Source organism: Streptomyces sp. Qhu_M48 (assembly GCF_051305195.1).
Taxonomy (GTDB): domain Bacteria; phylum Actinomycetota; class Actinomycetes; order Streptomycetales; family Streptomycetaceae; genus Streptomyces.
In genome coordinates this window covers 1,407,412-1,858,889 of the sequence record NZ_CP195432.1, presented here as the reverse complement: position 1 = coordinate 1,858,889, position 451,478 = coordinate 1,407,412, and the positions used below count along the sequence as shown (strand labels likewise).

Sequence of the window (451,478 nt, the reverse complement as noted above, 5' to 3'; positions counted from 1 at the left end):
CCGCCGGCGTGCTTCAGCGAGGTGAGCGGCGAGGCGCCCGTTCCGCCGTCGTGGCCGGAGATGAGGACGACGTCCGCGTGGGCCTTGGAGACACCGGCGGCGACCGTGCCGACGCCGACCTCGGAGACCAGCTTCACGTGGATGCGGGCGACCGGGTTGGCGTTCTTGAGGTCGTGGATCAGCTGGGCGAGGTCTTCGATGGAGTAGATGTCGTGGTGCGGCGGCGGCGAGATGAGGCCGACGCCGGGCGTCGAGTGACGCGTCTTGGCGACCCACGGGTAGACCTTGTGGCCGGGCAGCTGGCCGCCCTCGCCGGGCTTGGCGCCCTGCGCCATCTTGATCTGGATGTCGTCCGCGTTGACCAGGTACTCGCTGGTGACGCCGAAGCGGCCGGAGGCGACCTGCTTGATGGCGGAGCGGCGGGCCGGGTCGTAGAGGCGGTCGGGGTCCTCGCCGCCCTCACCCGTGTTGGACTTGGCGCCCAGCTGGTTCATGGCGACGGCGAGGGTCTCGTGCGCCTCGCTGGAGATGGAGCCGTACGACATGGCGCCGGTGGAGAAGCGCTTGACGATCTCGGCGACCGGCTCGACCTCGTCGATCGGGATCGCGGGGCGGTCGGAGGTGAAGCCGAAGAGGCCGCGGAGCGTCATGAGGCGCTCGGACTGCTCGTTCACCCGGTCCGTGTACTGCTTGAAGATGTCGTACCGCTTGTTGCGCGTGGCGTGCTGCAGCCGGAAGACGGTCTCCGGGTCGAACAGGTGCGGCTCGCCCTCGCGGCGCCACTGGTACTCGCCGCCGATGTCCAGGAGGCGGTGCGCCGAGGGGACGCCGGAGACGGGGTACGCCTTGGCGTGGCGGGCGGCGACCTCCTTGGCGACGACGTCGAGTCCCGCGCCGCCGATCTTGGTGGCCGTGCCGTTGAAGTACGTGGCGACGAAGGTCTCGTCGAGGCCGACGGCCTCGAAGACCTGGGCGCCGCGGTAGGAGGCGACGGTGGAGATGCCCATCTTGGACATGACCTTGAGGACGCCCTTGCCGAGGGCGTAGATCAGGTTCCGGATGGCCTGCTCGGGCTCCAGGCCCTCTATGAAGGTGCCGGCCCGGACCAGGTCCTCGACGGACTCCATGGCGAGGTACGGGTTGACCGCCGCGGCGCCGTAGCCGATGAGCAGGGCGACGTGGTGGACCTCGCGGACGTCACCGGCCTCGACGAGCAGACCCACCTTGGTGCGCTGCTTGGTGCGGATGAGGTGGTGGTGGACGGCCGCGGTGAGCAGCAGCGAGGGGATCGGCGCGTGCTCGGCGTCGGAGTGCCGGTCGGAGAGCACGATGAGGCGGGCGCCGCCCTCGATGGCGGTGTCGGCCTCGGCGCAGATCGCGTCGATGCGGGCGGCGAGGGCCTCGCCGCCGCCGGAGACGCGGTAGAGGCCGGAGAGGGTGGCGGCCTTCATGCCGGGCATGTCGCCGTCGGCGTTGATGTGGATGAGCTTGGCCAGCTCGTCGTTGTCGATCACCGGGAAGGGCAGCGTGACGCTGCGACATGCCCCGGGGGTCGGTTCGAGCAGGTTGCCCTGGGGGCCCAGCGAGGAGCGCAGCGAGGTCACGAGCTCTTCGCGGATGGCGTCGAGCGGCGGGTTGGTGACCTGCGCGAAGAGCTGGGTGAAGTAGTCGAAGAGCAGCCGCGGGCGGGCGGACAGGGCGGCGATCGGCGAGTCCGTGCCCATGGAGCCGAGGGGCTCGCCGGCGGTGCGGGCCATCGGGGCGAGGATGACGCGGAGCTCTTCCTCGGTGTAGCCGAAGGTCTGCTGGCGGCGGGTGACCGAGGCGTGGGTGTGCACGATGTGCTCGCGCTCGGGGAGGTCGGAGAGCTCGATCTCGCCGGTCTCCAGCCACTCCGCGTAGGGGTTCTCGGCGGCGAGGGCGGCCTTGATCTCGTCGTCCTCGACGATGCGGTGCTCGGCGGTGTCGACGAGGAACATCTTGCCGGGCTGGAGGCGGCCCTTGCGGACGACCTTGGCGGGGTCGATGTCGAGGACGCCGACCTCGGAGGAGAGGACGACGAGGCCGTCGTCGGTGACCCAGTAGCGGCCGGGGCGCAGACCGTTGCGGTCGAGGACCGCGCCGACCTGGACGCCGTCGGTGAAGGTGACGCAGGCCGGGCCGTCCCAGGGCTCCATCATCGTGGAGTGGTACTGGTAGAAGGCGCGGCGGGCGGGGTCCATGGTCTCGTGGTTCTCCCACGCCTCCGGGACCATCATGAGGACCGCGTGCGGCAGCGAGCGGCCGCCGAGGTGGAGCAGCTCCAGGACCTCGTCGAAGGAGGCCGAGTCGGAGGCGTCCGGGGTGCAGATCGGGAAGATCCGGTCCAGCGAGCCCTCGCCGAAGACCTGGGAGTCGAGCTGGGCCTCGCGGGCGGTCATCCAGTTCCGGTTGCCCTTGACGGTGTTGATCTCACCGTTGTGGGCGACGAAGCGGTACGGGTGGGCCAGCGGCCAGCTCGGGAAGGTGTTGGTGGAGAACCGGGAGTGGACCAGGGCCACGGCGGTGGCGCAGCGGCGGTCCGACAGGTCCGGGAAGAAGGGCTCCAGCTGGCCGGTGGTCAGCATGCCCTTGTAGACGATGGTGCGGGCGGAGAGCGACGGGAAGTAGGTCCCGGCCTCGCGCTCGGCGCGCTTGCGCAGGACGAAGGCCTTGCGGTCGAGCGCGATGCCCACGATCTCGCCTCCCCCGGACTCCGTCCGGGAGGTGCCCCCAGCCACGAAGAGCTGGCGGAAGACCGGCATGGTGGCGCGGGCGGAGGCGCCGAGCAGCTCGGGGGCGACGGGGACCTCGCGCCAGCCGAGGACGTTCAGGCCCTCTTCGGCGGCGATCGTCTCGATCTTCGCGACGGTCTCGTCGGTGCCGTCCTCGGGGAGGAAGGCGATGCCGACGGCGTACGCGCCCGCCTCGGGGAGCTCGAATCCGACGACCTCGCGGAGGAAGGCGTCGGGGACCTGGAAAAGGATGCCGGCGCCGTCACCGGAGTCGGGCTCGGAGCCGGTGGCGCCGCGGTGCTCGAGGTTGCGCAGTACGGTCAGCGCCTGCTCGACCAGCGCGTGGCTGGCTACACCGGTGAGGGTGGCCACGAACCCGACACCGCAGGCGTCGTGTTCGTTACGGGGGTCGTACATCCCCTGCTGAGCAGGGCGACCGTCCATGGGCGACCAGGCGTCGGAACGCATCGGCTCTCCCGTCGTCGTCGTGGCTGGGGGCATCTCCCAGACCACGTCTGGGGGAGCGTCTGCCGAGGGACGACGTTGGCCCTCCGCGAAATTTCGTGCAGGTTACATGATGGCTGGCTTCTCGCGAAGTGGATAGCGCATTCCAACATGCGGACATCACCGATACGGAGCGGTGGTGTGGGTTCACCTGTGGGGTGCGGGGTCAGAGGTCTGTCCCGCGGGGACGGATCGGGGTGGTCCGGAGGAGCTCCGGGTCGCCGGCGCTCCGTCGACCGAGTGGGCTTCGTTGCCCAGTGACGCTCCTGCCTCATTCCCGTTGGTCACAGGTTCGAAACCGCCGAGTAACCGGCTATGTATGTGGCGTCCCGCATAGTGTCTCATCGCCGCGGCGGATCGGGCCAGGGAGATACGTCACAGCGGTTCCGCGGCTTTGGTCCCGAAATGGACGCCGCTCGCCGTACGCGAGACCGACGGGCCCCCGGATCGGGGGCCCGTCGGCGCGGGTAGGGGGTGCCGGGCGGTCGGTTCCGGCGGCAGGGGTACGGGGTTACAGCGCGGCCCCGAGGAGCATGCCGAGCCCGTACGTGACGGCGGCGGCGGCTCCACCGAGCACCAGCTGACGCAGCCCGCTGAAGAGCCAGCCCCGGGCGGTCACCCGGGCCACGAGCGCACCGCAGGCGAAGAGGCCGAGGAGCGCGAGCAGCACCGCCGGCCAGAGCGCGGTCGCCCCGAGCAGGAACGGCAGCACGGGCAGGAGCGCGCCGAGCGCGAACGAGCCGAAGGACGAGACCGCGGCCACCGTCGGCGACGGCAGGTCGTCCGGGTCGATGCCGAGCTCCTCGCGGGCGTGGATCTCCAGCGCCTGCTCGGGGTCCTTCGACAGCTGCATCGCGACCTCGCGGGCGAGCACGGGCTCGACGCCACGGGAGACGTAGAGCGCGGCGAGCTCCTCCATCTCGTCGATCGGGTGCTTGCGCAACTGGCGTCGCTCGACGTCCAGTTCCGCCTGGACGAGCTCGCGCTGCGAGGCGACGGAGGTGTATTCGCCGGCGGCCATCGAGAAGGCACCGGCCGCGAGGCCGGCGAGGCCGGTGATGACGACGGTCTGCGTGGAGACCGCGCCACCGGCGACACCGGTCATCAGGGCGAGGTTGGAGACGAGTCCGTCCATGGCGCCGAAGACGGCCGGACGGAGCCAACCACCGTTCACGTCACGGTGCGTGTGGTTGTCGCGGTGGGCCTCGTGCAGTGGCGCCTGAGCTTCGATGATGGACATGGCTCTCCCCTTCGTTCCGGCGGGCCGGGTCGCACCCGCCGCCCCCAACACCTCGAAAATACGCGCAATGTAAGGGGCGTGCCAGCAAGGCAGGCCGTACTTACTAAGGGGTGCCTTGCCGTGTGCACCCGTTCTGGCGTGCTGTCAGGCGGGTGACAGAGACGTTTCTTCGGCGAGTTCGCGGCCCGTGGTGGCACAGATCCAGGCATCGGGGCGCCATGAGTGCGCCTCCACCCAGGAAGGGGCCGCGCAATGGTGATGACCACGGCATGCGACACGCGTGAACGGGCGAGGGGGGCGCTTCTCGGCCTCGCCGTCGGCGACGCGCTCGGCGCGCCCGCCGAGAACATGCGGCCCTCCGAGATCCGCCGCCGCTGGGGCCGCATCGAGGGATTCGTGACGGACAGCCCGGCGGGCACCGACGACACCGAGTACGCCATCTTCTCGGCGCTGCTCCTCGCCCGGCACGGCTCGGCCCTCACCGTCCACCACGTGGAACGGGCCTGGCACCACTGGATCGCCGACCTCGACGAAGGCCCGTTCCGCGGGGCGGGCTTCTCCGAGCGCGGCACCCTGGAGAACCTCCGCCGGGGGCTCGCCGCCCCGATCTCCGCCCAGCACCGGCACGCCTGGAGCGACGGTCTCGCCATGCGCGCCGCGCCCTTCGGGGTCTTCGCGGCCGGCCGCCCGGCGGAGGCGGCCCGCCTCGTCGCCATCGACGGCAGCGTCAGCCACGACGGCGAGGGCATCTACGGCGGCCAGGCGGTCGCGGCGGGCGTGGCGGCGGCGATGACCGGGGCGAGCGTGACCTCGGTGATCGCGGCGGCCCTCTCGGTCGTCCCGATGGACTCCTGGACGGCCCGTTCGCTGCGCCGCGCGGTCGTCGCCGCCCAGCGCGTCCAGCCGGACCCGCTCACCCGCGAACGCCAGGTCCGCTCGGCGGTCGTCATCGGCGGCTACCCGTGGACGGACCTGGCGCCGGAGGCGGTGGGCCTGGCGTTCGGCGCGTTCGCCGCCGCGCGCGGGGACTTCCGCACGGCGGTCCTGACGGCCGTCAACATGGGCCGCGACGCCGACACCACGGCGGCGGTGGCGGGCGCCCTGGCCGGCGCGGCCGGCGGCCTGAGGGCGATCCCGGAGGACTGGGCCACGGCCATCACCTCGGTCACGGGCAGCTGCCTCCCCTCCATGCGCGGCTACCACGTCCTGGACGTGGCGGACCTCCTGACCCCGGAGGAGGACGCGGCGTGAACACGGACACGACGACCACGCAGGCCCCCACCAACGCGCCGGACACCGCGACGGCTGTGGGCACCCCGGAGCAGGCGGACACCGCTACGGCGGTGCCCACCCGAGCCGCGGGGCGGGACGGGTGGGCACCGCCCCCCGAGCCGGGACCCGGCCCCCTGCACGGCGCCCACCAGGACCTGGCGCCACCTGCGCCGGATGCCGAACCGACGCTCGGCACCCACACGAACCTGGCCGCGCCACCGACGCCGGCCCTCGGCCAGACGCTCGGCGCCCACCCCGACCTGCTCACACCACCGACACCGACCCCCGACCTCACGCTCGGCACCCACACGAACCTGGCCGCGCCACCGACACCGGCCCTCGGCCACGCGCTCGGCGCCCACCCCGACCTGCTCACACCACCGACACCGACCCCCGACCTCACGCTCGACGCCCACACGAACCTGGCGCCACCTGCGCCGGATGCCGAACCGGCACTCGACGCCCACACGAACCTGGCCGCACCACCCGCACCACCCGCACCGGCCCCCGACCCGCCGGCCCTCGCCCCTCTGCCCCCCGCCCCCACCCGCGGCACCGGTTCGTGGGGCGGTGGCGCCCACCCGGTCCCCGAGCCCGGGGCGGCCACCCGCAGGGCCGGCCGCGACGCCGTCGAAGGCCTCCTCCTGGGTCTGGCCGCGGGCGACGCCGCCGGATGGCCCGCCGCCCGCCACCGCGCCGCCCGCATGCCCGAGTGGACCCGCCGTCTCACCCGCGAGCTCGACACCTTCGCCGAGCAGAACGCGACGACCACCCTCCCCGTCCCCATCGCCCTCAACCAGCCCCCCGAGCCCCTCCGCCTCGGCCCGTCCGACGACGCCGAGTGGGCGGTCTTCACCGCCGAGGCGATCCTGACCGCCTCCGGCCCGGTCTTCACCGGTCTCCCCCCGGAGCGCCGGCTCCGGGCCGCCGTCGACCTCGCCTGGAACGCCCTCGCCGGTCAGGTCGCCGCGGCCGCCGACCGCGCGCCGGAGGTCGAGTCCGCCGTTCTCCCGCTCCGCGCGCGGATCTCCGTCCGCGCGGGGCTCGGCAACCTCGCCACCGGCCTGCGCCCGCCCGCCACCGGCCACGACAACCCGCACTTCTTCGACGACGCGGCCTGCGTCCGGGCCGCCGTCCTGGCCCTCGTCCACCCCGGCGACCCCCGCGCCGCCGCCGAACTCGCCGAGTTCGACGCCCGGTACACCCAGGACGGCGACGGCGTCCACGGCGCCCGGGCGATGGCGGCGGCCGTCGCCACGGCCCTCGGCGGGGCGACGGTCGGCGAGGCCGTGGAGGCGGCGCTCGCCGAACTCCCGCCCGTCACGGAGATCGGCCGCAACGCCCGGCACGCGGTGAAGCTGGCCCAGACGGCCGGTTCGGCCTTCGAGCTGGTCCCGCTCCTGGAGCACCAGATCGTGGACCACGTCTACAGCTACGGCATCGCCGCCGCCGAGACCGTCCCGGTGGCGCTCGCGCTCGCCACCGCCGCCCGGGGCGAGATGACGGCCGCCGTACCGGCCGCCGTCTGTCTCTCCCGGGTCGCCGACTCCGCCCCCGCGCTCGCGGGCGCGCTCACCGGGGCGCTGGGCGGGGGCCGTTCGGTGCCGGGGACGTGGCGCGAGGCGTGCCGGACCTTGGCGGGGTGCGCGCTGCCCCGGCTCGCGGGGACGGATCTGGTCGAACTCGCCGGGTTGCTCGCAGCCACGGAACCGGCCACTCCGGGTGGACAATTCCGACATGACACCCACTCTGGATGACCGGATCACCGGCAGTCTCCTCGGGGCCGCCGTCGGCGACGCGCTCGGCGGCCCCGTCGAGGGCTACACCCCCGAGCAGATCGTGGAGCGCCACGGCGGCCGGGTCACCGGGATCGTCGGCCCCTGGAACCGTGGCGAGTGGCGCACCGCGCGCCCCATCGCCCCGTACCACAAGGGCGACGGGCACGTCACCGACGACACCTTGATGACCCACGCCCTGATCCGGGTGTACGAGCAGGTCCGCGACCACCTCGACGCGTACGCGGTCGCGGACCGCCTCGTCCCCGAGCTCATGGGCTCCCCGGTCTGGATCCCGGAGCTGGAGGCGGAGGCGCTGCCCCTCCAGCGGATCTTCCTCGCCGAGAAGTGGATCGTGACCCGGCTCCACTACGGCCATGTGGACCCGCGCGAGGCCGGCAGCGGCAACATCGTCAACTGCGGGGCCGCGATGTACATGGCGCCGGTCGGGCTGGTCAACGCGGCCCACCCTGAGGCCGCGTACGCCGAGGCCCTCGACGTGACGGGCGCGCACCAGTCCTCGTACGGCCGTGAGGCGGCGGGCGTGTTCGCGGCGGCGGTGGCGGCGGCGTGCGTGCCGGGCGCGACGCCGTCCTCGGTGATCGACGCGGCCCTGGCCCTGGCGAAGGACGGCACGCGGTCGGCGATCGAGGCGGTGGTGGAAGTGGCGGCCCGGCACCGGGACTTCGAGTCGGCGCTCACCCCGCTGCGCAAGGCGGTGGCCCCCTTCGACTCGGTCGGCCCCGACTACCGTGCGCCCTCCCTCGGTGCCCGGCGCCCCTCCCGGCTGCACGCGATCGAGGAGCTGCCGATCGCGCTCGGCATGCTCCTCGTCGGCGAGGGCGACTTCCGCCGTACGGTCCTGGGCGCGGTCAACTACGGCCGCGACTGCGACTCGATCGCCACGATGGCGGGCGCGATCGTGGGCGCGCTGCACGGGGAGTCGGCGGTGCCCGCCGACTGGGCGAAGCGGGTGGCGGAGGCGAGCCGGCTGGATCTGCACGCCCCGGCGAGGGCGCTGTCCGAGGTGGCCCGCGAGGTCTTCGCCCGGGACGCGGAACGCCGTCGGGCGCACGAGTCGGCGTTCACGGCCCTGACGGGCGCGGCCCGATGAACCTCCGCCTGACCTGGGTCCAGCCGGAGGACCTGGTGGGCCACGAACTCCGTCAGGCGGAGGAGGACGGCCGTGACGCGACCGGGATCGCGGCCCGCTGGCAGCGGGCCGGCGGCCCGCCGGCCCCGCCCACGGCCGGCGCGTCCCCCGTCGCCCGCCCGGAGCTCCGCCCCCTGGCGGAGGAACTCCTGGCGGCCCTGGCCGCACTGGCCCCCGCGCGGGCCGTGGACGAGGCCGCCGCGGGGTGGTGGGAGCGTCCCGGGACGGAGCCCGGGGACAGGGCACGGCCGCCGGGTCCCGGCCCCCTGCCCGACTCCCGGCGGGCCCCGGACCAGGCCCCGCACCCCCCGGGCCCTGGGAGGGACACCGCCCTCCGGGACCGTCTGCACGCCGCCTGGCTGGGCCGCGCCGTCGGCTGTCTCCTCGGCAAACCGGTCGAGAAGCTCCCCCTCCCCGCCATCCGCGCCCTCGCCCGCGCCACCGGCAACTGGCCCCTCTCCACCTGGTTCACCGCCAGGGGCGTCCCGCCCGAGCTGCTCGCCGCCCACCCCTGGAACCGCCGCTCGGCCCCGACCTCCCTCGCCGAGAACATCGACGGGATGCCCGAGGACGACGACCTCAACTACCCCCTCCTCAACCTGCTGCTCCTCCAGCGGTACGGCCGCGACTTCACCACCGCCGACGTCGCCCGCCTCTGGCTCGACGAGCTGCCCGCCGGCCGCACCTTCACGGCCGAGCGGATCGCCTACCGCAACCTCCTCGACGGCGTCGAGCCACCGCTGACCGCCGTCCACCGCAACCCGTTCCGCGAGTGGATCGGCGCCCAGATCCGGGCGGACGTCCACGGCTGGACCCACCCGGGCGACCCTGCCGCCGCCGCCGCGCAGGCGTACCGGGACGCCACCCTCACCCACACCGCGAACGGCGTGTACGGCGCCATGTTCGTCGCCGCCACCCTCGCCACCGCCGCGACCGGCACCGCCGACGTCCACCAGGCGCTCGCCGCCGGTCTCGCCGTGATCCCGCCGCGCTCCCGCCTCGCGGTGGCCGTCCGCCGGGGCATCGGACTCGCCCGCGACACGGCGGACTTCGACCCGGTCGTCGACCGTCTGCACGCCGAACTCGGCGGGTACCACTGGGTGCATGCCGTCCCCAACGCCGCCCTGCTCGCCGCCGCCCTCACCCACGCCGACGGCGACTTCACCCGCTCCATCTGCGCCGCGGTCTCCGGCGGCTGGGACACCGACTCCAACGGCGCCACCGCCGGCTCGGTCGCCGGGCTGCTCGCGGGGCACCCGGACCGGCTCCCGGAGCGCTGGACCTCCCCCCTCAAGAACCGTCTCGCGACCTCCGTCCCGTCCTTCGACGGCATCGGTTTCGACACCCTGGCCGAACTGACCCACCTGGAGGCGGTACGCCCATGACCAGCATCGTCGTGCTCGGCAGCACGAACATGGATCTCGTCGCCTACGTGCCCAGGGCCCCGGCCCTCGGCGAGACCGTCACCGGCCGCTCCTTCCGCACGGTCCCCGGCGGCAAGGGCGCCAACCAGGCCGTCGCCGCCGCCCGCGCGGGCGGCGAGGTGGCGATCATCGGCGCGGTCGGCGCGGACGACTTCGGCGAGCGGCTCCGGGCCAACCTGGAGCACTGCTCGGTGGACACCGACCTCCTCCGTACCGCCGAGGGCCCCTCCGGCACCGCCCACATCGTCGTCGACGACGAGGGCGGCAACGCGATCGTCGTCGTCCCCGGCGCGAACGGCACCGTCACCTCCCTCACGCACGGCGACGAGGCGCTCATCGGCACCGCCGACGCCCTGCTCCTCCAGCTCGAACTCCCCCTCTCCGTCGTCGTGGAGGGCGCCGCGACCGCCCGCCGCCTCGGCGTGCGGACCGTCCTCACCCCCTCCCCGGCCCAGCCGCTGCCCCCCGAACTGCTCGCCGTCACCGACCTGTTGGTGCCCAACGAGCACGAGGCCACCGCACTCACCGGCCTGACCGACCCCCGCGAGGCGGCCCTGGCACTGCTGCGGGACGTCCCCGAGGTGGTCGTCACCCTGGGTGCGGCCGGCAGCCTGTACGCGGTGCGGGGGGCCGATCCGCTCACGGTGCCCGCGCCCCGGGTCCGGGCCGTGGACACCACCGGGGCCGGCGACACCTTCGCCGGCGCCCTGGTGGTCGCGCTCGCCGAGGGCCGCCCTGCCCCCGAGGCGCTCGCCTGGGCGCAGACCGCCGCCGCGCTCTCCGTCCAGCGCGAGGGCGCGTCGACGTCGATGCCGTTCCGCACCGAGATCGAGGCGGCCTTCGGCTCCCTCGGCGAGAGGGAGACCGACGCCGTATGACGACCACGCCGCACACCGCCACCGTGCCCTCCGCACCCGCTCCCGGTTCTCCCCCCGCCCGCTCCCCCCTTCACGGTCTGCGCGTGCTGGATCTGGCGACCCTGTTCGCCGGCCCGCTGGCGGCCATGATGCTCGGCGACTTCGGCGCCGACGTCGTCAAGGTCGAGCACCCCCGCAGGCCCGACCCGTCCCGCGGGCACGGGCCCGCCAAGGACGGCATCGGTCTCTGGTGGAAGGTCCTCGGCCGCAACAAGCGGACGATCACCCTCGATCTGTCGTCCCCTGGCGGCCGGGACACCCTCCTCGCGCTCGCCGCCGACGCGGACGTGGTCGTGGAGAACTTCCGGCCCGGCACCCTGGAACGCTGGGGTCTGGGCTGGGAGGAGCTCTCCACGGTCAACCCGCGTCTGGTGCTCACCCGGGTCACCGGCTTCGGCCAGTTCGGCCCGTACGCCCACCGCCCCGGTTTCGGCACCCTCGCCGAGGCGATGAGCGGCTTCGCCGCCATCACCGGCGAGCCCGAGGGCCCGCCCACCCTGCCCCCCTTCGGCCTGGCCGACTCGATCGCCGCCCTCGCCACGGCGTACGCGGTGATGACCGCGCTCACCGCGAGGACGACGACCGGCCGCGGCCAGGTCGTCGACATGGCGATCATCGAACCGATGCTCTCCGTCATCGGCCCCCACCCCCTCTGGTACGACCAGCTCGGCTACGTACAGCCCCGGACCGGCAACCGCTCCCGCAACAACGCCCCGCGCAACACCTACCGGACCGCCGACGGCTCCTGGGTCGCCGTCTCCACCTCCGCCCAGTCGATCGCGGAGCGGGTCCTGCGGCTCGTCGGCCGCCCGGAGCTGATCGACGAGCCGTGGTTCGCCGACGGCACGGGCCGGGCCGCGCACGCGGACGAGCTGGACGAGGCGGTCGGCACCTGGATCGGCCGCCGGACCCGCGACGAGGTCATGGACGCCTTCGAGAAGGCGGAGGCGGCGATCGCCCCCGTCTACGACATCCGGGACGTCGTCGACGATCCCCAGTACCGGGCGCTCGGCACCGTCACCGAGGTGCAGGACCCCGAACTCGGCCCGATCAAGATGCAGAACGTCCTCTTCCGCCTCTCCGAGACGCCGGGAGCCATCCGCTGGCCCGGCCGCCCGCACGGCGCCGACACCGCCGCCGTCCTCGGCGAACTCGGTCTCACCCCCGGCGAGATCGACGCCCTGCGCGACCAGGGGGCCGTATGAGCGACCCGGCCGGGGCCCACGGTCCCGGCAGGCCCCGCACACCCCTCACCTGGCTGTACGCCCCGGGCGACCGGCCCGCGGTCGTGGCCAAGGCCCTCACCTCCGGCGCCGACGTCGTCATCGTCGACCTGGAGGACGCGGTCGCCCCGCACCGCAAGGCGTACGCCCTCGACGCCACGGCCGATCTGCTCGCCGACACCCACCCCGTCCCGGTGCACGTCCGCGTCCACACCCCGCACGACATCCCCACCCTGGCTCCCCTCCCCGGCCTCGGCGGTCTCCGTGTACCCAAGGTGACACACGCCACCGACATCCACCGGATCGCCGGACTCGCCCCCGGCCTCCCCCTCTACCCGCTCCTGGAGAACGCCCTCGCCGTGGAGCACGCGTACGCCATCGCCGCCGCCCATCCCGCCGTGCGCGGCATCGCGCTCGGCGAGGCCGACCTCCGCGCCGACCTGGGGGTACGGGAGGACAGCGCGCTCGACTGGTCGCGCGGCCGGGTGGTGGTCGCGGCCCGCGCGGCCGCCCTCCCGCCGCCGGCCCAGTCGGTCCACCCCGACATCGGCGACCTGGACGCCCTGGCCGCCGGCTGCGCCCGGGGCCGGGCGATGGGCTTCCTCGGCCGGGCGGCGATCCACCCCCGCCAGCTCCCGGTCATCGAGCGGGCCTACCTCCCCACCCCGGAGGAGATCGACGCGGCGCGGGAGGTCGTCGAGGCGGCCGGGACCGAGCGGGGCGCCCTGGCCCTCCCGGACGGCCGCTTCGTCGACGCGGCGGTGGTGGAGGGTGCCCACCGGGTCCTCGCCCTCGCCGCCCGGACGGCCTGACCCGTACCCCGGCACGCGAAAGGGCCGCCGGGACCTCGCGGTCCCGGCGGCCCTCCGACTGCTACGGGGGATCAGCCCTTGGCGGCGGACCCGGCGCCGTTGTCGGCCCCGTGTTCCTCATCGGCGTCGACGGGGTCCTCGTCCGCGTCCGTGCCGGCGTCCTTCGGCTCATCGTCCGCCGGCTCGTCCAGCGCGGCGGCGTCCTTCGCCGGCGCGGCCTGCGCGGCCTTCGGCTCGACGATCTCCTCGCGGCCCGGGCGGATCCGCGCCGAGACGACCAGGTAGACCACCGCGAGCAGGAAGACGACGATCGCCGTCCACACGTTGAGCCGCAGGCCGAGCACGTGGTGCGCCTCGTCGACGCGCATGTACTCGATCCAGGCCCGGCCCGCGCAGTACGCGGCGACGTACAGCGCGAAGGCGCGTCCGTGGCCGAGCTTGAAGCGGCGGTCGGCCCAGATGACGAGGACGGCGACGCCGACGCACCAGAGCGACTCGTACAGGAAGGTCGGGTGGTAGGTCCCGGCCTCGCGGTTCGCGCTCTCGGTGATCTTCAGGGCCCAGGGCAGATCGGTCGGCCGGCCGTACAGCTCCTGGTTGAACCAGTTGCCCCAGCGGCCGATGGCCTGGGCGAAGGCGATACCGGGGGCGAGGGCGTCGGCCCACGCCGGGAGCGGGATGCCCCGGCGGCGGCAGCCGATCCAGGCACCCACCGCGCCGAGCGCGATGGCGCCCCAGATACCGAGGCCGCCCTCCCAGATCTTGAAGGCGTCGACCCAGTTCTCACCCTCGCTGAAGTACAGCTGGTAGTCGGTGATCACGTGGTAGAGGCGTCCGCCGACGAGGCCGAAGGGCACCGCCCAGACGGCGATGTCGGCCACGGTGCCGGCGGTGCCGCCCCGGGCGATCCAGCGCTTGTTGCCGTACCAGACGGCGACGAAGACACCGATGATTATGCAGAAGGCATAGCCGCGCAGCGGGATCGGTCCGAGGTTGATCACGCCGGTCGACGGGCTGGGAATGTAGGCAAGGTCCATGGCAGGACCGACGCTACCCTGCCGGGCGGGCGCGGCGGCAGCCCACCCGGCAACGTATGGGTAACTAACCCGCCGAAGGGGAGGCCGTGCCGGGTTTCTTGCCCTGGTTGGCCTCGGCGACCCACTTCTTCAGGTTCTCCGGGGAGATCTGCTCGCTCCCCTTGGCCGGGAAGATCGATTCGCCGTTGAGGAGGACGGAGGGCGTGCCGCCGAAGCCGCCGTTCTGGAAGGCCTCGTTCGACTTGGCGATCCAGGTGTCGTGCGTGCCGTCGTTGACACAGCTGCGGAAGGCGGGCGTGTCGAGCCCCGGTACCTTCGCCGCCAGCTCGATGAGCTTGGCGTTGTCGCCGAAGGCGTCGTCCGTCTCCTGCGGCTGGTTGATGTAGAGCGTGTCGTGGTACGCGGTGAACTTCCCCGCGTCCTGGGCACACGCGGCCGCGTTCGCCGCGCGCAGGGAGCCGCTGCCGCCCATGTTCCCGTCGATGAGGGTGGCGAGGTGGTACTCGGCCTTGAGGGCGCCGGTGGCCTCGAGCTCGTGGATCGTGTCCCGGAAGACGTTCTCGAACTGGGCGCACGCCGGGCAGCGGAAGTCCTCCCAGATCGCCAGGGTCGACGGGGCGTCCGTCCTCCCGGTGGGGATCGCGGGCTTGCCGTCCTCGTCGGTCGCCCCGGTCGGCGCGACGACCGGGCCCGCCTTGTCGGATCCGCTGTCCTTGTCGCCGCCGGCGGCGATCACGCCGACGATCGCGGCCAGGCCGAGGACACCGACCACCGCCGCCGACACGATCAGGACGCGCCGCTGCTTCTCACGGGCCTTCTCTCGCTCACGCTGCTGCTGGAGGCGCTCCCGCGCGTTCCGGTTACCGTCACCACGGTTCTTCTCGCTCACGCCTCAGGAACGAACCGGGGAGGCACGTGCGCGCCTCCCCGGTCACAGTTCCACCCGAACGGGTTACGAGACGCGACGGACGCCCTCGGCGAGTTCGGCCGCCAGTTCCCTTACGGCGTCGAGTCCCGCCTTCTCGTCGCCGTCGGCGTCGAGGATCCGCTTCACGAAGGCGGAGCCGACGATGACGCCGTCGGCGAAGGCCGCGACCTCCTTGGCCTGGGTGGCGTTGGAGACGCCGAGACCGACGCAGACGGGGAGGTCCCGGCCGGCCGCGGCGGTGGCGCGGGTGCGGCGCACCAGGTCGGCGGCCTGCTCGCCGACCGACTCGCGGGTGCCGGTGACCCCCATGAGGGAGGCGGCGTAGACGAAGCCGGAACCGGCCGCCGTGATGGTGGCGAGCCGCTCGTCCCTGCTGCTGGGCGCGACGACGAAGACGGTCGCGAGACCGCGCTTGTCGGCGTGCTCGCGCCAGACCGCCGACTCCTGGACCGGCAGGTCGGGCAGGATGCAGCCCGCGCCGCCGGCCGCGGCGAGCTCCTCGGTGAAGCGCTCGATGCCGTACCGGTCGATGGGGTTCCAGTAGGTCATCACGAGGACCGGCTTCCCGCTGGCCTCGTGCGCCTCGCGGACCGTGCGCATCACGTCGGCGATCTTGACGCCGCCGCGCAGGGCGATGTCGTCGGCGGTCTGGATGACCGGCCCGTCGAGGACCGGGTCGCTGTGCGGGAGGCCGACCTCGACCACGTCCGCGCCGCCGTCGAAGACGGCCTTGATCGCCGCGATCCCTCCGTCGACGGTCGGGAAGCCGGCCGGGAGGTACGCGATGAGCGCGGCCCGGTCCTCCGACCTCGCCTTGGCGAGGGTGTCGCTGAGCAGCTGGATGTTGCCGGTCGTCACCGGGAGCCCTCCCCGTCGTACAGGCCGAAGTAGCGGGCGGCCGTGTCCATGTCCTTGTCGCCGCGGCCGGAGAGGTTGACCAGGAGCAGGGCGTCCTTGCCGAGCTCCTTGCCGACCTCCAGGGCCCCGGCGAGGGCGTGCGCCGACTCGATGGCCGGGATGATGCCCTCGGTACGGGAGAGCAGCCGCAGCGCCTGCATGGCGGCGTCGTCGGTGACGGCGCGGTACTCGCCGCGCCCGCTGTCCTTCAGGTACGCGTGCTCGGGGCCGATGCCCGGGTAGTCGAGGCCCGCCGAGATCGAGTACGGCTCGGTGATCTGGCCCTCCTCGTCCTGGAGGACGTACGACCGCGAACCGTGCAGGATGCCGGGCTCGCCGGCGGTGAGGGTGGCCGCGTGCTCGCCGGTCTCGACGCCGTGGCCGGCCGGCTCGCAGCCGATCAGGCGCACGTCCGCGTCCGGGACGAAGGCGTGGAAGAGGCCGATGGCGTTGGAGCCGCCGCCGACACAGGCGATCGCCGCGTCGGGGAGGCGGCCGGCGCGCTCCAGGAGCTGGCGGCGGGCCTCGACGCCGATGACCCGGTGGAAGTCGCGGACCATGGCGGGGAAGGGGTGTGGGCCCGCGACGGTGCCGAACAGGTAGTGCGTCCGGTCCACGTTGGCGACCCAGTCGCGGAACGCCTCGTTGATGGCGTCCTTGAGGGTCCGGCTGCCGGACTTCACGGCGACGACCTCGGCGCCGAGCATCCGCATCCGGGCCACGTTGAGGGCCTGGCGCTGGGTGTCGACCTCGCCCATGTAGATGGTGCAGTCGAGGCCGAAGAGGGCGCAGGCGGTGGCGGTGGCCACGCCGTGCTGGCCGGCGCCGGTCTCCGCGATGACCCGGGTCTTGCCCATGCGCTTGGTCAGGAGGGCCTGGCCGAGCACGTTGTTGATCTTGTGGGAGCCGGTGTGGTTGAGGTCCTCGCGCTTGAGGAAGATCCGGGCGCCGCCGGCGTGCTCGGCGAACCGGGGCACCTCGGTGAGGGCGCTCGGCCGGCCCGTGTAGTTGACCATCAGGTCGTTGAGCTCGCGGGCGAACTCGGGGTCGGACTTGGCCTTGTCGTACTCGACGGCGACCTCGTCGACGGCGGCGACGAGCGCCTCCGGGATGAACTTGCCGCCGTAGGCGCCGAAGTAGCCCTCGGGGCTGGGGACCTGACCCTCCGGGTCGGGAATGAAGAACTCGCTGGACATGCGGATGCTCCTCGCGGGGCGGGTGCCCCGTGTGACGTGCGGTCGATGGTCACGATGTGCGCGCGAGCGTCTCACGAACGGCGGGACGATCACCGGATCCTGGCCCCGGACCGTTGTGGGCATTCGTTCCGCCGGGGCGGAACGGGTGGGCACAACGGACCTCGCCCCTGCCGGGCCCAGGCTTCCGGGCCTGGACCCGCACCCCGTGCACGGCGCACAGCGGGTGCGGGTCCAGGCACAAGGAGCGGAGGCGCCGCCGGGCGCGCCGTCCCGTGCGCCCACCCGTCCCGCCCTGCGGGACGATTGCCCACCACACGGGGGCGACGGCGGGGACACGGGCCCGGAGGCCTCGGTGGTCGAGCGGCTGCGTCAGTTCGTGGAGGTGCGCGCGAGGCGCGGGCGCCATCGCATGCCGTTGACCTGGCCGGGCTCGGAGCCGATGACGTACCGCACCCGGCGGCCGTGGACACGGCGGGCGGGCGCGCGGCAGCCACGCGGTCGGCAGCCCCGGGCCAGGGGGGCGTGCTTGGAGACGGGCGCGGCAGCGGTACGGAGCCGGCCGCGGCGCCCCACCGCGACGTCCGCGGGCACGACCGGGGCGCCCGGGGCGAGGCCCAGGGCGGTCGGCGTGGCGCGGCGCGCGGTCGTCAAGGTGTCAGCTCCGGCCGTGCCGGAGGGCCGGGTGGGCCCCGGCGGCGACCAGGTCGGCGACGGCGGCCTTCGGGTCGCGGCCGGTGACGAGGGACTCGCCGACGAGGACGGCGTCCGCGCCGGCGTTGGCGTAGGCGATGAGGTCGTGCGGACCGCGGACACCGGACTCGGCGATCTTGACGATGTGCGCGGGGATCTCGGGGGCGACGCGCTCGAAGGTGGAGCGGTCGACCTTGAGGGTCCTGAGGTCCCGCGCGTTGACGCCGATGATCCGGGCGCCCGCGTCGACGGCACGCTCGACCTCGTCCTCGTCGTGGACCTCGACGATCGGGGTGAGCCCGATGGACTCGGCGCGCTCGATGAGGGAGACGAGTGCCTCCTGCTCCAGGGCGGCGACGATGAGGAGCGCGAGATCCGCTCCGTACGCCCGTGCCTCCCAGAGCTGGTACGCGGTGACGATGAAGTCCTTGCGCAGGACCGGGATGTCGACCCGGGCCCGGACGGCCTCCAGGTCCGCGAGCGAGCCGCCGAAGCGGCGCTGCTCGGTGAGGACCGAGATGACGGCGGCGCCGCCCGCCTCGTAGTCCGCGGCGAGTGCGGCGGGGTCGGCGATCGCGGCGAGCGCGCCCTTGGACGGGCTGGAGCGCTTGACCTCGCAGATCACCTTGACGCCGTCGCCGCGGAGTGCGGCGACGCCGTCCTTGGCCTGCGGCGCCTTGGCGGCGCGCTCCTTGAGCTCGTCGAGGGTGACCCGCGCCTGCCGCTCTGCGAGGTCGGCGCGTACGCCTTCGATGATCTCGTCGAGCACACTCACGCGAGGGGCCCCCTTCCGGGACGGTGATGGTGATGATGAACCAGGTTCAGCCACATCGATCCTATCCGCAGGACGGCCCCGGACTCGCATCGACCGGAGTGGCGTCCCATCTGCTGGGACTCCTGAGCGGGTCCCCGGGGCGCCGTACGGGCCCCTCAGGGGGCCAGTGCGGAGCCGAAGGGAAGGTTCCGGACCAGGGTGAAGAGGGCGAGGACGGTCCCGATCCCCCACCACCAGGCCGGGGAGACCGCGAGGCGCAGGGGCACCCCGCGGAAGGCGCGAATCAGCCAGAGGACGACGAGGACGCCGAAGAGTCCGTAGCCGACGACGGCGAGGGCGTTGGCGCCGAGGGCGGCCGGGAGGTCGCCGTGGACGAAGGCGTGGGCGCTGCGGAGCCCGCCGCAGCCGGGGCAGAGGACGCCGGTGAAGCGGAGCAGCGGGCAGACGGGGTAGTGCCCGGGTTCGTTGGGGTCGACGGTCCCGACGTACGCGAAGGCGGCGGCGACCCCGGCGAGGGTGGCGACCGGCGCGACCAGCCGGCGCGCGAGCGGCCGGGCTGGGGGCGGCAGGGGCCCGCCACCCCGGGGTACGGGCCCGCCGGCGTGCGGTACGGGCCCGGCGGGCCGGGCCGACGGGTGCGGCGGTACGGGGCCGTCACCCGGCCACGCGGGCGCGTGCGGAGGCGGTACGGGCCCGTGGTCCTCCGCGTGGCCGGGCGGCCACGCGGGCGCGTGCCGCGGGTCCGGGGATACGGGGTGGGCGGCGGCGTCCTGCCGCGCCGGTTCACCCGGTGGGACAGGTTCACCCGGTCGGGTGCTGGATGCGTCGGTCACGGCTCCGGCCGTCGGCTGCGGGTCCACCCGGTGATTCTCGCCCCGGACGCGCGGGAGCGCAGCCCGGCACCGCCGGACTGCGCTCCCGGATGCGTCGTGTGGCGTCAGGCGCGGGCCCGCGCGGTCGCGGTCGCGGCCTCACGGGCGGCCGCGACGGCCGCCGACTCCTTCGGCATGCCGAGGCCGGCGACCTTCATCGCGCCGCCGACGATGCCGCCGAGCACGATGACGCCCACACCCGCCCAGAAACCGGGCTGGTTGGCGGCCACCATGAAGACTCCGGCGATGCAGAAGCCGATGAAGGAGATGATGACACCGGTCCAGGCGGCCGGGGTGTGTCCGTGGGCGCTGCCCGCCATGAGTTGCTCCTCGTTGCAGTTGCTCGATGGTGAGGTCTCGCGTGCGCGGACTCTCGGCGCTCATTGTCCCGCACGTGGGCGCGCGAGGGTGAATCGGGGGTACCGGGACGATCACGCGTCGCGGCGGGTTCCCCCGTCACGCGCCGTGGGTGGGGTCCTCACCGCGGTCCAGGGCCTTCCACAGGTCCTCGGGCCGGTCGGGGTCGGTCGTGGGTGCCGCGCGTCCGGCGCGCGGGGCGCCGGAGCGCTCGTAGCGGCCGCCCATCGCGGGCCAGCTCTTGCCGAAGCGCAGTGCGAAGAGGCCGGCGAGCAGGATGAGGAAGGCTCCCGCGGCGGTCACGTAGGGCCAGACGGTGTGGCTCAGGCCGGCGACGGCGGCGGCCGTGTCGCCGCTGATGCGGGCGGCCTCGGCGTTGAGCGCGTCGCTGTCGGAGGCGCCGAGGACCGCGGCGAACGCGGCTCCGGCGCCGCTGAGCGCGAGGAGCGCGGCGACGAGGGTGCGGCCGGTGCGGCGGACGGCGAAGACGGCGAAGAGCGCGGCGAGGCCGACGATCGCGAGGGCGGTCGGCACGCCGGTGACGGTGCCGCCGTCGGCCTCGACGGGGACGCTGCCGCCGCCGACGGACGCGGTGCCCTCCGCCCAGATCTGTCCGGCGGAGAGCAGGACGACGGTGGCGCCGAGGGCGCCGAGGAGGAGGGCCGCGGCCAGGCTGCGGCGGCCGCCGGTGGGGACGGCCGCGCGGGCGGCCCGGGGCTGGGGTACGGGTACGGCACTCACGTACCCCACTATCCCCTACGGGCTCAGTTGTCGTTCATCCGGTTGGCGGTGTGGACGGCGCGGAGGACGGCCGCGGCCTTGTTGCGGCACTCGTTGTCCTCGGCGACGGGGTCGGAGTCGGCGACGACACCGGCTCCGGCCTGCACATACGCGGTTCCGTCGCGGAGCAGGGCGGTGCGGATGGCGATGGCCGTGTCCGCGTCGCCGGCGAAATCGAGATAACCGACACATCCGCCGTAGAGGCCGCGCCGGGAGGGTTCGAGCTCCTCGATGATCTGCATGGCACGGGGCTTGGGCGCGCCGGAGAGGGTGCCGGCCGGGAAGCAGGCGGTGAGGACGTCGAAGGCGGTCCTGCCCTCGGCGACCTCGCCGGTCACGGTGGAGACGATGTGCATGACGTGCGAGTAGCGCTCGACGGACATGAAGTCGACGACCTCGACGGAGCCGGGCGTGCAGACGCGGCCGAGGTCGTTGCGGCCGAGGTCGACGAGCATGAGGTGCTCGGCGCGCTCCTTGGGGTCGGCGAGCAGCTCCTCGGCGAGGTCGTGGTCCTCCTGCGGGGTGGCGCCGCGGTGCCGGGTGCCGGCGATGGGGTGGAGCAGCGCGTGGCCGTCCTCGACCTTGACGAGGGCCTCGGGGCTGGATCCGACGACGTCGAAGCCGTTCTCGAAGCGGAAGAGGTACATGTACGGGGACGGGTTGGTGGCCCGCAGGACCCGGTAGACGTCGAGCGCGGAGGCGGTGCACGGGGTCTCGAACCGCTGCGAGGGCACGACCTGGAAGGCCTCGCCGGCCCGGATGCGCTCCTTGATGTCCTCGACGGCGTCCTGGTAGGCGGGGCCGCCCCAGAGCGCGGAGAACCCGGGGAGCGCGGAGGTGGGAAGGGCGGTGGGGGCGGTGGCGACCGGGCGGGCCAGGTCGGCCTCCATGGCGTCGAGGCGGGCGACGGCGTGGGCGTACGCCTCCTCGACCCCGGTCTCCAGGTCGTTGTGGTTGATCGCGTTGGCGATCAGCAGGACCGAGCCGTCCCAGTGGTCGAGGACGGCGAGGTCGCTGGTGAGGAGCATGGTCAGCTCGGGGAGCTTCAGGTCGTCCCGGGTGGAGTCGCCGATCTTCTCCAGGCGGCGGACGATGTCGTAGCCGAGGTAGCCGACCATGCCGCCGGTGAACGGGGGCATGCCGGAGGCCAGGTCACGAGGGGTGTGCAGGGTCTCGACGGTGGCGCGCAGGGCCTGGAGCGGATCGCCGCCGGCGGGGACGCCCACGGGCGGGGTGCCCAGCCAGTGGGCCTCGCCGTCCTTGACGGTGAGGGTGGCGTCGCTGCGGACTCCGATGAAGGAGTAGCGCGACCAGCTGCGGCCGTTCTCCGCGGATTCGAGGAGGAAGGTGCCGGGCCGTTCGGCGGCGAGCTTGCGGTAGAGCCCGACCGGGGTGTCGCCGTCCGCGAGCAGCCGGCGGCTGACGGGGATGACGCGGCGGTCGGCCGCCAGCTTGCGGAAGGTGTCGAGATCCATGGCGCCAGACCCTACTCGGATACGGGGAGCACGTCGGCGTCGAAGCAGGTCCGGGCGCCGGTGTGGCAGGCGGCTCCGACCTGGTCGACCTTGACGAGGACGGTGTCGGCGTCGCAGTCGAGGGCGACGGACCTGACGTGCTGGACGTGCCCGGAGGTGTCGCCCTTGACCCAGTACTCCTGGCGGCTGCGGGACCAGTAGGTGCAGCGGCCGGTGGTGAGGGTGCGGTGGAGGGCCTCGTCGTCCATCCAGCCGAGCATCAGCACCTCTCCGGTGTCGTACTGCTGGGCGATGGCGGGGACGAGCCCGTCCGGGCCGCGCTTGAGCCGGGCGGAGATGGCCGGGTCGAGATTGCTGCTCATGGTGCCATTGTGCCGCCCTCCGGGGTGGCGTTCGGTGGGCGTCCACTGGGCGGACCGGTGGCGGTCGCCGTACGCTGGCGGACATGTCGACCCATGCCAAACGTGAACGGCTTCTGCTCGCCGACCTGTTGGAGGCGGCCGGTCCCGAGGCGCCGACGCTCTGCGAGGGCTGGCGGACCCGGGACCTGGCGGCCCATGTGGTGGTGCGGGAGCGGCGGCCGGACGCGGCCGCCGGTTCGCTCGTACCGGCGCTGAAGGACCGGCAGGACCGGGTGCAGGCGGAGTTCGCCGACAAGCCGTACGAGGAGCTGATCCGGCTCATCCGGACGGGTCCGCCGCGGTTCTCGCCGTTCACCATCAAGCAGGTGGACGAGGGGGCGAACGTCGTCGAGTTCTACGTCCACGCCGAGGACGTGCGCCGTGCCCAGCCGGACTGGTCGGCGCGCGAGCTCGACCCCGTCTTCGCGGACGCCCTCTGGTCGCGGCTGGAGCGCTCGGCCCGTCTGCTCGGCCGGAAGGTGCCGGTGGGCCTGGTGCTGCGCCGTCCGAACGGCCAGACGGTCGTGGCGCACCGCGGCACCCCGGTGGTGACGGCCTCCGGGGAGCCGGGCGAGCTCACGATGTACCTGTACGGGCGCCAGGCCTCGGCGAAGGTGGCCCTGGAGGGCGAGCCGGACGCGATCGAGCGGTTGCGGGAGACGAAGCAGCTGGGGCTCTGAGCGGGCGGCTCCGGGGCCGCCCGGCGGTCGTTCCGGAGCGCTCAGCCCCGGGGTAGTTCCGCGCGGCGCAGGGCCTTCACCGAGAGGCCGTAGACCCCGCCGAGGGCGCAGACGGCGGCGCAGGCGGTGAAGACGGGCGCGGGGCCCCAGGCGCCGACGGCCGCGCCGACGAGCGGGAAGCTCAGCGGGGCGACGCCCAGGCTGAAGAAGGTGGTGACCGAGGTGACCCGGCCCAGGTAGGCGGGGTCGCACTCGGTCTGGGTGAGCGCTCCGCACAGGGCGCCGCTGAGTCCGGCGAGCAGGCCGACGGTGACCGACACGGTCACGGCGACGGGGAGCCGCGGCACGTACGCGAGGGCGCCGATCGAGACCGCGCCGAGGGCGATGGTCCAGGAGAGCACGCGCCCGGCGCCCGGGACGTGGCCCCGTACGGTCAGGAGCAGGGACGCGGCCCCCGCTCCCGTACCGAATCCGGCCAGGATCCAGCCGATGCCGGCGGCGCCCCAGCCGCGCGCGTCGGAGAGGAGCGCGAGGCCGACGTTGAGGGGGCCGACGAAGCCGAGGTCGCTGAGGGCGATGACGACGACCAGCGGGCCGAGGACGCGGTGGCGGCGGAGGTAGCGCAGGCCGTCGGTGAGGTCGCGCAGGGCGGTGGTCCTCTCCCGCGCCGTGCCGTCGGTGGGCAGCGGGGAGAGCCGGAGCGCCAGCAGCAGGGGCAGGGAGAGGGCGAAGAGCAGTCCGGCGGCGCCGAACGCGGCGGCCGGTCCGCCGAGGGCGACCGCGAGCCCGCCGAGCGGGGCGCCGAGCAGCACCGAGATCCGGTAGGCGAGGCCCCGCATGCCCTGGACCCCGGCGAGCTGCCGGGGGGCGGCGATCCGCGGCGGCAGGGCGCCGACGGCCGGCATGAACAGGGCGTCCACGGCTCCGAAGACGAGGGCGACGGCGGCGAGGACCCACAGTCCGGGAGAGGCGAGCGCCAGGACGGCGGCGATGCCGAGGACGACGACGCAGCGGACGGCGTCGGAGGCTATGACGATCCGCCGGGGCCCGAAGCGGTCGGCGACCACTCCCCCGCCGAGCATGAGGAGGGCGCGCATGACGGCGCTGAGGGAGAGGACGAGGCCGGCCTGCGCGGGGGTGCCGTTCTGTACGGCGGCCCAGGAGAGGGCCAGGTGGTAGACCATGTCGCCGGTGGTGGAGGCGGTGTAGGCGCCGAGCCAGCGCAGGATGTCGCGGTCGCGGTGGGCGGGGCGCTCGACGGTGGTGGTCGGGGTGGCCGTCATGAGCGGTACGGGAACGCGTGGAGGTGGACGGCGACGTTCTCGCGGCCCTCGGTGTCGCCGGCCGCCTCGGCGGCGCGGGCCGCCCGGTCGTACTTCTGGAGGACGGCTTCGAGCTCCGCGCCGAGGGCGGTGAGTTCGGCGGCGGTGAGGCGGGGCAGCCACTCGCCGCTGACGGAGGCGGAGCGCCAGGTGTCGGACCAGGTGAGCCGTTCGTCGAGGAAGCGCCGGTGGAGTTCGACGCGCTGTTCGTTGACGGTGCGGCCGAAGGCGTCGCTCGCGGCGACCAGTTCGGGGGCGCCCCGGACGTCCTCCTCCTGGACGCTGATGCCGTAGGAGGCGGGCTGCCACCAGCGTTCGCGGCCGTCCGTGGACTGGGTCCCGGCCTCTTCGATGAGGCCGTGGTCGGCGAGTTTGCGCAGGTGGTAGCTGACGAGGGAGACGGCCTCGTCGACCTGGTCGGCGAGCTGGGAGGCGGTGGCGGTGCGGGCCACGAAGAGGGCGCGGTAGAGGCGCATCCGCAGCGGGTGCGAGATGGCCTTGAGGGTGCCGAGATCGGTGATCCGGCGGTTCTCCGGCGAGGTCATGCCACCGACCCTAGATACGAAGGAAAACTTGCGCAATGATAATTGCACAAATAATCCTGTGCATCTGCGGAAAGGGTGAGGGCCCCCGAGGGAGCCCTCACCCACGCGCGCTCAGCGGACCGGGTGGCCCGCCTCCCGCAGCGCGTCCTTGACCTGCGGAATCCGCAGATCGCCGAAGTGGAAGACGGAGGCGGCGAGCACCGCGTCCGCGCCCGCGGCCACCGCGGGCGCGAAGTCGGCGAGCTTGCCCGCTCCGCCGGAGGCGATCACCGGCACCGTGACGTGCTTGCGCACGGCCGCGATCATCTCGGTGTCGTAGCCGTCCTTCGTCCCGTCGGCGTCCATCGAGTTGAGCAGGATCTCCCCCGCGCCCAGCTCGGCGGCCCGGTGCGCCCACTCGACGGCGTCGATGCCGGTGCCCTGGCGGCCACCGTGCGTCGTCACCTCGAAGGAGCCCGAGGCCGTCCGCCGGGCGTCGACCGACAGGACGAGGACCTGGCGGCCGAATCGCTCCGCGATCTCCTGGATCAGCTCGGGGCGCGCGATGGCGGCGGTGTTGACGCCCACCTTGTCGGCCCCGGCCCGCAGCAGCTTGTCGACGTCCTCGGCCGCGCGGACGCCGCCGCCGACCGTGAGCGGGATGAAGACCTGCTCGGCGGTGCGGCGCACCACGTCGTAGGTGGTCTCCCGGTTGCCGGAGGAGGCGGTGATGTCGAGGAAGGTCAGCTCGTCGGCGCCCTCGGCGTCGTACAGCTTCGCCATCTCGACAGGGTCGCCGGCGTCCCGCAGGTTCTGGAAGTTGACGCCCTTGACGACCCGGCCGTTGTCCACGTCCAGGCAGGGGATCACGCGTACGGCGAGGCTCACGCGCCCTCACCCCGGTAGGCCTCGACCTCGACCTCGACGACCAGGCTCGGTTCGACGAAGCCGGAGACGATGATCATCGAAGCGGCGGGGCGGACGGTGTCGAACAGCTCCTTGTGCGCGCGGCCGACCTCGTCCACGTCCCGGGCGTGCGTGATGTACATCCGGGTGCGGACGACGTGCTCCGCGCCCAGGCCCAGCTTCCCCAGCGCGTCGAAGGCCACGTTGAAGGAGTTGATCGCCTGCTCGTAGGGGCCCCCGCCGGCGATCTGGCCGCCGACCACCGACGTACAGCCGGAGACCAGGACCAGACCGTTCGGCAGCTCCACCGCGCGGGAGTAGCCGAACTGCTCCTCCCAGGGAGCGCCGGTGACGACCCTCTTCACGCCGTCGGTCATACGGAAGCCACCGCCTCCAGCGCCTCTTCCAGGGTGAACGCCTCGGCGTAGAGCGCCTTGCCGACGATCGCGCCCTCGACGCCCAGCGGGACCAGGCCGGACAGGGCGCGCAGGTCGTCCAGGGAGGAGACGCCGCCGGAGGCGACGACGGGCTTGTCGGTGGCCGCGCAGACGTTCTTCAGGAGCTCCAGGTTGGGGCCCTGGAGGGTGCCGTCCTTGGCGATGTCGGTGACGACGTAGCGGGAGCAGCCCTCGGAGTCGAGGCGGGCGAGCGTCTCGTAGAGGTCGCCGCCGTCGCGGGTCCAGCCGCGGCCGCGCAGGGTCGTGCCGCGGACGTCGAGGCCGACGGCGATCTTGTCGCCGAACTCGGCGATGACCTTGGCGACCCACTCGGGGGTCTCCAGGGCGGCGGTGCCCAGGTTGACCCGGGTGCAGCCGGTGGCGAGGGCGGCCGCGAGGGAGGCGTCGTCGCGGATGCCGCCGGAGAGCTCGACCTTGATGTCCATGGCCCGGGCGACCTCGGCGATCAGCAGGCGGTTGTCGCCGGTGCCGAAGGCGGCGTCGAGGTCGACGAGGTGGAGCCACTCGGCGCCGGAGCGCTGCCAGGAGAGGGCCGCCTCCAGGGGGGAGCCGTAGGAGGTCTCGGTGCCGGACTCACCGTGCACGAGACGGACGGCCTGGCCGTCGCGGACGTCGACGGCGGGGAGGAGTTCGAGCGTGCTGCTCGGCGACACGGTCACAGGGTTCCGATCCAGTTGGTGAGGAGCTGGGCGCCGGCGTCGCCGGACTTCTCGGGGTGGAACTGGGTCGCCCACAGGGCGCCGTTCTCGACCGCCGCGACGAAGGGCTCACCGTGGGTGGCCCAGCTGACCTTGGGGGCGCGCATGTTGACGTTGCCGACCTCCAGGGTCCACTCGCGCACCGCGTAGGAGTGCACGAAGTAGTACCGGGCGTCGGCGTCGAGCCCGGCGAACAGCTGGCTGTCCGCGGGCGCGTCGACCGTGTTCCAGCCCATGTGGGGGACGACCGGGGCGTTCAACGGCTCGACCGTACCGGGCCACTCGTCGAGGCCCTCGGTCTCCACGCCGTGTTCGATGCCCTGGGCGAAGAGGATCTGCATGCCGACGCAGATGCCCATCACCGGGCGGCCGCCGGCGAGCCGGCGGCCGATGATCCACTCGCCGCGGGCCTCCTTGAGCCCGCGCATGCAGGCGGAGAAGGCCCCGACGCCGGGGACGAGCAGTCCGTCGGCGTTCATCGCGGTGTCGTAGTCACGGGTGATCTCGACGTCGGCGCCGACCCGGGCGAGGGCGCGCTCGGCCGAGCGGACGTTGCCGAAGCCGTAGTCGAAGACGACGACCTTCTTGGGGGTGCTCGTGGTCATGACCACACGTCCAGCCGGAGCACTCCGGCGCCGAGGCACATCGCCGCGCCGATGGCGACGAGCACGACGACGCCCTTGGGCATGTCCTGCTTGACGAACGAGTAGATGCCGCCGAGCAGGAAGAGCCCGACGACGATGAGGATGGTGGAGAGGCCGTTCACGGTCAGAGCGCGCCCTTCGTGGAGGGGAGGATGCCGGCGGCGCGCGGGTCGCGCTCGGAGGCGTAGCGGAGGGCGCGGGCGAAGGCCTTGAACTGGCACTCCACGATGTGGTGGGCGTTGCGCCCGTACGGGACGTGGATGTGCAGGGCGATCTGGGCCTGGGCGACGAAGGACTCGAAGATGTGCCGGGTCATCGTCGTGTCGTAGGAGCCGATCATCGGCGCCATGTTCTCGGGCTCGGTGTGCACGAGGTACGGGCGGCCGGAGAGGTCGACGGTCACCTGGGCGAGCGACTCGTCCAGCGGGACGGTGCAGTTGCCGAAGCGGTAGATGCCGACCTTGTCGCCGAGGGCCTGCTTGAAGGCGGCACCGAGGGCGAGGGCGGTGTCCTCGATGGTGTGGTGCGTGTCGATGTGCAGGTCGCCGTCGGTCTTGACGGTGAGGTCGAACAGACCGTGCCGGCCGAGCTGGTCGAGCATGTGGTCGTAGAAGCCGACCCCGGTCGACACGTCGACCTTTCCGGTGCCGTCGAGGTCGATCTCGACGACGACGGAGGTCTCCTTGGTGGTGCGCTCAACGCGGCCTACGCGGCTCATCGCTCCTGCTCCTTCATCAATTCACGAACCGCGTCGAGGAACGCGTCGTTCTCTTCGGGGGTGCCGGCGGTGACCCGCAGCCACCCCGGTACGCCGTTGTCCCGGACCAGGACGCCCCGGTCGAGGATCCGCTGCCAGGCCGCGTGCGCGTCGGGGAACTTCCCGAACTGCACGAAGTTGGCGTCCGAATCGGTGACCTCGAAGCCGATCCCGCGCAGCTCGGTGACGAGCCGGTCGCGCTCGGCCTTGAGCTGCTCGACGTACCCGAGGAGGGTGTCGGTGTGCTCCAGGGCGGCGAGCGCGGTCGCCTGGGTGACGGCGGAGAGGTGGTAGGGCAGCCGCACCAGCTGGACGGCGTCGACCACGGCCGGGTGGGCGGCGAGGTAGCCGAGGCGCAGTCCGGCGGCGCCGAAGGCCTTGGACATGGTGCGGGAGACCACCAGGTTCGGGCGGCCCTCGATGAGGGGCAGCAGCGAGTCCCGGTGGCTGAACTCCACGTACGCCTCGTCGACGACCACCATCGAGGGCTTGGCGGCCTGGGCCGCCTCGTACAGGGCGAGGACGGTGTCGGCGGCGACCGCGGTGCCGGTGGGGTTGTTGGGCGAGGTCACGAAGACGACGTCCGGGCGGTGCTCGGCGATGGCCCGCTCGGCCGCCGCGAGGTCGATCGTGAAGTCCTCGCCGCGCGGGCCGGAGATCCAGCCGGTGCCGGTGCCGCGGGCGATCAGGGCGTGCATCGAGTAGGAGGGCTCGAAGCCGATGGCGGTGCGGCCGGGGCCGCCGAAGGTCTGCAGCAGCTGCTGGAGGACCTCGTTGGAGCCGTTGGCCGCCCACACGTTCTCGACGGCGACCGGGTGCCCGCCGGTGCGGGTGAGGTAGCGGGCGAGCTCGGTGCGCAGCTCGATCGCGTCCCGGTCGGGGTAGCGGTTGAGGGTACGGGCCGCCTCGGCGACCCGCTCCGCGATCCGGGCCACGAGCGGCTCGGGCAGCGGGTAGGGGTTCTCGTTGGTGTTCAGCTGGACGGGGACGTCGAGCTGGGGCGCGCCGTAGGGGGACTTGCCCTTCAGCTCGTCACGGACGGGGAGCTCGTCCCAGGGGGAGCGATCGCTGATTCCGGTCACTTGGTCTCCGGCACCTTCCATCCGAACCTTGCCTTGATCGCGGCGCCGTGGGCCGGGAGGTCCTCGGCCTCGGCGAGGGTCACCACGTGGTGGGCGACGTCGGCGAGCGCGTCGCGGGTGTAGTCCACGAGGTGCACGCCGCGCAGGAAGGACTGCACGGAGAGGCCCGAGGAGTGGCAGGCGCAGCCGCCGGTGGGCAGGACGTGGTTGGAGCCGGCGCAGTAGTCGCCGAGGGAGACCGGGGACCAGGGGCCGACGAAGATCGCGCCCGCGTTGCGGACGCGGTCGGCGACGGCGGCGGCGTCGCGGGTCTGGATCTCCAGGTGCTCGGCGCCGTACGCGTCGACGACCGTGAGGCCGTCGGCCAGGTCGCGGACGAGGACGATGGCGGACTGGCGGCCGGCGAGGGCCGGGACGATCCGGTCGTCGACGTGCTTGGAGGCGGCGACCTGCGTCTTCAGCTCGGCCTCGGTGGCGGTGGCCAGCTCCTCCGAGTCGGTGACGAGGACGGAGGCGGCCATGGGGTCGTGCTCGGCCTGGCTGATCAGGTCGGCGGCGACGTGCACGGGGTCGGCGGTGGAGTCCGCGAGGATCGCGATCTCGGTGGGGCCGGCCTCGGCGTCGATGCCGATGCGGCCCTTGAGGAGCCGCTTGGCGGCGGCCACGTAGATGTTGCCGGGGCCGGTGACCAGGTTGACGGGGGCGCAGCCGGGCTCGCCGCCGGCGTCCGCGCTGTCGGCGGTGCCGTACGCGAACATGGCGATGGCCTGGGCGCCGCCGGCGGCGTACACCTCGTCCACGCCGAGCAGGGCGCAGGCGGCGAGGATCGTCGGGTGCGGGAGTCCGCCGAACTCCTTCTGCGGGGGCGAGGCGACGGCCAGGCCCTCGACGCCGGCCTCCTGGGCCGGGACGACGTTCATCACGACGGAGGACGGGTAGACCGAGCGGCCGCCCGGCACGTACAGACCGACGCGCTCGACCGGGATCCACTTCTCGGTGACCGTGCCGCCGGGGACGACGTGGGTGGTGTGGGTGGTGCGGCGCTGCTCGCGGTGGACGAGACGGGCGCGCCGGATGGACTCCTCGAGGGCGGCGCGGACGGCCGGGTCGAGGGTGGCGAGGGCGTCGGTGATCGCCTCGGCGGGGACGCGCAGGCTCGGGACGCGGACGCCGTCGAATTTCTCCCCGTAGTCGATCACCGCGGCCGCGCCATGATGCCTGACGTCCTCGCAGATCGGCCGCACCTTGTCCAGGGCGGCTTCCACGTCGAACTCGGCACGGGGCAGCAGGTCACGCAGGGCGGAACCCTCGGGGAGGGACTCGCCGCGCAGATCGATTCGAGAGATCACGGGTCAATTCTCTCAGACGGCCCACAGCGTCGGACGCCCGTATCACTGGCTGATACACGCCACACTGGCGTCTTGTCGCCACTCCTGACCGTTAGCGTTCAGCCCGTCACTCAGCGGGAAGAACGGCTGTACGAATCCACGAAACCCCGGAGAGGGAATCGGGGAATCGTGGGAACGGAACGTGGAAAGCGAGGGGGGCGGCGGTGACCGAGCCGCACGAGGACGGGATGCCGGAGGGTCTCACGGGCCCGGAGCGGGCCGTGTGGCGGGCGTTCCGCATCGGCAGGACGTGTGATCTGACGGAGGGGATCGCGGAGCGGGACGACCCCTTCGGGGGGCGGGAATGGGGGGAGGAGCGGAGCGTCCGCGCCGACGTGGTGGCGCTGCTGCTGCTCGCCGGGCCGCCGGCGCGGTCCGGGCGGGTGGCCGCGCTGAAGCTGCGCGGCGTCAGGATCACCGGCGTGCTCGACCTGGCGGGCGGGACGATAGGTCCGTACGTCGAGCTGCACTGCTGCCGCTTCGACGGCGAGGTGGTGCTGCCCGAGGCCCGCTTCGGCACCCTGAGGCTGGTGGAGTGCGCGCTGCCGCGCCTGGAGGCCGCCCGGCTGCACACCGAGGGGGACCTGCACCTGCCCCGCTGCCGGGTGAAGCGGGGCATCCGGCTCACGGACGCGCAGATCGGCACGGACCTGCTGGTCAACCAGATCCAGGTGTGGCCGGACCGGCGGGGACGCGCGATCACGGCGGACGGCCTCGTGGTCGCCCAGGACCTCCAGGCCGAGCTCATCGAGACCCACGGGGAGCTGAGCCTGCGCGGGGCGAAGGTCGGCGTCTCGCTCAGCCTGCGCGGCAGCGTCCTTCGCGGCGCCCAGGGCCGCCGCGCGCTGAACGCGCCGCAGCTGACCGTGGAGCGCTCGCTCTACCTGAACGCGGCCTGGGTGTACGAGGAGTCGGGGAGCGCGGGACCGGCGGGGAACTCCACGACCACCCCGCCGTACGGGGTGACGCCCGCCCAGGGCGCCCGCCGCAAACCGGTGGAGTGCCACGGCGGGGTGCGGCTCGACGACGGCCGCTTCGGCGACGCGGTGGACCTGCACTACGCCCGGTTCGTGCTGAGCGGGGCCCGCCGGGAGGAGGTCTCGCTGCGCCGGATCGTCACCCCGGAGCTCCGGTTCAACGGCGAGCGGCCGGAGGAGGGCCGCGTCGTGCTCAACGGCGCCAAGGTCGTCACCCTGATCGACCTGTCGACCAGCTGGCCGGGTCCCGGCGGCCTCGCGATGGGCGGCTTCGCCTACGAGAACCTCGTGCCCTACGGGCACTTCCCGCTGACCCGGCGCCTGGAGTGGGTGGCCGCCGCGACCCCGGAGTACGCCCCCGAGCCGTACGAACGCCTCGCGACGGTCCTGCGCGCCAGCGGGGAGGACGCCGACGCCCGCCAGGTGCTGCTCGCCAAGCAGCGGCGCAGACGGGAGACCCTGCCGGCGGCGGGGAAGCTGTGGGGATACCTCCAGGACTGGACCGTGGCCTACGGCTACCGGCCGGGCCGGGCGGCGCTGTGGATGGCGGTCCTGTGGGGGGCGGGCACGGTGGCCTTCTCCCGCTACCGCCCGATACCGCTGAAGGCGGAGGAGTCCCCCGCGTGGAACGGTCCGCTGTACGCGCTGGACCTGCTGCTCCCGGTGATCAACCTCGGGCAGGACGGCTACTGGCGGCTCGAAGGCGTCTGGCAGTGGGTGGCCGCGGTCCTGATCCTGCTCGGCTGGATCCTGGCCACGACGGTGGCGGCCGGCGCGACCCGACTGCTGAGCAGGGGGTGAGGCGGCGGAGGTTTGGTGTACGGAGCGTGAGACAGGCTGCCGTCACAGGAGGGGCCGGGAGAGAATATGTCGCACCATGTCCTTCCTCCGAGCGCTGATCGGCGCCGCCCGCGCGGTCCGGCACGCCCCACGGCTCGCCGCGGGGTTCGTGCCGGACGACGACGTGCTGCTCGACGCCCCGGACGAGCGGCTCGCCCCCGCGCTGGTCGCCGCCGCCCTCGCCGATCCGGAGCCCGCCGCGAAACTCCTCGCCACCACCCGGGACACGGGCGAGTGGGAGGACCGCGACCGGTACGTCACCCGGCTCGCCACCTTCGCGTACAGCAGGGACGGCTGGCTGACCCACTGGCTCTCGGTCGCGCCCGGCGACCCCGACGCCCTGCTCGTCACGGCGCAGCTCGCCGTCCGCAGGGCCTGGGAGTCGCCGGCCCGGGCCGAGCGGCTGCGCGAGCTCGGCCCGCTGATCCACGCGGTCGCCGGGGAGGCCCCGCACGACCCGGTGCCGTGGCGGCTCGCCCTGGACCACGCCCGCGGGGCGCACGCCGGGCACACCGTCTTCGAATCGCTCTGGGAGCAGGCCGTGCGCCGCTCCCCGCACCACTACGGGAGCCATGTCGCGGCCCTGAAGTACCTCTCCGCCCAGTGGTACGGCTCGCACCGCGCCGCCTTCGACTTCGCCGAGCAGGCGGCGGACGACGCCGCCCCTGACTCGCTCGTCCGGGCGCTGCCGGTCCGCGCCGCCCACGACCGGCTGCGGGTGCCGCCGGACCGGGACCCGTCCGTGCCGGCGGCGCGGGTCGACCGGGCGGCGGACCGCGCGCTCGCCCTCTCGGAGGTCTTCCCGGCGGGCGACCCGTGGCCGGCCGAGGTCCGCAACCTGCTCGCGTACGTGCTGGTCGAGCGGGCGCGGTGGGAGGAGGCGCGGGAGGAGTTCGGCCGGATCGGGGTCCACGCGACCTCGTTCCCGTGGGGCGCGGCACGGGGTGTCGGGAGGGGCGCCGTCCGGGAGGATCCGCTGCGTGGGTTCCTCGCCGCGCGGGACCGCGTCAGGGGCGAGCTGGCCCGCCGCACGCCGCTCTGGGAGACCGGACGTGGACGGGCCGGACGGGGCGGGCCCGGCGGCCATTAGGCTGACCGCTGTGACCACCGCTCGCCTGCCTCTCTTCCCGCTCAACGCGGTGCTGTTCCCGGGCCTCGTTCTGCCGCTGAACGTCTTCGAGGAGCGTTATCGCGCCATGATGCGCGAGCTGCTCACGATCGACGACTCGGAGCCGCGCCGCTTCGCCGTCGTCGCCATCCGGGACGGCCGCGAGGTCGCTCCGACCGCTCCGGGGATGCCGGACCAGACGGCGCTGCCGGAGAAGGGCCCGGCCGCGGGCTTCGGCTCCGACCCGATCCAGTCCTTCCACCGCGTCGGCTGTATCGCCGACGCGGCGTCGATCCGGGAGCGCGCGGACGGCAGCTTCGAGGTGATGGCCACCGGCACGATCCGGGTGAAGCTGCTGTCGGTCGACGCGAGCGGGCCGTTCCTGGTCGCCGAGATCGAGGAGATCCCGGAGGAGCAGGGCGAGGAGGCCGGCACCCTCTCCGAGGGGGTGCTGCGGGCCTTCCGCAGCTACCAGAAGCGGCTGGCGGGGGCTCGGGAGCGCTCGCTGACGACGAGCGAGCTGCCGGACGACCCGTCCGTGGTGTCGTACCTGGTCGCGGCGGCCGCGGTGCTCGACACGCCCTCGAAGCAGCGGCTCCTCCAGGCCCCGGACACGGCGACGCGGCTGCGTGAGGAGCTGACGCTGCTGCGCGCGGAGACGGCGGTGCTGCGGCATCTGCCGTCGCTGCCGGTGGTGGACCTGACGCAGGCCCCGACATACCCGAACTGAGCCGAGCCGAGTCGAGCCGGTCCGATCCGAGGAAGAGCGCGTGGCGAAGAAGCAGAGGAAGAACACCGGCGGCACCCCGGCCACGGTCGCCCTGACGGCGGCCGGCACCCCGTTCACCCTGCACGCGTACGAGCACGATCCGGCCTCCCCCTCGTACGGCGAGGAAGCGGCGGAGGCCCTCGGCGTCTCCCCCGGCCGGGTCTTCAAGACGCTGGTGGCGGACGTCGACGGCGAGCTGACGGTCGCGGTGGTACCGGTGGCGGGCCAGCTCGACCTGAAGGCGCTGGCCTCAGCGGTCGGCGGCAAGCGCGCGGCGATGGCGGACCCGGCGGCGGCGGAGCGCACCACGGGCTACGTCCGGGGCGGCATCTCCCCGCTCGGCCAGCGCAAGCGGCTCCGTACGGTCCTCGACTCCTCGGCCGCGGACCACTCGTCCATCTGCGTCTCGGCGGGCCGGCGGGGCCTTGAGGTGGAGCTCTCCCCCGCCGACCTGGCGGCCCTCACGTCGGCGGTGGTCGCCCCCATCGGGCGCGCCTGACGGACGGCGGCGGCGCGCTCCGGGGACGCGTGCGCCTCAGTACGCCTTCGCCCGGTCCCAGGGCTCGGGTTCCGGGTCGCGCGGGCCGAAGAGGGCCGTGAGCGCCAGGTGCGCGATCATCGCCGCGAGCGGCCAGGCCAGCATCGCGGCGGCCGCCAGGTTCAGTTCGAGCGGCGCCTCGAAGACGACGTTCGGGCCGACGGCCTTGGCGTGGGCGACCACGTCCCGCGCCGGGCCGAAGTACGTCCCGAGGCCCCAGGCGAGGAGCGAGCCCGCCACGCCGCCGAGGGCCAGGCCGAGCACCAGGGGGACGCCGCCCTGGCGGCGCAGCAGGAAGACGACGAGCGCGGCGACCGCGCCGAAGGCCAGCGCGAGAAGGACGAACGTTCCGTCCGAGCCGATCGCCGCCTCCCCCTCGGAGTTGCGGAGGTAGACCCCCTTGCCGTCCGAGATGAGCAGGACGCGCGGGGCCAGGTTGAGCCACAGCACTCCGAGCAGCGCCCCCGCGATCGCCGAGACGACGGTCACCAGAACGCCTTGCAGCACCTCGGCCGCCGTGATCGGGTCCCCGGCCGGGCCGAGCGCGGGCGGGGGCGGCGGCGGCCAGTCGGGATCGTGCGGCGGCTGGTGAGGCGGAGTCAGGGGTGCGGTCACCCCGCCATCGTGCCAGGTGTGTCCGTGCCCCGCCTCAGCGGACGGCGGCCCGCCGGTACGCCCAGGTGGCGACGGCCAGGGAGACCACGCCGACCACCCCGCACACGGCGAGGTCGAGGGCGACGGCCGCCCAGTCGGGACGCGGCTCGAAGGTACGGGCCATGGCCTCCACGCCGTACGTCGACGGCAGCAGGTCCCGGGCCCAGCCGATGGGCTCGGGCAGCCGCTCCGCCGGGAGCACGCCGAGGAGGAGCGCCGCCGACATGCCGAGCTGGCCGAGGAGGGTGGCCAGCTCCTGCCGGGGCGCGAGGAGGCCGAGGGCCGCGCCGAGTCCGGCGAGCGCCGCTCCGGCGAGGGGGACGACGGCGGCGAGGATCCACAGCTGGCCGAGCGGCAGCCCGAAGAGCACGGAGCCGGCGACGGCGGTGACCACGGTCCCGGGCACGGTGAAGGAGGCGTACGCCCCGGCCGCGCCGAGGACCACGGCGGCGGGCGGCACGGGCAGGGTGGCGTAGTGGTCGAGGCCGCCGGTGGCCCGCAGCTGCCCGAAGTACTGGGCGAGCAGGTTGAGCGCGACGAAGGCGACGACGAGGACGGTGGAACCGGCCACGACGGCGCGCGCCTCGGCGCCGCCGTCGACGACCCCACGCATCAGGACCATGATCCCGATGGACTGGAAGGTGGCCACGAAGAGCAGCGGGATGCGGGCGACCCGGGCGCGGGAGAGCTGCGCGCGGTAGACGGCGGCCATGGACGGCAGCAGCCGGGCGCGGGGGGCGAGGGGCGCGGCGGCGACCCCGTCGTCGTCGCGGCTCCGGGCGGCGGGCGCGCCGGTCGGCAGGGCCTCGGCGGGCACGGTGCTCACTGCGTACAGCTCCTGACGGTCACGGACGGAACGCGGGTCATGCCTTCACCAGTCCTTCCGTGGCGCCGCCCAGCGCCAGGTACACGTCCTCCAGGCTGGGCGTGGCCAGGGTGAAGTCGTCGAGCGCGGCGAACGCCGCCCCGCCGGTGACGGTGGCGACGGCGACGCGGGCCGCGTCGGGGGCGAGCCGGAGGATCCAGCGCCGCCCGGTCTCCTGCGCGAGTTCGCGCAGGGCGGCGACCTCGGGCAGGTGGAGGGGGGCCGCTTCGCGCCAGACCAGCTCGACGCGGACCTCGCCGGCGACGCGTTCCTTGAGTCCGGCGGGGGTGTCGCAGGCGATGACCCGGCCGCGTTCGAGGACGGCGACCCGGTCGAGGACGGTCTCGGCCTCGATGACGTTGTGGGTGACGAGCAGCACGGTGGCACCGTGTTCGGCGCGCCGCCGGTCGACGGCGGCCCAGACGGCGCGGCGGGCGATCGGGTCCATGCCGGTGGTGGGCTCGTCGAGGACGAGGACGGGGCGCTCGCCGACGAGCGCGGTGGCGAAGCAGGCGAGCCTGCGCTGTCCGCCGGAGAGCTTCTTCAGGGGCCGGGAGGCGAGCGCGGTGAGGCCGAGCTCCTCCAGGACGGCGTCGCGCTCGGCGCGCGCGTCGCGGGCGGTGAGGCCGCGCAGCCGTCCGGTGGTCTCGGCGGCGAGGGCGACGGTCAGCTCGTCGAGGGCGGTGGACTCCTGGCCGAGGTACGCGAGGAGCCTGGCGGCCCGCTCGGGGTGGCGTACGAGGTCGTGGCCGAGGAGGCGGACGCTGCCGGAGTCGGGGCGCATGAGTCCGGTGAGCTGACGGACGAGGGTGGACTTGCCGGCTCCGTTGGGGCCGAGCAGCCCGAAGATCTCGCCGCCGCGCACGTCGAGGCTGATCCCGTCGGTGGCTCGCACCTCGGGTGTCGCCGGCGCACCGCGCCCGCCGCGCGTGGCGGGGTACGTCTTGACCAGATCCCGCGCCACGCACACCGTACTCACGGGGGAAGAGCCTACGGGGTCGCCGGGCCGGCTCCGGGCGCGGGGGCGGGTTCGGCGGCGGCCCGGACGTCGATCTCGCGCCAGAACCCCGCCCGGATGGCGTACCGGTCGTGCTCGTCGATCTGGTCGTCCTTGTGGGCGAGCAGGCCGAATCGGGCGGCGTAACGGAGGAGTTCGCCGTCGATCCGGTGCGGGATGCGGGGGTAGAGGGTGGACAGCTTCTGGACGTGGCTCTGCTCGGGAAGCCGTTCCATCCACCGGCGCGCGAACACCTGCCCGACCTCGAACGGGTCACCGCCGACGGTCGTGATGTCCTCCTCGCGGTCCGCCCAGCGCTGCTCCGCGCTGGTGAGGGTGGCGAGGGTGGGCAGGGAGGCGGTCTCGGCCGGTTCGCCGAGGGCGGGGGCGGGCCGCTCGACCCAGCCCCGGTCGGAGGACCAGCGGAGCGCGCTCGTGCCCTGGGGCACGGGGACGCCCGGGGCCGCGGGGCTCGCGCCGGGGCCGCGCAGTCCCGCCAGGTCCTTGGGCGTGGGGACGCCCTTGCCGGGAGCGGGGGCGGGCACGTCGGCGCCGTGGCCGCGCTCGTCGTCGCGGACGTGGCCGTTGGACCCCGGGTGGCCGTTGCCCCGGTGGCCGTTGCCGTGGCCGTTGCCGTGGCCGTTGCCGTTGCCGTGGGCGGTGGGGGCCTCGCCGGAGGCCGCGGCCGCGGCGGCCTCGTCGGCGGCCCGCTCGGCGGAGGCGAGGGCCGCCTCGGGCAGCGGCGCGGAGAGGATGGCCGCGATCTCGGGGCGCGGGGCGGGCGGGGGCGCGCAGATCCCGGAGAGGTCCTTGGCGCGGACGGCCCGGGTGATCCAGGCCCGGTCGAGGACCCGCCGTTCGTCGGCCTCGGCGACCAGGTCCTCGGACTGGTTGTAGTCGCCGTCGGCGGCCTGGACGGCCCAGAGGTGGACGGCGACACCGTGTTCCTTCGCCGACATCAGACCGGGCAGCAGATCGCCGTCGCCGGTGACGAGCACGATGTCGGAGCAGGCCCGGTTCCTGGCGAGCTCGGTCAGCTCGGTGTGCATGGCCGCGTCGACGCCCTTCTGCGCCCAGCGTCCGTCGCTCCTCGTCAGGGCGCCGAGCCGGACCGTGACCCGGGGCATCACCCGCAGTCTGCGGTGCTCGGGCTGGGGCACCCGGTCGGGCGCGCCGTCGAACCAGTAGATCCGCAGGAGGGGCAGCGCGGTCTCGGCCTCGGCACGCTGGCGCAGCTGCTGGATGAGCCCGGCGTGGTCGACGGTGATCCGGGAACGGGCCGGTTCCCCGGCGAGGAGACTGGCGGCGGCACCCAGCAGGTAGCCGGCGTCCACCAGGACGACGCAGCGGTCCACGTGTTCCACCCTCTTTCGGGAACCTCGGGATCGGAAGTTGCTTCGGATTTCCTTCGAGTCTGCCCGAAGGCCGGGGGCTCGACGGTCGGAACTGGATCATCGGCGTGGCGGATGTCACGCCCCTCGGGGCCTTACGCTCCGTAATGATCCAAAATGCGGCGTTTCACGCCATATGTGAGTCTGACAGCGGCCCTGGCCCCTAGGTCCCCTTGAGGAGGCATCACCATGGCCAAGAACCGCAACCAGAACCGCAGTCAGAAGCAGCAGCAGTCGCCGGCCGAGCGCGGCGCCCAGCAGGCGCAGCAGTCGGCGATGGAGTCCGAGGCGTCGCAGCGCGCCTCGCAGGTCCTGCCGAGCGACGTCGCCCGCAAGGGCCGCCAGAAGCGCTTCGGCCACAACTGACGGCCTTCGCGTACGGCAAAGGGGCGCGCCCGTGACGACGGGCGCGCCCCTTGCGCGTGCGCGGACCCTCGCGCGTACGCGAAGGCCGTGCGGAAAGGCCGTGCGGGAGGACCCCGGGTGCTGCTAACCGGCCAGGCAGGACGGGCCGAGCAGCACCTTCAGGTCGCCGAAGAGCGCCGGGTCGGCCGTCACCCGGTGCCGGTCGAGCCGCAGCACGGTGGTGGTGCGGGGGCCCTGGAGCTTGATCCGCACCTCGGTGTTGCCCTTGTGGTGCTTGAGGATCTCGCCGAGCCTGCTGACCATCGGCGGGGTCACCTTCACGGTGGGGATGGTGAGGATCACCGGCGCGTTGGTCCCGGCGTTCGACAGGTCGGGGACCATCAGTTCCATGGCGACCAGCCGGGGCACGTCCTCGCGCTTGTCGAGCCGTCCCTTGACGAAGACGACGGTGTCCTCGACGAGCTGGGTGGAGACCAGCTGGTAGGTGGCGGGGAAGAACATGCACTCGATGGAGCCGGCCAGGTCCTCGACGGTGGCGATGGCCCAGGCGTTGCCCTGCTTGGTCATCTTCCGCTGGAGGCCGGAGATGATGCCGCCGATGGTGACGACCGCGCCGTCGGAGTGCTCGCCGCCGGTGAGCTGGGAGATCGCCGCGTCGGTCTTGTCGGACAGGACGTGCTCGATGCCGAAGAGCGGGTGGTCGGAGACGTACAGGCCGAGCATCTCGCGCTCCTGGGCGAGCAGGTAGGACTTCTCCCACTCGACGTCGGAGAACTCCACGTCGAGGCCGAAGCCGGGCTCGTCGGTCGCCTCGTCGCTCATGCCGCCGAAGAGGTCGAACTGTCCCTCGGCCTCCTTGCGCTTGACCGCCACCACGTTGTCGATCATCGGTTCGTGGTGGGCGACCAGGCCCTTGCGGGTGTGGCCCATCTCGTCGAAAGCGCCGGCCTTGATCAGCGACTCGACGGTGCGCTTGTTGCAGACGACGGCCTCGACCTTGTCGAGGAAGTCCGGGAAGGAGGAGTACTTCCCCTTCGCCTTGCGCGACTTGATGATCGACTCGACGACGTTGGTGCCGACGTTGCGGACGGCGGAGAGGCCGAAGAGGATCACGTCGTCGCCCTGGGCGGCGAAGTTCGACTCGGACTCGTTCACGTTGGGCGGCAGGACCTTGATGCCCATGCGCCGGCACTCGTTCAGGTAGACGGCGGACTTGTCCTTGTCGTCCTTGACCGAGGTGAGCAGTCCCGCCATGTACTCGGCGGGGTGGTTGGCCTTGAGGTAGGCGGTCCAGTAGGAGACCAGGCCGTACGCGGCCGAGTGGGCCTTGTTGAAGGCGTAGCCGGCGAAGGGGACCAGGACGTCCCAGAGGGCCTTGATGGCCTCGTCGCTGAAGCCCTTGCTCTTGGCTCCGGCCTCGAAGATGACGAAGTTCTTCGCCAGCTCGTCGGGCTTCTTCTTGCCCATCACGCGGCGCAGGATGTCGGCCTCGCCGAGCGAGTAGCCGGCGATGATCTGGGCGGCCTTCTGCACCTGCTCCTGGTACACGATCAGGCCGTAGGTGACCGCGAGCACCTCTTCGAGCGGCTTCTCCAGCTCGGGGTGGATCGGGGTGATCTCCTGCTGCTTGTTCTTGCGCAGGGCGTAGTTGGTGTGCGAGTTCATGCCCATCGGGCCCGGCCGGTACAGGGCGGACACGGCGGAGATGTCTTCGAAGTTGTCGGGCTTCATCAGCCGCAGCAGCGAGCGCATGGGCCCGCCGTCGAACTGGAAGACGCCGAGGGTGTCACCGCGCTGGAGCAGTTCGAAGGTCTTCGGGTCGTCGAGCGGCAGGGCGAGCAGGTCGAGGTCGATGCCCTTGTTCGCCTTCACCATCTTGACGGCGTCGTCCATGATGGTGAGGTTGCGCAGGCCCAGGAAGTCCATCTTGAGCAGGCCGAGCGACTCGCACTGCGGGTAGTCCCACTGGGTGATGGTCACGCCGTCGGTGTGCCGGACCCAGATCGGCGCGTGGTCGACGATCGGCTCGCTGGACATGATGACGCCGGCGGCGTGGACGCCCATCTGGCGGACCAGTCCCTCGACGCCCCGGGCGGTGTCGATGACCTTCTTGACGTCCGGCTCGTTCTCGTACATCGCGCGGATCTCGCCGGCCTCGCTGTAGCGCGGGTGCGAGGGGTCGGTGATGCCGTTGAGGTCGATGCCCTTGCCGAGGACGTCGGCGGGCATGGCCTTGGTGAGCCGGTCGCCCATGGCGTACGGGTAGCCGAGGACGCGCGCGGAGTCCTTGATCGCGTTCTTGGCCTTGATCTTGCCGTAGGTGCCGATCATGGCGACCTTGTCGGAGCCGTACTTCTCCGTCACGTACCGGATCACCTCGACGCGCCGACGCTCGTCGAAGTCGATGTCGACATCGGGCATCGAGATGCGCTCGGGGTTGAGGAAGCGCTCGAAGATCAGTCCGTGCGGGATCGGGTCGAGGTCGGTGATGCCCATGGCGTACGCGACGATCGAGCCGGCCGCGGAGCCTCGGCCGGGGCCCACGGCGATGCCCTGCTTCTTCGCCCACATGATGAAGTCGGCGACGACGAGGAAGTAGCCGGGGAAGCCCATCGAGATGATCGTGTCCATCTCGTACTCGACCTGCTTCATGCGGTCCTCGGGGATGCCCCCGGGGAAGCGGCGGGCCATGCCGCGCATGGTCTCCTCGCGGAACCAGGTGACCTCGGTGTACCCCTCCGGGATGTCGAACTTCGGCATGAGGTTCTTCTCGACGAACATGCCGTCGGTGGAGACCTGCTCGGCGACCAGGAGGGTGTTGCGGCAGCCCTCCTGCCAGGCGTCCGAGGAGTCCACGGCGTACATCTCGTCCGTGGACTTCAGGTAGTAGCCGGTGCCGTCGAACCGGAAGCGGTCCGGGTCGGAGAGGTTCTTGCCGGTCTGGATGCAGAGCAGGGCGTCGTGCGCGGCCGACTCGTGCGCGTACGTGTAGTGCGAGTCGTTCGTGACCAGGGGCGGGATGCCGAGCTTCTTGCCGATCTCCAGGAGCCCGTCGCGGACCCGGCGCTCGATCTCGATGCCGTGGTCCATCAGCTCCAGGAAGTACCGCTCCTTGCCGAAGATGTCCTGGTACTCGGAGGCCGACTTGAGGGCCTCGTCGAACTGGCCGAGCCGGAGCCGGGTCTGCAGCTCGCCGGAGGGGCAGCCGGTGGAGGCGATGAGCCCCTCCGACCACTTGGAGATGGTCTCCTTGTCCATCCGGGGCCACTTCTGGAGCCAGCCCTCGGCGTACGCGTCGGAGGAGAGCCGGAAGAGGTTGTGCAGTCCGGTGGCGTTGGCCGCCCAGATCGTCTTGTGGGTGTAACCGCCGGAACCGGAGACGTCGTCCCGCTTCTGGTGCGGCTGGCCCCACTGGATCTTCCGCTTGTTGCGCCGGGACTCGGGGGCGACGTACGCCTCGATGCCGATGATCGGCGTGACCCCGGCCTTCTTCGCCGTGTGGAAGAAGTCGTACGCCCCGTGCAGGTTGCCGTGGTCGGACATCGCGATGTGCGTCATGCCCATCTCGTTGCACGCGTCGAACATGTCCTTCAGCCGCGCGGCACCGTCCAGCAGCGAGTACTGGGTGTGGACGTGGAGGTGCGTGAAGGGCGGCTTGGTCACGGCGGGAGGCCTCCGGGCTGCGATCTTCTGAGGGGGCGACCCCCAGACCCCCGCTCTGGGGGACAGCGTGGAAGTCTACGTCTCCGGACCGACAGGCGTCGGGCACTCACGGCCGGGGTCGCGCGTTGAGTGGCAGGGAACACCTGTCCCAATTGTCATGAACGGTCTTTCAGCACGTCCGGTACCAGGAGGCACCTCGAATGTCGGTCCCCCAGCCCACCGTCGCCGAGCGCGGTGAGCACATCCTCGCCGTCTTCGACACCGCCTTCGGCGAGCTCCTCGCCGCCGACCCCGCGGCCTTCCGCGTCAAGTTCCGGAAGATGGCCGGCTCCGCCTTCGCCTTCTACCGGGGAACGGCCTGCCTCTTCTACGCGGACCTGGAGCAGGAGGCCCACGGCGGCCCCTACCTGGACGAGCGCACCGGCCGGGTCTGGATCCACGGCGATCTGCACGCCGAGAACTTCGGCACGTACATGGACGCCAACGGACGGCTGATCTTCAACGTCAACGACTTCGACGAGGCCTACGTCGGCCCCTTCACCTGGGACCTCAAGCGGCTCGCCGGCTCGCTCGCCCTCGTCGGCTACGCGAAGGCGCTCTCCGACGAGCAGATCACCGGGCTCGTCCGGATCTGCGCCGCCGCCTACCGGGAGCGGATCCACGCCCTCGCGACCGGCGCCAAGGGGGACGAGGTGCCCGCCTTCACCCTGGAGACCGCCGACGGGGCGCTGCTCGGCGCCCTGCGCGAGGCCCGCTCCCTGACCCGCTTCGGGCTGCTCGACTCGATGACGGAGATCCGGGACTTCGAGCGCCGGTTCTCCGCGGGCGGCGGTGCGATCGAGCTGGACGCGGCCACCCGGTACAAGGTCCTGGCGGCCTTCGACGGCTACCTGGAGACCCTGCCGGAGTCCAGCCTGGCCCGCCCCGACTCGTACCGGGTCAAGGACGTCGTCGGACGGCGCGGGATCGGCATCGGCTCGGCCGGCCTCCCCTCGTACAACATCCTCCTGGAGGGCAACAGCGACGCCCTGGAGAACGACGTCGTGATCTACCTCAAGCAGGCGCAGACCCCGGCGGTCTCCCGGCACGTGACGGACCCGGCGGTACGGGAGTACTTCCAGCACGAGGGCCACCGCACCGTGATCTCGCAGCGGGCGCTCCAGGCGCACGCCGACCCGTGGCTGGGCTGGACGGAGCTGGACGGCTCCGGCCAGCTGGTCGCCGAGGTCTCGCCGTACGCCGTGGACCTGGACTGGTCGGACATCGACGACCTGGACGAGATCGCGGCGACCGTCGCGGACCTGGGCCGGGCCACGGCGACCATGCACGCGGCGGCGGACGACTCCAGCGGTCACTCGCTCGTGCCGTTCTCCACGGAGCGGGCCATCGACGCGGCGATCGCCGCCGACGAGGAGGGCTTCGGAGACCTCCTGGTGGACTTCGCGCACAGCTACGGGGCACGCGCGCGGGCCGACCACCAGATCTTCGTGGACCTCTTCCGCAACGGCCGGATCCCGGGACTGTAGGGGCCGCCGGGACCGTCCACAGACTTCCTTTAGGGACGTCTTACGGACCGGCATGGCACACTCCACGACGATGGACATGGCAGGGACGCAGCTGAGAGCGCTGCGGGCGGCGTTCTTCACGACACTGGTCGTGACGCTGTCCGTGGCGTCCCACGTGCTGCTCTCGCGCGTGCCGCTGCCGCTCGGGACGGTCGTCCCGGTCGCGGTCGGCGTCTTCGCCGTGGCGTACGCCCTGGCCGGCCGCGAGCGGGGCCTCGGCCCCATCGCCGGGCTCCTCGTCCCGCTGGAACTGGCGGCCGACACGCTCTTCACCAGCGGCCAGGCGATCTGTTACGGCCCCGCCGGCGGCCCGGTCGCCGGTTCGCTGCGCGCGGTGGGCGTCGAGGTGTTCTGCGGCGGCGCCGTGGGCACCCCGCTGCCGGGCGTGGTGGCCCCCGAGAGCGGGACCGCCGCCGCGCTGCTCAGCTCCCCCGACCCGGCGCTGCCGTGGCTGCTGCTCCTCGCCCATGTCGGCGTCGGGCTCTCGGCCGCGGCCTGGCTGCGGGGCGGGGAGCGGGCGCTCGCCCGGCTGCTCGGCGCCGTGGCGGCCTTCGCGTTCCGGCCGCTGCTCCTGGTGGCGGCCCTCATCCGTACCGGTGGCCCGGCGCCTCGGCGCGCCGGACGGCCCGCGGGACGGCCGCGGCCCTCCCGCACCCGGCTCCTCACGCACTCCGTGGGACGGCGGGGACCCCCGTGCCCCGGCCTCGCTCTCGTCTGAGCAGCGCGGCCCCGCAGACACGCGGTCCCCCCTCTTCTCTTCCCACCCTCACGGAGAACACGATCATGAGCTCACGCAACTCCCAGTCCAACAAGGCCGCCGCCCGCGAGCGGCTGCGCGTCGAACGCGAGCGCCAGGCCAGGAAGGACCGGACGCGCCGACAGGTCGTCGTCGGCGTCTCGGCCCTGGCCGTGCTGGCCGCCGCCGGTGGCATCGGCTACGCCGTGGTGCAGTCCGACAAGCCTTCCGCGTGGGAGGCCGCGGCGAAGGCGAGCGTGACCGCCCCGAAGAACACCACGGGCGCGAACGGCACGACCGTCGTCGTCGGCAAGGCGTCCGCGAAGAAGACGCTGGAGCTGTACGAGGACTCGCGCTGCCCGGTCTGCGCGACCTTCGAGCAGTCCGTGGGCTCCACGGTCGAGAAGGACGTCGAGGCGGGCAAGTACAAGATCAAGTACATCGGTGCCACCTTCATCGACGACGCCGCCACGGGCGAGGGCTCGAAGAACGCGCTCTCGGCGCTCGGCGCGGCCCTGGACGTCAGCCCCGAGGCCTTCCTGAAGTACAAGGCGGCGCTCTACTCGACGGAGTTCCACCCCGAGGAGAACGACGACAAGTTCGCCAAGGACTCCTACCTCCTGGAGGTGGCGGACTCGGTCCCGGCCCTCAAGGGCAACGCCGGGTTCAGGAAGAACGTCGAGGACGGCACCTTCGACGCGTGGGCGATGAAGATGTCGAAGGCCTTCGACGACAGCGGGGTGACGGGCACCCCGAGCCTGAAGATGGACGGCAAGCCGGTGACGGTGGCGGGTACGGACAACCCGCCGATGACGGTGGCCGAGTTCGACACGGCGGTCGCCACGGCCCTGAAGGGCTGACCGAGCCGCCTCCTCCGCCGGAAGCGGGTCCGCCGCGGGGTGCGACCGGTGGGCGACGGGTCGGCGAACTTCCGGAAATCCCCTGCCCATCGGCCATACCCGTCAGTAATCTGACTGCCCGTGACCAGTCGTATGTTCTCCTCAGCCCCCACCCGGCGCACGGTCGTCAAGGCCGCCGCCGTCACCGCCGTCGCCGCGCCCGCCCTCCTGGGCGCGGCCTCGACGGCCCACGCGGCGCCCGGGGCGGCCGCCTTCCTCCACGGTGTCGCCTCCGGCGACCCCCTGCCCGACGGCGTCCTGCTCTGGACGCGCGTCACCCCCGCTCCCGAGGCGATACCCGGCTCGGGCCTCGGCCCGGACGTCCAGGTCGGCTGGGAGCTCGCCGAGGACCGTGCCTTCGCACGGGTCGTGGCCTCCGGCGCGATCACGGCGAGCGCCGCCTCCGACCACACCGTGAAGGCGGACGTCCGGGGTCTGCGCCCGGCCACCTCCTACTGGTTCCGCTTCACCGCGGACTCCGCCGTCTCCCCCGCCGCCCGCACCCGGACCGCGCCGGCCGCCGACGCCGCCACGCCCGGCGTCCGATTCGGCGTGGTCTCCTGCGCGAACTGGGAGGCCGGCCACTTCTCCGCGTACCGCCATCTCGCCTCCCGCGCCGACCTGGACGCGATCCTGCATCTCGGCGACTACCTCTACGAGTACGGCAGCGGCACCTACCCGGAGGCGAAGGACACCGTCCGGCCGCACGAGCCACGCCACGAGATCCTCTCGCTCGCCGACTACCGCGTCCGGCACGCCCACTACAAGACGGACCCCGACCTCCAGGCGCTGCACGCGGCCCATCCGTTCGTCGCCATCTGGGACGACCACGAGTTCGCCAACGACGCCTGGTCGGGCGGGGCCGAGAACCACACCCCCGGCGCCGAGGGCGACTGGGCGGCCCGGGTGGCCGCCGCCAAGCAGGCGTACTTCGAGTGGATGCCGGTCCGCGCCTCCACGGAGGGCACGGTCTTCCGGCGCCTGCGCTTCGGCAAGCTGGCCGATCTGCACCTGCTCGACCTGCGCTCGTTCCGTTCCGGCCCGGCGAAGGCGGGCAGCGGTTCGGTCGACGACCCGGCGCGGAGCATCACGGGCCGCGCCCAGCTCGACTGGCTCAAGTCCGGGCTCGCGGGCTCGGACGCGACCTGGCAGCTGGTGGGCACCTCGGTGATGATCTCGCCGGTCGCCTTCGGCGCCCTGCCCGCCCACCTCCTGGAGCCGCTGGCCGAGTTGATGGGCCTGCCGAAGGAGGGGCTGGCGGTCAACGTGGACCAGTGGGACGGGTACACGGACGACCGGAAGGAGCTGCTCGCCCATCTGACCTCGCGGGCGATCCGCAACACGGTCTTCCTGACCGGCGACATCCACATGGCCTGGGCCAACGACGTACCGGTGAAGGCGGCGACGTATCCGCTCTCGGCCTCCGCCGCGACCGAGTTCGTGGTGACCTCGGTGACCTCGGACAACCTGGACGACCTGCTGAACGTGGCCCCGGGGACGCTCTCGGTGGTGGCCGCGGGCGCGGTCAGGGCCGCCAACCGGCACGTGAAGTGGGTGGACATGGACCACCACGGGTACGGCGTGCTCGACGTGACGTCCGAGCGTTCGCAGATGGACTACTACACGGTCTCCGACAAGAAGGACCCGGCCGCGACGACGGCCTGGGCGCGCTCGTACCGGACGCTGAGTGGAACGCAGCGTGTCGAGCGGGTGTACCAACCGGTTCGCTGACGGTTCCCGAGGGCTCTCCGACGAGTCCTCGGACGGCGATTTTCAGCCATGATCCCTTCTGTTAACGGGAGATCACATCGCTACGGCGGGTGGCTGGATCCGGCGATCGAATCCGGACACACCACCCGCCTCCGTCCGCTCCACCGTCACGTCGGGATCTCAAACTCCGGGAAGGGCACAAGATTTTCTTCCCGATGCCCCGAAATGCCGCACGAATGATTGGGCTTGATCACTCCTCAATTCGGCCTGACATGGACGCGTAATCTCCTCGGCGTGGCGGAGGAAGTTCCTCCCCACCACCCCCCACGAGGAGTCACCGTGCGTGCTCTTGTCCGCATATCCCCGCGTACGTCCCGCCGGATATTCGGTACGGCCGTCATGGCCGGAACCCTGGCCCTGGCCCCCCTCTCCGCCCCCTCGGTCGCGGGCGGCGCCACCACCGCCACCCTGGCCGGCGCCTCCGCCGAGGAGTGCGTGGACGGCACCGCCGCCGTCTCCGGCGCCCGCAAGGCGCGCGGCGCGGACGACCACGCCGCCGAGCCCAACGAGGTCACGGCCGCCAAGGCCAAGTCCATGGACGACGACCTCAGGAAGAAGCTGGCCTCGGCCCGTTCGCAGGGACGTCTCAGCGCCTCCGCCGGCGCCGCCGCCGTGGTGAACATCCCCGTCTACTTCCACGTCATCCACTCCGGGACGACGGGCAAGCTCTCCGCCACCGCCCTCAACAACCAGCTGGCGGTCCTCAACGCCGCCTACGGCGGCCAGGGCACCGGCAACGTGAACACCAACTACCAGTTCACCCTGGCCGGCACCGACTACACGAACAACTCCACCTGGTACAACCTGGCCTCCGGCTCCAACGCCGAGAAGCAGATGAAGCAGACCCTCCGCAAGGGCGGCGCGGGCGCGCTGAACTTCTACACCGCCAAGCTGAGCGGCGGCCTCCTCGGCTGGGCGACCTTCCCGTCCTCCTACGCCTCGCAGCCGAAGATGGACGGCGTCGTCGTCCTCGACTCCTCGCTGCCGGGCGGCTCCGCGGCCAACTACAACGAGGGCGACACCGCCACGCACGAGGTCGGCCACTGGATGGGCCTCTACCACACGTTCCAGGGCGGTTGCAACGGCAACGGCGACTCCGTCGCCGACACCCCCGCCGAGTCGAGCCCGGCGTACGAGTGCCCGACCGGCCGTGACTCCTGCACCACCAAGGCCGGCGTGGACCCGATCCACAACTTCATGGACTACACGTACGACTCCTGCATGTACCAGTTCACCTCGGGCCAGGTGACCCGGATGAACGAGCACTGGGCCGCGTACCGCTCCTGACGGAGCGTCCGGAACAGAGGTGTGGCCCCCGGGGGAGTCCCCCGGGGGCCACACCCCCGCGCCACGACCGGCCCTACAGGTCCTCCAGGAACGACAGCGCCACCGACCAGGTCCGCTCGGCCGCCTCCGCGTCCCAGTCCGGCAGCTCCGGGTCCGTGTACAGGTGCCCCGCGCCCCGGTAGCGGTAGACCTCCACCTCCGCCCCGGCCCTGCGCATCTGCAGGTACCAGGCGGACAGCCAGTCGTCCGTCTCGAAGGGGTCGGGCTCGGCCACGTGCAGCTGTACGGGCAGCTCGTCCACCGACACGTTCGGCGCGAGGTCCGAGGTGCCGTGGAGCAGCAGCAGCCCGCGCGCCTTCTCGTCGCCGAGGGCCAGGGTCTGCGCGACGGAGGCGCCGAAGGAGAAGCCCGCGTAGACCAGACCGCGCTCCGAGTACGGGGCGGCGGCCAGGATCGCCCGCTTCAGCAGCTCGTCCTTGCCGATCTCGTCCCGCTTCGCCATGCCCTCCTCCACCGACTCGGTGGTCCAGCCGTCGAAGAGGTCCGGCACCCACACCTGGTGCCCGGCGGCCCGCAGCCGGTCGGCCGCGTCCCGGACGGTCGGGCGCAGCCCGTACACCGAGTGGAAAAGCATGATGTCCATACCCGCCATCCTGCCACCCGCCACCGACCGTCACCGAACCCGTCGGCACGACCGTCACCGCATGCTGCGCACATCCAGCTGCCGCAGCACCCGGTCCACCACCTCCGGGTCGGCGCCCGGCTCACTGCGCGCCGCGAGCACCTCGTGCCGGGCGGCCGACATCAGCTCCCGCTGGATCCGCTGCACTGCCTTGAAGCGCTTCGTCCGCTCGACGAAGGCCGCCCTCCGCTCCTCGTCGACCATGTCCGGGCTGATCCGGGCCCCGATGTCGTACGCCCCGCGCAGCAGCCGCTCCTGGACCTCCTCGGGCAGCTCCTCGACCTCCTCGATCTCCTTGAGCCTGCGCCGGGCGGCCTTCGCGGCCCGGACGGCCAGGTCCCGCTCCAGGGCCCGCTCGGCGTCGGCGTCGGCCCGCACCCCGAGCTTGCGGACCAGCCAGGGCAGGGTGAGCCCCTGGAAGACGAGAGTGGCGATGATCACGCAGAAGGCGATGAAGACGATCTCGTCGCGGCCGGGGAAGGGTTCGCCGTCGTCGGTGCGGAGCGGGATGGCGAGCGCGAGCGCCACCGAGGCCACCCCGCGCATCCCCGCCCACCACATGACGACGGTCTCCCGCCAGCTCATCGGGATCTCCTCGTCGACGTCCCGGCGCGTGTGGAGCCGCTTCGCGAGCCAGGTGGCGGGCAGCAGCCACAGCAGCCGGACCCCGACGACCACCGCGACCACGGTGGCGCCCCAGCCGAGCATCTCCGGGCCGCGCCCCTCGGCCACCCCGAAGACGTGGACGAGCTCCAGCCCGATGAGCCCGAAGGCGATGCCGGTGACGAGGGTGTCGACGATCTGCCAGAAGGTCTGCCCGGCGAGCCGGCCCATGACGTCGTCGGCGTCGGCCGCGTGCTCGGCGAGGAAGAGGGCGGTGATCAGGACCGCCAGGACGCCGGAGCCGTGCAGCTCCTCGGCGAGGACGTAGCTCACGAAGGGGACGAGGAGGGTGAGCCCGGTCTGGAGCGTGGCGTCCCCCAGGAGTCCGATGAGCTTGTTGGTGAGCCAGCCGAGCACCAGGCCGAGGAGCATGGCGACCACCGCGGACAGCACGAACTCACCGATCGCCTCGGGCCAGGAGAAGGAGCCGCTGACGACGGCGGCGATCGCCACGTGGTAGAGCACGATCGCGGTGACGTCGTTGAAGAGGCCCTCGCCCTCCAGGATCGACACGAGCCGCCTCGGCAGCCCGAGCGAGCCGGCGACGGCGGTGGCCGCGACCGGGTCCGGCGGTGCGACGAGGGCGCCGAGCGCGATCGCGGCGGCCAGCGAGATGCCGGGCACGAGGGCGTGCGCGACCGCGCCGACGGCGGCCGTGGTCACGAAGACGAGGGCGACCGCGAGCAGGAAGATGGGGCGTCTGTTCGCCGCGAACTGGCGCCAGGAGGTGCGCTGCACGGAGGCGTAGAGCAGGGGCGGCAGCACCAGCGGGAGGATGAACTCCGGCGGGATCTCGACGTTCGGCACGAAGGGCAGCAGGGCCAGCGCGATCCCGACGAGGGTCATCAGGACGGGCGCGGGCAGTCCGAGCCGCTCGCCGAGGGGCACGGTGAGCAGGGCGCCGAGCAGCAGCAAGAACAACAGGGCCAATTGATCCACGGCCCCCACCCTGTCACGTATGTCCGTTTCAACGGCCACTGCCCCCGGTGCACGCCGGAACGCGGCGGACGGCACAGGGGGCAGGGAGCGCCACAGGAGGAGCGGGGGTGCTACAGGGCGCGCCTCATCGCCCGGTGGGGCATGTCCGCGTCCGGGAACTCGGGGCCGTACGCCTGGTAGCCGAGCCGCTCGTAGAAGCCGAGCGCGTGGGTCTGGGCGTGCAGGTCGACGGCGGTCAGACCGCGCTCGCGCGCCACGCCCTCGACGGCCCGGACGAGCGCCGCGCCGACCCCGAGGCCGCGGGCGGCCTGGGAGACCGCGAGACGGCCGAGCGAACCGACGGAGGCGTCGGCGCCGGTCTTCCCGGTCGCGTCCGGCCCGAACAGGAGACGGCCGGTGCCCAGCGGCAGCCCGTCCTCGCGCACGGCGAGCACGTGCACCGCCGTCGCGTCGTACGTGTCGTACTCCAGCTCCGGCGGAACGCCCTGCTCCTCGACGAAGACCTCGCGGCGGACCGCGAAGCAGGCCTCCCGGTCCTCGGCGCCGAGCGCCTCACGGACGCTGTACGCGCCGCTCACTGGCTCTCCGCCGCGATCCGGTCCAGGGCCTTCCGGAGGTCCTCGGGGTACGTGCTGGCGAACTCGACCCACGAGCCGTCGCCGGGGTGCTCGAAGCCGAGGCGGACGGCGTGCAGCCACTGCCGGGTCAGACCGAGGCGCTTGGCGATCGTCGGGTCGGCGCCGTAGGTGAGGTCGCCGACGCAGGGGTGGCGGTGGGCGGACATGTGCACCCGGATCTGGTGGGTGCGGCCCGTCTCCAGCTTGATGTCGAGCAGCGAGGCCGAGCGGTACGCCTCGATGAGGTCGTAGTGCGTGACGGAGGCCTTGCCGTCGGCGGTGACCGCCCACTTGTAGTCGTGGTTCGGGTGCCGGCCGATGGGGGCGTCGATGGTGCCGCTCATCGGGTCGGGGTGGCCCTGGACCAGCGCGTGGTAGCGCTTGTCGACCACGCGCTCCTTGAACTGGCGCTTGAGCGAGGTGTACGCGTACTCCGACTTGGCGACCACCATCAGACCGGAGGTGCCGACGTCGAGGCGGTGCACGATGCCCTGGCGCTCCGCGGCGCCGGAGGTGGAGATGCGGTACCCGGCGGCGGCGAGGCCGCCGATGACCGTGGTGCCGGTCCAGCCGGGGCTCGGGTGCGCGGCGACGCCGACCGGCTTCATGATCACGACGATGTCGTCGTCGTCGTGGACGATCTCCATGCCCTCGACGGGCTCGGCGACGATCTGCACCGGAGCGGCGGCGCCCGGCATCTCGACCTCGAGCCACGCGCCGCCGCTGACCCGCTCGGACTTGCCGACGACGGAGCCGTCGACCTGGACCTTCCCTGAGGCGGCCAGCTCGGCCGCCTTCGTACGGGAGAACCCGAACATACGGGCGATGGCGGCGTCGACGCGCTCGCCCTCCAGGCCATCGGGAACGGGCAGCGTGCGGATCTCGGGACTCGTACTCACCCGTCGAGTATGCCTTGCCGCGAGGACCTCGGGCCTCGCGGCAAGATCCACTCAGTCCTTGTGGACGGTGCCGTCGGGGTCCAGGCCCCGGAACGACAGGATCACGATGAGGATGCCACCGCACACGATCGCCGAGTCGGCGAGGTTGAAGACGGCGAAATGCGCGGGGGCGATGAAGTCGACGACCGCGCCCTCGAAGACGCCCGGGGAGCGGAAGATCCGGTCCGTGAGGTTGCCGAGCGCGCCGCCGAGCAGCAGACCGAGCGCGATCGCCCAGGGCAGGCTGTAGAGCTTCCGCGCGAGCCGGATGATCACGACGATCACGGCGGCGGCGATGCAGGTGAAGATGATCGTGAAGGCCTCGCCCATGCCGAACGCGGCACCGGGGTTCCGGATGGCGTCGAAGCGCAGCCAGTCGCCGACGACCCGGATCGGCTCGCGGCCCTCCAGCTTGGCGACCACCAGCATCTTGCTGCCCAGGTCGAGCAGGTAGGCGAGGACGGCCACCACGAAGAGGGCGAGGATCCTGCGCCTGCCCCGGGGCCGCTCCTCGGGAGCGGCCGACCCGTCGTCGGGCGTGGCCGTTCCGTCGGCGGCCACCGTCTCGTCGGAGGCGGCCGTCTCGTCGGCCCCTGCTGAATCCGGCGTACCGATGATGCGCTCCGCCTCTGCCACGTGAGTGAGTCCCTCGACCTCGATGCCTGACCGTGCACCGAGGGTACGGCACAGGCGTACGAGACCGTCAGCCGAGATCGTCAGCCGCGTCTCTCCTGCCGCTGCTTGTCCTCGACGCAGAGCGTGGCCCGCGGGAAGGCCTGCATCCGCGCCTTGCCGATCGGCTTCCCGCACACCTCGCAGAGGCCGTACGTGCCGGAGTCGAGGCGCTCCAGGGCGTGCTCGGTCTGCTCCAGCATCTCCCGGGCGTTGGCCGCGAGGGCCAGCTCGTGTTCCCGGGTGATGTTCTTGGTTCCGGTGTCGGCCTGGTCGTCCCCCGCGCCGTCGCCCGAGTCGCGCATGAGGCCGGTCAGCTCCTCCTGCGAGTGGACGAGCTCGCTGCGGAGCCGCAGCACCTCGGCCTGGAGCCCGCTGCGGGCCTCGGCGACCTCTTCCGGGGTCCAGGGATCCTCGCCGGGACGCACGGCGAGCTCGCCGGTACGGGCCGGAGGCACGGCTGCCTCGTCACCGGCGGTCGTGACGCCACCCGCGGTCTTCTTCACTGCCACCGTCCTGGCTCCTGTCTGCTTCTTGGCGGCGGGCGCCTTCTTGGCGACCGCCTTCCTCGCCGCCTTCGTGGCGGACGTCTTCCCGGCGGCGGCCCCAGGAGCGACCGTCTCCCCGCCGTCCGGCGACACGGCGCCCGACTCCTCGGCGCCCGCCTCTCCGGGGACGGCCTTCTTCGCCGCGGCCTTCTTGGCGACGGTCTTCTTCGCGACGGTCTTCCGCGTGGCGGGCGTCTTCGTGTTCTTCGCGTTGTTCGCGACCGTCGGCGGCTCCGCGACCGTCGTCTTCTTCCCGGCCACGTCCTTGGCGCCCTCGGCCGAACCGGTGGAACCGGCGGCCGAGGTCTTCTTCGCGGCGGTCTTCTTCGCCACCATGTCGCGGCCCCTTCACATTTTGTGATCTTGCTCGCGAATCGTGCTGGGACGATAAATCGGCCCAGGGCCCGCGGCAACGGGGCTCGCCGCCGATCCCACCCCGCCCCCGCCCCCCTCGGGGCGGACCTGCCTCCGTTGTGCCCAGCTCCCCGCCGGGTAATCCGTCCCGCCCCTCCCCCACATGGCCGCACCCCAAGTCCGGCCCGCCCCGTATGGCCATTCGGGTCACGGGAAAACCGGTCTGCCACCCCGCTTCGGGCCCCGTACACTGGGCGGAGCGAAAGGCTTGGATGGGGACGAGTAGCGTCGTACGCAGCCATGAGCGACCCGGGGACGGTGAGAGCCCGGGGGCGAGCCCGATGTGAAGCATCACCCCGGAGCCGTCGGAAGAAAGCCGCAGGAGTCTGCGGCGACTAGACCCGGCGTCGCGACCCCAATGAGGGGGCTCAGGGCGTCCACGCCCCGGGCCAAGGAGGGTGGTACCGCGGGAGCAGCTCTCTCGTCCCTCCGACGGAATGACGACAGTCCGCCGGAGGAACTCGATGACACCGCCGCAGTACCGCCAGGTGCCCGCCCAGGTCGACCTGCCCGCGATGGAGCACGCCGTGCTCGATTTCTGGCAGGAGAGCAAGGTCTTCGCCAAGACCCTGGAGCAGTCCGAAGGACGCCCCGAGTGGGTGTTCTACGAGGGCCCGCCCACCGCCAACGGCATGCCCGGCGCGCACCACATCGAGGCCCGCGTCTTCAAGGACGTCTTCCCCCGCTTCCGGACCATGCGCGGCTACCACGTGGCCCGCAAGGCCGGCTGGGACTGCCACGGCCTGCCGGTCGAGCTCGCCGTCGAGAAGGAGCTCGGCTTCTCCGGCAAGAAGGACATCGAGGCGTACGGCATCGCCGAGTTCAACGACAAGTGCCGTGAGTCGGTGACCCGGCACACGGACGCGTTCGCCGAGCTGACGACCCGCATGGGCTACTGGGTCGACCTCGACGACGCGTACCGGACCATGGACCCCTCGTACATCGAGTCGGTCTGGTGGTCCCTGAAGCAGATCTTCGACAAGGACCTCCTCGTCCAGGACCACCGGGTCGCCCCCTGGTGCCCGCGCTGCGGCACCGGCCTCTCCGACCACGAGCTGGCCCAGGGGTACGAGACGGTCGTCGACCCCTCCGTCTACGTCCGCTTCCCGCTGACCTCCGGCCCGCTGGCCGGCAAGGCGGCGCTCCTCGTGTGGACGACGACCCCGTGGACCCTGGTGTCCAACACGGCGGTCGCCGCCCACCCCGAGGTCACCTACGTGGTCGCCACCGACGGCGACGAGCGGGTCGTCGTCGCGCAGCCGCTGCTGGAGAAGGCCCTCGGCGAGGGCTGGGTCACCACCGGCGAGTCCTTCACGGGCGCGGAGATGGAGCGCTGGACCTACCAGCGCCCGTTCGAGCTGGTCGAGTTCCCGGAGCCGGCGCACTACGTCGTCAACGCCGAGTACGTGACGACCGAGGACGGTACGGGTCTGGTCCACCAGTCCCCCGCCTTCGGTGAGGACGACCTCAAGGTCTGCAAGGCGTACGGCCTGCCGGTCGTGAACCCGGTCCGCCCCGACGGCACCTTCGAGGAGGACGTGCCGCTGGTCGGCGGCGTCTTCTTCAAGAAGGCCGACGAGGCGCTCACCGCCGACCTGGACGCGCGCGGGCTGCTCTTCCGGCACATCCCCTACGAGCACAGCTACCCGCACTGCTGGCGCTGCCACACGGCGCTGCTGTACTACGCGCAGCCGTCCTGGTACATCCGCACGACCGCGGTCAAGGACCGCATGCTCGAAGAGAACGAGAAGACGAACTGGTTCCCCGACTCGGTCAAGCACGGCCGCTTCGGCGACTGGCTCACCAACAACGTCGACTGGGCGCTCTCCCGCAACCGCTACTGGGGCACCCCGCTGCCGATCTGGCGCTGCGAGGACGGCCACCTGACGTGCGTGGGCTCGCGCGCCGAGCTGACCGAGCTGACCGGCACCGACCAGTCGGAGCTCGACCCGCACCGCCCCTACATCGACGCGGTGACCTTCACCTGCCCCGCCGAGGGCTGCTCCCTGGAGTCCACCCGGGTCCCGGAGGTCATCGACGCCTGGTACGACTCGGGCTCCATGCCGTTCGCGCAGTACGGCTACCCGTACGAGAACAAGGAACTCTTCGAGTCCCGCTACCCGGCCCAGTTCATCTCCGAGGCCATCGACCAGACCCGCGGCTGGTTCTACACCCTCATGGCCGTCGGCACGCTGGTCTTCGACAAGTCGTCCTACGAGAACGTGGTCTGCCTGGGCCACATCCTCGCCGAGGACGGCCGCAAGATGTCCAAGCACCTGGGCAACATCCTCCAGCCGATCCCGCTCATGGACCAGCACGGCGCCGACGCCGTCCGCTGGTTCATGGCGGCCGGCGGCTCCCCGTGGGCGGCCCGCCGGGTGGGCCACGGCACGATCCAGGAGGTCGTCCGCAAGACCCTCCTGACGTACTGGAACACGGTGGCCTTCCAGGCGCTGTACGCCCGCACCTCGGGCTGGGCGCCGAGCGCCGCGGACCCGGCGCCGGCCGACCGCACGGTTCTCGACCGGTGGCTGCTGTCCGAGCTGAACACGCTGGTCGCCGAGACGACCGAGGCGATGGAGTCGTACGACACCCAGCGCACCGGCAAGCTCGTCTCGGCCTTCGTCGACGACCTCTCCAACTGGTACGTCCGCCGCTCGCGCCGCCGCTTCTGGCAGGGCGACAAGGCGGCCCTGCGCACCCTCCACGACGTGATCGAGACGGTCACGCGCCTGATGGCCCCGCTGACCCCGTTCATCACGGAGCGGGTCTGGCAGGACCTGGTGGTGCCGGTGACCGCGGACGCCCCGGAATCCGTCCACCTGGCCACGTGGCCGGAGGCGGACACGGCGCAGATCGACAAGACGCTCTCCGAGCAGATGCTGCTCGTCCGGCGCCTGGTGGAGCTGGGCCGGGCGACGCGCGCGGAGTCGGGCGTGAAGACCCGCCAGCCCCTCTCCCGGGCGCTGGTGGCGGCGACGGGCTTCGCGGCCCTCTCGCCGGAACTCCAGGCCCAGATCACGGAGGAGCTGAACGTCAGCTCCCTGGCGTCCCTCTCCGAGGTGGGCGGCTCCCTCGTCGACACGACGGCCAAGGCGAACTTCCGCGCCCTGGGCAAGCGCTTCGGCAAGGGCGTCCAGGACGTGGCGAAGGCGGTGGCGGCGGCGGACGCGGCGGCGCTGTCCCTGGCCCTGCGCTCGGGCGAGGCGTCCCTCACGGTCAACGGCGAGGACATCACGCTGACCCCCGAGGAGATCATCATCACGGAGACCCCCCGCGAGGGCTGGTCGGTCGCCTCGGACGCGGGCGCGACGGTCGCCCTGGACCTGGAGATCACCCCGGAGCTCCGCAAGGCGGGCCTCGCCCGTGACGCGATCCGCCTCATCCAGGAGGCCCGCAAGAACAGCGGCCTGGACGTCGCCGACCGCATCGCTCTGCGCTGGCAGGCGGACTCCCCGGAGACGGTGGAGGCCCTCACGGCCCACGCGGACCTGATCGCGGACGAGGTCCTGGCGACGGACTGGACGCGGGGCGAGGGGGACGACACGTTCGGCACCCCGTTCACGGACGAGCCCCTGACCCTGACGTTCCGCCTCCGCAAGGCCTGACCCCACCCCGGAAGGCCCGGCACCCCACGACGGGCCCGCCGGGCCTTCCGCACACCCACCCCGAGCCCCGTGGTGGGCCATCGCCCCCCGTTGTGGGCATGCGGTCCGCTGGGGCGTGGGGGCCCCGGACGGAGTCTGGGGAGGGTGGGCACAACGCAACGGCGCCCCTTGCCGGGCCCCGGCGTCCGCGCCCCGACCCGCACCCCGTGCACGGCGCACAGGGGGTGCGGGTCCAGGCACAAGAGGCGGAGGCGCCGCCAAGCGCGCCGTCCCGTGTGCACCGTCGCCCGCCCACGGCAAAGGGCCGGGCCCCCGGTTTCCCGGGGGCCCGGCCCTTCAGCCTGCCGACGGCTACGCGCTCATCGCGCGACCACGCGCCGTCAGTTGTCGTCCTCGTCGATCAGGAACCCGCGCATCGGCGCCGGTGCCTGCTGCATCGGCTGCGGAGCCTGCGGGCGGACCGGAGCCATCGGCTGGGTCATCGCCGGGGACATCTGCTGCTGACCGCCGTAGGAGGGGGCGCCACCCATGGACGGCGCACCACCCATCGCGCCGTTGCCGCCGTAGGACGGCGCGCTCGCGCCCGCCGAGGCCATCGACGGGGCCGGCGGCAGGGAGGCCGCGGCCGGCGTGCGGGGCGGGGCCAGCGAGTCGTCGGCCTGGGTCTCCAGCTGGCGCAGCTGCGACTCCAGGTACGACTTCAGACGCGTGCGGTACTCGCGCTCGAAGCCGCGCAGGTCCTCGACCTTGCGCTCCAGCGTCGCGCGGGCGGACTCCAGGGAGCCCATGGCGACGCGGTGCTTCTCCTGCGCGTCCCGCTCGAGAGCGTCCGCCTTGGCGCGGGCGTCCCGCTCCAGGCCCTCGGCGCGCGAACGCGCCTCGCCGACGATCTTGTTGGCCTCGGAGCGGGCCTCGGCGATCGCCTGGTCGGCGGTCTGCTGGGCCAGCGAGAGGACACGCGCGGCGCTGTCGCCACCGGGACCCTGGGCAGGCTGCTGCTGCATCTGCGGCGGCATCTGCTGCTGCATCTGCTGCTGCTGCATCTGCTGCTGCTGCGGGTGACCCATGGGGCCGCCCTGCATCGGGCCGGGACCCATCGGGCCGCCCTGCATGGGGCCACCCTGCATGGGGCCACCCTGCATCGGGCCGCCCTGCATCGGGCCGGCGGGCAGCTGCGGGGCACCGGACGGAAGCTGCGGCGGGCCCATCTGCTGCGGCTGCTGCTGGACCGGCGGTCCGGATATGGCGGCGGGCACGGGCGCGCCGGGACCGACGGGACGATCCTGCTGCTCCGGGGGCTTGCGCATCCCCTGCTGCTGCTGGTTCTGCGCGGCGGCACGCGTCGCGGCGGCCAGCTTGGCGCGCAGGTCCTCGTTCTCGCGGAGCAGGCGGGTCAGCTCGGCCTCGACCTCGTCGAGGAAGGCATCGACCTCGTCCTCGTCATAGCCTTCTCGGAGGCGGACCGTCGTGAACTGCTTGTTCCGCACGTCCTCGGGGGTCAGCGGCATCTCTTCTTCACCTCTACGTAGTCGTCGGCAGTCGGCAAGACCGTATCGTCCACATTCACCTCGCGAAGCTGCTCACGATGGAGATCAAGATGTAGACGATGATCATCAGAACGAAGAAGGACAGGTCGAGTGCCACGCCCCCGAGACGCAGCGGCGGGATGAGTCGCCGCAGAAGCTTGAGCGGTGGATCGGTGACAGTGTAGGTGGCCTCGAGAACGACCACCATCGCCTTACCGGGTTGCCATGAACGGGCGAACTGGAAGACGTAGTCCATGACAAGTCGGACGATCAGGAGGACGAGGAAGCACATCAGCACGATGTAGACCACCTGTAGTGCGACGCCCATCCCGCGTTTCCCTCTCCCCTGACTTACGTGCTCTCACTTGTTCCGGCCGCTTCGCGACCGGTCCGTCCGGTTCTCGTGTTCTCAGCTCTGGTTGAAGAATCCGCCCTCTGCGATCCGGGCCTTGTCCTCCGCCGTGACATCGACGTTAGCAGGCGACAACAGGAACACCTTCTGCGTCACGCGCTCAATGCTGCCATGGAGCCCGAAGACGAGTCCGGCGGCAAAGTCGACAAGTCGCTTCGCGTCCGTGTCGTCCATCTCCGTGAGGTTCATGATCACCGGGGTGCCCTCACGGAAGTGTTCCCCGATGGTACGGGCCTCGTTGTAGGTCCGGGGGTGCAGCGTGGTGATGCGGTAGGGCTCCCGCTCGGACACGACCTTGGGCATGATCACCGGTGCGTTCTTCTCCATGCTCGGACGTTCGGGTGTGATGGATGCCACGGGGGCGATTCGGGCCGGACGTCCACTTTCGGCGAGTACCGGGACAGAATGGGCGATCGGTTCCCGGGGAGCGGGGGGCTGCACCACTCGTACCGGTTCCTCACGCTCCATCTGGCGCGGAGGCGTGTGGCGCCGCTCCCGCTCGGGCTCCGGCTCCAGCTCGGGTTCGAAGTCGTCGTCGGGGTCGAAGCCCCGGCCGTCGTACCCATCGTCCTCCACGAGGCCGAGGTAGACCGCCATCTTGCGCATCGCGCCGGCCATTCTCTGAGTCCTCCGCTCTGTGGTGGATCGCCATACCGGCCGATGTCGCAGCGTCACCAAGTGCCCGCGATCCACGGGTCGTCCCGCCGTTCTGCGGAATGACCATATTTTCTGCTGTGGTCCGACTTGCTTCGCGACGTTACCCGAGCTTCGGGCGGACTCCGAGTACCGCCGTACCGACGCGTACGTGTGTCGCCCCGGCAGCGACGGCCTCCTCGAGGTCCGCACTCATCCCTGCTGACACCATGTTCGCAGCCGGACGGGTCGCGCGCAGGGCAGTCGACAAATCCATCAGCCGGTCGAAGGCGGCGCGTTGCCGTCCCGCGTACGGACCGGCGAGCGGGGCGACGGTCATCAGTCCGTCGAGCCGCACTCCGGGGGCGGCGTCCACACCGGCCGCCAACTCCTCGATCCCGTCGGGCGCGACACCGCCGCGCTCGCCCCGCTCGCCGGACTCGGCGTCGAGGGCGACCTGCAGGAGGCAGCCGATCTCGCGCCCCTCCCTCTCCGCGGCCGCGGAGAGGGAGGAAACGAGCTTCAAGCGGTCGACAGACTGCACCAGATCGGCATAACCCACCACGGATCTGACCTTGTTGGTCTGCAACTGACCCACGAAGTGCCAGGTCAGATCAAGGTCGGCGCAGGCCGCCGCCTTCGGTGCGGCGTCCTGGTCCCGGTTCTCGGCGACGTGCCGCACCCCGAGTCCGTGCAGGATTCTCACGTCGCTCGCGGGGTAGGTCTTGGTGACCACGATGAGCGTCACCTCTTCCCGCGCGCGCCCGGCCGCGGCACAGGCGGCGGCGATGCGCTCCTCCACCCGGGCCAGATTCTCGGCGAGTTCCGACGTGCGGTCCGTCATGTCTCTTCTCAGTCCAACCAGACATATCCCGCGAGTCGCCCCGTGGTGCGATCGCGGCGGTACGAGTAGTGGTCACCGGATTCCCGGGTGCAGACCGGGTCGGCCCACCGGTCGGTGACGCCGAGCCGTTCGAGCTGGGCGTGCACTCCGGCGGTGACGTCGACGGCCGGGGTGCCCCAGCTCGTCTCGGCCCAGGCGGCGGGTTCGGTCTCGGCGACCTCGGCCCGCATGGCCTCCGGCACCTCGTAGCAGCGCCCGCAGACGGCGGGGCCGGTGCGGGCGACGATACGGGCGGGGTCGGCGCCGAGTTCGATCATGGCCGCGACCGCGGCGGGAACGACTCCCGCCACCATCCCGGGACGCCCGGCGTGGGCGGCGGCCGCGACTCTCGCGACGGGGTCGGCGAGGAGGACCGGGACGCAGTCCGCGGTGAGGACCGCGAGGCCGAGTCCCGGACGGGAGGTGACGAGCGCGTCCACCGAGGGGATCTCGTCGGCGGGCCAGGGCCCGTCGACCTCCGCGACGTCCGCGCCGTGCACCTGGTTCATCCAGACCACCCGCGCCGGGTCGAGCCCGAGGGCTCCGGCGGCGCGGGCCCGGTTGGTCCGTACGGCTTCGGGGTCGTCCCCCACCGCGCCGCCGAGGTTGAGCTCCTCGTACGGAACGGCGCTCACCCCGCCCCACCGGTCGGTGAAGGCGAAGTGCGCGCCGTTCGCGTCGAAGCGCTGTCCTATCACTTCAGGAAGTCCGGGACGTCCAGCTCTTCGGCCTGGCTGTCCGCGTACGGACGGGCCGGCGGGACCACCGGAGGGGCGGGCGACAGCGGCGTCTCGTTGACCGCCGGGGCGGGCTCGGCCGGGGCCTGGACCGGCTCCTCGCGCGGGGCGACCGTGCCGAGGCCGCCCAGCGGGCGGGAGTTCTCGACGTGGCGGGGTGCCGGGGCCGGCTCCTCACGCTTGGCCGAGACCGAGCCGATGATGTTGTCCCGGCGGGCCGGCGGCTGGCCGCCGTCGAAGCCGGCCGCGATGACGGTGACCCGGACCTCGTCGCCCAGGGCGTCGTCGATGACGGCGCCGAAGATGATGTTGGCCTCGGGGTGGGCCGCCTCGCTGACCAGCTGCGCGGCCTCGTTGATCTCGAAGAGACCGAGGTCGCTGCCGCCGGAGATGGAGAGCAGCACGCCGCGGGCGCCGTCGATGGAGGCCTCCAGGAGCGGCGAGGAGATCGCCATCTCCGCCGCCGCCACCGCGCGGTCGTCGCCGCGGGCGGAGCCGATGCCCATGAGCGCCGAACCGGCCTCGGACATGACCGACTTGACGTCGGCGAAGTCGAGGTTGATCAGGCCCGGGGTGGTGATGAGGTCGGTGATGCCCTGGACACCGCTCAGCAGCACCTGGTCGGCCGACTTGAAGGCGTCGAGCACGGAGACCTGGCGGTCCGAGATCGACAGGAGTCGGTCGTTGGGGATGACGATGAGGGTGTCGACCTCTTCGCGGAGTTCGGCGATGCCGTCCTCCGCCTGGTTGGCGCGACGGCGTCCTTCGAAGGTGAACGGCCGGGTGACCACACCGATCGTGAGGGCGCCGAGCGAGCGTGCGATGTTGGCGACGACGGGTGCGCCGCCGGTGCCGGTGCCGCCGCCTTCGCCGGCGGTGACGAAGACCATGTCGGCCCCCTTGAGGACCTCCTCGATCTCCTCACGGTGGTCCTCTGCCGCCTTGCGACCGACGGCCGGGTTGGCCCCGGCCCCGAGGCCGCGGGTGAGTTCACGGCCGACGTCGAGTTTGACGTCGGCGTCGCTCATCAACAGCGCTTGCGCGTCGGTGTTGATCGCGATGAACTCGACGCCCTTGAGACCGACCTCGATCATTCGGTTGATGGCATTGACACCACCGCCGCCGACACCGATGACCTTGATGACTGCGAGGTAGTTCTGCGGTGCTGCCACGTCGAAGGCCTCTCGCCTCGAGTTACGTGTCGTCGCTGCGCGGTTGGTCGCGCCGCTCCGACGGATGCCGATTGGGACGGTCCGAAACGCCGACCCAAACCCTAACGTTGAAGTTTAGGGTTACCAGTGTCTCTGTTCGCTGGACTCTTCCGAACAGGACACTAAGTCGACAAGTGGCGCACGTTCAACGAACACGCCGAACCTCCCGTTTTTCTTTTCACCCTATGTGATCACCCGTAGCGCTGGCCAACCAGGGTGCTGGCCAGGGGTGATACCCGTCAACTCCCGGACGAGGCGGGCGCGGTGGGTGCACTTACATCGAAGTGCCCCGCTTTGGGAGTGGCCTTCAGGAGCGCGGTGAGGACACGGGCCTTGACCGGACCGTGTTCGCCGCTGCCCCAGAAGACGGTGCGCCCCCTGATCAGCTCCAGAGTGACGGAGTCGTACGAGGTGACGCGTACGACACGAGTGTCCCGGACGATTTCCGCCGGGAGTTCACTCCGGACGCGGACAGCCTCCCGGAGCAGCCGGTCCGCGTCGAAGCGGCGCAGGCTCGGGGAGGAGGCGCTGTCGAGGACGAGCCGGGGAATGCCGCGGGGGGCGGTGTCGACGGTGGCGAACCGCACACCGGTCGCGTCCACTTCGATGAACTTTCCGCCCTTTTCCAGGAGGAGAACGGGCTTCCGTTCCGTCACTTTCAGCCCGATTCCGTGCGGCCAGGATCGCACGACGTCCACCGACTCGATGCGCGGCAGCCTCTGCCGGAGCCGGGCCTCGATGCCGTCGGTGTCGACGGTGACGAGCGGGGCCCCGACGGGGACGGCGGCGACGGCCTCGACCTCACGCGGGGTCAGGACCGCGGTGCCGGAAGTCTTCACACGTTCCACACGGAACCAGGCGGAGCCGTAGAGCGCCCAGAACCCGCCGGCCACGAGCAGGAGGACGCCGAGGGCGAGGAGGAGCACCCGGGTGCGGGGCGCCCGGAACGTCCGGTTCCGGGCGCCCTCGCGGGACGGACCCCCCGACGACCCCTTCGACGTGTTCGCGCCGTTCTTCTCGGCGGTCGTCGGTCCCGCTGCCACCTGGCGCCTCCTGCCCTCAGCCGCCGCGCTACGCCTGTCGGCGGGCGGCGATCGCCTCGTACACCATGCCGACGAGCAGGTCGTCGGCGTCCCGGCGGCCGAACTCGGCGGCCGCCCGGGACATCTCGTACAACCGGTGCGGATCGGCCAGTACGGGCAGGACGTTGCCCTGCACCCACTGCGGCGTCAGCTCCGCGTCGTCGACGAGGAGTCCGCCGCCGGCCTTGACCACCGGCTGGGCGTTGAGCCGCTGTTCGCCGTTGCCGATGGGCAGCGGGACGTAGGCGGCGGGCAGCCCGACGGCGGAGAGCTCGGCGACGGTCATCGCGCCCGCGCGGCAGAGCATCATGTCGGCCGCGGCGTACGCGAGATCCATCCGGTCCACGTACGGTACCGGCACGTAGGGCGGCATTCCGGGCATGTTGTCGACGCGCGGCATTTCGTTCTTCGGGCCGACCGCGTGCAGGATCTGGATGCCGGAGCGCTGGAGCACCGGGGCGATCTGCTGGACCACCTCGTTGAGCCGCCGGGCGCCCTGCGAGCCGCCGGAGACCAGGAGGGTCGGCAGGTTCGGGTCGAGACCGAACGCGGCGCGCGCCTCGGGGCGGACCCGGGCCCGGTCGAGGGTCGCGATGGTGTGCCGCAGCGGGATGCCGATGTAGCGGGCGTTGCGGAGCTTGCTGTCGGGGGTGGCGACGGCGACCCCGGCGGCGTACCGCGAACCGATCTTGTTGGCCAGACCGGGCCGGGCGTTGGCCTCGTGGACAACGATCGGCACCCCGAGGCGCTTGGCCGCGAGATAGCCGGGCAGCGCCACATAGCCGCCGAAGCCCACCACGCAGTCCGCCTTGGTGCGCTCCAGGATCTGCTCGGCGGCCTTGATGGTGCCGCGCAGCCGTCCGGGGACGGTGATCAGCTCGGGGGTGGGCTTGCGGGGCAGCGGTACGGCGGGGATGAGGGCCAACTCGTAGCCCCGCTCGGGCACGAGCCGGGTCTCCAGACCCTTCTCCGTGCCGAGCGCCGTGATCCCCACGCTGGGGTCCTGCCTGCGCAGGGCGTCCGCGAGGGCCAGCGCGGGCTCGATGTGGCCGGCGGTCCCCCCGCCGGCGAGTACGACATGCACCGAAATTCACCGCTCTCCGGACGGGCGCTTCTTGACGCGCCGTCGCATCGACTTCCATCTCACCCCGGCCCGCTTGCCCCAGCCGGGGCGGCGCATGGCCAGGGCCGCTTTCGCGGCGGGTTCCTGTCGCGCGAAGGCGATGAGGAGCCCGACGGCGAACATGGTCGGCAGCAGGGCCGACCCACCGTAGGAGAACAACGGGAGGGGGACACCGGCGATCGGCAGCAGACCGAGCACCGCACCGATGTTGACCACGGCCTGAGCCGTGATCCAGGTGGTCACACCTCCCGCGGCGAACCTCACGAAGGGGTCCTCCGTGCCTCCGGCCACGCGGATACCCGCATAGCCTAGAGCCGCGAACAGGGCGAGTACCGACAGCGTCCCCGCGAGACCCAGTTCCTCACCGGTCACCGCGAAGATGAAGTCGGTGTGGGCTTCGGGGAGTTGGCCCCATTTCTCCACGCTCGCACCGAGCCCGGATCCGAACCATCCGCCCGAGGCCAGAGCATAGATTCCGTGCGCGGCCTGGAGGCAGGGGGCTCCCTCGCCGCCCGGGTCGGAGGCGCCGATGCACTGGAAGCGGTCCATCCGGTGCGGGCTCGTCTTGATGAGCAGCGCCCCGAGGGCGCCGGCCACCGCGAGCACCCCGACGAAGAGCCGGGTGGGCGCTCCGGCGGTCCACAGCAGGCCGAAGAGGATGGCGGTGAGGATGATCGCGGTGCCCATGTCGCCGCCGAGCATGATGAGCCCGAGCAGCATGAAGGTGCCCGGGACCAGCGGCACCAGCATGTGCTTCCACTGGGTGAGCAGTTTCATGTCCTGCTTGCGGGCGAGCAGGTCGGCCCCCCACAGGATCAGCGCGAGCTTGCCGAACTCGCTGGGCTGGAGCATGAACGGGCCGCCCAGCGAGATCCAGTTCTGGTTGCCGCCGACGGAATGCCCTATCCCGGGGATCTGCACGAGCACCATCAGGAAGACCGCGCCGACCAGGATCGGGTAGGCGAGGGCCCGGTGGAGCTTCACCGGCATCCGCGAGGCGACGAGCAGCAGTCCGGTGCCGAGCAGCGCGGCGAAGAACTGCTTGCGGAAGAAGTAGGAGGGCACCAGCTCGTAGCGGAGCGCCGTGATCATCGAGGCGGAGTAGACCATCACGAGCCCCAGGGCGGTGATGAGCATCCCCGCGCCGATGATCACGTAATAGGCCGTGAGAGGCCGGTCCCAGGCCTTCCGTGCCCGCTCGTACAGCCGTCGTACGCCTCCGCCGCGCGGCCGCCGTGGAGTCGCGGGGGCCCGCCCTCCGCCGCGTGCGGCGGAGGGCCCGCGTGTCCCTGCGATCTTGCTCGGCATGGTCGCTGCCCCTCCGGTCGTGCCCGGTCCTGCCGGACCCTCCCACTGGTCGGGTCAGGCGTCCCCGGTGGCGGCGAGGCCGCGGACCGCGTCCGCGAAGGCCTCGCCCCGCTTGTTGTAGTTGGTGAACATGTCCATCGAGGCGCAGGCCGGGGCGAGGAGGACCGTGTCCCCCGGGCGGGCGAGCAGGGCCGCCTCGCGGACCGCCTCGGACATCGCCCCAGTGTCGGTCCGGTCGAGGTCCACCACCGGTACCTCCGGGGCGTGTCGCGCCAGGGCTTCGCGGATCAGGGCACGGTCGGCGCCGATCAGGACGGCGCCGCGCAGGCGGTTCGCCGACTTCTGGACGAGCTCGTCGAAGGTCGCGCCCTTGGCGAGGCCGCCGGCGATCCAGACGATCGGGTCGTAGGCCGCCAACGAGGCTTCCGCGGCGTGGGTGTTGGTGGCCTTGGAGTCGTCGACGTACGTGACTCCCCCGACCTCCTCGACCAGTTCGATGCGGTGCGGGTCGGGCCGGAAGGCCTTCAGGCCGTCCCGTACGGCCTTCGCGTCGACGCCGAAGGCGCGGGCGAGGGCGGCCGCCGCGAGGGCGTTGGCGATGTTGTGCGGGGCCGGGGGCCGCACGTCGGCGACCTCGGCGAGCTCCTGGGCGTTCTTCTGCCGGTTCGGGGCGAAGGCCCGGTCGACGAGGATGCCCTCGACGACGCCCAGTTCGGACGGGCCGGGGGTGCCGAGGGTGAAGCCGATGGCCCGGCAGCCCTCCTCGACGTCGGCCTCGCGGACCAGGTCCTCGGTCGCCTTGTCGGCGACGTTGTAGACGCAGGCGACCTGGTTGCCCTCGTAGATCCGGCCCTTGTCGGCGGCGTACGCCTCCATGGAGCCGTGCCAGTCGAGGTGGTCGGGCGCCAGGTTGAGCACGGCGGCCGAGTGGACGCGGACGGAGGGCGCCCAGTGGAGCTGGTAGCTGGAGAGCTCGACGGCGAGCACGTCGTACCGCTCCTCGCCGAGGACGGCGTCGAGGAGCGAGACCCCGATGTTGCCGACGGCGGCGGTCCGCAGTCCGGCCGCCTCCAGGATCGAGGCGAGCATCCGGACGGTCGTGGTCTTGCCGTTGGTGCCGGTGACCGCGAGCCAGGGGGCCGCTCCGGGCCCCCTGAGCCGCCAGGCCAGTTCGACGTCGCCCCAGATCTCCACGCCCGCCTCGGCGGCGGCCGTGAAGAGCGGCTTGTCGGGCCGCCAGCCGGGGGTCGTGACGATCAGCTCGGTGCCGGACGGCAGGGTGGCCCCGTCGCCGAGGCGGACGGTGATCCCCTCGGCCTCAAGCTCGGCGGCCTGCGCCCGGGAGCGCTCGTCGTCGCCGTCGTTGACGACGGTCACGAGGGCGCCGAGGCCGTGCAGGACGCGGGCGGCCGGGATGCCGGAGACGCCGAGTCCCGCGACGGTGACCTTCTTGCCGTTCCAGTCGAGCTGTTCCGTCACTTGTCCGCTGCCCATCCCGCGTAGAAGAGGCCCAGGCCCACGATCACGCACATGCCCTGGATGATCCAGAACCGGACGACGACAAGGACCTCGGACCACCCCTTGAGTTCGAAGTGGTGCTGGAGGGGCGCCATCCGGAAGACCCGCTTGCCGGTCATCTTGAACGAGCCGACCTGGATGACCACGGACATCGTGATCAGCACGAACAGGCCGCCGAGCAGGGCCAGCAGGAGCTCCGTACGGGAGCAGATGGCGAGACCGGCGAGGGCGCCGCCGAGGGCGAGCGAGCCGGTGTCGCCCATGAAGATCTTGGCGGGCGAGGTGTTCCACCACAGGAAGCCGAAGCAGGCTCCCATGAGGGCGGAGGCCACGACCGCGAGGTCGAGCGGGTCGCGGACCTCGAAGCAGGCGTTGGGGTTGGTCAGGGTCATGGCGTTCGCACAGGACTCCTGGAACTGCCAGAGCCCGATGAAGGTGTACGCGCCGAAGACCATCACCGAGGCACCGGTGGCCAGGCCGTCCAGACCGTCCGTCAGGTTCACGCCGTTGGACATGGCCAGGATCATGAAGAGCGCCCAGACCACGAAGAGCACCGGCCCGATGGTCCAGCCGAAGTCCGTGATGAAGGAGAGCCTCTCGGAGGCCGGGGTGAGCCCGCGCGAGTCGGAGAACTGGAGCGCGAGCACCGCGAAGGCGATGCCCACGATCAGCTGTCCGGCCATCTTCGCCTTGGCCCGCAGACCGAGCGACCGCTGCTTGACGATCTTGATGTAGTCGTCGAGGAAGCCGACCAGTCCCATGCCCGCCATCAGGAAGAGGACGAGCAGGCCGGAGTACGAGACGGGTTCGCCGGTGATGACCTTGGCCAGGGCGTACGCGATGAGCGTGGCCAGGATGAAGGAGATGCCGCCCATGGTGGGCGTGCCCTTCTTCCCGGCGTGGCCGCGCGGGCCGTCGTCACGGATGAACTGTCCGTATCCCTTGCGGGCGAGGAGCTTGATCAGCAGCGGCGTGCCGATCAGGGTCAGGAAGAGCCCGATGGCCCCCGCGAAGAGGATCTGCCTCATCGGACGGCACCCTCGCCCTCGGTGTCGAGGAGAGCCAGGGCGACCCTTTCGAGACCGACCGACCTGGAAGCCTTCACAAGGACGACGTCCCCCGGGCGCAGCTCACTGCGCAACAGGTCGACAGCCGCCTGCGCGTCGGACACGTGCACCGACTCCTCACCCCACGAACCCTCGTTATATGCGCCCAGTTGCAGCCAGGACGCTTCCCTGTCCCCGACCGCGACGAGCTTGCTGACGTTGAGCCGGACGGCGAGCCGCCCGACCGCGTCGTGCTCGACGAGCGATGCGTCACCGAGCTCGGCCATCTTGCCGAGCACCGCCCACGTACGAGCCCCTCGGGCCTGTGCGGCCCTGCCCATGGCCGCGAGCGCGCGCAGGGCGGCTCGCATGGACTCGGGGTTCGCGTTGTAGGCGTCGTTGACGATCGTCACGCCGTCCGGACGCTCGGTGACCTCCATGCGCCAGCGCGACAGGGTGCCGGCCTCGGAGAGCGCGGTGGCGATCTCTTCGACAGGCATGCCCAGCTCGTGCGCGACGGCGGCCGCTGCGAGCGCGTTCGACACGTGGTGCTCACCGTACAGGCGCAAGGTCACGTCGCTGCACCCGGTGGGTGTGTGAAGACGGAAAGAGGGCCGTCCGCCCTCGGTGAGGTGGACGTTCTCGGCCCGTACGGCCGCTTCGTCCGCTTCGCCGAAGAGGATCACGCGGGCCTTGGTGCGGCTCGCCATCGCGCGGACGAGCGGGTCGTCGGCGTTGAGGACCGCCACTCCGCCCTCCTCGGCCGACGGCAGTGCCTCGACGAGCTCGCCCTTGGCCTGGGCGATCTGCTCCCGGCCGCCGAACTCGCCGATGTGGGCGGATCCCACGTTGAGGACGAGTCCGATACGGGGCGGGGTGAGGCCCGCCAGGTAGCGGATGTGGCCGATGCCGCGGGCGCCCATCTCCAGGACCAGGTGCCGGGTCTCGTCGCTCGCGCGGAGCGCCGTGAGCGGCAGGCCGATCTCGTTGTTGAGGGAGCCCGGGGTCCACACCGTGGGGGCGTGCCGGTCGAGGACCTGGGCGATCAGGTCCTTCGTGGACGTCTTGCCGGCGGAGCCGGTGAGGGCGACGACATCGGTGCCGAGCCGTTCGACGACCGCGCGGGCGAGGGCACCGAGCGCGGTCTGGACGTCGTCGACGACGAGGGCGGGAACGCCGACGGGGCGGGTGGCGAGGACCGCCACCGCACCCGCGGCGACGGCGCGCTCCGCGTAGTCGTGGCCGTCGACGTGCTCACCGGCGAAGGCCGCGAAGAGGCTGCCGGCCCGCACCTCGCGGGAGTCGATGACGACGGGACCGGTGATCCGGGCGGCCGGATCCGGTATGTCGTGCGCCTGCCCGCCGACGATTTCGGCGATCTCGGCGAGGGAGAGGGCGATCACTGCTTCATCCCTGACTGTTCGGGTGGCTGTCGGTTCCGCTCGGCGCGGAGGCCTGGGTGTGCAAGCGGTCGGCGATGGCCTCGCGCAGGACCTGGCGGTCGTCGAAGGGGCGTACCACTCCGGCGATCTCCTGGCCCTGCTCGTGGCCCTTGCCCGCGACGAGGACGGTGTCGCCCGGCCTGGCGCGGGCCACGGCGGCGGCGACGGCCGCGGCGCGGTCGGCGAGGACGAGTACCTCGCCGCGTTCTTCAGCGGGCACCTCGGCGGCGCCCGTGAGCATGGCGGTGAGGATCGCGAGCGGGTCCTCGGAGCGGGGGTTGTCGGAGGTCAGGACGGCGGTGTCGGCGAGCCGGGCCGCGGCGGCGCCCATCGGGCCGCGCTTGGTGGTGTCCCGGTCGCCGCCGCAGCCGATGACCACGTGGAGCCTGCCCTCGGTGACCTCGCGCAGGGAGCGCAGGACCGATTCGACGGCGTCCGTCTTGTGCGCGTAGTCGACGACGGCGAGGTACGGCTGGCCGGCCTCGACCCGCTCCAGGCGGCCCGGTACGCCGGGGACGGCGGCGATGCCCTCGGCGGCGCTCTTCGGGTCGATGCCCGCGGTGGCGAGGGTGGCGATCGCGGCGAGGGTGTTGGCGACGTTGAACGGGCCGGGCAGCGGGGCGGTGGCGGCGATCCGCTCGCCCGCGGGGCCGACGGCGGTGAACGTCGAGTCGTGGGAGCCGAGGACGAGGTCCTCGGCGCGCCAGTCGGCGTCGGCGCGGCCCTCGGCGGAGAAGGTGACGACCGGGACGGTGGCGTCCCCGACGAGCCTGCGGCCGTACGCGTCGTCGAGGTTGACCACGCCCAGGCGGCTGCGCTCGGGCGTGAAGAGCCCGGCCTTCGCCCGGTAGTAGTCGTCCATGTCGGAGTGGAACTCCATGTGCTCCGGGCTGAGGTTGTTGAAGACGGCGACGTCGAAGACGCAGCCGTCGACCCGGCCGAGCACGAGGGCGTGGCTGGAGACCTCCATGGCGACCGCGTCGACGCCGCGCTCGCGCATGACGGCGAAGAGCGCCTGGAGGTCGGTGGCCTCGGGGGTGGTCCGCTCCGACTTGATGCGTTCGTCGCCGATCCGCATCTCGACGGTGCCGACGAGTCCGGTGTGGTGCCCGGAGCCGCGCAGTCCGCCTTCGACGAGGTAGGCGGTGGTGGTCTTGCCGGAGGTACCGGTGATGCCGATCTGGAGGAGGTCGGCGCCGGGACGGCCGTAGATCTCGGCGGCGAGTTCGCCCATCCGGCCGCGCGGGTTCTCGACGACCAGGACCGGCAGGCCGGTCGCGGCGGCGCGCTCGGCGCCCGCCGGGTCGGTGAGGATCGCGGCGGCGCCGAGTCCGGCGGCCTGGGCGACGAAGTCGGCTCCGTGGGCGCGCGCGCCGGGCAGGGCCGCGTAGACGTCGCCTGGGCGCACGGCCCGCGAGTCGTGGGTGATGCCCGAGATCTCGGCGGCCTGCGGGGTGTCGGCCCCCAGCTGTGCGGCCAGGTCGCCCAGGGGTGTCGGGCGGGCCTGCTCCGGCCGGGGCGGGGCGGTTCGGTACTGATCAGCGTGTGGCACGGCGGTGAGCGTACCGGGCGCACCCTGTGGGGGGCCAAAAGAGCCCGGGGCCTCGCCGGAGTTCGATTTCCGGTTCCCGGAGTGGGGGGTGATCGTTGTCACTGGTGCTCCCGGAGGGTCACGGGGTGGGGTCGAAGATGACCGGCAGTCGGGCCGGCTCGCCGCCCGTGGGGGCGACGTGGAGGGTCTTGAGGGCGAACTCCATGACCTTCTTGTAGATGGGTCCGCAGATCTGGCCGCCGAAGTAGCTGCCCTTGGTGGGGTTCTGGATGGCGCAGTAGACGGTGACCTGCGGGTCGTCCGCCGGGGCGAACCCGGCGAAGGAGGCGGTGTAGCCCTTGTAGCGGCCGAGTTCGGGGTCGACGCGGTTGGCGGTGCCGGTCTTGCCGGCGACGCGGTAGCCGGGGATGGCGGCCTTGTTGCCGGTGCCCTCCCTGTCGTCGACGACGGACTCCAGCATCCGGGCGAGGGTCTTGGCGGTCGTCTCGCTGACGACCCGGGACTCCTTGGGCTCGGCGGCCGGGGTGAAGCGGCCGTCGGGTCCCTTGGTGCCGCGGACCAGGGTCGGCTGCACGCGTACGCCGCCGTTGGCGATGGTCGAGTAGACGGAGGCGGCCTGCATGGCGTTGACGGAGAGGCCCTGGCCGAAGGGGATCGTGTACTGCTGCGAGGTCGACCAGTCCTGGGGCCCGGCGAGGATGCCGGCGGTCTCGCCCGGGTAGTCCAGGCCGGTGGGGCCGCCGATGCCGAACTTGCGCAGGTAGGTGTGGAGGACCCGGTTGGACTCGGCCTGGGTGGCGCCGAGCTGGCCGGTGGCGAGGATGGTGCCGATGTTGCTGGACTTGGCGAGGACGCCGTTGAGGGTCAGGTACCAGGTCGGGTGGTCGATGTCGTCCTTGAAGAGCCGGTCGCCGCGGTGGAGCCGGTTGGGGACGGTGACGTGGGTGTCGGGGGCCGCCTTGCCCTCCTCCAGGACGGCGGCCATGGACATGACCTTGCTGGTGGAGCCGGGCTCGTAGGCGTCCTGGAGGGCCGCGTTGCCCATGGAGGCGGCGTTGGCGGCGGAGAGGTCGTTGGGGTCGAAGCCGGGGGCGTTGGCCATGGCGAGGACCTCGCCGGTCTTCGTGTTCTGCACGATCACGTAGCCCCGGTCGGCCTTGGACTTCCTCACCTGCTCGGTGATGGCCTGCTGGGCGGCCCACTGGATGTCCCGGTCGATGGTCAGCTCGATGTCGGAGCCGGGGACGGCGGGGGTGCCCTGGGAGCCCGCGGTGGGCACCTGGCGGCCGCCGGACTGGGTGAAGCGGATCTTGCCGTCCTTGCCGGCGAGCTCCGGGTCGAGCATGGACTCCACGCCGCCGGCGCCCTTGCCCTCGGCGTTGACGTACCCCAGTATCCCGGCGGCGAGTTCGCCGTTCGGGTACACGCGCTTGGTGCTGGGCTCGCTGAGGATGCCGCCGAGCAGGTTGACGCCGTTGCCGCCCTCGGAGGTCTGGGCCTTCTGTCCGTAGACCTTCCTGAGGTCCTTGATCTGGTTCCAGACCTGCGGGGTCTGCTTTCGGGCCAGGAGGGTGTAGCGGGACTTGGGGGTACGGAGCTTCTTCGCGAGCTCCGCGGGCTCCTTGCCGAGGAGGGGGGCGAGGAGGGCGGCCGCCTGCTCGGGCGCGTCGGGGACCTTGGACTCCTCGGGGGTGAAGAGCTTGGGGTCGGCGGTGATGTCGTACGCGTCGACGCTGGCGGCGAGCGCGATGCCGTTGCGGTCGGTGATCTCACCCCGCTCGGCGGAGAGCGTGTACTCCTGGAAGCGGTACTTGTCGGCCTTGGCCGCGTACGCGCTGGCGTCGACGGCCTGGACCTGGAGCAGCCGCACCACGAAGGCCAGCATGACCAGGGTCAGCCCCAGGGAGACCAGGCGCAGCCGGGGCCGGGGGCTGCCGAGCCGGATGGTGCGCGGTCGGCGGGCCGGCGGCCGGGGCGCGGGGCGCCTCGCCGCCGGGCGCGGGGCGGGCCGGGACGGGCGGGCTCCGGCGGAGGCGGGCCGGGGACGCGCGGGGCCGGGGACGCGGCGGCGCGGGGGCTCCTGGGGGGGCACTGCTCGGTCACCTGCCGGGGAGGGGGGTGGTGGTGGAGGCGGCTGCGGGCGCGGTCCGCGCGTAGCCGGGGCCGGTGGCGCCCGGCGTGGCCGGAGTCGCGCCGGATGGGCCTGTTTCTGTCGCGGTCGGGTCGGTGTCCGCCCTGGGTGTTCCCGCGTCCGCCGGGTCGGTCACGGCGCCCGGCAGGTCCGGGCCGGTGTTCACGGGGCTGTCGAACGTGGCGGTGCTCGCGTCGGCGGCGGAGGCACCGGGGTCCGTGGTCGCGCTGGTGCGCGCGGCGCCCGCTCCGCCGGAGGCGTCGGCGTTCCGCGGGGGCTTCGGCGTCGGCTTCGCCGGCTTGGGGGTCGGGCTCGGCTTCGGCGGCGCGACCGCCTCCGAGGGCTCGCCGAGCACCTTGCCGTCCTGGCCGAGGAACGCCGGGCTGCCGCCCGGGACCATGCCGAGCTCACGGGCCCGCCGCTCCAGGGCGTCGGGGGCCGCGTAGTCGTCCACGTCCCGCTGGAGCGCCTGCTCCTCGTCGGTGAGCTCGGTGGTCCTGTCCTTGAGCTCGTTGAGCTTGAAGGACCCCTGGTTGAGGGCCGAGTTCAGCAGGAGCAGGCTGATCAGGCCGCCGCCGAGCAGGACGACGACCAGCAGGACGAAGGGGGTGCGGGCGGCCGAGCTCGGCCCCGACGGCATGAGCCGTCCGAGCCGCGCGGCCCGCCCTTTGAGCGGCCCCTTCGCCGTGCTCACAGGACGTCTTCCCGAATCCGCTCGGCGCCCCGGAGCCGGGCCGGAGCGGCGCGCCGGTTCTCGGCGACCTCCTCCTCGGTGGGCAGCTCGGCGCCCCGGGTGAGGAGCTTCAGGCGGGGCTGGTACTTCTCGGGGACGACCGGCAGGCCGGGCGGGGCGGTGGTCGCCGCACCGGCCGCGAAGACCTGCTTGACCAGCCGGTCCTCCAGGGAGTGGTACGAGAGGACCGCGATCCGGGCGCCGACGCCGAGGGCCTTCACGGCCGCCGGGATCGCCCGTTCCAGGACGGTCAGCTCGCCGTTGACCTCGATGCGCAGGGCCTGGAAGGTGCGCTTGGCCGGGTTGCCGCCGGTCCGCTTGGCGGCCTGCGGCAGGGAGTCTCGGATGAGTTCGACGAGCCGGGCGCTGTTGCTGAACGGCTCCTTCTCGCGCTCGCGCACGACCGCGGAGACGATCCGCTTGGCCTGCTTCTCCTCGCCGTACGCGCGGAGGATGCGGACCAGCTCGCCGGCCGGGTAGGTGTTGAGGACCTCGGCCGCGCTGATGCCGGTCGTCTGGTCCATGCGCATGTCGAGCGGGGCGTCCTGGGCGTAGGCGAAGCCGCGGTCGGCCTCGTCCAGCTGCATGGAGGAGACGCCGAGGTCGAAGAGGATGCCGTCCACGGTGGGCAGGCCGAGCCGGTCGAGGACCTCGGGAAGCTCGTCGTACACGGCGTGGACGAGGGTGGCGCGCTCCCCGTACGGGGCGAGCCGCTCACCGGAGAGCCGCAGGGCCTCCTTGTCGCGGTCGAGGGCGACGAGCCGCGCCTCGGGGAACCGCTTCAGGAGTGCCTCGCTGTGGCCGCCGAGGCCCAGGGTGCAGTCGACGACGACCGCGCCGGGGCGCTCCAGGGCGGGGGCCAACATGTCCAGGCACCGCTGGAGCATGACCGGGACGTGTCGGTCGTTGCTCAATGCGCCCTCTCAGATCCGGCGCGGAGGTACCGGCGAGCGGAAGGAGGCCGAGCCGTAGGTACCGCCGCACACACACGGGGGAGAAACCGCGGAAATCGCTCGTTGTCTCCGTGAACTTCGCGTCACTTTAGTCCACGGGACCCGCCGGTCAATCAACCGGCTGGCGCGTCGCACGGCACGGGCGACGCGGCCGGACATCCCGGACGGCTCACCCGTTCGGAGCGGCGCGGCCGGGGCCTGTGGGTTAGCTCACAACAAGGCTCAATGGCGTTCTTTGTCCCCTCTCACAGCGGGCCCGGAGGGGCTGTGACCACTAACGTCGGAACCATGTCGACCTCCGCGCACTCCCCTGCCGACGCCCTACGCACCGGCGGCACGGTCACCGACCGTCTCGTCGAGGCGAACGAGCGCTACGCCTCCCGCTTCACCGACCCGGGCATGGACGCGCGCCCCGTGCTCCGCGTCGCCGTCGTCGCCTGCATGGACGCCCGCCTGGACCTCCACGCGGCCCTCGGCCTCGAACTCGGCGACTGCCACACCATCCGCAACGCGGGCGGCGTGGTCACCGACGACGTCATCCGTTCGCTGACCATCAGCCAGCGCGCCCTCGGCACCCGCAGCGTGATGCTGGTGCACCACACGACCTGCGGGCTCGAGTCGCTGACCGAGGACTTCCGGCACGAGCTGGAGGACGAGGTCGGCCAGCGTCCGGCCTGGGCGGTCGAGGCCTTCCGCGACGTGGACCAGGACGTCCGGCAGTCGATGCAGCGGGTGCGGACCTCCCCCTTCCTGCTGCACTCCGACGACGTCCGGGGCTTCGTCTTCGACGTGAAGACGGGTCTGCTGCGCGAGATCGACCCCGCGGCCGAATAGCCCGGCCCACCGTGGACGCCCGGCGATCAGCCCCGCGATCCGCCGGGCGTACCGCCCGAAGTCCGGCATTTCCCTCGCGCATGTCCGCAGGCAAGTGACACGACCCGGCCATGCGAACAAGAATGCTCGTGACACCCCCCGACGTTTCCACCGGGGGCAGGTGTCCGTGTGTTCCTGAAGGCCGAGGAGGGCCGGGTGACGACCTATGACGATCGAGCGAGCCTCACTGATCTGACCACCACTGTGGAGCGGGTCCGCAGATCGGTGGAGAGCGTGATCGAGGGCAAGCCCGAGGTCGTACGGCTTTCGCTGACCGTGCTGCTCGCCGAGGGACATCTCCTCATCGAGGATGTCCCCGGCGTCGGCAAGACGATGCTGGCCAAGACCCTGGCCCGGTCCATCGACTGCTCGGTGCGCCGCATCCAGTTCACGCCCGACCTGCTGCCCTCGGACGTCACGGGCGTGTCGATCTTCGACCAGCAGCGGCGGGACTTCGAGTTCAAGCCGGGCGCGATCTTCGCGCAGATCGTGATCGGCGACGAGATCAACCGCGCCTCGCCGAAGACCCAGTCCGCGCTCCTGGAGTCCATGGAGGAGCACCAGGTCACCGTCGACGGCCAGACCTACGAGCTGCCCAGCCCGTTCATGGTGGTCGCCACGCAGAACCCGGTCGAGATGGAGGGCACCTACCCGCTGCCCGAGGCCCAGCGCGACCGCTTCATGGCCCGCGTCTCCATCGGCTACCCGAGCGCCGAGGCCGAGCTGCAGATGCTCGACGTGCACGGCTCGGTCTCCCCGCTGGACGACCTCCAGCCGGTCGCCCACGCCCACGACGTCCTGAAGCTGATCGAGGCGGTCCGCGCGGTCCACGTCGCCGAGGCCGTGCGCCGGTACGCGGTCGACATCGTCGCCGCCACCCGCACCCACGCCGACCTGCGGCTCGGCGCCTCCCCGCGGGCCACGCTCCACCTGCTGCGGGCCGCCAAGGCCTCCGCCGCGCTCAGCGGCCGCGAGTACGTGCTGCCCGACGACCTCCAGGCCCTCGCCGCGCCCGTCCTCGCCCACCGGCTGCTGCCGACGGCGCAGGCCCAGCTGAACCGCCGCACCGCCGAGCAGGTCGTCCAGGACATCCTGCAGCGCACCCCCGTCCCGGCCGCGGCCCCGCCCGCCGGACCGCTCTACGGCCAGCAGCCCGGCGCCCGGCGGCTGTGATGGGAGGCGCTGCCGTGCCCGACGGACAGCGGGGTGACGACGAGGACGACCGGGGCGGTCTGCGGGCCGCCCTCGGCGGTCTCACCACCCGTGGCCGCTCCTTCCTCGCCGCCGGGGTGGCAGCCGCCGCGTGCGCGTACGTCCTCGGCCAGGCCGACCTGCTGCGGGTCGGCCTGCTGCTCGCCACCCTGCCGCTGATCTGCGTCCTCGTACTGCACCGCACCCGCTACCGGGTCGCGACCTCCCGCCTGCTCACCCCCCAGCGGGTGGAGGCGGGCTCCGAGGCCCGGGTCCAGCTGCGGATGGAGAACGTCTCCAAGCTCCCCACCGGGCTGCTCATGCTCCAGGACCACGTGCCGTACATGCTGGGCCCCCGCCCCCGCTTCGTCCTCGACCGGGTCGAGGCGGGCGGGCGGCGCGAGGTGTCCTACCGGGTCCGCTCCGACCTGCGCGGCCGCTTCCCGCTCGGCCCGCTCCAGCTGCGGCTCAACGACCCCTTCGGGATGTGCGAGCTGACCCGCTCCTTCAGCGCCTACGACACCCTCACCGTCGTGCCCAGGACCGAGGCCCTGCCGCCGGTGAAGCTCTCCGGCGAGGCCTCGGGGCACGGCGACGGGCGGCAGCGCTCGCTCGCCCTCGCCGGCGACGACGACATCATTCCGCGCGCCTACCGCCACGGCGACGACCTGCGCCGGGTGCACTGGCGCTCCACCGCGCGCTACGGCGAACTGATGGTCCGCCGCGAGGAGCAGCCGCAACGCGCCCGCTGCACCGTCCTCCTGGACACCCGTGGCATCGCCTACCAGGGCGTCGGCCCGGACGCCGCCTTCGAGTGGGCGGTCTCGGGGGCCGCCTCCTCCCTGGTCCACATGCTGGAGCGCGGCTACGCCGTCCGGCTCGTCACCGACACCGGCAGCTCGGTGCCCGGCGAGGGCTCGGAGGGCTTCGCCGCCTCGGCCCAGGACTCGGCCGAATCGGCCGGGCTGATGATGGACACCCTCGCGGTCGTCGACCACTCCGAGGGCGGCAGCCTCTCCCGCGCCTCCGACATGCTGCGCAGCGGCGACGAAGGGCTCCTCATCGCCTTCCTCGGGGACCTCGACGAGGAGCAGGCGGCCCTCGCCGCCCGGATGCGCGGCCGCGCCGGAGCGGCCGTCGCCTTCGTCCTGGACTCCGGGAGCTGGCTGACCGGCGGCACCGCCTCCGGAGCCGTCGAGGACCGGATACAGCAGCTGCGCGACGCGGGCTGGACGGCGCTGGCCGTACCGCCCGGGGCGCGGCTCGCCGACCTGTGGCAGCAGGCGGCCGGGGTGCGCGCGGAGTCCGCGGCCGAAACCTACGGAGGATGGTCATGAGCGGGCGCGCACGGCTGACGCTGGCCGCCTGGGGCGCCACCCTGATGGCGGCCGGAGCGCTGCTCCCCCTGGTGAAGCCGGCGACGTGGATCCTCACGGCGGCCTTCGTCCTCGCCCTGGTGAGCGGGGTGGGCACGCTGGCCCGCCGGGCACCGCTGGCCAGGCCGCTGACCCTGCTCGCGCAGGTCGTCGTCGTCCTGGTCGCGCTGACCGCGATCTTCGCCAGGGAACAGGCGATCCTCTGGTTCCTGCCGGGACCGCAGGCCCTGACGCACGCCGCCGACCTGTTCCGGGCCGGCGCCGAGGACGTCGGACGGTACGCGGTCCCCGCCCCCGACACCGAGGGCATCCGGCTCATGCTGGTCGGCGGCGTGGTCGCGATCGGCCTCCTGGTGGACACCCTCGCGGTCACCTTCCGCAAGGCGGCCCCGGCGGGTCTTCCGCTGCTCGCCCTGTACTCGGTGGCGGCCGGTCTCTCCGGCGGCGGCGCGGGCTGGCTCTGGTTCCTCCTCGCCGCCACCGGCTTTCTGCTGCTGCTCCTCGCCGAGAGCCGCGACCGGCTCTCGGCCTGGGGCCGGGTCTTCGGCGGGGCCCCGCGCCCCGGCCGGCCCAGCTCGGCCGCCGGCGGCGGGGGCAACGCCTTCGCCCCGGCCCGCACCGGCCGCCGGATCGGCGCCGTGGCCATGGGCGTCGCCATGGTGGTGCCGCTGGCGCTGCCCGGTTTCACCGGCGGGCTCTTCGGCGCCGGAGGCGACGGCGAGGGAACGGGGGGCGCGGGCAGGGGCGGCACCATCTCGGCCGTGAACCCGCTGGTCTCCCTCCAGGACAACCTGCGCCAGCCGGAGGACCGGGAGGTCCTGCGCTACCGGACCAACGCCCGCGACACCTCCGGCCTGTACCTGCGGCTCGTCGCGCTCGACCAGTTCGACGGCACCTCGTGGAAGTCCTCGGTCCGCCCGATCGAGGACGTGCCCAAGCAGCTGCCCTGGCCCGAGGGGCTCTCCCAGGACGTCAAGGTCACCGAGGTGACCAGCAACTTCGTCGCCTCCGACGCCTACGAGCAGAAGTGGCTCCCGATGCCGTACCCGGCCGGCCGGGTCGACATCGGCGGACGCTGGCGGTACGAGCCGGCCGGCCGGATGCTCGTCGGCGACGACAAGCAGACCACCGGTGGCGCCCGCTACCAGGTCTCCAGCCTGGACGTACAGCCGACGGCCGACCAGCTCGCCGCGGCCGGACCTCCGCCGGCCAAGCTGCGCCGCGAGTACACCCGGTACCCGGTGTCGCTGCCCGCCGAGGTGAAGGAGACCGCGCGCGAGATCACCAAGGACGCGCGCGGCTCCTACGAGCAGGCGGTGAAGCTCCAGGACTGGTTCGCCCGGGACGGCGGCTTCAGCTACGACGTCAAGGTGGAGTCCGGCACCGGGGTGCAGGCGATCTCCCGTTTCCTGAAGGACAGGAGGGGCTTCTGCGTCCACTTCTCCTTCACGATGGCGGCGATGGCCCGCTCACTCGGCATCCCGGCCCGGGTGGCCGTGGGCTTCATGCCGGGCACGACGCAGACCGACGGCTCCGTCTCGGTCGGCATCCGGGACGCGCACGCCTGGCCCGAGCTGTACTTCGAGGGCGCGGGGTGGACCCGGTTCGAGCCGACGCCCTCGCGGGGTTCCACCCCCGCGTACACCCGGGACACCACGCCCTCGGGTACGGCCAGCGACCCCGCCCGGCCCCAGCAGAGCGCGTCGGCGCAGCCGTCCGCCGCGCCGAGCGCCTCGGAGAGCTGCACGCCCCAGATGCGGAGGCTCGGTGACTGCGGTCCGGACGAGGCGGTCGCCGGCGCGGAGTCGGACGGTTCGGGCCCCGACCCCCTGACGGCGGTCCTGCTGACGCTCGGGGCGCTGGTCGTCCTCGCCCTCCCCTTCCTCCCCCTGCTCTGGCGGACCCGGGTCCGGGCAGGGCGGCTGGGCCCGGGTGGGACGCGCGGCCCCGAGGAGACGGCGGCGCGGACGCTCGCCGTCTGGCAGGAGATCAACGACACGGCCTGGGACTACGGGGTCGAACCGGACGAGTCGCGTACGCCGCGGAAGACGGCGGCTCGGATCGTGCGCCTGGGTGAGCTGGGCGGCGAGGCGGCGGACGCGGTGCACCGGGTGGCGCGGGCGGTGGAGGAGGTGCTGTACGCGCCTTCGCCTCGCCCCGTCGCGGGCCTCGCGGAGGAGGCCGCCCGGGTGCGGGCCGGCTTCCACGCGGCGGCCGACCGCCGGACCCGTCTCCGGGCGACCCTGGCGCCCCGCTCGGCGGCCCGCCTGCGCTGGACGGCGGCGGCGCGTCTCGCGGAGACGGCGACGGACTGGTCGACCCGCCGCGAGGCACTGATCACCCGAGCCACAGCCCCGTTCCGCCGCACACCGCGCGGGACGACCTGACAGCGGCGGGTGGCCCCGCACCCCGTGGGGTGCGGGGCCACCCGCCGTCGTGCCCACGGCAGGGCGAGGGGTGCGCCGGTCCAGCGGGACGGCGTCCGCGACCCGTGGGGCTTCGTCCGCGACCGGGGGGCGCCGCGCGCACGACCGAGCCCCGTGGGGCATCGCGCGGACGCGCGGCCACGGGGCTCGGTCGGGTAAGTAGGGTGCGGGGCCTCCGCTCAGGGGGCCGTCAGTGGCCGCCGCCCTGCTGTTCGTCGCGGCGGCGCTGCCACCGCTCTTCGATGCGGTTCATCATGGAGCGTCGCTGCCGGGTCTGACGGCCACCGGCCGCCGTTCCACCACTGGCCTGCTGCTCACCCGGCTTCGGCGCCTTGCGCCATCCGGTGACCGCCAGGACCGCGCAGCCCAGCATGACGAGGAATCCCACCACGCTGATCCAGATCTGCTGTGCGACCATTCCGGCCATGAGGAGCGCGATACCCACCAGGAAGCCGGCGACTGCCTGGTAGACCCGTCGCCGGGTGTACGTACGCAGTCCGCTTCCCTCGAGCGCTGTCGCGAACTTGGGATCTTCGGCGTACAGCGCTCGCTCCATCTGCTCGAGCATTCGCTGCTCGTGCTCCGAGAGCGGCACGGAGTCCTCCTAGTCGTCGGTCGCGGGGGCGACCGGTTTGCGGCCCTTTCAGGATAGGCAGGGAATCGCCCCCGTGAAACCCGCCCTCAATGCCGAACAGCCAAGCCGGGCCGCCATGCGGATCGGTTGCTGAGGCGTTGATTCCCCAGCCCCTCCTCCGTCATGCCGGATGCTGTCCCCCGATCATACGGGGCGGAGCCCGTTACCGGGCGGGCTGTGACGTACTCGGTGGAGCGCGCCGCCCGCACCGCCGAACGGGTGGTGGTCCTGATCAGGCCCGCTTCTCGCCCAGAACGTGCAGCTGGGTGGCGATGGCGTGGAAGGAGGGCAGCTCGGCGGCGGCCGCCTCCAGCTTGAGAAGGGCCTCCGCCGCACCGGGCTCGGTGTCGACGAGGACGCCGGGGACGAGGTCGGCGAAGACCCGGACTCCGTGCACGGCGCCGACGTCGAGTCCGGCCCCGTCGGCCAGCTCGGTGAGCTGTTCGGCGGTGAAGCGCCGGGGCACGGGGTCGCCCGCGCCCCAGCGGCCGGCCGGGTCGGAGAGCGCGTTCCGTGCCTCGGTGAAGTGTCCGGCGAGGGCGCGGGCGAGGACGGCGCCGCCGACTCCGGCGGCGAGCAGGCTGAGGCTGCCGGCGGGCCGGAGCGCGGCGACCGCGTTCCGCACGCCCTCGGCCGGGTCGTCGACGTACTCCAGGACCCCGTGGCAGAGCACGGCGTCGTACCCCTCGCGCCCGACGACGTCGAAGAGACCGCTGATGTCGCCCTGGACACCGGTGACGAGGTCGGCGACGCCGGCCTCGGCGGCCCGGCGCTCCAGCGCGAAGAGCGCGTTGGGGCTGGGGTCGACGACGGTGACCCGGTGGCCGAGGCGGGCGACGGGGACCGCGAAGTTCCCGGAGCCGCCGCCCGTGTCGAGGACGTCGAGGCTGTCCTTCCCGGTGGCCTCGACCCGGCGGTCGAGGGCGTCCTTGAGGACGTCCCAGACGACGGCGGTACGCAGGGAGGCGCGCGACGGGCGCGAGGTCGCCTCTCGACCGAAGACAGGGGAAGGGTCCGGCACGGCTGTTGACTCCTCGGTGACGGGTACGGACGCCCCCACCCTATGGCCTGGGACCCGCCTTTCGGATCATCCTCCGGCCTCGTCCGCCCCGGGCCGGCGGGGCAGGACCGGCTGGAGGACCAGCAGCCGCTCGACCAGGCGGAGGAAGTAGGCGGAGTCCCTGAGCAGGTCGTCGGCCTCGCGCCGGGTCGCCGCGGCGGCGATACCGGCCTCGGCGCGGGCCCTGCGCTCGGCGCCGGAGGCGAAGAGGGCGCTCCACTCGGTCAGCTCGGGTGCCAGCTCGGCGAGGAGCTCCCAGGCGCTCCGTATCCGCTGCCGGCGCCGGGGGCCGGTCTCGGGCCTGGCCCGGGCGGCGAGCACGGCGGCGGCGGCTCGCAGGGCGGCGAGGTGGGCGGCGGCGTACCGCTCGTGGGGGAGGTCGAGCGCGGCGGCCTCGACGAGACCGGCTCGGGCCTTGGCGAGGAGGTCGAGGGCGGCGGGCGGGGCGGTGGCGCGGCGCGGGACGGGGTGGATGTCGGACGCGGGTCCGGTCTGCGTGGGTGCGGGACGGCGGCGGGGCGCGGCTGCTGCGGAAGGGCTTGCCATGACGAGTCCTCCTGTCGTCGCGTGACGGCGTAGTGGCCGTATGTGTCCATCGTGACGGCTCCCACTGACAATCCGGCTGACCTGGGGTTTTGCCTGGGAACCCCCCTCAGGGGTAACTTTTGAACTGACCAGTCAGTTCAAAAGGGGAATGGGGGGTGGGATCCGTGGGAGCGGAAGCCGAGGATGGGCCGCGCGGCGCCGCCGTCGTCGCGGACGGCTTTGGACTGAAGGGGCCGCGCGGCTGGGCCTTCCGGGAGGTGTCCTTCCGGGCCGGGCCGGGCTCGCTGGTGGCGATCGAGGGGCCGTCGGGCTCGGGCCGCACCTGTCTGCTGCTCGCGCTCACCGGCCGGATGAAGGCCAAGGAGGGCACCGCCGAGGTCGGTGGCCTGCCCCTGCCCCGGAAGATGGCCGGGGTACGCCGGATCAGCGCCCTCGGGCAGGTCCCCGGCGTCAGCGAACTGGACCCCGCCTTCACGGTCGCCGAGCACCTGAACGAGCGGGCTCTGCTCCAGCGCCGTTACGACGGTGCCGTACGGGCCCTCCTGCGGCGCCCGTCCGAGCGCGCCGCGGCGAAGAGGGCCCGGATCGACGAGGCCCTGGCGGCCGCGGGGCTGGACCTCGACACGCTGCCGAAGGCCGGGCGGACCTCCGTACGGGATCTGGAACGCCTTGAGGCGCTGCGACTCTCGATCGCCCTGGCCCTGATCGGCCGTCCCCGGCTGCTGGCCGTGGACGACACGGACCTCAAGCTCTCGGACGCCGACCGGGCCGAGGCCTGGGCGCTGCTGCGCTCGGTGGCGGATTCCGGGACGACCGTCCTCGCCGTCTGCGCCGAGGCCCCGGGTGACGCCCTGCGGATCACCACGGTCGACGGCGCGGCGGAACCGAAGCCGGAAGCCGACGCGAAACTCGAGCCGGAGCCCGAGCCCGCGCCGAACACCGAGCCGGAGCCGGAGCCCGAGCCGGAGCCCAAGCCCGAACCGGAGCCCAAGCCCGAACCGGAGTCCGAGGCCGGCCCGAAGCCCGCGCCCGCGCCGAAGCCCGCGCCGCAGTCAACCGAAGACACGACCGAGGAGGGGGCGGCCGATGCGCTCGCCGAAACTGGCCGCGCTTGAGCTGAAGCGCTTCGGCAGGGGAAAGCTGCCGCGCGCCGCGCTCGTCGCGATCCTGCTGCTGCCCCTGCTGTACGGCGCCCTCTACCTGTACTCGTTCTGGGACCCGTACAGCAGGCTCGACAAGATCCCCGTCGCCCTCGTCAACGAGGACCGGGGTGCCACCGCCGACGGCAAGAAGATCCACGCCGGTGACGACATCACGAAGGGGCTCCTGGAGAGCAACACCTTCGCCTGGCACCGGGTGAGCGACGCCGAGGCGCGCGAGGGCGTCGAGGACGGTACGTACTACCTGTCCCTGACCATGCCCGGCGACTTCAGCTCGCGCATCGCCTCCAGCTCCGGCGACTCCCCCGAGACCGGCGCCCTGCGGGTGCGGACGAACGACGCCAACAACTACATCGTCGGCCAGATATCCCGGACGGTCTTCTCCGAGGTCCGCACCGCGGCCTCCACCAAGTCCTCGCGGAGCTTCCTCGACAAGATCTTCATCTCCTTCTCCGACATCCACGACGCCACCGCCAAGGCGGCCAAGGGCGCGGACGACCTCAAGCAGGGCGTGGACAAGGCGAAGAAGGGCTCCAAGGACCTGGCGGACGGCCTCAAGGACGCCAAGTCCGGCAGTGGCGACCTGGCCACCGGCCTGAAGAAGCTCGACAAGGGCGCCAAGGATTTGGAGAGCGGCTCCCGCAAGGTCGCGAACGGCACGCAGACCCTCGCCGACAAGGTGAACGGCACCGCCGACAAGGTCCGGCCCTATCTGGCGAACAACGGCAAGTCGATCCGCGACACCGCCCGGCTCGTCTCGGACTCCGCCACCGCCGTCCGCCACGACCTCGACGACCTGGTGCGGCGCGCCCCGCTGGTGCGCAGCGCCGCGCACAAGGCCGACGACGGTCTGGCGGCGATCCACCGCGAGGAGTGCGAGCTGAAGCCGGAGGCCGACGCCGCGATCTGCGCGAAGCTCAAGGAGGCCTCGGTCACGGCCGACGACGTGGCCACCATCGCGGACGACGTGCACGAGCTGACCAGCGGCAGCACCGCCGACCTCAAGACCCTGGACGCGCGGCTCGTCAAGCTCACCAAGCAGGCCGACGAGCTGGCCACCCGGGCCCCGCACCTCGACGAGGACGTCGAGGACGCCATCCGGAAGATCAACGAGCTCAACGCGGGCGCGAAGAAGGTCGCGGCGGGCGCGGACCGTCTGCACACGGGCATCACCGACGCCAAGACCGGTTCGGTGAACCTGGACACGGGCGTCGGCAAGCTCAAGAAGGGCGCGGGCGACCTCGACGGCGGCCTGTTCAAGCTGGCCGACGGCTCCGGGCAGCTGGCCGGCGGTCTGCACGACGGGGTCGAGCAGATCCCCGACTACGACCGGCAGGACCGCGACCGGCGTACGGAGGTCATGGCCGACCCGGTGCAGCTGGCCTCCCAGTCGCTGCACAAGGCGCCGAACTACGGCACCGGTTTCGCCCCGTACTTCATCCCGCTCTCCCTCTGGGTCGGCGCGATGGTCGCCTACATGATCATCCAGCCGCTCAACCGGCGCGCCCTCGCCGCCGGCGGCTCCGCCTGGCGGATCGCCCTCGCGGGCTGGCTCCCGGTGGCGGCGATCGGCGTCCTCCAGGTCGCGGCCCTCATGTCGGTCCTGCACTGGGGGCTCGGCCTCCAGATGGACCGGGCCGCCGGCACGGTCGGCTTCCTCGCCCTGGTCACCTGCTGCTTCTCCGCGATCATCCAGTGGCTCAACGCCCGCTTCGGGGCGGCCGGCCGGATCCTGGTCCTCGCGGTCCTGATGCTCCAGCTGACCTCGGCGGGCGGCACGTACCCCGTACAGACCAGTCCGGGCTTCTTCAACGCCGTGCACCCCTTCCTGCCGATGAGCTACGTGGTCGAGGCGCTGCGCCGGCTGATCACGGGCGGCGGGATCGGGCCCGTCTGGCAGGCCTGCGCGGTGCTGACCGCGTTCACCCTGGGCGCCCTGGCCCTGACCGCCGTCTCCGCCCGCAGGCGGCAGGTCTGGACGCTCGACCGGCTCCACCCCGAACTGACCCTGTGAGACGGGGCCGGTGACACCCGCGACACCTGTGAGAATCGATCCCATGGACAGCAGCAGCACCCGACGCCAGGCCACCCGCGCGAAGCTCTACGAGGCGGCCGTCACCCTCATCGCGGAGCAGGGCTTCTCCGCGACGACGGTGGACGAGATCGCCGAGCGGGCCGGCGTGGCCAAGGGCACGGTCTACTACAACTTCAAGAGCAAGACCGAGCTGTTCGAGGAGCTGCTGCGCCACGGGGTGGCGCTGCTGACGGCCTCGCTGCGGGCGGCGGAGGAGGAGACCGCCGAGCGCGGCGGCAGCCGGATCGACGCGCTCGACGCGATGATCCGGGCGGGTCTCGTCTTCATCGACCGCTACCCGGCCTTCACCCAGCTGTACGTGGCCGAGCTCTGGCGCACCAACCGGGCCTGGAACTCGACGCTCCTGGTGGTCCGCCAGGAGGCCGTCGCGGTGGTCGAGGGGGTGCTGCGCGAAGGGGTCGCGGGCGGTGAGCTGAGCGAGGAGATCGACGTGCAGCTGACGGCGGCGGCGCTGGTCGGGATGGTGCTCGTGGCGGCCCTCGACTGGCAGGCCTTCCAGAGCGAGCGGTCCCTCGACGACGTGCACGCGGCGCTCTCGCGGCTGCTGCACGGCCGGGTGGGCGGCTGCTAGAGCGACCGCAGGGCGTGCCCGGAACCAGACGGACACAGACGGAACCGACCTGACCGATCAGGACCAGGACGGCGGAACGGCGAGAAGGCCGGTCCGGCGAGGCTCGTTCCCCCGAGCCCCGTCGTACCGGCCTTCCTCGTACTCCCCCGTGACACCCCCGTGCCCCGTCGCGTCAGACGCGCGGCCCCGGTTCCGCAGCCCCGTGCCGGCGGTACCCGGGGCCGCGCCCCTTCCGTGGACCCCACTCTTCCGTCCCGGCGGTCCCGCGCCCATCCGCGTCCCTACTCATCTCGCCCCCTAGGTACGGATACTCAGACGTGGTTACGATCGCGGGCGTGTCCGTACTCCCCCTGGTGTTCACCAGTGGCTGGGCGAGCGGGATCAACGCCTACGCGGTGATCCTGCTGTTCGGCGTCTTCGGCGCGACCGGGCTCACCGACGAGGTGCCCGAGTCCTTGCAGCGCACCGATGTCCTCGTCGTCGCGGGCGTGCTCTTCCTGTGCGAGGCGGTGGCGGACAAGATCCCGTACGTCGACTCGGTATGGGACTCCGTCCACACCGTGATCCGGCCGATCGCGGGGGCCGTGGTCGGCGCCCTGCTGGCAGGGCAGAACGGTTCGATCCCCGAGCTCGCGGCGGGCGCGGTCGGCGGCTCGACGGCCCTGCTGAGCCACTTCGTCAAGGCGGGGACGAGGATGGCGGTCAACACCTCGCCGGAGCCGTTCTCCAACGTCGCCCTGAGCCTGGCCGAGGACCTCGGGGTGGCGGCGATCGTCACCTTCGCGCTCTTCCACCCGGTGGCGGCGGCGGTCATCGCGGCCGTCCTGCTCGCCCTCGGCCTGGCGATACTGGTCTTCCTCGCCAAGAGGATCCGGCGCTTCCTGCGCCGCAGGGCCCAGTACCGCGAGGAGAGACGACTCGCCGACGTGGAGGCCCGCGCCCGGGCGCGACCGCCGTCCGACGACGGGTCGGAGCACTTCTGAACCCGCCCGCCGCCCGCCCCGCCGGGAGACCCCACCGGGCCTCCGGCGGTGTCCGGGGCGCCGGATAAAGTCGCCGTCATGGCACGGATTGTGGTGATCGGCGCGGGACTCGGCGCCATGGCGGCGGCGGCCCGACTGGCCGTGGCGGGCCACCGGGTGACGGTGTACGAGCGGGGGCCGACGTACGGCGGCGCGGTCGGCCGCTTCGAGCGGGACGGCTTCGCCTTCGACACGGGCCCGGGGCTGCTGCACCTGCCCGCCGTCTACCGGGACCTGTTCGTCAAGACCGGCAGGGAACCCCTGGAGGAGTGCGTCGCGCTGACGCAGGTCGACCCGGCGAGTCGTCATGTCTTCGCCGACGGCACCCGCGTGGACCTGCCCAACGCCTCCCGGGCCGGCACGGTCGCCGCCCTGGACGCGGCGCTCGGCGCGGGCGCGGGGGCGCGCTGGGGCGACTTCCTGGTGCGGGCCCGCGAGGCCTGGGACCGCACGCGCCGCCCGCTCCTGGAGGAGCCGCTGCCGGCCGACCCGGCACCGCCGGCCCGCGAGCCGTACCCGGCCCTGAGGCCGGGTCTGCTGCGGCGGCCCACGACGACACTCGCGCAGGTCGGGGCCCGGGAACTGCGCGACCCCCGGCTCGCCGCGCTGCTCGACGCGTACGCGTGGTCCTACGGCTTCGACCCGGCCACCGCCCCGGCCTCGGCCGCCGTCCTGCCGTACATGGAGCAGACCTTCGGCAGCTGGTACGTGGGCGGGGGCCTTCGGGCGCTCGCCGACGCGGTGTACGAGCGGTGCCTGAAGCGGCGTGTCGCGTTCGTCTTCGACACGCCCGTGGAGGACGTCCTGGAGAAGGACGGCAGGGCGGTGGGGGTGCGGCTGGCCGGCGGCGAGACGGTCGAGGCCGACCACGTCGTCTCCGGGGCCCCGGTGCCCGCGCTCTACCGCGACCATGTCGTCGCGTGGGAGCGCGGTGACGACCGGCCGCGCTTCCAGCCTCTCGGCACCAGCCGGGTGACGGTCTGTCTGGCCCTGCGCGGGGCCCGGGAGGCGGACGCGGTCCACCGTGCGGTCGTGCACGCGCAGGGCGAGCGGCCGACGGTGACCGTGCTGCGCCCGGACGACCCGGCGCTGCGCCCGGACCCGGACCACGAGGCGGTGACGGTGACGTCGACCGTCCGTACGGCTCAGGAGCGGGACTGGCGGTCGTTCGCCGGGCGGATGGTCGAGGCGGCCGGGCGGGTGGTCCCGGAGCTGCGGGAGCGGCTGCTGTGGCAGCACGTCCGCACGCCGGAGGACGTCCGGCGGGACACCGGCGTCGCCGAGGTGCCGGGGCCCGCGCTGGCCGGGGCGGCCGGTCGGCTGCTCCCGGCCGACAACCGCTCCCCGCTGCCGGGCCTCTGGTTCGCGGGCGGCTGGTCCCACCCGGGCGGCGGCCTCGCCCACGCGGGAATGTCGGGCGCGCTGGTGGCGGGATTCATCGTGGAGGGCGCGGAGTTCCGCGGCTCCCAGTAGGCGGGGCACCGCGCCGGGGTGGGGGGCCGCCGGACTCGCCGGGGCCCCCGCCGGTCACTCAGTACCGGTACTGCTGCTGGTCGTCCGGGTGCGGCTCGTAGCCGTACGGGCCGGGGGCCTGCGGCTGCTGCTGGGGCTGCGGGGGCTCGTCGGTGTCGCGCTGCTGCGGGACCCAGACCCCGCCGGGCGGCGTGTCGTAGGTGTAGGAGGGTGCGGAGGAATCGCCGTAGTACGAGCCGTACTGCTGACCGTCCGTGCCCGGGCCGATGTACGGGTCGGAGTAGGCGGCGTACTGCTGCTGCCCGGCGGCCTGGCCGTAGTCGTAGGCCGGCTGCTGCTGGTCGTACGCGGGCGCGTAGGGGTCGTACTGCGGGTCGTATCCCGTTCCGTAGCCCGTCTCGTAGCCGGTGCCGGGGGTCTGGGCCGCGCCGTGGCCGGTGTCCTGGCCGGCGTTCTGGCCCAGGTCGTAGACGCCGTACCGGCCGGTTTCGTCGGGCATCGGCAGCGGCTCGTAGACATCGGTGGTCTCCGCGGCGGACGGCTCACCTGCGCCCTCCGCGGCGGCGTACGAGGTGTCCCCGCCGTCGTAGGAGAGTTCGGTGACCTCCAGCGTGGGTCCGGCCTGCGCCGCGCCACCGGACCGGCGGCGACGGCTCGCGCCCGGACTGCCGCCGATCGCCCAGCCGGTGGAGAAGCCGCGGCGGAACGAGAGCGTCACATAGGTCTGGCCGACGGCGAAGGCGACCGCCCCGGCGATGATCACCGCCACCGAGGGCAGCAGGACGCCGACGACCACGCCGAGGAAGCCGCAGAAGGCGAGCACCCGCCAGCGCAGTCGCGCCTTGTACTGGAGGAGCACCTCCCCCAGCAGCCACAGTGCGACCACGCCGAACGCGATGTAGAGGACCGTCCACCCCATGCCCCGCCGCCCCTCTCCACGGTCACCGCCGCGGGTCGGGGCGGGTACGACCGGTCACGACTGCTGGTGCAGTCCGAGATTCTCGTAGATCTCGAGCGTCGCGGTGGAGCTGTTCAGCGTGATGAAGTGCAGTCCGGGGACACCCTCGGAGAGCAGCCGCGCGCAGAACTCCGTCGCGAACTCGATACCGATGGAGCGTACAGCGGCGGGATCGTCCTTGACGGCGAGGATGCGCTCTTTCACGTCCGCGGGGAAGGCGGCGTTGCTCAGCTGGGGCAGCCGGTCGAGGGTCCGCACGTTCACGACGGGCATGACCTCGGGGATGATCGGGGTCTCGCAGCCGGTCTTCGCGACGCTGTCGCGCAGCCGCAGATAGTTCTCCGGGTCGAAGAACATCTGGGTGATCGCGTAGTCGGCACCCGCGCGGCACTTGTCCACGAAGTGCCGGATGTCCGTGTCCCAGTCGGTGGAGCGGGGGTGCATCTCCGGGAAGGCGGCGACGCCGACGCAGAAGTCGCCGGACTCCTTGATCAGGCGGACGAGGTCGGCGGCGTACTTCACGCCCTCCGGATGCTCGACCCACTCCCCCAGCGGGTCGCCCGGCGGGTCGCCTCGGACGGCGAGCATGTTGCGGATGCCGGCGTCGGCGTACTGGCCGAGGATGTTGCGCAGTTCGGCGACGGAGTGGTCGACGGCCGTGAGGTGGGCGACCGGGGTGAGCGTGCTGTCGGCCGCGATCTTCTGGGTGGCCTTGACGGTCCCGCCGCGGGTGGTCCCGCCGGCGCCGTAGGTCACGGAGACGAAGCTGGGGCCGACCGCCTCGACCCGGCGCATGGCGTTCCAGAGGACCTGCTCGCCCTTCTCGGTCCGGGGCGCGTAGAACTCGAAGGAGTACGACGTGCCGCCGGAGGCGAGGATCTCGCGGACCGTGCGGGCGCGGTCCGAGCGGACGGAAGCGGTACCAAGGGCCATACGGGCAGGTTAGACGGGGTACGGCGGGCGGCGTACACGATGTCCGAGTGATGGACACCTTTTCGGACAGGCGGCCGGGCGGTTCGTCGGAGGATCCTCCGGACGTCTCCCGGGCCCGCCGGGCCGGGCCTACGCCCCCGCGCGCTCCCTGACCCGCTGGGCGAGGGCGGCCGTCGCGGCGGCCGGGTCGTCGGCCTCGGTGATGGCCCGGACGACGACGATCCGGCGTGCTCCGGCGGCCAGGACCTCGTCCAGATTCGTCTCGTCGATGCCGCCGATGGCGAACCAGGGCCGGTCCTGGGCCAGGCCGGCCGTGTACCGCACGAGGTCGAGTCCGGGCGCGTACCGGCCGGGCTTGGTGGGGGTGGGCCAGCAGGGCCCGGTGCAGAAGTAGTCGACGCCCGGTTCGACGGCGGCGGCGGCCACCTCGGTCTCGGCGTGGCAGGACCGGCCGATCAGTACGTCGTCGCGGCCACCGAGGATCGCGCGGGCGGCGGGCACGGGCAGGTCGCCCTGCCCCAGGTGCAGTACGTCGGAGCCGATGGCGTGGGCGACGTCGGCGCGGTCGTTCACCGCGAGGAGCCTGCCGTGCCGGCGGGCGGCCTCGGCGAAGACCGCGAGGTGCTCCAGCTCCTCGCCGGCCTCCATGCCCTTGTCGCGGAGCTGCACGATGTCGACGCCGGAGGAGAGCACGGCGTCGAGGAAGTCGGGCAGGTCGCCCTGGCGCTTCCGGGCGTCGGTGCACAGGTAGAGCCGGGCGTCGGCGAGCAGCTCACGAGGCGTGGGCATGGGTGGGTCCCCCCGGTCGGTGGCGCGGGGGGAGCCCCCCGTCGGTGGCGCGGGGCCGCGGCGGCCGGGCCCTCGGGGGCCGGTCGCCGCGTCACCCGCCGGTGGTGTCTTCGGTGGCGCGCCGGATGGGGGCGCGTCGGTCAGGGCCCGCCGGGCGGGCCGCCTCGGACGGGCCGCTCCGGGGCGGGCAGCGCCTGAGGGTGCCGCGTCAGAGGGCGAGCGCCTGGGCGCGGCGCTTCACCTCCGTGCCGCGATTCTCGTTGAGCGCCTGCGCGGGCGTGCCCGGCAGGCTCTCGTCCGGAGTGAAGAGCCACTCCAGGATCTCCTCGTCGTTGAAGCCGTCGTCCCGCAGCACGGTCAGGAGCCCGACGAGGCCCTTGACGATCTTGTCGCCCTGGATGAAGGCGGCGGGGATCTGCAGGGCGTTGTTCTCTCCACGGCGCACGGCGATGAGCTGACCATCCCTGATCAGCTGTCGCACGCGCGTCACCTCGATGTCGAGCATCTCCGCGATGTCGGGCACGTAGAGCCAGGCGGGGACGAGCGCATCGATCTTTACGTCAATCTCGGTCACGGGACAAGCCTGCCATCCCGGACCGACAGTCGGTAGTCGGGCCCCCGGGGACACCCGCTAGACGGCTGCCGCCTTCAGGGGGACGGAGGGGGCCGCCGCGCGCACGGGGTCGACGGCGGTGGCGGTCTCGATGAGCTTGCGGCCCTGGGCCAGGTCGCGGGGGCGGCCGACGGCGAGGAGGGCGACCGGCACCCCGGCGCGCAGCCAGAGCACGGACCAGGTCGGTTCCGCCGGGTCGCCGCGCCACAGCAGCCGGTCGGCGTCCGCGTGGTGACCGGCGTACTGGACGAAGCGGCCGAACTGCTCGGACCAGAAGTACGGCACGGGGTCGTACGGGCCCGACTCGGCCCCGGTGATCGTCGCGGCGACGGTGCGGGGGCCCTGGAGGGCGTTGTCCCAGTGGTGGACGAGGAGGCGGTGCCCGTAGCGGGCGGAGGGGAAGGAGGCGCAGTCGCCGACCGCGTACACATCGGGCAGGGAGGTGCGCAGCCGCTCGTCGGCGGTGACGGCGCCGCTGGGGTCGAGGGCGATGCCGGAGCCGGCGAGCCAGCCGGTGGCGGGGTGGGCGCCGATGCCGACGACGACGGCGTCGGCGGGCAGCTCGCGGCCGTCGGTGAGGACGACCCGGCCGGGCGCGCCGGGCTCGACGGTGTCCACGCGCGCGTGGGTGAGGAGCTCGGCGCCGTTCTCCCCGTACCACTCGGCCATGGGGGTGGTGACCTCGGCGGGCAGCGCTCCGGCGAGGGGGCGGTCGGCGGCCTCGACGACGGTGACGGCGCAGCCGGCCGAACGGGCGGCGGTGGCGAACTCGGCGCCGATCCAGCCGGCGCCGACGACCACGATGTCGTGCCGGTTCTCCAGGACGGGGCCGAGGCGGACGGCGTCGTCGAGGGTCCGCAGCAGGTGGACCCCGGGGACCCCTTCGGTGCCGGGCAGCAGGGCCGGGTGGGCGCCGGTGGCGACGACCAGGACGTCGTAGCGGACGGGTCCGCTCTCGGTGTCGATCTCGTGGTCGGCGGCGCGCAGGCCGGTGACGTCGAGGCCGAGGCGGAGCTCGATGTCGAGGCCCTCGAAGTCGATGTCGAAGGCGGAGCCCTCGGCCTTGCCGAGGAGGACGGCCTTGGAGAGCGGGGGCCGGTCGTAGGGCTGGTGGGGCTCGGCCCCGATGAGGGTCACGGGGCCGGTGAAGCCCTGTTCGCGCAGGGCGACGGCGGTCTGTACGCCCGCCATCCCGGCGCCGACGATCACGACGTGCTGCTGTGCCTGCTTCTGCTCGCTCACCCGACCACCTTACGCATCTGACGAACCGTCAGGAAGGGAGGGGTCTGTGACCCCCCGGAGGCGGAAGCTAGTCTGACGGACGTAAAGCACTCGCGGGAGCCCGGACGCACCGGGCTGAGAGGGAGGCTGGGACGGCCTCCGACCGTACGAACCTGATCCGGGTCATGCCGGCGAAGGGAGGGGCTGGACGCCCATGCGTTCTTCCGATGTCCTCGTGGTCGGGGGCGGCATCATCGGCCTGGTCACGGCCTGGCGGGCCGCGCGACGCGGCCTGCGCACCGCCGTCGTCGACCCGGACCCGGGCGGCGGCGCCGCACGGGTCGCGGCCGGCATGCTCGCCGCCGTCACCGAACTCCACTACGGCGAGGAGACCCTGCTCGGGCTCAACCTCGCCTCCGCCGCGCGCTATCCCGCCTTCGTCGCCGAACTGGAGGAGTCCGCCGGCCACGACGTCGGCTACCGCGCCTGCGGCACCCTCGCCGTGGCCCTCGACGCCGACGACCGGGCCCACCTGCGCGAACTGCACGCCTTGCAGACCCGCAGCGGGCTCACCTCGGAGTGGCTCAGCGGCCGTGAGTGCCGCCGCCTCGAACCGATGCTCGCTCCGGGCGTCCGCGGGGGACTGCGGGTCGACGGCGACCACCAGGTCGACCCGCGCCGGCTCGCCGCCGCGCTCCTCGTCGCCTGCGAACGGGCCGGGGTGGTCTTCCACCGCACCCTCGCGCAGAGCCTGACGGTGGTACGGGACCGGGCGCGCGGTGCCGTGCTCGCCGGGGGCGAGGAGCTGACGGCCGACCAGGTCGTCCTGGCCGCGGGCAGCCTCAGCGGCCGCCTCGCGGGGGTGCCGGACGAGGTGCTTCCGCCGGTGCGCCCGGTGAAGGGCCAGGTGCTGCGACTGCGCGTACCGGCCCCGTACGCCCCCTTCCTCTCCCGGACGGTCCGGGCCGTCGTCCGCGGCAGCCACGTCTACCTGGTGCCCCGCGCGAACGGCGAACTCGTCGTCGGCGCCACCAGCGAGGAGCTGGGCTGGGACACCACGGTCACGGCGGGCGGGGTGTACGAGCTGCTCCGCGACGCCCACGAACTCGTCCCCGGCATCACCGAGCTGCCGCTCACCGAGACCCTGGCCGGCCTGCGCCCCGCCTCCCCCGACAACGCGCCGCTGCTCGGCCCCACCGCCCTGCCCGGCCTGCACCTGGCCACTGGCCACTACCGCAACGGGGTCCTGCTCACCCCCGTCACCGGCGACGTCATGGCCGAGGTGCTCACCACCGGCGTCCTCCCCGACGAGGCTCGCCCCTTCACCCCCCGCCGTTTCTCCTCCGCGCGTCAGGAGCAGCCCGCATGAACGTGTCCGTGAACGGAGAGGCCCGCGTGCTCTCCGGCCCCGTCTCCCTCGACGCCCTGGTGGCGACCCTGACCACGGCCCGCTCCGGGGTCGCCGCCGCCCTCAACGAGACCGTCGTCCCGCGTGGCGAGTGGACGTCCACGCTGCTCGGCGAGGGCGACCGGGTGGAGGTCCTCACCGCGGTGCAGGGAGGTTGAGCGCGATGTCCGACGACGTGTTCACCCTCGGCGGTGCGGAGTTCTCCTCGCGCCTCGTCATGGGCACCGGCGGGGCGCCCAGCCTCGACGTCCTGGAACGCTCCCTGATCGCCAGCGGTACGGAGCTGACGACGGTCGCCATGCGGCGCCTGGACCCGACCGTCCAGGGCTCGGTGCTCTCCGTCCTCGAACGGCTCGGCATCCGGGTCCTGCCCAACACGGCGGGCTGCTTCACGGCCGGCGAGGCGGTCCTCACCGCCCGGCTCGCCCGCGAGGCGCTCGGCACCGACTGGATCAAGCTGGAGGTCGTCGCCGACGAGCGGACCCTCCTCCCCGACGGGGAGGAACTCCTCGCCGCGGCCGAGACCCTGGTCGACGACGGCTTCACCGTCCTCCCCTACACCAACGACGACCCGGTCCTCGCCCGGAAGCTGGAGGACGTGGGCTGCGCGGCGGTCATGCCGCTCGGCTCCCCCATCGGTTCCGGCCTCGGCATCCGCAACCCGCACAACTTCCAGCTCATCACCGAACGGGCGGGGGTCCCGGTGATCCTCGACGCGGGCGCGGGCACGGCGTCGGACGCGGCACTCGCGATGGAGCTGGGGTGCGCGGCGGTCATGCTGGCGTCGGCGGTGACGCGGGCCCAGGAGCCGGTGCTGATGGCATCGGCGATGCGGCACGCGGTGGAGGCGGGGCGCCTCGCCTTCCGGGCGGGCCGCATCCCCCGCCGTCACTTCGCGGAAGCGTCGTCCCCTCACGAAGGCCGCCCCCACCTGGACCCGGAACGCCCGGCCTTCTGACCCCCCAGGGGACGGACGGCTCCTCGCCGCCCCCGTCGTGAGCATGCGTTCCGCCGGGCGGTGGGGTCCCCTGGAGTGCGGGGCCGCAGGCCCCGGCGCCGTCGTGCGGTGCTCGTCACAGCTGTGCCGCAGACTCCGCCGCCCGCACGGCACCCGCCCCCACGGCTCGTAGACTCGTCGCCGTGGACACGACCCTTCAGGACCCCCTCGTCGGGCGGCTGCTCGACGGCCGCTACCGCGTCGACGCGCGCATCGCCGTCGGCGGGATGGCCACGGTCTACCGGGCCGTCGACACCCGCCTCGACCGGATCCTCGCGCTCAAGGTGATGCACCCGGCCCTCGCGACGGACGCCGTGTTCGTCGAGCGGTTCATCCGCGAGGCGAAGTCCGTCGCCCGCCTCTCGCACCCCAACGTCGTCGGCGTCTTCGACCAGGGCGCCGAGGGCGCGTACGTCTACCTGGCGATGGAGTACGTCGCCGGCTGCACCCTCCGTGACGTCCTGCGCGAGCGCGGCGCCCTCGCGCCCCGGGCCGCGCTGGACATCCTGGAGCCCGTGCTCGCCGCGCTCGGCGCCGCGCACCGGGCCGGGTTCGTGCACCGGGACATGAAGCCGGAGAACGTCCTGATAGGGGACGACGGCCGGGTGAAGGTGGCCGATTTCGGTCTCGTGCGGGCCGTGGGTTCGGCGACCGCGACGACCGGCTCGGTCCTGGGGACCGTCTCGTACCTGGCGCCGGAGCAGATCGAGCTCGGCACCGCCGACACCCGCGCCGACGTGTACGCCTGCGGTGTCGTCCTGTACGAGATGCTGACCGGCGGCAAGCCGCACTCCGGCGACACCCCCGCCCAGGTCCTCTACCAGCACCTGAACACGGACGTGCCCGCCCCGTCGGCCGCCGTACCCGGGCTCGCCCTGGAGCTGGACGAGCTGGTCGCGGCCGCCACCGCCCGTAACCCCGAGGTCCGCCCGTACGACGCAGTCGCCCTGCTCGCCGTCCTGCGGGAGGCCCGCGCCGCGCTCGGTGACGAGCAGCTGGACGCGATGCCCCCGCGGGCGAGCGGCGCCGGGGCGCGGGACACCGCCGACGACCGGACCAGCGTGATCGCCCGCGCCGTACCGGCGGCGGCCCATGACGACCAGCCTGTGCTGCACACGAACCGGCTGCCGGCCCCGGAGCCTCCTCCGGCCGGCCGCCGCCTGCCCCCGCGCGGCCCCCTCCTCCTCGTCCTCGGCGTCCTGCTCGCCCTCGGTCTCGGCGCCGGTGTCTGGTACATCAATTCCGGCCAGTTCACCCGGGTCCCCGCCGTGCTCGGCCAGTCCGAGGCGGCGGCCACGCAGCGGATCAGGGACGCCGGGCTCGACGTCGGCACGACGGAGCGCGCGTTCAGCGACGTGTACGAGCGCGGCACCGTCATGGCCGTCGACCCGGCCCCCGGCGAGCGCCTCCGGGGCAACGGCACGGTGACCCTGACCCTCTCCCGGGGTCCGGAGATCGTGAAGGTCCCGAACCTCAAGAACAAGCCGCTCGCCGAGGCCAGGCGCACCCTGGAGCAGCAGGGACTGGCGGCCGGGGTGATCACCACCGCGTTCAGCGAGGCGATCCCGCAGGGCTCGGTGATCAGCTCCGACCCCGAGCCCGGCACGGAACGCGCCCCCGACTCGGCCGTCGCGCTGGTGGTGAGCAAGGGCTCGCCCGTCGACGTGCCCGACGTGACCGGCGAGACCGTGGCCGGAGCCACGGCGACCCTCCAGGACGCCGGGCTCAAGGTGGCGGTCGCCCCGGAGCGGATCAACTCCCCCGAGGACGCCGGATCCGTCGCCGCCCAGTCCCTCGCCGAGGGCAGCCGGGCCGCCGAGGGCGACACGATCACCCTCACCGTCTCCAAGGGCCCCCGGCTCGTCGAGGTCCCGGACGTCACGGGCGAGACGACCGACGACGCCCGTACGGCCCTGGAGGACGCGGGTTTCGAGGTCGAGGTGAAGAAGTCCTTCCCCTACCTCGGCGACACGGTCACGGGCCAGTCCGCGGAGGGCGGCTCCACCGCCCCCGAGGGCTCCACCGTCACGATCACGATCAAGGGACTGTAGAGACTGATGCGCAACCCCGTCGGCGGCCATGTCCCCGTGGCCGGTGGCCTCGCCACGACCGGCCTCGGCTACGCCCGTGAGCTCGGCGCCGAGACCGTGCAGGTCTTCGTCGCCAACCCGCGCGGCTGGGCCACCCCGGTCGGCAACCCCGCCCAGGACGAACGCTTCCGCGCCGCGTGCGCGGAGGAGTCGATCTCGGCCTGGGTCCACGCCCCGTACCTGATCAACTTCGGCTCGCACACCGAGGCCACCGTGGAGCGGTCGGTGGAGTCGATGCGGCACTCGCTGCGGCGGGGCCGGGAGATCGGCGCGAAGGGCGTGGTGGTGCACACCGGCTCGGCGACCGGCGGCCGTCCGCGCGAGGTGGCCCTGGCCCAGGTGCGGGAGCGGGTGCTGCCGCTCCTCGACGAGCTGACGCACGAGGACGATCCGTACCTGCTCCTGGAGTCGACGGCCGGCCAGGGCTTCTCGCTCTGTTCGCGCGCGGAGGACTTCGGGCCGTACTTCGACGCGCTGGACCACCATCCGAAGCTCGGGATCTGCCTCGACACCTGCCACGTCTTCGCGGCGGGCCATGACCTCGCGGAGCCGGGCGGGGCGGTGCGGACCCTCGACGAGCTGGTCGCGACGGTCGGGGAGGGCCGGCTGAAGCTGATCCACGCCAACGACTCGAAGGACGTCGTGGGCGCTCACAAGGACCGGCACGCGAACATCGGCGCCGGTCACATCGGCGAGGACGCCTTCCGGGCGCTGCTGCGCCACCCCGAGACGGACGGGGTGCCGCTGGTCATCGAGACCCCGGGCGGCAAGGAGGGGCATGTGGCGGACGTGGAGCTGCTGAAGAAGCTGCGCCCCTGACACAGCCGACACGGCCCTCGCGATTCCCGTTGAGGAATACCCCAGGGGGGTATACGGTTCCTGTATCGGCAGGAACCGCTACCCGACGTTGGGGGCACCCCATGCAGCACGACGCGCACTCCCACCACGACCACACGGACCACACGGACCACGCCGCTCACGTCGACCACGCCGCTCAGGCGGGCCATGAGGGCCACACCACCCCCGCCGGCCACGGCGACGGGTACCACACCCCCGGCAAGGCCTCCTGGTCCATGGCCGCCAGGGCCACGCTGCACTGCCTCACCGGCTGCGCCATCGGCGAGGTCCTCGGCATGGTCATCGGCACCGCCCTCGGCTGGGGCAACACGGAGACGATGATCCTCGCGATCGTCCTGGCGTTCTTCTTCGGTTATGCGCTCACGCTGCGCGGCATCCTGTCCTCCGGCGTCGATTTCAGGACAGCTCTCAAGGTCGCGCTCGCCGCCGACACCCTCTCCATCGCGGTCATGGAGATCATCGACAACGGCATCATCGCCCTCTGGCCGGGCGCCATGGACGCACACCTCGACGAGCCGTTCTTCTGGATCGTGCTCGCCATCGCGCTGGCCGCCGCCTTCGTGATCACCACACCGGTCAACAAGTGGATGATCGGCCGCGGCAAGGGCCACGCGGTGGTCCACCAGTACCACCACTGACCGGCGGAGACACCGGTCCGGGGCGCCGCTACAGCTCGGGGCCGTCCCCCGGCTCCTCCTGGTACGAGTAGCGCTGCTCCCGCCAGGGGTCGCCGAGGTTGTGGTAGCCGCGCTCCTCCCAGAAGCCCCGGCGGTCGGCGGCCATGTACTCCACGCCCCGGACCCACTTGGGCCCCTTCCAGGCGTACAGGTGCGGGACGACCAGGCGCAGCGGGAAGCCGTGCTCGGCGGTGAGCAGCTCCCCGTCCTTGTGGGTGGCGAAGATCGTGCGGTCGTCGGCGAAGTCGGCGAGCCGCATGTTGGCGCTGTAGCCGTACTCGGCCCAGACCATCACATGGGTCACCTGCGGCGCGGGCGGGGCGAGATCGAGGACCGTACGGGCGGGAACGCCACCCCATTCGGCCCCGAGCATGCTGAACTTCGTGACGCAGTGCAGATCGGCCACGACCGTCGAGAACGGGAGGGCGGAGAAGTCCTCGTGGTTCCAGCAGCGCTTGTCACCGTCGGCCGTCGCCCCGAAGACGCGGAACTCCCAGCGGTCCGGCTTGAACTTGGGGACGGGCCCGTAATGGGTGACCGGCCAGCCGCGCTGGAGCCGCTGGCCCGGCGGAAGGTCCGGCGAACGATCCGGCTGCCCCGCTTCCCGGTGTACTCCGCTCTCCGGCTGACCCATGCCATCCATGGTGACAGACGGCAAGGGGTGGTCATGACCAGAAGACCTCCCCCCAAGAGGGGATTCGGGCAACTCCCACTAAGCCTGCACTTACTGGACGACCCCCATTCGGGGTGCGAGGATGCGGCCATCCTGCCCAGTGACGGCGTAGACACGTAACGTGGAAGGAGCCTCTGCGATGCAGGGCGACCCCGAGGTCCTCGAGTTCCTCAACGAGCAGCTGACCGGCGAGCTGACGGCCATCAACCAGTACTGGCTGCACTACCGCATCCAGGACAACAAGGGGTGGACGAAGCTCGCCAAATACACCCGCGAAGAGTCCATCGATGAGATGAAGCACGCGGACAAGCTGACCGAGCGCATCCTGATGCTCGACGGCCTGCCCAACTACCAGCGCCTCTTCCACGTGCGGGTCGGCCAGACCCTCACCGAGATGTTCCAGGCGGACCGCCAGGTCGAGGTGGAGGCCATCGACCGCCTGAAGCGCGGGATCGAGGTCATGCGGGCCAAGGGGGACGTCACGTCCGCCAACCTCTTCGAGGAGATCCTGGCCGACGAGGAGCACCACATCGACTACCTGGACACGCAGCTGGAGCTGATCGAGTCCCTGGGTGAGGCGCTCTACATCTCGACGCTCATCGAGCAGCCGAGCTGAACGACTTCCCCCGGCTGGGCGGACCCGGCTAGGCGGCTTCCCCGAGCTCCGCGACGGGCTCGGAGGTCAGGGCGGGCATGCCCTGGTCGAGGAGGTCGCGGCGCGGGCAGTTGCCCCGGCCGAGGATGGCCTGGATGCGACGGACGCAGGAACCGCAGTCCGTGCCGGCCTTGCAGGCCGAGGCGATCTGGCGGGGCGTGCACGCGCCCGCGTCGGCGTGCTGCTTGACCTGCTTCTCCGTGACACCGAAGCATGAGCAGACGTACAACGCGGTTCACCTCCCGCCGTGATCGATAAGGCTAACCTAACCTTACCCGGCGACGCGGGACCGTAAAAGCCCCGGATACGACGATGGGGCGCGGATCACATGGATCCGCGCCCCATCGTCGTAGGTACCCGCTTACTGATCGCGGTACATCTCCGCGACCAGGAACGCCAGGTCCAGGGACTGGCTGCGGTTGAGACGCGGGTCGCAGGCCGTCTCGTAGCGCTGGTGCAGGTCGTCGACGAAGATCTCGTCGCCGCCGCCCACGCACTCGGTGACGTCGTCACCGGTGAGCTCGACATGGATGCCGCCCGGGTGGGTGCCCAGCGCCTTGTGGACCTCGAAGAAGCCCTTGACCTCGTCGAGCACGTCGTCGAAACGGCGCGTCTTGTGGCCGGAGGCGGCCTCGTAGGTGTTGCCGTGCATCGGGTCGGTGACCCAGGCGACGACCGCACCGGAGGCGGTGACCTTCTCGACCAGCTCGGGGAGCTTGTCGCGGACCTTGTCGGCGCCCATGCGGACGATGAAGGTCAGCCGGCCCGGGTCGCGGTCCGGGTCGAGCCGGTCGACGTACGTGAGCGCCTCGTCCACCGAGGTGGTCGGGCCCAGCTTGATGCCGATCGGGTTCGCGATGCGGGCCGCGAACTCGATGTGCGCGTGGTCGAGCTGGCGGGTGCGCTCGCCGACCCAGACCATGTGGCCGGAGGTGTCGTACAGCTTGCCGGTGCGCGAGTCCGTACGGGTGAGGGCGCCCTCGTAGTCGAGCAGCAGCGCCTCGTGGGAGGCGTAGAACTCGACGGCCTTGAACTCGGCGGGGTCGGTGCCGCAGGCCTTCATGAAGTTCAGCGCGTTGTCGATCTCCCGCGCCAGCTGCTCGTAGCGCTGGCCCGAGGGGGACGACTTCACGAAGTCCTGGTTCCAGGCGTGCACCTGGCGCAGGTCGGCGTAGCCGCCGGTGGTGAAGGCGCGCACCAGGTTGAGCGTGGAGGCGGAGGCGTTGTACATCCGCTTCAGGCGCTCGGGGTCCGGGATGCGGGACTTCTCGTCGAAGCCGAAGCCGTTGACCGAGTCGCCCCGGTAGGTCGGCAGGGTCACTCCGTCCCGGGTCTCGGTCCCCTTGGAGCGGGGCTTCGAGTACTGGCCGGCGATGCGGCCGACCTTCACCACGGGCACGGAGGCCGCGTAGGTGAGGACGGCGCTCATCTGGAGCAGCGTCTTGAGCTTGGCCCTGATGTGTTCGGCGGACACGGCGTCGAAGGCCTCGGCGCAGTCGCCGCCCTGCAGGAGGAACGCCTCGCCACGGGCGACGGCTCCCATCCGGGCACGCAGCTGGTCGCACTCGCCGGCGAAGACGAGCGGAGGATACGACTCGAGGTCCGCGATCACATCGCGCAGAGCCTCGGCATCGGGGTACTCGGGCTGCTGCGCCGCGGGCAGGTCTCGCCAGGTCGCCTTGGCGACGGCGTGGGTATCAGCGTTCACGGTCACACCGACAACATTACGGGGTTCTTCGTCCGCTCCTGTCCCCCTGCCCAGTGGCTGAGACGCGCGCCCGAAATGTCTGGCGGTGATCTTCACGCCATCGAGTGGTGTTAACCTCTGGCCCGTTTCAACAAGTACACAGTCGAACAACAGGGGTGGGCGTGACCCAGAGGCACCGCAGGGACCGCAAGAAGAAACGAATCTTGTACGGAGCGGCGGCGGCCGTCGTCGCCACCGCCACGATCGGCACCATCGCGGTCGCCTCACCGGGCCTCCTCGGCGCGACGGGCGACGCCAAGGCTGCTGGGGACCCTTCCCTCCAGTCACAGTTCGCAAACGCGGCGCGCGAGTTCGATGTGCCGCAGAGTGTGCTGATGGCGGTGTCGTACCGCCAGACGCGGTGGGAGTCGCACGACGGGCTGCCGAGCACGACCGGCGCGTACAACGTGATGGGGCTGACGAAGGTCGACCCCGAGGACATCGAGGAGGACGCGGCCGAGGACCTCGCCCACCTCCTCAACGGCACGGGCGACCCGTCGATCGACAAGAAGATCGACAAGAAGAAGGCGCTGGCGTCCCTCCCGAAGAAGACCGTCGACACCGACGACCCGAAGCTGCACACCCTGGACAAGGCCGCCGATCTGATCGACGGTTCGACCGACACTGTCCAGAAGGACAGCGCCGCGTCGATCCGCGCGGGTGCCGCGCTCCTCGCGGAGTACCAGAAGCAGGCGGGCGCGGAGCTGTCCGACGACCCGGGAGCCTGGTACCCGGCGGTGGCCCGCTACAGCCAGTCCGATCGCAAGGGCTCCGACCTCTTCGCCCAGCGCGTCTTCGAGTCCATCAGGACGGGCGAGCAGGAGATCACGACGGACGGCGAGCAGGTCGTCCTGCCGGCGGACCCGTCGGTGAGTCCGGTCAAGCCCTCGAACGTGCCGCTGGCCGCGAGCTTCGCGAGCACGGCCGCCACCCCGGCGGTGGAATGCCCGACCACCGTCGCCTGCACCTTCAATTCCGCGCTGTACTCGGAGGAGCAGGGCAACTACAACATCGCCAGCCGCACCAAGAACGGCGGCGGCGGCTTCGACGTCCGCCAGATCGTCATCCATGACATCGAAGGCAGCCACGACGGCGCGGTGGGGGTCTTCCAGACCCCGAATGCGTGGGCGAGTGCCCACTACATCGTGCGCGCCGACGGTCGTGTGACGCAGATGGTCGAGACGAAGAACGAGGCGTTCCACGCCAACAACAAGACCGTCAACATGCACTCGGTCGGCATCGAGCACGAGGGCTATGCGATCAAGGGCGACGGCGGCTGGTACACCGAGCCGCAGTACGAGGCTTCCAAGGACCTCGTGAAGTTCGTGGCGGCGAAGTACGAGATCCCCCTGGACCGCGAGCACATCATCGGTCACGACGAGGCCCCGAGCGTCCACGACGCCCTGACCCAGGACCACTGGGACGCCGGTCCCTTCTGGGACTGGAACCACTACATGCAGTTGCTCGGCGCCCCCACCGGTGCCGGTAACGCGGGCGGCCTCCTCCAGGCCGGCCAGCTGGTGCGGATCGTTCCGCCGTTCTCGTCGGCGAACCAGCAGGCGATGAAGTACAGGGAGAAGGTGGACGGGGTTGTCGTCACCAAGACGACCGTCCCGCTGCCGGTCAATTTCGGGTACCTGTACTCGGAGCCCGTGGCCGACCAGACCAAGGCGCTGACCGACCCGTACTTCACCGAGGGCTGGCAGTACGGCTCCAACTGGGCGAACAAGGTCACGGCCGGCAGCACCCACGTCGTCGCCGACTCCAAGGGCGACTGGACCGCCATCTGGTACGGCGGCAAAAAGGCCTGGTTCTACAACCCCGGCGGCCAGTACACGGCCGTCGTCGGCGTGAAGAACGCGATCACGGCCAAGGACGGCGCCACCTCGATCCCGGTCTACGGGCGCGCCTACCCGGAGGACGCCGCCTACGCCGGAACCGGCGTCGCCGTCCAGGCGAGGAACAGCGAGTCGCTCACGAAGTACAGCCTCCCCGCCGGGCAGCTGTACACCAAGGCAGGCGACCCGGTGTCGGGCGACTACTACTCCAGCGCGTTCAACGTCGACGGCACCCGGGTCGTCGGCAAGACCAACGTCTTCATCCCGATCCGGTTCAACCACCGCATGGGCTACGTGAAGGCGAGCGACGTCAAGGAGGTCGCGACCAAGCCCGCCGTCGCCACGAACAACCGCTACAACCTCCTCGCCCGAGACACCTCCGGTGTCCTCTGGCAGTACCAGGGCAACGGCGCCGGCGCGTTCCTCAGCCGGTACCGGGTCGGGGGTGGCTGGGGGATCTACAACGCCGTCACGCCGATGACCGCGCTCCGTGCCGACGCCGTCGGCGACGCCGTGGCCCGGGACGCCTCCGGTGTGCTCTGGTACTACCAGGGCAGCGGCAACCCCTCCGCACCGTTCAAGGGCCGCCTGCGGGTCGGCGGCGGCTGGGCGGTCTACGACCAGATCATCGGCGTCCGCGACCTGACCGGGGACGGCAAGCCGGACCTGATCGCCCGCGAGAAGTCGGGGAACATCTGGCTGTACAAGGGCACGGGCACCCCGGCCACGCCGTTCGCCGCCCGGGTGAAGGTCGGCAACGGCTGGCAGATCTACAACAACATCGTCAGCACCGGCGACCTGACCTCCGACGGCAAGGCCGACCTGATCGGCCGTGACGCCACCGGCGCGCTCTGGCTGTACAAGGGCACCGGCAACGCCGCCTCCCCGTACGCCGCGCGCGTCAAGGTGGGCACCGGCTGGCAGATCTACAACAGCGTCGTCGGCCCCAGCGACCTCACCGGCGACGGCAAGGTCGACTTCGTGGCCCGTGACGGCGCCGGCGTGATGTGGCTGTACAAGGGCACGGGCTCCGCGACCTCCCCGTACGCCGGACGCGTACAGGTGGGTCCGGGGTGGCAGAGCTACAACCTGATCTTCTGATCGGGTGACCCAAGGGCCCCGGGGCCCGGTCCGCGCCGTCCATGGTGCGGACCGGGCCCCGTTCCCGTCGCCGCTGGGCTACAGTGCTCGCATGTTCGCGCCCCTGATCCAGAACTGGTGGTGGACCGCTCATCCGGCGGCCCACCGATAGCGCGTACACCGACACACGCACCGGCCGCCCCGAGGGGCGGCCTTTCTCGTACCCGGGCCGTTCCTCTCCTCTCGTCAACGGAAGGAACGACGGATCCCATGAACCTGGACCTCGCCCGTCTCCTCGACCCCGCCGCCCCGCCCTTCGCCCTGCTCCGCCGCCGCACCCCGGGCCGCGACCACGACACCGTCGAGGTGCTGATCGGCCCGGTGCACGAGGCCGAGCGCCTCGCGGAGCTGCCCGTGGGCCCGCTGCCGACGCTCGCCCTCGTGCCCTTCCGGCAGATCCGGGAGCGCGGCTTCGACGTGCGCGACGACGGCACCCCGCTCGCCGTGCTGGCCGCCGAGGAGGTGTACGAGCTGCCGCTGGGCGAGGTCCTGGAGCAGCTCCCGGCGCACGACGTGAGCGTCGAGTACGGCGGGTTCGACGTCTCCGACGAGGAGTACGCGGGGATCGTGCGGCGGGTCATCGACGAGGAGATCGGCTCGGGCGAGGGCGCGAACTTCGTCATCCGGCGCACGTTCACCGGGGAGATCCCGGGCTTCGGGCGCGCCGACGCGCTCGCCCTGTTCCGGCGGCTGCTGGCAGGTGAGCGGGGGGCGTACTGGACCTTCGTCGTCCACACGGGTGACCGGACGCTCGTCGGGGCGAGCCCGGAGGTGCACGTGCGGATGTCGGGAGGCACCGTCGTCATGAACCCGATCAGCGGCACGTACCGCTACCCGGCCGGGGCCGCCCCGACCGCCGAGGGTCTGCTCGCCTTCCTCGCCGACCGCAAGGAGACCGAGGAGCTGTCGATGGTGGTCGACGAGGAGCTCAAGATGATGTGCACGGTCGGCGACATGGGCGGTGTGGTGGTCGGGCCGCGCCTGAAGGAGATGGCCCATCTCGCGCACACCGAGTACGAGTTGCGGGGCCGTTCGACCCTGGACGTGCGGGAGGTCCTGAAGGAGACGATGTTCGCGGCGACCGTGACCGGCTCGCCCGTGCAGAACGCCTGCCGGGTGATCGAGCGTCACGAGGTGGGCGGGCGCGGCTACTACGCGGGCGCCCTCGCCCTCCTCGGCACCGACGAGAACGGCGCCCAGACCCTGGACTCCCCCATCCTGATCCGTACCGCCGACATCGCCTCCGACGGGCGCCTGCGGGTGCCGGTCGGCGCCACTCTCGTACGGCACTCGGACCCGGCGGGCGAGGTCGCCGAGACCCACGCCAAGGCGGCCGGGGTGCTCACCGCGCTCGGGGTACGGGACGGCCGGCCCGCCGGAGGGTCGGCTTCGACCCCCGCGCGCCTCGCCGACGACCCCCGGGTACGGGCCGCCCTGGACGCGCGGCGGGCGGACCTCGCGCCGTTCTGGCTGAGGATGCAGGTCCGTTCGGCCGAGCTGTCGGGCCACGCGCTGGTGATCGACGCCGAGGACACCTTCACGGCGATGCTGGCGCACGTCCTGCGCTCCTCGGGCCTCGGCGTGTCGGTGCTCCGCTACGACGAGCCGGGGCTGCGCGAGCTGGCGCTCTCCCACGAGGGACCGGTGGTCCTCGGCCCCGGCCCCGGGAACCCCTCGGACGCCGCCGACCCGAAGATGCGCTTCCTGCGCGGTCTGACGGCCGAGCTGGTGCGGGACCACCGGCACGGCCTGCTCGGCGTCTGCCTGGGGCACGAGCTGATCGCCGCCGAGCTGGGTCTGGAGATCGTCCGCAAGCGGACGCCGTTCCAGGGGGCCCAGCTGCGGATCGACCTCTTCGGGCAGGAGCAGACGGTCGGCTTCTACAACAGCTTCACCGCCCGCTGCGACGACCGGACGGCGACGGAGCTGGCGCTGCACCGGATCGAGGTGAGCCGGGACGCGGAGACCGGTGAGGTGCACGCGCTGCGCGGGCCCGGCTTCGCGGGGGTGCAGTTCCACCCCGAGTCGGTGCTGACGACGGACGGCGCCGCCCTGACGGCCTCGCTCCTCGCCGGCGTGCTGGTCTGAAGGTCCGGGCCTTCCGGCCGGTTGATCCCTCCGCCGGGCCCCGTCCCGGCGGAGGGATCAACCGGTCCTGGGCACCAGGACGTTCTCGCTGCGCCGTCCCGCGGTGTAGTCGAGGACGTTCCGGACGGTGGTGTCGATGATCTGGCCGACCGCGTCCACGGTGTAGTACGCCTGATGGGAGGTGACCACCACGTTCGGGAAGGTGACCAGGCGGGCCAGCGTGTCGTCCTCGACGACCTCCAGGGACTTGTCGAGGAAGAAGAGCCCCGCCTCCGCCTCGTACACGTCGAGGCCGACGCCGGTGAAACGCCCGGAGCGGAGTTCGACGACCAGCGCGTCGGTGTCGATGAGCCCGCCGCGGCTGGAGTTCACCAGGATGACGTCGTTCCTCATGCTCTTGAGGGCGGCGGCGTCGATGATGTGGTGGGTGGCCGGGAGCAGCGGCACGTGCAGGCTGATGAGGTCGGCCTCGGCGAAGAGCCGTTCCTTCTCGACGTACTCCATGCCGAGTTCGACGCAGGCGGGGTTCTCGGCGACGTCCCAGCCGAGCAGGCGCATGCCGAAGCCGTGGGCGATCCGGGTGAAGGCCTCGCCGATCTTGCCGGTGCCGAGCACGCCGACGGTACGGCCCCGCAGGTCACGGCCCATCAGTCCGTCGAGGCGGAAGTCGAAGTCGCGGGTCCGGTTGGAGGCGCGGACGATCCTGCGGTTGACGGCGGTCGCGAGGGTCCAGGCGAACTCGGCGACGGAGTACGGCGAGTAGTACGAGACCCGGGCGACGGTGAGGCCGACCCGTTCGGCGACCTCCAGGTCGATGTTGTTGAAGCCCGTGGAGCGCTGGGCGATCATCTGGGTCCCGCCGGCGGCGAGGGTCTGCAGGACCCGGTGGTTGAGGTTGGCGTTGACGCTGGTGGAGACGATCTCGTAGCCGGCGGCGATGGGGGCGGTGTCCTCGTCGAGGAAGACGCTCAGACAGCGGACGTCGTGGTGCCCCTCGAAGGCCTTCTCGATCATGGGCCTCTCGTCCGCCTGTACGCCGAATGCCAGGATTTCCACGAGATGCCCCTCATGACAGCGATGGTCCGGATAGGAACGGCGATGGGCCGTATACGCGCGATCATCGCGAATATACGGCCCATCACGTCACCGTGCCCGGCACACCGGCCGCACCGGCACGCCTCGGGGCCACGGCTCAGGCGTCGTCGAGGCCGCGCTCGATGGCGTACCGGACGAGCTCGACCCGGTTGTGCAGCTGGAGTTTGCCGAGGGTGTTCTGGACGTGGTTCTGCACCGTGCGGTGCGAGATCACCAGGCGTTCGGCGATCTGCTTGTAGCTGAGCCCCTTGGCGACGAGCCGCAGGACCTCGGTCTCGCGCTCGGTGAGCCGCGGGGCGTTCGGCTCGTCGGCGCCGGGCGCGGGGGCCGGCTCGGAGGCGAGGCGGCGGTACTCGCCGAGGACCAGGCCGGCGAGACCGGGGGTGAAGACGGGGTCGCCGACCGCCGTCCGCCGCACGGCGTCGATCAGCTCCTCCGTACTGGCCGACTTGAGGAGGTAGCCGGTGGCGCCGGACTTGACCGCCTCCAGGACGTCGGCGTGCTCACCGCTCGCCGAGAGGACGAGGACCCGCAGCTCGGGGCGGCCTCCGACGAGTTCCTTGCACACCTGGACACCCGGTTTCACCGGCAGGTTGAGGTCGAGGACGAGGACGTCGGGCGTGACCGCGAGGGCGCGGCGCACCGCCTGCTCGCCGTCGCCTGCGGTGGCGACCACGTCGAGCCCCGCCTCGGCCAGGTCGCGGGCGACCGCGTCCCGCCACATCGGATGGTCGTCGACGACCATCACCCTGATCCGGTCCGCCCCGGTCTGCTGCTCGCTCATCTTTCCTGTCCTGCCTTCCCCCGTGGAACCTTCAACTCGACTTCCGTGCCCTGGCCCGGGACCGAGATCAGCTCGGCGGAGCCGCCCAGATCCCGCAGTCTCCCCCGGATGGAGAGGGCGACGCCCATCCGGCCCTCGCCCTCCGCCTGCGCGAGGCGGCCCTCGGGGATGCCGGGCCCGTCGTCCCGGACGGTGACGATCACCTCGTCCGTCCAGTCCTCGACGAGGATCCAGGCCCGGGCGTCCTCGCCCGCGTGCACCCGCACGTTGTCCAGTGCGGCGCCCACGGCGGCGGCCAGCTCACGGGCGGCGGGCGGGGCCAGCAGGACGGGCGCGCCCGGCTCGGAGAGGGTGACCGTCGCCCCGGCGCGCGGGGCGAGCAGCAGGCGCAGGTCGACGGGCGTGTCGTCGTCGCGCTCGTCGTCCTCGTCGACGACCCGGACGACGGCGCCCTCGGACTCGTCCTCGGAGACCAGGCTGGGGCGGCTGAGGCCGCCGGCCACGAGCGTGCGGAGGGCGACCTCCTGCTCCCCCGCCATCCGGCCGAGTTCGGCGGCCTCGCCGCCGAGCGCGGTGCCGCGCCGCTGCACCATCGCGAGGACCTGGAGGACGCTGTCGTGGATGTCGCGGGCGAGCCGCTCCCGCTCCCGGGTGGCGGCCTCGATCTCCAGGGCGCGGGCGAGGGTGCGCTCGGAGGCGCGGGCCACCTCGACGACGTATCCGATGGCGATGGAGGCGACCCAGACGAGCAGGACGTTGTGAAGGGTGTCGCGGCTGGGGTGGCCGCGTTCGACGAGGTTGGCGACGGCGACGAGGGAGGAGGCGACTCCGGCCCAGCGCCAGCCGCCCTTGATCGCGTACGCGAGGACCGACCCGGCGGTCCATATCGACGGCAGGGTGGGGCCGTCGACCGTCTGGGCGTGGGCGTCGGCGAGCGGGGTGAGGAGGATGCCGACGAGGGCGACGGTGAGGTCGGCGCCGAGGAAGCGCCTGGTGCAGCTGGCGGCGTTCGCGACCTTGGGGAGGGTCGCGAGGGTCCAGACGCACATCACCGCCAGGTAGGCGACGGCGATCCAGGGCCGCTCGTAGCGTTCCCGGCCGAAGGCGAACAGCAGGACCGCGTAGATCATCGTCAGGACGCGGTAGCCGGTCAGCGCACGCCACAACGGCTGCTCGACCGACATGCGCACGACACGCTCGCGCTTGGCCATCTTCCCCCCACCCCCCGGCGTCCCTCGCGGGACGCCTACGCGCCGGACTCTTCCCGAGCCGCGATCTCGGCCTTGACGGCCTCCTTGGCCGCCTTCTCCGCGTCGGCGATCTGCCGCTTGGCGGCCGTCGCGTAGATGTCGACGTACTCCTGGCCGGACAGCTTCATGATCTCGTACATGACCTCGTCGGTCACCGAACGGAGGATGAAGCGGTCCCCCTCCATGCCCTGGTAGCGGGTGAAGTCCAGCGGCTTGCCGATCCGGATCCCCGGGCGCATCAGCTTGGGGACGACCTTGCCGGGCGGCTGGATCTTCTCGGTGTCGATCATGGCGACCGGGATCACCGGCGCACCGGTGGCCAGCGCCACCCGGGCCAGACCGCCGGGCTTGCCCCGGTAGAGACGGCCGTCGGGGGAACGGGTGCCCTCGGGGTAGATCCCGAAGAGCCCGCCCTTCTCGATCACGTCGATGCCGGCCTTGATCGCCGCCTCGCCCGCGCCGCGGGCACCCGAACGGTCCACCGGCAGCTGACCGACGCCCTTGAAGAAGGCGGCGGTGAGCTTGCCCTTCACGCCCGGCGAGGTGAAGTACTCCGCCTTGGCGATGAAGGTGACCTTGCGGTCGAGGACGGCGGGGAGGAAGAAGGAGTCGGAGAACGACAGGTGGTTGCTCGCCAGGATCGCGGGCCCGTCGGCGGGGATGTTCTCCAGACCCTCCACCCAGGGCCGGAAGGCAATCTTCAGGGACCCTCCGAGGGAGAACTTCATTGCGCCGTAGATCAACTCGCCATGCCTTCCGTGTGCCGTCGCGCTCGACTTTATCCCGTACCGACGCACGGCCCCCGCTACGGCCCTGGTCGGTGTCGGTCCGGTCGCGTACCGTGAAGGTCCTTCCCCATTCTCCGTCGCTCTCGGCGCACCCGAAGACGCCGAGGACACAAACCGAACAGGAGACCCCGGTGCCGGTCCTTCCCGGAGCCGAGCCGTACCGCCACGAGGGCGGAGAGGTCGGCGTCCTCCTCTGTCACGGATTCACCGGTTCCCCCCAGTCGATGCGCCCGTGGGCCGAGTACCTCGCCGCGCGGGGGCTCACGGTGTCGCTGCCGCTGCTGCCCGGTCACGGCACCCGCTGGGAGGACATGCGGCTCACCACCTGGCACGACTGGTACGCGGAGGTGGACCGGGCCCTGCGCGAGCTCCTGGAGCGGTGCGGGACCGTCTTCGTCTTCGGTCTCTCCATGGGCGGGGCGCTGACGCTGCGGCTCGCCGCCCAGCACGGCGACGCCGTGAGGGGCATCGTCCTGGTCAACCCGGGCAACAAGGTGCACGGCCTCGCCGCGCACGCGCTGCCGGTCGTCCGTCACCTGGTCCCCTCGACCAGGGGCATCGCCAGTGACATCGCCAAGGAGGGCGTGACCGAGGTCGGCTACGACCGGGTGCCGCTGCACGCCGCGCACTCCCTGCGCCGGTTCTTCCGGACCGTGGACGCGGAGCTGCCCCAGGTGACGCAGCCGGTCGTCCTGCTCCACAGCCCCCAGGACCATGTCGTGCCGCCCGTCGACTCGGCCCGGATCCTCGCGCGCATCTCCTCGACCGACGTCAAGGAGATCCTGCTGGAACAGAGCTACCACGTCGCGACGTTGGACCATGACGCGGAGCGGATCTTCGACGAGAGCCTGGCTTTCGTCGAGCGTCTCGCCCCGGTTCCGGTCGACGAACAGGGGAGCAGGAGCGGTGGCTGAGCAGCAGGACGGCGGCGAACGGGAGCCGCAGCCCATCGACGAGGAGGCGGCCTGGGCCGCGATCGTCGCCGGGTACGGCGAGGAGCCCGTGGACCCGCCGGGGGCGAAGCCGTACCGGACCGTGCAGAACCTGTCCCTGCCGGAGCCCGAGGCCGACGGCGACGAGGACGGGGACGCCGGCGAGATCCGGCCGGTGAGACCGAGGCCGGTCGACGGCAAGGGCGCGCTCTGGAAGCCGAGGCCGACGACCGGGGAGACCCCGGCGGAGGCCTCCGAGGAGCCCGGGGCCGAGCGAGAGGCCCCGGGAGAGGCCGAGGACGGGCCCGAGCGACCCGCGCTCGGCAGCTCCGTCGTCTTCGCGCCCGGCGTCCGCCCCGCGGGCCCCCGGGACTACTCGCCGGCCGAACCGGAGGACACCCCCGGTGGCTCCGAGGAGGGCCACTTCGTCCCGCCGGAGCCGCCGCCGCTGCCCGAGGCGGACGTGACGACCAAGTTCGCCTGGCTCGCCGTGATCGGCGGCCCGGTGCTGATGCTCCTCGCCGTCCTGCTCCGCTGGGACATGACCTGGTGGCTGACGACGCTCTGCGTCGGCGGCTTCCTGGGCGGCTTCGCGACCCTGGTGGGGCGCATGAAGCACGACGACGACGATGACGGCTTCGACGACCCGGGCCGCGGCGCGGTCGTCTGACCCGTTCCTACGACGCGGGCCGTCCGACCTGCTTCCTACGACGCGGGGACGCGGACCGCCGCGAGCACCGGAAGGTGGTCGGTGGCGGCCCGCAGATCCGCGGGGTCGAGGTCCGTCGGCACCCCGCAGCCGAGGAACTCGACGCCCGGGGTGGCGAGGATCGCGTCGATCCGCTGGTGCGGGTCGGCGGGGGTCGAGGTGTGCGCGCCTCCCCAGGGGCTGACCTCCCAGCCGTCCCGGAGCTCCTTCGCGAGGCGGCGGAAGGCGGGGCCGTCGGGCCGTTCGTTGAGGTCCCCCGCGACCAGGGTGTACGGGGTGCCCAGGGCGGCGACCCGGTCGAGGACCATGCCGGCCTGGGCGTACCGCTCGTCCTTCCGCAGGCTCAGATGGCAGCTGATCAGACCGACCCGGGCGGCGCCGAAGCGGACGACGGCGGTCGCGAGACCGCGCCGGTGCAGGCCCGGGGTGAGCGGCAGCAGGACGTCCTCGGTGCGTTCCACGGTGGCCCGCAGGGAGCAGAGGAGCATCGGTCCCGCCGCGGTGGCCCCGCCGCTCAGGACGACGAGCTCGCTCTTGGCCGCGAGCCGGGCGGCGTGTTTGCGCCAGCGGAAGAAGCGCGGGGCCTCCTGGACGAAGACGAGGTCCGGGGCGCAGGCCCGGATGACCCGGGCGAGGGCGTCCTCGTCGTCGCGCATCGAGCGCACGTTGTAGCTGAGGACCCGGAGGACGGCCGAACCGTCCGCCTCGGTGCGGGAGTTGGGCAGCTCGCTGATCGCCATGACACGTAACGTACGGCAACCGCCCGCCGCGTCCGCGGGGGACGCGACGGGCGGTCGCCGGATGACCCGGGCCTTCGTGGGAACGCTCAGCCCTGGCGGGCGAGGTCCGCGGCGCCGACCAGGCCGGCCTTGTTCCCGAGCTGGGCCGCGAGGACCTGCGCGTGCGGCCGCCACTGGCCGCCGATCAGCCAGCGCCGGAAGGACTTGCGGATCGGGTCGAGGACGAGGTCGCCCTCGTCCGAGACGCCGCCGCCGACGATGAACGCCGAGGGGTCGAAGAGCGAGGCCAGGTCGGCGAGACCGGCACCGGCCCAACGGGCCAGCTCCCGGAAGGAGTCGACGGCCACCGGGTCGCCGGCGCGGGCGGCCTGGCTGACGTGCTTGCCCTCGATGCCCTCGGGGGTGCCGTCGCCGAGGCCCAGCAGGACCTCCGCGCGCTCCGGGGTGGCGTTGGCGCGCTGCTTGGCGTAGCGGACGAGGGCGCGCCCGGAGGCGTACTGCTCCCAGCAGCCCTGGCTTCCGCAGCCGCACAGCAGACCGTCGGGCACGACCCGGATGTGGCCGAACTCGGCGGCCACGCCGAAGCGTCCGCGGCGCAGCTTGTTGCCGATGATGATGCCGCCGCCGAGGCCTGTGCCGAGGGTGATGCAGATGACGTCCTCGTGGCCCTGGCCGGCGCCGAACCGGTACTCGCCCCAGGCCGCCGCGTTGGCGTCGTTCTCGACGACGACGGGCAGGCCGACCCGCTGCTCGACCTTGTCCTTGAGCGGCTCGTGCCGCCAGTCGATGTTCGGCGCGAAGAGGACGGTGGCACGCTTGTCGTCGACGTAGCCCGCGGCTCCGATGCCGACGGCCTCGATCGTGTGGCCCTTGCCGGCCTCGGACACGGCGGCGCTGATCGCGTCGACGATGCCCTCGGGGGTCGGCGGGGTGGGCACCTTGTGCGTGTCGAGGATGTTGCCCTCCTCGTCGACCACGCCGGCCGCGATCTTCGTGCCGCCGATGTCGACGCCGATGGTGAGTCCCATGTGTCCCTCAGTTTTCGGTCGAGCCCCGCTAGCGCCCACCGTACCCGAGGGGGACGCGCGTCCCGATCAGTCGAGGTCGATGTGCTGGCCGGTTCCCGGCCCTTCGTCGTCCCCGCGGTCGTCCCCGGGGTCGTCCCCGCGGCCGTGCTCGCCGTCGGTCCCGGCGCCGGACGCGCCGTCGTCACCGCTCGGGCCGTCCGTCTCGCGGCGCGGGTCGCTCGGGTCGTCCGACGGCACCTTCTCGCCGCGGGTCCAGCGGCTCTCGTGGGCCTCGACGGCGGAGCGGTAGGCGGCGAGGAGTTCGTTCCCGGCGGCGGCGAGGTGGTCGAAGACCTGCGGGTTGCGCTCGACGACGGGCTCGACGACGGCCTTCGCCTGGTTGACGAGCTGCTGCACGGTCTGTGCGGCCTGGCCGGCGAGCAGAGGGTTCCCGAGACCGCCGGAGACCTTGTCGGCGACGGCTTCGAAGAGCTTGCGGAACTCCTCGGCGGCGGAGCCGGGCTCCGCCCCGCGCCGCGCCCGGCGACGGGCCTTCTCCGCCTCCAGGTCCTCGGCGCACGCCTTGGCCCAGGCATCCGAATCGCTCATGGCGTACTCCTCAGTGGCTGGTACTTCGACGGTACACGCCCCCTCACGGGGTGCGGGGCCAGAGTCCGGGGTCGGGGGTGAAGCGCACCCGGAGGTCGCCGTCGACGAGGGCGGCGCCGGTGACGGTGCAGCGGCGCAGGGCGCCCGGCAGGGGCACGTTGCGGCGGAAGCCGCCGACGGTGAGGAGCAGTTCGTCACCCCTGCGGACGAGGGACAGTTCCTCCTTGACGGCCCCGGGGAGGCCGATGTGCCAGACCAGGACGCCGTCCTCCTCGCGCCGGTCCTCGACGGTCCACGCGGGTACGGGGGCGGGGACGGCAGCGGGGCGCCCGGGGGCGAGGAGCGCGAGGTCCTCGGGCCCTCGGGGGTCGCGGCCGAGGTGCGGGAGCTCGTCGACGGCGCCGACGGCGGTACGGAGCTCCGCCAGGTGCCGGTGCTGCTGGGCGGTGAGCCCGGCGAGCCAGGGGTCGTCGGAGTCGGCGGGCAGGAGCCGGTTGGCGACGACGGCGTCGAGGGCGAGGCCCTGGAGGGCGAGGCCGAGGCGGGCGGTGCGCAGGGTCCGGACGGCAGCGGGACCGGGTTCCAGGACGAGGAGGACGCCGGTGGTGGGGGCGTCGACGACGGCCTGGACGGCGGCGAGCTCGGCCTCCCAGCGCGCGGTGGTCTCGTAGAGCCACTGCGCGGGCATGGGGACCCCGGCGAGCTGGGCGAGCATCGGGCGCAGGGCGCGGGCGGCCTGCCGTTCGGCGGGCAGGAGGCGGCGCAGGTAGCGGCGGAGCTGCTCGGGCAGGGCGAGCACGGCGAGGGCCTCGGCGAGCGGCGGCAGGTCGACGACGGCGAGGTCGTGGTCGCCGGCGGCGGCGTCGCGCAGGGAGCGGAGCAGGGCGAACTGGCGGCTGCCGGGGAGCTCGGTGAGTTCGGCGTCCTCGAAGGGCGCGGCGCCGAGCAGGTCGAGGGCGGTGCCGGAGCGGGCCTGCAGGGCGAGGAACTCGCGGCGGAAGTCGGCGGCCGGCCGGGGGCGCAGGACGCGGAGGCCGTCGCCGTCGAGGAGCGGATCAGCGTCCTCGGAGACGAGCAGGACCCGGCGCCCCGCCCGCGCCTCGGCGAGGGCGGTCGCGGCGGCGACGGTGGTGCGCCCGGCGCCGCCCGCGCCGGTGACAAGGATGATCCGCATGCGGAGGACGTTACCCGCGCCCTTCCGGGGCTCGTGCGGGAGGACGTCGCCCGTGCCCTCCGGAACGCCTACGGGAGGACGTCACCGGCGTCCGCCGGGGCTCACTCGCCGGATTCGACGCGCTTCTTCAGTCCGGCGAGGGCGCGGTCGATGATGACCTTCTCGGCCTTGCGCTTGATCATGCCGAGCATGGGGATCTTGACGTCGACGGTCAGCTGGTAGGTGACCTCGGTGCGGTCCCCGCCGAGCGCGGCGAGCCGGTAGGAGCCGTCCAGGGAGCGGAGCATCTGCGACTTGACCAGGGTCCAGCTGACCTCGTCGGCGCCGGTCCAGGTGTAGGCGAGGGTGTGGTCGTCCTTGATCGCGCCGGCGTCGAGGAGCAGCCGGACCTTCTCCGCGCGGCCGGAGCCGTCGGTCTCCAGGACCTCGGCCTCCTTCACCTCGCCCGTCCACTCGGGGTAGCGGGCGAAGTCGGCGATCACGCCCATGACGTCGGCCGGTGCCGCCTCGATCGTGATGCTCGAGCTGGTGTGTTCGGCCATCGTGGTGGCTCCTCCACTGTGCGGTCCGGCGGAAGTCAAGAGGGCACAGACGTGCCGACGGGAAGGCTATCGCGCCGCGGCGCCCGGCCGGTCACCACTCCAGGGCGAAGGGCCTGCCCGTCGAGGCGAAGTGGCCGACGTTGACGCACTCGGTCGAGGCGATCCGCATCCGCCGGGCCAGCGGCTGGTGGACGTGGCCGAAGAGCGCGTAGCGGGGCCGGGTGCGCCGGAGGGCGTCGAGCAGCGCCCGGCTGCCGCGCTCGAAGCGGCGGGCGACGGTGTCGTAGGTCAGCTCCGGCACCTCCGGCGGTATGTGGGAGCAGAGGACGTCGACCTCGCCGAGGGCCTCGACCTTCGCCGCGTACTCCTCGTCGGAGATCTCGTACGGCGTGCGCATGGGGGTGCGCAGGCCGCCGCCGACGAAGCCGAACACGAGACCGCCGAGCTCGATCCGTTCGCCGTCGAGGACGGTCGTCCCGGGTCGGGCGAAGTCGGGCCAGAAGCGGGGGATGTCGACGTTGCCGTAGGTGGCGTACGTGGGGGTGGGGAAGGCGGCGAAGAGTTCGGCGTACTGGCGGCGGACCGCGGCCTCGATCGCCGTCTCCCGGTCCACGTCCAGCTCGGCCCAGAGGCGACGGCCCAGGTCACGGGCCTCGTCGAAGCGGCGGGCGGTACGGAGCTCCACGAGCCGGTCGGCGTTCTCGACGCCGAAGAGGTCGGGGAAGATGCCACGGCTGTGGTCGGCGTAGTCGAGGAAGAGGACCAGGTCCCCCAGGCATATGAGGGCGTCGGCCCCGTCCCCCGCCCTGGCGAGGTCTCCGGCGTTGCCGTGCACGTCACTGACCACATGGACTCGCATGGGCCCCACCTTAGGGGGTGTCACCTGCGGTTACTTCCGAGTCGGGAAACCTGTGGATTACTGTGCGCAGTGCACCGCCATACACGTGTGACGCATGGAACATCTGACCGGGACCCCCTATCGGGAACCATGTACTGATGGGTAACGTCCGGGCAGTCCAGTCGTGCTCACCCCCACGGAGCACCTGCCAGTTCTTGGACTACACCGGTGCATCACACAGAGCCGTGGCGCCGGCGCCCGATGAGGAGCAGCAGTCTTGCGCGAGTTCAGCCTTCCGGCCCTGTACGAGGTCCCCGCGGACGGCAATCTGACGGATCTCATCCGCCGCAACGCCTCCCAGCACCCAGACGTCGCCGTGATGGGCCGCAAGGTCGACGGCGTGTGGACCGACGTGACCGCCACGGAGTTCCTCGCGGAGGTCCGCGGGGCCGCCAAAGGCCTGATCGCCGCGGGCGTCGAGCCGGGTGACCGGGTCGCGCTGCTGTCCCGTACGCGGTACGAGTGGGTGCTCCTCGACTTCGCGATCTGGAGCGCGGGCGGCGTGACCGTCCCGGTGTACGAGACGAGTTCGCCGGAGCAGATCCAGTGGATCCTCGGCGACTCGGGCGCGGCCCTGGTGCTCGTCGAGAGCGCGGCGCACCAGGAGTCGGTGGAGTCCGTGCGGGAGCGGCTTCCGCAGCTCAGGGGCGTCTGGCAGATCGAGGACGACGCGGTCGCGCGGCTCACCGCGACGGGTGCGGACGTCTCCGACGAGCTGCTGGACGCGCGCATGTCGGCGGCGAACGCGGACGACCCGGCGACGATCGTCTACACCTCGGGCACGACGGGTCGCCCCAAGGGCTGTGTCCTGACCCACCGGGCGTTCTTCGCCGAGTGCGGCAACGCGGTGGAGCGGCTGAAGCCGCTGTTCCGCACCGGTGAGTGTTCGGTGCTGCTGTTCCTGCCCGCCGCGCACGTCTTCGGGCGGCTCGTCGAGGTCGCGGCCGTGATGGCGCCGATCCGGCTGGGCTGCGTCCCGGACATCAAGAACCTCACGGACGAGCTGGCCTCGTTCCGGCCGACGCTGATCCTGGGCGTGCCCCGGGTCTTCGAGAAGGTCTACAACTCGGCGCGCGCCAAGGCGCAGGCCGACGGCAAGGGCAAGATCTTCGACAAGGCCGCGCACACGGCGATCGCGTACAGCCGGGCGATCGGCACCCCGCAGGGCCCGTCCTTCGGCCTCAGGCTGAAGCACCGGATCTTCGACAAGCTGGTCTACGGCAAGCTGCGGGCGGTGCTCGGCGGTCGCGGCGAGTACGCGATCTCGGGCGGCGCGCCGCTGGGCGAGCGGCTCGGCCACTTCTTCCGGGGCATCGGCTTCACCGTCCTGGAGGGGTACGGCCTGACGGAGTCCTGCGCCGCGACGACGTTCAACCCCTGGGACCGGCAGAAGATCGGCACGGTCGGTCAGCCGCTGCCGGGTTCGGTGGTGCGGATCGCCGACGACGGCGAGGTGCTGCTGCACGGCGAGCACATCTTCTCCGGGTACTGGAACAACGAGGCGGCGACGGCCGAGGCGCTGGCGGACGGCTGGTTCCACACGGGCGACATCGGCACCCTCGACGAGGACGGCTACCTCGCGATCACCGGCCGGAAGAAGGAGATCCTGGTGACGGCGGGCGGCAAGAACGTCGCCCCGGCGGTCATCGAGGACCGGATCCGGGCGCACGCGCTGGTCGCGGAGTGCATGGTGGTCGGCGACGGGCGTCCGTTCGTGGGCGCGCTCGTCACCATCGACGAGGAGTTCCTCGGCCGCTGGGCCTCCGAGCACGGCAAGCCGGCCGGCTCGACGGCGGTCACCCTGCGCGACGACGCGGACCTGGTGGCGGAGGTGCAGCGCGCGATCGACGACGGCAACGCGGCGGTCTCCAAGGCGGAGTCGGTCCGCAAGTTCCGCATCCTCCCGGCCCAGTTCACGGAGGAGGCGGGCCACATCACCCCGTCCCTGAAGCTGAAGCGGAACGTGGTGGCGAAGGACTTCGCGGACGAGATCGAGGCGATCTACAGCGCCTGACCGGCAGGACGCGCACAGAGGCCGGAGGCCCGGGGTGACAGCCCCCGGGCCTCCGGCCTCTCCTCGTACGCCGCTCCGCGCTACAGCAGCTCCCTGAGCCGCTCCGCGAGCAGGTCCCAGCGCCATCTCTCCTCCACCCAGGCACGGCCGCGCTCGCCCATGCGGGCGCGGAGCTCGGGGTCGAGGAGGAGGGTGGTGACGCGGTCGGCCGCGTCCTCGGGGGACTCGCCGCGGACCACCCAGCCGGTCTCGCCGTCCAGGACGGCGTCGGGGGCGCCGCCGGAGTCGCCGGCGACGACGGGCAGGCCGGTGGCGGAGGCCTCCAGGTAGACGATGCCGAGGCCCTCGACGTCGAGGCCGCCGCGCCGGGTGCGGCAGGGCATGGCGAAGACGTCGCCGGCCCCGTAGTGGGCGGGCAGCTCGGACCACGGGACGGCGCCGGTGAAGCGTACGGATCCGGCCACGCCGGTCTCGGCGGCGAGCCGGCGCAGGTCCTTCTCGTACGGTCCGCCGCCGACGATCAGGAGGACCGCGTCCGGGACCCGGCCAAGGATCCTCGGCATCGCCCGGATCAGGGTGTCCTGGCCCTTGCGGGGGACGAGCCGGGAGACGCAGACCACGACGGGGCGGTCGCTGAGCCCGAGGCGGGCGCGGACCTCGGCGCCGCCCGAGCCGGGGTGGAAGGTCTTCTCGTCGACGCCGGGCGGGAGCTGGACCATCCGGCCCGCGGCGGCGGGCGTGAGGGCCGCCGCGATCCGGGAGCGGGTGTACTCGCCGAGGTAGGTGATCGTGTCCGTGCCCTCGCCGATCCGCCGCAGGAGCTGCCGGGAGGCGGGCAGCTGGGCCCAGCCCGCCTCGTGCCCGTGCGTGGTGGCGACGAGCCGCCGGGCTCCGGCCTTCCGCAGGGCGGGGGCCATCAGGCCGAGCGGCGCGGCCGCTCCGAACCAGACGGACTCGCATCCGTGCTCGCGCAGGAGCGCGGTGGCGCGGGAAGTGACCCGAGGTGTGGGCAGCAGCATGGTGGTGCGATCCCGGACGACCGTGAAAGGCTGTTCGGCGTCGAACGCGGCCGTCGCCTCGATCCCTTCGCGGCTGCGCTTCCAGGTGGAGGCGTAGACCACGATCCGTTCGGGATCCAGGCGGAGCGCCATGTTGTGCAGGAAGGCCTGGATTCCGCCGGGACGCGGCGGGAAGTCGTTGGTTACGATCAGGGTCTTGTGCATCGTGGCCGAATCTACCGCGAGCGCACCCACCGCCCAGCACCACCACCCTCCCGCGCGAGCGGGCCGACAGGACAAGGACGAGCCAGTGATGACGGGCGCAGTGGGGAAGTGGTTCCGCACGGGTCAGAGACTTCCGGTCGCCCTCTGGGCCCTGACCCGGGTCCTCCTGCTGCTGTGCGTCTTCAAGGTCGTGGTGATCCCCGGCCCGGACATCACGTTCGACATCGAGGAGATCTACCAGGGCTGGTACGAGGTCCTGCGGACGGGCACGTATCCGCTGGACGACGTGACCTGGCAGTACCCGCCGGCCGCCGCGTTCGCGATCCTCGCCCCCGGGCTGCTGCCCTTCCTCGGCTACTCGGCCGCCTTCTTCGTCCTCGCCTTCCTCTGTGACGCGCTGGTCTTGGGGCTGCTCCTGCACACGGGCCGCCGGGCCGGCCGTTCGATGCGTGGTGCCTGGATCTGGATCGCGGGCGTCCCGCTGCTGGGTCCGACGGCGTACGCCCGGTACGACGTGATGGTGACCGCCGTCGCGATGGCGGCGCTGCTCGCGGCGGGCCGGAGTCCGCGCGTCCTGGGCGCCCTGGCCGGGTTCGGCGCGGTCCTGAAGGTGTGGCCGGTGCTGCTGCTCGCGGGCACCCCGAAGGGCCGGGCGACCTTCCGCTCCTGGCCGACGGCGGTGGGCGCGGCGGGCGCGGTGCTGCTGTTCTGTGTGCTGTGGATGCCGGGCGCGCTCGCCTTCCTCTCCTTCCAGCGCGACCGCGGCACGGAGGTCGAGTCGCTGGGATCGATGGTCTTCCACGTGGCCCGGCACTTCGGCTGGGACGGCGAGGCGCGGATGAACTACGGCTCGATCGAGTTCCTCGGCCCGTACGTCTCCACGGTGTCGACGGCCGCGATGGCGCTCACGTTCGTCGCCTTCGGCTGGCTGCTGCTCTGGCGGTTCAAGGCGCGCCGCTTCACCTCCTCGACGGTGGCGGACGCGGCCTTCGTGGCGGTGCTGCTGTTCACGGCGACGAGCCGGGTGCTCTCCCCGCAGTACATGCTGTGGCTGGTCGGTCTGGGGGCGGTGTGTCTCGCGTTCCGGTCGAGCCGGATGCAGCGCCCCGTGCATCTGATCGTGTGGGCGACGGCGGTGACGCAGTTCGAGTTCCCGGTCTGGTTCTCGCACGTGACGCGGAGCGATCCGCTGGGCATGGCGGTGCTGTTCACGCGGAACGGTCTCCTGATCGCCGCGACGCTCATCGCCTGCCGCGTCCTGTGGCGCCAGACGGTGACGGAGCCCCGCTTCGCCGGCGCGGCGGTCGTGCCCGCGCAGGCGACCCAGCCGGAGCGCGAGAAGGCCCTGTCCGGCTCGCACTGAGCGGAGCCCTGGGTCGTACGGCGGTGCGGCAGGCCCAGGACCGCGCACTGGGCGGCCCTGGCGAGGGCCGGCGCCGGACAGATGGCGGGCGGTCCGAGACCTGAGAGGCCACAGCCGAGCGGCAGCCGGACGAGGACGCCCACGACGGTGATCCGAGCGAGCGCGCCCACGACGGTGGTCCGGGCGAGGCGCCTGCTCGCCCCGGTCCCCTAGCCGAGCCGCTCCCGCAGCGAGGTCCGCCAGTCGGCGGTGAACTCCTCCGGCGTGGTGCCGAGCACCTCCTGGAGCGCCTTCTCCACCGCGCCCTCCCGGGACGGGTGCGCACCCACCGCCCGGTAGAACTCCGTCAGCCTCGCCTCGCCCCAGCGGTCCGCGATCAGCTCACAGGCCAGCCAGCCGCCCTCGTACGCCCGGGCCAGGGCCTCCGCGTCGCCCCCGAAGGCGAAGTCGGAGTCCTCCGGGAGCCGGGCGGGCAGCTCGCCCGCCAGGACCGCCCGGCGCAGCTCGGGCGCGGCCTGGGCGGGGGTGCGGCCGGAGTCCCGGTAGGCGACCCGGTCGGCGAAGCCCTCGGAGAGCCAGACCGGGGTCGACGGGGTGGTGGCGGCGCGGGTGGCGACGTGCACGGTCTCGTGGGTGAGGACGAGCTGCCGGCCGAACGAGCCGAGGACCCCGTACGCCGCGGGGTTGACGATCACCCGGTCCGCGGGGGCGTCGGCGCCGCCCCGGGTCTCCCCGGTGGTGACGGCGGCGATCCCCCGGTACGAGCTCCCCGGCGCCCCGAGCAGCTCCCCCATGCCCCGCAGCGACCCGGGGACGAGGACGACCACCTCACGGGCCCAGGCGGCGGGCCAGGCGGCCGAGACGGCGGGGACCGCCCGGTCGGCGGCGGCGGCGATCTCCCGGAGCCGCTCGGGGGTCTGGCCGACGCCCAGGACGAGCGAGCGGGCGCCGGCGACGGTCGCGACGTCGCCCTGCTCCCACAGGTGGCGGGGCGCGCCCTCCGCCGGACGGTCACCGGTCACGTACCAGCGTCCGTCCCGTTCGGTCAGGTCGAGGACGCGGGCGCCGGTGGCGGGCCGTCTGTCGTGCCCCCGGAGCCGGTAGCCGAGGTCGGCGCGGGCGGTGACCCGGTCGGTGCCGGTGCGGTCGACGCCGGTGAGCCGGTAGGTCCAGCCGTCGAGCGGCACCTTCGCGAGCCGCCGGAAGACGGTGAGGGCCGTCGGCGCGTACGCGGGGTCGACGGCGGCCAGGTAGGCGGCCTGGTCACGGTCGAGGAGCGCCCGGGCGTGCCGGTCGAGGAGCGCCCGTATCTCCCGGGACGCGGTGTCGGCGGGCCCGGTCCGCGCACCGCAGCCCACGAGCCCCACGAGCGCGAGCAGGGCGAGCAGACAGGCCGTCGCCGACCGCCGCGCTCCACTCCCCTGACCTGCCACGCCTCCGATCGTACGGTCGCGGCGGCGCGACCGGCTCCCGGCGGCGGCTCAGACCCTGGTCACCGTCACGTGCGACATCATGTTCACCGGGTCGTAGCGGACCCGGGCGCCCGGGTAGGGGGCGTGGATGACCTGCCCGCCGCCCGCGTAGATCCCGACGTGGCTGGCGTCCCCGCGGTACGTGACGAGGTCCCCGGGCTGCGCCTGCGCCAGCGGCACCTGACGGCCCGCGTACCGCTGCGCCGAGGAGGTGCGCGGCAGACTGATCCCGGCCTGCCGGTAGGACCAGACCATCAGTCCCGAACAGTCGAAGGCGGAGGGGCCGGTCGCCCCCCACACGTACGGCTTCCCGATCGCGCCGCGTGCGGCGATCACCGCGGCGGCGGCCCGCGAGGAGGTCGGCCCGAGGCCGGCCACGGGCGGCGGCGGCAGCTCTTCCGCGCGCCCGCCGGAACGGGAGGCCCGGTCGAAGTCGGCGCGCTCCTCGACGGTGAGGCGCGCGAGCACCCGGCGGGCCTCGGCGAGCTTGCGCTCGACGGTGCGCTTGTGGCGGGCGACCTCGGCCCGGCTGCGCTCCAGCTCGACCAGGGTCGTACGGGCCTCGGACCGCTTCTGGTTCAGCCGGCGCTGCTCGCGGAGGAGTTCGCCGAGCGCGGCGCCCTGACGGGCGGTGGCCCGGTCGAGGGCGGTGGCCCGGTCGAGGTAGCTGTCCGGGTCGGAGGAGAGCAGCAGGGCGAGGGCGGGGTCGATGCCGCCGGAGCGGTACTGGGCGCCGGCGACCGTGCCGAGCGCGCCCCGCATGCGGTTGATGCGCTCCTGGCCGCGGGCGAGGCCGTCCTGGGCCCGGGAGACCGTACGGCGCAGCGCGTCCGCCTTCTCGTCCGCCCGGTTGAAGCCCTCCGTGGCCTTCTCGGCCTCCTCGAAGAGGCGGTCGACCGTGGCGCGGGTGGCCGCGGGTCCGGCGCCGGGGTCGGCGCTCGCGGGGACGGCCCCGAGGGACGCCGCCGCGGTGGCCGCGGCGGCGGTGAGGACGGTGACCCTGGCGGGTCGGCGGTGGGACGCCACTAATCGCGCTCCGTTCAGCTCGACGCAGTCTGGCGCGGCAGACAGTAGCCGCTGATCACTCCACGTCCAACGAAGCCGATGGGCACACAAAGTGACGCCCCGCCGGAGATCACAGGTCACCGGCGGGGCGTCGGGTCAGTACGCGTCGCGGGGAACCACCCGTTCGGGCGGTGTGCCGCAGCGGTTGTGGGTCAGCCGCCGATCCGGACGCCGAACTGGAACGTGCCCATGTAGTCCATGGACTCGTAGCGGACGCTGGCGCCCGGCTTGGGGGCGTGCAGGATCGTGTTGTTGCCCGCGTACAGACCCACGTGCGACAGGCCGTTGAAGAAGACCAGGTCGCCCGGCTTGAGCTGGCTGCGGCCGATCTTCACGCCGTCGTTCTGCTGCGTGTAGGTGGTGCGGGTGAGCTGGACGTTGGCCTGGCCGTACGCCCACTGGGTCAGCCCGGAGCAGTCGTACGCGTTGGGGCCCTCGGCACCGGAGACGTACGGGTCGCCGATCTGGGTGGCGGCGGCCGCGAGCGCCGCGGCGCCGTACCCGTTGGCGGGGGCCTCGTTGCCGAGGTTCATCCGCTCGCCGGCGTCGCGGCTGGCGCGCTGCTCCTTCGCCCGCTCCTGCGCCGCCATCTTGGCCTTCTCGGCCGCGGTGAGCGTGTTGAGGAGCTTCTGGGCCTCGGCGAGCTTGCCCTGGTAGAGCTTCTTCTTCGCGCCGAGCGTCTTGCGGACGTCCTCGAGGTCGGCCAGCTTCGTGGTGGCCTCGGTGCGCTGCTGCGCGAGCGTGCGCTGCTTGGCCTGGATCGAGGTGAGGACGTCGGCCTGCTGGGCGCTCAGCTGGTCGATCGCGGACGCCTTGTCGAGGTAGGTGTCCGGGTCGGCGGAGAGGAAGAGCTGGAGCGCGGGGTCGATGCCGCCGGAGCGGTACTGGGCGCTGGCCACCGAACCGATCTGGTCACGCAGGGCGTTGAGCTCCTGCTGGCCGCGGGCCACCTTGTCCTGGAGCTGGCCGACCTCCTTCTGCAGCTTGCCCCTGCGCTCGTCGGCGAGGTTCGCCTGCTCCGTGGCCTCCTCGGCCTCGTGGTGGAGCTCGTCGACCTTCGACTTGACCTCGTCGATCTTGGGCTTGGCGGGGGCCGCCTGGGCACCGCTCTGGGCGGAGAGGGCGACGGCGGCGGCCGCGGCCGCGGTGAACACGGTCACGCGGGTACGGCTCGGCTGCTTGGGTCGACGGTGGGACGCCACGAAGGCGAGCTCCTTCTTCCTCAGAGCCGCCCAACCGGTCAGGGCAGGCGGTTCCTCCGCCGCCACCCCGGATGGGTGATCAACCGCGCGAAGGTTCGAAGCCCGACCCTAGTGACCAAGTTGTGATCAGTTCAAATCCCACCGGCAAAAATATCGCTCACACGCCACTTTATTTACACACATCGCACGGGCAGTGATGAGCACTTGACGGTCCGCCGTCCAGAATTCGGGCATAGCGCCTAAGAGTTGCGATGCGTCACGAGAGCCGCGAAAGCCGCTTCAGCAACAAAGCGGACGCCACGGGACGCGCACCCGCCTTCGCCACCCCGTCGGCCACCTCGCGGTCCGTGGAGACCACCACCACCGGCCGGCCCGGCGGCTCCGCCCGCACCAGCTGACGGATCAACTCGTCCGCCGTCACGCCGGGCTTGGAGAACAGCACCCGCACCCCGCGCGGCGGCGCGAGCAGCACCGGGGCCGCCAGCTCCGCCCCGTCGAAGACACAGGTGACCTCGGCGCCCGAGCGGGCCGCGAGGGACGACAGGCTGCCCAGCAGGCGCAGCCGCTGCTTCTCCAACGGCATCGTCGGATAGCCGGTCTTGGTGACGTTGTAGCCGTCGACGACCAGATGCGCCTGCGGCAGGGCCAGCAACTGGTCGAGCAGCGCCGGGTCGGTCTCGGAGAGCGCCCGCGCCGCGATGTCCTTCGGCGACATCCGCCCCGGCTCCACCGCGTCCACGGTGTCCGCCGGGTGCACCGAGACGGGTGGCAGCGCCAGTTCGCGGCGCAGCCCCTGGGCGGCGTCGAGGACGGTGTCGAGGAGCAGCCGCAGCCGCATGTCCTCCACCGAGCGCCCCTCGCGGGCGGACCTGCGGCTCGCCTCCAGGGCCGACTCCACCTCGCCGAGCCGGGCCTTGAGCCGCCTGCTCTCGCTCTCCGCGGCCGACACCTGGGCCGCCGACTCCGCCCGCGCGGTCTCGATCTCGCCCTGGACGCGGCGGAGCGCGGCCTCGCCGCGCTTCACGTCGCTCTGGGCGCTGCGCAGCTTGCGGTGAAGCGATTCCGCTTCCTTCCGGGCCGCTTCGAGGTCGTGGCGCAACTGCTCGTTCTCGCTCCGGGAACGGTCCCGGGCGGCGGCGAGCTCCTCGCGCAGCCGCTCCAGTTCGCGCCGGCCCGCCTCGTCGGCCCGCTCGGCGTCGACGCGCTGGGCCTCCTCGCCCGCGGCGGCCACCAGCTTGACCCAGCCGGGCGGGCGCAGCACATAGGCGGCCGCGGCCACGTCCACGGGGTCGGCGGCGGCGGGCGGGGTGCCGGTCTCGACGGCTCCGGCCAGTTCGGGCTGGTTCAGCTTGAACCGTTCGCCGATCCGCTGCCGGAAGAGCGGATCGCTCTCCAGGGCCGCCGCCATCGCGTTGCCGGCGAACTTGGCCCGCCGGCTCGCGGTGAACCGGGCGTACTGCCTCAGGGGTCCGGGCAGCTCGGCGACGGTCAGCCCGCCGAAGGCGTCGGCGACCAGCGCGACGACCCTCCGCCGGACGCCTTCCGGCAGTGGGTGGTCGAGCGCCTCGGCAGCGTCACCTGCCGCGCCGGTCGGCTCTCCACCGTGCGCGGGCTGCTCCACGATCCGTCACCCCAATGTCTTCCGCACCGTCCCTCAGGAGGCGGCGCCCGGCCTGTCCACCAGTTCGATCTGATCCACCGCGTTGCACCAGCGGCAGCGGACCGACTCGATGGTCTCACTGACCACCTGCCGCTCCTCGACCGTCGGGTCTCCCGCGAGGTCCAGATGGACGTACTCGACGACCTTGGAGGATCGCGTCACGTCGAAACGGGTCAGGTTGCCGCAGAGAGTGCAGCGCCAGCGGGTCTCGTCGGTCGGCAGGGGAACCGTCGTCATCGTGCCGTCCTTCTTCCTGTTGCGTGGTACCAGGTGCGGGAGCCGCGGTGCGCCGTCGAACTGCGGTTGTACTGACCGTTACCCTACGGCCTCGCCGGTACCCGGGAGCACGGCGAGGCACTCTGTCCACTTCGGCCCCGGTACGCCATGATCTGTCCATGATCGACTGGCGAGGTGCGGCCCTCGGAGCCGTGCGGGGCACCCGTAGCGGACCCACGGTGACGTACGGACTGATCGCCGCCTGCTGCCTGCTCTTCGCGATCAGTCCGGTCTCCGGCCTCAACCCGGCACACGGCACCGGGGACGAGCTCCTCGCGGCGCAGGGCGTGTACTTCCGCCGCTGGGGCGTGGTCCCCGCCGAGCTGATGAGCGGCGAGCCCCGCGCCCTGCTCACCCCGCTCAGCGCGCTCTTCGTCCACGGCAGCTGGCTCCACCTGCTGGGAAACATGCTGTTCCTGTACGTCTTCGGGGCGATGGCCGAGGAGCGCATGGGTCCGGTCGCGTTCGCCCTCTTCTACCTGGGCACCGGATACCTCGCGCTGCTCGGGTACGCGGCGGCGCACGCCAACAGCGAGCAGACCCTGGTCGGGGCGTCGGGGGCGATCTCCGGGGTGCTCGGGGCCTTTCTCTTCCTCTTCCCGCGCTCCCGCGTCACCAGTCTCTTCCCCTTCCTCTTCTTCCTGCCGCTGCGCTTCCCCGCCTGGATCGTGCTGGTCTTCTGGTTCGTCCTCCAGTGGCTGGCCGCCCGGGCGGCCGGGGCCGGTCCCGGCGTGGCCTATCTGGCCCACGTGGTGGGCTTCTCCGTCGGCTTCCTCTACGCCTGGGGGCGCTACCGGGGTGGGGATAGAGTGAAAGCCCAAGCCGCGGCGACCGAGGGAGAAAGCCAGCCGTGATCACCGCGATCGTGCTCATCAAGACCAGCGTGGACCGCATCCCCGAGATCGCCGAGTCGATCGCCTCGCTCGACAGCGTCAGCGAGGTCTTCTCGGTGACCGGCACCTACGACCTCATCGCCATGGTCCGCGTGCCCCGTCACGACGACCTGGCGGACGTGATCCCCGGCAGCATCAGCAAGATCCCGGGCGTCGAGGCCACGGACACGCACGTCGCCTTCCGCACGTACTCCCAGCACGATCTGGAGGCGGCCTTCGCCATCGGTCTGGAGTCCTGAGACCGCCCGCGCGGACACGGTGAAGGGGGCCTCCCGATCGGGAGGCCCCCTTCACCCGTACGAGTGAGTGCTCAGCCGCGGTCGGGGACGCAGCGGCCGTCCTCCGTGCGGTACTTCCACTGCGCGCCGTCCCGGACGAGCTCCTTCACGGCAACGACGAACCGCTCCACGTGCTCGTCGGGCGTACCGGCGCCGAAGCTCACCCGGATGGCGTTGAGCGATCTCCCCCAGCCTTCGGCCGGGGGAACCCCCACCTCGCTTCGCTCCCCCGGGGCCGCCTCGGGGGCGCCGCACTCACCCGGGTCCTGCGGGTCGCTGCCCAGCAGCGTGCGGACCAGCGGGTGGGCGCAGAAGAGACCGTCGCGGACGCCGATGCCGTACTCGGCGGAGAGCGCGGCGGCGAAGTGGGAGCTGTTCCAGCCCTCCACGACGAAGGAGATGACGCCGACCCGGGGGGCGTCGTCGCCGAACAGCGACAGCACCTTGACCTCGGGCACCTCGGCGAGGCCGGCGCGCACGGTGGCGATCAGGTGCCGCTCGCGGGCGACCAGCTGGTCGAAGCCGGCCTCGGTGAGCGCCTTGCAGGCGGAGGCGATGGAGTACACGCCGATGACGTTCGGGGAGCCGGCCTCGTGCCGGGCCGCGGTGGTGTGCCACTCCACGTCCACACCACCGTCGGCCCGACGCGCCACCTTGCGGGAGGCGCCGCCGCCCGCGAGGTAGGGCTCGGCGTCCTGGAGCCAGTCGGAGCGGCCCGCGAGGACGCCGGAGCCGAAGGGGGCGTACAGCTTGTGGCCGGAGAAGGCGATCCAGTCCACGTCGAGCTCCTGGACGGAGACCGGGTGGTGGGGCGCGAGTTGGGCGGCGTCGAGCACGATCCGGGCGCCGTGGGCGTGCGCGGCGGCGGCGAGCTCCTTCACCGGCCACAGCTCACCGGTGACGTTGGAGGCGCCGGTGACGCAGACGAGGGCGGGGCCGTAGGGGTCCCGGTCGGCGAGGGCGCGCTCCAGGGTCGCGACGGCCTGCTCCGGGGTGCGGGGCGCGTTGAGGTAGGTGACGCGGGCGTCGCGCCAGGGCAGCAGCGAGGCGTGGTGCTCGGTCTCGAAGACGAAGACCTCGCAGCCGTCCGGGACGGCCCGGGCGAGCAGGTTCAGCGAGTCGGTGGTGGAGCGGGTGAAGACGACCTGGTCGTCGGGGCGGCAGTCGAGGAACTCGGCGACGGTGACGCGGCTGTTCTCGAAGAGGTCGGTGGAGAGCTGGGAGAGGTATCCGGCGCCGCGGTGGACGCTGCCGTAGTAGGGGGCGTACGCGGCGACGTCGTCCCACACCCGCTGCAGGGCAGGTGCGCTGGCCGCGTAGTCGAGCGCCGCGTAGGTCACCTCGCCGCCGGTGACGAGCGGCACGGTGACGTCCCGGCCGAGGACGGGCAGCGGGGCGGCGCAGCAGGGGTCGGCGGACTCGGCGGTCGCGCACTCGGCGGTCACGGTCTCGACGACGGTGGCGGTGTCGACGGTGGCGACGACGGTGGCGGCGTTCGGGCATGCGGACATGGCGGTATCTCCCGGCGGGCGGTGCGGAATGGCTTCGGTGACCCCGTACGCGGCCGGACTCGGCGGGGTACGGGTGATACCTCGGAAGGCACGGGGGCGCGCGAAGGTACGCGGAAGTGACCCTGATCCGAGGGTGAAGGTGGGGCGGATTCGCCCTATCGCATTCGCTTGCTCACGGAAAAACTCCTCGAGAGACCAGGACCCCTGGTGTTCGAGGGGTCCGCGCTTGCCGTAGACCTCTCTGCCTACGGCCTGGTCATCACCCGGGGCACCCCGCCACGGACGGAGGGTTGCCGGACAGCAAGCCGGGGCCAAAACGCTGTCACTCGTGACCTGTAGAGAATCCTGCCACATGATCGCCGAAGCGCAAGACCCCGGTCCGCATACTGGACCGGGGTCGCACGGGCGTCTCGTGCCGGAGGGTTACGCGTTGCTGACGCTGATCCAGCGGTCCAGGGCCCGGCGGGCCTCGCCGGAGTCGATCGCCTCCGCGGCCTTCTCGATGCCGGCGCGGATCTGCTCCACCAGGGTGCCCTCCCCCGGCGCGAGCGCGGTCAGCGCCGCCGCCGAGTTGAGCAGCACCGCGTCCCGTACCGGACCGGTCTCCCCCGCGAGCAGCCGCCGGGCCACGTCGGCGTTGTACGAGGCGTCCGCGCCGCGCAGGGCCTCCACCGGCACGAGGTCGATGCCGACGTCCCGGGGGTCGAAGGCCTCCTCACGCACCGAGCCGTCGCGGACCACCCAGACCCGCGAGGTGGCGGTGGTGGTCAGCTCGTCGAGGCCGTCGTCGCCGCGGAAGACGAGCGCGGAGGAGCCGCGCTCGGCGAGCACCCCGGCCATGATCGGGGCCATCCGGGCGTCGGCGACGCCGGTGGCCTGGGCCCGGACCCGGGCCGGGTTGGTGAGCGGGCCGAGGAAGTTGAAGGTGGTCCGGATGCCGAGCTCCTTGCGGGCCGCGGCGACGTGCCGCAGCGCCGGGTGGAACTTCACCGCGAAGCAGAAGGTGATCCCGGCCTCCTCGGCGACCTCGGCGACCCGCCGGGGAGTCAGCTCCAGGTTGACGCCGAGCTTCTCCAGGACGTCGGAGGCGCCGGAGGCGGAGGACGCGGCCCGGTTGCCGTGCTTGACGACCTTGGCGCCCGTGCCGGCGACGACGATCGCGGACATCGTGGAGATGTTGACGGTCCTGGCGCCGTCGCCGCCGGTGCCGACGATGTCGACGGTGGCGCCGGGCACCTCGATCGTGTTGGCGTGCTCGTACATGGTGCGGACGAGTCCGGTGATCTCGTCGACGGTCTCGCCCTTGGCGCGCAGGGCGACCGCGAAGCCGGCGATCTGGGCGTCGGTGGCCTCGCCGCGCAGGATGCGGTCCATCGCCCAGGCGGTGTCCTCGGCGCTCTGGTCGCGGCCGGTCAGCAGACCTTCCAGGACGACGGGCCAGGAGCGGCCCGCCGACGTAGGTCCTCCAGCGGGGGTCACAGCGCTCATGGCAGCTCCATAGTCAATTGCGCACGCAATAGGTTATGAGCCAGCCTATCGACCCCCGGGGACGGCAAAGAGCCCCGTCCATCGAATGGACGGGGCTCTCGCCGTGGCGACTCGTTCAGGTCAGGAGTTCAGGTGATCAGTGGTGGCCGTGGCCGCTCTGGATCTCCTTGTACTCCTCGACCGTGGGCTTGGCGACCTGGTTGTCGTCGCCGTAGTAGCCCTTGTTGAGCTTGACCCGGAGCTTCTCCATGCGCCCGATCTTCCGCTCCACGCCGTTCTCGTCGACGGCCGGCGGGAGGGCCGCCGCCTCGTACTGCTCGTGCGCGGTGAGGCGGTGCAGCTCGCCCTGGCTCAGCGGCTCGTGGATCTCGACGAACTCACCGTGCGGCAGGCGCTTGATGATGCCGGACTCGCGTCCGTGCAGCACCTTGTCCTTGTCGCGGCGCTGGAGGCCGAGGCAGATCCGCTTGGTGACGATGAACGCGATGACCGGTCCGGCGAAGAAGAAGATCCGGACGAACCAGGTGATCGAGTTGAGCGACAGGTGGAAGTGGGTCGCCCAGAGGTCGTTTCCACCACCCACGAGCATGATCATGTACGCGGTGATCCAGGCGACACCGAAGCCGGTGCGCGTCGGAGCGTTGCGCGGGCGCTGCGCGATGTGGTGCTCGCGCTTGTCGCCCGTGATCCACGACTCGATGAACGGGTAGACCGCGATCGCCGCGAGGACCGCCGGGAAGATCGCCAGCGGGATCATCACACCGAGGACCAGCGTGTGGCCCCAGAGGTTGATCTCCCAGCCCGGCATCACTCGGATCAGACCCTCGGCGAAGCCCATGTACCAGTCGGGCTGGGCGCCGGTGGACACCTGGTCCGGGCGGTACGGGCCGAGGGCCCAGATCGGGTTGATCGAGGCGATCGCCGAGATGACCGCGATGACGCCGAAGACCAGGAAGAAGAAGCCTCCGGCCTTGGCCATGTAGACCGGCAGCAGCGGCATGCCCACGACGTTCTTGTTCGTGCGGCCGGGGCCGGCGAACTGCGTGTGCTTGTGGAAGAACACCAGGATGAGGTGGGCCACCACGAGGCCGAGCATGATGCCGGGCAGCAGCAGGACGTGGGCCGAGTAGAACCGGGCCACGAAGTCGCCGCCGGGGAACTCCCCGCCGAACAGGAACATCGACAGGTACGTGCCGATGACCGGCACGGACAGGATCGCGCCCTGCATGAAGCGGACACCGGTGCCGGAGAGCAGGTCGTCCGGGAGCGAGTAGCCGGTGAAACCGGTGAACATGCCCAGGAAGAACAGCAGGAAGCCGAACAGCCAGTTGATCTCACGCGGCTTGCGGAACGCGCCCGTGAAGAACACGCGCATCATGTGCACGAACATGCCGGCGAGGAAGATCAGCGCCGCCCAGTGGTGGATCTGCCGGATGAGCAGACCACCGCGGACCTCGAACGAGATGTGCATCGTCGAGTTGAACGCCTCGGACATCAGCTGTCCCTGGAGCGGGACGTACGGTCCGACGTACTCCACCTCGTTCATCGACGGGTGGAAGAACATCGTCAGATAGACGCCCGTCAGGATGATGATGAGGAAGCTGTAGAGGCAGATCTCGCCCAGCATGAAGGACCAGTGGTCCGGGAAGATCTTCCGCATGTTGGCCTTGGCCAGCGTGTAGATCCCCAGGCGACCGTCGGCCCAGTCTGCGACCCGCTCACCGGCGGGTGCTTTCTTCGTATCGGTCACGGTGCTCATCCGCGCTCCCAGAAGGAAGGACCGACGGGCTCGTCGAAGTCGCCGAGCGCCTCCAGGAAGCCCTTGTCGTTCACGCCGATCCGCAGCTGCGGGAGGGCGTGACCGGCCGGGCCGAAGATGACGCGGGCGCCGTCGGAGAGGTCGAAGGTGGACTGGTGGCACGGGCAGAGGACGTGGTGCGTCTGCTGCTCGTACAGGGAGATCGGGCAGCCCACGTGGGTGCAGATCTTCGAGAAGGCGACGATTCCCTCGTGCGACCACTCGAGCTCGCGCTTGTCCTTGATGTCCTCCGGCTGGATCCGGACGATCATCAGGGCGGCCTTGGCGATCTCGGTCTGGAAGTGGTGGTCGTGCTCCGAGAGGCCCTCGGGCATCGCGAAGGTCAGCGAACCGACCGCGACGTCCTCGGGACGCAGCGGCTCGTGCGTGTTCATGTTGATGAGCTGAAGACCCTTGGCCCACATGGTGGTCCGGAGCTTCTTCTCGGGCAGCGGGCCCATGTCACGCAGCAGGACGATGCCGGAGAGCGGTACGAGCGACAGCGCGCCGAACATCGTGTTGCGGATGAGCTTGCGGCGGCCCATGCCCGACTCGGCGGCACCGGCCGCGAAGTCCGACATGACCTTCGCCTTGGTCTCCGCGTCGGCCTGGATCGGGTGGCGCTCGTCCGCGATCTCGACGTCGGACATCAGGGTGCGGGCCCAGTGGACCGCGCCCGCGCCGATGAAGAAGAGGGCGAGGCCGAGGGTCCAGCCGAGCGCGAAGTTGAGCGCGGACACCCGGCCGAAGGGCCAGATGTACACGATCTTGTCGACCGGGAAGATCACGTACGAGGCGATGAAGCCGACGGTGGCCAGCATCGACAGCGTGAACATGAAGGCGACCGCGCGCTCGGACCGACGGGCAGCACGCTCGTCGATGTCCTGGATGCGGGGCTTGTGGGGCGGGAGGCCCGGGTCGGCGAACGGGTCGTCGGCGACCTTCACCGCGCCGTGCGCGGTGTCCTGCCCTGCCGGCAGGGTCTCTTCTGGAATCTCTTGGCTACTCATGACTTCTTGGCCTTAGCGGTGTGGGCCGCGACCCAGATGGCAACTGCGATCAGCCCGCCCAGACCGAAGATCCAGGCGAACAGGCCCTCGCTGACGGGGCCGAGGCCACCGAGCGAGAGACCGCCCGGGTTGTCGGCCTTCTCGCCGTTGACGGCCTGGACGTACGCGATGATGTCCTTCTTCTCCTTCTCCGGCATGGTCGTGTCCGGGAAGGAGGGCATGTTCTGCGGGCCGGTCTGCATGGCCTCGTAGAGGTGCTTCGGGCTCACGCCTTCGAGGCTCGGGGCGTACTTGCCGTAGGTCAGCGCGCCACCCTCACCGGTGAAGTTGTGGCACTGGGCACAGTTGGTGCGGAAGAGCTCGCCACCCTTGGCCTGGTCGGCACCTGCAGGGTTGTACTGGCTCTCGGTCGGCGTGATCGGGCCGGCACCGAGAGAGGCGACGTACGCCGCGAGCTGATCGATCTCAGCCTGCGAGTAGATGACCTTCTTCTTCGGGACCTGGGCGCCCGGCTGCTGGGCCGGCATCCGGCCCGTGCCGACCTGGAAGTCGACGGAGGCCGAACCTACGCCGACGAGGGAGGGGCCGTCAGTGGTGCCCTGACCGCCGGTTCCGTGGCAGCTGGCGCAGCCGACGGAGTAGAGCTTCTTGCCCTCCTCGATGGCGAGGGACTGGGCGGTTTCATCTGCCTTCGCGGTGCCCGCCGGCGCGAACGCGGCGTACAGCCCCCCGGTGGCCGCCAGCGCGAGAAGTAGGACGACGACCGCCGCCAGCGGATGGCGTCGTCGTGCGGAGAGCTTTTTCACGGATTACCCCGGTGTCAGGATCTTCTGCGTCGATGCTTGCTGGATGTCTCGGTCCGCCGCGTGGGCGGGACCGATTACTTGATCATGTAGATCGTGGCGAAGAGGCCGATCCAGACGACATCGACGAAGTGCCAGTAGTAGGACACGACGATGGCGGCGGTTGCCTGCTCATGAGTGAACCTCTTGGCGGCGTACGTCCGGCCCAGGACCAGCAGGAAGGCGATGAGTCCGCCCGTCACGTGCAGGCCGTGGAAGCCGGTGGTCAGGTAGAACACAGAGCCGTAGGGCCCGGACGAGAGCGACATGCCCGCGTCCTTGACCAGTTCGGTGTACTCGAAGACCTGGCCGCCGATGAAGATCGAACCCATCACGAACGTGATGATGAACCACGTCCTGAGCTTCTTCACGTCGCCCCGCTCTGCGGCGAATACGCCGAGCTGGCAGGTGAGGGAGGAGAGCACCAGGATCGTGGTGTTGGTCGCCGAGAACGGGAAGGCCAGATGTTCTGCCTGAGCCTTCCAATAGTCGGGACCTGTCACCGATCGCAGGGTGAAGTACATCGCGAAGAGGGCCGCGAAGAACATCAGCTCGGAGCTCAACCAGATGATGGTTCCGACGCTGGTGAGGTTCGGTCGATTGACCGACGGGTGCGCGTGCCCTGTTTCTACTGTCGTTACTGTCGCCACGACCGACATTATGTCGGTCGCTTATCCCGCCCTCACTCCGGGGGGTGCCGTTCGGAGTGTCAGAGGGGTGTGTCCAGCCCGAACGGCCCAGTGCGAGGGCCCCTGAGCACCCTTCGAACAGATGTTGAACGGGTGTTGACGGAGTGTGGACCGGAGTAGCATCCGCGCATCGGTCGACGACGACCCACCCGCCTTCCCAGCCGGAGGAACGATGCAGTCGAGTGCCACGGTCCTGGTCTACAGCGACGACGCGAACACCCGCGAGCAGGTACGGCTGGCGGCCGGGCGCAGGCCCGCGTCCGACGTCCCCCCGGTGGAGTTCGTGGAGTGCGCGACGCTTCCCGCCGTGCTGAAGCGCCTGGACGAGGGCGGCGTGGACGTGTGCGTCCTGGACGGCGAGGCGGTGCCCGCCGGCGGCATGGGGGTCTGCCGGCAGCTCAAGGACGAGGTCTTCCACTGCCCGCCCGTCCTCCTGCTCATCGGGCGCCCGCAGGACGCCTGGCTGGCCACCTGGAGCCGCGCGGACGCCGCGGTCACCCTTCCGGTGGAACCGGTCGAGTTCGCGGCGTCCCTGGCCGCCCTGCTGCGCTCGCGCCTGTCGATCGACGCGTAGCCGCCGGGCGCGGCGAGTGCGCCGAAGGGGCGCGCCGGGCCCTGTGCGCCCGGCGCGGTGCCTCCGAGGCGGACCGGACACGGCCTAGAGGGCGAGCGGCCTGAGGCGGGCCTTCTCGGTGGCGGCCACCGGGCTGTCGGCGGGCTCCACCAGGGCGCTGCCCTGGCGCCACTTGTCCCACGTCAGGTTCCAGTCGCCGAAGCCGTTGCCGAAGGGGTCCATCGTGTCGCCGTAGCTGTTGACGGTCCTGACGATGTCGCCGGCGCGGACGGTCTCGTAGAACCAGGCCGCGTTCCCCGTCGACATGCCGACACATCCGTGGCTGACGTTCGCCACGCCCTGCGAGCCGACCGACCAGGGCGCGGCGTGCACGTACTCGCCGCTCCAGGTGACCCGGGTGGCGTAGTAGACCGGCAGGTCGTACGACTCGGAGCTGCCCTCCGAGATGCCGATGCTGGTGCCCCGCATCCGGACGTAGTACTCCTTGCCGAGCACCACCTTGATGCCGTTTCGGGTGGAGAAGCCCGGTTTTCCGGTGGTCACCGGAATGGTGTTGATCACTTCTCCGTTGCGCCGCACGGTCATGTAGTGCGAGCCGGCGTCCGCGACCGCCTCGATCCGGTCGCCGATCGTGAGCTTCAGCGGCCGGGACGGGCCGCCGTAGAGCTTGTCCCCGACCTTGAGGCCGTCCAGGTTGCCGGTGACCGTGACGCTGGCGCCGGCGGGCCAGTACTCCTTCGGGCGGTAGTGCAGCTTCTTGTCGTCCACCCAGTACCAGGACCCCTCGACGGAGGGTGTGGAGCGGACCTTGAGGGCCCGTTCGACGGCTGCCCGGGCCTTGCGGTCCTTGACCGGGAGGCTGAGGTCGGCCGTGATGGGCTGTCCGACGCCGTAGGTGCCCGCCTCCGGGCCGAAGGCCGCGGTCAGGGCCTTCTTCGCCGGAGCCGTCTCGAACGTGTACGTACGGGCGCCCGGGGCGCCGTCCTCGTCCTCCGTGGAGACGCGGACGGTGTAGCGGGTGCCGGCGGCCAGGGCGGCCGTGGAGCGCCAGCGCTGTCCGTCCGCGGTGAGTTCGCCCGCCAGGTGGCGCCCCGCCGCGTCGATGGCGGTGACGTCGGTGATCCGGCCGTCGTCGCCCTTGGCGGTGATCTCCAGGGGCTTCTCGGGGTCCGCCTTGGCCCCGTCCGAGGGAGCGCTGACCGCGAGCTGGTCCGCCGCGTCGTACGCCCTCGCCGACAGGGGATGGCCGTCGGGGCCCGCGCAGGCACTGAGACCGGCGGTGACCGTGAGGGCCAGAAGAGTGCAGCTCAGAACAGTCCGAATGCGCGGCGTGTCGTTCATGACCTCACGCTAAGGACAATCCTCGGTGTCAGCGCGCCGAGTGCTGCAAAAGAGGGGCCCGGACACTTCGTTGACGAAGTGTCCGGGCCCCTCGGTGTGCTCCGGCGCGGAGCGGGGTACCGCTACTGGTTCTGGTTCTCGCCCCGGTAGAACTCGAAGACCCAGCCGAAGAGGCCGACCAGGATCAGCGGGAAGGAGAAGTACAGGATCCACCAGCCCATCGCGACGGCGAGGAAGGCGAGCGCGCCACCGACGGCCAGCGAGAGCGGCTGCCAGCTGTGCGGGGCGAAGAAGCCCACCTCACCGGCCTCGTCCGCGACGTCGGCCTCCTTGTCGTCCTGCGCCATGGCGTCGACACGCTTGGCCGTGAAGGCCAGGTAGTAGCCGATCATGATCGACAGGCCGAAGGCGAGGAACAGCGCCGTCGTACCGACCGGCTCCTTGGACCAGACGCCGTACAGGACCGCCATGGCAAGGATGAAGACGCTCAGCCAGATGAACATCTTGCCTTGGATCTTCACTTGCCGGCCTCCTTGCTGCCCGTGAGGGCCTCGGCCTCGTGCGGCTTGTTCTCGAGCTGGTCGAGAGCGGCGATCTCAGGGTGGTGCAGGTCGAACGCCGGGGATTCCGAACGGATCCGCGGCAGGGTGAGGAAGTTGTGCCGCGGCGGCGGGCAGGACGTCGCCCATTCGAGCGAACGGCCGTAGCCCCACGGGTCGTCGACCTCGATCTTCTTGCCGTACTTGGCGGTCTTCCAGACGTTGTAGAGGAACGGCAGGATCGACAGACCGAGCAGGAAGGAGGAGATCGTCGAGATCGTGTTCAGCGCGGTGAAGCCGTCGGCGTCGAGGTAGTCCGCGTAACGACGCGGCATGCCCTCGGCACCGAGCCAGTGCTGCACCAGGAAGGTGCCGTGGAAGCCGATGAACAGCGTCCAGAACGTCATCTTGCCGAGCCGCTCGTCCAGCATCTTGCCCGTGAACTTCGGCCACCAGAAGTGGAAGCCGGCGAACATCGCGAAGACCACGGTGCCGAAGACGACGTAGTGGAAGTGCGCGACGACGAAGTACGAGTCGGAGACGTGGAAGTCCATCGGCGGCGAGGCCAGGATGACGCCCGTCAGACCACCGAAGGTGAAGGTGATCAGGAAGCCGATCGTCCAGAGCATCGGTGTCTCGAAGGACAACGAGCCCTTCCACATCGTTCCGATCCAGTTGAAGAACTTCACGCCCGTCGGTACGGCGATGAGGAACGTCATGAAGGAGAAGAACGGTAGGAGCACGCCGCCCGTGACGTACATGTGGTGGGCCCACACGGTCACGGAGAGACCGGCGATCGCGATGGTCGCGGCCACCAGACCGATGTAGCCGAACATCGGCTTGCGGCTGAAGACCGGGATGACCTCGGAGACGATGCCGAAGAACGGCAGCGCGATGATGTACACCTCTGGATGGCCGAAGAACCAGAAGAGGTGCTGCCACAGCAGCGCTCCACCGTTGGCCGCGTCGAAGATGTGCGCACCGAACTTGCGGTCCGCCTCCAGGGCGAACAGCGCGGCCGCGAGGACCGGGAAGGCGAGCAGGACCAGGACACCGGTCAGCAGCACGTTCCAGGTGAAGATCGGCATGCGGAACATCGTCATGCCCGGAGCGCGCATGCAGATGATCGTGGTGATGAAGTTGACCGAACCGAGGATCGTGCCGAAGCCGGAGAAGGCCAGACCCATGATCCACATGTCGGCGCCGACACCCGGCGAGCGGACGGCGTCCGACAGCGGGGAGTAGGCGAACCAGCCGAAGTCGGCCGCACCCTGCGGGGTGAGGAAGCCGGCCACCGCGATGATCGAGCCGAAGAGGTACAGCCAGTACGCGAACATGTTCAGCCGCGGGAACGCCACGTCGGGCGCGCCGATCTGCAGCGGCATGATCCAGTTCGCGAATCCGGCGAACAGCGGCGTCGCGAACATCAGCAGCATGATCGTGCCGTGCATCGTGAACGCCTGGTTGAACTGCTCGTTCGACATGATCTGCGTACCCGGACGGGCCAGCTCGGCGCGCATGAAGAGCGCCATGAGTCCGCCGATGCAGAAGAAGACGAACGACGTGACCAGGTACATCGTCCCGATCGTCTTGTGATCGGTGGTGGTCAGCCACTTGATCACGACGTTGCCGGGCTGCTTGCGCCGTACGGGCAGCTCGTTCTCGTACGAGTCCTCAGCTGCGGCGGCACCCTGGGTTTCGTTGTGGATGCTCACAGTTGGTTCTTCTCCGCATTCCTGGCCGGGTCCGTCTGCTCGATGCCAGACGGGATGTAGCCGGTCTGCCCCTTCTCGGCCAGCTCCTTCAGGTGCTGCTGGTAGCGCTCCGGGGAGACCACCTTGACGTTGAAGAGCATCCGGGAGTGGTCGACGCCGCACAGCTCGGCACACTTGCCCATGAAGGTGCCCTCCCGCGTCGGAGTCACCTCGAAGGAGTTGGTGTGACCCGGGATGACGTCCTGCTTCATCAGGAAGGGGACCACCCAGAAGGAGTGGATGACGTCACGGGAGGTCAGGACGAACCGGACCTTCTCACCCTTCGGCAGCCACAGGGTCGGACCCGGGTTGCCGTTCTGCGGGTTCCGGTCGCCGGGGATACCGGCGTCGTACACGCCGCCGGCGTTCTCCGGGAAGTCCGCGAGGAACTTGTCCGGGATGGAGGCGAGGTTCTTGTCCGTCTTGGCGTCGCCGGTCACACCGGGCACGTTCTCGACGTAGTTGAAGCCCCAGCTCCACTGGTAGCCGACCACGTTGACCGTGTGCGCCGGCTTGGGGGTGAGCTCGAGGAGCTTCGACTCGTCACGCGCGGTGAAGTAGAAGAGCACCGAGACGATGATGAGCGGAGTGACCGTGTACAGCGCCTCGATGGGCATGTTGTACCGGGTCTGCGGAGGTACCTCGATCTTGGTCCTGCTCCGCCGGTGGAAGATGACGGACCAGATGATCAGGCCCCACACCAGGATTCCGGTGATGAGCGCGGCCGCCCACGAACCCTGCCACAGGGAGAGGATCCGAGGCGCCTCTTCCGTGACGGGCGTGGGCATTCCAAGGCGGGGGAAGTCTTCCCAGTTGTACGAGCAGCCCGTGGCTGTCGCCAGGATCAGGCCCGCAGTCAGCACCTGCGGCAGCTTCCGCCGCATCGGGCGCCGCGACGAGCGGTCGGAGCCGTTGGGACTCACGTAGCGCCTTCCCGAGAGTCTCGGCCCGCGTTGGTCGGCCACGGCCGTCCGTCTCGCTGGTCGGTCGCCGCCCCGTGCCGCGGGCAGGGGTTTGGATGTTTATGCGGACCAAACCCTACTGGACGCTATTTGGGGTCGCGCGGGGAGGGTGCCCAACGCGCCGTCCGGGCCCCCGAAGGGGTGGACTCCGGGGTTCCGCAGGGGGGTCGGCCGCGTCCGTTCGGCGGTCCGGCGGTGCGCCGCGGCCCCCTTCTGACGAGGACTCACCACGGACGAACGAAGATCACCCACCCCCAGCGCCTACCGTGGGCGGATGCCGTACTTCGACGCCGCGTCCGCCGCCCCCCTGCACCCCGTCGCCCGTCAGGCGCTGCTCGCCTCCCTGGACGAGGGCTGGGCCGACCCGGCCCGGCTATACCGGGAGGGGCGGCGCGCCCGGCTGCTCCTCGACGCGGCGCGGGAGACTGCGGCGGAGGCCGTGGGGTGCCGCCCGGACGAGCTCGCGTTCACTCCTTCGGGGACGCGCGCGGTTCACGCGGGAATCTCGGGATCTCTCGCGGGCCGTCGGCGTGTCGGGAACCGGCTCGTGGTCTCCGCGGTCGAACACTCCTCCGTCCTGCACGCGGCCGAGACCCACGCGGCGGCCGGCGGCGCCGTCTCCGAGGTGCCGGTGGGCCGGTCAGGAGCGGTGGACGCGGACGTCTTCGCGGCGGCGCTCGGCGCCGGGACGGCCCTGGCGTGCCTCCAGTCCGCCAACCACGAGGTGGGGACCGAACAGCCGGTGGCGGAGGTGGCCGAGGCCTGCCGGGCCGCGGGTGTGCCGCTGCTCGTGGACGCGGCGCAGTCGCTCGGCTGGGGGACGGTGGAGGGCGCCTGGTCGCTGCTGGCCGCGAGCGCGCACAAGTGGGGCGGCCCGGCGGGCGTGGGTCTCCTCGCCGTACGGAAGGGGGTGCGCTTCGCACCCCAAGGCCCGACGGACGAAAGGGAGTCGGGCCGGGCACCCGGCTTCGAGAACCTCCCGGCGATCGTGGCGGCGGCGGCCTCCCTGCGGGCGGTCCGCGCGGAGGCGGTGGCCGAGGGGGCGCGGCTGCGGGCCCTGGTGGACCGGATCCGGGCGCGCGTGCCGGAGCTCGTCCCGGACGTGGAGGTGGTGGGCGACCCGGTGCGCCGGCTCCCCCATCTCGTCACCTTCTCCTGTCTCTATGTCGACGGAGAGACGTTGCTGCACGAGCTGGACCGGGAGGGTTTCTCCGTTTCGTCCGGTTCGTCGTGTACGAGTTCCACGCTGACGCCCAGCCATGTGCTGCGCGCGATGGGAGTACTGAGCGAGGGGAACGTCCGCGTCTCCCTGCCGGCCGGCACGACGGAGTCCGACGTCGACCGCTTCCTCGACGCGCTGCCGGGGGTGGTGGCGGGGGTACGGGAGAGGCTCGGCGCCCCGGCGGGGGCGGGCGCCGGTGCGGGAGCCGGGGTGGGGGCGCCGAGCCGCTCCGACGCGCTCGTGGTGGACGCGCTCGGCCGCCGCTGCCCGATCCCGGTGATCGAACTGGCGAAGGTGATCGGCGACGTCCCGGTCGGCGGCACGGTGACGGTCCTCGCGGACGACGCGGCGGCGCGACTGGACATCCCGGCGTGGTGCGAGATGCGGGGCCAGGAGTACGTGGGCGAGTCGGCGTCGGTGGCGGCGGGGGGCGGGGTGGGATACGTGGTGCGGCGGGTGGTGTGAGCGGGTCGCGTGGACGCGGGTCGGCCCTTCCCGCCGTGGGCCCCGCCCTCCGTTGCGGGCGCGGGCGCTCCCCCCGACACGGGTGGTAGGGCGCAGCCCACACCGGGGGGCGGGGCGGCGGCCCCGGTGGAGTGCGGGGCCGGGGCCAGGCCCCGCAACGGGGGTCGGGCCCGGCAGCCAGGCCCGGAGGCCCCGGGACCAGGCCCGGGGGCCTGGCTGGAGCCCGGGGTGGGTCAGGCCAGGTGGGACTGGACTTCGGTGGCGGCGTCCTCGCCGTACGCCTTCGTGAAGCGCTCCATGAAGTTGGCCCGTCGCAGCGTGTACTCCTGCGTGCCCAGCGTCTCGATGACCAGCGTGGCCAGCATGCAGCCGACCTGCGCCGCCCGCTCCAGGCCGACGCCCCAGGACAGACCGGTGAGGAAGCCCGCGCGGAAGGCGTCGCCGACGCCGGTCGGGTCGACCTTGGCGGTCTCCTCGGCGCAGCCGACCTCGATCGGGTCCTCGCCGACGCGCTCGATGCGCACACCGCGCGAGCCGAGCGTGGTGACCCGGTGGCCGACGCGGGAGAGGATCTCCGCGTCGGTCCAGCCCGTCTTGGACTCGATGAGCCCCTTCTCGTACTCGTTGGAGAAGAGGTAGGTGGCGCCTTCGAGGAGGGTGCGGATCTCGTCGCCGCCCATGCGGGCGATCTGCTGCGAGAAGTCGGCGGCGAAGGGGATGCCCCGCGTCTTGCACTCCTCGGTGTGGCGGAGCATCGCCTCGGGGTCGTCGGCCCCGATCAGGACCAGGTCGAGCCCGCCCACCCGGTCGGCGACGGTCTTGAGCTCGATCAGCCGGGCCTCGCTCATCGCCCCGGTGTAGAAGGAGCCGATCTGGTTGTGGTCCTTGTCGGTGGTGCAGACGAAGCGGGCCGTGTGCAGGACCTCGGAGATGCGCACCGAGCCGGTGTCGACGCCGTGCCGGTCGAGCCAGCCGCGGTACTCGTCGAAGTCGTAGCCGGCCGCGCCCACCAGGATCGGGCTGCCGCCGAGCTGCCCCATGCCGAAGCAGATGTTGGGGCCGACGCCACCGCGCCGGACGTCGAGGTTGTCGACGAGGAACGAGAGGGACACCGTGTGGAGCTGGTCGGCCACGAGCTGGTCGGCGAACCGGCCGGGGAAGGTCATGAGGTGGTCGGTGGCGATGGAGCCGGTGACTGCGATACGCACGGCGGGGTGCTCCTGCGGGAAGGCGGTAATGACAGTTCACGCTACCCGGTGGGGGCGTTCCTGCCGAACAGTGGAAACTACCCCAGAGTAGGTCTTTTCCCCGGGGGCGTGCGGTGCATACGGTGCGCCCATGACCATCTACTCCGCTTCACGTGAGCGACACGAGTCCGAGTTGAGCCTCGCCGACCTGCGGGGCGACAGCGCTCGGATGGTTCCGCACTGGGTGACCCCGGTCTCCCCCGCACCCGCTCCCGTCTCCCCCGCGTTGATCCACGGGGTCGTCGTACCGGCGGCCTCGGCACGGCTGATCGACGCCACCGCGGAGTACGGGGGCTGACGGACGGGAACCGTCGGCCCGCCCGCTCCGTCCCATCGGCGTCCGGTCGAGACGAGGGAGCGTTGCGGTGAGTGGTACGGAGAACGTGCGGAGGCGACGGAACGTTCTGGCCGCCTCGGTGGCGGCGGGCGTGCTGCTCGCCGGGGGCGGTGGCGTCTATCTGGCCACCACGGCGTCCGGTGGCGGCACCGGCGCGGCCACCGAAGCGGCCGACGCGGCGGGTGCGCCCCCGCCCCCGCGCCTGGAGCGCGGCGGCGGTACGGACGCCGGCGGTGGCGACACGCGGGGCGGCCCCGGGATCGCACCCGGTGAGCCGGACCCCGGCGGCGGCCCGAACGGGACCGTCTACACAGCCAAGGGCCCACTCCCCCAAGGGCCCTCCTCGGCCGCGGTCCACCGGCCCGAGGGCCTGGTCACCTCCGCGGAGGTGACCAGGCTGGCCGAAGCGCTGGGCCTCTCCGGGAGCCCCGCCCTGGTGGGTGAGGTGTGGACGATCCGGCCCGAGAAGGACGGCTCGGGGCCCCGTCTCGACGTGGCGCGGAAGGCGCCGGGGACCTGGACGTACTCCTGGTACGACGGCGGTCCGGCCGGGGACGCCTGCCTCAAGGGCAAGGCGTGTCCGCCCCCGGGGGAGACGAAGCCCGCTCCGGGCGGTACGCCGCTGAGCGAGGAAGCGGCGAAGGCGGCGGCCGCGCCGGTCCTGAAGGCGATCGGCCAGGACGACGCGAAGGTCACCGCGACGCAAGTGATGAACGGTTCGGTGCGGGTGGTGAACGCCGATCCGGTGGTGGGCGGGCTGCCCACCTACGGCTGGTCGACGGGGCTACACATCGCGCGGGACGGCCGGGCGGTCGCCGGGAGCGGCACGCTCAAGGAGCCGGTCGAGGCCGCCACGTATCCGGTGATCGGGGCGGCGAAGGCGCTCGCCGGGCTGAACGAGGACTCGAAGGGCACCGGCCCGATCGGCGTCGGGAGCTGCCCCACCGCTCCGCCGGCCGCGGGCGTGCCCGACGCGGGCCGGCCGGACACCGGGACCGGGCGCGAGCCGGCCCCCGGGACGGCCGAGCCGGCCGCGCCCTGCCAGACGATCGTGGACACGGCGGCGCCGGACCGGGTGCCGGTGACGGCCGCGGTGCTGGGCCTGGCCGCGCAGGACGTGGACGGCGAGCGGGTGCTCGTACCGTCGTGGCTGTTCACGGCGGATCCGGCCGACGCGGCGCCGTACACGGTGGTGCGGACGGCGGTGGCCCCTGAGCACCTGGCGCCGCCGACCGAGCCCGCGCCGGCCCCCACGCCCCCTCCCGGGGACGGTACGGCGGCGCGGCAGGTCGAGTCGTTCCGCACGGAGGACGGTGGCCGGAAGCTGACGGTCACCTTCTGGGGCGGGGTGTGCAGCACGTACACGGTCACGGCCCAGGAGAGCGCGGACCGGGTGACGGTCCGGGTGAAGGAGGCCCCGACCGACCCCGACAAGGTGTGCATCGCCCTGGCGGTGGAGGTCGTGAAGACGGTGACGCTGGAGAACCCGCTCGGCTCCCGGCCGGTGGTCGACGCGGCGAGCGGGGAGTCGGTGCCGCGCCGCTGAGACCGGTGGGGGTACGCGTGAGGGCGGCGGCCCGGGAGAGATCCCGGGCCGCCGCCCTCACGCGTACGACGGGTGGTGCGGCTTAGCTGAACGAGTCGCCGCAGGCGCAGGAACCCGTGGCGTTCGGGTTGTCGATGGTGAAGCCCTGCTTCTCGATGGTGTCGACGAAGTCGATCGAGGCACCGCCGAGGTACGGGGCGCTCATGCGGTCGGTGACGACCTTGACGCCGTCGAAGTCCTTCACGACATCGCCGTCGAGCGAACGCTCGTCGAAGAACAGCTGGTAACGCAGGCCGGAGCAGCCGCCGGGCTGAACGGCGACGCGCAGCGCCAGGTCTTCGCGGCCTTCCTGGTCGAGGAGGGCCTTGACCTTGGCCGCGGCGGCGTCGGACAGGAGGATGCCGTCGCTGACAGTGGTCTTCTCGTCCGATACGGACATCTGCTTCTCTCCCGGTGTGTACGGAGACTGCTTGCCGACGGTTGCAACCGACGGTGCCCCGGATTCATTCCGGGCCGAGTGGGTCTTTCCTCTTTCATGCTCGCACACCCTGTCCAGGTGCGGGGACGGCGAGGACCAGCCGCGGTGACGGGCGTGGCGACGGCGGCGGAGGCGACGGCGGGTCCCGCGAATTCGTCACATCGACACTATGGACATCGTCAACGTGACGTGAAGCGGTTATGATAGATAGCGTCATTTAGACGAAAAGGTTTCTCCGAAGATTCTCCGAAGAAAGGGTGCGTGACGTGACCACGGCCCAAACCCGTCATGAGCTCGACGTTCAGCCGACGCCGCTCGCCCTGCTCCTGCTCGGTCGCGAGGCCGACCCGAAGAGCGAGCGCGGCGTGGAGTGTCCCGGCGACCTGCCGTCCCCCTCCGACCCGGACCTCGTGGAGCGCGCCCGCGCGGCCAAGGAGAAGCTCGGGGACAAGGTCTTCGTGCTCGGCCACCACTACCAGCGCGACGAGGTCATCCAGTTCGCCGATGTCACCGGCGACTCCTTCAAGCTCGCGCGCGACGCGGCGGCCAAGCCATCGGCCGAGTACATCGTGTTCTGCGGCGTGCACTTCATGGCGGAGTCGGCCGACATCCTCACCGGCGACGAGCAGAAGGTCGTCCTGCCCGACCTGGCGGCCGGCTGCTCGATGGCCGACATGGCCACCGCCGAGCAGGTCGCCGAGTGCTGGGACGTGCTGACCGAGGCCGGCGTCGCCGACCAGGTGGTGCCCGTCTCGTACATGAACTCCTCGGCCGACATCAAGGCCTTCACCGGCAAGCACGGGGGCACGATCTGCACCTCGTCCAACGCCGAGCGCGCCCTGGACTGGGCCTTCGAGCAGGGCGAGAAGGTCCTGTTCCTGCCCGACCAGCACCTGGGCCGGAACACCGCCGTCCGCGACATGGGCATGTCCCTGGACGACTGCGTCCTGTACAACCCGCACAAGCCGAACGGCGGGCTGACCGTCGAGCAGCTGCGCGCCGCCAAGATGATCCTGTGGCGGGGGCACTGCTCGGTGCACGGCCGCTTCTCGCTGGAGTCCGTCGAGGACGTCCGCGCGCGCATCCCGGGCGTGAACGTGCTCGTCCACCCCGAGTGCCGTCACGAGGTCGTCGCCGCCGCGGACTACGTGGGCTCGACCGAGTACATCATCAACACCCTGGAGGCGGCCCCGGCCGGTTCCAAGTGGGCGATCGGCACGGAGCTGAACCTGGTCCGGCGGCTGGCGAACCGATTCGCCGACCAGGACAAGGAGATCGTCTTCCTCGACAAGACGGTCTGCTTCTGCTCGACCATGAACCGCATCGACCTGCCGCACCTGGTGTGGACCCTGGAGTCGCTGGCCGAGGGCAATCTCGTCAACCAGATCCAGGTCGACAAGGAGACGGAGAGCTTCGCGAAGCTCGCGCTGGAGCGGATGCTCGCTCTGCCGTAACGGTTCTCCCCCACGTACGTACGGCGAAGGGCGCCCCGCATGCTCGCGGGGCGCCCTTCGCCGTGGCTCAGCGGCTCACTGGCTCAGCTCACCGACTCACCGACTCACTGACGTGCCGACTCAGTCCAGGACGTCGAGCAGGCCGGCGTCCAGCGGGGAGACGTCCGGCTGTTCCGCGTTGTGCGTGTCGCCCTCCGCCTTCCTCTTCTCCGCCTTCTTGTCAGCCTTCCTCTTCGCGCGGCGCTCCTTGCGGAGTTCCACCATCGCGTAGAGCGTCGGGACGAGGAGCAGGGTCAGCAGCGTCGAGGTGATCAGACCGCCGATCACGACCACGGCCAGCGGCTGGGCGATGAAGCCGCCCTCACCGGTGATGCCGAGGGCCATCGGCAGCAGGGCGAAGATCGTCGCGAGCGCGGTCATCAGGATCGGGCGGAGCCGGTGCCGGCCGCCCTCGATCACCGCTTCGACGACGCCCAGGCCCTGGGCCCGGTACTGGTTGATCAGGTCGATCAGGACGATCGCGTTGGTGACCACGATGCCGATCAGCATCAGCATGCCGATCATCGCCGGGACGCCCATCGCCGTGTCGGTGATCACCAGCAGACCGATCGCGCCGGTCGCCGCGAACGGGATCGAGACCAGCAGGATCAGCGGCTGGATCAGCGACCTGAAGGTGGCGACCAGGAGCATGAAGACGATCGCGACGGCCGCGAGCATCGCCAGGAACAGGTTGAGGAAGGCCTCGGTCTGGTCCTCGGAGACACCGCCGATGGTGGCGGTCGCGCCCTCGGGCAGGTCGAGCGCGTCGATCTCCGACTGGAGGGTGGCACTCACCGCGCCGGTGTTGTCGCCGACCGGCTTCGCCGTGATGGTCGCGGCGCGGGCGCCGTCGATCCGGGTCATGGAGACCGGGCCGGGGACCAGCTCGACGGTGGCGATGTCGCCCAGCTTCACCGGGCCGAGCGGCAGGGCCCTGAGTCCGGCCAGGGTGGTGACCGGGCGCGCCGAGGTGATGAGGACGTCCCGCTCGCTGTCGTCGAGGATCGCCTTCGCCGCCGGGGTGCCCCGTACGGCCTGGGCGACGATCATGCCGAGCGAGGCGGAGTCGAAGCCGGCGTCGGCCGCCTTCTCGTTCGCCGTGACGGAGACGCGCGGCACGGACTGCGAGAGGTCGCTCTGTACGTCGGTGACGTCCTTGATCCCGGCGAGGGCGGCACGGACCTGCTCGGAGGCCTTCTTGAGGACCTCCGCGTCACCGGCCTTGACGACCACGCTGAGGTTCTGGCTGCCGAAGCCGTCGCCGGCCGCGAGGGTGGTGTCGCCGACCCCGCCCAGGGCGTCGAGACCCTTGGCGATGGCGTCCCGCGTCTTCTCGTACGGGGCGGACTCCTCCAGGCTGACCTGGTAGGTGGCCTGGTTGGAGCCGGTGCCGCCGCCGAAGGCCGCCATGAAGCCGGAGGAGCCGACGTTGACCTGGTAGTCCTTGACGCCGTCGGTGTCCGCGAGGAGCTTCTCGATCTTCTTCGCGGCCTCGTCGGAGGCGCTCAGGCTCGTGCCGGGCGCCAGCTCCTGCTTGATGCTGAGCACCTCCTGCTCGCCCTGGTCGAAGAAGTTCGTCTTCAGGAGCGGGGTCATGCCGAAGGTGATGACCAGGACGACGAGCGCGATGCCCAGGCTCGCGAGGCGGCGCCGGGTCGCGAACTTCAGGACCGGCACGTACAGGCGCTGGAGACGGCTCTTCTCCTCCTTCTCCTCGGCCAGCCTGCGGGCCTCCGCCAGGTCCTCCGAGGTGCCCTTGGGGGCGCGCAGGAACCAGAACGAGAGGACCGGGACGACCGTGAGGGAGACGACGAGCGAGGCCAGCAGGGCCGCCGTGATCGTCAGCGAGAACGAGCCGAACAGCTCGCCGATCATGCCGCCGGTCAGACCGATCGGCAGGAAGACGGCGACGGTGGTGAGCGTCGACGAGGTGACGGCGCCCGCCACCTCGCGGACCGCGGTGAGGATCGCGGCCTGGCGCTCCTCGCCGTAGCCCAGGTGACGCTTGATGTTCTCCAGGACCACGATCGAGTCGTCGACGACCCGGCCGATGGCGATGGTGAGCGCGCCGAGGGTCAGCATGTTGAGCGAGAGGTCGCGGGTCCAGAGCACGATGAGGGCGAGGACGACCGAGAGCGGGATGGAGACCGCGGTGACCAGCGTCGAGCGGATCGACGTGAGGAAGACCAGGATCACCAGGACGGCCATGACGAGGCCGAGCGCGCCCTCGGTGGTCAGACCGGAGACGGCCTTGGCGACGGCCGGGCCCTGGTCGGAGACCACGGTCAGCTCCGCCCCGGCGCCCAGGTCGCGGCGCAGGTCGGGGAGCTTCTCCGCGACGGCGTCGGAGATCGCGACGGCGCTGCCGTCCTTGTCCATGGTGGCCATGACGGCGAGGCTGGGCTTGCCGTTGGTGCGGGTGAGGGAGGCGCGCGGCGACTCCTCCTGGCGGACGGTGGCGACGTCACCGAGGCGGACGGCCTTGCCCTTGCCGGGGACGGCCGCGGGGATGCGCAGGTCCTCGATCTGCTTCAGCGAGGTGTAGCCCCCGCCGACCTGGATCGTGCGGCTCTTGCCGTCCTCCGCGAAGGAACCGGCCGGGACGGTGCCGCCGCCGGAGCGCAGGGCCTCGGCGAGCTTCATGCCGCTGAGTCCGGCCGCGGCGAGCTTCCGCTCGTCCGGGGTGACGGAGACCTGGAGGTCCTGGACGCCGCTGACGGAGACCTGGCCGACGCCCTCGATGCCTTCGAGGGCGGGCACGACGGTCCGGTCGAGGAGATCGGCGAGGGCCTGCGGGTCCTTGTCGGAGGCGGCGGCGAGGACGACGGTCGGGATGTCGTCGGTCGAACCGGCCACGACCTGCGGGTCGACCGTGTCGGGCAGCTGCGCGCGGGCGCGGTTCACGGCCTGCTGCACGTCGGCGACGAGCTGCTTGGTGGACTCGTCGCCGTAGTCGAAGGAGGCCATGATCAGGGCCATGCCCTCGGAGGCGGTGGAGGTCACCGACTTCAGGCCGTCGACGGACTTGAGGTTGCTCTCCAGGGGCTCGACGACCTGCTTCTCGACCACATCGGGAGAGGCGCCCTGGTAGGGGGCGAGGACCGAGACCATGGGCAGCTCGATCGAGGGGAACAGCTGCTGCTTCAGCTGCGGTATCGCGATCGCCCCGAACACGAGGGCGACGATGGACACGAGCCCGATCAGGGCCCGTTGCGCGAGGCTGAATCTCGACAGCCAGGACATGGGGTCTCTCTTCTGTGGCGTACTCGTCGGCGGGCGGGAGCAGCCGAGAATCCGGCCCTGATCCACTGGACCCGCCGGAGGTGCCCCCGCCTATACGATCTGCCATCCGCGGCCGGAAGTCCTCGGCCCCCGGGTCCACATCCTTATCCCGCGCATACCGCGTCTGGAGTACGCCGGAGCCTCCGGTCCCTCCACCCTCGGACGTATCACCCGGCCCACGGGTCACTCCACCCGCGGGCGCACCAGTCCCGACTCGTAGGCCGTGACCACCAGCTGGGCGCGGTCGCGGGCCCCGAGCTTCGCCATGGCCCGGTTGACGTGGGTCTTCACGGTGAGCGGGCTGACGTCGAGCCGCTCGGCGATCTCGTCGTTGGAGAGTCCGCCCGCGACGAGGACGAGGACCTCGCGCTCCCGGGCGGTGAGCGCGGCGAGCCGCTCGGTGCGGCCTCGGCCGCCCTCCCCCACGGCCTCCGTACCGGGGCCCTGCGCGAGGAACGTGGCGATCAGGCCCTTGGTGGCGGCCGGCGAGAGCAGCGCGTCGCCCGCGTGGGCGATGCGGATCGCGCCGAGCAGCTCCTCGGGCTCGGCCCCCTTTCCGAGGAAGCCCGAGGCCCCGGCGCGCAGCGACTGCACGACGTACTCGTCGACCTCGAAGGTGGTCAGCATGACGATCCGTACGCCGGAGAGCTCCGGGTCGGCGGTGATCATGCGGGTGGCGGCGAGGCCGTCCGTGCCCGGCATCCGGATGTCCATCAGGACGACGTCGGCCCGTTCGGAGCGGGCCAGGGCCACCGCCTGGGCGCCGTCGGCGGCCTCGCCGACGACCTCCATGTCCGGTTCGGAGTTCACCAGGACCTTGAAGGCGCTGCGGAGCAGGGCCTGGTCGTCGGCGAGCAGTACCCGGATCGTCATGTGTCCTCCCCCGTGCGGGACGTCACGGGCAGTATCGCCTGGACCCGGAAGCCGCCGCCGTACCGGGGGGCGGCCGTGAGGGTGCCGCCGAGCGCGCCGACCCGCTCGCGCATGCCGAGCAGGCCGTGGCCGCCGGTGGGGGACGGGTCGGGGGCGGCGGGGGGCGTGCCGTTGTCGAGGACGGTGATCTCGACCGTACGGCCCACCCGGACGACGCTCACCTCGGCCGCGGCGTCCGGCCCCGCGTGCTTGCGCACGTTGGTCAGGGCCTCCTGCACGATCCGGTACGCGGCGAGGTCGACGGTCGCGGGCAGCGGCTTGTCCCCGTCGGTGCGGGCCACGGCCACCGGGAGCCCGGCCTTGCGGAAGCTGTCGAGCAGCCCGTCGAGGACGGCGAGGCCGGGGGCCGGTTCGGTGGGGGCCTCCGGATCGCCGGACTGGCGCAGCAGGCCGACGGTGGCGCGCAGCTCGTCGAGCGCGGACCGGCTGGCCTCCCGCACGTGGGCGAGGGCCTCCTTGGCCTGGTCGGGGCGCTTGTCCATGACGTGCGCGGCGACCCCGGCCTGGACGTTGACCAGGGCGATGTGGTGGGCGACGACGTCGTGCAGGTCACGGGCGATCCGCAGCCGTTCCTCCGCGACCCGGCGGCCCGCCTCCTCCTCGCGGGTCCGTTCGGCCCGCTCGGCGCGTTCCCTGATCGCGTCCACGAAGGCCCGGCGGCTGCGGACGGCGTCCCCCGCGGCCGCCGCCATCCCGGTCCAGGCGAACACGCCGAGGTTCTCCTGCGCGTACCACTGCGTCGGGCCGAAGGCCATGGCGGCGGCGGTCAGCACCGCCATGGTGGCGAGCCCGACCCGCCACGTGGTGGGCCGGTCGGTGCGGGAGGCGACGGTGTAGAGCGCGACGACGGCGCTCATCGCGATGGGGGCGGGCCGGTTGTCGTTGACCAGCTCGACGAGGCTGATCGCCACGATGAAGGCGAGCACCCGGAAGGGGTGACGCCGGCGCAGGACCAGCGCGGAGGCACCGGCGACCATGATCAGCACGCTCGGCACACCGGGGGCGCGGTCGCCGAAGGTGGGCCCGGTCGGGCTGCCGTGCGGGTCGGTGAACGACCCGGCGATCATGCAGACGAGCGCACCGAACGCCAGCGTCGCGTCGAAGGCGAGCGGATGGGCGAGGAACCAGTCGCGGAGCCGCGTGTAGGGGGTGCCGGTGGCAGGTCCGGGGGGCGTCACGGGGGACAACGGTACGGGGCGGGCCCGGGGCGCGGGGACGGCGCGGTCCGGCGGCGGGCCGGGGAAGCGCGAGGTCCCGCCACCCCGGGGGGGGTGGCGGGACCGTCGGCCGGTGTCGTCAGCCCGGGATCAGGCCGTCGTCGGAGAGCATCTCCCTGACCTCGTCCAGGCTCGCGTCCGGAGCCGGGAGGATCAGCTCCGACGGCTCCAGGGCGTCGTCCCGGAGCGGCTCACCGAGCCGCCGGACGGCGTCGAGCAGGGCGCCCAGCGTGCCCCTGAAGCCGTCCGTGTCCCCCGACTCCATCTCTTCGAGCAGCTCGTCGTCGAGCCTGTTGAGCTCCACGAAGTGCCTGTCGGCCAGCTTCCACTGGCCCTCCCCCATGATCCGTACGATCATGACGCGTCCTGTCTGTTCGCGAGCCGTGCCTGGTTCCCGCGCCTACTTCTCGAAGCGCGGGTGGGACTGCTGCTGCGTGTTGTCCTGCGGAGCGGCCGTGCCACCGCCCTCGATCGCCTGCTTCTGCGCCGACGGGCCGCCGGCCAGCTCGGCCTTCATCCGGGCGAGCTCCAGCTCGACGTCCGTACCGCCGGACAGCCGGTCCAGCTCCGCCTGGATGTCGTCCTTCGCGAGCCCGGACTGGTCGTCCAGGGCGCCCGAGGCGAGCAGCTCGTCGATCGCGCCCGCGCGCGCCTGGAGCTGGGCGGTCTTGTCCTCGGCCCGCTGGATCGCGACACCGACGTCGCTCATCTCCTCCGAGATGCCGGAGAAGGACTCGGCGATCCGGGTCTGCGCCTGGGCCGCCGTGTAGGTCGCCTTGATGGTCTCCTTCTTGGTGCGGAAGGCGTCCACCTTGGCCTGGAGGCGCTGGGCGGCGAGAGTGAGCTTCTCCTCCTCGCCCTGCAGCGTCTGGTGCTGCACCTCCAGGTCACTGACCTGCTGCTGCAGCGCGGCGCGGCGGGACAGCGCCTCGCGCGCCAGGTCCTCGCGGCCGAGGGCCAGCGCCTTGCGGCCCTGGTCCTCCAGCTTGGCGGACTGGCCCTGCAGCTGGTTCAGCTGGAGTTCGAGCCGCTTGCGGGAGGTGGCGACGTCGGCGACGCCCCGTCGCACCTTCTGCAGCAGCTCCAGCTGCTTCTGGTAGGAGTAGTCGAGCGTCTCGCGCGGGTCCTCGGCCCGGTCAAGGGCCTTGTTCGCCTTCGCGCGGAAGATCATCCCCATACGCTTCATGACACCGCTCATGGGCTTCGCGCGCCCCCTTCTCAAGGACTTCGGCACCAGCTCTTCGACAGGGTCCACAGTACGGGCCCTGTCTCCATTACCGCACTGTTCGGGGCGGGATGCGCTCCTCCCCAAGGACGACTGCGCCCGGTCTTCCCTCCCGCGCAGGGAGTAGATGGATCTAGGGGAGACCCGGGTGCGTCCTCCGTACGTACCGCCGAAGACGCAGTCCGTTAGCGGATCGTTCCCGCCCGGCATGGGGTTCATGCCCACCACCCCGTACCCTTGGGTTTTGTGTTCCGTAGCCGTTCGAAGGACGAGAAGGCCCCCACCGACAAGGTGACGGCGGACCTCTCCACCAAGCAGCCCCGCGACCCCGAGGCCCCCAAGGGCCGCCCGACCCCGAAGCGGAGTGAGGCGCAGACCCAGCGCCGTCGCGCCGCGACGGTGCCGACCGACCGCAAGGAGGCTTCCAAGCGCCAGCGCGAGGCACGCCGCTCGGACCTGGCCCGTCAGCGCGAAGCGCTGGCCAGTGGCGACGAGCGTTACCTGCCGGCCCGCGACAAGGGTCCGGTCCGCCGCTTCGTGCGTGACTTCGTCGACTCGCGCTTCGCGATCGCCGAGTTCTTCCTCCCGATGGCCGTGGTGATCCTCGTGCTGTCGCTGTTCGGCAACACCAACCGGTCGCTGCAGAACATCTCCCTGCTGCTCTGGCTCGGTGTGATCATCCTGATCGTCATCGACTCGGTGGGCATCTGGATCCGCCTGCGGAAGCAGCTCGACAAGCGCTTCCCGAACGAGCCGAGGCGCGGCGCGGTGGCCTACGGCCTGATGCGTACGCTCCAGATGCGCCGACTGCGGCTCCCGAAGCCGCAGGTCAAGCGCGGAGAGCGGCCCTGAGCGCCGACAGCTCGGAGCTCGGCGAGCGCGCTTTCGGCGCGGCGACGTCGGAGTCGGGTGGCCCGGTGCTGCCCGCCGTCGTGCACTGGCCCGCCGGTACCGGCGTGCTGCGCGACACCATCCGGCAGGAGATCGTCGCCCGCCAGCTCGACGAGCAGATAGCCGGCCGCTATCCCGTGGGACAGCGGCTGCGGATCCTCGACGCGGGCATGGGCCAGGGCACCCAGGCCCTGCGCCTCGCGCGCGCGGGGCACACGGTCACCGGCCTGGAGGCCGACCCGGATCTCCTGAAGACGGCCCGTGAGTCGCTGGCGACCGAACCCGCCGGCATCCGCGAGCGGGTCCGGCTGATCGAGGGCGACGGACGCGAGACCGGGGTGCACTTCCTCCCCGGCAGCTTCGACGTCGTCCTCTGCCACGGCGTCCTCATGTACGCGGACGAGCCCGACGCGCTGCTCGCGGGCCTGGCCCGGATGCTGGCCCCGGGCGGGCTCCTCTCCCTGGTCGTACGGAACGGGGAGGCCCTCTCCATGCGGCCGGGGCTCGCCGGAGACTGGTCGGGAGCCCTCGCCGGCTTCGACTCCGACGTCTACACCGACGACAACGGCGTGAAGGTGCGGGCCGACCGCCTCGACGCGCTGACCGCGACGCTCGCGGGGATCGCGGCGCCGCTGCACGCCTGGTACGGGGTACGGGTCTTCACCGACGCCGTCCCCGCCGAGGAGGGCCTGCCGGCCGCCGAGGAACTGGAGCGGCTGCTCGCCGCCGAGGACCGGGCCGGACGCACCGAGCCGTACCGGCGGGTGGCGGCCCTGCTGCACCTGTGCGGGGTACGGGGCTGAGGAAGCCGGCGGTTCGGGGACCGCACCCCTGATCGGGTGCGCTCGCCGGGCCCGGGGCGCGGGCCGATCGGATACTCCGGACATGGACGTATCCCGTGCCCATGCCCGTACCTCCCGCCTTCTCCTTCCCCTGACGGCCGCCGCCTGCGCCGTGGCGCTCGTCGGCGGCTGTACCTCCGCGGGCGGCACACCCGCGCCGGAACGCTCCACCCAGGCGGCGGCGCCGCTCGCCGCCAACGACCTGGAGGACGACTACCGGGCCGTCATCAGGAACGTCCTGCCGTCCGTCGTGCAGATCGACGCGGCCGAAAGCCTGGGCTCCGGGGTCGTCTACGACGACAAGGGCCACATCGTCACCAACGCGCACGTGGTCGGCCAGGAGAAGTCCTTCAAGGTCACCGCCGCCACGGGCGGGCAGCCGGTGACCGCCCGGCTCGTCAGCTCCTATCCCGAGCAGGACCTCGCGGTGATCAAGCTGGAGTCGCCGCCTCAGGGGCTGAAACCGGCAAGGTTCGGCGACTCTGCGGCCGTCGACATGGGACGGATCGTGCTGGCGATGGGCTCCCCGCTCGGCCTCTCCGGCAGCGTCACGCAGGGCATCGTGTCCGCGACCGGCCGCACCGTCAGCGAGGGGCGGACCGGTGGGGGCACGGGCGCGACCATCGCGGACATGGTCCAGACGTCGGCCGCGATCAACCCCGGCAACAGCGGGGGCGCGCTCGTGAACCTCGACAGCGAGGTCATCGGCATCCCGACGCTCGCGGCGAGCGACCCCGAGATGGGCGGAGGCTCGGCCCCCGGCATCGGGTTCGCGATCCCCTCGTCGATGGTGCGGACGGTCGCCGACCAGATCATCAAGGACGGCAAGGTGACGGACTCGGGCCGGGCGGCCCTGAACATCACCGGCCGCACGGTCCTGGACGACGACTACGAGCCGGCGGGCGTGGCCGTCGTCGAGGCCCCGGCGAGCGGGGCGGCGGGCAAGGCGGGGCTGAAGCCCGGCGATGTGATCACCCGGCTCGGCGACACGGAGATCACGACGATCACCTCGCTGTCGGAGGCCCTGGCCTCGCACCGGCCGGGCGACAAGGTGACGACGGTCTACGTCCGGGGGACGGCCACCGAGAAGGTGGAGGTCACGCTGGGCGAGATGTGACGGTCGCCCGCGACGGGCAGGGGCGGAAGGGATGCGGTGGCGGCGGCCCCCGCACCCCCGTCCTGGCCCCCCGGGGGCTCTAGCCCTCCGCGTTCAGGGGCATCGGGCCGTAGATCTTCGTGTCGTCCTCCGAGAGGGTCACCTGGTCCGCGCCGCCGCCCAGGAGGTCACGCCAGTGTTCGCCGATCCAGCTCTCCGCGTCTCCCTGGGTGGTGAACTCCTCCGGGGTCACCACCGGCTCGACCTCCGTGCCGTCGGACTTCTCGAACCGCCACGTCCATGCCATGTCCGCCTCCTGGCGCTCACCGGATGATCGGTTTCCTGCCCGCAGAGTAGCCGGGCGCGCACGGCTCGCGGTGGCGCGGGAGGATCTGAGGGTGGAACTGACTCTGCTCGGCACCGGCGCCCCGCTCGGACTGCCCCGCCCCGACTGCCCCTGCGCCGTGTGCGCGCTCTCCCGCGGTCCCCGGGTCCGCGCGGCGACGTCGCTGCTCCTGGACGGGGCCCTGCTGCTCGATCTGACCCCGGGGGCCGCGCTGGCGGCCGCCCGGTCGGGCCATTCACTCGTGGGCGTACGGCAGGTGCTGCTGACGCATCCGCACGACGGGCCCGCGGTCGAGATGCCCGCCGGGCTTCCCACCGCCGGGCGGGTGCCGGACGGCCGGGAGTTGACGCTGATCTCCGGGCACCGGGTGCGGGCGGTTCCGATGGACTCGCCCGGCACCGGGTACGAGGTGACCTCGGCGGAGGGCGAGCGGCTGCTGTACCTGCCGCCGGGCGGGGCCGTGGCCGGGCTTCCGGAGAACCACCAGGTGCCGTACGACATGGTGGTCGCCGATGTGACGGGCCGTCCGGACGGGCTGGCCCGGCTGCGGGCGACCGGGGCCGCGGGCCCGGCGACCGAGGTGATCGCCGTCCACCTGGACCACGACGTGCCGACGGGCGCGGAGCTTGACCGGCGGCTCGCGGCGGCGGGCGCCCGGGCGGTTCCGGACGGGACGACGCTGTACGTGGGCGAGTACCACGAGGTGCCGGACGTGCCGCGGCGCACCCTGGTGACGGGTGGGGCCCGGTCGGGGAAGTCCGTCGAGGCCGAGCGGCGCCTGGAGGCCTTCCCCGAGGTGCTGTACGTGGCGACGGGCGGGGGCCGGGAGGGCGACCCGGAGTGGGCGGAGCGGGTGGGAGTGCACCGGGAGCGGCGGCCGGGCTCCTGGCGTACCGCCGAGACCTGTGACCTCGTACCGCTGCTCGAGGAGGACGGGCCCGCGCTGCTCGTGGACTGTCTGTCGCTGTGGCTGACGGACGCCATGGACCAGGTGGGCGCCTGGGACGACGAGCGGTGGGCGGCGGGCGGGCAGACGGCGCTGCGGGAGCGGACGGCGGAGCTGGTGGCGGCGGTGCGGGCCACCCGCCGCACGGTCGTGGCGGTGACGAACGAGGTCGGCTCGGGGGTGGTGCCCGCGACGGCGGCGGGGCGGCGGTTCCGGGACGAGCTGGGCCGGTTGAACGCGGCGTTCGCCGACGAGTGCGAGGAGGTCCTCCTCGTGGTCGCCGGACAGCCTCTGGTGCTGCGCGGGTAGGGTGCCGATCACCGATGACCCTCGCTGACGGCACAAGGCGGACCGCGTGAACCTGGACGACTTCTCCGATCTGATCGAGCGCCCCGACGGGGGGATCCGGCGTGACGCCGAGGAGCGCCGTGAGCGGCTGACCGTGCCGCCGGGGGCGCTCGGTCGGCTCGACGAGCTCGGTGAGTGGCTGTCGGCCGCGCAGGCCTCGGTCGAGGTGCGGGCGATCGAGCAGCCGAAGGTGGTGCTCTTCGCGGGCGACCACGGGGTGGCCTCGCTCGACGTGTCGGGCCGTCCGGCGGGTACCGCTCACGAGCTGGTGCGCGCGGTCCTGGACGGGGCGAGCCCGATCGCCGTGCTGGCCCGGTCGACGGACGTGCCGGTGCGGGTGGTCGACGCGGGTCTGGACTGCGATCCGGAGCTGCTGCCGGCCGAGGTGGTGCGCCACCGGGTGCGGCGCGGCAGCGGCCGGATCGACGTGGAGAACGCGCTGACGGTCGAGGAGACCGAGGCGGCGGTGCGGCTCGGTGTCGCGATCGCCGACGAGGAGGCGGACTCGGGCACCGATCTGGTGGTGCTCGGGGATCTGAGCGTGGGCGGGACGACGCCCGCGGCCACGCTGATCGCGGCCCTGTGCGGGACGGACGCGTCGGTGGTGACGGGCCGGGGCGGCGCCGGGATCGACGACCTGGCGTGGATGCGCAAGTGCGCGGCGATCCGGGACTCCCTGCGGCGGGCCCGGCCGGTGCTCGGCGATCAGCTGGAGCTGCTCGCGGCGGTCGGCGGGGCGGACCTGGCGGCGATGACGGGTTTCCTGCTGCAGGCCTCGGTGCGGCGGATGCCGGTGATCCTGGACGGTGTGGTGGGGGCGGCCTGCGCGCTGGTGGCGCAGCGGGCGGCGTTCCGGGCGCCGGACTGGTGGCTGGCGGGTCAGGTGAGCGGGGAGCCGGCGCAGGCGAAGGCGCTGGACCGGATGGCGCTCAACCCTCTGCTCGACCACGGCGTCCATGTGGGTGAGGGAACCGGGGCGTTGCTCGCGCTGCCCCTCGTCAGGGCCGCGGCGGCGTTCGCCGCGGAGCTGCCCGTACGTCCGGATCCGACCGCTCCGGACACCGGGGACGGCTCGGGAGCCTGACGGGCGGGACGCGGGACGGACTGAGCGGCTCCGGAGGCGGCCGTACGCGCGGCGCACGGCAGGTGCGCGACGCGCGCGCGGCCGCCTCCGGCGTCGCCGCACGACAAACGACGCCCCATATGATCGCTTTTCATGGGAGAGGTCCGTTTGTCCGCCGAAGCAGCGCCCCGGGGCACCACCGCCCGATCACGGCGCGGCGCCGCGTTCGCCGTCTGGTACCTGCGCGTCGTCACGTTCATCAATTTCCTGAGTGCCGTCTGGGTCTCCTTCGGGCAGGACCTGCGCCGGCACAACGAGGACGACTACTTCACTCCGTACATGCTCACGGCGGGCTTCGCCTCGGGGGTCTTCACCCTCTTCCTGGCGATCACCATGCGGCGCCGCAAGCGGGCCGCGTGGATCCTCAACCTGGTGCTCGGCGGACTGTTCCTGCTGCTCTTCGCGCTGGTGATGCTCTTCCCGGAGATCCGGGAGCACGCGCAGAACTGGATCTCGCTGGTCCTGACCGCCGCCTTCGTGCTCGCACTGCTGCTGGGACGCAAGGAGTTCTACGCGAAGGGCGACCGCTCCAACCCGTGGCTGGCGGCGGTCGTGGCGGTCGGCGGACTGCTCGTCACCTCGCTGCTCGCGGCCGTCCTGGTCACCGTCACCAACACCTCCACCGCGCACTCCACCTTCCTGGAGCGCTGGCGGTACGGCGTGATGCGGCTGATCACGCTGGCCTCCGACGACGCGCGGTTCGCCGGGATCACCACCCCCGGCTGGGTCGACGTCACCATCAACGTCCTGTCCACGCTGCTGCTCTTCGCGGTGCTCTTCGCCGCCTTCCGCTCCCGCCGGGCCACCGACCCGCTGACCGAGCGGGACGAGGAGCGGCTGCGGGCCCTCCTCGACAAGCAGGGGGACCGGGACTCGCTCGGCTACTTCGCGCTGCGCCGCGAGAAGAGCGTCGTGTGGTCGCCGAGCGAGAAGGCCGCCGTCACCTACCGGGTGGTCGGCGGGGTCTCGCTCGCTTCCGGCGACCCGATCGGCGACCCCGAGGCCTGGCCCGGCGCGATCGAGCCCTGGCTGGCCGAGGCGCGGGAGCACGGCTGGATCCCCGCGGTGATGGGGGCGAGCGAGGAGGCCGGCGTGATCTACGCGCGGCACGGACTGGACGCCCTGGAGCTGGGCGACGAGGCGATCGTGGAGACCGACGAGTTCACCCTCGACGGCCGGGCGATGCGGACGGTCCGGCAGGCCTTCAACCGGGTCAAGCGGGCCGGGTACGAGGTCCGGATCCGGCGCCACGAGGACATCCCGGCCGAGGAGATGGCCGAGCTGCTGCGCAAGGCCGACGACTGGCGGGACGGGGCCACGGAGCGGGGCTTCTCGATGGCGCTCGGGCGGCTCGGCGACCCGCGTGACGGCCGCTGCGTGATGCTGGAGTGCACCGACGGCGAGGGGGCCCTGCGGGCCGTGCTGTCCTTCGTCCCGTGGGGGCCGAAGGGTCTCTCGCTGGACCTGATGCGCCGTGACCGGGAGTCCGAGAACGGGCTGATGGAGTTCATGGTCATCGAACTCCTCCAGCGCGCCGAGGAGATCGGGATCACTCAGGTCTCCCTGAACTTCGCCATGTTCCGTTCCGTCTTCGAGCGTGGCTCGAAGCTCGGGGCGGGACCCGTGCTGCGCATGTGGCGTTCCCTGCTCAGCTTCTTCTCCCGCTGGTGGCAGATCGAGTCGCTGTACCGCGCCAACGCCAAGTACCGACCGATCTGGGAGCCCCGGTTCATGCTCTTCGAGAGGAGTGCGGACCTGCTGCGCATCGGCCTCGCCGCCGGTCGCGCCGAAGGGTTCCTGGAGGCCCCGGGGCTGCCGAAGTGGATGCACCGCAGACATCTGGAGAGCGGCCGTTGAGCGGCTCCGTCGCGGGTTTCGCGCGCCGCGAGTGGGGTCCGCTCCTCGGCACCGTGCGGGCGGCGCTCGTCACCCGGAGGTGGAAGGCGGTCCCGATGACGCTGGCCGCCGTCTGCCTCACCGCCCTCTTCCAGCTCGCGCAGAACCAGGACTGGGGCTATCAGCCGGTCCAGGACATCGGCTCCGTGCGCGCCGAGGACCCGCTCTGGCTCGCGCTGCTCCGCACCCCGCTCTCCCTCTTCGTGCCCGCGCTGGACCTGCCCGTCTGGGGCGCTCTCGCGCAGGTCCTGCTGGTGTTCGGGATCGCCGAGATCTGTCTCGGGCGGTGGCGGACGCTCGCCGTCGCCTATCTGGCCACGCTCTGCGGGACGCTGTACGCGCGGGTGGGCATCGCGCTCGGCCCGGACACCCCGTTCGGGCTGCCCGCCGCCGACGCGCGGGTCGTCGACACCGGGCCCTCGGCGGCCGTGGTCGGCCTCGCCGTCTACGTCTGCTGGCGTTACGGGGCCCGGTGGACGGGCGGGCTGGTGGTCGTGGCGATGGTGGTCGAGGTGATCGTCAAGCCGAACCTGGCGGGCAAGGAGCATCTGGCGGCGATCGCCGGCGTCCTCGTCCTGATCGGGGTGCGGGCCTGGCGCGAGCGCCGTCAGGAGGGGGTGGAGCCCCGCCCCGGGACCCGCTCCTGGAAGCCGCCGATCAAGTCCTGAGAACGGCGCCTGACCTTGACCCAGCGCTTGTCGTGGCGGTACGTCCGGATGCGGGAACGGGCCCGGGCCCGGTGGCGGCGCCCGTAGAACCTCCGCGCCCACCAGGAACCCGGGCGGGCCAGCCGTACGGCGCCGACGATCGCCACGAACGGGACGAGGGTCCCGAGGACGGCCATCCGGAACTTCCCCTTCACCAGGGTGATCAGGATGAAGAGGAAGTTCACCACCAGGGTCAGGACGAACGTGGCCCGGTCCTGGCGCTCGTCGGCGGTCACGTCGTCGACGCCGAGCGGCGAGAAGCCGCTCAGGGCCAGCAGGACCAGGGCGGCGGTGAGGACGACCACCTCGACGCTCTTGCGGCCCTGGTCGGTCCAGTACACGTCGTCCAGATGGAGGATCAGCGCGAACTCGTCGAGGACGAGCCCCGCTCCGATCCCGAAGACCACGGCGAAGACGGCCGCGCCGATCCCGTGCCGGCCGCTGCCCACCGCGCCGAAACCGCCGAGGACGGTGAGCACCACGCCGGGTACGACGTGATGGATGTGGAGCCCTCCGGAGGAGACGTTCCGGAAGGGCCCCTTCCCCGCCCTGATGAGCCGGGTGACCGTGCGGGTGACCAGGAATGTCACGACGAATGAGGTCAGAGCGAGAAGCGTCGGGAGCTTGCCCGGCTCGACGATGTTGCGGGCGAACCAGTGACCCATGCCACCCCCTTCCGATTTGGGCGGTATGCGCAATCTACCGTCCGGGAGCGACGATTACCCTGCCCGGATGGACGGCCTGCGTTTCGCCTTCGGCACCCTCACCGTGTTCCCCGCCCGCATCACCCGCTGGGACCGGGACGCGGCACGCGCCGGCATGCTCTGCGCACCCCTCGCCGGGCTGGCCGTCGGTCTCTGCTCCGCCGCGCTCGGCTCCGCGTTCCTGGCGCTCGGCTCCGGCCCGCTGCTCGCCGCCGTCGCCACCACCGCCGTCCCCGCCGCCCTCACCCGTGGCCTCCACCTCGACGGCCTCGCCGACACCGCCGACGGCCTCGGCAGCGCCAAGCCCGCCGAGGACGCGCTGCGCATCATGAAGCAGTCCGACGTCGGCCCGTTCGGCGTCATCGTGCTGCTCCTCGTCCTGTTCGCCCAGGTCGCCGCGGTCTCCGAGCTGTACGGGGAGAGCTGGGCGCACGGGGCGGTCGGCGCAGTCCTCGCCGCGACCGTCGCCCGTCTCGCCCTCACCCACGCCTCACGCCACGGCGTCCCCGCGGCCCGCCCCGAGGGCCTCGGGGCCATCGTCGCCGCGACGGTCCCGGTCCGGTCCTCGACCCTCACGACCGCCCTCGTCCTGGTCGGCTGCGCCGCCACGGGCCTGCTGCTCTCGCCGTCCGACGCGGTCCACAACGTCCTGGCGGCGGGTGCGGCGCTCGGCGCGGCCTCCCTGCTGCTCCGCCGGTGCGTACGGCGGTTCGGCGGGGTGACGGGGGACGTGTTCGGCGCGGTGGAGGAGACGGCGGCGACGGCCGCCCTGGTGGCGCTGGCCCTGGGGTGATCCCTCCACGCCCGGCGGCCGGGCGGGTCAGCAGGCCCGGCGCCAGACGCCCAGCTCGTACCGCTTCTGCAGGGAGCTGAAGCCCAGCTCGCGCACCTGGGGGCAGAACTCCTCGGCCTCCAGCTCGTACTCGACGTGGAAGACCGCCTTGCCCGCCGTCACGAACGGGACCAGCCGGCCGCACTCGTCGTACTCCGCGCACTGCTCGTTGACCGCGAAGTCGAAGTCGGGGAGCAGCTGCGGGATCTGGTCCAGGTCGTTCTTGAGTCCCACCGCGAGGCCCCGGTCGTGCGCCAGGCGGGCGATCAGCCGGTTGTAGCGGAGCTGGTCGGCGGCGGTCAGGGGGAAGCCGGTGCGATTCTTGTAGCCGTCCATGTTGTCGGGTTCGACGGCGTCGAAGCCCTTGTCCCGGCACATGTCGAGGCGCGCGGCCATCAGGGGTTCGAGGACGTCGGTGCGGCGGATGTCGAGCCAGCGTTCGCCCTCCCAGCCGTTGCCCTGGCCGAGCACGGACTTCGGGAACGCGGACGCGTCCGGCCGGAAGTCCTCCCAGGCACCGGTGGAGAGGTAGCAGATGACCTTGCGGCCCCGCCGGTGGAGGTCGGCGACCGTCGACGCCGGGTGGTCGAAGCCGTCGATGTCGTACACCGGGACGTCGACGGTCGGGTCGAGCCGGCCGCTGAGCTGCCACTGCCAGCCGGCCCCCGGCTTCGGCCGCCACCGCTCTTCCCGCGGCTTCGGGTCCGGGTCGGGGGCCGTCGTACAGGCGGTGGCGAGGAGCAGCAGCCCCGCGAGCAGGGGCAGCAGTCGTCTCATCGGGCTGGCTCGTCTCATCGGGCGGGCTCCAGGAGGTGCGGAAGGGTGCCCCAGGGGTGTGCGCCCGTGCCGGGGACGGCGCAGTGCACCCGGGTGACCGGGCGGACCCCGGGCGGGGCCCCGTAGACGAGGTGGCAGTACCGGTCGGCGACCGGCAGGTCGAGCGTCCGGTACGTGTCCCAGGGGCCCTCGAACGTGACGAGGAGGTCGGCGAACTCCTCGTAACCGGGGTCGGGGTGGGCACCGTGGTTGAGCACCAGGGTCACGGCCCCGGCGGACCGGGCCGCGACCGCGATCCGGCGGTAGTGGGCGAGGGCCGCCGGCGCGGTCGCGACCTGGTCGAGGAAGGCGCCGTCGGTGCCGTACCAGTCGCGGTGGCGGACGAGGTCGGTGACGACCTGGGCGTGCGGGCGGCGACCGTAGTCGGTGTCCACGTAGCCGAGGAGCCGCACTCCGGCCCGCCGCAGCCGCCCGGCCGCCTCCGCGAACGCGGGGTCGGGGGCCTCGCCCGCGCCGCTCGCCGGGTTGACGACGACGCCGTACAGGGACGGCGCCGCGGCGACCAGGGCGGACCAGGCGTCGGGGCGGTCGGCCGGGTGCTCGTAGAACGGCACCAGGAGGAGACGGTTCACGGGCCGGGTTCCCTAGACGCGGTGGGCGGTCGGTCGTACCAGCAGAACACAGGTGAGGACGGCCAGCACGGCCGCCGCTCCCCCGGCCACCAGCGGGCCCGCCGCCGGTTCCGCCGTCTGCGCCGCCGCCGCGAGCAGACAGACGGCGGCCGCGCCGCGCACCGCGCCGAAGGCCTGGAGCAGCAGCCCCAGCCAGAGCACCGTCCCGATCACGAGCAGGCCGACGAGCCGCGGCGGCGTGGGCCAGGGAGCCCCGGGCCAGGCGAGGGCCACGGTGAGGGTGAGCGCGACGAGGACGGTCAGGTAGCCGCCGAGGCAGAGCACGAGGGTGCCGGTGACGGCCCGGCGGAACTCGCGGGCCGTGGTGAGGGTCCGCAGCCGGGTCAGGCTCTCGCCGCGGAAGCGGTGCAGCAGCCACTCGGCCGGTCCCATCGAGAGCGTGAGCGCTATGACCGCCCCCGCCCCGCTCACCGGGGTGACGCCGACACCCGCCTGGAGGACGAGCAGACCGCTGCCGAGCCCGAACAGGCCGTACGGGAGGGAGGCGGCGCGCGGTGGGCCGCCGCGTCCCGCCGCGGCGCGCCGGGCACCCGGCCGCAGGGCGAGCCCCGCGAGGACGACGCTCGCGGTGAGCGCGGTGAGGAGCAACGTCGCGCGCAGCGGGTCGGGCAGGTCCCAGCGGAAGGCGGGGACGGCGCCGGCGAGCGGCAGCAGGGCGCGGAACAGGGCCCGTTCACGGCCGAGGACCAGGAGCACGGTCGCGGCGGCGAGGTAGACCGACTGCCCGGCGGCGAACAGGGCCGCCGGGGTCTCGCCGGGCGCGGCCGCCGCGAGGGCGACGGCCGTACCGGCGAGGGCGCCGGCCGGGGCGCCGACGAGCAGGGCGCGGGCGGCGGCGGGCCGGTCGCCGAGCCCGAGCCAGGTGTACGCGCGGTGGGAGAGGGCCTGGTTCCACACCCAGCCGGTGACGGCGCCCGCGAGCAGCGGAACCGTTCCGCCGGGAAGCCCGAACCGGCCCTGCTCCCCGGCGAGCAGGGGGGCGGCGAGGACGTAGGCGAGGCCGGGCAGCGCGAAGACGAGGCCGCGCAGGAGGCAGCCCGCGAGCCCGGTGTGCCAGGCGTCGGCGGGCGGTGCCTGGGGGGCGGGGTGGCGCCGCTCCACGCGTGCGTAGAGGTCCTCGGCGAGCGCGAAGGAGTCGGCGCGGCCGTAGGTGAGCCGGATGTGGTCGTCGGTCATGCCGTCGGACTCGAGGATCGCGGCGATCTCGTCGGGGTGCACGGCGACGGCGGCGAGCGCCCCGATCCGCTCGGCGAGCTCGTCGAGGGGGTCACCGGCGAGACCGTCAGCGGGACCGGGACCGGGACCGGGACCGGGGCCGGGGCGCGGGTCCGCGCCGGGGCGGGGATCGGGGCCGCCGTCGTGGCCGGGGCGGGGGCCGGGGCCGGGGCCGTCCGGGGTCGTCGGTGCCCCGGTCCCGGTCATGCCCTCCCGTCGCGGTCTCGGGATCGTCGGCAGCGGGGTGTCCGCGGTGGGGCGTTTCAGCCAGAGGGAGCCGCTCATGCCGGGGCGCCTCCCGCCACCAGGGTCGGCGTGAGGCGGCGCGGGGCGGGGAGGCGGACCGGCCAGGGCTTCGGGTGGACGACGGGCCGCACGGGCCGGGCCCGGTCGCCCGCCAGCTCGCGGTAGATCTGGCGGAAGCCGTCCACGGAGCGGTGCAGGGTGAAGCGGTCGATCACCCGCTGCCGGGCCAGCCGGCCGAGTTCGGCGCGGCGGGCCCCGTCACGGAGGAGCGCGGTGACGGCGGCGGCCATGACGGCCGGTTCGCGGGGCGGGACGACGATCCCGGTGTCACCGACGGCCTCCCGTACCCCGCCGACGTCGGTGGAGACGGTGGCGCGGCCGCAGGACATGGCCTCGATGAGGGAGAAGGGGAAGCCCTCGCTGATGGAGGAGAGCATCACCACGCTGCCGGCCGCGTAGGCGGAGGGCACGTCCGAGACGCGGCCCTCGAAGGTGATCCCGTCGGTGACGCCCAGCTCGGCGGCGAGCTTCTCCAGGCGGGTCAGGTAGTCCTCGTTCCCGGCGGGGACCGGGCCGAACAACCGCAGCCGCAGCGCGGGGAGTTCGGCGCGGCAGATCGCGTACGCCCTGATCAGGGTTTCGAGGTCCTTGATGGGGTCGACGCGTCCGCACCAGCTGAGGGTGGGGGTCCCGGGTTCCGGGCCGGCCTCGGGGAAGAGGGCCGGGTCGACGCCGTTGTAGACGGTGCGGATGCGGTCGGCGGGGGCGCCGCCGCGCTCCTCCCAGCGCCGGTTGTACTGGTTGCAGGGGGTGATGAGGTCGGCCTTGCGGTAGCCGAGGGTGTTGAGCTCGCGGTAGAAGCCGAGCATCAGGGCTTTCACCGGCCAGCGTTGCGCGTCGGTGCGGTAGCCGAGGTAGCGCTCGCGGAGGTAGATGCCGTGTTCGGTGAGCAGGAAGGGCACTCCTTCGACGTGCTGTGCGACGAGCGCCGGCAGGGTGGCGAGGCCGCTGGAGACGGCGTGGGCGACGCCGCCGCCGGATATCCGGGCGGCCAGCGGCCGCAGGGCGTGTTCGAGCAGGTCGGTGGCGGTGAGCGCGTCGTGGACGGTGGGCCGGGCCGCGAGCGTCGGCAGGTGCGGCATGGTCCAGATCCACATCAGGGAGCGCAGGGCGGCCTCGGAGCGCAGGGCGCCTGTCAGCCTTCCCTGCCGGGCGAGTTCGGCCAGCTCGAACAGGCTGGTGCCGAAGTCGTACCCCGCCTCCGGGTCGAGCAGGGCGAGCAGCAGGCGCTCGTAACTGTCGAGGAAGCGGCGGCGCTCGCGCCCCCGCGGGGGCCGGCTCGCGCGGAGCCGCGCGGCCGGTCCCCGCGGGAGTCCCCAGAGGGGGTACGCGGTGTGCCGGGTGACGTTGGACGGCAGCTCCCAGGTGACGGGTTCGCGACCACTGCCGGTGAGGGCGAGGATCTCGAAGTCGACCTCGGGCATGCCACGGACGAGCTGGTCGCACCAGGTGCTGACGCCTCCGTGGACATGCGGGTAGGTGCCTTCGGTGAGCATGGTGACGTGACGGCCACTGCTCGGCATGTGCGGTTCCCCCCAGAACGTGCTGGTCAGACGGTCGGGAGCGTGAGCGTGACGCTGCTCTGCAGAAGTTCGGGTGTGGTCCAGGCGGAGCGGGTCCCGGCGTAGGCGCCGCCGAAGGCGGTGGTGCCGAGGAGGAGGCGCTTGCGGGTGCCCTCGGGAGCGGTGACGGGCGCGGCGACGCCGGCGGGCGCCTTGACGGTGACCACGGTGCCGATGCGGTAGGCGGTGACCTTTCCGGCGGCGACGGCCTGGTCCCAGGCGGCGCGGCGGGTCAGCTCGGTGCCGACGTCGCGCTGGGCCGGGTTCACCAGGGGCGCGCTCGGCGCGAACAGGCCCCGGTAGTCGGCGAGGACCCGGTCGAGGACGGGGTAGAGGAGACGTTCCTCGGCGAGGTTGGACTGGTGCACGTAGTGCGGCCGCGGGTCGTTGCCGAGTACGTGGGAGAGGGCGGTGCGGGCTTCCTGCGGGACGATGTGGTCGGCGTACCCGGTGGTGGTGGGGAGCGGCTCGGCCAGGCAGGTGGAGAGCGGGTTGGACTCGCAGACGCCGCTGCCGCCGTCGGCGCGGGAGGTGTAGATCCAGTTGTACTCGTCGGTCATCTCGGCTGCGGTGCCGACGTTGTAGTAGACGTTCATGGGGTGCCGGGGCACGGTCTTCGCGGCGCCGGAGGAGGTCCCGACCGAACGCTGCTGCGGCTCGCGGGAGTTGTCGCTGCCGGTCCACTTGACGCCGTTGTCGGCGAGGGCGCCCGCGAGGTTCGGGTTGTCGACGGGCTGCTGCGGCAGGGTCCTCAGGCCGGAGTGCTCGCCGGTGACGAGTTCGGAGCGGTCGACGGAGATGCCCTTGCGGACGGCCCAGTTGTGGTTGTCGCGGATCTGGGCGGAGAGCTCGGCGCGGCTGACCCAGAGGGTGTTGCCCTGGGCGTCCTTGGCGCACTGCCAGGGGACGGCCGCGTTGTCCTGGACGCAGCCGAGGAAGGGGTGGGTGTAGGTGTGGTTGATCCACCGGTACTGGGCGCGGTCGGCGACGAGCCGGTCGGTGAGCGGGTCGGCGCCGCCGTGCTCGGTCTTCCACTGCTCGCCCTGGCCGCCGTTGTAGACCATGTCGAGGGTGAAGCCGGAGGACTTCTGCCAGGCGGCGGCGTACTGGGCGTCGGCGACCGACATCCGGATGGGGTTCGCCCCCTCCCCGTCGTCGCCGACACAGTCGAAGTCGCCGGGGGTGCAGTCGAGGGCGGGGTCCCAGCGGGCGTCGGGGGCGAAGACGTCGTCGACGTGGACCGAGAGGTAGTTGCGGCTCTGGCCGAGGTGGACGCCCTGGGTGAGCCATTCGACGATGCCACGGGCGAGGGCCCGGAACTGCCGCTGGTACTGGTTGTAGGCGAAGGTGACGACCAGCTCGCGGCGCCCGTCGGCGGTGTACTCGCCGACGAGGCTGGCCCGGCCGCCGCCGTCGACGGGGACGTCGAGGTAGCTGGTGTAGCCGGCGCGGGGACGGCCCGCGTAGCCGTAACTCTCCGCGATGGTCGGGTCGTTGTCCTCGAAGGTGAGCTCTCCGGCCAGGTACTGGAAGGGGCCGGTCCGCCCGGCGGCGGTGACGCCGGCCGTCGTCCCGTCGAGGACGCCGGACCGGCCTCCCTCGTTCGTGTAGTCCAGGCCGACCCCGGGGTGCGACCAGGTGTAGGCGTCGACCTGCGGGATCCCGAAGGTCCGTTCGTACGTCCGCAGCGCGGTGTCCTCGGCCGACCCGGGGGTGAGCGCGCTCTCGTGGGGCAGGACGACGCCCTGGTACTTGGCGCGCGGACGCCCGTCGAGCGTGTCGCTCAGGAAGGCCGTGTCCAGGACCGGCCGGTTCGGGTCGTTCAGGTCGATCCTGCGGTACCGGACGCCCGCGCCCTTCAGCTCGGCGGTGATCGCGCCGACCGCGCTGCCGCCGTCGTCGACGACGAGGACGGTGAGGTCGATCCGGGGCACGACGGCCGCGGGGGCCGCGACGGCCTGCGCGGACGGGACGACGGTGGCGAGCAGCGCGGCGGCGGCGAGGGCCGCGATCCGGGCGGTGCGGGGGGCGGTGCGGGCGGTGCGGGCGGCGCGGGGCGCGATCCGGGCGGTGCGGGGCGCGGTTCTGGGCATACGGATTCGGCCGGATTCCATCAGGTGGTGTCCCCCCTCGGCAGGCCCCTCCGCGTCCGGGCCGGAGCGGGGGATCTGTGGAGATGTTGCAGATGATGCGAAGACGAGAGCGTCGTCCTTGCGTGGCTGAGGCGAGTGTGAAGGAACGGTCCGAGCCTGAACGGTAAACATGAAAGAGACACCACGGATGAGTGAATCAACGCCGCCGTGAGCGAACCGGGTGAGCGAGCGTAGGCTCGTTCTCGGCGCTCTCCGGGCCGAAATACGATGCGGCGGGCACGGTCGGCCCATCCCTCGACCGCCACAGAACTCAATGGAAGCGAGATTTCACCACCGTGACTGCTCTCACTCTCAGCACTGCCGGCGCGGCGACGCTGCGCGCCGACGCCCTCGTCGTCGGCGTCGCGAAGTCAGGGAAGACGCTCGTCGTCGCCCCGGGCGCCGAGGCCGTCGACAAGGCCTTCGAAGGCCGGCTCGCCGCCGTCCTGGAGACCCTGGGCGCCTCGGGTGCCGAGGGTGAGGCGACCAAGCTGCCCGCCCCCGCCGGCCTCAAGGCCCCGCTCGTCCTGGCCGTGGGCCTGGGCTCCGCCCCCGAGGACGGCGAGTCCTACGGCACGGAGACCCTGCGCCGCGCCGCCGGCACCGCCGCCCGCACCCTGACGGGCGCGAAGAAGGCCGCGTTCGCGCTGCCGATCGCCGACACCGAGGACGCCGCCGCCATCGCGGAGGGCGCTCTGCTCGGCGCTTACGCCTACACCGCGTACCAGGAGACCGGCAAGGACGCGAAGAAGCCGCTCGGCGAGGTCGCCCTGCTCGGCGCCAAGCCGCGCGACAAGGCGTTCAAGGCCGCCGCCGAGCGCGCGCAGGCCGTCGCCGAGGAGATCAACCGCGCCCGCGACCTGATCAACATGCCGCCGAACGACCTGACCCCGGCCGCCTTCGCCGCCGCCGTCCAGGCCGCCGGCAAGGAGCACGGCCTCAAGGTCCAGGTCCTCGACGAGAAGGCGCTCGCCAAGGGCGGCTACGGCGGCATCCTGGGCGTCGGCAAGGGCTCGGAGAACCCGCCGCGCCTGGTCCGCGTCGCCTACACCCACTCGAAGGCGGAGAAGACCCTCGCCCTGGTCGGCAAGGGCATCACCTACGACTCGGGCGGCATCTCCCTGAAGCCGGCCGGCCACAACGAGACGATGAAGTGCGACATGAGCGGCGCCGCCGCCGTGTTCTCCGCCGTCGTCGCCGCGGCCCGCCTCGGCCTCGAGGTCAACGTCACCGGCTGGCTCGCCCTCGCCGAGAACATGCCGTCCGGCTCCGCCACCCGCCCGGGTGACGTGCTGCGCATGTACAGCGGCAAGACCGTCGAGGTCCTGAACACCGACGCCGAGGGCCGGCTCGTCCTCGCCGACGCGCTGACCAAGGCCTCCGAGGAGCACCCGGACGCGATCGTCGACGTGGCGACCCTGACCGGCGCCATGGTCCTGGCCCTGGGCAACCGCACCTTCGGCATCATGGCCAACGACGACGACTACCGCTCCACGATCCACGAGATCGCGGACGAGGTCGGCGAGGCGTCCTGGCCGATGCCGCTCCCCGCGGACCTGCGCAAGGGCATGGACTCCCCCACCGCCGACATCGCCAACATGGGAGAGCGGATGGGCGGCGGCCTGGTCGCCGGTCTCTTCCTCCAGGAGTTCGTGGGCGAGGGCATCACCTGGGCCCACCTGGACATCGCGGGCCCGGCCTTCCACGAGGGCGCCCCGTACGGCTACACCCCCAAGGGCGGCACCGGTTCCTCGGTCCGCACCCTGGTGAGGCTGGCGGAGCGCACGGCGGCCGGCGAGCTCTGATCGCCGTGTGACCCGTGTGCGACGGGGACGGCCCCGGGCTCCGTGCCCGGGGCCGTCCCCGTCGCCCGCGACGAAATCCGTAGGTTCGTACGCTCTGCCCGGCCCGCCGTACGGACGATCGGCCGTCTCAGAGCACGGCCCCGCGTCCCGCCATCCGTCAACAAGTGCGAAGATGGGTTCTCGGCAGGACAGGGCCCCCACCACAGGGCCGAAAATAAGCGGCCGAACACCAGCCGCCGCCCGGTCATCGAGGACCGGCGACGAGCGCACATGCATGGAGGACGTGACGTGGCGAACGACGCCAGCACCGTTTTCGACCTAGTGATCCTCGGCGGCGGTAGCGGCGGTTACGCCGCGGCCCTGCGCGGAGCGCAGCTGGGCCTGGACGTCGCACTGATCGAGAAGAACAAGCTCGGCGGCACCTGCCTGCACAACGGCTGCATCCCGACGAAGGCCCTGCTCCACGCCGGTGAGGTCGCCGACCAGACCCGCGAGGCGGAGCAGTTCGGTGTCAAGGCCTCCTTCGAGGGCATCGACATCAAGGCCGTGCACAAGTACAAGGACGACGTGATCTCGGGCCTGTACAAGGGTCTGCAGGGTCTCGTCGCCTCCCGCAAGGTGACGTACATCGAGGGCACCGGCCACCTGTCCTCCCCGACCTCCGTCGACGTCGACGGGCGTCGCGTCGAGGGCCGTCACGTCCTGCTGGCCACCGGCTCCGTGCCGAAGTCCCTGCCGGGCCTGGAGATCGACGGCAACCGGATCATCACCTCGGACCACGCGCTGACCCTCGACCGGGTCCCGGAGTCCGCGATCATCCTCGGCGGCGGTGTCATCGGCGTCGAGTTCGCCTCGGCGTGGAAGTCCTTCGGCACCGACGTCACGGTGATCGAGGGCATGAAGCACCTCGTCCCCGTCGAGGACGAGAACAGCTCGAAGCTTCTTGAGCGCGCGTTCCGCAAGCGCGGCATCAAGTTCAACCTCGGCACCTTCTTCCAGTCCGCCGAGTACACCGACAACGGCGTCAAGGTCACCCTGGCCGACGGCAAGACCTTCGAGGCCGAGGTGCTGCTCGTCGCGATCGGCCGCGGCCCGGTCTCCGCCGGTCTCGGCTACGAGGAGCAGGGCGTCGCGATGGACCGCGGCTACGTCCTGGTCGACGAGTACATGCGCACCAACGTGCCGACGATCTCGGCCGTGGGCGACCTCGTCCCGACGCTCCAGCTCGCGCACGTCGGCTTCGCCGAGGGCATCCTCGTCGCGGAGCGGCTGGCCGGCCTCAAGGCCGTCCCGATCGACTACGACGGCGTGCCCCGGGTGACGTACTGCCACCCCGAGGTCGCCTCCGTCGGCATCACCGAGGCCAAGGCCAAGGAGATCTACGGCGCGGACAAGGTCGTCGCCCTCAAGTACAACCTCGCGGGCAACGGCAAGAGCAAGATCCTCAAGACCGCGGGCGAGATCAAGCTCGTCCAGGTCAAGGACGGTGCCGTGGTCGGCGTCCACATGGTCGGTGACCGCATGGGCGAGCAGGTCGGCGAAGCGCAGCTGATCTACAACTGGGAGGCGCTGCCGGCCGAGGTCGCGCAGCTCATCCACGCCCACCCGACGCAGAACGAGGCGCTCGGCGAGGCCCACCTGGCCCTGGCCGGCAAGCCTCTGCACTCCCACGACTGACGCTCATCGTCATCACAGGGCGCGACGACCACATTCCGCAATTCGTTAGGAGCACCTGAAACCATGTCGGTTTCCGTAACCCTGCCGGCGCTCGGCGAGAGCGTCACCGAGGGCACCGTCACCCGCTGGCTCAAGGCCGAGGGCGAGCGTGTCGAGGCCGACGAGCCGCTGCTCGAGGTCTCGACCGACAAGGTCGACACCGAGATCCCCGCCCCCGCCTCGGGCATCCTGGCCTCCATCAAGGTCGCCGAGGACGAGACGGTCGAGGTCGGCGCCGAGCTGGCCATCATCGACGACGGCACCGGCGCCCCGGCCGAGGCTCCGGCCGCCGAGGCGGCTCCGGCTGCCGAGGCCGCTCCGGCTCCGGCCGCCGAGGCCGCCCCGGCCCCCGCGGCCGAGGCCCCGGCCCCGCAGGCCGCCCCGTCCACCGAGGCGGAGGCACCGGCTCCGGCGCCGACGGCCGAGGCGGCCGCCGGTGGCGGTTCCGCCGAAGGCACCGACGTCGTGCTGCCGGCGCTCGGCGAGTCCGTCACCGAGGGCACCGTGACCCGCTGGCTGAAGTCGGTCGGCGAGACCGTCGAGGCCGACGAGCCGCTGCTCGAGGTCTCCACGGACAAGGTCGACACCGAGATCCCGGCACCGGCCTCCGGTGTCCTCCTGGAGATCGTCGTCGCCGAGGACGAGACCGCCGAGGTCGGCGCCAAGCTGGCCGTCATCGGTGCCGCGGGTGCCGCTCCGGCCGCCGCCCCGGCTCCGGCTCCGGCCGCCCCGGCCGCCGCCCCCTCCCCGGCTCCGGCCGCCCCGGCCGCTGCCCCGGCCCCGGCCGCCCCGGCTCCGGCCCCTGCAGCTCCGGCTGCCCCTGCCGCTCCGGCGCCGGCGGCTCCGGCCGCTCCGGCCGCCGCTCCGGCTCCGGCTCCGGCTCCGGCCGCGCAGACCCCGTCCCTCGCGCCCGCGCTCGTCACCCCGGCTCCGGCCGAGGACGGCGCGTACGTGACCCCGCTCGTCCGCAAGCTCGCCACCGAGAACGGTGTCGACCTCGCGGCCGTCAAGGGCTCGGGCGTCGGCGGCCGTATCCGCAAGCAGGACGTCCTCGCGGCCGCCGAGGCCAAGAAGGCCGCCCCGGCCCCCGCCGCCGCTCCGGCCGCCGCGAAGGCCCCGGCCCTGGAGGCCTCCCCGCTGCGCGGTCAGACCGTCAAGATGACCCGCATGCGCAAGGTCATCGGCGACAACATGATGAAGGCGCTGCACGGCCAGGCCCAGCTGACCTCGGTCGTCGAGGTCGACATCACCAAGCTGATGAGGCTGCGCGGCCGCGCGAAGGACGCCTTCGCCGCCCGTGAGGGCGTCAAGCTCTCCCCGATGCCGTTCTTCGTGAAGGCGGCGGCCCAGGCGCTGAAGGCCCACCCGGTCATCAACGCCCGGATCAACGAGGACGAGGGCACGATCACCTACTTCGACACCGAGAACATCGGTATCGCGGTGGACTCCGAGAAGGGTCTGATGACCCCGGTCATCAAGGGTGCGGGCGACCTCAACATCGCCGGCATCTCGAAGAAGACCGCGGAGCTGGCCGGCGCCGTGCGCGCCAGCAAGATCACCCCGGACGACCTGGCCGGCGCGACCTTCACCATCTCCAACACCGGTTCGCGCGGCGCGCTCTTCGACACGATCATCGTGCCCCCGAACCAGGTCGCCATCCTGGGCATCGGCGCCACCGTGCGCCGTCCGGTCGTCATCAACCACCCGGACCTGGGTGAGACGATCGCGATCCGCGACATGACCTACGTCGCTCTGTCCTACGACCACCGTCTGGTGGACGGCGCCGACGCCGCCCGCTACCTGACGTCGGTCAAGGCGATCCTGGAGGCCGGCGAGTTCGAGGTCGACCTCGGTCTGTAGGACGTACGCCGAAAGGCAACGTAACGAGCCTCACCTGCGGCGCCCCCGTCCGGAAGTGTTTCCGGACGGGGGCGCCGCCGTATTGTCTTCAGAGTCAACACTCCCCGAGGAGCCGCTTCATGACCGTCCCCGTCGTCCACTCGCTGCGCGAGCAGATCCGCGAGCACATCGTGGAGGGGATCGTCAGCGGCCGCTGGAAGCCGGGCGAGCGGATCGTGGAGCGCCGGATCGCGACCGAGCTGGAGGTCTCCCAGACCCCCGTCCGCGAGGCGCTGCGCGAGCTGGAGTCACTGCGGCTGATCGAGTCGGCGCCGAACAAGGGCGTCCGGGTCCGCAATCTGACCGCCGCCGACCTGGAGGAGAGCTACCCCGTCCGCGCCGGTCTGGAGCAGATCGCGGCCGAGCTCGCGGCCGGGCGGCTCGCCACGGACTGCTCGGCCCTGGAACCGCACGTGGCGGCGCTCTACGAGGCGGACGCGGCCTCGGACGGGACGGCGCAGGTGCGGCACACGGTGGCCTTCCACCGGGAGCTGGTGAAGGCCGCGGGGAACAAGGTGCTGCTGCACACCTGGGAGACCCTCGGCATCGAGGTCTTCACGGCCCTGTCGATCCGCTGGCTCGGCACGGTCCAGAAGTCGTACGCCGAGGAACACCAGGAGCTGGTGGAGGCCTTCCGGCGGGGCGACCCGAACATCGGGGCCCTGGTGAAGGCGCACGTACTGGGCTGCGCGCCGCGCGCTTGAGACCTCGCTTCCCCTTCCTCGCCGAGCGGTCGAAGCCTCGCTTCCCCTGCCCCGCCGCGCGCTTGAGGCCTCGTTTCCCCTTCCCCTCCACACGTCCGAAACCTCACATTTCCCTCTCCGTCGCGCGCCTGCGGCCTCACCTCTCCCTCCTCCTCCCTCACTCCCTCCTCACCCCTCCCCCATCACTCCGTAACGGAGCGTGGCGGAACGTAGCGGGTCCACCCTCCCGGGCGGGCCCGCTCATTCGTGCGGGCACCCCCTCAGAAAGCCGCTCCCACCTGCGAAAACAGGGCGGAAACAAGGCACCGGGTGCCCCGTTTCGCGGCACCCTGTGCCGACTTTCTCGATCTGAAGAGGTTTTCCCCTTCAACCCTTTGATCGATCATCGATCGCCGGTTTACAGTCTTCGGCGGGCCACACCCGGCCTTTCGCCCTGTCCTGCCAGACATGGCCACCATCTCCACCCCACCTGTCCGGAAGGCGGCGATCATGACCGATCCCGTAGGCAAGATTCCGAGCGAGCTCGACCAGCTCCCGGACCGTGACACCGAGGAGACCGCCGAGTGGGCGGCCTCCCTGGACGCCGTCACCAAGGCCGCCGGCCCCCACCGGGCCGCCTACCTGATGCGCCGCACGCTCCAGCACGCCGAAGGCGCGGGCCTGGCCCTGCCCAAGCTGCTGGAGACGGACTACGTCAACACCATCCCGACCTCCGCCGAGCCGACGGGCGCCGCGTTCGACGGCGACGAGGACATGGAGCGCCGGATCACCGCCTGGAACCGCTGGAACGCGGCCGCGATGGTCTCCCGCGGCTCGAAGTACGGCGTCGGCGGTCACATCGCCACGTTCGCGTCGGCCGCCTGGCTGTACGAGACCGGCTTCAACCACTTCTTCAAGGGCAAGGAAGCCGACGGTTCCGGCGACCAGCTCTACATCCAGGGTCACGCCGCCCCCGGCATCTACGCCCGCGCGTTCCTGGACGGCCGCCTCAACGAGGCGCACCTCGACAACTTCCGGCAGGAGTCCGGCGGCAACGGCCTGCCCTCCTACCCGCACCCCCGCCGCCTCCCCTGGCTGTGGGAGTTCCCCACCGTCTCCATGGGCCTCGGTCCGCTCTCCGCGATCTACCAGGCGCGCTTCAACCGCTACCTGACCAACCGCTCCATCAAGGACGTCTCCGCCTCCCACGTGTGGGCGTTCCTCGGTGACGGCGAGATGGACGAGCCCGAGTCGACCGCGGCCCTCGCCCTGGCCGCCCGCGAGGGTCTGGACAACCTGACCTTCGTCATCAACTGCAACCTGCAGCGCCTCGACGGCCCGGTCCGCGCGAACTTCAAGATCGTGCAGGAGCTGGAGGCGCAGTTCCGCGGCGCCGGCTGGAACGTCGTGAAGTCGCTGTGGGGCAACGCCTGGGACGAGCTGTTCGCGCTCGACACCACCGGCGCCCTCGTCCGCCGCCTCCGCGAGGTACCGGACGCTCAGGTCCAGACGTACCAGACCCGTGACGCCGCCTACATCCGCCAGGACTTCTTCGGCAAGGACCCGGCGCTCGTCGCGATGGCGCGGCTGCTGAGCGACGACAAGATCCTGGAGTGCTTCCACCTCTCGCGCGGTGGCCACGAGCCGCGCAAGGTGTACGCCGCGTACAAGGCCGCCGTCGAGTTCAAGGGCGCGCCGACGGTCATCCTCGCGCAGACGGTCAAGGGCTTCACCCTCGGTGAGGGCTTCGCGTCGAAGAACGCGAACCACCAGATGAAGAAGCTCTCCACGGACGAGTTCAAGAACATGCGGGACCTCCTCGGCCTGCCGATCTCGGACGCGCAGTTCGTCGACGGCCAGGTGCCCTACGGCCACCCCGGCGCCGACTCCCCCGAGGTCCGTTACCTCCAGGAGCGCCGTGCGGCCCTCGGCGGCCCGGCCCCGGCCCGCCGCACCCAGCCGCTGGCCCCGCTGCCGGCCCCGGCCGAGAAGGCCTTCACCGCCTTCGACAAGGGCTCCGGCGCGCAGTCGATGGCCACGACGATGGCCTTCGTCCGCCTGGTCAAGGACCTGATCCGCGACAAGGAGACCGGCAAGCGCTGGGTCCCCATCGTCCCGGACGAGGCCCGCACCTTCGGCATGGAGTCGCTGTTCCCGTCGCTCGGCATCTACTCGCCGAAGGGCCAGACGTACGAGCCGGTCGACCGCGACCAGCTGATGTACTACAAGGAGGCCGTCAACGGCCAGATCCTCAACGAGGGGATCACCGAGGCCGGTTCGATGGCCGACTTCATCGCCGCGTCCACCGCGTACTCCACGCACGGTGAGGCGATGATCCCGTTCTACATCTTCTACTCGATGTTCGGCTGGCAGCGGACCGCCGACCAGATGTGGCAGCTCGGCGACCAGCTCGGCCGCGGCTTCCTCGTCGGCGCCACCGCGGGCCGTACGACCCTGACCGGTGAGGGCCTCCAGCACGCCGACGGCCACTCGCCGGTGATCGCGGCGACGAACCCGGCGGCCCTGACGTACGACCCGGCGTTCGCCTACGAGGTCGCGGCCATCGTCAAGGAGGGTCTGCGCCGGATGTACGGCGAGGCCGCCGAGGGCGAGGACCAGAACGTCTTCTACTACCTCACCGTCTACAACGAGCCGATGCCGCAGCCGGCCAAGCCGGCCGGGATCGACGAGGGCATCGTCAAGGGCCTGTACCGGTTCAACACCGCCGAGTCGGCCGGTCTCGACCTGCCGGCGAACGCCTCGCGCATCCAGCTCCTCTCCTCCGGTACGGCCATCCACTGGGCCCTGGAGGCGCAGAAGCTGCTCGCCGCCGAGTGGGGCGTGGGCGCCGACGTGTGGTCGGCGACCTCCTGGACGGAGCTGCGGCGCGACGCCCTGGAGGCCGACGCGGCGCTGCTGCGCGGCGAGGAGCAGGTGCCGTACATCCGCGAGGCCCTGGAGGGCGTCGAGTCCCCGGTCCTCGCGGTCTCCGACTACATGCGCCAGGTCCCGGACCAGATCGCGCAGTGGGTCGAGCAGGACTGGTCCTCGCTCGGTGCGGACGGCTTCGGCCTGTCGGACACCCGTGACGCGGCCCGCCGCCACTTCGGCGTCGACGCCCAGTCGATCGTCGTCGCGGCCCTCGCCCAGCTCGCCCGCCGCGGCGAGGTCCCGGCCTCGGCCGTGAAGGAGGCGCGCGAGCGCTACGGCCTGTAGGTGCGGTGGGCCCGGGAGGCCTGCCTGTAGGTCCGGTGGGCCCGGGAGGCCCGCCTGTCGGTGCGGGCACGCATGATGGAGTCATGCGTGCCGCCCGGCTGATCAAGATGGTCCTGCTGCTCCAGTCCCGTCCGTCGATGACGGCGGCCGAACTGGCCACGGAGCTGGAGGTGTCCGAACGGACCATCACCCGTGATGCCCTCGCCCTCTCCGAGGCGGGGGTTCCGGTCTACGCGGACCGGGGCAGGAGCGGTGGGTACCGGCTCGTCGGCGGCTACCGCACCCGGCTGACGGGTCTGGCGCGCGGCGAGGCCGAGGCGCTGTTCCTCTCCGGACTGCCCGGCGCGCTGCGGGACATGGGTCTGGAGGACGCGGCCTCGGCGGCCCGGCTGAAGGTGTCCGCCGCGCTGCTTCCCTCGCTGCGCGACGCCCCCGACTCGGCGGCCCAGCGCTTCCACCTCGACGCGCCCGGGTGGTACCAGGAGCCGGAGACGCCGGAGTTGCTGCCGTCGATCGCGGAGGCGGTCTGGGACGACCGGATGCTCTCCGCCCGCTACCGGCGCGGCGACCGCGAGGTGGAGCGGGAACTCGCTCCGTACGGCCTCGTCCTGAAGGCGGGCGTCTGGTACCTGTGCGCGCGCTCCGGCACGGCGTTCCGTACGTACCGGGTGGACCGCTTCGCCGCCGTCGCCCTCGCCGGGGAACGGTTCGTCCGGGACGAGGCCTTCGACCTGCCCGCCTACTGGGCCGACCGCTCGGCGGAGTTCGCCCGGTCGATCCTGCGCGGTCGGATCGTCGTACGGCTCACGGAGGCGGGGGCGCGACGGCTGCCGTACGTGACGGACCGCGCGGCGGCCGAGGAGGCCCTGGCGGCGGGCGCGCGGGACGCGGAGGGCCGCGTGACGGCGACGCTCCCGGTGGAGAGCGAGGAGATCGCCTTCGCCCAGCTCCTCACCCTCGGCGCGGAGGCGGAGGTGCTGGCCCCGGACACGCTCCGCGCACGGTTCGCGGAGGCGGCCCGGGGCCTGGTGGAGCTGTACGGGTGAGGCGTCACGGGTGAGGCGTCGCGGGCGGGCGGTGGCGGGTGAGCGGTGGCGTGCGGTGGTCGTCCGCTCCTCGACGGCCGGGACCTACCGGTAGTCGTCCACGGACACGTCCTGGTCCGTCTCCTTCGCGATGATGAAGCCCCACGCGTCCGGCCGTGATCCGTCCGCGTCGGTGAAGCCGTACTCCTTCGCCAGCTGTCCGCTGGAGAGGGAGCCGCCGTTCCAGCGGGCCCGGTCGGGGTCGGCGGCGAGGGCGGCGACCGCACGGCCGACGTAGACCGGCGACTCGGCGACGGCGAAGTCGGGGAGCTTCTCGACTGCGTCGCGCCAGTTCTCCTCGGTCACGCCGAAGTGGTCCAGCATCTGCTCGGAGCGGAGCCAGCCGGGGGTGAGGGCGACCGCCGTGCCGCCGGACTCCGCCAGCTCCTTGCCGAGGCCGAACGCCATCCGGATCGGGGCGTTCTTGGCGAGGTCGTAGAAGACGTTCTCGCGGTAGCGGGTGCCGTTGTACTTCCGGGTGCCGTCGGTGACCTCGATCAGGAGACCGCCGGGGTTGCGGACGAGCAGCGGGACAGCCGCCGCGCTGGTGATCAGATGGCTCTTCACGCCCAGCTCCAGCATCCGCAGCCCGTCGGCGAGCTCGACCTCCCAGATCTTCTTGCCGAAGCCGGCGATGACCAGGTGCTCGCCGCCCCAGACGTCGTTGACGAGGACGTCGAGCCTCCCGCGCTCCCGGTCGATCCGGTCGACCAGGGCCCGCACCTGCTCGACCTCCAGGTGGTCGGTGGGGACGGCGATGCCCTCTCCGCCCGCGGCCGTCACCAGTTCGGCGGTCTCCTCGATGGTCTCGGTGGTCCGGCCGACCTCGCTGACCTTCTCGCGGGTGGTCCGCCCGGTGACGTACACCGTGGCTCCCGCCGCGCCGAGCTGGACGGCGATGGCCCGTCCGGCGCCCCGGGTGGCCCCGGCGACCAGGCAGATCCGTCCCCGCAGGCTGTTCGTGTCCGTCGTTTCCGTCGTCTCCGTCGTCATGAACACCAGACTGACAGGAAAGTAAGACATCCTCTGTCCGGATTCATTTCGGGCTTTCCGGGTGCGTCGCACCCCCCGAGCCAGGATGCTTGGTCCCGTGATGGACGAGACCGAGTTCTGGGAGATCATCGACGCCAGCCGAGAGGACGCCGAGGGCGACCCCGAGGAACAGGCCGATCTGCTCGTGGAACGGCTGACCCGGCTGGACCCCGACTCCGTGCTCGACTACGCGCGCCATTTCGAGGCCCGCTACAACCGCGCGTACCTCTGGGATCTGTGGGGCGCGGCGGCCGTGCTGTTCGACGGGGCGGGGGACGAGACCTTCGACTCGTTCCGCTGCTGGCTCATCGGCCAGGGCCGGGAGGTCTACGAGGGCGCTGTGCACGATCCGGACGCGCTGGCGGAGCTGCTCGACGACTTCGACGTGGAGATCGACGGGGACGGCGAGGAGATCGGTTTCGCGGCGGACGAGGCGTACGAGCGGCTGACCGGCGCCGAGACCCCGGACCTGGGCATCCCGATGCCGGGCGGGGAGCCGCTGGGCGCCCCCTTCGACCTGGAGGACGACTCCGTGCTCGCGGCCCGCTTCCCGCGCCTGTGGGAGCGTTTCGGGGCGGCGTGAGGGGCGGCGTGCGGGGCCGGGGGCGGGTGAGGGGCGGGGTTCGGCGCGGCGTGCGGAACGTGGTGAGGAACGGCCCCCGGGACGTCCCGGGGGCCTGACGCCCACAGCTGCGTCACACCGTCAGAAGTGCGTTCCGCCGTCGATGCGGACCTCGGTGCCGGTGATGAACCTGCCGTCCTCGCTCGCCAGCATCGCGACGACTCCGGCGACGGTCTCGGGGCCCGCGAAGCCCTGGCCGAGGGCGGGGGCCAGCTTGGCGAAGAGGGAGAAGTCGGCGTCCGCGGGGAGGCCGGGGCCGACGCTCTGACGGCTGGCGCCGGTGCCGTCGGTCATGCCGGAGGAGATGGAGCCGGGCTGGACGGCGGTGAAGCGGATGCCCCGCCCGGCGTACTCGGCGGCGAGGGCGTGGGTCATGGACTGGATGCCGCCCTTGCTGGCCGCGTAGGCCGCCATGTAGGGGTGCGCGAACATCGCGGAGGTGGAGGAGAAGTTCACGACGGCGGGGCCGTCGCCCTCCAGGAGCGCGGGTATCGCCTCGCGGATCACGAGGAACGTGCCGGTGAGGTTGATCCGTACGACCTGCTCGAACGCGGCGAGGCTCGTCTCGTGGGTGTGCGAGGAACGCAGGACGCCGGCCGCGTTGACCAGGACGTCCAGGCCGCCGAGCGCCTCGACGGCGGCGGCGACACCGGCGCGTACGGAGGCCTCGTCGGCGACGTCCAGGACGACGGCGGTGAGGCGGTCGGCGGCGTCGCCGGCCTTGGCGGCGGTGTCCTTGAGACCGTCCTCGCTGATGTCGGCGGCGACGACCCGGCCTCCCTCGGCGAGCACGCGCAGCACGGTGGCCTGGCCGATGCCGGAGCCACCCCCGGTGATGAGGGCGCGGCGTCCTTCGTAACGGGTCAGCTGGTTCATGGCGGCAACCTCTCGATGTCGAGTTTCCGAAGATCCGGGGAGCCGTTCGGGCGACTCTCCGGGGGAACGTCGCCACCGTACGCCCACATGGCACGTTTTGCCATGAGTGCACGTCGTGCAGGACAGACAGTCACGGGCGTACGCTTCGTCCGTGAGCACCAAGCCCGAGGGGGCCGCGCCCCCCACCCGGACGCTGACGGAGCGCCGCAAGGCCGCCACCCAGCTGGACATCGCGCGCGCCGCCGCCGAGCTCTTCACCGAGCACGGGCCCGACGGCACCACGGCCGAGGACATCGCCCTGCGGGCCGGGGTCGCGCTGCGCACCTTCTACCGGTACTTCCGCTCCAAGCAGGACGCCGTGGCCCCGCTCCTCGCGGGCGGCGCCGACCGCTGGCGCGAGCTCCTCTCCGCGACGGAACCCGGCGCGGGCGTGCCCGAGGCCCTGGAGCGGTCGATCGCCGCGTCGCTGACCCCCGGGGACGCGGCGGCGGAGGAGGGGCTGCGCTGGACGCGCGGACTGCTGCGCGCGGCGGCCGAGGACCCCGCGCTCCGCGCCGTCTGGTACCGGGTCAACCAGGAGTCCGAGGAGCGGCTGCGCGAGGTCGTCGCCGGGCTCGCGGGACCGCACGCCGACCCGCTGGAGGTACGGCTCGCGGCGGCCGCGGCCACGGACGCCATCCGGATCGCCCTGGAGAGCTGGGCGGAGACGGACGCCCCGGTCCGCGGCGAGGGCGCGCCGGCGGGGCTCGCGGTCCGGTGCCTGCGCGAGCTGATGGGCGGGATGAGGCTGCTGAACCCCGGGGCCTGAGGCCGGCGGGCGGCCGGCGGCGGGCGGCGGGCCGCCCGGTCGTCGTCAGCCCGGTGGTCAGGTGGTCGTCAGCCGGTGGTCAGCGACCGGCCCATGAGGATGTCGTCGACGTACGCCCCGGCCAGGAACATCTCCCCCGGCAGCACGCCCTCGACCGCGAACCCCTCGGAGGCGTAGAGCGCGCGGGCCGGGGCGTTGTGGCCCAGCACGCGGAGGGTCATCCGGACGGCGCCGTCCGCGCGCGCCTTCTCCATCGCGGCCCGCAGCAGCGCCCGCGCCACCCCGTACCCCCGGGCGGACTCGGCGACCACCAGGCCCTGGACCTGGCGGACGTGGGCGGTGGCGGCCAGCGTGGTCGGCGGCACGATCCGGATGTAGCCGACGACCACGCCCCCGCGCACCGCGACGAGGTAGTCCTCGGGCAGGTGGCGCTCGTCGAAGAAGGGTTCGTACGGCGGGGTCGGCGCGGGCAGCACCGCGTGCAGGGGCGACCAGGTGACCCGGTCGAGCTCGGCGAGGACGTCGTCGTCCTCCCGTTCGGCGGTACGTATCAGCGTCTCCGGCACGATCATGACCGCCACTGTGCCATGCGGCGGGCAGAGGAGGGCAGGATGGCCCCATGCAGCGTTCCGCCACCCGCAAACGTGTCGCCGTCACCGGCGCCTCCGGGCTCATCGGCTCCGCCCTCGTCCGCTCCCTGCGCGCCGACGGCCACGAAGTCCTCCGGCTCGTCCGCCGGCCCGCCCGGGCCGCCGACGAGGTCGAATGGGACCCGAAACGGCTGTACGTCGACGCCGCCGGGCTCGTCGGCGTCGACTCCGTCGTCCACCTGGCGGGCGCCGGCGTCGGCGAGCGCCGCTGGAACGAGGCGTACAAGCAGGAGATCCGGGACAGCCGGGTGCTCGGCACGACCGCGATCTCCCAGGCCCTCGCCTCGCTCGCGGAGCCGCCGGAGAGCCTCGTGTGCGGCACGGCGCTCGGCTGGTACGGGGACACCGGCAGCCGCGCGGTCGACGAGAGCGCCCCCGCGGGCACGGGCTTCCTGCCCTCGGTCTGCGTCGAGTGGGAGGCGGCGGCGGCCCCCGCCGAGGAGGCCGGCATCCGGGTCACGTACGCCCGCACCGGCCTGGTGGTGGCACGCGAGGGCGGGGCCTGGGGACGGCTCTTCCCGATCTTCCGGGCCGGGCTCGGCGGGCGGATGGGCGACGGCCGCCAGTACTGGTCGTTCATCGCGCTCCACGACGAGGTGGCCGCACTGCGCCATCTCGTCGACACCCCGGCGCTCTCGGGCCCGGTGAACCTGACCGCCCCCGAGCCGGTCACCAACCGCGAGGTGACGGCGGCGATGGGCCGGGTGCTGCGCCGCCCGACCCTCTTCCCGGTGCCCGCGTCCGCCCTGAGGGCGGTGCTCGGGGACTTCGCGCAGGACGTGCTGGGGAGTCAGCGGGTGCTGCCGGGGCGGCTGTTGGAGACCGGTTTCGACTTCGCGTTCCCGACGATCGACGACTCGATCCGCGCGGCGACGCGCTGAGGCCCGGGGCGGGCCACGCGTCGAAGCCCGGCGGTGACGTCCAGCCGGTCCCCGCTGCGGCTCCTCGAAGCCCGGCGGTGACGTCCGGCCGGTGCCCGGTGCGCCTCAGCTCCCCCCTGCTCCCCGCCCGCCCCACCCTCCCCGGTGTCCGCACCCCCTGCGCTCCCCCGTGCCGCACGCACCCCCGGTGCGCGCGGCTGGCACCCGTGAGGGCGCTGCCTAGGCTCGACACGAACGGCGAACTCGGGCATTCCGGAGGCCCGTTGGGGGCATAGGCCTCCCACCGGCCGCGCCGACCTGGGGAGGGGCACGTGCTCAACAGCGCAGACAGCGCAAGGAACGCACAGCGTACGGACGTCGTGGAGGCCGTCGACGTCGTCATCGTGGGAGCCGGGGTCGCGGGTCTCGCGGCCGCCCATCGACTGACCGGCGCCGGACTCTCCGTCGCCGTCCTGGAGGCGGAACCCCGCGTCGGGGGCCGGATGGCGACCGAGGCCGTCGACGGCTTCCTCCTCGACCGGGTCGGGCCGCTGCTCACCCTGTCGTACGAGGAACTGCGCGCCGCCCCGGGGCTCGACGGCCTCGTGCTGCGCCCCTTCACCCCCGGGGTGCTGGTGCACAGCGACGGCCGGTACGCGCGGTGGGGCGCCCCGCATCCGCGCCGGGCGCCCGGCGGGCCCCGGGGTACGGGCCACCGGAGCGTGGGGGGAGCGTTCAGCGTGGCGCGCGCCCTCGCGAGCGCCCCCCGGCATCCGGCCGCCTCCCTCGACCAGGCGCGGCTCGGGGCCTCGCTCGTCCGGCTCGCCGCGACCCCGACGCAACGGATCCTCGCCCGTCCCGAGCGGACCGCGCGCGAGGCGCTCACCGCCCGGCTGCCCGCCCGGACCGTGCAGGGGGTGCTGCGGCCGCTGCTCGCCGCGCTCCTCGGCGACCCGGACCTCGGCATGTCGAGCCGTCGCGCGGACCTCGCGCTGCGCGCCTTCGCCCGGGGCAGGCTGGCCGTCCCCGAGGGCGGTTCGACGGCGCTGCCCGAGCGGCTGGCCGCCGCGCTGCCGCCGGGCACGGTCCGTACCGGCGTACGGGTCACGGAGGCGTCCATCTCGCGGGTCACGACGGAGGCGCACGGGGTGCTCCGGTGCCGTTCGGTGGTGCTCGCGACGGGGGCGCGGACGGCGGCGGAGCTGCTGCCGGGACTGCGGACGCCGGCGTTCCACGCCGTCACGGTGCTCCATCACGCCGCGCCCTCGGCGCCCACCGGGGACCCGACGCTGCTCCTGGAGTCCGATCAGGGCGGGCCGGTGGCCCACACGGCGGTGATGAGCGCGGTCGACCCGGTCCGTGCGCCCGAGGGCCGGACGCTGATCACGTCGACGGTGCTCGGGACGCCGCCGGACGACACCGAGCGGCGGGTCCGCAAGCACCTGGCCACGCTGTACGGCACGTCGACCGACGAGTGGGAGCTGCTCGCCCTGCACCACACGCCGGACGCGGTGCCGGCGATGACGCCGCCGCACGACGCCGACCGCTCGGTGCGGCTGCTCTCGGGCCTCTACGTCTGCGGCGACCACCGGGCCGTGAGCACGCCCCAGGGCGCCCTCACGTCGGGCCACCGCGCGGCCGCCGCGCTCCTCGCGGACCTGGGCCTCCGCCTCCCGACCGAACCCTCGCCGGGGGAGGCGGCGGCCTAGCGGCCCGGCGGCCCTCCGGACGGAGGGTGGGCGCAACCCACTACGGGCCCGCACACGGGGTGCGGGCCCAGGGGCGAGGCCTGGGGTGGCAAGCCCGGACGGGACGCCGCCCCGCGGTCAGCCGATGGCGGCGACCCGGTCCCGGTAGGTGCGGGCCGCCGCCGCGTCGCGGTACGGCTCCAGGCGACGCTCGAAGTCGCGTACGTACTCCACCGCCCGCGCCGACCGCATCTCCGAAGCCTGCTGGGCCGCCTCGGCCCCCAGCGCGCACGCCTGGTCGAGTTCGCCCAGGGCGAGGCGGGAGGTGGCGAGCACGACCCGGCAGAAGAGGCGGCTGCGGGCGAAGCCGGGGGCGCGGAGCTGCAGGGCGCGTTCGGCGTACTGCGCGGCGAGCCGGTACTGCTGGAGGTCGCGGTGGCAGTGCCCGAGTTCGTCGGCGAGCTGGGCCTCGTCGAACATCCGGGCCCAGTACGGCACCTCGTCGCCCGGCCGGGCCGCTTCGAGTGCCCGCTCGGCGCGGACGACGGAGGCGCTGCACGCGCGCGTCTCGCCGAGGACCGCGTGCCCGCGCGCCTCGACCGCGTGCAGCATCGCCTGGACGACGGGCGGGGCGGCGGTCCCGACGCCCTGCTGGGCGACCCGGGCGAGCTGCACGGCCTCGCGCCCGTGGCCGAGGTAGACGGCCTGGCAGCTCATGGTGACGAGCACATAGGAGCCGTAGGCCCGGTCGCCGGCGGCCTGGGCGAGGCGCAGCGCCTGGACGAAGTAGCGCTGGGCGAGCCCGTGGGCGGCGATGTCGTACGACGTCCAGCCCGCGAGCCGGGTGAGGTCGGCGGCGGCGGCGAAGAGACGGCGGCCGGTGGACTCCCCGTACGTGCCGCGCAGCATCGGCTCGGCCTCGTGCTCCAGGTAGCGGACGAGGGCCTGGCGGGCGTGGCCGCCGCCGTAGGCGTGGTCGAGGGTGCGGAAGAGCTCGCCGACGGAGCGGAGCGCCGCGACGTCGCCGCTGGAGACCCGCTGCCCGGGCCCCCGGTCCGTGCCGCGCTGCCGGGGCACGGAGAAGCGGCCCTGCGGCGGGACCCGGGGGTCGTGCGGGACGCGCGTGTCGTGCGGGTGCCGGGCGGCCTCGGCGGCGGTGGGGGCCGTGGTGGAGACGCGCGGCCCGGACGGCTGGTCCCCCCGGGCCACCCGCTCGTCGGCGCGGCCGATCAGCCAGTCGCGGCTGGGGACGACCAGGCCCGCCGGGGTGAAGGCGATCTTGCGGAGTTCGGCGTGGCTGCCGGAGTCCTTGCGCCAGAGGCCGCTGACGATGTCGACCGCCTCCTCGGGGGTCGCGGCGAACTCCAGGCCCGCGTAGACGGGCGCGCAGGCGTCGAGGCCGAGGTCCTGGGCGGAGAGCCGGCGGCCGAGGCGACGGGTGAAGACCTCGGCGATGAGGGCCGGCGTGGTGCCGCGCGGCTGCTGGCCGCGGAGCCAGCGGGTCACCGAGGTCTTGTCGTACCGCAGGTCGAGACCGTGCTCCAGACCGAGCTGGTCCACTCGTCTCGCCAGGCCCGCATGGGAGAACCCGGCTTCGGCGATGAGTGAGGCGAGCTGGCGGTTCGGGATGCGCTGCGGTGGTCGTTCCGTCATCAGCTGTGCGGTCTCCTGCCTTCCGGGTCCGGGCGGCAGCCCCGTCGGACCCTCATGGAACGGCGTGAATTTAGCGGTCCTCACGGCCTGTACCGCCACCTTCGCCCCACATTCATCCGATCGTGTGAGGATTGACGGCATCGCTGACGTAGCGGCCCCGGCCACCCCCGTCCACCTGCCGGAGGGGTGTACCGGGCTCGGCCGTACAGTGGCATGGGCGCGAATGACGCATGGTGCCGCGCCGGCCCGGGCTGATCCCCGGTCGCCGGCCCGTGGCACCCAGGAGGAGGCATGGCCGTGAGTGAGCTGCGATTCGTCCGCCTTGGATTCGGCGCGGACGCCGTCGAGTACCGGGTGGCCTGGGACAAGCAGCGCGAGGTGCACGCCGCGCGGTTCGCCGACGAGATCGACGACACCTGTCTGCTGCTGGAGCACCCTCCGGTCTACACGGCCGGCCGGCGCACGGCGGAGAGCGAGCGACCCCTCGACGGGACGCCGGTGGTGGACGTGGACCGCGGCGGCAAGATCACCTGGCACGGTCCCGGCCAGCTGGTCGGCTACCCGATCATGAAGCTGCCCCGCCCGGTGGACGTCGTCGCGCACGTCCGCCGCCTGGAGGACGCGCTGATCCTCACCGCCGCCGAGTTCGGCGTGGAGACGAGCCGGGTGGAGGGCCGCAGCGGGGTGTGGGTGCTCGGTGATCCGGTGGAGCACCGGCCCGCGCTCGGCGGTCTGTCGCTCGACTTCGACCCGCGTCTGAACGACGAGGAGTTCGACCCGCGCCTGAACGGCCCCGAGTACGCCCCGTCCAACGCCGGCCAGCGCCGCGAGGACCGCAAGCTCGCCGCGATCGGCATCCGGGTCGCCAAGGGCGTCACCATGCACGGCTTCGCCCTGAACGTGAACCCGGACAACGCCTGGTTCGACCGGATCATCCCGTGCGGCATCCGCGACGCGGGCGTGACGTCCCTCGCCAACGAGCTGGGCCGGGACATCACGATCGAGGAGGTGCTCCCGGTGGCGGAGCGCCACCTGCGGTCCGTCCTGGAGGGCGCGGAGCTGAGGCCCCGCGAGATCGGGCGTCCGGTGGAGACGGCCTCGGCCTGAGAACGCGAGGACCGAGGAACCCGGGAAACTGGGAACCGGAGGAATGCGGGGCGCTGGCCAGAGGTTGGCCAGACGTAGTAAGGCATGGGAAGCAACGGCGTACCCTGGTGTGCGCCGAAGAATCGAAGCTACAGGAGCCGATGTGTCCGCAGTCGCACCCGACGGACGCAAGATGCTGCGCCTGGAGGTCCGGAACGCCCAGACCCCCATCGAGCGTAAGCCCGAGTGGATCAAGACGCGGGCGAAGATGGGGCCCGAGTACACGAAGATGCAGAGCCTCGTGAAGAGCGAGGGTCTGCACACGGTCTGCCAGGAGGCGGGCTGTCCCAACATCTTCGAGTGCTGGGAGGACCGCGAGGCGACCTTCCTCATCGGCGGTGACCAGTGCACCCGGCGCTGCGACTTCTGCCAGATCGACACGGGCAAGCCCGAGGCGCTGGACCGTGACGAGCCCCGCCGGGTCGGCGAGTCGGTCGTCACGATGGACCTGAACTACGCCACCATCACCGGCGTCGCGCGCGACGACCTGGAGGACGGCGGTGCCTGGCTGTACGCGGAGACCGTGCGCCAGATCCACGAGCAGACGGCGGACCGCGCCGACGGCCGCACGAAGGTCGAGCTGCTCGCTCCCGACTTCAACGCGGTGCCGGAGCTCCTGGCGGAGGTCTTCGCCTCCCGCCCCGAGGTCTTCGCGCACAACGTGGAGACGGTGCCGCGGATCTTCAAGCGCATCCGTCCGGGCTTCCGGTACGAGCGCTCCCTGGACGTCATCACGCGGGCGCGTGACTACGGTCTGGTCACGAAGTCGAACCTGATCCTCGGCATGGGCGAGACCCGCGAGGAGGTCAGCGAGGCGCTCCGGCAGCTGCACGACGCGGGTTGCGAACTGATCACGATCACGCAGTACCTGCGCCCCTCCGTCCGGCACCACCCGGTGGAGCGCTGGGTGAAGCCGCAGGAGTTCGTGGAGCTGAAGGAGGAGGCCGACGAGATCGGCTTCTCCGGTGTGATGTCGGGCCCGCTGGTCCGCTCCTCGTACCGCGCGGGACGTCTGTTCCAGCAGGCGATCGAGAAGCGCGGCGCGGTCGACAACGCCACCCACGCTGTGTGAATCCGAGCACAAGTGGTTACCGGCTGGTAATGGCCGGAACCGGCGCGGCCCGTACGCCCCCGCAGCTCAGCGGGGATGTACGGGCCGCGCCGGTGTTTCCGCACTGCTCCGCCTGGCCGCATCAACGTTTCACCAGTGTTTGACCACCGGGTCACGCCCTGGTAACACCAGTCTGTGAGCCTGGTTTCACTCACCGCCACCGCACGCTCACGCCCCCCGCCTCGTCTCACCCGCTATCGAGGGAGGACCCCGACATGCCGGCCGCATCGACGCACGTCCGCGTCACCGCGATCCCGTCCGTCACCGACGCCCTGAAGGCCGTGGAAGCCCTGCTCCTCGGCGCCGGGCAGCGCACCGCCCGGCGCAACGCCTGGAACTCCGTCCTGGAGGACCGCCGTCGCGCCAAGGACAGGGTCGAGGCCCAGCACGTGATGGAGGTCGCGTCGGGCCGGACTTCCCGGGCCACGTAAACTTCAGGACATGGCGAGGAAGGCAAACACGGGCAGCGCTGACGCTGCGAACCAGGGGCGGCTCAAGCAGATCGCCCTCACGTACAAGATGACCCGAAAGGCTGACCCGAAGGTCGGACTTGTCGTCGCAGGCGTGGGCATCGTCGTACTCGGTGTCCTCCTCGCGATCGGCTTCCTGATCGGTCACCCGGTCTACCTGGGCATCCTGGGCTTCGTCCTGGCGCTCCTGGCGGCGGCCATCGTGTTCGGGCGGCGCGCCGAGCGCGCGGCCTTCGGGCAGATGGAGGGCCAGCCCGGGGCGGCGGCGGCGGTGCTGCAGAACGTCGGGCGCGGCTGGACGACGACCCCCGCGGTCGCGATGAACCGCAGCCAGGACGTCGTGCACCGCGCGGTCGGCCGGGCCGGGATCGTGCTGGTGGCGGAGGGCAACCCGAACCGGGTGAAGCCTCTGCTCGCGGCCGAGAAGAAGCGGATGAACCGCGTCGTGGTGGACGTGCCGGTGACCGACATCATCGTCGGTGACGGCGAGGGCCAGGTGCCGCTCAAGAAGGTCCGCACGACCATGCTCAAGCTGCCTCGGGTGCTCACCGGCCCGCAGGTGACGGTGGCCAACGACCGGCTTCGGGCGATGGGCGACCTGATGAGCAACATGCCGCTGCCGAAGGGTCCGATGCCGAAGGGCATGCGGATGCCGCGGGGCGGAAAGACGCGCTGACGCGCCCGACCGAACACAGAAGAGGGGCTCCGGACCGCCAGGTCCGGAGCCCCTCTCTCATGCCCGGAAGGTCAGATGCGGACCTGGACGGCGCCCGAGAGGCGGTCGTGGAGGCCGCGGCCGTCGCGGTCCCAGATGAGGGCCGGGATCGCCAGGCAGACGAGCAGGGAGCGGAGCACCACCCGCGGCAGGCCGAGCCGGCCGCCGTTCACGGAGACGACCTGGAGGCCGAAGAGGCGCTTGCCGGGCGTCGAGCCGATGGTGCCGACCGTCAGCACGCTCACGACGAGGAGCAGGCCGAGGGCCCAGTTCCCCGTCGCCTGGTTGTAGCCGTCGGTGATCAGGCCGTATGCGATCAACGTGCAGAGGGCCCAGTCGACGGAGAGGGCGCCGAGGCGCCGCCCGGGGCGGGCGATCGAACCGGGGCCCTCCTCGGGCAGCCCGAGCTGCTGACCGCGGTAGCCGAAGTCGACGCCTGCGTCCTCGGCCGCCGCGCGGGGGCCGGAGAGCCAAGATCCGAGTGCTTGCCTGTTGTCCACCCGACCACGGTACTGCGCCCGTTTTTGATCACTTCGGCCCGGGTAGGCGAAGCCGGACCGACGCTCCGGCGCGGCGCGGCCCGGGCACGACCCACACCCAGGCCGGTTAACTTCGACGAAACAATTGGGTCATGCTTGAGAAATCCCGTCTGCCTATGGTCGGGTCCAGCGTGTGCCACCGCACTGGCCGCACGACCGAGCTGCAAACCCCGCCCCTCCCCGGGCCGGGAGTAGGAGGAGTTGGATGTCCGAGAAGCACGGGTTCCAGAACGCCGACGAGGTCCAGAAGTTCATCAAGGACAACGACGTCAAGATGGTCGACGTCCGCTTCTGCGACCTTCCGGGCGTGATGCAGCACTTCACGATCCCGGCGACGGCCTTCGACCCCTCGGAGGAGCTCGCCTTCGACGGCTCGTCGATCCGCGGCTTCCAGGCGATCCACGAGTCCGACATGGCGCTCCGCGCCGACCTGTCGACGGCCCGCGTGGACCCCTTCCGCCGCGACAAGACGCTGAACATCAACTTCTTCATCCACGACCCGATCACGGGCGAGCAGTACAGCCGTGACCCGCGCAACATCGCGAAGAAGGCCGAGGCGTACCTCGCCTCCACCGGCATCGCCGACACCGCCTACTTCGGCCCCGAGGCGGAGTTCTACGTCTTCGACTCGGTGCGCTTCGAGACCTCGGCGAACCAGGGCTTCTACCACATCGACTCCGAGGCCGGCGCCTGGAACACCGGTGCGGAGGAGAACAACCGCGGCTACAAGGTCCGCTACAAGGGCGGCTACTTCCCGGCCCCGCCGGTCGACCACTTCGCCGACCTGCGCTCGGAGATCTCCCTGGAGCTGGAGAACGTCGGCCTGCAGGTCGAGCGCCAGCACCACGAGGTCGGCACCGCCGGCCAGGCCGAGATCAACTACAAGTTCAACACGCTGCTCGCCGCGGCCGACGACCTGATGCTCTTCAAGTACATCGTGAAGAACGTCGCCTGGCGCAACGGCAAGACCGCGACCTTCATGCCGAAGCCGATCTTCGGCGACAACGGCTCGGGCATGCACGTCCACCAGTCGCTCTGGGCCAACGGCGACCCGCTGTTCTACGACGAGACGGGCTACGCGGGCCTCTCGGACACCGCCCGCTACTACATCGGCGGCATCCTCAAGCACGCCCCGTCGCTGCTCGCCTTCACCAACCCGACGGTGAACTCGTACCACCGCCTGGTCCCGGGCTTCGAGGCCCCGGTCAACATGGTGTACTCGCAGCGCAACCGCTCCGCCGCCATGCGCATCCCGATCACGGGCTCGAACCCGAAGGCCAAGCGCGTCGAGTTCCGCGCGCCGGACCCGTCCTCGAACCCGTACCTCGCCTTCTCGGCGCTGCTCCTCGCGGGCCTCGACGGCATCAAGAACAAGATCGAGCCCATGGAGCCGATCGACAAGGACCTGTACGAGCTGGCTCCCGAGGAGCACGCCAACGTCCCGCAGGTCCCGACCAACCTGGAGGCCGTCCTCTCCGCCCTGGAGAGCGACAACGAGTACCTCCAGGCCGGTGGTGTCTTCACCTCCGACCTGATCGAGACGTGGATCGACTACAAGCGCACGCACGAGATCGCCCCGATCCAGCTGCGCCCGCACCCGCACGAGTTCGAGCTCTACTTCGACCTCTAAGCCGGAGCCTCAGCAGTGAGGGCCGCCGCCCCCGGAAGTCCGGGGGCGGCGGCCCTCGCCGTTCCGTGGCCCCGGTCAGCGGCCGTGGCGGATGAAGGTGCGGACCATACGGCAGGTGGTGTCCGAGGGCGGGTGGATGCCGATGTGCTGGGCCGTGGCGCGTATGGACGCGTTCGTGGCCTTCGACGGGACGTAGACGCCCGCGTCGAGGAGGGCGATCGCGAGGCGCATGGCCTTCAGGCGCCGGTTGTGCGTCACGTACCACTCGCGGGGGCGGCCCGCGGGGAGCGCCTTCCTCTGGAGCGGCTTCCACGGTTCGAGGGACGGTGTCCGGATCACGGCGAGAGCCATGGGCTACCTCCTGGCGAACGACGGGGTGCGGGCCCTCCCCGGGACCCTCACCTTCACCCCTTATTTTAGTGGCCCCCACTGACAATCGCCCCTGGCCAGAAGGGGTTTGGGGGGTGGTGGAGAGAGGCCTGGGGGGTACCGTGGGGGCATGGAGATCTGGATCAATCCCGCCTGTTCCAAGTGCCGCAGCGCCCTCACCCTTCTCGACGCCGAGGGCGCCTCGTACACCGTGCGGCGCTACCTGGAGGACGTGCCGTCACCGGAGGAGATCCGGCAGGTGCTCGACCGGCTCGGGCTCGAACCGTGGGACATCACGCGGACGCGGGAGGCCGCCGCCAAGGAGCTCGGCGTGAGGGAGTGGCCCCGCGACGCCGAGAACCGCGACCGGTGGATCGACGCGCTCGCCACCCACCCCGAGCTCATCCAGCGGCCGATCATCACCGCCGAGGACGGCACGGCCGTCGTCGCCCGGTCCGACGAGGCCGTCCGGGACGCGCTGTCCCGCTGACGGGTGGACGGTACGGCGGGTGCGGCGGTACGGCGGGTGGGGCGGGTGCGGCGGACTGATGGGCGGCGGTGACGGGTGGTGACCCCTTCGGACGGCGACGGGCTCGGGGTCGATCTCCATCTGGAGGTCGGTGCCGGCGGCGGGCGGCGGGCCGCGCTCATCGCGGCGCTGCGCGAGGCCGTGCGCGGCGGGCGGCTGGCCCCCGGGACCCGGCTGCCGCCCTACCGCTCGCTCGCCGCCGACCTCGGGATCGCCCGGAACACCGTCGCCGACGCGTACGCCGAACTCGTCGCCGAAGGCTGGCTGACCTCCCGCCAGGGCTCCGGCACCCGCGTCGCCGAACGGGTCGCCGCGCCCGCCCCCGGGCCCGTACGGCCGACCGCGCCGCCCCCGCTCCCGTACGACCTCGTCCAGGGCAAGCCCGACCCCGGCGCCTTCCCCCGCGCGGCCTGGCTGGCCTCGGCGCGGCGGGCGCTGACCGACGCCCCGCACGAGGCCTTCGGGATCGGCGACCCGCACGGCCGGATCGAACTGCGCCGGGCCCTCGTCGAGTACCTCGCCCGGGTACGGGGCGTCCGCACCACCCCCGACCGGATTGTGATCTGCTCGGGCGCCGCGCACGCGCTGCGGCTGCTCGCGCGCGTGCCCGGCGCGGCGGGCCCCTGGGCGGTGGAGGCCTACGGGCTGCCCTTCCACCGGGGGCTGTTCGCCGAGGCCGGGGTCTCCACGCTGCCGGTGCCCGTCGACGAGAACGGGATACGGGTCGCGGAACTCCCCCGGCACGCGGGCGCCGTGCTCCTCACCCCCGCCCACCAGTTCCCCACCGGCGGACCGCTGCACCCCGAGCGCCGGGCCGGCGTCCTGGAGTGGGCGCGGGCCTCCGGCGCGCTCGTCGTGGAGGACGACTACGACGGGGAGTTCCGCTACGACCGGCGGCCCGTCGGCGCCGTCCAGGGCCTCGACCCCGAGCGGACCGTCCTCCTCGGCTCCGTCAGCAAGAGCCTCTCCCCCGCGCTGCGGATCGGCTGGATGTGCCTGCCGTCGGCCCTCGTGGACGGGGTGGTCGCGGCGAAGGGCCTGCGCGAGCCGTACGCCTCCGCGACCGAGCAGCTCACCCTCGCCGACTTCCTCGTCTCCGGCGCCTACGACCGGCACGTCCGGCGGATGCGCCAGCGGCACCGGGGGCGGCGCGACCGCCTGGTGACGGCGCTCGCGGAGCGGGTGCCGGAGGTGCGGGTCACGGGCATCGCCGCCGGGCTGCACGCCGTGGTCGAACTGCCGCCGGGCACCGAGCGGGCGGCGCTCGCGGCGGCGGCCCGGCACGGGGTCGCCGTGGAGGGCCTGGCCTCCTACCGCCACCCCGAGGCCCGGGGCCCCGCCCGCCCCGACGGCCTCGTCGTCGGCTACGCCACCCCGCCGGAACGGCTGTACGAGACCGCGATCCAGGCGCTGTGCGGCGCGCTGACCGCGTCCCTGCCGGCCTGACCGGTGGGTTCCGGGCGGTCGGGCCCGGTGGGCCCCGGCGGTCCGCCCGGGGCGGTCAGGCCCGGGCCGTCTCCGCCGCCGTCTCCGCCGCCGTCAGGATCTCGGTGAGGCGGAGGCCGAAGCGGGCGTCGCAGGCGTCGGGTTCGCCGGTGCGGGCCGCTCCGACGAGGGCGTCCACGGCCGCGCCGAACGCCCCCACCGCCCCGTCCCAGCGGGGCAGTTCGACCCTGCCCCCGGTGCCGTACAGGGTGAGGGCCGCCTCCGCCGCCTCGGGCGGGGCGCTGAGGGTGAGCGTGGCGGTGCTGCTCGCGCCCGACGCGTGGCGCAGCACCAGGTGGTGGGTGTCGGCCGGACCCCGCGCGGCGGTGATCGCGGTGACGTCGCCGAGGACCGGCAGGAAGACGGAGAGGACGTGCGGGCCGACGTCCCACAGGCCGCCCTTCTCCTCGCGCCAGGGGGAGGCCGCGTACTCGCTGCTCGAACCGCTTCCGTAGAGCGAGCCCAGCCAGTGCGCCTCGCCCAGGAACCAGCCGCCCGTCGCGACCTGTTCCTCTATCCAGCGGGCCGTCGGCTCCGCGAAGCGAAGGGTGCAGAAGACCACCGAGGCGACCCCGGCGGCCTCGACCGCCTCGGCCACCTCGCGCGCCCCCGCGACCGTCGTGGCGACCGGCTTGTCGAGGAGGACGTGGCAGCCGGCCCGCGCGGCCCGCACCGCCAGCGGGGCCTGGACGTCCGGCGGGAGCGCGAACGCGACGGCGTCGCTGGCCGCGAAGAGGGCGTCCACGTCGTCGTACGCGCGCGTGCCGGAGGCCGCGGCGAGCGTGGCCGCCGCCTCGGGGCGCCTGCCCCAGACCCCGCTGAACTCGATCCCGGGGTGCCCGGCGAGCGCGGGCGCGTGCGTGCGACCGGCCCAGGGGCCGGTGCCGAGGAGTCCGATACGGGGCGTGCCGCCCAGGTGCTTGGCCATGCCCCCAGTCTGCCGGGTGGCCCTGACATCCGTCCGACCCGGGCCCGGGCCCTTTTCGCTCCCGGGCGCGGACACCGGCGTCCGGAACCTGCGCTCTTCGCGATGATGTGGCTGACGTGGGCGGCGTGCCGCGCTTCCTTGCGGCTGCGCAGCTTGAGCCGGCGCTTGGCGGACTTGGTGCCGTTGCCCCGGAGCTTTCCGACAACGTGACCGGGGGCACCGGCAAGCGGCCCAGCACTGCGCGCACCCGCGTGCCGGGGCGACCGGCGCCTCGATTCCGCCCAGCCCCGCGGGTCCTGGGTTCCTCGGCGGTGACGCTGAACCCCGTATACGACGCGGGGCGCTTCGACGTACGCCGCACCCGGAGGACTACCGGATCCCGCATCCGGCGCTGGTGGAGGACGTGTACGGGGAGCTGGTCCAGCGGATGTACCGGGCGGGTCCGGGGCGCCGGGCTCGACGCGCTCCTCGACGCCCACGGGGTCGCACAGCGGCTGCGGGAAACACAGGAAGGCTGAGTAACACGGGGTTCACATTCGGGCAACCGACGGGAAATCCCGTGTTGCGAAGCTGCGACCGGACACAGAACACCGCAGCTTCTCGCAGCGCCGCGAGCCGCCGCGACCCCGCAGCAGCACGCCAAAGGATGAGGCCCGTGACCTTCAAGGCTGAGTACATCTGGATCGACGGCACCGAGCCGACCGCGAAGCTTCGCTCGAAGACGAAGATCATCGCGGGTGGGGCCCTCGCCCTGGAGGAGCTGCCGATCTGGGGCTTCGACGGTTCCAGCACGAACCAGGCGAAGGGCCACGCCTCGGACCGCGTCCTCAAGCCGGTCTTCGTCTGCCCCGACCCGATCCGCGGCGGCGACGACATCCTGGTGCTGTGCGAGGTCCTCAACACGGACATGACGCCGCACGAGTCCAACACGCGTGCCGCGCTGGCCGAGGTCTCCGCGAAGTACGCCGCTCAGGAGCCGATCTTCGGCATCGAGCAGGAGTACACCTTCTTCAAGGGCTCGCGCCCGCTCGGCTTCCCCGAGGCCGGCTTCCCTGCCGCGCAGGGCGGCTACTACTGCGGTGTCGGCGCGGACGAGATCTTCGGCCGTGACGTCGTCGAGGCGCACCTGGAGAACTGCCTGAAGGCCGGTCTCGGCATCTCCGGCATCAACGCCGAGGTCATGCCCGGCCAGTGGGAGTTCCAGGTCGGTCCGCTGGCCCCCCTGGAGGTCTCCGACCAGCTGTGGATCGCCCGCTGGCTGCTGTACCGCACGGCCGAGGACTTCGACATCTCGGCGACGCTGGACCCGAAGCCGGTGAAGGGCGACTGGAACGGCGCGGGCGCGCACACCAACTTCTCGACGAAGGCGATGCGCGAGGGCTACGACGCGATCATCACCGCCGCCGAGTCCCTCGGCGAGGGCTCGAAGCCGCTCGACCACGTCAAGAACTACGGCGCCGGCATCGACGACCGTCTGACGGGCCTGCACGAGACCGCCCCGTGGGACCAGTACTCCTACGGCGTCTCGGACCGCGGCGCCTCGGTCCGCATCCCGTGGCAGGTCGAGCAGGACCAGAAGGGCTACATCGAGGACCGTCGCCCGAACGCGAACGTGGACCCGTACGTGGTGACCCGCCTCCTGGTGGACACCTGCTGCGAGGCCCTTGAGAAGGTCGGCCAGGTCTGATCCGCGGAGATCCGCGCAGCTCCACCGAGCTCCACGACGAGAGGCGTCCACCGGCCACGGTGGGCGCCTCTTCGGTCGTCCGGCGGGGGCCGGTCTCCCGGCATGTGGGAAGGCCGACACGGGGTTTGGCCGGTGAAGGGGTCGTCGGGGGCATTCCCTTCTGGTTCAATAGGGATATGGCCTTCACACAGAACGACACCGCGACGGGTCGTCACGACCTCGAGCCGTTCTGGCCTTCCCGGCAGCATCACGACTTCGACCGGGTGTGTTGCCGCGCGAGGAACGCGTCGGCCCTCTAAAGCCCCGATCGGTACGGTCCGATCCACGGCCTTCGGCCGACGCGCACGACGTACGACTCCTGTCCGTTCGTTTCTCCGCGCGAAAGAGCTGACCTCTCATGGCCCACACCCAGAGTGCCTCCCTCACGGCCGTCCGTCCCGGCCGTCACCGACTGCGCGCCGTCGATCCCAACGAGGTCGTCGACTTCGCCCAGGTCGCTGACTTCCTGCCGCCCGGCGCCACCCTGCTGCCCGCTCCCCCGCACACGCTGCCGACCCTGCCGGGGCGGCCGCCGATGGTCGGGTACCTCGTCCTCGTGCCGGCCGACCAGCAGCCGCGCCTGCCCGTCGCCGCGCCCGCGCCCGTCGCCGCCGCGGTGGACGAGCAGGGGCCCGTGACCATCGACAACGTCCAGCGCGTGGCCGTCGTGGACGGGCAGGCGCTGGACCTCACCTACCTGGAGTTCGAGCTGCTCGCCCACCTGGTGGCGCACCCCCACCGGGTGCACACCCGCGACCAGTTGGTCACCACGGTGTGGGGGTACGGACACGTCGGCGACGGTCGCACGGTCGACGTCCACGTCGCCCGGCTGCGTCGCAAGCTGGGCGCCGAGCACCGCCACACGATCCAGACCGTGCGGCGGGTCGGCTACAAGTACACGCCCTGATCAGCTGGTCCGTGACCTCGCCCGCAGCCTGGACACCAGGGCCAGGGCGAGGTCCACGGCCAGGAACAGCAGCAGGCTCAGGCCGAGCAGCGGTACGAACCACCCCACCAGGGCCGTGACCGCGGCCAGCGGCAGCAGCATCGTCACCGGGATCCGCCGCCACGCCCCGCGGGCCGCCGGGCGGCCCGGGCGCCGCAGCCACCACATGCGGTAGCCCCAGACGATCAGCAGGATCAGCGCGAGGGCCAGGGCGGCGAGCAGCAGCTGGTTGAACAGCCCGAGGAAGACGCCCATGTGCGCGTCGATGCCTATCCGGGTGAGCTTCGCGAGCACCGGGTGGTCGGCGAAGGCGAGCCGGTCGAGGACCGCGCCGTCGGCCGGGTTCAGGGCGACCGAGTCCAGCTCCAGCGGGAACTGCGTGTCGGTCTCCTTGACCACGTACCCCTTGCCCTCGGCGGGCAGGACCACCGAGACGCTCGGGCTGTCGATGCCCGCCGCGCGGGCCGCGTCGAGCGCCTTGTCGAGGCCGATGTCCGGGCCCTGGGCGGTGGATCCGCCGGTGTGGGCGCCGCCGTGGCCCTCGTGCTCCGAGGAGCCGCCGGCCGCCGCGCCGCCGATGGTCGCGGTGAGGGTGGGGGTGGCGCCGCCGAGACCGTCCTGGACGACGCCGATGTTCTCGCCCGCGTACCGCGACCAGGTCAGGCCCGTCGCGGAGAGCAGCACGAGGCCGGCGACGGCCCACAGGCCGACGGTGCCGTGCCAGGAGAGGGTGCGGCGCCGGGAGGCGGGGCCGCCCTCCGGTACGAAGAGGGCGCGGCGGTTCCTCCGGCGCCGGCCGAGCCAGAGCGCGAGACCGCCGAGCGCGATGACCCACAGCCAGCTCGCGGCCAGCTCGCTGTAGTTGCGGCCGAACTCACCGAGGTGAAGGTCGCGGTGCAGGCCGTCGATCCAGGTGCGCAGCGGGAGGGCGCCCGAGCTGCCGTAGCTGGGCAGCTGTCCGCGTACGTCTCCGGTGTACGGGTCCACGAAGACGGCGAGCGAGGTGCCCTCGGGGACGTCCGGGTCGGCCATCAGGACCCGGGTGGTCGCGCCGGGCTCGGCGCCGGGCCAGACGGCGGTGACGGTGCCGTTCGGGTTGACCTCGCGGGCGACGCGCACCTGCTGGGAGAGCGGCAGGGCCGTCTCGCCGACGGGGGCCTCCAGCTCGTGCGCGTACACGATCTTCTCGGCCTGGTAGGAGAGCGCGTAGAGGAGGCCGCTCGCGGCGGCCACCAGGAGGAACGGGGCGACGAGGACGCCCGCGTAGAAGTGGAGGCGGAGGACGAGGGGGCGCAGGGCGCTCCATGTCGTGGGCCTGGCCGGGGCGGAACCGGCGGGCGTGGTGTCGGGGGCCTCGGTGGTTTCCGACGGTGGCGCCTCGGAGGTGTCCGGGCGTGCGGGATCGTCGATGGTCATGACTGTCCTAGGACTCGGTGCAGACAGGGGGAGGACCCCCGGGTCAGGCGTGTGCTCCGAGGGTCGTGGCGCGGGGTACGGACAGCCGGGGCGGCCCGCGCCGGGACAGGGTGTGCGCGAGGACGACGGTGTGCGGCCGGTGGGCGCCGCGGTGGGTCCGGCGGACCGGGCCGCGCGGGGCGTCGGGGACGTGGACGCGTGCGCACAGCAGGCGCAGGGGGGTGAAGGCGTACGCGAGGGCGGCTCGGGCGAGCGTGTAGAACGCGGCTTCGCCGTGGGCGAGCCAGAGGCCGCAGAGGAGCGCGGCGAGGAGGTGGGCGGCGAGCATGCCGGCGCCCAGGTCCATGACCAGGCCGGCGGCCGTGCCCGTCTCTTGGCCCGCGCTCATGTCCATGCCCGCGCCCGTGCTCATGGCGGGGTCGGCGGCCGGCGGGTCGGTGACGGCGGCCATGTGGTGGGCCGGGTGGATTCCGGTCGCACCGGTCATGCCGGTCGCGCCGTGCGGGGACGTCGCCGTGGGGTGGCCCGTGTCCCCGGCGTGGGCGCCGGCCATCGAGAAGATCAGGTGCAGCCCGCCCTGGAGGGCGAAGAGCGCGCCCGCGATCGTCGGCGCGCCCCGGCGCCGGCCGGCGGCGGCCCAGGCGGCGGCCGCGGTCACGACGAAGGCGCCGAGCAGTGCCGGCACCGGAAGCCGGTGCGCGGACATGGACGAATGCCCCACGGCGGCCAAGGTCACGCACACCACCGCGAACAGGGCGGCACGCAAGGCGCGCAGGGGCGACCGGGCATTCGTCATCGCCCGTCATCGTGCCATCCCGCTCCGCGGCGCACGAGGGCGCTCCCCGCTCCCGTGACGTCGCCGTCGCTCCGGTGACGTTCCTCCCGTGGCGGAATCCTCCCGGAGCGGAACGCCCTGGCTCGACGCCGTGCGGCCGGACAGGATCGGATCATGAGGCTACTGATGCTGGGTGGTACGGAGTTCGTGGGTCGCGCGGTCGTCGAGGCCGCGCTCGACAGGGGCTGGGAGGTGACCGTCTTCCACCGGGGCCGGCACGCCCCGCCGAAGGGAGTCACGTCGCTGCTCGGCGACCGCACCACCGGCCCCGAGGGCCTCGCCGCCCTCGCCACGGGTTCCTGGGACGCCGTCGTGGACACCTGGTCGGCCGCTCCCTCCGCGGTACGGGACGCGGCCCGGCTGCTCGCCGACCGGGTCGGGCGGTACGCGTACGTGTCGAGCCGGTCCGTGTACGCGTGGCCGCCGGCCGCCGGACTCGACGAGGACGGGCCGCTGGTGGAGGGGTCGCCGGACGACGGGGACGTGCCCTACGCGGAGGCCAAGCGGGGCGGTGAGCTCGCCGCCACGGCCGCCTTCGGCGCGGACCGGACGCTGCTCGTGCGCGCGGGCCTGATCATCGGCCCGTACGAGAACGTGGGCCGGCTCCCCTGGTGGCTCGGCCGGATCGCGCGCGGCGGCCCGGTCCTCGCCCCGGGGCCGCGCACGCTCCCCCTCCAGTACATCGACGCCCGCGACCTCGCCGAGTGGACGCTCGACGCGGTGGCCGCCGGGCTGTCGGGGCCGTACAACCTCGTCTCGCCGCCCGGGCACACGACGACGGAGGAGCTGCTCGACGCGTGTGTGCGGGTCACCGGCGCGGACGCCGAGCTCCGCTGGACGGAGCCGGAGGCGTTGCTCGCGGCCGGGGTGGAGCCCTGGTCGGAGCTGCCCGTGTGGCTGCCGCCGGGCGAGATGTACGACGCGATGCACACCGCCGACGTCTCCCGGGCGGTCGCGGCCGGGCTGCGCTGCCGGCCGGCGGAGGAGACGGTCGCCGACACCTGGTCATGGCTGGAGTCGCTCGGCGGGACCGCGCCGCAGCGGCCGGACCGGCCGGCGGTCGGCCTCGCGCCGGAGCGGGAGGCCGAGGTGTGGGCGACCCTCGCCGAGGGCGGGACGAAAGGCGTGAACCAGCCTGAATCCGTATAGGTATCTCGGAATGACGTGAAGGTGAGTGAAAGCATCTGAAGCTGCCTGGAAGCGGGTGATCCCTTACGGTCGGACACGAACGCGTACGAACCGGAGGAGCCGACGCCATGCCAGCCATCCCCGCCACCTCCGTCGCCAACCTCCGTGACCTCGGCGGCCTGCCGCTCGGTGCCGGGCGTTCCGTCCGGCCCGGCCTGGTCCTGCGCTCCGCGCGGCTCGACCGGCTCGACGCGGCCGAACCCGCCGTGGCCGGGCTCGGCATCCGTACGGTCGTCGACCTGAGGACGGAGGGCGAGCGGGGAGACCGGCCCGACCGGCTGCCCGAGGGCGCGCGGCTGCTCGTCGCGGACGTGCTCGCCGACCACCTGGCCATCAGCGGGCTGCCGCCCGCCGCCCGCCTCAAGGAGCTCCTGACCGACCCGGCGCTCGCCGAGGAACACCTGGGGGCGGGCCAGGCCCGGGCGGCCTTCGCCCGGACCTACCGCACCTTCGTCTCCGGCGACTCCGCCCGCGCCTCCTACGGCGCGCTCCTCACCGAGTTGGGCACTCCGGGTGCCGGGCCGCTGCTCTTCCACTGCACGGCGGGCAAGGACCGCACCGGGTGGGCGGCGACGGTCGTCCTGTCGCTGCTCGGCGCGGACAAGGAGACGGTGCGGGACGAGTACCTGTCCGTCAACACGGCGGTGCGGCAGGCGTTCGCGCCGATGATCGAGGGGTTCACTGCCCAGGGCGGCAACCCTGACCTGGCACTCGACCTGATCGGGGTCCTGCCGGAGTACCTGGAGGCGGGGCTCGACGAGGTGGCGGTCAAGCACGGTTCGATGGAGAAGTACGTACGGGAGGGGCTCGGCGTCCCGGACGAGGTCACGGCGACGATCCGGGAGCGGCTCACCCTCGGCGGGTGATCAGGGCACAGGCCTCGGTCGGCGGAGCCGCTCCGGCCGGGGTGACCATCGGAAGAATCGCTCGTTCTGCTGAACGTGAGCACCAAGGATCTCGTTCCCTCACCCGTGGGCCCGGTCGACGTCGAGCAGGCCGAGGCCGCGCTCGTCGAGCGCTATCCGCGTCTCGTCCGCATCGCCTACCTCGTGCTGCCGCCGTCGCTCGGCCGCAACCGCCGGGTGCTGACCGCGCACGCGCTCGTCCAGCGCTCGCTGCCGCGCCGCCGGGTCCCGGGCCCCGCCGTGCCGGAGCCCCGGCTCGCCGAGGACGCGGTCGACCCCGGGTACGCGTACGTCCGGGGCGAGGTGCTGCGGCAGGCCCTGATCGCCGGTCTGCCGCTGCGGCGGCTCGCGCTGCCGCGCCGGGCGCAGTTCCCGCCGCTGCTCCCGCACGTGTGGGGGCTGCGGCTGTTCCCCCGGGTGGGCGGCGCCGACGAACTCGCCCTGGACCAGCGGCTGTCCCGGCTCTCCGGCCCCGGTCGGGCGGCTTACGTGCTCCGCGGCCTGGAGCGCCAGGGCGACCCGGAGGTCCTGCGGGTGCTGGCGGCGGCGGGGGTGGCGGACCCGGCGTCGGCCCTCGCGGAGGCGGACGCGCTGGACACGGCGGAGGCCGCCTCGGCTGCCGGGTCCGGACATCCCGCCGCCCCTGCCGGATCCACCCCCGGCACGACGAGGGTCGGTGAACAGGGTGGCCCCTGGAGGACCGGGGGCGCCGCCCCCGAGAACGAAGACCGGGCCGAGCGGGTCGGCGAGCAGGGCGGCCCGGGCCGGGGCGGGGGCAGGTCCGGCGCCGGTGCCGGTGCCGTGGGCCGGGGCGAACAGGCGGACACCGGAGTCACCGACCGGGCCGACGGCCCCGGCGGCCGCACCGCGCCCCGGGGCCCGGCCCCCGCCGTCCGTCCCGGCCGCCTCGGCGGTGTCGCCCTGCTGGAGTCCGACGAGTTCGATCCCTGCGCGTTGCAGGCGCGGCCCACCGATCTGATGCGGCGGAGGCAGCACGTCCGGGCCGCGGTCGTCGCCGTGGCCGCCCTCCTCGTCTGCGGGGCGCTGCTCGGGCTGCCGGGGGACGGCTGGGGCAGAAACGGTGCCGCGGCGCCCTCGTACGCCCGTAACCCGGCCGCCGAGGCCGCCCTCGACCCCGGTGCCCTCAAGCGGGTCCCCGCGGCCGCCTGGCCCGGTTCGACGCGGCGGGACTTCTCCGTGTGGCCGACGCGGGGCGGTCTGAGCGGGGATCGCGCGCTGCTGCGCCGGGCGCTCGCCGTGTGGGCCAGGCCCGGTGCCGCCGTGCTCTCCTCCGCGACGCCCGGGACGCCGGCGGGGCCGCCGATGGGGCCGCCCCAGCTGCTCTTCGCGGGCGTGGTGGACGGGGCCCGGGTGGTGCTCCTGCACGACGGGCTGCGGGCCGTGCGGTACGCGGAGCCGCTGGAGGGCACGGCGGGCGCGGCACTCGACCTCGCGCGGACCGACGGGGCCGACCCGATCGGTTCGGCGGCGCTCGTGGTCTCCCGCGCGGCGGGCAACGTCCGTTATCTGACGGCCCCCTGGGTGGAGGTGACGGCGGTGCGGGACCTCCTCGCGCCCGCGAAGGACGCCCGGCCGCTGGTGCGGGACGCGGACGGGGTGACCGATCCGGTGCCGAGCCCCGCCCAGGCGAAGGGCTGCACACGCTGGAACACCCTTCAGGTGCGGGACGGTTCGGGGCTGCGGCTCCTCGCCGACCTGGGCGAGCTGGCCCCGGCCCGGCTCCTGTGGGGCCCGCCGGCGGCGCCGGCGGACGCGACGGGCCCGGAGGCGCGGGAGGCGTGGGCCAGGACGGCCTGCCAGCTGACGGCGGTGCGGGCGCACGGGGTGCGGTCGGTGAACGCCTGGCGTTTCGCCCGGCAGACGTTGCCGGAGGGCGCGGGACGGGGCACCTGGCTGTGTACGCGCGCGGAGACCTGGCGGGGCACGGGCAGCAGGGTCCTCGCCCAGTTCCTGGTCCCGTCACCCACCGTGCCGGCCGCGCTCGCGGCCCGCTCCGAGGGGTCGCCCGCGTGCGGCGTGCGGGACCCCAGGGTCCTGGCGGGCGTGCTGTGGCAGGGGCCGAGCGGTGGCTGGTACGTCCTGGCCGCGGGCAGTCCCGACTTCACCGCCCTGGAGACCTCGGGCGGGGTGAAGGGCCGGTCCGACGGTCCGGTCCTCGCGGTGAAGGCGGCGGCCGGGGCCCGCGCGGACCTGGACGGCACCCTGCGGGACGGGAGGCGCGTGAGCGCCCTGAGGTGATCGTCAAGACCCGGGCCCGGAGCGGGCCCCGGAGCGGACACGAGAACGGACCCGAGAACGGACCCGGGCCCGCTCGGGGGCCGGCCCGATGCCGGGCCACCCCCACGCCCGTTCCGAGCGGGTCGCGCTCCGACCGCCGGGCCGGCCCACGCCCACCTCACACCGGCCCCACTCCCACCCAACCCCCGGCTCACCCCCGTCCCGTCCGTGTCCCACTCCCGCCCCACGCCGGCCCCCGTACCCTGCCCTGAGCGGTCAGAAAGACCGTGCACAGATCTGTCGCCGTCGCCTACCCCTCAGTACATTGACGGCATGTCTAATACGCAGCCTGCACCGGTGGCGTCGGAGCACGTCGAACTCAAGGCCCGCAAGGTCTCCTTCGACTGGGAGGAGACCCCGCTCCACTGGGTGCCCGGCGATCCCTTCACCACGCACACCATCAACGTGCTGCACCTGCTGCTCCCGGCCGGCGAACGCTGGTTCGTGCACGTCTACAAGCAGGCGCTGCCGCTCATCACCGACGACCGGCTGCGCGCGGACGTCATCGGTTTCATCGGCCAGGAGGCCATCCACTCCCAGGCGCACGACGACGTGCTGCCCCACCTCCGGGAGCAGGGCCTCGACCCCACCCCGTACACCGCGCAGGTCGACTGGTTCTTCGAGAAGCTCCTCGGGGACCGGACCCTGCCGCCGGGCCGGCCGCGCCGCTGGTGGCTGATGGAGCGGGTCGCGATGATCGCCGCGATCGAGCACTACACCGCCTTCCTCGGCAACTGGGTGCTCAACGCCGAGGCGCTCGACCGGGTCGGCGCCGACCCGACGATGCTGGACCTGCTGCGCTGGCACGGCGCCGAGGAGGTCGAGCACCGCTCGGTCGCCTTCGAGCTCTTCATGCACCTCGACGGCGGCTACCGGCGCCGCGCCCGCACCTGGGCGCTCGCCTTCTCCACGCTCGTCTTCCTCTGGCAGCGGGGCGTGCGCTTCTTCATGGAGAACGACCCGAGCATCCTCGACGGCAAGGCCTCCCTCGGCCAGTTCGTCCGCAGGGGCCGGCAGGGCCTGCTGCCCTCCACCCCGGACATGCTGCGCTCCATACCCCGCTACCTCAGCCGCGCCTACCACCCCTCCCAGGAGGGGGACACCGCGCAGGCGATGGCCTACCTGGCCTCCTCCCCCGGCGCCAACGGAGGGCACTGATGCCCCGGTTCACCACCGTCGCCCTCGCCGCGGGGGCGGCGCTGCTCGTCCGCCGCGCCGTCCGCAGCCGCATGGCCACGGCCCCGCTGTGGCCGATGCCCGCCCTCGACGAGCCCGTCTCCGGCTACGGCCGGGGCAGCACCGTCCCCCGCAGGGTCCGCGTCACCGGGCGTGCCACGCCCGCCGAGGGCGTGGTCGAACTGCGCCTGGAGGGAAGCGGACTGCCCAGCTGGCAGCCGGGCGCCCATGTCGACCTCGTGCTGCCCTCCGGACTCGTCCGGCAGTACTCGCTCTGCGGTGATCCGGCCGACACCTCGGGGTACACGGTGGCGACCCGGCTCATCGAGCAGGAGCAGGGCGGCCGGGGCGGTTCACGCGAGGTCCACGATCGGCTCCAGGAGGGCGTGGAGATCGCGATCCGGGGCCCGCGCAACCGCTTCCCGCTGGTCGACTCCCCCGCGTACGTCTTCGTCGCCGGGGGCATCGGCATCACCCCGGTCCTGCCGATGCTGCGGGCCGCCGAGGCCGCCGGAGCGGAGTGGCGGCTCGTGTACTGCGGCCGGAGCCGGGCCACGATGCCCTACCTGGCGGAGATCGAGACGCTGGGCGGCGAGCGTACGACGGTCGTCGCCGAGGACGAGTCGGGCCGGCCCGACCTGGGCTTCCTCGCGCGGATCCCCGCCGAGACCCTGGTGTACTGCTGCGGTCCGGACGGGCTGATGGACGCGGTGGCCGCGGCGATGCCGGAGGGCCGGACCCCGCGTCTGGAACGCTTCTCGGCGGCGGCGACGACCGGCGGCACCGCCTTCGAGGTCGAACTGCGCCGTTCCGGTCGTACGGTGAGGGTGGCGGCCGACCAGTCGGTCCTGGCGGCGGTCGGCGAGGAGCTCCCGGGCCTCACGTACTCCTGTCGGCAGGGCTTCTGCGGAACCTGCCAACAGCGGGTCCTGGAGGGCGAGATCGACCACCGCGACGAGCTGCTCACCGACGCCGAGCGGGACGACTCGATGCTCATCTGCGTCTCGCGCTGCGCGGGAAAGCGGCTCGTCCTCGATCTCTGAGGGCAGGGGTCAGGGGTCAGGGGTCAGGGCAGGACCAGCCAGTCGAGGGCCAGCGCGGTGAGGAGGCCTCCCACCAGGAGCCAGGTGCCGAGCCGCGTACGGCCGTTGCGGGAGAGCTCGATCACGATCCCGCAGAGGATCATGGCGAGGCCGTACACGCCGACGACGAGGACGGACGTCCGGCTGGCGAGGCGGATCACCAGGACCACGGCCATCGCCACGAGGAGCACGGAGGCGGCGGCGACGCGCAGTCGGCGCGCCTGCTTGGGCGTGAGCCCGCCCGCGGCGCCGTCGTCGGCGTCGTCGTCCTCGGTGTCGTCCTCGGTGTCGTCCTCTTCGGCGCCGTCGCTCACGCCGTCGTCCCCGTCAGCCGCGTCGTCCTCGTCAGCCGTGTCCTCGTCCGCGTCGGGCACGCCCGGCCCGTCGAGTCCGTCGGGCCCGTGGTCTTCGCGTACCTCGTCGGTCTCGGGGGCCTCGGGGGCCTCCGGGGCCTTGGTGGCCGGGGTGTCCTGGTCGGAAGCGCTCATGGGGCAGGAGCGTAACGGACCCCGTTAGGCTGTTCGTATGACGACCGGGGTACGCCGCAGGATGGGCGTCGAGGAGCGCAAGCAGCAGCTGATCGGGGTGGCCCTCGAACTCTTCAGCCACCGCTCTCCCGACGAGGTCTCCATCGACGAGATCGCCGCGGCCGCGGGGATCTCGCGGCCGCTGGTCTACCACTACTTCCCCGGCAAGCAGAGCCTCTACGAGGCGGCGCTGCGGCGGGCGGCCGACGAGCTGGCCGCCAGGTTCGTGGAGCCGCCGCAGGGCCCCCTGGGGGCGCGGCTGATGCGGGTGATGGGCCGGTTCTTCGACTTCGTGGACGACCACGGGCCGGGGTTCGCGGCGCTGATGCGGGGCGGGCCCGCGGTGGGCTCCTCCACGACGAACGCGATGATCGACGAGGTGCGGCACGCCGCGTACGTGCAGATCCTCGCCCACCTGGGGGTCGAGAAGCCGTCCGCGCGGCTGGAGTTGGTCGTCCGTTCGTGGGTCTCGCTGGCCGAGTCGACGGCGCTGATCTGGCTGGACGGGCGCCGGGTGCCGCGTGCGGAGCTGGAGTTGCAGCTCGTGCACGACTTCGCCGCGCTCGCCGCGGTGAGCGCCGCCTACGATCCGGAGATGGCGGAGATCCTGGTGGGCATCCTCGCGGACGAGCCGGCCGACGGCCCCTTCGGGGACCTGGTGGCCCGGCTGGTCGTGCTGGTGCCCGCGGCCCCGCCGGAGGCGGCGGCGCCCGACGCGGCGGCGGCCTCCGTGCCCGATCAGCGCTTGCGGTAGGACGATTCGAGGTCGCGGACCTCGACCGAGAGGCGGACGGCCCCGGTCGCGTCGACGTAGGCGGGCAGCAGGTCGAGGACCGCCTCGGAGAGGCGTGCCTTGACCTCGTCCGTGCGGCCGGAGAGCAGGGCGATCTCGACGTGCACGACGACGTCCTCGGTGGCGCCGTCCCCGACGACCGCCTCGCCGACCTCACGGAAGCGGGTCTTGCAGGCGTCGAGCGTCGTGCCGACGCTCTCGACGACGAGGGGGTGCAGGGCGAGCGCGAAGCCCCGCCGGTCGAGGGGCGCGGAGTGGTCGACGGTGATCTGCGGCATGGGGCTCACTCCCGGTGGGACGGAATGTCTGGCCACACCTTTACGGTGATCGCCCTGACGGCACAAGTGACCTTCCGACGGGCGGACGACCGCGATCCGGACCTGTTGGCGGGAATGTACGACGGGGCCGCGGGGTACCGCGCCGTCGGCGAGGAGCCGGGAAGGCTCGCCGCCGACGGCACGCGCTACGGGGTCACGCTGATGGAACGGGTGCTCAAGGAGCGGCCGGTCATCCGGCCTTGAAGACCGCCACCGTCCGCGCCGGGACCGTGAAGGCGCCCGAACCGGCCTCGTAGGAGGCGGACTTCACGACGGTGTCGGCGCCGTTCGCCTGCACCGGGTGGAGGCGGTAGCCCTTCCCGGCCAGGTCGGCGACCTTCTGCGTGGTGCTGCCGGGGCTCGCGTTGAGGACGACGACCAGGTCGCCGAGGCGCATGGTGATCACGCCCGGGGTCTCCTCGCGGCCGGAGAGCGGGAAGGACAGGGCGTCCTGGACCTGCCCGGTGGTGGCCAGGGAGAACGCCGGCTCGGTGGTACGGATCGTCTGCAGGTCGCGGTAGGCGGCGGAGGCGCCGTCGATCTGCGCGCAGCCGACCGTCAGGGCCGGATTCACGAGCAGCGGCTTGCCGTAGGACCACTTGGCCTTGTTGTCGGCGGCCGGCGGGAGGCCGATGCCGAAGCCGTTGCCGTCGCGGCAGTCCCAGCGGATCGCGTTGAACCAGTCGCCGCTGTCGTACGAGTTGCGGTCGAGGGACTTGGACCGCAGCAGGTCCGAGCCCGCCTGGGAGAGCGCCGGGCCCTGCGAGAGGGTCGCGGTCGCCATGGCGAGGACCTGCGTGCGCGCGCGGTCGGCCGGGCCGGTGCCCGCCGGGAGTTTGAAGGCGAGCGCGTCGTACAGGGTCTCGTTGTCGTGGGCGTCGGCGTAGGCGAGGGCCTCGCCGGGGGCGGCGGCGTATCCGGCGGCGGCTCCGTTGTAGTCGACCTGGCTGCCCTTGACCGTACGGCCGGAGGTGTCGGTGAAGGTGTAGTCGGCGAGGTTGCCGGTCAGGCCGACCTTGATGAGGTCCTGGTAGTGGAGGAGCCGGGCCTTCTGCTGCTCGGGGGTGCCGTTGGCGGTGGAGGTGTTGGGGTCGGTGAAGAGTCCGGAGGCGAAGCCCTGGACGCCGGGGTCCTCGTCGAAGGGGCCGCCGCCGCGGACGGCGTCGCGGGCCCGGTCGGAGAAGGTGGCGATGCCGGTTCCGGCCATGTTCTTCTGGGTGGCCTGGACGAAGCGGGCGTCGTCGGCGATCTCGCCGAAGTTCCAGCCCTCGCCGTAGAGGATGATCGCCTTGCCGTCGACGCCGTCCTTGGCGACGGTCAGCTCGTCGAGGGCCTCGCGCACGGCCAGGATGTTGGCCTTGGGGTGGTGGCCCATGAGGTCGAAGCGGAAGCCGTCGACCTTGTACTCCCTGGCCCAGGTGACGATCGAGTCGACGACGAGCTTGCCCATCATCGCGTTCTCGGGCGCGGTGTTGGCGCAGCAGGTCGAGGTGGCGACGGTGCCGTCGGCCTGGAGGCGCTGGTAGTAGCCGGGGACGATCCGGTCGAGGACGGACTTGTCGGACTGTCCGGCGGCGACGGTGTGGTTGTAGACGACGTCCATGACGGTGCGCAGGCCGTCGCCGTTGAGGGCCTTGACCATCTGCCGGAACTCGACCGTGCGGCGGGTGCCTTCGGGGTCGGTGGCGTAGGAGCCCTCGGGGACGGTGTAGTGCAGGGGGTCGTAGCCCCAGTTGTAGGCGTCCTTGGCCGCGGCGGCGGCGACGCAGGCCTGCTGCTCCTCGGAGTCGGGGGCGTGGACCTTGAGGTCGCAGGCGGGGGCGGTCTGTCCGGACTTCTTCTCGGGGATGGTGCCGATGTCGAAGGCCGGGAGGAGGTGGACGTAGGAGGTGCCGGAGGCGGCGAGCGCCTTGAGGTGCTTGGAGCCCTTGCTGTCCCGGTCGGTGAAGGCGAGGTAGGTGCCCCGGTGGTCCTTCTTCGCCGTGGGGTCCGCGATCGAGAAGTCGCGGATGTGGAGTTCCTGGATCTGGGCGTCCCGCAGCGGTACGGCGGCGGGCTTCCTCAGGGACTTCCAGCCCTGGGGTGCGAGCCGGGGGTCGGTGAGGTCGACGGCGAGGCTACGGGTGGAGTCGGTGGTGAGGGCGGTGGAGTAGGGGTCGGTGACCTTGTTGGTGACGATCTTCTGGACGGTGGGGGCCCAGACCTTCACGGCGTACCGGTAGGGCTTGCCGGTCCAGGACTTCGGGCCGGTGACGGACCAGACACCGGAGCTGTCGTCGCGGCGCATGGGCACGGTCCGGCCGTCGAGTTCGAGGGCGACGGTCTGTGCGGTGGGGGCCCAGACGGAGAGGGTGGTGCGGCCGTTCCGGAAGACCGGGCCGAGGGCGGCGCCGGTGGCCTTCGTCGCGTACAGGTCGTCGAGGACCCCGGCGGTCTGGACACCGGTGGCGGCGAGCAGGGCGCCGTTGGCGGCGCGCTGGGTGGCGATGAGCTGGCCGCGCAGGGAGTCGCGGACGCGGTCGGTGTCGCGGGGGTCGACGGTGAAGGCCGGGTACTCCGTGAGGTGGGGGTACTTCGTCTTCTGCGCGTCGGTGAGGGCGGTCTGGTTCAGCCGGAGCCACTGGCCCTCGGTGTTCAGGGCGCCGTCGGTGACGGTGATGCCGCCGTTCCCGGCGTAGACGAGCTGCTGGCTGGTGGCCTCGGTGGCCTTGACCTTCCAGACGACGGTGTTCCGGTCGATCCACTGGGCCTCGGCCTTGCCGAGGTCGAGGTTCGGCGCGCCGCCGACGGTGGGGAGCAGGTACTTCGGCTGACCGGAGAGCAGCCAGACCTCGTGGCCGTAGGTGGCGAGGTCGAGGGACTGGTCGGTGGGCAGGTCCTTCTCGTCGCCCTTGTGCAGGATGTAGGAGAGGGAGCTCGCTCCGTCGGTGAGCGGGACCTCGTAGACGGCGCCGTACGCGTCGGTCCTGACCGGCGTCAGCGGCTTGGACCAGTCGGTGGGCTGGGCGGCGCCGGTCCAGGTGTGGAGGCCCCAGCCGTCGTAGTTCCCGTCGGCGCGCTGGTAGTGGAGGACGGCCTTGGTCCGGTCCGGGGTGCCGGGGGCGGGGGCGGTCTCGGACTGGCCGTCCTGGCCCTGCGTGATCCAGACCTCGCCGGTGCGGCCGAGGGCGATGCCGCGCTGCGGGCCGTCGGCGGTGCCGTTCTTCTCGACGGTGTAGGTGACGGTGGACGCGCCTTCGGGGACCTTGACCCAGGCGAAGGCGCCGTGGGCGTCGCGGCCGGTGAACGCGGCTTCCTGGCCGGCGCCCTTGAGGGTCCAGCCGTCGTAGTTCCCGTCCTCGCGCCGGTAGTGGACGACGGCGTGGGTGCGCTCGACGGCGACGGGCTTCTCGGCCGCGGGGGCCTGGCCCGCGGTGGTGGCGGCGGTGGCGCTCGCGGTGCGGCCGGCGCTGTCGACGACGACGGCCTTGTAGCGCAGGGCGGTGCCGGCGGGGGCGGTGACGTGCTGGGTGACCTTGTAGGGGGCGTGGTCGGCGGTGCCGAGGGTCTGCCAGCGGCCGTTGCCGGTCTGGGCGGCGAAGACGACGCGGTTGAGTCCGTCGCCGCTCACGTCGGCGGTGAGTTCGACGGTGCCGGTGGCTCCGGCGGCCGGCGCCCTGAGGCTGACGGCGGGCTTGGCGGCGGGGGCCGGGAGGGCCTTGTCGGCCTTGAGGACCAGGGAGGAGAGGGCCGGGACGGTGACGGTGACCTTGCCGTGCGCGGCGGTGACGGCGCCCTGGCCGCCGTACAGGGTGCGGAAGTCCGTCGCGTCGACGGGGACGGCGACGGTCTTGGCGGTGGTGGCGCTGTTGGTGGCGACGAGGTACTCGGTCCGCGCCGTGCTGTCCGTACGGGAGAAGGCGTAGACGGAGCCCTCGGCGTACCGTTCCCGCTGGACGCCGTCGCGGAGGGCCGGGTGCTCGCGGGTCAGCTTCGACAGGGCGGCGACGGACCGGTACACCGGGTGCGTGGGGTCGTACGCGTCGGTGGCGTGGGTGCGGTCGGTGCCGAGCTGGTCGTCGTCGAGGTAGTCGGCGGTCTTCGAGGCGAAGAGGGTCTGGCGGGAGTCCTTGTCGCCGCCGGGGCCGGTGAAGCCCTGCTCGTCGCCGTAGTAGATCACCGGGTTGCCCCGGGAGAGGAACATCAGCTCGTTGGCGAGCGTGGCCCGGCGGACGAGTTCGGTGTCGGAGGCGTTCGGGTTGTCCTGCTTGAGGAAGGTCCCGACGCGGCCCATGTCGTGGTTGCCGAGGAAGGTCACCTGCTCGTAGGCGTTGGCCTTGTCGGTGGTGTACCGGTAGTCCTCGGCGAAGACCCTGGCGAGACGGTCGGCTCCGCCGCCCTGGGAGGCGAAGGCGCGGGCGGCGTCCTGGAAGGGGAAGTCGAGGGTGGCGTCGAGCCGGCCCCGGGTGACGTACGGGGAGGTGACGGTGGTGTCGGCGGAGTAGACCTCGCCGAACATGAAGAAGTCCTCGCGGCCCCGCTTCTTCGCGTAGGCGTCGAGTGCGGTGGCCCACTCGGTCCAGAAGTCGAGGTCGACGTGCTTGACCGTGTCGATGCGGAAGCCGTCGATCTCGAAGTCGCGGACCCACTTCTCGTAGATCTTCTTCATGCCCTCGACGACCTCGGGGCGCTCGGTCCACAGGTCGTCGAGGCCGACGAAGTCGCCGTACTCGGCGGACTCGCCGACCCAGGTGGAGTCGCCCCGGTTGTGGTACATCGTCGGGTCGTTGAGCCAGGCCGGGACCTTGGCGTCGGTCTTGTCCAGGCCGGCCTTCTCGACGGGGGTGTACGGGAAGGAGCCTGCGTCGACCTTGCCGATCCCGTTCCGGTCGTCGAAGGGCCGGCCGTCCTTGTCGAGGTACGGGTGGGAGCCCTTGGGGCGGTAGCCGTACTTCTGCTCGGCGTAGTCGACGGTGTCGGCGGTGTGGTTGGTGATGACGTCGAAGAAGACCTTCATGCCCTTGCGGTGGGCGGCGTCGATCAGCCGCTCCAGGTCCGCGTTGGTGCCGAAGTGCGGGTCGACCTGGGTGAAGTCGGTGATCCAGTAGCCGTGGTAGCCGGCGGAGGCGTCCTTGCCGGTGCCCTGGACGGGCCGGTTCTTGAAGATCGGCGCCATCCAGATGGCGGTGGTGCCGAGACCCTTGATGTAGTCGAGGCGCTGGGTCAGGCCCTTGAGGTCGCCGCCCTGGTAGAAGCCCTTGTCGGTGGGGTCGAAGCCGGTCTGGGTACGACTGCCGGTGAGACCGCCCCGGTCGTTGGAGGTGTCGCCGTTGGCGAACCGGTCGGGCAGGACGAAGTAGAACTGCTCGCGGGTGAGGTCCTGGCGGGCGGGCTCCGCGGCGAGCTGCCGGTCGGAGGGCGGGGCCGGGGGCCGGGGCGTGGCGGCCGCGGGGACGGCGGGCACGAGGGCGGCGCACAGGGCGGCGGCCAGTGCGACCGCCGTTCTCTTGCGTGTCACGGGGGTGCTCCCTGGAGGTACGGGAAGAGGGGGCCGCCCCGGTGGGGCGGCCCTGCGGAGAGGGGGAGGCTCAGTTGCGGAAGGTGTCGGTCAGGACGATCTGGCCCGAGGCGGGGATGGTCGCGGTGCGGTTGGCGCCGGACTCCCAGGTGACGTTTCCGGCGGCGTCCTTGCGGAGGTACTTGTACTCGAAGGCCGTTCCGGCGGGCAGGCCGACGGTCAGCTTCCAGACGGGGTACGCGGCCGGATCGAGCTTCAGGGCGGCGGCCGGGGACCAGTTGCCGAGCTCGGCGCGGTTGCCGGTGACGTAGATGTTCTGGCCGACCGCGGTGGTGGCGGTGGCGTGGAACGAGGCGCCCGAGGTGGCGGGCGGTGTGGTCGGAGTGGTGCCGCCGCCGCAGTTCGTGGCGTTCACGTGGAGGGCGAGCGCGGTGTTGGCGCCGAGGGTGGCCGTGAACTGGCCGGATCCGTTCACCGTCACGGGGGTGTTCGACTGGACGTCGCAGTAGGCGCCGGCCGGCAGGGAGGTCTGGAAGGTGCGGGTGAGCGCCGAGGACTCGTGGTTGATCGCCACGTACGCCTTGGAGCCGCGGCCGAACGCGATCGCGTTGTTGCCGTTGTCCCACCAGCCGGTGACGGCCTGCCCGCGCGCGGTGTTGCGGAAGGCGACCATGGAGGAGATCTCGCGCCAGGCGTGCTGGCACTTCCAGCCGTCGCTGTAGCAGGCGTTCACCTGGCCGCCGTTGGGCGGTCCGGCGTCCTTGTCGGTCCACTCGTAGCCGGAGTGGACGTCCGGGGAGCCGTAGGGCCAGGCGAGCGCGAAGACGGAGGCGAGGGTGTAGTTCGCGCCGTCCTTGTAGGAGAGGGTGTCGCCGCCGCGCTCGGTGTCGTGGTTGTCGACGAAGACGCCGGACTGCGCGGAGGGCATGTAGCCCCAGGCCTCGCCGAAGTTCTTGAGGTGGGCGAGCTTCTCGTTCTGGAGGACGCGCTTGAGGTCGCGGGCGTAGCGGAACTCCTGGACGTCTCCGCTGCCGAGGTACTCGCTCGGGGAGACGGCCTCGCCGGCGCCGTGGATGGCCTCCAGCTTCCAGTACACGCCGGGCTTGGTGAGCCGGGACTTGATGTTGGCGAGGTCGGCGGCCGGCATGTGCTTGGCGGCGTCGATGCGGAAGCCGTCGACGCCGAGGGAGAGCAGGTCGTTGAGGTAGCCGGCTATCTTCCCGCGGACGTGCTCCTCGCCGGTGTCGAGGTCGGGGAGCTTGACCAGTTCGCAGTTCTGGACGTTGCCCCGGTCCTGGTAGGTGGTGATCTCGGCGCGGCAGTCGTCCATGTCGGCGCCGGAGTAGAGGCCCGGGTAGTCGTACTTGGAGAACGGGGTCCCGCCCGTTCCCGTGCCCGAGCCGTTCGCCATGTGGTTGACGACGGAGTCGGCGACGACCTTGACGCCCGCCGCGTGGCAGGTGTCGATCATGTTCTTGAAGGCGGCGCGGTCACCGAGGCGTCCGGCGATCTTGTAGCTGACCGGCTGGTACGAGGTCCACCACTGGCCGCCCTGGAGGTGTTCCTGGGGCGGGGAGACCTGGACGTATCCGTACCCCGCGGGGCCGAGGCGGTCGGTGCACTCCCGGGCGACCGAGGCGAAGTTCCATTCGAACATCACGGCGGTGACGTCCTTCTCGCCGGGCGGGGCGGCCTGCGCCGGGGCGTTTCCCGTGACGGCCGCAGCGGCTCCCGCCACGAGGGCGAGTGCAGCTGCCACGGTCTTTCTGGCCATGTTTCCTCCTGCTGACTTCACTGTCGCAAGAAGTTGCCGAAAATGTCAGCAACTGTTTTCAGCCGTGACCGTACGAGCGCCCCGACGCCCGGTCAACCCTCCGGACACCCCAACGCAAGTTGTTACGAAAGGACTTGCGGCCCTTCGGGACGAAACGCCGCCGAAACCTGGGCGGGCGGCTGCGCCGTGGAGCCGCGCACCACCAGCTCCGGTTGGAAGACGAACTCCGTGCGCTGCACGGGGTTCCCCTCGATCTCCTCCAGGAGCGCGCCGACGGCCGCCGTCGCCATGGCCTGGACGGGCTGGCGCACGGTGGAGAGCGGCGGGCTGGTGAAGGCGATCAGCGGCGAGTCGTCGAAGCCGACGACCGAGACGTCGCCGGGCACGTCCAGGCCGCGGGCGCGGACCGCGCGGATCACGCCGAGCGCCATCAGGTCGGAGCCGCAGACGATGCCGGTGCAGCCCTCGCGGAGGAGGATGTCGGCGGCCGCGTGGCCGCCCTCGACGCCGAAGAGCGTGGGTCTGATGAAGCGTTCCGCGTCGGCGCGTTCGACGCCGAGGAGCTCGTACAGCTCGGCGGTGAAGCCCTCGGCCTTGCGGCGCGAGGGCACGTACCGGGTGGGGCCGATGGCGAGCCCGATGCGCTCGTGCCCCAGCTCGACCAGGTGCCGCACGGCCATGCGGGCCGCGGCCCGGTCGTCCGGGGAGACGAAGTTGGCGTCGATGTGCTCGTTGTAGCCGTTGATGAGGACGAACGGCACGCCCCGGTCGGTCAGCCGGGCGTAGCGGGCCGGGTCGGCGGAGGCGTCCGCGTGCAGGCCGGAGAGGAAGACGATGCCGGCCACCCCGCGCTCCACGAGCTGCTCGACCAGTTCGTCCTCGGTGGCGCCGCCGGGCATCTGGGTGCAGAGCACCGGGGTGTAGCCGTGCCCGGCGAGGACCTGCTCGACGACCTGCGCGAACGCCGGGAAGATCGGGTTGGTCAGCTCGGGCACGACGAGCCCGACGAGGCCCGCGCTGCGGCGTCTGAGCCGTACGGGCCGCTCGTAGCCGAGCACGTCGAGCGCGGCGAGCACCTTGTGCCGGGTCGCGCCGGCCACCCCCGCCTTGCCGTTGAGGACCCGGCTGACGGTCGCCTCGCTGACCCCGGACTGGGCCGCGATGTCCGCGAGCCGCGGGGCGCCGTTCCCGGCGCCCCGCGGCAGGGGGATCGTCACACCGCCCACCAGGCGGTGGTGTCGGCGGGCAGGACCGCGGTGTCCTCGCCGTCGGCGGCGACGATCGTGACCTCCTCGTTGGAGAGAAGGAACCGGCCGGGCAGCGGGACGGAGATGGCCCGGCCGGTGGTGTTGGCGACGCAGGCGAAGCCGTCGCGGCGGAAGGAGAGCACACCCTCGGGTGCCTCCAGCCACTCGACGGCCTCGCCCGCACCGAGTCCGGGCTGCGCCCGCCGCACGGCGAGCGCGCTGCGGTACAGCTCCAGGGTGGAGCCGGGGTCGCCGGTCTGCGCCTCGACGCTCAGGGCGCCCCAGGTGGTGGGCTGCGGCAGCCAGGAGCCGCCGTCGCCGAAGCCGTACGAGGAGCCCTCGGCGGTCCACGGGATCGGCACCCGGCAGCCGTCGCGGAAGCCGTCCTGGCCGGTGGCCCGCCAGAACGACGGGTCCTGGCGGACCTCGTCGGGCAGGTCGGTGACGTCCGGCAGGCCGAGTTCCTCGCCCTGGTAGACGTACGCCGAGCCGGGCAGGGCCAGCATCAGCAGGGTCGCGGCGCGGGCCCGGCGCAGGCCGAGTGCGCGGTCGCCGGGCTCGCGGAGCTGGGTGCCGAGGCCCGCCGGGTTGGCGAAGCGGGTGGCGTGCCGGGTGACGTCGTGGTTGGAGAGCACCCAGGTGGTGGGGGCACCGACCGGGCGCATCGCTTCGAGCGAGTCGTCGATGACGCGGCGCAGTTCGGCCGCGTCCCAGTGGGTGCCCAGGTACTGGAAGTTGAAGGCCTGGTGCATCTCGTCGGGGCGCACGTAGTTCGCGGTGCGCTCGACGGTCGGGGTCCAGGCCTCGGCGACGAGGACGCGCTCCCCGTCGTACTCGGAGAGGACCTGCCGCCAGGAGCGGTAGATCTCGTGGACGCCGTCCTGGTCGAAGAAGGGCATGACGTCGTTGCCGAGCAGCTTCAGCTGGTCGTGGGCGCCGAGGTCGGGCAGGCCCTCGGCCTTGACCAGGCCGTGGGCGACGTCGACGCGGAAGCCGTCGACGCCCATATCGAGCCAGAAGCGGAGGATGGAGCGGAACTCGTCGCGGACGGCCGGGTGTTCCCAGTTGAAGTCGGGCTGCTCCGGGGCGAAGAGGTGGAGGTACCAGTCGCCGGGGGTGCCGTCCGGGTTCTCGGTGCGGGTCCAGGCCGGGCCGCCGAAGATGGACTCCCAGTCGTTGGGAGGCAGTTCGCCGTTCTCGCCCTTGCCGGGGCGGAAGTGGTAGCGCTCGCGCAGGACGGACGCGGGTCCCTCGCGCAGGGCGCGCTGGAACCACTCGTGCTGGTCGGAGGAGTGGTTGGGGACCAGGTCGACGATGACGCGCAGGGCGAGGGCGTGGGCCTCGCGGATCAGGGCGTCGGCGTCGAGGAGCGAGCCGAACATGGGGTCGATGGCCCGGTAGTCGGCGACGTCGTAGCCTGCGTCGGCCTGCGGCGAGGCGTAGAAGGGGGAGAGCCAGACGGCGTCGACGCCGAGTTCCTTGAGGTACGGCAGCCGGCTGCGGATGCCCTCCAGGTCGCCCATGCCGTCACCGTTGCCGTCGGCGAAGCTGCGCGGGTAGACCTGGTAGATCACCGCGTCTCTCCACCAGCCCGTGTGCGTGCCGGTGGTCGGGGCGTCGGCCGGGGTGGCGAGATGCTGGGTCATGTCTTCCCTGAGAGGTAAGGAGGTGCGTACGGAGGTGCGTTCCGGAGGCGTGCGCGGTGCCGTCAGCCCTTGACGGCACCGGCGGACATGCCGGTGACCAGGTGCCGCTGGGCGAAGAGGAACACCAGGGCGGCGGGGATGGCGATGAGAACGGAGGCCGCGGCCATCGGGCCCCACTGGGCGCCGTACTGGTTGACGAACTTCTGCAGTCCGCCGGCCAGTGTGAGGTTCTCGTCGCCGACCATGAAGGCGGAGGCGTAGGCGACCTCGCCCCAGGCGGTGATGAAGGAGTAGAACGCGGTGACGGCGATGCCCGGCTTGGCGAGCGGCAGGATCAGCCGCCAGAACGTGCCGAACGGGGTGAGGCCGTCGACGTATCCGGACTCGTCGATCTCGCGCGGGATGGTGTCGAAGAAGCCCTTCATCATCCACGCGCAGAACGGGACGGCGATCGTCAGGTACGTGATGACCAGGCCGACCGGCTGGTTGAGCAGGCCCATCGACGCCATGATGTTGTAGATCGGCACGATGAGGACGGCGACCGGGAACATCTGGGTGATGAGCAGCGTCCACATCAGTCCGCGCTTGCCGGGGAAGCGGAAGCGGCTGACGGCGTAGCCCGTGGTGGCGGAGATGAAGACGCCGACGACGGTGGTGAGGCCGGCGACCAGCAGCGAGTTGCCGAACCAGGTGAGGAAGGGGGTGTCCCTCAGCAGGCCGGTGTAGTTCTCGAGCGTCGTCTCCTTGAAGAAGTCCGTGGTGATCGCGTACTTGGCCGGCTTGAGCGAGGTCAGCAGGACCCACAGCACGGGGAAGACGGCGATCACGGACGCGACGATCAGGGTGACGTGCAGCGCGACCGAGGCGAGCGGCGAACGCCGGCCCCGGATCGGGACGTTCGCGGTCTGGGGGGTGGGGGTCGTGGTGGTCACCAGACTTCTCCCTGCTTGCGGAGGACGCGCTGGTAGATCGCGGCGAAGATCATCAGGAGGACCAGGATGAGGACGCCCCACGTGGACGACTGGGCGAAGTCGCGCGGGCTGATCTCGAAGGAGAACTTGTACGCCTGGGTGACCAGGATCTGGGTGGCCTCGCCCGGTCCGCCCCGGGTGAGCAGGAAGATCACCGGGAACATGTTGAAGGTCCAGATGGTGCTCAGCAGGACGACGGTGGTGGAGACCGAGCGCAGACCGGGCATCGTGATGTGCCGGAAGCGCTGCCAGGCGTTCGCGCCGTCCATCTCGGCCGCTTCGTAGAGCTCGCCGGGGATGGACTGCAGTCCGCCGAGGAGGGCGACCATCATGAACGGGATGCCGAGCCAGACGTTCACGAGGATGACCGAGAACTTGGCCCAGGTGGGGTCGTTCAGCCACGGGACGGCGTCGATGCCGCCGCCCGCGAGGATCTTGTTGAGCAGACCGTTGTCCTGGTTGTAGAGGAAGCGCCAGGCGAAGACGGAGACGAAGCCGGGCACCGCCCAGGGCAGGATCAGCAGCATCCGGTACGCGGAGCGGCCGGCGATCCTGCGGTTGAGGACGTTGGCGAGGGTCAGGCCGAGGGCGAAGGTCAGGGCCACGCAGGACACGGTCCAGACGATCGTCCAGCCCAGGGTCCCGAGGAACTGGCTCCCGCTGATCGCGTCGGCGTAGTTGTCCAGGCCGACGAACTCGTAGGTGGCCGGGATCTCGTTGACGCCGATCGACCGGGCGACGTTCCGCTCGTTGGCGTCCGTCAGCGACAGGTAGATGCCACGGACCAGCGGGTAGCCGATGATCACGGCGATCACGAGGACCACCGGCACGACCATGATCCAGGCGTACCAGTGGGTGGAGAGGGAGCGCTTCCGCGTGCTCCGGCGCTTGCCAGTTCCGCGGCTCCGGCCGCGGGCGACGCTGTCGCCCGCGGCCTTCGCCACCGACTGGCTGGGAGTGTCCACAGCCATCAGTCGGTCAGCCTTCCTTCTACTTCCAGTCCTTCAGGAGCTTGCGGTAGGCGTCGCCGGACGCCTTGGCTCCCGCTTCCGGAGTGGTCTGGCCGGTGAGGACCTTGGTGTACTCGGTGACGAGCGGCGCGAAGAGGCTGCCGGTCTCCGGGATCCAGGGGCGCTCGACGGCCTTGTCGACGACCGGCTTGAAGAACGTGATCATCTCGTTGGTCGCGACGTCGGGCTTGATGTAGACCGACTCGCGGGTCGGGAGCAGGCTGAGCTCCTTCGCGACCGCCGTCTGCGTCTCGACCGAGGTCATGTACTCGGTGAAGGCGTACGAGGCGTCCAGGTTCTTGGAGCCCGCGTAGACCGCGAGGTTGTGACCGCCCTGCGGGGCGCCCTGACCGGCCGAGCCGGCCGGCACCGGGGCGATGCCCAGGTTCGCCTTGTCGGCGAACTCCTTGCCCGCGTAGGTGTCGGAGACGGCCCAGGGGCCGTTGATCATCATGGCGACCTTGCCGTCCTTGAAGGCGGTCTGCATGTTGTTCCAGCCGTCGGTGGCGTCGGTCTTGGCGGCACCGGAGTCCACCAGGTCCTTGACGACCTTGAAGCCCTTGACGCCGGCCGCGTTGTCGACGGTGATCGTCTTCTTCTCGGCGTCGACGAGGTCGCCGCCCTCGCCGTAGAGGAAGGAGAGGAACCAGTAGGCGTCGTCGCCGCGCAGGTACAGGCCGGGGTTGCCGGTCTTCTGCTTGATCTTGGCGGAGACGCTCTTCAGCTCGTCGATGGTCTTGGGGACCTGGACGCCGGCCTCCTTGAAGATCTTCTTGTTGTAGAAGATGCCCATGGAGTCGATGACCTGCGGGACGGCGTACGTCTTCCCCTTGTACTGGGTGGACGCGGCGGCCTGCTTCAGGAAGTCCTCGGACCCCTTCAGCGCGGGGGTCTTGTCCAGCGGGGCCAGGTAGCCGAGGTCCGCGAACTCGGGGGTCCAGGCGACCTCGGAGCGGATGACGTCGGGGGCGCCGGAGCCGGACTGCGCGGCGTTCTTGAACTTGTTCTGCGCCTCGCCGAACGGCACGTTCACGTACTTGACGGTGACCTTCGGGTGCTTCTTCGTGAAGCCCTCGGCGAGCTTCTTGAAGACCTTGTCCTCGGAGCCCACCGTCGAGGTGTCCCACCAGGTCACGGTGCCGGAGAGCTCGCCCGAGCTCTTCGGGGCGCCGTCCGAACCGCTGTCACTACCGCACGCCGCCAGGGTCACGCCCAGGGCCGCGACCAGCGCGGTGGCCGCTATGCCACGCCGCATGTGAACTCCTTCAACTGATCCCGGGGGGACGAGGGGCTGGAACCTTCCTCATGCGACCGCTCCCTCGCGGCGCTCCGGGTTGCCAGGAACGTAACAGGGATGAAAACGAGCCGAAAGAGCTTGCGGGAACTTTCTGCAAGGACCGGGGATCGTTACATCCACGTGTCCCTAAGGTTGCCGTTGAATCGCTTGACAGCAGCTGACACGCGCCCCTCGTGCGCCGCGCGGCCCCGCGTGCGCTCCCCGATCACGCCACTCACGCCCCGCAAAAGCTGCAAGACCTTGCGGAGTGGCTTGCATCACCCGGTCGGTGGGCAATACGCCCCGTGACCGGTACAGTCCACTCCCATGACCGCGCGGCTCTCCGACATCGCAGCCCAGGCGGGGGTCAGTGAGGCCACAGTCAGCCGCGTGCTCAACGGCAAGCCCGGTGTGGCCACGGCCACCCGCGAGTCCGTCCTTGCCGCGCTCGACGTGCTCGGCTACGAGCGGCCCGTACGACTGCGCCAGCGCAGCGCGGGGCTCGTCGGCCTCATCACCCCCGAACTGGACAACCCGATCTTCCCCGCGCTCGCGCAGGTCATCGGGCAGGCCCTGACCCGGCAGGGATACACGCCGGTCCTCGCCACCCAGACCCCCGGCGGCTCCACCGAGGACGAGCTCACCGACATGCTGGTGGAGCGGGGCGTCGCCGGCATCATCTTCGTCTCCGGACTGCACGCCGACACCACCGCCGACATGACGCGCTACGACCAGCTGCGCGGCAAGGGTGTCCCCTACGTCCTCCTCAACGGCTTCTCCCCCAAGGTCCAGGCGCCCTTCGTCTCCCCCGACGACCGGGCCGCGATGCGGCTCGCGGTGACGCACCTGGCCGCGCTCGGCCACACCCGGATCGGGCTCGCCGTCGGGCCGAAGCGGTTCGTGCCGGTGCTCCGCAAGATAGAGGGCTTCCAGAAGGGCATGGAGGAGCGGCTCGGCCTCGGCTTCGAGGAGTCCGAGGAGCTGATCCAGCACTCCCTCTACACCCTGGAGGGCGGCCAGGCCGCCGCCGGGGCGCTGATCTCCCGCGGCTGCACGGCGGTCGTGTGCGCGAGCGACATGATGGCGCTCGGCGCGATCAGGGCAGCCCGGCAGCAGGGGCTCGACGTGCCGAGGGACGTCTCCGTCGTCGGCTTCGACGACTCGCCCCTCATAGCGTTCACCGATCCGCCGCTGACCACCATCCGGCAACCCGTGCAGGCGATGGGGCAGGCCGCGGTCCGCGCGCTGCTCGAAGAGGTCGGGGGCACCCCCGCCCCGCACTCCGAGTTCGTCTTCATGCCCGAGCTGGTCGTCCGGGGGTCGACCGCCTCGGCGCCGTCGGCCGTACGTCCCACCGCCTGACCCTCTGCCCGACCCCTGCCGACCCCTTGCCGATCCCCCGTGCGACCTCCTTCTTGAGGTGGACCGGGTGCGCCGCGAACCCGTCCGAGGGATGATCGGTCGGGGGGACGGGATCTGGCAGACTCTCTCCCTATGGGTGAAACGACCGTGAAGAGTTTGGACAACCGGACGACCCCGTCGTCACCCATCGTGGCCGACGGCAGGTTCGCGCGCCTGCGCGCGCGCACGCCTCGGCGTCCCACTATCTGGTTCGAGATCCTGCTCATCGCCGTGAGCTACTGGACGTACTCGCTCATCCGCAACGCGGTGCCGGAGCAGAAGACCCAGGCGCTCCGGAACGCGGACTGGATCTGGCGGGCCGAGGAGTCCCTCGGTCTCGCCTTCGAGCACGCCGTCAACCACGCCGTGAACTCGGTGACCTGGCTGATCGTGTCGATGAACTACTACTACGCGACGCTGCACTTCGTCGTGACCATCGGTGTGCTCGTGTGGCTGTACCGCTGGCACCCGGGCCGTTACGCGGCGTTCCGTACCGTCCTGTTCGCCACCACCGGCGTGGCCCTGGTCGGTTACTACCTGTACCCGCTCGCGCCGCCCCGGCTCATGAACGGCCAGGACTTCATCGACACCGTGCTCGTCCACGAGACCTGGGGCTCGATGGCCTCGGGCAACCTCAAACACGTGTCGAACCAGTACGCGGCGATGCCGTCGATGCACATCGGCTGGTCGCTCTGGTGCGGGCTGACGATCTTCCTGCTCGCGAAGGCGCCCTGGGCGAAGATCCTGGGCCTGCTCTACCCGACGGCGACCCTGGTCGTGATCGTCGCCACCGCGAACCACTTCTGGCTGGACGCGGTCGGCGGCATGATCTGCCTCGCCTTCGGCTTCGCGGTCTCGTACTTCTGGTACGGCTCGCGCCCGCACCGCCTGCCCAAGCTGGTGGAGCCGGCGCCCGGCGTCGTGGCACGCGGCGGCCCGTCCCCGGCGAAGGGGACGGACCGCGAGGACGAGCAGGACCCGGCCGGCGACTCGGGGCAGTCGGTCGCTTCCCGCAGGTGATCCGGCCGGGCCGTCGGCTCCGGCGGGTCGCCTCCCGCAGGTGATCAGGCCGGGCCCGTCGGCTCCGGCGCGTCAGTTCCGGTAGGTGATCCGGCCGCCGGCGACGGCGAGCCGGACCGGGGCCTGTTCGGTCTCGTCCGCCGGGGCCTCCACCGGGTCCACGGCGAAGGCGGTGAGGTCGGCCCGGTACCCCGGGGCGACCCGGCCCGCAACCGTCTCCTCCCCCGCCGCGACCGCCGCGTGCGTGGTCATCCCCTCCAGGGCCATCAGGCCGGTGAGCCCGTGCCGGGCCGAGGCGGCGCCGCGCGGGGCGCGGGCGGTGGCGAGGACCTGCCGGGCGTCGTAGTGGGCGATGGGCCAGTCGGAGCCGAGCGCGAGGTGCGCCCCGGCGTCCCGCAGGTCACGGCAGCGCCAGGCGCGGGCGGCCCGCTCCTCGCCGAGCCGCCGGGACCACTCGTCGGTGTGGTCGGCGCGGGTGTACGCGGTGTGCGGGGGTTGCATCGAGGCGACGACCCCGAGTGCGGCGAACCGCCCGAGCTGGTCGTCGGGGACCGTCTCGATGTGCTCGATCCGGTGGCGGGTACCGCCCGGACCGAGGCCTTCGACGGTGTCGAGGACGTGCCGGACGGCGGCGTCGCCGATGGCGTGGGTGGCGGTGCCGACACCGGCGCGGTGGAGGTGGCGGACAGCGGCGGAGTACGCGGCCGGGTCGGGCCAGAAGGCGTCGGTGCCCCGGCCGTGGCAGTCGGCGTGCTCCAGCCAGGCCGTGCCGCCCTCGACGGTGCCGTCCATGAAGAACTTGACGCCGCCGATCGCCCAGAGGCGCCCGGCCCGCGCCTGGAGCCGTACGAAACCGTCCAGCTCCTCCTCGGTGGCGCCCGGCATGCACCAGGGGGCGAGGCGCAGGCGCAGCGGCAGCTCGCCGTCCTCCTCCAGGGAGGTCAGGAGGCCGGGTACGTCGTGTCCGCCGAGGTCCATGACGTGGGCGGCGGTGAGGCCGGTGGCGGCCATGCCGGTCAGCAGGTCGACGAGCCGGTCGCGGCGCTCGGCGTACGGCTGGGTGGGCAGGACCGGGGTCATCAGGTCCATGGCGGCGTGCTCGACCAGGTGCCCGGTGGGGCGGCCTCCGGCGTCGCAGACGATCTCGGAGTGCTGGGCGAAGGCGCGGGGCCCGTCGATGCCGGCGGCCCTGAGGGCGGTGGCGCTGGCGAGGACGGAGTGTCCGTCGTAGAGGCGCAGGTGGGCGGGGGCGCCGTCGAGGACGTCCTCGACGAGGTCGCGGTGGACCGGGCGGCCGTCGAAGACGTTGTGGTCGAGGCCGTGGCCGAGGATCCAGCCGTCGTGGCGCTCGGCGTTCCGGAGGGCGGTGCGCAGCCCGTCGAGGTCGGTGACGCCGGACAGGTCGGTGCCGTGGAACATCTCCAGGCCCCAGACGGGGTGGCTGTGCGCGTCGGTGAGGCCGGGGGTGAGGGTGGCGCCGCCGAGGTCGACCGTCTCGGTGCCGGGCCCGGTCCAGGTACGGGCCTCGGCGTCGGTGCCGAGGGCGGTGATCAGTCCGCCATGGACCGCGACGGCGGTGGCACCGGTGAGCCCGGGGTCGCGGACGCGGGCGTTGACGAGGACGAGGTCGGGTGCGGAGGACACGTGAGGGCTCCAGGGTCGGTCGTTTCGGTGGGTTCCGCGGCGAAGCGGGCGTAGGTCTCGGGGCGGGTGCGGCGCAGCCGGTACGCGAGGAGGAGTCCGAGGGCGAAGACGGCGGGGACGAGGGAGACGAGCACGGTGTTGACCGTGGTCGAGGCCCCGGTGAAGAGCTCGATGTTGAGGGTGACGAGGCCGATCGCCCCGGCGAGCAGCACGAACGCGACGACGGGCGCGACGACCGTGCGGAGCGGGCCCTCGCGGTGGTCGATCCGCCGGAAGAAGCAGGGCACGGCGAGCGCGGCGAGCAGCTGGAGGACCATGAGACCGATCATTCCCGGCGTGTTCACCCAGAGCAGGAGTTGCTGGTACGGGTCGGCTCCGGCGAGCGCGAAGGCGAGGACGACGACGGCGCCCAGCGCGGTCTGCGCGGCTCCGGCGATGTAGGGGGAGCGGTGGCGGGGATGGATGCGGCCGAGGGCCTTCGGCAGCACGCCCTCCTCGGAGAGGGAGAGGGTGTAGCGGTTGATGGCGTTGTGGAAGGCGAGGAGGGAGGCGAGGACGCTCGTGATGATGAGCAGGTGCATCAGGTCGGCGGCCCAGGCTCCGACGTAGGTGGTGATGGCGGCGAAGAAGAGGCCGCCGGGGTCGTCGGCGGCGGCCTGGACGACCTTGTCCTCGCCGAAGGCCTGGATGACGGTCCAGACGACGAAGGCGTAGAAGAGGCCGAGGAAGGCGACCGCGATGTAGGTGGCGCGCGGGATGGTGCGCTCGGGGTTCCTGGCCTCGCGCCGGTAGATCACGGTGGACTCGAAGCCGGTGAAGGCGGCGAAGGCGCAGGCCAGGACGGCCGCGGTGCCTCCGGTGAGGACGTGCGCGGGGGCGAGGCCGCCGAGCGAGAGTCCCTGGGCGCCGCCGTCGATCAGGACGCCGCCGGCGAGGAGGACGAGGATGCCGGTCTCGGCGACGAGGAGGACGCCGAGGAGTCTGGCGCCGAAGTCGATCGAGAGGTAGCCGCCGTACCAGACGAGCAGCAGGCCGGCGAGGGAGACGGGCAGCCAGGGGACGTCGTGGCCGAGGGAGGCGGCGGTGTCCGAGGTGGCGGAGCCGAGGAGTCCGTAGACGCCGATCTCCATGCCGTTGTAGCCGAGCAGGGCGACGAGTGCGGAGGCGATGCCGATGGGGGCGCCGAGGCCGCGGGTGATGTACGCGTAGAAGGCGCCGGCGCTGCGGACGTGGCGGCTCATGGTGGTGAAACCGACGGCGAAGACGGTGAGGGTGAGGCCGGCCAGGAGGTAGCCGACGGGTGCGCCGATGCCGCCGAGGGCGATGGCGACGGGTGCGACGCCCGCCATGACCGTGAGCGGGGCGGCGGCGGAGACGACGAAGAAGGAGATGTCGGCGGTGGTGAGGGTGCCGGTTCTCAGCCCTGGGGGCTCGTCGGGGGCGGTGGGTGCGGGCATGCGGCAGGAAGCCCTTCCGGTGGTGGACGTGTCGGGGCGGCGGTGTCCCGGGGAAGCAGAAACCTAAAGGCTTTCGGTTTGCGCAATGTAACCTCGCGTTCGACGATTCGGGAAGACCTGAACAGGGAGTGACACCTCATGGGCCGGCCGCGCAGACCGCTCCTCGACCGGGAACGCATCGCCACCACGGCGCTCGACATCGTCGACGAGCGGGGCGAGTTCAGCGTCCCGCAGATCGCCCGGCGCCTCGGGGTGCAGACCGCCTCCGTGTACCACCACGTCGACGGCCGCGACGGCATCGTCGAGCTGCTGCGCGAGCGCGTGGCCGCCGCCATCGAGACCGACACCCTCGACCGGGAACCCTGGGACGCGGCCCTCACCGCCTGGGCCCTCTCCTACCGGGCCGCCTTCGCCGCCCACCCGCGCGCCATCCCGCTCCTCACCACCTCGCCGGTCCGCGCCCCCAAGGTCCTCCTCCAGTACGAACGGGCCGTCGGCCGCCTGCTCGACGCGGGGTTCGCCCTCCCGGACGTCATGCCCGTGATCATCGCCCTGGAGAACCTCGTCCTCGGCTCCGCGCTCGACATGGCCGCCCCCGAGGCCATGTGGGAGCTGGCCGACGAGACGGCGACACCCCAACTGGCCCGCGCCCTGGGCGCGGTGCCCGAGGGCCGCGCCGACCACGCCTTCGAGCTGGCGCTCACGGGGTACCTGACCCATGTGAGGACGCTGCTCGACGCGCCCTGAACCGGGGGCCGGGCCTATCCTGATGAGGTACGGCCGAGAGGGGGCCCACCCCCCGTCGGCCGGTGGAATCGGGGCACTCTCCGGATCGGAGACGAGCATGCTGTTCCACCGGGCCTGGGCGGCCGCGGTCGTGGCCGCCGCCACCCTGCTGACCCTCGGAGCGTCGACCGCCACGGCCGCCGCCCCCGCCGTTTCCTCCGCACCCGCCGTACCCGGACCGGGACTTCTCGTCGTGGACTACCAGCCCGCCGAGACGGCCACCGACCAGGCGGAACAGGAGTTCCTCCAGGGGAACGAGGTCCTGGAGAGCGCGGCGGCCCACATCAACTCCCTGATCGGGCTGCCCCGTGACGTCCCCCTGACGGCCCTGAGCTGCGGCGGCGACGCCAACGCCTACTGGGACCCGGAATCCCAGGGCATCCTCTTCTGCTACGAGCTGGTCGGCGCGTACCGGGGCCTCTTCGAGAAGCTCAACACGACCGGCACCCAGGCCCAGCAGGACCGGGCCACCGAGGACGACCTCATCGGCGTCTCCAACAGCACGGTCTTCCACGAACTCGCACACGCCCTGATCGACCTCTACGAACTGCCGAGCACCGGCCGGGAGGAGGACGCGGCCGACCAGCTCGCCACGCTCCTGCTCGCGGGCGACCCGCTGCGCCAGCAGTACGCGGTGAGCGACATCGAGGCCTGGGGCGCCCTCGCCGTGGCCGCCGAGAACGGCGACATCACCGGACAACTCGCCGACGAGCACGCCCTCGACGCCCAGCGGTACTACAACGCCATCTGCTGGCTGTACGGCTCCGACCCCGCCGCCTACCAGGGCGTCGTCCAGACCGAGGCCAACCCCGACGGGGTCCTGCCCGAGGCCCGGGCCGTCCGGTGCCCCGGCGAGTACGAGAAGATCGACAAGGCGTGGGGCACCCTGCTCCAGCCCTACCTGAAGACCGGTCAGAGCTCTCAGAGCGCTCCGTAGAACAGCTCCTCCACCACCGCTCTCGCCCGGCGCGTCATCCGGCGGTAGTCGTCGACCATCTCGCCGACATGGCCGGACTCGTACCCCAGGTACCGTCCGACCGCGGCGAGTTCGCGCGGGTCCGAGGGGAAGGTGTCGCCGGGCCGGCCGCGGACCAGCATCACGGCGTTGCGGACGCGGGTGGCGAGGACCCACGCCTCGTCCAGGGTCTGCGCCTCCTCCGTCGGGATGAGGCCGGCCGCGTGCGCCGCCCCGAGCGCCTCCCGGGTCCGCGTGGTCCGCAGCCCCGGCTCGGCCCAGCCGTGCCGCATCTGGAGGAGCTGGACCGTCCACTCGACGTCGCTCAGGCCACCGCGGCCCAGCTTGGCGTGGAGGGTCGGGTCGGCGCCGCGGGGCAGCCGCTCGGACTCCATCCGGGCCTTGAGGCGGCGGATCTCCCGGACCGCGTCCTCGCCGAGGCCCTCGGCCGGGTAGCGCAGCGGGTCGACGAGTTCGATGAAGCGGTCCGCCAGTTCCCGGTCGCCCGCCATGGGTTCGGCCCGCAGCAGCGCCTGGCTCTCCCAGACCAGCGACCAGCGGTGGTAGTAGGCCGCGTACGACTTCAGGGTGCGGACCATGGGGCCGCTCTTGCCCTCCGGCCTGAGATCCGCGTCGATCAGCAACGGCGGGTCCGCGGTGGGGAGTTGGAGGAGCCGTCGCATCTCGGCGACCACCCGGTTCGCGGCGGTGGCCGCCTCCTGCTCGTCGACGCCCTCGCGCGGCTCGTGCACGAACAGGACGTCGGCGTCGGAGCCGTACCCCAGCTCGTGACCGCCGAAGCGGCCCATGCCGATGACCGCGAACCGGGTCGGCAGCTCGTCGCCCCACTCGGCGCGGACGGCGGCCCGCAGGGCGCCCGCGATCGTCACCGCGTTGAGATCGGTGACCGCCTCGCCCACCCGGTCGACCAGCGCGCCCGGATCGGGCTCGCGGGGGCTGTCCTCGGTGCCGTACGAGCGGATGAGGTCGGCCGCGGCGGTACGGAACAGCTCCCTGCGCCGTACCCCGCGGGCCGCCGCGACGGCCTGCTCGGCGTCGGCCGCGCGGCCCACCGCCGCCAGGACCTCCTGCTCCAGATGGTCCCGGCCACGCGGCTTCAGGCCCTCCGGGTCACCGAGGAGCGCGACCGCCTCCGGGGCGCGCAGCAGCAGGTCGGGGGCGAGGCGCCCGGCGGACAGCACCCGGGCGAGGTTCTCGGCGGCGGCGCCCTCGTCCCGGAGCAGCCGCAGGTACCAGGGGGTCTTGCCGAGGGCGTCGGAGACCTTGCGGAAGCCGAGCAGGCCCGCGTCCGGGTCGGCCGAGTCCGCGAACCAGCCGAGCAGCACCGGGAGCAGCGTCCGCTGGATCGCGGCCTTCCGGCTCACCCCGGAGGCCAGTGCCTCCAGATGGCGCAGGGCGGCGGCGGGGTCCGCGTACCCGAGCGCCTCCAGTCGCTGTCCGGCCGCCTTCGGGCTGAGCCGGATCTCGCCGGGGGCGAGCTGGGCGACCGCGTCGAGCAGCGGCCGGTAGAAGATCTTCTCGTGCAGCCGCCGGACGACGGCCGCGTGCCGCTTCCACTCCTTGTTGAGCTCGGCGACCGGGTCGGTGCGCAGGCCGAGCGAGCGGCCGAGGCGGCGCAGGTCGGCCTCGTCCTCCGGGACGAGGTGGGTGCGGCGCAGCCGGTACAGCTGGATGCGGTGCTCCATGGCCCGCAGGAAGCGGTACGCCTCGTCGAGCTGGGAGGCGTCGGCCCGGCCGACGTAGCCGCCGGCGGCGAGGGCGGCGAGCGCGTCGAGGGTGCTGCCGCTGTGCAGGGTGGCGTCGTTCCGGCCGTGCACCAGCTGGAGGAGCTGGACGGCGAACTCGACGTCCCGCAGACCGCCGGGGCCCAGCTTGAGTTCGCGGTCGACCTGGGCGGCGGGGATGTTGTCGACGACCCGGCGGCGCATCTTCTGCACGTCGGGGACGAAGTTCTCGCGCTCGGCGGCCTGCCAGACGAGGGGGGAGACGGCGGCGATGTACTGGGCGCCGAGCTCCGTGTCTCCGGCCACCGCGCGCGCCTTCAGCAGGGCCTGGAACTCCCAGGTCTTCGCCCAGCGCTGGTAGTAGGCGAGGTGGGAGGAGAGGGTACGGACGAGGGGGCCGTTGCGGCCCTCGGGGCGGAGGTTGGCGTCGACCGGCCAGATGGTGCCCTCGACGGTGGTCTCCGAGCAGAGCCGCATCAGGTGGGAGGCGAGCCGGGTCGCGGCCTGGACCGCCTTGCCCTCGTCGGCGCCCTCGGCCGGCTCCCCCACGAAGATCACGTCCACGTCGGAGACGTAGTTGAGCTCGTGGCCGCCGCACTTGCCCATGGCGATCACCGCGAGCCGGCACGCGGCGGCGTCGGCGGGCGCCGCGGTCCGGGCGATGTCGAGCGCCGCGCGCAGGGTGGCCGTCGCCAGGTCGGCCAGCTCGGCGGCCGCCTCGGCGACGTCGGTGGTGCCGCACACGTCACGGGCCGCTATGGCCAGCAGACAGCGGCGGTAGGCGATCCGCAGGGAGTCCGCGTCGACGGCCTCGGCGAGCCCCCGCTCGAACTCGGCCACCCCCGGGTGCAGGTCGGCCGCCTCGTACGTGACGAGCGACTCCCAGTCGCGGGGGTGCCGGGCCAGGTGGTCGGCGAGCGCCTCGGAGGCGCCGAGCACCCCGAGGAGGCGGTCCCGGAACGGCTTGGCGGAGAGCAGGGTGGCCGTGAAGGTCTGCCGCTCGGTCTCCGGCTGCGCCTCGACCAGGCGGACGAGACCGCGCAGGGCGAGATCGGGGTCGGCGGTGGCGCCGAGGGCGTCGAGCAGGACGGAGTCTCCGCGCAGGGCGGAGAGCTCGGGCACGTCGAGCAGCCGCTCGGCTGCGGAGGGGTCGGTGAACCCGTGCCGCAGCAGCCGTGAGAACGTACTGCTCCTGCGTCCCGGAACCGTCATTCCGCCGCTCCCTCGTCACAGGTCCGCCCCCGGGTGGGACCGGGGTGGATCGAGCCTATCCGGAGCGGGGGACGGGGGCGCCCAGGCCTTCGGTTCGCAGCGGGTCACACGTGATGTCCCGCACATTGATCGCTTTTCGAGGCCGATGAACCGTATTTCTTGAAAGTCCGTCTTGCTCGGGGCGGACACCTCCGCCTGCCCGAACCCGTCCGAAAGCGCGGGACCACCCGCCGGTCCGACCGCCGGTCCGACCGTCCTCCCGACCGTCCGACCGCTGTCCGGCCCCTGTCGAAAGCGCGCCACCGCACATGCCCGTCCGCCTCCGCCCCCGCCTCCGCCCGTCTCGCCGCAGGACCGTCTCCACGGCTGTGACGGCCGTCCTGGTGGGCGGCACCTTCGCCGGGCTCCTGTCCGTGACGGGGGCGCCGAGCCCGTCGGCGGCGCACGCGGCACCGGAGGCGAAGGTCTCCGGGGCGCGGGCGGACGGGAGGCGGGCGGACGAGGCGAGGGCTGCCAGGGAGAAGGCGGCCGAGGCTGAGGCGCCGGCGAAGCTGGTCCGGGCGCCGCGCTCCCCCGCCCCCGCCACGCCGAAGGGGAGGCCGAAGGCCCGCACCTCCGTCGTGCAGATCGTGGCGCACCCGGACGACGACCTGTACTTCATGAACCCGGACGTCTCCCAGTCCCTCCGCTCCGGCACCCCCCTGGCCTCCGTCTACCTCACCGCCGGCGAGTCGGACGGCGTCAACGCCCGCCCGCGCGACGCCGAGGACACCGAGGCCGACAAGGCGGGCTACGCCGAGGCCCGGCAGAACGGCATACGCGCCGCGTACGCCGAGATGGTGACCGGCAGCCGGACCAGCCCCTGGGACCGGACCGCGATACCCACCTCCGGCGGCGCGATGGCCGAACTGGACACGCTGCGCGCGAAGCCGCAGGTCAAACTGGTGTGGCTGCAGCTGCGCGAGGCCGGTTCGATCAGCGACGACCGCCCGCACAGCCTCAGCGGCCTGTGGCACGGCCGCATAGCCGCCCTGGAGTCGCAGCGCTCCTCCGGCACACCGGTCGGCGCCGACTTCGCGTACACGAAGGACCAGGTCGTGGCCACCGTCGCGGGGCTGCTCGACCGGTTCCGGCCGACCTTCGTGCGGATGCAGGACCCGAGCCCGGGCACGTACCCGCGGACCGGGAAGCTCCGGGACCACCAGGACCACCTGTACGGGGCGCGGTTCGCGCAGGCCGCGCTCGCCCGGTACGCGGAGCTTCCCGGGCACCCGCATGTCGGCGTCCAGAACTACCTCGGCTACCCCACAAGCCTCCTGCCGCACACGCTCGACCCCGAGACGGCGGGCGCCAAGCTGAAGACCCTGAAGACCTACGCCTGGCTGGACGGCGTCAACGACTGCGGGACCCTCGCGGGCTGCGGCGACCTGAAGGTGGCCGCGCGGCCGGCCGGCCGGGGCTGGAGCGACACCGTCCGGTACGCCCGGGGCACCTCCACCTCCTGGGTGCGGCAGGACCGGGACGGCGGCCTCCACGCCTTCTCCGTCCTCGACGGACACCTCGCGACCTGGCGGAAGCCGGCGGACGGCGGCGCGTGGCGCGGCCCGACGCTGCTGCCGGGCGGCGGCCTGGACAGCGGGGTCACCTCGGTGACGCTGCCCGACGGCCGCATCGCGGTCTTCGGGACCCGGACGGTGCTCGCCGACTACCACCGTGAGGTGGTGGCCACCGAGCAGACGGCCCCCGGCGGCGCCTTCGGCCCGTGGCGCTCGCTCGGCACGCCCGAGCGGGACGACGCGAGCGGCACCTCGGACATCAGCGCGCCCGCCGTGACCGTCGGCGGCGACGGCCGGGCGACGCTGCTTTTGCGCGACAGCCACCACCGTCTGACCGCCCGCGAGCAGGGCGCGGACGGCGGCTGGGGTCCGTGGCGGGTGCTCGGCGGCTCCGACGTGTACGGCGACCCGGTCGCGGCGACGGACGGGACGGGCCGGGAGTACGTCTTCGCGAGCACCCCGGACACCGTCCTCGTGTGGGCGCGCCGGTACTCCGGCGGGCCGCTCACGGGGCCGGTGCGGACCGGTCTTCCGCCGACGACGCTGGCGCTGAGCGCGAGCGCGGCGCCGGACGGCGACGGCGTACGGCTCTGGTTCCGCAAGCCGGCCTCCGGCGACCTGCGCAGCGCCGACTTCTCGGGCGTGGGCCCGGTCTCCCCGGTCACCGAGCTGCCGGGGTCCGGAGTCGCGGGCTTCGGCCCGGTGAGCGGCGGTGACGGGATGCTCGCGGTCCGGTCCCGTACCGGATTCCTGGCGACGGCGCCGCACGGCCGGACGGGGACGAGCCCGGTATGGACGCTGGAGCGGTTCCTCTTCGCGGGGGCGCCGGACGCGGGTCCGGACGGGGTGGCGGCGATGGGCCTGGACGGCAGACTGCACTGGACCCCGGCGGGACGCTGAAAGCCGGCCCGCCGTGCGGCCGCCGTGACGGGAACCCCCGGTCGCCGTGACCGGGGTGGGCGTACGGTCACGGCGGCCCGGGCTCAGGCGTCGAGGAGGACCGGGAACGCCTCCATGTCGTTCTGCGTCATCACCGGCAGCTTGCGGAGGTCGGTGTCCGGCACCGCGAGCCGCAGCCGGGGGAAGCGCGCGAAGAGGGCGGGCAGGGCGATCCCGGCCTCGACGCGGGAGAGCGCCGCGCCGGGGCAGATGTGCGGGCCGTGACCGAAGGTCATGTGCCGGACGGGGCCGGGGCGGGTGACGTCGAACGCGTCGGCGCCGGGCCCGTGCTGCTCGGGGTCGCGGCCGATCGCCCGGTAGGAGATGACCACGCCGTCGCCCTGGGCGATGACGCCGTCGCCCACCACGATGTCCTCGGTGGCGAACCGCATCAGCAGATGGGTGGTCGGGGTGTCCCAGCGCAGGGTCTCCTCGATCACGGTCTCCCAGGAGACCTCCCCGTCCAGGACCAGCCGCAGCTGGTCGGGGTGGGCGAGCAGCGCGCGCACGGCGTTGAGGATGAGCCCGATCGTGGTCTCGTGCCCGGCGGCGACCATCGCCTTGAGGTTGCCGACCACCTCCTCCTCGGTGAGCGGCTCGCCGCCCTCGTCGGCGAGGATGAGCGCGGAGGTCAGGTCGTCGGTGGGCCGCGCGGTCTTCTCGCGGACGAGACCGGCGTAGAAGACGTCCAGCTCGGCCAGGAGGGCGAGCCGCTCGTCCTGCGGGGTGAGCATCGAGAAGAACTTCTTGTACTGCCGGGTCAGCATGGTGTTCGAGGCGGGGTCGACACCCATCAGCATGCCGACCACCCGCATGGGCAGCGGCTGCGCGAACACGGCCTTGAGGTCGACGACGGCACCGCCCGCCCCGCCCTCGGCCAGCGCGTCGAGAAGTTCCGCGGTGAACTTCTCGATGTCGGGGCGTATCGCCTCCAGACGGCGCGGGGTGAGCGCCTGGGAGGTCTTGGTGCGCAGTCGGCGGTGCTCGGCGCCGTCGACGGTGAACATGGACCGGCCGGCGTCGATCATCCCGATGAGCGGCCACGCGTGCGTCACCGCGCCGCTCCGCCACAGGCTCCAGACGTCGAGGTCCTTCACGAGGCGGGGGTCGACCAGGAGCCGCCGGGCGTCGGCGTGCCGGGTGACGGCCCAGGCGGGCACGCCGAGGAGGTCGATCCGGGCCAGCGGGCCGGCGTCACGCAGCCGCGCCGTCTCGCCGTCCAGGTCCTGGACCATCGGGTCGATGACGACGGTCCCGCCGTCCTGGGCGGCGGCGTGAGGGCAGTTCACGAGGGGTCTCCTGTCGTGCGTACGGGGGTGAACCGGACGGGGAGCGAGGTGGTGCCGCGCAGGAAGGCGGAGGGCCGCCGGACGAGTTCGTCGGCGGGGACGGCGAGTTCGAGGTCGGGCAGCCGGTCGAGCATGACCTCGATGCCGGTACGGACGATGATCTCGGCGATCTCCTGCGCGGGGAACGGGCACCGGTACTCGCCGTGGCTGAACGCCAGGTGCGCGCCGCTGCCGCCGCGCGCGGCCGCGCCGCCGTCGGGGAGGCCCTGGCGGATCAGCGGGTCGGTGTTGGCGGCCCCGAGGCCGAGCAGCAGCATGTCGCCGGCCTTGACGGCCCGGCCGGCGAGCCGGGTGTCCCGCGCGGCCCAGCGTCCGGCCAGGATCTGGGTGGGCGCGTCCTCCCAGAGGACCTCGGTCGTGGCCTCGGAGACGCTGTGCCGGCCGCGGGCCATCGAGTCGGCGAACCCGGTCTCGGTGAGCATCAGCCGCAGGGAGTTGCCGAGCCAGTCGGCGGTGGTGAGGTGCCCGGCGGCCGTGACGGCCATCAGGTCGAGCATGTACTCCTCGTCGGTGAACGCCTCGGGGAAGGCGAGCATGCGGGAGGTGATGTCGTCGCCGGGCTCGGCCCGCTTCGCGGCGACCAGCCGCCCCATGTGCTCCGCGAACCGCAGGTGGGCGCTCTGTGCCTCCGGGCCGCCGTCGGCCAGGTCCTTCAGGACCCGGGATATGTCGGTGCCCTCGTCGTCGGGGAACCCGATGAGGCGGGCGAGGACGAGGACGGGGAGCGGTTCGCAGAAGTCGGCCACGAGGTCGGCCGTGCCCCGGCCGCACACCGCGTCGATCAGCCGGTCGGCCAGCTCCTCGCAGTGGCCGCGGATCTCGTACGGGTCGGCGCTTTCCAGGGCGGGCACCACCATCCGGACGTGCCGCCGGTGCTCCTCCCCCGCGGTGAAGTAGATGGACGGCATGGGCCGTCCGACCATGGGGAGCAGCGGCCAGTCGTCGGGGATGTGCGGCCACTGGTTCCACAGGCCGACGTCGCGGGGGAACAACTGCCCGTCGCTGGTGACCTGGTGGATCTCCCGGTAGCCGATGACCAGCCAGGCGGGGACCCCGCCGGGGAGCTCCACGGGGACGACGGGTCCGTGGTCGCGCCGCATGGCGCGGTAGACGGCCCGGGGGTCGGTCTGGAACCCGGGGCCGCTCAGCGGCACGGCCGCCGGGCCGGCGTGCGCCGGGCATCCGGGAGGCGGCGGGGTCGGAGTCGGATCGGGCGCGGGCTCTGCGGAGGAAGGGCGCGTCATGTGTCCTGGATCCTGTGGCGACAGTCGCACGCGTCGCGGTCATGTGATCAAAGCAGGCTCACTATAAGGAGGTTGGGAGACCCTGGAGCCGTCGACTGCGATCAATTTCGCACCGTGGACGGAACAGACGGAACATCAGGGGAACATTCCCGCCTCTGCGCCCCGCCCGGCGCCGCACCCGGGAGGATGCGACGACGATTTTCCGTCAGGTCCGGGGCCGGGCCGGGCCGAGGTGCGCGCCGCGCCCCGGTGCGCCACGGTGGCAGGGTCGGGCCCCGGGACGTCCGGGGAACCCGGGACCGGAAAGAGGAGAAGGAACCCATGAACTGGACACTGGAAGTCGTCCCGGTCCCCGTCACGGACCTGGACCGGTCGAAGGAGTTCTACGGCGAGAAGTGCGGCTTCACGATCGACCTGGACGACGAGGTGGCGCCGGGCGTGCGCGTCATCCAGGCCACCCCGCCGGGCTCGCGCTGCTCGATCGCCCTGCTGAGCGGCATGCCGCCGATGCCGGGCACGAAGGAGATGGCACCGGGGACGCTCCAGGGCCTCCAGCTCTGCGTCACGGACATCGAGGCCGGGCGGGCGGAGCTGCTCGCCCGGGGCGTCGACGTCTCCCCGGTCCGGCACGTGGGCGCGGCGGGCTGGGAGGAGGGCAAGGGCGGCACCTGGAACTCCTTCATGACCTTCGAGGACCCGGACGGAAACGGCTGGCTGGTCCAGGAGGCCCCGTCGGAGCTGTCGGAACGCTGAGGGCGGCCACGTCCTCCGGCGTCCAGTGCCCGGCCGCGCCCGGACGGGACGCCAGATAGGCGGCGACCTCGGCGGGCCGCCACGCCCCGGTCCCGCCGAGCCCGGCCGCCAGGTGCCGCAGATAGGCCGCGGAGGGCCGGCGGAGCGCGTCCGCCGGCGGCATCGGCCAGGACGCGGTGAAGGTGAGTACGGGCAGGCCGTCGAGGTCCCCCGGGCAGACGAGGGTCTCGTACCGTCCGGGACCGAGGACGCACCGGCCGGTGGCGAGGACCTCGGCCAGGTCGAGGTCGGCGCCGGGCGCGCGGTACATCTCCTGGGCGGCGATGTCGGAGAACTGCCCGACGGTCAGCAGATGGGCGACGCCCCACGCGCTGCCGTCCACCCCCGGGTCGTAGAACGCCCGGCCCCCGGTCCACACGGCCGACTCGGTCGCGAAGTACACCTGCCCGGCCAGCTCGACGGCGACGGAGCGCTCGGGCGCCCGCGGATCGCGGCAGCCGGGGAACTCCCGCGCGCCCCCGGGCGGACGGCCTCCGGCGAGGTAGCCACGGAGGCGCTCGGCATGCGTGTTGGAGCCGTAGGCGGCGTACCAGACGCGGGGACGGTGTTCCGGCATGAACCCGACGCTAGCGCCGACGGACCGTCCCGCCTGGAACCGGCCGAAGAACCGCCGGAGTTTCCCGCCCGCCTCAACGCACGACACACCGGCGGCCTCCCCTCCCCGGTGTTCCCGAGTCCGGCGCCCCCGGGCGACGGGACGACTCGGGGCCGACGGTTCACGGCCGTCGGCCCCGGGGGCAGGTGACGGGCTCCGCCCGCTCCTGGCCGCTGCCAGCTGCCAGCTGCTACAGCACCGGCAGGTTCTTCCGCAGCTCGAACGCGGTGACCTCGGAGCGGTATTCCTCCCACTCCTGCTTCTTGTTGCGGAGGAAGAAGTCGAAGACGTGCTCGCCGAGGGTCTCCGCGACCAGCTCGCTCTTCTCCATCAGGGCGATCGCCTCGCCCAGGTTCTGCGGGAGCGGTTCGATGCCCATCGCCCGGCGCTCCGAGTCGGAGAGGGCCCACACGTCGTCGTCGGCGCCGGCCGGGAGTTCGTAGCCCTCCTCGATGCCCTTGAGGCCGGCGGCGAGGAGGACCGCGTACGTCAGGTACGGGTTGGCGCCCGAGTCGATGGAGCGGACCTCGACGCGGGAGGAGCCCGTCTTGCCCGGCTTGTACATGGGGACGCGGATGAGGGCGGAGCGGTTGTTGTGGCCCCAGCAGATGTACGAGGGGGCCTCGCCGCCCGAGCCTGCCGTGCGGGACGAGCCGCCCCAGATGCGCTTGTACGAGTTGACCCACTGGTTGGTGACGGCCGAGATCTCGCCCGCGTGCTTCAGCAGGCCCGCGATGAAGGAGCGGCCGACCTTCGAGAGCTGGTACTCCGCGCCGGACTCGTAGAACGCGTTCCGGTCGCCCTCGAAGAGCGACAGGTGGGTGTGCATGCCCGAGCCCGGGTAGTCCGAGAACGGCTTCGGCATGAAGGTGGCCTGCACGCCCTGTTCGAGCGCGACCTGCTTCATGACCAGGCGGAAGGTCATGATGTTGTCGGCCGTGGAGAGCGCGTCGGCGTAGCGGAGGTCGATCTCCTGCTGGCCCGGCGCGCCCTCGTGGTGGCTGAACTCCACCGAGATGCCCATCGATTCGAGCATGGTGATCGCCTGGCGGCGGAAGTCCATGCCCACGTTCTGCGGGGTGTGGTCGAAGTAGCCCGAGTTGTCCGCCGGGGTCGGGCGGGTGCCGTCGAGCGGCTTGTCCTTCAGGAGGAAGAACTCGATCTCGGGGTGCGTGTAGAAGGTGAAGCCCAGGTCCGAGGTCTTGGCCAGCGCCCGCTTCAGGACGTAGCGCGGGTCAGCGAAGGACGGCGACCCGTCGGGCATCAGGATGTCGCAGAACATCCGCGCCGTGCCCGGGGCCTCGGCGCGCCACGGCAGGATCTGGAAGGTGCCCGGATCCGGCTTGGCGATCATGTCCGACTCGTATACACGGGCGAAGCCCTCGATCGCGGAGCCGTCGAACCCGATGCCCTCGTCGAAGGCCTGCTCAAGCTCGGCGGGCGCCACGGCCACCGACTTGAGGAAGCCGAGCACGTCGGTGAACCACAGACGTACGAAGCGGATGTCGCGCTCCTCGAGCGTCCGGAGCACGAATTCCTGCTGCTTGTCCATTTCCACACCCATCCTCGCTGGTCAGGCCGCCTGCTCCCACCGCCTCGGGCAACATCGGGGGGCACCTGAGCATCCCACCACATGGTTTCGCGCACGTTGCACACCCATACTGCCTGCTCGGGTGTGACGCAGGTAACGGGGGAGGGGTCGCGTCCGGGTTCCGGATCGCGCTCGTTCGCCCCCGCGACGCCCGCCTTTCGGTACCGAGTGGTACCCCGTTCGGCCCACAGGCGGCCCGCGCACACTACGATCTGCGCCCATGGGGGCCCCACGGCTCGTACGTCCGTCCCGGCACGCGCGTCCCATGGCACTGGTGAGTGCCGTGGCGACGCTCCTCGCCGCGCTCTTCTTCTGTCTGGGCGCCGGACCCGAAGGCCATCACGAGGAGGCCGCGCCGCGGCCGGACACCGGGACCGCCACCACCGCCCCGGACACCCGGGCGGCCACCACCGCCTCCCTCGCGACGACCGGATCCGCCGCCGTCGCAGCCGGGTCCCCCGCCGTCGAGTACGTCTGTCCGTACGACCGCGGCGGCTGTTCCCTCTTCCCCTCCCTCTCCCCCGCGGTGCTCAGCGCGCCCCCGCTCGACCCGCCGCTGCAGACGGCGGACGGCCTGCCGCGCCTCGACCCGCCGTCCGGTGACGGCCTGGTGCGCCGTCCCGGCGCCCGGCCGCGCGCGCCGGACCTGCACGTCCTTCAAGTTCTTCGGACATAGCGGCGGCGGGCGTCCCGCCCCCGCACGTCCCACCGCGAACTCCACCCCACCCCTGAAGAAGGACGACATCACCATGGCCGCCAACCGCTCCTCCAACGCCGACCGCCGCGCCCGAATAGAGGAGATGCGCCGCGCCGAGCAGGCCCGCGAGCGCCGCAACCGCCTCCTCACCATCGGTGTCTCCACCGTGGTCGTGCTGGGGCTCGTCGGCTTCGGCAGCTTCGTGCTGATGAAGAAGTCCGACGAGCAGGACAAGAAGGACGCCGCCGCGAAGGCCCCCATCACCGCCGAGAAGACCTGGGACGCCGAGAAGCTCGGCCGCAACCACGTCGAGACGGCCGTGAAGTACGAGATGAAGCCGCCGGTCGGCGGCGACCACCACCCGGTCTGGATGAACTGCGACGGCGTGGTCTACAAGAAGGCCGTCTCCGAGGTGAACGCCGTGCACTCCCTGGAGCACGGGGCCGTCTGGGTGACGTACAACAAGAAGGCCGCCGCCGACGACGTGAAGAAGCTGGAGGAGAAGGTCGGCAAGACGAAGTACACGCTGATGAGCCCGGTGGACGACCAGGCCGGCGCCCTCATGCTCTCCGCCTGGGGCAAGCAGGTCACCGTGGACAGCGCGAGCGACCCCCGGATCGACGCCTTCTTCACCAAGTACGTCCAGGGCCCGCAGACCCCCGAGCCCGGCGCCGCCTGCTCCGGCGGAATCGGCCAGTGAGCCGGGGCAGCGGCAGCCGGGGCGACGGGGACATCGGGGAGCACCACCCCGGGGACGACGTCCCGGCGGCCCCGCCCCGGCGGCCGAACCGGACGCAGTGGGCGGCGGTCACCGCCGTCGCGCTCGCCCTGCTCTTCGCCGGGGGCGCGGTGACCGTCGCCTCCGCCGAGCGCGAGGAGGCACCGCGTACGCCCGTCTCCCTCTCCGCGGACGCGGGTTTCGCCCGGGACATGTCCGTGCACCACCAGCAGGCCGTCGAGATGTCGTTCATCGTCCGGGACCGCACCCGGGACGAGGAGGTGCGCCGTCTCGCGTACGACATCGCCAACACCCAGGCCAACCAGCGGGGCATGATGCTCGGCTGGCTCGACCTGTGGGGACTGCCCAAGGTCGAGTCCGGCGTCGAGCCGATGACCTGGATGGGGATGGGCGGCTCCGGCGACACCGGCCCGCTCGACGGCGCCCTCATGCCCGGCATGGCGACCAACGCGCGGATGGACGAGTTGCGCGAGGCGAGCGGCCGCGAGGCCGAGATCCTGTACCTGAAGCTCATGACCGAGCACCACAGGGGCGGGGTCCACATGGCCGAGGGCTGTGTCCGGAGGTGCTCGGTGGACGTCGAGCGCGGTCTCGCGCAGGGCATGGTCGACGCGCAGAAGTCCGAGATGCTGCTGATGGCCGACATGCTGCGGAAGCGCGGCGTCACCGCCTGAGCGACCGGGGCGGGACCGGCTCGGCCCCCGTGACCCTCCGCGGTCACGGGGGCCCTGTCGTACGCCGACAAGTCGCGGTGCCCGGGTCGGACGCCGACAATGGATGGGGCTCGGGGACCCACGCGTGACCGCGTCCGACGAAAGGTACGCACCCCATGACCACGGCGAAGGACATCATGCACCCCGGGGCCCGGTGGATCCCGGCACACGAGACGCTCGACCGCGCCGCGCAGCTGATGCGCGACATGAACGTGGGCGCGCTGCCCATCGCCGACGAGAACGAACGGCTCTGCGGCATCCTCACCGACCGCGACATCGTGGTCGGCTGTGTGGCGATGGGCCACGACCCGGCCAGGATCACCTGTGGCGAGATGGCCAAGGGCACTCCGCGCTGGGTCGAGTCGGGCGCCGACGTCGGCGCCGTCCTTGAGGAGATGCAGAGTCACCAGATCCGGCGTCTCCCCGTCATCGAGGACAAGCGGCTCGTCGGCATGATCAGCGAGGCGGATCTGGCCCAGCACCTGTCGGACGAGCAGATGCAGGCGTTCTGCGCGAGCGTCTACGCCGCTTCCTGACCCGCGCGCAGCACCGCACGGGCCACCGCGTCCGGGCGGTCCAGCATGACCAGATGGCCCGACGGCACGGCCGCCTCGTAGGAGGCGCCGAGCCGCCGGGCCAGCGCGCGTTGGCGCCGCTCCCAGCGCGCGGAGCCGTCGGGGGCGGCGAGGACGGTGACCGGGAGGCCCGGCGGGAGCGGGTGCGCGGCGCGCAGGTCGAGGAGTTCGGCGGCGACGGCTCCGTAGCGGGCGTTCTCCAGGAGGGCGCCGCGCAGGACGCGTGAGGTCCGGTAGACGCGGCGGACGAGGGCGGCGGGGGCCGGGTCGTGGCGCACGGCCGCACGGCGGACCGCCGGTCCCAGGGCGGCCGGGACTCCGGCCGCGGAGAGGACGGCGGCGGCGACGCGCGCGGTCCCCGAGTACGTGCGCGCGAGGGTACGGGGGCGCTCCTCCACCGAGGAGTCGACGAGCACCAGGTGGGCGGTCCGGTCGGGGTGGAGCCGGGCGAAGGCCTCGGCGTGGAAGCCGGCGATCGAGTGCCCGACGACGGTGACGGGCCCGGGGGGCGTGGCGGGCCCGGGGAGCGCGTCGAGGAGGGCCGCGATCCGGTGGGCCTCGCCGGTGGCGGTGGTCGGCGCGGCGGCGGGTGCGGAGAGGCCGTGTCCCGGGCGGTCGAAGCGGACGACCGTGCGGTGCGGGGTGAGGAGCGGGACGACCCGTTCCCAGTCGAACCAGCTCAGGCCGAGGCCCGCGCTCAGGACGCAGACCGGGCCCGAGCCCTGGACGAGGACGTGGTGGGCCACGCCCCCGATCCGTACGAAGGTCATCGTTCCTCCTCCGCGGTGGCGAGGGAGTACGCGAGGACCGCGAGCCACACCGCCACCAGGAGCACCTGGAGCCGCTGGCCCGCGCCGAGCGCCCAGATGCCCTTCCCGGCCTCGAAGGCGGCGATGGCGGCGAGGGTCCAGACGGTGGCGGCGAGCTCCAGGGCGACGAGGGCGGGTCCGGTACGGGCGAGGGGGCGTGGGCGGCCGTAGCGGCGGGCGGCCACGGTGAGGGCGACCAGGGCGACGAGGGCGCCGGTCATGGCGAGACCGGAGCTGACGGCATGGGCCGTATGGGTGGCGGGCACGAGGCCTGCGGTCTCGCGCGCGGCGCACTCGGGGTCGGCGGTCGGGGCGCAGCTGAGCGGGAGGCGCGAGTCGACGGCGGTGGCGGCCCCGAAGGCGGCGAGCGCGATCCAGCCCCCGAACGCCCAGGGCTCGCGGGAGGGACGGGCGCCCGTCCCCACCAGCCCCGTGACCGCCCCCGCGAGGACCAGGACGCCCGCCAGCAGGTCCGTGGCGCGGAAGAGGCCGCCCAGCGGCTGGTCGGCCGCGGCGAGTTCGGAGACGTACGTCCGGACCGGGTCGAGCCCGGTCCGGACGAGGACTTCGAGGACCCACGCCGTGTACGCGAGCGCGCCGAGGGCCAGCAGGGCGGCGGAGGCGCGTGTCACGTTTCCCGGCATGGTGGGAGTGACGCTACGGCGTGCCGGAGGGTCACCGGTGGTCGGGGTGGATCCAGCCGGGTGTTGTCGGGCTTCCGCGGCGCGGGCGGCGGGCGGGGGTGCCGTCGGCCTGTCGGAGCAGGGAGACGGGCAGCTCGCCGGGGTCGACGGCCCTCCTCCCGGGAGAGCGGCAGCAGGCCCTCGGCGGGCCCGGCGAGCGAGGTGAGCGTGGAGCCGAGGGCGGCGGGGACCAGCATGACGCCGACGGCCCGGGTCATCCAGTCCGGCGGTCCGTTCCGACTCCGCCGGATCGTCCGTGGTCGTCATGGGGCCATGATCAGCGGGGCGGGACCGCCCCGCACGTCGGGCGGTGCCGGGTCGGCGGCCCCGGCGCCGGGCGCCCGGCCCGGCGCCGTACGACCTCCCCGACTCGACTCGGAGCCGAATCCGAGGACATAGCGTCGGTCTGACGATTACACTGGGCGGGTGCCTCAACTACGCCTCGCCCTGAATCAGATCGACTCGACCGTCGGAGACATCGCCGGGAACGCCGAGGCGATCGTGCACTGGACCCGGCACGCCGCCGGACAGGGCGCGCATCTCGTCGCGTTCCCCGAGATGGCGCTGACCGGATACCCCGTCGAGGACCTCGCCCTGCGTTCCTCCTTCGTCGAGGCGTCCCGGGACGCGCTGCGCGGTCTCGCCCGCCGGCTCGTGGACGAGGGCTGCGGGGAGGTGCCGGTCGTCGTCGGCTATCTGGACCGTTCCGAGCGGCCGGAGCCCGGGCTCGGCCGCCCCGCCGGTTCTCCCGAGAACGCCGCCGCCGTCCTGTACCGCGGCGAGGTGGTGCTGCGCTTCGCCAAGCACCACCTCCCCAACTACGGCGTCTTCGACGAGTACCGCTACTTCGTGCGGGGCGACACCCTGCCGGTCGTCCGGGTCCACGGGGTCGACGTGGCCCTGGCGATCTGCGAGGACCTGTGGCAGGAGGGCGGCCGGGTCCCGGCGGCGCGCAGCGCGCGGGCGGGGCTCCTCCTGTCGGTCAACGCCTCGCCCTACGAGCGGGACAAGGACGACACCCGGCTCGACCTGGTCCGCAAGCGGGCCCAGGAGGCGGGATGCGTCACCGCGTACCTGGCGATGACGGGCGGTCAGGACGAGCTGGTCTTCGACGGGGACTCGATCGTGGTGGACGCGGCCGGTGAGGTGATCGCCCGCGCCCCTCAGTTCGTCGAGGGCAGCGTGCTCCTCGACCTGGAGCTGCCGGCGGCCGAGGCCGACGCTCCCGAGGGCGTCGTCGACGACGGGCTGCGGATCGACCGCGTGGTGCTCTCGGCGGAGCCGCTGCCGCCGTACGAGCCGGAGCTGACGGGTGGGTACGCGCACCGGCTCGACGACGACGAGGAGGTGTACTCGGCGCTCGTCATCGGGGTCCGCGCGTATGTCGCGAAGAACGGTTTCCGCTCGGTGCTCGTCGGTCTCTCCGGCGGCATCGACTCGGCGCTCGTCGCCGCCATCGCCTGCGACGCGCTCGGCGCGGACCACGTCTACGGGGTGTCGATGCCCTCGAAGTACTCCTCCGACCACTCGCGCGGCGACGCGGCCGAGCTGGCCCGCCGCACCGGGCTGCACTACCGCACGGTGTCGATCGAGCCGATGTTCGACGCGTACATGGGCTCCCTGGGCCTCACCGGCCTCGCCGAGGAGAACCTCCAGTCGCGGCTGCGCGGCACCACGCTCATGGCGCTCTCCAACCAGGAGGGCCACCTCGTCCTCGCGCCGGGCAACAAGTCCGAGCTGGCGGTCGGGTACTCGACGCTGTACGGCGACTCCGTCGGCGCCTTCGGGCCCATCAAGGACGTGTACAAGTCGACCGTGTTCCGTCTCGCGCGCTGGCGGAACCGGGCGGCCGAGGAGCGGGGGCAGACCCCGCCGATCCCGGAGAGCTCGATCACCAAGCCGCCCAGCGCCGAGCTGCGCCCCGGCCAGGTCGACACCGACTCGCTGCCGGACTACGAGGTCCTCGACGCGGTCCTCGCCCTGTACGTGGACCAGGACCGGGGACGGGACGCGATCGTGGCCGCCGGGTTCGACGAGGAGCTGGTCACGCGGACGCTGCGGATGGTGGACGCCGCGGAGTACAAGCGGCGCCAGTACCCGCCGGGCACCAAGATCTCGGCGAAGGGCTTCGGCAAGGACCGGCGCCTGCCGATCACGAACCGCTGGCGGGAGTCCCCGGCCGGCTGACGGCCGGTCCGGCCGCCTCCGCCTTGAGGGGGCTTCCCGCGACCACGCGGGAGGCCCCCTCCCCCGTACCTCCGTCGCGGTCGAGCAGACCCGCCACGGCCGCGATCGCCAGACCGACCGCCGTGAGGCCGGCGCCGACGAGGGCCGGCGAGGTCCACCCCCAGCCGGCGGCGACCGCCGCGCCGCCCGCCCAGGCACCGCCCGCGTTGGCGAGGTTGAAGGCGGAGTGGTTGGAGGCGGAGGCGAGCGTGGGGGCGTCCTTGGCCTTCCTCATGACCAGCATCTGGAGCGGGGTGGTGGTCATGAAGCCGACCGCGCCGAGCACCACCACCGTGACCAGGGCGAGCCAGGGCACGTGGACGGTGAAGCGGAAGGCCACCAGGGCGAGGACGAGGGCGGCGAGCGATCCGTACAGGGTCGGCCGGAGCGCCCGGTCGGTCAGCGGGCCCGCGGCGAGCGCGCCGCCGGTCATCCCGAGGCCGAAGAGGGCGAGGACGATCGTGACGGTGGAGTCGCCGAAGCCCATCACCTCGGTCGTCATCGAGGCGAGGTAGGAGTAGACGGCGAAGACGCCGGCGAAGCCGAAGACCGCGGTGAGCAGGCCGAGGAGCACCTGCGGGCGGCGCAGCGCGCGCACCTCGTGGGCCATGCCCTGCCGCCCGCCCGCGGGGACCCGCGGGACGAGGCGGGCGAGCGCGGCCATGGCGACCAGGCCGATCACGGAGACGACGAGGAAGGTGGCCCGCCAGCCGAGGTGCTGGCCGAGCAGGGTCGCGGCCGGTACGCCGAGGATGTTGGCGACGGTGAGGCCGAGGAACATCGTGGCCACCGCCCGGGCCTGCCGGTCCTCGCGGACGAGGCGGGCGGCGACGACTGCGCCGAGGCCGAAGAAGGCGCCGTGCGGGAGCCCGGCGAGGACCCGGCCGGCGATCAGCCAGCCGAAGCCGGGGGCGAGCGCGGAGGCGAGGTTGCCGACGGTGAAGAGGGCCATGAGCAGAAGCAGCATCCGCTTGCGCGGGATGCGGGAGCCCAGGGCGGTGAGCAGCGGGGCGCCGACGACGACCCCGATCGCGTACGCCGAGACGAGGTACCCGGCGGTGGGGACGGAGGTGCCGAGGTCGTCGGCGACCTGCGGGAGCAGGCCCATCATCACGAATTCGGTGGTGCCGATGCCGAAGGCGGAGACGGCGAGCGCGAGCAGCGCCAGGGGCATGGGGAGGGCCTTTCCAGAAGATAGTTCTTCGACGGAACAAAGGCTCTCAGATGTTTTCTTCCCGACGGCTTCCGGGGGATGAAGGGGAGGTTTCACCGGCGCGCCGGTCCGGTCGGGCACCCCGGATCGGGCGCCGGACCGGTCCCGCCGTCAGAGCTGCACGCGGGCCGCGACCGGGAGGTGGTCGCTCCGCGTCTCCGGGAGCGCCCAGGACGACATGGGCTCGACGCCCTTGACCATGATCTGGTCGATCCGGGCCATCGGGAACGAGGCCGGCCAGCTGAAGCCGAAGCCGTCGCCGGCCGCGCCCTGGGTGGAGCGGAGCTGCGAGGTGACGGCGTTGAGCGCGCGGTCGTTCATGGTGCCGTTGAGGTCGCCGAGGAGGACGACCCGCTCGTGCCGGTCGGCGGAGATGGCCTCGCCGAGGGCGTTCGCGCTGATGTCGCGCTGGTTGGCGGTGAAGCCGGCGTTGAGCTTGACCCGGACGGACGGCAGGTGGGCGACGTACACGGCGACCTCGCCCTTCGGCGTGACGACGTTGGCCCGCATCGCGCGGGTCCAGCCCATCCGGATGTCGACGGGCTGCGCGGCGCGCAGGGGCAGCTTGCTCCACAGCCCGACCGTGCCCTGGACGGAGTGGTACGGGTACTTCTCCGCCAGGCCCTCCTCGTACGCCGGGACCACGTCGCCCTTCAGCTCCTCCAGGGCCAGGACGTCGGCGCCGGACGCGGCGAGCTGGCGGGCCGTGCCCGCGGGGTCCGGGTTGTCGGCGTTCACGTTGTGGGTGGCGATGGTCAGGTCGCCGCCCGCGGCCGACTTGTCGGCGATGAGCCCGCCGAAGACGTTCAGCCACACCACGGCCGGCACCAGCAGGGCGATCAGCGCGGTGGCGGAGCGCCGGACCAGGGCGAGGACGAGCAGGAGCGGCACGAAGAGGCCGAGCCAGGGCAGGAAGGTCTCGGTCAGGCTGCCCAGGTTGCCGATCCGGTTGGGGATGTCGGAGTGGAAGACCATCAGCAGGGTGAGGGCCACCGCGCACAGCGCGAGGATGATGCCCCGGCGCCAGATCCCGCGGTCGCCGCGGAGCCGGTCGAGGGCGGCCCCGAAACGGGATCCGGAACGGTCGTTCCCGGAGCGGTCGTCCTCCGGGCCGTCGTACTCGGTCTCCGTCATGTCCACCCGCGCCATCGCACTGTCCTCACTGCTGCCTTGCTGCCTTGCTCCGTGACCCGACGTCGACACTAGGCGATGAGGGGTCCGCCGTACTCCCCCAGGGACGACACGGCACACGTGGCGGGTTCCGGTGGGGGGACCCGCTGTGACAGAACGCGCACATTCGTACGGGTCGGCCCGGGTACGGGGCGGGCGTGCGGGCGGCTCCGGGGCGACGGCCGGGGTGCGGGCGGGCGGCGTACGGCTCCGGGGCGGCCGCCGGGGTGCGGGCCCGGTGCGGGCGGCGTGCGGTGCGGACGGCCGCCGGGCGCGGGTCAGGTGCGGGGGCGCAGGCCCTCCAGGACGGCGTCGACCACCCGCTCGGCGAGACCGGGCTCCAGGGTCGCGCCGGGGCGGATGACGGTGCGCAGCAGCAGGGGGCCGGTGAGGAGGTCGTTGACGAACTCGACGTCGAGGTCGTCGCGCAGCTCCCCCTGCTCCATCCCGCGCCGCACCGCGTCCAGGCCGAGGCGGCGGCGGGGCTCGATGACGGTGTGGTGGTAGGCGTCCCACAGCCTGGGATACGCCTGCATCTGCGCGAACACGTTGTGGAGCAGGGCGGAACTCCGCTTGGCGAGTCCACGTTGCCGCAGCGATTCCAGGAGCGCGACGAGGTCCGCCCGGGCCGAGGTGCCGGGCAGGACCGGGTCCGGCGGCTCCACCGAGCGCAGGAGGTCGACGAAGAGCTCCTCCTTGCCGGCCCAGCGGCGGTAGATGGTGGCCTTGCCGACCCCGGCGGTGCGGGCGATCCGCTCGATGGACAGCTCGGCCAGCGGAACGCCCTCGTCGAGGAGGCCGACGACCGCGTCGAAGACGGCCTGCTCGACCCCTTCGCTCCGCGGCCGCCCCCGCCGGGCCCCGGGCCGCGGCGGGTCGTCGTGGGGTTCCGGGGTTCCGCCGTCCTGCACCGACACGTGCGCTCCGCCTCTCGTCCGGGTACTAGCGTCGGGCCGATTCTCCCGCCTCCGCGCCGGAGGCGGGCGCCGAGGTCCGCGCGGCCTCGCCCTCCGGGCCGCCGCCGGGGGGTGTTGGGGCGGGGCCGGCCGGTGTCCGGCCGGGCAGGAAGGCGGCGACGACGGCCGCCCCGACCAGGGCGATGACCGCCGAGGCGACGGCCGTGAGGTGCATGGCGCTCAGGAAGGCGTCGTACGCGGGGGCCACCAGGTCCCGGCCCGCCGGGCCGAGCCTCTCCGCGACCGCGAGCGTGGCCTCGACGGACTCGCCCGCCGTGGCGCGCAGCGCGGCGGGCACCGCGCCGAGGTGTCCCTCGATCTCCCCGCGGTAGGCGGAGGAGAGCACCGAGCCGAGGACGGCCACGCCGAGCGCGCCGCCGACCTGCCTGAAGGTGTTGTTGACCGCCGAGCCGGAGCCCGCCTTCTCACGGGGCAGCGCCTGCATGATCGCGACCGTGACCGGCGGCATGATGTGCGCCATTCCGGCGCCCTGGAGGAAGAAGACGACCTCCATGACCCAGATCGGGGTGGAGGCGTCGAAGAAGGCGAAGGCGGCCAGGCCGAGGGCGACGAGGAGCATGCCGGCGGTGCAGACGGCCCTGGCGCCGAAGCGTTCGACGACGAGCCGCGCCCGGGGCGCGAACACCATCTGCGCGACGGCCAGCGGCAGGATGAGCAGCCCGGACTGCAGGGCGCTGTAGCCGCGGACGCTCTGCAGGTAGAAGGCGGAGAAGAAGGTCACGCCCATGAGCGCGAAGAAGACGAGGGCGATGGCGGCGACGGCCGCGGAGAACGCGGGCCGCTTGAAGTAGGTCATGTCGATCGCCGGGTGGTCGCTGCGCCGCTCGTGGAGGACGAAGAGGACGAGGACCGCGAGGCCGCCGAGGGCCGGGGCGAGGACGGTGGGGTCGGTGAAGTCGGCCAGCTCGCCGCCGCGGATGATCCCGTACACGAGGAGGACGAGGCCGACGACGGAGAGCAGGACGCCCGGGATGTCGACGCGGCCCGGATCGGGGTCCCGGGAGTCGGGAACGAGCCACATCATCAGGGCGAGGGCGAGGAGCACGACCGGCACGTTGACGAGGAAGATCGATCCCCACCAGAAGTGTTCGAGCAGGATGCCGCCGGTGATCGGGCCGATCGCGATGGCGAGGCCGACGCCGCCGGCCCAGATGCCGATGGCCTTGGGCTGCTCGTCGCGTTCGAAGACGTTCATGAGGACGGCGAGGGTCGCGGGCATGACGAAGGCCGCGCCGAGGCCCATGACGGCCCGGTGGGCGATGAGCTCGCCCGGGGAGCCGGAGAAGGCGGCGAGGGCGGAGCCGATGCCGAAGACGACGATGCCGGAGAGGAGCACCCTCTTGCGGCCGAGACGGTCGCCGAGGAGGCCGGAGGTGAAGAGGAGCCCGGCGAAGACCAGCGTGTAGGAGTTGATCGACCACTCCAGCTCGCTCTGGGTGGCGCCGATGCCGATGGGGGCGGGGGACGCGATCGTCTTGACGGCGACGTTGAGGATCGAGTTGTCGAGGACCACGATCAGCAGGCTGAGCATGAGGACGCCGAGCACGGCCCAGCGTCGCCGGTGGACGGCCTCGGGTATGCGGGGGCCGGGGGGTGCGGCGGGCGGGGAGGACGGCTGGGACATGCCCATCACTCTAAAGTAATTTCGATACGGGCCCGTCTCGTATCGAAAAAACCTGACCGATCCTTCACGTCGCGGGCGCGGGAACGCGCCAACCGCCGCGCCGGTGTGAACAGCGCCACTCCGGCCCACTTCCCCGCCCGCCCGGCGAGGTGCCACCATGGATGTGGTCCGGGGACGCCGTCAGGGCGCCTCGAGATGACACAAGGAGCCGTTGACCATGACGCTTCAGGCTGCCCGCAACCCGTCCGCCGACAGCAGCAAGGCGCTGTACGGCGGCAAGGGAACGCGCCGCATCACCGTCCACGACATCGCCGCCGCCAAGACCCGCGGCGAGAAGTGGCCCATGCTCACCGCCTACGACGCGATGACCGCCAACGTCTTCGACGAGGCCGGCATCCCGGTCATCCTCGTCGGCGACTCGATGGGCAACTGTCACCTCGGCTACGACACCACCGTGCCCGTCACGATGGACGAGATGACGCTGCTCTCCGCCGCCGTCGTCCGGGGCACGAAGCGCGCCCTCGTCGTCGGCGACCTCCCCTTCGGCTCGTACCAGGAGGGGCCCGTCCAGGCCCTGCGCAACGCCACCCGGCTGGTGAAGGACGCGGGCGTCGGGGCGATCAAGCTGGAGGGCGGCGAGCGCTCGCTGCCGCAGACCGAGCTGCTCGTCCAGGCGGGCATCCCCGTCATGTCCCACCTGGGCCTCACCCCGCAGTCCGTGAACACCATGGGCTACCGGGTGCAGGGCCGCTCCGACGAGGCCGCGCACAAGCTGCTCCGCGACGCCAAGGCGGCGCAGGACGCGGGCGCGTTCGCGGTCGTCCTGGAACTCGTACCGGCCGAACTGGCCGCCGAGGTGACCCGCTCGCTGCACATCCCGACCATCGGGATCGGCGCGGGCGCCGACACCGACGCCCAGGTCCTCGTCTGGACCGACATGGCCGGGCTGACCGGCGGCAAGGTCCCGCGCTTCACCAAGCAGTACGCCAACCTCCGCGAGACGCTCGGCGACGCCGCGCGCGCCTTCGCCGAGGACGTCGGCGGCGGGGCGTTCCCCGCCGAGGAGCACACCTTCCACTAGCCACAGCGGCGCCCGGAGCGCGTCTCCCACCAGCCACCGCGGCACCACCCGACAGCCCGCCGACATCCCCCATCGGCGGGCTGTCGGTCATCTGTCGGGGGATTGTCGGTGGTGCCTGGTCTAGTAGGGGCCATGACGCGATCACACACCAACGCCGTCGAGGTCCGGGGCCTCGTGAAGCACTTCGGCGACACCAAGGCCCTCGACGGGGTCGACCTGGACGTGCGGGAGGGCACCGTCCTCGGCGTGCTCGGCCCGAACGGCGCCGGGAAGACCACCCTCGTCCGCTGCCTCTCCACCCTCCTCGTCCCGGACGCCGGCACCGCCGTCGTCGCCGGGTACGACGTGGTGAGGCACCCCCGCCAGCTGCGCCGCACCATAGGGCTGACCGGGCAGTACGCCTCGGTCGACGAGAAGCTCTCCGGCTGGGAGAACCTCTACATGATCGGGCGGCTGCTCGACCTCTCCCGTGGCGACGCCCGCCGCCGCGCCGACGAGATGCTGGAGCGCTTCTCCCTCACCGAGGCCGCCAAGCGGCCCGCGATGAACTACTCCGGCGGCATGCGGCGCCGCCTCGACCTCGCCGCCTCGATGATCGGGCAGCCGGCCGTCCTCTACCTGGACGAGCCGACCACCGGTCTCGACCCGCGCACCCGCAACGAGGTGTGGGACGAGGTCCAGCGGATGGTCTCCGAGGGCGTCACCGTCCTCCTCACCACCCAGTACATGGAGGAGGCGGAGCAGCTCGCCAGCGAGCTGACCGTCATCGACCGGGGCAAGGTCATCGCCAAGGGCGGGGTCGACGAGCTCAAGGCCAAGGTCGGCGGCCGGACCCTCAAGGTCCGCCCGGTCGACCCGGACCAGCTGACGGCGATGGCCGCCGCGCTCCGCGAGACCGGCCTGGACGGCGTCGCCGGCTCGACCGTGGTGCCCGACGAGGGCGCGCTGTACGTGCCGATTCTCACCGACCAGCAGCTGACCGCCGTCGTGGCGCTGTTCGGCGCGCGCGGTTTCGGCATCGCCCACATCGGCACCCACCTGCCCAGCCTGGACGAGGTGTTCCTGGCGATCACCGGCGAGAAGACCGCCGATTCCGACGAGATCAACGAGGAGGTCGCCGCGTGAGCACGACCACGGTCACCAAGTCCCCCGTCGGAGCTCCGCGTACGGCTCCGGCGCGGCCGGCGCCCACCGCCGAGGGCCGGATCGGCCTGCGGGCCAACCTGCGCCACATCGGGGCCCTGGCCCGGCGCAACGCGCTGCAGATCAAGCAGGACCCGGAGTCGATGTTCGACGCCGTCCTGATGCCGATCATCTTCATCCTGCTCTTCGTGTACGTCTTCGGCGGCGCCATCGCCGGCAAGGGCAACAACGAGGTCTACGTCAACTACGTGACCCCGGGCCTGATGGCGATGATGGGCATGAACATCGCGATGGCCGTCGGTGTGGGCATCAACGACGACTTCAAGAAGGGGGTCATGGACCGGTTCCGGACGATGCCGATCGCCCGGTCCTCCGTCCTGATCGCGAAGATCGTCGTCGAGGTCGGCCGGATGCTGATCGCCACCTCGATCCTGCTCGGCATGGGCTTCCTGCTCGGCCTGGAGATCCACACCTCGTTCCTCCACCTGCTCGCCGCGATCGGCCTGTCGATGGTCTTCGGAGCGTCGCTGATGTGGATCTTCATCCTGCTCGGCCTCACACTGAAGACCGCCCAGGCCGTCCAGGGCATGGCGATGCTGGTCCTGATGCCGCTGCAGTTCGGCTCCTCGATCTTCGCGCCGCCGACCTCGATGCCCGGCTGGCTGAAGGCCTTCACCGACTACAACCCGCTGTCGAACCTCGCCGACGCCGCCCGGAACCTGATCAACGGCGGCCCGGTCGCCCACTCGGTCTGGATGACCCTCGGCTGGGCGCTCGCGATCACGGTGATCACGGCGCCGCTCGCGGTGACCAAGTTCCGCAAGAAGACCTGAGTCCGGTACGGGGGAACACGGGGGTTCAGGACTCGGCGCGCTCACTGATCGCGTCGGCGGCGCGACCGAGCAGGGCGGCGGCCTCTTCCAAGGAGAGGCCGTCGCCTTCCGCGTGTGCCGCCGCGAACGCCTCCCCGCCGAGCACGGACCGGGCCAGTTCCGTGGCCCGCTCCAGGTTCTCCCGCTCCATCGGCGGCGCGAGGTGGCCCGGCGGCACCAGACCGTCCCTGGCTCCGAGCAGCACCGCCCCGGTCCGCGCCTGCGGACCGCCGAGCCCGGCCAGCGCCCAGGCGGCGGTGACCAGATGGACCCCGGGCATCTGCGGGGCCACCATCATCGACAGCGACCCGAGGGAGCGCTCGTACGCCTCCGTGGCGAGGGCGAGCGCGGAGCCGTACCGCCCGTCGAGGTCGTCCAGCCAGCCCAGGCTGCCGAGCGTGAAGCCCTCGAAGAGGGAGAGGGTCTCGGAGCCGAACTCCCCCCGCAGCGCGTGCAGGTGCTCGCGCGCCTCGGCGGTGCGGCCGCTGCGGCCGAGCGCCAGGGCGAGGAAGATGCGGGCGCCGAGCAGGGGTTCGTGGCCCCAGCCGTGGCCGCCGGCCACGATCTCGCGCAGGATCGCCTCCCCCTCGTCGAGCCGCCCGGTCTCGACGAGCGTCCCGGCGTACCGGGCCCGCAACAGCGCCATCTGCGACTGGGCACCGATCCGTTCCGCGTAGCCGATGGCGGCGGCGAAGTCCTCGGCCGCGGCCTCGAACCCCAGCCGCCGCTCGTGGGCCTCCGCGCGGGAGGAGAGCGCCTCCGCGGCGCCCCAGGCGTCACCGAGCCGGACGAAGAGCTCCAGGCTCTCGTCGGCGTCGGCGATCGCCTCGACGGCCTGGTCCCCCCGGTTGGCGAACATGTTGGCCCGCATCTGGAGGCCGTTGGCGAGCTCCCAGTCGTAGCCGTAGCGGCGGCAGGCGTCGATGGTCGCGTCGAGCAGTTCGCGCAGCCGGCCGGCCTCGCCGATGAGGAGGACCGCGAAGACGGCGAGGGAGCCGGGCAGCCGGGCGGCCTGGGGCAGCCCCGGTTCGTAGACGGCGGTCATCTCGCGGAGCCGCTCCACGCCCTCGGGGCTGGTCCAGCGCCCGGTCTCGTGGTCCATGTTGATCAGCTCGACGAGCCGCACCCCGCGCCGGGCCTCCCAGCGCTGCTCCTCGGAGAGCGGCGGCGGCTCGGCCGTGCACGGCTCGTCCAGGGGTACGACGGGGGCGGCGGGCGGCGCGAACGGGTCGGGTCCGAGGGCGGCGGCGGCCCGGGCCCAGTGCAGCGCGTCGGAGCGCAGGTCACGCATCTGCCAGTACCAGAGCAGGGAGTGGACGAGGACGAGCGCCTCGTCCTCGTCGTGGCCGTCGACGGCCCGGCGCAGGGCGGTGCGGAGGTTGCCGTACTCGGCGCCGAAGCGGGCGATGGCGGCGACCTGACCGGCTCCGCGCAGCTCGGGATCGGTACGGCGGGCCAGCTCCCGGTAGTACGTGAGATGGCGGCGCTCGACCGCCGCCCGCTCCCCGGCCTCGTCGAGCCGCTCCCCCGCGTACTCCGCGACCGTCTCCAGAAGCCGGAACCGCATCCCCTCGCCGTCCCGGCCGGGACCGGCCACCACCAGCGACTTGTCGACAAGGGCGCCCAGCACGTCCAGGACGTCCACGACGCCACCGGCCGCACCGCCCCCGCACACCACCCCCGCCACCGCCGGATCGGCGCGCACCTCCCCCGCCGCCGGATCGGCGCGTCCATCCCCCGCCGCCGGATCGGCGCGTCCATCCCCCGCCGCCGGATCCGCGCAGACCGCCTCCGCCGCCGACAGATCGCAGCCGCCCGTGAAGACCGCGAGCCGCCGCAGCACCGCCCGCTCCGCCCCGTCGAGCAGGTCCCACGACCAGTCCACCACCGCCCGCAGCGTCTGCTGGCGCGGCAGCACCGTCCGCGCCCCCGACGTAAGCAGCCGGAACCGGTCGTCCAGACGGTCCGCGATCTGCCGCACCGACAGCAGCCGGAGCCGCGCCGCCGCCAGCTCGATCGCCAACGGCAACCCGTCGAGCCGCCGGCACACCTCCGCCGCCGCCTCCGGGTCCTCGTCCACCGCGAACCCCGGCCGCGCCGCCGCGCCCCGCTCCCCGAGCAGCCGCAGCGCCATGTCCGTCGGCAACGGGCCCAGCGGCCGCACCACCTCGCCCGGCACCCCCAGCGGCTCCCGGCTCGTCGCGAGGACCCGGAGTCCGGGGCAGCGGGCGAGCAGGGTCTCGGCCAGGTCGGCGGCGGCCGCCACGACGTGCTCGCAGTTGTCGAGGAGCAGCAGCATCCGGCGTCCGGCGCAGTGCTCGACGAGCCGGGCGAGCGGGTCGTTCCCGGCCCGCAGCTCCTCGGCTCCCGCGCCGCGCAGCACGGTCTCGCGGGCGCCGACGGCCGCGAGCACGGCCTCGGGGACGGCCTCCGGGTCGGTGACGGGGGCGAGCTCGGCGACCCAGACCCCGTCCGGCCAGGCCTTCTCCCCGTGCTCGGCGGCCTCCTGCGAGAGGCGGGTCTTCCCGGCGCCGCCGGGCCCGAGCAGGGTGACGAGCCGGGCGGCCCCCAGGTCCTCCTGGAGGGCGGCGATCTCCTCGTCGCGGCCGACGAAACTGGTGAGCCGCGCGCGCAGATTGCCGCGGGCGGCCGGCGCCCGGTGCGGCTCGGGCTCCGGCTTCCGCCGCCGTCCGGGCCTCGTTTCCCCGTCGCCCGTCCCCTGGGTCAGCAGCTCGGCGTGCAGGGCCCGCAGGGCCGGTGACGGGTCCGTGCCGAGCCGGTTGGCGAGGGCCCGGCGGACCGACTCGTAGACGGCGAGGGCCTCGGCCGCCCGGCCGGTGTCCCGCAGGGCCCGGATACGGAGGGCCTGGAGGGGTTCGTCCAGGGGGTGGGCGGCGCACAGCGCGGTCAGTTCGGGGAGGGCCTCGGGCGCGTCGCCGAGCCCGAGGGCCGCGCCGAGCCTGGCCCGGCGGGCGTCGAGACGGCGGGCCTCCCAGCGGGCGGCCTCCGCGTCCCGGTCGGGCAGGTCGGCGAGGGCGGGGCCGCGCCAGAGCCCGAGGGCGCGGTCGAGGAGGGCGGCGGCCTTGGCCGGGTCGCCGGCGCCGAGCGCGGCCACGCCCTCGAAGGCGAGGCGTTCGAAGCGGCGGGCGTCCACGTCCTCGGGCCGGGCGTCGAGCCGGTAGCCGCCCTCGGCGGAGATCACCCGGTCCCGGCCGAGGGCCTTGCGGAGGCGTCCGACGAGTGCCTGCAGCGCGGCGACCGCGTCGGCGGGCGGCTCGTCGCCGTGCCAGACCTCGTCGACGAGGTCCGGTACGGGCACGGTCCGGCCCGCCCGCAGGGCGAGGACGGTGAGCAGTGCGCGGACCCGGGGGCCGCCGACGGCCACGTCGGTGCCGTCGGGCGTGCGGGCGAGGGTCGGGCCGAGGACGGAGTAGAGCACGGGCCCATTCTCCGTGAGAGGGTCCCCGCCTCCGGAACTCGCCCCGTCTCCCGGTACGTTTCCCGCACGACAGGCCCGTTCTGCTCAGCCGTCCCCTGGGAGCTTCCGCGATGACCACGGCCACCACCCGGCGCCACGAACGGCGGATCAGCCCCGTCTTCCTGGCGATCCTCGCCGTCATGGCCGTCACCGGCTGGGCGGTGTGGACGGACTTCGCCTCCTCGCCCGGCCTCGCGGTCTTCCTCTTCGTGACCTCGGCGTGGGTGGTGTCGCTCTGTCTCCACGAGTACGCGCACGCCCGCACGGCCCTGCACGGCGGGGACATCACGGTGGGCGCGAAGGGCTATCTGACCCTGAACCCGCTCGCGTACACCCACGCCGTCCTCAGCATCGTGCTTCCGGTGCTGTTCGTGATCATGGGCGGGATCGGTCTGCCGGGCGGCGCGGTCTTCATCGAGCAGGGCCGGATCAAGGGCCGCTGGAAGCACAGCATGATCTCGGCGGCGGGCCCGCTGGCGAACGTCCTGTTCGCGCTGGTCTGCACGGCCCCGTTCTGGCTGGACGCGCTGGACGGCGTACCGCCCGCGTTCCAGTTCGCGCTGGCGTTCCTGGCGTTCCTCCAGGTGACGGCGGCGCTCCTGAACCTCCTCCCGGTGCCGGGGCTCGACGGGTACGGGGTCGTCGAACCCTGGCTTTCGTACAGGGTGAAGCGGCAGATCGAGCCGTACGCGCCGTACGGCTTCTTCGTCGTGATCGCGCTGCTGTTCGTGCCGGCGGTCAACGAGGCCTTCTTCGACGCGATCGACGCGCTGATGCGCTCGCTCGGGGTGCCGGAGCTCACCCGCTACTGCGGCTCGCAGCTCTTCCGCTTCTGGCAGGAGACGCCGGAGTTCTGCCAGGTCTAGGTCCTGGTCCGAAGGCGGGACCCGGGGCCTCAGCCCTCCGCGGCGGCCTTCTCGACCTTGGCGCGGCGGATGTAGTACCAGGCCATGTTGGAGGAGAGGCCGGCGAGCAGGACCCAGACGACGCCGAGGAAGCTGCCCTCGACGAAGGAGACGACGGCCGCGGTCACGGCCAGGGCGCAGACCACGAGGGCGTAGAGGGCGAGGCGGGGCATGGGGGTCGGCTCCTGTCCGGGTACGGCTGCTGTGCCCGTCCAGTGTCCCCCATGCCCGGAAGCGTCCGGTCTCCGGCTCGGGGGCCGGACTCAGATGTCGGTGACGCGCAGCCCGGCGTGGGCCTTGTAGCGGCGGTTGACCGAGATCAGGTTGGCGACGAGCGACTCGACCTGGTGGGCGTTGCGCAGCCGGCCGGCGAAGACGCCGCGCATGCCGGGGATGCGTCCGGCGAGGGCCTGGACGAGTTCGACGTCGGCGCGGTCCTCGCCGAGGACCATCACGTCCGTGTCGATCTCCTCCAGGGAGGTGTCCTGGAGGAGGACGGCGGAGAGGTGGTGGAAGGCGGCGGCGACACGCGAGTCCGGGAGGAGCGCGGCGGCCTGCTCGGCGGCGGAGCCCTCCTCGGGCTTGAGGGCGTAGGCGCCCTTCTTGTCGAAGCCGAGCGGGTTGACGCAGTCCACGACGAGCTTGCCCGCGAGTTCCTCGCGCAGCGACTCCAGGGTCTTGGCGTGGCCGTCCCACGGCACGGCGACGATCACGATGTCGCTGCGCCGGGCGCACTCGGCGTTGTCGGCGCCCTCGACGCCGTGGCCGATCTCCTCGGCGGCCTCCTGGGCGCGGTCGGCGGCGCGGGAGCCGAGGATCACCTTCTGGCCGGCCTTGGCGAGCCGGTAGGCGAGGCCGCGGCCCTGGTCGCCGGTGCCGCCGAGGACGCCGACGACGAGACCGGAGACGTCGGGGAGGTCCCAGGGGTCCTTGGGGGCCGCCTTGGGCGCGGAGGGAGCGGTGGAGTCGCTGGAGGAAGTCATGGACCCGACATTACCGACCGGTCGGGGTGCCGGAAGCGCTCCCGTACGGGTGGATCCTCGGCAACCGGCCGCGCGCGGGTCCGCTCTGGTGCAGGATGCGGGCCCATGGATGCCGTACGGGTCGCGCTGCTGCGGGAAGTGCTCGCCGGGACGGAGTGGCCGCGGGCGGCGCGCCGGTTCGCGGGCGCGCTCCGGTCCTCGGTCGTCCCGCACCGGGGCGGGCTGCTCCTGGTCGGCACGGAGGAGTACGAGCCCTGGCACCTGGCGGCGCACCTGGTCGACGAGTCGGCCTGGTCGGGGCTGCCGGAGCTGGCGCCGACGCTGGTGCGGCACCGGGTGCGGCCGGGGGATCCGGCGCACCTGGCGGTCGGTCTGGGGCGGCTGGCGGCGGCGGGGCGCGGGGCGACGCTGCTGATGGTGGCGCCGGAGCGGCCGGACGCGGGGCTGCTGCAGCGGGTGCACGACGCGCGGCGGGCGGGGGCGACGGTGCTCTCGCTCGACGGGGGCGACGAGGAGGTCCGGGGCCTCGCGCACGAGGCGCTCACGGTGGCGGAGGGGGCCGAGGTGGACCTGGACACGGTGCAGCATCTGGTGAGCGCGGCGGCGGGCGAGAACAGCCTGCCGTCGCCGCGCGGGAACCGGCGCTTCCGCGATCGGCTCCTGGGCCTCGCGGACCGGCTGACGGCCCCGCCGCCGGCCCGCTGGTAGGCGCTCCGGGGCCGGAGGCGCCCTCGGAGCCACGGGTGGCCGCCGGGGTCGCGGAGGATCGGCGTCGCTGACGGGTAATGAGGTTGCCTTCGGCACCCTTTGGCCGGAACATGACCCTTCGTGTCCTCCGCGCTCTCCAAGCTCTCCGCCCTGCTGCCCGATACCGCGCCCTGGCGCGAGTCCCGCGACTTCCGGCTCCTCTGGGTCCAGGGGCTCGTGACGTTCTTCAGCAGCGCCATGGCGATGATCGCCCTGCCGCTGCAGATCAAGGAGCTGACGGGTTCGCCGCTCGCGGTCGGCGCGATGGGCGCGGTCGAGCTGGTCCCGCTGATCGTGTTCGGCCTGTACGGCGGGGCGCTCGCCGACGCGGTCGACCGGCGGCGGGTGATCCTCTGGACCGAGGCGGGCCTCGGGCTGCTCGCGGGTCTCCTGCTGGTCAACGCGCTGCTGCCGGAGCCGATGCTCTGGCCGCTCTACGTGGTCGCGGCCGGGGTGTCGGCGCTCGCCGGCCTCCAGCGTCCCGCGCTCGACTCGCTGTTCGCCCGGATCGTGCCCCACGAGCACCAGACGGCGGCGGCCGCGCTGAACTCGCTGCGCTGGCAGATCGGCGCGATCGCGGGCCCGTCGATCGCCGGCCTGGTCGTCGCGTTCGCCGGTCACGCGCCCGCGTACGGCGTGACGATCGCCGGATTCGCGGCCTCGGTCCTGATGTGCCGCCGCCTCTCCCCCGCCCCGCCCGCCCACGACGCGGAGAAGCCCTCGCTGCGGGGCATCGCGGAGGGAGCCCGGTACGCCTGGTCGCGGCCGGTGCTGCTCGGCACGTACGCGATCGACCTCGCGGCGATGTTCTTCGCCTTCCCGAACACGATCTTCCCGTTCCTCGCGGACGAGCTGGACGCGGACTGGTCGCTCGGTCTGATGTACGCGGCGGGCTCGGTCGGCTCGCTGGTCCTCGGTCTGACCAGCGGCTGGACCGCGAAGGTGCGGCGCCACGGGCTGCTCGTGGCCGCGGGCGCCACCGGCTGGGGCCTGGCCATCGCGGCCGCCGGCTGGTTCGGGAACATCTGGCTCGTCCTGCTCTGCCTGGCCTTCGCCGGGGCCGGGGACATGCTGAGCGGGCTGGGCCGCTCGACCATCTGGAACCAGACGATCCCGGAGGAGCTGCGCGGCCGTCTCGCCGGCATCGAGGTGCTCTCCTACAGCGTCGGCCCGCAGCTCGGGCAGGTCAGGGCGGGCGCGATGGCGGGCTGGACCGGCACCCGGTCCGCGGTCTGGACGGGTGGCGTGGCCTGCGTCGCCTCGGTGGGGCTGCTCTGCCTCGCCCTGCCGAAGCTCCTGAGGTACGACTCCGAGACCGACGAGGACTCGCTCCGCCGCAAGGCCCAGCAGGAGGCGGCCCAGCGGGAGGCGGCGCGGCCGGAGGCGGCCGGGACCGTCTGAGCGGCCCCGGCGGCCCCCGCCGCGATGTCACGGGGTGCTACCCGGGCGTGCCGTCCTTCCCGGCGTCCGGCGTCCCGTCCTTCGCGCCGTCGTGCCAGCGCGGGTCGGTCTCCCACTCCAGGTTCCGCTCGCGGGCGGTCTCCATGGCGTGGGAGGCCTCCTCACGGGTGGCGTACGGGCCGAAGCGGTTCTTCGCCGGGCAATCGGGGCCCTCCTCGACCTTCTTGTGCTCCAGGCAGTAGTACCACTCGCCCGGTTTGCCCGCGGCGCGCTTCTTGAACAGGGCCATCGTCGTCGGCTCCTTCCCTTGGGACCATGCTGCCCCAAGACCCGGTCGTTAGACTCGCTGGCATGTCTGGCCAGTCGCTTCTCGTACCGGGGGAGCTCTCCCCCCATCGCTCCGTCCCGGGCTCCATCCGCCGCCCCGAGTACGTCGGGAAGCCCGCCCCGGCCCCGTACACCGGGCCCGAGGTGCAGGATTCCGACACCGTCGAACGGATGCGGATCGCCGGCCGCGTCGCCGCCCAGGCGATGGAGGAGGCCGCCAAGCACATCGCCCCGGGTGTCACCACCGACGAGCTCGACCGGGTCGCGCACGAGTTCATGTGCGACCACGGCGCCTACCCCTCGACCCTCGGCTACCGCGGGTTCCCGAAGTCGCTGTGCGCCTCGGTCAACGAGGTCATCTGTCACGGCATCCCGGACTCGACCGTCCTGCGGGACGGCGACATCGTGAACCTCGACGTGACGGCGTACATCAACGGCGTCCACGGCGACAACAACGCCACCTATCTCTGCGGTGACGTCGACGAGGAGTCGCGGCTGCTCGTGGAGCGGACCCGGGAGTCCCTGAACCGCGCGATCATGGCGGTGCGACCGGGCCGCCAGATCAACATCATCGGGCGGGTCATCGAGTCGTACGCCAAGCGCTTCGGCTACGGAGTCGTCCGCGACTTCACCGGGCACGGCATCAACTCGTCCTTCCACTCCGGGCTGATCGTCCCGCACTACGACTCGCCCCACCACACCACCGAGATCAAGACCGGCATGACCTTCACGATCGAGCCGATGCTGACCCTCGGCACCCACGACTACGACATGTGGGACGACGGCTGGACCGTGGTGACCAAGGACCGGAAGCGGACCGCGCAGTTCGAGCACACCCTCGTCGTGACCGAGACCGGGGCGGAGATCCTCACCCTGCCCTGACCCGGCGCACATCCCCATGAATCGGCGTGAATCCCGGTAAATTCACGCCGATTCGCATGTACTCCCCCTCCGTACGTTGCTCCGCGCTCGCGAAGGGGTAGCGTTTTACCGACAGGATGTCGGGAAGCAGTTGACTTAGGTAAGCCTAACTTGGCAGGATCGTCACTGGTTCCCGTCCCATCGGCCCGGAGGCACGCCTTGGACACGCCCTTCTCCACGCTCATCCGTACGGCTTCGCACGAGCAGCACACGGAAGCGGAGACGTCGTCCTTCATGGGCGACCTCCTGGGCGGGCGCCTGGGCGTCGACGCCTACGCGCGCTACACCGAGCAGCTCTGGTTCGTGTACCAGGCCCTGGAAGCGGGCGCGGAGACCCTGCGCGACGACCCGGTCGCCGGGCCGTTCATACAGACCGAGCTCTTCCGCACCGCCGCCCTGGAGCAGGACCTCGCCCACCTGCGGGGCCCCGACTGGCGCGCCGGGGTCTCCCCGCTGCCCGCCACCGTCGCCTACGCCGAACGGGTCGCCGAGTGCGCCCGTGACTGGCCCGCCGGGTACGTGGCCCACCACTACACCCGCTACCTGGGGGACCTGTCGGGCGGCCAGATCATCCGCGACAAGGCGGAGCGCACCTGGGGCTTCGCGCGCAAGGGCGACGGCGTCCGGTTCTACGTGTTCGACGAGATCACGAACCCGGCCGCGTTCAAGCGGGCCTACCGGGAGCTGCTCGACGGGGTGAACGCCGACGACCTGGAGAAGCAGCGGATCGTCGACGAGTGCAAGCGCGCGTTCGCCTTCAACAGCGCGGTCTTCCACCAGCTGGGCGGGGAGTTCTCCCTCAGCGCGTGAGCCCGCGAGGCCCTCGGGCCCCGCACGGGACCGCTCCCACGCTCAACGCGTGAGCGGCCCCTCCAGGCGGACCCGTCCGCCGAGTTCCACGATGCCGTCAGGGCCGGGGGCGGTCAGCAGCTGCGACCCCCGGCCCTGCGTGATGTTCAGGGCCCGTCCCAGCTCCGCCGTGAGCAGCAGCGCCGCCGCGCCGGTCGCCTCGTCCTCGTCGATGCCGTCACCACGCCCCGGGAAGGCCCGCGCCCTGATCCGGCCCGCGGCCTCCTCCTCCCAGGCCCAGGCGTACGTCCAGTCCCCCGGCGGGGGCACGTCGAGCGCCTCCACCTCGGCGGCGGAGGCGTACTGACGCAGGGTCCGGGGCGGCGCCCACTCCGCGCGCGCCTCGATCCAGGTGAACTCCCCGTCGCCGCGCACCCACACCTCGCCCGCGGGCGGCCGGACGACCTCCAGGTCGAGCAGCCAGGCGGCGCCGACCAGCGGGTGTCCGGCGAACGGCAGCCGCACGCCGGGGGTGTAGATGTCGACGATCCCGCGCTCCGGGTCGTCCACGAACACCGTCTCGCTGAAACCGAGCTCCTTGGCGAGCGCCTGCCGGGAGGCCTCGTCGGGGTGGGTACGGGTGTCCCGTACGACTCCGAGGGCGTTGCCGTACCTGCCGTCGCCCGCGCAGAAGACCCGGAGGACGTCGATGTCAGTGGCGGTCGTGTCCATGGCGGAGATTGAACCATCCATGGGAAGGCGGCAGGGCCGCACCCGAGGAACGGGTGCGGCCCTGCCCGGTGGGGGGTGGCGGCTCAGGAGCCCGTCGCGCGGCGGCGGACGGCGACGACGAGGCCCGCGCCGGCCGCCACGGTCAGGGCGGAGGTGGTGAGGAGAAGGGTGGTCGAGACCTCCGCGCCGGTGGCGGCGAGGGAGCCGCCGCCGGTGGTGGACGAGCCGCCGACGGTGCCGGAGCCACCGGCGGTGCCACCGCCGCCCACGGTTCCGCCGCCGCCCGTGGTGGACGGACCGGTGCCGCCGGACGTGCCCGAGCCGCCGGCGCCGGAGCCGCCGGAGTCACCTGTGCCGCCGGTGGTCGGGGGCAGCGTGGCGCCGTCGCCGTACGAGAGGCTCACGGTCAGCGCGTCGAGCTCGGTGCCGGCCGGGTATCCGCCCTGGCCTCCGGGTGCGGCGAACGTGGCCGCGCCGGCCTCCGTCAGGGTCGCCGGGCTGTTCGCGAGGGTGACGACCTCGTCCTTCACGGCCCAGTCGGACTTCGACAGGTCGAGGGAGGCGAGGGCCACGTCGTTCTGGGTGCCCTGGGCGCTGGTGACGTCGGCGGACAGCGTGCCGGTGGTGCCGGACGCCTTCACCTTCAGGTCACCGACGGTCCAGTCGATGCCGTGGGCGTTGCAGACGAAGGCGACCTTGCCGGAGAAGGCGGCCTCGACCTCGCGGGCGTCGGAGTCGAGTTCGGCCTTGACGAAGCCGAAGTCGTAGGCGGCGCCGTTCTTCCTCGCACCCTCGGACGCCGTCACCTCGCCGCCGCAGATCTGCCCGACGTACCGCTGCCAGCTCTCCTTCACCCCCCAGGTCAGCTTGCCGTTGACGACCACGGCCGGTGCGGTGGTGGGCGGCTGGCTGGTCGGCGGGACGGTGGGCGGCTGGCTGGTGGGCGGGGCGGTGGTCGGCGGGGCCGTGGTCGGGGGCTCAGTGGTCGGGGGCTCCGTCGTGGGCGGGGCCGTGGTGGGCGGCTCCGTCGTCGGTGGGGTCGTCGTCGGTGGGGTCGTCGGGCGGCCGCCCGCCTTCACCGTGAGCGTGGCCGCGTCGAGCGCGTCACCCTCCTTGTAGAAGCCCGCGAACGCCGCCGCGCCGTCCTTCGTCAGCTTCGCCGGTATATCCTTGAACACCATCGCGCCGCCCGCGCCCTGACCCGGTCGGACGCCCGTCATGTCGAGCGCGGCGAAGGCGATGTCCTCGCGGGTGCTGACGGAGCCGTCCTTCTCCTTGGTGACGACGTCGGCGGTGATCTCGCCGGTCGGCGCCGCCGAGCCCTTGGTCGACAGCTTGACGTCCGAGATCAGGATGTCGAGGGCGCCCTCGTGCGCCTCGAAGTGGACGCTCCCCTTGAAGCCGGTGGCGGTGCCGTGGGTGCCCATGTCGTACGTACCGGTGCCGTCGACGAAGGTGAACACGCCGTTGTTCGCGGCCTGGGTGGCGCCGCCCCCGACGGTGATCTTCCCGTGGGCGAAGGGCATGGCGAGGTACGAGCGGAAGGACTGCTTGATGCCCCAGTCCAGGGTGCCGTCGACCAGCGTCACCGGGGGCGCGCCCTCGGCCGCCGCGGGCAGGGCGAGGACGACGGCGCCCGCGCCCAGGGCGGCGGCCGTGGCGACGGCGGCGGCCAGGGTGACGGATCGGCGCAAGGGGATAGCCATGACGGGGTTCTCCTAGGTGGGACGCGGGGCGCAAGGGGGGTGCGCGGGAGGTGTGGCGTGGGGGGTCAGGCCGGGTCAGGCCGAGGGGGTGGGGCCGGTACGACGACGGCGTACGGCGGTGAAGACGGCGAGCGCGGCGACGAGCAGCACGCCCGCGCCGATCGCGAGGTACGTGCTCGTGGACGACGAGGAGGACTCGGCGGCGGATGCGGCGGGGGCCGCGGCGGCGGAGGCGGCGGGGGTGGCCGGTTTCGACGGGGTGGCGGACCGCGTGGCCCCGCTGCCGAGGTCCGGGAGCGCGGGCAGCCTCACCTTGGCGTCGACGGTGACGGCGAGGGAGACCGGGTCCATCGCCGTCCCGGCCCTGTACATCCCGCCGAAGGCCCGGGCGCCGCCCTCGGTGAGGGTGGCGGGGGCCTCGGTGACGGCGGCGAGGCCGTTCCTCGGGGTGAGGTCACGGGCGGCGAAGGTGACGAGGGGGACGGCCTTGTCGGTCCTCCCGGTGCTCGTGACGTCAGCGCTGAGGGTGCCGGTGCCGCCGGTGACCTTCACGGTGACCTTGCCGAGGGTGAGGTCGAGGTGGGCGCCGGTGAAGCGGACGCTGCCCGCGAAGGCGGCGTCGAGGGTGCCCTTCTCCGGGTCGTACGTGCCCTTGCCGCCGGAGAAGCGGAAGAGCGCGCCGCCGTCCTGGGCGCCGTCGGCGAGCGTCCACTCGCCCCGGGAGACGGCGCCGGTGACGTACTCGCGGAAGGTGCGGCGCACCCCCCAGTCGACCGCCGCGTCACGGAGGCTTCCGGCGGGGGCGCTCGTGGTGGCCGAGGGGGTCGCGGAGACGGTCGCCGAAGGCTGGGTGGCGGGCGGTGTGGTGGTGGGTGCCGTGGTCGGCGGCGCCTGCCGCGGCGCCTCGACGTCGACGGTCAGGCTGACGGGGTCGAGCGGGGTGCCGGCCGGGTAGTAGCCGGCGAAGGCGGCGGCGCCCCGCGAGGTCAGGGTGGCGGGCACGCCGGCGAGCGAGACGGGGCTGCCTCCGCCGCGCATGTCGATGCCGCCGAGGCCGAGGGTGGCGAGCGGCACCTGGGACGAGGTGGTGACGCGACCGCTGCCCTTGGCCTTGCTCGCCATGTCGGCGTACAGGGTGCCGTTTCCGCCCTGGATGCGGATCCGGGGGCGGCTGATGGTGAGGTCGAGCTCGTCGGTGCCGTCGGCCTTGCGGTGACCGGTGAAGCGGACGCCCCCGGAGAAGGCGGCTTCGAAGGCGCCGGTCGCCGGGTCGTACGAGCCCTGGGCGGAGTGGAAGCGGAACTGGCTGCCGCCGACCGTGGCGGCTCCGCCGGTGAGGCCCCAACCGCCCTGGGCGATGGGGCCGGTGACGTAGCTCTGGAAGGAGGACTTGATGCCCCAGTCGAGCCGTCCGCCCTGCACGGTACGGCTCTCCGCGTGGGCGGTGCCGGCGGGTACGAGGGCGGCGAGCAGCGCCGCGAACAGGGGCACGGCGAGCGCGCGGGCGGGTCTGGACAGCATCGTGGAACCCCTCCGAGGGCTGGCAAAGTGAGGTAAGGCTAACCTAAGCTACGTTGGACCTCGGAAGGTATCCCCACCCGGGCCGAACATCCACGAACCACCGCAGAACGCAGCAGAACGATCGACAGGACGGTGTCCGGTGCGCAGAACTCGCCTCGCGGGAGCGCTGACAGCAGTGCTCGCCCTCGCCCTCGCGGCGACCGGCTGCGGCGACGGAGGCGGAATCACGCCCGGCCCCGGAAGCAGCGCTTCCACCGGTCCTGTCGCCGCCCCCGACCGGGTCGAGCCGCTCGCCGCCCCGGCCGTGCCCCGACTGCCCGTCACCGTCGCCTCGGCCGACGGACGTCGGACCACCGTCACCTCCACCGAGCGGATCGTGCCGCTCAGCGGCTCCCTCAACGAGATCGTCTTCACCCTCGGCCTCGGCGGACGGGTCGTCGCCCGCGACATCACCGCCACCTTCGAACAGGCCGAGAAGCTCCCGGTGGTGACCCGCGCCCACGACGTCTCCGCCGAGAGCGTGCTCTCCCTCAAGCCCACCGTCGTCATCGCCGAGGGCGCCACGGGCCCGGCCGAGGCCATCGCCCAGATCCGGGACGCGGGCATCCCCCTCGTCGTCGTGAAGCCCGCCAAGTCGCTCGCCGACGTCGGCACCCGGATCGAAGCGGTCGCCGCCGCCCTCGGCGTACCGGACTCCGGCGCCGCGCTCCGTAAGCGCACCCAGGAACGGATCGACGCCGTACGACAGGGGATCCCGGCCCGCGAGGAGAAGCCGCGCGTGGCCTTCCTGTACGTCCGCGGCTCGGCCGCCGTCTACCTGCTCGGCGGGGCGGAGTCCGGCGCGAGCTCGCTCCTCGAAGCCGCCGGGGCCATCGACGCGGGCAAGGAGTCCGGACTGGCCAAGGACTTCACCCCGATCACCAGCGAGGCCCTGGCGCAGGCCGCGCCCGACGCGATCCTCGTCATGAGCAAGGGACTCGGCTCCGTCGGCGGGATCGACGGCCTGGTGAAGGTCCCGGGCGTCGCCCAGACCCCGGCCGGCGCCGACCGCCGGGTCGTCACCGTCGACGACGGCGTGCTCCTCAACTACGGCCCCCGCACCGACCAGGTGCTGAGTTCCCTGGTCGGCCAGTTGTACGGGGAGGGCGAGTGACGGCGCTCCAGAAGCCCCCGCGGGAAGGGGAGACGGCCGTCACGGCCCACGCGACCGCGACCGCGAGGACCGACGCGAGTACTGAGCCGACCACGACCGCGAGGACCGACGCGGGTACAGAGCCGAGCGCGACCGCGACGGCCGACCCCGAGACCGGGAAGCCCGGCACGGTGGTGAGGCCCGCCCCCCGCCGGCCCGCCGCCGCCCCCGTCCTCACCCTCTGCCTTCTCGGCGCCCTGCTCCTGCTTGCCCTGCTCTCCGCCGGCATCGGCGCGTACGAGATCCCGCTCGGCGACGTCCTCGCCTCCGTCCAGCACCGGATCGGCCTCGGCGGGCACGCCCTCGACCACACCGCCGAGAGCGTCCTGTGGAACATCCGGCTCCCCCGGGTCGTCCTCGCCGTCCTCGTCGGCGCCTCGCTCGGCTGCGCGGGCGCCCTGATGCAGGGCGTGTTCGGCAACCCGCTCGCCGAGCCGGGCGTCATCGGCATCTCGGCGGGCGCGGCCGTCGGCGCGGTCGGCGCGATCACGCTCGGCCTCACCTTCCTCGGCAACTGGACGATCACCGTCTGCGCCTTCGTCGCCGGGCTCGCGACCGTGTTCCTCGTGTACGCGATGTCCCGCTCCGGCGGCCGTACCGAGGTGGTGACGCTGATCCTCACGGGTATCGCGGTGAACGCCTTCGCGGGCGCCCTCATCGGTCTCTTCATCTTCTTCGCCGACAACGCGCAGGTCACCCAGATCACCTTCTGGCAGCTCGGGTCGCTCGCCCAGGCCACCTGGCCCAAGGTCCTCGCCGTCCTGCCGTGCGCGCTCCTCGGCCTGGTCGTCGCCCCCTTCCACGCCCGCCGGCTCGACCTCCTCGCGCTCGGCGAGCGGCCCGCCCGCCATCTGGGCGTGGACGTGGAGCGGCTGCGGGTCGCCCTGATCCTGTTGGTCGCGCTGCTCACGGCGGCCGCGGTGGCGGTGGCCGGCATCATCACCTTCGTCGGTCTGCTCGTCCCGCACCTGCTGCGGATGGTGAACGGCCCGGGCCACCGCTTCCTGGTGCCGGGCAGCGCGCTGGGCGGCGCGGTCGTCCTCACCGCCGGTGACCTCGCGGCCCGTACGGTCGCGGCCCCGGCCGAACTTCCCCTGGGCGTCCTCACCGCCCTCCTCGGCAGCCCGTTCTTCTTCTGGCTGCTGCGCAGGACCCGTCGTAGGCAAGGTGGTTGGGCATGACGTCCGTACGGCTTCGAGGACTGCTCCCGACGCTCCCGAACCGGCGCGCCCGCACGCCGCCCTCCCCCGCCGCGCCCGGCGAGGTGGTCGCGGAGGCGGTCGGGGTGCGGGTCGAGCGCGGCGGTCGGCCGGTCCTGGAAGGGGTCGGGATCGAGGTGCGGGCCGGGGAGGTGCTCGCCCTGGTCGGACCGAACGGGGCCGGGAAGTCCACGCTGCTCGCCGCGCTCGCCGCCGATCTCGCGCCGAGCACGGGAGAGGTACGGATCGGGGGCCGGCCGGCGACCGGGTGGACGCCCGGTGAACTCGCCCTGCGGCGGGCGGTGCTGCCGCAGGACGCGGCGCTCTCCTTCCCCTTCGCCGTCGCCGACGTGGTCCGGATGGGCCGGGCCCCCTGGGCGGGCACCGAGCGGGAGGACGAGGGCGAGGCGGCGGTCGCGGACGCGATGGCGGCCACCGAGGTCGAGGCCTTCGCCGAGCGACCGTTCTCCGCGCTGTCGGGCGGCGAGCGGGCCCGGGTCGCGCTGGCCAGGGTCCTGGCCCAGCGGACCGGTCTGCTGCTGCTCGACGAGCCGACGGCCGCCCTGGACCTGCGCCACCAGGAACTGGTGCTGCGGGTCTGCCGGGAGCGGGCCGCGGCCGGGGACGCCGTGGTGGTCGTCCTCCACGACCTCGGGCTCGCGGCCGCGCACGCGGACCGGGTCGGGGTGCTGCACGGCGGCCGGGTCGCGGTCGAGGGGCCGCCGTCGGAGGTCCTGGAGGAGGCGTTGCTGAGCCGGGTGTACCGGCAGCCGGTGGAGGTCTTCCCGCACCCTCGGACCGGTGCCCCCCTCGTCGTGCCGAAGCGGACCGACAGGGAGCGGGAGGCGGGGGAGTCCCCTCGCTTGACCAGCCCTTGACCGGCCCTTGGGGACTCCCTGGAACCCCTGTGATCCCGCCGTGTCCGGTCCGCCGCATCTGAGAGCCGAATCACTGGACGGGCGGGTATGGCTGAGGTAAGCCTCGGTTAAGTTAGGTCCGCCTCAGTCCCCGTACCCGTGTTCCTGGAGTCCTCATGCGAGCCGTTCGCCTCTCCGTCGTCACCGCCGCAGCGACCGCGGCGGCGCTGGCCGCCGTCACGGGCTGCACCGAGAAGAGCGACGCCAAGGGGGACGACGGCACGATCACCGTCGTCGCCAAGGACGACTCCTGCGAGGTCTCGAAGAAGGAGTTCCCGGCCGGTCACCTGAAGCTGGCCGTCGAGAACCGCGGCTCCAAGGTGACCGAGGTCTACGTCCTCTACCCGGACGACCGGATCGTCACCGAGCGCGAGAACATCGGCCCCGGCACCAGGGCCACGATCACCGCCGAGATCAAGGCCGGCGACTACGCGATCGCCTGCAAGCCCGGCATGGTCGGCGACGGCATCCGTCAGCAGGTGAAGGCCACCGGCGGAGCCGCGGGCACCAAGCGCTCCCCCGAGATGGACGCGGCCGTCGCCGCCTACCGCCAGTACGTCCAGGCGCAGGCCGACGCGACCCTGCCCAAGGTGAAGGTCTTCACGGACGCCGTCCGCGCCGGTGACGTCGAGGCCGCGAAGAAGGCGTACGCCGAGTCCCGCATCGGCTGGGAGCGCACCGAGCCGGTCGCCGAGTCCTTCGGCGACATCGACCCCAAGGTCGACGTCCGCGAGGACGGCCTGGAGGCCGGCCAGGACCCGGCGAAGGACTGGACCGGCTGGCACCGCCTGGAGAAGGCGCTCTGGCAGGACAAGAAGATCGGCGAGCGCGAGAAGGAGCTGGCCGGCATCCTCGACCGGGACCTCGCGGACTGGGTGAAGCGGGTCGGCAAGGCCGAGATCACCCCGACCTCGATGGCCAACGGCGCCAAGGAGCTCCTGGACGAGGTCGCCACCGGCAAGGTCACCGGCGAGGAGGAGCGCTACTCCCACACCGACCTCGTCGACTTCAAGGCGAACGTCGAGGGCGCTCAGAAGTCCTTCGACCTGCTCAAGCCGGTCGCGTCGAAGAACGATCCCGCGCTCGTCGCCGACCTGGAGAAGCGGTTCGCCGCGCTGAACACGCTGCTCGACAAGTACCGCGCGGACAAGACTGGCTACGTCTTCACCTCGTACGAGAAGGTCGGCAAGCCCGAGCGCAAGGAGCTCTCCGACAGCGTCAACGCGCTGGCCGAGCCGCTCTCCAAGCTCGCCGCCGCCGTCGTCAAGTAGCGGACGGGACACACGGACATGTCCGAGGAACAGGAACACCCCGCGCGGGGCGCCTCCCGTCGTACGGTCATCGCCTGGGGCGGTGCCGGGCTCGCGCTCGGCGCCGCCGCGGCCGGCGGCGCCGTCGCCCTGACCCGGGACGGGGACGCCTCCGTCCCCGTCTCCGACAGCGGCGCGGCCGTGCCGTTCCACGGCCCGCACCAGGCGGGCATCGCCACCGCCGTGCAGGACCGGCTGCACTTCGCCGCCTTCGACGTGACGACGACCGACCGCGCCGAGCTGGTGCAGCTCCTCAAGGACTGGACGCGGGCGGCCGAGCGCATGGCGGCCGGTGCCGAGGTCGGCGAGGGCGCGTACGGCGGTCTGCCGGAGGCCCCGCCGGACGACACCGGTGAGGCCCTCGGTCTCAAGCCCTCCCGCCTCACCCTCACCCTCGGCTTCGGCCCCTCGCTCTTCGACGGGCGGTTCGGGCTGAAGGACAGGCGGCCCGGAGCCCTGGTGGAGCTGCCCAGGTTCCCGGGCGACAACCTCGATCCGGCGCGCAGCGGCGGCGACCTGTGCGTGCAGGCGTGCGCGGACGACCCGCAGGTCGCCGTGCACGCCATCCGCAACCTGGCACGGATCGGTTTCGGCAAGGTCGCGGTGCGCTGGTCGCAGCTGGGCTTCGGCAAGACGTCCTCGACGACCCCGGACGCCCAGACCCCCCGTAACCTCTTCGGCTTCAAGGACGGCACCCGCAACATCGCGGGCACCGAGACCGAGCGGCTCGCGAAGCACGTCTGGGTCTCCGGGAAGGACGCCGAGGGACCGGCCGGCTGGATGGACGGCGGCTCGTACCTCGTCGCCCGCCGCATCCGGATGAACGTCGAGACCTGGGACCGCACCCCGCTCGCCGAGCAGGAGGACATCTTCGGCCGCGACAAGCGCGAGGGCGCGCCCGTCGGCAAGGCCAAGGAGCACGACGAGCCGTTCCTGAAGGCGATGAAGCCGGACTCCCACGTCCGGCTCGCCCACCCGGACACCAACGCCGGGGCGACGATCCTGCGGCGCGGCTACTCCTTCACCGACGGCACGGACGGACTCGGGCGCCTGGAGGCGGGCCTGTTCTTCCTGGCGTACCAGAGGGACGTCCGCACCGGCTTCATCCCGGTGCAGACCTCGCTCGCCCGCGCGGACGCCCTCAACGAGTACATCCAGCACGTGGGTTCGGCGCTGTTCGCCGTCCCGCCGGGCGTCCGCGACAAGGACGACTGGTGGGGCCGGGCGCTGTTCGCGTAGCTCTTCACGTATCCCAGGGAGGGAACCGGCGTGTTCGGCAACTATCTGATCGGCCTGCGCGAGGGCCTGGAGGCCAGTCTGGTCGTCTGCATCCTGATCGCGTACCTGGTGAAGACCGGGCGCCGGGACGCGCTCAGGCCGGTCTGGACCGGCATCGGCGTGGCCGTCGCCGTGTCCCTGGCCTTCGGCGCCGGGCTCGAGTTCGGCTCCCAGGAGCTGACCTTCGAGGCGCAGGAGCTGCTCGGCGGCTCCCTGTCGATCGTCGCGGTGGTCCTGGTGACCTGGATGGTCTTCTGGATGCGGCGCACGGCCCGGCACCTCAGGGCGGAGCTGCACGGCAGGCTGGACGCGGCCCTGCGGATGGGCACGGGCGCGCTGGTCGCCACCGCCTTCCTGGCGGTGGGCCGCGAGGGCCTGGAGACGGCGCTCTTCGTGTGGGCGTCGGTCCGCGCCTCGTCCGACGGCACGTTCGCGCCGCTGACCGGTGTCCTGCTCGGCCTGCTCACGGCGGTCCTGCTCGGCTGGCTCTTCTACCGGGGGGCGCTGCGGATCAACCTGGCGAAGTTCTTCACCTGGACCGGCGGGATGCTGGTCGTGGTGGCGGCGGGCGTCCTCGCGTACGGCGTGCACGACCTCCAGGAGGCCCGCTTCCTCGACGGCCTCGCGGACAAGGCCTTCGACATCTCGGCGACGATCCCGCCGGACAGCTGGTACGGCACGCTCCTCAAGGGCGTCTTCAACTTCCAGCCGAACCCGACGGACCTTCAGGTCACGGTGTGGGCGCTGTATCTGGTCCCGACGCTCGCGCTGTTCCTGGCCCCGATAGGGTCGGGTCCGTCCGTGCGGGTGAAGAAGCAGAAGGCGACCGATGAGAAGGCTGACGCTGAGGCGAGCTCCGGGACGACCGCTTGAGCGGCTGTCGGCACGACGGCCCGCGAGACTCCTCGCGGCGACGGCCGCGGCGACCGTCCTGACGCTGACGGCGAGCGGCTGTGTGACCGTGCACGGCGAACTCGCCCTGATGCCGCCGGCCACCGAGGCCGAGGCCGCGCGGGCCCTCGCCGACTTCACGGCCGCGTACAACAAGGCCGACAAGGCCTTCGACCCCGCCCTGGACGCGGGCCGGGTCACCGGTCCGCTCGGGGAGATCAACCAGGCCGGCCTGCGTGCCCGGGCGGTCACGAGCCCCGGCGGCAACAAGAACCACCGGCCCCTCGAACTGACGGACGCGCGGTTCGTCCTGCCCAGGAAGGCGGGCTGGCCGCGCTGGTTCCTCGCGGACACCGACTCCAACCGGGACACCGACCAGGGGGCCGGCGACAAGCGCTGGCTGCTGGTCTTCGTACGCAACGGGCCCCAGCAGCTGTGGGAGGTGGCCCACCTGGTGATCCTCGGTTCGTCGCAGGTGCCCGAGTTCGCCGAGGAGGGCGGGTACGCGGTGCCGGTCGCCGCGGGCACCGACGCGCTGGCGGTCGCGCCCGAGGACCTCGGCGCGCGGTACGTCGCGTATCTGAAGGACGGGGCGCCGGGGCCGTTCGCGCCGGGGGCGCACACGTCCCTGTGGCGGGAGCAGCGGCAGAAGGGCGCCAAACGGCCGGGGCTCGCCACCCAGTACCTCGACCGGGCGGCCGACCAGGGCGACTTCGCGCCGCTGGGGCTGCGGACGAAGGACGGCGGCGCGCTCGTCTTCTTCGCGACGCGGTCCTTCGAGCGGCAGACGGCGGCGCCGGGCTACCGGCCCAAGGTCGACCCCGCCGTCAAGGCCCTGCTGACCGGCGAGGTCAGGAGCACGGTCACCAAGGAGTGGGTGTCCAACCAGGTGGCTCTGGTGCGGCCGGCGGGCGCGGCCGGCGACGGGGTCACGATCAGCGGCCGGATCCAGGGCGTGGTGGGCGCACAGGGCTCGTGAGCCGGGCGGGCTCCTGACGCGTGCAGCCGGCCGGGCTCAGCGGGTCAGGGGCCAGGCGATCTCGTGGGCCGTGTGCTCGCCGTCGCTCTCCGCCTCGCGCGCCGCGACGTGGCGGGCGCAGGCGTCCTGGAGGGTCTCCAGGAGGTTCAGCGGGTCGGGCAGCGGGTGCTCGGGGCCGCGGAGCCAGGAGACGACCGGACGGTCGTCCTCGTCCCCGGGGAGCCGGGCGGGCGGTACGAGGACGTAGCTGCCCCGGCAGTGCCAGCGGAGCCCCGGGTGCTCGTCCATCGTCTCGGGGTGGCAGTCGAGCTCACACGGCCACCACTCGTCCTCGTCCTCGGGGGTGCCGCGGGTGGCGGTGAAGAAGAGCATCCGCCCGCCGACGGTGTCGACGTCCGCGGACTCGGCGACCGGCCCGACCTCGACGCCCTCGGCGAGGAGGCGCTCCAGGGCGGCGCGGCCGGCGGCCATCGGGACGTCGAGGACGTCGTGGACCATGCCGGTGGCGGTGATGAAGTTCGCCTCGGGCTCGTTGCGGGCCCAGCGCTCGATCTGGGCGCGGTCGGTGGTCGACTGCGTCTGCCAGGCGAAGGAGACGGGGTGCCGGGCGGGGGTGGGACAGCCGATCCGCTCACAGGAACAGCTGTAGCCGACGGGGTACGCGGCGGGGGCCAGGGGCAGCCCGGCGGCAGCGGCGGCGAGGAGCAGTCTCTCGCGGTCGTTCTCGTCGTCGGCCGCGGTGCGTTTCGGGCGCCTGCGCAGCCACTGTGCGAGTTTGCTCTCCGTGCCGCGGTAGCGGCCGATACCGTCGCCCATCTATCCCCTCACACCTCATGCTCGCCCGTTCGGCTCTGCCCATGGTCCCACCATCCTGCGCTTCGGGTGACCGGAGTGCGGAACCGGGGTGGGCGGAGACGTTTCAGCCTTTGCGCGCGAGGCCTCGTAGGGCCAGGTCGACGAGGGTGTCGGCGTAGGAGTGGGTCAGGGGCAGGGTGCGGTGGATCCACCGGTGGTGGAGGGGGCCGACCAGGAGTTCGAGGGCGATGCGCGGGTCGATGTCCGGGTCGACGTCGCCGGCCGCCTGGGCGGCCTCGACGCGGCGGACGTAGTACTGGAGCTGGGGTTCGAGCAGCGCGGCGGTGAAGCGGGCGCCGAGCTCGGGGTCGACGACGCCCTCGGCGGCGAGGGCGCGGGTGGGGCCGTCGACGGCCGGGTCGTTCAGCTCGTCCACGGTGGCGCGCAGGACCTGCTTCAGGTCGGCGGCGAGGTCGCCGGTGTCGGGGATCTCGCTGTCGGCGTCGCCGCCGAGCGTTTCGGCGGTCCGGGTCTGGAGGTCGAGGAAGGCGTCGAGGAGGACGGCCGCCTTGGAGGGCCACCAGCGGTAGATGGTCTGCTTGCCGACGCCGGCGCGGGCGGCGATGCCCTCGATGGTGGTCCTGGCGTAGCCGGTCTCGGTGACGAGGGCGAGGGCGGCGTCGAAGATGGCACGGCGGGAGCGTTCGCTGCGGCGGGAGGCGTCGGGGGCCTTGGTCTCGGACATGGCCCCAACCTAGCAGCGTACGAGACGCCGCGTCTCGCATGAGGGTGGCCGAAGCCGACGGACCCCCTGGCCGGTTCCGAACCACCCGAACGGTCCACTGCGCACCGGGCCCGGAAGGCGGACCATGGGGTCCATCCAGTCCCGCCCTTCCGTGAGGAGCCCTCATTGCGCACCACTCCGCGCACGTCCTCGCCCCGCCGTTACCTGATGTGCCCACCCACGCACTTCACGGTGACGTACTCCATCAACCCCTGGATGGACCCCACGAAACCGGTCGACCTGCCGTTGGCCCTCACCCAGTGGGAGGACCTGCGCGACCGCTACCGCGCGCTCGGCCACACCGTCGAGCTGCTCACCCCCGACCCGGCGCTGCCCGACATGGTCTTCGCGGCGAACGGCGCCACCGTCGTCGGGGGCCGGGTCCTCGGCGCGAGGTTCGCCCACCGGGAGCGCGCGGCCGAGGCCGAGGCGCACCTGGCCTGGTTCCGGCGGAACGGCTGGGCGGACGACGACGTACGGGTCCCGGAGCACGTCAACGAGGGCGAGGGCGACTTCGCCGTCACCGCCTCCTGGATCCTCGCCGGGCGCGGCTTCCGCTCCAGTCCGCTGTCCCACGACGAGGTGCGGGAGTTCTTCGGGCGCCCGGTGATCAGCCTGGAGCTGGTGGACCCGCGGTACTACCACCTGGACACGGCGCTGTCCGTCCTGGACGACGCCACCGACGAGGTCATGTACTTCCCGGACGCCTTCTCCCCCGGCAGCCGGGCGGTGCTCGCCCGGCTCTTCCCGGACGCCCTGATCGCGACGGCCGAGGACGCGGCGGCCCTCGGCCTGAACGCGGTCTCCGACGGCCGTAACGTCCTGCTCCCCCAGGCGGCGGTGGGTCTCTTCGATCCCCTCCGCGAGCGGGGCTTCGAGCCGATCGGCATGGACCTGGGCGAACTGCTCAAGGGCGGCGGCAGTGTGAAGTGCTGCACCCAGGAGCTGCGGCCCTAGCCGGGCGCCCTTCGGCCGACTGGCGGCAGGGTGCCGCGCGGACCGCTCAGTCCTCGTCCTCCGGCGGCCAGGGGTCGCCCCACGCGGCGTCACGGGCCTGCTTGTACAGGGGCCCGTGGCGCTTGGTGACCGTGTCACGGGTCAGGCCGTCGGGGCCGCACAGGTCGAGCAGGACCAGGCCCTTGCGGATCTGGGGCCTGCGGGTGATGCGGGAGACCGCTGGCGTCGGCGGGACCCGGGTCGCCGCCACGTAGCTGTACTTCTCGTCCTCGTACGGCAGCGAGCCGCCCTTGACCTGCCGGTGCAGCGAGGAGCGGCTCACCCGGGCCGAGAAGTGGCACCAGTCGGTGCCCGGCTCGATCGGGCAGGCGCCGCTGTGCGGGCAGGGCGCGGCGACGGTGAACCCGGCCTCGACGAGCAGCGTGCGGGCCGCGATGATCCGCTCGTAGCCGTCGGGGGTGCCGGGCTCGACGATCACGACGGTCCGCGCCACCCGCGCCGCCTCCGCCACGAGCGCCGCCCGGTCCGCCGGGGTCAGCTCCTTGAGCACGTACGAGACGGTGACGAGGTCGGTCTCCGCCAGCTTCAGCGCGCCGCCGATCCGGGCGGTGCGCCACTCGGCGTCCAGGGCGCCGGCCGCCAGCTCGCGGCCGAGCGTGAGGGCGGGCTCCGCCCAGTCGAGGACGGTGGAGCGGGGCGGCTCGTCCGCCCAGGCCTCGGCGACGGCCCAGCTCGCCGCGCCCGTACCGCCGCCGACGTCCGTGTGGGTACGCGGCTCCCAGTCGGGCGCCGCCTCCCGCAGCGCGTCGAGGGCGCCCCGTACCGCCTCGAAGGTCGCCGGCATCCGGTACGCGGCGTACGCGGCGACGTCGGAGCGGTCGCGCAGCACGGGGGCGTCCGTCGGGGTGGTGCCCCGGTAGTTGGCGATCAGCCGGTCGACGGCCTGGGCGGCCTGGCGGGGCGGCAGCCCGTCGAGGAGCCCGGCGAGGGCGGCGCGCAGGGAGTCGGCGGAGGGAGCGGAGGCGTTCACCGAGACAGTCTAGGCGGCCGGATCGGCAGCCCCGGCGGCTCGGTCCCGGCCGGCCCGGGGCCCCGGGGCCGGCTCGGTCCCGGCTCCGGACCGGGCGCTCGGACGGACTCGGTCCCGGCTCGGTCCCGACTCCGGCCGGCGGTCAGACGGTCTCGGACTGGCTCGGTCCCGGGTCCGGAGCCGGCTCCGGTCCGGGCGCTCAGACGGACTCGGTCCCGGCTCCGGGCCTTCCCGCGGCCGACTGCCACGGTCGGCAGAGGCCCAGGAAGCAGGCCAGGGCGAGGACGGCGCAGGTCAGCTGGACGACCGCCATGGGGACGGCGGTGTGCTCGCCCGCGATGCCGACGAGCGGGGAGGCGACAGCGCCGACGAGGAACGAGGTGGTGCCGAGGAGCGCGGACGCCGAACCGGCGGCGTGCGGGGTGCGCATCAGGGCCTGGGCGTTGGTGTTCGGCATGGCGAGGCCCATCGCCGACATGAGGACGAAGAGTCCGGCGGCGACCGGGACGAGCCCGACCTCCCCGAAGGCGCCGCTGGTCATGAGGAGCAGCGCGAGGGCGGAGACGAGGATGGTCCCGAGGCCCCAGCCGAGCGCCTTGTCGAGGCTGACGCGGCCGATGAGCAGCTTGCCGTTGATCTGGCCGACGGCGACGAGCCCGATCGAGTTGAGGCCGAAGAGCAGGCTGAAGGTCTGCGGCGAGGCCCCGTAGATCTCCTGGACCACGAAGGGCGAGGCCGAGATGTAGGCGAAGAGGGCCGCGAAGGCGAGTCCGCCGGTCAGCATGTACCCGGCGAAGACGCGGTCGGTGACCAGCCCCTTCATGGTGCGCAGGGCCTCGCCGACCCCGCCCTCGTGCCGTCGCTCGGCGGGGAGCGTCTCGTCGAGGAAGCGCCAGACGACGAGGGTGAGGAGGACGCCGATCACGGTGAGGACGTGGAAGACGCCCCGCCAGTCGGTGATCCGCAGGATCTGGCCGCCGATGACGGGCGCGATGATCGGGGCGACGCCGGAGATCAGCATCAGGGTGGAGAAGAACCGGGCCATCTCCACGCCGTCGTACAGGTCGCGGACGACGGCGCGGGCGATGACGATGCCGGCGGCGCCCGCGAGGCCCTGGAGCAGCCGGAAGCCGATGAGGAGTTCGGCGGTGGGCGCGAGGGCGCAGACGGCGGTGGCGAGGACGTACACGACCATGCCGACGAGCAGCGGGCGGCGGCGGCCCCACTTGTCGCTCATGGGGCCGACGACGAGCTGACCGAGGGCCATGCCGGCGAGGCAGGCCGTGAGGGTGAGCTGGACGGTGGCGGCGGGGGCGCTCAGCGCGCCGGTGACCTCCGGCAGCGCCGGCAGGTACATGTCCATGGAGAGCGGGGGCAGGGCGGTGAGGCCACCCAGGACGAGGGTGACGAGCAGCCCCGTACGGCGCGCGGCGGCGACGGCGGGGGTCGCGGCGGGTCCGGGGGCGGTCGCGGCGAGGCCGGAAGCGGTCGGGGCGGCACCGGGGGCGGTCGCGGTGTCGGCACCCGAGGCCGTTTCGGTTATGTGACCTTGTGTTGTTTTCTGGCCGCTCTCCGGCATCGACAGCTCCATTTCGTTGAATCCGCGCCTATGCTCTCAGCTCGATCGGCATGATCGAGACCTCTGTGGGACGGGTGGGGAACATGGGAGAGACGGTTCGCTGGGGAATCCTGGCGACGGGCGGCATAGCGGAGCGGTTCACGACGGACCTCCTGACGCTCGACGGCGCCGAGGTCGTCGCCGTCGCGTCCCGTACGGAGGCCTCCGCGAAGGCCTTCGCCGACCGGTTCGGGATCCCCCGGGCGTACGGGGGCTGGGACGGACTCTTCGCCGACGAGGACGTCGACGTCGTGTACGTGGCGACCCCGCACCACGCGCACCGGGAGGCGGCCGGCCGCGCCCTGGAGGCGGGCAGGGCGGTGCTCTGCGAGAAGGCCCTCACCCTCAACGCCCGGGAGGCGGAGGAACTCGTCGCCCTCGCCCGGGACCGCGGCCTCTTCCTCATGGAGGCCATGTGGATGTACTGCAACCCGCTGGTCCGGCGGCTCGCCGAGCTGGTCCGCGACGGGGCGATCGGCGAGGTCAGGACCGTCCAGGCGGACTTCGGGCTCGCGGGCCCGTTCGCGGCGGACCACCGGCTGCGGGACCCGGCGGTGGGCGGCGGGGCACTGCTCGACCTCGGTGTGTACCCGGTGTCGTTCGCGCAGCTGCTCCTGGGTGAGCCCGACACGGTCCACGCGCACGCGCTGATCTCGCCCGAGGGCGTCGACCTGAACACGGGCATGCTGCTCGGCTGGGACTCGGGAGCCTCGGCCCTGCTGTCCTGCTCGCTCGTCGCGGACACGCCCCTGACGGCGTCCGTGACGGGGACGCTCGGCCGCATCGACGTCCCGCGCGGCTTCTTCTTCCCCGAGCGGTTCACGCTGCACCGCGCCGGCCACGAGCCGGAGGAGTTCACGTCGGACGACGACCCGCACTCCTTCCGGCACGAGGCCGCCGAGGTCATGCGCGTCCTGCGGGCGGGCGGGACCGAGTCGCCGCTCGTCCCGCTCGACGGCTCGCTCGCGGTGATGCGGACGCTCGACGCGGTACGGGACCGCGTCGGCGTCCGCTATCCCGGCGAGGCGCCGGCCGCCCGGGCCTGATCGCACAGACCCGATCACACGGACCTGGTCGCACGGGCCCGCCCGCACCCGCCCGCACGGGCCCGATCACGCGGGCTTGAGGCCCGGATCGCCCGCCTCCGTCACGAAGGAGGCGGCCGTGGTGACGGGGGCGCCCGGAGTCGTCACGTACGGCACCGTACGGAAGTCGGCCCGGGCGCCGTCCTCGCCGAGGGCGACCTTCACGTAGCCGCGCCGCCCGTTGAAGAACTTCAGGTGCGGGTTGGCCTGGAAGAGCCGGTCGTAGTTGGACGGCCGGTCGGCACCGTTCCTGCCGCTGGTGATCGAGGTGGCGACGATCTCGGTGCCGACCGTCCGGGAGGCCGGGTCGCGGAAGTCGGCCTTGATGTCGAGGCCGTAGCCGACGTGGACGTCCCCGGTGAGCACCATCAGGTTCTCGACCCCGGCGGCCTCCGCCCCCGCGAGGATCCGCCGCCGGGAGGCCGGATAGCCGTCCCAGGAGTCCATGGAGAGGGTGAAGTCGGCGGTGGGCCGGTCGCGGCGCTCGGCGAAGACGACCTGCTGCGGCAGGACGTTCCAGCGGGCCCGGGAGTGGCGCCAGCCGTCGAGCAGCCACCGTTCCTGCGCGGCCCCGGTCATCGTCCGCGCCGGGTTCTCCGACTCCGGGCCCGGGACCCGCCAGCCGTCGCCGTACGCCTGGTCGGAGCGGTACTGCCGGGTGTCGAGGATGTCGAACTGGGCGAGGCGCCCGAAGCGCAGCCGCCGGTAGAGCCGCATGTCGGCGCCGTCGGGCCGCTGCGGCGCGCGCAGCGGCTGGTGCTCCCAGTAGGCGCGGTAGGCGGCGGCGCGGCGGAGCAGGAACTCCTCGGGCGGGACGCTGTTCTCGGGGGTGCCGCCCGCGTAGTTGTTCTCGGTCTCGTGGTCGTCCCAGGTGACGACGAAGGGGTGGGCGGCGTGCGCGGCCATCAGGTCGGGGTCCGACTTGTAGAGGCTGTAGCGGAGCCGGTAGTCGTCGAGGGTGAGCGTCTCCCGGTCGAAGACGGCCGGGAGGGTGCGGTCGGTGTAGGCGCGGGCGCCACCGGTGGCGTTGACGGCGTACTCGTACAGGTAGTCACCGAGGTGGAAGACGACGTCGACGTCCTCCTGGGCGAGGTGCCGGTAGGCCGTGAAGTACCCGTCGTGGTACGCCTGGCAGGAGACGGCGGCGAGCTTGAGGCCACTGGTGCGGGCCCAGGGGGCGGGCGCCGTACGGGTGCGGCCGACGGGACTGGTCCAGTCGCCGACCCGGAAGCGGTAGAAGAGCGGGCGGCCGGAGTCGAGGTGGTCGACCTCGACGTGCACGGTGTGCCGGAACTCCGGGTGCGCGGTGGCCCGGCCGCGCCGCACGATCCGGGTGAAGCGCTCGTCGCGGGCGAGCTCCCAGTGGACGGAGACGCGGTGGGCGGGCAGCCCGCCGTCGGGCTCGAAGGGGCGGGGCGCGAGACGCGTCCAGAGCAGGACCGAACCGGGCAGCGGGTCGCCCGACGCCACCCCCAGGGTGAACGGGTCCTCGGTGACGCGCCGCCCGTCGAGCTCGGCGGCGGCCGCCGCGCCGGCGGCGGGCAGCTGGGTGGCGAAGGCGAGCGCGGCGGCGGCCCCGGTGACCGTGAGGAACCTGCGACGGTCGAAGTGCCGTGCGGCGGCGCGGAGTTCCTCCGAGTGCTGGTGTACGTGGTCCATGTGCCCCTCCCCAGACGGATGCTGTCCGTCCGCCATTCGAGGGGGGTGGGGCGACCACACGTTGTCGGGTACAGAACATCCACGTGTCGGGACGATGAGTTCATGGGACACGCGTCTCGCGTACGCTGCGCGCCCATGAGCATCGCAGTGGTGACGGGAGCGGGATCGGGCATCGGCCGGAGCGTGGCCGTCGCCCTGGCGGCGGCCGGCTGGTCGGTGGTCCTGGCGGGGCGCCGGGCCGGCGCGCTGGAGGAGACGGCGGCGGCCCTGCCGGCCGGCGACTTCCTGGCCGTCCCGACGGACGTGACCTCGGCCGAGGAGGTCGCGGCCCTCTTCACGGCGGTACGGGACCACTACGGCCGCGTCGACCTGCTCTTCAACAACGCCGGTACGTTCGCGGGCGGCGGCGTCCCCGTCGAGGAGCTGGACCCGGACACCTGGCGCGCGGTCGTCGACGTCAACCTGACGGGCGCGTTCCTCTGCGCCCAGGCGGCCTTCCGCACGATGAAGGAGCAGGACCCGCGGGGCGGCCGGATCATCAACAACGGCTCGATCGCCGCCCACGTACCGCGCCCGCACTCGATCGCGTACACGGCGACGAAGCACGCGATGACGGGCCTGACGAAGTCCCTGTCGCTCGACGGACGCCCGTACCGGATCGCCTGCGGTCAGCTCGACATCGGCAACGCGGCGACGGAGATGACGGCCCGCATGCAGACCGGCATCCTCCAGGCCAACGGGGAACTGGCGGCGGAACCGGTGATGGACGCGGCGGACGTGGCGGCGACGGTGGTGCACATGGCGGCCCTGCCGCTGGAGGCGAACGTGCAGTTCGCGACGGTGATGGCCACGGCCATGCCGTACATCGGCCGAGGCTGACGGCCCGTCCCCGCCCACCCCGGCCCCCTTCGCGGGGCGGGCGGGGACGGGGCGGACAGGTGGGGCCGGGGCGGACAGGTGGGGCCGGGGCGGACAGGTGTGCGCCAGAGCCGTCAGGCTCGGGCCCGGACGAGTCAGGTTCGGGCCCGGGCGGTCAGGTTCGCGGCGGTCGGGTTCCGAGCGGTCGGGCCCGAGCGGGTCAGGCTCGGGCGCGGACGGGTCAGGTTCGGGCCCGGACGGTCAGGTTGGCGGCGGTCCGGTTCCGAGCGATCGGCCCGGGCGGGTCAGGCTCCGGCCCGGGCGGTCCTGCCCGCGCCGGGCCGTCGGGTCAGGCCTGGTCGGTCTCGAAGCGGGCGACCTTGCCGCCGTCGACGGTGAAGCGCCAGCGGGTGCGCATCTCGCCCCAGGTGTCGTTGCGGTAGCGGGCGACGAGGTCCCGCCCGCCTTCCTTCTCGGACTCGATCTCCATGTGTCCGCGCGAGGAGAAGACCTCCTTCTCCGTCCACTGCTCCAGGTCCCGGTCGGACCCGTCGTCGGACATGGTCGCGCCCGGAGTGAGGGCCGCCTGGAAGGCCGCCTGGTCGTTGGCGTTGAGGGCCGTGACGAACGCGCGCACGGCCGGATCGGTGAGCCGGTCCACGGGGATGGTCATGCCCTACCCGTACACCGCGCCGGCCCGCCGACGCGTGTCGCGCGCCGAAGGTACCCGGCGGGCTGCCCCGGATGACCGACACAGGAGGGGGTCGGAACCGGTCGCGGGCCTGGCCCCCGCCGCCACGACCGAGGCCCGACCCCGACCCCGGCCCCGGACCTGGCCTGACCCCGACCTAGCCCTAGCCCTAGCCCCGCCTCCGGCCCCGATCCCGATCCCTGCTCCACAGCGCGCGGAGCCTGCCCCTCCCTGACGACTTCTCAGCGCCACACAGCCTACGAGCCGCGTGTTCCCAGGTGCCCGGCGCAGGGCCGTCGGGCATGGTCCGGATGACTCCCGCACCCACCCCAGGAGGAGAGATGGCGCACGCCGGCAAGGTCGTCAAGCTGTACGCGAAGGGGGCCCCGGTCGGGGTCGAGGACGGAGCGCTGGTCGGCTTCCTCGCCGACCCGGAGCAGGCCGGGGAGTGGCTGGTCACCCGCGCGGACGACGGCTTCCGCCTCACCGCGAAGGGCACGGAGGAGACCATCGCCTCGGCGGGCACCGGGCGCGCCCCCGCGGTCGTGCGCCCCGACGACTCCCCCGCCTCCGTCTGGCGGCTCCAGCGCGTCGACGGCGAAGGCTCCACCACGGTCACCTCGCTCGCCGACCTCCGGGACGGCACCTACGTGATCGACCAGAACGGACTGGCCCTCGGCCGGGATCTGTTCGAGGACCGGTCCCTGCTCCCCAAGCGCGTCTTCGTCCGTACGGACGACCGGGACCCGCAGTGGACGATCGAGGTCCTGGCCTGACCCCGTAACCCCACCCCGTACACCCCACGCGTCTCAGCCGGTGAACCCCGGGACCACCAGACCGGACTCGTACGCGATGACCACCGCGTGGGTCCGGTTCTGCGCGCCGAGCTTGGTCAGGACGTTCCCGACGTGGGTCTTCACCGTCTCCAGGCTCACCGTGAGCGACTCGGCGATCTCCGGGTTGGACAGGCCGGTGGCCATCAGCCGCAGGACCTCCTCCTCCCGCCCCGTGAGCGCCGCCCTGGGCAGTGCCGCCGCCGAGTCCAGCGGACGGGCGGCGACCATGCGGCGCAGGGTGGTGGGGAAGAGGATCGCCTCCCCCGCCGCCACCACCCGTACCGCCTCCGCGATCTGCCGGACCGGGAGTCGTTTCAGTACGAAGCCGCTGGCCCCGGCGCTGAGCGCGGCGGTGACGTAGTCGTCGTTCTCGAAGGTGGTGATCACGACGACCTTCGGCGGCCCGCCCGCCCCCGGTGCGCCCGACGCGACCGAACCCGCTTCGGGCGGTCCGGCTTCGAGCGACCCGGCCTCGGGCGGTCCGGCCGACTCGGCGAGGAGGTGCCGGGTGGCCTCGATCCCGTTGCGGCGCGGCATGCGTACGTCCATGAGGACCACGTCGGGCCGCAGCCGCCGTGCCTGTTCGACCACCTCGACGCCGTCGGCGGCCTCACCGACCACCGCGATCCCCGGCTGCGCGGCGAGCAGGGTCCGCAGACCGCTGCGGGTCACCTCGTCGTCGTCCGCGATCAGGAGGGTGACGGGTGCGCCGCCGGGGCCGCTCATGCCGACCACCGTACGGGCAGCCTGACGGCCAGTCGCCAGCGCCGCGGCCCGTCCGGGCCGGCGTCGAACTCCCCGTGCAGCAGCCGTACGCGCTCGGCGAGGCCGGGCAGCCCGTGACCGGACGTGGGGAAGGCGCCCCGACGGCCCGAACCGGGGCCGGCAGCCGCCCCGGCCCCGGTCGCGGTCTCGTTGACCACACCGAGTTCCAGCGCGTCCGGCGTGGCCGCCACGCGGACCTCGACCGGGCCGCCCGACCCGTGCCGCATCGCGTTCGTCAGCCCCTCCTGGAGGATGCGGTACGCGGCCCGGGAGAGCGTCCCCTGCACCTGCGCCAGGTCCCCGGACAGCTCCGGCTCCACCACCGCGCCCGTGTGCCGCAGCCGGTCGAGCAGCTCGGGCAGATCGGCCAGGGTGCGGGCCGGTGCCGTCTCGGCGTCCCGTTCACGCAGGACGCCGAGTACGTAGTCCAGGTCCTCCAGGGCGGCCCGGGCCGACTCCTCGATGCTGCGCAGGGCGGCCCGCGCCGCGACCGGGTCGGCGGAGAGCACCTCGCCGGCCACCGCCGCCTGGATCGTGGTGGTGGTCAGCGTGTGGCCGATCGAGTCGTGCAACTCGTGCGCCAGCCGGTTGCGTTCGGCGAGCCTCAGCTCGCGTTCGGCCGCGAGCGCGAGCCGTTCGGCCGCGGACGGCCCGAGCAGCCGGGGTGCCGACCACCGCAGGGCCTTCGTCACCAGGGCGCACACGGCCGCCGCGAGGAGCAGGCAGCCGAGGGCGACCGCCCAGCTCTGCCAGCCGCCGTCCACCCGCACCGAACGTCCGAACAGGTTCAGTCCCAGCTCCGCTTCGAGCCATCCCCCGGGGAGGGTCAGGCCCGCGAAGAGCAGCACGCCGCTCGCCAGGGCGCCCGTCCATCCGAGCGTCACGTGGAGCAGCAGCCAGAGGGGAGTGCGCCAGCGGTCGGCGCGGGACGGCGGGGCGGGAGCCGTTCCGGCGCCGGTCGGACCCGCGGACGGGGCCCGTACGGCGACGGGCTCGGGCAACGACACCCTCAACAGTCGCCGGGCGGACACGACCAGCACCCGCCGCGTGGTGCGGGCGAGGCCGACCAGGCCGATCAGTACCGCCCAGATCAGCAGCGCCACGCCGATCTGCACGCCCTCGGAGGCGGACCGCCACGCCAGCGCGGGCAGCAGCGCGAAGGACAGCAGGGGCAGGCTCGCCAGAACGGCGCCGTAGGCGAACAGCGCACCCGTGTACGTGGAGCGGCGCAGCAGCGGCCGGAGTCCCTTGATCATGATCAACCAGTATGGACGGGCTGTTCGCGCGCGGCCTCCCCCGATCGGGGGAGGTATTTCTCCCGCCTTCCCGCGATGTGCGCGGGAGCCGCCGGAATCCATGCTCGTGTCCTGCCGGCCGATCCACCGGACCGGCAAGATCCCACGAATGCAATGGAGTTGACCCATGCGTGAGCAGACCTGGCACCAGCACGGTCCCCGTTCCTCCGAGCGGCGGCGCGGCGGGCGGCGCGGGGTGTGGGCGGCCGCGGCCGCCGCGGCCGTCGCCGTCGTGACCGCCGGCGTCCTGGCGCCGCCGACGGCGTCCGCCGGGGTCCGCCCGGACAGCGTGCAGCTGGGCCTGGACGGGCTGGTGCGCGACGGCCGGCCCGCCGCGCTGGCGTCCGTCAGGGGCGAGGACGGCCGCACCCGGACCTACACGGCGGGGGTCGGCGACCTGGCCACCGGCGCGAAGGTGCCCAGGGACGGTCAGATGCGGGCCGGCAGCAACACCAAGACGTTCGTCGCGGTGGTCGTGCTGCAGCTGGTCGCCGAGGGGAGGATCGGCCTCGACGCCGACATCGACACCTACCTCCCGGGGCTCGTACGCGGCGAGGGCATCGACGGACGGAACATCACCGTCCGTCAGCTCCTCCAGCACACGAGCGGACTTCCCGAGTACGGGGACCACATCAGCGACGACGTGCTCCCGCACCGGTACTTCGAGCCGCGCGACCTCGTCGACATCGCGCTCAAGGAGAAGGCCGTGTTCGAGCCCGGGAAGAGGTGGTCGTACAGCAACACGAACTACGTCCTGGCCGGCCTGATCGTCCAGAAGGTCACGGGCCGCCCCCTCGCCGAGGAGATCGACCGGCGCGTCGTCCAGCGCGTCGGGCTCCGCCACACCTACTTCCCCGCGCCCGGCGACAGGACCCTCCGGGAGCCCCACCCGAAGGGCTACCGCGAGATGACGGCGGAGGGGCCGCTGGTCGACTCCACGCGGATCGATCCGTCGGCGGGCTGGGCGGCGGGCCAGATGATCTCCACCGACTCCGACCTCAACCGCTTCTTCACCTCGCTCCTCCGCGGCGACCTCCTCGACAAGGCCCGGCTCGCCGAGATGCGCACCACCGTCCCGGTCGGCGACACCGGCGCCCACTACGGCCTGGGGCTCATGAGCAGGAAGCTGTCGTGCGGCGGCGTCTACTGGGGTCACGGCGGTGACATCCTGGGCTACGAGACCCGCGGCGGGGTGACCGCCGACGGCAGCCGCGCCGCGAACGTCACGGTGACGAGCATCCCGACCGACATCGCCGGTACGAGGCGCGTCGAGGCCGTCGTGGACACGGCGCTCTGTCACCGCGGCTGACGCGCTCGGCCGGGCGCCCGGCCCCGTCAGTCCAGGCAGAACTCGTTGCCCTCGGGGTCGGCCATCACGAGGAAGCCGGTGCTCATCGGAGGCTCGGGCTCGAAGCGGCGCAGCCGCTTCGCCCCGAGCGCGACGAGCCGCTCGCACTCGGCTTCGAGGGCGGCCATCCGCGCCTCTCCCTCCAGCCCGGGAGCCGCACGGACGTCGAGGTGCACCCGGTTCTTGGCGACCTTGCCCTCCGGCACCCGCTGGAAGAACACCCGCGGGCCCCGCCCGTCCGGGTCCTCGATGGCCGATCGGGTGTTGCGCTCCTCCTCCGGCACGCCGATCCGGGCGAGGAAGTCGTCCCAGGCGGCGAGCGGGTCGGCGCCCTCGGGGAGCTCGACCCCGGGCGGCCCGGGATGGACGTACCCGAGCGCGTCCCGCCAGAAGGACGACAGGGCCCGCGGGTCATGGGCGTCGAAGGTGACCTGGAATTGACGGCTCATCGTGCTGCTCCGTTCGTACGGGTCGCGTGGCGCGGACAGAGGACGGCGCCGCTCGGGCGGCCGCCGTCCGGCTCCAGTCGAGACCGTCCGCGTCCGTGAGTCCACCCTGACACCCCCGGCGGACGGAATCGGTCCGCCATCCCCGCCGGGCTGGACGACACGGGGCGCGGCGGGCGACGCCGGAACCCGGAGACCATGCTTCGGAGCCACCCACCGGTACGAGCTGACGCCTCCGCTCTCGCCTCGGCGTCCGAATACCGCCAGCGCCCCGGGGCCGCCCCGCGCGACCCTGACCGTATGAGCACCCACACCGCCACCACCTACGCCGCCCGCCCCATCCCGCCGTCCGCGCTCGCCGAGTTGCGGGTCGCGGACGACGCCGGGCGGGCCTGTGTGCCGTACGTCGTGCCCGCCGACGACGGGGGCGATCCGCTCCGTTGCTGCCTGCGGCCCTCCGCTCCCGGCGAGCGGATCGCGCTCGTCGCGTACGCGCCGCTGCGGCGCTGGGCCGCCGAGACCGGGGCGGAGCCGGGTGCGTACGACGAGCAGGGACCCGTCTTCGTCCACGCCGAGGAGTGCGGCGGCCCCGCGCCCTCGGAGGCGTACCCCTTCACCCGGCCCGGGGCGCTCCGGACCCTCCGCCGCTACGACGCGGCGGGCCGGATCGTCGGGGGGCGCCTCCTGGAGATCCCGGAGGCGGCCGAGGAGGGCTTCGACCAGGCGTTCGCGGAGGCCTTCGCCGACCCGGCCGTGGCCCTGGTGCACGTCAGGGCGGTGGAGTACGGCTGCTTCCACTTCGAGGTCAGGCGCCCCTGACGAGGCCGTAAACCCGTGGACAGCCCGTCGGCTTCGGGTGACCATCTCCGCGATGAACAACGAACCTCTCCCCACCCCCAGACGCGTCCGCTTCGTCGAGCTCAACGCCAAGGCCCTGCGGGCGCTCGCCGACGGTGACCTCGCGGCCGGCAGCGCCGAGGCCGGGGTCGCCCTCGACGAACACTTCGTGGGCGACCGGGCCCGCTGGATCTTCGGCCACCGCGCGGAGCAGCTCGCCGAGGACCCGTCCGCCGCACCCTGGATCGCGCGGGCCGCCGTGTCCGAGCCGGACGGGGTGGTCATCGGCGACGCCGGGTTCCACGGCCCGCCGGACGAAGCGGGAACGGTCGAGGTCGGCTTCACCGTCGTCCCCGGCCACCGCCGCCAGGGCTACGCCCGCGCGATGCTGAAGGCGCTCCTCACCAGGGCCGCCGCCGAACCGGGCGTCAGGACGGTGCGGGCCCGCGCCAGAGCCGACAACGAGGCCTCCCTCGCCACCATCGCGGGCTTCGGCTTCACGCGCGTCGGCGAGCAGGGCAACGAACAGGACGGACTCACCCTGGTCTTCGAACTCCCGGCGACCGCGATCCGACCCGACTGACGTCGAGGACACGCCCGTCCGAGCACCCGCCCACCCCGACCCGGCAGCCCGTCGAGAAGGGCCCCTGACCAGACAGAAACCTGGTCAGGGGCCCTTCCCCACGTGGGCCGACAGACGAGTCGGGCTGTACGCCGGGTTCTGTGCCCCGGGACCTCGCGGTCGTCGGGGCGACGGCCATCCATCTAGGACCGGCGTTGCCGCCGGCCTCCTGCGGTCTACCCGCGGACTCGGGCGAGCAGCCCTCGAACATCCGCGCAGGGACACCGAGGTGTCCCCTCTTGACCTTGCTCCGAGTGGGGTTTACCTAGCCGCCTGAGTCACCTCAGGCGCTGGTGGTCTCTTACACCACCGTTTCACCCTTACCCGGGACCGAAGTCCCCGGCGGTCTGTTTTCTGTGGCACTGTCCCGCGGGTCACCCCGGGTGGCCGTTAGCCACCACCCTGCTCTGTGGAGCCCGGACGTTCCTCGGGGAGATCCGAGGATCTCCACGCGGCCGTCCGCCCGGCTCGTCTGCCGTGCCGACCATGCTACCCGCCGCGCCGTCCGCGCTTGACCTTGCCGCAGCGTCAGGGTTTCTACTGGGCGCATGCGCATCGGCGAGATCGCCGCCCTGGTCGGGGTCACCCCCCGGGCCGTGCGGCACTACCACCAGTCGGGCCTGCTGCCCGAGCCCGCCCGGCGGGCCAACGGGTACCGGGAGTACGGCGTCCGGGACGCCGTCCTGCTCGCCCGGATCCGCCGGCTCACCGAACTGGGCCTCGGGCTCGACGAGGTACGGGACGTGCTCGCCGACGACGAGGGGAGGGGGCTCGTGGAGGTGCTGGAGGAGCTGGCGCGGGACCTGACGCGCCAGGAGGCCGTGATCCGCGAGCGCCGCGAACGCCTCGCCGCCCTCCTCGACGAGGCGCGGGCCGGGCGGCTGCCCGCCGACGGCCCCCTGTCGCCGGAGCTCGCCGCGCTGCTCTCGGGTCTGGGCGAACTGCCCGAGTCCCCGATGGCTGCGAAGGACCGGGAGATCCTGGCGCTGCTCGACGCCGTCCTGCCGGACGAGGAGCGGGCGCGGCTGATGGACCTGATGCGGGGAACGGCGGAGCACGCGCACGAGGTGTACCCGCTGCTCGACGCCCTCGCCGGCGTCGGTCCCGACGACCCGCGGGTCGCGGAGGCGGCCCGGGTGCTGGCCGCCTGTCTGCCGGACGAGCTGGGGGTGGAGATCCCGGCCGCGGTGTCGGGAGGGGCCGGTTCCTCCGACGCCTCCCTCGCCGACGCCCTCTTCGCGGACCTCGCCCCGGCGCAGTCAGCGGCCATCCACCTGGCGATGCGCCTGGTCCGGGAGCGACGGGAGCGGAGCCGGTGACGGATCTTCAGGACAGCGGCACCACGGGCGCGGGCGGGGTCCGTGCGGCTGTCGGCGGCGCTGCGGTCGCCGGGGAGGCGGCCGAGCCGACATCCTCGGCACCGGCCGCGCCCGCGGAGAGCGCCGGGCGCACCCGTCCCCGCTCCCTCCGTCTCCTCCGCCTCCTGGCCTACGCCGTCCTCCCGGCCGAGGTCGTCCTCGCAGTCCTCCTCCTCAGCGGAGTCCGGATGCCCGGCGCCGTGTGGGCCGTCGCCGAGCTACTCGTCGTCGTGCTCCTGCTCGCCGAAGGCCTCTCCTACCTGCGGCTGCGGCGGCGAGGGTTCTCCCGGCGGGAGGCCGTGGCCGAGTTGGTGCCCCTGCCCGCGCTCCGGATCATGGGGCACGAGCTGCGGATCATGACGAGCCTGGTGCGGTGGGTGGCGCGGCGGCCGCACGGGGTCGACGGCGCGGACGGCGTGTTCCCGCACGCGCGCGACCAGGCGGCGCTCATGTACGGCTTCACCTTCGTGTGCGTGGTCGAGTCCGTCGGCATGTCCTACCTGCTCGCCGACTGGCCGCTCGCCCACACGATCGTCCTCGTCCTGGACGTGTACACCGTCCTCTTCGTCCTCGGTCTGCACGCCGCCTCCGCGACCCGACCGCACACCCTCACCGGGGACGTCCTCCGGCTGCGGCAGGCCGCGCACGTCGACGTGCGGGTCCCGCTCGGCCGGATCGCGGCCGTCCGACACGAGCCGCTCTTCTCGCACGAGAAGGCGGAGGGCGAGCTGAACCTCGCCGTCGGCTCCCAGACCTCCGTCACGATCGAGCTGACCGAGCCGGTGGACGCGCCCCGGCTGCTCGGCGCGCCCCGGCCCGTACGCACCTTCCGCGTCCACGCCGACGATCCGCGCGCCCTGTACCGGGCCCTGACGCAGGCCCTCGGGCGGGCGGGCACGGGACCGCCGCGCCCGTAGTCGCTCACGCGGGCGCGAACCGCACCTTCGCCGTCCCCGGGTCCGCCTCCGCCAGTCTGACCCGCAGCCACTCCCCCAGCGGCAGTCGTGTGTCGCCGCCCGCGATCCGGGCGACGACAGCCGGATCGTCCAGGTGAACGGTGCCGACCGACGGCTCGCTTTCCTTCACGTCGATCACGTACGCGTCGAAGATCTCGCCGATCCGTTCGCGCAGCAGCGCCGCCTCGACGATGTCGACGCTCTCGCGCTCCACGGTGTTGGCGCGGCGGGCGCCCGCGGCCATCTCGTCGGGGAGGGCGGGCAGAGCGGCCCGTACCCACTCGGGCGGTTCGTCGCCCGCCACCGCCGCCACGCACAGCTCGCCCGCGTACCGGTCGACGAGCCGGCGCAGCGGCGCGGTGCAGTGGGTGTACTCGTCGGCGACGGCGGCGTGCATCGCGGGCGTGGGGACGAGGCCGTCGGTGAAGACGGTGTACCCGGCGCCGCGCAGCAGGGTGGTGCACTCCTGGAGGAAGGCGGCCTGGCGCGCGTCGGTGGGGTCGGCGGCGCGGACGACGTCGGCGTACGAGACGTGGTGCGGCCAGTCGACGCCGAGGGCCCGCGCGGAGCGGCGCAGACGGGCGACGGCGCCGTCGGGGGCGGTGGGGAGGGTGCGCAGGATGCCGGTGCCGGCGGCGGTCATGAGGTCGGCGGCGGCCATGCCGGTGAGGAGGGAGATCTGGGCGTTCCACCCGTCGGCGGGGAGCGGCGCCCGGTAGGCGAGGGAGTAGGTGTGGTCGTGCTCGACGATCTCCTGCTCGGGGACGTTGAGGGAGATCCCGCCGCGTTCGGCTTCGAGGGCCTCGCGGAGGCGGCCGATCTCACGGAGGAGGGCGAGCGGTTCCTCGGCCGTGCCCGTGTCGATCCGCCTCTGCACGCCCGCGTAGTCGAGTTTGGCGCGGCTGCGGACGAGGGCGCGGCGGACGTCGGTGGCGACGCGGCGCCCTTCGGCGTCGAGGTCGATCCGCCACAGGAGGGCGGGGCGGACCTCGCCGGGGAGGAGGCTGGCGGCGCCCTCGGAGAGGACGGTGGGGTGCAGGGGCACCCTGCCGTCGGGGAAGTAGAGCGTGAGGACGCGCCGGTGGGCCTCGGCGTCGAGGGCGGAGCCGGGGGCGACGAAGGCGGCGACGTCGGCGATGGCGTAGTGGACGCGGTACCCGCCGTCGGCCCGGCGGGCCAGGTGCATGGCCTGGTCGAGGTCGGTGGAGGTGGGCGGGTCGACGGTGAAGAAGGGCAGGTCGGTGGCGTCGTGCGCGGGGAGCCGGGGGGCCTTCGCGGCGGCCTCCGCCTCGGCGAGGACGGCGGGCGGGAAGTCCTCGGGCGACTCGGGGATCCCGAGCTCGGTCCGGAGTGCGCGCAGGGCGGCCCGCAGCGGAGCCTCGGCTGCGCCGGTCACGTGGATGTGGCGGCGGGGCATGGACCGAGCGTATGGGGAGGGGAGGGGGGCGGCACGTTGTGGCATCACGCGTCGCGGGGGCGGCACCCGTCCCCGGACGGCCTCACCCGTGCGGGCACGGTCGCCTCGCCCCGTACGGGCCACCGGGTCCCACCTCGTACGCTGGGCTCCTGGGGCCGCACCCCCATCCCCGTACGGACGAAGGAGAACCACCGTGCTCGTGCTGTTGCCGCCCTCCGAGGGCAAGGCCTCCTCGGGGCGCGGGGCGCCGCTCAAGCCGGAGTCGCTGTCCCTGCCGGGGCTCGCGGAGGCGCGGGCGGCCGTCCTGGACGAGCTGGTCGAGCTGTGCGCCGCCGACGAGGAGAAGGCGCGCGAGGTCCTCGGTCTGAGCGAGGGCCTGCGCGGCGAGATCGCGAAGAACGTGGAGCTGCGGACGGCGGGCGCGCGTCCGGCCGGGGAGATCTACACGGGCGTGCTGTACGACGCGCTCGGTCTGGCGACCCTGGACGCGGCGGCCAGAAGGCGGGCGGGGCGGTCCCTGCTCGTGTTCTCGGGACTGTGGGGCGCTGTGCGGGTGACCGACCGGATTCCGTCGTACCGCTGCTCGATGGGGGTCAAGTTGCCGGGGCTCGGCGCGCTGGGCGCGCACTGGCGGGGTGCGATGGCCTCCGTCCTTCCCGAGGCGGCCGAGGACGGTCTCGTCCTGGACCTGCGCTCGTCGGCGTACGCGTCGGCGTGGAAGCCGAAGGGGGAGGTGGCGGCGCGGACGGCGACGGTGCGGGTGCTGCACGCGCCGACCCGGAAGGTCGTCAGCCACTTCAACAAGGCGACGAAGGGCCGGATCGTCCGGAGCCTCCTGGAGGCGGGCGCGGCCCCGCGGTCGACGGCGGAGCTGGTGGAGGCGCTGCGGGATCTGCGGTACGTGGTGGAGGAGAGCGGGAAGCCGGGAGCGCTCGACGTTCTGGTGGACGAGATCCACTAGGGGTTCGTTGCATTGTCTGCAACGTTCGTTGCGGGTAGCGCTCGTGGTGGGCAGGATGAAGCCCATGACGAGCGTGTTCGACCTTGCCTCCGAAGCCTCCGGAGCCCCCGGGACCTCCCCCGGTCCCCCCGCCGTCCCCGTGGTGCCCGTGGTTCCCGTGGTGGTGATCGAGGACCTCGCCGACGCCGTCCCCCTGGCCCGCGCCCTGGTGGCCGGCGGGCTGCCCCTCGTCGAGGTGACCCTGCGGACCCCGGCGGCGCTCGACTCCGTCCGGGCGATCGCGGACGAGGTGCCGGGCGCGATCGTCGGCGCGGGCACGGTCGTCTCGGCGGCCGGGGTCGCGGACGCGGTACGCGCCGGGGCCCGGTTCCTCGTCAGCCCCGGGTGGACGGAGCGGCTGCTCGGCGCGATGCGCGACTCCGGGGTGCCGTTCCTGCCCGGGGTGTCGACGACCTCTGAGGTCGTGGCGCTGCTCGAACGGGGCGTGGACGCGATGAAGTTCTTCCCGGCCGAGGCGGCGGGCGGAGTCCCGTACCTGAAGTCCCTCGCGGGACCGCTCCCGCAGGCCCGGTTCTGCCCGACCGGCGGCGTCTCCCTCGCCTCCGCCCCCGCCTACCTCGCGCTGCCGAACGTCGGCTGCGTCGGCGGTACGTGGATGCTGCCGCCCGACGCCCTCGCGGCCCGCGACTGGGCGCGGGTGGAACGCCTGGCGCGCGAGGCGGCGGCGCTGGCGGACACCGGGGCCCGGCCGGTCGCGTAGACCCGGCCCGGCCGGCCTCGTGGGCGAGGGCCGGCCGCCCTCGGCTACCGCAGGTGGGAGGTGTCGTTGAGGAGGCGTACGGACGCGTTGCCGTCGGCGTAGTACGCCACGGCCGAGATCGACGCCGCCGACAGCTCCATCCGGAACAGCGACTCCGGCGGGGCGCCGAGCGCGAGCCTGACCAGGGTCTTGATCGGCGTGACGTGGGTGACGAGGAGGACGGTCCGGCCCGCGTAGGCGGCGGCCAGCCGGTCCCGGGTCGCGGCCACCCGACGCGCGACGGTCGCGAAGCTCTCGCCCCCGCCGGTCGGCGCGGCCTTCGGCGAGGTCAGCCAGGCGTCCAGGTCCTCGGGGTGGCGCTCCCGCACCTCGCCGAAGGTCAGCCCCTCCCAGGCGCCGAAGTCCGTCTCGCGCAGCCCCTGCTCGACGCGCACGTCGAGCCCGAGACGGGCGGCGACGGCGGCGGCGGTCTGGCGGCAGCGGGTGAGCGGCGAGCTGACGATCTCCTGGATCGTGCCGCGCGCGGCCAGCGCGACGGCGACGGCCTCGGCCTGCCGCAGTCCGGCCGCCGAGAGCTCGGGGTCGGTCCCCCCGCTCCCGGAGAACCGCTTCTCGGGGGTCAGCGCGGTCTCGCCGTGCCGCAGGAGTACGAAGGTGGCGGGCGCGCTCATGTCGGGCCCGCCGGACCAGCCCTGGCGTGGGGCGGTGGCCGGAGCGAAGGCGCGAGCGGCGCTGTCGGTGGCGGTTGCGGTGGCGGTGGCGGTCACCACGGGCGCGGTCCCGGAGGACGCCACGGATGCGGTCCCGGAGGGCGCCACGCGGACGGACCCGGCGGGCGCGTCGGTGGAACCTCCGGGGGCCCCGACGGACGGGGCAGACGCGTCGGTGGACCCGGGCAGGGCGGCGGCGGACTCCTCGGGCGGCGCACCGACGGAACCTCCGGGTACCCCGACGGACCCCGCGGGCGCCCCGGTGGACCCGGTCGGCGTCGCGGAGACCTCGGCCGGTCCGGCGAGGCCGCCCGGCTCCGGAGCCGGGACCCCGGCCGTAGCCGGCGTTCCCGTTCCGCCCGGCCGCGTCCCGAGCGCCGCGCGGGCTCGTGCCGCGCCCGCGGTCGCGTCGCCGGGCGGGCCCGACGGGGGCGGGGCGGCTGCGTTGCGGGCGGCGGCGGCGTCCAGGCCGGCCGTCGACGCGGACGGCTCCCACTGGCGGCCCCGCTTGCCCGCGTCCATCGCCTCGTTGGCGAGCCGGTCCGCGTGCTTGTTGCGCTCGCGAGGGATCCACTCGTAGCGGACCCGGCCCGCCGGGAACACCCGGCCCGCCTCGGCCGCCAGCGGCTTCATGTCCGGGTGCTTGATCTTCCAGCGGCCGGACATCTGCTCCACGACCAGCTTGGAGTCCATCCGGACGTGCACGGTGGCGTCGGGGAACAGCTCACGCGCCACCTTCAGGCCCGCGACCAGGCCCTTGTACTCGGCGACGTTGTTCGTCGCCACGCCGATGTACTCGGCCGCCTCCGCGAGCGTCTCGCCCGTGACCGGATCCAGGACGACCGCCCCGTAGCCGGCGGGCCCCGGGTTGCCCCGGGAACCCCCGTCGGCCTCGACGATCAGCTCACGCGGGGCCGCGGACGACACGGACGCGGACGACGGCATCGTCATTACAGGCCGGACTCCGACGTGCGGACCAGGATGCGGCGGCAGTTCTCGCAGCGCACGACCGTGTCACGGGCGGCGGCGCGGACGTCGTTCAGCTCGGTGATGTTGAGCTCGATGTGGCAGCCCTCGCACTTGCGCTGGTACAGCCGGGCCGCACCGACGCCGCCCTGCTGCTCGCGCAGCTTCTCGTACAGCTTCAGGAGGTCCGCCGGGACGGAGCCCGCGACGAGCTCGCGCTCCTTCGTCACGGAGGCGGCCTCGGCTTCGAGCTCGCCCTCGGCGGCGTCGCGCCGGGCGATCGCGTCGTCCGTCTTGGCCTGGACGGCCGTGACCCGCTCGGTCAGCTCGGCGAGGCGCTCCTGGACGGACTCACGGCGCTCCATGACCTCCAGGACGATCTCCTCCAGGTCACCCTGGCGCTTGGCGAGGGAGACGATCTCGCGCTGGAGGTTCTCCAGGTCCTTCGGGGAGGAGACGGCGCCGGAGTCGAGGCGCTGCTGGTCGCGCGCGGCCCGCTGGCGGACCTGGTCGACGTCCTGCTCGGCCTTGGTCTGCTCACGGCCGCAGTCGCTCTCCTCGGTCTGCGCGGCGACGAGCAGGTCGCGCAGCTGGGTGAGGTCCTTGGTCAGCGACTCGATCTCGGCGTGCTCGGGCAGCGACCGGAGCTTGTGGGCGAGCTGCTGGAGGCGGACGTCCAGCGACTGGACGTCGAGGAGGCGGATCTGGTCGGCGGGCGCGGCGTTCAGTTGGGGGCTCCAGGAGAGGTGTGGTGGGAGGACCAGGGGTCGGTGACCGTCTTCGAGACGTGGACGCGGAGGTCCCAGCCGTGACGGTCGGAGATCGCGTCGAGCTGGGCGGCGGCCTGCTCGCACCAGGGCCATTCGGTGGCCCAGTGGGCGGCGTCGACGAGGCCGAGCGGGCCCGCGGAGGTGTGCGCGGCCTGGGTGGCCTCGGAGACGGGGTGGTGGCGCAGGTCGGCGGTGAGGAACGCGTCCACGCCCGCGGCCCGTACGGCGTCGAAGAGGCTGTCGCCCGAGCCGCCGCTGACGGCGACGCGGCGGACGGTCATGGTGGGGTCGCCGGCGACCCGGATGCCCTGCGCGGTGGCGGGCAGCCGCTTCGCGGCGCGCGCGGCGAACTCGGCGAGGGTCTCGGGGTGGTCCAGCTCGCAGATCCGGCCGAGGTTGTTCTCGGGCACGAGCGGGCCGGTGACCCGGAGGTCGAGCGCGCCGGCGAGGGCGTCGGAGACGCCGGGGTCGGCGGTGTCGGCGTTGGTGTGCGCGACGTGGAGGGCGATGTCGTGCTTGATGAGGGTGTGCACGACGCGGCCCTTGAAGTGGCCGGCCGCGACCGTCGTCGTCCCGCGGAGGTAGAGCGGGTGGTGGGTGACGATCAGGTCGGCGCCGAGGGCGATCGCCTCGTCGGCGATCTCCCGGACGGGGTCGACGGCGAAGAGCACGCGGGTGACCTCGGCGTCGGGGTCACCGCAGACGGTGCCGACGGCGTCCCACGACTCGGCCCGCTCGGGTGGCCAGAGGGCGTCGAGCGCGGCGATGACTTCAGACAGGCGGGGCACGAGCAAAGGCTACCTGTCCCCGGTGCCCCACGGTCCGGCCCGGTGCCCGACCCGACGCGGGCCCGACCCGGGGCACCGGCGGCGGGGCGCCCGACCCGACGCGGGGGGCGGTGTCGGCGGCGGGTCGCCCTCGCTTCCCGCAGCCGGGGTTCGAACCGCCCCGACTCGTCCTCGCCTCGCTCGACGAGGGCTCCGCCAGGAGACCGCCGGGAGTCGGCCGGGGATCGGCCGAGGAACGGCTGGGAGACCGCCGGGGGCCGGCCGGGGGTCGACTGGCGGGTTGGCCGGGAGCCCGCCGGGGGTCGACTGGCGGGTTGGCCGAGAGTCCGCCGGGCGGAGTGTGGGGCTCCGTTTAGGTTCGGCTTGCCTAACTCGTCTTCGGAAACTCCAGCACAACCGTCCCCCGCCCCTCAGCCGAACCGCCGCAGGGCCACCCTTATGTGTGAAGTGACCCTGCTCGTGTTGTTCGGCTGGAAGTGCGAAAACTAGCTTCGTGGCCGGAGGTGACGAGTCGATGACAGCGTGTGCCATCGAGACCACGGCCGAGGACGACGACCGCGACGGGGAGTGCTCCGGCGGCGGCGCCTGGCCGACGGGGTTCACGATCACGGCGAACGGCGCGTACGCGGCCAGGCTCGCGGGCGCCGGGGACGCCCTGTACGTGGAGCGGTGGACCCTCGACGGGCCGGAGCCGTACGCCGTGCCGCTCCCCCTCGCCCAGCCGGAGGAGCCGGGCACCCAGGTGCTGCCGCTCGCCGACGGCCGGGTCCTGGTCGCCCGCCGCGTGGACGGGCGGCGGAACACGTTCTCGCTGCTCTACCCCACCGGCCCGGCGACCGGGGAGCTCCAGCTCGGCGCGGTGGAGGCGCCCGGCTCCGAGCGCCTGGTGCTGCTCCCGCCCTCGCCGGACGGCATCTGCGCGTACGCGATGTGCGTCGGCCCCGACACGACCACGCTGTGGCTGGTCGCGGGCGGCGCCTTCGGCCCGGAGCAGGTGGCCGAGGTCGAGGGCGGCTGTACGGGCGGGGTGTGGCTCGACCGTACGGGCCGGATGCTCGCGCTCGACCGCCGGCTCGGAGACGGGCCGGTGAAGGCGGTCGCCGTCGACCTGGAGCGGGGCGGGGAGGTGACGCCGCTGCTCCAGATCACCGAGGACAGCAACGACCGGCTGCTCCTCGCGGACCCGGACAGCGGTCTGCTCCTGATCCGTTCCGACGCGCCGGGGCACGACCGGCTCGGCTGGGGCGTGCTCGGGAGTCTGCTGCCGGTGCGGTTCCCGGAGTGCCTGCGGCTCGACGACGCGGCCGTGACGCCGTTCGCCGTGCAGCCGGGGCAGGTGCTGATGCCGGAGACCTGCGCGGTGGCGCTGCGGATCGACGCGGCGGGCGGCAGCTGGGTGGGGACCTGGCGGCCCTCGGCCCGCCGGTTGGGCCAACTGGCCGGTCCCGTGGGGTGGCTGCCCGGGGCGGGCCTGTGGACGGCCGGGGGCGTGCTCCGGCTGCCGTACGCGACGGCCGGGGCGCCGTGCGGGCTGGCGGACGTGGAGCCGCCGGAGCCCGGACCGGAGCCCGGGCCCGGGGTGACGGCGACGGCGACCGTGGCGGTCGTCGAAGAGCCCCGGGTGTGCCGTCCGGTGCCACTTCAGCAGGCACCCCTCACCGACGGGAAACCCGCTGGCTAGAATCTCGGGCTGCACAGCAGGACCGATGTCAACGGGGTGAGTGCGACCATGTCGGAGATCAGCACGGACGGGCAGGAGCCGAACGGCTCCGGCAAGCACCGCGGCGAGGCCTCGCCGACGGAGGACTCCGCGTCCTCCCCGCGCGGCCGTCACCGTCGCGAGCCCGCCGACGCGCACGCCCACTGAGGGCGAGGGGGGTACGCCCGTCGAGGGCGCTGAAGTACGCCCGCCGAGGGCGGTCGGGCCGGTCCGTGGGGTCGGCCCGGTGAGAGGTACGGCGAAGGGCCCCGGGGTGTTCCCGGGGCCCTTCGTCCGCCCCACCCGCCCCACCGGCGGAGCCGCCCCCGGCCGGGGGGCGCCGTCACGGCCCCGTCCGGGCCCGGCCTCACCCCTTCTTGAGGCCGAGCACCTCCGAGGCCGCGAAGGTCTCGCCCGCCGGGCGGGACGCGTAGTGCGGGGTCAGCAGGCCGTCCAGTTCCTCGTACGTGAACGCCTCCTTCGCCGTGTCGAACTTGGCCGACACCCGCGGCCGGTCCACGACCGCCACCATCCCGCCGTGCACGACGAGCAGTTGGCCGTTGACCCCGGCCGCCGCCGGGGAGGCGAGGTAGCCGACGAGGGGTGCCACGTGGTCGGGGGACAGCGGGTCGAGGCCCCCCTCCCCCGGCTCCGGGAAGCCGGCGAAGACGTCCTCGGTCATCCGGGTCCTGGCCCGGGGGCAGATGGCGTTGGCCGTCACCCCGTACCGGGCGAGCGCGAGCGCCGTCGAGGTGGTCAGGCCCACGATGCCGCCCTTGGCCGCCGCGTAGTTGGGCTGGCCGGCCGAACCGGCGAGGAAGGCCTCGGAGGAGGTGTTGACGATCCGGCCGTAGACACCGGTCTCCCCCGCCTTGGCGCGGCCCCGCCAGTGCACCGCGGCGAAGTGGGTGGTGTTGAAGTGGCCCTTGAGGTGGACCCGTACGACCGAGTCCCACTCGTCCTCGGTCATCGAGAACACCATCCGGTCGCGCAGGATGCCCGCGTTGTTGACCAGGATGTCCAGCCTGCCGAACTCGGCCGCCGCCAGGTCGATCAGGCCCCGTGCCGTCTCGAAGTCGGCGACGTCGCCGAGGTGCGCGACCGCCCGGCCGCCCGCCGCGCGGATCTCCGCCACGACCTCCTCGGCGGGCGCGGCGGAGGCCGTGCCCGAGCCGTCGCGGCCGGGCTGCCCGTAGTCGTTGACGACGACGGCGGCGCCGAGCCGGGCCAGTTCCAGGGCCTCGGCGCGGCCGAGCCCCCGCCCGGCTCCGGTGACGATCGCGCTCAGGCCCTCCAGCGGAAGGGCGCTCGTTCCCGGGGTGGTCGTTTCCGGGGTGGTCATGGCGGTCTCCCGTTCCTCTCGGGTCAGATCTCGACGCAGGTGCGGAGGGCGGCGCCGGTGCGCATCTGCTCCAGCGCCTCGTTGACGCCCGCGAGCGGTACGCGGTGGGTGATGAGCGACTCCAGGTCGATACGGCGCGCCCGCCAGAGCGCGATGGCCCTCTCGTACGAGCGGAGCACGTCCCCGCCGCCGTACATGGAGGGCAGGATCCGCTTCTCGTCGAAGAACAGCTCGAACATGCTGAGCTGGAGGTAGTCGTCGAGGGCGCCCGCGCCGACGACGCAGAGGGTGCCGCCGCGGCGGGTCGTCTCGTACGCGGTGCGGGCGGTGGCGGACCTGCCGACGACCTCGAAGACGTAGTCGAAGCCCTCTCCGGCGGTGATCCGCTGCTTGGCGTCGGCGAGCGCGTCGGGGGCGACGGCCTCCGTCGCGCCGAACCGCAGGGCCGCCTCGCGCCGCGACGCGACGGGGTCGACGGCGATGATCTGGGCGGCGCCCTGGAGCCTGGCACCCTGGATCGCGGAGATGCCGACGCCTCCGCAGCCGATGACGGCGACCGACGAACCGGCTTCCACCTTGGCCGTGTTGATGGCCGCGCCGAGGCCGGTGGTGACGCCGCAGCCGATGAGGGCGGCGATGTCGAAGGGCACGTCGTCGGGGATCGGGACGGCGCAGCCGGCGTCGACGACGACCTCCTCGGTGAAGGTGCCGGTGCCGGCGAAGCCGAACACGTCGCCGCCGGGGCGCCTGAAGTTGGGGGTGCCGGCGTTCATGAACCCGGCGAGGCAGAGCTGGGTCTGGCCGCGCCTGCAGGCGGGACAGCTGCCGCAGGCGGGCAGCCAGCAGAGCAGCACCCGCTGGCCCTGGTCGAGTCCGGTGACGCCGTCGCCGACGTCGAGGATCTCGCCCGCGCCCTCGTGGCCGGGGATGAAGGGGGCGGGCTGCGGGAGGACGCCGCTCATCGCGGAGACGTCCGAGTGGCAGAGGCCGGTGGCCCGGACCCGGATCCGCACCTTGCCGGGGCCGAAGCCCACCGCCTCGACGTCGTCGAGGACTTCCAGTTTGTCCTGGCCGATCTCGTGCAGTACGGCTGCGCGCATGGTGCGGCTCCCTCCGGTGCGGATCCGACGGATCCCGTGGGTCTACGAGTGTTCGACGACGGTGTCGGCGAGGACCGGGGCGTTCTCGCGCTCCACGGCCGTCACCGCCACCTGGACGCGGCCGTCCCCGGTCCACATCCGGATGCGCAGGGTCTCGCCCGGGTAGACGACCCCGGCGAAGCGGGTGCGGTACGCGCGGACGCGGGTGACGTCCCCGCCGAGGACCGTGTCCACCACCGCCTTGAGGGTCATCCCGTACGAGCAGAGCCCGTGGAGGATGGGCCGGTCGAATCCGGCGAGCGCGGCGAACTCGGGGTCGGCGTGGAGCGGGTTCCAGTCTCCGGAGAGCCGGTAGATCAGGGCCTGTTCCTCGCGGATCGGGCGTTCGGCGGTGGCGTCGGGTTCCCGGTCGGGGAGGGCGAGCCGCTCGGAGGGCCCCCGGTCGCCGCCCCAGCCGCCCTCCCCGCGGACGAAGATCTGGGCGTCGCTGGTCCAGAGCGGTCCTTCGGCGTCGGAGGCCTCGGAGCGCAGGACGAGGACGGCGGCCTTGCCCTTGTCGTAGACGGCGGCGACGCGGGAGGTGGAGATGGCGCGGCCGCCGGTGGGGACGGGGCGGTGGAGGGTGATCGACTGGCCGCCGTGCAGGACGGCGGTGAGGTCGATGTCGATGCCGGGGGCGGAGAGCCCGCCGACGACCCCCATGCCGGCGCCGGCGACGGTGGCGAAGCTGGGCAGGACGTGGAGCCGGGACTCCAGGGTGTAACGGAGCTCGTCGGAGTCGGTGGCCGGGTTGGGCCTGCCCTGGTACGAGCCGGCGCCGAGGCCGAGGTGGTAGAGCTGGACGTCCTTGTGGTCCCAGGAGATCTCGGCGCTGCGGGGTTCGGCGGCGACGGCCTTGACGGGGTCGATGGGCATCGGGCTGCTGCTCCTCGTGGCGGGGAAGACCTCGGCGCGGCCGTCCGCACCGTCGGCCGCACCGAGGCCGTGCGGGGACCGTCCCGTGACGCGGCCGTTCTAGAACGCGTTCTAGGTCGGTGATCCCCATGTATAGCCGAGGCGGCAGGAGTTGGGAAGCCTTCCGGCGGGCGTTATCTGACGCTGCGTCAGAAGTAATGCCCGGGGATCCGTCGCCGCCGGGTCCGTACGTCCGCGCGTCACGGTCCGGCCGTCGGCACTCCGGGGACCGGCCCCCGGGGCCTGGGCGAGCGGGTCGCGGCCGCAGGCGGCACTCTGGACTCGGGACCGGCTCCGCGGGGCGGGTCCCGGGTCACCGCGGAGCTCCCCGTGGAGGCCCCCGGCCCGCACGAGGGGGAGCCGACGGAATGATCAGACTGCTGCTGGCGGAGGACCAGGGCATGACGCGCGGGGCGCTGGCCCTGCTCCTCGGCATGGAGCACGACATGGAGGTCGTGGCGCGGGTGGGGCGGGGTGACGAGATCGTGGACGCGGCCCTGCTGTCCCGGCCCGACGTGGCGCTCCTCGACATCGAGCTGCCGGGGCGTTCGGGGCTCGACGCGGCGGCCGATCTGCGGACGGAGTCCCCGGAGTGCCGGGTGCTGATCCTCACGACCTTCGGCCGCCCGGGGTACCTCCGCCGAGCGATGGAGGCGGGCGCCGCCGGGTTCCTGGTGAAGGACGGGCCGGTGGAGGAGCTGGCGGAGGCGATCCGCCAGGTCCTCCGGGGCGAGACGGTCATCGATCCGGCGCTCGCGGCCGCCGCGCTCGGCGCGGGGCCGAACCCGCTGACGGCCCGTGAACGGGACGCGCTGGCGGCCGCGGTGGACGGGGCGGCGATCGCGGACATCGCGAAGGCCCTGCGCCTCTCGGAGTCGACGGTCCGCGACCACCTGTCGTCGGCGGTCGGCAAGACGGGCACCCGCGACCGCGTGGAGGCGGTCCGGGCGGCCCGTCGGCAGGGGTGGCTGTAGGAAGGCGGGCGCTACAGGCCCTCGGTCTGCGACGCCGTGCGCTGGGCCTCGAAGTTGCGGACGTACGCGTCGAAGACCGTCGGGTCCTGGTCGTCCTCGTACTTGAGGAGCGCCTCGTCGTTGTACCTGAGCGCGGTCAGCGTGTAGGTGTGGCTGCCGGTGAAGACGATCCGCTTGTCGACGCCGTTGAGGTACGTGCCCTCGATCAGCAGGTACTTGGTGTGGGAGTCGGTGCCGCCGCGGCCGTCGTTGTCGAGCTGGTGCAGGACGATGCGGCCCTTCCCGGTGGTGGGCCTGGTCAGCCAGTTGGCGACCTGTGAGGTGGGGACGCCGTCGGCCGGCCAGTTGTCGAGCGAGCGGTAGACGATCTCGACGTGGCAGCCCGCCTGGGCGAGTTCCCACAGCTGCCGGGCCACGTCGGTGCGGGTGATGTGGCCCTGGGCGATGCGGATCCTCGTACGGCCGTCGGAGGTGCCGAAGCCGGACCCGTTGCCCGCGCAGGGGTTGGTGGTGCCCGTCGGCGCCACCGTCCTGAGGATGTTGACGACCGTGTCGGAGGCCGAGCGGGGGAAGAAGTAGACCTTGGCCCTGCCGGCCTGGGTGTCGTGCGCGTAGTCGGCGACCTGCGGCGTCTGCCCGATGGCGGCGGCGGCCTGATCGGTGAAGTACGAGCCGTACGCGTCGAACAGTTCCTTGTTGTCGGCGACCGTCAGGGCGTCGTTCCACCAGGAGTTGAGGTCCTGGCCCGTGAGGTTGCCGGAGGACTGCACGACGACGTTGTCGACCGCGACGGTGCCCTTGCCCTTGGTGCGGGAGAACAGGAAGAACTTGTTGTGGTTGACGTTGTCGTACCAGCCGTCGGGGTCGGCCGCCGTGGTCCCAGGGTCGAGGGCGAGACAGGCCTCCATGTTCCTGCAGCTCCGCACCCAGGAGTCGGCGGCCCCGGCCGCCGCCAGCTGGGTCCGCAGGCTGTCGGCCCCCGTGGACCTGCTGTCGTGGTCGAGGACGACCTGCACGGTGACGCCCCTGCGGTGGGCGGCGCCCAGCTTGTCGGCGAGGTACTGCGACTGGAACAGGTAGAGCGAGATCCGGACGGATGAGCCCGGCTCGGCGCCGTCGACGAGACCCGCGAGGTGGGAGAGGATCCGGTTCCGGGCGGACGTGTCGGGGCTCGACGGCTCGTTGAAGACGGCGCCGGTGGTCACGGCCAGGACCGGCTCCGCGGAGGCCGAGGGCGCGACCAGCAGGGAGGCGCCGACGGCGAGCGCGGTGGCGGCCGTTCTGAACTTGTTCCTGATCGATATGTTCTTGATCGATTTCACCTGGGCATTGTCGCCTCCGGCGACCCGCGGCGGGCCGCCTTGGGGAGCCAGAGGAACATCAGCACCGCCGCCGCGACCAGGACCGCCGTCGAGACCCGGAAGGCCATGGCGTACCCGGGGACCAGGGAGGACGGGTCCGGGGCGCCGGAGGGGGCGGCCGTGGGGGTGGCCGCCGCGGCGACGGTGGAGAGGATCGCGAGGCCGAGGGCGCCGCCCATCGTCCGGGAGGTGTTGACCAGGCCCGAGACGAGTCCCGCGTCGCCCGGGGAGGCGCTGGAGGTGGCGAGGGCGGCGAGCGGGGTGGTCGCGAGGCCGATCCCGGCCATCATCAGGATGCCGGGGCCCAGGATCGTCCCCAGGAAGGTGCCGTCGGCCGTGAGTGCCGACTGCCAGGCGAAACCGGCGGCGGCGATGAGCGCGCCGAGGACGGCGAGGTTCCGGGCGCCGACCGCCGGCATCAGGTGCGGGGCCGCCTTGGAGCCCACGATGACGCTGAGGGAGCTGGGGACCAGGGCGAGACCCGCCTGGAGCGGGGTGTACGCGAGGACGCTCTGCGCGTAGTTCGTCATGAAGAACCACATGCCGAAGGAGGTCGAACCGCACAGCAGGATCGACACGTTGGCCGCCGTCACCGCCCGCGTCCGGAAGATCTTCAACGGCATCAGGGGCTCCGCCGTGCGCGCCTCCACCACCACGAAGAGCACCAGGAGGGCGAGGCCGCCGAGGAGCGTGAGCAGCGTCGCCGGGGCGGCCCAGCCCGCCTCCTCGGTCTGGACGATGCCGTACGCGAGGGTGGCGAGGCCCGCCGTGACGAGGACGGCGCCGGGCAGGTCGAGGCGGCGGCCCGCGTCGGCCCGGGACTCGCGGAGCCAGAGCAGCGCGCCCACGAGGACCAGGACGCCGACGGGGACGTTGATGAGGAGGACCCAGCGCCAGGACAGCAGGTCGACCAGGACGCCGCCGACGAAGCCGCCCGCCGCGCCGCCGGCCGCGCCGACCGCCGTCCAGGTGCCGATGGCCCTGGTGCGGGCGGCTCCGGCCGGGACGGCGCCGGTGACCAGGGTCAGGGTGGCGGGTGCCAGGACGGCGGCGCCGAGGCCCTGCACGGCGCGGGCCGCGACGAGCTGCCAGCCTTCCTGGGCGAGGCCGCCGGCGACGGAGGCGGCGGTGAAGAGCCCGAGGCCGAGCAGGAACATCGCCTTGCGCCCGTAGAGGTCGGAGGCCCGGCCGCCGAGCAGCATGAAGCCCGCGAAGGCGATCGCGTAGGCGTTGAGCACCCATTGCAGACCGAAGGCCGAGAGTCCGAGCTCGCTGCGCATCGACGGCAGCGCCACGTTCACGACGGAGACGTCGAGGACGACGAGGAACTGGCCGGCGCAGGCGATCAGGACGACCGCCCACGGACGTGCCCTGGGTATCGGCGGGGTGGAGGAGGTGCTCGTGGCGGAGTCGGTCTGCGGCATGGATGTCATGGTCGCAGACCGACTCCGCCCCGTACATGGACCTACGGCCCCAGGGGGTGTCCTGTCGATCACGCCGCGAGCCCGGCCTGATCGGCAAGGCACCTAGGACCTGCGCAGGAGTGTGACCACCGCCGCGCCGCCGAGCCCGATGTTGTGGGCGAGGCCGACCCGGGCCCCGGTCACCTGCCGCGCGCCCGCCTCGCCCCGGAGCTGCCAGACCAGTTCGGCGGCCTGGGCGAGGCCCGTCGCGCCCAGCGGGTGGCCCTTGGAGATCAGACCGCCGGAGGGGTTCACGACCCAGCGGCCGCCGTAGGTGGTGGCGCCGGACTCGACGAGTTCGCCGGAGGCGCCCTCCTCGCACATGCCGAGCGCCTCGTACGTGAGGAGTTCGTTGATCGAGAAGCAGTCGTGGAGTTCGATCACGTCGACGTCCTCGATGCCGAGCCCGGAGCGCTCGTACACCTGCCGGGCGGCGGCCCGGGACATCGGGCGGCCGACGGCGTCGACGCACGAGCCGGAGGCGAAGGACTCCCCGGTGTCGGTGGTCATCGCCTGCGCGGCGATCTCCACCGCACGGTCCCGCAGACCGTGCGCGTCGACGAAGCGCTCGGAGACCACGAGGGCGGCCGCCGCGCCGTCCGAGGTGGGCGAGCACTGGAGCCTGGTGAGCGGCCGGTGGACGGTCTTCGCGGCGAGGATCTCGTCGACCGTGTAGACGTCCTGGAACTGGGCGTTGGGGTTGTTCGCCGAGTGCTGGTGGTTCTTGGCGCCGACGGCAGCGAGCTGCACCTCGGTCGTGCCGTACCGCTCCATGTGTTCGCGGGCCGCGTTGCCGAAGATCTGGGCGGTGGGCGGGGACATCTCGAAGCCGTGGGCGGCGGCCATGATCCCGTAGTGCCGGGCGACGGGCGAGGTGGCGAAGTCGCCGGCGCCCGAGCCGCCGCCGAGGGCTCCCCTCGTCATCTTCTCGAAGCCGACGGCGAGGACGCAGTCGGCTATGCCGCCCTCGACGAACTGGCGGGCGGTCATGAGGGCGGTGGAGCCGGTCGCGCAGTTGTTGTTCAGGTTGTAGACGGGGATGCCGGTCAGCCCGAGTTCGTAGACGGCGCGCTGTCCCGCGGTGGAGGCCTGGAAGCAGTAGCCGACGGCGGCCTGCTCCACGCGCGCGTAGGGGACGCCCGCGTCGGCGAGGGCCGCCGTGCCGGCCTCTCGGACCATGTCCCAGTACTGCCAGTCCCGGGTCTCCGGCTTCTCGAACCTGGTCATCCCGACGCCGACGACGTAGGCCTTCATGACGTGTCCCTCTCAGTCCCTGGGAAGGCCGAGCAGCCGCTCGGCGACAACGTTGAGCTGTACCTGGGTGGTGCCGCCCGCGATGGTGAGGCAGCGGGACATGAGCAGTCCGTGGACGGCGCGTTCGCCGGGGCCCTCGCGGACGGCGCCCTCGGGGCCGAGGAGTTCGAGGGTGAGTTCGGCGAGCTTCTGCTGGTGGAGGGTCTGGACGAGCTTGCGGACGCTGGCGCCCGCGCCCGGTTCGAGGCCGGACACCTGGAGCAGGGTGGTGCGCAGACCGATGCACGCGAGCGCGTGCGCCTCGGCGAGGAGGGCGCCGATCCGGACGCGTACGGAGCTGTCGACCCGGTCCGCGTGGGCGATGACGGCTTCGAGGCCGGTGTCGAAGGCGACCTGGTCGGCCATGTGGACGCGTTCGTTGCCGAGGGTGTTGCGGGCGACCCGCCAGCCTTCGTTCACCTCGCCGACGACGGCGTCGGCCGGGAGGATCGCGCCGTCGAACCAGACCTCGTTGAAGAGGGAGTCCCCGGTGATCTCCTTGAGCGGACGGATGTCGATCCCGGGGGTGTTCCGCATGTCGACGAGGAAGTAGGTGAGCCCCTGGTGCTTGGGGGCGGCCGGGTCGGTGCGGGCGAGCAGGATGCCGTGGTGGGCCCACTGGGCGGCGCTCGTCCACACCTTCTGCCCGGTGATCCGCCAGCGCCCGTCCTCGGTCCGCTCGGCGCGGGTGCGGAGGGAGGCGAGGTCGGAGCCGGCACCGGGCTCGGAGAAGAGCTGGCACCAGAGGCGCTCGCCGCGCAGGGTCGGGCCGAGATGCTCGGCCTGCTGGGCCGGGGTGCCGTGGGCGAGCAGCGACGGCACGACCCAGGTGGCGATGGAGAGCCCGGAGACGGTGATCCCGGCCTCGTCCAGCTCGCGTTGGACGGCGAGCTGCTGGAGGGGGCCCGCGCCGAGTCCGTACGGCTCCGGGAGGTGCGGGGCCGCGTAGCCGGTGGGTGCGAGGGCGCGCCGGGCTGCGGCCGGGTCGAGTCCGGCGGCGGGGGCGACGGCCTCGCGGGCGGCGGCGCGGTACGGCTCGGCCTCGGGCGGCAGGTCGAGGCGGAGGGCGCGCCGGACCCCGGCGGCGGCGTGCCGGAGCGCGGCGAGCCGGTGGTGGTCGCCGGTGCCGAGGAGCTGGCGGGCCACGAGGGCGCGGCGCAGCAGGAGGTGGGCGTCGTGCTCCCAGGTGAAGCCGGTGCCGCCGAGGATCTGGATGCAGTCCTTGGCGCAGGTGTACGCGGTGTCGAGGGCGGTGGCGGCGGCGAGCGCGGCGGCGAGGGACCGGACGGCGTCCTCCTCGCCACGGCCCCCGGCTCCGGCGTCTTCCACGCCATGGCCCCTGGCCCCGGCGTCCTCCACGCCATGGCCCCCGGCTCCGGCGGTCTCGTCACGGCCTCCGGCCCCGGCGTCGGCGGCCGCGCGGGCGGCGTCCCAGGTGAGGGCGCGGGCCTGTTCGAGCCGGACGAGCATGTCGGCGCAGAGGTGTTTGACGCCCTGGAACTGTCCGATGGGCCGGCCGAACTGTTCCCGGGTCCGGGCGTGTTCGGCGGCGGTCTCGACGGCGCGGGCGGCGGTGCCGCAGGCGTCGGCGGCGAGGAGGACGGCGGCGAGGTCGTGGACGAGCGCGGTGTCGAGGGCGAGTTCGCGCGCTGCGGGGACGTGGAGGGCGCGGGCGGTGATCTCGGCGGTGGGCCGGGTGGGGTCGGCGCTCTCGTGGGGCCGGACGGCGAGCCCGTCGGTGTCGACGGCGAGCCAGACGGAGCCGTCGGCGGTGGCGGCCCGCAGGAGTACGAGGTCGGCCTGGGCGCCGCAGAGGACGGGGGGCGCGGCGCCGTCGAGGAGGTATCCGCTCGCGGTTCGGACGGCGGTGAGGGTGCCGGTGCCGCTTCCGGCGCCGCTGTCGATGCCCGGACCGCCCGACGCGCCCGGCCCGGCGGCCCCGCCCGCCCCGCCCGGCCCACCCGGACCGCCGAGAGCGACGGCCCCGATCCGCTCCCCGCGCGCGAGGGCTCCGGCCAACTCCGGTCGCCCGGCCCGGTGGAGGAGTTCGGCGGCGAGCACGGAGGGCAGATGGGCCCCCGGCAGCAGGGCCCGCGCGGCCTCCTCCACGACGACGACGAGGTCCCCGAGGTCGCCGCCCCCTCCCCCGTACTCCTCGGGCAGGTGCGGTCCGAGGAGCCCCTGCTCGGCGGCGGCGTCCCAGTACGAGGGCCGCCCGGTGGCCGTGTCGGGGACGTCCAGGTGCTTGCGGACCTCCTCGGGAGGTACGGCGCGGGCGAGCCAGCCCCGGACGGATCGTGCGAGCTCCCGCTGTTCGTGCGTGATGGCGATGCCCATGCGCGGCAGACTAGAACACGTTCCATTCTGACGGAAGGTCGGATACGGGACGGGAATCCCGCCGCGTCACGGATCGAACGCCGCCCGCCCCGGACCTCCGCCCCGGACCTCCGGGAGCGCGCCCTGTGGCAGCATCGTCGGAAGACGGAGCCGTACGCAGGGGGGAACATGGGCGCGAGTTGGACGGCGTTGCTGATAGCCGTGGTCGGCGTGGCGGGGACCCTGGGGGCCGCGCTCCTGACACAGAGCCGCGCGGACCGCACCAAGCGCATGGAGCTCCAGGCCGCCGCCGAACAGCGGCGCGAGGAACGCGGTCACGCGCAGGAGCTGCTCCTGGCGGAACAGGCCCGGCAGGGGCGGCACGAGAGCCTGGAACGCCGGCGTGCCTGCTACATCACGCTGAACACCGCCGCGCGCCAGTACCTGACGGAGATGACCAACCATCTCCACGCGCTGGGGCGGAACGAGGGCGTCGCCTCGTCCCTGGAGAACCTGGAGGCGGCCAGGCTGGCCTACCGGGACAGCTACGCGGAGGCCCAGATGATCGTCCCGAAGGTGGTGTCGCGTCCCGCCGGCGCGGCCAAGGAGCGCTTGAACGAGGCCTACGGGAAGCTCCGGAAGTACGCGGGGGACCCCACGACGTACGCGGAGGAACTGTCGACCATGGAGGCGGAACTCCACCAGGAGGTCTGGCCCTACGTCGGCGCGATGAAGAAGGCCATGCGCGCCGACCTGGGCGTCGAGGACTGAGCGGTCCGGGCGTTGTCAGTGGCGGGTGCCACGCTGGGGGGACAGTTGGACGACGCGAGAGAGCGAGCACGCCATGGGCACCTGGGACATCGGCCCCTTCGACAGCGACACCGCCGCCGACTTCTCCTACCGGGTGGACGAGGCACCGGCGGAGAAGAAGGCCGAGGTGCTGCGCGCGACCTTCCGCGACGTGATCGAGACCGGCGAGGAGTACCTGGACGCCGACGTGGCCGTGGAGGCGATCGCCTCGGCGGCCCTGCTGGCGGCCCAGTGCCCCGGCGGCGACCCGGTGACGACCTCGTACGCCCCGAAGGACCCGCTGCCGTCCCTCCCCGCCGCACTGCGCCCGGAGGCCGTCGCGGCCCTGGACCGCGTCCTCGTGGAGCCGTCCGAACTCCTGGAGCTCTGGGAGGAGTCGGACGGCGAGGCGTGGAAGGCGGGGGTGCGGAAGCTGCGCGCGGTCCTGGCGGGAGCCTGACCCGTCAGTTCCCGGGACCCGGCAGGTGGTCCTCGACGTGCTCCGGGCCGTAGCCGAGCCGTTCGGCCAGTTCCAGGTAGCGCGCCCGCCGGGTGCCGGTGACGGGGACCGCGTACGCCGAGAGGAGCTGGAGGAGGAGACGGAAGCCCAGGTCCGGGTCGACGGCCGTGACGACGTCCTCAAGGACGGGCGCCACGGCCCGCACCTCGGCCACGTCGGCGCGCGCGGCCTCGCGGACCTCCCGCAGCACGGGTTCCGCGAGCTCCGTCCGGGCGGACGAGACGTACGGCGAGTAGCAGGGATCGATCCGGGCCAGGTGCTCCCGGCACTCCCCGGCGACCCGCTCCAGCCAGGCCCGTACGTCCGCGTCGAACTCGTCCGCTCCGGTGACGCGCACGCGCCGGGACACGGCGCGCCACAGCGCGTCGAGGGCCGGGTCGGACAGAGCGGAGTCGAGGAGACGGCGCGCGTCCTCCAGGAGCACGGCCGCGTACGACCCCGGGACGTCCCCGTGGTCGGCGTCGATCACGCGCAGGATGTTCTCCCGCACGGTCCCTTCGTGGTGCCAGTCCGTGCCCCGGAAGACGGCCGCCAGCATCTGCGCGCCGAACCGGCCGACACCGAGGTCCCGCCGCCCGGGATCGACGGGCGGCCAGTGGACCTCCAGCCCCTCGTGGACGGCGTCCGACGGGTAGGCCAGGCGCTGTCCCAGCGCCGTCAGCCGGTCGTACGACTCCTTGCCGAGCGGCACGGAATAGGACTTCGCCACGCGCAGGAACAGCCGGAGACCCAGGTCCGCGTCCACCTCTCGCACCACGCGCAGCAACGCCGGCACGGCGTTCGGCACCGCGACGGCGCGGGCGAGCCCGGCACGGTTCGAGGCGATCTCGGCCGCCACCGCCTCCCGCAGCTCGTCCTCCGCCACCGTCGGCCGCACCTCGTCGAGGCTCCTCTCCTCGTACGGGTCCCGCTCCAGGACACGGGGCGGGCACGCCTCGGAGACCCGGCGCAGCCACGCGCGGACGTCCGTGCCCTCATCCGCCGGGTCGAAGCGGCGGCGCGCGGCGGCCAGCCACACCTCGCGCAGCGCCTCGTCCGGAAGCCCGGAGTCCAGGAGGAGCCGCACGTCCCGGCCCAGTTGGACGTCCTCGTCCTCCGCCCGCCTCGCGGCGAGCGCCAGCGTCACGCGTTCGTCGAGACGCAGCCCCGTTCGGGCGGCCAACGCTCCGGCGAACCCGCTGAGTCCGAAGTCCGTCCCATGGTCGTAGTAGTAGACCTCGCGCGCGCGTGCCATCGCCCTCTTCCTCCGTGTCCCTGTCCGTTCACGTGCGAACGGGCACCCTTCGGCAGGAAGGGTGCCCGTTCCTTGTCACTCGATCAGCCTGCCGGACGGGTGTCCGGCCACCGCGCTACTTCTTCGGCAGCGGGTACGACGTGAACACGACGTACTTGCTCGGGTTGTGCGGCCGGGGCTGGGCGGACTTCGGAACGTACCGGAGGACCACCCGGACGCTGTTGCTCGCCGCCTCTCCGGCCCGCTCGCCGCCGGCGCGCCACACGGTGCCGAGCGAGCCCTTGTCCTTCAGCGTCCAGTCGAAGCGGAGGCAGTCCCGTTCCGCGACGAACCCGTTCTTGTTCTGCGACTGCTTCCGCTGCCAGTTCTGGAACGTCGTGGCGTTGTCCCCGTGCTTGATCCACTCCTCGATCGCCTGCTTGACGGCCTCGGCCGCCGTCGCCTCGTCGGTCCACTTGCCCGCGATGCCGTCGACCTCGGCCTTGGCCCGCATCAGGTCGTCGGACTGGCGGACGTGGGTCCCGAGGGTGTGCGCGCCGAACAGCCCCTCGTCGGCGACGATGTTGGTGCAGTTGTGGACGAGGACGTCCTGGGGCCGCTCGCCCTGCGGACGCACGTAGAACGTGTGCGGCCCGTCGACCGTCAGGTCGAAGACCGTGCGCGGCGCCAGACCCGACCGGTCGCTCAGCGCGGTGACGGTCTGCTCCGTGCCCTGCGGGGTACGCAGCCGGTCGCCCACGCGCAGTTCGGCCACCGTCGTCCAGCCACGGCCGAGGACGAGGAACCGGTGCCCGATCGTGCTGGTGAGCAGACCGCTGTCGACGGAGATGTCCACCAGGCGCTCGGTGTCGTGGCGGAAGGTGTCCGTCACGCCCTGGGGCCGCAGGCCGCCTGTCCGGGGGTCGGTGGTGAGCACCCGGTCGCCGATCCGCACGTCGCGGATCGCACGGTGGGAGCCGTCGGCCATGAGGACTCCGGTACCGCCGGGGAAGCTGTTCCGCCGGCAGGCGACGAACACGTCCTCGTAGACGTTGACGGTGTCCTCGAGCCGGGCGATCGTCGCCGGGTCGAGGTCGAGGGCCCGCAGCGCGGCGAACGCCTCGCGGACGCCGACACCGGTGTGCAGGGAGGCGTTGAACGCGTGGAGCGCGTCGCCGATCGCCTTGTACGCCTTGCCGGGGATGAACCAGGTGGCGGCCCAGGCGCATCCGGCCCAGCTGCCCGACTCGCCCCCGGGTGCGATCTTCTGGGCGCACTCGATGAAGTCGCCGAGGAGGATCTTCACCGGGTCGATGCCGGAGTTGAACTCGACCATCGACAGGGTGTGCGTGACCTCGGTCTTCTGGTTCTTCAGGACGTCGGAGCCGAGGAAGACGACCGCCTCCGCCGGGCAGCCGGCCTCGGTCGCGGGCATGTCCTCGGCGGTGCACAGGTACAGGTCGATGTAGGCGTCGAAGTGGATGACGGCGGTGATCACGCAGTCGCCCACGTGGATGATGACGTTGCAGTTCTCCTTCTTCTTGATCTCCGGTTCCCCGACCGGGACCAGCTTGTCGACGACGTAGAAGACCCCGCCGACCCCGGTGGTGCCGCCGTCGGCGATGGAGTTGTTCTTCTGGGCGGCCTCCGCCCGGTCGGCTGCCGCCTGCGCCTCCTCGGCGTACTTCAGGGCGTCCTTGGCCGCCTCCTCCGCCTCGGTGGCGGCGGTGTCGGCCCGGTCGGCGGCCGCCCGCGCGTCCTTGGCGGACTGCTCGGCACGGGACGCGGCCTCGCGGGCGGCCTGGGCGTCGAGCGCCGCCTGGTCGGCGGAGTCACGGGCCTGTGCCGCGTAGCCCTCGGCGCGGCCGGCGGCCTGGTCGGCGGCGGCGGCGTCCTCGGCGGCCTTGCGGTCGTACTCGGCGGTGCGGGCCAGCGACTGCGTGGCCTTCGCGGCAGCGGCGGCGGCGTCGGCCGCGTAGCCGAGGGCCTCCTTCGCGTACCCCCGCGCGGTCGCCGCGTGCCCGGCGGCGTTGGCCGCGTACTGGTGGGCGATCTTCGCGTCGCCGACGGCCTGGTCGGCGATGCTCTTGGCCGCCACCGCCTCCGCCTGCGCGTTCTTGGCGTGGGCGTCGGCGACGGCCTTCTGCTGGTCGGCGATCGTCTTGGAACCCTGGCCGGTCAGGACGACGAGGCCGGCGGCCGAGTCGGTGGCGGCGTAGGGCGAGCCGAGCTGGATCGCGTCGTTGGCGGGCTTGGCGACCTGTACGGCGGCGTTGCCCGCGTCCACGGCGGCCTGCGCGGTGACGTGGGCGAAGCCCGCGGCCTTCGCGGCTGCGGCGAGGGCCTTCGCGGCCTCCTTGCTCGCCGCGTCCGCTTCGGCCTTGGCGGTCCTGGCGAGCTTCTGTGCCTCGTCCGCGAGCCGGACGGCGGTCTTGGCCTCGGCGGCGGCGTGCTCGGAGGCGTCGATGGCGTCGGCGGCGGCGCTGGTCGCCGTCCGCAGGGCGGCGTCGGCCTTCAGCCTGGCGGCCTGGGCCGCGTCCGCGTGTGCGCGGGACCGCTTGGCGGCGGCCTCGGCGCGGGTGGCGGCGGCGTCGGCCTCGGATGCCGCGCGCGTGGCCGCGTCGGCCTCACCGCGCGCCCGGCCGGCGGCGGCCTCCGCGCTGTCGGCGTGCGCCGAAGCCGCGTCGGCCGCGTCGCGGGACTCCTTGGCGTACTCGTCGGACTCGTGGGCCTGGGCGTACGCCTCCTTCGCGTCGGCCTTGGCGCGAGCGGCGTCGGCCCGCTGCTCGGCCTCCCAGGCGTCGTCCCGCTTGGCCTTGGCGTTGTCCCGGGCCTTGACCGCGGAGTCCTTCTTCGCGACCGCCGTGCTCTCGGAGGCCTCGGCCGCCTTCCGGGCGTCCTCGGCCTTCACGGCCTCCGCGTCGGCGTTCCTCCTGTGCTGGGCCGCCTCGTTCTGCTTCACGGCGGCCGTGTCCTTCTCCGCCTTCGCCGTGGCCTCCTCGGCCTCGGCCGCGAGACGCTTGGCGTGGGCGTCGGCGGCGGCCGCCTTGGCGTCGCCCTCGGCCTTCAGCGCGACGGCGAGCTTGGCCTCCGCCGTCTCCTTGTCCTTCTTCGCGTTGTCGCGGTGCAGCTTGGCCCCGTCGGCCGCCGCCTTCGCCTGCGACTCGGCGGTGCGGGCGGCCTCCTTGCGGAACTCGGCGTTGACCTGGGCGGTCTGCGCGAGGGCGCGCTGCGTGATGGTCGCGCTGTCGGCGGCGGCGGCCCGGGTGGCCGCCTCGGCGGTCTCACCGGCCTTCACCATCGCGGTCAGCGCCGCCACGGCCCCCTTGGTGACCTGGGCCTTCTGCTGGCCGACCAGGAGACCGCGGCCGCGCGGGGCGCCGGCGGCGTCCGCGATGCCGTACGCGGCCTGCACGGCCGTGTCGGAGGCGGTGGCCGAGGTCCTGGCCTTCTCCAGCTGGGCCTTCACCGTGGCCAGGTGCGTCTTCGCCGCCGCCCGGGCGTCGGCGAGGCCCTTCGTCGCCGCGTCGAACTGCGCCTTGACCGGGTACGGGGTGCTGCCGGCGCCCTTCTTCCCGTTCGGCTTGATCAGGTACTTCTGCGCGCTGGTGTCCTTGCAGTCGAACAGCCGCGCGTCCGTGCCCACCGTGAAGGCGCTCAGGTCCAGGCATTTGCCCGTGGTCACGCTCCGCAGGGTCGAGGGAGCGCGGACGTCGGCCTTCCACGACTGGCCCTTGGTGCTGTAGCAGTCCGTGATCTGGATCTTCGTCCCGTTGGCGGAGGCGTTCCCCGCCACGTCCAGGCACTTGAACGAGCCGGTGTTGCGGAGGTGGAGGTCCTCCTCGCCGCCTTCGAGGGACCACTCCTGCGAGGCACTGCCGTTGCAGGTGTGGATCTGGACGGGCGTGCCGTTGGTCTTGCCGCCGCCCTGGACGTCCAGGCACGTGCCGTTCGCGCCGGGCACCTCGATCACCGTGTACCCGTTGCCGATCCAGCCGACGCCGCCGGGGGTCCAGTGGTCCTGCCAGCGGGTGTAGTAGTCGGCAAGCCACGACTGGCCGACGAGCATGCTGAGGGCGTACGCGCCGTCCTGCAGCGCCTTCGTGGCGTCCTTGCCGGCGGTCAGGATCTGCTGCCGCTGCGCGGTCTGACCGGCTATCTCCTGCTGCCACTCGGACGCGGCGCGCGCCACCTGCTTGCCGAGGACCCTGTTGGGGTCGATCGGGTCGTGCCAGCCGCAGGCCCCGAAGCGGGCCTTGAGGTCCTCGACCGCGATCCGGAACTCCGGGCTGTCCGGCTCCGCGGCGGTCCGGGGGAAACCGCCGGCGCCGAGGAAGATCCGGGCGTCATCGGCGAACACCCGGGGCACGAAGTACTGGTTGGGCTCGACCTTCCCCGAGTTCTTCTTCCACAGCGCCCACGCCTCCTGCTCCTTCGGCGTTCCGCCGCTGGTGTAGAGGGGGTCGCCGATCGCGAGCGCCGCGGCCTTCGTCCTGTCGTCGGCGGTGGGCGAGGACTCGTAGAAGGGGTTGAACAGGTTGAGCGGGTCCGAGTAGCCCTGGTACAGCCACGGGAGCAGCCCGGTCTGTTCGAAGATCTTGCCCGCGTCCTTGGGGGCGTTGGGGTACGAGTCCAGGTTCGCGGCGCTGTTCCACGCGTTGCCCTGCTTCTGGACCTTGTCGAGCCACTGGTCCGTGAGGGTGCGGTCCAGGTTCCAGGCCGCGTGCAGCGGGGTCTTGTCGTCGAACATGTCCCGCTTCAGCTTCTCGTGGAGCTGGTCGGGCGGCAGGACGAGGGCGCTCTGCGCGAGGGCGTACAGGTTGGGCCCGCCCATGCGCAGGGCCTCGGTGCCCATGCACTGGTCCTCGCGCAGCCGCTCGGCCGCCTTGACGTCGTAGCCGTCGTACGAGTCGGCGGTGGCGGCGACGGGCTGGGCGTCCCGCACGGACAGGTCGGGACGGACGCCCAGACCACCGAGGACGGCGAGCGCCGTGACGGACGTGAGGGCGGTGGTGAGAGTCGTGGACGAACGTGATCGAGGGTTGAACAACCCCGGTTTGAACCGCAAGGAAGGCTTCCTTCACAGCAGCGAACGAGGGCGGGCAGAGGTGACCCGGGCGATGTGCACAGCGAGCGGGCATCGCGACACGGCGACGCCGATCCTCCCCGTGGCGGCGCCGTTCCCCCGACCGCCGATGACGTGCGCGCACCCCGAGGGACTGGTCAGGTCCCGATGCGCGGCGCTACTTAACCGCGAGTAACAAGCGCTCGGCAAGAGCCGCGCGCCGCTTTCGAGCGGGGAACGAAAACCCGTTTGCCGGAGTTCTCCGAGGTGTGCCGTGTGCAATCGCCAAGCTCACGAGCAGTGCGGCCTGTGTGAAGTCTGTGAAGAGACCGTAGAGTTGAGGGTCGTGATCCAGCCATATATTGGCCGGAAGACGGGGTCCTCACAGCTGTCGGGTTCGACCGCCGGGAGGTTTCGCTGCGAGGACCACGCTGGTGACGGTCGCGCCGACGGCGGTGACCGCGGGTGTGGTTCGCGTGCGACGCGTAGGGCACGATGGGCGCCCGTACCCGCGTACCCGCCAGTAGGAGGACCCGCCCATGGCCGCCGAGCCCACTCCCGAGATCCTTGCCGCCTTCGAGGGCGCGAAGGGCTTCATGCCCGTCGAGGAGGGGCTCGCCCTGTACGGGGCGGCCACGGAGGCGGCGAAGCTCGGGCTGCCGCTCCTGGAGGTCGGCACGTACTGCGGGCGGTCCACGATCCTGCTGGCCGACGTGGCGCGGCGGGCGGGGACGGTCGCGGTGACCGTGGACCACCACCGGGGCAGCGAGGAGCAGCAGCCGGGCTGGGAGTACCACGACGAGACCGTGGTGGACCCCGAGGTGGGGCTCATGGACACCCTGCCGACCTTCCGCCGCACGCTCCGCAAGGCCGGCCTCGAAGAGCACGTGATCGCCGTGGTCGGCCGCTCGCCGCAGGTCGCGAAGGTGTGGGGCGGGCAGCTCGGGTTCGTGTTCGTCGACGGCGGGCACACCGACGAGCACGCCACGAACGACTACGAGGGCTGGGCCCCCAAGGTCGCCCCCGGGGGTCTGCTCGTCATCCACGACGTCTTCCCGGACCCGGCGGACGGTGGCCAGGCCCCGTACCGGATCTACCTGCGCGCGCTGGAGTCGGGTGACTTCGAGGAGGTCTCGGTGACCGACTCGATGCGGGTCCTGCGCCGCCGCTGACCCCCGCACCGCACGCCGGCCGCCGCCGCTGACCCCCGCACCACGACGACGCCGCTGCCGCCGCCGAGCACCGCACCGCACGCGGCCGCCGGGCCCGGTGCCGTACGGAACGCGTCGACGGCCGCCCCCCGGTGGAGGGGACGGCCGTCGGGACGGACGGGCACCCGGATCAGAAGCCCGAGGTCACGTACAGGCAGTTGGTGTAGCTGTAGCCGGGTTCGATCTTGGCCTTGCTGGTCTTGGTGTCCCCGGCCGTGGACGTGCCGGTGGAGACGCGCTTCTGGAGGAAGTGGTAGTCGCCGGCGGGCAGCAGGAGGGTCGCCTTCGGGTACTTCGAGGACGGCCCCGTGCAGGCCTTGATCTTCTTGGAGCCCGCGAAGATCGGGCTCGGGTACTTCGTGCAGGTCCCGCAGGACTTGAGGGTGACCTTGCCGGTCATCGGACCGGTGTAGAGCAGCTCGACCTCGCCCGGGCCGTCGTTGCTGACCACCATCACCATCCGGGAGCCGCCGGGCACGTCGGCCGAGGGCAGCTTCCTGCCCGCCGCGGGCTCCTCCTCGGCGATCTCGGCGGCGATGGCGATGGAGCGGGCGTGCGCCGCGTCCGGGCTGCTCGGGTAGTCCTTGGCGTACTGGGTCATGGTCTTGACCGCGTCGTCGTACTCCTTGCCGTTGAACTGCGAGGTCCCGCAGGCGAAGTCGCCCCGCTGGACCCCGCTCGCGGCCTCCTTCGCCGCCTCTTCGAGGGCGGGGTCGGTCATGTTGTCGACGGCGGAGTCGAGCGCGCGCAGCTCTTCGGTGGTCTCGCAGGGGGTGGTGCCCGAGGTGAGCGCCGTCGTCCGGGTCTTGATCGCCGCCCGGACGGCCGGCTCGACCTGGGTCGCCTGGCGCGACTTCGGGAAGGTGTCGTACAGCGCGTTGAGGCTCTCGCTGGCGGGCGGGTCGGCGGCCTCGACACCGAGCGCGTCCGTCCCGCACTCGAAGAGGGACTCGGCCAGCGGTTCGTCGGTCTTGGCGGGCCGGACGCCGAGCAGCTCCTTGTCGAAGGTGGCGGCGAGCCCGCGCAGGTGCTTGAGCGGCGCGACGGCCTCGCAGTACGCCTTCTTCGCGTACGGGCGGGAGACCGTCTCGTAGTAGGTGTCGAGGCGCGCGGGGACCAGCTTCCCGGCCCGCGAACCCGCGTGCTTCGTGCCGAGGTCCTGGTAGGTGGCGAGCGCCTTGCGGTAGATCGGCTCGGCCTTGTCGAAGGTCAGGCCGTCGTCGGCGGTCTCGACCTGCGCGTCCGCCTCCGCGAGGCGGGCGAGGAGTGCCTCCTCCTTCGCCTCGTCGCGGGCCGCCCCGTACGCGAGCGAGCCGCCCGCGGGCACGGCGAGCAGGACGAGGGCGAGCGGCAGGGCGAGGCGGCGGAAGGAGGCGCCGATGGTGAGGGTGGCGCGCAGTCCGCGTCTCGCCCCGTCGGCGGCGACGGCGAGGAGGAAGACGCCGTAGCCGGCGAGGACCCCCAGGGGCACGCCGTCGACGTCGGCGGGGAGCGCGAGCACGAGCAGGGCGACGGTGGCGATCCAGCAGAGCGCGGCGCCGATCCAGTTGCGCAGGAGGACGTAACCGAGGCCCAGGCAGGAGAGGTTGAGCAGGCCGATCATGGCGGCCTGCGCCCCGTTCGCCTCGCCGCGCGGCTGCGCGGGCGGCTCGGCCGCGTACGGGGGCGGGCCGTATCCGGGCGGGCCGTACCCCGGCGGCGGTCCGTAGCCGGGCGGGGCGCCCGGCGGCGGAGGCGTACCGGCACCGGCCCAGCCGGGCGCGGTGGCGGGGCCCGTGGCGGGCGCGGGGCCGGGCTGCCCGGCTCCCGGCGGCGGCCCGGACGCGGCGGCTCCGGGCGGTGTGCTTCCACCGGGCGCCTGGCCCGGCGGCGGGCCTCCGGCGGGCGCGGCTCCGGGCGGCGGGCCGAAGCCCTGCGCGGGCGGCGTGGCGGCGGGCCCGGGCGGCGCCTGCCACGGCGCCGCAGGAGTCCGCGGGTCCGGCCCGCCGTCACCGACTGGTCGGTCGGACGGTTCGGGACGTGCGTCGTTCGGTTCTTCCCCCACCACGGTTCCCCCTCGTGGGTCCATGCGCGGTGACACCCCACCGTCGCCTCTGGAGACCTACCCTTCACGGTCCGCGCACACGCGTCCACCGTTCTTCGAAGCCGGTGACCAACCTGCGACCTACCCGCTACGGGATTTCGCCCCATACAGGGCCTAGAGTCGCCGGGTGCCGTACGACCACCGTGAGATCACCCGCCGCCCCCTCGCCCTCGTCCTCGCCGCCGCGGGCTGCTGCGCCGCGCTCGCCGGCTGCGGGGCCTCGCAGGCCTCGCCGCCGAGCGGGAAGTCCGCGCAGGGCCCGGAGGCCCCGCGGGAGAGCGGGGCGACGCCTCCCCCCGCCGCCACCGGCCGGCCGTCCGCCTCCCCCCTTCCCGCCTCGCCGACCGGCCGGTCGCTCGCCGGGCGGACCGTCGTCATCGACCCCGGTCACAACGCCGGCAACTTCCGGCACTCCGCGGAGATCAACAGGAAGGTGGACATCGGCACCACCCGCAAGGAGTGCGACACCACCGGCACCGCCACGAACGCCGGATACACCGAGGCCTCGTTCACCCTCGACGTCTCCCACCGGCTGCGCGACCTCCTCGTCGCCCGGGGGGCCGAGGTGGTCCTCACCCATGACGCCGACCGCCCCTGGGGCCCGTGCATCGACGAGCGCGCGAGGATCGGCAACGCGGCCCGCGCCGACGCCGTCGTCTCCGTCCACGCGGACGGCTCCGCCGTCGGCGACCGGGGATTCCATGTGATCCTTCCCGCACGCGTGAGCGGAGGTTCCGCCGACACCGCGAGGATCGTCGGCCCCTCCCGTGAGCTGGGCGAGCGGATCGCCGACGGGTTCGCCCGCGCGACCGCGACGGCTCCGGCCAACTACCTCGGTGCCGGTACGGGGTTGGACGTCCGCGACGATCTCGGGGGACTCAATCTCTCAACCGTCCCCAAGGTCTTCGTCGAATGCGGCAATATGCGTGATCCGAAGGACGCGGAGCTGCTCACGTCGGCGACGTGGCGGCAGAAGGCGGCCCAGGGGATGGCGGACGGCATCGCGACCTACCTCAAGGGGTAGAAGCGGCGGGCGATAGATTCGCTCCGTACGATGGGCCCGCCCCGTGCCATGAAGCCCCGAGTGCCACCCCCACGCGACGACCGACGACCGACGAAGGACTCTTACGTGAATATCCGCTCCCTCACCCGAGGCGATGGCGTGCTGATCGGTGCAGCGGTGGTGCTGTTCATCGCCTCGTTCCTCTCCTACGCCGGCTGTGACGGCCCGGACGAGATCTGCAAGCAGGTCGACCTGCCGAACTCGTGGGAGGCGTCGCCGCTCGGCTGGGGCTCCTTCTTCCTCGGCATCGCCGGTGTCGCCCTGGTGGTCCTCTCCCGCGGCCTGCCGCAGCAGCGCAAGGTGGCCGGCCTGGAGCTCGGTCAGGTCGGCACCGCGTTCACCATCGCCTCGGCGTGGACCCTGCTGATGTGGGTCTTCGAGTCGACGAGCGCCGGCGCGGGCCTGATCCTCGGCCTCATCGCCGCCCTGATCGCGGCCGGTGCCGCCGTGGCCGGCCCGCTGGTCCCGGCCCTCAAGGCCCCGCTCGTGGGCGCGCCGCGCCCGCAGACCCCGCAGCCGTACGGCATGCAGCCGGGTCAGCCCGGCCCGCAGGGCGTCCCCGGTGGCTACGGCTACCCGGGCGCGCAGCACCCGCAGTACGGCGGGCCGCAGGACTCCTCGCAGGGTGCGGGCCAGCCGTTCGGCGCGCAGGCCCCGGCTCCGCAGCCGCACGCCCCGCAGCAGCCCGAGCCGCAGGCGCAGGCCCCGCAGGCGCAGCCGTCCTCGGACTTCGCGCCGTTCTGGTTCGCCGTACCGATCGCCCGTCCGCTGTACGGGGAGGACGGCTCCCAGGCGCCGATCGCCGAGCTGGCCCCGGGTACCTGGTACCTGGCGGTCGAGCAGCGCGGTGCCGCCCTGGTGGCGCAGACGCAGGACGGGCGTCGTGGCGTCCTCCAGGACACCACGGGCATCCAGCGCGGCTGACGCCCGGCAAGTACCTCGACGGCCCCTCGTCCGGAATCCCTTCCGGGCGGGGGGCCGTTGGCGTACAGTCCCCGCACGCACTGTTCCTGACGGAGCGTCAGAAAGGATGCGGGCATGCGCCTCGGACTCGCCCTCGGCTACTGGGGCCGCGGCCCCTCCCCCGCCCACCTCGACCTCGCCCGCGAGGCCGAGCGGCTCGGCTACGACTCCGTCTGGACGGCCGAGGCCTGGGGCTCCGACGCCTTCACCGCCCTGACCTGGATCGCCGCCCACACCAGCCGTGTCAAGCTGGGCACCGCCGTCGCGCAGATGGCCGCCCGCGCCCCCACCACCACCGCGATGCACGCGCTCACCCTCGACCACCTCTCCGGCGGACGCGTCCTGCTCGGGCTCGGCCTGTCCGGGCCGCAGGTCGTCGAGGGCTGGTACGGGCGCCCCTTCCCCCGCTCCCCGCTGACCGCGACCCGCGAGTACGTGGACGTGGTCCGCCAGGTGCTGCGCCGCGAGGCCCCGGTCCGGCTCGACGGACGCCACCACTCCCACCCGTACACCGGGGCGGACGGCACCGGCCTCGGCAGGGCGCTCAAGCCGATCACCCACCCGCTACGGGCCGGGCTCCCGGTCCTGCTCGGCGCCGAGGGGCCGAGGAACATCGCGCAGACCCTCACGATCGCCGACGGCTGGCTGCCGCTGTACTGGACCCCCGACCGCTGGGCCGAGGTGTACGCGCTGCCCGAGCGCCTCCCCGAGGGCTTCCTCGTCGCCCCCATGGTCCGGGCCCGGCTCTGCGACGACGTGGCGGCCGGGCTGCTGCCGGTCAAGGCGATGCTCGGCTTCTACATCGGGGGGATGGGGCACGCGGCCCGCAACTTCCACGCCGACCTGATGGGGCGCATGGGGTACGAGAAGGAGGCCCGGCGCGTCCAGGAGCTGTTCGCCGCCGGGCGGCGCGACGAGGCCGTCCTCGCCGTGCCGGACGCCTTCGCGGACGAGATCTCGCTGGTCGGCCCCCGGAACCGGATCGCCGAACGGCTCGACGCGTGGCGGCGGGGCCCGGTGACGGACCTCCTGGTCACCTCACCGGACCCCGCGACCCTCCGCCTCCTGGCGGAGCTGAACGCCTGACCGGGCGGGTCACCCGCCGCTGAGCTGGGAGGCGCTGGGGACCTGGTCGACGACCTCGGCACCGGCGCTCCTGCCCGCGTCCTTGACGCTGTTGATGACGCTCTCGAAGGCGCCGACGTCCGCGTCGCCCACCTCGCCCTTGCGCAGCTTCGTCCCGAGCTCCTTGAGCGACTCGATGCCGGCCGTCAGCGGCGCGACCGCCTTCGAGAGCAGCGGGTCGCCCTTGGCGTTGTTCGTCGCCGCCTTGAGCCGGTTGTACGTGAACGCGCCCGCGAGGCCCGCCTTGACCAGCGCGAAGGTCCGGCCGTCCGCGCCCTTCTTGAACTTGCCCGCCCGGTAGGGCTTCACGATCCACTGGTACGTGGCACCCGCCGCGAGTCCGGCGTTGGCGACGAACCGCGTCTTGGCGAGCTTCTGCTGCTCGAAGGTGGCCGAACTCGTCGGGGTCGCGGCAGCGCTCACGCTCTGCGTGTCGTCACCGCCGCACCCGGCGGTGGTCAGCAGCAGGGCGCAGGACAGCAGCAGTGCCACGACTCCGCGCGACAGACGTCTGGGCACGACGGGACCTCCGTGGGGCTCGGGACTGTGGCGTCAGCCTCACCCCGGCCCCACGGACCCGCCACCCGGGCGACTCCGTCCGGGTGCGGGGGCCCGGCCCCCGGCCCGTACGCTCCTCAGGTCCCGCAGCAGTCCGGTTCGAGGCCGGTGGGGAGGCGTTCGCCGCCGAAGACGGCCACGGTCGCCTCCTCGCCGCCGAGGGCCGCCACCGCGAGCAGCAGGGAGCCGGCCGTCCAGCTGGTCTGCTCCTCCGGCCACATGGCCTTGTCGCTCTCGTTCTCGCCCTCGAAGACGTACCCCGTCCAGTACATGCCGTTGTCGGCCCGCAGGTGCTGGATGTCCTGGAGGATCGTGAGGGCCCGGTCCGACTCCCCCACCGCCCAGAGCGCGAGGGCGAGTTCGCAACTCTCGCCGCCCGTGACCCAGGGGTTGGGGACCACGCAGCGCACGCCGAGGCCGGGCACGACGAACGTGTCCCAGTCCGCCTCGATGCGGACCTTCGCCTCGTTCCCGGTGACCGCGCCGCCGAGGACCGGGTAGTACCAGTCCATCGAGTAGCGGGACTTGTCGAGGAAACGCTCGGGGTGCCGGCGTATCGCGTGCCCGAGGGCGCCGGCCGCCAGCTCCCAGTCGGGCTGCGGCTCCTCGCGCTCCTCGGCGATCGCGAGGGCGCAGCGGAGCGCCTGGTGGATCGAGGAGCTGCCGGTGAGCAGGGCGTCAATCACCGGCGCGCCGTCGGCCTCGCGCTTCCAGCCGATCTGGCCGCCGGGCTGCTGGAGCCCGAGGACGAACTCGACGGCCGCGTAGACGACGGGCCACATCCGGTCGAGGAAGGCGTCGTCGCCGGTCGACAGGTAGTGGTGCCAGACGCCGACCGCGATGTACGCGACGAAGTTGGACTCACGGCTCCGGTCCGTGACCCGGTCGGGCTCGCCGTCGTGGTAGGCGGCGAACCAGGAGCCGTCGGCGTTCTGGTGCCGGGCGAGCCACTCGTAGGCCCGGGCGGCGGCGGCGTGCTCGCCGGCCGCGTCCAGGGCCATGGCGGCCTCGGTGTGGTCCCACGGGTCGAGGTGGTGGCCCCGGAACCACGGGAGGGCGCCGTCCTCGCGCTGTACGGCGAGTATCCCGGTGACGGTCTCGGCGGCCTGCTCGGCGGTGAGCACCCCGGGCAGGACGAGGTGTTCGGCGATCCGCTCGGGAGAGGTCACTTGGTGTCGGCCTTCGGGAGGTGCGGCTTGGTCGCGTACGCCACGAAGCTCTTGCCGACGACCGGGTTGAGCAGCTGCTCGGCGACCCGGGTCAGGGCGGGCTTCTTCATGATGTCCCAGACCAGGAGCTTGTGGTAGGCGCGGACCGGCAGCGCCTTGTCGTTGTCGACGCCGAAGGCGCACTTCAGCCACCAGTACGGCGAGTGCAGCGCGTGCGCGTGGTGGGTGCCGTACGGCTTGAGTCCGGCCTGCCGGATCCTGCCGAGGAGCTCGTCGGCCTTGTAGATGCGGATGTGGCCGCCCTCGACCTCGTGGTACGCGTCGGAGAGCGTCCAGCAGATCTTCTCGGGGCCGTACCGGGGCACGGTGATCGCGATGCGGCCGCCGGGCTTGAGGACGCGGACCATCTCGGCGAGGACGCCCTTGTCGTCCGGGATGTGCTCCATGACCTCGGAGATGATCACGACGTCGAAGGACTCGTCGGGGAAGGGCAGGTTGAGGGCGTCGCCCTCCATCGCGGTGGCGGTCGCCCCCGCGGGGGCCTCCCCGGCCTCCTTCATGGCGGCGAACCACTTGGCGACCTCGCGGATCTCCTCGCCGTTCCGGTCGAGGGCCACGACCTGGGCGCCGCGCCGGTAGCACTCGAAGGCGTGCCGCCCCGCACCACAGCCCAGATCGAGCACACGGTCGCCGGGGGCGAGCGGGAAACGGGTGAAGTCGACGGTCAGCACGAGGCCCTGCTTTCGCGGTGGGGAACTGGTTGGGGGCGGACGTTCCGCGGGATGGGACCGCCGGGGGAACCGCCGGCGGGCACCACCCGGCCGCCGGGCCGCACCCGGCGACGAGGGCGAGGCGTCACCGGCGGGCTCCGGCGCCCTGCCGGGCCACCGCCTCGCGGTACAGCTCGGCCGTGCCCTGGGCGGCACGGGCCCAGGTGAACCGCTCCAGGACCCTGGCCCGCCCGGCCGCACCGAGCCGGGCCCGGAGACCGGAGTCACCGAGCACCCGCCCCAGGGCGACGGCCAGCGCTCCCGCGTCGCCCGGCGGCACCGCGAGACAGGTCTCGCCGTCGGCCCCCGCGACCTCGGGGATCGCCCCGCCCGTCGTGGCGACGAGCGCCGTCCCGGTGGCCATGGCCTCGGCGGCGGGGAGCGAGAACCCCTCGTACAGCGAGGGCACGCAGGAGACCTGGGCGGAGCGCACGAGGTCGACGAGCTCGGCGTCACTGATGCCCTTGACGAACTCGACGGCGCCGCCGAGCCCGTACCGCTCGATGGCGGCGGCGACGGGCCCGTCCTCGGCCCGCTTGCCGACGACGACGAGGTGCGCGTCGGGGTTCTCGGTGCGGAGCTTGGCGAGCGCCTCGATCAGGTGGATGAGGCCCTTGAGGGGGACGTCGGCGCTGGAGGTGGTGACGATCCGGCCGGGGACCTCGGCGACGGACGGGTCGGGCGACCACACGTCGGTGTCGGCGCCGATGTGGACGACCCGGATGCGGTCCTCGCGTACGCCGAGGTGGTCGACGATCTCCCGCCGGGAGGTGCCGGAGACGGTGAGCACGGACGGCAGCCGGCGGGCGACGCGCTTCTGCATGCCGGTGAAGGCGTACCAGCGGCGGACGGAGGCACGGCGCTTCCAGTCGGCGGCGGCGTCGAGTTCGAGCTGCCGGTCGACGGTGATGGGGTGGTGGATCGTGGTGACCAGCGGGGCGCCGATCGCGCGCGGGCCGCCGAGGAGTCCGTATCCGAGGGTCTGGTTGTCGTGGACGACGTCGAAGTCGCCGCGGCGGGCGGCGAGCATCCGCCGGGCCCGCAGGGAGAAGGTGAGCGGCTCGGGGAAGCCGCCGGTCCACATGGTGGCGACCTCGACGGCGTCGATCCAGTCCCGGTACTCGTCGCGCTTCGGGGTGCGGAAGGGGTCCGGCGAGCGGTAGAGGTCGAGGCTGGCGAGCTCGGTGAGGGTGAGCCCGGCCAGGGCCTCGCCGTCGACGACCTCGTCGAGGACGGGATACGGCTGAGAACCGATGACCTCGACGGTGTGGCCGAGGCGGGCGAGCTCGCGGGAGAGGTGCCGGACGTAGACGCCCTGACCGCCGCAGAAGGGGTTCCCCTTGTACGTGAGGAGAGCGATCCGCAACGGGTCGTCACCGGCTGCGGTGACGCCCTGTCGGGGGCTTGCCTCTATGGCCTCAGCGGTCATGCGCGACCCCCTTCGAGCGTGCGTTTCGCCGGAGCGTAACCGCTCGCGCTAATCTAGAACAAGTTACAGACTTGATCGTTCTTGATCTTCTGGCCTGATCTCCTTGATCCTTCAAGGAGGAAAGAATCTACCGGCAGGTAGCTCCATGGTGAGAGCCGGAACAGGTGATTCGCGCCACGGCGCCCGCACCGCCATACTGTCGCTCCCCACCGCACGGAACGGGACCTCATGACCGCAGACAACAGAGCGGACCACAGACCCGCGTCGCCGCCCCTCACGGAGCGCCAGGAGGCGCGCCGCCGCCGCATCCTGAACGCCAGTGCGCAGCTCGCGGCGCGGGGCGGCTTCGACGCCGTGCAGATGCGGGAGGTCGCGGAGGCGGCCGGAGTGGCCCTGGGAACGCTGTACCGCTACTTCCCCTCCAAGATCCACCTGCTGGTCGCGACGATGCAGGACCAGCTCCAGCACATGCACACCACCCTGCGGAAGCGGCCACCCGCCGGCGCGGACCCGGCGGAGCGGGTCGCGGAGACCCTGATGCGGGCCTTCCGCGCCCTCCAGCGCGAGCCGCAGCTCGCCGACGCCATGGTGCGGGCCCTGACCTTCGCGGACCGCGGGGTGAGCCCCGAGGTGGACACGGTCTCGCGGCTGACCACGGCGATCATCCTGGACGCGATGGGGACGGAGCACCCCACCCCGCAGCAGCTCTCGGCGGTCCGGGTGATCGAGCACACCTGGCACTCGGCGCTGATCACCTGGCTCTCCGGGCGCGCCTCGATCGCACAGGTGAAGATCGACATCGAGACGGTCTGCCGTCTGATCGACCTGACGGCGCCGGAGGCGGCGACGCGCTGACGTCCCCGGCCCGCGCCCCCGGCGGGACGCGGGCCCGGGGCGCGCGCGGTCCGGGAGGGTCAGGACCCCGTCTGGGCCTTCGCGTTCTCCTTCGCGATGGCGGCCGCGCACTCCGGGCCGCCGTCGACGGCCACGAACATGACCAGCTTCAGCGGGCCCGCCGAGTGGTTGCTGGCCTGGAGCTGCCAGCTGCTCTTCTTCAGGGACTTGATCACCGAGCCGCCCGTCCCCGAGCTGCGCGCCTCCGTCCAGCCGCCCTTGACCAGGGTCGCGACCGTGTCCGTGTAGGACTTCGCCGGGTCCGCGGCCTTCTCGCCGTCGGCCGTCCAGCTGACCATGCAGTCCTTGACCTCGGCCGGGACCTGCTCGCCCGAGGCGTCCTGCGTGAAGCCGGCCCCCGTCGCCGCGTCGGTGAGCTCCTTGGTGACCGCGGCCCCGTCGAGCCGGTCGTCACCCGACCCGCCGGATCCGCCCGTCGCCGCCGAACCGGCCGAGGCCGAACCGCCGGACCCGGAACCGCCCTTGTCCGAGCCACCGCCACTGCCGCAGCCCGCCACCAGCAGCACCACACCGGCGGCCGCGGCCACCCACTTCGCCTTGCGCACAGCACTCCCGAATACGCACACACGAAGGCCTCTTGCCCCCGTTGCCAAGCGCACAGTTTTGCACGCGGGAACGACAGGGGGGCGCAAAGAGCGGGCGGATCAGGGCTGTTCGCCGCCATTCGGCCACACGTCACGGAAGAGGCACACCCCCGGCACGTCCCCTCCTCACTCCTCCGGCGGGAACACCGGCTCCCCGCCGTCCGCGAGGGTGATCAGGATGGCCTCCACGGGGCAGCCCTCGGCCGCCGCGAGCAGGGCCTCGCCCGCGTCGGCCTCCGGCTCGCGCGGATGGGACTGGCGGGCCGTGTCGAGCCGGAACCCGTCCGGGGCGTGGTTGACGCACATGCCGGAGCCGATGCAGACGCTCCGGTCGACCTCGACGTGCCAGCGGTCCCCCATCAGACCCCGCTCCCGGGAGCCTCGTACCCGCCGGGCAGGTGGATCATCTTGTGCTCCAGGTACTCGCCGAAGCCCTCGGGGCCGAACTCCCGCCCCAGTCCGGAGTTCTTGTAGCCGCCGAAGGGGCCGAGCATGTCGAGGCTGAAGGTGTTGACGTTGAAGGTGCCCGTGCGCACGCCCCGGGCGAAGTCGATGCCGTGCTCGACGTCCCCGGTCCAGACGCTGCCGCTGAGCCCGAAGTCGGAGTCGTTCGCGATACGGAGGGCCTCGGCCTCCTCCCCGTACGGCAGGAGACAGATGACCGGGCCGAAGATCTCCTCACGGGCGATCCGCATGGAGTTGTCGACCTCTCCGAAGAGGGTCGGCTCGACGTACCAGCCCCGGTCGAGCCCGGCCGGACGTCCTCCGCCGGACAGGACCTTGGCGCCCTCCTCCTGGCCGATCCGGATGTAGTCCAGCGAACGCCGCTGCTGGCGGCGGGCGACGAGCGGCCCGACCTGGGTGGCCGGGTCGAGCGGATCGCCGACGACGAGCGCGCCGGCCGCCGCCGCGAAGGCCTCGGCGATCTCCTCGTACCGCGAACGCGGCGCGAGGATGCGGGTCTGGGCCACGCACGCCTGGCCGTTGTTCATCCATGCGGCCGGGACGATCCCGGCGACGGCGGTCGCGAGATCGGCGTCGGGCAGGATCACGGCGGCCGACTTCCCACCCAGCTCCAGGGTGACGCGGGTCAGGTTGCGGGAGGCGACCTCCATGACCCGCTTGCCGGCGGCGACCGATCCGGTGAAGGAGACCTTGTCGACGCCGGGGTGGCCGACGAGGTACTCGCTGACCTCTCGGTCGGCGGGCAGGATGCTGAGCACGCCCTCGGGCAGCCCGGCCTCGGCGGCGATGTCGGCGAGGATGTACGAGTCGAGGGGCGACTCCGGCGACGGTTTGAGCACCACGGTGCAGCCGGCGAGCAGCGCGGGCCCCAGCTTGGCGGCGGCGGTGAACTGCGGCACGTTCCACGGGACGATCGCCGCGACGACCCCCACGGGCTCGCGCCGCACGAGCAGCGGCCCGAGGACGCCACCGCGCCGCTCCTCGTACCCGAAGTCGCGGGCGACGGTGATCGCCGCGTCCCAGACCATCATGGCGCCGAGCGCCTGGGCGAGGACGGACCAGGAGTACGGGGAGCCGTTCTGCGCGCTGATGGACCGGGCGATCTCCTCGTGCCGGACGGCGATCGCGTCCTTGATGCGGCTGACGACGGCGATCCGCTCCGCCACGGACATCCGGGGCCAGGGCCCCTCGTCGAACGCCCGCCGGGCGGCGGCGACGGCCCGGTCGACATCGGCCGCGGAGGCGTGCGGGACGCGCCCGATGACCTCCTCGGTGTGCGGGGAGACGACCTCGATGACGTCCGGGCCGAGCGGGTCGGTCAACTCCCCGCCGATGAACAGCTTTCCGTGCTCCACAAGCTCGGTCATGACCGCCGCCTCCACGAGGAGAAGATTTCCTGACGCTGCCTCAGAACTGATACCAGTTCTAGTTATAGGGAGCAATGCCCCGGACAGAATGGGCCCCCACCAGCCGTTTTGCGACTGGTGGGGGCCCCTGTCATGCGGCCTGGGCCGTCTCTGGGCCGTCAGCCGCTCCGACGGCCCGCCGATACATGTCGTCGACGGCCTTCCGGGTGCGGCTCTCACTGCTCGGCATGAGGTGCGTGTAGACCCGCAACGTGAACCCGGGGTCGGCGTGCCCGAGGTACCCACTCAGGGCCTTGATGTTCTCCCCCGCGTCGAGCAGGACGGAGGCGTAGAAGTGCCGGAGCGCGTGCATGCCGTCCTCGCGCGACTCCTGGGGCCGCTCCCCCGGCTTGGGCTCCGGAAGGACGCCGGCCGCCACCAGGGCGGGCTTCCAGGACGCGGTGTTGAAGTAGTGCCGCCCCACCGCCTTGCCCTCCTCCGTGGTGAAGAGCAGCCGCTTGGTCACGGGCGGCCCGTCCGGCGTCTCCCACGGCAGCGTGACGTCCTCGGGCGGGAAGCGCTCCATGTGCGCCGCGAGCGCACGGCCCACGTGCTCGGGCAGCGGCACGTCGCGCACCTTGCCCCTCTTCGGCGGCGCGAAGACGGCCCGGCCGCCGATCATCTTCACCTGCCAGCCGACGTGCAGCCACCCGGTGAGGAACCCGACCTCGTCCACAGGAAGTCCGAAGATCTCGCCCTGCCTCAGCCCGCAACCGCCACCGACGTCGGTCATGGCGCGGTAGTGGGCCGGGAGCGCGGAGCGGACGGCGAACACGCGCTCAGCGGTCCATGGCCGGACGCGGCCCGGGACCGCCGCCGGCGCCTTGACGGAGGCCGCGCGGCAGGGGTTCCGGGAGATCAACCGGTCGTCGAGCGCGGCGGTGAAAACGGCCGAGACATTGGCGAAGATGACACGTCGGTAGGACGCGGCCAGACCGGCGTCTTCGAGTTTCCGCGACCACTCCCGGATGTGCTCGGCCTGGAAGGACCCGAGCGGTCGGGCCCCGAGGTGCGGGTAGGCATGCAGCCGGAGTCGGGACTCGGTACCCGTACGCGTGGCGATGTCGGTCGTCTGCGCGGCGACCCACCGTTCCGCGTACTGCTGGAAGGTGGTGCGACCCGCCTTCGGGTCGATGAACTCGCCCCGAGCCATGTCCGCCTCAATACTGGTCAGCCACTGTTCGGCCAAGCGCTTCTGCCGGTCCGGGAAGCTCTTCGACTTCTCGGTGCCGTCGGGGCCGATGTACCGGGCCCGGTAGCGGAGGCCGGTGCCGTGACGATCGGTCTTGACCCGCCGCGTCTTGCCGTCCTCCCCCTTCTCGTCCTTGAACCAGCGGTCCTGGATGTGGCCTGCCATGCGATGGTGCCTTCCCGAGAATGCCCGTGGGGGCGGGGCGTCCGGGCCCCGCCCCCACGGAACGGATGGATCAACTGTCGGACTCAGGCGGCGAGGTCGGCCACCATGCGCTCACGCGTCCACTGCTGGACGGCGGCGGGGTCGTAGCGGACGTGCTTGCCGACGCGGAAACCGGGCGGCCCGGTGCGCTTCCTGCGCCACTGGTAGACGGTCTCCAGGGGCACTTCGAAGAGTTCGGCGATGTCCACGGGGGTGAGGTAGCGGTCCGGGAGTCCGGCCCGCAGGGTGGTCACGGCGGATGCCATGGCGGCTCTCCTCTGTCGACGGAAGGGCGGGATGCCGGTGTCGTGGGTGTCTCGGAGCGGGCGCGTGTGTCCGAGGTCAGGATTTCTGCGTCACCGCGTCATCCGCGTCACCAATGCCACTTGACCTGCGATTTTTGGGTGACGCAGAGGCCGTCGGCCTGTGTCACCAGTGACGCAGGCGTCTGTCACCGGTGACGCGGGTGACGCGGGGTGACGCAGGATTCTGGGCTCTGCGTCACCCCTGTCGTCCCAGCTCAGGGGCGGTTTCGGGGCCGCTGGTGACGCAGGTGACGCAGCGTTTTCCACTTAGGAAAAAGAGAAGGGGGTGTCCGTGTTGTGGTGCGCCTTCGAGCGTGAAGAAGGAGCCGCATTCGCGGCCCGTCCATCGGGCGGCGGCGGCGCCGCCGAACAAGCAAGAGGAGCACCCGGCGCCGGGGCGAGGCGTGCTCCTCTTGCTTGTGCGCGAGCGGTCGCGGTGGCGCGGGCTCAGAACATCGGGGACTGCTCGTCGGCCGGGGACGCGGGTCGGGTCAGCTCGATGTAACGGGCGGTCTTGCTACGGCCCCAGTCGACGACGACGCCCCGTGCGGCGAGGACGGGCTGAAGCCGCTTGAGGCGGTCGGACAGGACCTTGCCGGTGGTGGGCCACCCCTTGGGCAGGGGGCGGAAGTCCTCGCCGCTGTAGAGCTGCGTGAGGCCGTGCAGCCACTCGGCGGACGTCATACGGACGGCGGTGCCGGGGTCGATGCCGTCGGCGTGCTTGAGGACGGTCTGCGCGAGCAGGTCGCCCTCGATGACGTCGTCGTTCAGGTCGTCCAGACTCGCCCGGTAGGCGTCCAGCGCGCCCAGGCTGGTGGCGGCGTCGAGCTGCGCGCACAGGTGGGCGAAGTCGGCCATCCGCAGGTCGGTCGGGATATCCGCGTCCGTGGCGCGGACCTTGACCGCGAGGTCGAGCAGGGACCCGAGAATCACGGGCAGGACCTCCTCGAACTCCGCCCACAACTCCGCTTCCGTCCGCCTCACCCGGGGACGCTCCAGACGCAGCGGGAGGAGGCGTTCGGCGAGGTCGGGGCGGATGACGCCGACGTCGATCCCGGTCAGCAGCAACGGCCGGCGGTAGCGGCTGCGGACGACGTCGCCGTCGGTGAACAGGGCCCGCTTGATGGTCTCGGCGCCGGTGACGATGCAGCACATCAGGTCGGACAGATCCGGGCCGAGGTGGGAGAGGTTGTCCAGCGCGGTGACCCATCCGGCGGCGACGGCCGTGATCAGGTTCTCCTCGTCCTTCGGGGCCCGCCGGAGGTCGCCGCTCATGCCCTCGATGATCCGCACCAGCATCCGGCCGGCGGTCGACTTCCCCGCGCCCTGCGGGCCGGTGAGGAACGGGGCCGGGACCGGTGCGGACGGCCCCAGGCAGCCGACCAGCCACGCCAGGGCCAGACTCTCGCCCTGCACGCTGGCGAAGTTGCACAGCCGCATCAGCAGGTCGATGCCCTTGCCGTCGGTGTCCTTGACCGGCAGCGGCATCTCCCCGGTGAGCTGGGTGCGCCGCCAGCACACCTCACGCGGGTCGGGGACGGTGATGTCCCACCCGTTGGGGTGGATGCGGACGGACTTCCCGTCGTCCCGCCCCAGGTCCAGCCAGGTCGCGCCGTCGAAGCCGGGGGCGACGCGGATGTGGGTGGGCTGTACGTCCTCGGTGAGCGCGAGCGCTTCGATCAAGTCCAACGCCTCCTTGAGCGCGGTGCCGTTGAATACGCCGAACCCGTCGCGGAACAGGCCGACCATGAGTTCCTGCCGGTGGCTGCCCGTCGTCCCCTGCGACCGGATCGGCCGGGCCACGGGGTGGCCGTTCTTCTGCGCGTACACGGTGCCGTCCACGGTCCGGAAGTACCGGAAGTGCTCCTGCGCGTAGTCGGTGATGACCTGGCGTGCCGGGTTCTTCTCGTCCTCGGACATGTCACATCCCCAGAGCCGTGCGGGCGTTGGACCACGCGTCCGCGCAGTGCCGGGAGGACTCCCCCTTGGCCTGCGCCACGGTGAACAACCGGCCGACGTGCCTCTCGGTGAGGCAGCCACACCGACCGTGCGCGGACAGCACCGCGAGGAACGTCCGGTACACCGTGGCGTGGACCGCGCTGCTCGCGTTGGTGATGCGGTCCTCTGCCATGGCGATGCCCCGCTCCAGATAGGCGGGCGAGCGATGCGGGCACTGCCCACCACCGGCGGGCGCGGCCAGGGTGACTGCGCGCGCCGCCGGACGGGCCACTGCGGGTTTCGTCATGGCCAGCGCGCGCACGACGTCCGGGAGGGTGGTCATGTTGCCGGTGCCGGGGCCGCGCCAGCGTACGTAGGACTGGGTGGACTTCAGGTCGACTCCGTCGCGGATGTGGTTCACGGATCGCGTGGTGCCGCTGTAGATCCAGTGCTCGCCGCGCGTGGTGGCGACGGTGCGGGTCGGGGGGAGGGTGGTGCGGGCCCAGTCGACGGCGGCGACGTGGTCGAGGTCGACCACGGTCACTCCGGCGCCCCCGGGGTGGTAGGCGACGGCCCCGGCACGGCGCCACGCGGCCTCCCAGAGGGCCGAGGAGAGGATGGCGGGGTCGGTGGTGGCGGCGGCCCAGCCGTGGCAGGGACGCGGGCACTGGCAGGGGCCGGGGGTCTTCATGTTCGGCCGTCCGCCACACGCGTTCCCGGTGCAGTCCGGGCAGTTGCCGAACGGCCCCTTGTCGGCCCGCAGCGGCATCACCGGCAGACCGCCGGCCGCCAGCGACAGAGCCACGTTGAGGGGGTGACCGGTCCGGACGTCTCGCCGGATCGGGAGGGTATGAGTCATGCTGGATGTCTCCAGTTCTCTAGCGGTACTGGTTGCGAGGGCGGCCCCGGCTTTGGCGAGACGGGGGCCGCCCTTCGTGCTGTCGAGGGTCAGAGGTTGGAAGCGGCGTCGATGAGGCTTTCGGCGAGGCGGTTGATGGGTCCGGCGGCGCCGGTGGAGGCGAGGAAGAACCCGAACATGACGGCGGTGAAGGCGGCGCCGGGGCCCAGTTCCTTGGAGCGGAGGAGGAAGAAGAGGGCGAGTCCGAAGAGGAGGACGAGCGAGACGGTGATGACCACGGGTCAGTGACTCCCTGGGTGTGGGCAGGCCTCTTTAGGGGCCTGTGAGGGCCCGGCAGGGGGGCGGCCACGGCCCCCTTTACCGGCATTACCTTGCAGGTCAGGGGCCCTTACCACCCCCTTGACCGGGGTAAAGGGCCCCCGCTACTTCCGGGCCCCTCCGGGATGTGCGGGAGGGGCCGGTTCCGGGGTGGTGATCGAGGGGTGGGGTAGAGGGGGACCCCTCTACCGTCCGGCCGACAGGAGGATCTCGGCGGGCACGGCGGCTTCGATGTCGCGGCGCTGGTAGCCCGCGCCGTTGGAGCCGCTGATCTTGACCTGCTTGCTGGTGCGCTTCACCCCGGCGGCTTCGAGTGCGGCGGCGAGGGCTTCGGCGTTGTAGTCGCCGTAGGTGTCCTCGTCGATGTTGACGAGTCCGGCGAGCAGGTCGGTGGTGAACATGCGCGGGGAGTGCCGCATGACTTCCAGGACGTCGGAGACGATCGGCGGAACGGTGACGCCAGCCGCGTCGGCGGCGGCGGTGACGTCCCCGGCGGCGTCGCCGGTGAGCTGCCCGGCGGCCTCCCGCAGGGCGCGCCCCTTGCGGCACAGGGCGGCGAAGCTCGTGCCGTCGAGGTAGTCGGCCCGGACCGTCACGTACGACGCCGGGCCGGTCACCAGGACGCCCACTCCCTTGTGCTCCTCGGAGAGGACCGACGCGTCGGCTCCCTGCGCGGCTTTGCCCTTGCCGAGGACCATGTCGCTGGACGCGCGGTCGACGACCTGGGTGGAGTAGCGGATGGTGATGATCTCCCGCAGCTTGGTCGGCACGGAGTCGGCGTCGGGTCGCTGGGAGGCGAAGTTGGAGATGAACCCGGCGGCAGGACCGCGTCGGGCGATGCGGCACAGGTCGTTGATGACCTGCTCGCGGTCCTCGCGCTCCATGGCGGTGAAGTACTCCTGGAGTTCGTCGATGGTGACGAAGATGACCGGGAGGTTGTAGCGGGCGACGATCTCCGGGGTGAGCTTGCCTTCCGGGCACACCGATGTCGGCAGGTCCCGGAGCAAGGCGAAGCGGCGTTCCATCTCCGCGAGCAGCTCCGCCAGCATCGCCTTGAGCGCGTCGATGGCGTCGTCCTCGGCGCCCATGACGAGCCGGTGGGCGACGGCCTTCATCGGCATCCAGTCCGCGCCGCCCTTGCCGTCGGCGACGTAGTGCCTGACGTAGGCGTCGAGAAGTCCGGCGGCGGTGAGGAGCCGCTGGGTGAAGGTCTTGCCCCGGCGGGGCAGGCCGCCGAAGAACATCGACTGCCACATGACCGGGACGCTGATCCGGGTGCCCCGGGCGTCCTGACCGAAGGGGACCGGCTCCCAGATGGAGAACGTCTCGGCCTTCTCCAGCGGCGAGGGGTTCGGGGTGCCGAGGTAGGGGTCGTCGTCGGACACCCACATGGAGACCCGTCCGGCGTTGCCGCCGTTGACGGCGCGGACGCGGGACATGATGACCTGGATCTCGTCCACGCCGAGTTCCTGCGCGATGACCTCGCGCTTCGCGAGGACGTCGGAGGCGGTCTTGCCGCCGCCCCGGGGCATGTCGAAGATCACCGACCAGCCACGGCCGTCGCGGACGGGGCCCATCGTGCACGAGACGCGCGGAAGGTCCTTCTCGTCTTTGCCGCCACCGCTTTTCAGGAGGCCGGCGGCCCGCAGCGCGTCGTTGAGCTGCTGCGCGGACATGTCCACCCGGATCGGCGGCGCCGCCTGATCCAGGAGGCGCGTCTCTTCCCCGCGTCCGAGGTGGGCGAGGGGGATGGTGACGGCCCCGGCGATCGCGGCCTGCAAGAGCGGGTCGGCGAGCATGATGCCGGTCGCGGCAGCGGCGACGCCGACGGCGGCGATACCGAACCGCCACTTGCGGGTGCGGGTGCGCTCCGCGTACGCGGCCTGGTGGCGGGCCGCGAGGTCGATGTCCTCCGGCCGCAGCTTCGACTGCGCCCGCAGCGCCTTCACCGTCGCGGACTGCTCCTGCGCGGACAGCGTCGGCCACAGTCCGACCGCCGCCCGGTAGAAGCCGCGGGCCGCCAGGAGCACGGTCTTGAACAGGTACTTCGGGGTGCGGACGGAGTGGTAACGGGTGCGCCACCAGGCGAGCCGTCCGAGAGCGGCGACGTTCTCGCGGATGGACTTCGGCGAGCGGGCCCACACCGGCAGTACCGGGGTGTCGGGCACGGTCAGCCAGTCGGCGAGCGGGTTGCCGGGCAGGTCGACGACGTCGACCCCCGCGCTCCCCTCGCTGCTGTCCTCGGCGGGGGTGGGGGGCTTGTCGAGGACTATCGTCGGCGTCTCGGTACGGGCGGCGCGGTGTTCGTCGAGGCGGACCACGGTCGCCTCGCTCGCGGGCTCGGTCATGATGGGTGTCTCCCACTGCTCGAAAGGGCGGTGAAGGGGCCCGGGGACGGCGCGGATTCCTTGGCCGGGACGGCCGTCCCCGGGGCACAGCTACATGCGCTTGGGCTTGAGGGTCACCGAGGTGCAGGGCCGGTAGCCAGCGGCCTCAACCGCCTCAATGACGGCCTCCCGGGCGATGTCCTCGCTGTGGGAGACGACACGGCCGCGATGCGTACCCAGACGCCCCTTGCTGTCGGTCGCCTGAACCTTGAACTTCCAGATCACTCGGGGGGTGCTCATTCCGGCTCCCTTCGGCTACTTCTTGGTGGCGTTCTTCTCGGCGCGCTCGCGGGCACCGTCCAAGAGGCGGTCGACCTTCTTCTCCAGGTCGCCCTGGTAGACGGTCTCTCCGGCCAGTCCCCGCTTGGCCATGCGGCCGACGTACCAGGCGAACTTCGCCTTCTCGCCGGTGGTGAGCGGGGGGTGCTTCGGGTCGTACTCGGTGTTCTTGCTGGTCATGACGTGGTCCCTCTCCGGGGCCGGGGCTGTCCCGGCTCCCCTCACCGCCCGTACGTGTCGGGCGGATCGGGCAGCCGTCAGCGACGGCGCTTGCGCGTCTTGGCCAGGGTCTTGGCGGCGGCCTTGCCGTCCGGGCCGCCGACCGACTTCACGACCGTGACAACGCCCCACGCCATGACGGCGGCGAGGAACGCGAGCAGGGCCAGGTTCGCGGCGATCGCGGTGAGCGCGCCGACCAGGAGGGGGCCGAAGTAGACCCCGGCGGCGACCGTGCCGGCGCCGATGCCGGAGCCGAGCGCGATCCGCTGAACGGTGCGGTCCGGCGGCGCCTGGTGGATGTGCTGATGGACTACCTGCGGGCCGCTGAACGGGGCCTGCGGGGCGGGGAGGTGGTCGGCGTAGGTAAAGGTGCCGTCGGGGAGCCGGATCACGGGGGCGGGCTCGGGAAGGTTCGACATGGGTTCTCCCAGGTCAGTCATGGCCCGCTACAGTCACGGGCCATGGGGGCTCAGCAGAGGCGTACGAAGCCGTGCAAGTGGTGCGGGCGGCAGCTCGTGTACCGGTCGTGGTGGCGTTCACGCCGGTACTGCAACCGGTGGCATCAGGTGCGGAAGTGGATTGCGCGGATCGTCGAAACGGTCGGCGAAGCAGCCGGGGCCTGACGGCACGGCTCACGCGGCCGCAGCGTCGGGGTAGGCACAGGGGGTGCACATGCCGAGCGAGGGCGGGATCCGGTATCCGGCGTCCCGACCGCACTCGGGGCAGATCCGGCGAGCGGCGTTCGCCTGTTCCAGTGCCGCCCACCTCGCGGGGGTCATGGGCCGGACCGGGGCGGCGCGGTCGATCCGGTAGAGGTAGGCGACCAGCGGTGCGCGTCGGCGGCGGGGGCGTTCAAGCTGGGCCACGACCGGCTGACCGGCCGGTCGCAGACCCAGTTCCCGGAGCTGCCGGAACGTCGCCAGTCCCTCCGGGGCCAGTCGCCACCGGTACACCGGGACGGGGCCGCTCACGCGGCTTCACCGCGCTCGCCCTTGAGGGTGTCGCGCAGCCAGCGACCCTTCTCCGGCGAGGTCCGCAGCGCCTTACGGATCCCGTCGGCGGTCAACTGATCCACCGGCCACGACTCAGTCAACTGACGTGCTTCGGAGAGCAGTTCATCCTTCGTGCGGCGCGGCTGGACCGATCGGGCGACCTGCGGAACACGACCGGTCGCCCGGCGACGCGGCGACTGGTCGGCGGCGACCGGCCGGACCACCGCCCGACCGGTCGACTCCCCCGGCGTGGGCTCAGGGACGGCGGTGGTGGGCTCTTCCTGCCCGATCGGGTCGGGGTCGACCGGAACGGGCTCGAGGGCCGGTACGGGCAGGTCAGAGGTAGACCGTTCCATCCTGCTCTGTTCCGATTCCTCCGCATTCGCGGGGTAGATCGGTCGGGTGGGCCGGTCTACCTCCAGTTCGACCGTGATGTCATCGACCGGTCCGGCGGTCAGGGAGGGTGTGGCTGGGACGCCGAACATGTCGGCGAGTGCCGCGTCGGCTCCGGCGGTGACTCGCTGCCGCTGGACGTCGAGCAGCCGATCGCCCAGCACGATGTCACCGGCGCCGACCTTCCGCGCGAGCTTCCACGACGTGCGTTCCGACTTCTGCCGGATCTTCTCGTCGGGGTGGTTGGCGGCGCGGGCCCGGTGGTAGGCGAGGGCCTGCACGATCGCTGCCGCGTGCGCTTCGGCTTCGGCGTCGCGGCCGTCGCGGTAGACCACGATCCGGCGGGCGAGGAACGCGGCGCCCTCGGCGGAGGCGGTCATACCCATGGGGGTGATGGCGTAGATGACGATCTCGCCGGGGGTCTTGGCGGCGGTGACGGACATGGCGGACGCGGCGGCGGGCAGAGCCCACAGCCCCGCCCGGATCGCCCGGGGCGAGGACTGCCCCAGGAGCGTCAGGCCGAGCAGCACGATCGCGAGAACGGCGGTCGCGCCCTCACCGGCCGCGACCGCGCCGACCGCCGTGCCGGAGCCGAACGCGGCCTTGATGTTGGTGTAGGTGCCGTACCCGCCGGCGCCTCCCGTGGCGAGCATCGGGACGAACGCGCCACCCAGCACGACCTTCTGGAGCCTGCTCAGGGGTTTGCCGGTGGCGTTCATGCGGTCCCCCCGGGCAGCGGCGGGTTGGTCAGGCCGGTCATCGCGGCGATCTCGTCGCCGGTGAGCTGGGTGTGATCGTTCATGGCGCGGGCGACGGTGCGGATCTCGCGCCACAGGTGGCCGATGCGGCGGCGGGCCATGCCCCGGACCATGCCCCAGGACTTGCCGCCGGCCGGAACGTGGTCGCGGCCGATCCGGTGGCCGAGGTCGGCGAGGACGTCGATGGCCTGCTCGCGGTCGTGGTCAGCGGCGCAGGTGACGGCCCGTTCCGGCGTCCACAGCCCGTAGGCCATGAGGTACTGCACGTTCGTGATCTCACCGGCGGCACACGTCGCCGCGAAATGCCACGGGGAGGCGTGGCGGAGTTCGTAGGCGGTGTACCCGGTGACGGAGTACCGGTCGGGCTCGGGGAACCAGGCGATGACCTCGCTGGACACCACGTGGGAGCCGTAGGCCATGGCGACGACGGCGTGACCGGCCTCGTGGAAGGCCGACCCGAGCCGGGCTTCCTCGTAGCCGAACGGCACCTCGCGGGTGGGGCGGGGGTTGCCGCGGTGGTCGAGCAGCAGTTCCGGAGCGGGCGCCGTCGTCATCACGCGGCACCGCCCGACAGCGTCAGGCCGGCGCGGTTGGTCAGGTCCCGGCGCGCCGCCATGACCCGGTTGCGGGCCCGGCGGATGCGCTGGGTGTCCAGCTCCGTGGCCGGGCGGTCGATGGTCATGATCTGCGCGTCGAGGAGGTCGACCTCCGCCAGGATCAGCGGAATCTCCCTCTCGATCGCGTCCAGCTCCGCGTCCGACGGCTCACCGTCGAACGGGGTGGCCGTAACAACGGCCTGAAGTGCAGCGATGGACAGCATTGGGTGTGTTCCTCTCAGACAGGAACGGCCCGAAACGACCCCCCGGTGCGCTAACACCGGGGGGTCTCGCCGTTAGAACCAGAAACTCCGGCTCCCCTCAGCCCCGCCCGTACGGCACCCCGCGAACGGGGCCCGGACCGGCAGGGGAGGCAACCGGCCGCAGCATCCGCTGCGACTGAGTGCGGTACTTCAGGTGGTGCAGGTGTCTCGCCTTCGGGAACACGAGCTCCCGGCTTAGGCATGCGAGACGGTGACCTTTCGGTCTCGCCCTCCGGTTGACCAGGGATCCGGGGCCCTCAGCCCCGTCTCTCAGGGGCTCCTTGTCGCGCGAGTGCGCCCCTGACCTGCGTCTTGACGACACAGCACTACCGTTCAGCCTGACTCACTTGGCTAGCCCGGTGGACACAGGAAGAACATAGCCAGCATGGCTAGTCACGTCAATAGATGGCTAGCCATGCTGCCCAAATAGTCAGGTTCGCCGTACCATCGAGGGCATGACCTTTGAGCTTGAGCCGCTGGACCCGGACGACGACCGACCGCCGTACGAGCAGGTGGCCCGCAGCTTGGGCGCGGCCATCCGCACCAGGAAGCTGGGCCCCGGGGAGAAGCTGCCGTCCCACGCGAAGCTGACCGAGCACTACGGGTTTGCCCGCGCCACGATTCAGCGCGCGCTGCGAGACCTGGAGGACGAGGGACTCGTCGTCTCCCGCAAGGGCAGCGGCGTGTTCGTCCGACACCGCACCGAGCGGCCGGCGGGCCTTCGGCCGTACGTCGAGCAGGCATTCGCCAGCCGGAACGTGACGATCGACTTCGCTGGGTTCTCCAGCGAAACGCTCCACGGCGCCCTACAGGAGCCGCTCGACAAGATCCGTACCGGACGACTGACGCCATCTAGCATTCGGATTCGGATCCTCGTCCCGGACATGTCTGTCCCCCAGGCAGCACCCGTGCGCCGTGAGGACTGCGGCGACGATCCCCGGCTACGGGCACGCATGCACGACATCATGGTCGGCTACACCCGGAGCATCACGGACTCGATCAGCGAGCTAGAGCACCTGGGCCTCGTCCAGGAGGGCAACGTGGGCGTGCGTGTTCACAGCGGCACGCAGTTCTTCAAGCTCTACGTCGTCAACAAGGTTGACGCGTTCTTCGGCTACTACCCGATCCGACCCAACAAGGTGGTCGCACAGGGGGAAGCCATCGAGATCTACGACCTGGTGGGCAAGGACACCATCCTGTTCCACCACTCCCTCAACGACGGCGACTCGTCCAGCGGCGCCCAGCAGGTGGAGCAGGCACAGATGTGGTTCGACAGCGTGTGGGAGACGATCGGACGGGAGACCACCACAGATGCACTCTGACGCACTGACCAACACGCTCGCCGACTATGACGCGATCCTCTTCGACTTCGACGGCCCGATCTGCCACGTCTTCCAGGGGCTGCCCGCCCCGGGGGTCGCCAAGGACCTATCGGCAGTGCTCGCCACGCTCGCCCCGCATCTCGCCGACGCGGCCCACTCTACGGACGATCCGATGGTCGTTCACCAGCTCGCACGCGAGGGCGGGCGGGATGTCCTAGCTGCCGTCGAGGCGGCGCTCACGGACGCGGAGGTTCGGGCTGTCGGTGTCGCTGGTGCCCCGACGGGCGGGGCTGTTGAGGCCATGGCGGCGGCACGCTCTTCGGGGCGACGCGTAGCCATCGTCAGCAACAACTCCGCCGACTGCGTGCACGCCTACCTTTCAGCGCAGGGACTCTCTGGAGCCGTCGAGGCTGTGGTCGGTCGACCGATCCTGCGCCCGGACCTCATGAAGCCGTCGCCGCATCCTCTGCTCGAAGCTGCGGCGACCCTCGGTGTATCCCCGCAGCGTTCGGCGCTGGTGGGCGACTCCGTCACCGACATCGAGGCGGCACGAGCGGCGGGCACGGGCAGTATTGGCTTCGCCAATAGGCCCGGCAAGGAAGAGGCTCTCGCTTCCGCCGGCGCGGGTGCAGTGGTCACCGCCATGCAGTGCATCGCACGCGCCTTCACGGCACGCTAGCTGGCTGGCTGGCTGGCTGGCAGCGAGTCAGCCCGGTAAAGACCTCAGCTACCTCATCAAGGCACGAGCTGTGCACGGCGCGTGCGGCCCCACGCCCAAGCTCTGCGTTCCCCCTACTGAAAACCGGGTAGGCGGCCGCCTACCAAAGCCGTTCCGCCGCCCCGTGCCGCACTTGCACACCAGCAGCCTTCGCCCACCCCTTGACCTGCTTGCCCACTAGCTCGACGGTCCCTGGAGCCCATTGCACGTCGTACGCCCTGGCAATAACCGAACCCAGGACTTCATGCTTGGCACCTGGATCAGATCTCAGAATAGAGATGGCTTCCTCCATACCTGGCCTCTGAACCAGACTTTCCAACAACTTTCCCGGAATCAGATCACCTGATGCAGTCAGAGGGGTCATTTCATTCAGAGTCACCCGGCCAACATAATCAACATCAACGACACGTAGGACCACAAGCTCCTGAACTGCCCGCGCCCGCGAATCGCGGCCACCAGTCAACACCTCCACACCCGAATGAATATCCTTTAGCACCGTGATCGCAGGCCCAGGAGTCTTCTTAGGGAACACCCCTCTACCTGCAGATCTGTACGGAAGGCCTTCAGCGAGAAGAACAACCGTTGAGGGTTCATTCTCATCCATCAACGTCAGCGATTGCGATTCTAGGCGTGCAATACCAGCATATTCGAACCATTGCGCAAATGATTTGGCGTAGAGCCCCCACGTCTTTTCGCTAGCTGCGACCGCTGGGAATGCGCGAGGCAAGGCTCGGGCGAAGGAAGCAAGTTGCACATCATTCCCGTGTTGATCCACGAGCCTGGACAGGGTTGAATGAGCCCTGTGACGCCTCAACGCCTTTGCCACACGTCTCCGTAGGTGCTCCTCACGATCGACTGCTGCAAAGAATTCATCCACCAAACGGATGCGTGTAGGCTCGTAAGCAATTACACCGAACATTCGTAGATCGCGACTGAGATTATAGACGACGGTCTCAGAGGTGCTGAGGTTAGTTGCCAAGTCCGAAACTGCAGCATTTCCACCGAGGCCGATAACCTCCCTCACCAGCCGACCTACGGAAGCCGGAGAGACGCGAAGGATGAAGGATTCCTCAATAGGAATAGTCCCGTGAACTAGAAAGTCGCGGAAAATATCCCAATAGGTGTCAAGCTTTTCTCCAACTTGCACAATAAGGCGCCTATTGAGAAGGGTCTGAACTACCTCGGTTGGAACGATTTCCATCGCTTCCGACACGGGCATGGGCGCGTATCGAGCAATCTGATAGATTCCTTCACGCTCATTCGGGCCAAGCTCAGAGAGGTCCTTCTCGAAGAGGCTCTGGACGTTGAGAGCCTCACTGACGAGCTGCGACTGCGTCGCTCCACTCGAAACTTCTCGAAGAACGTGACCAGCCAGCTTCTTAAAGAGCCAGGGGAGCCCCTGTGAATACTCGCGGAGGCGTTCCTTCAAATCTCTCACAAGTTTGGCGCCCAGCTGCTGCTCCAGCTTCCTGAGCAACGTATCCACTTCGCTAGGGCCAAGAGGGGAGAGCTGAATCACTCTAGCATTCGAGCGAATTTCATCCCTCAGTCGGTACGGATGCGCTTCAGTCCACCCAACCAGATCGGTTTTCCAAGCGAAACCAATACTCAGAGGGCCATTTAGTTCGTGAACCCCTAGCGCGAGATTGCGAAATTCACGGGTTAGCAACTCATCGTTAAAGATATTCTCGAACTGATCGAAAAAGACGACGACAGGCCCACAGTTCGCCTGCCAATCAGCCGACTTAAGCGTTTCAAGAGCGCTCCCCAGGCTAGCCCAAGAAGCCCCTTCCTGAATCTTTAGGAGACCACTCCTTTCTGCCTGCTTCGCCGCCTTCCGCAAGGCTCTTGCTACATATTCCCGACTTGCCGCCGTACGGGTATCGAATACCACGCAAATTCCGCCAAGCTTTCGTGCGGACTCTTTCACGCGCAAGGCGAGCGAACTCTTCCCCCAGCCCGACTGGGCATTTACGACGACCACCGATGAGCCACGCAAGAGGATTTCTTCAATCTCAGAAACCACCTTTCTCCGGCCGACGAAGTACTGAGGTGACGCTGGCAGTTGGTACTCGAAGTCTGATTCGCTCCCCCGAACTTCAACGATGACAGACTCTTCTTGCTGCGGTACGGCCTGAACTGCGGGATGTGGATCGCGGGACCGGGCATCTCTTACATTCGCCCCACCGGCGAAATCCGAATGCCTAATGAGGTCAATTGCGATGGCCGGAACTAGCCCCGCATGAGCCCATACGATGACCTCTACAGCAGTCCTAGTGTCCGGATCCAAGGACTTTAGGCAGGAATAAACACCATGCTCGGTAACGACGATCGCTGGATCGGAGACGATCAAAGATCGAAGCCGCTCTGGAGGCGGCGCAGTCAGTCCCGCCTCTCGGGCGACCTGCGCCGTAGCATCGGCATTTAGGTAGCGGAAATGCGGATCGCGAGACTCAATTGTACGGGCCTTTTCTGCTCCCGGCTGAGTTGTTCGCGGGAGCGCGAAAAAGAACCCATCGAGCCCACTGTCATCCTGCACAAGACGCTCGGTATTCAACTTTCCATAGAATGCGACGAGTTCTTTGGCTGAAACCGGAGACGAATACGCCTTACACTCCACAATCGCTCTACGGCGTGTCAGGCGGTGCGTGGCAGTGACGTCAATTTCAATTCCGTCTGACGTTACATTCATGTTTTCCGAACGCGGCTCTTCATATCCCAGGCGCTCGAGAATCTTTGCGATAAATTTCTCAAACAAATGCCCTCTGGCATTAGCTACCGCTGATGGCGTCTCCCCTTCCGCGAGGATGACCATCTGCGTTTCCTGGACCACCACGCTGGATGCCTGCATCTCAAGATGCTAACGAGGCGGGGTCCGTCCTGGGACTGGTTTCACAAGATCGACTCGGCGAGAGAGACCGCAGCCGCCGAAGGGCAGTTCCGCACAGTTGTTCAGCTTCGCGCCCCGACCTTGCCGGCGATGCGGGCTGCCCCGCCCGGAAGCCTCCCGCAGCGAGCAGGGGGGCGCATCATCGCAAGCACATCCGTCACTGGCCGCCGGAGGGCATCCCAAGACGATGCCTCGACAGTCCGTCACGCTTAGAGCCTGCCACGGAGCCCCTGTGGCTCTGAGGGGCAGGCTCGATGTCTTCGGTCGCCTGACCAACTGGCTCTCTTCGATCCGACCGGCCAGTTGGAACAGGTAGCTGTCGCTGCATGTCGAAGACCGCAACGGGCTGGAGTCCGTCGGCTTGATCCTGGAGCGCAGCGAAAGAGAGTGGGGGCCTTCCTGAGGGCGCAGCCCCGGGCCGCGCCGGGGCCGTCCCTGGGCCGTGCAAGGGAACCCAGGGATAGCCGACAACGACCGGCAACACCAGCCCGATCGGAGGTCAGCAGCACGCCGAAGGCGGCACGGCACTAGCCACCCTGACGCATCGTCAGTTCTAGTTATAGTGGGCAATGGTCAGCACGCCCCCGCACCGCCGCGGCGAGAATCCGCACCGCCGGAGAACGTCCGCACCACCGGAGAGCTACCGCACCGCCGTGGAGAGATGAGGATCCATGCGAGGACCCGAGCAAGGACCCCTGCCCCAGGTGACCGAGCACGGCGGAGGGGTCTGGTCGCTCCGGGTGCCGATTCCCGACAATCCGCTGGGCCATACGCTCGTCCACGTCCTCGACACCGACCGCGGTCCCGTCCTCGTCGACACCGGATGGGACGACCCAGCCTCCTGGGCCGAGCTCACCGGCGGGCTCGGCGCGCTCGGGCTCTCCGTGCGCGAGGTGCACGGCGTCGTCATCACCCATCACCACCCCGACCACCACGGGCTCTCCGGCCGGGTCCGCGAGGAGTCCGGGGCCTGGATCGCCATGCACGCCGCCGACACCGCCGTCGTCCGCCGCACCCGCGAGGCCGAGCCCGGTACCTGGCTCGACTACCTCGCCCGCAAGCTCGCCACCGTCGGCGCCCCCGAGGAGCACCTCGCCCCGCTGCGGGCCGCGCGCACCTCCGGCAGGATCACCACGCTGCCGGGGCTGCGCTCCGCCCTCCCCGACCGTGAGATCGTCCCCGGCGAGCTCCTCGACCTCGCCGGGCGGCGGCTGCGCGCGATCTGGACGCCCGGCCACACCCCCGGCCACGTCTGCCTCCACCTGGAGGAGGAGCACCCCTCCAGGCTCCCCGGACACGGCCGGCTCTTCTCCGGCGACCACCTGCTGCCCGGGATCTCACCGCACATCGGGCTGTACGAGGACCCCGACGACGCCACGGAGACCGACCCCCTCGGCGACTACCTCGACTCCCTCGAACGCATCGGCCGCCTCGGCGTCGCCGAGGTCCTCCCCGCCCACCAGCACGCCTTCGCCGACGCCGCCGGCCGTGTCCGGGAACTCCTCGACCACCACGAGGAGCGCCTCACCGGGCTCCTCGGCCTGCTCGCCACCCCGCTCACCCCCTGGCAGCTCGCCGAGCGGATGGAGTGGAACCGGCCCTGGGAGCAGATCCCCTACGGCTCCAGGAACATCGCCGTCAGCGAGGCCGAGGCCCACGTCCGCCGCCTGGTGAAACTCGGCCGGGCGGAGGCGGTGCCGGGTTCGGACCCGGTCGCCTACATCACGGTGTGAGGCGGCTCCCGGCTCCCGGTCTCGAACGTACGGGCCGGTAGAGTGGGCCCGTCGTCATCATGCCCGTACGGGGGGAAGCCGGTGCGAATCCGGCACTGACCCGCAGTCGTGAGCCGCTCCCGTGGAGCGGCGAGTCGAAATGCCCCGGACGGGACGTGACCGCCGGCACCGTCGAGGAATACGGAGCCGAGCCTGGTGCCCTGAGGCGTGCCGGTGCCCGGCCGCAGGAGAGGGCCCCATGAACACCGTCCGCCGCGGCGCCGCCGCGCTCGCCGCCGCCGCCGTCGTACTCGGCAGCGGAGCAGCCGGAGCGGCCTCCGCCGCCTCGTCCGCCCCCTCCCCCTCCGCCGCGTCGGTCCCGCCCGGTCTCTACGGGACGAAGGATCCGCAGTACGACGGTGTCTGGCGCCAGTCGCTCTCCTTCCTCGCCCAGCGCGCCACCGGCTACCAGCCCGCCGACCAGGCCGTGGACTGGCTCCTCGGCCAGCAGTGCGAGGACGGATCGTTCGGCTCGTACCGCGCGGACGCCACGAAGCCCTGCGACGCGAAGACGATGCGGGACACCAACGCCACCGCCCTCGCCGTGCAGGCGCTCGGCGCCGTCCGCCGTCAGGCCGCCGAGCCGGAGAAGGTCGACCGGGCCGTCAAGGCGGGCACGGGCTGGCTGCGGACCGTGCAGAACAAGGACGGCGGCTGGGGCTACGGCGTCGGCGGCCCCAGCGACGCCAACTCCACCTCCGTCGTCATCGGCGCGCTCGCCGCGACGAGCGTGAAGCCGGGCTCGTACACCTCCGCCGAGGGCCGCACCCCGTACGACGCGCTCCTCACCTTCGCGCTGCCCTGCACGGACAAGGAGGGCCCCGGCGCCTTCGCGTACCAGCCGGACAAGGCCGGCAAGCTCCTCGCGAACGCCGACGCCACCGCCGCCGCCACCCTCGCCGGGCTCGGCAAGAGCGTCGTCGCCACCAAGGCCTCCCCCGAGCAGCCGCCGGTCTGCACCGACCTGGCGAAGCCGACGGTCGAGCGGGCCGCGCTCAACGGCTCCTCCTACCTGGCCAAGACCCTCGCGAAGACCGGCCACCTGACCCTGCCGCCGATGCCGGGCGCCACCGACACCGCCGAGAAGCCCGATGTCGGCAACACCGCCGACGCCGTCGTCGCGCTCGCCGCGTCGGGCGCCGCGAAGGAGGCGAAGCCGGCCGTGGAGTGGCTGGAGAAGAACTCCGCCGCCTGGGCGAAGGAGGGCGGACCGGCCGCGTACGCGCAGCTGATCCTGGCCGCCCGCGCGACCGACACCGACCCGCGCGAGTTCGGCTCGGCCGACCTGGTCGAGCAGCTCAACGCGACCGGCCCCGCGCCCAAGACCCCCGACACCTCGGCCTCCTCCACGAGCGACGACGAGGGCTCGGGCTTCGACGTCTGGTGGATCATCGGCATCGGCACGGTCGTCGGCGTCGGCATCGGCTTCCTCGTGAGCGGCCGCAAGAAGTGACCACGGCAGTCGCGGGGCGAGGCAGCCGCCTCACCGGCGCCCGCTTCACCGGTACCCGCTTCACCCGCCTCACCGGCACTCGCCTCACCGGCGTCCGCGTCGCGGGCGCCGCCGCCGGGGCTCTGCTCACCCTGACCGCGGTCGCGGCCGCCCCGGCGCAGGCCGCCGGCTACCGCTACTGGTCGTACTGGGAGAGCGACGGCGGGAAGTCCTGGGCGTACGCCACCCAGGGGCCGGCGACCGCCCGCCCCGCCGACGGCGACGCCATCGGCTTCCGCTTCGCGATCAGCAGCGGTACGGACGACACCTCCCGCCCCTCCCCCGCGCCCGACTTCTCGGTGGTCTGCGGGGACGTGGCGAGGAAGGACGGCACCAAGCGGGTCGCGGTCGTCGTCGACTTCGGCGGCCCGGCGGACGCGCCGCCCGGCGAGACCCCGCCGAAGCCGCCGGTCGAGGTCGGTTGCGCGCAGGTCCGCGAGGACGCGACGAGCGCGGAGGCGCTCGCCACCGTGGTCAAGCCGCTGCGGTACGACGGGGCGGCGATGCTGTGCGGGATCGCCGGGTACCCGGCGCGGGGCTGCGGCGAGCCGGTCGACACGAGCGGGAAGACCCCGGCGTCGGCCGCGCCCACCGCTTCGGCCCCCTCGGGTGACGGGGAGAGGAGCGGGGGCGGTCCGTCCCTCGGCGTGCTCGTCGGCGGGGCCGCCGTCCTGGCCCTGGGCGGGGCCGCGGTCTGGAAGGCCCGCCACCGCGGATGAGCCCGGCACGACCCGAAGGCCCGCCGTCGCGGACCAGCCCCGCACGAGCCGAAGGCCCGCCGTCGCGGACGAGCCCCGCACGACCCGGAGGCCGGCCGTCGCGGATGAGCCCCGCACGCCCCGGAGGCCGGCCGTCGCGGATGAGCCCCGCACGCCCCGGAGCCCCGGCGCCGCGTATGGGCCCCGCACGCCCCGGAGGCCGGTCGTCGCGGACCAGCCCCGCTCGACCCGATGGCTCGCCGTCGGCGATGCGGCCCGTCCGCACCGCACGCGCCGAGGGCCCGCGGCCGGTGGGCCCGGCGTGACCCGGCCGATCCGCGCCGTCCTCTCCTCCCTCCGGGCCCCCGAGGCGAGCCGGGCGAACGCCCTGCATGCCGGAGCCTGGTGGCTGTGGGCGCTCGGCCTGGCCGTCGCCGCCTCCCGCACCACCAACCCGCTCCTGCTCGGGCTGCTCGTCGGGGTCGCCGGTTACGTCGTGGCGGCCCGCCGTACGGACGCGCCCTGGGCCCGCTCGTACGGCGCGTTCGTGAAGCTCGGCCTGTTCGTGGTCTTCCTGCGGGTCGTCTTCTCCCTGCTGCTCGGCTCCCCCATCCCGGGGACGCGCCTGCTGTTCACGCTGCCGGAGGTGCCGATGCCCGACTGGGCGCAGGGGGTACGGATCGGGGGGCGGGTGACGGCCGAGCAGCTGGTCTTCGCGGTGTACGACGGCCTCAAGCTGGCGACCCTGCTGATCTGCGTCGGCGCGGCGAACGCGCTGGCCAACCCGGCGCGGCTGCTCAAATCGCTGCCCGGGGCGCTGTACGAGGCCGGGGTCGCCGTCGTCGTGGCCATGACCTTCGCGCCGAACATGGTCGCGGACGTGGTCCGGCTGCGGACCGCCCGGCGGCTCCGCGGCCGCCCCACCGGCGGGGTCCGCGCGGTGCTCCAGATCGGCCTGCCGGTCCTCGAAGGGGCCCTGGAACGGTCGATCGCGGTCGCGGCCTCGATGGACGCGCGCGGGTACGGCCGGACGGCGCGGGTCCCCGCCTCCGTACGGCGCACCACGAACCTGCTGACCCTGGGCGGACTGCTCGGGATCTGCGCCGGTTCGTACGGGCTGCTCGCGGCGGAGGGCGCGGGGTACGGTCTGCCGCTGCTCGGCGCCGGGCTCCTCGCGGCCATGGCCGGGCTGCGGCTGGGCGGGCGCCGGACGGTACGGACCCGGTACCGGCCCGACCACTGGGGGGTGCGGGCCTGGCTGGTGGCGGGCTCGGGGGTCGCGGTCGCGGCCCTGATGATCTGGGCGAACGCGTACGCGCCCGAGGCGCTGCACCCCGGGGTCGTCCCCCTGGAGGCCCCGGAGCTGCCGCTCTGGCCGGCCCTGTCGATCCTGGTGGGCCTCGTGCCCGCGTTCGTGGCCCCCGTTCCCAAGGAGAACGCGTGATCCGCTTCGAGAACGTCTCCGTGCGGTACGAGGGGGCCGACGAGCACGAGCCCACCCTGAAGGGCCTGGACCTCACCGTCCCCGAGGGCGAGCTCGTGCTGCTCGTCGGCCCCTCGGGAGTCGGCAAGTCGACCCTCCTGGGCGCGGTCTCCGGACTCGTACCCCACTTCACCGGCGGCACCCTGACGGGCCGCGTCACGGTCGACGGCCGCGACACCCGTACGCATCCGCCGCGCGAGCTCGCCGACCTGGTGGGCACGGTCGGGCAGGACCCGTCCGCCCACTTCGTCACGGACACGGTCGAGGACGAGCTGGCCTACGGCATGGAATCCCTCGGCCTCGCGCCGGGGGTCATGCGGCGCCGCGTCGAGGAGACCCTCGACCTGCTGGGCCTCGCCGAACTCCGCGACCGCCCGATCGCCACGCTCTCCGGTGGCCAGCGCCAGCGCGTCGCGATCGGCTCGGTCCTGACCCCGCACCCGAAGGTCCTGGTCCTGGACGAGCCGACCTCGGCGCTCGACCCGTCGGCGGCCGAGGACGTCCTGGCGGTCCTCCAGCGGCTGGTCCACGACCTCGGCACGACGGTGCTGCTCGCGGAGCACCGCCTCGAACGGGTGGTGCAGTACGCGGACCGGGTCCTGCTGCTGCCGGAGGGGGTCATGGGCTCCCCCGCCGAGATCATGGCCGTCTCGCCGGTCCACCCGCCGGTGGTGGCCCTCGGCCGCCTCGCGGGGTGGGATCCGCTGCCCCTGACGGTGCGGGACGCGCGACGGCGGGCGGGTGGGCTGAAGAGCCGCCTGGAGGGACTGGACCCCGCGGAGCTCCTTCCCCGCCCCGCCCCTTCCCGGACCCCGGCCCCCGGTCCTCGGACACCGGACGGGCCGGGAACGCCGGACGGGCCGCGTCCGCCGGCCGCGGGCTTCACCCCCTTCAAGCGCCGCCGCACCACGGCACCGGTCTCCGCCGGTCCCCGCGCCGGGGCCCCCCTCGTCCTCGCCGAGGGCCTCGGCGTCCGCCGCGGCCGGGTCGAAGCCCTCCGCCGTATCGACCTCCAGGTCCGCTCCGGCGAGACCATCGCCCTCATGGGCCGCAACGGCGCCGGCAAGTCCACCCTCCTCTCCACCCTGGTCGGCATGATCGCCCCGACCTCCGGCACCGTCCGCGTCGCCGACCGGACCCCGCACACCACGGATCCCCGGGAGCTGATCCGCCAGGTCGGCCTGGTCCCGCAGGAGCCGCGCGACCTGCTGTACGCGGACACCGTCGCCGCCGAGTGCGCGGCGGCCGACGCCGACGCGGGCGCGGAGCCCGGGACCTGCCGGGCGCTGGTGTCCGAGCTGCTGCCGGGGGTCGCCGACGACATCCACCCCCGGGACCTGTCCGAGGGGCAGCGGCTGGCGCTCGCGCTGGCCCTCGTCCTGACCGGCCGCCCGCCGCTCCTGCTGCTCGACGAGCCGACCCGCGGCCTGGACTACGCGGCCAAGGCCCGTCTCGTCGCCCGTCTCCGTGCCCTCGCCGCCGAGGGCCACTCGATCGTGCTCGCGACGCACGACGTGGAGCTGGTGGCCGAGCTGGCGCACCGGGTGGTGATCATCGCGGACGGCGAGGTGGTGGCGGACGGGCCGACGGCCGACGTGGTCGTCTCCTCCCCCGCGTTCTCGCCGCAGGTGGCGAAGATCCTCGCCCCGCGGCCCTGGCTCACGGTCGAGCAGGTGGAGGCGGCCCTGGAGGAGGCCCGGTGAGCGCCCGCCCGATCCGGCTCGGTCCGCGTTCCGTCGCCGCCCTTGTCCTCGTCTCCCTCATCGGTCTCGTCGCCTTCTGCTGGCCCCTCTTCGCGGACGCGGACTCCGCCGTCACCTCGCACGCCGGGGACGCGCCCTGGCTGTTCGCCGCGCTGCTGCCGCTGCTCGTCGCGGTGGTCGTGGCGACGATCGCCGACGGCGGGACGGACGCGAAGGCCATCGCGATGCTGGGGGTGCTCGCCGCGGTCGGGGCGGCCCTGCGGCCGCTGGGGGCGGGCACGGCGGGTCTGGAGCCGATGTTCTTCCTGATGGTGCTGAGCGGCCGGGTCCTCGGGCCGGGGTTCGGTTTCGTCCTCGGCTCGGTGACGATGTTCGCGTCGGCCCTGCTCACGGGCGGTGTGGGGCCGTGGATGCCGTTCCAGATGCTCTCGATGGGCTGGTTCACCATGGGCGCCGGGCTGCTGCCGGGCGCGAGCCGGATCCGGGGCCGGGGTGAGCTGCTGATGCTCTCGGCGTACGGGTGCGTGGCGGCGTTCGCGTACGGAACGATCATGAACCTGCAGGGCTGGGTGCTGCTGCAGGGCCTGAGCAGCGGGATCTCGTTCCAGCCGGGGGCCCCGCTGAACGAGAACCTGGTCCGTTTCCTCGCATACGTCACGGCCACCTCCCTCGGCTGGGACCTGGGCCGGGCCGTCCTCACCGTCGTCCTCACCCTGACCATCGGCGGCACCCTCCTGAGGGCGCTGCGACGGGCCACGCGACGGGCGAACTTCGAGGCCCAGGTCACATTCGAGGCCCCCGGGAAGCCCTCGGCGGGTGAGCCGCCCCACAGGACCTACGTCACGTACGAGGCGGAATAGTAGCCGGGCGGTACCCACCCAAACCACCCACAGTCGGTCATGACCTGCGGAAACACCACGGACCCACCCCCCGGGACGTTCGCCCCGGGTCCGAACCTTCCTCGTACAAGGGGTCGTTGCGTCGGCGTTCCGGCCCTGGTTGTCTGGTGGACGTCGCCAGGCAGCCGGTGCTCACCGCAGCGCCTCGGACGGCCGGTTCCCCCCAGTTCCCGGGTTCCCCGGGCTCTGGTTCCGGCTTGCCGAAACCGCCTGGCGCGGCCTTTGCCCCCGACGTTAGGTAATGACCTTGATCCGCTCGCTCACCACTCGTGTCTCCGCCCGCAAGAAGACCTTCGCCGCCTCCGCGGCCGTGCTGCTCGGCGCGTCGGGTGCGGTCCTCGGCACGACGAGCACGGCCTCGGCCGCCAGCCCCCAGGACATCGCCCGCCAGATCGTCCCGGCCTCGCAGTACGCCTCCTTCAGCAAGATCGTGTCCCACGAGTCCGGCTGGAACCACAAGGCCACCAACTCCTCCAGCGGCGCCTACGGCCTGGTCCAGGCCCTGCCGGCCACGAAGATGTCCTCGGCCGGTTCCGACTGGAAGACGAACCCCGCCACCCAGATCAAGTGGGGTCTCAACTACATGAACGAGCGCTACGGCTCCCCGAACGCCGCTTGGGCGTTCTGGCAGGCCAACGGCTGGTACTAAGAGTCACCGCCGCACCCTGCGCACCCGCAAGGCCCCGCCTCCCTTCCAGGGAGGGCGGGGCCTGCGGCGTTTCCAAGGGCCGCGGCGTTTCCGGGGCCGCACCTGTCCCGCGGTCCCGGACCCGTACCCGTCTCGCGGTCCCGGAGCCGCACCCGTCCCGCGGTCCCGAGCCCGCCGGCCCTACAGCCGCTGGATGATCGTCCCGGTCGCCACCGCCCCGCCCGCGCACATCGTGATCAGGGCGAACTCCCTGTCCGAGCGTTCCAGCTCGTGCAGGGCCGTGGCGATCAGCCGCGCCCCCGTCGCCCCCACCGGGTGGCCGAGGGCGATGGCGCCGCCGTTGACGTTGACCTTCTCCAGATCCTGGTCGAAGACCTGCGCCCAGCTGAGCACCACCGAGGCGAAGGCCTCGTTGATCTCGACGAGGTCGATGTCCCCGAGCGACATTCCGGCCTTGCCGAGGACGGCCCGCGTGGCGTCGATCGGCCCGTCGAGGTGGAAGTGCGGGTCGGCGCCGACCAGGGCCTGGGCGACGATCCGGGCGCGGGGGCGGAGCTTGAGGGCGCGGGCCATGCGCTTGGAGGCCCACATGAGCGCGGCGGCGCCGTCGGAGATCTGGGAGGAGTTCCCTGCGGTGTGGACGGCGGTCGGCATGACGGGCTTGAGCCGGGCGAGACCCTCCATGGTGGTGTCGCGCAGGCCCTCGTCCCGGTCGACGAGCCGCCACATGCCCTGTCCGGCGGCCTGCTCCTCCTCGGTGGTGGGGACCTGGACGGCGAAGGTCTCGCGCTTGAAGCGCTCCTCGGCCCAGGCGTTCGCCGCCCGTTCCTGGGAGAGCAGGCCCAGGGAGTCGACGCGCTCGCGGGTGAGGCCGCGGTGGCGGGCGATGCGCTCGGCGGCCTCGAACTGGTTGGGGAGGTCGACGTTCCACTCGTCGGGGAAGGGCTTTCCGGGGCCGTGCTTGGATCCGGAGCCGAGCGGGACGCGCGACATGGCCTCGACGCCGCAGCTGATCCCGATGTCGATGACCCCGGCGGCGACCATGTTGGCGACCATGTGGCTCGCCTGCTGCGAGGAGCCGCACTGACAGTCGACGGTGGTGGCGGCCGTCTCGTAGGGGAGCCCCATGGTGAGCCAGGCGGTGCGCGCCGGGTTCATGGACTGTTCGCCGGCGTGGGTGACCGTACCGCCGACGATCTGTTCGACGCAGTCGGCGTGGATGCCGGTGCGGCCGAGGAGTTCTCGGTAGGTCTCGCCCAGGAGGTAGGCGGGGTGGAGGTTGGCGAGCGCGCCTCCGCGCTTGCCGATGGGGGTGCGAACGGCTTCGACGATGACGGGTTCCGCGGCCATGAGCTCGTCCTCTCCTCGACGGACGGGGTGTCCCGGCACCCCGGTCGGTCGGCGTCACGGGGGAACTAGTACGCGTTCTAGTTCTGAGTGCAGTCTTATGACTGCTACCGCGGGTACGCAAGGGTCCGGGAGGCAACACTTCCCGTTCCGCCCCTTGCTACTTGTAGAACTCGTTACTAACTTTCCCGGCAACTCCTGACGACCCATCAGATGTGGAGTGTGTTGCCGATGCCCTGCCCCCATCTTCCCGAAGGGTTCGACGCCACCGACCCCGATCTGCTCCGCGACCGCGTCCCCTTCCCGGAGTTCGCCCGGCTGCGGCAGACCGCACCCGTCTGGTGGTGCCCCCAGCCGCCCGGCATCACCGGCTTCGCGGACGGCGGGTACTGGGCCGTCACGCGCCACGCGGACGTCAAGTACGTCTCCACACACCCGGAGTTGTTCTCCTCGAACGAGAACACGGCCGTCATCCGCTTCAACGAGCACATCACCCGGGACCAGATCGAGGTTCAGAAGCTGATCATGCTCAACATGGACCCGCCCGAGCACACCCGGGTCCGCCAGATCGTCCAGCGCGGCTTCACCCCCCGCGCCATCCGCGACCTGGAGACCGCCCTGCGCGACCGCGCCCAGGCCATCGTCGACGAGGCGAAGCGCGGCGCGGACGCCGACGGCACCTTCGACTTCGTCACCCGGGTCGCCGTCGAACTGCCCCTCCAGGCCATCGCCGAACTCATCGGCGTCCCCCAGGAGGACCGCTCCCGGATCTTCGACTGGTCGAACAAGATGGTCGCGTACGACGATCCCGAGTACGCCATCACCGAGGAGATCGGCGCCGAGGCCGCCATGGAGCTCATCGGGTACTCGATGAACATGGCCGCCGCCCGCAAGGAGTGTCCGGCCGCCGACATCGTCAGCCAACTCGTCGCCGCCGAGGGCCAGGGCAACCTCTCCTCCGACGAGTTCGGCTTCTTCGTGCTGCTGCTCGCCGTCGCGGGCAACGAGACCACCCGCAACGCCATCAGCCACGGCATGCACGCCTTCCTCACCCACCCCGACGAGTGGGAACTCTTCAAGCGGGAACGGCCCGCGACCACCGCCGAGGAGATCGTCCGCTGGGCGACCCCCGTCGTCTCCTTCCAGCGGACCGCGACCCAGGACACCGAACTCGGCGGGCAGAAGATCGCCAAGGGGGACCGCGTCGGCCTCTTCTACTCCTCCGCCAACAACGACCCCGAGGTCTTCACCGACCCCGAACGCTTCGACATCACCCGCGACCCCAACCCGCACCTCGGCTTCGGCGGCGGAGGACCCCACTTCTGCCTGGGCAAGTCCCTCGCGATCAAGGAGATCGAGCTGATCTTCAACGCCCTCGCGGACACCCTTCCCGACCTCACCCTCGCCGGCGAACCGCGCCGGCTGCGCGCCGCCTGGCTCAACGGCGTGAAGGAACTCCGGGTCCGGGCGGGGGCGTAGGGGCGGGACTCCGGCGTCGCGGGGCGGGGGCGTAGGGGCGGGGCGGGAGGCTCGGCGCCGCCGGACGGGACCTCGGCGTGGGCGGGGCGGGACTCCGGCGTGCGCGGGGCGGGACTCCGGCGTCGCGGAGCGGCGTCTACAGGTCGGGGGCCTCGGCGTCGCCGGACGGGGCGGAACCGGGCTCCCGCCCCGCACGTCCCACCCCGCATGCGGGGGACACACAGAATCCTGACCACCATCGTCGCGCTGCTCGCGCTCCAGCTCGGCTCGCTCGTCGCACCGGCGTACGCCTGCGGCTGCGGCGCCATGATCCCGTCCCGGTCCGAACGGATCGGCGTCGACCGGGAGGAGTCGGCCGTCCGCTGGGACGGCCGCTCCGAGACCGTCGTCATGCGCTTCCGGGTGCACGGCGACGCCCGGCGCGCCGCCTGGATCATGCCGGTGCCGAGCCGCGCCGACGTCACCCTCGGCGACCCGGAGCTCTTCGACGCCCTCGACCGGCTCGCCGGGCCCGAGCAGCGTGACCGCTTCCACTTCTGGCCGCGCGAGGGCGACTGGCCGTTCGACACCGACCACGGCGACGGGGCCGGAGCCCCCGCGCCCGGCGCGGGCGGGGTCGGGATCGTCGGCCGCGAGCGGCTCGGCCCCTTCGACGTCGCCCGGCTGACCGCCACCGACCCCGAGGCCCTCGGCGACTGGCTGCGCGCCAACGGCTTCGAGCTGCCCGAACGGCTGACCGGCGCGCTCCAGCCGTACGTGGAACGGAGGTGGGAGTACGTCGCGGTCCGCCTCGTCCCCCAGGAGAAGGACGCCGTCCTCCAGGGCGAGCTGACCCCGCTCCGGATCACCTTCGACTCCCCCGAACTCGTCTACCCCATGCGACTCTCCCGCCTCGCGGAGACCGCCCAGACCCTCGGGCTCTACGTCCTCGCCGACCACCGGATGGAGCCCCGCTCCCCCATCGGCGGCGACGTCCCCGAGGTCACCTTCGCCGGCCGGATCGAGCGGCCCGAGGGCGCCGTCGCCGGGCTCGCCGACGAGCGGCCGGTCCATCTGACGGTCCTGGAGCAGGAGTTCCCGCACCCGGAGCGGATCGACGACGACCACCGCCTGCGGGTCGTCGCCGACACCCCGTACCGCCGGGTCGAGTACACCGACCGGCTGCTCACCGTCGGCGGCGGCGTCCCCGTATGGCTGCTCACGGTCGTCGGCGGCCCACTGCTCGCAGGCGTCGCGGCGCTCCTGACCATCCGGGCCGTACGGGCGGCACGGCGCCGCCCGGATACCGGCGCCGGTGTACGTTCGGCCGCATGACGAACCCTCAGTGGACCGAAGTCGACCAGTACTTCGCCGAGACGATCGCCCCGGCCGACGAAGCGCTCACCGCCGCGCTCGCCGACTCCACGGCGGCCGGCCTGCCGGAGATCGCCGTCGCCCCCAACCAGGGCAAGCTGCTCCACCTGCTCGCCCGGATGCAGGGCGCGCACAGCATCCTGGAGATCGGCACCCTCGGCGGCTACAGCACGATCTGGCTGGCGCGCGCGCTGCCCACCGACGGCCGGCTGATCACCCTGGAGTACAGCCCGGAACACGCGGACGTGGCCCGCGCCAACATCTCCCGCGCCGGCCTCGACAGGAACGTCGAGGTCCGCACGGGCGCGGCCCTGGACAGCCTGCCGCAGCTGGAGGCGGAGAACGCGGGCCCCTTCGACCTGGTGTTCATCGACGCCGACAAGGTCAACAACCCGCGCTACGTGGAGTGGGCCCTCAGGCTCTCCCGCCCCGGCACGGTGATCATCGTCGACAACGTGGTGCGCGGCGGGAGGATCACCACGCCGCACCCGGACGACCCGGCGATCACCGGCACCCGCGAACTGTTCGACCTCGTCGCCGCCGAACCCCGCCTGGACGCGACGGCGCTCCAGACGGTCGGCACGAAGGGGTACGACGGACTGCTGCTGGCCCGCGTCGTCGGCTGAGGCGGTCAGCTCGTCGTCATCCCCACCACGGCAGCCGCCGAGGTCGACCGCTTCCCGCCGTACGCTCGGTACGCCGTGCCCCGCACGGTGGCGGCGATCCGGTTCACCACCCCCGACGCGATCTGCCGCACGCTCGACCGCCGGCCCGGGGACGTGCCGCGCTGGGTGCCTGAGGACGGGGACACCCTCTAGGGGGTGGGCGCGCTCCGCCGCCAACCCGTGAAGAGCGGCACGTCGCCCGAGGCGTCGAGGACGACCACGCCGAAGGGACGGTCGAAGGCGACCCGCTCCACCACCGCGTGGCGGGGCGGGGCCGCGCCTCGGGTCATCGTCACCGCGGTGACGGCGGCCGCCTCGACCCCCTCCTCCGCCACCTCGACCAGCGTCTCCTGCACCACCTGGGCGACCCGCAGGGCGGCGGCGGAGAGCCCCGCGAAGTCGGCGTCGTCGCTCAGCGCCCGGCGGACGCCGAGCGCCGGCAGGTGCTCGTGGACCTCGGTCCTCGCGCGGAGGGTGAAACGCGGCAGGAGAAGGTCGGCCGAGTCCGCCACCAGCCCCACGCGCGCGCCGGGCCCCGCCCAGGCGGCGGGCAGCACCTCCGCGGGCCCGGCGCCCTCGGGGCCGAGCACGAACCGCACCCGGGCGGCTCCCTCCCCCTGGCAGGGCAGCTCGACGACGGTGACCCCGTCCGCGTACCAGACCCAGGCCGCCGGTATCCGCCGCCGCATGGTCGGTACGGGCCGGGTGTCGCCGTACCCGTCGGTGAACGGCTCGTCGCGGGTGAGATGCCCGGGGAAGGCCGTCAGCCAGGAGGCCTTCAGGGCGAGCGCGTTGAGCAGGACCAGCTTCTCGGAGCCGTCGAGCCGGAGCGGCAGCCCGGCGATCCGCCCGCCGGTCGTCTCCCGCACCCAGGCGTCGAGTTCGGCCTGCGCGTCGGAGAGCCCACCCGGCTCCATGGCGTCCGTCGCACCGAAGACCGCGTCGGGCAGCGCGAACAGGGCGGCGCCCGGCAGCACCCCGAACCGCACGTCGGGCAGCCCGCGCCGGAACGGGCCGAGGACCGGCACCCCGCTCCAGACCCCGGTCGCCACCGCGAGCCCGCCCGTGGCGGCGAGCCGCCGCCCGACCCCGGTCACCGCCTCGGCGGCCGCCTCCCCCTCGACCCCGAGCAGCGCCCCCAGCTCCGCACCGGTCCGCCCCCGCGCCCCGGAGGCGACGGCACCGAGCGCCAGCCACAGCCCGACGGGCGAGCACACGAAGTCGTCGTCCCCCAGACAGGGCAACCAGCGCACCGCGAGGGCCTGTACCGCGTCCGCCTCGAAGACGGTGGGACCGGGGGTCATATCCTGCCCTCCATGAGCATTGTGAAGATCAACGAATGAGTCAATAGACTCACATGAAGTCGGCCCGCCGCCAGGCATCTGAGGCAACGGGCCGATACAAGATCTACCGAGCGGTCAGCCCCCTACCGCGTCTGGCGACTCAGCCCACCGGACGATCACACGGTGCCGCGTGTTCGCGTTGCGGCCCCTACCGACGGACTTGGTGATCCTCACGGAGTCGATGAAGAGCGCCAGGAACTCCCGCTTCTTCTCCAGGTCCCACGCCGCCCATGTCGACCCCTCCCCGATGGGATCTCCGTCCACGCTCGTCCACTCGTCGGGGATCTGGATGGTTCGGCTTCCGGTCGTCTCCAGTTCCGCCAGCCGTACGGCCGTCCGCTCCTCATGCGCAGCCAACCGTGCCATGGACTCTCTGAACATCTGCGCACCGGTCTCGTCGGCGTAGACGCCGGCCAGCCGGTCCACGTGGAGGATGCGGCGGGACTCCCGTACGTGCTCCAACTCGGCCCGTACCGCCGCGCGTTCTGCGTCTCGCTGAGACGTGTCCTGTTGGCGGGCGAAGCGACGTGACGCCTCGGCCAGCCACTCAAGGTCTTCCGGGTCCTCAGGGTCCATGGCCATGAGGCGGGCCCACACCCGCCCCGCCGTCTCGCTGTCCGCCGCGTCCTGGCCGATGACGAGACCACCGTGGCCCGCGACGACTCCCCCGGCCCGGTTGCACTTGTAGTAGAGCTTCCCGGCCCGTCGGTCGGTCACCATCACGGATCCACAGACGTCGCAGAACAGCAGTCCGTGTCCGGCCAGCAGGGCCGGGACGCGTCGGCCCGCTCGTACGACCACCTGCGTCCGGCCGTCCAGCACGTCCTGGAGCCTCCACCACTCCTCGGTGGGGATCAGCGCTTCGTGCGACTGGACGGGCTGCCCTTCGTCGTCACGCAGGATGACGCGCTTCCCCGTCTTGCCCGGGATGGGATTGCCGTCGGCGTCCTTGGTCGCCTGTACCCGTCCTTGCCACTCGATCGCGTACCCCGCAAGGCGCGGGTCCCGAAGGATGCGGAGGACGGTGGACGACACCCACGCAGGGCGCTCCACGGCTTCCGAGACTCCACGCGCACGGCGCGAGGCGAGGCGCTTGGCCCCCGACTCCCCCAGGGACACCGCCTTCGTGGGAACGCCGTCCTCATTGAGTCGCTTGGCGATCCGCGAGGCGGACACGCCCTCCGCCGCCCACTTGGCCATGTCCCGGACGTGTGGGGCTTCCACCGGGTCCGGAACGAGTCGGACGACGGACAGCTTGCCGCTGGTCGCCCTCTCCGACGTGAAGCCGTACGGGGCGACGCCGGAAACGTGGCTACCAGCCCGCCGCAACGTGTCCTTGGTGGCAGAGACGTAGACCGACTTCATGTCGGACTCCTGCTGCGCCAGTCCCGCGATGATCGCGAGGATTCCGACACCGACCGGGGTGGACGTGTCGAGGTACGGCTCCTCGACGCTCACCAGCCGGACGCCGTACGTCTCCAACTCCTCGATGATGCGCATGGCTTCCAGCGCGCCCCGACGCGTCAGGCGGGACAGCGAGAAGACGACCACCGCATCCACGTGCCCGCCGCGCACGGCCGTCATCATCTCTTCGAACCCGGGACGGTGGATGCTCGGGTCCCACCCCGACTTGCCCACGTCCTCGAAGTGGCCCGCGTCGCTCCACCCCTTCGACGCGATCAGCGCGGCGCACCGTTCGCGCTGCGCCACGGGCGATGCCTGCGAGTCGTCCTCACGCCGCTTTGACTGGCGGATGTACGAGACTGCACGTACGTGATCAAGGCTCGGCGCAGCGCCCTGCCTGTGCTTCCTGAGAGGTGTCATGTGCCTAGTGTGGTAAAGATCAACGTCCTGACCGTGCCGGCCGAGCAGCGGGAGGTGCTGGAGCAGCGCTTCGCCTCCCGGGCCGGGGCCGTCGAGGGGTCCGACGGCTTCGAGTGGTTCGAGCTGCTGCGCCCCGTCGAGGGCACCGACCAGTACCTGGTGTACACCCGCTGGCGCAGCGAGGAGGACTTCCAGGCGTGGATGAACGGTTCCATGAAGGCCGCGCACCAGGGCGGAGGCGAGGGCGGCCAGGGCGGCGAGCGGCCGAAGCCCGCCGCCTCCGGTTCGGCCCTGTGGTCCTTCGAGGTCGTCCAGCAGGCGTCCCCGAAGAGCTGAGCCGGCCGGGGGAGGCGGTGGAGGCCTGGCGTCCCGCCTGAGCCGGTCCCCGGCGGGACCGAGCGGGGCTGGAGCCCGGGCGGCTCCTCGGATGCCGGGAGGGCTCGGCGGCCGGGCGCTCCTCGGGGGCCGGGGCCAGCCTCTCGGTGGCCGGCTGCCTCTCGGCGGCCGGGCGGCTCCTCAGGTGCCGGGCGGCCTCTCGGTGGCCGGGCGCCTCTCGGCGGCCGGGCGCCCGGAAACCCGGCTGCGTCCCAGGTCGTGCGCGGCGCACAATGGCGCGCATGACCTGGACCTTCTCCCCCGAGCGTGTCGACACCCCGGACGCCTCCGCCCTGCGCCGCGACTACTACGACGACGTCGCGAGCCGGTACTGGAAGCGGCCCGCGACCTCGGCGGAGATCGACCACGGCCTGACCAACGACGGGGTCGAGCTGCTGACGCCGCCGACCGGACAGTTCCTGGTCGCGCGCCACGAGGGCAAGGCGGCCGGCTGCGGCGGAGTGCTCCTCCTCGACGAGGAGCGCGCCGAGCTGACCCGTGTCTTCCTGCGCCACGCCTTCCGTGGCCTGGGCGGCGCCGGGGCCCTGCTCGGCGAGCTGGAGGACGCGGCGCGGGGTCTCGGGGCGCGCGAGATGGTCCTCAACACGCGCCTGGACCTGGTCGAGGCGCGGGCCCTGTACACGCGGCACGGGTACGCGGAGATCCCGGCCTACTGCACGGGGCCGTACATGGACGTCTGGTACGGCAAGCGGCTCTGACCCGCCCCCGTGACCCGCGACCCGCCGTCAGCCGCTCCACACGACGATGTCGAAGACGCCTCGCGTGTCGGAGCCCTGCCCGGCCGCCTCCTTGACGGTCAGCCGGGCGAGCCGGCCGTCGTTCGTGCGGGCGCAGACGACGAGACCGGTCTTCATCTTCATGTCCGCCGTGGTGCCCAGGGTGTCCACGGCGCCCGCGCAGTCCTCGTACGAGGGTGCCGTGGCGTCCTTCCACACCAGTGCCTTGGTGCCGCTCTCGGGGCGCAGCATGCGGCTGGTGCCGAAGGGGTAGACGGAGAAGTCGTTCTCCTCGTTGATCTCGGACTCGGCGGGCGGCGCGGAGTCCAGATCCTTGTCCTCCGCGTACGCGATCGCCAGGGCGCCCTGCCATTCGACCGTGTCGGCCGGCTTCGCCGGGGGAACCTGGGCGGCCGGTGCCTGCGAGGAGGGCTTCGCGGAGGCCGCGGTCTCCGGGCTCCGCGAGGAGTCCGGGGAGGCGTCGTCGCCGCCCTTCGCCTCCTCGCCGGGCGGGGTGGTCGAGGCCGTCGGGCCCTGTGCGGCGGGCGGTGTGGGGGCCGGGTTGTTGTTGCCGCTCACCATGTACGTACCGACGACGCCGATCACCGCCGCGACCAGGGTGGCGCCGGCGCCTATCCAGGCGCCGCGGTGCGAGTTCTGGCGTGCCGGGGCGGGCGGCACGGGGGTGCCGTAGCCGCCGTAGCCGTCGTACCCGCCGTTCGGCGCGTGTCCCGGAGGAGCCGGCCAGCCCTGACGTGGCTCTTCGTTGTTCATCCTGCCCATCCCCCTGTGATGCGATCTTGGAGGGGACAGCGTACTGAGGGCTCCTGAGCGACTGTCATACCGGTCGTACGGCAACCGGGTTGGGCCCGCCTCCCCCGTCAGGCGTGGTGGTCGCGCGGCGGCTCCGGGTCCTGTGGCCGCTCCCCGTCCGAGCCGCTCAGCTCGGCCGTCAGCTCCTCGACCAGCTGCACCAGGTCGGTGGGCCGGTCGGGTCCCCACCAGTCTCCGAGGAGCTCGGCGAGCGACTCCTCGCGGGCCGCCGCCAGCCGCGTCGCCACCCGAACCCCCTCCTCGGTCAGGATCAGCTGCACGCCCTCCCGGGAGGCCAGCCGCCGCTCCTCCACCTGCCGGGAGGCCTCCGTGATCACCCGCAGCGGTACGGGCACGGTCTCGGCGAGCCGGGCGGGTTCGACGATCCCGTGGCGGCGGATGCGCAGCAGCAGCCAGCTGGCGGCGGGCAGCAGGTCGAGCCCGGCGCGGGCGGTGATCTTCTCGTAGATCTCCTTGCGTCCCGCGCGGGAGCCGAGGACGGACAGGGCGCGGGCGCACTCGTCGTACGAGGACCGTTCGACCGGGTTGGAGGCGAGCGTCTGGCTGGTGTCGGGCGCGGTGACCGAGGCCCGCAGCTTGTCCTCCTTGAGGAACCAGGCGACGACGAAGGCGACGAGGACGACGGGGGCCGCGTACAGGAAGACGTCGGTGATCGAGGTGGCGTAGGCGTGGAGGACCGAGGGGCGCAGGTCGGCCGGGAGTTCGGCGACGGTGCGCGGGTCGGCGGCGACCTGCTCGGGTCCGACGCCGGGCGGGACCGCCAGCCCGGAGGCGGTGGCCGAGGCGAACACGTCGTCGAGCTTGTGGGTGAGCCGGGTGGTGAAGATGGTGCCGAAGACGGCGACGCCGAAGGAGGCTCCGATGGAGCGGAAGAAGGTGGCTCCGGAGGTGGCGACGCCGAGGTCCTCGTACGAGACGGCGTTCTGCACGACGAGGACGAGGACCTGCATGACGAGGCCGAGGCCGGCGCCGAAGACGAAGAAGTAGAAGCTCATCTCCCAGGTGGTGCTGGTCTCCGTCAGCTCGTTGAGGAGGAGCAGCCCGAGGGCGGTGAGGGCGGTGCCGAGGATCGGGAAGACCTTCCAGCGGCCGGTGCGGGAGACGATCTGGCCGGAGACCGTCGAGGTGATCAGGAGGCCGAGGACCATGGGCAGCATGTGGACGCCGGACATGGTCGGCGTGACGCCCTGCACGACCTGGAGGAAGGTCGGCAGGTAGGTCATCGCGCCGAACATCGCGAAGCCGACGACGAAGCTGATGACCGAGACCAGGGTGAAGGTCCGGATCCTGAACAGCTTGAGCGGCAGCACGGGCTCGACCGCCCGCCGCTCGACCTGGACGAACCAGACGAGGAGTACGGCTCCGAGGACGGCGAGGCCGATGATCTGCGCCGATCCCCACGCCCAGGTGGTGCCGCCGAGGGAGGCCACGAGGACCAGACAGGTGGCGACGGAGGCGATGAGGAAGGTGCCGAGGTAGTCGATGGTGTGCCGGGTGGAGCGCACCGGGATGTGGAGGACGGCGGCGATCACGAAGAGGGCGACGATGCCGATCGGCAGGTTGATGTAGAAGACCCAGCGCCAGGAGAGGTGCTCGGTGAAGAGGCCGCCGAGCAGCGGGCCGAGGACGCTGGTGGCGCCGAACACGGCACCGAAGAGGCCCTGGTACTTGCCGCGTTCCCGGGGTGACACCAGGTCGCCGACGATCGCCATCGACAGGACCATGAGGCCGCCGCCGCCGAGGCCCTGGACCGCCCGGAAGGCGATGAGCTGCGGCATGTTCTGGGCGATGCCGCAGAGGGCGGAGCCGACGAGGAAGATGACGATGGCCGCCTGGAAGAGCTTCTTGCGGCCGTACTGGTCGCCGAGCTTGCCCCACAGCGGGGTGGCCGCCGTGGACGCCAGCATGTAGGCGGTCACCACCCAGGACAGGTGCTCCATGCCGCCGAGCTCGCTGACGATCGTCGGCAGGGCGGTGGAGACGATGGTCTGGTCGAGGGCGGCGAGCAGCATGCCGAGCAGCAGCGCGCCGATCGCGACGAGGACGGTGCGGTGGCTCTGCCCCTCCCCGGGCGCGGGCGCGCCGCCGAGCTGGGAGGGGCTTGTTTCCTGGGCCATGGGCGTCTCCTCGGGGCGTCTCGTCGGGCGTCCCGCCGGACGGCCCATGGGACGGCGTCTCCATCCTGGTCCGAATGTCCGGTTATGGCCTGCGGAAGGGCACGGCTGTTCGCCCACCGGGAGGGGGTGGGCTGCATAATCGCCAGCAGTCGTCTCGGGGAGGGGACCCATCATGACCGGACACGTCTGTCCTGAATGCGATGTACAAAGACCTGGCTGCGCCTGCGCCCGGGCGGAGATGGCGGCGGCCGAGGACTTCGATCCGCTCCGGATCAGGCCGTACGTGACGCTGGACTCGCCGGAGGGCCCGGGGGAGGCCGCCGGGGAGGGCCCGACGGGCCACTCGGGGGAGAGTTCGGAGGAACTCTCGACGGGCCGCCCGGGGGAGCCCTCCGCAGAGGCCTCCGCGGAGGGCTCCACACAGGGCTTTACGCGGCACCCGAACGGGCACGGGGCGGGAGCCGCCGGTGGCGCGGGGGGCGCCGCCGGGGGCGTACCCGATCCGTACGGGGTGGCCGGGGTGGCCGGGGTGGCCGGGAGCCCTGCGGAATACGGGGCGGCCGGGAGCCCCGCGAGGTCGTACGGCACGACCCGGGGCGCCGCGGGGTCGTACGACGCGACCCGAGGTGCCGCGGGGTCGTACGACGCGACCCGAGGTGCCGCGGGGTCGTACGACGCGGGTGACCCCTCCGAGACCATGCCGCTGCTGCTGCGCGGCATCGGCGACGTACCGCCGCCCGGATACGAGCGGGACCGGCCGCGAGGGCGGGGGCGCGGGCGCGGGCGCGGCGCCATGGTCGCGGCGGTGGCCGCCGTCGCCGTGGCGGGCACCGCCGCCTTCGCGGCGACCGTGCTCGGCGGCGGGGACGGGGGCGACGACCGGGCCGCAGTACCCGAGGTGACCACCAGCGCGTCCCTGAACCTCGGCGTCTCGGAGGCCCCGTCCCCCTCCTCAGGGAGCCCGGAGCCGACCTCCTCCTCGCCCACCCCGCGCCGGACGTCCGAGTCGCCGACGCCCACCCCCTCCGCGAGCGGCACGACCGCCTCGCCGAGCGCCTCGGCGAGCACGAGCGGCGCGGCGGCGCCCCCGGCCTCCGCCTCGCCTTCGTCCTCCGCCTCCTCGTCGGCGCCGGTCACCGCGCCGTCGGCGTCGGAACCGACCACCCCGGCCCCGACGGAGGCGCCCGAGGAGGGCGCGGAGGGGGCGACGCTGACCCTCGGCTCCACCGGGCATGAGGTCCGGGAACTCCAGCGGCGGCTGACCGCCGTATGGGTCTACGACGGCCGGATCGACGGCAGGTACGACGAGGAGGTCCGGGAGGCGGTGGCCCGCTACCAGTCGTGGCGGTACATCCCGGGCGACCCGGAGGGCGTGTACGGCCCCGAGACGCGCCGGATCCTGGAGCAGAGCACCCCGGACATCTGAGCGGTGGGGCCCGTGGCACGGCCCTCCGCCTCTCCCTCCCTCCGGGTGTCCGTCCGGGGTTCGTCTCCGCGTGCCCGCCCGGTCCGGGGTCTGGCCTCCGGCCTCCAGGGTTCGGGTCCCGGCCTCCCGGGTCCCACCATGCGGACCGGACGGCGGACCGGTTGGCCAAGACCACCCTCGGTTTTGTATCGTGAAAAAACAAAGTGGCCCCGCCCGCAATCCCTGACCGGTGGGCGGGACCGCTTCGTTCTCCGCGCCACCCCTTCTGGAGACCCGATGGCTGCCACCACCCCGGCAACGCTCACCGCCCGCGCCCTCCTGCTCGACATGGACGGCACCCTCGTCAACTCGGACGCCGTCGTCGAGCGCTGCTGGCGACGCTGGGCGGAGCGGCAGGGCCTCGACGGGGACGCCGTCCTCAAGGTGGTCCACGGCCGCCAGGGGTACGCGACGATGGCCGTCCTCCTCCCGGAGCGCCCGATGGAGGAGAACCACGCCGACAACCGGGTCATGCTCGCCGAGGAGACCGCCGACCTCGACGGCGTCGTGCCCGTCCCCGGCGCCCCCGCCTTCATGGCGGCGATCGCGGAGCTGCCGCACGCCCTGGTGACCTCGGCGGACGAGGCGCTCGCGCAGGCGCGGATGGGCGCGGCGGCGCTGCGCATGCCGGAGGACCGGGTCACCGCCGAGCGCGTGGGGGCCAGCAAGCCGGACCCCGAGGGCTTCCTCAAGGGCGCGGCCGAGTTGGGCTTCGACCCCGCCGACTGCGTCGTCTTCGAGGACTCCGAGGCCGGCATCCATGCCGGCCGCGCGGCCGGCATGCGGGTCGTGGGCGTGGGCCCGCGCGCGGCCGCCTTCGCGCCGGACGTGCACATCGCCGACCTCACCCGGCTGCGGGTCGAGTCGGCGGCCGACGGTTCGATCGTCCTGACCGTCCTCCCGTAGCCTCTCCTCACCCCCCTCCCTCCCCCGGCCGGGGCCGGGCGATCCTGCCCCGGGCCACCAGTTCCAGGGTGGCCGCCGCGGCCACCGCCTGGACCGCGAGCAGGGCGATGAGCACGAAGAGCTGGACGGCGCCCGCGTGCAGCGGTGACGCGCCGCCGAGCAGCATGCCCACGAACGCCCCCGGCAGCGTGACGAGCCCCACCGTGCGGGTCTGGTCCATGCCGGGGAGCAGCGCGTCCGACGCCGCCGGCCTCGCCACTTCGAGCCGGGCGTCCCGCTCGACGAGCCCGATCGCGAGCCCGGCCTCCACCTCGCCCCGCCGCGTCTCCAGTTCGTCGAGCGCGCGCCGCCCCGCGAGGACGGTGGCCGTCAGCGCGCCGCCGACGAGGATGCCCGCCACGGGTACGAGCGTGATGCCCCTGACCGGCACGAGGCCGGTGGCGACGAGCGCGAGGACCACCGGGGCGACAGCGGCGGCGATCGGCACACCCGCCCACCACCAGCCGCGTCCCGGCGCCGGGACGACCCGGCGCCCCGCCGTCCGTACCGCCACGGCGTACATCAGGAGCAGGAAGCAGAGCAGCAGCGGTACGGAGCGCACCACCCACGCGATCACGAGCGAGACGGCGACCAGTTGGACGGCGGCGCGCGCACCGGCGAGCAGGGTGTCGCGGGCCCGGCCGAGGTGGGCGACGGCGACGACGCCCGCGGCGAGGACGAGCAGAACGGCGAGGACCGCCCCGAAGGTGACGTTCACTTCGAGAAGCACCCGGTAACCCTAGGGTCGCGGCGGGCGGTCGCGGCCCCGTCGGAACGTTTCGCGTACTTCTCGAGCGCCGGGCGGAAGCTGGCACTCCGTCAGGACACGTCACACCTCTTGATGTGACGTGTCCATGTCGCCACTCTGTTACCTGGCGCACCCCCCACCGAAACCTGGCGCCGCCACGATGACCGGGCCGCCGCCCGGCACCCCACGGGGACGGCACCCAGCCACGGTCCCCCCGCATCAGAGGAGTTCACATGCCCGCCTCCAAAGTCTACGCGCGTCGACTCGCCGTTCTCGCCACCTCCGCCGCCCTCACCGTCACCGGCTTCCTCGCCACGGCCCCGGCCGCGCAGGCCGCCATGCCCACCCCGGTCAGCGCCGCGACCGCCCGCACCTACCTCGCCTCCCTCACCGTGAAGGCGGAAGGTTCCTCCTCGGGCTACAGCCGGGACCTCTTCCCGCACTGGATCACCCAGTCCGGCGCCTGCAACACCCGCGAGACCGTCCTCAAGCGCGACGGCGTGAACGTCGTCACCGACTCCAGCTGTGCGTCGGTCAGCGGCAGTTGGTACTCGACCTACGACGGCGCCACCTGGACCGCCGCCTCCGACCTCGACATCGACCACATGGTCCCGCTCGCCGAGGCCTGGCGCTCGGGCGCCAACGCCTGGACCACCGCGCAGCGCCAGTCCTTCGCGAACGACCTGACCCGGCCGCAGCTCATCGCCGTGACGGACAACGTCAACCAGTCGAAGGGCGACCAGGACCCCGGGGAGTGGCTGCCCTCGCAGACCGGCTACCGCTGCACGTACGCCCGCGCGTGGGTGCACGTGAAGTACCACTGGAACCTGAGCCTCGACTCCGCCGAGAAGAGCGCCCTCCAGTCCATCCTCAACGGCTGCTGACCACCGCCCCCAACGACCCTCGACCGCACCACCTCTGACCGCACATCAACAAAGACCACCGGGAAGTGAACCCGACCACACACTTCCCGGTGGCCAGATGTTGAACTTGCAAGTACCAGTGAGGGGAACCTAACCTTACGGCCCGATCGGTTTCCGTCCCCACGCCCCGTCCACCCCGCGGACGGGGTCAGGCCGAAGGAGTCCCCCCATGAAGAACCAGAGCGCCCCGAGCGCCCCGACCGCGCCCACCGGACCGGGCGGCGCGAACGCCCCCGGCGGCGCGGGCGCCCTCGCCGACCGCCTCCACCAGGCCCAGCCGTACGCGCTCGGCCTCTTCCGCATCGTCGTCGGGCTGCTCTTCGCCTGCCACGGCGCCGCCACGCTCTTCGGCGTCCTCAGCGACTCCTCGGGCGGCACGGCCCCGGTCGGCACCTGGCCGAGCTGGTACGCGGCCGTGATCCAGCTCGGCGCCGGCGGCCTGGTCCTGCTCGGCCTGGGCACCCGCAGCGCGGCGTTCCTCGCCTCGGGCTCGATGGCGTACGCGTACTTCAAGGTCCACCAGCCGGACGCCCTCTTCCCGCTGCAGAACGGCGGCGAGAGCTCCGCCATGTTCTGCTGGGCCTTCGCCCTGCTCGTCTTCACCGGCCCGGGCGCGCTGGCCCTCGACCGGCTCTTCGGCAGCAGGGTCGACGCGGGCCCGACGACACGCGGGAGCAGCCGGGAGCGCCAGGAGCAGGGCGCGCCGACCGCGGCCTGAGCCCTGACCCCCAGGGCCTGAGCAAGCCCTGCGGGAAGGGGTCGAGCACGTCGCCGAGCACGTCGCTCGCCGAGCGCCTCTCGTCGAGCACGCCTCTCGCCGAGCCCCCTCGTCGAACACGCCTCTCGTCGAGCACCGCTACAGGAAAGGGCCGGAGTCCGCAGCACGTCTTCCGGCCCTTTCCCGGTCCCCCACAACCCGGAACCGGCCCCTCGCCCCGGGCACGTTCCCGCAAAGTCGCACAGGTTCGCACGGACCCGTCGATCCCCCTCCCACCGCCGGCGGACCCCGGTGGGTGCCCGGGCACCCACCCGGCGGGCGGGCCCCCGCCCCCGCGTAGGCTCTGGCCCTGTGAATCTGCTCGACAGCCTGGGCTCGCTGCGGTCGCTCACCGCCGGCCCATGGATCTATCCGGTGGTGGCGACGTCGATCCTGCTCGACGTCTTCCTGCCCGTGCTGCCGAGCGGCTTCCTGGTGATCACCGCCGCCACGGCGGCGGCGTCGGCCACCGCGGCCACCCCCGACGTACCGTCGCTCCTCCCGCTGCTCCTCTGCGCGGCCACGGCCTCGGTGCTCGGCGACTTCCTCGCGTACCGTCTCGCGCTGCGGGGTGGCGCCAGGCTGGACCGGGCGATCTCCCGCTCCAAGCGCCTGTCGGTGGCGCAGGAACGTCTCGGCACCGCCCTGGCCCGGGGCGGCGGGCTGCTCGTCGTCCTCGCGCGCTTCGCCCCGGCGGGCCGCTCGGTGGTCTCCCTGGGCGCGGGCGCGGCGAAGCGGCGCGCCGAGGAGTTCCTGCCGTGGTCGGCCCTCGCGGGCATCACCTGGGCCTCGTACAGCGTGGGGCTCGGCTGGCTCGGCGGTCAGTGGCTGGGCGCGACCTGGTTCAGCGCGGGGATGTCGACCCTCGCGCTCTTCCTGGCCGGCGGCCTCGCCGCCTACCTCATACGGCGTCCGGCCGCGGCTCCCGCGCCGGCGTCCTGACGGCGGGGTGCGCGCCGCGCACCTCAAGGCCGTCGAGGAGTCTCGCGGTGGCGTCGGCGATCTCGTCCACGGCCCGCTCGAAGACCTCGCGGTTGTGGGCGGCGGGGGCGCGGAAGCCGGAGACCTTGCGGACGTACTGCAGGGCGGCGGCCCGGATGTCGTCCTCGGTCGCCTCCTCGGGCAGCACGGGCGGTCGGAGCGTCTTGATACTGCGGCACATGCCTCCAGTGTGGCGCGCGCCACTGACAACCGCCCGGATCCACCTCGCCGCTCCCCGGCGAGCGAGGCCCGCCCCCGGCGAGCGAGGCCCGGCTCCTGGCGACCGAGGCCCGGCTCCCGGCGAGCGAGGCCCGCGGGAGGCGGCACGGGAGCCGCGGAGCTGCGGGAGGCGGCACGGGAGCCGCGGGCGGCGACACGAGGGCCGTCAGGACAGACCGCGCCGACTCCGCGCGTTGATCTCGGCGGCGCGGGCGCGCAGCTCGCGCAGGGGCGTCGCCGGCAGGACGTCGGTGGGCTCGGCCTCCCACTCGGCGCCCCCGTGGACGGGCCGGATCAGATAGCGCCCGGAGACGCTCTCCACGTAGAAACCGACCCGCCCCGTGGCGGTGTCGCGGACGAGGTCACCGACCTCGGGCAGCGGCTGCACGTATCCCCTCCGTCCCGATTCCTGAAGCGTTCGCGGAGTACTCCTGAAGCCTGGGGAGAACCAGAGAAGCCCTCCGCCCCCTCCCTGTCAACGTATCTCTAGAGATGCCCCCCGATGGATGGATCGACCGGGCGGGACGGCGTACACGTGTGCACCCGGGCCGCGGGGTGCGCCGTAGGGTGTCCGGCAGATGAAGGGAGTGGTCCACCCGTGACTGACCAGGACAGCGCTCGTCGGCCCAAGTACCAGCGCATCGCCGACGAGTTGAGAACCGCGATCCAGTCAGGCGACTTCGCGCCGGGCGACCGGCTCCCCGGCGAGAACGACCTCATGGCGACGTACGCCGTGGCCCGGATGACCGCCCGCCAGGCCCTCTCCGTGCTGCGCAACGAAGGTCTCGCCGAGGCCCGCAAGGGCGCCGGGGTCTTCGTCCGCACCTTCCGCCCGCTGCGCCGCCGGGGCATCCCGCGCCTGTCGGGCGAGCAGTGGGGCAACGGGCGCTCGGTCTGGTCGGCGGACGTGGTGGACCGGGACCTGGTGGTCGACCGGATCGAGGTGGGCGAGACCGAGGCCGGGACGCGGGTCGCGGGGGCACTGAACCTGGCGCCGGGCGCGCCCGTCTGCGTCCGCAGCCGCCGCTTCGTCCTGGACGCGAGACCGGTGCTGCTCTCCGTCTCGTACCTCTCGGCGGAGCTGGTGCGCGGCACGCAGATCACGGAGCCGGACACGGGGCCGGGCGGGACCTACGCCCGGCTCGCCGAGCTGGGCCACCGGCCGGTGCGGTTCCGCGAGGAGATCCGCTGCCGGATGCCGACGGCGGACGAGTCGGACCGGCTCGCGCTGGAGCTCGGGACGCCGGTGGTGCTCATCGGGCGTACGGCGTTCACCGGGCCGGGAGTGGCGGTGGAGCTCAACGAGATGACGCTGGACTCGTCGTCGTACGTGCTGGAGTACGACTTCGACGCGTGACCTCGAAGCGCGTCCCGGGGTCGGCGTGGACGATCTCGCCGGGGTACGCGGCGGCGGCCCGGGCGACGGCCTCCTCGGGCCGTGTCCCCGGGCCCACATGGGTCAGGACGAGCCGGCGGGCCCCGGCGCGGGCGGCGCTGTGCCCGGCCTGCTCGGCGGAGTGGTGCCCGGGCCCCTCTCCGTCGGCCTCGCACAGGAACAGGTCGCAGTCGCGGGCGAGTTCGACGAGGGAGAGGCAGGGCTCGCAGTCCCCGGAGTAGACGAGCGAGCGGCCGCCCTCGTCCTCGACGCGCAGGGCGAAGGCGGGGAGTCCGTGCTCGACGGCCCGGGACCGCAGCGTCAGGCCGCCGATCCGGACGACGTGCCCGTCGTACAGCTCCTCGACGGCGAAGGCCTTCTCTACGGGGCTGCGCCCGGGTCCGTTGGTGAGGAAGGCGGCGAGCCGGTCGGCGATGCCGGCGGGCCCGAACAGGGGCACGGGGGGCCGGGGAGCGAGCCCGGCGTAGAGGAGGCCGTAGGTGGCGGTGAGCAGGTCTGCGGAGTGATCGGCGTGCAGATGGGAGATCCACACGGCGTCGATGTCGCCGAGGCCGGCGTACCGCTGGAGTTCGGCGAGGGTGCCGCTGCCGGCGTCGACCCAGATCCGTACGCCGCCGCCCTCGACGAGATATCCGGAGCAGGCGTTGCCGGGCCGGCCGAAGGGGGTGGCGGACCCGAGGACGCTGATCCGCAGGGAGTCGTCGGACATGAGACAAGATTAAATTACATCCACGCCAGTCCGCCGGAAGTTGTGCGGACGAGGTGAAGAGCGTGCGTATTCTGTGTGCTCGCCGGGCCCCATCGGACGGGTGCACGGCAGAAACTGAGGGACATTCATGCTTCGCGCACGCACGTTCGCGGCCGTGACCGCGGCCGCCGCCTCCGGCATCCTGCTCCTGCCCACGCAGGCACAGGCCGCCGGCTCGGTCCACCTGTACAAGATCCACTACGACAGCCCCGGCACGGACCGCCGCTCGAACGCGAGCCTCAACGGCGAGTACGTGCAGATACGCAACACGACCGGCGCGGCGGTCAACCTGCGGGGCTGGACGGTCACGGACGCGGCGAACCACAAGTACACGTTCGGCAACTACGTCCTCGGCAAGGGCAAGACCGTGACGGTCCGCACGGGCCGCGGCACGAACACCACCGCGAACGTCTACCAGAACCGTGGCGCGTACGTCTGGAACAACGACCGCGACACCGCGACGCTGAAGAAGTCGAACGGCACGCGGGTCGACACGTGCTCGTACAACTCGACCCGGGTCGACTACAAGTGGTGCTGAACTCGCACGACGCCTGACGCCCTACGGCCAGGGCCCCCCGGGGATCGGCGAATTCGAGGGGGCCCTGCCTACTTCTCCTCGACCTCCGGGGCGCGGGCGGCCGGGACGCCGTGCCGCTGCACGTCCGCGCTGACCTGCCCACCGAGGGTCATCACGTTCAGGGTGGCGGAGTTCTCGCTGGCGATGGCCTTCTCGACGCGGGCGACCAGCGTCGAGAACGCCTCCCGCCTGGGCAGGTTGTGGTACGGCCCGACCCTGGCCTCGAAGTAGACGCGCTCGTGCCCGAGCAGCTGCTCGGTCGACCGGTAGTTCTTCCACTGCTCGCGATAGCGGTAGACGCTCTCCAGCGACACGGCGGCGACGACGACCACGCTCAGCACCGTGGCGGTGACCCGCGCGAAGGCCAGATCCAGATTCACGAACACGGGCACGAGCGCCGCACCGACGACGGACACGGTCCGCATCCGCAGATGCATCGCCTTCATCCGGGTCGCCTTGACGTCGTACCACTCCTGGTACTGCGAGAGCCTCGTCTCGATGTACCGCTGCGGCGTCATCTCGCCACCCTGCGCCCCGGGTCCCGGCGCGTCCCCCACCTCAGCCATGCGGGGAGTACACCCGCCGCACGGAGCCCCCGTCAACTCTTCGCCCCTCCCCCACAGCCCGCCACGAGGTACGTCCAACCCACCGTCAACCACAGGAACTTCAGGGAGCCCCGCGGCGCTCATCCACCTGCCCCCCCACCACCAAGGCCGACCTCGCCCTGGGCACCCCGGCCGCCACCCTCACAGCCCTGCCGGGCCACACCACCACCGCCCCGACGACGGCGAGCGACCGCGAGCCGGGCACCGTGAAGTCGGTCACGGAAGCGAAGAGCGCGGGCGAGAAGAGGGCCGAAGTCATCAGGTGACGACCCGGGCCCCGCCTCGCGCGCGGCCGCGCGCGCACCGCCGCCTCGATCCCGCGAGAACGACGCGCCGGAGGCATGGCGCCCCCGGACCCGGAAGACCGAAGGCCCCGGACCGTGATCGGTCCGGGGCCTTCGTGGTGGTGGGCGCGGACGGTTTCGAACCGCCGACATCTGCTTTGTAAGCCTGGCACCCGCAACTGATCCGTCATGGCAGCTCAGCCCCTCGGTGCGCTGCGATGGCTGCCACAAGCTGTGGACGCCGTGACAATCCTCCAGGGACCGTGGTTGACCGTTCGATCTGGCACGTATCTGGCACGCGTCCGCCGGCTCCCTCATCGACCGCGAGCAGCCGCACCTTCCGGCAGGTGGGTGACGCGTCGGGCGGTCACCAGGTAGCCCGCGAAGCTCACGTCCGGCCTGGCCTTCGCCCACCCGTCCGCCTCCTCGACCGGAACCATTACGGTCGTTCCCGGAACGGGGTAGTTCACCTTGTCCGTGGCGCCCGGGGGTATCCCGTAACGGCAGTGCACCTCGACGATCGACACCACCTCCACTGAGGTCGGTGCGTGCCCCTCCCCCAGGCCGTGGTGCTCCTCGCGGAAGTCGATCTCATCCGCACGTTCGCCACCAACAATGTCGGCGTGGTCCTCCGGATCGACCTCCAGCAGCGTCCACAAGACGACGTCCCCTGGCGCGAAGCTCTCTCCGCAGCACTGCATCTGCCAGTCATCGACCCAAATCGTCAACGTCATGCCGCTATTGTCCGCCGCCCGAGGGTGCTGCTACTGCAGCCTCCTACGAAAGCCACCGTGTACAGCCGGTGGTGCCAGAGGCCTCGGCGGCCTCCCGAGCGGTCACTAATCTGTTCGCATGACCCCGAACGAAGACCGCCAGTTTCCCGCTGCACTCGCCGCTGCCATGGCAGTCCGGCTCGACTGCATAGGCGAGGACGGCGTCGACTTCGAACCCTACGAATCCTTCCTGACTGCCGACGAGACCACGGATTGGCTCCGTGCATGGACGGGCAACAGCGACCTGACCGGCGATGACTTCCGCGTCTTCGGCCAGGACGGCACCGGCGGGAACGCAGCCTTCTGGCTCATCCGTCCAGGCCTGGACCTGGCAGAGCAGCCCGTTGTCTTCATGGGCTCCGAAGGAGAGACCGAAGTCGTCGCCCGCGACCTGGGCGCCTTCCTATGGCTGCTGGCTGACGGCTTCGGCCCGTGGGAAGCGGCCGCCTTCTACGAACCCGAGCCCGAGTGGGCTCCGCGGATCAACGAGGACCTAGCAGCCATCGCGGAACAGCACGCTCCCGGCCTGCGTGCATCGGCACCGGCGATCATCGCGGAGGCCACACAGGAGTTCCCCGACTTCGACGACATCATCATGAGGCTGTGCCGCTGAACCTCGTGGGAGATGTCAGTGCTCAAGGTCGTTCCGGCACCGCTCATGCCGGCAGCCGTCGTTTCGCTGGTGCAGCCGCCGAAGGTCCTGCAGAGCGGCGACGGGGAACGGGTGCCGCATCCACTGCTCCAGGTACCCGTCCTCACCGTGATCCCGCAGTACGGTCTCGGCCGCTTCCATCACCATGTGGCCCAGCACGCTACGGGGCTGGGTTGAGCTCCAGGAAAGAGTGCCGCCCGTCTCGTCAGGCGAGCCCCAGCTCGTCGCCCCGTCCGGGAACTCGAAGACGGTGATGGCCACATTCGCGCCCTGGCGCCGGAGCAGCCACCTCATCTCCATGGGTTCGAGGTCGAACGAGACGCGTTCGCCAGACGAGTTTCCGTAGAGCCCCGTCATGGCATACAGCAGGTCGGCGAGGGCGTCCGTGCAGTAGCCGACGTGGGCCTGATGCTCCGAAGCTCCATCGGCGATTCGGTACGTGGCGCCCCCTACGCCACTCAGTTCCCAGCTGAACTGGAGATCATCCGCCACTCTCCCCCTCCCGAGTTGATCGCAGCTCCCGTCATCAGCTGATGGGAATTTCGTAGACGATCTCGCACAGGGCGGCGGGGACGACGATGTCGGCGGTCTCGACGGGCCGCCCCTGTTCGCTGTAGTACGTCCGCCGGATGTGCGTGACGAGCGCGGCCTTCTGGATCCCAAGAAGCGACGCTTCCTCAGCGGTCGCCTGCCGCGGCTCGGGCTGCTCCACGGCGTGGCTGATGGTGACGCCGATCTGAGCCATCCGGTTCACGACGCCGGCCCCGGCGTGAGGCCCGCCCTCGGGAAGGACGATGAGCGTCCCGCCGGTGAGGTCGTACGGCTCCCAGCTCGTCGACAGCTGCACGGGCCGCCCGTCGGCGAGGAACTCGTACACGGTCCGGACGCACAACTCGCCCTCACCGATCCCGAGCCGCGCAGCGATCTCCGCTGGCACGGGTACCCTTGCATCGGTCCGGCTCTCCCAGCCGCCATTCCGTCCCACGGCCTTCATGTCCGCCCGGAACGGCGACCCGTCGGGCTGCTCGCGCGCCGCGGACCGCACCATCCGCACCCGCTGCCGGGGCGCGGCAACGTAGGTCCCGGACCCGGCCCGCCCCTCCAGCACGCCCTGGGAGATCAACAGCTCCTGGGCCCGGCGAACGACGTTCTCGCCGACCCCGTACTCCTGGCCGATCTGGGCCCGAGAGGGCAGCCGGTCTCCAGGGGTCCACTCGTGCTCCGCGATCCGCTGCCGCAGTTCGTCGGCGATGCGCAGGTAAGGCGGCTGCTCAGACATATGAATAATCTAGTCTAGCTCCAATCTAGTTAACTTGCTTTACCTAAAGTGATCGCCTGTGACGGAGGCTGCCCTGTGCCTGCTCCAGAGGTAAGCGCGGAGGCCTTGGCTGCCCGGTTGTCAGCCATCGGATTCACCACGCGGGTGGAAGAGCACCCCCCAGCACACGTCGATCGAAGCGGAGGTACCGGAGTCCCTCCCCGCGGAGACATGGCAGGAGGTTCTGGAAGTCGTGGCTGCGGCGGACCGATTCGGTCTCCTGGCCACCAGCCTGGGCGGCCGCACTCTATGGGCCGCCGTGAACAAAGCGGCCCCCGCGACGGGCGTTGTCCGGGGACCTGGCCATCAGCGTTAGGAGCTGACCAGCATGTTCAACCGTATCCGCCGCGCCATCGCGCGCACCAGGGAGCGGTACGCCCCAAGGGCCCGGCGCCGCGATGCCTTAACGCCATCGCGCCAGATGCTCATCCACCTCAACCCGTCCGACGAACTGACGCTGTTCCTCAGGCAGCTCGGAGACCGCACCAACTTCCTCCCGGGCGAAGAGACGGCCCTCGTCCGCCCGTACGTCCTGGCTGGCGAGCAGCGCACCCGCCACAGCTCGAAGCCGGTCCCGCCGGACCTCCTCGCCCACTCCTGCTTCGCGCCGGCGGAGGCACACGGATGACCCGCATCCCCCCGTCGGCAACCACGCCCTGCCGGTCCAGCGCCTGCCGGATTGGCACCCACCACGAGTGCGCGCGCTCCTCCCCGACGACGGCGCCGATCGGCATCCCGGTCGTCTACGAGGCGTGCGCCTGCTCCTGCCACTCCGCGACAACGTCACCGGAGGCGACCTCGTGAACGGCTTGCCCTCTGGCGGCGCGCTCGCCTCCCCGGTCGAGATCACCACGACCACCGTGCAGCGCGGCGACGTCGTCCAGATCGGCGGCCAACCGTGCCGAGTGGCTGACCTCCGCCAACTCCCCGGCGGCGCCAAGCGCCTCCTCTTCGAGTCGGGCGAACTCCTGACCATGCACACCCGTACACGCCTGATCGCCGTACGAGTGCTCAGAAGGTGATGACCGACCCCGTGCAATCCCTTCGCCACACCATCGCCGACGACCTCCGAACCCAGATCGCCACCGGTCACCTCAAGGCCGGCGAACGCCTTCCCTCGGAGCCCCGACTCGCCGCGGATTACAAGGTCAGCACCCCAACCCTGCGTAACGCCCTGACGCTCCTTCAGGCCGAGGGCCTGATCGAGAAGATCCACGGCAAGGGCAACTTCGTCCGTCGCTCTCTCCACAGACTCACGTACGCCGAAGGTCGCCTCACCCCGGACGCAGACCTCCATGTCATGATCCGCACCACCAACCTCCGAGCACGCGGCGACCTGATCCCCCTACTCAAGGTCCCCTCGCGCACCCCGCTGACGGAGTTCCTCTGCCTCACCCATCAGGGAGAGAGGCCTCATAGCCTGGCCCGCATCTACGTCCCACGCGACCTGGAGCCGACCGAACTGCCGTGGCCTCGCCCCGGACGGGCAGAGACCCAACAAGTGGTCACCGCGCGACTTCCCACCCCGGAAGAGGCCTCCACGCTCCGGCTCAGCCCGACGTTGGCCGTACTCGCAATCACGTGAGTGTCTTCCGACATGACGGGCCGCGTGATCGAGGTGGCTCGCCTGGTCCTCCCCGGTGATTGCACCGAAGCGCTCTTCACCACTCACTACACGATCGAAGAGAGGAAAACGGAAGGATGAAAGCCCACAGCGAACTCCGCCTCCTCCCTTGGTCGGGCCCGGATGGAAAGCCCTGCTACCTGAGCACTGACGACGACAGCAGCCGTATGTCCCGCCTGGCCGACACCACTGAAGCAATCCAACTCGGCTTAGCCGAAGAGCTCATGACACACGCGCTGATAGTGCTCAATGACGAGAAGACGGATGCGAAGGGCCTCCGAGACCTGTCTGCGGACCTGGTGGGAGCCCTGCGGGACGTCCTCCGCGTAGCGACAAGCCGCGGCCAACGCCTGTCAGCCTCGCCCCCCCTCTGCTCAGGACGACAACCCTTGGCCGCCGGCAGCAGCCTTCGGGTAACGGCACTACCCCAACCTGGAAGGAATGGCCCCGGGACTATCCCGGGGCCCACTTGCGTCGGTGAACCTCACTCAGGCAGTGGCCGTGCGCATCTCCGCTGCTCGCTAACCTTCTGTACGGAGGAACGGCCGTGTCCGTCCACCGGTGGGCCGAGCCCAATGACGGCGGAGAACGGTTCGGGCGAGTCACTGGCACCAGCACGCCAGCAGTTACTACGCGCTGGTGCTCCCCCCGCGCCACGCCCCCGCCCCACTCCGACACTTGGCGCGGCGTCGCCGCGGTTCCCTCGCCCGCATCACTTGCGACCCTCACACTTCACCAGGCCACTGCAGATACCTCTACAGTAAGGCCCCCAAACGACGCTGGACGGCTATCCTGGGCGGATCAGCACGCCGGTGAGGAGACACATGCGTTCCGGACTTGAAACCCAACCGAGCGCGACCACTTTCGACCTTGAGGAATTGGTCGAGAGGGCTTGGAGCGGTCACGTGAGAGTTCCTCATTTCCAGCGTGACTTTCGGTGGACCCGAGCCGACGTAGCGCGCCTATTCGACAGTATCGTTAAGGGGTACCCCGTCGGAAGCTTGCTTCTCTGGGTACGCCCAGCTCCCAGCGGTACCGTCCGTCTAGGCCAACTTGAGATCGATGCACCTCAATCGGATAACGCTCTTTGGGTCGTCGATGGGCAGCAACGCGTAACAAGCCTAGCAAACGCGCTTCACCCTGAGAGCGAACGCGACTCTCGTTTTTCCTTGGCCTACGATCTGCGAATTTCCCAGTTCACCCCTCAGCCTACACAAATTGATCCGTGGGTCGTCCCCTTGCCGGTTATTTTTGACCTGCAAGGTGTTCTTACGTGGTTCTCTAAGTATCCGGAGATTTCCAGCCACCTCCAGGAAGCCACGTCAGTAACGAAAAAGCTTCGGCAATTCAATATTCCTGCCTACCTCGTCAGGCAAGATGACGAGGCTGTTCTGCGAGACATCTTCGACCGTATGAATAACTACGGCAAGCGGCTGAGTCGAGCTGAGATCTTTTCGGCTCTCTTTGCCGGCCCGGAAGAGGGTGCCGATGAACGCCTAGACATTAGCCTAATTGCAGAACACATTAATGACTCCTTCGGATTCGGTGTCATCGATGATGATACTGTTTTGCGAGCCATTCTCGCTCGTCGCGGACCAGACCCGGCGCGTGAGATCCGAAGTGAATTTTCCGACGAGATTCGTCGCGGGCTAGTTGAATTTCCAGGGGAAGACAGAGACGCCGCATATCAGGCTGGCGAAGAGGCACTGCGGCGAGCGGTGAATTTTCTTCAGGGCATCGCCGGCGTCCCCCACTTTACTTTTCTCACCTACCGGTATCTTCTTGTTGTACTGTGCAGGTTTTTTGCTCATTTCCCTGAGCCGGATGATCGAAGCCTCCAGCTTCTACGACGGTGGTATTGGCGTACCACTCTGGCTGGGCCCGAGATCTTTAAGGGAAGCTTTACGAACGCTATGCGCGTACTCTGCTCACGCATCCGGAAGGGTGACTTGACAGGGTCTGTACAGCGCCTCCTTGAGCCCGTTGATCGGCTTGACCAGCCGATGCCAGATCTTAGGCGTTTCCGAACAAACGAGGCTGTTGGGAAAATGGCGCTCTGCGCGCTTTGGAGTCTCCAGCCTCGATCTCCGCGTTCGGGCCAGCCATATGAAAGGGCGCAGCTCACAGAAGTCCTTACAGACCGCCCGACGGCAGCGGATGCAGTTCGACACGTCGTTAGTCAGCGAGTCACCCCTCCGGAATATCGCCTCTGGGCCGCCAATCGAATCATTGTCCCTAATGATTTCGAATCTGTGGATGAGATTCTGGGCCGCCTTGCTCAGTATCCGCTCGACATGGAGGAGGGTAGGTGGCATGACGTTCTTGCTTCTCATGCCATAACCCCTGAAATGGCGCACTGGCTTGCTGCGGGTGAGGTTGTCCGATTCCTTCGCGGACGCCAGGAATCTCTTACCATTCTCTTCCGGGACTACTTGCAGGCGATGGCTGAATGGGGATTCGAGAATACGCCTCCCCTTAATGATCTGGTAATTCCCGACGATGAAGAGGAAGATGCTGATGAGCCTTCCTGAGTCTGCCTACGGGGTATGGCTGCACGGCAGAAGGGTGGGGACACTTCACCAGCGCGGAGATCATACTCGATTCCTTCTTGACAGTGCATACGTATCCGACGGCAGGAGGCCAGTATTGGGCCTTCGCTTCGAACAGAATCTTGAAGGGCGTTACGCGGCGGCTCTTCGACTCCCGCCATGGTTTTCAAATCTCTTGCCCGAGGGCCCACTGCGTGAATGGATCGCGGAAGACAAGGGTGTTTCGCTGGATCGCGAGATGGAATTGCTTTCACGGGTCGGGCACGATCTTCCTGGAGCAGTCGAGATCATCGCAGACGACGGAACGAATGATTATCCCGAATGGGGGCCAAGCGAATTTTCCGAAGAAGTCCCAGCAGGGATCCTTTTTTCTGACCCATCAAGTCGATGGAGATTCTCGCTAGCCGGAGTAGCCCTCAAGTTCTCCATGCTTGCTAGAGGGGATCGTCTCAGTCTCCCTGCATTCGGGGTGGGTGGTGACTGGATCGTAAAGTTGCCCGATCATCGCTACCCTAACGTTCCACACAATGAATACGTCATGATGGCCTTCGCCCACGCTCTCGGTTTGGACGTCCCCGAGGTTCGGATCGTCCATCGAGATGACCTCGGTGATATTCCGTCAAACATGTGGCCAAATGACGAAGAGTGGGCATACGCGGTTCGCAGGTTCGACCGGGATAAAGATAGACGGAAGATCCACATAGAAGACCTGGCACAAGTACGCGACTTTTACCCTGTAGCGAAGTATCAGGGTAACTACGAAACAATCGCCTCTTTGGTTTACCGAAGAAGGGATCTTGACTCCTTGCGTGAGTTCGCCAGGAGACTCGCCTTTTCGGTGATCATTTCGAATGGTGATGCACATTTGAAAAATTGGTCACTGATCTACAGGGACGGTCGAATCCCTACCTTGTCGCCTGCTTATGACCTGGTCGCGACATCGCCGTACAGGACCGACATGGATGGCCCGGAAGATTTGGGCCTAAAATTCTTCGGATCCAAGCGCTTTGAAACTGTTTCGCTCGCTACTTTCCAGAGGCTGGAAAGACGGCTGGATGCCGCTGGCGCAGACCTTGTAGAAGTAGTTTCCCAAGTCGGGGAGAAGGCTACTCTCCTTTGGCCTGACTTTGAGCATTTGCTTGACGTAAACCCTAAGCTTCGCGACCTAATCGGCGCAGGTGTTAGGAAAAATTCTGCGACGCTCCTTCGGCCAATCCAGCGCTGAACGACCCAGACAGGCCGGTGGAGCGGCTTTGGGCTGGAGCTGCTTTGGGGCGAGTGATCATGGCCCCGTAAGCTTTCGGCGCGTCGGGCAGGTTGTGGACCTGCCCGATAAAGCACGACGTTGGGGCCATGATCCTAGAGGCTCGCCCCAAATTGGCTGCCTAAAGCCGTGGAGCCGACCGCCCAGCCACAGAAAGGTTGACCACTCATCAACCCGAGCTGTCAGGCGTGCGGCCGGCGGTCGGGCTGGAGCGGGGCGGAGACAGGAGCGCAGGCCCGGGCGACGGACCGGCGAACGAGCCCTGGTGTTCGAAGTCCGTCATGGCCTCTGGGCCGTGGATCGGATGCGACTCGGTAGCCGTACAGCATTTCCTGGAGCTCCAGGAGTGAACCGCCGCGTACGAACATCCCGGGTCGCAAGCGGATCTGGTCCAGGAAGTCATAGACGTCGCGCCACTCGCTGACAGGCTTCAGGGTGGCCATCCGGACGTCCCCACGTCCAGGAGGCGGATCGCGTAGACCTCCGCCATGCGCTCCTCGACCTCCGCCGGCGTCAGCCAGTCGACCGCGGTGGACTCGTCTGAGGTTCGCTCGGCGCCGCCCGATGGCTTGCAGCGGAAGACCAGGGCGACGATGCCGCGGGTGGTGTTCTTGTAGACGCCCGTCAGCTCGTCCACCTCGACGTGGATGCCCGTCTCCTCCAGGACCTCGCGGGCGACGCCGGCTTCCGGGGCCGGCCTCGGTGAGTTCGAGGACTCCACCCGGGAACACCCTCGCCGCGACCGGCGGCGCCACGACGCGTGAGCTGATGCAGCGGATGGGACATTCATCGGTGCGGGCCGCGCTGATCTATCAGCACCTGGTGAACGGTCGTGACCACGCCATCGCCGCCCACGTCGACGAGCAGATCAGGAAGGTCCGGCCGGCCGAGCCCGGCGACGCATCTGGCACGTAACTGGCACGAAAGCTCTCCCCCGCCTTCCCGGCCGGGGAACGAATAAGGCCCAGGTTCCCGGTTCAGTACCGGTGACCTGGGCCTTTGTCGTGCTACCTGCTGGTGGGCGCGGACGGTTTCGAACCGCCGACATCTGCTTTGTAAGAGCAGCGCTCTACCCCTGAGCTACGCACCCGTGGAAGAGGCATCAGCCTACATGGCGCACGGGTGGGTGCCGCAAACGGATACCCCGGGTGGGGGGGTATCCCCACCCTCGGGACGGTGGGTCGCCGGATCGTGACGCCGGGTGGTGGGGTCGTACCGTCGGGGCACTGTCCGCGTTTCAGGTGGGGGTTCGAGGTCCATGGGTGCCGTACGTCGTCCGATTTCGGTGTTGCTCGCCTCCGGTGTCGCTGTGCTCGCCCTCTCCGGGTGCGGCAGCACCGATGTCGAGGGGGCGCCGGTGGAGCGGAAGGCGTTCGCCTTCGGCGGGGGCGCGCTCACCGTCGACTCGGACGACTCCGCGCTGGTGATCACCCCCGCCGACATCGACGAGGTACGCGTCGAGCGTCAGGTCGACGGGTGGGTGTTCATGGGGTCCGGTCCCGACCCCAGCTGGAAGCTGGTCGACGGGCGGCTCACCCTGCGGGTGGACTGCGGCGGCGTCGCGTCCGACTGCGACGCCGTCCACCGCATCCAGGTGCCCCGCGGTGTCGCCGTCTCCGTCGAGGACGACAACGGGGGCGTGACGGCCACGGGCTTCGACACGCCCCTCAAGGTGCGCTCCGACAACGGGGACGTGCGGGTGCGCGAGGCCCGTGGGCCGCTCGACCTCGGCAGTGACAACGGCGACCTCGTCGTCGAGGCCGGTGCCACCGCGCCCGAGGTGGTCGCCCGGGCCGACAACGGCGACGTGCGGATCGCCCTCGGCGCCGTACCCCGCCGCGTCGACGTCTTCACCGACAACGGCGACGTCACCGTCTCCCTCCCCACCGCCGAGTACGCGGTGACCGGGGCCAGCGAGAACGGCGACGTCCGGATCGACGTCCCCCTCCGCGACGGGAGCGGGCACACCGTGAGCGCCCGCAGCGACAACGGCGACGTCTCCGTTCTCACGTCGGGCAAGCTCCCGGCGAACTGACCGGGCCGTGTGTTCGTCCCTACCGGGTGGGAGAATGAACCGGACCGGGCACGGCGGACACAGCACGGGAGAGGTACGTGGCGGCGAGCGACGCGAGGGGGGCGAGCGACGTCCGGCGTCGTGACGCGCCGAACCGGGACACGAACCGATCCGGCGGAGCGTCGCGCCGGGCGCCGTCCGGCCTGCGGCTCGCCCTCGCCCTGCCCCTGCTCGTCGGGGTGCTGCTGCCGCACTCCTTCGCCGGCGGCGGCACCCGCCGCTGGTTCGGCGGGCGCGGCGAGAGCCAGCGGGCCGAGGCCCAGGCCGCCAAGGACGCCGCCGCGGCGGCCTTCTACGAACTCGACACCGCCCAGCGCGGACTGCGCATCTCCATCGAGACGATCACCGCCGTCGACAGCTCCCCCGAGACGCGCCGCGCCGTCGAGGGCTTCGAGGCCCTCGGGCGCCGGATCGACGAGGTCAGCCACGGCTACATCGCCGCCGTCGACGCCCACGACCTCGACCGTGACGAGCTCGACGCGGCGACCGCGAGCCGCGCCCGCGCCGAACTGACCCGCGCCAAGGACGAGCTGGACCGGGTGAAGGGCGAGCTCGACCGGTTCGAGGAGGGGCTCGGACCGCTGCTCGACCGCGCCGAGACCCAGCTCGCCCGCCTCGCCCCCGCCGTCGAGCGCGCCCGGCAGGCCCTGCGTGGCGCGAGCGGCGCCCTCGACGCCGTACGGGAGAGCGGGCTGCGCGCCGACGACCTCGCCGCGCGGCTCGCCGCTCTCGGGCCCGACCTCACCCGTCTCAACGAGGGCGCCGGCCGCCACGGCGTCCCCGAGACCCTCCAGCGCGCTGACCGGGTGCTGCGCGATGCCGAGGCCGTACGGGCCGAGGCCGAGCGGCTGCCCGAGCGGGCCGCCGAGATCGACCGGCGCCTGGTCTCCCTCCGTACCCGCACCGAGGCGCTCACCACCCGCGCCGGAGGCGTCGAACCGGTCCTCTCGGAGCTGCGCCGTCGCTTCACCGCGCCCTGCTGGCAGGACCTCCAGCACGTGCCGGAGCAGGCCGCCGAGACGCTCCGCCAGGCCGAGGACCGGCTCGCCGAGGCCGGGAGGGCGCGGGCCGAGCAGCGCTGGCCCGACGCGACGTCGATGCTCTCCACGGTCCGCGCGCTGCTCGACTCCACCGACGAGGCCGTCTCGGCCGCCGGGGACCGGCTGCACCGGCTGGACGCCGTCGCCAAGGACCCGAGGGCGGAGATCGACCGCACCCGGTTCGCCGTACGGGACGCCCAGCGGCTCGCGATGGACGGGCGGAACACCCCCGACCCGCGCCACGCCCGGCCCCTGGACGAGGCCGTCGCCCGGCTCGACCGCGCGGTCGCCGGCCTGGAGGGCCGCCACCCGGACTACTGGCACTTCCTGACCGAGCTGGAGGGCGTACGGGGCTCCGCCGCGCACGTCGTGGGGCAGATCCGGGAGGAGCGGGGAGGCGGCAGCGGGCACTGAGGCCGGCCCGGACGTCGACGGCCCGCGCGTCTCCGGACCGTCCGACTCGGGCCACGCGGCCCCGGGACCCTGCCCGTGGGTCCGCGCAGGCTCTAGCCTGTCCCCATGCCTCGTTACGAATTCCGCTGCCGTACCTGCGGCGACACCTTCGAGCTCAGCCGTCCCATGGCCGAGTCCTCCGATCCGGCCTCCTGCCCCGCCGGGCACGACGACACCGTGAAGCTGCTCTCGGCCGTGGCCGTCGGCGGCTCGTCCGCCTCCGCGCCCGCCCCCGCGCCGGGCGGCGGGGGCGGTGGCTGCTGCGGTGGGGGCGGCTGCGGCTAGCCCCCAGGGGGTCAGACGACGGCGGCCGCCGCGCGGAAGCGGCGCAGGATCTCCTCCCCCGCCGCGACCCCTCGCTCCGCGAGGACGTCGAGGTGGGGGGCGGTCCAGTCGCTCTCGGCCAGCTCGCCGTGGCCGGGGCGCCAGGCCTTGTCCGCGGCGAGCAGCAGGTCGGCGTCGAGCAGGGAGTCGCCGGCGGCCAGGGTGAGCGAGGCGCCGGTGCGGCGGGCGACCTCGCGGACGGCCGCGCTCTTGGTGAGCGGCTTCGGTACGGCGTACACCTTGCGGCCCTGGAGCGAGACCGTCCAGCCGCGCTCCCCCGCCCAGGCGCCGAACCGCGCCAGCCACTCCTCGGGGAGCCGTTCCCGCTCGACGACGAGGTAGGCGAACAGGTCCTCGGCGACGCGGTGCTTGCGCACCCAGGAGAGGTCCGTGGTGGCGGTGAGGAAGGCGCGGACCTCGGAGAGCGGCGCGCACTCGTCGGCGAGCCGGCGGACCACGGAGGCGTGCCAGTCGGGGTCGGACACGCCGTCGACGAGGATGTGTCCGCCGTTGGCGCAGATCGCGTACTCCGGTGCGGTGCCGGGGAGTTGGATGCGCTGGTACTGCTTGCGCGTCCGGGTCGTGGTGGGGACGAAGACGGTCTCGTCGGCCAGCCGCGCGAGGAGTCCGGCCGCGTCCTCGGTCATGTAGGAGAGCGGTCTGGACTCGTGGACCTCGACGCAGAGCAGCCGGGGCGCCTCGGCGTCGGGCATGCCGAGGGCGAGGGCGGCGGACGAGTAGATGAGGGTGCGGTCGAGGTCGCTCGCGACCAGCGTCGTGCCGGGAGTCGTACTCACTGGGACGCCACCGTCCTGCCGTCGGCGCCTGTCGCACCTCTCGTGTACTGAGGGTGGATCAGTCCCACGCAGCTGTACGGGAGTTCGTCGACCACCTCGACCGGGACACCGCGCTGTTCGGCGAGCAGCCGGACGTGGGCGAGGTCGGCGTCGGCGCCCCGCTTGGCGAGGATCTTCCAGGGGACGCGGCGGAGCAGGACACGGGTGGTCTCACCGACGCCCGGCTTGACCAGGTTGACGTCGTGGATGCCGTACTCCTCGCTGATCCGCTCCACGGCGGCCCAGCCCTCCCAGGTGGGGGTGCGGTCGGCGGCCAGGAGTTCCTTGACGTCGGTGTCGACGTCCTCGCCCACCTCGTCGAAGCGGGCGGCGACGGCGTCGAGGAAGTCGTTGGACACGTCGGCCCCGGCCAGTTCGCGGTAGAACTTGCCGCCGTGGAAGTCGTCCGGACCGACGAGGTCGGCGCGCAGGACCGTGCGGGATATCAGGCCGGAGACCGTCGAGTTGAGGCAGGCGGAGGGGATGAGGAAGTCCTCGCGGGTGCCGTAGGTGCGGACGCAGGAACCGGGGTCGGCGAGGACCGCGATCTCCGGGTCGAAGCCCGTGATGCCCTCGGTCGCCTCGAACTCCTTGACCGCTTCGGCGAGTTCGCGGGTGATGGCGCCCTTGCCGGTCCATCCGTCGACGAACACGACGTCGGCCGGGTCGTGGTGGGCGGCGAGCCAGCGCAGCGCGTTGGCGTCGATGCCCCGGCCGCGCACGATGGAGACGGCGTAGTGCGGCAGGTCGAGGCCGTGGCGGGCCTGCGCCCAGCGGCGCATGAGCACGCCGACGGGGGTGCCGGCCCGGGCGAGCGAGACGAGCACGGGGCGACGGCCGGGGCGCTCGGCGAGGACGGTCTCGGTGACCGTGCCGACCGCGCGGGCGATCCGGGCGGCGGAGGCCTCCAGGGCGGTGCGGAAGAGCTCCTGGTAGCGGTCGCTGGGCTGGTACTCGACGGGGAGCGACTCGGCGTAGTGCGCGCCGCCGCTCTGGATGGCTTCCTCGCGTTCCTCGGTGGGCGCCTCGAGCTCGACGTCCGAGAGGTCCTGGAGCAGCCAGCCGACCTCTTCGGGTGCGTACGAGGAGAAGGCGGGGCCGCGGAGGGGCTCGGGCAGCATGGAGCTCCTTTCGGGAGCTTCGGTGACCTGGGGCGGGTACGGGGAGGCCGTGGGCGGCGCGTACGAGGGGACGACGGCGAGCACGACGCGCGGGATGTGCGCGGCGAGCTGGGCGAGCAGGCCGTCCGGGGCGTGCAGGGCCGGGGTGTCGGCGGTGGAGTCGACGACGAGGACGACGGCGTCGAAGCCGGCGCCGGCCACGTTGTAGGCGTAGCGCTCGCCGGGGCCGTCGGCGGGGTCGTCGTGGGCGGGGAAGACGAGCCGGGTGCGTATCGCGTAGCCCGGGTCGTCGACGGCGAGGACGGGCGAACGGGTGGTGGTGGAGTACCGGATCTCGTGTCCGGCGTCCTCCAGGGCGGTGCCGAGACGCAGCGGCGCGTACATCAGCTCCTCGAAGCCGAGGACGAGGGGGCGCCGGGCGCCGTCGAGCGCCTGCCCGACGCGGTCGGCCAGGGCGGGCAGGGCCGCCTCAAGGCGTTCCCGGTGTTCGGGGGTGAAGCCGTGGCGCCCGCCGTCGGGCACCCCGTCCGGCCAGTCGAGCGCGACCCGTACGGGGGTGGCGCCGGGCGCGGGGGCGGGCTGGTACGCCGCCTCGTGCGCCGCCACCAGCGCCTGGCCCTTCTCCAGGACCCCCTCCGGGAGGCGTACGGTGCCGGCGGCGCCGGATATCAGGTCGACGCGGGCGCCTATCTCCGCCGCGAAGGCGTCCAGGCGGCCGAGGTCGGCGGGCGAGCGCATGTCGACGAGGGCGACGACGACGTACCGGTCGCGCGGGTAGCGCTCGTGGAGGGCCCGCACCGTGTTGAGGACGGTGTTGCCGGTGGAGAACTCGTCGTCGACGAGGACCAGCGGTCCGTCGCCCGCGAGCAGCTTCGGGTCCTCGGGCAGCAGCAGGTGCGAGGTGGCGTGCGAGTGCGACTCCTCGAAGCCGCCCGCGCCGGCGATTCCGTCCACCGGTCGCCGGGTGGAGTGGAGGTAGGGGGCGAGGCCGAGGCCGTCGGCGACGGCGTGGCCCAGGGCGGTGGCGGTCTCGGCGTATCCGAGGACGACGGAGCGCGAGGCCTCCTCGTCACCGAGGAGGGCGCGGACGCGCCGGCCGAGGTCGAGGCCGGAGCCGTAGACCACGGAGGGCCGCTGCGGCACGTGCTTGCCGAGCACGCTGGAGACCAGCAGGTGCGCGCGTTTGGGGTTGCGACGCAGTGCGAGGCCCAACAGGGCCGGTAGCGACTCGTCGCCGATCAGTTCGACGCCCAGTCGCTCCGCGACCCACGTTCCGGTCCACACCACGTCGTCGACGTCCTTTCGTCAGCCGGCCAGTCCGGCGGTGAGCAGATCCACGAAGCCGACGTCCGCCTTGGCGACGCCGAAGACCTCGGCGCGCTGGAGGGTTCGCTCGGCCCACGCGCGATGCGGCTTCACTTCGTTCATTTTGTTCGTATACGCGGAGCGGAGCACCCCGCCGCCGTCCTGTTCGGGCCGCAGGATGTCCTGGGCGTCGCTCCACTCCTCGTGGCTGACCACGGAGAGTGCGTGCACCGGCACCACATGGGTGGGGTGGATGCAGGTCTTGCCGAGCAGTCCGTTGGCCCGGTCGAGTTCGATCTCGCGCAGGAGGCCGTCGAGGTCGTGCTCGATGAGGGCCGTGCGCAGGTCCTCGGCGCTGCCTTCGAGGAAGGGGCTGCGGCGCAGCTGCGGCTTGAACATGCGCTCGCCGGGTCGGAAGTACTCCCAGACGGGGCCGGTGACGGTGAAGCCGGTGCCGTCGGAGCGGCCGAGGACGTTGACGACGTCGGCGATGACGTTGGCGACGATCTTGACGTCGTACGCGGTCATGTCGGGCGAGCGGCGCAGGCCGTAGGCGGAGCAGAAGTCGGTGACGCCGAGGCGCAGGGCGAGCACGCGGTCGCGGTGCTTGTCGGTGATCGCGGCGATCCCGGCGAGGGTCTCGGCCCGGGTCTCCAGATGGAGGAGTTCGGGGGATTCCAGGACGGGCATGGCGAAGAGTCGCCGGCCGCTGGTCCGCTCGGCCTGGGCGAGCGCTTCGAGGAAGGCGTGGCCGCGGCTCTCGGTGAATTTGGGGAGTACGAATCCGGACAGCAGGCGGACGGTCTCTCCGAGCCGGTCGACCAGCTCGGTGATCTGGCGCGGTTCGCGGACCCGGATGAAGAGCAGGGGTACGTCCGTGGCGGTGTCGGCGTCCGTCACGGTCCCGGCGGCGAGGTCGGCGAACTGGCGCACGAGATTGTTCTCGCCCGCCGCGACGTCGGCGTCGTTGATGGAGTCCTCCAGGCAGAGCACCATGGAGACCACTCCACGGGCGGCCTGCTTGCGCACGTCGTCGGCGAGCCGCGGCCGGGTGGCCGGACTGTAGAGCGTGGCACCCAGGGCCACGGCGAGCGTGCGGGCGGGCGAGTCCGCCGTGAACACGGCCGGTTCCCGGTGGAAGAGACCGGCCCGTGCCGTGGACGGGATGTGCCCGAAATGACGCATATAAGTCCCCTGTCTACCTCTCTGACCTCTGACGACATGTGGCCGGTAATAGTACGTAGGTGCGGGTGTCCACAGTTCCCTACACGCGTGAAATCCAGGTAACTCGTCGGCATCCGTCGTCTCGGCCCGGTATCGGTGGTGCCCCCGCGTTGTCCGCGGGTCCACCGGGAGGGCAGGATTGCGGTCATGACGCACGCGATGCTGAAGGGCTCCAACGTCCCTCTCGACACCGCGGCCGTACGGGCCGTGCTCCGCTGGACCCCGGGCCCCGGGGTCCCCGACGTGGATGCCTCGGCCCTGCTGCTCGGGGTCTCCGGCCGCGTGCGGTCCGACGAGGACTTCGTCTTCTACAACCAGCCGCGCCACCCCTCGGGCCTGGTGCGGCGGCTGCCGAAGAAGCGGGACTCCGGGGGACTCACGGACACCGTGGAGGCCGACCTCGGCGGTCTTGACGTCTCCGTCGACCGCGTGGTGATCGCGGCCTCCTCCGACGGCGGCACCTTCCGGTCCGTCTCCGACCTGCGGATCCTGGTCTACGACGCCACGGGCGGGGCCGACCGCGAGCCGCTGGCCCTGTTCTCCGTCACGGCGGAGACGGGCGAGGAGACGGCGGTGATCTGCGGCGAGCTGTACCGGCGCGGGGACACCTGGAAGTTCCGCGCCGTGGGCCAGGGCTACCTGACCGGTCTGATCGGCCTCGCCACCGATTTCGGCATCTCCGTCGACGAGGACGCGCAGGACATCCAGGACGCGGCGGCCGCGCAGGACCCGCAGGGGGGCCAGGAGGGCTTCCGGGAGGCCCCGGGCTCCCAGGGCGCCCCGGACTCCCCCGGCGCGGCCCAGGACGGCACGGGGGCCGCCTCCGGCTCCCCGGACCCCGACCTGACGGTCGCCCACGCGCCCGTACCCCCGCAGCCGACGATGCCGCCGCCCATGCCCGACCGGGCGCCCGCGTACGGCTACCCGCAGCCGCAGCAGCCGGTGAACGCCCCGGCTCCCGCGTACGGCTACCCGCAGCCGATGACGGGCCCCGAGCAGAACCCGGCGCCGGACTTCCGGATGCCCCCCATGGGCCCCCAGTTCGTCAGGTCCTGAGTCCGGTCCGGGGTCCGGTCCGGGGCTCGGTCCGGGGTCCGGTTCGGGATCCGGTTCGGGATCCGGTTCGGGATCCGGTTCGGGATCCGGTTCGGGATCCGGTCCGGGATCCGGTCCGGGATCCGGTCCGGGATCCGGTCCGGGATCCGGTTCGGGATCCGGTTCGGGATTCGGATTGGGATCCGACGCCGAGTGCGGCCCGGGGTTCGGCGCCGAGGCCGGTTCCGGGCTCGGCTCGGAGGCCGGACCTGAGTCCGGCTCCGGGCAGGCGGGCAACGGCTACGCCTTGGTCTTGTAGCCGCGCCCCCACTGCAGGCCCCAGCCGTACAGCCGGTCCAGTTCGGCCTGGAAGCCGTAGACGAAGCGCACCTCGCGGCGGACCGTGAGGTCGCCCTTCACGTTCTCCACGGAGAAGACCGCGCACGAGCGGGCCTGCGGGGCGCGCTCGTCGAGATCGATCTCGATCCGCGGGCCGTTGCTCGGGTAGAGCGTGATCTTCGCGTGCGTACGGTCGAAGGCCGGCGTCTGGTCGTAGATGTACACGAAGAACAGCAGGCGCTTGATCTCGTCCTTGTGGTCCAGATTGACGAAGATCGTCTCCCCGGAGGAGCCGCCGAAGCGGTCGTCGCCGCTGAGCTTCACGTACGGGGCGTCGTTCAGGTCGCCGAGGAAGCCGCCGAGGGGCTGCACCACGCCCTTGCTGCCGTCGGCCAGCTCGTACAGGCAGCCCAGGTCCAGGTCGACGTTGACCATGCCCTGGGTGTGCGCCTGGACCACCTCCGGCTTGAAGAGCTGGGAGGGGTTGCGGAGCAGCCGCCCGCTCTGGCGCGAACGCCCTTCGAGGTCGGAGGTCCGCATGCGCCAGGAGAGGTTCACCCGGAGGTTGCCGGTGGCCGCTCCCTGCTTGGTGAGCGAGACGGTCGGGCGCCGTTTCGTCAGATCGATCGTGTTCGACGCGGCGCTGCCCGAGTCGAACTCCGCCGCCCTCCCCGGAAACAGGTTGTCCCAGAAGGCCATGGCGCCTTCACCCCCCACTGATCGCCAACCGCTGATCGCCGACACCGCACATGCCCGCGGGGCGGCCGGGTGCACCGGCCGCCCCGCAGTGAAGCGTTCCTCGTTACCGGGGGTGTCACACCCCGGAGGACACCTCGGTCTTGTCCCCCGCGGAACCCGAGCCGCCCTCGGCCTCCGCGAGCCGCTTGTTGCGGCGGACGGAGGACCAGAAGGACCAGCCGATCAGGGCCACACCGATGGAACCGGTGATGATCTCGGGGATCTCGTACTGGATGCTGACCATGAGGATCAGGGACAGCGCGCCGATCGCGTAGTGCGCGCCGTGCTCCAGGTAGACGTAGTCGTCGAGGGTGCCCTCACGGACCAGGTAGACCGTCAGCGAACGGACGTACATGGCGCCGACGCCGAGGCCGAGCGCCATCAGGACGATGTCGTTGGTGATGGCGAAGGCGCCGATGACACCGTCGAAGGAGAAGGAGGCGTCGAGGACCTCCAGGTAGAGGAACATGAAGAAGGCGGCCTTGCCGGCCAGCTGGACGGCGGAGACCTTCTTGCCGCTGCGCCGAGCGGCTTCCTCGGCCTCGTGCTCGCGCTCCTCCTCCTCTTCCAGCTTGTTCTCGAAGTAGCCGGAGAGACCGCCGACGATGAGGTACGTGATGAGGCCGGCGATACCGGAGATGAGGACGGTCTGCGCCTTGTCGACGTGCGTTCCGCCGTGCTGGTGGGCGTGGGTCGCGAAGGTCATGGCGCTGATCATCAGGACGATCAGGGCGATGCAGACCGACAGCATGTCGACCTTGCCGAGCTTGGCGAGCGGGCGCTCCAGCCAGCCGAGCCACTTGATGTCACGGTCCTCGAAAATGAAGTCGAGGAAGATCATCAGAAGGAACATTCCGCCGAACGCGGCGATCGACGGGTGCGCGTCCGTCACCAGCTCCTGGTAGCGGTCGGCGTCGTTGAGCGCGAGATCGACCGCCTCGATCGGGCCGATCTTGGCACTGACGGCCACGATCACGACAGGGAAGACCAGCCGCATTCCGAAGACCGCGATCAGGATGCCGATGGTGAGGAAGATCTTCTGCCAGAAGGCATTCATCTTCTTCAGGATCCCGGCGTTGACCACCGCGTTGTCGAAGGAGAGCGAGATCTCGAGGACGCAGAGGATGGCGACGATCCCGAACGCCTCCCACCCCCCGTAGAGGACGGCTGCGACCAGACCGAGCGCAGTGATCGCGAACGACCAGCCGAAGGTTTTCAGAACCACTGTCTACCCCATCGTGAAATTACATGGCTTTACGAAACGTTGACCCCGAAGTCTAGAGCGATGCCCCGCAGCCCCGACGCGTACCCCTGACCGACCGCACGGAACTTCCATTCGCCGTTGTAGCGGTAGAGCTCGCCGAAGATCATCGCGGTCTCCGTGGAGGCGTCCTCGGAGAGGTCGTAGCGGGCGAGTTCCTGACCGTCCGTCTGGTTCACGACGCGGATGAAGGCGTTGCTGACCTGACCGAAGCTCTGCCCGCGGTTGTCGGCGTCGTGGATCGACACCGGGAAGACGATCTTGTCGCAGTGGGCCGGCACCTTGGAGAGGTCCACGATGAGGGACTCGTCGTCCCCGTCACCCTCACCGGTGAGGTTGTCACCGGTGTGCTCGACGGAGCCCTCGGGACTGCGCAGCTGGTTGTAGAAGACGAAGTACTCGTCCCCCAGGACCCGTCCGGCCTGGCACAGCAGCGCGCTGGCGTCGAGGTCGAAGGGGGCCCCGGTGGTGGAGCGCGCGTCCCAGCCGAGCCCGACGAGGACCTTGGTGAGGTTGGGTGCGGCCTTGGAGAGGGAGACATTGCCTCCCTTGGCGAGCGTGACGCCCATGATTCGGTTCCTCCCCGGTGGCGATGAGGCACGTCCGGCGCCGCACGGGTGTGCGGCGCCGGACGGTTCGAACGGTTCGGCTCAGACGTTGACGCCGAAGTCCTGCGCGATGCCGCGCAGGCCCGAGGCGTAGCCCTGGCCGACGGCGCGGAACTTCCACTCGGCGCCGTTGCGGTACAGCTCGCCGAAGACCATGGCGGTCTCGGTCGAGGCGTCCTCGGACAGGTCGTAGCGGGCGATCTCGGCGCCGCCGGTCTGGTTCACGACGCGGATGAACGCGTTGCGCACCTGGCCGAAGGACTGCTGGCGGTTCTCGGCGTCGTAGATCGAGACAGGGAAGACGATCTTGGCCACGTCGGCCGGCACGGTGGCCAGGCTGACCTTGACCTGCTCGTCGTCGCCCTCGCCCTCGCCGGTGGTGTTGTCACCGGTGTGCTCGACGGAGCCGTCGCCGCTCTTCAGGTTGTTGAAGAAGACGAAGTCGCTCTCGTTACGGACCTTGCCCTCCTCGGTCACCAGGATGGCGCTGGCGTCGAGGTCGAAGTCCGTACCGGTGGTGGTCCGGACGTCCCAGCCCAGACCGACGGTCACGGCGGTGAGGCCAGGGGCCTCCTTGGTCAGCGAGACGTTGCCGCCCTTGCTGAGGCTGACTCCCACGAGTCCCTCCATAGGTTTTCAGGGGCAGCGCCCCCGGTCGTGCGTTGGCATCGGATCAACGACTGGATCCTAGTGACGGGTTCCCGGTCGAAACAGTCGATTCGCCCGATGAATCCGAGGGTGTCGACTCCCGGGAGGGTCCGGGGCGGCTCCCGGAGCGTCCCCGGCGGGGCTCAGAGGGCGTCCAGGGCCTTGACGTACTCGCCCAGGTCACGGGCGTCCGGCAGGGCGTTGACGACGGTCCAGCGGACGACACCGTGCTTGTCGACGATGAAGGTGCCGCGCACGGCGCAGCCCTTCTCCTCGTCGAAGACCCCGTACGCGCGGGAGGCCTCGCCGTGCTTCCAGAAGTCGGAGAGCAGCGGGAACTCCAGGGACTCCTGCTCGGCGAAGACGCGCAGGGTGTGGATGGAGTCGTTGGAGACGGCGAGGAGCTGGGTGTCGTCGTTGACGAAGGCCGGGAGGTTGTCGCGCAGCTCGCCGAGCTCGCCGGCGCAGACGCCGGTGAAGGCGAAGGGGTAGAAGAGCAGCACCACGTTCTTCTCGCCGCGGAAGTCGGAGAGCCGTACGGTGCGCCCGTGGTTGTCCTTGAGCTCGAAATCCGGGGCCTTGGTGCCGACCTCGATCGCCATCGCGTACGCATCCCTTTCGCGGGGCCCTGACCTTGGGCCGAAACGGTGACCCCACCCTACGGCCTGCGCCGAGAAGCCCCCGCCGGCGAACCGGCGGGGGCTTCTCGCAGCGTGGTGATCAGCGCTTGGGGGCGGTCAGGCGGGTGCCCGTCCAGTCCTTGGCGACGCTGATGCTCTTGGTCTGGGAGAGACCAGCTGTCTGCGCGGCATCGTTGATGTCGGACGGCTCGATGTAACCGTCGCGGCCGGTCTTCGGCGTCAGCAGCCAGATGGTGCCGCCGTCCTCCAGAAGACCGATGGCGTCCACCAGGGCGTCGGTGAGATCGCCGTCCTCGTCGCGGAACCAGAGGACCACGGCGTCTGCGACGTCGTCGTACTCCTCGTCCACGAGCTCGGCCCCGATGATGGACTCGATGCCTTCACGGAGATCCTGGTCGACGTCGTCGTCGTAGCCGATCTCCTGGACCACCTGTCCGGGCTCGAACCCCAGCCTTCCGGCCGGGTTGGTCCGCTCCTCCGCGTGGTCCGCGGTCGCGCTCACGGCTTGCCTCCTGCTCATTCGGTAAATGCTTTGGGCCGCGCGTATGCGCGCGGCGCTGGCCGTAGTCCACACGTGCCGGGGTGGATCGCGCAAGTGCCCGGCCGTGGAGACCGCCGAAACGGTGACGTTTGGGGCCGTCTCGCCGCAACTTTCGGCACCGTAGGCTCCCTCTCCGTGATCAGGCGCACATGATTCGTCCCGGTTTACGAACTTCTGAGGTTTCAGTCTGCCGAACGTCCGGACGAAACGCATGCGCGGGTTGAGCGTAAGGTTGCGATTTGACCCACCCAGACATGTGGAGGACACCGCTGGGGGTTACCCCTCGGTAAAAGTGACGTCTGGCGCAGGCGGGGTACACGATGGACATCCCGACCACTTCGTGGCCCCGTGGGCACCACCGAACAGCGAAGGAAGAGCGTGGCTCCCGGATCCGATCGCAACCCGATCATCATTGGCGGCCTTCCCAGCCAGGTCCCGGATTTCGACCCGGAAGAGACCCAGGAATGGCTCGACTCCCTCGACGCGGCCGTCGACGAGCGGGGCCGTGAGCGGGCCCGCTACCTCATGCTCCGGCTCATCGAGCGGGCCCGTGAGAAGCGCGTGGCCGTGCCCGAGATGCGCAGCACGGACTACGTCAACACGATCGCCACCAAGGACGAGCCCTTCTTCCCCGGCAACGAGGAGATCGAGCGCAAGGTCCTCAACGCCACCCGGTGGAACGCGGCCGTCATGGTCTCGCGCGCCCAGCGTCCGGGCATCGGCGTCGGCGGTCACATCGCGACCTTCGCCTCCTCGGCCTCGCTGTACGACGTCGGCTTCAACCACTTCTTCCGCGGCAAGGACGAGGGCGACGGCGGCGACCAGATCTTCTTCCAGGGGCACGCCTCTCCCGGCATCTACGCCCGCGCGTACCTCCTCGACCGGCTGAACGACGCCCAGCTCGACGGATTCCGACAGGAGAAGTCGAAGTTCCCGAACGGGCTCTCGTCGTACCCGCACCCCCGGCTGATGCCGGACTTCTGGGAGTTCCCGACCGTCTCGATGGGCCTCGGTCCGCTCGGCGCGATCTACCAGGCCCGGATGAACCGGTACATGGAGGCGCGCGGCATCGCCGACACCTCCAGGTCGCACGTGTGGGCGTTCCTCGGCGACGGCGAGATGGACGAGGTCGAGTCGGTCGGCCAGCTCTCCATCGCCGCCCGCGAGGGCCTGGACAACCTGACCTTCGTGGTCAACTGCAACCTCCAGCGGCTCGACGGCCCGGTGCGCGGCAACGGCAAGATCATCCAGGAGCTGGAGTCGATCTTCCGGGGCAACGGCTGGAACGTCATCAAGCTGATCTGGGACCGCTCCTGGGACCCGCTGCTCGCGCAGGACCGGGACGGCATCCTGGTCAACAAGTTCAACACCACCCCGGACGGCCAGTTCCAGACGTACGCCACGGAGACCGGCGGCTACATCCGCGACCACTTCTTCGGCGACGACCACCGGCTGCGGGCGATGGTCGAGGGCATGTCGGACCAGCAGGTCCTGCACCTGGGCCGCGGCGGCCACGACCACAAGAAGATCTACGCGGCCTACGCGGCGGCGAAGGCCCACACGGGCCAGCCGACCGTGATCCTCGCGCAGACCGTCAAGGGCTGGACGCTCGGCCCGAACTTCGAGGGCCGCAACGCGACCCACCAGATGAAGAAGCTGACGGTCGACGACCTCAAGCGCTTCCGCGACCGGCTGCACATCCCGGTGACCGACCGGCAGTTGGAGGACGGCCTGCCGCCGTACTACCACCCGGGCCGGAACTCCGAGGAGATCCAGTACATGCACGACCGCCGCAACGCGCTGGGCGGGTACGTCCCGACCCGCGTCGTGCGGGCGAAACCGCTGGCCCTCCCCGACGACAAGACCTACGCGGCCGCCAAGAAGGGTTCCGGGCAGCAGTCGATCGCCACCACGATGGCCTTCGTCCGCATCCTGAAGGACCTCATGCGGGACAAGGAGATCGGCAAGCGCTTCGTGCTGATCGCCCCCGACGAGTACCGCACCTTCGGCATGGACGCGTTCTTCCCGAGCGCCAAGATCTACAACCCGCTGGGCCAGCAGTACGAGGCGGTGGACCGCGAACTCCTCCTCGCCTACAAGGAGTCGCCGACCGGTCAGATGCTGCACGACGGGATCTCCGAGGCCGGCTGCACGGCCTCGCTGATCGCCGCGGGCTCGGCCTACGCCACGCACGGCGAGCCGCTGATCCCGGTGTACGTCTTCTACTCGATGTTCGGTTTCCAGCGGACCGGCGACCAGTTCTGGCAGATGGCCGACCAGCTGGCGCGCGGCTTCGTGCTCGGCGCCACCGCCGGCCGCACCACGCTGACCGGCGAGGGCCTCCAGCACGCGGACGGCCACTCGCACCTGCTCGCCTCGACCAACCCGGCCTGCGTCGCCTACGACCCGGCGTTCGGCTACGAGATCGCGCACATCGTCAAGGACGGTCTGCGCCGCATGTACGGCTCCGAGGCCGAGGACGTCTTCTACTACCTGACCGTCTACAACGAGCCGATCCAGCACCCGGCCGAGCCCGAGGACGTGGACGTGGAGGGCATCCTCCAGGGCATCCACCGCTTCAAGGCGGCCGAGGCCGGCACCATCCCGGCCCAGATCATGGCCTCGGGTGTCGCCGTGCCGTGGGCGGTCGAGGCGCAGCGGATCCTCGCCGAGGAGTGGAACGTCCGGGCCGACGTCTGGTCCGCGACCTCCTGGACCGAGCTGCGCCGCGAGGCCGTGGCCGTCGAGGAGCACAACCTGCTCCACCCGGACGAGGAGCAGCGCGTCCCGTACGTCACGCGCAAGCTCCAGGGCTCCGAGGGCCCGTTCGTGGCGGTCTCGGACTGGATGCGCGCGGTGCCGGACCAGATCTCCCGCTGGGTGCCGGGCACCTACGGCTCGCTCGGCGCGGACGGCTTCGGCTTCGCGGACACGCGGGGCGCGGCCCGGCGCTACTTCCACATCGACGCCCCGTCGATCGTGCTCGCGGTGCTGACCGAACTCGCCCGCGAGGGCAAGGTCGAGCGGTCGGTCCTGAAGCAGGCCGTGGACCGCTACCAGCTGCTCGACGTGTCGGCCGCCGACCCGGGCGCCGCGGGCGGCGACGCCTGATCCGGTAGCGCTCGGGCGAGCTCCGTCGGCACGGAGCGCCTGGTGAGGGCGGTGGGACCGTGGTCTCGCCGCCCTTCCGCGTTCTCTACGATTCCCGGCATGAGGGATCGCTGGGAAGAACGCACGCGGGTACCGCTGCTCGGGCTGGCCGTGGCGTTCGGCGTCGCGTACGCCGTGCCGATCGTGGCTCCCGGCGCCGCGCCGTGGGTGCACCGGCTGTGCACCCAGGTCGAGTGGGTGGTCTGGGCGGCCTTCGCCCTGGACTACCTGGTCCGGCTCGTGATCGCCCCGGCCCGCTGGGCCTTCGTCCGCTCCCACCCCCTCGATCTGCTCGCGGTCCTGCTGCCGATGGTGCAGCCGCTGCGGCTGCTGCGGGTCGTCTCCACGCTCCTCCTGGTGGGCCGGCGGGCCCGGATGGCCCCGCAGATCACGCTCACCACGTATGTGGCGGGCGCGGTCGTCGGGTTGATGATGTTCGGCTCGCTGGCGGTGCTGCACGTCGAGCGGGACGCGCCGGACGGCAACATCAGGACGCTCGGGGACGCGGTCTGGTGGTCCTTCACCACGATGACCACGGTCGGCTACGGCGACCACGCCCCGACCACCGGCCTCGGCCGGGTCCTCGCGGTGGGCCTGATGCTCTCGGGCATCGCGCTGCTCGGTGTCGTCACCGCGAACATCGCGGCCTGGTTCATCTCCCGTTTCGACCGGGACGACGCGGTGGAGCGCCGGCAGACGGAGCTCCTGGAGGCGCTGACCCGGGAGGTCCGCGACCTGCGCGCGGAGGTCGCCCGCCTCTCGGACCCGTCCCCGACCCTCACCTCGGCCCCGGACCCGGCACCGGCACCGGCGCGGGCGCCGGCCACGATCCCGGTGCCGGTGCCCGCGCCGCCCCCGGAGGGAGCGGCGGGCTCCCCCGCCCCTATCGCTCCCAGAGCTTGAACGCTCTGACCTCGTAGGGCGTCCGCGGCACCCACGTCCCCTTGCCCGGGTAGGTCTCGAACTCGCCCGTCTCCGCGCACTCCGCCGACTGGTACGTGGTCACCGGCCGTCCCGTGCGGTTGGCGAGGGACTGCGCCGAGGTGCCGGCCGGCAGGGCGACACAGCTGTCGATGTCGGTCGTGGCCAGTTCGTGGCTCTGCGCCCTGCCCTTGAAGTCGGGCTTGGACCAGAGGCAGAGCCGTCCGGGTCCGCAGGCCCCGAGAGCGGTCCCGGGCGGCGCGGCGGCCGCCGGGGCCACCGGGGCCGCCAGGAGCGCCGTCAGGACGGCCGCGACGGCGAGCACCGCCTTCACGTACGCCCCCTTGGCGCGCACACCCCTCGCGCGCACACCCCTCGCGTCCGCGCCCTTCACGTCCGTGCCCTTCGCGCACGCACCCTTCGCGCACGCACCCTTCGCGTGCACGCCCTTCGTATACAGATCCTTCGTATACATACTGATGAGCCCCCGTTTCGTCACTCTCCGTAACCACGAGCATGGCGGAGGTCGGCGGGCAACGGAAGAGGGGCCGCCCCCGTTCACGCGATCGGGTGACGGCCCCCTACGGGAACCCTGACGGAGGTCAGATGTGGCCGCCGCCCATGCCCGCCTCCGCGTTCTCTCCGCGCTTGGTGAGGGTGGCGACGAGGGCCGCGACGACGGCGACCACACCGGCGACCGTGAAGGCCAGGCCCATGCCGTCGAGGAACGTGTCGTGGATGACTCCGGTGATCTGCTGGAGGAGGTCGGGGGTCATCCCCGGCGCCTGGGCCAGCTCAGTCGGGGCCATGCCGAACTCGGCGGCCTGCTCCAGCTGCGGGTTGACCGGGGCCTGGATGCCGGCGTCCTGCCAGTTGCCCGCGAAGGAGTCGGCGACCTTGGAGGACATGACGGCGCCGAGCACCGCCGTGCCGAGGGCGCCGCCGACCTGCATCGCGGCCTGCTGCAGACCGCCGGCCACGCCGGAGAGCTCCAGCGGCGCGTTGCCGACGATGACCTCGGTGGCGCCGACCATGACCGGGGCGAGACCCAGGCCGAGCAGCGCGAACCAGAGCGACATCACGAAGGTGCCGGTACCGGCGGAGAGCGTGATCATGCCGAACATCGCGACGGCCGTGCAGACCATGCCGCCGACGAGCGGCACGCGCGGCCCGAACCTGGTGATCAGCGCGCCGGCCAGCGGCGAGGAGACGATCATCATCGCGGTCAGCGGCAGCAGGTGCAGACCGCTGTCGACCGGGCTGAGCCCCTTCACGCCCTGGAGGTAGAAGGTCACGAAGAACAGGCCGCCCATGAAGGCGAAGGCCATCAGGACCATGAGCACGACACCGGCCGAGAGCGGCACCGAGCGGAACATGGCGAGCGGGATGAGCGGCTCCTTGACCTTGGTCTCCCAGAAGGCGAAGACCGCGAAGAGCAGCACCGCGCCGAGCAGGCCGCCCCAGGTCTTGCCGCTGGACCAGCCCCAGGACTCGCCCGCCTTGATGAGGCTCCAGACGAGGGAGGCCATGGCGCCGGAGAGCAGCAGGATGCCGAGGACGTCGAAGGAGCGCGGCGCGTTCTCGGCGCGGTGGTCCTTGAGGATGACCAGGCCGAGGACGAGGGCGACGACGCCGACGGGCACGTTGATGAAGAAGACGGACTGCCAGCTGACGTGCTCGACGAGCAGGCCGCCGACGATCGGGCCGCCCGCCGTGGAGGCGCCGATGACCATGCCCCAGATGCCGATGGCCATGTTCAGCTTCTCGGCGGGGAAGGTGGCGCGCAGCAGGCCGAGGGCGGCCGGCATCAGCAGGGCGCCGAAGAGGCCCTGGAGGACGCGGAAGCCGATCACGGCCCCGATGGAGTCGGAGAGGCCGATCGCGCCGGAGGCCACGGCGAAGCCGGCGATGCCGATGAGGAAGGTCTGCCGGTGACCGAAGCGGTCACCGAGCTTGCCCGCGGTGACCAGGGCGACGGCGAGCGCGAGCAGGTAGCCGTTGGTGATCCACTGGACCTGGGCGAGGGAGGCGCCGAGGTCGTTCTTGATGGCGGGGTTGGCGATGGCGACGATGGTGCCGTCGAGGGCGACCATCATCACGCCCACGGCCACGCCGAAGAGGGTCAGCCACGGGTGGCCGCGCAGTCCCTTCGCCGGGCCCGGTACGGGTTCCCGGACGCCCCCCTCGCCCTGCGGGGCCTTTTCCACGGTGGTCTGACTAGTCATTCGAGCGAGGCTAGTGACAGTCACTGACAATTGACAAAGCGATTCACGCGTCGGTAACTGTCACGTAGCTCACAGGTACGCTGAGCTGGACGAAATGCCTGGAAAGAGGACGTAGACGTGACCGTGCCCGGCCTGCGCGAGCGGAAGAAGCAACGCACGCGCGACGAGCTGACCCGGGTGGCCCTGGAGCTCTTCACCACCCAGGGGTACGAGCGGACCACCGTCGACGAGATCGTCGACGCCGTGGAGGTCTCCCAGCGCACCTTCTTCCGTTACTTCTCCTCCAAGGAGGAGGTGGCCTTCGCCGTCCAGCAGATGGTGGAGGAGCGTTTCGTCGAGGCCCTCGGGCAGCGGCCGCCGGGCGAGGGCCCCTTCGACGCGATGCGCAACGCCGTGCTCAGCGGCTGGGACACCATCGGCGACGCCATCGTCGAGGTCGTGCCGGTCGAGCTGTACCTGCGCACCTTCCAGATGATCGAGTCGACGCCCGCGCTGCTCGCCGTCCATCTGCGCCGCTCCACCGAGATGGAGGAGACCATCGCGCGGATCATCGCCGACCGCGAGGGACTCGACGTGGACGGCGACCCGCGCCCCCGGATCGCGGTGGCGGCGTTCAGTGGCGTGATGCGGGTCACGGGCCAGCTGTGGGGCCGGGGTACGGACCAGAGCCTGGAGGCCATCCGCGCCCTCACCGAGGAGTACCTCGACCACCTCGGCCCGGCCCTCGCCCCGCACTGGCGGGGCGAGGGCCGAGAGGACGGGCGGGAGCCCGGGTCTCCCTAGGCCCGGTGGCACGAGGTCCGGGCACCGCCGCCGAAAGCGGGTCCGCGGCCGTTCACCCTCGCCCCGTAGGGTGGCCGCCCTATGACCTCAGCCGAAGCCGCCTCCCCCACCCTGCTCGTCGTGCGTACCCTGCTCGCGCTCGCCGTCGTGTTCGTGCTCCTGACGACCACCGGGTGGACCACGATCCGGCACCTCCCCTCGCCCGGCCCGTCCCGCGAGGCCGCGCTCGCCGCCTGGGCCCGCGACCGGATCGACCACCGCCCGCTGCCGGGTCCCCGCTCCCCCGCCCGTACCGTGGCCGCGTTCTTCGCCGGACTCGGCCAGGCACGCGCGGCCCGGCTCGCCGAGCGGCACCCGCTCGTCGTCGGCAATCTCGACGGCGCCCCGGTCTCCCTGCGCTACCGCGCCAACCGGATCGCCCTCGGCCGGGTGCTCACCGCCGAACGGGGCAGCGTCGACGACAGCAGGCTCTCCGCCGAGGGACGGCACGAGGCGCGGCGCCGGGTCGACCGCCTCACCTCGCTGATGCGGCCCGGCCGGCAGATCCTCGCGTTCGACCCGGGCGGTACGGGACGGACCGCCGAGGTCCTCGGGGACCTGGACCGGGCCCGGCGCGTCTCGGTGATCGTCCCGGGCGTGGACACCAACCTCCTCACCTTCCAGAAGACCCACGGCCGGTACAGGGCTCCCGTCGGTATGGCGGAGGCGCTCTACGCCGCCGAACGCCGGACCTCGCCCGGCACCGAGGTCGCGGTGATCGCCTGGGCCGACTACACCGCGCCCGTCGGGGTCGGGATCGACGCGATGACCGGCCGGCTCGCCGAGCAGGGCGCCGAACGGCTCGTGGAGCTGACCGAGGCGCTGCCGGGCCACGCGCGCGTGGCGCTGTTCTGCCACAGCTACGGCTCCGTGCTGTGCGGGGTCGCCGCTCCTCGGCTGCCCGCCCGGGTGACCGACCTCGCCGTGGCCGGAAGCCCCGGGATGCGGGTCGAGCGGGCGGCCGAACTCGGCGGTCACGCGCGCGTGTGGGCGATGCGGGACGCCGACGACTGGATCGCGGACGTGCCGCACCTGGAGGTGGCGGGCGTCGGGCACGGCGCGGACCCGGTGACCCCGGAGTTCGGCGCGCGGCTGCTCTCGGCGCGGGGGGCGATCGGTCACAGCGGCTATTTCGAGCCGGGGACCGAGAGTCTCGGCAACTTCGCCGCGATAGGCGTCGGCGCCTACGGGAGCCTCGTCTGCGCTCGTGCCGACAGCGCCTGCCACGACGGAATATCCGGCGCGGAAGGGCGCCGACGCGCGTAGATCACGTCATTTCGGGACCTGTCACGGGGGCGACGCACGGACACGCGCCATTTACGATGAGGCGTATGGGTGATGAGCTGGCCGGAAATCATGCCACCTGGGAGTTCGAGAGCGACGCCCTCCTCATCCGCTTCGATCGGGGGAACCGCACGCCGAAGCTCCTCAGTGCGCTGCGCGAACGACGGGTACCGCACGAGGCGTTGGCGTCCGTGACGCTCACGCCCGGCAAGCGGGGCACCGTCGTTCTGCACGCCGTGCCGAGGCCCGGCGCCGACCCCCTGATGGAAGCGGCGGCGGGACAGCTCCCGGAGAACAGCGATCCGTACCGCCTGGTGCTCCCGGCGGAGAAGGAGACGCTCGCCGAGTACTACCGGGACGAGCTGCGGACGCTTCTCGCGGACGCGGGCAGAGCCGACGGAGCCGACGGCACAGGTGGAGCGGGGGGAGTGCCGGGGACGGGCGGGACGACCGGGGCCGCGGGGACGCTGTACACCGAGGACGCCTCGGGTGCCCCGGGTCCGTCGAGCGTCCTGGACGTGCCGCCCGCCGACCGTTTCCTGGTCGCGCCGCCGTCGGGTCCGCAGTCCTTCAAGGCGTACGACGGGAAGGCGAGCTTCGACGGGCAGTCGGAGGTCACGTTCCGCTGGTCCTGGACGGGGGCGTCCTCCGAGAAGTGGAAGGCGGGTGACCAGTTCTTCCATGTACGGGACCTCTGCGGGGTCGAGTGGCGCTCGCCGGACGTGCTCGACGGGCACCTGCGCCTGGTGCCCCGGGGTGGCGAGCCCCGGGCGTCCCAGCCCGACCGGGACCCCGCCTCCGTCGTCTTCGGTCTGGGGTACGGGCCGGTGCACCTGTCCCTCCCCTTCGCGGCGGCGGTCCTGGCGGCGATCAGGAGCGCGGACCGCGTGCCCGTCCGCGTCGCGGCGCCGGGGGCGGTGGCCGAAAGGATTCGGCACCTGGGTGAACTGCACCGGGCGGGACTGGTGACGGACGAGGAGTTCTCGGCGAAGAAGGCGGAGCTCCTGGCCGAGCTGTAGCGGGTGTCCCGCCGCGCGCCCGGCCCCATCGGCGAGAGACCTTCCGGAGGGGTGTCATACCCCGGTATCAGGCCGGAGCCCGGTCCCCGGTATGACGTCCGGGGGCCGGGCGGCTGCCTACCCTGAGCGGGTCATGGCTACCGAACCGCGGCACGAGCCGCCACCCCACCGACAGTCGAGCCCGCCCGGTCGGCCGAGTCGGCTCCAGCAGCTCGGCGGGCCCGGTCGGCTCAGCACCCGGACGCGCGAGATGTTCCAGGGGCTCGGCACCGCGCTCACCACCCCCACCACCCACGGGGCGCCGCTCTTCGCCGAGGCCTCCTCGCGGTGGGTACGGCTGCTGCCGTACGCCGTCGCCGTCGCCTTCGTCGCCTCGCTGCTCCCCACCACCGTCCACCTCCTCTCCGGGGACTACGGCGTCAACGGGGCCCTCGCCGGGGCCATCGGCACCGCGCAGACGGCGCCGCTGCTGCTCGCCGTCAGCCGCCCACTCCAGGCGTGGTGGATCATCTTCGCCGCCGACGTGCTCGGCGCGCTCGTCCTGCTCGCCTCGGACGGCCCGCGCGCGCAGCTGTGGCCCTGGACCCCGCCGATCGTCGTCGGCTACTGCGCGCTGATGATCGCGCTCGGCCTGCGCGAGTCCCGCCGGGCCCTGTTCGGCGTCTGGCTGGCGACGGGCGTGGCCGGGTACGTCCTGGAGGCGTTCCGGCCGGCCGGGTACACCAGCGTCCACACCCTGCTGCTCGTCCTGAGCGGGGTGCTGCTGCTCCTCACCTCGGCGGTACGCGCGCGTGGGGACGCCCAGCGCAGGCTCGTGGAGCAGGAGACCATCAGCGAGGCCGAGCGGGCCCGCCGCACGCTCCTGGAGGAGCGGGCGAGGATCGCGCGCGAGCTGCACGATGTGGTGGCCCACCACATGTCCGTGATCACCGTGCAGGCCGACTCGGCCCCGTACCGCATCCCGGACCTCCCGGACGCGGCCCGCGAGGAGTTCACCTCGATCGCGTCGAGCGCGCGCGAGTCGCTGGCCGAGATGCGCCGGCTGCTGTCCGTGCTGCGCAGCGACGGCGGCGAGGGCGAGCGGGCCCCGCAGCCGGGCCTGGACCGGGTCCAGCAGCTGGTCGAGGCGACGGTACGGGCCGGGGTGCCGGCCGAGTTGCGGCTCGCCGCCGACCTCGGGGACGTACCGCAGGCGGTGGACCTCTCCGCGTACCGGATCGTGCAGGAGGCCCTCGCGAACGTCGTGCGGCACGCGCCGGGGGCGTCGACCCGGGTGTCGGTCCGGGCGGACGACGGCTGGCTGACGGTGCTCGTGGTCAACGGGCCGTCGCTGGAGGGGCGTTCCGCGGTGGAGCGGGGCGCGTCCGGTACCGGGCACGGGCTCGTCGGCATGCGGGAGCGCGTACGGTTGACGGGCGGCTCCCTCGACACCGGGCCGCTGCCGGACGGCGGCTTCCGGGTCGCGGCCAGGCTTCCCCTGCGTACGAAGGACCCCGAGTGACCATCCGCGTGATCATCGTCGACGACCAGGCCATGGTGCGGGCGGGTTTCGCCGCGCTGCTCGCCGCGCAGCCCGACATCGACGTCGTGGGCGAGGCGCCGGACGGCCGGCGGGGCGTCGAGGTGGCGCGCTCGACGCACCCGGACGTGGTGCTGATGGACGTGCGGATGCCGGAGCTGGACGGGCTCGCCGCCGCCCGGGAGATCCTCCACCCGCCGGTCGGGGTCACGCACCGGCCGAAGGTGCTGATGCTGACCACCTTCGACGTGGACGACTACGTGTACGAGGCGCTGCGCGCGGGTGCCTCCGGCTTCCTCCTGAAGGACGCGCCGCCCGCCGATCTGATCGGTGCGGTACGGGTGGTGGCGGCGGGCGAGGCGCTGCTCGCACCGTCCGTGACCCGCCGTCTCATCGCCGACTTCGCCGCCTCCCGGCCCGCGCCGCGCCGGGACACCACGGCGCTCCGGCTGAACGGCCTGACCCCACGCGAGACCGAGGTCCTCGAACTGATCGCCCGGGGCCTGTCGAACCAGGAGATCGCCGACCATCTGGTCCTCGCCGAGCAGACGGTGAAGACCCACATCGGCCGGGTCCTCGCCAAGCTGGACCTGCGCGACCGGGCGCAGGCGGTGGTCTTCGCGTACGAGTCGGGGCTGGTGACCCCGGGTACGACCTGACGGGTCGGCCACGCCCCCGGGGCCTCCGCGCACCCCGAGGGCCACCTCGGCGCCGGTCCCGCCCCTCACCCGCCTCACCTGCGGGAATCATCCGTACTCCCGCCTGCCCCCGGGGGACACCCCCACCCCTCCGCTGGTGTTGACCGCTCGTCCACCCCCTACCCGGGTACCGGTCGGGAGTTGGCCCCCCGGTGTGACGTGCCGTCACCCGTCCTCTTCCTACCTTCCTCTCGCCAGCGAACGAGCGAGTACCGGAGAGGGAGGGCGACCCCATGCGCCGCATTTCGAGGACCCTGATCACCGCGGCCCTGGTGACCGCCGTGGTCGGCGGGACGGCCGGGTGGGCGTCCGGGAACAGCCAGGAGGCCGTGACCGGCGCGCCGGCGGGGACGGCCGCGTGGCGGGCGGCGGGGCTGCCTGACCCGGAGCGGATTGACCCGGCCGGGGTGGCGCGGTTCTTCGCCGGGCTGAGCCCCGTACGGCAGCGGGAGCTGGCCCGGACGCACCCGACGGTGGTCGGGAACCTCGACGGGGCGCCCCTGGAGCTGCGGTACGAGGCCAACGCCCGCTCCACGCGGGGGGAGTTCGGCGGGGCGCGGGTCCTCGCCCACGACGCCCGCGGCCGGGGGCAGGTGGCCCTGGTGTTCGGGGACCTGGCGCGGGCCGGGCACGTGGCGGTGATCGTGCCCGGCTCCGACGTGGACGCGGACCACGTTCGGCCGCTGGCGGACATGGCGACCGAGCTGCGCCGGGCGACCGGGGGGCGTACGGCGGTCGTCGCCTGGGCCGGGTACACCACCCCCGTCGGCGTCGGCCTCGACGCGGCCACCGGCCGTCTCGCCGAGGCCGGAGCCGACCGGCTCACCCGGTTCACGGACGGTCTCGCGGCGGTCGGCGCGGCCGAGCCGTCCGTGTTCTGCCACAGCTACGGCTCCGTGGTCTGCGGCCTCGCCGCCCACGGTCTGAAGGCCAAGGACCTGGTCGTCCTCGGCTCCCCCGGGATGCGCGCCGAGCACGTCGGCGAGCTCGGCACCTCCGCCCGCGTCTGGGCGGCGAAGGATCCCACCGACTGGATCGACCGGATCCCCCACGTCGAGTTCGCGGGCCTCGGGCACGGCGCCGACCCCACCGACCCGGCCTTCGGGGCCCGTCGGGTCCCGGCCGAGGACGCCGCCGGCCACGGCGGCTACTTCGCGCCCGGCACCGCCTCCCTCCGCACGTTCGCCGCGATCGCCGCGGGGGACGTCCGATGAGCACGCTGACGACGATGGTCCGGAGGATCGAGTCCGGCACCCCGGCCCACCGCGACCGGGCGGTCGACGGGCTGCGCGCCCTGGCCCTGCTCGCCGTGCCGACCGGGCACTGGCTGCTCGGCGGGTTCACGCTCTCCTCCGACGGGGCGATCCACAACGCGAGCCCGCTGGGCACGTTCGCGGGCCTCGCCCCGGTCAGCTGGGTCCTCCAGATGCTGGGGATCTTCTTCCTGGTCGGCGGCTACGCCTCGGTCCTGTCGTACCGGGGCCGCAAGGGCTCCGCGGGCGAGTGGCTCAAGAGCCGCCTCGCCCGGCTCGGCCGCCCGGTCCTCGGGGTCACCGCCGTGTGGGCGGCGGTGCTGCCGGTACTGCACTTCGGGGTCGGGGTGCCGGTGGACACCCTGCGGACGGCGTCCACGCTGGTGATCCAGCCGCTCTGGTTCGTCGGGGTGTACACGGTGGTCACGGCCCTCACCCCGCTGTGCGTGCGGGCGGCCCGCCGCCTCGGGGTCTGGGCGGCGGCTCCGCTGCTCGGCTCGGTCGCCGTCGTCGACCTCCTGCGGTACGGGCCGTACGCCGACGCCGTGCCGTCCTGGCTGAGCCTGCTGAACATCCTGCCCGGCTGGCTGTTCGCGTACCAGCTCGGTGTCTCCTGGGGCGAGGGCCGGGTCACCCGGAGGCACGCCTGGGCGCTGCTGCTGGGCGGGGCCGCGCTCTTCGCCGCCCTGCTGCTGGCCTTCGGCTACCCGGCGTCGATGGTCGGCGTCCCCGGCGAGGCCCGCACCAACTCCCACCCGCCGTCGCTGCTCGTCCTCGCCCTCGCCGCCGCGCAGGGCGGAGCGGCGATCCTGCTGCGGGACCGGCTCGGGAGGCTCCTGAGGCGGCCCGCGGTCTGGGCGCCGGTCGTGGTCGTGAACCTGTCGGCGATGACGATCCTGTGCTGGCACCAGACGGCGATGCTCACGGCCGCGATCCCCGCCTCGTACCTCGGGGAGGTCCCGGGCCTCGTCGGGGCGCCGGACTCGGCCGGCTGGATCCTGGCCCGGCTCGCCTGGATGCCGGTCTTCGCCGGACTGCTCGTCCTGATCGGCCGGTACGCCCGGGGCTTCGAGTCGCCGTGGACGAGGAGCGGCCCGGCCCGCCGCACCCTGGCGGGGGTGCTCGCGGCGGGGTTCGCGGTCTTCGCCCTGGGGCTGGCGTGACGGCCCGGGGGCGAACGGGGGCCGGCGTGACGCCCCGGGGGCGACCGGTCCCCCGGGGCCCGGGGTGCGGCGTACGGCGTCCCGCCTCAGGCCTCCCGCGCCGCGGACGTGGAGCTCATGTCCGGGTAGCGGTCGCCCGCCACCCGGTCGGCGATCGGCTCCAGTGCGGCGAGTTCGTCCGCGGTGAGGACGATGCGGGTGGCGGCCGCGTTCTCCTGGAGGCGGGCGCGCTTGCGGGTGCCGGGGATCGGGACGACCGTCAGGCCGTGGACGGAGGCCCGCTGCTGGACCCAGGCGAGGGCGATCTGCGCCGGGGTCGCCCCGTGGGCGGCGGCGATCTTCCGGACCGGGTCGAGGAGGGCCGCGTTGCGTTCGGCGTTCTCGCCGGTGAAGCGGGGCTGGTGGCGGCGGAAGTCGCCGCCGGACAGGTCCTTGGTGGCGTCCGCGAACGACCCGGTCAGGAAGCCCCGGCCGAGCGGCGAGTACGGCACGAAGGTGACGCCGAGCTCGGCGGCGGCGCCGACGGCGCTGCGCTCGACGTCCCGGGAGAAGAGCGACCACTCCGACTGGAGGGCGGCGATCGGGTGGACGGCGTGGGCCTCGCGGAGTTCGGGCCCGGTGACCTCGCTGAGGCCCAGGTGGCGGACCTTGCCCTCCCGGACGAGCTCGGCCATCGCGCCGACGGACTCGGCGAACGGGACCGCCGGGTCGCGCCGGTGCATGTAGTAGAGGTCGATGGTCTCGATGCCGAGGCGGCGCAGGCTGTTCTCGACCGCGCGCCTGACGTACGCGGGGTCGTTGCGGACGGCCCGGTAGGCGGGGTCGTCGGCGCGCCGCTCGATGGCGAACTTGGTGGCGAGGGTGACCTCGTCGCGGTGGGCGGCGAGGAAGGGGGCGAGGAACTCCTCGTTGGCGCCGCTGCCGTAGATGTCGGCGGTGTCGACGAGGGTGACGCCGGCCTCCAGGGCCGCTTCGAGGGTGTCGCGGGCGGCGGCCTCGTTGGTGTCCCCGTAGAACTCGCTGATGCCCATGGAGCCGAAGCCCTGGACGCCGATCTCCGGTCCGTCCTGGCCGCCGAGACGTACGGTGTCGATCCTGGTCACGCTGGTCATGAAGGTGTTCCTCCGCATGCGGTCCCGTAGTGGCTGATCTTGATGTCGAGCACGGCGAGCGTGTCCTGGAGTTCGGTGATCCGGGAGAGGACGTCCCGCCGGGTCGCTTCCAGGAGCTCGCGCCGTTGGTCGCGGGTGTGATCGCCCTCGCGCACCAGCTCGGCGTACCGGACCATGTCGGCGACCGGCATGCCGGTGAGCCGCAGCTTGCCGACGAAGGCCAGCCAGTTCAGGTCCCGGTCGGTGAAGCGCCGCTGGCCGGTGTGGGAGCGGTCGACGTGCGGCATGAGGCCGATCCGTTCGTACCAGCGCAGGGTGTGCGCCGAAAGGCCGGTCAGGGCGGCCACCTCGCTGATGGTGTGGTGCGCCCGGGTACCGCTCGTGCTCGCGATCACGCTCATGCCCCCACGCTAAAACGTTGGAGTGCACTCGAAGCAAGTAGGGCAAGTAGGCTCGGCCCCATGGAGAGCAGCGTGCCGAGCCTGGCGTCGATCGAGAACTGGCCCGTCCCCACCGCGGCCGCCGCCGTGGTCCGCGCGGACGGCACCCTGGCCGGGGTCCACGGCCCCACCGGGCGGCGTTTCCCGCTCGCCTCGGTGACCAAGCCGCTCGCGGCGTACGCCGTCCTCGTCGCGTACGAGGAGGGGGCCATCGAGCTCGACGAGCCGGCCGGGCCCGAGGGGGCGACCGTGCGCCACCTCCTCGCCCACACCTCGGGGCTCGCCTTCGACGAGAACCGGGTCATGGCCGCGCCCGGCACCCGCCGGATCTACTCCAACACCGGTTTCGAGGCGCTCGGCGACCATGTCGCCAAGGCGACCGACATCCCCTTCGCCGACTACCTCCACCAGGCGGTCCTGGAGCCGCTCGGCATGACGTCGACGACGCTGGAGGGCTCGCCCGCCAAGGACGGTGTGTCGAGCGTGGACGACCTGGTGCGCTTCGCCGCCGAGGTGCAGGCGCCCCGGCTGCTCGACCCGCGGACCGTCCTGGACGCGATGACCGTGGCGTACCCCGGCCTGACCGGCATCCTGCCCGGATACGGGCACCAGCGGCCGAACGACTGGGGCCTCGGCTTCGAGATCCGTGACGGCAAGTCCCCGCACTGGACGGGCGCGACCTCCTCGCCGCGTACCTTCGGCCACTTCGGGCAGTCCGGCACGTTCCTGTGGATCGACCCGGACGCGCGGGCCGCGTGCGTGGCGCTCACCGACCGGCCCTTCGGGGCGTGGGCGGTCGAGGCCTGGCCGCCCTTCACGGACGCGGTCCTCGCGGACCTGCGGGCGCGCTGAGGCCCATCGGGGGAGCCCGGTCAGTCGTCGCAGCGGGCGGTGGGCAGCATCCCGTCGGGGCCGCTGACGGAGACGTCGACCAGGCCGGCCGGGTCGGAGGAGTAGGCGGTCGTGCACACCAGCTGGCGGACGGCCGCCTCCGAAAGGCTCGTGACGGGGAACGGGGCCCGGAGCCGGAGCAGCCGGCGGGCCACCGGGGTGGTCCCGTCGGCCGGCACGACGTGCGGCGCCCCGGCCCCGGGTCCCGGCAGGGCGGTGGTGATGCCGAAGGCCGCCTCGTCGGCCCGGGGTCCGGCCAGGAGCATGGCGAGGACCTTGTCGGTACCGGTCCCCGAACGGCGCAGGTCGTCGGCGGACATCTCGTAGTCCGGACCGAAGCCGTCGAAGGGGGACCGGCCGTCCTCCGAGCCGTCCGACGAGGTGGGCACCCCCACGGGGCTCTGGGGGTCGCGGGCCACCGGCATCGACCGGCCGTCGGGGCCGAGGAAGTAGAGGACGATCCGGTCCTCCGGGATCGGCTGGACGATGACGGTCGCCGCCCCGCCCGCCTCGACGACGTCGGTCTCCTGGATGCCGCAGCCCGCCAGCGCCGGCAGGGCGAGCAGCGCCGCGACGGCCGCGCGGCGGTTCACAGCGGCGTCCGTACGGTGAAGACGGCCCCGCCCTCGGGGTGGTTGGCGGCGGTGACGGTGCCGCCGTGGAGCCGTACGTTCTCCAGGGTGATGGCGAGGCCGAGGCCGCTGCCCGCCGAGCGGGTACGGGCCCGGTCCGCCTTGTAGAAGCGGTCGAAGACGTGCGGCAGGACGTCCGGGTGGATGCCGGGCCCCCGGTCGGCGACCTCCGTCACCAGCTGGTCCCCCTCGGCGTACAGCCGGACCGTCACCGGCGCCCCGCCGTGCCGCAGGGCGTTGCCGACGAGGTTGGCGACGACGACGTCGAAGCGGCGCGGGTCGAGGCGGGCCCTGATCCCCTCGGCGAGGTGCGGGACGACCTGCGCCGGGTCGGTCCAGTGCCGGTGCTGGAGGGTCTTGCGGACGCAGTCGGCGGCGTCGACCTCGTCGGTGTGGAGTTCGGCGGCGCGCGCGTCGAAGCGGGAGATCTCCATCAGGTCCTCGACGAGCACGGCGAGCTTCCCGGTCTCGGAGCTGACCAGCCGGACGGCGCGGGCCGTGTCGCTGTCCAGGCTCCCGGCGTCCTCGTCGAGGACCTCGGTGACCGCGAGCATCCCGGCGAGCGGGGTGCGGAGTTCGTGCGAGACGTCGGAGGCGAAGCGGCGGGCGCGGGCCTCGGCGTTGCGGAGCTCCGTGACGGAACGTTCCAGCTCGGCGGCGGACTCGTTGAACGTCCGGGCGAGATCGGCGAGTTCATCGCTGCCCTTGGCGTGGATACGGGTGTCGAGCCGGCCGCGCCCCATGCTGTGGGCCGCGCGGCGCAGCTCCCGCACGGGCCGGAGCACGCCCCGCGCGGCGATCAGCGCGGGGATCAGGGCGATGGCCAGGGCGGGGAGTGCGCCGTCGCGGGCTGCCGCGACCATGGCCTCCACGTTCGCCTCCTCCGCGCCGAGGTCCATCACCGCGTAGAGCACGAGACCGGTGTGCTGGGGCGGCCCCTGGGCGGAGTGGGTCAGGAAGACGGCGGGGACGGCGATCGTGAGGTACGGGGTGCCGCCCTTGACGACCCGCTGGAAGCTGCCGTGCGGCACCGTCTGGGCGGCGGCGCGGGCGCGCAGCTCCGGGGTGATGACGGAGGAGGTGGGCCGGTCGGTGGAGGAGACGCGGAGGGAGCCGTACTCGGCGTAGACGCGCCAGGGGCGCGGCTTGCCCTGGCGGGCGATCATCAGGAGCGAGGACCGCAGGGTGTCGGCGTCGACGGGCAGCGGGGTGTTGAGCGCCTCGACCTGCTCGCGGAACGCGGAGACGGCGGTGTCCTGGGTCTGCTCCAGGATCGCGCTGCGGGCGGCCCGGTAGGTGAGGGCGGCGGTGGTGCCGCAGCCGACGGCGGCGACGAGCAGGAACGCGAGGACGAGCCGGGTGCGCAGGCCGAAGGGGTGCGGGCGCAGCCGGGGGCCGCGGGCCTCGCGGCGCCGCGCGCGGCCGGACGCGCCCCGGTGGCCGGTGTCCCTGGCCCCTCTCCTGTCCCCGGTGTCCGGCTCCGGGCTGACGCGGGCCTTCACAGCGGTCCGAAGCGGTAGCCGAAGCCCCGCAGCGTCTGGATGTAGCGCGGCTCGCCGGTGTCCTCGATCTTCGTCCGCAGCCGCCGGACACAGGCGTCGACCAGCCGGGCGTCCCCGTGGTAGCTGTGCTCCCAGACGTGTTCGAGGAGCTGCTGCCGGCTGAAGACCTGCTCGGGCGCGGCCGAGAGATGGAGCAGCAGCTTCAGCTCGGAGGGGGCGAGGGCGATGCGCTCCCCCGCTTTGGCGACGGTGAGACCGGCCCGGTCGATCGCCAGCTCCCCGTGGAACTCGACGGCGCTCCGGCCGCCGCTCCCGGGCTCCTCGATACGGCGGAGCACGGCCCGGATCCTGGCCTCGATGACCTCGGTTCGGGCGGGCTTGACGATGTAGTCGTCGGCGCCGGCCTCCAGGCCGATGACGACGTCGAAGTCGTCGCCGCGGGCGGTCAGCATGATGATCGGCAGCTGGCTGCTCTCGCGGACCCGGCGGCAGACCTGGACGCCGTTCATGCCGGGCAGCATCAGGTCGAGCAGCAGCAGGTCGGGCCGGAACTCCCCGAGCGCGTCGAGCCCCGCCTCGCCGGTGGGCGCGGTGCGCACCTCGTGACCGCGGCGCCGCAGCCCGAGCTCGACGCCCTCGCGGACGGAGGGGTCGTCTTCTATCAGGAGCACGCGGGGCATCTGTGGAGTATCCCAAGGGGGAGAGAGTGGAACCGGACCGGGGCGGGGGTGGGCGACGCACGGCGGAACACGGGCCCGGCGTCGGTCACCTCCGGCGGGTGAGGCGGCCCGAGGCGGAGGCGAGGAGGGCCTGGAGTTCGGTGAGCCCAAGGGGACGGGACAGGACCGCGAAGACCGCGAGGATCGTCAGCGCGCCGGCCAGCCCCGCCGGTACCGCCCCGGCCGGGCCCGTGAGGTCGGTGACGAGGAGCGCGTACCCGGTGGCGGGCACGGCGGCGACGAGCAGCCGCAGGAGGGCGGGGACGGAACCGCCGCCCGGGCCCCGGCCCAGCCGTCGCCGCAGGGCGAACGCCGTCAGCGCCCAGCCCACCCACAGCGCGAGCGAGTACCCGGCCGCCATGCCGGCGACGGCCCAGCGGGTCGGCAGGGAGTGGTACGCGGCGAAGGAGAGCGCCGCGTTGAGGCCCGCCGTCACCAGGTTGAGCAGGAATGGGGTGCGGGTGTCCCGCAGGGCGTAGAAGGCGCGGCCGCACACGTACTGCCCGGAGAGGGCGACGAGACCGGGCGCGAAGGCGACGAGGATCCAGGACATCGTGCGGATGTCGTCGTCGCTGGTCGCCCCGTACCGGAAGACGACCGTCATCAGCGGTACGGCGAGCGCGAGGAGCGCGCAGGCCGCCGGGACGACCGCCGCCGAACTGGTCCGCAGGGCGTACGAGACGTCCCGCCGGACCGCCGTGAGGTCGCCGTCGGCGGCGGCGCCGCTCATCCGGGGCAGCAGCGCGGTGACGAGGGAGACGGTGATGATGCCGTGCGGGACGGACCAGAGCAGATAGGCGTTGTTGTACGCGGCGAGGCCGCCGCCGCTCACCGTGTCGCCGGCCGAGGTGGCGAGCAGGGTGGTCACCCAGTACGCGCCCTGGTTGGTGAGGACGAGCAGCACCAGCCAGCCGGCCGAGCGCAGCGGCTCGGCGAGGCCGCTGCCGCGCCAGTCGAGACGGGGCCGCCAGCGGAAGCGGGCGGCGCGCAGCGAGGGCACGAGGGCGAGGGCCTGGAGGGCGATGCCGGCGGTGGTGCCCCAGCCGAGGAGCGAGGTCTCGCCGGGGGTGAGCGTACCGCCGTCGCTGACGACGAGGAAGAGGGCGAAGACGGAGACGACGACCACGTTGTTGAGGACGGGGGTCCACATCATGGCGCCGAAGCGGCCCCGGGCGTTGAGGACCTGCCCGAGGAGGGTGAAGAGTCCGAGGAAGAGGATCTGCGGCAGGCACGCGCGCGCGAAGGCGAGGGTCATCTCGCGCCGTTCGCCCGTGTAGTCGGTGTACGTGTCGACGAGCAGGGGCGCGGCGAGGACGGCGCCGGCGGTGAGGGCGGTGAGGGCGAGCGCGCAGAGGGTGAGGAGCCGGTCGGTGTAGGCGACGCCGCCGTCGGCGTGTTCCTTGGCGGCCTTGACGAGTTCGGGGACGAAGACGGCGTTGAGGGCGCCGCCGAGGAGCAGCGTGTAGATGATGGTGGGGACGGTGTTGCCGACCGCGTAGCCGTCGGCGACGTAGCCCGCGCCGAGCGCGGCGGCGACGACGGAGGCGCGGACGAAGCCGGTGGCGCGGGAGACGAGCGACCCGGCGGCCATGAGCGCGCCGCTGCGCAGCGCGGACGGCGCCTTCGCCCGGCGTCCGCCGGGGCGTTCGGCGGTGTCGGTGGTGCCGGTGGTGTCGGTGGTGCCGGTGCCGGCGGCGACCGTGGCCGTCACCGGCGCGCCAGGTACGCCTGGAACGCGCGGTACAGCGCGTGGTTGGTCGTCCCCTGCATCGGTGTCTCCCACTCCCCCAGCGTCTCGACGACCTGTCCGCCCGTGCCGAGCTTCCAACGCAGCAGCCCGTGGGCGCGGTCGCCCGGATCGAGGGTGGAGGGTACCCCGCGCAGGTCGTAGACGGCGGCGCCGAGGGCGTGGGCGTCGAGCATCATCCGCCACTGGAGGGCGTTGGAGGGGCGGACCTCGCGGCGGTGGTCGGCGGAGGCGCCGGTCTGGTACCAGACGCGTCCGCCCACGGTGACCATGGTGTGCGCGGCGAGGGTCTCGCCCTCGTGGCGGGCGAGGTAGAGCTTCATGCGGCCGGGGTGCTCGGCGTTGAGGACGGCGTACTGGCGCTCGTAGTACGCGAGGGAGCGGCCGAGCCGGAACCCGTCGCGTTCCTCGGTGACGCGGAGGAGGCGGTAGAACTCGGGCAGGTCGGCGGCGGATCCGACGGTGATCTCGACACCGGACTTGCGGGCCTTGCGGACGTTGCGCCGCCATTCCTGGTTGAGGCCGGTCCACAGGTCGTCGGGGGTACGGCCGGTGAGCGGCACCTGGAAGACGTGCCGGGGCTGCGCGTCGGCCCCGTCCTCGGACGCGCCGCCGCAGCGCCGCCAGCCGCGCGCCCGGAGCCGTTCCGCGACGGCGGTCCCGAGCGGGTCGACCTCGTCGGCGAGGACGTCGGAGAGGCGGCGGCCCGGTCCCGAACCGGCCTTGACGGTGGCGGCGTTCCACCGCCGGTAGGCGGGGCCGGGACCTATCCGGACGGCGAAGGCGCCGGAGGCGCGCAGATGTCCGAGGAGGGGGGCGAGCCAGCCGTCGAGGTCGGGGTCGGCCCAGTCGGCGACGGGCCCCTCGGGGAGGTAGGCGAAGTACTTCCGGGTGCCGGGGAAGGGCCGGAGCAGTACGAGGGCGACACCGGTCAGGCCGCCGGACTCCGGCCCCCAGCCGACCAGTTGGTGGCACCAGCCGTTCTTGACCTGTGCCCAGGCGGGGACTTGGAGGAAGCTGGGCCCGTCCGCGCCGGTGCGGGAGGCGAGGAAGGCGCGGTAGACCTCCGGGGACACGGGGCCGAGCCGCAGGGTGCGGCGCTCGGCGGGTGCTGCCGTCACGAGCAGGGCTGACACAACGAGAGCCTCCTTGTTCCGCCCCTCGGTGGTGGGGCGCACAGCAGGCTCACAGCCGAATTCGACGGCGCCGCGCGGCGAATGTGACCGGACGATGACCGTTCCGCCGCAGCCCCCGTCACATGGCCCTCACCGGGCCGTCGGGCACCGGCGCCGTCCTAGAGTCCGGAACATCCCACCCACTCCTCACACCTGCGGAGGTCTTCCGTGCTGCGCATACGCACCCCTCGTCCCGTTCTCGCGGCGGTGGCGCTGAGCGTCTCCCTCACCGCCTGTTCGGCGCAGGCGGCGAGCGGCCCCGCGAAGGACGCGGCGCCGGCGTCGAAGGCTCCGCCGGCGAAGGTCACGGTCGTGGACCCGGCGGCCGGCCGGCCCGTGACGGTGACCGCGTCCGGCGGGACGATATCCGCGGTGAAGGTCGTGGACGCGGACGGCGGTTCGCTCACCGGCCGTACGGGCGCGGGCGGCGCGCGCTGGGTCTCGGACCGCAAGGCGGCGCCCGGCTCGTCGTACACGGTGGAGGTGACGTCCCGTACCGCCGACGGCAGGGAGACGACGACCGAGTCCGCCTTCACCACCCCCGAGGCCGACAAGGTCAACAAGGTCACCCTGGCCCCCGGCAAGAACACCACGGTCGGCATCGCCCACCCCCTCTCGATCGTCTTCGACCTCCCGGTGACGCGGAAGGCGGACGTGGAGAGGCAGCTCAGGGTCACCACGTCGAACGCGACCGAGGGTTCCTGGGGCTGGGTCAGGGACCACTCGGGCCGGGACCGGGCGGACTGGCGTCCCAAGGAGTACTGGAAGCCCGGCACCAAGGTCACCCTGGAGGCCGACCTCGACGGCACGGACTCGGGCGGCGGCTGGTTCGTACGGGACTACCGCACCGGCTTCACCATCGGCGCCGCGCAGATCGTCAAGGTCGACCTGGACGCCCACCGGCTGACGGTGGACCGGGACGGCCGCACGGTCCGCACGATCCCGGTCTCCGGCGGCACCCCGGGCGGCGACAAGCGGTCCTGGCGGGGCACCGCCGTGCTGATGGCGAAGGAGGGCACCATCAACATGAACTCGGAGACGGTCGGGCTCGGGGACGCGTACGACAAGGACGTGGACTACTCGATGCGGCTGACCTGGTCGGGGATGTACGCGCACGCCGCCCCGTGGAACGCCAGGTACTTCGGCAACGCCAACATGAGCTCCGGCTGCATCGGCATGAGCGACGAGAACGCCGCCTCCTTCTACGCCTCCGTGAACGTCGGCGACCCCTTCGAGATCACCGGCAGGGACACCAAGGGCACGGTCGCCGAGGGCAACGGCTACGGGGCGTGGAACCTGAGCTGGGAGCGGTGGAAGGCGAAGAGCGCCCTCGCCTGAAGGGCCGCACCTCCTCCGCCCCGGTCCCTCAGCCCGCGCCCGGCGCCCTGCGCCGGTCCCGCATCTCCCAGATCAGGACCTCCGCGTCGGCCGTGGCCACCGCAGCGGGGCCCCCGCCGCTGCCGGTGAACCGGGCCGCGTCGCCGGGGCCCAGCTCCTCGGCCCCGCTCCCGTCCCCGAAGCGGACCGTGCCGCGTACGACATGGACGTACGCGAAGTCGGCGGCCGGCACGGGGACGCGCCCGCCCGCCGCCGGACGGTGGACCCACAGCCGCGCGTACGCCGCCGGGAGGTCGTACGGGACACCGTCCCCGATCCCGCGCACCACCTCGTACGAGGGCTCCCCGCCCGGCGACAGCGGCGCCAGCCACATCTGCACGAAGGTCAGGGGCCCGGCGGCGTCGTTGCGCTCGACGTGGCGGACGCCCCCGGCCGAGCTCAGCCGCTGGACGTCGCCGGGCCGGACGACGGTGGTGTGACCGGCCGTGTCGTGGTGGGTGAGTTCGCCCTCGACGACCCAGGTCACGATCTCGGTGTGGCTGTGCGGATGCTCCTCGAAGCCCGCGCCGGGCGCCAGCCGCTCCTCGTTGCAGGCGAGCAGGGCGCCGAAGCGGAGGTTGTCGGGGTCGTAGTGCGCCCCGAAGGACAGGGCGTGCCGGGTCTCGATCCCGGCCGTCGGGTCACCCCCGGGGTACCGCTCCCCCGCGCGCTGAATGCGTATCACCCGCCCTACGGTAGTGCGGCCTCCCGGGCCGGACCGGCGACCCCGCCGCCCGGCGTCCCGGCTCCGCCCCGCGCCCCCGCCCTTCCCCGGTCCGCACCGTGCCCCGCGCCCGCGCCGGAGGCGAACCCGCCCCGGCCCCGCACGCCGCCGTCCGGATAAGGCAGTCTTGTCCACGTGCCAGAACCCACGAACGCCCCTCACCCGCACACCGCGACCCTGAAGCGCCTCGAACAGTCCTCCGGGCGGCTCGCCGCCAACGCCATTGCCCGCATGGACGAGACGCTGCCGTGGTACCGGGCGATGCCGCCCGAGAACCGGTCGTGGATCGGTCTGGTCGCCCAGGCCGGGATCGCCGCGTTCACCGAGTGGTTCCGGCACCCGGAGACCCCGCAGGCCATCTCCACCGACGTCTTCGGCACGGCGCCGCGCGAGCTGACCCGCGCCATCACCCTGCGCCAGACCGTCGAGATGGTGCGCACCACCATCGAGGTCATGGAGACGGCGATCGAGGAGGTCGCCGCCCCCGGCGACGAGTCGATCCTCCGCGAGGCGCTCCTCGTCTACGCCCGGGAGATCGCCTTCGCGACCGCCCAGGTGTACGCGCAGGCCGCCGAGGCCCGGGGCGCCTGGGACGCCCGCCTGGAGTCACTCGTGGTGAACGCGGTGCTCTCCGGCGAGGCCGACGAGGGCGCCGTCTCGCGCGCCGCCGCCCTCGGCTGGAACTCCCCGGACCACGTGTGCGTGATCCTCGGTACGGCCCCCGACGGCGACAGCGAGCTGACGGTGGAGGCGATCCGCCGGGCGGCGCGCCACGCCAAGCTCCAGGTCCTCACCGGCGTCCTCGGCGACCGCCTGGTGGTGATCGCCGGCGGCAACGACAACCCGCTGGCCGTGGCGAAGGCCCTGATCGGCCCGTACGCCGCCGGCCCCGTCGTCGCGGGCCCCGTCGTCCCCGACCTGCTCGCCGCGACCCGCTCCGCGCAGGCGGCGGCAGCGGGCCTGAAGGCGTGCTCGGCCTGGCAGGACGCGCCCCGCCCCGTCCTCGCGGACGATCTCCTGCCGGAGCGCGCCATCGCCTCCGACCCCTCGGCGCGCGAGCAGCTGGTGGAGGAGATCTACAGACCGCTGGAAGAAGCGGGCTCGGCGCTGCTGGAAACTCTCAGTGTCTATCTGGAGCAGGCCAGCAGCCTGGAAGGCGCGGCCCGGATGCTCTTTGTCCACCCGAACACCGTGCGCTACCGGCTTCGACGTGTGACCGACGTCACCGGCTGGTCACCCTCCGATGTCCGCTCCGCGTTCACGCTGCGGATCGCACTCATCCTGGGACGCTTGGCCGACGGAGATCAGCAGTCCTAGACTTTTGTCGAACACCAACAATTCCCCCGACGGTTCTTCGTCCCTGTCCCCACGGGCGCTCGAAGCCGTCCGCAAGAGAGAGTGTGAGGGTGCTCGTACTCGTCGCTCCCGGCCAAGGCGCCCAGACGCCCGGCTTCCTGACCCCCTGGCTCGAACTCCCCGGCGCCGCCGACCGCATCGCGGCCTGGTCCGACGCCATCGGGCTCGACCTCGCCCACTACGGCACGAAGGCCGACGCGGACGAGATCCGTGACACCGCCGTGGCGCAGCCGCTGCTCGTCGCCGCCGGACTGCTCTCCGCCGCCGCGCTCGGTACGGAGACGTCCGCCGCCGCGGGTGCCGCCGGCGTCGTCGCCGGTCACAGCGTCGGCGAGTTCACCGCCGCCGCGCTCGCGGGCGTGCTCGACGACACCGCCGCGCTCCGTCTCGTACGGAGCCGTGGGCTCGCGATGGCCGAGGCCGCCGCGATCACCCCGACCGGTATGTCGGCGCTGCTCGGCGGCGACCCCGAGACGACCGTCGCGCACCTGGAGAAGCTCGGCCTGACCCCGGCCAACGTGAACGGCGCCGGTCAGATCGTGGCCGCCGGCACCCTGGAGCAGCTGGCCGCCCTGGAGGCGGACAAGCCCGAGGGCGTCCGCCGGGTCGTCGCGCTCAAGGTCGCCGGCGCCTTCCACACGCACCACATGGCCCCGGCCGTGGCGACGCTGGAGCAGGCGGCGAAGGAACTGTCCGCGGCCGCCCCGACCACCCGCTACGTCTCCAACAAGGACGGGCAGGTCGTCACCGACGGCGCCGAGGTCGTGGCCCGTCTCGTCGGCCAGGTCGCGAACCCGGTCCGCTGGGACCTGTGCATGGAGACCTTCCAGGCGCTCGGCGCGACCGCGCTGATCGAGGTGTGCCCCGGCGGCACCCTGACCGGCCTCGCCAAGCGCGCCCTGCCGGGCGTGGCCACGGTCGCCCTGAAGACTCCCGACGACCTGGACGCGGCCCGTACGCTCATCGCTGAGCACGCGGCCGTCTGACAAGGAGTGTCGAGAAGCATGTCGAAGATCAAGCCCAGCAAGGGCGCCCCGTACGCACGGATCCTCGGTGTCGGCGGTTACCGCCCCACCCGGGTCGTGCCGAACGAGGTGATCCTCGAGACGATCGACTCGTCCGACGAGTGGATCCGCTCGCGCTCCGGTATCGCGACGCGGCACTGGGCCTCGCCTGAGGAGACCGTCGCCGCCATGTCGGTGGAGGCCTCGGGCAAGGCCATCGCCGACGCCGGGATCAACCCCGAGCAGATCGGTGCCGTGATCGTCTCCACGGTCTCGCACTTCAAGCAGACCCCGGCCGTCGCCACCGAGATCGCCGACAGGATCGGCGCCGGGAAGCCGGCCGCGTTCGACATCTCCGCCGGCTGCGCGGGCTTCGGCTACGGCCTGACCCTCGCCAAGGGCATGATCGTCGAGGGGTCCGCGGAGTACGTCCTCGTCATCGGTGTCGAGCGGCTCAGCGACCTGACGGATCTGGAGGACCGCGCGACGGCCTTCCTGTTCGGCGACGGCGCCGGGGCCGTGGTCGTCGGCCCCTCGGACGAGCCGCACATCGGTCCCACCGTCTGGGGTTCCGAGGGCGACAAGTCCGAGACCATCAAGCAGACCGTGCCGTGGAACGAGTTCCAGGTCGGCGACGTCTCGAAGCTGCCGCTCGACAGGAACGGCGAGATCAAGTTCCCCGCCATCACGCAGGAGGGCCAGGCGGTCTTCCGCTGGGCCGTCTTCGAGATGGCGAAGGTCGCGCAGCAGGCCCTGGACGCCGCCGGCATCTCGGCGGACGACCTGGACGTCTTCATCCCGCACCAGGCCAACATGCGGATCATCGACTCGATGGTGAAGACGCTCAAGCTGCCGGAGCACGTCACGGTCGCCCGGGACGTCGAGACCACCGGCAACACGTCGGCGGCCTCGATTCCGCTCGCCATGGAGCGACTCCTGGCGACCGGCAAGGCGAAGAGCGGCGACACGGCGCTCATCATCGGCTTCGGGGCGGGTCTCGTCTTCGCCGCGACGGTCGTTACCCTCCCCTAGGCACTCCGGTTCTGCCGGAAGCCCTCACTCAAGCAATCACAAGAAGGAGCGCCACCATGGCCGCCACCCAGGACCAGATCGTCGAAGGCCTCGCCGAGATCGTCAACGAGATCGCCGGCATCCCGGTCGAGGACGTCGAGCTGGGCAAGTCGTTCACGGACGACCTGGACGTCGACTCGCTCTCCATGGTCGAGGTCGTCGTCGCCGCCGAAGAGCGCTTCGACGTCAAGATCCCGGACGAGGACGTCAAGAACCTCAAGACGGTCGGCGACGCTGCCGACTACATCCTGAAGCACCAGGCCTGATTCGGCCCTCGCTGAACCGGTCCGCCACCCGGCGGTGGCGCCGTATTCCGACCATCACACACATGGAGAACGAATTCCTGTGAGCTCGACCAATCGCACCGTGGTCGTCACCGGTATCGGCGCAACCACACCGCTGGGTGGCGACTCCGCGTCGACCTGGGAAGGTCTTCTCGCGGGGCGCTCCGGCGTCAAGCCCCTGGAGGGCGAGCGCTTCGCCGAACTGCCCGTCCAGATCGCCGCGACGGCCGCCGTCGACCCCGGCGACGTCCTGCCCCGTCCGCTCGCCCGCAAGCTGGACCGCTCGGCGCAGTTCGCGCTGATCGCGGCCCGTGAGGCGTGGGCCGACGCGGGGTACACCGCCCCGGCGGGCGAGGACGCGTCCATCGCGCCCGAGCGGCTCGGGTCGGTCATCGCCTCCGGCATCGGTGGCGTAACGACTCTGCTCGACCAGTACGACGTGCTGAAGGAGAAGGGCGTCCGCCGCGTCTCCCCGCACACCGTGCCCATGCTCATGCCGAACAGCCCCTCCGCCAACGTGGGTCTGGAGGTGAACGCCCGGGCGGGCGTCCACACCCCCGTCTCCGCGTGCGCGTCGGGCGCCGAGGCGATCGGCTACGCCGTGGAGATGATCCGTACCGGCCGTGCCGACGTGGTCGTCGCCGGAGGTACCGAGGCCGCGATCCACCCGCTGCCGATCGCCGCCTTCGCCAACATGATGGCGATGTCCAAGAGCAACGACGAGCCGACGAAGGCCTCGCGTCCCTACGACACCGGCCGCGACGGCTTCGTGCTCGGCGAGGGCGCGGGCGTCGTGATCCTGGAGTCCGAGGAGCACGCGAAGGCGCGCGGCGCGCGCGTCTACTGCGAGGTCCTCGGCCAGGGCCTGTCGGCCGACAGCCACCACATCGCGCAGCCCGAGCCGACCGGCCGGGGCATCGCCGCCGCGATGCGGAACCTGCTGGACTCGACGGACCTCAAGCCGTCCGAGGTCGTCCACCTCAACGCGCACGCCACGTCGACGCCGCAGGGCGACGTCGCCGAGATCAAGGCGCTCCGCAAGGTCCTGGGCGACGACCTGGACCACGTCGCGATCTCCGCGACGAAGTCGATGACCGGCCACCTCCTCGGCGGCGCGGGCGGCATCGAGACCGTCGCGACGGTCCTGGCGCTCCACCACCGCCTGGCCCCGCCGACGATCAACATCGACGAGCTGGACCCGGACGTCGACGCGGACATCGTCCGCGACGAGCCCCGCGAACTCCCGCAGGGCACGATCGCCGCGATCAACAACAGCTTCGGCTTCGGCGGCCACAACGTGGTGCTGGCGTTCCGCACGGTGTGACGCCACGCGTGACATGACGGAGGCCCACCCCCGCTCGGGGGTGGGCCTCCGTCATGTCCGGCCGGACGGGGCGGGGCGCGCTCCCGCGCCCTCCGGCCGTCCACGACGGAGCGCGCGGCGGCCCGGTCGCCTCGGTGTACCCGGGCGGCGTCCGCGGCGGCCGGTGAGGGGCCGTCAGACGACCTGGTGCAGCCAGCGGACGGGGGCGCCCTCGCCCGCGTACCGGAAGGGCTCCAGTTCGTCGTCCCAGGGCTTGCCGAGGAGTCTGGCGATCTCGGCCTCCAGCTGGGTCTCGCCCTGCGCGGAGCGCGCGAGGGCGGCCCTCAGCCGGTCCTCGGGGACGAGGATGTCGCCGTGCATGCCGGTGACGGCGTGGAAGATGCCCAGGTCGGGGGTGGCGCTGTAGCGCTCGCCCTCGGCGGTGGGGCAGGGCTCCGCGGTCACCTCGAAGCGGAGCATCTGCCAACCGCGCAGGGCGGAGGCGAGTTCGGAGGCGGTGCCGGTACGGCCCTGCCAGGAGAACTCGGCTCTCCAGGTGCCGGGGGACGCCGGCTGGCGGATCCAGTCGAGCTGGACCCTCGCACCGAGGACGCCCGCCACCGCCCATTCGACGTGCGGGCACAGCGCGCGCGGTGCGGAGTGTACGTACAGGACTCCACGTGTCGTCACCGGGACCTCCAGTGTGGGACGAGGTTCGCCTTTCCCAGTGGCTCAGTAAACAGCATCAGGAACAGAACATGGCAAACCCTCAAAAAAGGGACAGCATGTGACGTGATGTAATTTACCGGAGCCGGTCGGCAAAGGTGCCTCTGGTTCGACGGGGGAAAAGCTACCGTGCCGCACCGTCATCGGTGTGACGTACGGTCGGTCCGGGGACGGGTGAACACGAAGCTTTCACCCGCCAGGACGCCGAAGGAGGGGCCGGGGATGCGCGGTCGACGCCGATTCCGTACCGCTGTCGCCGCCGCGACGGCGGCTCTGCTGTGCGCCGGGGCACTGTCCGGCTGCACGGCCGGGGAGCCGGCGGCGAAGGCCTCCCCGACGGGACCGACCCCGGGGCCGGCCGCGAAGCCGACCCCGGAGGCGACGCCTTCGCCGGACTCCCTGTGGGACGTCTCGCCCTCCTCCGTCGCCGCCGTCGGCGACTCCGTCACCCGTGCCTTCGACGCCTGCGCCGTCCTGGCGGACTGCCCCGAGGTGTCCTGGGCGACCGGCACCGACACCGCCGTGAACAGCCTGGCGCTGCGGCTCCTCGGCCCGGAGAAGGTCGCCACCCGCAGCTGGAACCTGGCCCGTACGGGGGCGCGGATGGTGGAGCTTCCGGAGCAGATGGCCGGGGCGGCGGCCGAGCGGCCCGAGCTGGTGACGGTGATGATGGGCGCGAACGACGCCTGCCGGCCCACCCCGGCGCTGATGACGCCGGTGGAGGACTTCCGCACGTCCTTCGAGACGGCGCTCGCCCGGCTGCGGAAGGGCGCACCGGAGGCGCAGGTGTACGTGGCGAGCGTGCCGGACCTGATGCGCCTGTGGTCGACCGGGCGGGTCAGCCCGGCGGGTTTGCGGGCGTGGCGGCTGGGGATCTGCGGCGCGATGCTGGCGGACGCCGAGGACCTGAGCGCGGCGGCCGAGCGGCGGCGCGCCGAGGTGCGGGGCCGGGTGGTGGCGTACAACCGGGTGCTCTCGGAGGTGTGCGCGAAGGACGAGCGCTGCCGGTACGACGACGGGGCGGTCTTCGGTTTCCGCTTCGACGGCGGGCAGTTGAGCCCCTGGGACTGGTTCCATCCGAGCCGGGACGGGCAGGCGCGGCTCGCGGAGCTGGCGTACCGGCGGATCACGAAGGAGTGAATGGACCCCGGGGCGGTTGTCAGGTGCCGCCCCGGGGCCGGTCATGAGGGTCCCCGCACTCAGATGTCGAGGGTGGCCGTCAGCCGGGCGTCCGCGAGGGAGTGGGCGGCCAGGACCTCGTAGCCGCCCGGGACGAGGGTCCAGTCGTCCTTCTCCTCGTCCCAGATCTCGAAGGCGCGGCGGGGCAGCGGGATCACGGCCTGGACGGTCTCGCCGGGGGCCGCCTCGACGCTCGCGAAGCCGGCCAGCCAGCGGGCCGGCCGCTCCCCGTCGGCGGACGCCGGGGCCAGGTAGATCTGTACGACCTCGCGGCCCGGCCGGTCGCCGGTGTTGGTGAGCCGGACGACGGCGGTGTCGGGGTCCGCCGTCAGGGACTCGTACGCCCAGGTCGTGTAGCCGAGTCCGTGGCCGAAGGCGTACGCGGGGACGGCGCCGGCCCGGTCCCAGGCGCGGTAGCCGACGAAGACGCCCTCGGCGTAGTCGAGTACGCCGCCGGTGGGCGTGACCTCGGTGACGGGAACGTCGGCGAGGGTGACGGGCCAGGTGGTGGGGAGGCGCCCGCCGGGCTCCTCGGCGCCGGTGAGGACGTCGGCGAGGGCGGCGCCGCCCTCCTGGCCGGGAAACCAGCCGAGCAGGATCGCGGCCACCTCCTCGCGCCAGGGCAGTTCGACCGGGGAGCCGGCGTTGACGACGACGACGGTGTTCGGGTTGGCGGCGGCCACGGCCCGGACGAGGTCGTCCTGGCGGCCCGGGAGGGCGAGGTCCTTGCGGTCGAAGCCCTCGGACTCGACGCGTTCGGTGGTGGCGACGACCACGACGGCGGTGTCGGCGGCGCGGGCGGCCTCGACGGCTTCGGCGATCAGTTCGTCGGGGTCACGGCGGGGACCGAGGTGGACGAAGGAGAACATGACGGCCGGCAGCGGGGCCGCGAACTCCTTGTCCAGGGTGTGGAGCAGGGACACCTCGACGGTCTCGCCGGCGGTGAGCGCGACCTTGGCGCGCTCGACCGGGGAGCCGAAGAAGGCCTCGAAGGGGTCGGTCTCGGGGCCCATCGTCTGGACGCCGTCGAAGACGGTCTCGCCGCCGACGGTGAGGGTGTAGGCGCCGAGGCCGCGGGTGCCGAAGGCGTGTTCGCCGGACTCGCGGGGGGTGAAGGTGCCGACGACCTCGACGGAGGCGAGGGCCTCGTGGGTGACGCCGTCCGGGAGGTCGTCGCCGATCCACTGGACCTGCCCGTTGGGCAGGGAGCCTTCGCCGAGGAGCCGTCCCCCGGCGTCGCGGCAGCGGGCGCGGAGGGTGAATCCCTGGTCCGCGGGGGCGAGTTCCTCGCTGGGGTCGGCGCCGACGCGGAAGGTGAGTGCGCCTCCTCCCGGAGCGGCGGCGAGGGCGGCGGCGAGTCCGTCGAGCGGGGAGACGACATGCTCGGGGAAGACCTGGGCGGAGCCGCCGCCGAGGACGCGGGCGTCGCGGGCGGCGGCGCCGGAGAGCGCGACGGTGCCGTGCGCGGCCAGCGGCAGCGCGCCGTTCTCGTTCCGGACGAGGACGAAGCCGCGGTGGGCGATCTCGCGGGCGAGGGCGTCGCCGTCGATCGTGGCCGGGGGCTCGGTGACGACGGGCGGGGCGCCTTCGAGGGCGCCGACGCGGGCGGCGAGCCGCAGGACGTTGCGGACGGCGGCGTCGACGGCGGACTCCTCGACCTCGCCGGCGCGGACGGAGGCGGCGAGCGCCGCGCCGTAGACGGTCACCGGACCGGGCATGGCGATGTCCATGCCGCCCTCGATGTCGCCGGTGGTGGAGCGGGCGGCCATCCAGTCCGAGACGTTGACGCCGTCGAAGCCCCACTCGCCGCGCAGGACCTCGTTGACGAGGTGGTGGTGCTCGGTCATGGTCACGCCGTTGACCTGGTTGTAGGCGGTCATGATGCCCCAGGGGCGGGCGTTCTTGACGATGGCCTCGAAGGGGGCGAGGTAGAGCTCGCGGAGCGGGCGCGGGGCGATCGCGTTGTCGACGGTGAAGCGGTCGGTCTCGGCGTCGTTGGCGACGAAGTGCTTGACGGTGGTGCCGACGCCGCCGTCCTGGACGCCCTGGACGTAGCCGGTCGCGACGGCGCCGGTGAGGAGGGGGTCCTCGCTGTAGGCCTCGAAGTGGCGTCCGCCGAGCGGGGTGCGGTGCAGGTTGACGGTGGGCGCGAGCAGGACGTGGACGCCCTTGCGGCGGGCCTCCTGGGCGAGGAGACGGCCGGCGCGGCGAGCGAGGGCGGGGTCCCAGGCGGCGGCGAGCGCGGTCGGGGACGGCAGGGCGACGGACGGGTCGTCGGCGGTCCAGCGGACACCGCGGACGCCGACGGGGCCGTCGGACATGACCAGGGACTTCAGACCGATCTCCGGCAGGGCGGGCAGGGACCACATGTCCTGGCCGGCGAGCAGCCGGGCCTTGGCGTCCAGGCCGAGCTTGCCGATGGCCGCCTCGACGACCGCCTCCCGTGCCGTGTCCGCACTGGTCTCCGTCATGGCCGTACCTCCTCGTTGACGTACTGATGACCCCGATGGGGCCATCGTGCCCCTGGTTGCCTGTAGATCGGTAGGTGACGTTATCTTCTTGTTATTTTACGAAAGGGGTACGGTCCTGTCGGAAGCGACGACCGGGAGGGGGCCACGGCGATGGTGCGGGCCAGAAGCGAGGAGCGGCGGGCGGACATCCTCCGCGCCACGCTCGAAGTGATCGCCGAGCGCGGCTACCGGGGCGCCACCCTCGGCTCCGTCGCCGAGCGGGTCGGCCTCACCCAGCAGGGCCTTCTCCACTACTTCCCGACGAAGGAGGCGCTGCTCGTCGCCGTCCTGGAGGAGCGCGACCGCTGGGACACCAGCGGCGGCCGGGACCGCGAGGGCTGGCGGCTCGACCTGCTCGACTCCCTCGTCGAGTACAACGCGATGCGGCCCGGCATCGTGCAGACCTTCTCCGCGCTGCTCGGCGAGAGCGTGACGGACGAGCATCCGGCGCGCGCCTTCTTCACCGAGCGGTACGCGCAGGTGAGAGCGAGCATGGCGCAGGTCCTGCGCCTGGAGTTCGGTGACCGGCTGCCGGGCGGGCTCACCCCCGAGCGGGCGGCGCCCCTCCTGACGGCGGTGATGGACGGCCTCCAGTACCAGTGGCTCCTGGACCCGTCGGCGGTGGACATGCCGGCCGCCTTCCGGGACTTCCTGAGCCTGCTGGCCGGGCGGGACTCTCCGGACCCGACCTGACCCGGCCGGGGCGGGGACCCGGCCGACGGCGCCCGCGAGCCGGGGGCCGAGGCCAGGCCGACTGCGCCCGCGAGCCGCCCCTCGGCGAGAGCCCGCGGCGCCGTCTGCCGGGACAGGCCGGGCGAGCGCGCGGGCCGCGCCGGTCAGGGCGGGGCCGCCGCGGGAGACGGCGGAGACGACGCGTCGGCACCGGGGGTCGCCCGGCGGCGGGCGGGCGGGATGATGGGGGCCATGATCGTCGCAGCCACCCAGTTCGCCCCGGTCGCCGGGGACATCGCCGCGAACGTGCGGACCGTCGCCTCCCTGATCCGGGCCGCCGGGGCCGAGGGCGCCCGTGTGGTCGTCTTCGCGGAGCTCTGTCTCAGCGGGTACGAGCCGACCCTGATCCGGGACACCCCCGGGCTCGTCCTCACCGAGGACGACCCCCGGCTCGATCCCGTACGGGAGGCCTGCCGCGCGGTGTCGGCGGCCGCCGTCGTCAACGGGCCGGTGCGGACGGCGGACGGCCGGCCCGCGATCACCTCGCTGGTCGTCGGCCCGGACGGCGGACTCCTCGCCCGCTACGACAAGCAGCACCTGTACGGGATCGAGCGGGAGGTCTTCGCGCCGGGCACCGCCGACGGGCGGTTCGAGCTCGACGGGGTCCGGTTCGCGACGGCCACCTGCTACGACAACCGTTTCCCCGAACTGGCGGAGCGCGCGGCCGCCGACAACTGCACGGTGTATCTCGCGAGTTCGGTGCTCGCGGCCGACAACGACTCGTTCGAGAAGGTGTATCCGGCGCGGGCCGCGGACTTCGGTCTGCATGTGGTGCTCGGCAACGTCCTGGGGGCGAACGAGGACGGCGTGGGCGCGGGCCTGGCCGGGGCCTGGGGCCCGGACGGCGAGCGGATCGCGGACGCGGGCGGCACGGAGCCGGGGTTCGTGCTCGCCGAGGTCGGCTGAGCGCGGACGCGGAAGGGCCGGGCGGCCGTGGGACAACGGCCGCCCGGCCGCGGGGCGCCGTCACGGAACCCCCGGCCCGCGACGGCGCCCCGCCCCCCGTGACGGGGCGCTCAGGCGCCTGAGGCGCGCGGACCGGAGCCGCCCGCCCACCCGCCCGCCTGCCCGCCGAGGAGGCCGGACCCTCTAGAGCCGGTACGCCTGTCCGTAGACCCGCCACCTCAAGGGGGTGTCGAGGTCCAGGTTGCCGTCCTCCAGGAACGTCCGCAGGGCCGAGTCGACCCGGCTGGTGTCGCCGTCCCTGCCCTTCGCCTCGATGGCCGCGCGGTGCACGTCGAGGAAGATGTCGAGGTACCGCTCCTCGGTGCCGCCCTCGGCCGGGGTGTCCGCCTCCGCCAGGGCGCGTTCCCTCAGTCCGTAGAAGCCGTTCGCGGTGGTGTCGGGTCCGTGGTACACCATCGCGTCGTAGTACACGAACTGCCCCAGGGTGCCGAGGCCGTCGAGCTTGGCCAGCCGCACCGCGGGGTCGAAGTAGACCCGGTCGCGCTCCGCCTCCTGGGCCTCGCGGAACGCCTCGCCCCTCGCCTCCGCCCGCCAGGCCGCGGCGAAGCCGGGGTCCAGGCCCTCGTGCGAGTCCGTGCCGTCCACCGCGCGCAGGGCGGGGAGATACCGGGCCAGCCCGTTGCCGGGATGCTCCTCGGTGTAGCGCTCGACGAGGGTGAGCAGATCGTGGGTTCCCGTACAGAATCCGACGATTCCCGCCGTATAACCCTGCCCGTCCCCGATGTCCTTGACGGAACCGTACGTGGCACGCCAGTCGAGAGTGGAGTGGACGGCGCTCGCCACGATCCTGCCCGCGAGCTCCTTCTTCGCCGGCTCGGCCAGACCGGGGGGCATGGCGTCGTCCTCCGCGCCGCCCCCCGCGCCCTCCGCCACCGCCTTCACCTCCTGGCGCGACTGCGAGGACGACGCCCCGATCGGTGCGTCACCGTCCGGATGGCCGGACACGAAGAGGTAGGCGACCGCCGTCGTGACGACGGGGAGGGTCACGAAGAGCAGGAGTCCGACGCGTTTCATGGCGGACAGAGTAATCGGGTCCTGAGTTGGGCCAGTTTCAGACAGATCTGAAGCTTCACAGAAAATCCAGAACCGGCGGGAACGACTTCGCTTCAGCCACATGCGCTACCCTCATGCCCCCCGGGCACAGTGGGACAGAGGGGGCGTTCGAACCGGTGCGGGTTCGATCCTGTGCACAGGTACGTCGATCCGGGAGCCGTCAGCGCCCCCGAAACATGCCCTTGGGGAAGTGCTACGCAGTGGAAAACTGGCTCAATAACGACCAACCTGGTGGACGGAACGCAGGTCACGCACGGCCGCTGCCCGTGCCTTCCGCCCCGGACGCCGAGTGGCCCGGCCACGCGTACGACCCCGGCGAGGTCACGGTCCAGCTCGACGCCGTCCGCATAGGCGGCGGCGCCTACCCGTCGCTCCGGCCGGCCGTCACGGTCCCCGAGCCCCGCCGGGCACCCAACGGCCCCGTCTTCGTCGACGAGTCCGGTCGTCGCGGCCGCCGCTTCCGCCACCTCGGCACCTTCGTCGGCGTCGCCTGCGCGGCCTACGCCGGCGTCATCGTGGCCACCCTGCTCACGGGCAACTCCGCCGCCCCCTGGGTGCCGCTTCCCGAACAGGGACAGGCCGTACCGGCCGAGCGGGGCGAGGCCTCCCCGTCGCCGGCCTCGCCGGCGACCCTCTCCCCCACCGCGAGCACCCCCTCCGCGCCGACCACGACCGACGGGGGCGGACGCTCCTCGACGCCTGTCCGAACGGCCGACTCCTCGGCGAACACCCCCACGCGGACCACGCCCACCCCCACGGCGAGCACCGCGACGCCCACGCCGCGGACGACCACCGAGAGCCCCGGGCCCGGCTCCTCCGGCACGCCCACCAGCACGCCGACCACGCCCGCCCCCACGGGCACGCCCACCACCGCGCCGGCCACCACCGCTCCCACCGGCACCACCGCGCCCGAGACGACCGCGCCGCCCGTCGCGTCCGGTTCCGTCGCGCTCGGCCACAGCCGTCCGGCGTCCGCCGGACAGGACCACGTCCCCCCTTCCCCAGAGATCATCCTGTGACCCCACCCCGCAGCCACCGGCGCCGCCGCGCTCCCCGCGGCGCCCCGAGCGGCCTTCGCCGCTCACTGCCCCTCCGCTTCGTCCTGCCCTCGCTGCTTCTCGTCGCCGTGATCACGATGCTGATGCTGCGCGGCTACGTGCACAGCGAGATCCTCGCCGACCACCGTGTCCGCGGCGGGGTCGCGACCGGACAGGTGCCGGCGGAGGTCCTGGAGGGCGGACCGGTCCTCGACACCCGGGGCGAGCGGGCGACCAGCCTCGGCGTGCCCGACCACAGCCTCGTCCTCACCTTCGACGACGGTCCGGACCCCACCTGGACCCCGAAGGTGCTCGACGTGCTGAAGAAGCACCGCGCGCACGCGGTCTTCTTCGTCACCGGCACCATGACCTCGCGCCACCCCGAGCTCGTCCGCCGCATGGTGGCCGAAGGACACGAGATAGGCCTGCACACCTTCAACCACCCCGACCTCTCCTTCCAGTCCCAGCGCCGCATCGACTGGGAGCTGTCCCAGAACCAGCTGGCGATCGCCGGCGCGGCCGGGATCCGCTCGTCCCTGTTCCGCCCCCCGTACTCCTCCTTCGCCGATGCCATGGACGACGCGTCCTGGCCGGTGACCGAGTACGTCGGCACCCTCGGCTACCTCACCGTCGTCAACGACACCGACAGCGAGGACTGGCGCCGGCCGGGCGTCGACCGGATCATCCGCAACGCCACCCCCGAGGACGGCGAGGGCGCCATCGTCCTCATGCACGACTCCGGCGGCGACCGCAGCCAGACCGTCCGCGCGCTGGACACCTTCCTGCCCCGGATGCAGGAGGAGGGCTACCGCTTCCAGACCCTCACCCAGGCGCTCGACGCGCCCAGCGCGAACACCCCCGTCACCGGTCCGGATCTCTGGAAGGGCAAGGCGTGGGTCTTCATGGTCCAGGCCTCGGACAGGCTCACCGACGGGCTGGTCGTCGTACTGGCGGTCATCGGGGTCCTGGTCCTCAGCCGCTTCGGCCTGATGCTGGTGCTGTCCGGCGCCCACGCGCATCGGGTGCGGCGCGAGGGCTTCCGCTGGGGTCCCGTACCGGTCACCGAACCCGTGTCGGTGCTGGTGCCGGCGTACAACGAGGCCACGTGCATCGAGAACACCGTGCGCTCCCTCAGGGACAGCGAACACCCCATCGAGATCATCGTCATCGACGACGGCTCCAGCGACGGAACCGCCCGCATCGTCGAGGACATGGGGCTGCCGAACGTACGCGTGGTGCGCCAGCTCAACGCGGGCAAGCCGGCCGCGCTCAACCGGGGCGTCGCGAACGCCCGGCACGACCTGATCGTGATGATGGACGGTGACACCGTCTTCGAACCGGCCACCGTGGGCGAGCTCGTGCAGCCCTTCGCGGACCCCCGGGTCGGCGCGGTCGCCGGCAACGCCAAGGTCGGCAACAGGGACTCGATGATCGGGGCCTGGCAGCACATCGAGTACGTGATGGGCTTCAACCTGGACCGCCGGATGTACGACATGCTGCGCTGCATGCCGACGATCCCGGGCGCGGTCGGAGCCTTCCGGCGCTCCGCGCTGGAGCGGGTCGGCGGCATGAGCGACGACACGCTCGCCGAGGACACCGACATCACGATGGCCCTGCACCGGGACGGCTGGCGGGTGGTGTACGCGGAGAACGCGCGCGCCTGGACCGAGGCCCCGGAGAGCGTCCAACAGCTGTGGTCGCAGCGCTACCGCTGGTCCTACGGCACGATGCAGGCGATCTGGAAGCACCGCCGCGCCCTGGTGGAACGGGGGCCCTCGGGCCGGTTCGGCCGGGTGGGGCTGCCGCTGGTCTCCCTGTTCATGGTGGTGGCCCCGCTGCTGGCCCCGCTGATCGACGTGTTCCTGCTGTACGGCCTCGTCTTCGGCCCCACCGAGAAGACCGTCGCCGCCTGGCTGGGCGTCCTGGCGGTCCAGGCGGTCTGCGCCGCCTACGCGTTCCGGCTGGACCGGGAGCGGATGACGCACCTCATCTCGCTGCCCCTCCAGCAGATCCTCTACCGGCAGTTGATGTACGTGGTCCTGCTCCAGTCCTGGATCACCGCGCTCACCGGCGGCCGGCTGCGCTGGCAGAAGCTACGGCGTACCGGAGTGGTCGAGGCGGCGCCGGGTGCGGTGCCGCAGCGGCAGGGCACGGGAACGACGGCACGCGAGCGGGGGCACGTCGTATGACGACGCACGAACGGACACCGGAGGGACTGACGTCACCGGGCTCGGGGGCGTACCTCCTGGCGGGAGACGGCGCCGCCGCGGAGCCCTCCGCCGCTCCGGTCGCCCCGAAGCCGGGCCGTGACCGCTATCTGGACCTGCTGCGTTCGGTGGCCCTGGTCCGCGTGGTGGCGTACCACCTCTTCGGCTGGGGCTGGCTGTCGCTCGTCTTCCCCTCCATGGGTGTGATGTTCGCGCTGGCGGGCCTGTTGACGGCGCGCTCGCTCGAACGCCCGGCACGCCAGGTGATCATGAGCCGGGTACGCCGTCTGCTGCCCCCGCTGTGGGCGTTCGGCGCGGTGGCACTGACGCTGATCCTCATGAACGGCTGGAATCCGGTGAAGGACCCGGACGAAGGCGGCACGTGGGGCCTGGTCCGGCTGATCACGTACGTGGTGCCCGTCGGCGCTCCGCCGTACCCGGCCGCCGACGACTGGGCGACGCAGGCGGCGGGGCCGCTCTGGTACCTGCGCACCTACCTGTGGTTCGTGGTGGCCTCGCCGCTGCTGCTGTGGGCCTTCCGCCGCGCCCCGTGGGCGACGCTGACGGCCCCGCTCGCGCTGACGGCGGTCCTGACGACCGGCCTGGTCGAGATTCCCGGCGAGGCCGGCGAGGGAGTCACCGACTTCGTCGACTACGCCTCCTGCTGGATCCTCGGCTTCGCCCACCACGACGGGCTGCTGAAGCGGATCCCCCGGTACGCCGCGGTGTCCTGGGCCTTCCTGTCGATGGCGTTCGGCCTCTGGTGGGCGTCGGGCCATCTGGGGTCCGAGGGCTGGGACCTCAACGAGATCCCGCTGGCGCAGGCCACGTGGTCGTTCGGGTTCGTGGTGATCCTGCTCCAGTACGCCCCGTCCTGGCAGCGGCTGCCCGGACGGCTGGCCAGGTGGGACGCGTTCGTCACCCTGTCCAACAACCGCGCGGTCACGATCTACCTGTGGCACAACCTCCTGATCGGCGTCGCGGAGGTGATCGTCGACCAGGGGTACGAGCTGCCGTTCCTGGACAGCGACCGGGGCAACGCGGCGCTCGACGCGACGTACCTGATGTGGAGCTTCGTGGTGGTCTGGCCGCTGATCGCCCTGGCTGTCCTCGCGTTCGGCTGGATCGAGGACCTCGCCGCGCGGCGGCCGCCCCGGCTGTGGCCTGACGGGACCCCGAACCGGGCCGCCCGGCGGGCGCGCCGGGCGTAGTCCGGTCGGCCGGGCAGGCACCCGTCTCCTCAGCGGGTCGGGTCGTGCGCCTCGCGGCCGCCGTCGGAGGAGAGCAGTCGGGCGCCGTCCCGGGAGCCGACTTCCCGGTCGTCGCCGTCCCGGTCGTCGCCGGACGTCTCGCCCCGCAGGTCACGCGCCATCAGGGTGGCGCCCGCGACGGCTCCCGGCATCAGGAGGACGGCGACGAAGGGCACCAGGAAGGCGAGGGTCAGCGGAACGCCGAAGCCGAGGACGGCGAGGCGGCGCCCGCGCAGCAGCCGCAGCCGCTCCTTCAGCTCGACGCCCCGGCGCTGGAGCGCGACGGCCGCCAGCTCCTCGGTGAGGAAGAAGCCGGAGACGCAGAAGCCGACGACGGGGACGACCGTCTGGCCGACGACCGGGATGAAGCCGCAGGCGAAGAGCAGGATGCCGTAGAACGCGACCCGCAGCAGGACCCGCAGGCTGTCACGGGCCGAGATCCACAGCTCGCGCCAGAGCGGGAGCCCGGACTCGGGCACCTCGCCGCCCTCGCTGCGGTCGACCTCCTCGGAGAGCGACTCGTAGAAGGGCTGGCCGACGAGCAGGGTCACGGCGGTGAAGGTGATGACGGCGAGGAAGAGCCCGAGGGCGACGACCAGGGCGGTCAGGGTGCCGCGGAGGATGTCGATCCAGGGCGAGGTCCAGTCGTCGGCGAACGGGGTCGCCCAGGCGGCCAGGTCGTCGGCGCCGTAGCCGAGACCGACGAGCGCGCCCGCGTAGAGCACGAGGGTCACCAGCCCCGGCAGCAGCCCGAACCCGAACCACCGTCCGTGCCGGCCGACCCACTTCTGGCCCTGAACCAGGTACTTGAAACCCACCCCGAGATCGCGCATGGGGTCACTGTAACGGTGTCGTGCAGGTCAGCCGTCCGACGTCCGGCCGGGCGTGCGAGGGGCCGGCCGGTACGCGAAGAGGACCGCACCCCCGGGCGGGGATGCGGTCCTCGTTCGGTGCCGCGGGCCGTGCGGGCCGGGATCAGACGGCGAGCTCGACCGTGATGTTGCCGCGGGTCGCCTTGGAGTACGGGCAGACCTGGTGGGCCTTCTCGATCAGGCTCCTGGCGGTCTCGGCGTCCACGTTCGGGATGGTCGCCGAGATCTTCACGATGATGCCGAAGCCGTCGTCGTTCTTGCCGATGCCGACCTCGGCGGTGACCGTCGAGCCGGAGATGTCGGCGTTCTCGTTGCGGGCGACGACGCCGAGCGCGCCCTGGAAGCAGGCGCTGTAGCCCGCCGCGAAGAGCTGCTCGGGGTTGGTGCCCCGGCCGGAGCCGCCCATGGCCTTGGGCGGGTTGACGACGACGTCGAGCTGACCGTCGTCGGTGGCGACACGGCCGTCACGCCCGTTCTCGGCGGTGGCGACGGCGGTGTAGAGAACGTCGGAGTGCTGGATCGACATGCGAGGTACTTCCTTCATGGTTCGCCGC

Annotated in this window: 404 protein-coding genes, 1 tRNA gene, 1 other RNA gene, 3 pseudogenes and 3 riboswitches (1 of these 412 running past the window's edge); of the genes and pseudogenes, 186 read left to right on the top strand and 223 right to left on the bottom strand. The window is 72.4% G+C overall.

Annotated features, from left to right (window positions below; genetic code table 11):
* Together gltB and ACRRSS_RS08680 are read right to left on the bottom strand one after the other, a co-directional pair.
* Positions 1-3,221, bottom strand: the 5' portion of a protein-coding gene (gene gltB, locus ACRRSS_RS08685) for a glutamate synthase large subunit (RefSeq protein WP_435970642.1). Its footprint begins 1,366 nt before the window's first position; only the first 3,221 of its 4,587 coding nucleotides appear in the window; the start codon lies at positions 3,219-3,221; its stop codon lies off the left edge, out of view.
* A gap of 547 nt (positions 3,222-3,768) precedes the next feature.
* A complete protein-coding gene (locus ACRRSS_RS08680; protein ID WP_435970641.1) occupies positions 3,769-4,497 on the bottom strand; it encodes a VIT1/CCC1 transporter family protein in 729 nt (242 codons plus the stop codon).
* A gap of 252 nt (positions 4,498-4,749) precedes the next feature.
* Here ACRRSS_RS08680 and ACRRSS_RS08675 point away from each other — a divergent pair, with 252 nt between their 5' ends.
* From ACRRSS_RS08675 to ACRRSS_RS08645, 7 genes are all read left to right on the top strand, one after another.
* The gene (locus ACRRSS_RS08675) at positions 4,750-5,748 is read left to right on the top strand and encodes an ADP-ribosylglycohydrolase family protein (protein ID WP_435970640.1); all 999 of its coding nucleotides are present in this window, start codon (positions 4,750-4,752) and stop codon (positions 5,746-5,748) included.
* A 494-nt stretch (positions 5,749-6,242) separates the two neighbouring features.
* Positions 6,243-7,526: an ADP-ribosylglycohydrolase family protein gene (locus ACRRSS_RS08670; protein WP_435975280.1), complete on the top strand. Its 1,284-nt coding sequence runs from the start codon at positions 6,243-6,245 to the stop codon at positions 7,524-7,526.
* On the top strand, positions 7,507-8,658 hold the full coding sequence (locus tag ACRRSS_RS08665) for an ADP-ribosylglycohydrolase family protein (RefSeq protein ID WP_435970639.1): 1,152 nt from the start codon (positions 7,507-7,509) through the stop codon (positions 8,656-8,658). The genes ACRRSS_RS08670 and ACRRSS_RS08665 overlap by 20 nt, the downstream gene beginning before the upstream one ends.
* Complete coding sequence (locus ACRRSS_RS08660; protein ID WP_435970638.1) at positions 8,655-10,082, top strand: ADP-ribosylglycohydrolase family protein; 1,428 nt, start codon at positions 8,655-8,657, stop codon at positions 10,080-10,082. The genes ACRRSS_RS08665 and ACRRSS_RS08660 overlap by 4 nt, the downstream gene beginning before the upstream one ends.
* A complete protein-coding gene (rbsK, locus tag ACRRSS_RS08655) occupies positions 10,079-10,999 on the top strand; it encodes a ribokinase (RefSeq protein ID WP_435970637.1) in 921 nt (306 codons plus the stop codon). The genes ACRRSS_RS08660 and rbsK overlap by 4 nt, the downstream gene beginning before the upstream one ends.
* Positions 10,996-12,243: a CaiB/BaiF CoA transferase family protein gene (locus ACRRSS_RS08650; protein ID WP_435970636.1), complete on the top strand. Its 1,248-nt coding sequence runs from the start codon at positions 10,996-10,998 to the stop codon at positions 12,241-12,243. Before rbsK ends, ACRRSS_RS08650 begins: the two co-directional genes overlap by 4 nt.
* A complete protein-coding gene (locus ACRRSS_RS08645) occupies positions 12,240-13,073 on the top strand; it encodes an HpcH/HpaI aldolase/citrate lyase family protein (RefSeq protein ID WP_435970635.1) in 834 nt (277 codons plus the stop codon). The genes ACRRSS_RS08650 and ACRRSS_RS08645 overlap by 4 nt, the downstream gene beginning before the upstream one ends.
* Positions 13,074-13,144: 71 nt before the next feature.
* Here the strand turns inward: ACRRSS_RS08645 and lgt are convergent, their stop codons facing one another.
* From lgt to hisI, 11 genes are all read right to left on the bottom strand, one after another.
* Complete coding sequence (lgt, locus tag ACRRSS_RS08640; RefSeq protein WP_435970634.1) at positions 13,145-14,110, bottom strand: prolipoprotein diacylglyceryl transferase; 966 nt, start codon at positions 14,108-14,110, stop codon at positions 13,145-13,147.
* Positions 14,111-14,174: 64 nt separating this feature from the next.
* Positions 14,175-14,999 carry a DsbA family protein gene (locus tag ACRRSS_RS08635; RefSeq protein ID WP_435970633.1) on the bottom strand — a complete coding sequence of 275 codons (825 nt, stop codon included), beginning with the start codon at positions 14,997-14,999 and terminating at the stop codon, positions 14,175-14,177.
* A gap of 63 nt (positions 15,000-15,062) precedes the next feature.
* Positions 15,063-15,896 (bottom strand): tryptophan synthase subunit alpha, encoded by an 834-nt coding sequence (trpA, locus tag ACRRSS_RS08630; RefSeq protein ID WP_435970632.1) that lies wholly within the window; start codon positions 15,894-15,896, stop codon positions 15,063-15,065.
* On the bottom strand, positions 15,893-17,131 hold the full coding sequence (gene trpB / locus ACRRSS_RS08625; RefSeq protein ID WP_435970631.1) for a tryptophan synthase subunit beta: 1,239 nt from the start codon (positions 17,129-17,131) through the stop codon (positions 15,893-15,895). Before trpB ends, trpA begins: the two co-directional genes overlap by 4 nt.
* A 369-nt stretch (positions 17,132-17,500) precedes the next feature.
* Positions 17,501-17,704 carry a tryptophan biosynthesis modulator TrpM gene (gene trpM / locus ACRRSS_RS08620; RefSeq protein ID WP_435975279.1) on the bottom strand — a complete coding sequence of 68 codons (204 nt, stop codon included), beginning with the start codon at positions 17,702-17,704 and terminating at the stop codon, positions 17,501-17,503.
* An 82-nt stretch (positions 17,705-17,786) separates the two neighbouring features.
* Entirely contained in the window at positions 17,787-18,596 is an 810-nt protein-coding gene (gene trpC / locus ACRRSS_RS08615; RefSeq protein WP_435970630.1) for an indole-3-glycerol phosphate synthase TrpC, read from the bottom strand.
* A gap of 155 nt (positions 18,597-18,751) precedes the next feature.
* The gene (locus ACRRSS_RS08610; RefSeq protein ID WP_435970629.1) at positions 18,752-19,456 is read right to left on the bottom strand and encodes a DUF2752 domain-containing protein; all 705 of its coding nucleotides are present in this window, start codon (positions 19,454-19,456) and stop codon (positions 18,752-18,754) included.
* A 77-nt stretch (positions 19,457-19,533) separates the two neighbouring features.
* The gene (locus ACRRSS_RS08605; protein ID WP_435970628.1) at positions 19,534-19,788 is read right to left on the bottom strand and encodes an HGxxPAAW family protein; all 255 of its coding nucleotides are present in this window, start codon (positions 19,786-19,788) and stop codon (positions 19,534-19,536) included.
* A 136-nt stretch (positions 19,789-19,924) separates the two neighbouring features.
* Positions 19,925-20,575, bottom strand: coding sequence for a TIGR02234 family membrane protein (locus tag ACRRSS_RS08600; protein WP_435970627.1), 651 nt, complete (start codon positions 20,573-20,575; stop codon positions 19,925-19,927).
* Positions 20,576-20,589: 14 nt separating this feature from the next.
* On the bottom strand, positions 20,590-22,080 hold the full coding sequence (locus ACRRSS_RS08595) for an anthranilate synthase component I (protein ID WP_435970626.1): 1,491 nt from the start codon (positions 22,078-22,080) through the stop codon (positions 20,590-20,592).
* A gap of 11 nt (positions 22,081-22,091) precedes the next feature.
* On the bottom strand, positions 22,092-22,442 hold the full coding sequence (gene hisI / locus ACRRSS_RS08590; RefSeq protein WP_435970625.1) for a phosphoribosyl-AMP cyclohydrolase: 351 nt from the start codon (positions 22,440-22,442) through the stop codon (positions 22,092-22,094).
* A gap of 83 nt (positions 22,443-22,525) precedes the next feature.
* On the opposite strand from hisI, the gene ACRRSS_RS08585 reads away from it, so the two are divergent.
* Positions 22,526-23,161, top strand: coding sequence for a TIGR03085 family metal-binding protein (locus ACRRSS_RS08585; RefSeq protein ID WP_435970624.1), 636 nt, complete (start codon positions 22,526-22,528; stop codon positions 23,159-23,161).
* 41 nt (positions 23,162-23,202) lie between these two features.
* Here ACRRSS_RS08585 and ACRRSS_RS08580 read toward each other — a convergent pair whose 3' ends face one another.
* The 10 genes from ACRRSS_RS08580 to hisD all read right to left on the bottom strand — a co-directional run bounded on the left by ACRRSS_RS08580 (position 23,203) and on the right by hisD (position 30,901).
* Positions 23,203-24,444 carry an MFS transporter gene (locus ACRRSS_RS08580; RefSeq protein WP_435970623.1) on the bottom strand — a complete coding sequence of 414 codons (1,242 nt, stop codon included), beginning with the start codon at positions 24,442-24,444 and terminating at the stop codon, positions 23,203-23,205.
* On the bottom strand, positions 24,441-25,028 hold the full coding sequence (locus tag ACRRSS_RS08575) for a winged helix-turn-helix domain-containing protein (RefSeq protein WP_435970622.1): 588 nt from the start codon (positions 25,026-25,028) through the stop codon (positions 24,441-24,443). The genes ACRRSS_RS08580 and ACRRSS_RS08575 overlap by 4 nt, the downstream gene beginning before the upstream one ends.
* A 111-nt stretch (positions 25,029-25,139) precedes the next feature.
* The gene (hisF, locus tag ACRRSS_RS08570) at positions 25,140-25,895 is read right to left on the bottom strand and encodes an imidazole glycerol phosphate synthase subunit HisF (protein ID WP_435970621.1); all 756 of its coding nucleotides are present in this window, start codon (positions 25,893-25,895) and stop codon (positions 25,140-25,142) included.
* Positions 25,892-26,290: a RidA family protein gene (locus ACRRSS_RS08565; protein WP_435970620.1), complete on the bottom strand. Its 399-nt coding sequence runs from the start codon at positions 26,288-26,290 to the stop codon at positions 25,892-25,894. The genes hisF and ACRRSS_RS08565 overlap by 4 nt, the downstream gene beginning before the upstream one ends.
* Positions 26,287-27,024 carry a bifunctional 1-(5-phosphoribosyl)-5-((5-phosphoribosylamino)methylideneamino)imidazole-4-carboxamide isomerase/phosphoribosylanthranilate isomerase PriA gene (gene priA / locus ACRRSS_RS08560; protein WP_351897038.1) on the bottom strand — a complete coding sequence of 246 codons (738 nt, stop codon included), beginning with the start codon at positions 27,022-27,024 and terminating at the stop codon, positions 26,287-26,289. The genes ACRRSS_RS08565 and priA overlap by 4 nt, the downstream gene beginning before the upstream one ends.
* 2 nt (positions 27,025-27,026) lie before the next feature.
* On the bottom strand, positions 27,027-27,674 hold the full coding sequence (hisH, locus tag ACRRSS_RS08555; protein WP_435970619.1) for an imidazole glycerol phosphate synthase subunit HisH: 648 nt from the start codon (positions 27,672-27,674) through the stop codon (positions 27,027-27,029).
* Positions 27,671-27,835: a hypothetical protein gene (locus tag ACRRSS_RS08550; protein WP_351909902.1), complete on the bottom strand. Its 165-nt coding sequence runs from the start codon at positions 27,833-27,835 to the stop codon at positions 27,671-27,673. Before ACRRSS_RS08550 ends, hisH begins: the two co-directional genes overlap by 4 nt.
* Before the next feature lie 2 nt (positions 27,836-27,837).
* The gene (gene hisB / locus ACRRSS_RS08545) at positions 27,838-28,431 is read right to left on the bottom strand and encodes an imidazoleglycerol-phosphate dehydratase HisB (RefSeq protein WP_351909904.1); all 594 of its coding nucleotides are present in this window, start codon (positions 28,429-28,431) and stop codon (positions 27,838-27,840) included.
* Positions 28,428-29,552 carry a histidinol-phosphate transaminase gene (locus ACRRSS_RS08540; RefSeq protein ID WP_435970618.1) on the bottom strand — a complete coding sequence of 375 codons (1,125 nt, stop codon included), beginning with the start codon at positions 29,550-29,552 and terminating at the stop codon, positions 28,428-28,430. Before ACRRSS_RS08540 ends, hisB begins: the two co-directional genes overlap by 4 nt.
* The gene (gene hisD / locus ACRRSS_RS08535; protein ID WP_435970617.1) at positions 29,549-30,901 is read right to left on the bottom strand and encodes a histidinol dehydrogenase; all 1,353 of its coding nucleotides are present in this window, start codon (positions 30,899-30,901) and stop codon (positions 29,549-29,551) included. Before hisD ends, ACRRSS_RS08540 begins: the two co-directional genes overlap by 4 nt.
* A 203-nt stretch (positions 30,902-31,104) precedes the next feature.
* Between hisD and ACRRSS_RS08530 the strand changes: the two genes are divergently transcribed.
* The 4 genes from ACRRSS_RS08530 to ybaK all read left to right on the top strand — a co-directional run bounded on the left by ACRRSS_RS08530 (position 31,105) and on the right by ybaK (position 35,133).
* Positions 31,105-32,718 carry an oxidoreductase gene (locus ACRRSS_RS08530; RefSeq protein WP_435970616.1) on the top strand — a complete coding sequence of 538 codons (1,614 nt, stop codon included), beginning with the start codon at positions 31,105-31,107 and terminating at the stop codon, positions 32,716-32,718.
* 76 nt (positions 32,719-32,794) lie between these two features.
* The gene (locus ACRRSS_RS08525; protein ID WP_435970615.1) at positions 32,795-33,847 is read left to right on the top strand and encodes a hypothetical protein; all 1,053 of its coding nucleotides are present in this window, start codon (positions 32,795-32,797) and stop codon (positions 33,845-33,847) included.
* A 10-nt stretch (positions 33,848-33,857) separates the two neighbouring features.
* Positions 33,858-34,595, top strand: a complete 738-nt coding sequence (locus tag ACRRSS_RS08520) for an LON peptidase substrate-binding domain-containing protein (RefSeq protein ID WP_351909912.1) — start codon at positions 33,858-33,860, stop codon at positions 34,593-34,595.
* A 40-nt stretch (positions 34,596-34,635) separates the two neighbouring features.
* The gene (gene ybaK, locus ACRRSS_RS08515; RefSeq protein ID WP_435970614.1) at positions 34,636-35,133 is read left to right on the top strand and encodes a Cys-tRNA(Pro) deacylase; all 498 of its coding nucleotides are present in this window, start codon (positions 34,636-34,638) and stop codon (positions 35,131-35,133) included.
* A gap of 36 nt (positions 35,134-35,169) precedes the next feature.
* Here ybaK and ACRRSS_RS08510 read toward each other — a convergent pair whose 3' ends face one another.
* From ACRRSS_RS08510 to ACRRSS_RS08495, 4 genes are read right to left on the bottom strand one after another with little or no spacing between them, the layout of a single operon-like run.
* Positions 35,170-35,787 (bottom strand): DUF2567 domain-containing protein, encoded by a 618-nt coding sequence (locus ACRRSS_RS08510; protein ID WP_435970613.1) that lies wholly within the window; start codon positions 35,785-35,787, stop codon positions 35,170-35,172.
* Positions 35,788-35,821: 34 nt separating this feature from the next.
* A complete protein-coding gene (locus ACRRSS_RS08505) occupies positions 35,822-36,652 on the bottom strand; it encodes an ABC transporter permease (protein ID WP_435970612.1) in 831 nt (276 codons plus the stop codon).
* 37 nt (positions 36,653-36,689) lie between these two features.
* Positions 36,690-37,661, bottom strand: coding sequence for an ABC transporter ATP-binding protein (locus ACRRSS_RS08500; protein ID WP_435975278.1), 972 nt, complete (start codon positions 37,659-37,661; stop codon positions 36,690-36,692).
* A 20-nt stretch (positions 37,662-37,681) separates the two neighbouring features.
* Positions 37,682-39,052 (bottom strand): NYN domain-containing protein, encoded by a 1,371-nt coding sequence (locus ACRRSS_RS08495; RefSeq protein ID WP_435970611.1) that lies wholly within the window; start codon positions 39,050-39,052, stop codon positions 37,682-37,684.
* A gap of 216 nt (positions 39,053-39,268) precedes the next feature.
* Here ACRRSS_RS08495 and ACRRSS_RS08490 point away from each other — a divergent pair, with 216 nt between their 5' ends.
* Positions 39,269-39,445: a hypothetical protein gene (locus ACRRSS_RS08490; RefSeq protein ID WP_435970610.1), complete on the top strand. Its 177-nt coding sequence runs from the start codon at positions 39,269-39,271 to the stop codon at positions 39,443-39,445.
* Positions 39,446-39,568: 123 nt separating this feature from the next.
* Here ACRRSS_RS08490 and dnaE read toward each other — a convergent pair whose 3' ends face one another.
* Positions 39,569-43,108 (bottom strand): DNA polymerase III subunit alpha, encoded by a 3,540-nt coding sequence (gene dnaE, locus ACRRSS_RS08485; RefSeq protein ID WP_435970609.1) that lies wholly within the window; start codon positions 43,106-43,108, stop codon positions 39,569-39,571.
* A 200-nt stretch (positions 43,109-43,308) separates the two neighbouring features.
* On the opposite strand from dnaE, the gene ACRRSS_RS08480 reads away from it, so the two are divergent.
* The 5 genes from ACRRSS_RS08480 (at position 43,309) to ACRRSS_RS08460 (ending at position 49,365) form a co-directional block, all read left to right on the top strand.
* Positions 43,309-44,634, top strand: a complete 1,326-nt coding sequence (locus ACRRSS_RS08480) for a DUF2252 domain-containing protein (RefSeq protein ID WP_435970608.1) — start codon at positions 43,309-43,311, stop codon at positions 44,632-44,634.
* Positions 44,635-44,704: 70 nt separating this feature from the next.
* Positions 44,705-45,391, top strand: a complete 687-nt coding sequence (locus ACRRSS_RS08475) for a hypothetical protein (protein WP_351909948.1) — start codon at positions 44,705-44,707, stop codon at positions 45,389-45,391.
* Between the two features lie 65 nt (positions 45,392-45,456).
* The gene (locus ACRRSS_RS08470) at positions 45,457-46,269 is read left to right on the top strand and encodes a thioredoxin domain-containing protein (RefSeq protein ID WP_435970607.1); all 813 of its coding nucleotides are present in this window, start codon (positions 45,457-45,459) and stop codon (positions 46,267-46,269) included.
* Positions 46,270-46,389: 120 nt separating this feature from the next.
* Complete coding sequence (locus ACRRSS_RS08465) at positions 46,390-48,039, top strand: alkaline phosphatase D family protein (protein WP_435970606.1); 1,650 nt, start codon at positions 46,390-46,392, stop codon at positions 48,037-48,039.
* Between the two features lie 378 nt (positions 48,040-48,417).
* Positions 48,418-49,365: a zinc metalloprotease gene (locus tag ACRRSS_RS08460; RefSeq protein WP_435975277.1), complete on the top strand. Its 948-nt coding sequence runs from the start codon at positions 48,418-48,420 to the stop codon at positions 49,363-49,365.
* 73 nt (positions 49,366-49,438) lie between these two features.
* Here the strand turns inward: ACRRSS_RS08460 and ACRRSS_RS08455 are convergent, their stop codons facing one another.
* From ACRRSS_RS08455 to ACRRSS_RS08430, 6 genes are all read right to left on the bottom strand, one after another.
* Positions 49,439-50,008: a dienelactone hydrolase family protein gene (locus ACRRSS_RS08455; RefSeq protein ID WP_435970605.1), complete on the bottom strand. Its 570-nt coding sequence runs from the start codon at positions 50,006-50,008 to the stop codon at positions 49,439-49,441.
* Positions 50,009-50,062: 54 nt separating this feature from the next.
* Positions 50,063-51,649: a Na+/H+ antiporter gene (locus tag ACRRSS_RS08450; protein ID WP_435970604.1), complete on the bottom strand. Its 1,587-nt coding sequence runs from the start codon at positions 51,647-51,649 to the stop codon at positions 50,063-50,065.
* A 110-nt stretch (positions 51,650-51,759) separates the two neighbouring features.
* Complete coding sequence (locus ACRRSS_RS08445) at positions 51,760-52,227, bottom strand: GNAT family N-acetyltransferase (protein ID WP_435970603.1); 468 nt, start codon at positions 52,225-52,227, stop codon at positions 51,760-51,762.
* Positions 52,224-53,165, bottom strand: coding sequence for an RluA family pseudouridine synthase (locus ACRRSS_RS08440; RefSeq protein ID WP_435970602.1), 942 nt, complete (start codon positions 53,163-53,165; stop codon positions 52,224-52,226). Before ACRRSS_RS08440 ends, ACRRSS_RS08445 begins: the two co-directional genes overlap by 4 nt.
* 51 nt (positions 53,166-53,216) lie before the next feature.
* Entirely contained in the window at positions 53,217-53,840 is a 624-nt protein-coding gene (gene lspA, locus ACRRSS_RS08435; protein WP_435970601.1) for a signal peptidase II, read from the bottom strand.
* 80 nt (positions 53,841-53,920) lie between these two features.
* Entirely contained in the window at positions 53,921-54,760 is an 840-nt protein-coding gene (locus ACRRSS_RS08430) for a TraR/DksA family transcriptional regulator (protein ID WP_435970600.1), read from the bottom strand.
* A gap of 542 nt (positions 54,761-55,302) precedes the next feature.
* Between ACRRSS_RS08430 and ileS the strand changes: the two genes are divergently transcribed.
* Positions 55,303-58,446 carry an isoleucine--tRNA ligase gene (ileS, locus tag ACRRSS_RS08425; protein WP_435970599.1) on the top strand — a complete coding sequence of 1,048 codons (3,144 nt, stop codon included), beginning with the start codon at positions 55,303-55,305 and terminating at the stop codon, positions 58,444-58,446.
* Between the two features lie 380 nt (positions 58,447-58,826).
* Here the strand turns inward: ileS and ACRRSS_RS08420 are convergent, their stop codons facing one another.
* From ACRRSS_RS08420 to rsmH, 16 genes are all read right to left on the bottom strand, one after another.
* Positions 58,827-59,954, bottom strand: coding sequence for a DivIVA domain-containing protein (locus ACRRSS_RS08420; RefSeq protein WP_435970598.1), 1,128 nt, complete (start codon positions 59,952-59,954; stop codon positions 58,827-58,829).
* A gap of 55 nt (positions 59,955-60,009) precedes the next feature.
* On the bottom strand, positions 60,010-60,300 hold the full coding sequence (locus ACRRSS_RS08415) for a YggT family protein (RefSeq protein ID WP_017238790.1): 291 nt from the start codon (positions 60,298-60,300) through the stop codon (positions 60,010-60,012).
* An 81-nt stretch (positions 60,301-60,381) separates the two neighbouring features.
* The gene (locus ACRRSS_RS08410) at positions 60,382-61,002 is read right to left on the bottom strand and encodes a cell division protein SepF (RefSeq protein WP_351905450.1); all 621 of its coding nucleotides are present in this window, start codon (positions 61,000-61,002) and stop codon (positions 60,382-60,384) included.
* Between the two features lie 139 nt (positions 61,003-61,141).
* Positions 61,142-61,861 (bottom strand): YggS family pyridoxal phosphate-dependent enzyme, encoded by a 720-nt coding sequence (locus ACRRSS_RS08405; protein WP_435970597.1) that lies wholly within the window; start codon positions 61,859-61,861, stop codon positions 61,142-61,144.
* Positions 61,862-61,869: 8 nt separating this feature from the next.
* Positions 61,870-62,598 (bottom strand): peptidoglycan editing factor PgeF, encoded by a 729-nt coding sequence (pgeF, locus tag ACRRSS_RS08400; protein ID WP_435970596.1) that lies wholly within the window; start codon positions 62,596-62,598, stop codon positions 61,870-61,872.
* Complete coding sequence (gene ftsZ / locus ACRRSS_RS08395) at positions 62,595-63,809, bottom strand: cell division protein FtsZ (protein WP_435970595.1); 1,215 nt, start codon at positions 63,807-63,809, stop codon at positions 62,595-62,597. Before ftsZ ends, pgeF begins: the two co-directional genes overlap by 4 nt.
* 278 nt (positions 63,810-64,087) lie before the next feature.
* Positions 64,088-64,891 carry a cell division protein FtsQ/DivIB gene (locus ACRRSS_RS08390; protein ID WP_435970594.1) on the bottom strand — a complete coding sequence of 268 codons (804 nt, stop codon included), beginning with the start codon at positions 64,889-64,891 and terminating at the stop codon, positions 64,088-64,090.
* Between the two features lie 28 nt (positions 64,892-64,919).
* On the bottom strand, positions 64,920-66,014 hold the full coding sequence (gene murG / locus ACRRSS_RS08385; RefSeq protein WP_024757246.1) for an undecaprenyldiphospho-muramoylpentapeptide beta-N-acetylglucosaminyltransferase: 1,095 nt from the start codon (positions 66,012-66,014) through the stop codon (positions 64,920-64,922).
* A gap of 6 nt (positions 66,015-66,020) precedes the next feature.
* Positions 66,021-67,361 carry a putative lipid II flippase FtsW gene (ftsW, locus tag ACRRSS_RS08380; protein WP_435970593.1) on the bottom strand — a complete coding sequence of 447 codons (1,341 nt, stop codon included), beginning with the start codon at positions 67,359-67,361 and terminating at the stop codon, positions 66,021-66,023.
* Positions 67,362-67,415: 54 nt separating this feature from the next.
* Positions 67,416-68,855 carry a UDP-N-acetylmuramoyl-L-alanine--D-glutamate ligase gene (murD, locus tag ACRRSS_RS08375; protein WP_435970592.1) on the bottom strand — a complete coding sequence of 480 codons (1,440 nt, stop codon included), beginning with the start codon at positions 68,853-68,855 and terminating at the stop codon, positions 67,416-67,418.
* Positions 68,837-69,907, bottom strand: coding sequence for a phospho-N-acetylmuramoyl-pentapeptide-transferase (gene mraY / locus ACRRSS_RS08370; protein ID WP_351905472.1), 1,071 nt, complete (start codon positions 69,905-69,907; stop codon positions 68,837-68,839). Before mraY ends, murD begins: the two co-directional genes overlap by 19 nt.
* Positions 69,904-71,328 carry a UDP-N-acetylmuramoyl-tripeptide--D-alanyl-D-alanine ligase gene (locus ACRRSS_RS08365; RefSeq protein WP_435970591.1) on the bottom strand — a complete coding sequence of 475 codons (1,425 nt, stop codon included), beginning with the start codon at positions 71,326-71,328 and terminating at the stop codon, positions 69,904-69,906. The genes mraY and ACRRSS_RS08365 overlap by 4 nt, the downstream gene beginning before the upstream one ends.
* Positions 71,329-71,332: 4 nt before the next feature.
* Positions 71,333-73,021, bottom strand: coding sequence for a UDP-N-acetylmuramoyl-L-alanyl-D-glutamate--2,6-diaminopimelate ligase (locus tag ACRRSS_RS08360; protein WP_435970590.1), 1,689 nt, complete (start codon positions 73,019-73,021; stop codon positions 71,333-71,335).
* A gap of 16 nt (positions 73,022-73,037) precedes the next feature.
* A complete protein-coding gene (locus tag ACRRSS_RS08355) occupies positions 73,038-75,011 on the bottom strand; it encodes a peptidoglycan D,D-transpeptidase FtsI family protein (RefSeq protein WP_435970589.1) in 1,974 nt (657 codons plus the stop codon).
* A gap of 7 nt (positions 75,012-75,018) precedes the next feature.
* Complete coding sequence (locus ACRRSS_RS08350; RefSeq protein WP_435970588.1) at positions 75,019-75,744, bottom strand: FtsB family cell division protein; 726 nt, start codon at positions 75,742-75,744, stop codon at positions 75,019-75,021.
* Positions 75,741-76,697: a 16S rRNA (cytosine(1402)-N(4))-methyltransferase RsmH gene (gene rsmH / locus ACRRSS_RS08345; protein WP_435970587.1), complete on the bottom strand. Its 957-nt coding sequence runs from the start codon at positions 76,695-76,697 to the stop codon at positions 75,741-75,743. Before rsmH ends, ACRRSS_RS08350 begins: the two co-directional genes overlap by 4 nt.
* Positions 76,698-77,024: 327 nt before the next feature.
* On the opposite strand from rsmH, the gene ACRRSS_RS08340 reads away from it, so the two are divergent.
* The 4 genes from ACRRSS_RS08340 (at position 77,025) to ACRRSS_RS08325 (ending at position 82,563) form a co-directional block, all read left to right on the top strand.
* Positions 77,025-77,570: a beta-class carbonic anhydrase gene (locus ACRRSS_RS08340; protein ID WP_435970586.1), complete on the top strand. Its 546-nt coding sequence runs from the start codon at positions 77,025-77,027 to the stop codon at positions 77,568-77,570.
* 195 nt (positions 77,571-77,765) lie between these two features.
* Positions 77,766-78,782 (top strand): AAA family ATPase, encoded by a 1,017-nt coding sequence (locus tag ACRRSS_RS08335; protein WP_435970585.1) that lies wholly within the window; start codon positions 77,766-77,768, stop codon positions 78,780-78,782.
* A complete protein-coding gene (locus ACRRSS_RS08330) occupies positions 78,782-80,137 on the top strand; it encodes a DUF58 domain-containing protein (protein ID WP_435970584.1) in 1,356 nt (451 codons plus the stop codon). Before ACRRSS_RS08335 ends, ACRRSS_RS08330 begins: the two co-directional genes overlap by 1 nt.
* Positions 80,134-82,563, top strand: a complete 2,430-nt coding sequence (locus ACRRSS_RS08325) for a transglutaminase TgpA family protein (RefSeq protein WP_435970583.1) — start codon at positions 80,134-80,136, stop codon at positions 82,561-82,563. The genes ACRRSS_RS08330 and ACRRSS_RS08325 overlap by 4 nt, the downstream gene beginning before the upstream one ends.
* Positions 82,564-82,792: 229 nt before the next feature.
* Here ACRRSS_RS08325 and ACRRSS_RS08320 read toward each other — a convergent pair whose 3' ends face one another.
* From ACRRSS_RS08320 to ACRRSS_RS08310, 3 genes are all read right to left on the bottom strand, one after another.
* Positions 82,793-83,197 carry a DUF3040 domain-containing protein gene (locus ACRRSS_RS08320; RefSeq protein ID WP_189830634.1) on the bottom strand — a complete coding sequence of 135 codons (405 nt, stop codon included), beginning with the start codon at positions 83,195-83,197 and terminating at the stop codon, positions 82,793-82,795.
* 271 nt (positions 83,198-83,468) lie between these two features.
* Complete coding sequence (locus ACRRSS_RS08315; protein WP_435970582.1) at positions 83,469-84,257, bottom strand: class I SAM-dependent methyltransferase; 789 nt, start codon at positions 84,255-84,257, stop codon at positions 83,469-83,471.
* A 66-nt stretch (positions 84,258-84,323) separates the two neighbouring features.
* Positions 84,324-84,842: an SAV_6107 family HEPN domain-containing protein gene (locus ACRRSS_RS08310; RefSeq protein ID WP_435970581.1), complete on the bottom strand. Its 519-nt coding sequence runs from the start codon at positions 84,840-84,842 to the stop codon at positions 84,324-84,326.
* A 164-nt stretch (positions 84,843-85,006) separates the two neighbouring features.
* On the opposite strand from ACRRSS_RS08310, the gene ACRRSS_RS08305 reads away from it, so the two are divergent.
* The 5 genes from ACRRSS_RS08305 to ACRRSS_RS08285 all read left to right on the top strand — a co-directional run bounded on the left by ACRRSS_RS08305 (position 85,007) and on the right by ACRRSS_RS08285 (position 91,163).
* Complete coding sequence (locus ACRRSS_RS08305) at positions 85,007-85,957, top strand: ATP-binding cassette domain-containing protein (protein ID WP_435970580.1); 951 nt, start codon at positions 85,007-85,009, stop codon at positions 85,955-85,957.
* Positions 85,929-88,016 (top strand): YhgE/Pip family protein, encoded by a 2,088-nt coding sequence (locus tag ACRRSS_RS08300; RefSeq protein ID WP_435970579.1) that lies wholly within the window; start codon positions 85,929-85,931, stop codon positions 88,014-88,016. Before ACRRSS_RS08305 ends, ACRRSS_RS08300 begins: the two co-directional genes overlap by 29 nt.
* A 43-nt stretch (positions 88,017-88,059) precedes the next feature.
* Positions 88,060-88,668 (top strand): TetR/AcrR family transcriptional regulator, encoded by a 609-nt coding sequence (locus tag ACRRSS_RS08295; protein ID WP_435970578.1) that lies wholly within the window; start codon positions 88,060-88,062, stop codon positions 88,666-88,668.
* Positions 88,669-89,003: 335 nt separating this feature from the next.
* On the top strand, positions 89,004-89,651 hold the full coding sequence (locus ACRRSS_RS08290) for a DUF4126 domain-containing protein (RefSeq protein WP_435970577.1): 648 nt from the start codon (positions 89,004-89,006) through the stop codon (positions 89,649-89,651).
* A 78-nt stretch (positions 89,652-89,729) separates the two neighbouring features.
* Entirely contained in the window at positions 89,730-91,163 is a 1,434-nt protein-coding gene (locus ACRRSS_RS08285; protein WP_435970576.1) for a phytoene desaturase family protein, read from the top strand.
* Between the two features lie 58 nt (positions 91,164-91,221).
* On the opposite strand, the gene ACRRSS_RS08280 is transcribed toward ACRRSS_RS08285, so the two are convergent.
* The 5 genes from ACRRSS_RS08280 to ACRRSS_RS08260 form a co-directional block, all read right to left on the bottom strand.
* The gene (locus ACRRSS_RS08280; protein WP_435970575.1) at positions 91,222-92,082 is read right to left on the bottom strand and encodes a hypothetical protein; all 861 of its coding nucleotides are present in this window, start codon (positions 92,080-92,082) and stop codon (positions 91,222-91,224) included.
* Between the two features lie 54 nt (positions 92,083-92,136).
* Positions 92,137-93,054 carry a methylenetetrahydrofolate reductase [NAD(P)H] gene (gene metF / locus ACRRSS_RS08275; protein ID WP_351905523.1) on the bottom strand — a complete coding sequence of 306 codons (918 nt, stop codon included), beginning with the start codon at positions 93,052-93,054 and terminating at the stop codon, positions 92,137-92,139.
* 129 nt (positions 93,055-93,183) lie between these two features.
* Entirely contained in the window at positions 93,184-93,843 is a 660-nt protein-coding gene (thiE, locus tag ACRRSS_RS08270) for a thiamine phosphate synthase (protein ID WP_435970574.1), read from the bottom strand.
* Positions 93,844-94,051: 208 nt separating this feature from the next.
* On the bottom strand, positions 94,052-94,417 hold the full coding sequence (locus tag ACRRSS_RS08265; protein WP_351905529.1) for an Rv2175c family DNA-binding protein: 366 nt from the start codon (positions 94,415-94,417) through the stop codon (positions 94,052-94,054).
* Positions 94,418-94,474: 57 nt separating this feature from the next.
* Positions 94,475-95,698 carry an NAD(P)/FAD-dependent oxidoreductase gene (locus ACRRSS_RS08260; RefSeq protein WP_435970573.1) on the bottom strand — a complete coding sequence of 408 codons (1,224 nt, stop codon included), beginning with the start codon at positions 95,696-95,698 and terminating at the stop codon, positions 94,475-94,477.
* Between the two features lie 82 nt (positions 95,699-95,780).
* Positions 95,781-95,894, top strand: a riboswitch (TPP riboswitch).
* Here ACRRSS_RS08260 and thiO point away from each other — a divergent pair.
* From thiO to ACRRSS_RS08230, 6 genes are all read left to right on the top strand, one after another.
* Positions 95,892-97,046: a glycine oxidase ThiO gene (gene thiO, locus ACRRSS_RS08255; protein WP_435970572.1), complete on the top strand. Its 1,155-nt coding sequence runs from the start codon at positions 95,892-95,894 to the stop codon at positions 97,044-97,046. Its footprint overlaps the riboswitch before it by 3 nt.
* Positions 97,043-97,243, top strand: a complete 201-nt coding sequence (thiS, locus tag ACRRSS_RS08250) for a sulfur carrier protein ThiS (protein WP_435970571.1) — start codon at positions 97,043-97,045, stop codon at positions 97,241-97,243. The genes thiO and thiS overlap by 4 nt, the downstream gene beginning before the upstream one ends.
* A gap of 5 nt (positions 97,244-97,248) precedes the next feature.
* Complete coding sequence (locus ACRRSS_RS08245; protein ID WP_435970570.1) at positions 97,249-98,043, top strand: thiazole synthase; 795 nt, start codon at positions 97,249-97,251, stop codon at positions 98,041-98,043.
* A gap of 182 nt (positions 98,044-98,225) precedes the next feature.
* Positions 98,226-100,133 (top strand): Stk1 family PASTA domain-containing Ser/Thr kinase, encoded by a 1,908-nt coding sequence (pknB, locus tag ACRRSS_RS08240; protein WP_435970569.1) that lies wholly within the window; start codon positions 98,226-98,228, stop codon positions 100,131-100,133.
* Between the two features lie 6 nt (positions 100,134-100,139).
* On the top strand, positions 100,140-100,991 hold the full coding sequence (locus ACRRSS_RS08235; RefSeq protein WP_435970568.1) for a deoxyribonuclease IV: 852 nt from the start codon (positions 100,140-100,142) through the stop codon (positions 100,989-100,991).
* 101 nt (positions 100,992-101,092) lie between these two features.
* Entirely contained in the window at positions 101,093-101,668 is a 576-nt protein-coding gene (locus ACRRSS_RS08230) for a DUF4396 domain-containing protein (protein WP_435970567.1), read from the top strand.
* Between the two features lie 28 nt (positions 101,669-101,696).
* On the opposite strand, the gene ACRRSS_RS08225 is transcribed toward ACRRSS_RS08230, so the two are convergent.
* The gene (locus ACRRSS_RS08225; RefSeq protein ID WP_435970566.1) at positions 101,697-102,341 is read right to left on the bottom strand and encodes a sulfite oxidase-like oxidoreductase; all 645 of its coding nucleotides are present in this window, start codon (positions 102,339-102,341) and stop codon (positions 101,697-101,699) included.
* 178 nt (positions 102,342-102,519) lie between these two features.
* On the opposite strand from ACRRSS_RS08225, the gene bfr reads away from it, so the two are divergent.
* Positions 102,520-102,996 carry a bacterioferritin gene (gene bfr / locus ACRRSS_RS08220; protein ID WP_073806778.1) on the top strand — a complete coding sequence of 159 codons (477 nt, stop codon included), beginning with the start codon at positions 102,520-102,522 and terminating at the stop codon, positions 102,994-102,996.
* 28 nt (positions 102,997-103,024) lie between these two features.
* Here bfr and ACRRSS_RS08215 read toward each other — a convergent pair whose 3' ends face one another.
* Both ACRRSS_RS08215 and ACRRSS_RS08210 read right to left on the bottom strand, forming a co-directional pair.
* Positions 103,025-103,264, bottom strand: a complete 240-nt coding sequence (locus ACRRSS_RS08215; protein WP_435970565.1) for a (2Fe-2S)-binding protein — start codon at positions 103,262-103,264, stop codon at positions 103,025-103,027.
* Between the two features lie 132 nt (positions 103,265-103,396).
* Positions 103,397-104,749, bottom strand: coding sequence for a class II 3-deoxy-7-phosphoheptulonate synthase (locus ACRRSS_RS08210; protein ID WP_435970564.1), 1,353 nt, complete (start codon positions 104,747-104,749; stop codon positions 103,397-103,399).
* Between the two features lie 155 nt (positions 104,750-104,904).
* Between ACRRSS_RS08210 and ACRRSS_RS08205 the strand changes: the two genes are divergently transcribed.
* The 3 genes from ACRRSS_RS08205 (at position 104,905) to ACRRSS_RS08195 (ending at position 109,848) form a co-directional block, all read left to right on the top strand.
* Positions 104,905-107,721, top strand: a complete 2,817-nt coding sequence (locus ACRRSS_RS08205; protein ID WP_435970563.1) for an N-acetylmuramoyl-L-alanine amidase — start codon at positions 104,905-104,907, stop codon at positions 107,719-107,721.
* Between the two features lie 91 nt (positions 107,722-107,812).
* A complete protein-coding gene (locus ACRRSS_RS08200) occupies positions 107,813-107,872 on the top strand; it encodes a trp operon leader peptide (RefSeq protein ID WP_435975276.1) in 60 nt (19 codons plus the stop codon).
* Positions 107,873-107,970: 98 nt separating this feature from the next.
* The gene (locus ACRRSS_RS08195) at positions 107,971-109,848 is read left to right on the top strand and encodes an anthranilate synthase family protein (RefSeq protein ID WP_435970562.1); all 1,878 of its coding nucleotides are present in this window, start codon (positions 107,971-107,973) and stop codon (positions 109,846-109,848) included.
* A 57-nt stretch (positions 109,849-109,905) separates the two neighbouring features.
* Here ACRRSS_RS08195 and ACRRSS_RS08190 read toward each other — a convergent pair whose 3' ends face one another.
* The 4 genes from ACRRSS_RS08190 to ACRRSS_RS08175 all read right to left on the bottom strand — a co-directional run bounded on the left by ACRRSS_RS08190 (position 109,906) and on the right by ACRRSS_RS08175 (position 113,705).
* Positions 109,906-110,904, bottom strand: a complete 999-nt coding sequence (locus tag ACRRSS_RS08190; protein ID WP_435970561.1) for a 2-hydroxyacid dehydrogenase — start codon at positions 110,902-110,904, stop codon at positions 109,906-109,908.
* A 136-nt stretch (positions 110,905-111,040) separates the two neighbouring features.
* Positions 111,041-111,727 carry a response regulator gene (locus tag ACRRSS_RS08185; protein WP_435970560.1) on the bottom strand — a complete coding sequence of 229 codons (687 nt, stop codon included), beginning with the start codon at positions 111,725-111,727 and terminating at the stop codon, positions 111,041-111,043.
* Positions 111,724-112,938 (bottom strand): MacS family sensor histidine kinase, encoded by a 1,215-nt coding sequence (macS, locus tag ACRRSS_RS08180; RefSeq protein ID WP_435970559.1) that lies wholly within the window; start codon positions 112,936-112,938, stop codon positions 111,724-111,726. Before macS ends, ACRRSS_RS08185 begins: the two co-directional genes overlap by 4 nt.
* 35 nt (positions 112,939-112,973) lie before the next feature.
* On the bottom strand, positions 112,974-113,705 hold the full coding sequence (locus ACRRSS_RS08175; RefSeq protein WP_435970558.1) for a lysophospholipid acyltransferase family protein: 732 nt from the start codon (positions 113,703-113,705) through the stop codon (positions 112,974-112,976).
* A 191-nt stretch (positions 113,706-113,896) separates the two neighbouring features.
* Between ACRRSS_RS08175 and ACRRSS_RS08170 the strand changes: the two genes are divergently transcribed.
* Together ACRRSS_RS08170 and ACRRSS_RS08165 are read left to right on the top strand one after the other, a co-directional pair.
* Positions 113,897-114,679, top strand: coding sequence for an alpha/beta hydrolase (locus ACRRSS_RS08170; RefSeq protein ID WP_435970557.1), 783 nt, complete (start codon positions 113,897-113,899; stop codon positions 114,677-114,679).
* Complete coding sequence (locus ACRRSS_RS08165; protein WP_435970556.1) at positions 114,672-115,367, top strand: hypothetical protein; 696 nt, start codon at positions 114,672-114,674, stop codon at positions 115,365-115,367. Before ACRRSS_RS08170 ends, ACRRSS_RS08165 begins: the two co-directional genes overlap by 8 nt.
* 35 nt (positions 115,368-115,402) lie before the next feature.
* On the opposite strand, the gene ACRRSS_RS08160 is transcribed toward ACRRSS_RS08165, so the two are convergent.
* The 6 genes from ACRRSS_RS08160 to ACRRSS_RS08135 form a co-directional block, all read right to left on the bottom strand.
* A complete protein-coding gene (locus tag ACRRSS_RS08160; protein WP_351905584.1) occupies positions 115,403-116,146 on the bottom strand; it encodes an endonuclease/exonuclease/phosphatase family protein in 744 nt (247 codons plus the stop codon).
* Between the two features lie 86 nt (positions 116,147-116,232).
* On the bottom strand, positions 116,233-117,174 hold the full coding sequence (locus tag ACRRSS_RS08155; protein WP_435970555.1) for an ROK family glucokinase: 942 nt from the start codon (positions 117,172-117,174) through the stop codon (positions 116,233-116,235).
* 66 nt (positions 117,175-117,240) lie between these two features.
* A complete protein-coding gene (locus ACRRSS_RS08150; protein ID WP_435970554.1) occupies positions 117,241-117,762 on the bottom strand; it encodes a DUF5304 domain-containing protein in 522 nt (173 codons plus the stop codon).
* 43 nt (positions 117,763-117,805) lie between these two features.
* Positions 117,806-118,936 (bottom strand): ArsA-related P-loop ATPase, encoded by a 1,131-nt coding sequence (locus tag ACRRSS_RS08145; protein WP_435970553.1) that lies wholly within the window; start codon positions 118,934-118,936, stop codon positions 117,806-117,808.
* Between the two features lie 101 nt (positions 118,937-119,037).
* A complete protein-coding gene (locus tag ACRRSS_RS08140; protein ID WP_435970552.1) occupies positions 119,038-119,478 on the bottom strand; it encodes an SRPBCC family protein in 441 nt (146 codons plus the stop codon).
* Between the two features lie 91 nt (positions 119,479-119,569).
* Entirely contained in the window at positions 119,570-120,337 is a 768-nt protein-coding gene (locus ACRRSS_RS08135; RefSeq protein WP_435970551.1) for a metallophosphoesterase family protein, read from the bottom strand.
* Positions 120,338-120,593: 256 nt separating this feature from the next.
* Here ACRRSS_RS08135 and ACRRSS_RS08130 point away from each other — a divergent pair, with 256 nt between their 5' ends.
* Positions 120,594-122,390 (top strand): AMP-dependent synthetase/ligase, encoded by a 1,797-nt coding sequence (locus ACRRSS_RS08130; RefSeq protein ID WP_435970550.1) that lies wholly within the window; start codon positions 120,594-120,596, stop codon positions 122,388-122,390.
* An 80-nt stretch (positions 122,391-122,470) separates the two neighbouring features.
* On the opposite strand, the gene ACRRSS_RS08125 is transcribed toward ACRRSS_RS08130, so the two are convergent.
* The gene (locus ACRRSS_RS08125; protein WP_435970549.1) at positions 122,471-123,613 is read right to left on the bottom strand and encodes a glycosyltransferase family 4 protein; all 1,143 of its coding nucleotides are present in this window, start codon (positions 123,611-123,613) and stop codon (positions 122,471-122,473) included.
* Between the two features lie 88 nt (positions 123,614-123,701).
* Between ACRRSS_RS08125 and ACRRSS_RS08120 the strand changes: the two genes are divergently transcribed.
* Positions 123,702-124,976: a glycosyltransferase 87 family protein gene (locus tag ACRRSS_RS08120; protein WP_435970548.1), complete on the top strand. Its 1,275-nt coding sequence runs from the start codon at positions 123,702-123,704 to the stop codon at positions 124,974-124,976.
* A gap of 209 nt (positions 124,977-125,185) precedes the next feature.
* Here ACRRSS_RS08120 and ACRRSS_RS08115 read toward each other — a convergent pair whose 3' ends face one another.
* The 5 genes from ACRRSS_RS08115 to ACRRSS_RS08095 form a co-directional block, all read right to left on the bottom strand.
* Entirely contained in the window at positions 125,186-126,409 is a 1,224-nt protein-coding gene (locus tag ACRRSS_RS08115; protein ID WP_435970547.1) for a hypothetical protein, read from the bottom strand.
* 48 nt (positions 126,410-126,457) lie between these two features.
* The gene (locus tag ACRRSS_RS08110; RefSeq protein ID WP_435970546.1) at positions 126,458-127,474 is read right to left on the bottom strand and encodes an NlpC/P60 family protein; all 1,017 of its coding nucleotides are present in this window, start codon (positions 127,472-127,474) and stop codon (positions 126,458-126,460) included.
* 191 nt (positions 127,475-127,665) lie between these two features.
* Positions 127,666-128,715 (bottom strand): NlpC/P60 family protein, encoded by a 1,050-nt coding sequence (locus ACRRSS_RS08105; protein WP_435970545.1) that lies wholly within the window; start codon positions 128,713-128,715, stop codon positions 127,666-127,668.
* Between the two features lie 256 nt (positions 128,716-128,971).
* The gene (locus ACRRSS_RS08100) at positions 128,972-130,336 is read right to left on the bottom strand and encodes an NYN domain-containing protein (RefSeq protein ID WP_435970544.1); all 1,365 of its coding nucleotides are present in this window, start codon (positions 130,334-130,336) and stop codon (positions 128,972-128,974) included.
* Positions 130,337-130,369: 33 nt separating this feature from the next.
* Complete coding sequence (locus ACRRSS_RS08095; RefSeq protein WP_055644001.1) at positions 130,370-130,612, bottom strand: hypothetical protein; 243 nt, start codon at positions 130,610-130,612, stop codon at positions 130,370-130,372.
* 158 nt (positions 130,613-130,770) lie between these two features.
* On the opposite strand from ACRRSS_RS08095, the gene ACRRSS_RS08090 reads away from it, so the two are divergent.
* Both ACRRSS_RS08090 and ACRRSS_RS08085 read left to right on the top strand, forming a co-directional pair.
* Positions 130,771-131,505, top strand: a complete 735-nt coding sequence (locus ACRRSS_RS08090; protein WP_435970543.1) for a rhomboid family intramembrane serine protease — start codon at positions 130,771-130,773, stop codon at positions 131,503-131,505.
* The gene (locus ACRRSS_RS08085) at positions 131,502-131,783 is read left to right on the top strand and encodes an Lrp/AsnC family transcriptional regulator (RefSeq protein ID WP_189830680.1); all 282 of its coding nucleotides are present in this window, start codon (positions 131,502-131,504) and stop codon (positions 131,781-131,783) included. The genes ACRRSS_RS08090 and ACRRSS_RS08085 overlap by 4 nt, the downstream gene beginning before the upstream one ends.
* A gap of 71 nt (positions 131,784-131,854) precedes the next feature.
* On the opposite strand, the gene ACRRSS_RS08080 is transcribed toward ACRRSS_RS08085, so the two are convergent.
* The 6 genes from ACRRSS_RS08080 to ctaE form a co-directional block, all read right to left on the bottom strand.
* Positions 131,855-133,333: an aminotransferase class V-fold PLP-dependent enzyme gene (locus ACRRSS_RS08080; RefSeq protein WP_435970542.1), complete on the bottom strand. Its 1,479-nt coding sequence runs from the start codon at positions 133,331-133,333 to the stop codon at positions 131,855-131,857.
* A 217-nt stretch (positions 133,334-133,550) separates the two neighbouring features.
* Positions 133,551-133,667: riboswitch (SAM riboswitch) on the bottom strand.
* Positions 133,668-133,756: 89 nt separating this feature from the next.
* Positions 133,757-134,821, bottom strand: a complete 1,065-nt coding sequence (gene trpD / locus ACRRSS_RS08075; RefSeq protein WP_435970541.1) for an anthranilate phosphoribosyltransferase — start codon at positions 134,819-134,821, stop codon at positions 133,757-133,759.
* 136 nt (positions 134,822-134,957) lie between these two features.
* Positions 134,958-136,580 (bottom strand): cytochrome bc1 complex cytochrome b subunit, encoded by a 1,623-nt coding sequence (gene qcrB / locus ACRRSS_RS08070; protein ID WP_435970540.1) that lies wholly within the window; start codon positions 136,578-136,580, stop codon positions 134,958-134,960.
* On the bottom strand, positions 136,577-137,629 hold the full coding sequence (gene qcrA, locus ACRRSS_RS08065) for a cytochrome bc1 complex Rieske iron-sulfur subunit (protein ID WP_351905631.1): 1,053 nt from the start codon (positions 137,627-137,629) through the stop codon (positions 136,577-136,579). Before qcrA ends, qcrB begins: the two co-directional genes overlap by 4 nt.
* Positions 137,626-138,435 carry a cytochrome bc1 complex diheme cytochrome c subunit gene (gene qcrC / locus ACRRSS_RS08060; protein WP_435970539.1) on the bottom strand — a complete coding sequence of 270 codons (810 nt, stop codon included), beginning with the start codon at positions 138,433-138,435 and terminating at the stop codon, positions 137,626-137,628. Before qcrC ends, qcrA begins: the two co-directional genes overlap by 4 nt.
* Before the next feature lie 74 nt (positions 138,436-138,509).
* Complete coding sequence (ctaE, locus tag ACRRSS_RS08055; protein WP_351905637.1) at positions 138,510-139,130, bottom strand: aa3-type cytochrome oxidase subunit III; 621 nt, start codon at positions 139,128-139,130, stop codon at positions 138,510-138,512.
* A 202-nt stretch (positions 139,131-139,332) separates the two neighbouring features.
* Here ctaE and ACRRSS_RS08050 point away from each other — a divergent pair, with 202 nt between their 5' ends.
* On the top strand, positions 139,333-139,734 hold the full coding sequence (locus ACRRSS_RS08050) for a hypothetical protein (RefSeq protein WP_435970538.1): 402 nt from the start codon (positions 139,333-139,335) through the stop codon (positions 139,732-139,734).
* 84 nt (positions 139,735-139,818) lie between these two features.
* Here the strand turns inward: ACRRSS_RS08050 and ACRRSS_RS08045 are convergent, their stop codons facing one another.
* The 4 genes from ACRRSS_RS08045 to ctaC all read right to left on the bottom strand — a co-directional run bounded on the left by ACRRSS_RS08045 (position 139,819) and on the right by ctaC (position 144,291).
* Positions 139,819-141,075 carry an Ig-like domain-containing protein gene (locus tag ACRRSS_RS08045; protein WP_435970537.1) on the bottom strand — a complete coding sequence of 419 codons (1,257 nt, stop codon included), beginning with the start codon at positions 141,073-141,075 and terminating at the stop codon, positions 139,819-139,821.
* A gap of 122 nt (positions 141,076-141,197) precedes the next feature.
* Positions 141,198-141,596, bottom strand: coding sequence for a cytochrome c oxidase subunit 4 (locus ACRRSS_RS08040; protein WP_435970536.1), 399 nt, complete (start codon positions 141,594-141,596; stop codon positions 141,198-141,200).
* Positions 141,593-143,329, bottom strand: coding sequence for an aa3-type cytochrome oxidase subunit I (ctaD, locus tag ACRRSS_RS08035; RefSeq protein WP_435970535.1), 1,737 nt, complete (start codon positions 143,327-143,329; stop codon positions 141,593-141,595). The genes ACRRSS_RS08040 and ctaD overlap by 4 nt, the downstream gene beginning before the upstream one ends.
* Entirely contained in the window at positions 143,326-144,291 is a 966-nt protein-coding gene (gene ctaC, locus ACRRSS_RS08030; RefSeq protein ID WP_030219721.1) for an aa3-type cytochrome oxidase subunit II, read from the bottom strand. Before ctaC ends, ctaD begins: the two co-directional genes overlap by 4 nt.
* Before the next feature lie 313 nt (positions 144,292-144,604).
* On the opposite strand from ctaC, the gene ACRRSS_RS08025 reads away from it, so the two are divergent.
* The gene (locus ACRRSS_RS08025) at positions 144,605-146,017 is read left to right on the top strand and encodes a cysteine desulfurase/sulfurtransferase TusA family protein (RefSeq protein ID WP_435970534.1); all 1,413 of its coding nucleotides are present in this window, start codon (positions 144,605-144,607) and stop codon (positions 146,015-146,017) included.
* A gap of 233 nt (positions 146,018-146,250) precedes the next feature.
* Here ACRRSS_RS08025 and ACRRSS_RS08020 read toward each other — a convergent pair whose 3' ends face one another.
* Positions 146,251-147,225, bottom strand: a complete 975-nt coding sequence (locus tag ACRRSS_RS08020) for a carbohydrate kinase family protein (RefSeq protein WP_435970533.1) — start codon at positions 147,223-147,225, stop codon at positions 146,251-146,253.
* Positions 147,226-147,355: 130 nt separating this feature from the next.
* On the opposite strand from ACRRSS_RS08020, the gene ACRRSS_RS08015 reads away from it, so the two are divergent.
* Both ACRRSS_RS08015 and ACRRSS_RS08010 read left to right on the top strand, forming a co-directional pair.
* Positions 147,356-147,562 (top strand): hypothetical protein, encoded by a 207-nt coding sequence (locus tag ACRRSS_RS08015; protein WP_435970532.1) that lies wholly within the window; start codon positions 147,356-147,358, stop codon positions 147,560-147,562.
* 67 nt (positions 147,563-147,629) lie between these two features.
* The gene (locus tag ACRRSS_RS08010) at positions 147,630-149,147 is read left to right on the top strand and encodes a hypothetical protein (RefSeq protein WP_435970531.1); all 1,518 of its coding nucleotides are present in this window, start codon (positions 147,630-147,632) and stop codon (positions 149,145-149,147) included.
* Between the two features lie 82 nt (positions 149,148-149,229).
* Here the strand turns inward: ACRRSS_RS08010 and ACRRSS_RS08005 are convergent, their stop codons facing one another.
* Complete coding sequence (locus tag ACRRSS_RS08005; protein WP_015033024.1) at positions 149,230-149,586, bottom strand: HesB/IscA family protein; 357 nt, start codon at positions 149,584-149,586, stop codon at positions 149,230-149,232.
* Between the two features lie 305 nt (positions 149,587-149,891).
* Between ACRRSS_RS08005 and nadA the strand changes: the two genes are divergently transcribed.
* Complete coding sequence (gene nadA, locus ACRRSS_RS08000) at positions 149,892-151,079, top strand: quinolinate synthase NadA (RefSeq protein WP_351898586.1); 1,188 nt, start codon at positions 149,892-149,894, stop codon at positions 151,077-151,079.
* A 120-nt stretch (positions 151,080-151,199) separates the two neighbouring features.
* Here nadA and ACRRSS_RS07995 read toward each other — a convergent pair whose 3' ends face one another.
* From ACRRSS_RS07995 to ACRRSS_RS07975, 5 genes are all read right to left on the bottom strand, one after another.
* A complete protein-coding gene (locus ACRRSS_RS07995; RefSeq protein WP_435970530.1) occupies positions 151,200-154,361 on the bottom strand; it encodes an efflux RND transporter permease subunit in 3,162 nt (1,053 codons plus the stop codon).
* 222 nt (positions 154,362-154,583) lie between these two features.
* Positions 154,584-155,273 (bottom strand): response regulator, encoded by a 690-nt coding sequence (locus tag ACRRSS_RS07990; protein ID WP_435970529.1) that lies wholly within the window; start codon positions 155,271-155,273, stop codon positions 154,584-154,586.
* Positions 155,270-156,511: a sensor histidine kinase gene (locus tag ACRRSS_RS07985; protein ID WP_435970528.1), complete on the bottom strand. Its 1,242-nt coding sequence runs from the start codon at positions 156,509-156,511 to the stop codon at positions 155,270-155,272. Before ACRRSS_RS07985 ends, ACRRSS_RS07990 begins: the two co-directional genes overlap by 4 nt.
* A 118-nt stretch (positions 156,512-156,629) precedes the next feature.
* Positions 156,630-156,908, bottom strand: a complete 279-nt coding sequence (gene pspAA / locus ACRRSS_RS07980; RefSeq protein WP_435970527.1) for a PspA-associated protein PspAA — start codon at positions 156,906-156,908, stop codon at positions 156,630-156,632.
* 42 nt (positions 156,909-156,950) lie between these two features.
* Positions 156,951-157,748 (bottom strand): PspA/IM30 family protein, encoded by a 798-nt coding sequence (locus tag ACRRSS_RS07975; RefSeq protein ID WP_351898599.1) that lies wholly within the window; start codon positions 157,746-157,748, stop codon positions 156,951-156,953.
* Positions 157,749-158,021: 273 nt separating this feature from the next.
* Between ACRRSS_RS07975 and ACRRSS_RS07970 the strand changes: the two genes are divergently transcribed.
* From ACRRSS_RS07970 to ACRRSS_RS07960, 3 genes are all read left to right on the top strand, one after another.
* Positions 158,022-158,627: a DUF3043 domain-containing protein gene (locus ACRRSS_RS07970; RefSeq protein WP_435970526.1), complete on the top strand. Its 606-nt coding sequence runs from the start codon at positions 158,022-158,024 to the stop codon at positions 158,625-158,627.
* Between the two features lie 65 nt (positions 158,628-158,692).
* Positions 158,693-159,469 carry a class I SAM-dependent methyltransferase gene (locus tag ACRRSS_RS07965; RefSeq protein ID WP_435970525.1) on the top strand — a complete coding sequence of 259 codons (777 nt, stop codon included), beginning with the start codon at positions 158,693-158,695 and terminating at the stop codon, positions 159,467-159,469.
* Positions 159,470-159,551: 82 nt separating this feature from the next.
* Complete coding sequence (locus tag ACRRSS_RS07960) at positions 159,552-160,625, top strand: S1C family serine protease (protein ID WP_435970524.1); 1,074 nt, start codon at positions 159,552-159,554, stop codon at positions 160,623-160,625.
* Positions 160,626-160,704: 79 nt separating this feature from the next.
* Here ACRRSS_RS07960 and ACRRSS_RS07955 read toward each other — a convergent pair whose 3' ends face one another.
* Complete coding sequence (locus ACRRSS_RS07955) at positions 160,705-160,911, bottom strand: hypothetical protein (RefSeq protein WP_056560402.1); 207 nt, start codon at positions 160,909-160,911, stop codon at positions 160,705-160,707.
* Between the two features lie 91 nt (positions 160,912-161,002).
* Here ACRRSS_RS07955 and ACRRSS_RS07950 point away from each other — a divergent pair, with 91 nt between their 5' ends.
* The 4 genes from ACRRSS_RS07950 (at position 161,003) to ACRRSS_RS07935 (ending at position 165,931) form a co-directional block, all read left to right on the top strand.
* A complete protein-coding gene (locus ACRRSS_RS07950) occupies positions 161,003-162,205 on the top strand; it encodes a bifunctional adenosylcobinamide kinase/adenosylcobinamide-phosphate guanylyltransferase (protein ID WP_435970523.1) in 1,203 nt (400 codons plus the stop codon).
* Between the two features lie 46 nt (positions 162,206-162,251).
* Positions 162,252-163,328, top strand: a complete 1,077-nt coding sequence (gene cobT, locus ACRRSS_RS07945) for a nicotinate-nucleotide--dimethylbenzimidazole phosphoribosyltransferase (protein WP_435970522.1) — start codon at positions 162,252-162,254, stop codon at positions 163,326-163,328.
* A 132-nt stretch (positions 163,329-163,460) separates the two neighbouring features.
* Complete coding sequence (locus ACRRSS_RS07940; protein WP_435970521.1) at positions 163,461-165,224, top strand: phosphatidylglycerol lysyltransferase domain-containing protein; 1,764 nt, start codon at positions 163,461-163,463, stop codon at positions 165,222-165,224.
* On the top strand, positions 165,221-165,931 hold the full coding sequence (locus ACRRSS_RS07935) for a hypothetical protein (RefSeq protein WP_435970520.1): 711 nt from the start codon (positions 165,221-165,223) through the stop codon (positions 165,929-165,931). Before ACRRSS_RS07940 ends, ACRRSS_RS07935 begins: the two co-directional genes overlap by 4 nt.
* On the opposite strand, the gene ACRRSS_RS07930 is transcribed toward ACRRSS_RS07935, so the two are convergent.
* On the bottom strand, positions 165,871-166,635 hold the full coding sequence (locus ACRRSS_RS07930; protein WP_435970519.1) for a hypothetical protein: 765 nt from the start codon (positions 166,633-166,635) through the stop codon (positions 165,871-165,873). The genes ACRRSS_RS07935 and ACRRSS_RS07930 overlap by 61 nt on opposite strands.
* A 67-nt stretch (positions 166,636-166,702) precedes the next feature.
* On the opposite strand from ACRRSS_RS07930, the gene ACRRSS_RS07925 reads away from it, so the two are divergent.
* Positions 166,703-167,467 (top strand): adenosylcobinamide-GDP ribazoletransferase, encoded by a 765-nt coding sequence (locus ACRRSS_RS07925; protein ID WP_435970518.1) that lies wholly within the window; start codon positions 166,703-166,705, stop codon positions 167,465-167,467.
* A 27-nt stretch (positions 167,468-167,494) separates the two neighbouring features.
* Here ACRRSS_RS07925 and ACRRSS_RS07920 read toward each other — a convergent pair whose 3' ends face one another.
* Genes ACRRSS_RS07920 through ACRRSS_RS07900 form a run of 5 tightly spaced genes read right to left on the bottom strand, consistent with a single transcriptional unit; the run spans position 167,495 to position 174,151 of the window.
* Complete coding sequence (locus tag ACRRSS_RS07920; protein ID WP_435975275.1) at positions 167,495-168,283, bottom strand: endo alpha-1,4 polygalactosaminidase; 789 nt, start codon at positions 168,281-168,283, stop codon at positions 167,495-167,497.
* A 14-nt stretch (positions 168,284-168,297) separates the two neighbouring features.
* Entirely contained in the window at positions 168,298-168,915 is a 618-nt protein-coding gene (locus tag ACRRSS_RS07915) for a spherulation-specific family 4 protein (RefSeq protein ID WP_435970517.1), read from the bottom strand.
* Positions 168,916-168,927: 12 nt separating this feature from the next.
* Positions 168,928-170,475, bottom strand: a complete 1,548-nt coding sequence (locus tag ACRRSS_RS07910) for a hypothetical protein (RefSeq protein WP_435970516.1) — start codon at positions 170,473-170,475, stop codon at positions 168,928-168,930.
* On the bottom strand, positions 170,472-172,019 hold the full coding sequence (gene pelF / locus ACRRSS_RS07905) for a GT4 family glycosyltransferase PelF (protein WP_435970515.1): 1,548 nt from the start codon (positions 172,017-172,019) through the stop codon (positions 170,472-170,474). The genes ACRRSS_RS07910 and pelF overlap by 4 nt, the downstream gene beginning before the upstream one ends.
* 26 nt (positions 172,020-172,045) lie before the next feature.
* On the bottom strand, positions 172,046-174,151 hold the full coding sequence (locus ACRRSS_RS07900) for a hypothetical protein (protein WP_435970514.1): 2,106 nt from the start codon (positions 174,149-174,151) through the stop codon (positions 172,046-172,048).
* Positions 174,152-174,486: 335 nt separating this feature from the next.
* On the opposite strand from ACRRSS_RS07900, the gene ACRRSS_RS07895 reads away from it, so the two are divergent.
* The 6 genes from ACRRSS_RS07895 to ACRRSS_RS07870 all read left to right on the top strand — a co-directional run bounded on the left by ACRRSS_RS07895 (position 174,487) and on the right by ACRRSS_RS07870 (position 184,555).
* Entirely contained in the window at positions 174,487-175,995 is a 1,509-nt protein-coding gene (locus ACRRSS_RS07895; RefSeq protein WP_435970513.1) for a leucyl aminopeptidase, read from the top strand.
* A 288-nt stretch (positions 175,996-176,283) separates the two neighbouring features.
* On the top strand, positions 176,284-177,672 hold the full coding sequence (lpdA, locus tag ACRRSS_RS07890) for a dihydrolipoyl dehydrogenase (protein ID WP_435970512.1): 1,389 nt from the start codon (positions 176,284-176,286) through the stop codon (positions 177,670-177,672).
* 63 nt (positions 177,673-177,735) lie between these two features.
* On the top strand, positions 177,736-179,571 hold the full coding sequence (gene sucB / locus ACRRSS_RS07885) for a 2-oxoglutarate dehydrogenase, E2 component, dihydrolipoamide succinyltransferase (protein WP_435970511.1): 1,836 nt from the start codon (positions 177,736-177,738) through the stop codon (positions 179,569-179,571).
* Positions 179,572-179,690: 119 nt separating this feature from the next.
* Complete coding sequence (locus tag ACRRSS_RS07880) at positions 179,691-180,314, top strand: GntR family transcriptional regulator (RefSeq protein ID WP_435970510.1); 624 nt, start codon at positions 179,691-179,693, stop codon at positions 180,312-180,314.
* Between the two features lie 489 nt (positions 180,315-180,803).
* Positions 180,804-183,509 carry a pyruvate dehydrogenase (acetyl-transferring), homodimeric type gene (gene aceE, locus ACRRSS_RS07875; RefSeq protein ID WP_435970509.1) on the top strand — a complete coding sequence of 902 codons (2,706 nt, stop codon included), beginning with the start codon at positions 180,804-180,806 and terminating at the stop codon, positions 183,507-183,509.
* 83 nt (positions 183,510-183,592) lie between these two features.
* Positions 183,593-184,555, top strand: coding sequence for a helix-turn-helix transcriptional regulator (locus tag ACRRSS_RS07870; RefSeq protein WP_435970508.1), 963 nt, complete (start codon positions 183,593-183,595; stop codon positions 184,553-184,555).
* A gap of 84 nt (positions 184,556-184,639) precedes the next feature.
* Here the strand turns inward: ACRRSS_RS07870 and ACRRSS_RS07865 are convergent, their stop codons facing one another.
* Complete coding sequence (locus ACRRSS_RS07865; RefSeq protein ID WP_435970507.1) at positions 184,640-185,587, bottom strand: SDR family oxidoreductase; 948 nt, start codon at positions 185,585-185,587, stop codon at positions 184,640-184,642.
* A 100-nt stretch (positions 185,588-185,687) separates the two neighbouring features.
* Between ACRRSS_RS07865 and ACRRSS_RS07860 the strand changes: the two genes are divergently transcribed.
* The gene (locus tag ACRRSS_RS07860; protein ID WP_435975274.1) at positions 185,688-186,209 is read left to right on the top strand and encodes a DUF4240 domain-containing protein; all 522 of its coding nucleotides are present in this window, start codon (positions 185,688-185,690) and stop codon (positions 186,207-186,209) included.
* Between the two features lie 120 nt (positions 186,210-186,329).
* On the opposite strand, the gene ACRRSS_RS07855 is transcribed toward ACRRSS_RS07860, so the two are convergent.
* Entirely contained in the window at positions 186,330-187,124 is a 795-nt protein-coding gene (locus ACRRSS_RS07855) for an SDR family NAD(P)-dependent oxidoreductase (protein WP_435970506.1), read from the bottom strand.
* 151 nt (positions 187,125-187,275) lie between these two features.
* Here ACRRSS_RS07855 and ACRRSS_RS07850 point away from each other — a divergent pair, with 151 nt between their 5' ends.
* A complete protein-coding gene (locus ACRRSS_RS07850) occupies positions 187,276-187,932 on the top strand; it encodes a TetR/AcrR family transcriptional regulator (protein ID WP_435970505.1) in 657 nt (218 codons plus the stop codon).
* A 68-nt stretch (positions 187,933-188,000) separates the two neighbouring features.
* Here the strand turns inward: ACRRSS_RS07850 and ACRRSS_RS07845 are convergent, their stop codons facing one another.
* Positions 188,001-188,504: an N-acetyltransferase family protein gene (locus ACRRSS_RS07845; RefSeq protein ID WP_435970504.1), complete on the bottom strand. Its 504-nt coding sequence runs from the start codon at positions 188,502-188,504 to the stop codon at positions 188,001-188,003.
* Between the two features lie 47 nt (positions 188,505-188,551).
* Here ACRRSS_RS07845 and ACRRSS_RS07840 point away from each other — a divergent pair, with 47 nt between their 5' ends.
* On the top strand, positions 188,552-189,463 hold the full coding sequence (locus ACRRSS_RS07840) for a TIGR01777 family oxidoreductase (protein ID WP_435970503.1): 912 nt from the start codon (positions 188,552-188,554) through the stop codon (positions 189,461-189,463).
* Positions 189,464-189,774: 311 nt separating this feature from the next.
* On the top strand, positions 189,775-191,151 hold the full coding sequence (locus ACRRSS_RS07835; protein ID WP_435970502.1) for an NAD(P)/FAD-dependent oxidoreductase: 1,377 nt from the start codon (positions 189,775-189,777) through the stop codon (positions 191,149-191,151).
* 117 nt (positions 191,152-191,268) lie between these two features.
* On the opposite strand, the gene ACRRSS_RS07830 is transcribed toward ACRRSS_RS07835, so the two are convergent.
* On the bottom strand, positions 191,269-192,783 hold the full coding sequence (locus ACRRSS_RS07830; RefSeq protein ID WP_435970501.1) for a regulator: 1,515 nt from the start codon (positions 192,781-192,783) through the stop codon (positions 191,269-191,271).
* 297 nt (positions 192,784-193,080) lie between these two features.
* Here ACRRSS_RS07830 and lipB point away from each other — a divergent pair, with 297 nt between their 5' ends.
* From lipB to ACRRSS_RS07810, 4 genes are all read left to right on the top strand, one after another.
* Complete coding sequence (gene lipB, locus ACRRSS_RS07825; RefSeq protein WP_435970500.1) at positions 193,081-193,890, top strand: lipoyl(octanoyl) transferase LipB; 810 nt, start codon at positions 193,081-193,083, stop codon at positions 193,888-193,890.
* Between the two features lie 142 nt (positions 193,891-194,032).
* Positions 194,033-195,001: a lipoyl synthase gene (lipA, locus tag ACRRSS_RS07820; protein ID WP_435970499.1), complete on the top strand. Its 969-nt coding sequence runs from the start codon at positions 194,033-194,035 to the stop codon at positions 194,999-195,001.
* Between the two features lie 254 nt (positions 195,002-195,255).
* On the top strand, positions 195,256-195,471 hold the full coding sequence (locus ACRRSS_RS07815) for an SCO2195 family GlnR-regulated protein (RefSeq protein ID WP_030208220.1): 216 nt from the start codon (positions 195,256-195,258) through the stop codon (positions 195,469-195,471).
* A gap of 10 nt (positions 195,472-195,481) precedes the next feature.
* Positions 195,482-196,186, top strand: a complete 705-nt coding sequence (locus tag ACRRSS_RS07810) for a DUF4191 domain-containing protein (RefSeq protein WP_351898671.1) — start codon at positions 195,482-195,484, stop codon at positions 196,184-196,186.
* 71 nt (positions 196,187-196,257) lie between these two features.
* Here ACRRSS_RS07810 and ACRRSS_RS07805 read toward each other — a convergent pair whose 3' ends face one another.
* Positions 196,258-196,725, bottom strand: coding sequence for an RDD family protein (locus ACRRSS_RS07805; protein WP_435970498.1), 468 nt, complete (start codon positions 196,723-196,725; stop codon positions 196,258-196,260).
* Positions 196,726-196,969: 244 nt separating this feature from the next.
* Here ACRRSS_RS07805 and glnA point away from each other — a divergent pair, with 244 nt between their 5' ends.
* Positions 196,970-198,394, top strand: coding sequence for a type I glutamate--ammonia ligase (glnA, locus tag ACRRSS_RS07800; RefSeq protein WP_435970497.1), 1,425 nt, complete (start codon positions 196,970-196,972; stop codon positions 198,392-198,394).
* Between the two features lie 75 nt (positions 198,395-198,469).
* Here glnA and ACRRSS_RS07795 read toward each other — a convergent pair whose 3' ends face one another.
* Entirely contained in the window at positions 198,470-198,745 is a 276-nt protein-coding gene (locus tag ACRRSS_RS07795) for a hypothetical protein (protein WP_435970496.1), read from the bottom strand.
* Positions 198,746-198,893: 148 nt separating this feature from the next.
* On the opposite strand from ACRRSS_RS07795, the gene ACRRSS_RS07790 reads away from it, so the two are divergent.
* Both ACRRSS_RS07790 and ACRRSS_RS07785 read left to right on the top strand, forming a co-directional pair.
* Positions 198,894-199,253 (top strand): ArsC/Spx/MgsR family protein, encoded by a 360-nt coding sequence (locus tag ACRRSS_RS07790; protein WP_435970495.1) that lies wholly within the window; start codon positions 198,894-198,896, stop codon positions 199,251-199,253.
* 78 nt (positions 199,254-199,331) lie between these two features.
* Entirely contained in the window at positions 199,332-200,738 is a 1,407-nt protein-coding gene (locus tag ACRRSS_RS07785; RefSeq protein WP_435970494.1) for a PLP-dependent aminotransferase family protein, read from the top strand.
* Between the two features lie 55 nt (positions 200,739-200,793).
* On the opposite strand, the gene ACRRSS_RS07780 is transcribed toward ACRRSS_RS07785, so the two are convergent.
* Complete coding sequence (locus ACRRSS_RS07780) at positions 200,794-201,705, bottom strand: Gfo/Idh/MocA family protein (RefSeq protein WP_435970493.1); 912 nt, start codon at positions 201,703-201,705, stop codon at positions 200,794-200,796.
* Positions 201,706-202,360: 655 nt separating this feature from the next.
* Between ACRRSS_RS07780 and glnII the strand changes: the two genes are divergently transcribed.
* Together glnII and ACRRSS_RS07770 are read left to right on the top strand one after the other, a co-directional pair.
* Entirely contained in the window at positions 202,361-203,392 is a 1,032-nt protein-coding gene (gene glnII, locus ACRRSS_RS07775; protein WP_435970492.1) for a glutamine synthetase, read from the top strand.
* A 397-nt stretch (positions 203,393-203,789) separates the two neighbouring features.
* Entirely contained in the window at positions 203,790-204,338 is a 549-nt protein-coding gene (locus ACRRSS_RS07770) for a winged helix-turn-helix domain-containing protein (protein ID WP_435970491.1), read from the top strand.
* Here ACRRSS_RS07770 and ACRRSS_RS07765 read toward each other — a convergent pair whose 3' ends face one another.
* Both ACRRSS_RS07765 and ACRRSS_RS07760 read right to left on the bottom strand, forming a co-directional pair.
* On the bottom strand, positions 204,339-205,793 hold the full coding sequence (locus ACRRSS_RS07765; protein ID WP_435970490.1) for a PepSY-associated TM helix domain-containing protein: 1,455 nt from the start codon (positions 205,791-205,793) through the stop codon (positions 204,339-204,341).
* Positions 205,794-205,836: 43 nt separating this feature from the next.
* Complete coding sequence (locus ACRRSS_RS07760) at positions 205,837-206,589, bottom strand: hypothetical protein (RefSeq protein ID WP_435970489.1); 753 nt, start codon at positions 206,587-206,589, stop codon at positions 205,837-205,839.
* Between the two features lie 153 nt (positions 206,590-206,742).
* On the opposite strand from ACRRSS_RS07760, the gene ACRRSS_RS07755 reads away from it, so the two are divergent.
* From ACRRSS_RS07755 to ACRRSS_RS07735, 5 genes are all read left to right on the top strand, one after another.
* Positions 206,743-207,777 carry an NAD-dependent epimerase/dehydratase family protein gene (locus ACRRSS_RS07755; protein WP_435970488.1) on the top strand — a complete coding sequence of 345 codons (1,035 nt, stop codon included), beginning with the start codon at positions 206,743-206,745 and terminating at the stop codon, positions 207,775-207,777.
* A gap of 107 nt (positions 207,778-207,884) precedes the next feature.
* On the top strand, positions 207,885-208,682 hold the full coding sequence (locus tag ACRRSS_RS07750) for a tyrosine-protein phosphatase (RefSeq protein WP_435970487.1): 798 nt from the start codon (positions 207,885-207,887) through the stop codon (positions 208,680-208,682).
* 75 nt (positions 208,683-208,757) lie between these two features.
* On the top strand, positions 208,758-210,980 hold the full coding sequence (locus ACRRSS_RS07745; protein WP_435970486.1) for a hypothetical protein: 2,223 nt from the start codon (positions 208,758-208,760) through the stop codon (positions 210,978-210,980).
* Positions 210,981-211,292: 312 nt separating this feature from the next.
* A complete protein-coding gene (locus tag ACRRSS_RS07740) occupies positions 211,293-212,177 on the top strand; it encodes a metal-dependent hydrolase (protein ID WP_435970485.1) in 885 nt (294 codons plus the stop codon).
* Positions 212,177-213,238 carry a PDR/VanB family oxidoreductase gene (locus ACRRSS_RS07735; RefSeq protein WP_435970484.1) on the top strand — a complete coding sequence of 354 codons (1,062 nt, stop codon included), beginning with the start codon at positions 212,177-212,179 and terminating at the stop codon, positions 213,236-213,238. The genes ACRRSS_RS07740 and ACRRSS_RS07735 overlap by 1 nt, the downstream gene beginning before the upstream one ends.
* A 23-nt stretch (positions 213,239-213,261) precedes the next feature.
* Here ACRRSS_RS07735 and ACRRSS_RS07730 read toward each other — a convergent pair whose 3' ends face one another.
* Complete coding sequence (locus ACRRSS_RS07730; RefSeq protein ID WP_435970483.1) at positions 213,262-213,765, bottom strand: hypothetical protein; 504 nt, start codon at positions 213,763-213,765, stop codon at positions 213,262-213,264.
* 37 nt (positions 213,766-213,802) lie between these two features.
* Between ACRRSS_RS07730 and ACRRSS_RS07725 the strand changes: the two genes are divergently transcribed.
* On the top strand, positions 213,803-214,558 hold the full coding sequence (locus ACRRSS_RS07725; protein ID WP_435970482.1) for a TetR/AcrR family transcriptional regulator: 756 nt from the start codon (positions 213,803-213,805) through the stop codon (positions 214,556-214,558).
* Here the strand turns inward: ACRRSS_RS07725 and ACRRSS_RS07720 are convergent.
* A complete protein-coding gene (locus ACRRSS_RS07720; RefSeq protein WP_435970481.1) occupies positions 214,543-214,875 on the bottom strand; it encodes a 5-carboxymethyl-2-hydroxymuconate Delta-isomerase in 333 nt (110 codons plus the stop codon). The genes ACRRSS_RS07725 and ACRRSS_RS07720 overlap by 16 nt on opposite strands.
* 45 nt (positions 214,876-214,920) lie before the next feature.
* On the opposite strand from ACRRSS_RS07720, the gene ACRRSS_RS07715 reads away from it, so the two are divergent.
* On the top strand, positions 214,921-215,118 hold the full coding sequence (locus ACRRSS_RS07715) for a hypothetical protein (protein WP_435970480.1): 198 nt from the start codon (positions 214,921-214,923) through the stop codon (positions 215,116-215,118).
* Here the strand turns inward: ACRRSS_RS07715 and pulA are convergent.
* The 7 genes from pulA to ACRRSS_RS07680 form a co-directional block, all read right to left on the bottom strand.
* Positions 215,105-220,411, bottom strand: coding sequence for a pullulanase-type alpha-1,6-glucosidase (gene pulA, locus ACRRSS_RS07710; protein WP_435970479.1), 5,307 nt, complete (start codon positions 220,409-220,411; stop codon positions 215,105-215,107). The genes ACRRSS_RS07715 and pulA overlap by 14 nt on opposite strands.
* A 70-nt stretch (positions 220,412-220,481) precedes the next feature.
* Entirely contained in the window at positions 220,482-222,185 is a 1,704-nt protein-coding gene (locus tag ACRRSS_RS07705) for a carbohydrate-binding module family 20 domain-containing protein (protein ID WP_435970478.1), read from the bottom strand.
* Between the two features lie 122 nt (positions 222,186-222,307).
* Positions 222,308-223,411: a LacI family DNA-binding transcriptional regulator gene (locus ACRRSS_RS07700; RefSeq protein ID WP_435970477.1), complete on the bottom strand. Its 1,104-nt coding sequence runs from the start codon at positions 223,409-223,411 to the stop codon at positions 222,308-222,310.
* Positions 223,399-225,078 (bottom strand): glycoside hydrolase family 13 protein, encoded by a 1,680-nt coding sequence (locus ACRRSS_RS07695; RefSeq protein WP_435970476.1) that lies wholly within the window; start codon positions 225,076-225,078, stop codon positions 223,399-223,401. The genes ACRRSS_RS07700 and ACRRSS_RS07695 overlap by 13 nt, the downstream gene beginning before the upstream one ends.
* Positions 225,079-225,140: 62 nt before the next feature.
* Positions 225,141-226,013: a sugar ABC transporter permease gene (locus ACRRSS_RS07690; protein WP_351898969.1), complete on the bottom strand. Its 873-nt coding sequence runs from the start codon at positions 226,011-226,013 to the stop codon at positions 225,141-225,143.
* Complete coding sequence (locus ACRRSS_RS07685) at positions 226,007-227,020, bottom strand: carbohydrate ABC transporter permease (protein WP_351898731.1); 1,014 nt, start codon at positions 227,018-227,020, stop codon at positions 226,007-226,009. The genes ACRRSS_RS07690 and ACRRSS_RS07685 overlap by 7 nt, the downstream gene beginning before the upstream one ends.
* Before the next feature lie 19 nt (positions 227,021-227,039).
* Positions 227,040-228,314: an extracellular solute-binding protein gene (locus tag ACRRSS_RS07680; protein ID WP_435970475.1), complete on the bottom strand. Its 1,275-nt coding sequence runs from the start codon at positions 228,312-228,314 to the stop codon at positions 227,040-227,042.
* A gap of 348 nt (positions 228,315-228,662) precedes the next feature.
* On the opposite strand from ACRRSS_RS07680, the gene ACRRSS_RS07675 reads away from it, so the two are divergent.
* Both ACRRSS_RS07675 and ACRRSS_RS07670 read left to right on the top strand, forming a co-directional pair.
* Positions 228,663-229,697 (top strand): LacI family DNA-binding transcriptional regulator, encoded by a 1,035-nt coding sequence (locus ACRRSS_RS07675; RefSeq protein ID WP_435970474.1) that lies wholly within the window; start codon positions 228,663-228,665, stop codon positions 229,695-229,697.
* Between the two features lie 132 nt (positions 229,698-229,829).
* Positions 229,830-230,756, top strand: a complete 927-nt coding sequence (locus ACRRSS_RS07670) for a phosphatase PAP2 family protein (protein WP_435970473.1) — start codon at positions 229,830-229,832, stop codon at positions 230,754-230,756.
* Between the two features lie 72 nt (positions 230,757-230,828).
* Here the strand turns inward: ACRRSS_RS07670 and ACRRSS_RS07665 are convergent, their stop codons facing one another.
* Entirely contained in the window at positions 230,829-232,400 is a 1,572-nt protein-coding gene (locus tag ACRRSS_RS07665) for an amidohydrolase (RefSeq protein WP_435970472.1), read from the bottom strand.
* On the bottom strand, positions 232,307-233,857 hold the full coding sequence (locus ACRRSS_RS07660) for an APC family permease (protein WP_435970471.1): 1,551 nt from the start codon (positions 233,855-233,857) through the stop codon (positions 232,307-232,309). Before ACRRSS_RS07660 ends, ACRRSS_RS07665 begins: the two co-directional genes overlap by 94 nt.
* A gap of 138 nt (positions 233,858-233,995) precedes the next feature.
* Here ACRRSS_RS07660 and ACRRSS_RS07655 point away from each other — a divergent pair, with 138 nt between their 5' ends.
* Both ACRRSS_RS07655 and ACRRSS_RS07650 read left to right on the top strand, forming a co-directional pair.
* Entirely contained in the window at positions 233,996-234,604 is a 609-nt protein-coding gene (locus tag ACRRSS_RS07655; RefSeq protein WP_435970470.1) for a TetR/AcrR family transcriptional regulator, read from the top strand.
* Between the two features lie 97 nt (positions 234,605-234,701).
* Positions 234,702-235,580 carry a DUF4344 domain-containing metallopeptidase gene (locus tag ACRRSS_RS07650; protein WP_435970469.1) on the top strand — a complete coding sequence of 293 codons (879 nt, stop codon included), beginning with the start codon at positions 234,702-234,704 and terminating at the stop codon, positions 235,578-235,580.
* Here ACRRSS_RS07650 and ACRRSS_RS07645 read toward each other — a convergent pair.
* Complete coding sequence (locus ACRRSS_RS07645; protein ID WP_435970468.1) at positions 235,565-238,555, bottom strand: bifunctional [glutamine synthetase] adenylyltransferase/[glutamine synthetase]-adenylyl-L-tyrosine phosphorylase; 2,991 nt, start codon at positions 238,553-238,555, stop codon at positions 235,565-235,567. The two genes, ACRRSS_RS07650 and ACRRSS_RS07645, sit on opposite strands and share 16 nt — an antisense overlap.
* A 308-nt stretch (positions 238,556-238,863) precedes the next feature.
* Between ACRRSS_RS07645 and ACRRSS_RS07640 the strand changes: the two genes are divergently transcribed.
* On the top strand, positions 238,864-241,011 hold the full coding sequence (locus tag ACRRSS_RS07640) for a PIG-L family deacetylase (protein WP_435970467.1): 2,148 nt from the start codon (positions 238,864-238,866) through the stop codon (positions 241,009-241,011).
* Positions 241,012-241,094: 83 nt separating this feature from the next.
* On the opposite strand, the gene ACRRSS_RS07635 is transcribed toward ACRRSS_RS07640, so the two are convergent.
* Together ACRRSS_RS07635 and ACRRSS_RS07630 are read right to left on the bottom strand one after the other, a co-directional pair.
* The gene (locus ACRRSS_RS07635; protein WP_435970466.1) at positions 241,095-242,339 is read right to left on the bottom strand and encodes a cytochrome P450 family protein; all 1,245 of its coding nucleotides are present in this window, start codon (positions 242,337-242,339) and stop codon (positions 241,095-241,097) included.
* A complete protein-coding gene (locus ACRRSS_RS07630; RefSeq protein ID WP_435970465.1) occupies positions 242,336-243,643 on the bottom strand; it encodes a cytochrome P450 in 1,308 nt (435 codons plus the stop codon). The genes ACRRSS_RS07635 and ACRRSS_RS07630 overlap by 4 nt, the downstream gene beginning before the upstream one ends.
* 321 nt (positions 243,644-243,964) lie before the next feature.
* Here ACRRSS_RS07630 and ACRRSS_RS07625 point away from each other — a divergent pair, with 321 nt between their 5' ends.
* A complete protein-coding gene (locus tag ACRRSS_RS07625) occupies positions 243,965-244,396 on the top strand; it encodes a VOC family protein (RefSeq protein WP_435970464.1) in 432 nt (143 codons plus the stop codon).
* On the opposite strand, the gene ACRRSS_RS07620 is transcribed toward ACRRSS_RS07625, so the two are convergent.
* Together ACRRSS_RS07620 and ACRRSS_RS07615 are read right to left on the bottom strand one after the other, a co-directional pair.
* Positions 244,323-245,012: a histone deacetylase gene (locus ACRRSS_RS07620; RefSeq protein ID WP_435970463.1), complete on the bottom strand. Its 690-nt coding sequence runs from the start codon at positions 245,010-245,012 to the stop codon at positions 244,323-244,325. The two genes, ACRRSS_RS07625 and ACRRSS_RS07620, sit on opposite strands and share 74 nt — an antisense overlap.
* A gap of 229 nt (positions 245,013-245,241) precedes the next feature.
* Positions 245,242-246,603: a glutamine synthetase family protein gene (locus ACRRSS_RS07615; protein WP_093876415.1), complete on the bottom strand. Its 1,362-nt coding sequence runs from the start codon at positions 246,601-246,603 to the stop codon at positions 245,242-245,244.
* A gap of 304 nt (positions 246,604-246,907) precedes the next feature.
* Here ACRRSS_RS07615 and ACRRSS_RS07610 point away from each other — a divergent pair, with 304 nt between their 5' ends.
* The 4 genes from ACRRSS_RS07610 (at position 246,908) to ACRRSS_RS07595 (ending at position 249,327) form a co-directional block, all read left to right on the top strand.
* On the top strand, positions 246,908-247,318 hold the full coding sequence (locus ACRRSS_RS07610; protein ID WP_435970462.1) for a hypothetical protein: 411 nt from the start codon (positions 246,908-246,910) through the stop codon (positions 247,316-247,318).
* 73 nt (positions 247,319-247,391) lie between these two features.
* Positions 247,392-248,039 (top strand): DUF3105 domain-containing protein, encoded by a 648-nt coding sequence (locus tag ACRRSS_RS07605; protein WP_435970461.1) that lies wholly within the window; start codon positions 247,392-247,394, stop codon positions 248,037-248,039.
* A gap of 128 nt (positions 248,040-248,167) precedes the next feature.
* Positions 248,168-248,752 carry a DUF305 domain-containing protein gene (locus tag ACRRSS_RS07600; RefSeq protein WP_435975273.1) on the top strand — a complete coding sequence of 195 codons (585 nt, stop codon included), beginning with the start codon at positions 248,168-248,170 and terminating at the stop codon, positions 248,750-248,752.
* Positions 248,753-248,907: 155 nt separating this feature from the next.
* Entirely contained in the window at positions 248,908-249,327 is a 420-nt protein-coding gene (locus ACRRSS_RS07595; RefSeq protein ID WP_435970460.1) for a CBS domain-containing protein, read from the top strand.
* Here ACRRSS_RS07595 and ACRRSS_RS07590 read toward each other — a convergent pair.
* Positions 249,312-250,136 carry an alpha/beta fold hydrolase gene (locus ACRRSS_RS07590; RefSeq protein WP_435970459.1) on the bottom strand — a complete coding sequence of 275 codons (825 nt, stop codon included), beginning with the start codon at positions 250,134-250,136 and terminating at the stop codon, positions 249,312-249,314. The two genes, ACRRSS_RS07595 and ACRRSS_RS07590, sit on opposite strands and share 16 nt — an antisense overlap.
* Entirely contained in the window at positions 250,133-250,819 is a 687-nt protein-coding gene (locus ACRRSS_RS07585; RefSeq protein ID WP_435970458.1) for a DUF998 domain-containing protein, read from the bottom strand. The genes ACRRSS_RS07590 and ACRRSS_RS07585 overlap by 4 nt, the downstream gene beginning before the upstream one ends.
* Before the next feature lie 465 nt (positions 250,820-251,284).
* Between ACRRSS_RS07585 and ACRRSS_RS07580 the strand changes: the two genes are divergently transcribed.
* Positions 251,285-253,045, top strand: coding sequence for an NAD+ synthase (locus ACRRSS_RS07580; RefSeq protein WP_435970457.1), 1,761 nt, complete (start codon positions 251,285-251,287; stop codon positions 253,043-253,045).
* Here the strand turns inward: ACRRSS_RS07580 and ACRRSS_RS07575 are convergent.
* The 4 genes from ACRRSS_RS07575 to ACRRSS_RS07560 form a co-directional block, all read right to left on the bottom strand.
* Complete coding sequence (locus tag ACRRSS_RS07575) at positions 253,011-254,258, bottom strand: MFS transporter (RefSeq protein ID WP_435970456.1); 1,248 nt, start codon at positions 254,256-254,258, stop codon at positions 253,011-253,013. The two genes, ACRRSS_RS07580 and ACRRSS_RS07575, sit on opposite strands and share 35 nt — an antisense overlap.
* A 150-nt stretch (positions 254,259-254,408) precedes the next feature.
* A complete protein-coding gene (locus tag ACRRSS_RS07570) occupies positions 254,409-255,431 on the bottom strand; it encodes an endonuclease/exonuclease/phosphatase family protein (RefSeq protein ID WP_435975272.1) in 1,023 nt (340 codons plus the stop codon).
* Between the two features lie 314 nt (positions 255,432-255,745).
* Positions 255,746-256,384: a TetR/AcrR family transcriptional regulator gene (locus ACRRSS_RS07565; protein ID WP_435970455.1), complete on the bottom strand. Its 639-nt coding sequence runs from the start codon at positions 256,382-256,384 to the stop codon at positions 255,746-255,748.
* 25 nt (positions 256,385-256,409) lie between these two features.
* On the bottom strand, positions 256,410-258,068 hold the full coding sequence (locus ACRRSS_RS07560; protein WP_435970454.1) for an MFS transporter: 1,659 nt from the start codon (positions 258,066-258,068) through the stop codon (positions 256,410-256,412).
* 217 nt (positions 258,069-258,285) lie between these two features.
* On the opposite strand from ACRRSS_RS07560, the gene panB reads away from it, so the two are divergent.
* The 3 genes from panB (at position 258,286) to ACRRSS_RS07545 (ending at position 261,125) form a co-directional block, all read left to right on the top strand.
* Positions 258,286-259,149, top strand: a complete 864-nt coding sequence (gene panB, locus ACRRSS_RS07555; protein ID WP_435970453.1) for a 3-methyl-2-oxobutanoate hydroxymethyltransferase — start codon at positions 258,286-258,288, stop codon at positions 259,147-259,149.
* Positions 259,150-259,281: 132 nt separating this feature from the next.
* Complete coding sequence (locus ACRRSS_RS07550) at positions 259,282-260,274, top strand: ATP-binding cassette domain-containing protein (protein ID WP_435970452.1); 993 nt, start codon at positions 259,282-259,284, stop codon at positions 260,272-260,274.
* Entirely contained in the window at positions 260,271-261,125 is an 855-nt protein-coding gene (locus ACRRSS_RS07545) for an ABC transporter permease (RefSeq protein WP_435970451.1), read from the top strand. The genes ACRRSS_RS07550 and ACRRSS_RS07545 overlap by 4 nt, the downstream gene beginning before the upstream one ends.
* 25 nt (positions 261,126-261,150) lie before the next feature.
* Here ACRRSS_RS07545 and ACRRSS_RS07540 read toward each other — a convergent pair whose 3' ends face one another.
* Entirely contained in the window at positions 261,151-264,603 is a 3,453-nt protein-coding gene (locus tag ACRRSS_RS07540; RefSeq protein WP_435970450.1) for a BTAD domain-containing putative transcriptional regulator, read from the bottom strand.
* Positions 264,604-264,713: 110 nt separating this feature from the next.
* On the opposite strand from ACRRSS_RS07540, the gene ACRRSS_RS07535 reads away from it, so the two are divergent.
* Positions 264,714-265,508, top strand: coding sequence for a site-2 protease family protein (locus tag ACRRSS_RS07535; RefSeq protein WP_435970449.1), 795 nt, complete (start codon positions 264,714-264,716; stop codon positions 265,506-265,508).
* 29 nt (positions 265,509-265,537) lie between these two features.
* On the opposite strand, the gene ACRRSS_RS07530 is transcribed toward ACRRSS_RS07535, so the two are convergent.
* Entirely contained in the window at positions 265,538-265,720 is a 183-nt protein-coding gene (locus ACRRSS_RS07530) for a hypothetical protein (protein ID WP_435970448.1), read from the bottom strand.
* Between the two features lie 90 nt (positions 265,721-265,810).
* Positions 265,811-266,530 (bottom strand): NADPH-dependent F420 reductase, encoded by a 720-nt coding sequence (gene npdG / locus ACRRSS_RS07525; protein WP_435970447.1) that lies wholly within the window; start codon positions 266,528-266,530, stop codon positions 265,811-265,813.
* Positions 266,531-266,635: 105 nt separating this feature from the next.
* Here npdG and ACRRSS_RS07520 point away from each other — a divergent pair, with 105 nt between their 5' ends.
* Positions 266,636-267,238: a hypothetical protein gene (locus tag ACRRSS_RS07520; protein WP_435970446.1), complete on the top strand. Its 603-nt coding sequence runs from the start codon at positions 266,636-266,638 to the stop codon at positions 267,236-267,238.
* 120 nt (positions 267,239-267,358) lie between these two features.
* The gene (locus ACRRSS_RS07515) at positions 267,359-268,678 is read left to right on the top strand and encodes an MFS transporter (RefSeq protein ID WP_435970445.1); all 1,320 of its coding nucleotides are present in this window, start codon (positions 267,359-267,361) and stop codon (positions 268,676-268,678) included.
* Positions 268,679-268,715: 37 nt separating this feature from the next.
* Here the strand turns inward: ACRRSS_RS07515 and ACRRSS_RS07510 are convergent, their stop codons facing one another.
* On the bottom strand, positions 268,716-268,967 hold the full coding sequence (locus ACRRSS_RS07510) for a hypothetical protein (RefSeq protein WP_435970444.1): 252 nt from the start codon (positions 268,965-268,967) through the stop codon (positions 268,716-268,718).
* A 62-nt stretch (positions 268,968-269,029) separates the two neighbouring features.
* On the opposite strand from ACRRSS_RS07510, the gene map reads away from it, so the two are divergent.
* A complete protein-coding gene (gene map / locus ACRRSS_RS07505) occupies positions 269,030-269,887 on the top strand; it encodes a type I methionyl aminopeptidase (protein ID WP_435970443.1) in 858 nt (285 codons plus the stop codon).
* A gap of 198 nt (positions 269,888-270,085) precedes the next feature.
* A complete protein-coding gene (locus ACRRSS_RS07500; protein WP_435970442.1) occupies positions 270,086-270,736 on the top strand; it encodes a heme oxygenase (biliverdin-producing) in 651 nt (216 codons plus the stop codon).
* A 42-nt stretch (positions 270,737-270,778) separates the two neighbouring features.
* On the opposite strand, the gene ACRRSS_RS07495 is transcribed toward ACRRSS_RS07500, so the two are convergent.
* The 3 genes from ACRRSS_RS07495 to ACRRSS_RS07485 all read right to left on the bottom strand — a co-directional run bounded on the left by ACRRSS_RS07495 (position 270,779) and on the right by ACRRSS_RS07485 (position 274,674).
* A complete protein-coding gene (locus ACRRSS_RS07495) occupies positions 270,779-271,447 on the bottom strand; it encodes a PhzF family phenazine biosynthesis protein (protein ID WP_435970441.1) in 669 nt (222 codons plus the stop codon).
* Positions 271,448-271,530: 83 nt separating this feature from the next.
* Positions 271,531-273,153, bottom strand: coding sequence for an HtaA domain-containing protein (locus tag ACRRSS_RS07490; protein WP_435970440.1), 1,623 nt, complete (start codon positions 273,151-273,153; stop codon positions 271,531-271,533).
* Positions 273,154-273,228: 75 nt separating this feature from the next.
* Positions 273,229-274,674, bottom strand: a complete 1,446-nt coding sequence (locus tag ACRRSS_RS07485; protein WP_435970439.1) for an HtaA domain-containing protein — start codon at positions 274,672-274,674, stop codon at positions 273,229-273,231.
* 139 nt (positions 274,675-274,813) lie between these two features.
* Here ACRRSS_RS07485 and ACRRSS_RS07480 point away from each other — a divergent pair, with 139 nt between their 5' ends.
* From ACRRSS_RS07480 to ACRRSS_RS07450, 7 genes are all read left to right on the top strand, one after another.
* Positions 274,814-275,827, top strand: coding sequence for a heme/hemin ABC transporter substrate-binding protein (locus tag ACRRSS_RS07480; RefSeq protein ID WP_435970438.1), 1,014 nt, complete (start codon positions 274,814-274,816; stop codon positions 275,825-275,827).
* Between the two features lie 170 nt (positions 275,828-275,997).
* Positions 275,998-277,047 carry a FecCD family ABC transporter permease gene (locus ACRRSS_RS07475; RefSeq protein WP_435975271.1) on the top strand — a complete coding sequence of 350 codons (1,050 nt, stop codon included), beginning with the start codon at positions 275,998-276,000 and terminating at the stop codon, positions 277,045-277,047.
* Complete coding sequence (locus ACRRSS_RS07470; RefSeq protein WP_435970437.1) at positions 277,044-277,943, top strand: heme ABC transporter ATP-binding protein; 900 nt, start codon at positions 277,044-277,046, stop codon at positions 277,941-277,943. Before ACRRSS_RS07475 ends, ACRRSS_RS07470 begins: the two co-directional genes overlap by 4 nt.
* A 155-nt stretch (positions 277,944-278,098) precedes the next feature.
* Positions 278,099-279,253, top strand: a complete 1,155-nt coding sequence (efeO, locus tag ACRRSS_RS07465; protein WP_435970436.1) for an iron uptake system protein EfeO — start codon at positions 278,099-278,101, stop codon at positions 279,251-279,253.
* Between the two features lie 18 nt (positions 279,254-279,271).
* A complete protein-coding gene (efeB, locus tag ACRRSS_RS07460; protein WP_435970435.1) occupies positions 279,272-280,531 on the top strand; it encodes an iron uptake transporter deferrochelatase/peroxidase subunit in 1,260 nt (419 codons plus the stop codon).
* Positions 280,532-280,561: 30 nt separating this feature from the next.
* Positions 280,562-281,443, top strand: coding sequence for an iron uptake transporter permease EfeU (efeU, locus tag ACRRSS_RS07455; RefSeq protein WP_435970434.1), 882 nt, complete (start codon positions 280,562-280,564; stop codon positions 281,441-281,443).
* A complete protein-coding gene (locus ACRRSS_RS07450; protein ID WP_435970433.1) occupies positions 281,400-282,440 on the top strand; it encodes a hypothetical protein in 1,041 nt (346 codons plus the stop codon). Before efeU ends, ACRRSS_RS07450 begins: the two co-directional genes overlap by 44 nt.
* Positions 282,441-282,476: 36 nt before the next feature.
* On the opposite strand, the gene ACRRSS_RS07445 is transcribed toward ACRRSS_RS07450, so the two are convergent.
* Both ACRRSS_RS07445 and ACRRSS_RS07440 read right to left on the bottom strand, forming a co-directional pair.
* Entirely contained in the window at positions 282,477-283,256 is a 780-nt protein-coding gene (locus ACRRSS_RS07445) for a bifunctional DNA primase/polymerase (RefSeq protein ID WP_435970432.1), read from the bottom strand.
* A 103-nt stretch (positions 283,257-283,359) separates the two neighbouring features.
* A complete protein-coding gene (locus ACRRSS_RS07440; protein ID WP_435970431.1) occupies positions 283,360-283,980 on the bottom strand; it encodes a TetR/AcrR family transcriptional regulator in 621 nt (206 codons plus the stop codon).
* Positions 283,981-284,187: 207 nt separating this feature from the next.
* Here ACRRSS_RS07440 and ddaH point away from each other — a divergent pair, with 207 nt between their 5' ends.
* Positions 284,188-284,976 carry a dimethylargininase gene (gene ddaH, locus ACRRSS_RS07435; RefSeq protein WP_435975270.1) on the top strand — a complete coding sequence of 263 codons (789 nt, stop codon included), beginning with the start codon at positions 284,188-284,190 and terminating at the stop codon, positions 284,974-284,976.
* A 46-nt stretch (positions 284,977-285,022) separates the two neighbouring features.
* Here ddaH and ACRRSS_RS07430 read toward each other — a convergent pair whose 3' ends face one another.
* Entirely contained in the window at positions 285,023-286,006 is a 984-nt protein-coding gene (locus ACRRSS_RS07430) for a small ribosomal subunit Rsm22 family protein (RefSeq protein ID WP_435970430.1), read from the bottom strand.
* A 199-nt stretch (positions 286,007-286,205) separates the two neighbouring features.
* Positions 286,206-287,585, bottom strand: coding sequence for a Bcr/CflA family multidrug efflux MFS transporter (locus ACRRSS_RS07425; RefSeq protein ID WP_435970429.1), 1,380 nt, complete (start codon positions 287,583-287,585; stop codon positions 286,206-286,208).
* An 83-nt stretch (positions 287,586-287,668) separates the two neighbouring features.
* Between ACRRSS_RS07425 and ACRRSS_RS07420 the strand changes: the two genes are divergently transcribed.
* Positions 287,669-288,670 carry a Gfo/Idh/MocA family protein gene (locus ACRRSS_RS07420; protein WP_435970428.1) on the top strand — a complete coding sequence of 334 codons (1,002 nt, stop codon included), beginning with the start codon at positions 287,669-287,671 and terminating at the stop codon, positions 288,668-288,670.
* A gap of 66 nt (positions 288,671-288,736) precedes the next feature.
* Here the strand turns inward: ACRRSS_RS07420 and ACRRSS_RS07415 are convergent, their stop codons facing one another.
* Positions 288,737-290,368, bottom strand: coding sequence for an alkaline phosphatase D family protein (locus tag ACRRSS_RS07415; RefSeq protein ID WP_435970427.1), 1,632 nt, complete (start codon positions 290,366-290,368; stop codon positions 288,737-288,739).
* A 102-nt stretch (positions 290,369-290,470) separates the two neighbouring features.
* Here ACRRSS_RS07415 and ACRRSS_RS07410 point away from each other — a divergent pair, with 102 nt between their 5' ends.
* Entirely contained in the window at positions 290,471-291,247 is a 777-nt protein-coding gene (locus ACRRSS_RS07410) for an SDR family oxidoreductase (protein WP_435970426.1), read from the top strand.
* A gap of 328 nt (positions 291,248-291,575) precedes the next feature.
* Here ACRRSS_RS07410 and ACRRSS_RS07405 read toward each other — a convergent pair whose 3' ends face one another.
* Positions 291,576-291,899, bottom strand: coding sequence for a nuclear transport factor 2 family protein (locus tag ACRRSS_RS07405; RefSeq protein WP_435970425.1), 324 nt, complete (start codon positions 291,897-291,899; stop codon positions 291,576-291,578).
* A gap of 359 nt (positions 291,900-292,258) precedes the next feature.
* Here ACRRSS_RS07405 and ACRRSS_RS07400 point away from each other — a divergent pair, with 359 nt between their 5' ends.
* Entirely contained in the window at positions 292,259-292,693 is a 435-nt protein-coding gene (locus ACRRSS_RS07400; protein ID WP_435970424.1) for a hypothetical protein, read from the top strand.
* 33 nt (positions 292,694-292,726) lie between these two features.
* Here ACRRSS_RS07400 and ACRRSS_RS07395 read toward each other — a convergent pair whose 3' ends face one another.
* Together ACRRSS_RS07395 and ACRRSS_RS07390 are read right to left on the bottom strand one after the other, a co-directional pair.
* On the bottom strand, positions 292,727-293,479 hold the full coding sequence (locus tag ACRRSS_RS07395) for a response regulator (RefSeq protein WP_435970423.1): 753 nt from the start codon (positions 293,477-293,479) through the stop codon (positions 292,727-292,729).
* Positions 293,476-294,774, bottom strand: a complete 1,299-nt coding sequence (locus ACRRSS_RS07390; RefSeq protein ID WP_435970422.1) for a sensor histidine kinase — start codon at positions 294,772-294,774, stop codon at positions 293,476-293,478. Before ACRRSS_RS07390 ends, ACRRSS_RS07395 begins: the two co-directional genes overlap by 4 nt.
* Positions 294,775-294,940: 166 nt before the next feature.
* On the opposite strand from ACRRSS_RS07390, the gene ACRRSS_RS07385 reads away from it, so the two are divergent.
* Positions 294,941-296,122: a serine hydrolase domain-containing protein gene (locus ACRRSS_RS07385; protein WP_435970421.1), complete on the top strand. Its 1,182-nt coding sequence runs from the start codon at positions 294,941-294,943 to the stop codon at positions 296,120-296,122.
* Between the two features lie 26 nt (positions 296,123-296,148).
* On the opposite strand, the gene ACRRSS_RS07380 is transcribed toward ACRRSS_RS07385, so the two are convergent.
* Positions 296,149-296,610 carry a VOC family protein gene (locus ACRRSS_RS07380; RefSeq protein ID WP_435970420.1) on the bottom strand — a complete coding sequence of 154 codons (462 nt, stop codon included), beginning with the start codon at positions 296,608-296,610 and terminating at the stop codon, positions 296,149-296,151.
* 297 nt (positions 296,611-296,907) lie between these two features.
* Here ACRRSS_RS07380 and ACRRSS_RS07375 point away from each other — a divergent pair, with 297 nt between their 5' ends.
* Both ACRRSS_RS07375 and ACRRSS_RS07370 read left to right on the top strand, forming a co-directional pair.
* Positions 296,908-297,426, top strand: coding sequence for a DUF1203 domain-containing protein (locus tag ACRRSS_RS07375; RefSeq protein ID WP_435970419.1), 519 nt, complete (start codon positions 296,908-296,910; stop codon positions 297,424-297,426).
* Positions 297,427-297,478: 52 nt separating this feature from the next.
* Positions 297,479-298,027 carry a GNAT family N-acetyltransferase gene (locus tag ACRRSS_RS07370; protein ID WP_435970418.1) on the top strand — a complete coding sequence of 183 codons (549 nt, stop codon included), beginning with the start codon at positions 297,479-297,481 and terminating at the stop codon, positions 298,025-298,027.
* Between the two features lie 111 nt (positions 298,028-298,138).
* Here the strand turns inward: ACRRSS_RS07370 and rnpB are convergent.
* Positions 298,139-298,537: RNase P RNA component class A (gene rnpB, locus ACRRSS_RS07365), an RNA gene on the bottom strand.
* Between the two features lie 77 nt (positions 298,538-298,614).
* On the opposite strand from rnpB, the gene ACRRSS_RS07360 reads away from it, so the two are divergent.
* A complete protein-coding gene (locus ACRRSS_RS07360; RefSeq protein WP_435970417.1) occupies positions 298,615-299,385 on the top strand; it encodes a MerR family transcriptional regulator in 771 nt (256 codons plus the stop codon).
* Positions 299,382-300,341, top strand: coding sequence for a hypothetical protein (locus ACRRSS_RS07355; protein WP_435970416.1), 960 nt, complete (start codon positions 299,382-299,384; stop codon positions 300,339-300,341). Before ACRRSS_RS07360 ends, ACRRSS_RS07355 begins: the two co-directional genes overlap by 4 nt.
* A gap of 4 nt (positions 300,342-300,345) precedes the next feature.
* Here the strand turns inward: ACRRSS_RS07355 and ACRRSS_RS07350 are convergent, their stop codons facing one another.
* Complete coding sequence (locus ACRRSS_RS07350) at positions 300,346-301,797, bottom strand: RNB domain-containing ribonuclease (protein WP_435970415.1); 1,452 nt, start codon at positions 301,795-301,797, stop codon at positions 300,346-300,348.
* Positions 301,798-301,990: 193 nt separating this feature from the next.
* On the opposite strand from ACRRSS_RS07350, the gene yaaA reads away from it, so the two are divergent.
* Together yaaA and eda are read left to right on the top strand one after the other, a co-directional pair.
* Positions 301,991-302,758, top strand: a complete 768-nt coding sequence (yaaA, locus tag ACRRSS_RS07345; RefSeq protein WP_435970414.1) for a peroxide stress protein YaaA — start codon at positions 301,991-301,993, stop codon at positions 302,756-302,758.
* 64 nt (positions 302,759-302,822) lie between these two features.
* On the top strand, positions 302,823-303,518 hold the full coding sequence (gene eda, locus ACRRSS_RS07340) for a bifunctional 4-hydroxy-2-oxoglutarate aldolase/2-dehydro-3-deoxy-phosphogluconate aldolase (protein WP_435970413.1): 696 nt from the start codon (positions 302,823-302,825) through the stop codon (positions 303,516-303,518).
* A 44-nt stretch (positions 303,519-303,562) separates the two neighbouring features.
* On the opposite strand, the gene ACRRSS_RS07335 is transcribed toward eda, so the two are convergent.
* Genes ACRRSS_RS07335 through ACRRSS_RS07325 form a run of 3 tightly spaced genes read right to left on the bottom strand, consistent with a single transcriptional unit; the run spans position 303,563 to position 306,752 of the window.
* Positions 303,563-305,179 (bottom strand): bifunctional RNase H/acid phosphatase, encoded by a 1,617-nt coding sequence (locus tag ACRRSS_RS07335; protein WP_435970412.1) that lies wholly within the window; start codon positions 305,177-305,179, stop codon positions 303,563-303,565.
* Positions 305,179-305,922 (bottom strand): zinc ribbon domain-containing protein, encoded by a 744-nt coding sequence (locus tag ACRRSS_RS07330; protein ID WP_435975269.1) that lies wholly within the window; start codon positions 305,920-305,922, stop codon positions 305,179-305,181. The genes ACRRSS_RS07335 and ACRRSS_RS07330 overlap by 1 nt, the downstream gene beginning before the upstream one ends.
* Positions 305,919-306,752, bottom strand: a complete 834-nt coding sequence (locus ACRRSS_RS07325) for a Nif3-like dinuclear metal center hexameric protein (RefSeq protein WP_435970411.1) — start codon at positions 306,750-306,752, stop codon at positions 305,919-305,921. The genes ACRRSS_RS07330 and ACRRSS_RS07325 overlap by 4 nt, the downstream gene beginning before the upstream one ends.
* A 514-nt stretch (positions 306,753-307,266) precedes the next feature.
* Here ACRRSS_RS07325 and ACRRSS_RS07320 point away from each other — a divergent pair.
* Both ACRRSS_RS07320 and ACRRSS_RS07315 read left to right on the top strand, forming a co-directional pair.
* Positions 307,267-308,433, top strand: coding sequence for a hypothetical protein (locus ACRRSS_RS07320; RefSeq protein ID WP_435970410.1), 1,167 nt, complete (start codon positions 307,267-307,269; stop codon positions 308,431-308,433).
* Positions 308,434-308,481: 48 nt separating this feature from the next.
* Positions 308,482-308,619 carry a hypothetical protein gene (locus tag ACRRSS_RS07315; protein WP_435970409.1) on the top strand — a complete coding sequence of 46 codons (138 nt, stop codon included), beginning with the start codon at positions 308,482-308,484 and terminating at the stop codon, positions 308,617-308,619.
* A gap of 199 nt (positions 308,620-308,818) precedes the next feature.
* Here the strand turns inward: ACRRSS_RS07315 and ACRRSS_RS07310 are convergent, their stop codons facing one another.
* The 3 genes from ACRRSS_RS07310 to ACRRSS_RS07300 are packed head-to-tail and all read right to left on the bottom strand — an operon-like array spanning position 308,819 to position 311,808.
* The gene (locus ACRRSS_RS07310; protein ID WP_435970408.1) at positions 308,819-309,793 is read right to left on the bottom strand and encodes a 3-oxoacyl-ACP reductase; all 975 of its coding nucleotides are present in this window, start codon (positions 309,791-309,793) and stop codon (positions 308,819-308,821) included.
* Positions 309,794-309,816: 23 nt separating this feature from the next.
* Positions 309,817-310,893 (bottom strand): Zn-dependent alcohol dehydrogenase, encoded by a 1,077-nt coding sequence (locus tag ACRRSS_RS07305; protein WP_435970407.1) that lies wholly within the window; start codon positions 310,891-310,893, stop codon positions 309,817-309,819.
* Positions 310,894-310,935: 42 nt separating this feature from the next.
* Positions 310,936-311,808 carry a MaoC/PaaZ C-terminal domain-containing protein gene (locus tag ACRRSS_RS07300; RefSeq protein WP_435970406.1) on the bottom strand — a complete coding sequence of 291 codons (873 nt, stop codon included), beginning with the start codon at positions 311,806-311,808 and terminating at the stop codon, positions 310,936-310,938.
* A 407-nt stretch (positions 311,809-312,215) separates the two neighbouring features.
* Here ACRRSS_RS07300 and ACRRSS_RS07295 point away from each other — a divergent pair, with 407 nt between their 5' ends.
* Positions 312,216-312,821 carry a response regulator gene (locus tag ACRRSS_RS07295; protein WP_435970405.1) on the top strand — a complete coding sequence of 202 codons (606 nt, stop codon included), beginning with the start codon at positions 312,216-312,218 and terminating at the stop codon, positions 312,819-312,821.
* Positions 312,822-312,832: 11 nt separating this feature from the next.
* On the opposite strand, the gene ACRRSS_RS07290 is transcribed toward ACRRSS_RS07295, so the two are convergent.
* The 4 genes from ACRRSS_RS07290 to ACRRSS_RS07275 all read right to left on the bottom strand — a co-directional run bounded on the left by ACRRSS_RS07290 (position 312,833) and on the right by ACRRSS_RS07275 (position 319,275).
* Entirely contained in the window at positions 312,833-314,143 is a 1,311-nt protein-coding gene (locus ACRRSS_RS07290) for a phospholipase D-like domain-containing protein (RefSeq protein WP_435970404.1), read from the bottom strand.
* Entirely contained in the window at positions 314,140-315,615 is a 1,476-nt protein-coding gene (locus tag ACRRSS_RS07285) for an MFS transporter (protein ID WP_435970403.1), read from the bottom strand. The genes ACRRSS_RS07290 and ACRRSS_RS07285 overlap by 4 nt, the downstream gene beginning before the upstream one ends.
* A 93-nt stretch (positions 315,616-315,708) precedes the next feature.
* Complete coding sequence (locus ACRRSS_RS07280) at positions 315,709-316,899, bottom strand: lipid-transfer protein (RefSeq protein WP_435970402.1); 1,191 nt, start codon at positions 316,897-316,899, stop codon at positions 315,709-315,711.
* Between the two features lie 12 nt (positions 316,900-316,911).
* Positions 316,912-319,275: an acyl-CoA dehydrogenase gene (locus ACRRSS_RS07275; protein ID WP_435970401.1), complete on the bottom strand. Its 2,364-nt coding sequence runs from the start codon at positions 319,273-319,275 to the stop codon at positions 316,912-316,914.
* 168 nt (positions 319,276-319,443) lie between these two features.
* Between ACRRSS_RS07275 and ACRRSS_RS07270 the strand changes: the two genes are divergently transcribed.
* Positions 319,444-320,025 carry a hypothetical protein gene (locus ACRRSS_RS07270; RefSeq protein ID WP_435970400.1) on the top strand — a complete coding sequence of 194 codons (582 nt, stop codon included), beginning with the start codon at positions 319,444-319,446 and terminating at the stop codon, positions 320,023-320,025.
* Positions 320,026-320,098: 73 nt separating this feature from the next.
* Entirely contained in the window at positions 320,099-320,503 is a 405-nt protein-coding gene (locus tag ACRRSS_RS07265; protein WP_435970399.1) for a DUF4259 domain-containing protein, read from the top strand.
* A 4-nt stretch (positions 320,504-320,507) separates the two neighbouring features.
* Here the strand turns inward: ACRRSS_RS07265 and ACRRSS_RS07260 are convergent, their stop codons facing one another.
* Positions 320,508-321,797, bottom strand: coding sequence for a hypothetical protein (locus tag ACRRSS_RS07260; protein WP_435970398.1), 1,290 nt, complete (start codon positions 321,795-321,797; stop codon positions 320,508-320,510).
* Positions 321,798-321,912: 115 nt separating this feature from the next.
* Positions 321,913-326,631: an RICIN domain-containing protein gene (locus ACRRSS_RS07255; RefSeq protein ID WP_435975268.1), complete on the bottom strand. Its 4,719-nt coding sequence runs from the start codon at positions 326,629-326,631 to the stop codon at positions 321,913-321,915.
* Positions 326,632-327,380: 749 nt separating this feature from the next.
* On the opposite strand from ACRRSS_RS07255, the gene ACRRSS_RS07250 reads away from it, so the two are divergent.
* The gene (locus ACRRSS_RS07250; protein WP_435970397.1) at positions 327,381-328,013 is read left to right on the top strand and encodes a class I SAM-dependent methyltransferase; all 633 of its coding nucleotides are present in this window, start codon (positions 327,381-327,383) and stop codon (positions 328,011-328,013) included.
* A gap of 169 nt (positions 328,014-328,182) precedes the next feature.
* On the opposite strand, the gene ACRRSS_RS07245 is transcribed toward ACRRSS_RS07250, so the two are convergent.
* The gene (locus ACRRSS_RS07245) at positions 328,183-330,096 is read right to left on the bottom strand and encodes a hypothetical protein (protein ID WP_435970396.1); all 1,914 of its coding nucleotides are present in this window, start codon (positions 330,094-330,096) and stop codon (positions 328,183-328,185) included.
* Between the two features lie 166 nt (positions 330,097-330,262).
* On the opposite strand from ACRRSS_RS07245, the gene ACRRSS_RS07240 reads away from it, so the two are divergent.
* The 3 genes from ACRRSS_RS07240 to ACRRSS_RS07230 all read left to right on the top strand — a co-directional run bounded on the left by ACRRSS_RS07240 (position 330,263) and on the right by ACRRSS_RS07230 (position 333,247).
* Positions 330,263-331,159, top strand: a complete 897-nt coding sequence (locus ACRRSS_RS07240) for an N-acetylmuramoyl-L-alanine amidase (RefSeq protein ID WP_435970395.1) — start codon at positions 330,263-330,265, stop codon at positions 331,157-331,159.
* A 105-nt stretch (positions 331,160-331,264) separates the two neighbouring features.
* Positions 331,265-332,122, top strand: coding sequence for a DUF5336 domain-containing protein (locus ACRRSS_RS07235; protein WP_435970394.1), 858 nt, complete (start codon positions 331,265-331,267; stop codon positions 332,120-332,122).
* Between the two features lie 114 nt (positions 332,123-332,236).
* Positions 332,237-333,247 carry an LLM class F420-dependent oxidoreductase gene (locus ACRRSS_RS07230; protein WP_435970393.1) on the top strand — a complete coding sequence of 337 codons (1,011 nt, stop codon included), beginning with the start codon at positions 332,237-332,239 and terminating at the stop codon, positions 333,245-333,247.
* A 9-nt stretch (positions 333,248-333,256) separates the two neighbouring features.
* Here ACRRSS_RS07230 and ACRRSS_RS07225 read toward each other — a convergent pair whose 3' ends face one another.
* The 4 genes from ACRRSS_RS07225 to ACRRSS_RS07210 all read right to left on the bottom strand — a co-directional run bounded on the left by ACRRSS_RS07225 (position 333,257) and on the right by ACRRSS_RS07210 (position 337,212).
* A complete protein-coding gene (locus tag ACRRSS_RS07225; protein WP_435970392.1) occupies positions 333,257-333,805 on the bottom strand; it encodes a hypothetical protein in 549 nt (182 codons plus the stop codon).
* A 116-nt stretch (positions 333,806-333,921) separates the two neighbouring features.
* Positions 333,922-335,013 carry a prenyltransferase gene (locus tag ACRRSS_RS07220; protein ID WP_435970391.1) on the bottom strand — a complete coding sequence of 364 codons (1,092 nt, stop codon included), beginning with the start codon at positions 335,011-335,013 and terminating at the stop codon, positions 333,922-333,924.
* Positions 335,010-335,744, bottom strand: a complete 735-nt coding sequence (locus ACRRSS_RS07215) for a class I SAM-dependent methyltransferase (protein ID WP_435970390.1) — start codon at positions 335,742-335,744, stop codon at positions 335,010-335,012. Before ACRRSS_RS07215 ends, ACRRSS_RS07220 begins: the two co-directional genes overlap by 4 nt.
* A gap of 124 nt (positions 335,745-335,868) precedes the next feature.
* Positions 335,869-337,212: a glycosyltransferase family 4 protein gene (locus tag ACRRSS_RS07210; protein ID WP_435970389.1), complete on the bottom strand. Its 1,344-nt coding sequence runs from the start codon at positions 337,210-337,212 to the stop codon at positions 335,869-335,871.
* Between the two features lie 228 nt (positions 337,213-337,440).
* Here ACRRSS_RS07210 and ACRRSS_RS07205 point away from each other — a divergent pair, with 228 nt between their 5' ends.
* On the top strand, positions 337,441-338,067 hold the full coding sequence (locus ACRRSS_RS07205) for a TetR family transcriptional regulator (protein ID WP_435970388.1): 627 nt from the start codon (positions 337,441-337,443) through the stop codon (positions 338,065-338,067).
* Positions 338,068-338,126: 59 nt separating this feature from the next.
* Here the strand turns inward: ACRRSS_RS07205 and ACRRSS_RS07200 are convergent, their stop codons facing one another.
* From ACRRSS_RS07200 to ACRRSS_RS07125, 16 genes are all read right to left on the bottom strand, one after another.
* Positions 338,127-338,672 carry a hypothetical protein gene (locus tag ACRRSS_RS07200; RefSeq protein ID WP_435970387.1) on the bottom strand — a complete coding sequence of 182 codons (546 nt, stop codon included), beginning with the start codon at positions 338,670-338,672 and terminating at the stop codon, positions 338,127-338,129.
* Between the two features lie 165 nt (positions 338,673-338,837).
* On the bottom strand, positions 338,838-339,071 hold the full coding sequence (locus tag ACRRSS_RS07195) for a ferredoxin (protein WP_435970386.1): 234 nt from the start codon (positions 339,069-339,071) through the stop codon (positions 338,838-338,840).
* Entirely contained in the window at positions 339,071-340,543 is a 1,473-nt protein-coding gene (locus ACRRSS_RS07190; protein WP_435970385.1) for an aldehyde dehydrogenase, read from the bottom strand. Before ACRRSS_RS07190 ends, ACRRSS_RS07195 begins: the two co-directional genes overlap by 1 nt.
* A gap of 130 nt (positions 340,544-340,673) precedes the next feature.
* Entirely contained in the window at positions 340,674-341,939 is a 1,266-nt protein-coding gene (locus tag ACRRSS_RS07185; protein WP_435970384.1) for a tyrosine-type recombinase/integrase, read from the bottom strand.
* Between the two features lie 83 nt (positions 341,940-342,022).
* Entirely contained in the window at positions 342,023-342,244 is a 222-nt protein-coding gene (locus ACRRSS_RS07180) for a helix-turn-helix domain-containing protein (protein ID WP_435970383.1), read from the bottom strand.
* A 486-nt stretch (positions 342,245-342,730) separates the two neighbouring features.
* The gene (locus tag ACRRSS_RS07175) at positions 342,731-344,203 is read right to left on the bottom strand and encodes an ATP-binding protein (RefSeq protein WP_435970382.1); all 1,473 of its coding nucleotides are present in this window, start codon (positions 344,201-344,203) and stop codon (positions 342,731-342,733) included.
* Position 344,204: 1 nt separating this feature from the next.
* Positions 344,205-345,080, bottom strand: coding sequence for a DNA primase (locus tag ACRRSS_RS07170; RefSeq protein WP_435970381.1), 876 nt, complete (start codon positions 345,078-345,080; stop codon positions 344,205-344,207).
* An 89-nt stretch (positions 345,081-345,169) separates the two neighbouring features.
* The gene (locus tag ACRRSS_RS07165) at positions 345,170-345,358 is read right to left on the bottom strand and encodes a hypothetical protein (protein WP_435970380.1); all 189 of its coding nucleotides are present in this window, start codon (positions 345,356-345,358) and stop codon (positions 345,170-345,172) included.
* 225 nt (positions 345,359-345,583) lie between these two features.
* Positions 345,584-347,746 carry an FtsK/SpoIIIE domain-containing protein gene (locus tag ACRRSS_RS07160; RefSeq protein ID WP_435970379.1) on the bottom strand — a complete coding sequence of 721 codons (2,163 nt, stop codon included), beginning with the start codon at positions 347,744-347,746 and terminating at the stop codon, positions 345,584-345,586.
* A gap of 90 nt (positions 347,747-347,836) precedes the next feature.
* Entirely contained in the window at positions 347,837-348,025 is a 189-nt protein-coding gene (locus tag ACRRSS_RS07155) for a hypothetical protein (RefSeq protein WP_435970378.1), read from the bottom strand.
* Positions 348,026-348,040: 15 nt separating this feature from the next.
* A complete protein-coding gene (locus ACRRSS_RS07150; protein WP_435970377.1) occupies positions 348,041-348,244 on the bottom strand; it encodes a DUF6257 family protein in 204 nt (67 codons plus the stop codon).
* Positions 348,245-348,321: 77 nt separating this feature from the next.
* On the bottom strand, positions 348,322-348,702 hold the full coding sequence (locus tag ACRRSS_RS07145) for a DUF6251 family protein (RefSeq protein WP_435970376.1): 381 nt from the start codon (positions 348,700-348,702) through the stop codon (positions 348,322-348,324).
* A 213-nt stretch (positions 348,703-348,915) separates the two neighbouring features.
* Positions 348,916-349,254, bottom strand: coding sequence for an RRQRL motif-containing zinc-binding protein (locus ACRRSS_RS07140; protein WP_435970375.1), 339 nt, complete (start codon positions 349,252-349,254; stop codon positions 348,916-348,918).
* The gene (locus ACRRSS_RS07135; protein WP_435970374.1) at positions 349,251-350,387 is read right to left on the bottom strand and encodes a conjugal transfer protein; all 1,137 of its coding nucleotides are present in this window, start codon (positions 350,385-350,387) and stop codon (positions 349,251-349,253) included. Before ACRRSS_RS07135 ends, ACRRSS_RS07140 begins: the two co-directional genes overlap by 4 nt.
* Complete coding sequence (locus tag ACRRSS_RS07130; protein WP_435970373.1) at positions 350,384-350,980, bottom strand: hypothetical protein; 597 nt, start codon at positions 350,978-350,980, stop codon at positions 350,384-350,386. Before ACRRSS_RS07130 ends, ACRRSS_RS07135 begins: the two co-directional genes overlap by 4 nt.
* Positions 350,980-351,246: a DUF6284 family protein gene (locus ACRRSS_RS07125; RefSeq protein WP_435970372.1), complete on the bottom strand. Its 267-nt coding sequence runs from the start codon at positions 351,244-351,246 to the stop codon at positions 350,980-350,982. The genes ACRRSS_RS07130 and ACRRSS_RS07125 overlap by 1 nt, the downstream gene beginning before the upstream one ends.
* Before the next feature lie 494 nt (positions 351,247-351,740).
* Here ACRRSS_RS07125 and ACRRSS_RS07120 point away from each other — a divergent pair, with 494 nt between their 5' ends.
* Together ACRRSS_RS07120 and ACRRSS_RS07115 are read left to right on the top strand one after the other, a co-directional pair.
* A complete protein-coding gene (locus tag ACRRSS_RS07120) occupies positions 351,741-352,607 on the top strand; it encodes a winged helix-turn-helix domain-containing protein (protein WP_435970371.1) in 867 nt (288 codons plus the stop codon).
* The gene (locus ACRRSS_RS07115) at positions 352,597-353,286 is read left to right on the top strand and encodes an HAD family hydrolase (protein WP_435970370.1); all 690 of its coding nucleotides are present in this window, start codon (positions 352,597-352,599) and stop codon (positions 353,284-353,286) included. Before ACRRSS_RS07120 ends, ACRRSS_RS07115 begins: the two co-directional genes overlap by 11 nt.
* A gap of 139 nt (positions 353,287-353,425) precedes the next feature.
* Here the strand turns inward: ACRRSS_RS07115 and ACRRSS_RS07110 are convergent, their stop codons facing one another.
* On the bottom strand, positions 353,426-356,176 hold the full coding sequence (locus ACRRSS_RS07110; RefSeq protein ID WP_435970369.1) for an nSTAND1 domain-containing NTPase: 2,751 nt from the start codon (positions 356,174-356,176) through the stop codon (positions 353,426-353,428).
* A 710-nt stretch (positions 356,177-356,886) separates the two neighbouring features.
* Here ACRRSS_RS07110 and ACRRSS_RS07105 point away from each other — a divergent pair.
* The 7 genes from ACRRSS_RS07105 to ACRRSS_RS07075 all read left to right on the top strand — a co-directional run bounded on the left by ACRRSS_RS07105 (position 356,887) and on the right by ACRRSS_RS07075 (position 364,911).
* Positions 356,887-357,948, top strand: coding sequence for an MBL fold metallo-hydrolase (locus ACRRSS_RS07105; protein WP_435970368.1), 1,062 nt, complete (start codon positions 356,887-356,889; stop codon positions 357,946-357,948).
* Between the two features lie 71 nt (positions 357,949-358,019).
* A riboswitch (cobalamin riboswitch) is annotated at positions 358,020-358,093 on the top strand.
* 93 nt (positions 358,094-358,186) lie between these two features.
* Positions 358,187-359,440 carry a prenyltransferase/squalene oxidase repeat-containing protein gene (locus tag ACRRSS_RS07100; RefSeq protein ID WP_435970367.1) on the top strand — a complete coding sequence of 418 codons (1,254 nt, stop codon included), beginning with the start codon at positions 358,187-358,189 and terminating at the stop codon, positions 359,438-359,440.
* Entirely contained in the window at positions 359,437-360,198 is a 762-nt protein-coding gene (locus ACRRSS_RS07095; protein WP_435970366.1) for an SCO2322 family protein, read from the top strand. The genes ACRRSS_RS07100 and ACRRSS_RS07095 overlap by 4 nt, the downstream gene beginning before the upstream one ends.
* Before the next feature lie 301 nt (positions 360,199-360,499).
* A complete protein-coding gene (locus ACRRSS_RS07090; protein ID WP_435970365.1) occupies positions 360,500-361,621 on the top strand; it encodes an energy-coupling factor transporter transmembrane component T in 1,122 nt (373 codons plus the stop codon).
* Entirely contained in the window at positions 361,618-363,363 is a 1,746-nt protein-coding gene (locus tag ACRRSS_RS07085) for an ABC transporter ATP-binding protein (protein ID WP_435970364.1), read from the top strand. The genes ACRRSS_RS07090 and ACRRSS_RS07085 overlap by 4 nt, the downstream gene beginning before the upstream one ends.
* A complete protein-coding gene (locus tag ACRRSS_RS07080) occupies positions 363,360-364,223 on the top strand; it encodes an ECF transporter S component (RefSeq protein WP_435970363.1) in 864 nt (287 codons plus the stop codon). The genes ACRRSS_RS07085 and ACRRSS_RS07080 overlap by 4 nt, the downstream gene beginning before the upstream one ends.
* 286 nt (positions 364,224-364,509) lie before the next feature.
* Entirely contained in the window at positions 364,510-364,911 is a 402-nt protein-coding gene (locus tag ACRRSS_RS07075) for a transglycosylase SLT domain-containing protein (RefSeq protein WP_435970362.1), read from the top strand.
* Between the two features lie 180 nt (positions 364,912-365,091).
* Here the strand turns inward: ACRRSS_RS07075 and ACRRSS_RS07070 are convergent, their stop codons facing one another.
* A complete protein-coding gene (locus ACRRSS_RS07070) occupies positions 365,092-366,261 on the bottom strand; it encodes a steroid 3-ketoacyl-CoA thiolase (protein ID WP_435970361.1) in 1,170 nt (389 codons plus the stop codon).
* 228 nt (positions 366,262-366,489) lie between these two features.
* On the opposite strand from ACRRSS_RS07070, the gene ACRRSS_RS07065 reads away from it, so the two are divergent.
* From ACRRSS_RS07065 to ACRRSS_RS07055, 3 genes are all read left to right on the top strand, one after another.
* On the top strand, positions 366,490-367,737 hold the full coding sequence (locus tag ACRRSS_RS07065; protein WP_435970360.1) for a cytochrome P450: 1,248 nt from the start codon (positions 366,490-366,492) through the stop codon (positions 367,735-367,737).
* Between the two features lie 207 nt (positions 367,738-367,944).
* Complete coding sequence (locus ACRRSS_RS07060) at positions 367,945-369,051, top strand: DUF2330 domain-containing protein (RefSeq protein ID WP_435970359.1); 1,107 nt, start codon at positions 367,945-367,947, stop codon at positions 369,049-369,051.
* On the top strand, positions 369,048-369,716 hold the full coding sequence (locus ACRRSS_RS07055; RefSeq protein WP_435970358.1) for an O-methyltransferase: 669 nt from the start codon (positions 369,048-369,050) through the stop codon (positions 369,714-369,716). Before ACRRSS_RS07060 ends, ACRRSS_RS07055 begins: the two co-directional genes overlap by 4 nt.
* Before the next feature lie 188 nt (positions 369,717-369,904).
* On the opposite strand, the gene ACRRSS_RS07050 is transcribed toward ACRRSS_RS07055, so the two are convergent.
* A complete protein-coding gene (locus ACRRSS_RS07050) occupies positions 369,905-371,059 on the bottom strand; it encodes a serpin family protein (RefSeq protein ID WP_435970357.1) in 1,155 nt (384 codons plus the stop codon).
* Positions 371,060-371,173: 114 nt separating this feature from the next.
* Positions 371,174-372,922, bottom strand: a complete 1,749-nt coding sequence (locus ACRRSS_RS07045; protein ID WP_435970356.1) for a recombinase family protein — start codon at positions 372,920-372,922, stop codon at positions 371,174-371,176.
* Here ACRRSS_RS07045 and ACRRSS_RS07040 point away from each other — a divergent pair, their 5' ends adjacent.
* Together ACRRSS_RS07040 and ACRRSS_RS07035 are read left to right on the top strand one after the other, a co-directional pair.
* On the top strand, positions 372,923-373,258 hold the full coding sequence (locus ACRRSS_RS07040; protein ID WP_435970355.1) for an antibiotic biosynthesis monooxygenase family protein: 336 nt from the start codon (positions 372,923-372,925) through the stop codon (positions 373,256-373,258).
* 272 nt (positions 373,259-373,530) lie between these two features.
* The gene (locus tag ACRRSS_RS07035) at positions 373,531-374,016 is read left to right on the top strand and encodes a GNAT family N-acetyltransferase (RefSeq protein WP_435970354.1); all 486 of its coding nucleotides are present in this window, start codon (positions 373,531-373,533) and stop codon (positions 374,014-374,016) included.
* A 27-nt stretch (positions 374,017-374,043) separates the two neighbouring features.
* Here the strand turns inward: ACRRSS_RS07035 and ACRRSS_RS07030 are convergent, their stop codons facing one another.
* Both ACRRSS_RS07030 and ACRRSS_RS07025 read right to left on the bottom strand, forming a co-directional pair.
* Entirely contained in the window at positions 374,044-374,808 is a 765-nt protein-coding gene (locus ACRRSS_RS07030; RefSeq protein WP_435970353.1) for a hypothetical protein, read from the bottom strand.
* A 107-nt stretch (positions 374,809-374,915) separates the two neighbouring features.
* On the bottom strand, positions 374,916-376,985 hold the full coding sequence (locus ACRRSS_RS07025; RefSeq protein ID WP_435970352.1) for a DHA2 family efflux MFS transporter permease subunit: 2,070 nt from the start codon (positions 376,983-376,985) through the stop codon (positions 374,916-374,918).
* Between the two features lie 238 nt (positions 376,986-377,223).
* Here ACRRSS_RS07025 and ACRRSS_RS07020 point away from each other — a divergent pair, with 238 nt between their 5' ends.
* Both ACRRSS_RS07020 and ACRRSS_RS07015 read left to right on the top strand, forming a co-directional pair.
* A complete protein-coding gene (locus ACRRSS_RS07020) occupies positions 377,224-378,411 on the top strand; it encodes a peptidoglycan-binding domain-containing protein (protein WP_435970351.1) in 1,188 nt (395 codons plus the stop codon).
* Between the two features lie 276 nt (positions 378,412-378,687).
* The gene (locus tag ACRRSS_RS07015; protein ID WP_435970350.1) at positions 378,688-379,356 is read left to right on the top strand and encodes an HAD-IA family hydrolase; all 669 of its coding nucleotides are present in this window, start codon (positions 378,688-378,690) and stop codon (positions 379,354-379,356) included.
* Positions 379,357-379,363: 7 nt separating this feature from the next.
* Here the strand turns inward: ACRRSS_RS07015 and ACRRSS_RS07010 are convergent, their stop codons facing one another.
* Positions 379,364-380,125, bottom strand: coding sequence for an ABC transporter permease (locus ACRRSS_RS07010; protein WP_435970349.1), 762 nt, complete (start codon positions 380,123-380,125; stop codon positions 379,364-379,366).
* Positions 380,126-380,376: 251 nt separating this feature from the next.
* Between ACRRSS_RS07010 and ACRRSS_RS07005 the strand changes: the two genes are divergently transcribed.
* The 3 genes from ACRRSS_RS07005 (at position 380,377) to ACRRSS_RS06995 (ending at position 382,765) form a co-directional block, all read left to right on the top strand.
* Entirely contained in the window at positions 380,377-381,027 is a 651-nt protein-coding gene (locus tag ACRRSS_RS07005) for an HNH endonuclease family protein (protein ID WP_435970348.1), read from the top strand.
* A gap of 208 nt (positions 381,028-381,235) precedes the next feature.
* Positions 381,236-381,784 (top strand): DoxX family protein, encoded by a 549-nt coding sequence (locus ACRRSS_RS07000; RefSeq protein ID WP_435970347.1) that lies wholly within the window; start codon positions 381,236-381,238, stop codon positions 381,782-381,784.
* A 351-nt stretch (positions 381,785-382,135) separates the two neighbouring features.
* Positions 382,136-382,765: a DedA family protein gene (locus tag ACRRSS_RS06995; RefSeq protein ID WP_435970346.1), complete on the top strand. Its 630-nt coding sequence runs from the start codon at positions 382,136-382,138 to the stop codon at positions 382,763-382,765.
* Here ACRRSS_RS06995 and ACRRSS_RS06990 read toward each other — a convergent pair.
* On the bottom strand, positions 382,725-382,985 hold the full coding sequence (locus ACRRSS_RS06990) for a DUF2277 domain-containing protein (protein ID WP_435970345.1): 261 nt from the start codon (positions 382,983-382,985) through the stop codon (positions 382,725-382,727). The two genes, ACRRSS_RS06995 and ACRRSS_RS06990, sit on opposite strands and share 41 nt — an antisense overlap.
* 204 nt (positions 382,986-383,189) lie before the next feature.
* Positions 383,190-383,411 (bottom strand): hypothetical protein, encoded by a 222-nt coding sequence (locus ACRRSS_RS06985; protein ID WP_435970344.1) that lies wholly within the window; start codon positions 383,409-383,411, stop codon positions 383,190-383,192.
* A 210-nt stretch (positions 383,412-383,621) separates the two neighbouring features.
* Between ACRRSS_RS06985 and ACRRSS_RS06980 the strand changes: the two genes are divergently transcribed.
* On the top strand, positions 383,622-384,380 hold the full coding sequence (locus tag ACRRSS_RS06980; protein WP_435970343.1) for a GntR family transcriptional regulator: 759 nt from the start codon (positions 383,622-383,624) through the stop codon (positions 384,378-384,380).
* Here ACRRSS_RS06980 and ACRRSS_RS06975 read toward each other — a convergent pair.
* Positions 384,322-385,128: an MBL fold metallo-hydrolase gene (locus ACRRSS_RS06975; protein ID WP_435970342.1), complete on the bottom strand. Its 807-nt coding sequence runs from the start codon at positions 385,126-385,128 to the stop codon at positions 384,322-384,324. The two genes, ACRRSS_RS06980 and ACRRSS_RS06975, sit on opposite strands and share 59 nt — an antisense overlap.
* A 127-nt stretch (positions 385,129-385,255) precedes the next feature.
* On the opposite strand from ACRRSS_RS06975, the gene ACRRSS_RS06970 reads away from it, so the two are divergent.
* Entirely contained in the window at positions 385,256-385,705 is a 450-nt protein-coding gene (locus tag ACRRSS_RS06970) for a lamin tail domain-containing protein (RefSeq protein WP_435970341.1), read from the top strand.
* 68 nt (positions 385,706-385,773) lie between these two features.
* On the opposite strand, the gene ACRRSS_RS06965 is transcribed toward ACRRSS_RS06970, so the two are convergent.
* Both ACRRSS_RS06965 and ACRRSS_RS06960 read right to left on the bottom strand, forming a co-directional pair.
* Positions 385,774-386,310, bottom strand: coding sequence for a DUF4231 domain-containing protein (locus tag ACRRSS_RS06965; protein WP_435970340.1), 537 nt, complete (start codon positions 386,308-386,310; stop codon positions 385,774-385,776).
* Positions 386,311-386,947: 637 nt separating this feature from the next.
* Positions 386,948-387,367: a DUF6578 domain-containing protein gene (locus tag ACRRSS_RS06960; RefSeq protein WP_435970339.1), complete on the bottom strand. Its 420-nt coding sequence runs from the start codon at positions 387,365-387,367 to the stop codon at positions 386,948-386,950.
* Positions 387,368-387,485: 118 nt separating this feature from the next.
* Here ACRRSS_RS06960 and ACRRSS_RS06955 point away from each other — a divergent pair, with 118 nt between their 5' ends.
* On the top strand, positions 387,486-388,019 hold the full coding sequence (locus tag ACRRSS_RS06955) for an SMI1/KNR4 family protein (RefSeq protein WP_435970338.1): 534 nt from the start codon (positions 387,486-387,488) through the stop codon (positions 388,017-388,019).
* 15 nt (positions 388,020-388,034) lie between these two features.
* On the opposite strand, the gene ACRRSS_RS06950 is transcribed toward ACRRSS_RS06955, so the two are convergent.
* Together ACRRSS_RS06950 and ACRRSS_RS06945 are read right to left on the bottom strand one after the other, a co-directional pair.
* Positions 388,035-388,550, bottom strand: coding sequence for a hypothetical protein (locus tag ACRRSS_RS06950; RefSeq protein WP_435970337.1), 516 nt, complete (start codon positions 388,548-388,550; stop codon positions 388,035-388,037).
* A gap of 34 nt (positions 388,551-388,584) precedes the next feature.
* Positions 388,585-389,337, bottom strand: a complete 753-nt coding sequence (locus ACRRSS_RS06945) for a GntR family transcriptional regulator (protein ID WP_435970336.1) — start codon at positions 389,335-389,337, stop codon at positions 388,585-388,587.
* Positions 389,338-389,412: 75 nt separating this feature from the next.
* On the opposite strand from ACRRSS_RS06945, the pseudogene ACRRSS_RS06940 reads away from it, so the two are divergent.
* The 7 genes and pseudogenes from ACRRSS_RS06940 (at position 389,413) to ACRRSS_RS06910 (ending at position 394,774) form a co-directional block, all read left to right on the top strand.
* A pseudogene (locus ACRRSS_RS06940) lies at positions 389,413-389,692 on the top strand (hypothetical protein).
* Between the two features lie 105 nt (positions 389,693-389,797).
* Positions 389,798-390,004 carry a hypothetical protein gene (locus ACRRSS_RS06935; protein WP_435970335.1) on the top strand — a complete coding sequence of 69 codons (207 nt, stop codon included), beginning with the start codon at positions 389,798-389,800 and terminating at the stop codon, positions 390,002-390,004.
* A 172-nt stretch (positions 390,005-390,176) separates the two neighbouring features.
* Complete coding sequence (locus ACRRSS_RS06930) at positions 390,177-390,398, top strand: hypothetical protein (RefSeq protein WP_435970334.1); 222 nt, start codon at positions 390,177-390,179, stop codon at positions 390,396-390,398.
* Positions 390,398-390,961, top strand: coding sequence for a GntR family transcriptional regulator (locus ACRRSS_RS06925; RefSeq protein ID WP_435970333.1), 564 nt, complete (start codon positions 390,398-390,400; stop codon positions 390,959-390,961). The genes ACRRSS_RS06930 and ACRRSS_RS06925 overlap by 1 nt, the downstream gene beginning before the upstream one ends.
* 116 nt (positions 390,962-391,077) lie before the next feature.
* Positions 391,078-391,359 (top strand): annotated as a pseudogene (locus ACRRSS_RS06920) (hypothetical protein); the annotation flags it as partial.
* 465 nt (positions 391,360-391,824) lie between these two features.
* The gene (locus tag ACRRSS_RS06915) at positions 391,825-393,531 is read left to right on the top strand and encodes a DUF262 domain-containing protein (protein WP_435970332.1); all 1,707 of its coding nucleotides are present in this window, start codon (positions 391,825-391,827) and stop codon (positions 393,529-393,531) included.
* Positions 393,518-394,774: a type II toxin-antitoxin system HipA family toxin gene (locus tag ACRRSS_RS06910; RefSeq protein ID WP_435970331.1), complete on the top strand. Its 1,257-nt coding sequence runs from the start codon at positions 393,518-393,520 to the stop codon at positions 394,772-394,774. Before ACRRSS_RS06915 ends, ACRRSS_RS06910 begins: the two co-directional genes overlap by 14 nt.
* Before the next feature lie 469 nt (positions 394,775-395,243).
* Here the strand turns inward: ACRRSS_RS06910 and ACRRSS_RS06905 are convergent.
* Positions 395,244-395,592, bottom strand: a pseudogene (locus tag ACRRSS_RS06905) (NUDIX hydrolase).
* On the opposite strand from ACRRSS_RS06905, the gene ACRRSS_RS06900 reads away from it, so the two are divergent.
* Positions 395,591-395,728, top strand: coding sequence for an integrase (locus tag ACRRSS_RS06900; protein ID WP_435970330.1), 138 nt, complete (start codon positions 395,591-395,593; stop codon positions 395,726-395,728). The pseudogene ACRRSS_RS06905 and the gene ACRRSS_RS06900 sit on opposite strands and share 2 nt — an antisense overlap.
* Before the next feature lie 100 nt (positions 395,729-395,828).
* Here the strand turns inward: ACRRSS_RS06900 and ACRRSS_RS06895 are convergent.
* A tRNA-Val gene (locus ACRRSS_RS06895) sits at positions 395,829-395,903 on the bottom strand.
* A 168-nt stretch (positions 395,904-396,071) separates the two neighbouring features.
* Here ACRRSS_RS06895 and ACRRSS_RS06890 point away from each other — a divergent pair.
* From ACRRSS_RS06890 to ACRRSS_RS06880, 3 genes are all read left to right on the top strand, one after another.
* Complete coding sequence (locus ACRRSS_RS06890) at positions 396,072-396,848, top strand: DUF4097 family beta strand repeat-containing protein (RefSeq protein WP_435970329.1); 777 nt, start codon at positions 396,072-396,074, stop codon at positions 396,846-396,848.
* Between the two features lie 77 nt (positions 396,849-396,925).
* Positions 396,926-398,341 (top strand): hypothetical protein, encoded by a 1,416-nt coding sequence (locus ACRRSS_RS06885; protein ID WP_435970328.1) that lies wholly within the window; start codon positions 396,926-396,928, stop codon positions 398,339-398,341.
* Between the two features lie 105 nt (positions 398,342-398,446).
* Positions 398,447-398,665, top strand: a complete 219-nt coding sequence (locus ACRRSS_RS06880; protein WP_435970327.1) for an FmdB family zinc ribbon protein — start codon at positions 398,447-398,449, stop codon at positions 398,663-398,665.
* 11 nt (positions 398,666-398,676) lie between these two features.
* Here ACRRSS_RS06880 and ACRRSS_RS06875 read toward each other — a convergent pair whose 3' ends face one another.
* Genes ACRRSS_RS06875 through ACRRSS_RS06865 form a run of 3 tightly spaced genes read right to left on the bottom strand, consistent with a single transcriptional unit; the run spans position 398,677 to position 403,151 of the window.
* Entirely contained in the window at positions 398,677-399,501 is an 825-nt protein-coding gene (locus ACRRSS_RS06875) for an HAD family hydrolase (protein ID WP_435970326.1), read from the bottom strand.
* Complete coding sequence (locus tag ACRRSS_RS06870) at positions 399,498-401,948, bottom strand: phosphoribosyltransferase (protein WP_435970325.1); 2,451 nt, start codon at positions 401,946-401,948, stop codon at positions 399,498-399,500. The genes ACRRSS_RS06875 and ACRRSS_RS06870 overlap by 4 nt, the downstream gene beginning before the upstream one ends.
* 18 nt (positions 401,949-401,966) lie before the next feature.
* Positions 401,967-403,151: an HpcH/HpaI aldolase/citrate lyase family protein gene (locus ACRRSS_RS06865; protein ID WP_435970324.1), complete on the bottom strand. Its 1,185-nt coding sequence runs from the start codon at positions 403,149-403,151 to the stop codon at positions 401,967-401,969.
* Positions 403,152-403,337: 186 nt separating this feature from the next.
* On the opposite strand from ACRRSS_RS06865, the gene ACRRSS_RS06860 reads away from it, so the two are divergent.
* Positions 403,338-404,246, top strand: coding sequence for a TerD family protein (locus ACRRSS_RS06860; RefSeq protein WP_435970323.1), 909 nt, complete (start codon positions 403,338-403,340; stop codon positions 404,244-404,246).
* Positions 404,247-404,525: 279 nt separating this feature from the next.
* Here the strand turns inward: ACRRSS_RS06860 and ACRRSS_RS06855 are convergent, their stop codons facing one another.
* The 6 genes from ACRRSS_RS06855 to ACRRSS_RS06830 all read right to left on the bottom strand — a co-directional run bounded on the left by ACRRSS_RS06855 (position 404,526) and on the right by ACRRSS_RS06830 (position 408,962).
* Complete coding sequence (locus ACRRSS_RS06855) at positions 404,526-405,263, bottom strand: TerD family protein (protein ID WP_435970322.1); 738 nt, start codon at positions 405,261-405,263, stop codon at positions 404,526-404,528.
* Between the two features lie 115 nt (positions 405,264-405,378).
* Positions 405,379-406,527, bottom strand: coding sequence for a DUF475 domain-containing protein (locus tag ACRRSS_RS06850; RefSeq protein ID WP_435970321.1), 1,149 nt, complete (start codon positions 406,525-406,527; stop codon positions 405,379-405,381).
* Positions 406,528-406,556: 29 nt separating this feature from the next.
* A complete protein-coding gene (locus ACRRSS_RS06845; RefSeq protein WP_435970320.1) occupies positions 406,557-407,132 on the bottom strand; it encodes a TerD family protein in 576 nt (191 codons plus the stop codon).
* 81 nt (positions 407,133-407,213) lie between these two features.
* A complete protein-coding gene (locus tag ACRRSS_RS06840; RefSeq protein ID WP_435970319.1) occupies positions 407,214-407,789 on the bottom strand; it encodes a TerD family protein in 576 nt (191 codons plus the stop codon).
* 173 nt (positions 407,790-407,962) lie between these two features.
* Positions 407,963-408,421, bottom strand: coding sequence for a peroxiredoxin (locus ACRRSS_RS06835; RefSeq protein ID WP_435970318.1), 459 nt, complete (start codon positions 408,419-408,421; stop codon positions 407,963-407,965).
* A gap of 118 nt (positions 408,422-408,539) precedes the next feature.
* Entirely contained in the window at positions 408,540-408,962 is a 423-nt protein-coding gene (locus tag ACRRSS_RS06830; protein ID WP_189829444.1) for a DUF3052 domain-containing protein, read from the bottom strand.
* Between the two features lie 417 nt (positions 408,963-409,379).
* On the opposite strand from ACRRSS_RS06830, the gene aceE (ACRRSS_RS06825) reads away from it, so the two are divergent.
* Positions 409,380-412,112, top strand: a complete 2,733-nt coding sequence (gene aceE, locus ACRRSS_RS06825; protein ID WP_435970317.1) for a pyruvate dehydrogenase (acetyl-transferring), homodimeric type — start codon at positions 409,380-409,382, stop codon at positions 412,110-412,112.
* Between the two features lie 99 nt (positions 412,113-412,211).
* Positions 412,212-413,054: a potassium channel family protein gene (locus tag ACRRSS_RS06820; RefSeq protein ID WP_435970316.1), complete on the top strand. Its 843-nt coding sequence runs from the start codon at positions 412,212-412,214 to the stop codon at positions 413,052-413,054.
* Here ACRRSS_RS06820 and ACRRSS_RS06815 read toward each other — a convergent pair.
* Positions 413,035-413,406 (bottom strand): peptidase inhibitor family I36 protein, encoded by a 372-nt coding sequence (locus ACRRSS_RS06815; protein WP_435975267.1) that lies wholly within the window; start codon positions 413,404-413,406, stop codon positions 413,035-413,037. The two genes, ACRRSS_RS06820 and ACRRSS_RS06815, sit on opposite strands and share 20 nt — an antisense overlap.
* A gap of 268 nt (positions 413,407-413,674) precedes the next feature.
* Entirely contained in the window at positions 413,675-415,168 is a 1,494-nt protein-coding gene (locus tag ACRRSS_RS06810) for an MFS transporter (protein ID WP_435975266.1), read from the bottom strand.
* A 246-nt stretch (positions 415,169-415,414) separates the two neighbouring features.
* Here ACRRSS_RS06810 and ACRRSS_RS06805 point away from each other — a divergent pair, with 246 nt between their 5' ends.
* The 7 genes from ACRRSS_RS06805 (at position 415,415) to ACRRSS_RS06775 (ending at position 423,055) form a co-directional block, all read left to right on the top strand.
* Entirely contained in the window at positions 415,415-416,080 is a 666-nt protein-coding gene (locus ACRRSS_RS06805) for a TetR/AcrR family transcriptional regulator (RefSeq protein WP_435970315.1), read from the top strand.
* Between the two features lie 81 nt (positions 416,081-416,161).
* Positions 416,162-417,385, top strand: coding sequence for an alpha/beta hydrolase (locus ACRRSS_RS06800; RefSeq protein ID WP_435970314.1), 1,224 nt, complete (start codon positions 416,162-416,164; stop codon positions 417,383-417,385).
* A gap of 65 nt (positions 417,386-417,450) precedes the next feature.
* Entirely contained in the window at positions 417,451-418,422 is a 972-nt protein-coding gene (locus ACRRSS_RS06795; RefSeq protein WP_435970313.1) for a DUF4429 domain-containing protein, read from the top strand.
* Between the two features lie 133 nt (positions 418,423-418,555).
* Positions 418,556-419,923, top strand: coding sequence for a sensor histidine kinase (locus ACRRSS_RS06790; protein WP_435970312.1), 1,368 nt, complete (start codon positions 418,556-418,558; stop codon positions 419,921-419,923).
* Positions 419,920-420,600: a response regulator gene (locus tag ACRRSS_RS06785; protein WP_435970311.1), complete on the top strand. Its 681-nt coding sequence runs from the start codon at positions 419,920-419,922 to the stop codon at positions 420,598-420,600. The genes ACRRSS_RS06790 and ACRRSS_RS06785 overlap by 4 nt, the downstream gene beginning before the upstream one ends.
* Positions 420,601-420,872: 272 nt before the next feature.
* Positions 420,873-421,853, top strand: coding sequence for an alpha/beta hydrolase (locus ACRRSS_RS06780; RefSeq protein ID WP_435970310.1), 981 nt, complete (start codon positions 420,873-420,875; stop codon positions 421,851-421,853).
* Entirely contained in the window at positions 421,850-423,055 is a 1,206-nt protein-coding gene (locus tag ACRRSS_RS06775) for an acyltransferase family protein (protein ID WP_435970309.1), read from the top strand. The genes ACRRSS_RS06780 and ACRRSS_RS06775 overlap by 4 nt, the downstream gene beginning before the upstream one ends.
* 86 nt (positions 423,056-423,141) lie before the next feature.
* Here ACRRSS_RS06775 and ACRRSS_RS06770 read toward each other — a convergent pair whose 3' ends face one another.
* On the bottom strand, positions 423,142-424,167 hold the full coding sequence (locus ACRRSS_RS06770; RefSeq protein WP_435970308.1) for an aldo/keto reductase: 1,026 nt from the start codon (positions 424,165-424,167) through the stop codon (positions 423,142-423,144).
* Positions 424,164-424,568, bottom strand: a complete 405-nt coding sequence (locus ACRRSS_RS06765; protein ID WP_435970307.1) for a MerR family transcriptional regulator — start codon at positions 424,566-424,568, stop codon at positions 424,164-424,166. Before ACRRSS_RS06765 ends, ACRRSS_RS06770 begins: the two co-directional genes overlap by 4 nt.
* 60 nt (positions 424,569-424,628) lie before the next feature.
* Here ACRRSS_RS06765 and ACRRSS_RS06760 point away from each other — a divergent pair, with 60 nt between their 5' ends.
* Positions 424,629-425,459, top strand: coding sequence for a serine hydrolase domain-containing protein (locus tag ACRRSS_RS06760; RefSeq protein WP_435970306.1), 831 nt, complete (start codon positions 424,629-424,631; stop codon positions 425,457-425,459).
* A 20-nt stretch (positions 425,460-425,479) separates the two neighbouring features.
* Here the strand turns inward: ACRRSS_RS06760 and ACRRSS_RS06755 are convergent, their stop codons facing one another.
* The 5 genes from ACRRSS_RS06755 to ACRRSS_RS06735 form a co-directional block, all read right to left on the bottom strand.
* A complete protein-coding gene (locus ACRRSS_RS06755) occupies positions 425,480-426,091 on the bottom strand; it encodes a hypothetical protein (protein WP_435970305.1) in 612 nt (203 codons plus the stop codon).
* Positions 426,088-427,632, bottom strand: a complete 1,545-nt coding sequence (locus ACRRSS_RS06750; protein WP_435970304.1) for an ATP-binding protein — start codon at positions 427,630-427,632, stop codon at positions 426,088-426,090. The genes ACRRSS_RS06755 and ACRRSS_RS06750 overlap by 4 nt, the downstream gene beginning before the upstream one ends.
* The gene (locus ACRRSS_RS06745) at positions 427,629-428,312 is read right to left on the bottom strand and encodes a response regulator (protein ID WP_435970303.1); all 684 of its coding nucleotides are present in this window, start codon (positions 428,310-428,312) and stop codon (positions 427,629-427,631) included. The genes ACRRSS_RS06750 and ACRRSS_RS06745 overlap by 4 nt, the downstream gene beginning before the upstream one ends.
* A gap of 85 nt (positions 428,313-428,397) precedes the next feature.
* Entirely contained in the window at positions 428,398-430,062 is a 1,665-nt protein-coding gene (gene murJ / locus ACRRSS_RS06740; RefSeq protein ID WP_435970302.1) for a murein biosynthesis integral membrane protein MurJ, read from the bottom strand.
* Complete coding sequence (locus ACRRSS_RS06735; protein ID WP_435970301.1) at positions 430,059-431,234, bottom strand: lipid II:glycine glycyltransferase FemX; 1,176 nt, start codon at positions 431,232-431,234, stop codon at positions 430,059-430,061. Before ACRRSS_RS06735 ends, murJ begins: the two co-directional genes overlap by 4 nt.
* A 207-nt stretch (positions 431,235-431,441) precedes the next feature.
* On the opposite strand from ACRRSS_RS06735, the gene ACRRSS_RS06730 reads away from it, so the two are divergent.
* On the top strand, positions 431,442-432,611 hold the full coding sequence (locus tag ACRRSS_RS06730) for an Ig-like domain-containing protein (RefSeq protein WP_435970300.1): 1,170 nt from the start codon (positions 431,442-431,444) through the stop codon (positions 432,609-432,611).
* A 28-nt stretch (positions 432,612-432,639) separates the two neighbouring features.
* Here ACRRSS_RS06730 and ACRRSS_RS06725 read toward each other — a convergent pair whose 3' ends face one another.
* Complete coding sequence (locus ACRRSS_RS06725; protein ID WP_435970299.1) at positions 432,640-433,335, bottom strand: pirin family protein; 696 nt, start codon at positions 433,333-433,335, stop codon at positions 432,640-432,642.
* Between the two features lie 174 nt (positions 433,336-433,509).
* Here ACRRSS_RS06725 and fasR point away from each other — a divergent pair, with 174 nt between their 5' ends.
* The 5 genes from fasR (at position 433,510) to fabF (ending at position 438,413) form a co-directional block, all read left to right on the top strand.
* Positions 433,510-434,691, top strand: a complete 1,182-nt coding sequence (gene fasR, locus ACRRSS_RS06720; protein WP_435970298.1) for a fatty acid biosynthesis transcriptional regulator FasR — start codon at positions 433,510-433,512, stop codon at positions 434,689-434,691.
* An 89-nt stretch (positions 434,692-434,780) separates the two neighbouring features.
* Positions 434,781-435,716 (top strand): ACP S-malonyltransferase, encoded by a 936-nt coding sequence (locus tag ACRRSS_RS06715; protein WP_435970297.1) that lies wholly within the window; start codon positions 434,781-434,783, stop codon positions 435,714-435,716.
* 18 nt (positions 435,717-435,734) lie between these two features.
* Positions 435,735-436,766: a ketoacyl-ACP synthase III gene (locus tag ACRRSS_RS06710; protein ID WP_435970296.1), complete on the top strand. Its 1,032-nt coding sequence runs from the start codon at positions 435,735-435,737 to the stop codon at positions 436,764-436,766.
* A gap of 56 nt (positions 436,767-436,822) precedes the next feature.
* Positions 436,823-437,071 carry an acyl carrier protein gene (locus tag ACRRSS_RS06705; protein ID WP_030220891.1) on the top strand — a complete coding sequence of 83 codons (249 nt, stop codon included), beginning with the start codon at positions 436,823-436,825 and terminating at the stop codon, positions 437,069-437,071.
* 79 nt (positions 437,072-437,150) lie between these two features.
* Positions 437,151-438,413 (top strand): beta-ketoacyl-ACP synthase II, encoded by a 1,263-nt coding sequence (gene fabF / locus ACRRSS_RS06700; protein ID WP_435970295.1) that lies wholly within the window; start codon positions 437,151-437,153, stop codon positions 438,411-438,413.
* A gap of 174 nt (positions 438,414-438,587) precedes the next feature.
* Here fabF and ACRRSS_RS06695 read toward each other — a convergent pair whose 3' ends face one another.
* Complete coding sequence (locus ACRRSS_RS06695; RefSeq protein ID WP_030321864.1) at positions 438,588-439,082, bottom strand: DUF3145 domain-containing protein; 495 nt, start codon at positions 439,080-439,082, stop codon at positions 438,588-438,590.
* Between the two features lie 258 nt (positions 439,083-439,340).
* On the opposite strand from ACRRSS_RS06695, the gene ACRRSS_RS06690 reads away from it, so the two are divergent.
* Positions 439,341-440,258, top strand: coding sequence for an SGNH/GDSL hydrolase family protein (locus tag ACRRSS_RS06690; RefSeq protein WP_435970294.1), 918 nt, complete (start codon positions 439,341-439,343; stop codon positions 440,256-440,258).
* 59 nt (positions 440,259-440,317) lie between these two features.
* Here ACRRSS_RS06690 and ACRRSS_RS06685 read toward each other — a convergent pair whose 3' ends face one another.
* Positions 440,318-442,768, bottom strand: a complete 2,451-nt coding sequence (locus ACRRSS_RS06685) for a glycoside hydrolase family 3 protein (protein ID WP_435970293.1) — start codon at positions 442,766-442,768, stop codon at positions 440,318-440,320.
* A 150-nt stretch (positions 442,769-442,918) separates the two neighbouring features.
* On the opposite strand from ACRRSS_RS06685, the gene ACRRSS_RS06680 reads away from it, so the two are divergent.
* Positions 442,919-443,500 (top strand): TetR/AcrR family transcriptional regulator, encoded by a 582-nt coding sequence (locus tag ACRRSS_RS06680; RefSeq protein ID WP_435970292.1) that lies wholly within the window; start codon positions 442,919-442,921, stop codon positions 443,498-443,500.
* A 231-nt stretch (positions 443,501-443,731) separates the two neighbouring features.
* Complete coding sequence (locus ACRRSS_RS06675; protein WP_435970291.1) at positions 443,732-444,445, top strand: carbon-nitrogen hydrolase family protein; 714 nt, start codon at positions 443,732-443,734, stop codon at positions 444,443-444,445.
* A 183-nt stretch (positions 444,446-444,628) separates the two neighbouring features.
* Here the strand turns inward: ACRRSS_RS06675 and ACRRSS_RS06670 are convergent, their stop codons facing one another.
* On the bottom strand, positions 444,629-445,519 hold the full coding sequence (locus tag ACRRSS_RS06670) for a chitosanase (protein ID WP_435970290.1): 891 nt from the start codon (positions 445,517-445,519) through the stop codon (positions 444,629-444,631).
* Between the two features lie 305 nt (positions 445,520-445,824).
* Between ACRRSS_RS06670 and ACRRSS_RS06665 the strand changes: the two genes are divergently transcribed.
* The 3 genes from ACRRSS_RS06665 to ACRRSS_RS06655 all read left to right on the top strand — a co-directional run bounded on the left by ACRRSS_RS06665 (position 445,825) and on the right by ACRRSS_RS06655 (position 450,013).
* Positions 445,825-446,577 carry a hypothetical protein gene (locus ACRRSS_RS06665; protein WP_435970289.1) on the top strand — a complete coding sequence of 251 codons (753 nt, stop codon included), beginning with the start codon at positions 445,825-445,827 and terminating at the stop codon, positions 446,575-446,577.
* A 116-nt stretch (positions 446,578-446,693) separates the two neighbouring features.
* Positions 446,694-448,784: a bifunctional polysaccharide deacetylase/glycosyltransferase family 2 protein gene (locus ACRRSS_RS06660; RefSeq protein ID WP_435975265.1), complete on the top strand. Its 2,091-nt coding sequence runs from the start codon at positions 446,694-446,696 to the stop codon at positions 448,782-448,784.
* On the top strand, positions 448,781-450,013 hold the full coding sequence (locus ACRRSS_RS06655) for an acyltransferase family protein (protein WP_435970288.1): 1,233 nt from the start codon (positions 448,781-448,783) through the stop codon (positions 450,011-450,013). The genes ACRRSS_RS06660 and ACRRSS_RS06655 overlap by 4 nt, the downstream gene beginning before the upstream one ends.
* Before the next feature lie 29 nt (positions 450,014-450,042).
* Here the strand turns inward: ACRRSS_RS06655 and ACRRSS_RS06650 are convergent, their stop codons facing one another.
* Positions 450,043-450,885, bottom strand: a complete 843-nt coding sequence (locus ACRRSS_RS06650) for an EI24 domain-containing protein (RefSeq protein WP_435970287.1) — start codon at positions 450,883-450,885, stop codon at positions 450,043-450,045.
* Between the two features lie 142 nt (positions 450,886-451,027).
* Entirely contained in the window at positions 451,028-451,450 is a 423-nt protein-coding gene (locus ACRRSS_RS06645) for an organic hydroperoxide resistance protein (RefSeq protein WP_435970286.1), read from the bottom strand.
* Positions 451,451-451,478 lie beyond the last annotated feature (28 nt).

What these genes read in the sequence shown, in the direction of transcription:
- ACRRSS_RS08680 (WP_435970641.1), bottom strand. Translation starts at nt 4,497, where the DNA reads ATGTCCATCATCGAAGCTCAGGCGCCACTGCACGAGGCCCACCGCGAC.
- ACRRSS_RS08675 (WP_435970640.1), top strand. Translation starts at nt 4,750, where the DNA reads ATGGTGATGACCACGGCATGCGACACGCGTGAACGGGCGAGGGGGGCG.
- ACRRSS_RS08665 (WP_435970639.1), top strand. Translation starts at nt 7,507, where the DNA reads ATGACACCCACTCTGGATGACCGGATCACCGGCAGTCTCCTCGGGGCC.
- ACRRSS_RS08660 (WP_435970638.1), top strand. Translation starts at nt 8,655, where the DNA reads ATGAACCTCCGCCTGACCTGGGTCCAGCCGGAGGACCTGGTGGGCCAC.
- rbsK (WP_435970637.1), top strand. Translation starts at nt 10,079, where the DNA reads ATGACCAGCATCGTCGTGCTCGGCAGCACGAACATGGATCTCGTCGCC.
- ACRRSS_RS08650 (WP_435970636.1), top strand. Translation starts at nt 10,996, where the DNA reads ATGACGACCACGCCGCACACCGCCACCGTGCCCTCCGCACCCGCTCCC.
- ACRRSS_RS08645 (WP_435970635.1), top strand. Translation starts at nt 12,240, where the DNA reads ATGAGCGACCCGGCCGGGGCCCACGGTCCCGGCAGGCCCCGCACACCC.
- lgt (WP_435970634.1), bottom strand. Translation starts at nt 14,110, where the DNA reads ATGGACCTTGCCTACATTCCCAGCCCGTCGACCGGCGTGATCAACCTC.
- trpB (WP_435970631.1), bottom strand. Translation starts at nt 17,131, where the DNA reads ATGTCCAGCGAGTTCTTCATTCCCGACCCGGAGGGTCAGGTCCCCAGC.
- ACRRSS_RS08605 (WP_435970628.1), bottom strand. Translation starts at nt 19,788, where the DNA reads ATGGCGGGCAGCGCCCACGGACACACCCCGGCCGCCTGGACCGGTGTC.
- ACRRSS_RS08595 (WP_435970626.1), bottom strand. Translation starts at nt 22,080, where the DNA reads ATGGATCTCGACACCTTCCGCAAGCTGGCGGCCGACCGCCGCGTCATC.
- hisI (WP_435970625.1), bottom strand. Translation starts at nt 22,442, where the DNA reads ATGAGCAGCAATCTCGACCCGGCCATCTCCGCCCGGCTCAAGCGCGGC.
- ACRRSS_RS08585 (WP_435970624.1), top strand. Translation starts at nt 22,526, where the DNA reads ATGTCGACCCATGCCAAACGTGAACGGCTTCTGCTCGCCGACCTGTTG.
- ACRRSS_RS08580 (WP_435970623.1), bottom strand. Translation starts at nt 24,444, where the DNA reads ATGACGGCCACCCCGACCACCACCGTCGAGCGCCCCGCCCACCGCGAC.
- ACRRSS_RS08575 (WP_435970622.1), bottom strand. Translation starts at nt 25,028, where the DNA reads ATGACCTCGCCGGAGAACCGCCGGATCACCGATCTCGGCACCCTCAAG.
- ACRRSS_RS08565 (WP_435970620.1), bottom strand. Translation starts at nt 26,290, where the DNA reads ATGACCGACGGCGTGAAGAGGGTCGTCACCGGCGCTCCCTGGGAGGAG.
- hisH (WP_435970619.1), bottom strand. Translation starts at nt 27,674, where the DNA reads ATGACCACGAGCACCCCCAAGAAGGTCGTCGTCTTCGACTACGGCTTC.
- hisB (WP_351909904.1), bottom strand. Translation starts at nt 28,431, where the DNA reads ATGAGCCGCGTAGGCCGCGTTGAGCGCACCACCAAGGAGACCTCCGTC.
- ACRRSS_RS08525 (WP_435970615.1), top strand. Translation starts at nt 32,795, where the DNA reads ATGTCCTTCCTCCGAGCGCTGATCGGCGCCGCCCGCGCGGTCCGGCAC.
- ACRRSS_RS08490 (WP_435970610.1), top strand. Translation starts at nt 39,269, where the DNA reads ATGGCCAAGAACCGCAACCAGAACCGCAGTCAGAAGCAGCAGCAGTCG.
- ACRRSS_RS08480 (WP_435970608.1), top strand. Translation starts at nt 43,309, where the DNA reads ATGTCGGTCCCCCAGCCCACCGTCGCCGAGCGCGGTGAGCACATCCTC.
- ACRRSS_RS08475 (WP_351909948.1), top strand. Translation starts at nt 44,705, where the DNA reads ATGGACATGGCAGGGACGCAGCTGAGAGCGCTGCGGGCGGCGTTCTTC.
- ACRRSS_RS08470 (WP_435970607.1), top strand. Translation starts at nt 45,457, where the DNA reads ATGAGCTCACGCAACTCCCAGTCCAACAAGGCCGCCGCCCGCGAGCGG.
- ACRRSS_RS08460 (WP_435975277.1), top strand. Translation starts at nt 48,418, where the DNA reads ATGGCCGGAACCCTGGCCCTGGCCCCCCTCTCCGCCCCCTCGGTCGCG.
- ACRRSS_RS08455 (WP_435970605.1), bottom strand. Translation starts at nt 50,008, where the DNA reads ATGGACATCATGCTTTTCCACTCGGTGTACGGGCTGCGCCCGACCGTC.
- ACRRSS_RS08430 (WP_435970600.1), bottom strand. Translation starts at nt 54,760, where the DNA reads ATGGTGGCGAAGAAGACCGCCGCGAAGAAGACCTCGGCCGCCGGTTCC.
- ileS (WP_435970599.1), top strand. Translation starts at nt 55,303, where the DNA reads ATGACACCGCCGCAGTACCGCCAGGTGCCCGCCCAGGTCGACCTGCCC.
- ACRRSS_RS08420 (WP_435970598.1), bottom strand. Translation starts at nt 59,954, where the DNA reads ATGCCGCTGACCCCCGAGGACGTGCGGAACAAGCAGTTCACGACGGTC.
- ACRRSS_RS08415 (WP_017238790.1), bottom strand. Translation starts at nt 60,300, where the DNA reads ATGGGCGTCGCACTACAGGTGGTCTACATCGTGCTGATGTGCTTCCTC.
- ACRRSS_RS08410 (WP_351905450.1), bottom strand. Translation starts at nt 61,002, where the DNA reads ATGGCCGGCGCGATGCGCAAGATGGCGGTCTACCTCGGCCTCGTGGAG.
- ACRRSS_RS08405 (WP_435970597.1), bottom strand. Translation starts at nt 61,861, where the DNA reads ATGACGGACCGCACGTCGGAACTCGCCGAGAATCTGGCCCGGGTGGAG.
- ftsW (WP_435970593.1), bottom strand. Translation starts at nt 67,361, where the DNA reads ATGCCGAGCAAGATCGCAGGGACACGCGGGCCCTCCGCCGCACGCGGC.
- murD (WP_435970592.1), bottom strand. Translation starts at nt 68,855, where the DNA reads ATGGGCAGCGGACAAGTGACGGAACAGCTCGACTGGAACGGCAAGAAG.
- mraY (WP_351905472.1), bottom strand. Translation starts at nt 69,907, where the DNA reads ATGAGGCAGATCCTCTTCGCGGGGGCCATCGGGCTCTTCCTGACCCTG.
- ACRRSS_RS08340 (WP_435970586.1), top strand. Translation starts at nt 77,025, where the DNA reads ATGTCGACCTCCGCGCACTCCCCTGCCGACGCCCTACGCACCGGCGGC.
- ACRRSS_RS08330 (WP_435970584.1), top strand. Translation starts at nt 78,782, where the DNA reads ATGGGAGGCGCTGCCGTGCCCGACGGACAGCGGGGTGACGACGAGGAC.
- ACRRSS_RS08325 (WP_435970583.1), top strand. Translation starts at nt 80,134, where the DNA reads ATGAGCGGGCGCGCACGGCTGACGCTGGCCGCCTGGGGCGCCACCCTG.
- ACRRSS_RS08310 (WP_435970581.1), bottom strand. Translation starts at nt 84,842, where the DNA reads ATGGCAAGCCCTTCCGCAGCAGCCGCGCCCCGCCGCCGTCCCGCACCC.
- ACRRSS_RS08300 (WP_435970579.1), top strand. Translation starts at nt 85,929, where the DNA reads ATGCGCTCGCCGAAACTGGCCGCGCTTGAGCTGAAGCGCTTCGGCAGG.
- ACRRSS_RS08295 (WP_435970578.1), top strand. Translation starts at nt 88,060, where the DNA reads ATGGACAGCAGCAGCACCCGACGCCAGGCCACCCGCGCGAAGCTCTAC.
- ACRRSS_RS08285 (WP_435970576.1), top strand. Translation starts at nt 89,730, where the DNA reads ATGGCACGGATTGTGGTGATCGGCGCGGGACTCGGCGCCATGGCGGCG.
- ACRRSS_RS08280 (WP_435970575.1), bottom strand. Translation starts at nt 92,082, where the DNA reads ATGGGGTGGACGGTCCTCTACATCGCGTTCGGCGTGGTCGCACTGTGG.
- metF (WP_351905523.1), bottom strand. Translation starts at nt 93,054, where the DNA reads ATGGCCCTTGGTACCGCTTCCGTCCGCTCGGACCGCGCCCGCACGGTC.
- thiE (WP_435970574.1), bottom strand. Translation starts at nt 93,843, where the DNA reads ATGCCCACGCCTCGTGAGCTGCTCGCCGACGCCCGGCTCTACCTGTGC.
- thiO (WP_435970572.1), top strand. Translation starts at nt 95,892, where the DNA reads ATGCGTTCTTCCGATGTCCTCGTGGTCGGGGGCGGCATCATCGGCCTG.
- thiS (WP_435970571.1), top strand. Translation starts at nt 97,043, where the DNA reads ATGAACGTGTCCGTGAACGGAGAGGCCCGCGTGCTCTCCGGCCCCGTC.
- ACRRSS_RS08245 (WP_435970570.1), top strand. Translation starts at nt 97,249, where the DNA reads ATGTCCGACGACGTGTTCACCCTCGGCGGTGCGGAGTTCTCCTCGCGC.
- ACRRSS_RS08235 (WP_435970568.1), top strand. Translation starts at nt 100,140, where the DNA reads ATGCGCAACCCCGTCGGCGGCCATGTCCCCGTGGCCGGTGGCCTCGCC.
- ACRRSS_RS08230 (WP_435970567.1), top strand. Translation starts at nt 101,093, where the DNA reads ATGCAGCACGACGCGCACTCCCACCACGACCACACGGACCACACGGAC.
- ACRRSS_RS08225 (WP_435970566.1), bottom strand. Translation starts at nt 102,341, where the DNA reads ATGGGTCAGCCGGAGAGCGGAGTACACCGGGAAGCGGGGCAGCCGGAT.
- bfr (WP_073806778.1), top strand. Translation starts at nt 102,520, where the DNA reads ATGCAGGGCGACCCCGAGGTCCTCGAGTTCCTCAACGAGCAGCTGACC.
- ACRRSS_RS08195 (WP_435970562.1), top strand. Translation starts at nt 107,971, where the DNA reads ATGAACCTGGACCTCGCCCGTCTCCTCGACCCCGCCGCCCCGCCCTTC.
- ACRRSS_RS08185 (WP_435970560.1), bottom strand. Translation starts at nt 111,727, where the DNA reads ATGAGCGAGCAGCAGACCGGGGCGGACCGGATCAGGGTGATGGTCGTC.
- macS (WP_435970559.1), bottom strand. Translation starts at nt 112,938, where the DNA reads ATGGCCAAGCGCGAGCGTGTCGTGCGCATGTCGGTCGAGCAGCCGTTG.
- ACRRSS_RS08175 (WP_435970558.1), bottom strand. Translation starts at nt 113,705, where the DNA reads ATGAAGTTCTCCCTCGGAGGGTCCCTGAAGATTGCCTTCCGGCCCTGG.
- ACRRSS_RS08160 (WP_351905584.1), bottom strand. Translation starts at nt 116,146, where the DNA reads ATGGCGATCAGCGAGCTGCCCAACTCCCGCACCGAGGCGGACGGTTCG.
- ACRRSS_RS08155 (WP_435970555.1), bottom strand. Translation starts at nt 117,174, where the DNA reads ATGGGACTCACCATCGGCGTCGACATCGGCGGCACGAAGATCGCGGCC.
- ACRRSS_RS08150 (WP_435970554.1), bottom strand. Translation starts at nt 117,762, where the DNA reads ATGAGCGATTCGGATGCCTGGGCCAAGGCGTGCGCCGAGGACCTGGAG.
- ACRRSS_RS08145 (WP_435970553.1), bottom strand. Translation starts at nt 118,936, where the DNA reads ATGCGGATCATCCTTGTCACCGGCGCGGGCGGCGCCGGGCGCACCACC.
- ACRRSS_RS08140 (WP_435970552.1), bottom strand. Translation starts at nt 119,478, where the DNA reads ATGGCCGAACACACCAGCTCGAGCATCACGATCGAGGCGGCACCGGCC.
- ACRRSS_RS08135 (WP_435970551.1), bottom strand. Translation starts at nt 120,337, where the DNA reads ATGCGAGTCCATGTGGTCAGTGACGTGCACGGCAACGCCGGAGACCTC.
- ACRRSS_RS08125 (WP_435970549.1), bottom strand. Translation starts at nt 123,613, where the DNA reads ATGCACAAGACCCTGATCGTAACCAACGACTTCCCGCCGCGTCCCGGC.
- ACRRSS_RS08120 (WP_435970548.1), top strand. Translation starts at nt 123,702, where the DNA reads ATGACGGGCGCAGTGGGGAAGTGGTTCCGCACGGGTCAGAGACTTCCG.
- ACRRSS_RS08095 (WP_055644001.1), bottom strand. Translation starts at nt 130,612, where the DNA reads ATGACGACGGTTCCCCTGCCGACCGACGAGACCCGCTGGCGCTGCACT.
- ACRRSS_RS08090 (WP_435970543.1), top strand. Translation starts at nt 130,771, where the DNA reads ATGATCGACTGGCGAGGTGCGGCCCTCGGAGCCGTGCGGGGCACCCGT.
- ACRRSS_RS08080 (WP_435970542.1), bottom strand. Translation starts at nt 133,333, where the DNA reads ATGTCCGCATGCCCGAACGCCGCCACCGTCGTCGCCACCGTCGACACC.
- trpD (WP_435970541.1), bottom strand. Translation starts at nt 134,821, where the DNA reads ATGAGCGCTGTGACCCCCGCTGGAGGACCTACGTCGGCGGGCCGCTCC.
- qcrB (WP_435970540.1), bottom strand. Translation starts at nt 136,580, where the DNA reads ATGAGCACCGTGACCGATACGAAGAAAGCACCCGCCGGTGAGCGGGTC.
- qcrA (WP_351905631.1), bottom strand. Translation starts at nt 137,629, where the DNA reads ATGAGTAGCCAAGAGATTCCAGAAGAGACCCTGCCGGCAGGGCAGGAC.
- ctaE (WP_351905637.1), bottom strand. Translation starts at nt 139,130, where the DNA reads ATGTCGGTCGTGGCGACAGTAACGACAGTAGAAACAGGGCACGCGCAC.
- ACRRSS_RS08050 (WP_435970538.1), top strand. Translation starts at nt 139,333, where the DNA reads ATGCAGTCGAGTGCCACGGTCCTGGTCTACAGCGACGACGCGAACACC.
- ACRRSS_RS08045 (WP_435970537.1), bottom strand. Translation starts at nt 141,075, where the DNA reads ATGAACGACACGCCGCGCATTCGGACTGTTCTGAGCTGCACTCTTCTG.
- ACRRSS_RS08025 (WP_435970534.1), top strand. Translation starts at nt 144,605, where the DNA reads ATGCCGTACTTCGACGCCGCGTCCGCCGCCCCCCTGCACCCCGTCGCC.
- ACRRSS_RS08015 (WP_435970532.1), top strand. Translation starts at nt 147,356, where the DNA reads ATGACCATCTACTCCGCTTCACGTGAGCGACACGAGTCCGAGTTGAGC.
- ACRRSS_RS08005 (WP_015033024.1), bottom strand. Translation starts at nt 149,586, where the DNA reads ATGTCCGTATCGGACGAGAAGACCACTGTCAGCGACGGCATCCTCCTG.
- ACRRSS_RS07995 (WP_435970530.1), bottom strand. Translation starts at nt 154,361, where the DNA reads ATGTCCTGGCTGTCGAGATTCAGCCTCGCGCAACGGGCCCTGATCGGG.
- ACRRSS_RS07990 (WP_435970529.1), bottom strand. Translation starts at nt 155,273, where the DNA reads ATGACGATCCGGGTACTGCTCGCCGACGACCAGGCCCTGCTCCGCAGC.
- pspAA (WP_435970527.1), bottom strand. Translation starts at nt 156,908, where the DNA reads ATGATCGTACGGATCATGGGGGAGGGCCAGTGGAAGCTGGCCGACAGG.
- ACRRSS_RS07975 (WP_351898599.1), bottom strand. Translation starts at nt 157,748, where the DNA reads ATGAGCGGTGTCATGAAGCGTATGGGGATGATCTTCCGCGCGAAGGCG.
- ACRRSS_RS07960 (WP_435970524.1), top strand. Translation starts at nt 159,552, where the DNA reads ATGGACGTATCCCGTGCCCATGCCCGTACCTCCCGCCTTCTCCTTCCC.
- ACRRSS_RS07955 (WP_056560402.1), bottom strand. Translation starts at nt 160,911, where the DNA reads ATGGCATGGACGTGGCGGTTCGAGAAGTCCGACGGCACGGAGGTCGAG.
- ACRRSS_RS07940 (WP_435970521.1), top strand. Translation starts at nt 163,461, where the DNA reads ATGGGAGAGGTCCGTTTGTCCGCCGAAGCAGCGCCCCGGGGCACCACC.
- ACRRSS_RS07930 (WP_435970519.1), bottom strand. Translation starts at nt 166,635, where the DNA reads ATGGGTCACTGGTTCGCCCGCAACATCGTCGAGCCGGGCAAGCTCCCG.
- ACRRSS_RS07925 (WP_435970518.1), top strand. Translation starts at nt 166,703, where the DNA reads ATGGACGGCCTGCGTTTCGCCTTCGGCACCCTCACCGTGTTCCCCGCC.
- ACRRSS_RS07920 (WP_435975275.1), bottom strand. Translation starts at nt 168,283, where the DNA reads ATGAGACGACTGCTGCCCCTGCTCGCGGGGCTGCTGCTCCTCGCCACC.
- ACRRSS_RS07910 (WP_435970516.1), bottom strand. Translation starts at nt 170,475, where the DNA reads ATGAGCGGCTCCCTCTGGCTGAAACGCCCCACCGCGGACACCCCGCTG.
- pelF (WP_435970515.1), bottom strand. Translation starts at nt 172,019, where the DNA reads ATGCCGAGCAGTGGCCGTCACGTCACCATGCTCACCGAAGGCACCTAC.
- ACRRSS_RS07900 (WP_435970514.1), bottom strand. Translation starts at nt 174,151, where the DNA reads ATGCCCAGAACCGCGCCCCGCACCGCCCGGATCGCGCCCCGCGCCGCC.
- sucB (WP_435970511.1), top strand. Translation starts at nt 177,736, where the DNA reads ATGTCGGTTTCCGTAACCCTGCCGGCGCTCGGCGAGAGCGTCACCGAG.
- ACRRSS_RS07880 (WP_435970510.1), top strand. Translation starts at nt 179,691, where the DNA reads ATGACCGTCCCCGTCGTCCACTCGCTGCGCGAGCAGATCCGCGAGCAC.
- aceE (WP_435970509.1), top strand. Translation starts at nt 180,804, where the DNA reads ATGACCGATCCCGTAGGCAAGATTCCGAGCGAGCTCGACCAGCTCCCG.
- ACRRSS_RS07870 (WP_435970508.1), top strand. Translation starts at nt 183,593, where the DNA reads ATGCGTGCCGCCCGGCTGATCAAGATGGTCCTGCTGCTCCAGTCCCGT.
- ACRRSS_RS07865 (WP_435970507.1), bottom strand. Translation starts at nt 185,587, where the DNA reads ATGACGACGGAGACGACGGAAACGACGGACACGAACAGCCTGCGGGGA.
- ACRRSS_RS07860 (WP_435975274.1), top strand. Translation starts at nt 185,688, where the DNA reads ATGGACGAGACCGAGTTCTGGGAGATCATCGACGCCAGCCGAGAGGAC.
- ACRRSS_RS07855 (WP_435970506.1), bottom strand. Translation starts at nt 187,124, where the DNA reads ATGAACCAGCTGACCCGTTACGAAGGACGCCGCGCCCTCATCACCGGG.
- ACRRSS_RS07845 (WP_435970504.1), bottom strand. Translation starts at nt 188,504, where the DNA reads ATGATCGTGCCGGAGACGCTGATACGTACCGCCGAACGGGAGGACGAC.
- ACRRSS_RS07840 (WP_435970503.1), top strand. Translation starts at nt 188,552, where the DNA reads ATGCAGCGTTCCGCCACCCGCAAACGTGTCGCCGTCACCGGCGCCTCC.
- ACRRSS_RS07830 (WP_435970501.1), bottom strand. Translation starts at nt 192,783, where the DNA reads ATGACGGAACGACCACCGCAGCGCATCCCGAACCGCCAGCTCGCCTCA.
- ACRRSS_RS07815 (WP_030208220.1), top strand. Translation starts at nt 195,256, where the DNA reads ATGCCGGCCGCATCGACGCACGTCCGCGTCACCGCGATCCCGTCCGTC.
- ACRRSS_RS07810 (WP_351898671.1), top strand. Translation starts at nt 195,482, where the DNA reads ATGGCGAGGAAGGCAAACACGGGCAGCGCTGACGCTGCGAACCAGGGG.
- glnA (WP_435970497.1), top strand. Translation starts at nt 196,970, where the DNA reads ATGTCCGAGAAGCACGGGTTCCAGAACGCCGACGAGGTCCAGAAGTTC.
- ACRRSS_RS07795 (WP_435970496.1), bottom strand. Translation starts at nt 198,745, where the DNA reads ATGGCTCTCGCCGTGATCCGGACACCGTCCCTCGAACCGTGGAAGCCG.
- ACRRSS_RS07790 (WP_435970495.1), top strand. Translation starts at nt 198,894, where the DNA reads ATGGAGATCTGGATCAATCCCGCCTGTTCCAAGTGCCGCAGCGCCCTC.
- ACRRSS_RS07780 (WP_435970493.1), bottom strand. Translation starts at nt 201,705, where the DNA reads ATGGCCAAGCACCTGGGCGGCACGCCCCGTATCGGACTCCTCGGCACC.
- ACRRSS_RS07770 (WP_435970491.1), top strand. Translation starts at nt 203,790, where the DNA reads ATGGCCCACACCCAGAGTGCCTCCCTCACGGCCGTCCGTCCCGGCCGT.
- ACRRSS_RS07765 (WP_435970490.1), bottom strand. Translation starts at nt 205,793, where the DNA reads ATGACCATCGACGATCCCGCACGCCCGGACACCTCCGAGGCGCCACCG.
- ACRRSS_RS07760 (WP_435970489.1), bottom strand. Translation starts at nt 206,589, where the DNA reads ATGACGAATGCCCGGTCGCCCCTGCGCGCCTTGCGTGCCGCCCTGTTC.
- ACRRSS_RS07755 (WP_435970488.1), top strand. Translation starts at nt 206,743, where the DNA reads ATGAGGCTACTGATGCTGGGTGGTACGGAGTTCGTGGGTCGCGCGGTC.
- ACRRSS_RS07750 (WP_435970487.1), top strand. Translation starts at nt 207,885, where the DNA reads ATGCCAGCCATCCCCGCCACCTCCGTCGCCAACCTCCGTGACCTCGGC.
- ACRRSS_RS07740 (WP_435970485.1), top strand. Translation starts at nt 211,293, where the DNA reads ATGTCTAATACGCAGCCTGCACCGGTGGCGTCGGAGCACGTCGAACTC.
- ACRRSS_RS07735 (WP_435970484.1), top strand. Translation starts at nt 212,177, where the DNA reads ATGCCCCGGTTCACCACCGTCGCCCTCGCCGCGGGGGCGGCGCTGCTC.
- ACRRSS_RS07730 (WP_435970483.1), bottom strand. Translation starts at nt 213,765, where the DNA reads ATGAGCGCTTCCGACCAGGACACCCCGGCCACCAAGGCCCCGGAGGCC.
- ACRRSS_RS07725 (WP_435970482.1), top strand. Translation starts at nt 213,803, where the DNA reads ATGACGACCGGGGTACGCCGCAGGATGGGCGTCGAGGAGCGCAAGCAG.
- ACRRSS_RS07720 (WP_435970481.1), bottom strand. Translation starts at nt 214,875, where the DNA reads ATGCCGCAGATCACCGTCGACCACTCCGCGCCCCTCGACCGGCGGGGC.
- ACRRSS_RS07705 (WP_435970478.1), bottom strand. Translation starts at nt 222,185, where the DNA reads ATGGCCAGAAAGACCGTGGCAGCTGCACTCGCCCTCGTGGCGGGAGCC.
- ACRRSS_RS07695 (WP_435970476.1), bottom strand. Translation starts at nt 225,078, where the DNA reads ATGACCCAGCATCTCGCCACCCCGGCCGACGCCCCGACCACCGGCACG.
- ACRRSS_RS07685 (WP_351898731.1), bottom strand. Translation starts at nt 227,020, where the DNA reads ATGGCTGTGGACACTCCCAGCCAGTCGGTGGCGAAGGCCGCGGGCGAC.
- ACRRSS_RS07680 (WP_435970475.1), bottom strand. Translation starts at nt 228,314, where the DNA reads ATGCGGCGTGGCATAGCGGCCACCGCGCTGGTCGCGGCCCTGGGCGTG.
- ACRRSS_RS07675 (WP_435970474.1), top strand. Translation starts at nt 228,663, where the DNA reads ATGACCGCGCGGCTCTCCGACATCGCAGCCCAGGCGGGGGTCAGTGAG.
- ACRRSS_RS07670 (WP_435970473.1), top strand. Translation starts at nt 229,830, where the DNA reads ATGGGTGAAACGACCGTGAAGAGTTTGGACAACCGGACGACCCCGTCG.
- ACRRSS_RS07660 (WP_435970471.1), bottom strand. Translation starts at nt 233,857, where the DNA reads ATGCCCGCACCCACCGCCCCCGACGAGCCCCCAGGGCTGAGAACCGGC.
- ACRRSS_RS07655 (WP_435970470.1), top strand. Translation starts at nt 233,996, where the DNA reads ATGGGCCGGCCGCGCAGACCGCTCCTCGACCGGGAACGCATCGCCACC.
- ACRRSS_RS07650 (WP_435970469.1), top strand. Translation starts at nt 234,702, where the DNA reads ATGCTGTTCCACCGGGCCTGGGCGGCCGCGGTCGTGGCCGCCGCCACC.
- ACRRSS_RS07645 (WP_435970468.1), bottom strand. Translation starts at nt 238,555, where the DNA reads ATGACGGTTCCGGGACGCAGGAGCAGTACGTTCTCACGGCTGCTGCGG.
- ACRRSS_RS07640 (WP_435970467.1), top strand. Translation starts at nt 238,864, where the DNA reads ATGCCCGTCCGCCTCCGCCCCCGCCTCCGCCCGTCTCGCCGCAGGACC.
- ACRRSS_RS07630 (WP_435970465.1), bottom strand. Translation starts at nt 243,643, where the DNA reads ATGACGCGCCCTTCCTCCGCAGAGCCCGCGCCCGATCCGACTCCGACC.
- ACRRSS_RS07625 (WP_435970464.1), top strand. Translation starts at nt 243,965, where the DNA reads ATGAACTGGACACTGGAAGTCGTCCCGGTCCCCGTCACGGACCTGGAC.
- ACRRSS_RS07620 (WP_435970463.1), bottom strand. Translation starts at nt 245,012, where the DNA reads ATGCCGGAACACCGTCCCCGCGTCTGGTACGCCGCCTACGGCTCCAAC.
- ACRRSS_RS07615 (WP_093876415.1), bottom strand. Translation starts at nt 246,603, where the DNA reads ATGGACAAGCAGCAGGAATTCGTGCTCCGGACGCTCGAGGAGCGCGAC.
- ACRRSS_RS07610 (WP_435970462.1), top strand. Translation starts at nt 246,908, where the DNA reads ATGGCACTGGTGAGTGCCGTGGCGACGCTCCTCGCCGCGCTCTTCTTC.
- ACRRSS_RS07605 (WP_435970461.1), top strand. Translation starts at nt 247,392, where the DNA reads ATGGCCGCCAACCGCTCCTCCAACGCCGACCGCCGCGCCCGAATAGAG.
- ACRRSS_RS07595 (WP_435970460.1), top strand. Translation starts at nt 248,908, where the DNA reads ATGACCACGGCGAAGGACATCATGCACCCCGGGGCCCGGTGGATCCCG.
- ACRRSS_RS07590 (WP_435970459.1), bottom strand. Translation starts at nt 250,136, where the DNA reads ATGACCTTCGTACGGATCGGGGGCGTGGCCCACCACGTCCTCGTCCAG.
- ACRRSS_RS07585 (WP_435970458.1), bottom strand. Translation starts at nt 250,819, where the DNA reads ATGCCGGGAAACGTGACACGCGCCTCCGCCGCCCTGCTGGCCCTCGGC.
- ACRRSS_RS07575 (WP_435970456.1), bottom strand. Translation starts at nt 254,258, where the DNA reads ATGCCCCTGGCGCTGCTCGCGCTCGCCGTCTCCGCCTTCGGCATCGGC.
- ACRRSS_RS07570 (WP_435975272.1), bottom strand. Translation starts at nt 255,431, where the DNA reads ATGACGGAGACCGAGTACGACGGCCCGGAGGACGACCGCTCCGGGAAC.
- ACRRSS_RS07560 (WP_435970454.1), bottom strand. Translation starts at nt 258,068, where the DNA reads ATGTCCCAGCCGTCCTCCCCGCCCGCCGCACCCCCCGGCCCCCGCATA.
- panB (WP_435970453.1), top strand. Translation starts at nt 258,286, where the DNA reads ATGACGCTTCAGGCTGCCCGCAACCCGTCCGCCGACAGCAGCAAGGCG.
- ACRRSS_RS07550 (WP_435970452.1), top strand. Translation starts at nt 259,282, where the DNA reads ATGACGCGATCACACACCAACGCCGTCGAGGTCCGGGGCCTCGTGAAG.
- ACRRSS_RS07535 (WP_435970449.1), top strand. Translation starts at nt 264,714, where the DNA reads ATGACCACGGCCACCACCCGGCGCCACGAACGGCGGATCAGCCCCGTC.
- ACRRSS_RS07530 (WP_435970448.1), bottom strand. Translation starts at nt 265,720, where the DNA reads ATGCCCCGCCTCGCCCTCTACGCCCTCGTGGTCTGCGCCCTGGCCGTG.
- npdG (WP_435970447.1), bottom strand. Translation starts at nt 266,530, where the DNA reads ATGACTTCCTCCAGCGACTCCACCGCTCCCTCCGCGCCCAAGGCGGCC.
- ACRRSS_RS07520 (WP_435970446.1), top strand. Translation starts at nt 266,636, where the DNA reads ATGGATGCCGTACGGGTCGCGCTGCTGCGGGAAGTGCTCGCCGGGACG.
- ACRRSS_RS07510 (WP_435970444.1), bottom strand. Translation starts at nt 268,967, where the DNA reads ATGGCCCTGTTCAAGAAGCGCGCCGCGGGCAAACCGGGCGAGTGGTAC.
- map (WP_435970443.1), top strand. Translation starts at nt 269,030, where the DNA reads ATGTCTGGCCAGTCGCTTCTCGTACCGGGGGAGCTCTCCCCCCATCGC.
- ACRRSS_RS07495 (WP_435970441.1), bottom strand. Translation starts at nt 271,447, where the DNA reads ATGGACACGACCGCCACTGACATCGACGTCCTCCGGGTCTTCTGCGCG.
- ACRRSS_RS07490 (WP_435970440.1), bottom strand. Translation starts at nt 273,153, where the DNA reads ATGGCTATCCCCTTGCGCCGATCCGTCACCCTGGCCGCCGCCGTCGCC.
- ACRRSS_RS07485 (WP_435970439.1), bottom strand. Translation starts at nt 274,674, where the DNA reads ATGCTGTCCAGACCCGCCCGCGCGCTCGCCGTGCCCCTGTTCGCGGCG.
- ACRRSS_RS07470 (WP_435970437.1), top strand. Translation starts at nt 277,044, where the DNA reads ATGACGTCCGTACGGCTTCGAGGACTGCTCCCGACGCTCCCGAACCGG.
- efeO (WP_435970436.1), top strand. Translation starts at nt 278,099, where the DNA reads ATGCGAGCCGTTCGCCTCTCCGTCGTCACCGCCGCAGCGACCGCGGCG.
- efeB (WP_435970435.1), top strand. Translation starts at nt 279,272, where the DNA reads ATGTCCGAGGAACAGGAACACCCCGCGCGGGGCGCCTCCCGTCGTACG.
- ACRRSS_RS07450 (WP_435970433.1), top strand. Translation starts at nt 281,400, where the DNA reads ATGAGAAGGCTGACGCTGAGGCGAGCTCCGGGACGACCGCTTGAGCGG.
- ACRRSS_RS07445 (WP_435970432.1), bottom strand. Translation starts at nt 283,256, where the DNA reads ATGGGCGACGGTATCGGCCGCTACCGCGGCACGGAGAGCAAACTCGCA.
- ACRRSS_RS07440 (WP_435970431.1), bottom strand. Translation starts at nt 283,980, where the DNA reads ATGTCCGAGACCAAGGCCCCCGACGCCTCCCGCCGCAGCGAACGCTCC.
- ddaH (WP_435975270.1), top strand. Translation starts at nt 284,188, where the DNA reads ATGTGCCCACCCACGCACTTCACGGTGACGTACTCCATCAACCCCTGG.
- ACRRSS_RS07425 (WP_435970429.1), bottom strand. Translation starts at nt 287,585, where the DNA reads ATGCCGGAGAGCGGCCAGAAAACAACACAAGGTCACATAACCGAAACG.
- ACRRSS_RS07420 (WP_435970428.1), top strand. Translation starts at nt 287,669, where the DNA reads ATGGGAGAGACGGTTCGCTGGGGAATCCTGGCGACGGGCGGCATAGCG.
- ACRRSS_RS07415 (WP_435970427.1), bottom strand. Translation starts at nt 290,368, where the DNA reads ATGGACCACGTACACCAGCACTCGGAGGAACTCCGCGCCGCCGCACGG.
- ACRRSS_RS07410 (WP_435970426.1), top strand. Translation starts at nt 290,471, where the DNA reads ATGGGACACGCGTCTCGCGTACGCTGCGCGCCCATGAGCATCGCAGTG.
- ACRRSS_RS07405 (WP_435970425.1), bottom strand. Translation starts at nt 291,899, where the DNA reads ATGACCATCCCCGTGGACCGGCTCACCGATCCGGCCGTGCGCGCGTTC.
- ACRRSS_RS07400 (WP_435970424.1), top strand. Translation starts at nt 292,259, where the DNA reads ATGGCGCACGCCGGCAAGGTCGTCAAGCTGTACGCGAAGGGGGCCCCG.
- ACRRSS_RS07395 (WP_435970423.1), bottom strand. Translation starts at nt 293,479, where the DNA reads ATGAGCGGCCCCGGCGGCGCACCCGTCACCCTCCTGATCGCGGACGAC.
- ACRRSS_RS07390 (WP_435970422.1), bottom strand. Translation starts at nt 294,774, where the DNA reads ATGATCAAGGGACTCCGGCCGCTGCTGCGCCGCTCCACGTACACGGGT.
- ACRRSS_RS07385 (WP_435970421.1), top strand. Translation starts at nt 294,941, where the DNA reads ATGCGTGAGCAGACCTGGCACCAGCACGGTCCCCGTTCCTCCGAGCGG.
- ACRRSS_RS07380 (WP_435970420.1), bottom strand. Translation starts at nt 296,610, where the DNA reads ATGAGCCGTCAATTCCAGGTCACCTTCGACGCCCATGACCCGCGGGCC.
- ACRRSS_RS07375 (WP_435970419.1), top strand. Translation starts at nt 296,908, where the DNA reads ATGAGCACCCACACCGCCACCACCTACGCCGCCCGCCCCATCCCGCCG.
- ACRRSS_RS07370 (WP_435970418.1), top strand. Translation starts at nt 297,479, where the DNA reads ATGAACAACGAACCTCTCCCCACCCCCAGACGCGTCCGCTTCGTCGAG.
- ACRRSS_RS07360 (WP_435970417.1), top strand. Translation starts at nt 298,615, where the DNA reads ATGCGCATCGGCGAGATCGCCGCCCTGGTCGGGGTCACCCCCCGGGCC.
- ACRRSS_RS07350 (WP_435970415.1), bottom strand. Translation starts at nt 301,797, where the DNA reads ATGCCCCGCCGCCACATCCACGTGACCGGCGCAGCCGAGGCTCCGCTG.
- eda (WP_435970413.1), top strand. Translation starts at nt 302,823, where the DNA reads ATGACGAGCGTGTTCGACCTTGCCTCCGAAGCCTCCGGAGCCCCCGGG.
- ACRRSS_RS07335 (WP_435970412.1), bottom strand. Translation starts at nt 305,179, where the DNA reads ATGACGATGCCGTCGTCCGCGTCCGTGTCGTCCGCGGCCCCGCGTGAG.
- ACRRSS_RS07320 (WP_435970410.1), top strand. Translation starts at nt 307,267, where the DNA reads ATGACAGCGTGTGCCATCGAGACCACGGCCGAGGACGACGACCGCGAC.
- ACRRSS_RS07315 (WP_435970409.1), top strand. Translation starts at nt 308,482, where the DNA reads ATGTCGGAGATCAGCACGGACGGGCAGGAGCCGAACGGCTCCGGCAAG.
- ACRRSS_RS07310 (WP_435970408.1), bottom strand. Translation starts at nt 309,793, where the DNA reads ATGACCACCCCGGAAACGACCACCCCGGGAACGAGCGCCCTTCCGCTG.
- ACRRSS_RS07305 (WP_435970407.1), bottom strand. Translation starts at nt 310,893, where the DNA reads ATGCGCGCAGCCGTACTGCACGAGATCGGCCAGGACAAACTGGAAGTC.
- ACRRSS_RS07300 (WP_435970406.1), bottom strand. Translation starts at nt 311,808, where the DNA reads ATGCCCATCGACCCCGTCAAGGCCGTCGCCGCCGAACCCCGCAGCGCC.
- ACRRSS_RS07295 (WP_435970405.1), top strand. Translation starts at nt 312,216, where the DNA reads ATGATCAGACTGCTGCTGGCGGAGGACCAGGGCATGACGCGCGGGGCG.
- ACRRSS_RS07285 (WP_435970403.1), bottom strand. Translation starts at nt 315,615, where the DNA reads ATGACATCCATGCCGCAGACCGACTCCGCCACGAGCACCTCCTCCACC.
- ACRRSS_RS07280 (WP_435970402.1), bottom strand. Translation starts at nt 316,899, where the DNA reads ATGAAGGCCTACGTCGTCGGCGTCGGGATGACCAGGTTCGAGAAGCCG.
- ACRRSS_RS07275 (WP_435970401.1), bottom strand. Translation starts at nt 319,275, where the DNA reads ATGGGCATCGCCATCACGCACGAACAGCGGGAGCTCGCACGATCCGTC.
- ACRRSS_RS07270 (WP_435970400.1), top strand. Translation starts at nt 319,444, where the DNA reads ATGGGCGCGAGTTGGACGGCGTTGCTGATAGCCGTGGTCGGCGTGGCG.
- ACRRSS_RS07265 (WP_435970399.1), top strand. Translation starts at nt 320,099, where the DNA reads ATGGGCACCTGGGACATCGGCCCCTTCGACAGCGACACCGCCGCCGAC.
- ACRRSS_RS07260 (WP_435970398.1), bottom strand. Translation starts at nt 321,797, where the DNA reads ATGGCACGCGCGCGCGAGGTCTACTACTACGACCATGGGACGGACTTC.
- ACRRSS_RS07255 (WP_435975268.1), bottom strand. Translation starts at nt 326,631, where the DNA reads ATGGGCACCGAGGCCCTGCGCATGGGCGGGCCCAACCTGTACGCCCTC.
- ACRRSS_RS07250 (WP_435970397.1), top strand. Translation starts at nt 327,381, where the DNA reads ATGGCCGCCGAGCCCACTCCCGAGATCCTTGCCGCCTTCGAGGGCGCG.
- ACRRSS_RS07230 (WP_435970393.1), top strand. Translation starts at nt 332,237, where the DNA reads ATGCGCCTCGGACTCGCCCTCGGCTACTGGGGCCGCGGCCCCTCCCCC.
- ACRRSS_RS07210 (WP_435970389.1), bottom strand. Translation starts at nt 337,212, where the DNA reads ATGACCGCTGAGGCCATAGAGGCAAGCCCCCGACAGGGCGTCACCGCA.
- ACRRSS_RS07205 (WP_435970388.1), top strand. Translation starts at nt 337,441, where the DNA reads ATGACCGCAGACAACAGAGCGGACCACAGACCCGCGTCGCCGCCCCTC.
- ACRRSS_RS07195 (WP_435970386.1), bottom strand. Translation starts at nt 339,071, where the DNA reads ATGGGGGACCGCTGGCACGTCGAGGTCGACCGGAGCGTCTGCATCGGC.
- ACRRSS_RS07190 (WP_435970385.1), bottom strand. Translation starts at nt 340,543, where the DNA reads ATGACCGAGCTTGTGGAGCACGGAAAGCTGTTCATCGGCGGGGAGTTG.
- ACRRSS_RS07185 (WP_435970384.1), bottom strand. Translation starts at nt 341,939, where the DNA reads ATGGCAGGCCACATCCAGGACCGCTGGTTCAAGGACGAGAAGGGGGAG.
- ACRRSS_RS07180 (WP_435970383.1), bottom strand. Translation starts at nt 342,244, where the DNA reads ATGGCATCCGCCGTGACCACCCTGCGGGCCGGACTCCCGGACCGCTAC.
- ACRRSS_RS07175 (WP_435970382.1), bottom strand. Translation starts at nt 344,203, where the DNA reads ATGTCCGAGGACGAGAAGAACCCGGCACGCCAGGTCATCACCGACTAC.
- ACRRSS_RS07170 (WP_435970381.1), bottom strand. Translation starts at nt 345,080, where the DNA reads ATGACTCATACCCTCCCGATCCGGCGAGACGTCCGGACCGGTCACCCC.
- ACRRSS_RS07160 (WP_435970379.1), bottom strand. Translation starts at nt 347,746, where the DNA reads ATGACCGAGCCCGCGAGCGAGGCGACCGTGGTCCGCCTCGACGAACAC.
- ACRRSS_RS07155 (WP_435970378.1), bottom strand. Translation starts at nt 348,025, where the DNA reads ATGAGCACCCCCCGAGTGATCTGGAAGTTCAAGGTTCAGGCGACCGAC.
- ACRRSS_RS07150 (WP_435970377.1), bottom strand. Translation starts at nt 348,244, where the DNA reads ATGACCAGCAAGAACACCGAGTACGACCCGAAGCACCCCCCGCTCACC.
- ACRRSS_RS07145 (WP_435970376.1), bottom strand. Translation starts at nt 348,702, where the DNA reads ATGTCGAACCTTCCCGAGCCCGCCCCCGTGATCCGGCTCCCCGACGGC.
- ACRRSS_RS07135 (WP_435970374.1), bottom strand. Translation starts at nt 350,387, where the DNA reads ATGAACGCCACCGGCAAACCCCTGAGCAGGCTCCAGAAGGTCGTGCTG.
- ACRRSS_RS07130 (WP_435970373.1), bottom strand. Translation starts at nt 350,980, where the DNA reads ATGACGACGGCGCCCGCTCCGGAACTGCTGCTCGACCACCGCGGCAAC.
- ACRRSS_RS07125 (WP_435970372.1), bottom strand. Translation starts at nt 351,246, where the DNA reads ATGCTGTCCATCGCTGCACTTCAGGCCGTTGTTACGGCCACCCCGTTC.
- ACRRSS_RS07120 (WP_435970371.1), top strand. Translation starts at nt 351,741, where the DNA reads ATGACCTTTGAGCTTGAGCCGCTGGACCCGGACGACGACCGACCGCCG.
- ACRRSS_RS07115 (WP_435970370.1), top strand. Translation starts at nt 352,597, where the DNA reads ATGCACTCTGACGCACTGACCAACACGCTCGCCGACTATGACGCGATC.
- ACRRSS_RS07110 (WP_435970369.1), bottom strand. Translation starts at nt 356,176, where the DNA reads ATGCAGGCATCCAGCGTGGTGGTCCAGGAAACGCAGATGGTCATCCTC.
- ACRRSS_RS07105 (WP_435970368.1), top strand. Translation starts at nt 356,887, where the DNA reads ATGCGAGGACCCGAGCAAGGACCCCTGCCCCAGGTGACCGAGCACGGC.
- ACRRSS_RS07100 (WP_435970367.1), top strand. Translation starts at nt 358,187, where the DNA reads ATGAACACCGTCCGCCGCGGCGCCGCCGCGCTCGCCGCCGCCGCCGTC.
- ACRRSS_RS07070 (WP_435970361.1), bottom strand. Translation starts at nt 366,261, where the DNA reads ATGGCCGCGGAACCCGTCATCGTCGAAGCCGTTCGCACCCCCATCGGC.
- ACRRSS_RS07065 (WP_435970360.1), top strand. Translation starts at nt 366,490, where the DNA reads ATGCCCTGCCCCCATCTTCCCGAAGGGTTCGACGCCACCGACCCCGAT.
- ACRRSS_RS07060 (WP_435970359.1), top strand. Translation starts at nt 367,945, where the DNA reads ATGCGGGGGACACACAGAATCCTGACCACCATCGTCGCGCTGCTCGCG.
- ACRRSS_RS07055 (WP_435970358.1), top strand. Translation starts at nt 369,048, where the DNA reads ATGACGAACCCTCAGTGGACCGAAGTCGACCAGTACTTCGCCGAGACG.
- ACRRSS_RS07050 (WP_435970357.1), bottom strand. Translation starts at nt 371,059, where the DNA reads ATGACCCCCGGTCCCACCGTCTTCGAGGCGGACGCGGTACAGGCCCTC.
- ACRRSS_RS07045 (WP_435970356.1), bottom strand. Translation starts at nt 372,922, where the DNA reads ATGACACCTCTCAGGAAGCACAGGCAGGGCGCTGCGCCGAGCCTTGAT.
- ACRRSS_RS07035 (WP_435970354.1), top strand. Translation starts at nt 373,531, where the DNA reads ATGGCGCGCATGACCTGGACCTTCTCCCCCGAGCGTGTCGACACCCCG.
- ACRRSS_RS07030 (WP_435970353.1), bottom strand. Translation starts at nt 374,808, where the DNA reads ATGAACAACGAAGAGCCACGTCAGGGCTGGCCGGCTCCTCCGGGACAC.
- ACRRSS_RS07025 (WP_435970352.1), bottom strand. Translation starts at nt 376,985, where the DNA reads ATGGCCCAGGAAACAAGCCCCTCCCAGCTCGGCGGCGCGCCCGCGCCC.
- ACRRSS_RS07020 (WP_435970351.1), top strand. Translation starts at nt 377,224, where the DNA reads ATGGCGGCGGCCGAGGACTTCGATCCGCTCCGGATCAGGCCGTACGTG.
- ACRRSS_RS07015 (WP_435970350.1), top strand. Translation starts at nt 378,688, where the DNA reads ATGGCTGCCACCACCCCGGCAACGCTCACCGCCCGCGCCCTCCTGCTC.
- ACRRSS_RS07005 (WP_435970348.1), top strand. Translation starts at nt 380,377, where the DNA reads ATGCCCGCCTCCAAAGTCTACGCGCGTCGACTCGCCGTTCTCGCCACC.
- ACRRSS_RS07000 (WP_435970347.1), top strand. Translation starts at nt 381,236, where the DNA reads ATGAAGAACCAGAGCGCCCCGAGCGCCCCGACCGCGCCCACCGGACCG.
- ACRRSS_RS06990 (WP_435970345.1), bottom strand. Translation starts at nt 382,985, where the DNA reads ATGTGCCGCAGTATCAAGACGCTCCGACCGCCCGTGCTGCCCGAGGAG.
- ACRRSS_RS06975 (WP_435970342.1), bottom strand. Translation starts at nt 385,128, where the DNA reads ATGTCCGACGACTCCCTGCGGATCAGCGTCCTCGGGTCCGCCACCCCC.
- ACRRSS_RS06970 (WP_435970341.1), top strand. Translation starts at nt 385,256, where the DNA reads ATGCTTCGCGCACGCACGTTCGCGGCCGTGACCGCGGCCGCCGCCTCC.
- ACRRSS_RS06965 (WP_435970340.1), bottom strand. Translation starts at nt 386,310, where the DNA reads ATGGCTGAGGTGGGGGACGCGCCGGGACCCGGGGCGCAGGGTGGCGAG.
- ACRRSS_RS06960 (WP_435970339.1), bottom strand. Translation starts at nt 387,367, where the DNA reads ATGACGTTGACGATTTGGGTCGATGACTGGCAGATGCAGTGCTGCGGA.
- ACRRSS_RS06955 (WP_435970338.1), top strand. Translation starts at nt 387,486, where the DNA reads ATGACCCCGAACGAAGACCGCCAGTTTCCCGCTGCACTCGCCGCTGCC.
- ACRRSS_RS06945 (WP_435970336.1), bottom strand. Translation starts at nt 389,337, where the DNA reads ATGTCTGAGCAGCCGCCTTACCTGCGCATCGCCGACGAACTGCGGCAG.
- ACRRSS_RS06935 (WP_435970335.1), top strand. Translation starts at nt 389,798, where the DNA reads ATGCTCATCCACCTCAACCCGTCCGACGAACTGACGCTGTTCCTCAGG.
- ACRRSS_RS06925 (WP_435970333.1), top strand. Translation starts at nt 390,398, where the DNA reads ATGACCGACCCCGTGCAATCCCTTCGCCACACCATCGCCGACGACCTC.
- ACRRSS_RS06915 (WP_435970332.1), top strand. Translation starts at nt 391,825, where the DNA reads ATGCGTTCCGGACTTGAAACCCAACCGAGCGCGACCACTTTCGACCTT.
- ACRRSS_RS06910 (WP_435970331.1), top strand. Translation starts at nt 393,518, where the DNA reads ATGAGCCTTCCTGAGTCTGCCTACGGGGTATGGCTGCACGGCAGAAGG.
- ACRRSS_RS06900 (WP_435970330.1), top strand. Translation starts at nt 395,591, where the DNA reads ATGGGACATTCATCGGTGCGGGCCGCGCTGATCTATCAGCACCTGGTG.
- ACRRSS_RS06890 (WP_435970329.1), top strand. Translation starts at nt 396,072, where the DNA reads ATGGGTGCCGTACGTCGTCCGATTTCGGTGTTGCTCGCCTCCGGTGTC.
- ACRRSS_RS06880 (WP_435970327.1), top strand. Translation starts at nt 398,447, where the DNA reads ATGCCTCGTTACGAATTCCGCTGCCGTACCTGCGGCGACACCTTCGAG.
- ACRRSS_RS06865 (WP_435970324.1), bottom strand. Translation starts at nt 403,151, where the DNA reads ATGCGTCATTTCGGGCACATCCCGTCCACGGCACGGGCCGGTCTCTTC.
- ACRRSS_RS06860 (WP_435970323.1), top strand. Translation starts at nt 403,338, where the DNA reads ATGACGCACGCGATGCTGAAGGGCTCCAACGTCCCTCTCGACACCGCG.
- ACRRSS_RS06855 (WP_435970322.1), bottom strand. Translation starts at nt 405,263, where the DNA reads ATGGCCTTCTGGGACAACCTGTTTCCGGGGAGGGCGGCGGAGTTCGAC.
- ACRRSS_RS06845 (WP_435970320.1), bottom strand. Translation starts at nt 407,132, where the DNA reads ATGGGCGTCACGCTCGCCAAGGGAGGCAATGTCTCCCTCTCCAAGGCC.
- ACRRSS_RS06835 (WP_435970318.1), bottom strand. Translation starts at nt 408,421, where the DNA reads ATGGCGATCGAGGTCGGCACCAAGGCCCCGGATTTCGAGCTCAAGGAC.
- ACRRSS_RS06820 (WP_435970316.1), top strand. Translation starts at nt 412,212, where the DNA reads ATGAGGGATCGCTGGGAAGAACGCACGCGGGTACCGCTGCTCGGGCTG.
- ACRRSS_RS06810 (WP_435975266.1), bottom strand. Translation starts at nt 415,168, where the DNA reads ATGATGGTCGCCCTCGACGGCACCATCGTCGCCATCGCCAACCCCGCC.
- ACRRSS_RS06800 (WP_435970314.1), top strand. Translation starts at nt 416,162, where the DNA reads ATGACCTCAGCCGAAGCCGCCTCCCCCACCCTGCTCGTCGTGCGTACC.
- ACRRSS_RS06795 (WP_435970313.1), top strand. Translation starts at nt 417,451, where the DNA reads ATGGGTGATGAGCTGGCCGGAAATCATGCCACCTGGGAGTTCGAGAGC.
- ACRRSS_RS06790 (WP_435970312.1), top strand. Translation starts at nt 418,556, where the DNA reads ATGGCTACCGAACCGCGGCACGAGCCGCCACCCCACCGACAGTCGAGC.
- ACRRSS_RS06780 (WP_435970310.1), top strand. Translation starts at nt 420,873, where the DNA reads ATGCGCCGCATTTCGAGGACCCTGATCACCGCGGCCCTGGTGACCGCC.
- ACRRSS_RS06775 (WP_435970309.1), top strand. Translation starts at nt 421,850, where the DNA reads ATGAGCACGCTGACGACGATGGTCCGGAGGATCGAGTCCGGCACCCCG.
- ACRRSS_RS06770 (WP_435970308.1), bottom strand. Translation starts at nt 424,167, where the DNA reads ATGACCAGCGTGACCAGGATCGACACCGTACGTCTCGGCGGCCAGGAC.
- ACRRSS_RS06765 (WP_435970307.1), bottom strand. Translation starts at nt 424,568, where the DNA reads ATGAGCGTGATCGCGAGCACGAGCGGTACCCGGGCGCACCACACCATC.
- ACRRSS_RS06760 (WP_435970306.1), top strand. Translation starts at nt 424,629, where the DNA reads ATGGAGAGCAGCGTGCCGAGCCTGGCGTCGATCGAGAACTGGCCCGTC.
- ACRRSS_RS06745 (WP_435970303.1), bottom strand. Translation starts at nt 428,312, where the DNA reads ATGCCCCGCGTGCTCCTGATAGAAGACGACCCCTCCGTCCGCGAGGGC.
- ACRRSS_RS06710 (WP_435970296.1), top strand. Translation starts at nt 435,735, where the DNA reads ATGTCGAAGATCAAGCCCAGCAAGGGCGCCCCGTACGCACGGATCCTC.
- ACRRSS_RS06705 (WP_030220891.1), top strand. Translation starts at nt 436,823, where the DNA reads ATGGCCGCCACCCAGGACCAGATCGTCGAAGGCCTCGCCGAGATCGTC.
- ACRRSS_RS06690 (WP_435970294.1), top strand. Translation starts at nt 439,341, where the DNA reads ATGCGCGGTCGACGCCGATTCCGTACCGCTGTCGCCGCCGCGACGGCG.
- ACRRSS_RS06685 (WP_435970293.1), bottom strand. Translation starts at nt 442,768, where the DNA reads ATGACGGAGACCAGTGCGGACACGGCACGGGAGGCGGTCGTCGAGGCG.
- ACRRSS_RS06680 (WP_435970292.1), top strand. Translation starts at nt 442,919, where the DNA reads ATGGTGCGGGCCAGAAGCGAGGAGCGGCGGGCGGACATCCTCCGCGCC.
- ACRRSS_RS06675 (WP_435970291.1), top strand. Translation starts at nt 443,732, where the DNA reads ATGATCGTCGCAGCCACCCAGTTCGCCCCGGTCGCCGGGGACATCGCC.
- ACRRSS_RS06670 (WP_435970290.1), bottom strand. Translation starts at nt 445,519, where the DNA reads ATGAAACGCGTCGGACTCCTGCTCTTCGTGACCCTCCCCGTCGTCACG.
- ACRRSS_RS06660 (WP_435975265.1), top strand. Translation starts at nt 446,694, where the DNA reads ATGCTGATGCTGCGCGGCTACGTGCACAGCGAGATCCTCGCCGACCAC.
- ACRRSS_RS06655 (WP_435970288.1), top strand. Translation starts at nt 448,781, where the DNA reads ATGACGACGCACGAACGGACACCGGAGGGACTGACGTCACCGGGCTCG.
- ACRRSS_RS06650 (WP_435970287.1), bottom strand. Translation starts at nt 450,885, where the DNA reads ATGCGCGATCTCGGGGTGGGTTTCAAGTACCTGGTTCAGGGCCAGAAG.
- ACRRSS_RS06645 (WP_435970286.1), bottom strand. Translation starts at nt 451,450, where the DNA reads ATGTCGATCCAGCACTCCGACGTTCTCTACACCGCCGTCGCCACCGCC.